414 protein-coding genes, 2 tRNA genes and 4 pseudogenes (1 of these 420 only partly in view) are annotated in these 461373 nt (G+C 66.4%); 199 read left to right on the top strand and 221 right to left on the bottom strand.

The genetic code is table 11. The features are described from left to right. The 4 genes from RCF34_RS09100 to ttcA form a co-directional block, all read right to left on the bottom strand. Positions 1-106: the 5' end (the start) of a C40 family peptidase gene (locus RCF34_RS09100; protein WP_374941172.1), read on the bottom strand. 533 nt of this gene lie to the left of the window's left edge; the window shows 106 of its 639 coding nt (coding positions 1-106); it begins with the start codon at positions 104-106; its stop codon lies beyond the left edge, outside the window. 96 nt (positions 107-202) lie between these two features. Then, positions 203-967: an NAD-dependent protein deacylase gene (locus RCF34_RS09095; RefSeq protein ID WP_308707876.1), complete on the bottom strand. Its 765-nt coding sequence runs from the start codon at positions 965-967 to the stop codon at positions 203-205. Beyond that, complete coding sequence (locus tag RCF34_RS09090) at positions 964-1635, bottom strand: DNA-3-methyladenine glycosylase I (RefSeq protein ID WP_308707875.1); 672 nt, start codon at positions 1633-1635, stop codon at positions 964-966. The genes RCF34_RS09095 and RCF34_RS09090 overlap by 4 nt, the downstream gene beginning before the upstream one ends. Next, positions 1635-2459, bottom strand: coding sequence for a tRNA 2-thiocytidine(32) synthetase TtcA (gene ttcA, locus RCF34_RS09085; protein WP_308707874.1), 825 nt, complete (start codon positions 2457-2459; stop codon positions 1635-1637). The genes RCF34_RS09090 and ttcA overlap by 1 nt, the downstream gene beginning before the upstream one ends. Before the next feature lie 97 nt (positions 2460-2556). Between ttcA and RCF34_RS09080 the strand changes: the two genes are divergently transcribed. Together RCF34_RS09080 and RCF34_RS09075 are read left to right on the top strand one after the other, a co-directional pair. Continuing rightward, positions 2557-3177, top strand: coding sequence for a DNA-J related domain-containing protein (locus RCF34_RS09080; RefSeq protein ID WP_308707873.1), 621 nt, complete (start codon positions 2557-2559; stop codon positions 3175-3177). A gap of 25 nt (positions 3178-3202) precedes the next feature. Further along, positions 3203-3697 carry a SprT family zinc-dependent metalloprotease gene (locus tag RCF34_RS09075; RefSeq protein ID WP_308707872.1) on the top strand — a complete coding sequence of 165 codons (495 nt, stop codon included), beginning with the start codon at positions 3203-3205 and terminating at the stop codon, positions 3695-3697. A 42-nt stretch (positions 3698-3739) separates the two neighbouring features. On the opposite strand, the gene RCF34_RS09070 is transcribed toward RCF34_RS09075, so the two are convergent. Next, positions 3740-4477, bottom strand: a complete 738-nt coding sequence (locus RCF34_RS09070) for a dienelactone hydrolase family protein (RefSeq protein ID WP_308707871.1) — start codon at positions 4475-4477, stop codon at positions 3740-3742. A 55-nt stretch (positions 4478-4532) separates the two neighbouring features. Next, a complete protein-coding gene (gene htpG / locus RCF34_RS09065) occupies positions 4533-6437 on the bottom strand; it encodes a molecular chaperone HtpG (protein WP_308707870.1) in 1905 nt (634 codons plus the stop codon). A gap of 200 nt (positions 6438-6637) precedes the next feature. Between htpG and RCF34_RS09060 the strand changes: the two genes are divergently transcribed. Continuing rightward, complete coding sequence (locus tag RCF34_RS09060; RefSeq protein ID WP_007159246.1) at positions 6638-6919, top strand: hypothetical protein; 282 nt, start codon at positions 6638-6640, stop codon at positions 6917-6919. A gap of 55 nt (positions 6920-6974) precedes the next feature. Here the strand turns inward: RCF34_RS09060 and brnQ are convergent, their stop codons facing one another. The 10 genes from brnQ to sdhC all read right to left on the bottom strand — a co-directional run bounded on the left by brnQ (position 6975) and on the right by sdhC (position 19820). Continuing rightward, positions 6975-8318 carry a branched-chain amino acid transport system II carrier protein gene (brnQ, locus tag RCF34_RS09055; RefSeq protein ID WP_308707869.1) on the bottom strand — a complete coding sequence of 448 codons (1344 nt, stop codon included), beginning with the start codon at positions 8316-8318 and terminating at the stop codon, positions 6975-6977. A 206-nt stretch (positions 8319-8524) separates the two neighbouring features. Then, on the bottom strand, positions 8525-9412 hold the full coding sequence (gene sucD, locus RCF34_RS09050) for a succinate--CoA ligase subunit alpha (protein WP_308707868.1): 888 nt from the start codon (positions 9410-9412) through the stop codon (positions 8525-8527). Next, the gene (gene sucC, locus RCF34_RS09045; protein WP_064306646.1) at positions 9412-10578 is read right to left on the bottom strand and encodes an ADP-forming succinate--CoA ligase subunit beta; all 1167 of its coding nucleotides are present in this window, start codon (positions 10576-10578) and stop codon (positions 9412-9414) included. The genes sucD and sucC overlap by 1 nt, the downstream gene beginning before the upstream one ends. A gap of 207 nt (positions 10579-10785) precedes the next feature. Continuing rightward, entirely contained in the window at positions 10786-12222 is a 1437-nt protein-coding gene (gene lpdA / locus RCF34_RS09040) for a dihydrolipoyl dehydrogenase (protein WP_133859672.1), read from the bottom strand. An 80-nt stretch (positions 12223-12302) separates the two neighbouring features. Then, entirely contained in the window at positions 12303-13520 is a 1218-nt protein-coding gene (gene odhB / locus RCF34_RS09035; protein ID WP_308707867.1) for a 2-oxoglutarate dehydrogenase complex dihydrolipoyllysine-residue succinyltransferase, read from the bottom strand. A 42-nt stretch (positions 13521-13562) separates the two neighbouring features. Beyond that, positions 13563-16394 (bottom strand): 2-oxoglutarate dehydrogenase E1 component, encoded by a 2832-nt coding sequence (locus tag RCF34_RS09030; RefSeq protein ID WP_308707866.1) that lies wholly within the window; start codon positions 16392-16394, stop codon positions 13563-13565. 185 nt (positions 16395-16579) lie between these two features. Further along, positions 16580-17284, bottom strand: coding sequence for a succinate dehydrogenase iron-sulfur subunit (locus RCF34_RS09025; RefSeq protein ID WP_007159253.1), 705 nt, complete (start codon positions 17282-17284; stop codon positions 16580-16582). 11 nt (positions 17285-17295) lie between these two features. After that, positions 17296-19068, bottom strand: a complete 1773-nt coding sequence (sdhA, locus tag RCF34_RS09020) for a succinate dehydrogenase flavoprotein subunit (RefSeq protein WP_133859675.1) — start codon at positions 19066-19068, stop codon at positions 17296-17298. 3 nt (positions 19069-19071) lie between these two features. After that, on the bottom strand, positions 19072-19440 hold the full coding sequence (sdhD, locus tag RCF34_RS09015) for a succinate dehydrogenase, hydrophobic membrane anchor protein (RefSeq protein WP_027596955.1): 369 nt from the start codon (positions 19438-19440) through the stop codon (positions 19072-19074). Next, positions 19434-19820: a succinate dehydrogenase, cytochrome b556 subunit gene (gene sdhC, locus RCF34_RS09010; RefSeq protein ID WP_308707865.1), complete on the bottom strand. Its 387-nt coding sequence runs from the start codon at positions 19818-19820 to the stop codon at positions 19434-19436. Before sdhC ends, sdhD begins: the two co-directional genes overlap by 7 nt. 347 nt (positions 19821-20167) lie before the next feature. On the opposite strand from sdhC, the gene gltA reads away from it, so the two are divergent. Next, positions 20168-21448, top strand: coding sequence for a citrate synthase (gene gltA, locus RCF34_RS09005; protein ID WP_308707864.1), 1281 nt, complete (start codon positions 20168-20170; stop codon positions 21446-21448). 135 nt (positions 21449-21583) lie between these two features. Here gltA and RCF34_RS09000 read toward each other — a convergent pair whose 3' ends face one another. The 6 genes from RCF34_RS09000 to ppsA form a co-directional block, all read right to left on the bottom strand. Next, positions 21584-22639: an OmpA family protein gene (locus tag RCF34_RS09000; RefSeq protein WP_308707863.1), complete on the bottom strand. Its 1056-nt coding sequence runs from the start codon at positions 22637-22639 to the stop codon at positions 21584-21586. Between the two features lie 100 nt (positions 22640-22739). After that, positions 22740-23324: an RNA polymerase sigma factor SigX gene (sigX, locus tag RCF34_RS08995; protein ID WP_007159259.1), complete on the bottom strand. Its 585-nt coding sequence runs from the start codon at positions 23322-23324 to the stop codon at positions 22740-22742. Positions 23325-23379: 55 nt separating this feature from the next. Next, positions 23380-24204, bottom strand: a complete 825-nt coding sequence (locus RCF34_RS08990; protein WP_158895487.1) for a mechanosensitive ion channel domain-containing protein — start codon at positions 24202-24204, stop codon at positions 23380-23382. Next, positions 24205-24468 carry a CrfX protein gene (locus RCF34_RS08985; RefSeq protein ID WP_308707862.1) on the bottom strand — a complete coding sequence of 88 codons (264 nt, stop codon included), beginning with the start codon at positions 24466-24468 and terminating at the stop codon, positions 24205-24207. It lies immediately after the preceding gene. Positions 24469-24516: 48 nt separating this feature from the next. After that, entirely contained in the window at positions 24517-25518 is a 1002-nt protein-coding gene (locus RCF34_RS08980) for a zinc transporter ZntB (RefSeq protein WP_273861218.1), read from the bottom strand. Between the two features lie 154 nt (positions 25519-25672). Continuing rightward, a complete protein-coding gene (gene ppsA / locus RCF34_RS08975; RefSeq protein ID WP_308707861.1) occupies positions 25673-28042 on the bottom strand; it encodes a phosphoenolpyruvate synthase in 2370 nt (789 codons plus the stop codon). 126 nt (positions 28043-28168) lie between these two features. Here ppsA and RCF34_RS08970 point away from each other — a divergent pair, with 126 nt between their 5' ends. Both RCF34_RS08970 and RCF34_RS08965 read left to right on the top strand, forming a co-directional pair. Further along, positions 28169-28987: a pyruvate, water dikinase regulatory protein gene (locus RCF34_RS08970; protein ID WP_308707860.1), complete on the top strand. Its 819-nt coding sequence runs from the start codon at positions 28169-28171 to the stop codon at positions 28985-28987. A gap of 49 nt (positions 28988-29036) precedes the next feature. Further along, a complete protein-coding gene (locus tag RCF34_RS08965) occupies positions 29037-29666 on the top strand; it encodes a LysE family transporter (protein WP_308707859.1) in 630 nt (209 codons plus the stop codon). Between the two features lies 1 nt (position 29667). On the opposite strand, the gene RCF34_RS08960 is transcribed toward RCF34_RS08965, so the two are convergent. From RCF34_RS08960 to RCF34_RS08935, 6 genes are all read right to left on the bottom strand, one after another. After that, a complete protein-coding gene (locus tag RCF34_RS08960; protein WP_308707858.1) occupies positions 29668-30732 on the bottom strand; it encodes a hypothetical protein in 1065 nt (354 codons plus the stop codon). Between the two features lie 102 nt (positions 30733-30834). Beyond that, the gene (locus RCF34_RS08955) at positions 30835-31335 is read right to left on the bottom strand and encodes a GNAT family N-acetyltransferase (RefSeq protein ID WP_308707857.1); all 501 of its coding nucleotides are present in this window, start codon (positions 31333-31335) and stop codon (positions 30835-30837) included. A gap of 92 nt (positions 31336-31427) precedes the next feature. After that, entirely contained in the window at positions 31428-33830 is a 2403-nt protein-coding gene (locus tag RCF34_RS08950) for a TonB-dependent siderophore receptor (RefSeq protein ID WP_308707856.1), read from the bottom strand. Positions 33831-34231: 401 nt separating this feature from the next. Next, positions 34232-36229, bottom strand: coding sequence for a CHASE2 domain-containing protein (locus RCF34_RS08945; protein ID WP_308707855.1), 1998 nt, complete (start codon positions 36227-36229; stop codon positions 34232-34234). A gap of 10 nt (positions 36230-36239) precedes the next feature. Then, entirely contained in the window at positions 36240-36860 is a 621-nt protein-coding gene (locus RCF34_RS08940; RefSeq protein WP_308707854.1) for an OmpA family protein, read from the bottom strand. Beyond that, positions 36857-37306: a FecR domain-containing protein gene (locus RCF34_RS08935; protein WP_308707853.1), complete on the bottom strand. Its 450-nt coding sequence runs from the start codon at positions 37304-37306 to the stop codon at positions 36857-36859. The genes RCF34_RS08940 and RCF34_RS08935 overlap by 4 nt, the downstream gene beginning before the upstream one ends. Before the next feature lie 267 nt (positions 37307-37573). On the opposite strand from RCF34_RS08935, the gene RCF34_RS08930 reads away from it, so the two are divergent. Further along, positions 37574-38140, top strand: a complete 567-nt coding sequence (locus RCF34_RS08930; RefSeq protein WP_308707852.1) for a fructose-2,6-bisphosphatase — start codon at positions 37574-37576, stop codon at positions 38138-38140. 6 nt (positions 38141-38146) lie between these two features. Here RCF34_RS08930 and RCF34_RS08925 read toward each other — a convergent pair whose 3' ends face one another. Together RCF34_RS08925 and RCF34_RS08920 are read right to left on the bottom strand one after the other, a co-directional pair. Continuing rightward, positions 38147-38527: a DUF1090 domain-containing protein gene (locus tag RCF34_RS08925; RefSeq protein WP_308707851.1), complete on the bottom strand. Its 381-nt coding sequence runs from the start codon at positions 38525-38527 to the stop codon at positions 38147-38149. A 48-nt stretch (positions 38528-38575) separates the two neighbouring features. Further along, on the bottom strand, positions 38576-39385 hold the full coding sequence (locus RCF34_RS08920) for an inositol monophosphatase (protein WP_308707850.1): 810 nt from the start codon (positions 39383-39385) through the stop codon (positions 38576-38578). 300 nt (positions 39386-39685) lie between these two features. Here RCF34_RS08920 and RCF34_RS08915 point away from each other — a divergent pair, with 300 nt between their 5' ends. From RCF34_RS08915 to xylB, 9 genes are all read left to right on the top strand, one after another. Beyond that, positions 39686-40126: a hypothetical protein gene (locus tag RCF34_RS08915; protein WP_308707849.1), complete on the top strand. Its 441-nt coding sequence runs from the start codon at positions 39686-39688 to the stop codon at positions 40124-40126. A 152-nt stretch (positions 40127-40278) separates the two neighbouring features. Further along, a complete protein-coding gene (locus tag RCF34_RS08910) occupies positions 40279-40524 on the top strand; it encodes a hypothetical protein (RefSeq protein WP_308707848.1) in 246 nt (81 codons plus the stop codon). Positions 40525-40656: 132 nt separating this feature from the next. After that, complete coding sequence (locus tag RCF34_RS08905; RefSeq protein ID WP_183630879.1) at positions 40657-40971, top strand: hypothetical protein; 315 nt, start codon at positions 40657-40659, stop codon at positions 40969-40971. Positions 40972-41187: 216 nt separating this feature from the next. Next, the gene (locus RCF34_RS08900) at positions 41188-42513 is read left to right on the top strand and encodes a sugar ABC transporter substrate-binding protein (protein ID WP_068385265.1); all 1326 of its coding nucleotides are present in this window, start codon (positions 41188-41190) and stop codon (positions 42511-42513) included. Between the two features lie 122 nt (positions 42514-42635). After that, positions 42636-43568 (top strand): sugar ABC transporter permease, encoded by a 933-nt coding sequence (locus RCF34_RS08895; RefSeq protein WP_308707847.1) that lies wholly within the window; start codon positions 42636-42638, stop codon positions 43566-43568. 10 nt (positions 43569-43578) lie between these two features. Further along, the gene (locus RCF34_RS08890) at positions 43579-44412 is read left to right on the top strand and encodes a carbohydrate ABC transporter permease (protein ID WP_133859697.1); all 834 of its coding nucleotides are present in this window, start codon (positions 43579-43581) and stop codon (positions 44410-44412) included. Positions 44413-44431: 19 nt separating this feature from the next. Beyond that, entirely contained in the window at positions 44432-45529 is a 1098-nt protein-coding gene (locus RCF34_RS08885) for an ABC transporter ATP-binding protein (RefSeq protein ID WP_257706445.1), read from the top strand. 67 nt (positions 45530-45596) lie between these two features. After that, on the top strand, positions 45597-47072 hold the full coding sequence (locus RCF34_RS08880) for a mannitol dehydrogenase family protein (protein ID WP_308707846.1): 1476 nt from the start codon (positions 45597-45599) through the stop codon (positions 47070-47072). A 170-nt stretch (positions 47073-47242) separates the two neighbouring features. Further along, a complete protein-coding gene (gene xylB / locus RCF34_RS08875; RefSeq protein ID WP_308707845.1) occupies positions 47243-48739 on the top strand; it encodes a xylulokinase in 1497 nt (498 codons plus the stop codon). Between the two features lie 145 nt (positions 48740-48884). Here the strand turns inward: xylB and ybaK are convergent, their stop codons facing one another. Both ybaK and RCF34_RS08865 read right to left on the bottom strand, forming a co-directional pair. Next, on the bottom strand, positions 48885-49355 hold the full coding sequence (ybaK, locus tag RCF34_RS08870) for a Cys-tRNA(Pro) deacylase (RefSeq protein WP_308707844.1): 471 nt from the start codon (positions 49353-49355) through the stop codon (positions 48885-48887). Next, a complete protein-coding gene (locus RCF34_RS08865) occupies positions 49352-50416 on the bottom strand; it encodes a diguanylate cyclase (RefSeq protein WP_308707843.1) in 1065 nt (354 codons plus the stop codon). Before RCF34_RS08865 ends, ybaK begins: the two co-directional genes overlap by 4 nt. A 223-nt stretch (positions 50417-50639) precedes the next feature. Between RCF34_RS08865 and RCF34_RS08860 the strand changes: the two genes are divergently transcribed. Both RCF34_RS08860 and RCF34_RS08855 read left to right on the top strand, forming a co-directional pair. After that, positions 50640-51077, top strand: coding sequence for an HPF/RaiA family ribosome-associated protein (locus tag RCF34_RS08860; RefSeq protein ID WP_308707842.1), 438 nt, complete (start codon positions 50640-50642; stop codon positions 51075-51077). A gap of 81 nt (positions 51078-51158) precedes the next feature. Next, on the top strand, positions 51159-52217 hold the full coding sequence (locus tag RCF34_RS08855; protein ID WP_308707841.1) for an oxidoreductase: 1059 nt from the start codon (positions 51159-51161) through the stop codon (positions 52215-52217). Here the strand turns inward: RCF34_RS08855 and RCF34_RS08850 are convergent. Further along, positions 52211-53245: an acyltransferase gene (locus tag RCF34_RS08850; RefSeq protein WP_308707840.1), complete on the bottom strand. Its 1035-nt coding sequence runs from the start codon at positions 53243-53245 to the stop codon at positions 52211-52213. The genes RCF34_RS08855 and RCF34_RS08850 overlap by 7 nt on opposite strands. Positions 53246-53412: 167 nt before the next feature. Continuing rightward, positions 53413-55584, bottom strand: coding sequence for a bifunctional 23S rRNA (guanine(2069)-N(7))-methyltransferase RlmK/23S rRNA (guanine(2445)-N(2))-methyltransferase RlmL (rlmKL, locus tag RCF34_RS08845; RefSeq protein ID WP_308707839.1), 2172 nt, complete (start codon positions 55582-55584; stop codon positions 53413-53415). 317 nt (positions 55585-55901) lie between these two features. On the opposite strand from rlmKL, the gene rmf reads away from it, so the two are divergent. Further along, complete coding sequence (gene rmf / locus RCF34_RS08840; RefSeq protein WP_007159291.1) at positions 55902-56117, top strand: ribosome modulation factor; 216 nt, start codon at positions 55902-55904, stop codon at positions 56115-56117. Between the two features lie 117 nt (positions 56118-56234). Here the strand turns inward: rmf and RCF34_RS08835 are convergent, their stop codons facing one another. After that, the gene (locus RCF34_RS08835; protein WP_308707838.1) at positions 56235-57254 is read right to left on the bottom strand and encodes a quinone-dependent dihydroorotate dehydrogenase; all 1020 of its coding nucleotides are present in this window, start codon (positions 57252-57254) and stop codon (positions 56235-56237) included. Between the two features lie 185 nt (positions 57255-57439). On the opposite strand from RCF34_RS08835, the gene RCF34_RS08830 reads away from it, so the two are divergent. Further along, the gene (locus RCF34_RS08830; RefSeq protein WP_308707837.1) at positions 57440-58315 is read left to right on the top strand and encodes a hypothetical protein; all 876 of its coding nucleotides are present in this window, start codon (positions 57440-57442) and stop codon (positions 58313-58315) included. A 9-nt stretch (positions 58316-58324) separates the two neighbouring features. Here the strand turns inward: RCF34_RS08830 and RCF34_RS08825 are convergent, their stop codons facing one another. From RCF34_RS08825 to RCF34_RS08810, 4 genes are all read right to left on the bottom strand, one after another. Beyond that, entirely contained in the window at positions 58325-58894 is a 570-nt protein-coding gene (locus RCF34_RS08825; RefSeq protein WP_308707836.1) for a biliverdin-producing heme oxygenase, read from the bottom strand. 27 nt (positions 58895-58921) lie between these two features. Beyond that, positions 58922-61333, bottom strand: a complete 2412-nt coding sequence (locus tag RCF34_RS08820) for a response regulator (protein ID WP_308707835.1) — start codon at positions 61331-61333, stop codon at positions 58922-58924. 99 nt (positions 61334-61432) lie between these two features. Continuing rightward, on the bottom strand, positions 61433-61894 hold the full coding sequence (locus RCF34_RS08815; RefSeq protein ID WP_308707834.1) for a response regulator: 462 nt from the start codon (positions 61892-61894) through the stop codon (positions 61433-61435). 8 nt (positions 61895-61902) lie between these two features. Next, positions 61903-64152, bottom strand: coding sequence for an ATP-binding protein (locus RCF34_RS08810; protein ID WP_308707833.1), 2250 nt, complete (start codon positions 64150-64152; stop codon positions 61903-61905). Between the two features lie 216 nt (positions 64153-64368). On the opposite strand from RCF34_RS08810, the gene RCF34_RS08805 reads away from it, so the two are divergent. Continuing rightward, positions 64369-65394, top strand: a complete 1026-nt coding sequence (locus RCF34_RS08805) for an alpha/beta hydrolase (RefSeq protein WP_308707832.1) — start codon at positions 64369-64371, stop codon at positions 65392-65394. A gap of 105 nt (positions 65395-65499) precedes the next feature. On the opposite strand, the gene RCF34_RS08800 is transcribed toward RCF34_RS08805, so the two are convergent. The 3 genes from RCF34_RS08800 to RCF34_RS08790 all read right to left on the bottom strand — a co-directional run bounded on the left by RCF34_RS08800 (position 65500) and on the right by RCF34_RS08790 (position 71162). Continuing rightward, positions 65500-70347 (bottom strand): NAD-glutamate dehydrogenase, encoded by a 4848-nt coding sequence (locus RCF34_RS08800; protein WP_308707831.1) that lies wholly within the window; start codon positions 70345-70347, stop codon positions 65500-65502. 192 nt (positions 70348-70539) lie between these two features. Then, positions 70540-70749, bottom strand: coding sequence for a SlyX family protein (locus RCF34_RS08795; protein ID WP_064306679.1), 210 nt, complete (start codon positions 70747-70749; stop codon positions 70540-70542). Next, on the bottom strand, positions 70746-71162 hold the full coding sequence (locus RCF34_RS08790; protein WP_308707830.1) for an HIT family protein: 417 nt from the start codon (positions 71160-71162) through the stop codon (positions 70746-70748). Before RCF34_RS08790 ends, RCF34_RS08795 begins: the two co-directional genes overlap by 4 nt. Before the next feature lie 368 nt (positions 71163-71530). Between RCF34_RS08790 and RCF34_RS08785 the strand changes: the two genes are divergently transcribed. Beyond that, the gene (locus tag RCF34_RS08785) at positions 71531-72835 is read left to right on the top strand and encodes an OprD family porin (protein ID WP_308707829.1); all 1305 of its coding nucleotides are present in this window, start codon (positions 71531-71533) and stop codon (positions 72833-72835) included. A gap of 151 nt (positions 72836-72986) precedes the next feature. After that, positions 72987-74693 (top strand): proline--tRNA ligase, encoded by a 1707-nt coding sequence (locus RCF34_RS08780; protein ID WP_308707828.1) that lies wholly within the window; start codon positions 72987-72989, stop codon positions 74691-74693. Between the two features lie 16 nt (positions 74694-74709). Here RCF34_RS08780 and RCF34_RS08775 read toward each other — a convergent pair whose 3' ends face one another. Together RCF34_RS08775 and RCF34_RS08770 are read right to left on the bottom strand one after the other, a co-directional pair. After that, on the bottom strand, positions 74710-74997 hold the full coding sequence (locus RCF34_RS08775; RefSeq protein ID WP_308707827.1) for an acylphosphatase: 288 nt from the start codon (positions 74995-74997) through the stop codon (positions 74710-74712). Next, positions 74994-76244 carry a YihY family inner membrane protein gene (locus RCF34_RS08770; RefSeq protein ID WP_308707826.1) on the bottom strand — a complete coding sequence of 417 codons (1251 nt, stop codon included), beginning with the start codon at positions 76242-76244 and terminating at the stop codon, positions 74994-74996. Before RCF34_RS08770 ends, RCF34_RS08775 begins: the two co-directional genes overlap by 4 nt. A gap of 91 nt (positions 76245-76335) precedes the next feature. On the opposite strand from RCF34_RS08770, the gene arsC reads away from it, so the two are divergent. Then, on the top strand, positions 76336-76689 hold the full coding sequence (arsC, locus tag RCF34_RS08765; protein ID WP_308707825.1) for an arsenate reductase (glutaredoxin): 354 nt from the start codon (positions 76336-76338) through the stop codon (positions 76687-76689). Further along, positions 76686-77288, top strand: coding sequence for an NAD(P)H:quinone oxidoreductase (gene wrbA, locus RCF34_RS08760; protein WP_308707824.1), 603 nt, complete (start codon positions 76686-76688; stop codon positions 77286-77288). Before arsC ends, wrbA begins: the two co-directional genes overlap by 4 nt. A 9-nt stretch (positions 77289-77297) precedes the next feature. On the opposite strand, the gene hda is transcribed toward wrbA, so the two are convergent. Continuing rightward, entirely contained in the window at positions 77298-78002 is a 705-nt protein-coding gene (gene hda / locus RCF34_RS08755; RefSeq protein ID WP_017638945.1) for a DnaA regulatory inactivator Hda, read from the bottom strand. Between the two features lie 97 nt (positions 78003-78099). Then, positions 78100-79179 carry a DUF2066 domain-containing protein gene (locus RCF34_RS08750; protein WP_308707823.1) on the bottom strand — a complete coding sequence of 360 codons (1080 nt, stop codon included), beginning with the start codon at positions 79177-79179 and terminating at the stop codon, positions 78100-78102. Between the two features lie 285 nt (positions 79180-79464). Between RCF34_RS08750 and purM the strand changes: the two genes are divergently transcribed. From purM to RCF34_RS08730, 4 genes are all read left to right on the top strand, one after another. Then, the gene (purM, locus tag RCF34_RS08745) at positions 79465-80526 is read left to right on the top strand and encodes a phosphoribosylformylglycinamidine cyclo-ligase (protein WP_308707822.1); all 1062 of its coding nucleotides are present in this window, start codon (positions 79465-79467) and stop codon (positions 80524-80526) included. Continuing rightward, positions 80523-81191 (top strand): phosphoribosylglycinamide formyltransferase, encoded by a 669-nt coding sequence (gene purN, locus RCF34_RS08740; protein WP_308707821.1) that lies wholly within the window; start codon positions 80523-80525, stop codon positions 81189-81191. Before purM ends, purN begins: the two co-directional genes overlap by 4 nt. 15 nt (positions 81192-81206) lie before the next feature. Further along, on the top strand, positions 81207-81920 hold the full coding sequence (locus RCF34_RS08735; protein ID WP_308707820.1) for a DUF3108 domain-containing protein: 714 nt from the start codon (positions 81207-81209) through the stop codon (positions 81918-81920). Between the two features lie 284 nt (positions 81921-82204). Continuing rightward, a complete protein-coding gene (locus tag RCF34_RS08730; RefSeq protein WP_133859723.1) occupies positions 82205-82384 on the top strand; it encodes a hypothetical protein in 180 nt (59 codons plus the stop codon). 177 nt (positions 82385-82561) lie between these two features. On the opposite strand, the gene RCF34_RS08725 is transcribed toward RCF34_RS08730, so the two are convergent. The 3 genes from RCF34_RS08725 to RCF34_RS08715 are packed head-to-tail and all read right to left on the bottom strand — an operon-like array spanning position 82562 to position 86297. Beyond that, entirely contained in the window at positions 82562-84787 is a 2226-nt protein-coding gene (locus RCF34_RS08725) for a xanthine dehydrogenase family protein molybdopterin-binding subunit (protein WP_308707819.1), read from the bottom strand. Then, entirely contained in the window at positions 84784-85770 is a 987-nt protein-coding gene (locus RCF34_RS08720) for a xanthine dehydrogenase family protein subunit M (protein ID WP_308707818.1), read from the bottom strand. The genes RCF34_RS08725 and RCF34_RS08720 overlap by 4 nt, the downstream gene beginning before the upstream one ends. Next, a complete protein-coding gene (locus tag RCF34_RS08715; protein ID WP_308707817.1) occupies positions 85767-86297 on the bottom strand; it encodes a 2Fe-2S iron-sulfur cluster-binding protein in 531 nt (176 codons plus the stop codon). Before RCF34_RS08715 ends, RCF34_RS08720 begins: the two co-directional genes overlap by 4 nt. A gap of 317 nt (positions 86298-86614) precedes the next feature. Here RCF34_RS08715 and paoA point away from each other — a divergent pair, with 317 nt between their 5' ends. Genes paoA through RCF34_RS08700 form a run of 3 tightly spaced genes read left to right on the top strand, consistent with a single transcriptional unit; the run spans position 86615 to position 90493 of the window. Next, positions 86615-87283 (top strand): aldehyde dehydrogenase iron-sulfur subunit PaoA, encoded by a 669-nt coding sequence (gene paoA, locus RCF34_RS08710; RefSeq protein ID WP_308707816.1) that lies wholly within the window; start codon positions 86615-86617, stop codon positions 87281-87283. Further along, positions 87280-88260, top strand: coding sequence for a xanthine dehydrogenase family protein subunit M (locus RCF34_RS08705; protein WP_308707815.1), 981 nt, complete (start codon positions 87280-87282; stop codon positions 88258-88260). The genes paoA and RCF34_RS08705 overlap by 4 nt, the downstream gene beginning before the upstream one ends. Positions 88261-88270: 10 nt before the next feature. Then, positions 88271-90493: a xanthine dehydrogenase family protein molybdopterin-binding subunit gene (locus RCF34_RS08700; protein WP_308707814.1), complete on the top strand. Its 2223-nt coding sequence runs from the start codon at positions 88271-88273 to the stop codon at positions 90491-90493. A gap of 14 nt (positions 90494-90507) precedes the next feature. Here the strand turns inward: RCF34_RS08700 and RCF34_RS08695 are convergent, their stop codons facing one another. Further along, positions 90508-91833, bottom strand: coding sequence for an SGNH/GDSL hydrolase family protein (locus RCF34_RS08695; protein ID WP_308707813.1), 1326 nt, complete (start codon positions 91831-91833; stop codon positions 90508-90510). Positions 91834-91938: 105 nt separating this feature from the next. Between RCF34_RS08695 and RCF34_RS08690 the strand changes: the two genes are divergently transcribed. Further along, positions 91939-92844, top strand: coding sequence for a LysR family transcriptional regulator (locus tag RCF34_RS08690; RefSeq protein WP_308707812.1), 906 nt, complete (start codon positions 91939-91941; stop codon positions 92842-92844). On the opposite strand, the gene RCF34_RS08685 is transcribed toward RCF34_RS08690, so the two are convergent. Both RCF34_RS08685 and RCF34_RS08680 read right to left on the bottom strand, forming a co-directional pair. Beyond that, positions 92841-93734, bottom strand: coding sequence for a DMT family transporter (locus RCF34_RS08685; protein ID WP_308707811.1), 894 nt, complete (start codon positions 93732-93734; stop codon positions 92841-92843). The genes RCF34_RS08690 and RCF34_RS08685 overlap by 4 nt on opposite strands. Positions 93735-93756: 22 nt before the next feature. Further along, entirely contained in the window at positions 93757-94659 is a 903-nt protein-coding gene (locus tag RCF34_RS08680; RefSeq protein ID WP_308707810.1) for a DMT family transporter, read from the bottom strand. A gap of 301 nt (positions 94660-94960) precedes the next feature. On the opposite strand from RCF34_RS08680, the gene RCF34_RS08675 reads away from it, so the two are divergent. From RCF34_RS08675 to RCF34_RS08655, 5 genes are all read left to right on the top strand, one after another. After that, a complete protein-coding gene (locus RCF34_RS08675; RefSeq protein WP_308707809.1) occupies positions 94961-95917 on the top strand; it encodes a LysR substrate-binding domain-containing protein in 957 nt (318 codons plus the stop codon). Between the two features lie 54 nt (positions 95918-95971). After that, positions 95972-96349, top strand: a complete 378-nt coding sequence (locus RCF34_RS08670) for a lysozyme inhibitor LprI family protein (protein WP_308707808.1) — start codon at positions 95972-95974, stop codon at positions 96347-96349. A gap of 70 nt (positions 96350-96419) precedes the next feature. Beyond that, the gene (locus RCF34_RS08665; protein WP_308707807.1) at positions 96420-97085 is read left to right on the top strand and encodes a DUF2726 domain-containing protein; all 666 of its coding nucleotides are present in this window, start codon (positions 96420-96422) and stop codon (positions 97083-97085) included. A 16-nt stretch (positions 97086-97101) separates the two neighbouring features. After that, positions 97102-97428 carry a hypothetical protein gene (locus RCF34_RS08660; RefSeq protein ID WP_308707805.1) on the top strand — a complete coding sequence of 109 codons (327 nt, stop codon included), beginning with the start codon at positions 97102-97104 and terminating at the stop codon, positions 97426-97428. A gap of 20 nt (positions 97429-97448) precedes the next feature. After that, a complete protein-coding gene (locus RCF34_RS08655) occupies positions 97449-97955 on the top strand; it encodes a GNAT family N-acetyltransferase (RefSeq protein WP_308707804.1) in 507 nt (168 codons plus the stop codon). 93 nt (positions 97956-98048) lie between these two features. Here the strand turns inward: RCF34_RS08655 and RCF34_RS08650 are convergent, their stop codons facing one another. Next, positions 98049-99065: a LacI family DNA-binding transcriptional regulator gene (locus RCF34_RS08650; RefSeq protein WP_308707803.1), complete on the bottom strand. Its 1017-nt coding sequence runs from the start codon at positions 99063-99065 to the stop codon at positions 98049-98051. 185 nt (positions 99066-99250) lie between these two features. Here RCF34_RS08650 and RCF34_RS08645 point away from each other — a divergent pair, with 185 nt between their 5' ends. Then, positions 99251-99784, top strand: a complete 534-nt coding sequence (locus RCF34_RS08645; protein ID WP_027597008.1) for a gluconokinase — start codon at positions 99251-99253, stop codon at positions 99782-99784. A 61-nt stretch (positions 99785-99845) separates the two neighbouring features. Then, positions 99846-101198 (top strand): GntP family permease, encoded by a 1353-nt coding sequence (locus RCF34_RS08640; protein ID WP_133859739.1) that lies wholly within the window; start codon positions 99846-99848, stop codon positions 101196-101198. Positions 101199-101202: 4 nt separating this feature from the next. Here the strand turns inward: RCF34_RS08640 and RCF34_RS08635 are convergent, their stop codons facing one another. From RCF34_RS08635 to RCF34_RS08620, 4 genes are all read right to left on the bottom strand, one after another. After that, complete coding sequence (locus RCF34_RS08635; RefSeq protein ID WP_308707802.1) at positions 101203-102756, bottom strand: alkaline phosphatase D family protein; 1554 nt, start codon at positions 102754-102756, stop codon at positions 101203-101205. Between the two features lie 61 nt (positions 102757-102817). Next, positions 102818-103120 (bottom strand): putative quinol monooxygenase, encoded by a 303-nt coding sequence (locus RCF34_RS08630; protein ID WP_308707801.1) that lies wholly within the window; start codon positions 103118-103120, stop codon positions 102818-102820. Positions 103121-103208: 88 nt separating this feature from the next. After that, on the bottom strand, positions 103209-103613 hold the full coding sequence (locus tag RCF34_RS08625; RefSeq protein ID WP_183630946.1) for an RcnB family protein: 405 nt from the start codon (positions 103611-103613) through the stop codon (positions 103209-103211). An 85-nt stretch (positions 103614-103698) separates the two neighbouring features. Next, positions 103699-103950 (bottom strand): hypothetical protein, encoded by a 252-nt coding sequence (locus tag RCF34_RS08620; RefSeq protein WP_308707800.1) that lies wholly within the window; start codon positions 103948-103950, stop codon positions 103699-103701. Between the two features lie 171 nt (positions 103951-104121). Between RCF34_RS08620 and RCF34_RS08615 the strand changes: the two genes are divergently transcribed. The 3 genes from RCF34_RS08615 (at position 104122) to trmA (ending at position 108082) form a co-directional block, all read left to right on the top strand. Continuing rightward, positions 104122-105513, top strand: coding sequence for an MFS transporter (locus tag RCF34_RS08615; protein ID WP_308707799.1), 1392 nt, complete (start codon positions 104122-104124; stop codon positions 105511-105513). 122 nt (positions 105514-105635) lie between these two features. After that, positions 105636-106931, top strand: coding sequence for an NCS2 family permease (locus RCF34_RS08610; protein ID WP_027602630.1), 1296 nt, complete (start codon positions 105636-105638; stop codon positions 106929-106931). A gap of 62 nt (positions 106932-106993) precedes the next feature. Further along, positions 106994-108082 (top strand): tRNA (uridine(54)-C5)-methyltransferase TrmA, encoded by a 1089-nt coding sequence (gene trmA / locus RCF34_RS08605; RefSeq protein WP_308707798.1) that lies wholly within the window; start codon positions 106994-106996, stop codon positions 108080-108082. Between the two features lie 230 nt (positions 108083-108312). Here trmA and RCF34_RS08600 read toward each other — a convergent pair whose 3' ends face one another. Together RCF34_RS08600 and RCF34_RS08595 are read right to left on the bottom strand one after the other, a co-directional pair. After that, the gene (locus tag RCF34_RS08600) at positions 108313-109233 is read right to left on the bottom strand and encodes a Gfo/Idh/MocA family oxidoreductase (RefSeq protein ID WP_308707797.1); all 921 of its coding nucleotides are present in this window, start codon (positions 109231-109233) and stop codon (positions 108313-108315) included. A 50-nt stretch (positions 109234-109283) separates the two neighbouring features. After that, positions 109284-110168 carry a LysR substrate-binding domain-containing protein gene (locus RCF34_RS08595; protein ID WP_308707796.1) on the bottom strand — a complete coding sequence of 295 codons (885 nt, stop codon included), beginning with the start codon at positions 110166-110168 and terminating at the stop codon, positions 109284-109286. Between the two features lie 102 nt (positions 110169-110270). Here RCF34_RS08595 and RCF34_RS08590 point away from each other — a divergent pair, with 102 nt between their 5' ends. From RCF34_RS08590 to RCF34_RS08580, 3 genes are all read left to right on the top strand, one after another. Then, entirely contained in the window at positions 110271-111419 is a 1149-nt protein-coding gene (locus RCF34_RS08590; RefSeq protein ID WP_308707795.1) for a YbfB/YjiJ family MFS transporter, read from the top strand. 152 nt (positions 111420-111571) lie between these two features. After that, positions 111572-113218 carry an acetolactate synthase large subunit gene (locus tag RCF34_RS08585; RefSeq protein ID WP_308707794.1) on the top strand — a complete coding sequence of 549 codons (1647 nt, stop codon included), beginning with the start codon at positions 111572-111574 and terminating at the stop codon, positions 113216-113218. A 520-nt stretch (positions 113219-113738) separates the two neighbouring features. Next, complete coding sequence (locus RCF34_RS08580) at positions 113739-115652, top strand: methyl-accepting chemotaxis protein (protein WP_308707793.1); 1914 nt, start codon at positions 113739-113741, stop codon at positions 115650-115652. Between the two features lie 181 nt (positions 115653-115833). Here the strand turns inward: RCF34_RS08580 and RCF34_RS08575 are convergent, their stop codons facing one another. The 4 genes from RCF34_RS08575 to aspT all read right to left on the bottom strand — a co-directional run bounded on the left by RCF34_RS08575 (position 115834) and on the right by aspT (position 120417). Next, positions 115834-116448: an ATP-dependent Clp protease proteolytic subunit gene (locus RCF34_RS08575; protein WP_308707792.1), complete on the bottom strand. Its 615-nt coding sequence runs from the start codon at positions 116446-116448 to the stop codon at positions 115834-115836. A 191-nt stretch (positions 116449-116639) separates the two neighbouring features. Next, complete coding sequence (locus tag RCF34_RS08570) at positions 116640-116996, bottom strand: YajD family HNH nuclease (RefSeq protein ID WP_017638989.1); 357 nt, start codon at positions 116994-116996, stop codon at positions 116640-116642. Positions 116997-117083: 87 nt separating this feature from the next. After that, positions 117084-118703 (bottom strand): bifunctional aspartate transaminase/aspartate 4-decarboxylase, encoded by a 1620-nt coding sequence (locus tag RCF34_RS08565; protein WP_308707791.1) that lies wholly within the window; start codon positions 118701-118703, stop codon positions 117084-117086. Positions 118704-118719: 16 nt separating this feature from the next. Beyond that, the gene (aspT, locus tag RCF34_RS08560) at positions 118720-120417 is read right to left on the bottom strand and encodes an aspartate-alanine antiporter (protein WP_308707790.1); all 1698 of its coding nucleotides are present in this window, start codon (positions 120415-120417) and stop codon (positions 118720-118722) included. Positions 120418-120740: 323 nt separating this feature from the next. Between aspT and RCF34_RS08555 the strand changes: the two genes are divergently transcribed. From RCF34_RS08555 to RCF34_RS08535, 5 genes are all read left to right on the top strand, one after another. After that, positions 120741-120956, top strand: a complete 216-nt coding sequence (locus tag RCF34_RS08555; RefSeq protein ID WP_308707789.1) for a hypothetical protein — start codon at positions 120741-120743, stop codon at positions 120954-120956. A 107-nt stretch (positions 120957-121063) separates the two neighbouring features. Further along, positions 121064-122257, top strand: a complete 1194-nt coding sequence (locus tag RCF34_RS08550; protein WP_308707788.1) for a DUF2252 family protein — start codon at positions 121064-121066, stop codon at positions 122255-122257. A 211-nt stretch (positions 122258-122468) separates the two neighbouring features. Continuing rightward, the gene (locus RCF34_RS08545) at positions 122469-123038 is read left to right on the top strand and encodes an Sbal_3080 family lipoprotein (protein WP_308707787.1); all 570 of its coding nucleotides are present in this window, start codon (positions 122469-122471) and stop codon (positions 123036-123038) included. Between the two features lie 46 nt (positions 123039-123084). Continuing rightward, positions 123085-123705 (top strand): HNH endonuclease signature motif containing protein, encoded by a 621-nt coding sequence (locus RCF34_RS08540; RefSeq protein WP_308707786.1) that lies wholly within the window; start codon positions 123085-123087, stop codon positions 123703-123705. 94 nt (positions 123706-123799) lie between these two features. Next, positions 123800-126412 (top strand): excinuclease ABC subunit UvrA, encoded by a 2613-nt coding sequence (locus RCF34_RS08535; RefSeq protein WP_308707785.1) that lies wholly within the window; start codon positions 123800-123802, stop codon positions 126410-126412. Here RCF34_RS08535 and RCF34_RS08530 read toward each other — a convergent pair. Then, positions 126409-127536 carry an MFS transporter gene (locus RCF34_RS08530; protein ID WP_308707784.1) on the bottom strand — a complete coding sequence of 376 codons (1128 nt, stop codon included), beginning with the start codon at positions 127534-127536 and terminating at the stop codon, positions 126409-126411. The two genes, RCF34_RS08535 and RCF34_RS08530, sit on opposite strands and share 4 nt — an antisense overlap. A gap of 205 nt (positions 127537-127741) precedes the next feature. Here RCF34_RS08530 and cobF point away from each other — a divergent pair, with 205 nt between their 5' ends. Beyond that, positions 127742-128503, top strand: coding sequence for a precorrin-6A synthase (deacetylating) (gene cobF / locus RCF34_RS08525; RefSeq protein WP_308707783.1), 762 nt, complete (start codon positions 127742-127744; stop codon positions 128501-128503). Here cobF and RCF34_RS08520 read toward each other — a convergent pair. Then, on the bottom strand, positions 128470-129015 hold the full coding sequence (locus RCF34_RS08520; RefSeq protein WP_308707782.1) for a GNAT family N-acetyltransferase: 546 nt from the start codon (positions 129013-129015) through the stop codon (positions 128470-128472). The two genes, cobF and RCF34_RS08520, sit on opposite strands and share 34 nt — an antisense overlap. A gap of 103 nt (positions 129016-129118) precedes the next feature. Between RCF34_RS08520 and RCF34_RS08515 the strand changes: the two genes are divergently transcribed. The 3 genes from RCF34_RS08515 to RCF34_RS08505 all read left to right on the top strand — a co-directional run bounded on the left by RCF34_RS08515 (position 129119) and on the right by RCF34_RS08505 (position 131909). Then, positions 129119-129526: a hypothetical protein gene (locus RCF34_RS08515; RefSeq protein ID WP_308707781.1), complete on the top strand. Its 408-nt coding sequence runs from the start codon at positions 129119-129121 to the stop codon at positions 129524-129526. An 89-nt stretch (positions 129527-129615) separates the two neighbouring features. Beyond that, positions 129616-130995, top strand: a complete 1380-nt coding sequence (locus tag RCF34_RS08510) for a PepSY-associated TM helix domain-containing protein (protein WP_308707780.1) — start codon at positions 129616-129618, stop codon at positions 130993-130995. Between the two features lie 305 nt (positions 130996-131300). Continuing rightward, a complete protein-coding gene (locus RCF34_RS08505; RefSeq protein WP_308707779.1) occupies positions 131301-131909 on the top strand; it encodes an NAD(P)H-dependent oxidoreductase in 609 nt (202 codons plus the stop codon). A 124-nt stretch (positions 131910-132033) separates the two neighbouring features. On the opposite strand, the gene hutC is transcribed toward RCF34_RS08505, so the two are convergent. From hutC to RCF34_RS08470, 7 genes are all read right to left on the bottom strand, one after another. Beyond that, entirely contained in the window at positions 132034-132747 is a 714-nt protein-coding gene (gene hutC, locus RCF34_RS08500) for a histidine utilization repressor (RefSeq protein ID WP_308707778.1), read from the bottom strand. A gap of 76 nt (positions 132748-132823) precedes the next feature. Further along, positions 132824-134356 carry a histidine ammonia-lyase gene (gene hutH / locus RCF34_RS08495; protein WP_308707777.1) on the bottom strand — a complete coding sequence of 511 codons (1533 nt, stop codon included), beginning with the start codon at positions 134354-134356 and terminating at the stop codon, positions 132824-132826. Positions 134357-134359: 3 nt separating this feature from the next. Further along, entirely contained in the window at positions 134360-136030 is a 1671-nt protein-coding gene (hutU, locus tag RCF34_RS08490) for a urocanate hydratase (protein WP_308707776.1), read from the bottom strand. A 33-nt stretch (positions 136031-136063) separates the two neighbouring features. After that, on the bottom strand, positions 136064-137008 hold the full coding sequence (gene hutG, locus RCF34_RS08485; RefSeq protein ID WP_308707775.1) for a formimidoylglutamase: 945 nt from the start codon (positions 137006-137008) through the stop codon (positions 136064-136066). After that, the gene (gene hutI / locus RCF34_RS08480) at positions 136998-138215 is read right to left on the bottom strand and encodes an imidazolonepropionase (RefSeq protein WP_308707774.1); all 1218 of its coding nucleotides are present in this window, start codon (positions 138213-138215) and stop codon (positions 136998-137000) included. The genes hutG and hutI overlap by 11 nt, the downstream gene beginning before the upstream one ends. Before the next feature lie 211 nt (positions 138216-138426). Next, positions 138427-139308: a transglutaminase family protein gene (locus RCF34_RS08475; protein ID WP_308707773.1), complete on the bottom strand. Its 882-nt coding sequence runs from the start codon at positions 139306-139308 to the stop codon at positions 138427-138429. Then, positions 139308-141788: a circularly permuted type 2 ATP-grasp protein gene (locus RCF34_RS08470; protein WP_308707772.1), complete on the bottom strand. Its 2481-nt coding sequence runs from the start codon at positions 141786-141788 to the stop codon at positions 139308-139310. The genes RCF34_RS08475 and RCF34_RS08470 overlap by 1 nt, the downstream gene beginning before the upstream one ends. Positions 141789-142097: 309 nt before the next feature. Between RCF34_RS08470 and RCF34_RS08465 the strand changes: the two genes are divergently transcribed. After that, positions 142098-143297 (top strand): putative zinc-binding peptidase, encoded by a 1200-nt coding sequence (locus tag RCF34_RS08465; protein WP_308707771.1) that lies wholly within the window; start codon positions 142098-142100, stop codon positions 143295-143297. Between the two features lie 12 nt (positions 143298-143309). Here the strand turns inward: RCF34_RS08465 and RCF34_RS08460 are convergent, their stop codons facing one another. After that, entirely contained in the window at positions 143310-143690 is a 381-nt protein-coding gene (locus RCF34_RS08460; protein ID WP_308707770.1) for a diacylglycerol kinase, read from the bottom strand. Positions 143691-143785: 95 nt separating this feature from the next. After that, on the bottom strand, positions 143786-144436 hold the full coding sequence (erdR, locus tag RCF34_RS08455) for a response regulator transcription factor ErdR (RefSeq protein WP_278439628.1): 651 nt from the start codon (positions 144434-144436) through the stop codon (positions 143786-143788). Positions 144437-144608: 172 nt separating this feature from the next. On the opposite strand from erdR, the gene RCF34_RS08450 reads away from it, so the two are divergent. Further along, entirely contained in the window at positions 144609-145505 is an 897-nt protein-coding gene (locus RCF34_RS08450; RefSeq protein WP_308707769.1) for a DMT family transporter, read from the top strand. Here RCF34_RS08450 and RCF34_RS08445 read toward each other — a convergent pair. After that, positions 145502-146236, bottom strand: a complete 735-nt coding sequence (locus RCF34_RS08445) for a tRNA-uridine aminocarboxypropyltransferase (RefSeq protein ID WP_308707768.1) — start codon at positions 146234-146236, stop codon at positions 145502-145504. The two genes, RCF34_RS08450 and RCF34_RS08445, sit on opposite strands and share 4 nt — an antisense overlap. Positions 146237-146377: 141 nt before the next feature. Here RCF34_RS08445 and RCF34_RS08440 point away from each other — a divergent pair, with 141 nt between their 5' ends. Together RCF34_RS08440 and RCF34_RS08435 are read left to right on the top strand one after the other, a co-directional pair. Then, positions 146378-146785, top strand: coding sequence for a quorum-sensing-regulated virulence factor family protein (locus RCF34_RS08440; protein WP_288492998.1), 408 nt, complete (start codon positions 146378-146380; stop codon positions 146783-146785). A gap of 15 nt (positions 146786-146800) precedes the next feature. Then, positions 146801-147880: a TIGR00730 family Rossman fold protein gene (locus RCF34_RS08435; RefSeq protein WP_308707767.1), complete on the top strand. Its 1080-nt coding sequence runs from the start codon at positions 146801-146803 to the stop codon at positions 147878-147880. A gap of 152 nt (positions 147881-148032) precedes the next feature. On the opposite strand, the gene recX is transcribed toward RCF34_RS08435, so the two are convergent. The 3 genes from recX to RCF34_RS08420 all read right to left on the bottom strand — a co-directional run bounded on the left by recX (position 148033) and on the right by RCF34_RS08420 (position 150181). Beyond that, the gene (recX, locus tag RCF34_RS08430) at positions 148033-148485 is read right to left on the bottom strand and encodes a recombination regulator RecX (RefSeq protein ID WP_308707766.1); all 453 of its coding nucleotides are present in this window, start codon (positions 148483-148485) and stop codon (positions 148033-148035) included. Between the two features lie 65 nt (positions 148486-148550). After that, a complete protein-coding gene (recA, locus tag RCF34_RS08425) occupies positions 148551-149594 on the bottom strand; it encodes a recombinase RecA (RefSeq protein WP_133859788.1) in 1044 nt (347 codons plus the stop codon). Between the two features lie 86 nt (positions 149595-149680). Continuing rightward, entirely contained in the window at positions 149681-150181 is a 501-nt protein-coding gene (locus tag RCF34_RS08420) for a CinA family protein (RefSeq protein WP_308707765.1), read from the bottom strand. Positions 150182-150346: 165 nt separating this feature from the next. On the opposite strand from RCF34_RS08420, the gene RCF34_RS08415 reads away from it, so the two are divergent. The 9 genes from RCF34_RS08415 to fdxA all read left to right on the top strand — a co-directional run bounded on the left by RCF34_RS08415 (position 150347) and on the right by fdxA (position 160808). Next, a complete protein-coding gene (locus RCF34_RS08415; protein WP_308707764.1) occupies positions 150347-151384 on the top strand; it encodes a LacI family DNA-binding transcriptional regulator in 1038 nt (345 codons plus the stop codon). 57 nt (positions 151385-151441) lie between these two features. Continuing rightward, positions 151442-152224: a TIM barrel protein gene (locus tag RCF34_RS08410; RefSeq protein WP_308707763.1), complete on the top strand. Its 783-nt coding sequence runs from the start codon at positions 151442-151444 to the stop codon at positions 152222-152224. Further along, positions 152217-153146: a sugar kinase gene (locus RCF34_RS08405; protein WP_308707762.1), complete on the top strand. Its 930-nt coding sequence runs from the start codon at positions 152217-152219 to the stop codon at positions 153144-153146. Before RCF34_RS08410 ends, RCF34_RS08405 begins: the two co-directional genes overlap by 8 nt. Positions 153147-153190: 44 nt before the next feature. Continuing rightward, positions 153191-154474, top strand: a complete 1284-nt coding sequence (locus tag RCF34_RS08400; protein WP_308707761.1) for an MFS transporter — start codon at positions 153191-153193, stop codon at positions 154472-154474. Between the two features lie 14 nt (positions 154475-154488). After that, positions 154489-155472: an NAD(P)-dependent oxidoreductase gene (locus RCF34_RS08395; RefSeq protein ID WP_308707760.1), complete on the top strand. Its 984-nt coding sequence runs from the start codon at positions 154489-154491 to the stop codon at positions 155470-155472. 53 nt (positions 155473-155525) lie between these two features. After that, positions 155526-155732, top strand: a complete 207-nt coding sequence (locus tag RCF34_RS08390; protein WP_308707759.1) for a hypothetical protein — start codon at positions 155526-155528, stop codon at positions 155730-155732. Between the two features lie 65 nt (positions 155733-155797). Then, positions 155798-157747: an ATP-binding protein gene (locus RCF34_RS08385; protein ID WP_308707758.1), complete on the top strand. Its 1950-nt coding sequence runs from the start codon at positions 155798-155800 to the stop codon at positions 157745-157747. 92 nt (positions 157748-157839) lie between these two features. After that, positions 157840-160416: a DNA mismatch repair protein MutS gene (mutS, locus tag RCF34_RS08380; RefSeq protein WP_308707757.1), complete on the top strand. Its 2577-nt coding sequence runs from the start codon at positions 157840-157842 to the stop codon at positions 160414-160416. Positions 160417-160484: 68 nt separating this feature from the next. Next, positions 160485-160808 (top strand): ferredoxin FdxA, encoded by a 324-nt coding sequence (gene fdxA / locus RCF34_RS08375; protein ID WP_058762009.1) that lies wholly within the window; start codon positions 160485-160487, stop codon positions 160806-160808. A 407-nt stretch (positions 160809-161215) separates the two neighbouring features. Here fdxA and rpoS read toward each other — a convergent pair whose 3' ends face one another. The 8 genes from rpoS to RCF34_RS08335 form a co-directional block, all read right to left on the bottom strand. Then, entirely contained in the window at positions 161216-162208 is a 993-nt protein-coding gene (gene rpoS, locus RCF34_RS08370) for an RNA polymerase sigma factor RpoS (protein ID WP_308707756.1), read from the bottom strand. A 110-nt stretch (positions 162209-162318) separates the two neighbouring features. Continuing rightward, on the bottom strand, positions 162319-163176 hold the full coding sequence (locus RCF34_RS08365; RefSeq protein ID WP_308707755.1) for a peptidoglycan DD-metalloendopeptidase family protein: 858 nt from the start codon (positions 163174-163176) through the stop codon (positions 162319-162321). A gap of 170 nt (positions 163177-163346) precedes the next feature. Continuing rightward, positions 163347-163985 (bottom strand): protein-L-isoaspartate(D-aspartate) O-methyltransferase, encoded by a 639-nt coding sequence (locus RCF34_RS08360; RefSeq protein WP_273808874.1) that lies wholly within the window; start codon positions 163983-163985, stop codon positions 163347-163349. A 38-nt stretch (positions 163986-164023) separates the two neighbouring features. Then, complete coding sequence (surE, locus tag RCF34_RS08355) at positions 164024-164779, bottom strand: 5'/3'-nucleotidase SurE (RefSeq protein ID WP_308707754.1); 756 nt, start codon at positions 164777-164779, stop codon at positions 164024-164026. After that, positions 164767-165825, bottom strand: coding sequence for a tRNA pseudouridine(13) synthase TruD (gene truD, locus RCF34_RS08350; RefSeq protein WP_308707753.1), 1059 nt, complete (start codon positions 165823-165825; stop codon positions 164767-164769). The genes surE and truD overlap by 13 nt, the downstream gene beginning before the upstream one ends. Next, complete coding sequence (gene ispF / locus RCF34_RS08345; RefSeq protein WP_183631031.1) at positions 165822-166295, bottom strand: 2-C-methyl-D-erythritol 2,4-cyclodiphosphate synthase; 474 nt, start codon at positions 166293-166295, stop codon at positions 165822-165824. Before ispF ends, truD begins: the two co-directional genes overlap by 4 nt. Before the next feature lie 66 nt (positions 166296-166361). Beyond that, on the bottom strand, positions 166362-167216 hold the full coding sequence (gene fghA, locus RCF34_RS08340) for an S-formylglutathione hydrolase (RefSeq protein ID WP_308707752.1): 855 nt from the start codon (positions 167214-167216) through the stop codon (positions 166362-166364). Positions 167217-167255: 39 nt separating this feature from the next. Next, a complete protein-coding gene (locus RCF34_RS08335) occupies positions 167256-168368 on the bottom strand; it encodes an S-(hydroxymethyl)glutathione dehydrogenase/class III alcohol dehydrogenase (protein WP_308707751.1) in 1113 nt (370 codons plus the stop codon). A gap of 100 nt (positions 168369-168468) precedes the next feature. Here RCF34_RS08335 and RCF34_RS08330 point away from each other — a divergent pair, with 100 nt between their 5' ends. Continuing rightward, complete coding sequence (locus tag RCF34_RS08330; RefSeq protein ID WP_308708259.1) at positions 168469-169374, top strand: LysR substrate-binding domain-containing protein; 906 nt, start codon at positions 168469-168471, stop codon at positions 169372-169374. Positions 169375-169420: 46 nt separating this feature from the next. On the opposite strand, the gene ispD is transcribed toward RCF34_RS08330, so the two are convergent. The 23 genes from ispD to rpsB all read right to left on the bottom strand — a co-directional run bounded on the left by ispD (position 169421) and on the right by rpsB (position 195078). Then, on the bottom strand, positions 169421-170122 hold the full coding sequence (gene ispD, locus RCF34_RS08325; RefSeq protein WP_308707750.1) for a 2-C-methyl-D-erythritol 4-phosphate cytidylyltransferase: 702 nt from the start codon (positions 170120-170122) through the stop codon (positions 169421-169423). After that, positions 170122-170400: a septum formation initiator family protein gene (locus tag RCF34_RS08320; RefSeq protein WP_007159473.1), complete on the bottom strand. Its 279-nt coding sequence runs from the start codon at positions 170398-170400 to the stop codon at positions 170122-170124. The genes ispD and RCF34_RS08320 overlap by 1 nt, the downstream gene beginning before the upstream one ends. Positions 170401-170566: 166 nt before the next feature. Then, positions 170567-171856: a phosphopyruvate hydratase gene (gene eno / locus RCF34_RS08315; protein ID WP_308707749.1), complete on the bottom strand. Its 1290-nt coding sequence runs from the start codon at positions 171854-171856 to the stop codon at positions 170567-170569. A gap of 79 nt (positions 171857-171935) precedes the next feature. Beyond that, on the bottom strand, positions 171936-172784 hold the full coding sequence (gene kdsA / locus RCF34_RS08310) for a 3-deoxy-8-phosphooctulonate synthase (RefSeq protein WP_183631039.1): 849 nt from the start codon (positions 172782-172784) through the stop codon (positions 171936-171938). Between the two features lie 2 nt (positions 172785-172786). Continuing rightward, positions 172787-174415, bottom strand: a complete 1629-nt coding sequence (locus RCF34_RS08305) for a CTP synthase (protein ID WP_145004706.1) — start codon at positions 174413-174415, stop codon at positions 172787-172789. Between the two features lie 142 nt (positions 174416-174557). Then, the gene (tilS, locus tag RCF34_RS08300; protein ID WP_308707748.1) at positions 174558-175874 is read right to left on the bottom strand and encodes a tRNA lysidine(34) synthetase TilS; all 1317 of its coding nucleotides are present in this window, start codon (positions 175872-175874) and stop codon (positions 174558-174560) included. Between the two features lie 10 nt (positions 175875-175884). Next, positions 175885-176835, bottom strand: coding sequence for an acetyl-CoA carboxylase carboxyltransferase subunit alpha (locus RCF34_RS08295; protein WP_308707746.1), 951 nt, complete (start codon positions 176833-176835; stop codon positions 175885-175887). A 140-nt stretch (positions 176836-176975) separates the two neighbouring features. Continuing rightward, on the bottom strand, positions 176976-180497 hold the full coding sequence (gene dnaE, locus RCF34_RS08290) for a DNA polymerase III subunit alpha (RefSeq protein WP_308707745.1): 3522 nt from the start codon (positions 180495-180497) through the stop codon (positions 176976-176978). A 76-nt stretch (positions 180498-180573) separates the two neighbouring features. Then, the gene (gene rnhB / locus RCF34_RS08285; protein WP_308707744.1) at positions 180574-181209 is read right to left on the bottom strand and encodes a ribonuclease HII; all 636 of its coding nucleotides are present in this window, start codon (positions 181207-181209) and stop codon (positions 180574-180576) included. Beyond that, positions 181209-182336, bottom strand: a complete 1128-nt coding sequence (gene lpxB, locus RCF34_RS08280) for a lipid-A-disaccharide synthase (protein ID WP_308708258.1) — start codon at positions 182334-182336, stop codon at positions 181209-181211. Before lpxB ends, rnhB begins: the two co-directional genes overlap by 1 nt. 16 nt (positions 182337-182352) lie before the next feature. Then, on the bottom strand, positions 182353-183129 hold the full coding sequence (gene lpxA / locus RCF34_RS08275) for an acyl-ACP--UDP-N-acetylglucosamine O-acyltransferase (protein ID WP_308707743.1): 777 nt from the start codon (positions 183127-183129) through the stop codon (positions 182353-182355). After that, a complete protein-coding gene (fabZ, locus tag RCF34_RS08270) occupies positions 183126-183566 on the bottom strand; it encodes a 3-hydroxyacyl-ACP dehydratase FabZ (RefSeq protein WP_007159483.1) in 441 nt (146 codons plus the stop codon). The genes lpxA and fabZ overlap by 4 nt, the downstream gene beginning before the upstream one ends. A 45-nt stretch (positions 183567-183611) precedes the next feature. Further along, positions 183612-184688 carry a UDP-3-O-(3-hydroxymyristoyl)glucosamine N-acyltransferase gene (gene lpxD, locus RCF34_RS08265; protein WP_308707742.1) on the bottom strand — a complete coding sequence of 359 codons (1077 nt, stop codon included), beginning with the start codon at positions 184686-184688 and terminating at the stop codon, positions 183612-183614. Beyond that, positions 184685-185188, bottom strand: a complete 504-nt coding sequence (locus RCF34_RS08260; RefSeq protein WP_007159485.1) for an OmpH family outer membrane protein — start codon at positions 185186-185188, stop codon at positions 184685-184687. The genes lpxD and RCF34_RS08260 overlap by 4 nt, the downstream gene beginning before the upstream one ends. A gap of 38 nt (positions 185189-185226) precedes the next feature. Continuing rightward, positions 185227-187596, bottom strand: a complete 2370-nt coding sequence (gene bamA / locus RCF34_RS08255; RefSeq protein ID WP_308707741.1) for an outer membrane protein assembly factor BamA — start codon at positions 187594-187596, stop codon at positions 185227-185229. Positions 187597-187669: 73 nt separating this feature from the next. After that, positions 187670-189022 (bottom strand): sigma E protease regulator RseP, encoded by a 1353-nt coding sequence (rseP, locus tag RCF34_RS08250; RefSeq protein ID WP_308707740.1) that lies wholly within the window; start codon positions 189020-189022, stop codon positions 187670-187672. Between the two features lie 66 nt (positions 189023-189088). After that, the gene (gene ispC, locus RCF34_RS08245; protein ID WP_308707739.1) at positions 189089-190270 is read right to left on the bottom strand and encodes a 1-deoxy-D-xylulose-5-phosphate reductoisomerase; all 1182 of its coding nucleotides are present in this window, start codon (positions 190268-190270) and stop codon (positions 189089-189091) included. Further along, entirely contained in the window at positions 190267-191082 is an 816-nt protein-coding gene (locus tag RCF34_RS08240; protein WP_183631061.1) for a phosphatidate cytidylyltransferase, read from the bottom strand. Before RCF34_RS08240 ends, ispC begins: the two co-directional genes overlap by 4 nt. Continuing rightward, the gene (gene uppS, locus RCF34_RS08235) at positions 191082-191831 is read right to left on the bottom strand and encodes a polyprenyl diphosphate synthase (RefSeq protein ID WP_308707738.1); all 750 of its coding nucleotides are present in this window, start codon (positions 191829-191831) and stop codon (positions 191082-191084) included. Before uppS ends, RCF34_RS08240 begins: the two co-directional genes overlap by 1 nt. 18 nt (positions 191832-191849) lie before the next feature. Beyond that, positions 191850-192407, bottom strand: a complete 558-nt coding sequence (gene frr, locus RCF34_RS08230; RefSeq protein WP_007159491.1) for a ribosome recycling factor — start codon at positions 192405-192407, stop codon at positions 191850-191852. Continuing rightward, positions 192404-193147, bottom strand: coding sequence for a UMP kinase (gene pyrH, locus RCF34_RS08225; RefSeq protein ID WP_017639054.1), 744 nt, complete (start codon positions 193145-193147; stop codon positions 192404-192406). Before pyrH ends, frr begins: the two co-directional genes overlap by 4 nt. 192 nt (positions 193148-193339) lie before the next feature. Further along, complete coding sequence (tsf, locus tag RCF34_RS08220; RefSeq protein ID WP_308707737.1) at positions 193340-194209, bottom strand: translation elongation factor Ts; 870 nt, start codon at positions 194207-194209, stop codon at positions 193340-193342. 131 nt (positions 194210-194340) lie between these two features. Next, positions 194341-195078, bottom strand: coding sequence for a 30S ribosomal protein S2 (gene rpsB / locus RCF34_RS08215; RefSeq protein ID WP_183631067.1), 738 nt, complete (start codon positions 195076-195078; stop codon positions 194341-194343). A gap of 285 nt (positions 195079-195363) precedes the next feature. On the opposite strand from rpsB, the gene map reads away from it, so the two are divergent. The 3 genes from map to dapC are packed head-to-tail and all read left to right on the top strand — an operon-like array spanning position 195364 to position 200074. After that, a complete protein-coding gene (gene map, locus RCF34_RS08210; protein ID WP_308707736.1) occupies positions 195364-196146 on the top strand; it encodes a type I methionyl aminopeptidase in 783 nt (260 codons plus the stop codon). A gap of 10 nt (positions 196147-196156) precedes the next feature. Further along, a complete protein-coding gene (locus tag RCF34_RS08205) occupies positions 196157-198856 on the top strand; it encodes a [protein-PII] uridylyltransferase (RefSeq protein ID WP_308707735.1) in 2700 nt (899 codons plus the stop codon). 24 nt (positions 198857-198880) lie between these two features. Then, positions 198881-200074 (top strand): succinyldiaminopimelate transaminase, encoded by a 1194-nt coding sequence (gene dapC, locus RCF34_RS08200; RefSeq protein ID WP_308707734.1) that lies wholly within the window; start codon positions 198881-198883, stop codon positions 200072-200074. On the opposite strand, the gene RCF34_RS08195 is transcribed toward dapC, so the two are convergent. Further along, entirely contained in the window at positions 200071-201705 is a 1635-nt protein-coding gene (locus RCF34_RS08195; protein WP_308707733.1) for a Na+/H+ antiporter, read from the bottom strand. The genes dapC and RCF34_RS08195 overlap by 4 nt on opposite strands. A 211-nt stretch (positions 201706-201916) precedes the next feature. Here RCF34_RS08195 and RCF34_RS08190 point away from each other — a divergent pair, with 211 nt between their 5' ends. After that, positions 201917-202231: a hypothetical protein gene (locus tag RCF34_RS08190; RefSeq protein WP_007159499.1), complete on the top strand. Its 315-nt coding sequence runs from the start codon at positions 201917-201919 to the stop codon at positions 202229-202231. A 51-nt stretch (positions 202232-202282) separates the two neighbouring features. On the opposite strand, the gene cysN is transcribed toward RCF34_RS08190, so the two are convergent. The 3 genes from cysN to RCF34_RS08175 form a co-directional block, all read right to left on the bottom strand. Then, complete coding sequence (gene cysN / locus RCF34_RS08185) at positions 202283-204181, bottom strand: sulfate adenylyltransferase subunit CysN (protein WP_308707732.1); 1899 nt, start codon at positions 204179-204181, stop codon at positions 202283-202285. A gap of 1 nt (position 204182) precedes the next feature. Beyond that, positions 204183-205100 (bottom strand): sulfate adenylyltransferase subunit CysD, encoded by a 918-nt coding sequence (gene cysD / locus RCF34_RS08180; RefSeq protein WP_308707731.1) that lies wholly within the window; start codon positions 205098-205100, stop codon positions 204183-204185. A 165-nt stretch (positions 205101-205265) separates the two neighbouring features. After that, complete coding sequence (locus RCF34_RS08175) at positions 205266-206021, bottom strand: Nif3-like dinuclear metal center hexameric protein (protein ID WP_308707730.1); 756 nt, start codon at positions 206019-206021, stop codon at positions 205266-205268. A gap of 117 nt (positions 206022-206138) precedes the next feature. Between RCF34_RS08175 and RCF34_RS08170 the strand changes: the two genes are divergently transcribed. Beyond that, positions 206139-207260: a S1C family serine protease gene (locus RCF34_RS08170; protein WP_273808727.1), complete on the top strand. Its 1122-nt coding sequence runs from the start codon at positions 206139-206141 to the stop codon at positions 207258-207260. Positions 207261-207273: 13 nt separating this feature from the next. Here RCF34_RS08170 and hisC read toward each other — a convergent pair whose 3' ends face one another. From hisC to RCF34_RS08120, 10 genes are all read right to left on the bottom strand, one after another. Beyond that, positions 207274-208329, bottom strand: coding sequence for a histidinol-phosphate transaminase (gene hisC / locus RCF34_RS08165; RefSeq protein ID WP_308707729.1), 1056 nt, complete (start codon positions 208327-208329; stop codon positions 207274-207276). Then, positions 208326-209645 (bottom strand): histidinol dehydrogenase, encoded by a 1320-nt coding sequence (hisD, locus tag RCF34_RS08160; protein WP_308707728.1) that lies wholly within the window; start codon positions 209643-209645, stop codon positions 208326-208328. Before hisD ends, hisC begins: the two co-directional genes overlap by 4 nt. Positions 209646-209792: 147 nt before the next feature. Beyond that, positions 209793-210425, bottom strand: a complete 633-nt coding sequence (gene hisG, locus RCF34_RS08155) for an ATP phosphoribosyltransferase (RefSeq protein ID WP_308707727.1) — start codon at positions 210423-210425, stop codon at positions 209793-209795. Between the two features lie 9 nt (positions 210426-210434). After that, entirely contained in the window at positions 210435-211700 is a 1266-nt protein-coding gene (murA, locus tag RCF34_RS08150) for a UDP-N-acetylglucosamine 1-carboxyvinyltransferase (RefSeq protein ID WP_187978688.1), read from the bottom strand. 22 nt (positions 211701-211722) lie between these two features. Continuing rightward, the gene (locus tag RCF34_RS08145; protein ID WP_007159508.1) at positions 211723-211962 is read right to left on the bottom strand and encodes a BolA family protein; all 240 of its coding nucleotides are present in this window, start codon (positions 211960-211962) and stop codon (positions 211723-211725) included. Between the two features lie 73 nt (positions 211963-212035). Then, positions 212036-212350: an STAS domain-containing protein gene (locus RCF34_RS08140; protein WP_308707726.1), complete on the bottom strand. Its 315-nt coding sequence runs from the start codon at positions 212348-212350 to the stop codon at positions 212036-212038. Next, a complete protein-coding gene (locus RCF34_RS08135; protein WP_308707725.1) occupies positions 212347-212997 on the bottom strand; it encodes an ABC transporter substrate-binding protein in 651 nt (216 codons plus the stop codon). Before RCF34_RS08135 ends, RCF34_RS08140 begins: the two co-directional genes overlap by 4 nt. A gap of 14 nt (positions 212998-213011) precedes the next feature. Further along, on the bottom strand, positions 213012-213488 hold the full coding sequence (gene mlaD, locus RCF34_RS08130; protein WP_308707724.1) for an outer membrane lipid asymmetry maintenance protein MlaD: 477 nt from the start codon (positions 213486-213488) through the stop codon (positions 213012-213014). Further along, complete coding sequence (gene mlaE, locus RCF34_RS08125) at positions 213488-214282, bottom strand: lipid asymmetry maintenance ABC transporter permease subunit MlaE (RefSeq protein WP_007159512.1); 795 nt, start codon at positions 214280-214282, stop codon at positions 213488-213490. The genes mlaD and mlaE overlap by 1 nt, the downstream gene beginning before the upstream one ends. Beyond that, positions 214282-215091 (bottom strand): ATP-binding cassette domain-containing protein, encoded by an 810-nt coding sequence (locus RCF34_RS08120; protein ID WP_187978685.1) that lies wholly within the window; start codon positions 215089-215091, stop codon positions 214282-214284. The genes mlaE and RCF34_RS08120 overlap by 1 nt, the downstream gene beginning before the upstream one ends. A gap of 204 nt (positions 215092-215295) precedes the next feature. Here RCF34_RS08120 and RCF34_RS08115 point away from each other — a divergent pair, with 204 nt between their 5' ends. From RCF34_RS08115 to RCF34_RS08075, 9 genes are all read left to right on the top strand, one after another. Beyond that, a complete protein-coding gene (locus RCF34_RS08115; RefSeq protein WP_308707723.1) occupies positions 215296-216270 on the top strand; it encodes a KpsF/GutQ family sugar-phosphate isomerase in 975 nt (324 codons plus the stop codon). Positions 216271-216353: 83 nt separating this feature from the next. Then, positions 216354-216926 (top strand): LPS export ABC transporter periplasmic protein LptC, encoded by a 573-nt coding sequence (gene lptC / locus RCF34_RS08110; RefSeq protein WP_007159515.1) that lies wholly within the window; start codon positions 216354-216356, stop codon positions 216924-216926. Then, positions 216913-217455: a lipopolysaccharide transport periplasmic protein LptA gene (lptA, locus tag RCF34_RS08105; protein ID WP_308707722.1), complete on the top strand. Its 543-nt coding sequence runs from the start codon at positions 216913-216915 to the stop codon at positions 217453-217455. The genes lptC and lptA overlap by 14 nt, the downstream gene beginning before the upstream one ends. Further along, complete coding sequence (gene lptB / locus RCF34_RS08100) at positions 217452-218180, top strand: LPS export ABC transporter ATP-binding protein (protein WP_017640054.1); 729 nt, start codon at positions 217452-217454, stop codon at positions 218178-218180. The genes lptA and lptB overlap by 4 nt, the downstream gene beginning before the upstream one ends. A 102-nt stretch (positions 218181-218282) precedes the next feature. After that, a complete protein-coding gene (locus RCF34_RS08095; RefSeq protein WP_308707721.1) occupies positions 218283-219782 on the top strand; it encodes an RNA polymerase factor sigma-54 in 1500 nt (499 codons plus the stop codon). Positions 219783-219873: 91 nt separating this feature from the next. Further along, positions 219874-220182 (top strand): ribosome hibernation-promoting factor, HPF/YfiA family, encoded by a 309-nt coding sequence (gene hpf, locus RCF34_RS08090; RefSeq protein WP_007159519.1) that lies wholly within the window; start codon positions 219874-219876, stop codon positions 220180-220182. Between the two features lie 18 nt (positions 220183-220200). After that, on the top strand, positions 220201-220665 hold the full coding sequence (ptsN, locus tag RCF34_RS08085; RefSeq protein WP_007159520.1) for a PTS IIA-like nitrogen regulatory protein PtsN: 465 nt from the start codon (positions 220201-220203) through the stop codon (positions 220663-220665). 1 nt (position 220666) lies between these two features. After that, on the top strand, positions 220667-221521 hold the full coding sequence (rapZ, locus tag RCF34_RS08080) for an RNase adapter RapZ (RefSeq protein WP_308707720.1): 855 nt from the start codon (positions 220667-220669) through the stop codon (positions 221519-221521). A 31-nt stretch (positions 221522-221552) separates the two neighbouring features. Then, positions 221553-221825, top strand: coding sequence for an HPr family phosphocarrier protein (locus tag RCF34_RS08075; protein ID WP_133859842.1), 273 nt, complete (start codon positions 221553-221555; stop codon positions 221823-221825). A 78-nt stretch (positions 221826-221903) separates the two neighbouring features. Here RCF34_RS08075 and RCF34_RS08070 read toward each other — a convergent pair whose 3' ends face one another. Next, the gene (locus RCF34_RS08070; RefSeq protein ID WP_308707719.1) at positions 221904-222518 is read right to left on the bottom strand and encodes a superoxide dismutase; all 615 of its coding nucleotides are present in this window, start codon (positions 222516-222518) and stop codon (positions 221904-221906) included. 223 nt (positions 222519-222741) lie between these two features. Further along, complete coding sequence (pmbA, locus tag RCF34_RS08065) at positions 222742-224091, bottom strand: metalloprotease PmbA (protein ID WP_308707718.1); 1350 nt, start codon at positions 224089-224091, stop codon at positions 222742-222744. A gap of 92 nt (positions 224092-224183) precedes the next feature. Here pmbA and yjgA point away from each other — a divergent pair, with 92 nt between their 5' ends. Further along, positions 224184-224708, top strand: a complete 525-nt coding sequence (gene yjgA / locus RCF34_RS08060; RefSeq protein WP_133859845.1) for a ribosome biogenesis factor YjgA — start codon at positions 224184-224186, stop codon at positions 224706-224708. Positions 224709-224743: 35 nt separating this feature from the next. On the opposite strand, the gene tldD is transcribed toward yjgA, so the two are convergent. The 8 genes from tldD to mreB form a co-directional block, all read right to left on the bottom strand. Further along, positions 224744-226189, bottom strand: a complete 1446-nt coding sequence (gene tldD, locus RCF34_RS08055) for a metalloprotease TldD (RefSeq protein WP_308707717.1) — start codon at positions 226187-226189, stop codon at positions 224744-224746. Positions 226190-226300: 111 nt separating this feature from the next. Next, complete coding sequence (locus RCF34_RS08050) at positions 226301-227140, bottom strand: carbon-nitrogen hydrolase family protein (RefSeq protein WP_308707716.1); 840 nt, start codon at positions 227138-227140, stop codon at positions 226301-226303. Positions 227141-227198: 58 nt separating this feature from the next. After that, entirely contained in the window at positions 227199-231035 is a 3837-nt protein-coding gene (locus RCF34_RS08045; protein ID WP_308707715.1) for a YhdP family protein, read from the bottom strand. Positions 231036-231047: 12 nt separating this feature from the next. Then, a complete protein-coding gene (gene rng / locus RCF34_RS08040; RefSeq protein ID WP_308707714.1) occupies positions 231048-232502 on the bottom strand; it encodes a ribonuclease G in 1455 nt (484 codons plus the stop codon). 55 nt (positions 232503-232557) lie between these two features. Next, positions 232558-233166 (bottom strand): nucleoside triphosphate pyrophosphatase, encoded by a 609-nt coding sequence (locus RCF34_RS08035; RefSeq protein WP_308707713.1) that lies wholly within the window; start codon positions 233164-233166, stop codon positions 232558-232560. A 63-nt stretch (positions 233167-233229) separates the two neighbouring features. Continuing rightward, positions 233230-233718, bottom strand: a complete 489-nt coding sequence (gene mreD, locus RCF34_RS08030) for a rod shape-determining protein MreD (RefSeq protein WP_308707712.1) — start codon at positions 233716-233718, stop codon at positions 233230-233232. After that, positions 233718-234893 (bottom strand): rod shape-determining protein MreC, encoded by a 1176-nt coding sequence (gene mreC, locus RCF34_RS08025; protein ID WP_374941177.1) that lies wholly within the window; start codon positions 234891-234893, stop codon positions 233718-233720. The genes mreD and mreC overlap by 1 nt, the downstream gene beginning before the upstream one ends. A gap of 126 nt (positions 234894-235019) precedes the next feature. Further along, positions 235020-236057, bottom strand: coding sequence for a rod shape-determining protein MreB (mreB, locus tag RCF34_RS08020; RefSeq protein WP_133859853.1), 1038 nt, complete (start codon positions 236055-236057; stop codon positions 235020-235022). 232 nt (positions 236058-236289) lie between these two features. Here mreB and gatC point away from each other — a divergent pair, with 232 nt between their 5' ends. From gatC to RCF34_RS08000, 4 genes are all read left to right on the top strand, one after another. Beyond that, positions 236290-236577: an Asp-tRNA(Asn)/Glu-tRNA(Gln) amidotransferase subunit GatC gene (gatC, locus tag RCF34_RS08015; RefSeq protein ID WP_133859854.1), complete on the top strand. Its 288-nt coding sequence runs from the start codon at positions 236290-236292 to the stop codon at positions 236575-236577. An 8-nt stretch (positions 236578-236585) separates the two neighbouring features. Next, positions 236586-238037, top strand: coding sequence for an Asp-tRNA(Asn)/Glu-tRNA(Gln) amidotransferase subunit GatA (gene gatA / locus RCF34_RS08010; RefSeq protein WP_308707711.1), 1452 nt, complete (start codon positions 236586-236588; stop codon positions 238035-238037). A 14-nt stretch (positions 238038-238051) separates the two neighbouring features. Beyond that, a complete protein-coding gene (gene gatB, locus RCF34_RS08005) occupies positions 238052-239500 on the top strand; it encodes an Asp-tRNA(Asn)/Glu-tRNA(Gln) amidotransferase subunit GatB (protein ID WP_308707710.1) in 1449 nt (482 codons plus the stop codon). Between the two features lie 88 nt (positions 239501-239588). After that, positions 239589-239987, top strand: a complete 399-nt coding sequence (locus RCF34_RS08000) for a septal ring lytic transglycosylase RlpA family protein (protein ID WP_308707709.1) — start codon at positions 239589-239591, stop codon at positions 239985-239987. A gap of 11 nt (positions 239988-239998) precedes the next feature. On the opposite strand, the gene RCF34_RS07995 is transcribed toward RCF34_RS08000, so the two are convergent. From RCF34_RS07995 to RCF34_RS07970, 6 genes are all read right to left on the bottom strand, one after another. Continuing rightward, positions 239999-241006: an alginate lyase family protein gene (locus tag RCF34_RS07995; protein ID WP_308707708.1), complete on the bottom strand. Its 1008-nt coding sequence runs from the start codon at positions 241004-241006 to the stop codon at positions 239999-240001. 269 nt (positions 241007-241275) lie between these two features. Continuing rightward, positions 241276-242187, bottom strand: coding sequence for a 5-dehydro-4-deoxyglucarate dehydratase (kdgD, locus tag RCF34_RS07990; protein ID WP_308707707.1), 912 nt, complete (start codon positions 242185-242187; stop codon positions 241276-241278). Positions 242188-242320: 133 nt separating this feature from the next. Continuing rightward, positions 242321-243073: a FadR/GntR family transcriptional regulator gene (locus tag RCF34_RS07985; RefSeq protein WP_308707706.1), complete on the bottom strand. Its 753-nt coding sequence runs from the start codon at positions 243071-243073 to the stop codon at positions 242321-242323. Between the two features lie 83 nt (positions 243074-243156). Continuing rightward, positions 243157-244890: an ABC transporter ATP-binding protein/permease gene (locus RCF34_RS07980; RefSeq protein ID WP_308707705.1), complete on the bottom strand. Its 1734-nt coding sequence runs from the start codon at positions 244888-244890 to the stop codon at positions 243157-243159. 122 nt (positions 244891-245012) lie between these two features. Then, positions 245013-245573: a response regulator transcription factor gene (locus RCF34_RS07975; protein WP_007159542.1), complete on the bottom strand. Its 561-nt coding sequence runs from the start codon at positions 245571-245573 to the stop codon at positions 245013-245015. Positions 245574-245589: 16 nt separating this feature from the next. Then, complete coding sequence (locus tag RCF34_RS07970; protein WP_308707704.1) at positions 245590-246849, bottom strand: ATP-binding protein; 1260 nt, start codon at positions 246847-246849, stop codon at positions 245590-245592. Between the two features lie 178 nt (positions 246850-247027). Here RCF34_RS07970 and RCF34_RS07965 point away from each other — a divergent pair, with 178 nt between their 5' ends. The 10 genes from RCF34_RS07965 to RCF34_RS07920 all read left to right on the top strand — a co-directional run bounded on the left by RCF34_RS07965 (position 247028) and on the right by RCF34_RS07920 (position 259437). Beyond that, positions 247028-247735: an SIMPL domain-containing protein gene (locus tag RCF34_RS07965; protein ID WP_308707703.1), complete on the top strand. Its 708-nt coding sequence runs from the start codon at positions 247028-247030 to the stop codon at positions 247733-247735. 246 nt (positions 247736-247981) lie between these two features. Then, a complete protein-coding gene (locus RCF34_RS07960; RefSeq protein ID WP_308707702.1) occupies positions 247982-249580 on the top strand; it encodes an ABC transporter substrate-binding protein in 1599 nt (532 codons plus the stop codon). 70 nt (positions 249581-249650) lie between these two features. Then, the gene (locus RCF34_RS07955) at positions 249651-251249 is read left to right on the top strand and encodes an ABC transporter substrate-binding protein (protein WP_308707701.1); all 1599 of its coding nucleotides are present in this window, start codon (positions 249651-249653) and stop codon (positions 251247-251249) included. Between the two features lie 42 nt (positions 251250-251291). Further along, on the top strand, positions 251292-252884 hold the full coding sequence (locus tag RCF34_RS07950) for an ABC transporter substrate-binding protein (protein WP_308707700.1): 1593 nt from the start codon (positions 251292-251294) through the stop codon (positions 252882-252884). Positions 252885-253030: 146 nt separating this feature from the next. Further along, positions 253031-254449 carry an OprD family outer membrane porin gene (locus RCF34_RS07945; RefSeq protein ID WP_308707699.1) on the top strand — a complete coding sequence of 473 codons (1419 nt, stop codon included), beginning with the start codon at positions 253031-253033 and terminating at the stop codon, positions 254447-254449. A gap of 360 nt (positions 254450-254809) precedes the next feature. Next, complete coding sequence (locus tag RCF34_RS07940) at positions 254810-255820, top strand: ABC transporter permease subunit (RefSeq protein ID WP_183631124.1); 1011 nt, start codon at positions 254810-254812, stop codon at positions 255818-255820. Between the two features lie 22 nt (positions 255821-255842). Beyond that, positions 255843-256754, top strand: a complete 912-nt coding sequence (locus RCF34_RS07935) for an ABC transporter permease subunit (protein WP_027602553.1) — start codon at positions 255843-255845, stop codon at positions 256752-256754. Then, positions 256751-257782, top strand: a complete 1032-nt coding sequence (locus RCF34_RS07930) for an ABC transporter ATP-binding protein (protein ID WP_308707698.1) — start codon at positions 256751-256753, stop codon at positions 257780-257782. Before RCF34_RS07935 ends, RCF34_RS07930 begins: the two co-directional genes overlap by 4 nt. Then, the gene (locus RCF34_RS07925) at positions 257769-258794 is read left to right on the top strand and encodes a peptide ABC transporter ATP-binding protein (protein WP_308707696.1); all 1026 of its coding nucleotides are present in this window, start codon (positions 257769-257771) and stop codon (positions 258792-258794) included. The genes RCF34_RS07930 and RCF34_RS07925 overlap by 14 nt, the downstream gene beginning before the upstream one ends. 223 nt (positions 258795-259017) lie before the next feature. After that, complete coding sequence (locus RCF34_RS07920; RefSeq protein ID WP_308707694.1) at positions 259018-259437, top strand: GNAT family acetyltransferase; 420 nt, start codon at positions 259018-259020, stop codon at positions 259435-259437. Positions 259438-259489: 52 nt separating this feature from the next. On the opposite strand, the gene RCF34_RS07915 is transcribed toward RCF34_RS07920, so the two are convergent. Then, a complete protein-coding gene (locus RCF34_RS07915) occupies positions 259490-260608 on the bottom strand; it encodes a hypothetical protein (protein WP_308707693.1) in 1119 nt (372 codons plus the stop codon). Between the two features lie 141 nt (positions 260609-260749). Between RCF34_RS07915 and RCF34_RS07910 the strand changes: the two genes are divergently transcribed. From RCF34_RS07910 to RCF34_RS07890, 5 genes are all read left to right on the top strand, one after another. Next, entirely contained in the window at positions 260750-261055 is a 306-nt protein-coding gene (locus RCF34_RS07910) for a nucleotide pyrophosphohydrolase (protein ID WP_308707692.1), read from the top strand. After that, the gene (locus tag RCF34_RS07905; protein WP_308707691.1) at positions 261052-261807 is read left to right on the top strand and encodes a methyltransferase domain-containing protein; all 756 of its coding nucleotides are present in this window, start codon (positions 261052-261054) and stop codon (positions 261805-261807) included. Before RCF34_RS07910 ends, RCF34_RS07905 begins: the two co-directional genes overlap by 4 nt. A 47-nt stretch (positions 261808-261854) precedes the next feature. Further along, positions 261855-262466: a DUF4136 domain-containing protein gene (locus RCF34_RS07900; protein WP_308707689.1), complete on the top strand. Its 612-nt coding sequence runs from the start codon at positions 261855-261857 to the stop codon at positions 262464-262466. A 62-nt stretch (positions 262467-262528) separates the two neighbouring features. Continuing rightward, on the top strand, positions 262529-263113 hold the full coding sequence (locus tag RCF34_RS07895; protein ID WP_308707688.1) for a DUF4136 domain-containing protein: 585 nt from the start codon (positions 262529-262531) through the stop codon (positions 263111-263113). A gap of 161 nt (positions 263114-263274) precedes the next feature. Further along, positions 263275-265827 (top strand): EAL domain-containing protein, encoded by a 2553-nt coding sequence (locus RCF34_RS07890; RefSeq protein ID WP_308707687.1) that lies wholly within the window; start codon positions 263275-263277, stop codon positions 265825-265827. On the opposite strand, the gene RCF34_RS07885 is transcribed toward RCF34_RS07890, so the two are convergent. From RCF34_RS07885 to nirB, 3 genes are all read right to left on the bottom strand, one after another. Next, the gene (locus tag RCF34_RS07885; protein ID WP_308707686.1) at positions 265824-266033 is read right to left on the bottom strand and encodes a hypothetical protein; all 210 of its coding nucleotides are present in this window, start codon (positions 266031-266033) and stop codon (positions 265824-265826) included. The two genes, RCF34_RS07890 and RCF34_RS07885, sit on opposite strands and share 4 nt — an antisense overlap. 263 nt (positions 266034-266296) lie before the next feature. Beyond that, a complete protein-coding gene (nirD, locus tag RCF34_RS07880; RefSeq protein WP_241807658.1) occupies positions 266297-266653 on the bottom strand; it encodes a nitrite reductase small subunit NirD in 357 nt (118 codons plus the stop codon). A 2-nt stretch (positions 266654-266655) separates the two neighbouring features. Beyond that, on the bottom strand, positions 266656-269205 hold the full coding sequence (gene nirB, locus RCF34_RS07875; RefSeq protein WP_308707685.1) for a nitrite reductase large subunit NirB: 2550 nt from the start codon (positions 269203-269205) through the stop codon (positions 266656-266658). Between the two features lie 584 nt (positions 269206-269789). Here nirB and RCF34_RS07870 point away from each other — a divergent pair. Beyond that, positions 269790-273821 carry a bifunctional nitrate reductase/sulfite reductase flavoprotein subunit alpha gene (locus RCF34_RS07870; RefSeq protein ID WP_308707684.1) on the top strand — a complete coding sequence of 1344 codons (4032 nt, stop codon included), beginning with the start codon at positions 269790-269792 and terminating at the stop codon, positions 273819-273821. A 27-nt stretch (positions 273822-273848) separates the two neighbouring features. Here RCF34_RS07870 and RCF34_RS07865 read toward each other — a convergent pair whose 3' ends face one another. Both RCF34_RS07865 and RCF34_RS07860 read right to left on the bottom strand, forming a co-directional pair. Beyond that, entirely contained in the window at positions 273849-274469 is a 621-nt protein-coding gene (locus tag RCF34_RS07865) for a LysR substrate-binding domain-containing protein (RefSeq protein ID WP_308708256.1), read from the bottom strand. Positions 274470-274481: 12 nt separating this feature from the next. After that, complete coding sequence (locus RCF34_RS07860) at positions 274482-274769, bottom strand: LysR family transcriptional regulator (RefSeq protein WP_308707683.1); 288 nt, start codon at positions 274767-274769, stop codon at positions 274482-274484. Between the two features lie 134 nt (positions 274770-274903). On the opposite strand from RCF34_RS07860, the gene RCF34_RS07855 reads away from it, so the two are divergent. The 3 genes from RCF34_RS07855 to RCF34_RS22980 all read left to right on the top strand — a co-directional run bounded on the left by RCF34_RS07855 (position 274904) and on the right by RCF34_RS22980 (position 277096). Further along, positions 274904-275809, top strand: coding sequence for a TauD/TfdA family dioxygenase (locus RCF34_RS07855; RefSeq protein WP_308707682.1), 906 nt, complete (start codon positions 274904-274906; stop codon positions 275807-275809). After that, complete coding sequence (locus RCF34_RS07850; RefSeq protein ID WP_308707681.1) at positions 275806-276399, top strand: LysE family transporter; 594 nt, start codon at positions 275806-275808, stop codon at positions 276397-276399. Before RCF34_RS07855 ends, RCF34_RS07850 begins: the two co-directional genes overlap by 4 nt. Before the next feature lie 400 nt (positions 276400-276799). Beyond that, positions 276800-277096, top strand: a complete 297-nt coding sequence (locus RCF34_RS22980) for a LysR family transcriptional regulator (protein ID WP_374941170.1) — start codon at positions 276800-276802, stop codon at positions 277094-277096. A 496-nt stretch (positions 277097-277592) separates the two neighbouring features. On the opposite strand, the gene RCF34_RS07840 is transcribed toward RCF34_RS22980, so the two are convergent. From RCF34_RS07840 to RCF34_RS07830, 3 genes are all read right to left on the bottom strand, one after another. Then, positions 277593-277688: transfer RNA gene (locus tag RCF34_RS07840), tRNA-Sec, on the bottom strand. 9 nt (positions 277689-277697) lie between these two features. Then, positions 277698-279611: a selenocysteine-specific translation elongation factor gene (gene selB, locus RCF34_RS07835; RefSeq protein WP_308707679.1), complete on the bottom strand. Its 1914-nt coding sequence runs from the start codon at positions 279609-279611 to the stop codon at positions 277698-277700. An 89-nt stretch (positions 279612-279700) separates the two neighbouring features. After that, positions 279701-280588: a LysR family transcriptional regulator gene (locus tag RCF34_RS07830; protein ID WP_308707678.1), complete on the bottom strand. Its 888-nt coding sequence runs from the start codon at positions 280586-280588 to the stop codon at positions 279701-279703. Positions 280589-280698: 110 nt separating this feature from the next. On the opposite strand from RCF34_RS07830, the gene RCF34_RS07825 reads away from it, so the two are divergent. After that, the gene (locus RCF34_RS07825; protein WP_308707677.1) at positions 280699-281685 is read left to right on the top strand and encodes an aldo/keto reductase; all 987 of its coding nucleotides are present in this window, start codon (positions 280699-280701) and stop codon (positions 281683-281685) included. Positions 281686-281732: 47 nt separating this feature from the next. Here the strand turns inward: RCF34_RS07825 and RCF34_RS07820 are convergent, their stop codons facing one another. Continuing rightward, entirely contained in the window at positions 281733-282050 is a 318-nt protein-coding gene (locus RCF34_RS07820) for a DUF2288 domain-containing protein (RefSeq protein ID WP_308707676.1), read from the bottom strand. Positions 282051-282264: 214 nt separating this feature from the next. Between RCF34_RS07820 and RCF34_RS07815 the strand changes: the two genes are divergently transcribed. The 5 genes from RCF34_RS07815 (at position 282265) to RCF34_RS07795 (ending at position 287154) form a co-directional block, all read left to right on the top strand. Then, positions 282265-283386 carry a branched-chain amino acid ABC transporter substrate-binding protein gene (locus RCF34_RS07815; protein WP_308707675.1) on the top strand — a complete coding sequence of 374 codons (1122 nt, stop codon included), beginning with the start codon at positions 282265-282267 and terminating at the stop codon, positions 283384-283386. Positions 283387-283500: 114 nt separating this feature from the next. Further along, positions 283501-284424: a high-affinity branched-chain amino acid ABC transporter permease LivH gene (gene livH / locus RCF34_RS07810; protein ID WP_007159571.1), complete on the top strand. Its 924-nt coding sequence runs from the start codon at positions 283501-283503 to the stop codon at positions 284422-284424. Further along, complete coding sequence (locus tag RCF34_RS07805) at positions 284421-285677, top strand: high-affinity branched-chain amino acid ABC transporter permease LivM (RefSeq protein ID WP_308707674.1); 1257 nt, start codon at positions 284421-284423, stop codon at positions 285675-285677. The genes livH and RCF34_RS07805 overlap by 4 nt, the downstream gene beginning before the upstream one ends. After that, on the top strand, positions 285674-286441 hold the full coding sequence (livG, locus tag RCF34_RS07800; protein ID WP_308707673.1) for a high-affinity branched-chain amino acid ABC transporter ATP-binding protein LivG: 768 nt from the start codon (positions 285674-285676) through the stop codon (positions 286439-286441). The genes RCF34_RS07805 and livG overlap by 4 nt, the downstream gene beginning before the upstream one ends. Before the next feature lie 11 nt (positions 286442-286452). After that, complete coding sequence (locus RCF34_RS07795; protein WP_308707672.1) at positions 286453-287154, top strand: ATP-binding cassette domain-containing protein; 702 nt, start codon at positions 286453-286455, stop codon at positions 287152-287154. 158 nt (positions 287155-287312) lie between these two features. Here the strand turns inward: RCF34_RS07795 and RCF34_RS07790 are convergent, their stop codons facing one another. Continuing rightward, the gene (locus RCF34_RS07790) at positions 287313-288224 is read right to left on the bottom strand and encodes a LysR family transcriptional regulator (RefSeq protein ID WP_308707671.1); all 912 of its coding nucleotides are present in this window, start codon (positions 288222-288224) and stop codon (positions 287313-287315) included. Positions 288225-288322: 98 nt separating this feature from the next. On the opposite strand from RCF34_RS07790, the gene RCF34_RS07785 reads away from it, so the two are divergent. The 3 genes from RCF34_RS07785 (at position 288323) to RCF34_RS07775 (ending at position 292401) form a co-directional block, all read left to right on the top strand. Next, complete coding sequence (locus RCF34_RS07785) at positions 288323-288922, top strand: short chain dehydrogenase (protein ID WP_308707670.1); 600 nt, start codon at positions 288323-288325, stop codon at positions 288920-288922. Positions 288923-288982: 60 nt separating this feature from the next. Then, positions 288983-289663, top strand: coding sequence for a hypothetical protein (locus RCF34_RS07780; RefSeq protein WP_308707669.1), 681 nt, complete (start codon positions 288983-288985; stop codon positions 289661-289663). Between the two features lie 260 nt (positions 289664-289923). Continuing rightward, the gene (locus tag RCF34_RS07775) at positions 289924-292401 is read left to right on the top strand and encodes an EAL domain-containing protein (RefSeq protein ID WP_308707668.1); all 2478 of its coding nucleotides are present in this window, start codon (positions 289924-289926) and stop codon (positions 292399-292401) included. An 18-nt stretch (positions 292402-292419) separates the two neighbouring features. Here the strand turns inward: RCF34_RS07775 and RCF34_RS07770 are convergent, their stop codons facing one another. Together RCF34_RS07770 and acs are read right to left on the bottom strand one after the other, a co-directional pair. Next, the gene (locus RCF34_RS07770; protein WP_308707667.1) at positions 292420-293382 is read right to left on the bottom strand and encodes a GlxA family transcriptional regulator; all 963 of its coding nucleotides are present in this window, start codon (positions 293380-293382) and stop codon (positions 292420-292422) included. Positions 293383-293665: 283 nt separating this feature from the next. Continuing rightward, the gene (acs, locus tag RCF34_RS07765; RefSeq protein ID WP_133859896.1) at positions 293666-295624 is read right to left on the bottom strand and encodes an acetate--CoA ligase; all 1959 of its coding nucleotides are present in this window, start codon (positions 295622-295624) and stop codon (positions 293666-293668) included. 161 nt (positions 295625-295785) lie between these two features. Here acs and RCF34_RS07760 point away from each other — a divergent pair, with 161 nt between their 5' ends. Next, positions 295786-296136: a 4a-hydroxytetrahydrobiopterin dehydratase gene (locus RCF34_RS07760; protein WP_308707666.1), complete on the top strand. Its 351-nt coding sequence runs from the start codon at positions 295786-295788 to the stop codon at positions 296134-296136. Positions 296137-296167: 31 nt separating this feature from the next. On the opposite strand, the gene RCF34_RS07755 is transcribed toward RCF34_RS07760, so the two are convergent. Continuing rightward, positions 296168-296581 carry a VOC family protein gene (locus RCF34_RS07755; RefSeq protein WP_308707665.1) on the bottom strand — a complete coding sequence of 138 codons (414 nt, stop codon included), beginning with the start codon at positions 296579-296581 and terminating at the stop codon, positions 296168-296170. A gap of 124 nt (positions 296582-296705) precedes the next feature. Between RCF34_RS07755 and RCF34_RS07750 the strand changes: the two genes are divergently transcribed. Together RCF34_RS07750 and RCF34_RS07745 are read left to right on the top strand one after the other, a co-directional pair. Then, entirely contained in the window at positions 296706-296930 is a 225-nt protein-coding gene (locus RCF34_RS07750; RefSeq protein WP_308707664.1) for a hypothetical protein, read from the top strand. Positions 296931-296932: 2 nt separating this feature from the next. Beyond that, entirely contained in the window at positions 296933-297385 is a 453-nt protein-coding gene (locus tag RCF34_RS07745) for a GNAT family N-acetyltransferase (RefSeq protein ID WP_308707663.1), read from the top strand. Here RCF34_RS07745 and RCF34_RS07740 read toward each other — a convergent pair. Beyond that, the gene (locus RCF34_RS07740; protein ID WP_308707662.1) at positions 297382-297597 is read right to left on the bottom strand and encodes a DUF3820 family protein; all 216 of its coding nucleotides are present in this window, start codon (positions 297595-297597) and stop codon (positions 297382-297384) included. The genes RCF34_RS07745 and RCF34_RS07740 overlap by 4 nt on opposite strands. Before the next feature lie 122 nt (positions 297598-297719). Between RCF34_RS07740 and RCF34_RS07735 the strand changes: the two genes are divergently transcribed. The 4 genes and pseudogenes from RCF34_RS07735 (at position 297720) to RCF34_RS07725 (ending at position 300664) form a co-directional block, all read left to right on the top strand. Next, positions 297720-298529: an SDR family NAD(P)-dependent oxidoreductase gene (locus RCF34_RS07735; protein WP_308707661.1), complete on the top strand. Its 810-nt coding sequence runs from the start codon at positions 297720-297722 to the stop codon at positions 298527-298529. Positions 298530-299037: 508 nt separating this feature from the next. Then, a pseudogene (locus RCF34_RS22975) lies at positions 299038-299805 on the top strand (MCP four helix bundle domain-containing protein); the annotation flags it as partial. Further along, on the top strand, positions 299800-300483 hold the full coding sequence (locus tag RCF34_RS22970; protein ID WP_374941176.1) for a methyl-accepting chemotaxis protein: 684 nt from the start codon (positions 299800-299802) through the stop codon (positions 300481-300483). The pseudogene RCF34_RS22975 and the gene RCF34_RS22970, both read left to right, overlap by 6 nt. 55 nt (positions 300484-300538) lie before the next feature. After that, positions 300539-300664: a hypothetical protein gene (locus RCF34_RS07725; RefSeq protein WP_308707659.1), complete on the top strand. Its 126-nt coding sequence runs from the start codon at positions 300539-300541 to the stop codon at positions 300662-300664. Between the two features lie 58 nt (positions 300665-300722). Here the strand turns inward: RCF34_RS07725 and RCF34_RS07720 are convergent, their stop codons facing one another. Beyond that, positions 300723-300914, bottom strand: coding sequence for a hypothetical protein (locus RCF34_RS07720; RefSeq protein WP_308707658.1), 192 nt, complete (start codon positions 300912-300914; stop codon positions 300723-300725). A 183-nt stretch (positions 300915-301097) separates the two neighbouring features. Here RCF34_RS07720 and RCF34_RS07715 point away from each other — a divergent pair, with 183 nt between their 5' ends. Then, complete coding sequence (locus RCF34_RS07715; protein ID WP_308707657.1) at positions 301098-301802, top strand: aspartate/glutamate racemase family protein; 705 nt, start codon at positions 301098-301100, stop codon at positions 301800-301802. Here RCF34_RS07715 and RCF34_RS07710 read toward each other — a convergent pair. After that, positions 301799-303103 carry a leucine-rich repeat-containing protein kinase family protein gene (locus RCF34_RS07710; RefSeq protein ID WP_308707656.1) on the bottom strand — a complete coding sequence of 435 codons (1305 nt, stop codon included), beginning with the start codon at positions 303101-303103 and terminating at the stop codon, positions 301799-301801. The genes RCF34_RS07715 and RCF34_RS07710 overlap by 4 nt on opposite strands. Before the next feature lie 74 nt (positions 303104-303177). After that, on the bottom strand, positions 303178-303870 hold the full coding sequence (locus tag RCF34_RS07705; protein WP_308707655.1) for a haloacid dehalogenase type II: 693 nt from the start codon (positions 303868-303870) through the stop codon (positions 303178-303180). A gap of 221 nt (positions 303871-304091) precedes the next feature. Here RCF34_RS07705 and RCF34_RS07700 point away from each other — a divergent pair, with 221 nt between their 5' ends. The 4 genes from RCF34_RS07700 (at position 304092) to RCF34_RS07685 (ending at position 309750) form a co-directional block, all read left to right on the top strand. Then, positions 304092-305849 (top strand): EAL domain-containing protein, encoded by a 1758-nt coding sequence (locus RCF34_RS07700; protein WP_308707653.1) that lies wholly within the window; start codon positions 304092-304094, stop codon positions 305847-305849. An 83-nt stretch (positions 305850-305932) separates the two neighbouring features. Beyond that, positions 305933-307186 carry an EAL domain-containing protein gene (locus RCF34_RS07695; RefSeq protein WP_308707652.1) on the top strand — a complete coding sequence of 418 codons (1254 nt, stop codon included), beginning with the start codon at positions 305933-305935 and terminating at the stop codon, positions 307184-307186. 120 nt (positions 307187-307306) lie between these two features. Beyond that, a complete protein-coding gene (locus RCF34_RS07690; RefSeq protein ID WP_308707651.1) occupies positions 307307-308554 on the top strand; it encodes a diguanylate cyclase domain-containing protein in 1248 nt (415 codons plus the stop codon). Positions 308555-308670: 116 nt separating this feature from the next. Beyond that, positions 308671-309750, top strand: a complete 1080-nt coding sequence (locus RCF34_RS07685) for an SMP-30/gluconolactonase/LRE family protein (RefSeq protein WP_308707650.1) — start codon at positions 308671-308673, stop codon at positions 309748-309750. 140 nt (positions 309751-309890) lie between these two features. Here RCF34_RS07685 and RCF34_RS07680 read toward each other — a convergent pair whose 3' ends face one another. Both RCF34_RS07680 and RCF34_RS07675 read right to left on the bottom strand, forming a co-directional pair. After that, complete coding sequence (locus RCF34_RS07680) at positions 309891-310244, bottom strand: hypothetical protein (RefSeq protein WP_308707649.1); 354 nt, start codon at positions 310242-310244, stop codon at positions 309891-309893. A gap of 139 nt (positions 310245-310383) precedes the next feature. Further along, entirely contained in the window at positions 310384-311520 is a 1137-nt protein-coding gene (locus tag RCF34_RS07675; RefSeq protein ID WP_374941169.1) for a DUF1615 domain-containing protein, read from the bottom strand. Positions 311521-311708: 188 nt separating this feature from the next. Between RCF34_RS07675 and RCF34_RS07670 the strand changes: the two genes are divergently transcribed. Continuing rightward, positions 311709-312920 (top strand): YeeE/YedE family protein, encoded by a 1212-nt coding sequence (locus tag RCF34_RS07670; protein WP_374941168.1) that lies wholly within the window; start codon positions 311709-311711, stop codon positions 312918-312920. Positions 312921-312929: 9 nt separating this feature from the next. Here the strand turns inward: RCF34_RS07670 and RCF34_RS07665 are convergent, their stop codons facing one another. Continuing rightward, the gene (locus tag RCF34_RS07665) at positions 312930-314201 is read right to left on the bottom strand and encodes a hypothetical protein (protein WP_308707648.1); all 1272 of its coding nucleotides are present in this window, start codon (positions 314199-314201) and stop codon (positions 312930-312932) included. A gap of 37 nt (positions 314202-314238) precedes the next feature. Further along, positions 314239-315816, bottom strand: a complete 1578-nt coding sequence (locus tag RCF34_RS07660; RefSeq protein WP_308707646.1) for a hypothetical protein — start codon at positions 315814-315816, stop codon at positions 314239-314241. 550 nt (positions 315817-316366) lie between these two features. On the opposite strand from RCF34_RS07660, the gene RCF34_RS07655 reads away from it, so the two are divergent. From RCF34_RS07655 to RCF34_RS07635, 5 genes are all read left to right on the top strand, one after another. Continuing rightward, complete coding sequence (locus RCF34_RS07655; RefSeq protein ID WP_308707645.1) at positions 316367-318511, top strand: polysaccharide biosynthesis tyrosine autokinase; 2145 nt, start codon at positions 316367-316369, stop codon at positions 318509-318511. A gap of 111 nt (positions 318512-318622) precedes the next feature. Continuing rightward, complete coding sequence (locus tag RCF34_RS07650) at positions 318623-319849, top strand: SpoIIE family protein phosphatase (RefSeq protein WP_308707644.1); 1227 nt, start codon at positions 318623-318625, stop codon at positions 319847-319849. A 5-nt stretch (positions 319850-319854) separates the two neighbouring features. Beyond that, a complete protein-coding gene (locus RCF34_RS07645; protein WP_308707643.1) occupies positions 319855-320418 on the top strand; it encodes a SiaB family protein kinase in 564 nt (187 codons plus the stop codon). A gap of 18 nt (positions 320419-320436) precedes the next feature. Then, positions 320437-320826 (top strand): DUF1987 domain-containing protein, encoded by a 390-nt coding sequence (locus RCF34_RS07640; protein ID WP_308707642.1) that lies wholly within the window; start codon positions 320437-320439, stop codon positions 320824-320826. Then, the gene (locus RCF34_RS07635; RefSeq protein WP_308707641.1) at positions 320823-321557 is read left to right on the top strand and encodes a GGDEF domain-containing protein; all 735 of its coding nucleotides are present in this window, start codon (positions 320823-320825) and stop codon (positions 321555-321557) included. Before RCF34_RS07640 ends, RCF34_RS07635 begins: the two co-directional genes overlap by 4 nt. A gap of 90 nt (positions 321558-321647) precedes the next feature. Here the strand turns inward: RCF34_RS07635 and RCF34_RS07630 are convergent, their stop codons facing one another. After that, complete coding sequence (locus RCF34_RS07630; protein WP_308707640.1) at positions 321648-323282, bottom strand: glucan biosynthesis protein D; 1635 nt, start codon at positions 323280-323282, stop codon at positions 321648-321650. Positions 323283-323512: 230 nt separating this feature from the next. Here RCF34_RS07630 and RCF34_RS07625 point away from each other — a divergent pair. Next, positions 323513-323880 (top strand): annotated as a pseudogene (locus RCF34_RS07625) (glyoxalase superfamily protein); the annotation flags it as partial. A 210-nt stretch (positions 323881-324090) separates the two neighbouring features. Here the strand turns inward: RCF34_RS07625 and RCF34_RS07620 are convergent. Further along, entirely contained in the window at positions 324091-326364 is a 2274-nt protein-coding gene (locus RCF34_RS07620) for an ATP-dependent DNA helicase (protein ID WP_308707639.1), read from the bottom strand. Next, positions 326361-328022, bottom strand: a complete 1662-nt coding sequence (locus RCF34_RS07615; RefSeq protein WP_308707638.1) for a VRR-NUC domain-containing protein — start codon at positions 328020-328022, stop codon at positions 326361-326363. The genes RCF34_RS07620 and RCF34_RS07615 overlap by 4 nt, the downstream gene beginning before the upstream one ends. A 181-nt stretch (positions 328023-328203) precedes the next feature. On the opposite strand from RCF34_RS07615, the gene RCF34_RS07610 reads away from it, so the two are divergent. The 3 genes from RCF34_RS07610 (at position 328204) to RCF34_RS07600 (ending at position 332376) form a co-directional block, all read left to right on the top strand. Continuing rightward, positions 328204-329481: a glucarate dehydratase family protein gene (locus RCF34_RS07610; protein ID WP_308707637.1), complete on the top strand. Its 1278-nt coding sequence runs from the start codon at positions 328204-328206 to the stop codon at positions 329479-329481. 146 nt (positions 329482-329627) lie between these two features. Beyond that, entirely contained in the window at positions 329628-331907 is a 2280-nt protein-coding gene (bglX, locus tag RCF34_RS07605) for a beta-glucosidase BglX (protein WP_308707636.1), read from the top strand. A gap of 175 nt (positions 331908-332082) precedes the next feature. Continuing rightward, positions 332083-332376 carry a hypothetical protein gene (locus RCF34_RS07600; protein ID WP_308707635.1) on the top strand — a complete coding sequence of 98 codons (294 nt, stop codon included), beginning with the start codon at positions 332083-332085 and terminating at the stop codon, positions 332374-332376. Between the two features lie 19 nt (positions 332377-332395). On the opposite strand, the gene dld is transcribed toward RCF34_RS07600, so the two are convergent. Further along, the gene (gene dld, locus RCF34_RS07595; protein ID WP_308707634.1) at positions 332396-334165 is read right to left on the bottom strand and encodes a D-lactate dehydrogenase; all 1770 of its coding nucleotides are present in this window, start codon (positions 334163-334165) and stop codon (positions 332396-332398) included. A 344-nt stretch (positions 334166-334509) separates the two neighbouring features. Then, positions 334510-334965, bottom strand: a complete 456-nt coding sequence (locus RCF34_RS07590) for an iron-containing alcohol dehydrogenase (protein WP_308708253.1) — start codon at positions 334963-334965, stop codon at positions 334510-334512. A gap of 270 nt (positions 334966-335235) precedes the next feature. Here RCF34_RS07590 and RCF34_RS07585 point away from each other — a divergent pair, with 270 nt between their 5' ends. The 3 genes and pseudogenes from RCF34_RS07585 to RCF34_RS22960 all read left to right on the top strand — a co-directional run bounded on the left by RCF34_RS07585 (position 335236) and on the right by RCF34_RS22960 (position 338183). Continuing rightward, on the top strand, positions 335236-335985 hold the full coding sequence (locus tag RCF34_RS07585) for a carbon-nitrogen hydrolase family protein (protein ID WP_308707633.1): 750 nt from the start codon (positions 335236-335238) through the stop codon (positions 335983-335985). A 197-nt stretch (positions 335986-336182) separates the two neighbouring features. Then, a pseudogene (locus RCF34_RS22965) lies at positions 336183-337322 on the top strand (cache domain-containing protein); the annotation flags it as partial. A gap of 153 nt (positions 337323-337475) precedes the next feature. Beyond that, positions 337476-338183, top strand: a complete 708-nt coding sequence (locus RCF34_RS22960) for a methyl-accepting chemotaxis protein (RefSeq protein ID WP_374941175.1) — start codon at positions 337476-337478, stop codon at positions 338181-338183. Positions 338184-338377: 194 nt separating this feature from the next. On the opposite strand, the gene RCF34_RS07575 is transcribed toward RCF34_RS22960, so the two are convergent. The 3 genes from RCF34_RS07575 to RCF34_RS07565 form a co-directional block, all read right to left on the bottom strand. Beyond that, on the bottom strand, positions 338378-340351 hold the full coding sequence (locus RCF34_RS07575) for a choline BCCT transporter BetT (protein WP_308707631.1): 1974 nt from the start codon (positions 340349-340351) through the stop codon (positions 338378-338380). 120 nt (positions 340352-340471) lie between these two features. Then, positions 340472-341329 carry an AraC family transcriptional regulator gene (locus RCF34_RS07570; protein WP_308707630.1) on the bottom strand — a complete coding sequence of 286 codons (858 nt, stop codon included), beginning with the start codon at positions 341327-341329 and terminating at the stop codon, positions 340472-340474. Between the two features lie 17 nt (positions 341330-341346). Continuing rightward, positions 341347-341946 (bottom strand): LysE family transporter, encoded by a 600-nt coding sequence (locus RCF34_RS07565; protein WP_308707629.1) that lies wholly within the window; start codon positions 341944-341946, stop codon positions 341347-341349. 154 nt (positions 341947-342100) lie between these two features. Between RCF34_RS07565 and RCF34_RS07560 the strand changes: the two genes are divergently transcribed. The 3 genes from RCF34_RS07560 to RCF34_RS07550 all read left to right on the top strand — a co-directional run bounded on the left by RCF34_RS07560 (position 342101) and on the right by RCF34_RS07550 (position 345979). Beyond that, positions 342101-343546, top strand: a complete 1446-nt coding sequence (locus RCF34_RS07560; protein WP_308707628.1) for a HAMP domain-containing sensor histidine kinase — start codon at positions 342101-342103, stop codon at positions 343544-343546. Continuing rightward, complete coding sequence (locus RCF34_RS07555) at positions 343531-344868, top strand: sigma-54 dependent transcriptional regulator (protein ID WP_308707627.1); 1338 nt, start codon at positions 343531-343533, stop codon at positions 344866-344868. Before RCF34_RS07560 ends, RCF34_RS07555 begins: the two co-directional genes overlap by 16 nt. A gap of 328 nt (positions 344869-345196) precedes the next feature. Beyond that, on the top strand, positions 345197-345979 hold the full coding sequence (locus RCF34_RS07550) for a hypothetical protein (protein ID WP_308707626.1): 783 nt from the start codon (positions 345197-345199) through the stop codon (positions 345977-345979). Here RCF34_RS07550 and RCF34_RS07545 read toward each other — a convergent pair whose 3' ends face one another. After that, a complete protein-coding gene (locus tag RCF34_RS07545; protein ID WP_308707625.1) occupies positions 345980-347200 on the bottom strand; it encodes a pyridoxal phosphate-dependent aminotransferase in 1221 nt (406 codons plus the stop codon). It abuts the gene before it with no gap. 160 nt (positions 347201-347360) lie between these two features. On the opposite strand from RCF34_RS07545, the gene zapE reads away from it, so the two are divergent. Continuing rightward, positions 347361-348461, top strand: a complete 1101-nt coding sequence (gene zapE, locus RCF34_RS07540; RefSeq protein WP_308707624.1) for a cell division protein ZapE — start codon at positions 347361-347363, stop codon at positions 348459-348461. Here zapE and RCF34_RS07535 read toward each other — a convergent pair. Continuing rightward, complete coding sequence (locus RCF34_RS07535) at positions 348458-349387, bottom strand: glycosyltransferase family 2 protein (RefSeq protein ID WP_308707623.1); 930 nt, start codon at positions 349385-349387, stop codon at positions 348458-348460. The two genes, zapE and RCF34_RS07535, sit on opposite strands and share 4 nt — an antisense overlap. Positions 349388-349395: 8 nt before the next feature. Continuing rightward, positions 349396-349776, bottom strand: a complete 381-nt coding sequence (locus RCF34_RS07530) for a GtrA family protein (protein ID WP_308707622.1) — start codon at positions 349774-349776, stop codon at positions 349396-349398. A gap of 201 nt (positions 349777-349977) precedes the next feature. Here RCF34_RS07530 and RCF34_RS07525 point away from each other — a divergent pair, with 201 nt between their 5' ends. Next, the gene (locus RCF34_RS07525; protein WP_308707621.1) at positions 349978-350841 is read left to right on the top strand and encodes an MBL fold metallo-hydrolase; all 864 of its coding nucleotides are present in this window, start codon (positions 349978-349980) and stop codon (positions 350839-350841) included. A 302-nt stretch (positions 350842-351143) separates the two neighbouring features. Beyond that, positions 351144-351296: pseudogene (locus tag RCF34_RS07520) on the top strand (general stress protein); the annotation flags it as partial. A gap of 66 nt (positions 351297-351362) precedes the next feature. Here RCF34_RS07520 and RCF34_RS07515 read toward each other — a convergent pair. Beyond that, the gene (locus tag RCF34_RS07515; protein ID WP_308707619.1) at positions 351363-351815 is read right to left on the bottom strand and encodes a YetF domain-containing protein; all 453 of its coding nucleotides are present in this window, start codon (positions 351813-351815) and stop codon (positions 351363-351365) included. A 9-nt stretch (positions 351816-351824) separates the two neighbouring features. After that, entirely contained in the window at positions 351825-352316 is a 492-nt protein-coding gene (locus RCF34_RS07510) for a hypothetical protein (RefSeq protein ID WP_308707618.1), read from the bottom strand. Between the two features lie 106 nt (positions 352317-352422). Between RCF34_RS07510 and RCF34_RS07505 the strand changes: the two genes are divergently transcribed. Further along, on the top strand, positions 352423-352872 hold the full coding sequence (locus RCF34_RS07505; protein ID WP_308708252.1) for a DMT family transporter: 450 nt from the start codon (positions 352423-352425) through the stop codon (positions 352870-352872). A gap of 2 nt (positions 352873-352874) precedes the next feature. Here the strand turns inward: RCF34_RS07505 and RCF34_RS07500 are convergent, their stop codons facing one another. The 7 genes from RCF34_RS07500 to RCF34_RS07470 form a co-directional block, all read right to left on the bottom strand. Next, entirely contained in the window at positions 352875-355373 is a 2499-nt protein-coding gene (locus RCF34_RS07500; protein ID WP_374941167.1) for a PepSY domain-containing protein, read from the bottom strand. Then, a complete protein-coding gene (locus tag RCF34_RS07495) occupies positions 355358-356041 on the bottom strand; it encodes a Fe2+-dependent dioxygenase (RefSeq protein ID WP_308707617.1) in 684 nt (227 codons plus the stop codon). Before RCF34_RS07495 ends, RCF34_RS07500 begins: the two co-directional genes overlap by 16 nt. A 62-nt stretch (positions 356042-356103) precedes the next feature. Further along, on the bottom strand, positions 356104-358320 hold the full coding sequence (locus RCF34_RS07490; RefSeq protein WP_308707616.1) for a TonB-dependent siderophore receptor: 2217 nt from the start codon (positions 358318-358320) through the stop codon (positions 356104-356106). Positions 358321-358501: 181 nt separating this feature from the next. Next, complete coding sequence (locus RCF34_RS07485) at positions 358502-359665, bottom strand: type III PLP-dependent enzyme (RefSeq protein ID WP_308707615.1); 1164 nt, start codon at positions 359663-359665, stop codon at positions 358502-358504. Between the two features lie 664 nt (positions 359666-360329). Next, the gene (amn, locus tag RCF34_RS07480; RefSeq protein ID WP_158896223.1) at positions 360330-361802 is read right to left on the bottom strand and encodes an AMP nucleosidase; all 1473 of its coding nucleotides are present in this window, start codon (positions 361800-361802) and stop codon (positions 360330-360332) included. A gap of 72 nt (positions 361803-361874) precedes the next feature. Beyond that, positions 361875-363620, bottom strand: coding sequence for an ABC transporter transmembrane domain-containing protein (locus tag RCF34_RS07475; protein WP_308707614.1), 1746 nt, complete (start codon positions 363618-363620; stop codon positions 361875-361877). Continuing rightward, on the bottom strand, positions 363617-365350 hold the full coding sequence (locus tag RCF34_RS07470) for an ABC transporter transmembrane domain-containing protein (RefSeq protein WP_308707613.1): 1734 nt from the start codon (positions 365348-365350) through the stop codon (positions 363617-363619). Before RCF34_RS07470 ends, RCF34_RS07475 begins: the two co-directional genes overlap by 4 nt. 179 nt (positions 365351-365529) lie before the next feature. Here RCF34_RS07470 and RCF34_RS07465 point away from each other — a divergent pair, with 179 nt between their 5' ends. The 4 genes from RCF34_RS07465 to RCF34_RS07450 all read left to right on the top strand — a co-directional run bounded on the left by RCF34_RS07465 (position 365530) and on the right by RCF34_RS07450 (position 369017). Further along, entirely contained in the window at positions 365530-366327 is a 798-nt protein-coding gene (locus RCF34_RS07465; protein WP_308707612.1) for a bifunctional hydroxymethylpyrimidine kinase/phosphomethylpyrimidine kinase, read from the top strand. Then, positions 366324-366953: a thiamine phosphate synthase gene (gene thiE, locus RCF34_RS07460; protein WP_308707611.1), complete on the top strand. Its 630-nt coding sequence runs from the start codon at positions 366324-366326 to the stop codon at positions 366951-366953. The genes RCF34_RS07465 and thiE overlap by 4 nt, the downstream gene beginning before the upstream one ends. Positions 366954-366973: 20 nt before the next feature. Beyond that, positions 366974-368260 carry a glutamate-1-semialdehyde 2,1-aminomutase gene (hemL, locus tag RCF34_RS07455; protein ID WP_308707610.1) on the top strand — a complete coding sequence of 429 codons (1287 nt, stop codon included), beginning with the start codon at positions 366974-366976 and terminating at the stop codon, positions 368258-368260. 211 nt (positions 368261-368471) lie between these two features. After that, positions 368472-369017, top strand: coding sequence for a tetratricopeptide repeat protein (locus tag RCF34_RS07450; protein WP_027597185.1), 546 nt, complete (start codon positions 368472-368474; stop codon positions 369015-369017). A 215-nt stretch (positions 369018-369232) separates the two neighbouring features. Here RCF34_RS07450 and RCF34_RS07445 read toward each other — a convergent pair whose 3' ends face one another. Both RCF34_RS07445 and RCF34_RS07440 read right to left on the bottom strand, forming a co-directional pair. Further along, a complete protein-coding gene (locus RCF34_RS07445; protein WP_308707609.1) occupies positions 369233-369568 on the bottom strand; it encodes a DUF1820 family protein in 336 nt (111 codons plus the stop codon). Between the two features lie 65 nt (positions 369569-369633). Continuing rightward, on the bottom strand, positions 369634-370557 hold the full coding sequence (locus tag RCF34_RS07440; RefSeq protein ID WP_308707608.1) for a LysR family transcriptional regulator: 924 nt from the start codon (positions 370555-370557) through the stop codon (positions 369634-369636). A 120-nt stretch (positions 370558-370677) separates the two neighbouring features. On the opposite strand from RCF34_RS07440, the gene RCF34_RS07435 reads away from it, so the two are divergent. The 6 genes from RCF34_RS07435 to lnt all read left to right on the top strand — a co-directional run bounded on the left by RCF34_RS07435 (position 370678) and on the right by lnt (position 376762). Beyond that, positions 370678-371082, top strand: a complete 405-nt coding sequence (locus tag RCF34_RS07435) for a Rid family hydrolase (RefSeq protein WP_308707607.1) — start codon at positions 370678-370680, stop codon at positions 371080-371082. 86 nt (positions 371083-371168) lie between these two features. Beyond that, positions 371169-372542, top strand: a complete 1374-nt coding sequence (gene miaB, locus RCF34_RS07430; RefSeq protein WP_308708250.1) for a tRNA (N6-isopentenyl adenosine(37)-C2)-methylthiotransferase MiaB — start codon at positions 371169-371171, stop codon at positions 372540-372542. 100 nt (positions 372543-372642) lie between these two features. After that, positions 372643-373659, top strand: a complete 1017-nt coding sequence (locus RCF34_RS07425; RefSeq protein ID WP_308707606.1) for a PhoH family protein — start codon at positions 372643-372645, stop codon at positions 373657-373659. Next, entirely contained in the window at positions 373649-374104 is a 456-nt protein-coding gene (gene ybeY / locus RCF34_RS07420; protein WP_308707605.1) for an rRNA maturation RNase YbeY, read from the top strand. Before RCF34_RS07425 ends, ybeY begins: the two co-directional genes overlap by 11 nt. A gap of 7 nt (positions 374105-374111) precedes the next feature. Then, positions 374112-374948 (top strand): transporter associated domain-containing protein, encoded by an 837-nt coding sequence (locus RCF34_RS07415; RefSeq protein ID WP_308707604.1) that lies wholly within the window; start codon positions 374112-374114, stop codon positions 374946-374948. Between the two features lie 266 nt (positions 374949-375214). Beyond that, a complete protein-coding gene (lnt, locus tag RCF34_RS07410; RefSeq protein ID WP_308707603.1) occupies positions 375215-376762 on the top strand; it encodes an apolipoprotein N-acyltransferase in 1548 nt (515 codons plus the stop codon). 7 nt (positions 376763-376769) lie between these two features. Here the strand turns inward: lnt and RCF34_RS07405 are convergent, their stop codons facing one another. Next, positions 376770-377531 (bottom strand): YdcF family protein, encoded by a 762-nt coding sequence (locus RCF34_RS07405; protein WP_308707602.1) that lies wholly within the window; start codon positions 377529-377531, stop codon positions 376770-376772. A gap of 41 nt (positions 377532-377572) precedes the next feature. Continuing rightward, positions 377573-377896, bottom strand: coding sequence for a hypothetical protein (locus tag RCF34_RS07400; protein ID WP_308707601.1), 324 nt, complete (start codon positions 377894-377896; stop codon positions 377573-377575). Between the two features lie 177 nt (positions 377897-378073). Between RCF34_RS07400 and leuS the strand changes: the two genes are divergently transcribed. From leuS to RCF34_RS07375, 5 genes are all read left to right on the top strand, one after another. Continuing rightward, positions 378074-380737 (top strand): leucine--tRNA ligase, encoded by a 2664-nt coding sequence (leuS, locus tag RCF34_RS07395; RefSeq protein ID WP_308707600.1) that lies wholly within the window; start codon positions 378074-378076, stop codon positions 380735-380737. Positions 380738-380762: 25 nt separating this feature from the next. After that, on the top strand, positions 380763-381377 hold the full coding sequence (lptE, locus tag RCF34_RS07390) for an LPS assembly lipoprotein LptE (RefSeq protein ID WP_308707599.1): 615 nt from the start codon (positions 380763-380765) through the stop codon (positions 381375-381377). A gap of 48 nt (positions 381378-381425) precedes the next feature. Further along, on the top strand, positions 381426-382463 hold the full coding sequence (gene holA / locus RCF34_RS07385) for a DNA polymerase III subunit delta (protein ID WP_308707598.1): 1038 nt from the start codon (positions 381426-381428) through the stop codon (positions 382461-382463). Positions 382464-382552: 89 nt separating this feature from the next. Further along, a complete protein-coding gene (gene arfA / locus RCF34_RS07380) occupies positions 382553-382714 on the top strand; it encodes an alternative ribosome rescue factor ArfA (RefSeq protein WP_158896189.1) in 162 nt (53 codons plus the stop codon). An 84-nt stretch (positions 382715-382798) separates the two neighbouring features. Continuing rightward, complete coding sequence (locus tag RCF34_RS07375) at positions 382799-384121, top strand: lytic murein transglycosylase (protein WP_308707597.1); 1323 nt, start codon at positions 382799-382801, stop codon at positions 384119-384121. A 42-nt stretch (positions 384122-384163) separates the two neighbouring features. Here the strand turns inward: RCF34_RS07375 and RCF34_RS07370 are convergent, their stop codons facing one another. Further along, the gene (locus RCF34_RS07370) at positions 384164-385144 is read right to left on the bottom strand and encodes a LysR family transcriptional regulator (RefSeq protein ID WP_308707596.1); all 981 of its coding nucleotides are present in this window, start codon (positions 385142-385144) and stop codon (positions 384164-384166) included. Between the two features lie 28 nt (positions 385145-385172). On the opposite strand from RCF34_RS07370, the gene RCF34_RS07365 reads away from it, so the two are divergent. Then, positions 385173-385922 carry a sulfite exporter TauE/SafE family protein gene (locus RCF34_RS07365; protein ID WP_308707595.1) on the top strand — a complete coding sequence of 250 codons (750 nt, stop codon included), beginning with the start codon at positions 385173-385175 and terminating at the stop codon, positions 385920-385922. A 159-nt stretch (positions 385923-386081) separates the two neighbouring features. After that, a complete protein-coding gene (pgm, locus tag RCF34_RS07360) occupies positions 386082-387746 on the top strand; it encodes a phosphoglucomutase (alpha-D-glucose-1,6-bisphosphate-dependent) (RefSeq protein WP_308707594.1) in 1665 nt (554 codons plus the stop codon). 118 nt (positions 387747-387864) lie between these two features. Here pgm and lipA read toward each other — a convergent pair whose 3' ends face one another. From lipA to RCF34_RS07300, 12 genes are all read right to left on the bottom strand, one after another. Next, positions 387865-388863: a lipoyl synthase gene (gene lipA / locus RCF34_RS07355; RefSeq protein WP_308707593.1), complete on the bottom strand. Its 999-nt coding sequence runs from the start codon at positions 388861-388863 to the stop codon at positions 387865-387867. 1 nt (position 388864) lies between these two features. Beyond that, entirely contained in the window at positions 388865-389521 is a 657-nt protein-coding gene (gene lipB, locus RCF34_RS07350; RefSeq protein WP_308707592.1) for a lipoyl(octanoyl) transferase LipB, read from the bottom strand. Then, on the bottom strand, positions 389521-389796 hold the full coding sequence (locus RCF34_RS07345; RefSeq protein ID WP_058762176.1) for a DUF493 domain-containing protein: 276 nt from the start codon (positions 389794-389796) through the stop codon (positions 389521-389523). The genes lipB and RCF34_RS07345 overlap by 1 nt, the downstream gene beginning before the upstream one ends. A gap of 73 nt (positions 389797-389869) precedes the next feature. Beyond that, the gene (locus RCF34_RS07340) at positions 389870-391030 is read right to left on the bottom strand and encodes a D-alanyl-D-alanine carboxypeptidase family protein (protein WP_308707591.1); all 1161 of its coding nucleotides are present in this window, start codon (positions 391028-391030) and stop codon (positions 389870-389872) included. A gap of 126 nt (positions 391031-391156) precedes the next feature. Beyond that, positions 391157-392146 (bottom strand): septal ring lytic transglycosylase RlpA family protein, encoded by a 990-nt coding sequence (locus tag RCF34_RS07335; RefSeq protein WP_160923786.1) that lies wholly within the window; start codon positions 392144-392146, stop codon positions 391157-391159. Then, positions 392146-393168, bottom strand: coding sequence for a lytic murein transglycosylase B (gene mltB, locus RCF34_RS07330; RefSeq protein ID WP_308707590.1), 1023 nt, complete (start codon positions 393166-393168; stop codon positions 392146-392148). The genes RCF34_RS07335 and mltB overlap by 1 nt, the downstream gene beginning before the upstream one ends. Before the next feature lie 21 nt (positions 393169-393189). Further along, on the bottom strand, positions 393190-394293 hold the full coding sequence (gene rodA, locus RCF34_RS07325; protein ID WP_308708249.1) for a rod shape-determining protein RodA: 1104 nt from the start codon (positions 394291-394293) through the stop codon (positions 393190-393192). 44 nt (positions 394294-394337) lie between these two features. Beyond that, complete coding sequence (gene mrdA / locus RCF34_RS07320) at positions 394338-396245, bottom strand: penicillin-binding protein 2 (RefSeq protein WP_308707589.1); 1908 nt, start codon at positions 396243-396245, stop codon at positions 394338-394340. A gap of 12 nt (positions 396246-396257) precedes the next feature. Beyond that, the gene (rlmH, locus tag RCF34_RS07315; RefSeq protein ID WP_308707588.1) at positions 396258-396725 is read right to left on the bottom strand and encodes a 23S rRNA (pseudouridine(1915)-N(3))-methyltransferase RlmH; all 468 of its coding nucleotides are present in this window, start codon (positions 396723-396725) and stop codon (positions 396258-396260) included. Positions 396726-396730: 5 nt separating this feature from the next. Next, positions 396731-397081, bottom strand: a complete 351-nt coding sequence (gene rsfS, locus RCF34_RS07310; RefSeq protein ID WP_007159669.1) for a ribosome silencing factor — start codon at positions 397079-397081, stop codon at positions 396731-396733. Positions 397082-397091: 10 nt separating this feature from the next. Further along, on the bottom strand, positions 397092-397754 hold the full coding sequence (gene nadD, locus RCF34_RS07305) for a nicotinate-nucleotide adenylyltransferase (protein WP_308707587.1): 663 nt from the start codon (positions 397752-397754) through the stop codon (positions 397092-397094). Beyond that, complete coding sequence (locus tag RCF34_RS07300) at positions 397754-399019, bottom strand: glutamate-5-semialdehyde dehydrogenase (protein WP_308707586.1); 1266 nt, start codon at positions 399017-399019, stop codon at positions 397754-397756. Before RCF34_RS07300 ends, nadD begins: the two co-directional genes overlap by 1 nt. Before the next feature lie 251 nt (positions 399020-399270). Here RCF34_RS07300 and RCF34_RS07295 point away from each other — a divergent pair, with 251 nt between their 5' ends. The 3 genes from RCF34_RS07295 to RCF34_RS07285 all read left to right on the top strand — a co-directional run bounded on the left by RCF34_RS07295 (position 399271) and on the right by RCF34_RS07285 (position 406504). Next, the gene (locus tag RCF34_RS07295) at positions 399271-402288 is read left to right on the top strand and encodes a cellulose synthase subunit BcsC-related outer membrane protein (RefSeq protein WP_308707585.1); all 3018 of its coding nucleotides are present in this window, start codon (positions 399271-399273) and stop codon (positions 402286-402288) included. 227 nt (positions 402289-402515) lie between these two features. Further along, a complete protein-coding gene (locus RCF34_RS07290) occupies positions 402516-403844 on the top strand; it encodes a bifunctional DedA family/phosphatase PAP2 family protein (protein WP_308707584.1) in 1329 nt (442 codons plus the stop codon). Between the two features lie 101 nt (positions 403845-403945). After that, positions 403946-406504 (top strand): ATP-binding protein, encoded by a 2559-nt coding sequence (locus RCF34_RS07285; protein WP_308707582.1) that lies wholly within the window; start codon positions 403946-403948, stop codon positions 406502-406504. Positions 406505-406523: 19 nt separating this feature from the next. Here RCF34_RS07285 and bfr read toward each other — a convergent pair whose 3' ends face one another. The 6 genes from bfr to RCF34_RS07255 all read right to left on the bottom strand — a co-directional run bounded on the left by bfr (position 406524) and on the right by RCF34_RS07255 (position 411713). After that, positions 406524-407021, bottom strand: a complete 498-nt coding sequence (gene bfr / locus RCF34_RS07280; RefSeq protein ID WP_308707581.1) for a bacterioferritin — start codon at positions 407019-407021, stop codon at positions 406524-406526. Between the two features lie 120 nt (positions 407022-407141). After that, entirely contained in the window at positions 407142-408032 is an 891-nt protein-coding gene (locus tag RCF34_RS07275; protein ID WP_017642530.1) for a PA4780 family RIO1-like protein kinase, read from the bottom strand. 305 nt (positions 408033-408337) lie between these two features. Continuing rightward, the gene (locus tag RCF34_RS07270) at positions 408338-409270 is read right to left on the bottom strand and encodes a biotin-dependent carboxyltransferase family protein (protein WP_308707580.1); all 933 of its coding nucleotides are present in this window, start codon (positions 409268-409270) and stop codon (positions 408338-408340) included. Next, positions 409267-409944 (bottom strand): 5-oxoprolinase subunit PxpB, encoded by a 678-nt coding sequence (gene pxpB, locus RCF34_RS07265; RefSeq protein ID WP_308707579.1) that lies wholly within the window; start codon positions 409942-409944, stop codon positions 409267-409269. The genes RCF34_RS07270 and pxpB overlap by 4 nt, the downstream gene beginning before the upstream one ends. Then, on the bottom strand, positions 409941-410687 hold the full coding sequence (locus tag RCF34_RS07260; RefSeq protein ID WP_308707578.1) for a 5-oxoprolinase subunit PxpA: 747 nt from the start codon (positions 410685-410687) through the stop codon (positions 409941-409943). Before RCF34_RS07260 ends, pxpB begins: the two co-directional genes overlap by 4 nt. A 105-nt stretch (positions 410688-410792) precedes the next feature. Next, on the bottom strand, positions 410793-411713 hold the full coding sequence (locus RCF34_RS07255; protein ID WP_308707577.1) for a LysR family transcriptional regulator: 921 nt from the start codon (positions 411711-411713) through the stop codon (positions 410793-410795). 272 nt (positions 411714-411985) lie between these two features. Between RCF34_RS07255 and RCF34_RS07250 the strand changes: the two genes are divergently transcribed. The 7 genes from RCF34_RS07250 to RCF34_RS07220 all read left to right on the top strand — a co-directional run bounded on the left by RCF34_RS07250 (position 411986) and on the right by RCF34_RS07220 (position 417915). Next, complete coding sequence (locus tag RCF34_RS07250; RefSeq protein ID WP_308707576.1) at positions 411986-412693, top strand: 5-oxoproline transporter, DUF969 family subunit; 708 nt, start codon at positions 411986-411988, stop codon at positions 412691-412693. Beyond that, positions 412690-413640 (top strand): DUF979 domain-containing protein, encoded by a 951-nt coding sequence (locus tag RCF34_RS07245; protein WP_308707575.1) that lies wholly within the window; start codon positions 412690-412692, stop codon positions 413638-413640. The genes RCF34_RS07250 and RCF34_RS07245 overlap by 4 nt, the downstream gene beginning before the upstream one ends. An 8-nt stretch (positions 413641-413648) precedes the next feature. Continuing rightward, positions 413649-414287 carry a pyroglutamyl-peptidase I gene (gene pcp, locus RCF34_RS07240; RefSeq protein WP_308707574.1) on the top strand — a complete coding sequence of 213 codons (639 nt, stop codon included), beginning with the start codon at positions 413649-413651 and terminating at the stop codon, positions 414285-414287. Positions 414288-414366: 79 nt separating this feature from the next. Further along, positions 414367-415719, top strand: coding sequence for an MATE family efflux transporter (locus tag RCF34_RS07235; RefSeq protein ID WP_308707573.1), 1353 nt, complete (start codon positions 414367-414369; stop codon positions 415717-415719). 65 nt (positions 415720-415784) lie between these two features. Then, on the top strand, positions 415785-415922 hold the full coding sequence (locus tag RCF34_RS07230; RefSeq protein ID WP_007159685.1) for a hypothetical protein: 138 nt from the start codon (positions 415785-415787) through the stop codon (positions 415920-415922). Positions 415923-416042: 120 nt separating this feature from the next. Further along, complete coding sequence (locus RCF34_RS07225) at positions 416043-416588, top strand: hypothetical protein (RefSeq protein ID WP_308707572.1); 546 nt, start codon at positions 416043-416045, stop codon at positions 416586-416588. A gap of 286 nt (positions 416589-416874) precedes the next feature. Then, positions 416875-417915 carry an acyltransferase gene (locus tag RCF34_RS07220; RefSeq protein WP_308707571.1) on the top strand — a complete coding sequence of 347 codons (1041 nt, stop codon included), beginning with the start codon at positions 416875-416877 and terminating at the stop codon, positions 417913-417915. A gap of 149 nt (positions 417916-418064) precedes the next feature. Here RCF34_RS07220 and RCF34_RS07215 read toward each other — a convergent pair whose 3' ends face one another. The 6 genes from RCF34_RS07215 to queA all read right to left on the bottom strand — a co-directional run bounded on the left by RCF34_RS07215 (position 418065) and on the right by queA (position 424165). Next, positions 418065-418592 (bottom strand): glycine zipper 2TM domain-containing protein, encoded by a 528-nt coding sequence (locus tag RCF34_RS07215; RefSeq protein ID WP_308707569.1) that lies wholly within the window; start codon positions 418590-418592, stop codon positions 418065-418067. 59 nt (positions 418593-418651) lie between these two features. After that, a complete protein-coding gene (gene secF / locus RCF34_RS07210) occupies positions 418652-419557 on the bottom strand; it encodes a protein translocase subunit SecF (protein ID WP_308707568.1) in 906 nt (301 codons plus the stop codon). Positions 419558-419567: 10 nt separating this feature from the next. Next, positions 419568-421436 carry a protein translocase subunit SecD gene (gene secD, locus RCF34_RS07205; RefSeq protein ID WP_308707567.1) on the bottom strand — a complete coding sequence of 623 codons (1869 nt, stop codon included), beginning with the start codon at positions 421434-421436 and terminating at the stop codon, positions 419568-419570. 64 nt (positions 421437-421500) lie between these two features. Beyond that, a complete protein-coding gene (yajC, locus tag RCF34_RS07200) occupies positions 421501-421845 on the bottom strand; it encodes a preprotein translocase subunit YajC (protein ID WP_007162951.1) in 345 nt (114 codons plus the stop codon). A 147-nt stretch (positions 421846-421992) separates the two neighbouring features. Further along, a complete protein-coding gene (gene tgt, locus RCF34_RS07195; RefSeq protein ID WP_308708248.1) occupies positions 421993-423111 on the bottom strand; it encodes a tRNA guanosine(34) transglycosylase Tgt in 1119 nt (372 codons plus the stop codon). A gap of 10 nt (positions 423112-423121) precedes the next feature. Next, on the bottom strand, positions 423122-424165 hold the full coding sequence (queA, locus tag RCF34_RS07190; RefSeq protein WP_308707566.1) for a tRNA preQ1(34) S-adenosylmethionine ribosyltransferase-isomerase QueA: 1044 nt from the start codon (positions 424163-424165) through the stop codon (positions 423122-423124). Positions 424166-424271: 106 nt separating this feature from the next. On the opposite strand from queA, the gene RCF34_RS07185 reads away from it, so the two are divergent. Next, positions 424272-424356: transfer RNA gene (locus tag RCF34_RS07185), tRNA-Leu, on the top strand. 107 nt (positions 424357-424463) lie between these two features. Here the strand turns inward: RCF34_RS07185 and RCF34_RS07180 are convergent. Further along, positions 424464-424805 (bottom strand): DHCW motif cupin fold protein, encoded by a 342-nt coding sequence (locus RCF34_RS07180; RefSeq protein ID WP_308708247.1) that lies wholly within the window; start codon positions 424803-424805, stop codon positions 424464-424466. A gap of 20 nt (positions 424806-424825) precedes the next feature. Between RCF34_RS07180 and RCF34_RS07175 the strand changes: the two genes are divergently transcribed. Further along, positions 424826-425293 (top strand): hypothetical protein, encoded by a 468-nt coding sequence (locus RCF34_RS07175; protein WP_308707565.1) that lies wholly within the window; start codon positions 424826-424828, stop codon positions 425291-425293. A gap of 100 nt (positions 425294-425393) precedes the next feature. After that, complete coding sequence (locus RCF34_RS07170) at positions 425394-425714, top strand: hypothetical protein (protein ID WP_308707564.1); 321 nt, start codon at positions 425394-425396, stop codon at positions 425712-425714. 22 nt (positions 425715-425736) lie between these two features. Here the strand turns inward: RCF34_RS07170 and lptG are convergent, their stop codons facing one another. Then, on the bottom strand, positions 425737-426798 hold the full coding sequence (lptG, locus tag RCF34_RS07165) for an LPS export ABC transporter permease LptG (RefSeq protein ID WP_308707563.1): 1062 nt from the start codon (positions 426796-426798) through the stop codon (positions 425737-425739). After that, positions 426795-427907: an LPS export ABC transporter permease LptF gene (gene lptF, locus RCF34_RS07160; RefSeq protein WP_133863131.1), complete on the bottom strand. Its 1113-nt coding sequence runs from the start codon at positions 427905-427907 to the stop codon at positions 426795-426797. Before lptF ends, lptG begins: the two co-directional genes overlap by 4 nt. 171 nt (positions 427908-428078) lie before the next feature. Between lptF and RCF34_RS07155 the strand changes: the two genes are divergently transcribed. From RCF34_RS07155 to RCF34_RS07135, 5 genes are all read left to right on the top strand, one after another. Further along, positions 428079-429578, top strand: coding sequence for a leucyl aminopeptidase (locus RCF34_RS07155; protein ID WP_308707562.1), 1500 nt, complete (start codon positions 428079-428081; stop codon positions 429576-429578). 71 nt (positions 429579-429649) lie between these two features. Next, positions 429650-430078: a DNA polymerase III subunit chi gene (locus tag RCF34_RS07150; protein ID WP_308707561.1), complete on the top strand. Its 429-nt coding sequence runs from the start codon at positions 429650-429652 to the stop codon at positions 430076-430078. 4 nt (positions 430079-430082) lie between these two features. After that, entirely contained in the window at positions 430083-430445 is a 363-nt protein-coding gene (locus RCF34_RS07145; protein WP_308707560.1) for a hypothetical protein, read from the top strand. Between the two features lie 87 nt (positions 430446-430532). Then, positions 430533-433364, top strand: a complete 2832-nt coding sequence (locus tag RCF34_RS07140; RefSeq protein WP_308707559.1) for a valine--tRNA ligase — start codon at positions 430533-430535, stop codon at positions 433362-433364. 53 nt (positions 433365-433417) lie between these two features. Beyond that, positions 433418-433714, top strand: coding sequence for a winged helix-turn-helix domain-containing protein (locus RCF34_RS07135; RefSeq protein WP_308707558.1), 297 nt, complete (start codon positions 433418-433420; stop codon positions 433712-433714). A gap of 3 nt (positions 433715-433717) precedes the next feature. On the opposite strand, the gene RCF34_RS07130 is transcribed toward RCF34_RS07135, so the two are convergent. Next, complete coding sequence (locus RCF34_RS07130; protein ID WP_308707557.1) at positions 433718-434032, bottom strand: NGG1p interacting factor NIF3; 315 nt, start codon at positions 434030-434032, stop codon at positions 433718-433720. A 106-nt stretch (positions 434033-434138) separates the two neighbouring features. Then, positions 434139-438038: a phosphoribosylformylglycinamidine synthase gene (gene purL, locus RCF34_RS07125; protein ID WP_308707556.1), complete on the bottom strand. Its 3900-nt coding sequence runs from the start codon at positions 438036-438038 to the stop codon at positions 434139-434141. 316 nt (positions 438039-438354) lie between these two features. On the opposite strand from purL, the gene mltF reads away from it, so the two are divergent. After that, positions 438355-439839, top strand: a complete 1485-nt coding sequence (gene mltF, locus RCF34_RS07120; RefSeq protein ID WP_374941166.1) for a membrane-bound lytic murein transglycosylase MltF — start codon at positions 438355-438357, stop codon at positions 439837-439839. 129 nt (positions 439840-439968) lie between these two features. On the opposite strand, the gene tcdA is transcribed toward mltF, so the two are convergent. Next, a complete protein-coding gene (gene tcdA, locus RCF34_RS07115) occupies positions 439969-440754 on the bottom strand; it encodes a tRNA cyclic N6-threonylcarbamoyladenosine(37) synthase TcdA (protein WP_058785050.1) in 786 nt (261 codons plus the stop codon). 84 nt (positions 440755-440838) lie between these two features. On the opposite strand from tcdA, the gene dapE reads away from it, so the two are divergent. Genes dapE through RCF34_RS07100 form a run of 3 tightly spaced genes read left to right on the top strand, consistent with a single transcriptional unit; the run spans position 440839 to position 443179 of the window. Continuing rightward, the gene (gene dapE, locus RCF34_RS07110) at positions 440839-441981 is read left to right on the top strand and encodes a succinyl-diaminopimelate desuccinylase (RefSeq protein ID WP_308707555.1); all 1143 of its coding nucleotides are present in this window, start codon (positions 440839-440841) and stop codon (positions 441979-441981) included. After that, positions 441978-442790, top strand: a complete 813-nt coding sequence (locus tag RCF34_RS07105; protein WP_308707554.1) for a putative RNA methyltransferase — start codon at positions 441978-441980, stop codon at positions 442788-442790. Before dapE ends, RCF34_RS07105 begins: the two co-directional genes overlap by 4 nt. A 5-nt stretch (positions 442791-442795) precedes the next feature. Continuing rightward, entirely contained in the window at positions 442796-443179 is a 384-nt protein-coding gene (locus tag RCF34_RS07100; RefSeq protein WP_308707553.1) for a hypothetical protein, read from the top strand. Positions 443180-443294: 115 nt separating this feature from the next. Here RCF34_RS07100 and RCF34_RS07095 read toward each other — a convergent pair whose 3' ends face one another. Beyond that, positions 443295-443507: a cold-shock protein gene (locus tag RCF34_RS07095; protein ID WP_145010562.1), complete on the bottom strand. Its 213-nt coding sequence runs from the start codon at positions 443505-443507 to the stop codon at positions 443295-443297. Between RCF34_RS07095 and RCF34_RS07090 the strand changes: the two genes are divergently transcribed. The 5 genes from RCF34_RS07090 (at position 443409) to RCF34_RS07070 (ending at position 448745) form a co-directional block, all read left to right on the top strand. Continuing rightward, entirely contained in the window at positions 443409-443714 is a 306-nt protein-coding gene (locus RCF34_RS07090) for a hypothetical protein (protein WP_308708272.1), read from the top strand. The two genes, RCF34_RS07095 and RCF34_RS07090, sit on opposite strands and share 99 nt — an antisense overlap. A gap of 162 nt (positions 443715-443876) precedes the next feature. Next, the gene (gene plsB, locus RCF34_RS07085; protein WP_308707552.1) at positions 443877-446387 is read left to right on the top strand and encodes a glycerol-3-phosphate 1-O-acyltransferase PlsB; all 2511 of its coding nucleotides are present in this window, start codon (positions 443877-443879) and stop codon (positions 446385-446387) included. A 48-nt stretch (positions 446388-446435) separates the two neighbouring features. Then, positions 446436-446918 carry a YbaY family lipoprotein gene (locus tag RCF34_RS07080; RefSeq protein ID WP_308707551.1) on the top strand — a complete coding sequence of 161 codons (483 nt, stop codon included), beginning with the start codon at positions 446436-446438 and terminating at the stop codon, positions 446916-446918. 70 nt (positions 446919-446988) lie between these two features. Then, positions 446989-447714, top strand: coding sequence for an AraC family transcriptional regulator (locus RCF34_RS07075; protein ID WP_308707550.1), 726 nt, complete (start codon positions 446989-446991; stop codon positions 447712-447714). Positions 447715-447803: 89 nt separating this feature from the next. Beyond that, positions 447804-448745 carry a DMT family transporter gene (locus RCF34_RS07070; protein ID WP_308707549.1) on the top strand — a complete coding sequence of 314 codons (942 nt, stop codon included), beginning with the start codon at positions 447804-447806 and terminating at the stop codon, positions 448743-448745. Positions 448746-448775: 30 nt separating this feature from the next. On the opposite strand, the gene ung is transcribed toward RCF34_RS07070, so the two are convergent. The 4 genes from ung to RCF34_RS07050 form a co-directional block, all read right to left on the bottom strand. Next, positions 448776-449471, bottom strand: a complete 696-nt coding sequence (ung, locus tag RCF34_RS07065) for a uracil-DNA glycosylase (protein ID WP_308708245.1) — start codon at positions 449469-449471, stop codon at positions 448776-448778. A gap of 64 nt (positions 449472-449535) precedes the next feature. Next, on the bottom strand, positions 449536-449835 hold the full coding sequence (locus RCF34_RS07060) for a hypothetical protein (protein ID WP_007163043.1): 300 nt from the start codon (positions 449833-449835) through the stop codon (positions 449536-449538). 115 nt (positions 449836-449950) lie between these two features. Next, positions 449951-450373 carry an NUDIX hydrolase gene (locus RCF34_RS07055; RefSeq protein WP_308707548.1) on the bottom strand — a complete coding sequence of 141 codons (423 nt, stop codon included), beginning with the start codon at positions 450371-450373 and terminating at the stop codon, positions 449951-449953. A gap of 51 nt (positions 450374-450424) precedes the next feature. Continuing rightward, positions 450425-451546 (bottom strand): glycerophosphodiester phosphodiesterase, encoded by a 1122-nt coding sequence (locus tag RCF34_RS07050; RefSeq protein WP_308707547.1) that lies wholly within the window; start codon positions 451544-451546, stop codon positions 450425-450427. Between the two features lie 143 nt (positions 451547-451689). Between RCF34_RS07050 and RCF34_RS07045 the strand changes: the two genes are divergently transcribed. The 7 genes from RCF34_RS07045 (at position 451690) to RCF34_RS07015 (ending at position 461208) form a co-directional block, all read left to right on the top strand. Further along, positions 451690-451905 carry a cysteine-rich CWC family protein gene (locus tag RCF34_RS07045; RefSeq protein WP_308707546.1) on the top strand — a complete coding sequence of 72 codons (216 nt, stop codon included), beginning with the start codon at positions 451690-451692 and terminating at the stop codon, positions 451903-451905. After that, complete coding sequence (locus RCF34_RS07040) at positions 451905-452609, top strand: pseudouridine synthase (protein ID WP_308707544.1); 705 nt, start codon at positions 451905-451907, stop codon at positions 452607-452609. Before RCF34_RS07045 ends, RCF34_RS07040 begins: the two co-directional genes overlap by 1 nt. A gap of 61 nt (positions 452610-452670) precedes the next feature. Next, positions 452671-453642, top strand: a complete 972-nt coding sequence (locus RCF34_RS07035) for an aldo/keto reductase (RefSeq protein ID WP_308707543.1) — start codon at positions 452671-452673, stop codon at positions 453640-453642. A 55-nt stretch (positions 453643-453697) separates the two neighbouring features. Next, complete coding sequence (gene rlmF, locus RCF34_RS07030; protein ID WP_308707542.1) at positions 453698-454624, top strand: 23S rRNA (adenine(1618)-N(6))-methyltransferase RlmF; 927 nt, start codon at positions 453698-453700, stop codon at positions 454622-454624. Between the two features lie 494 nt (positions 454625-455118). Then, entirely contained in the window at positions 455119-456765 is a 1647-nt protein-coding gene (gene mqo / locus RCF34_RS07025) for a malate dehydrogenase (quinone) (protein WP_308707541.1), read from the top strand. Between the two features lie 266 nt (positions 456766-457031). Next, positions 457032-459671, top strand: coding sequence for a glucosidase (locus RCF34_RS07020; protein WP_308707540.1), 2640 nt, complete (start codon positions 457032-457034; stop codon positions 459669-459671). Between the two features lie 121 nt (positions 459672-459792). Further along, positions 459793-461208 carry a diguanylate cyclase gene (locus RCF34_RS07015; RefSeq protein ID WP_308707539.1) on the top strand — a complete coding sequence of 472 codons (1416 nt, stop codon included), beginning with the start codon at positions 459793-459795 and terminating at the stop codon, positions 461206-461208. Positions 461209-461373: the final 165 nt, after the last annotated feature.

Genomic DNA, 461373 nt, shown 5'->3' with positions numbered 1-461373 from the left:
TCTGGAAAGTCCGGGAGGGAGTGGACGATTCCTGGGTAACGATGGCGTCGGGACTTTGCGGCGCACTCGCACAGGCGGCGAGCAGACAGACAAAAGACAGGGGCACGAGGGGTGCGAGGCGGTTCCTTGGCATGGGCACGACCGTGTCGTTTTTTAAAAGTTTCGACACCTTGCCGACCTGGATCACAGATGGCAAGTTTTTTTAGCCCTCGATGTGACTCAAAAGTCGAGGAAGGACGTCTATGGCCCTTTTTTTGATCTGAACGGTCGCCAGGCCACTCAGCGACGAGCGGTCCGGATTGATTTCGATGAAGTCACCACCCTGAGCCAGGGCATGACTGATCGGCGCCTGGATATAGCCGAAGGCGGCCGTGGTGCCGACGGCGATCACCAGGTCGAAGCCCTCCTCCACCGCCTCCTGCAGACGCTGCAGCTCGGTGACCGGCAAGGCTTCCTCGAACAGCACCACGGGTGGCCGCAGAATGCCGCCGCAAGCAGGACAACGCGGCGGCAACGGACCGGCCAGGTGACCTTGCGCCTCCTCGACGGCCTGCGCGCACCTCATGCAGGCGAGCGGCTCCAGGTGCCCATGGATCTCGATCAGTCGTTCCGGGGGGAAACCCGACTGCCGATGAAAGCCGTCGATGTTCTGCGTCAGCACCCAGCTGCCGGGGTGACTGACGCCGAAGTCGGTGATCGCCTGGTGCGCCGCATTGGGCCTGGCCGCGGCACAGGCCCGGCCGAGTTGCGCCAGGTAGCGCCAGCAGAGCTCCGGACGCTGCCGGAGCATGCTGCCCGACAGGGCCGCCTCGATGGGGATGCCTTCCTCGGTGAGGCCGTTGTACAGCCCGCCGAGCCCGCGATAGGTCGGCAGTCCCGAGTCGGCGGACAGCCCCGCCCCGGTGATGAACAGCACCCGCCCGGCCCGCTGCAGCAGGCCGTGAGCACGCACCAGGGCGTCGGTCAATGATTCACCGTCAGGGCCAGCATCACCGACAGCTGGCAGAGTGGGCGGCCGCTCTGTTCCTGCCAGAGGTTGAAGGCCTCCTGCATTTTCTGCCGATCACGCTTGGCGGTGGGTGCCTTGTCGAGGATGTTCTGCGCCTTGAGCGCCGTCACCACGTCGTCGGTCGCCAGAAAGGTGTCCTTGCCAGCCATGCGCAGGACGCGCTGCGCCGACAGGCCACCCAGCTGATTGCCGCGTTTGGTCAGCAGCTCCCAGAGGCCGACGATGTCCTGCGTCGGCCATTCGGCCAGCAACTGGCCGAAGCTGCCGTGACTGCGCTGGAAGTCCAGCACCATCTGGGCGTTGATCGGCACGCTGCGCAACTTGCCCAGGTGGCGTATCAGACGGGCGTCCTGCATCAGCCGCTCCAGACGCTCGCCGCCCATGAGCACCACCTTCTCCGGATCGAAGCCGAAGAAGACCTCCTCGAAGGCCGGCCACTTGGCGTCCACCAGGCTGTGCTTGAGTCCGGCGCGAAAGATGCGGCGGGTCAGCAGCGACAGATAGCGGTCATCGCCCACGGACGCCAGGGTGGCGGCGTCCACCGGTTGCGGCAGCCGCGCCTCCAGGGCCGCGCGAGAGCCGCAGCGGTTGAGGGCATATTCGAGCAGCCAGGCGTAATCCCGCATCAGAGATTCATCACCTGGACGAAGCGCGGCGTGGCGCTGTCATCGATCTTGAGACTGGCGAAGTCGAACAGCTCGCGATCGGCCAGCTGCGAGGGCACCACGTTCTGCAGGGCGCGGAACATGATCTCGGTGCGTCCCGGCGTCTTGCGCTCCCACTCCAGCAGCATCTCCTTGACCACCTTGCGCTGCAGGTTTTCCTGGGAGCCGCAAAGGTTGCAGGGAATGATGGGGAATTCGCGCAGGACGGCGTAGGCCTCGATGTCCTTCTCGTTGCAGTAGGCGAGCGGGCGGATCACCACATTGCGGCCGTCATCGGCGCGCAACTTGGGCGGCATGGCCTTGAGGGTGCCGCCATGGAACAAATTGAGAAAGAAGGTTTCTACCATGTCGTCACGATGATGGCCGAGCGCCATCTTCGTCGCGCGGATCTCGTCGGCGAAGGTGTAGAGGATGCCCCTCCGCAGCCGCGAGCACAGCGAACAGGTGGTCTTGCCCTCGGGAATCTTTTCCTTCACCACGGAATAGGTATCACGTTCCAGAATGTGGTATTCGACCCCCAGTTCCTTCAGGTACTGAGGTAAAACGTGCTCAGGAAAGCCCGGCTGCTTCTGGTCGAGGTTGACCGCCACGATCTCGAAGCGAATCGGTGCGACCTTCTGTAGATAGAGCAGCATGTCGAGCAGGGTGTAGCTGTCCTTGCCACCGGACAGGCAGACCATGACCTTGTCGCCGTCCTCGATCATGTTGTAGTCGGCGATGGCTTCGCCGGTAAGACGGCGCAGGCGTTTCTGCAGCTTGTTCTGGTTGACCGAAAGGGTGCCCATGGATGAATCCGCGAAAGGAAAAAACGAAAGGCCGGCATTTTACGCGCAAAGCGTCCGCCGCCCTACCCCGAACGTCAGTCCGTAGCGACCGGCAGCCATGAACGAAACCCAGGCGTTCATGACGGCGCTCCATCAGGAACTGCTCAGAGCCCAGGCCAGCCTGTCGGAATACGAGTTGCTGCAGGCCTTGCGCCGCACAGGCTCGCCACTGGTTCCGCCACGCCCGGTGACCGACAACTACGAACTCTTCCGCCTGCATTTCCGCGTCTTCAATGCCCTCTACCAGCTGCGCGACCAGTTGCGTGCCGAACAGCGCGCCGAACTGGTCATCAGCGCCCTGCGCATCGAACTGCGACCCTATCTGCGCGCCCGGCCCGGGCTGATCGTGGCCGATCCGCTGCGCGCCTATTACCTGGATCTCACCCAGCTGGAGACCACCACCCGGGAAGACGTGGCCAACCTGCTCAATCACTTCTGGGCGCTGGTCAATGGTGAGTCCGAACTGCTGGAAGCCCTGCGCCTGCTGGGCCTGGATCGTTCGGCCGACTACGGCCAGATCCGCCGCCGCTATCGCCAGCTCGCCAGTCGTCACCATCCGGATCGTGGCGGCAGCACCGGTCGGCTGCAAACCATCAATGCGGCCATGGACACGCTGAGGCGGCACTACGGTCACCAGCCGACCGCGGACGCTAGGGCACAGGCACGAGCTTCTGCATAATTGCCCGGTTCCTCAGAGGTTGCCCATGCCTGAACCACTCAAAGACCGGGTCGAAGACTGCTATCGACAGGCCGAAGCCTTCTTCAAACGCCGCTTTCCTCGTCCCGACGTCAGCCTGGCCCTGCGTGGCCAGCGCGCAGGCGTCGCCCATCTCACCGAGAACCGGTTGAGATTCAACGGGCAGCTCTATCAGGAAAATCGCGCCCACTTCCTCGAACAGACCGTGGCCCACGAAGTGGCGCATCTGGTGGCGCACCAATTGTTTGGCGGCAGCATCAGGCCCCATGGCGAGGAATGGCAGCTGATCATGCGTGGCGTCTATGGCTTGCCGCCGGATCGCTGCCATACCTACGAATTGCCGCAACGAGCACGCACCCTGTACCTGTATCGCTGCAACTGTCCGGACGGTCGCTTCGAATTCACCGCCCAGCGTCATGCCCTGGTACGCAAGGGACGGCGCTATCTGTGTCGACGTTGCCGCGGCCCCCTGGACTTCACCCAGGAAGTCATCCGCGGCTGACCCTGCCGGGCCCGACCGGGTTCCGGCAGGCAGCGAAAATCATCAGCCCTGGGCGAAGACTTCGGCGAACAGGTTGCGCATCGCCAGGAAGGCGCGCTTGGCCACTACCGGGTGATACTGCTGCTTGCCCGGATTGCTGGCCTCGGGATCGGTGAAGGAATGCACCGCGCCGCCATAGCTCAATAGTTGCCAATCCACCTGGGCGGCATCCATCTCCTGGCGGAAGCCCGTCAGTTGCTCGTCCGGCACCATCGGATCGGAGGCGCCGTGCAGCACCAGCACCGGACCGGTGATACGGGCCGCATCGGCCGGATTGGGCGTGTCCAGGTTGGCGTGGAAAGTTACCACGGCGCTCAGCGGGGCACCGTCGCGCGCCAGTTCCAGGGCCGCGCAGCCGCCAAAACAGAAGCCGATGGCAGCGATCTGGTGGACGTCCACCGCCGCCGTCTCGGCCTGGGCGACCAGCGCCGCATGGGCTGCCTGCATGCGCTGGCGCAACAGCGCGCGATCGCCGCGGATCGGCGTCATGGCCGCCAGGGCCTCGTCGGCATTCTGCGGACGCACATTGCGACCGTAGAAATCCACTACCAAGTAGGCCAGGCCGTCGGCCTCGGCCAGCGCCTTGGCCTGCTCCACGGCGCCATGGGATACCCCCATCCAGTTGGGCGCCAGGAGCACGCCCGGGCGGGTGGGATTACCGCTGGTGGCGTACACCAGCTGGCTCTCGAATGGCTGACCATCGATTTCGTAGGCAACGGGTTTTACAGTGACATCGACCATGGGGGCCTCCAAAGGGTGGATAAGAAGAAGCCCGCCGAGGCGGGCTTCTCTATCTTCAAGCGGACAATTCCACCAGCAGTTTGTTTAACCGGCGGACATAGGCGGCGGGATCCTTGAGGCTGTCGCCCGCGGCCAGCGCAGCCTGATCGAACAGGATGTGCGACAGGTCGGCGAAGCGGTCCTCGTCGGGCTCGCCATCGAGTTTCTCGATCAGCGGGTGCTGCGGATTGATCTCGAAGATCGGCTTGGAATCCGGCGCCTTCTGACCGCTGGCTTCCAGGATGCGGCGCATCTGCAAGCCGAGGTCCTGCTCGCCGATGGCCAGGATCGCCGGCGAATCGGTCAGGCGATGGGAAACACGGACTTCGCTGACCTGGGCATCCAGGGCCTGCTTGAGGCGCTCCACCAGGCCTTCCTTGGTCTTGGCGACCTCTTCCTGGGCCTGCTTGTCTTCTTCGCTGTCCAGCTTGCCGAGGTCGAGATCGCCACGGGCGACGTCGACGAAGTGCTTGCCGTCGAACTCGGTGAGATAGCTCATCAGCCACTCGTCGATGCGATCGGTCAGCAGCAGCACCTCGACACCCTTCTTGCGGAAGACTTCCAGGTGCGGGCTGTTCTTGATCTGGGCGTGGCTCTCGCCGGTCAGGTAGTAGATCTTGTCCTGGCCGTCCTTCATCCGGCCGATGTAGTCGGCCAGCGACACGTTCTGGGCATCGTCGCCGTTGTGGGTCGAGGCGAAGCGCAGTAGGCCGGCGATCTTCTCGCGGTTGGCGAAGTCTTCCGCCGGACCCTCCTTGAGCACCTGGCCGAAGTGCCCCCAGAACGACTGGTACTTCTCCGGCTCGCTCTTGGCCAGCTTCTCCAGCATGTCCAGCACGCGCTTGGTCAGCGCCGACTTCATGGAGTCGATCACCGGATCCTTCTGCAGGATCTCGCGGGACACGTTCAGCGACAGGTCGTTGGAGTCCACCACACCCTTGATGAATCTCAGGTACAGCGGCAGGAACTGGTCGGCCTGGTCCATGATGAAGACGCGCTGCACATAGAGCTTGAGGCCCTTGGGCGCTTCGCGCTGGTAGAGATCGAAGGGCGCGCGAGCCGGCACGTACAGCAGCGAAGTGTATTCGAGCTTGCCCTCGACCTTGTTGTGGCTCCAGGTCAGGGGATTCTCGAAGTCATGGCCGACGTGCTTGTAGAACTCCTGGTAGTCCTCGTCCTTGAGCTCGGTACGGGGACGGGTCCAGAGCGCGCTGGCGCGGTTGACGGTTTCCCATTCCTGCTCGGCGGGTTTTTCCTCGTCACTGCCGTGGTGTTCCTTGGGCAATTCGATGGGCAGGCCGATGTGGTCGGAGTATTTCCTGACCACGTTGCGCAGGCGCCAGCCATCGGCGAACTCGGTTTCCTCGGGCTTGAGGTGCAGCACGATGCGGGTACCGCGCTCGGGCTTGTCGATGTTGGCGACCTCGAACTCCCCTTCCCCCCTGGACGACCAGTGCACGCCTTCGGCGGCGGGCTGGCCGGCACGGCGGGTATAGACGTCGACCTGATCGGCGACGATGAAGGCCGAGTAGAAACCCACGCCGAACTGACCGATGAGGTTGGAATCCTTCTTCTGGTCACCGCTGAGGTTCTTCAGGAAATCGGCGGTACCGGACTTGGCGATGGTGCCGAGGTGGACGATCACCTCTTCGCGGCTCATGCCGATGCCGTTGTCTTCGAGGGTGACCGTGCCGGCCTCCTTGTCGAAGCTCAGGCGAATCTTCAGCGTATCCCCGCCCTCGAGCAGTTCGGGCTTGGACAAGGCCTCGAATCTGAGCTTGTCGGCCGCGTCGGAGGCGTTGGAAATCAATTCGCGCAGGAAGATTTCCTTGTTGGAATACAGCGAGTGAATCATCAGGTGAAGCAGCTGCTTCACTTCGGTCTGGAAGCCTAGGGTTTCCTTTTGAGTCTCCACACTCATGCTACGAACTCCGCTATCGATAGGTACGCACCAGATGCCTGGCGATGTCGCGGAGATGGGGGCGCCTGGTGACATTTCAACCTTGGCGCGCTCGGTTCGCGATGCAGGTAGGAATTTGCGCGATGCTTGGGCTAGACGCGGAACTTAACTTTTAACGGTGCGCTCGAACGGCTGTCGTGTAGTTCATAAGGAGAAAACACATGAAAAAGCCCTTCGCCATCGCCCTGCTCTTCACTGCCGCCTTCGGCCTCGCCGCCTGTGACAAGCCTTCCGAAAACAAGGCTCAGGATGCTGCCAAGACCGAACAGAAAGCCCAGGAAAACCTGAACAAAGCCGCTGAGCAGAGCAACAAGGCTGCCGAGCAGCGCAACGAAGCCGCCAACGAGGCTGCCAAGGAGCAATCCAAAGGCGAAGCCACCTCGGTCAGCCCGGCCACCGGTACCGCCAACGGCAATGCGCCGGCTACCCAGCCCAAGCCGTAAGCTGTCTGGATATGAAAAAAGCCCGCTGCTGCGGGCTTTTTTGTGGGCGGCGGATTCAGGAGCGCGAGGGATCCGGCTCGGCTTCACCCTCAGGCGCACGTCCGCCGCGCCTCAGACTTTCCAGCGCCAGGGCGACCAGGCCCACCACCACGGCGGGCAACAGCCAGCCCAGGCCCGAGTCGGCCAGCGGCAGCCAGTGTACGGCACCGCTCAGGTAGGGCACCGTCAGGTGCGCAGCCTGCAGGCCATCGAGGATGCCAAAGGCCAGGGCCACCAGCAGCACTGGCCCGAGGATGCGCCCGGGCGCCGCCCAACGGGCGGTGAAGAAACTCATCATCACCAGGGCGATGCAGGGCGGATAGATGGCGGTCAGGATCGGCACCGAGATCTGGATCAGCTGGGTCAGGCCCAGGTTGGACACCAGCAGCGAGAAGGCCGCCAGCAGGACCACCAGGCTGCGATAGCTGAACGGCAGGAATTCGCTGAAGAACTCCGCACAGGCGCAGGTCAGGCCCACCGCCGTGACCAGGCAGGCCAAGGTGATCAGCACCGCGAGGAAGTCGCTGCCGACGCTGCCGAAGGTGTGCTGCACATAGGCATGCAGGACCTCGGCGCCATTGCTGGCATGGGGCACCAGCACCCCGCTGCCGGCGCCGAGCTGGAACAGACTCAGGTAGACCAGCACCAGCCCTGCCCCGGCAATCAGCCCGGCGATGATGGTGTAGCGCGTCAGCAGCTGCGGCGCCGTCACACCACGAGCACGAATGGCGTTGACGATGACGATGCCGAATACCAGGGCGCCCAGGGTATCCATGGTCAGGTAGCCGTTGACGAAGCCCTGGGACAGCGCCCGCGAGGCGTAGTCCGGTGCCGCCGTGGCAGGACCGCCAGCCGGCCAGAACAGCGCTGCGCCGCCCAGCACCGCCAAGGCCAGGATGTTCAGCGGACCGAGAAAGCGCCCCACGGTGTCGAGCAGACGTCCCGGATAGAGCGAGACCACCAGCACCACCAGGAAATAGGCCAGGCTGTAGAGGAACAGCGGTATGGGTCCGTTGCCCAGCAGCGGCGCGACGCCGACCTCGAAGGACACCGTGGCGGTGCGCGGCGTGGCGAACAGCGGGCCCACCGACAGGTAGCAGACGATGGCCAGGGCGCGGGCGGCGGTCTGGCCGAGCGGTTTGCTCAGGGCGTCCATGCCGCCCCCGACCCGCGCCAGGGCGATCAGCGTCAGCACCGGAAGGCCGACGGCGGTCAGCAGAAAGCCCAGGGCGGCGCTCCAGACATGCTCGCCCGCCTGCAGACCGACGATCGGGGGAAAGATGATGTTGCCCGCGCCGACGAACAGCGCGAACGTCATGAATCCAAGGGCCAGGACATCCCGGCTTTGCAAAGCTTTCATGGAAGGCAGTACCAGCAATGAGGAAAACAAGGCAGCCCGCCCTCATGGGAGCAGGTCTTGGCGGAGCCACGGCGTGGCCATTGGAGCGAAAAGGTTGCCATCCTAACGAATTACCGGCAAAAAGGCAGCCGGCAGCTGATGAGGCGTCGTGGTCGCGCCCATGAAAAAGGCCGCCCGAGGGCGGCCTTTTCTACCGTCAGTCAGGCTCAGGCCTGCTTGACTTCCCAACCGGTCAGCTCGGCCAGGGCCTTGCCGATGTCGGCCAGGGAACGCACGGTCTTCACACCCGCGTCCTGCAGGGCGGCGAACTTCTCGTCCGCAGTACCCTTGCCGCCGGAGATGATGGCACCGGCGTGGCCCATGCGCTTGCCGGGCGGTGCGGTGACACCGGCGATGTAGGACACCACCGGCTTGGTCACGTTGGCCTTGATGTAGGCCGCGGCTTCTTCTTCAGCGCTGCCGCCGATCTCGCCGATCATCACGATGGCTTCGGTCTGCGGATCTTCCTGGAACAGCTTCAGGATGTCGATGAAGTTCGAACCCGGGATGGGGTCGCCGCCGATGCCCACGCAGGTGGACTGGCCGAAGCCGGCGTCGGTGGTCTGCTTCACGGCTTCATAGGTCAGGGTGCCGGAACGCGACACGATACCGACCTTGCCCGGCAGGTGGATGTGACCGGGCATGATGCCGATCTTGCACTCGCCAGGGGTGATGACGCCGGGGCAGTTCGGGCCGATCAGGCGTACGCCCAGTTCGTCGCACTTCACCTTGGCATCCAGCATGTCGAGGGTGGGAATACCCTCGGTGATGCAGACGATCAGCTTGATACCGCCCAGCGCCGCTTCCATGATGGAGTCTTTGCAGAAGGGAGCCGGCACGTAGATCACCGAAGCGTCGGCGCCAGTGGCTTCGACGGCTTCACGCACGGTGTTGAACACCGGCAGACCCAGGTGGGTGGAGCCCCCCTTGCCGGGGGTCACGCCGCCGACCATCTGGGTGCCGTAGGCGATGGCCTGTTCGGAGTGGAAGGTACCCTGGCTACCGGTGAAGCCCTGGCAGATGACCTTGGTGTCTTTGTTGATCAGGACGCTCATTACTTACCCTCCGCGGCCTTGACGACCTGCTGGGCAGCGTCGGTCAGGCTGGTTGCCGCGATGATGTTCAGGCCACTTTCGGCCAGGACCTTGGCACCGAGTTCGGCGTTGTTGCCTTCCAGGCGAACCACGACCGGCACCTTCACGCCAACTTCTTTCACGGCACCGATGATGCCTTCGGCGATCATGTCGCAGCGCACGATGCCGCCGAAGATGTTGACCAGAACGGCCTTCACGTTGCTGTCGGACAGGATGATCTTGAACGCTTCGGTCACGCGCTCTTTGGTCGCGCCACCGCCAACGTCCAGGAAGTTGGCCGGCTTGCCGCCGTGCAGGTTGACGATGTCCATGGTACCCATGGCCAGACCGGCACCGTTGACCATGCAGCCGATGCTGCCTTCCAGGGCCACGTAGTTCAGTTCCCACTTCTGCGCATGGGCTTCACGGGCGTCGTCCTGCGACGGGTCGTGGAAGGCGCGCAGCTTGGGCTGACGGTAGATGGCGTTGCTGTCGATGTTGATCTTGGCATCCAGGCAGTGCAGGTTGCCGTCCTTCTTGATCACCAGCGGGTTCACTTCCAGCAGAGCCAGGTCGTAGTCCTGGAACAGCTTGGCCAGACCGACGAAGATCTGGGTGAACTGCTTGATCTGGTCACCTTTCAGGCCCAGCTGGAAAGCCAGGTCGCGACCCTGGTAGGGCTGAGCGCCCACCAGCGGATCGATGGTGGCCTTCAGAATCTTTTCCGGAGTGTCGTGAGCGACTTTCTCGATGTCCACGCCACCTTCGGTGGACGCCATGAACACGATACGGCGGCTGGAACGATCGACCACGGCGCCCAGATAGAGCTCCTGATCGATGTCGGTGCAGGATTCAACCAGGATCTTGGTGACCGGCTGACCGTTGGCGTCGGTCTGGTAGGTCACCAGACGCTGGCCCAGCCACTTGGCGGCGAATTCCTTGGCTTCTTCCTTGCTCTTGACCAGCTTCACACCACCGGCCTTACCACGGCCACCGGCATGTACCTGGGCCTTGACGACCCACTCGTCGCCGCCGATACGGCCGCAAGCCTCGTAGGCCTCCTGGGGGGTGTCGACAGCGTAGCCTTTGGAAACGGGCAGGCCGTATTCAGCGAACAGCTGCTTACCCTGATACTCGTGGAGATTCATGCTTGTCTACCGTCTTCGTTGGGTATTGCGCATTCGACGCTGTGCGTTCTCCGAGCCGTCCTCCGGACGGTCGCGGGCACCGCGCCACCTGTGACCCCTGCCCTAGTGTGGTGTCTCACACCACCCTAACAAGGGTCCGAGGTGCCTTCCTGCGGTGGAGCCCTGAGGCTCCACGGCGGTCGGCAACCCCGTGGTTCCGTAAATCTCTTACCGCTTCTTGCGATTCACTGCGTGGATCGCGTGACCGTTCACCGCCAGGGCCGCCTCGTGCAGCGCCTCGGACAGCGTCGGGTGCGAGAACACCATCATGCCCAGGTCTTCGGCGCTGGAGCCGAATTCCATGGCGATGGCGCCTTGCTGCACCAGCTCCGCCGCGCTCGGGCCGACCACATGGACGCCCAGGACGCGATCGGTCTTGGCATCCGCCACGACCTTGACGAAGCCTGCGGTGTCGTTGGCCGCCAGGGCACGACCGCTGACCGCGAAGGGGAAGGTGCCGACATTGACTTCGACGCCTTCGGCCTTCAGGGCCTGCTCGGTCTTGCCGACCCACGCGATTTCCGGGTGGGTGTAGATCACCGAGGGGACCAGATCATAGTTCATCTGGGCCTTGTGACCGGCGATGCGCTCGGCAACCATCACGCCCTCTTCCGAGGCCTTGTGGGCCAGCATCAGACCGCGAACGCAGTCACCGATGGCGAACACGCCCGGGACGCTGGTGGCGCAATGGTCGTCGACGTAGATGTAGCCACGCTCGTCGCTTTCCACGCCGCTGTCGGATGCCAGCAGGTCGGTGGTGACCGGACGACGGCCCACGGCGACGATCAGGCGATCGAAGGTGATCTGCTTTTCTTCACCGGCTTCGGTGTAGTTGACGGTGACTTCTTCGCCGTTGACCTGGGAGCCGGTCACGCGAGCACCCATGCGAATGTTCAGACCCTGCTTGGAAAGGATCTTGTAGGCTTCCTTGGACACCTGCTCATCGGCGGCGACCAAGAACTTGTCCAGGGCTTCCAGCACGGTGACTTCGGCACCCAGGCGAGCCCAGACCGAACCCAGTTCCAGGCCGATGACGCCGGCACCGATCACGCCCAGACGCTTGGGCACGCTCTGGAATTCCAGGGCGCCGGTGGAATCGACGATGACCTTCTGGTCCACCGGAGCCGGCGGAATGTCGATGGGACGCGAGCCGGACGCCAGGATGACGTTCTCGGCCTCGACCACCTGGACGTTGCCGTCCAGACCGGTGACTTCGACCTTCTTGCCGGACAGCAGCTTGCCGTTGCCTTCCAGCAGGGTCACGCCGTTTGCCTTGAACAGGGTGGCCACGCCGCCGGTGAGGTTCTTCACGATCTGGTCCTTGCGGCCGATCATGGTGGGCACGTCGATGGTGACGTTCGGCGCGTCGATGCCGTGGACCTTAAAGCCCTCGTGGGCCTCGTGGTACTTGTAGGAGCTGTCCAGCAGCGCCTTGGAGGGAATGCAACCCACGTTCAGGCAGGTGCCGCCCAGGGCGACCTTGCCTTCCTTGCCCTTGTAGCGCTCGACACAGGCCGTCTTCAGACCGAGCTGCGCGGCGCGGATGGCGGCCACGTAGCCACCAGGGCCTGCACCGATCACCACTACGTCGAATTTGTCGCTCATACACTAATCCCCTTGGAGCAGCTTCAGGCAGGAAAACTTGAAGCGGTGCGTGGCCCCTGCCCCGCACCGCGAGAGCCGGATCAGATGTCCAGCAGCAGACGAGCCGGGTCTTCCAGCAGGTCCTTCATGGTGACCAGGAAGGTCACAGCTTCCTTGCCATCGATCAGGCGATGGTCGTAGGACAGCGCAAGATACATCATCGGCAGGATCACGACCTGGCCGTTCACCGCCATGGGGCGCTCCTGAATCTTGTGCATGCCCAGGATCGCGGTCTGCGGCGGGTTGACGATGGGGGTGGAAAGCAGCGAACCGAAGACACCACCGTTGGAGATGGTGAAGGTACCGCCCTGCATGTCTTCCATGGTCAGCTTGCCGGCCTTGGCCTTCTTGCCGAAGTCGGCGATGGTGCCTTCCACTTCCGCCAGGCTCATGAACTCGGCGTTGCGCAGCACCGGAACCACCAGGCCGCGGTCGCTGGACACGGCTACGCCGATGTCCTGGTAGCCGTGGTAGACGATGTCGTTGCCGTCGATGGAGGCGTTGACGCCCGGCTGACGCTTGAGCGCCTCGGTGGCGGCCTTGACGAAGAAGGACATGAAGCCCAGGCGCACGCCATTGTGCTTCTTCTCGAACATGTCCTTGTACTTGGAGCGCAGGTCCATGATCGGCTTCATGTTGACCTCGTTGAAGGTCGTCAGCATGGCCATGCTGGACTGGGCTTCCACCAGGCGCTCGGCGACCTTGGCCCGCAGGCGGGTCATGGGCACGCGCTTCTCGGTACGGTCGCCAGCGGCGGTCACTACCGGAGCGGCAGCGGCAGCAGGCTTGGCAGCCGGCGCGGCGGCGCCGGACTTCTTGGCCTCGACGGCGGCGACGGCGTCTTCCTTGGTGATGCGACCGCCCTTGCCGGTACCGACCAAGGTAGCCGGATCGATGCCGTTCTCTTCGGCGATCTTGCGTGCAGCGGGAGCCAGGATCGGATCCTCTTCACCACCGGCGGCCGGGGCGGCGGCCGGAGCGCTGGAGGCAGCCGGCTGGGCAGCCGGAGCGGCGGCGGCAGCGCCCTCTTCGACGCGAGCGATGACCTCCTCGCTCAGCACGGTATCGCCTTCGTTCTTCAGGACTTCGGCCAGAACGCCATCCACGGGTGCCACGACTTCCAGCACGACCTTGTCGGTCTCGATGTCGACCAGCAGTTCGTCACGCTTGACTGCTTCGCCGGGCTTCTTGTGCCAGGTGGCGACGGTGCCGTCAGCGACCGATTCCGGGAAGGTAGGGGCTTTGATCTCGATAGCCATTCTATGAATTTCCTTAGTGATCTCTAGTAGTCGCGTGGCGAATCAAACGGAGAAAGCATCGCTCAGCAGTTTTTCCTGCTGCTCGGCGTGCATGGAGGCATAGCCACAGGCCGGTGCGGCGGACGCATCGCGACCGGCGTATTCCAGACCCAGACCCTGCTTGTACCCGGACACGGCGCGGCGCATGTGATGCTGGCTGCAGTACCAGGCACCCTGGTTCATCGGCTCTTCCTGGCACCAGACCACGCGCTCAAGGTTCGGGTAACCGGCCAGTACCTCGGCCAGATCGTCTTCCGGGAACGGATAGAGTTGCTCCAGACGCACGATGGCGATGTCCTGGCGATTCTCGCTGCGGCGCTTTTCCAGCAGGTCGTAGTAGACCTTGCCGCTGCACAGGACCAGGCGCTTAACCTGCTGGGCATCGATCTGATCCAGCTCGTTGATCACGGTCTGGAACGAACCATGGGCCAGGTCTTCCAGGGTCGAGATGGCCAGCTTGTGACGCAGCAGCGACTTGGGCGTGAGCACCACCAGCGGCTTGCGCAGCGGACGGATCACCTGGCGACGCAGCAGATGGTAGATCTGCGCCGGGGTGGTCGGGACGCAGACCTGGATGTTCTGCTCGGCGCACAGCTGCAGGTAGCGCTCCAGACGGGCCGAGGAGTGCTCCGGACCCTGGCCTTCGTAGCCATGGGGCAGCAGCATGGTCAGACCGCAGAGACGACCCCACTTGATCTCGCCGCTGGTGATGAACTGGTCGATGACGACCTGGGCACCGTTGGCGAAGTCACCGAACTGGGCTTCCCAGACCACCAGCGCATTGGGCGTGGTGGTGGCGTAGCCGTATTCGAAGCCCAGCACCGCTTCCTCGGAGAGGAAGGAGTCGTAGATCTCGAACGACGGCTGATCTTCGGCCAGGTGCTGCAGGGGCACGTAGGGCACCGCATCCTTCTGGTTGTGCAGCACCGCGTGACGGTGGGAGAAGGTGCCACGACCGACGTCTTGACCGGTGATGCGGATCGGATGGCCTTCGTGCAGCAGGGTGGCGTAGGCCATGGTCTCGGCGAAGCCCCAGTTCAGCGGCAGGCCCCCGGCGGTCATCTTCTGCCGATCCTCGAGGATCTTGCCGACCTGACGCTGGACCACGACGCCTTCCGGAACCTGCAGCAGCTTGTTGGCCAGGTCTTGCAGGGTCTTGAGGTCGAAGCCGGTGTCGTGACGCGCGGTCCAGGCGTGGCCGAGGTAGGGTTTCCAGTCGACGAACAGATCGCGATTGGGTTCCTTGACCAGGCTGGCCACCACGTGACGACCCTCGTCGAGGGCGCCGCGATAGGCTTCGAACTGCGCCTGGACCTGCTCGGCGGTGACGACGCCGGCCTGGGTCAGCGCATCGGCGTAGAGGTCGCGGGTGGTGCGCTGCTTGGCGATCTGCTGGTACATCAGCGGCTGGGTGCCGCTCGGCTCGTCGGCCTCGTTGTGGCCGCGACGACGGTAGCACACCAGGTCGATGACGATGTCACGCTTGAACTGCATGCGGTAGTCGACCGCCAGCTGGGTGACGAACAGCACCGCCTCGGGATCGTCGCCGTTCACATGGAAGATCGGCGCCTGGATCATCTTGGCGACGTCGGTGGCGTACTCGGTCGAGCGCGCATCTTCCTGGCGGTTGGTGGTGAAACCCACCTGGTTGTTGATGACGAGGTGCAGGGTGCCGCCGGTTTTGTAGGCCCGGGTCTGCGACATCTGGAAGGTTTCCATGACCACGCCCTGGCCGGCGAAGGCGGCGTCGCCGTGGATGGCAACGGGCACGACCTTGTCGCCGGAGCGATCGCCGCGGCGATCCTGGCGGGCACGCACCGAACCTTCCACCACCGGAGAGACGATCTCCAGGTGCGAGGGGTTGAACGCCAGCGCCAGGTGGACTTCGCCGCCCTGGGTCATGACGTTGGAGGAGAAACCCTGGTGGTACTTGACGTCACCGGAGCCCAACTCGACCAGCTTCTTGCCTTCGAATTCGTCGAACAGATCGCGCGGGTTCTTGCCCAGGGTGTTGACCAGCACGTTCAGACGGCCACGGTGGGCCATGCCGATCACCAGTTCCTTGACCCCATAGGAGCCGGAACGCTGGATGATCTCGTCGATCAGCGGAATCAGGCTCTCGCCCCCTTCCAGGCCGAAACGCTTGGTGCCCGGGTACTTGGTGCCCAGGTACTTTTCCAGGCCCTCGGCGGCGGTCAGACGCTCCAGCAGGTGGGTACGGACTTCCGGGGAATATTGCGGGCGGCCACGGACGCTTTCCAGGCGCTGCAGGAACCAGCGGCGCTCTTCGGAATCGACGATGTGCATGAACTCTGCACCAACCGTGCGGCAATATGTCTCTTGCAGCGCATCCCTGATTTCGCGGAGAGTTGCTTCCTCTTTGCCGATGAACAATTCACCGGTGCGGAAGGTGGTATCCAGATCGGCGTCGGTCAACCCATAGTGGTTGAGCAGCAGATCGGCAGGTGGCTGACGCTTCCACAGACCCAGCGGGTCGAGCTGAGCAGCCTGGTGACCTTGCAGGCGGTATGCCTGGATCAGACGCAGGACTTCGACCTGCTTCTTCTCGTGTTCGGAACTGACGGTACCGGCCGAGACCGGCTGGGCTCGCCGCTGGTTCTTGCCGAGCAGCACGAAATGGTCGCGGATCGCGGAATGCGCGACGTCCGGCGAATTGCCAGTGACCGCAGGCAGCTTCTGGAAGTAGGTGCGCCACTCTTCCGGCACAGCGTTGGCATCGTGCAGAAACAGCTCATAGAGCTCTTCCACATAGGCAGCATTACTGCCGGACAGGTGAGCGCTGTCCCACAGTTGCTGCATCTGACTTTCGTGCATCTAGTTCACCCCTTCGGCAGAGATAGCATCAGCCGATGACCCGTCTCGACGCGAGACCTGGCCTCACTACGGCTGCGCCAATGCCCGGATCATGTTCCGGGTATCCCTGAATGGACATTGGTTGAATCAAGCTATCAAGGTCGCTAACGAACCCGCCCGGCACAACAGGCCGGGCGGGACGTGGATCAGGTACCGCTCTGCAGCAGCATCGCCCGCACATGGCCGATGGCCTTGGTCGGGTTCAGCCCCTTGGGACAAACCGCCACGCAGTTCATGATCGACCGGCAGCGGAACACGCTGAACGGATCGTCCATGGCGGCGAGGCGCTCCTGGGTCTTGGTGTCACGGCTGTCGGCCAGGAAGCGATAGGCCTGCAGCAGCGCAGCGGGGCCGAGGAACTTGTCGGGGTTCCACCAGAAGGACGGGCAGGACGTCGAGCAGCAGGCGCAGAGGATGCACTCGTACAGACCGTCGATCTTCTCGCGGTCTTCCGGGCTCTGCAGGCGCTCGATGGCCGGGGCCGGGGTCTCGTTCTGCAGGAACGGCTTCACCTTCTCGTACTGCTTGTAGAAGATGCTCATGTCGACGACCAAGTCACGGATGACCGGCAGGCCAGGCAGTGGGCGCACGACCAGCTTGTCGTTCTTGACCACGGCCGACAGCGGCGTGATGCATGCCAGGCCGTTCTTGCCGTTGATGTTCATGCCGTCGGAACCGCACACGCCTTCGCGGCAGGAGCGACGGTAGGAGAAGCCTTCATCCTGCTCTTTGATCAGAGCCAGGACGTCCAGCACCATGAGGTCCTTCCCACCGGTATCGACCTGGAACTCCTGCATGGACGGCAGGCCGTCCTGATCCGGGTTGTAACGATAAACGCTGACTTTCAACATGGTGGTCACCTTTAGTAAGTCCGAACCTTGGGTTCGAACATCGGTACGGTCTTGGGCGCGAAGTTGACTCCACGCTTACTGACCCGCTTTTCACCGGGGAAATAGAGGGTGTGGCACAGCCAGTTCTCGTCGTCACGCTCTTCGAAGTCTTCACGGGCGTGAGCGCCGCGGGACTCCTTGCGGTTCTCGGCGGCGATGGCGGTCGCTTCGGCCACTTCCAGCAGGTTCTGCAACTCGAGCGCTTCGATACGGGCGGTGTTGAAGCCCTGGCTCTTGTCGTTGATCTTGACCTTGGCGATACGCTCGCGCAGGTCGGCCAGCTCGGCGATGCCCTTCTGCATGTACTCGCCGGTGCGGAACACCCCGAAGTAGTTCTGCATGCAGGTCTGCAGCTGCTTGCGCAGCGTGGCGACGTCGTCACCCGTGGTCCGCTCATTGACGCCGGACAGGCGCTGCAGCGAGGCTTCCAGGTCGCTTTCCGAAGCACCGCGGTGCTCGATGCCGTCCTTGAGCGCCTTCTCCAGGTGCAGACCGGCCGCCCGACCGAAGACCACCAGGTCCAGCAGCGAGTTACCACCCAGACGGTTGGCGCCGTGCACGGACACGCAGGCCACTTCGCCCACGGCGAACAGGCCTTCGATGATCCTGTCGTTGCCGTTGGCGTCCTGAGTGATGGCCTGACCATGAATGTTGGTGGCGATGCCGCCCATCATATAGTGGCAGGTGGGGATCACGGGCACCGGCGCGACGACCGGGTCGACATGGGCGAAGGTCTTGGACAGTTCGCAGATGCCGGGCAGACGGCTGTGCAGCACGTCTTCACCCAGGTGGTCCAGCTTCAGCAGCACGTGGTCGCCATCCGGACCGCAACCGTTGCCGGCCAGCACTTCCTTGACCATGGAACGGGCGACCACGTCGCGGCCGGCCAGGTCCTTGGCGTTGGGCGCATAGCGCTCCATGAAGCGCTCGCCGTGCTTGTTGATCAGGTAGCCACCCTCACCGCGGCAACCCTCGGTGACCAGCACCCCGGCGCCGGCGATACCGGTGGGGTGGAATTGCCACATCTCGATGTCCTGCACCGGCACGCCGGCGCGCAGCGCCATGCCCACGCCGTCACCGGTGTTGATCAGGGCGTTGGTGGTGGAGGCATAGATACGGCCCGCACCGCCGGTGGCCAGCACGGTGGCCTTGGCCTTGACGTAGACGGTCTCGCCGGTCTCGATGCAGATGGCGATGACCCCGACGATGACGCCGTCCTGGTTCTTGACCAGATCCACGGCGTACCACTCGTTGAGGAACACCGTGTTGTTCTTGAGGTTGCCCTGGTAGAGGGTGTGCAGCAGGGCGTGACCGGTACGGTCGGCCGCGGCGCAGGTCCGCGCGGCCTGGCCGCCCTTGCCGTAGTCCTTGGACTGGCCGCCGAAGGGACGCTGATAGATGCGGCCCTGCTCGGTGCGGGAGAACGGCAGACCCATGTGCTCGAGTTCGAAGACCGCTTCCGGGCCTACGGAACACATGTACTCGATGGCGTCCTGGTCACCGATGTAGTCCGACCCCTTTACGGTGTCGTACATGTGCCAGCGCCAGTCATCGTTCGGGTCGGCCGAGGCGATGGCGCAGGTGATGCCGCCCTGGGCGGACACGGTGTGGGAGCGGGTCGGGAAGACCTTGGTGATCACCGCGGTCTTGTGACCGGACTGGGCCAGTTGCAGCGCTGCGCGCATACCGGCGCCGCCGCCACCTACGATGATGGCATCAAACGAAATATGACGAATCGTGGACATAGATCAAACACCCCAGAAGATCTGCACGCCCCAGACGAAGAACGCGAACATCGCGAACCCGCATACCGCCTGGAAGAGGAAACGCACGGCGGTAGCACCCTTACCGATAGCCATGGTGGTCAGGTAGTCGGTGGAGATGGTCCACATACCAACCCAGGCATGAACGCAGATGGACACCAGGGCCAGCAGGCTGAAGATGCGCATCAGGGTGTGGGAGAACAGGCCGTGCCACTGCTCGAAGGTGAGCCCTGGATGAAGGATCAGATAGCCGATGATAAAGAGGAAGTAGACCGCAAGGACGACTGCCGAGACCCGCTGAGCCATCCAGTCGTAGAGACCGGAACGCGAAAGATTGGTGACGTTGGTTACCATACCCAAACCCCTGCCAGAATGATCAGAACTGCGGAAATGACCAGCACGAGCTGCGCACCCAGCTTGCCGCCCTGCAGGGTTTCGCCGGCGCCACCATCCATGATCAGGTGCCGAATGCCGGCGACCAGGTGGTAGAGCAATGCAGACAGCAGACCCCAGATCACGAGCTTGACCAGCGGATAGGCCAGAAAAGCTTTCACTTGGCCGAAGCCTTCCGGACTGCCCAGCGACAGGTGCAGGCCATAAAGCATGACTGCGATGCCGAGGAACAGGACGACGCCGGAGATACGGTGAAGAATCGAGGTATAAGCTGTGATAGGTAGTTTGATGGTCCTGAGATCTAGGTTTACAGGTCGTTTGCTATTCACGGCTTCTTTCACACTGAGGGCCCAATTGCGGTCGGGCTAGTTATAGGAGATTCCACATCTGCTACACGCTTCCTGTTGGAAACGTCTCGACCGCTCGGCATCAGCTCGCCGACCCGGTACGGTCGGGCGAGAATTATAGACAGTTAGCCTACTCATGACAAACGTGGATGCCCGATTCCGACGTCGCCAGCTGATATTCAGAAGCCTGCGTGTTAATGTCTTTTCGCCGCACAATCCGCCCAGAAAGCGCCTCTAGGGTGATATTTTCGTAAATTGACTTTCAAATTTATCCCTCTATAGTGGGCGAGGCCCTGAGTGGAGGGTTTATTGATGATTTCAAAGCAAAATAAGGAGGCCTAATGGCTGACAAGAAAGCGCAGTTGATCATCTCGGGAGCGGATCCGGTTGACCTGCCCGTTATGTCCGGCACCCTTGGCCCGGACGTGATCGATGTTCGCAACCTCACCTCCACTGGTGTGTTCACCTTTGACCCGGGCTTCATGTCCACCGCCTCGTGCGAGTCCAAGATCACCTATATCGATGGTGACAAGGGCATCCTGCTGCACCGGGGCTACCCGATCGAGCAACTGGCGGAGAAATCCGACTATCTCGAAACCTGTTACCTGCTGCTCAAGGGTGAATTGCCGAACGCGCAAGAAAAGGCGCAGTTCGTTGACACCATCAAGAACCACACCATGGTTCACGAGCAACTGAAGAACTTCTTCAACGGCTTCCGTCGCGATGCGCACCCCATGGCCATCATGTGCGGCGTGGTCGGCGCCCTGTCGGCTTTCTACCACGACTCCCTGGACATCACCGATCCGCAGCACCGCGAGATTTCGGCGATGCGCCTGATCGCCAAGATGCCGACCCTGGCAGCCATGGTGCACAAGTACTCCATGGGTCAGCCGATGATGTATCCCCGCAACAACCTGGGATACGCGGAGAACTTCCTGCACATGATGTTCAACACCCCGTGCGAGGAAAAACCGATCAGCCCGGTGCTGGCCCGCGCCATGGATCGCATCTTCATCCTGCATGCCGACCACGAGCAGAACGCCTCCACCTCCACCGTCCGCCTGGCCGGCTCCTCGGGCGCCAACCCCTTCGCCTGTATCGCTGCCGGTATCGCCGCCCTCTGGGGCCCGGCGCACGGCGGTGCCAACGAAGCGGTACTGAAGATGCTGGACGAGATCGGCGATGTCGCCAACATCGACAAGTTCGTGGCCAAGGCCAAGGACAAGAACGATCCGTTCAAGCTGATGGGCTTCGGCCACCGCGTGTACAAGAACTTCGATCCGCGCGCCACGGTGATGAAGCAGACCTGCGACGAAGTCCTGGCCGAGCTCGGCATCAACGATCCGCAGCTGGAACTGGCCATGCGCCTCGAAGAACTGGCCCGCAAGGACCCCTACTTCGTCGAGCGCAACCTCTACCCGAACGTGGACTTCTACTCCGGCATCATCCTCAAGGCGATCGGCATCCCGACCAGCATGTTCACCGTGATCTTCGCCATGGCGCGGACCGTCGGCTGGATCTCGCACTGGCAGGAAATGCTGTCCGGCCCCTACAAGATCGGCCGGCCGCGTCAGCTGTACACCGGCGTCGCCCAACGCGACATCCCGAACGATCGCGGCTGATCGATCGGCAAGACAGAACCCCGCTCCGGCGGGGTTTTTTATGCGTGCAGCGCCTGGACCGAAGGTTCACTCCCAGAACGCCAGGCATGAAAAAGCCCGCACTAGGCGGGCTTTTTGGAGTCTGGATCAGGCAGCTTACTTGGCCTGAGCTTCGACTTCGGCTTCTACGCGACGGTTGACAGCGCGACCGGCTTCGGTGGCGTTGTCAGCAACCGGGCGGGATTCGCCGTAACCAACAGCGTTCACGCGGTTGCCTTGCACGCCGTACTGGTTGACCAGGACGTTACGCACGGCGTTGGCACGACGCTCGGACAGCTTCTGGTTGTAGGCGTCGGTGCCGACGGAGTCGGTGTGGCCTTCAACGGTGGTCGAGGTCTGCGGGTACTGCTGCATGAAATCAGCCAGGTTCTTGATGTCGGCGTAGCTGTTGGGCTTGACCACGGCCTTGTCGAAATCGAATTTCACGTCCAGCTCGACGCGAACGGTTTCGGCGGCAGCCGGGCAGCCGGTAGCGTCAACGGTGACGTTGGCCGGGGTGTTCGGGCACTTGTCGACGTTGTCGCAGACGCCATCGTTGTCGGAATCGGTGCAGACGTCAGCAACGGGGGCCGGAGCCGGAGCCGGAGCGACTTCTTTCTTGGTGGAACCACCGAAGTTCAGACCAACACCTACAGCAGCGCTCCACTCGGTGTCGCCGTAGTCGATGTTGTAGTTAGCTTGCACGCCGGTACGGGCATACAGGTTCTCGGTGAAGTAGTACTTCAGGCCGGCACCCAGGTTGGCGTAGGTGGAGTGATCACGACCACCTTCGTTGATGTCGCGGTTGCTGATGGACTGGTGAGCGAAGCCACCGGACACGTACGGACGCAGGCCGACGCCGGGCTGACCGAAGTGGTAGTAGGCATCCAGAGCGGCCAGGCTGCCCTTGATGTTCTTGTGGCCCAGATCGTGGTCGCCACGGGCGTTGTGGTACTCACCGTAGGACAACGCCAGCTCAACGTCGTCGGTCAGGAAGTAGCCAACGGAACCGCCGTACAGGTCAGCGTTGGTCATGTTGCGCTGGCTGTCGGTGAACAGACGGCTGCCGAACAGCTCGGTCTCGACGGCGCCTTGACCTTGTGCCAGGGCGCTCAGCGAGGCGCTTGCCAGCAGGGAGCCGATAACGACGCCCAAGGTGCTCTTCAGTTTCATCCTTTGTATCCCCATTTTAGTGGTACTAATTCCGGCAATCTCCGGAGGCTTCGACAACAAGTTTTCGTGAAGTTCAAAAACTTACGGCTGACACATCCGGTCAGCCCTCGACTTCAGCTGCGAACTTGTCACGCAGTTTGTCGAGTGCCCGCTTGTACCGCATCTTGGTGGCGCTGAGGCCCATGTGCATGATGTCGGCGATCTCCTGGAACTCCAGCTCTGCGACGAAGCGCAGCACCAGGATCTCCCGATCGACCTGACCCACGTGGACCAGCCAGCGATCCATCCCTCCCTTCTCTTCCAGCTTCGGCGCCCGTTCCTCGGAGGCTTCCTCCATCGGATCGAGACTTAATGCCTCCACCAGCCGCCGCTTGCGGCGTTCCTTGCGGTACTGAGTGATGCACTCGTTGTAGGTGATGCTGTACAGCCAGGTCTTGAATTTCGATTTACCCTCGAAATTCTTCAAACCGTAAAGCACCTTCAGCATGATCTCCTGGCAGACATCGTCTGCATCCCGGTCGTTCCCCAGGTAGCGGGCACAGACGTTGAACAGGGTGCGCTGATAACGGCGCATCAGTTCTTCGTAGGCTCGCGTCACGTGGAAGAGTTCACCATGCGCGCGCTGGACCAGCTCCTCATCACTGAGCGTAGTCGGGTCGTAGGCATGAGGGGCAGGCTTGTTCAAGACGGAGTTGGCTACCAAAAAGTGGCGGGCATGATAGCCATCTCCGCGTCGCCTGTCAGCGGCTGCGCACCTGAGCCTCCAGCAATAGACGGTTCGGAACCGAAACGATATCGCCTTCTTCGGTCATGATGAGGGTCTTGGCGGTCCCGATTTCCTCGATCTCGCCTTCGACGTCCGCCAGGGTCACCCACTGGCCGACTTCATAGAGTTCGCGCACATAGATGCCGGCCAGAATCTGCGACACCAGCCCCCGGCTGCCCAGCCCCAGGGCCAGGGCTGCGGCCAGGGCAAAGGCGGTGAGCACGATGGCGATGACCAGGTTCAGCAGTTCGGTCTTGATCTCCAGCTGACCGACCGCGACCGAAATCGAAATGATGATGACCAGCCCCTGGGCCAGGCGCCCCAGCCCCGCGGCGTAGTCCAGGCCGACACCTTCGGCGGCGCCGTGGACCAGGCCACTGACCAGTTGCGCCAGCAGCACGCCAACGATGAGCACCAGGGCGGCGCCAAAGATCTTGGGTACATAGAGCGCCATGACGTCCAGGGTGGAGGACACGCGCTGCAGGCCCAGGGATTCGGCGGCCGAGACCAGGAACACCAGCAGGACGAACCAGTAGACGATCCGGCCGATCAGGGTGGTGACCGGGATGCGGATGCCGATCTTGGCCAGCTGCTTGGTCACCCCGGCACCGGCAAGGATGCGATCCAGGCCGAGTTTGGCGAGCACCTTCGACAGCACGGTGTCGAGAATCTTGGCGACGGCGAAGCCGGCGAGGATCACCACGAGGGCGCCGAAGACGTTGGGAATGAAACCGGCCACCTTGCTCCACAGGGTGGTCATGGCGGACAGCAGACTCTGGGTCCAGATATCGAATTCCATCTACTTCAGGATCTCCGGGGAAGATTCGCTACGCCGGGTGCGACGTGAGCGCGGCTTCAGATGAGGGGCACCGTTGCCCAGCGCCAGCAGCAGCACCGATACCCAGTGCCGCCCGATCAGATCGAACAGCGCACCCGCGCCCACCTGGCGGTTGGCGGTCTTGAGCACCCGGTGCAATCGCGCCTGGTCATCGCCCTCCTCGTCCTGAGCATCGGCCGGGGTATTGAGGAGCGCCTTGAGGGACGCTTCGAAAGGATCGTGCATAGGCACCTCGCTGGTCGTTTCCTCTTGACGCAACGAGGTGGAGGCGGGTCACAGCCAGCGCAGTCGGCGAAACAGCCAGACCTGGAAGATCGACACCGCGGCGATCAGCAGGCAGGCGGCCACGAAGCCGAAGGGAGACGACGAACCCGGCAGGCCGCCCATGTTCATCCCCAGCAGACCAGTGATGAAGCTGATGGGCAGGAAGAAGCCGGTGATGATGGCCAGCAGATAGAGGGTGCGATTGGTCTTTTCCGTGGTCGCCCGCTGTTCGGCGTCCTGCAGCAGCGCCACCCGCTCGCGCATCACCTCGAGCTCTTCCAGGTTGCGCACCAGGCTGTTGTGCAATTCGCTCCAGTAACCCTGACTCGCCGCCTCGACGAACCAGGCGGGCTTGCCACGGGCCAGATCGCCATAGATGTCGCGCTGCGGGGCCAGATAGCGGCGCAGCCCGGTCGCGCGGCGCCTGAGCGTGAGCACCTGGGCATGGTCGGGCAGGCTGTTCTCGTCCTGGTCGACCTGCTCTTCGAGGCCATCGAGCTGATCGGACAGGCCGCGCACCAGATCATCGACCCGGCTGGTCATGTAGCTCGCGAGGTAGAGCACCAGTTCCTCGGCGCTCTGGGCGCCGATGCCCGCTTCCAGGTCTTCCTGGACCTCGGCAGCGGCCTTCATGGGCCTCATGCGCAGGGAAATCACCCGGCGTTTGTCGACGAACACCCGCAGCGACACCATGTCCTCGGGCACGGCGCCGGGATTGAGATTCACCCCGCGCAGGAACAGCAGCAGGCTGTCGTCAGGCTGATTGACCAGGCGCGGGCGGGTCGCCTCCTCCAGCAGCAGGTCGCAGGCGAATTCGCTCAGGCCGCTGGATTGCCGGAGCCAGGCCTGGGCTTCGGGAACGCTGCGATCCCAGTGCAGCCAGAGCACCTCGCCGGGGCTCGGCTCGGCCTCGGCCAGCTCCCGGCGGCTCAGGCGTCTTCCGCCACCACGGCCATCGAGGAGATAGCCATAGATCAGGCCCTGTTCCACATCGCTGTCGTACTGCTGCATCTGACGTCTCTTGCAGGGATCGCGACCGCTCCGGGTCAGGCGATCCGGCGAAGGTGGCCCTGGACAGGGCGCAGGCGCCACCTTCGTGGGGGAATGAGAGAATTAATCCTGGAAAGGCCCACCCCGCCCTTGCCAGGCGGGGTGAGCCCTGGGATCAGGCGTTGCCTTCAGCCAGGAAGAACCAGGTGTCGAGCACGGAGTCGGGGTTGAGCGAGACGCTCTCGATGCCCTGCTCCATCAGCCACTTGGCCAGGTCCGGGTGGTCCGAGGGGCCCTGACCGCAGATACCGATGTACTTGCCGGCCCGGTTGCAGGCGGCGATGGCATTGGCCAGGAGCTTCTTGACCGCCGGATTCCGCTCGTCGAACAGGTGGGCGATGATGCCGGAGTCACGATCCAGGCCAAGGGTGAGCTGGGTCAGGTCGTTGGAGCCGATGGAAAAGCCGTCGAAGTGCTCGAGGAACTCGTCCGCCAGCAGGGCGTTGGAAGGCAGCTCGCACATCATGATCACGCGCAGGTCGTTCTCGCCGCGCTTGAGGCCGTTCTCGCCGAGCAGCTCGACCACGCGCGCCGCCTCGTCCAGCGTGCGCACGAAGGGCACCATGAGCTCGACGTTGGTCAGGCCCATCTCTTCGCGGACCTTCTTCATGGCGCGGCATTCCAGCTCGAAGCAGTCGCGGAAGTTCTCGCTGATGTAGCGGGAGGCGCCGCGGAAGCCCAGCATGGGGTTCTCTTCCTCGGGTTCGTAGAGCTTGCCGCCGATGAGGTTGGCGTACTCGTTGGACTTGAAGTCCGACAGGCGCACGATGACCTTTTTCGGCCAGAAGGCGGCGGCCAGGGTGGACACCCCTTCCACCAGCTTCTCGACATAGAAGCCGACCGGATCCGAGTAGCCGGCGATGCGCTTGTCGACGCTTTCCTTCACCTCGAAGGGCAGGCTGTCGTAGTTCAGCAGCGCCTTGGGGTGCACGCCGATCATGCGATTGATGATGAATTCGAGGCGCGCCAGACCCACGCCGGCGTTGGGCAGCTGGGCGAAATCGAAGGCGCGATCGGGGTTGCCGACGTTCATCATGATCTTGAATGGCAACTCGGGCATGGCATCCACCGAGCTCTTGCGGATGTCGAAGTCCAGCTCACCTTCGTAGATCAGGCCGGTATCGCCTTCGGCGCAGGAGACGGTGACGGTCTGGCCGTCCTTGAGCAGGCTGGTGGCGTTGCCGCAGCCGACCACGGCCGGGATGCCCAGCTCGCGGGCGATGATGGCGGCGTGGCAGGTACGCCCGCCACGGTTGGTGACGATGGCGCTGGCGCGCTTCATCACCGGCTCCCAGTCGGGATCGGTCATGTCCGAGACCAGGACATCGCCGGGCTGGACGCGGTCCATCTCGCTGACGTCGCGGATGATCTTGACCTTGCCGGCGCCGATGCGCTGGCCGATGGCACGGCCTTCCACCAGCACCTGGCCCTTGTCCTTGAGCAGGTAGCGCTCCATGACGGTGGCGCTGGCCCGGCTCTTCACCGTTTCGGGGCGGGCCTGGACGATGTAGAGCTTGCCGTCGTCACCGTCCTTGGCCCATTCGATGTCCATCGGGCGACCATAGTGGCGCTCGATGATCAGCGCCTGCTTGGCCAGTTCGGTGACCTCGGCGTCGGTGATGGAGAAGCGCGCGCGATCCGCCGGTTCGACATCGACGGTGCGGACGGAGCGACCGGCCCTGGCTTCTTCGCCGTAGACCATCTTGATCGCCTTGCTGCCCAGGTTGCGTCTGAGGATGGCCGGGCGACCGGCTTCCAGGGTGGGCTTGTGGACATAGAATTCGTCCGGGTTCACCGCGCCCTGCACCACCGTCTCGCCGAGACCGTAGGCGGCGGTGACGAAGACCGCATCGCGGAAGCCGGATTCGGTATCCAGGGTGAAGAGCACGCCGGCGGCGCCGGTTTCCGAACGCACCATGCGCTGCACACCGGCGGACAGGGCGACCAGCTTGTGATCGAAGCCCTGGTGGACACGGTAGGCGATGGCGCGATCATTGAAGAGGGAGGCGAAGACTTCCTTGGCCGCGCGAATGACGTTGTCGACGCCGCGGATATTGAGGAAGGTTTCCTGCTGGCCGGCAAAGGAGGCATCCGGCAGGTCTTCGGCGGTCGCCGAGGAGCGCACGGCCACGGCGAGATTGGGGTTGCCGGCCGAGATCTCGGCGAAGGCCCGGCGAATCTCGGCGTCCAGGCGCTCGGGGAAAGGTGCGTCCAGGACCCACTGGCGGATCTGGGCGCCGGTCTTGGCCAGGGCGACGACGTCGTCGACATCCAGGGCGTCGAGGGCGGCGTGGATACGCTCGTTCAGCCCACTCTGCTCAAGGAAATCGCGATAGGCCTGAGCCGTGGTGGCGAACCCGCCCGGCACGGACACGCCCGCGTTGGCCAGGTTGGCGATCATCTCGCCGAGAGATGCGTTCTTGCCGCCCACGCGCTCGACGTCGTGCACGCCAAGCTGCTCCAGTGAAATTACATACTCGTCCAAGGTCTTCTCTCCATCTTGTGTCTTTGTGGGAAAGCAGTACGCCTCGGCGCCCGCCCCATGGACAGTGGACGGCGGTAGGTTACAGTGCAGCGATCCCTGCCCCGTACGCCACCAGGACGTCCCTCCATGCAACGAACCGCCTTTTTCATTTCCGACGGTACCGGCATCACGGCCGAAACCCTCGGTCAGAGCCTCCTGGCCCAGTTCGGGGACATCACCTTCAGAAAGGTCACCCGCCCCTACGTGGATACGCTGGACAAGGCCAGGGCGATGGTACAGCAGATCAATGCCGCCGCCGTCCAGGACGGTGCGCGACCCATCATCTTCGATACCATCGTCAACCGTGACATCCGGGCCATTCTGGACCAGTCGAACGGGTTCATGATCGACATCTTCTCCACGTTTTTATCCCCGCTCGAACGGGAACTTTCCGCCGAATCTTCGTATTCGGTAGGGAAGTCACATTCGATCATGCACAACAGTCATTACATGGAGCGCATCGAGGCCGTCAATTTCGCACTCGAAAACGACGACGGCGCCCGCACGACCCACTATGCGCAGGCCGATCTGATCCTGGTGGGGGTGTCGCGCTGCGGCAAGACGCCGACCTGCCTCTACATGGCGCTGCAATACGGCATTCGCGCGGCGAACTATCCGCTGACCGAAGAGGACATGGAGCGCCTGCAACTGCCCGCCTCGCTGAAGACCTACAAGGACAAACTGTTCGGCCTGACCATCGACGCCGAGCGCCTGGCGGCGATCCGCCACGAGCGTCGGCCCAACAGTCGCTATGCGAGTTTCGCCCAGTGCGAATTCGAATTGCGCGAGGTGGAGAGTCTGTTCCGCCGCGAGAACATCCCCTTCATCAACACCACGCATTTTTCCGTGGAGGAAATCTCGGCGAAGATTCTGGTGGAGAAAGGCGTGGAAAGACGGTTTAAATAGCCGACCACCCGTCCTCTTCGGCGCCTTCGCGGCGCACCAGGCGACCGCCATGAACCTCGTCGATGCCCTGCTGTTCTTTCCGGTCGCCCTGCTCATCGCCCTGACCCCCGGCCCCAACAACTTCTGCTCGCTCGGCAATGGCATCCGCCATGGCGCGGTGACGGCGGGACTGGCGGCCCTGGGGCGAGATGCGGCCTTCGTGATCTTCCTGGTGATCTCGGCGGTGGGCCTGGGCGCCATGCTGCTGGCTTCGGAGACGGCCTTCACCGTCATCAAGTGGATCGGCGCGCTCTACCTGCTCTACCTCGGCGTGAAGAGCTGGCGCAGCCGCGCCTTCGACGGCCTGGATCTGACCGAGAGCGGTGCAGCGCAACCGCGCGCCCTGCACCGGCTGATGCTGCAGGAATTCCTCATCGGCATCAGCAATCCCAAGGCGATCCTGCTGTTCGCCGCGGTCTTTCCGCAGTTCATCGACCCCACCCAGCCGACGACCCAGCAGTTCGTCTACCTGGGGGGCACCCATCTGTTCGCGGAAATGGTCGCGGCCTTCATCTACGGCCTATTCGGCCGGCAGATCCGCCGCTTCATCCGCGGACCCCGCGGCGTGCGCCGCCTCAACCAGGCCACCGGGGCCTTCTTCGCTGGCGCAGGCGGTCTGTTGCTGACCGCCCACCGCTGATTCAGGACGACACCAGCCCGGACTGGGCGGCGCCCAGCTTGGCCAGGGCCGCTTCGATCGCCGACCAGGGCTGTTCCCTGGGCGCTACCGGCTTGCCCAGGGCCGCCTGGCGAGCGGTCCGCACCAGACAAGCGAATTCGGCTGCCTGCGCAGCGGCCTGGACCGCGTCGGCGTCCCGGGAAAAGACCGCGGGTGACAGCCAGAGCCGCTCCTTCAGGCGTTCGCCAGCCTGGCGGACGAATTGCAGCCGCCGCTGCTGGCCGATCTGCCCGGCCTCGGTCTCTTCGACCAGGCCCAGCGACAGCGTCTTGTAGGCCGGCAGCCGGTCGAGCAGACCCTGCTGGGCCTGGACCGAACGCGGCCAGTCGACATGCAGCCCTTCCACCGGCAGGCCGGCAGCCAGGCCCAGATTGTCGATCAACTCGCCATGACGTACGCCCAGCAGCTTCTTCAGCGGCTCGCGCTGCAGCAGGTTGTAGGCCCTTTCGAAGGCGGTACGCCAGGCCAGTGGCAATTCCAGCGTCAGCAGCGGCTCGTCGAGCTGGATCCATTCCACGCCCTGGGCGGCCAACCGCGCGAAGATTTCGCCGTAGACCGGCAGCAGTGATTCCAGCAGTTCGAGGCGGTCGAAGGCGGGATCGAGCGAGCGACCGAGCCACAGATAGCTCAGGGGCCCCAGGAGCACTGGCTTGACGGCCAAGTCGAGCGCCCGGGCCTCGGCGACCTCGTCGAACAGCTGCTCCCAGCCGATGGCAAAGGACTGGTCGGCCGTGAATACGGGAACCTGATAGCTTCCGGCGAACCAGCGGCCATCTGCCGCTTCCCTCCGAGCGGTGGCGCCCACCAGACAGGAATGCGCCAGGACAGGATCGCCCCAGCCGAAGTCGCCTACCGCGAGCCACTCACAGCCTGCGGCCTGCTGGGTAAGCCACGCCTGCTGACGCTGCTGGCGCCCCTGGACGATCAGGGCGGCACGGTCGCAATCGTCGAGAGACGCCCTCGCCGCCAGGGACGCGTCAGCCTGTTGCTCGCTCCGCGCAGAACCCTGGGAATGAATCTTGACCATTGCACACCTCCACCTGAGAGGATGGAGATTGTCGTCTCGCGCGACGCATGAAACAAACTCAGGTTTCTTATGATGAACTCAAGGTTCCCTCATACACCCGGATCAGGGTTTGAAGCGCGCCATGCTGTAGACGTCCGTGAACACACCATCGCGCAAGGCATAGCGGCGCAGCAGACCCTCTTCCTCGAAACCGAGCTTGCGATAGAGCGCCAGGGCCGGCTCGTTGTCGCTGAAGACGGTCAGCTCGACCCGTTGCAGATTCATCCAGTTGTCGGCGAGGTCGAGCAGCGCCCTCAGCAGCTGGGTGCCGATGCCCTGTCCCTGGCAATCCCGGGCCACGCCCATGCCGAGGGCACCACAGTGCTGGCGGCGAATGCGCGGCTGTTGCTCGAGACTGGCGCTGCCCACTAGTCGGCCCTGCTGCAAGGCGACCAGTCCTATCCGCCCTTCGCGTTCGCCGCTCAGACGCTGGCGCCATTGTTCGGCGCTCTGATAGGGCAGCTGCAACACCTGACGGGCCACGGCCGGGTCGCCATAGAGGGCAGCGAGGCCCTCGGCATGGCGATCGGCATAGCGTTCCAAGTGGATGATCGAACTGGACATGGGCGGCACTCCTTCGCAGAAGTCCGCAGCTTCGCCCAGGTCCGGGGGATCGGACAAGGGCGACACCAGGGTCGGCTAGGCCGGTAGCTGGATCAGAGAGTCCACTTCAAGCTGACCATGACGTTGCGGGGATCGCCGTAGACGCCCGTGCCAGTGCCACTAGGAATACCCTGCCAGTACTTCTCGTCGAAGATGTTGTTGAAGTTGACGCGGCCATCCCAATGCTCGTTGAAGCGATAGCCCGCCATCAGGCCGACCACGGAATAGCTGTCCTGCTTGGCTTCGCCGTTACCCACCCGCTTGAAGGTCTCGCTCTGGGCCAGGACATCGGCGCCGATGCGCCAGTTGCTCAGGTTACCGGTGAGCTGGTAGCTGGTGGCGGCCTTGAACAGGTGCTTGGGCTGCTCCGGCGCGAAGCGGCGGTCTTCGTAGGTGACATCCTTGGTGTACTGGCTCAGCACCAGGGTATAGGCCGCCGAGGCCTGCCAGTTGGGCGCCAGTTGACCGGAGATCTCCGCATCGACGCCGCGGCTGCGGACTTCGCCGGCGGTGTCGTAGCAGGTGCGGCTCTGTTGCGTACACTCGATCGGTTGAGGAGACAGCTCATAGGCACGGCCCTCCTGAATGGTTTCGAACAGCGCCACGGAGGCATTCAGCGCCCCGTCGAAATAGGCGCCTTTCAGACCGATCTCGTAACTCTTGCCCGTCATGGGCGCAAGGACCGAGTTACCAGTGCTCTGCTGGCTTTGGGGCTTGAAGATATCGGTGTAACTGGCATAGACCGAATAGGTGTCGCTCAGGTCGTAGATGATGCCGGCATAGGGCGTGAATTCACGTGTGGCCTTGTAATCGTCATCGCTGTAGAGATTGTCGAAGTCATACCAGCTGACGCGGCCGCCGACGATGACGTGCAGGGGATCGATCGGATTGAGACGCGCAGCGGCGTAAATCGCTTCCTCGGTGGTGGTGTTCTTGCTGGCGTAAGGCGACAGGCTGTCCTTGGCCGGCTTGGGGATGCTGCTTGGCCGAAAGTTGTAGATGTCGATCGGCGTTGGCGCGGAGTAGCCGCCACGTTGATAGAACTTCTCCTGACGGCGACTTACCCCCGCCATCAGTTCGTGCTCACGACCCAGCAACTGGAAGGGACCACTGACCGACGCGTCGATGTTGAGCTGGTCGGAATCGGTACGGTAGGCACCGGAAGCAGTACCGAGATCTGCCACCGTGTTATAGGCGTAGTTGTTGCTCGGCAGGGTGGTGACGTAGTTGGAATAGGTATCGGAATTCGCCCAGATCTGTTGCGCCGCCAGTTTGGCCTTCCAGCCATTGTCGAAGGCATGGGTGATGTCCGAGAACAGGGTGTAGGTGTCCTGATCCCAGTAGGCCCAGTCGCCGCTCAGGAAGGTGGAGCGTGACAGGTGCAGGTCTTCGCCATTGGGGCCGCTGGGCAGGCTGCCCCAGTCGGAGGTCTTGTCCTCGCGCTGCTTGGAGGCGCCGAGGGTCCAGGTGGTGGCGTCGCTGAGATCCGCTTCGAGGACGCCGTAGAAGGTCTGGCGCTTGCGCTCGCGTACGTCCTGGAAGCTGTTGCCGTCCTCGTAGGCGGCCACGGCGCGACCGCGCAGGGTGCCGGCTTCGTTGAGCTTGTTGGAGGCGTCGATCTCGGTACGGTAGCGGTCCCAACTGCCGGCGCTGGTGGTGACGCTGACCTGGGGAAAAGCGGTCGGGCGCTTGCGCACCAGATTCAGGGTCGCCGAAGGGTCGCCAGCGCCGGTCATCAGGCCGGTGGCGCCACGCACCACTTCCACCCGGTCGTAGATGGACAGATCGGCCGAGGACAGGGTGTCGAGGGTGAAGGTCCCCGCCGTGGTGGGCAGGCCGTCGTACATGATGTTGTCGATACGGAAGCCACGCGAGAGGAATTCCTGGCGGTCGCCGCCGAACTTGTTCAGCGTCACGCCCGGGGCGTATCTGACCACATCGTTGAGATCGGTCATGCCCTGGTCTTCCATGCGCTGCCGGGTGATGACGCTCACCGACTGGGGCGTCTCGCGGATCGACAGGGGCAGGCCGGTGGAGGTGCTCATGGCGCCAGTGGTGTAGGAGCGGGTGCCTTCGGTGGTCGTCCGGCCCGTCAGGGAGCCATCGTCCGCACTGATGGTGGTGGCCTCCAGCGCCACGCTGCCGGCCGCCGCCTGGGCGGCCACCGGGGCGACGGTCGCGACCGAGCCGCTGACCGAAGCCGCCAGGCCACTGCCCGCCAGCAGGCGCTGCAGGGCGACATCCGGCTCCATCCGCCCCGCCAGTGCTGGCGCTCGCTTGCCTACCAGGGTGGCAGGATCGTAATTCACCTGGAAGCCACTCGCGCGCGCGAAGCTCTGCAAGGCGTCAGCCAGCGGCTGCGCCGGTTGTGACAGCGCCACGGGGGCGGCCTGGGCGAGCGTCGCCACGCCCAGGGATACGGAAAGCGCGATGAGGCGAAGGGAGAAGAGCTGCATGTCGTTGGTCGTCCTCTAGGGAAACACCGACCCGTCCGTACCCCACGTAAGGACTCGCTGGAAGCTTTCCAGGGACCGGTATCCGTTGCCGTCTTGCGCGGCGGAACGCAGGCTATGCAACCTGGATGCATCTGTAAATGCAAATTAATATCATAAGCGAAAGCAAGTCAGCTCACAGCGCTAGGGAGGGGCTCAAGGACGGGCCTCTGCAGGCGGCAGCCTTCCATCACCCTGCCCGGACTATTTTCGAGGAAATGTTTCAAGGAAACAGGGACTGCGCTGCCTACATTGCGCGGCAGTAAGCAAAGCTATGGGTTGAGAAGTAGCCTGATTTAGCGTTTCGGAAAGCGATCTGGATAGAGGACAGCTGTCGTGGAACCTGCAGACGGTGGCGGGCCGGTTCAAACCAGCCGCCTGGAGCCACCCACACCCTCATCGTGAAAGCGTTGGGCAATGGCGCGGATCTGCGGCTCGATGGCCAGGAAGGCGTCGAGCACCAGGGGATCGAAGGTGCTGCCACGCATCTCGCGCATCATCTGCAGTGAGTCTTCGTGGCTGAACGGCTCCTTGTAACAGCGCCGGCTGATCAGGGCGTCGTAGATATCGGCCACCGCCATGATCCGCCCCGCCAGCGGGATGCCGGTACCGGACAGTCCATTGGGATAGCCGCTGCCATCCCACTTCTCGTGGTGGGTGCTGGCGATCTCGGCGGCCAGGGCGAGGAAGTTGTCATCCTCCAGATGGCTGGCGGTGCTGAGGATGATCTGCCGACCGAATTCGGCATGCCGCTGCATCACCTGCATCTCCTCCGGCGTCAGCCGCCCGGGCTTGAGCAGGATGGCATCCGGCACCCCGACCTTGCCGATGTCGTGCAGAGGCGCGGACAGGAACAGCAGCTTGATGTAGTCCGGCGTGAGCAATTCCGGCGCCTGGCCGTTACGGTGCATCTCTTCGGCGATGGCGCGAACATAGTGCTGGGTGCGCTTGATATGGGCGCCGGTCTCGGGATCCCGGGTTTCGGCCACCGCCGCCATGGACTCGATGGTGACCTGGCGCGAGCGTTCCAGTTGCCGGCGCCAGCGCTCTTCGTGCTGGCGCGCCAGGATGATCCGCGTGACCAACGCCAGGGCCGCGAGCAGCGCCACCAGCACCATGGGCGCGGCCAGTGGCAGGAAGACATCATGGCGAACGAACAGCCAGGCGCCCAGCAGTTGCGGCAGGACGATCAAGGCAGCCGCCAACAGGGCGAAGCGCCGCTGGCTGCGGTTGAAGACGAATCCGGCGGACAGCAGCAGACCACCAAGCAGGCACAATGCCAGTTGCAACACGCCGGCGAATTGCGGGATCCGTACCAGGGCATCGTCCAGCAGGTCCTGGGTCAGGGCCGCCTGCAGCCTGACGCCGGAAAAGACCTGTCCCAGCGCCGTCGTGTGCAGGTCATTGAAGCCCGCGGCCGAGACGCCGACGAAGACGACCTTGCCCTTGAGGGTGGCCGGCGCCACCGCGCCGCTGAGCACCGCAACCGCCGAGACGTCAGGATAGTGCTCGGCCCCGCTGTGCAGCCGCAGCAGCGCCTGGCCTTCGCGATCGAGTGGCAGCCGGTGATCGCCGAGTCGCAGCGTCGGCCCGGCAGGGCCGCTCTCCACCACGCCCTCGTTCAGCCCCAGGGCGCGCAGGGTGGCGGCCAGCGCCAGACTCGGATGGAGGACGCCCTGGTGGCTGAGCAACAGGGGGACGCGCCGCAGGATGCCATCGCTGTCACGCTGGCTGTTGATGAAACCGCTGAAGCGCGTCTGGCTGGCGATGGGGGCCACGCTGTCCAGCGCGCCTCTGGCTTCGGGCAGCTGGAGGGCGTCGAGGGCACCCGTGAAGCCGACCCCTGGCCGTAGTCCGCCGGAGACGGGTTGCTGCAGATCGAGAAAGAAGAAACGGGCACCGACGGCCCCCGTCTGCCCCATGACGTAGCCGAGATAACCGTCGTTGTCCTGCAATTCCGGAGGCACCCCGGAAAAGCTCAGGTCCATGCCGAAATCGTCGCGAAAACTCTGCTGCAAGGCCTTGAGCGAGGTCCGGTCCGCCTCGCTGAACAGGACATCCACGGCGATCGCCGCCGGCTGGGCCGCGGCGATCCGGGAAAGCAGCTGAGCGACTCGGTAGCGGGGCCAGGGCCACTGCCCCAGGGCCGCCAGACTCGCCTCGTCGATGCTGACCACTTGGACATCCGTGGCATCCTCGGTGCTGGCCGCAAGACGGCTGAGCTGGTCGTAGGCGAGGCGGTCGAGGTATTGCAGCGGCGTCCATTGCAACAGGGCGGCGCAGCCGAAGGCCAGCGACAGGCCAAGGCTGGCCAGGAACATCCAGGGCGCACGCCGGCGCAGCAGGGTCGCAACGGAGCTCATACCCGCGATCCTAGAGAATCAGGACTTCGACACGCCGGTTGCGCGGCTCGGATTTGCCGGGACGGGTCGGTACCAGGGGCAGGGTATCGCCGAAGAACTCGACGTTGATGCGCAACTTGGGATCGAGTCGCTGCAGCAGACCGGCCACCTTGCGGGCGCGCTGCCCCGAGAGGTCGAGGTTGTAGGAAGGTGCACCCGAGCCGTCCGCATGGCCGAATACCGAAATCTCGGTGGGGATGCGCTGCCGTGCCGTTTCCAGCACCTCGGGCAGGAGCGCCTTGGACTGCGGCGTGAGCTCCATGCTGTCGGAGAGGAAGTTGAGAATGAAGGTCTTCGGCGGCGACGGCTGAGCCGCCAGCACCTGTCGATGCTGCTGCTCGAAGAGCGGTTGGGCCACCGCCTGCACAGCGGTCGGCGCCTGACCCGGTGCGCCCACCATGACCTCGCCAAAGCCCTGGTCGATGGCCTGGCGCCCCGCCGGGCTGGTCACCGAGACGGCGCCGACATGGCCGTCTTCATCGGGCATCAGGATGACCCGGGTCTGCGGTGGCGGAGGACTGGCACAACCGCTCAGCAGCAGCGCGGACAGCAGCACGCTCAGCAGTAGGCGAACCGAGGACGCGGCACTCATTGCGCCTGGACCAGGAAGCGGGTGCCGCGCACGCCGATGGTGGCGGTCGGCGTCTCGATCTTCACCGTGTCGGGTGCGACCTTGCCGATCTTGCCGGACGAGTAGATGGCAGAGCCCTGGGTCAGGTACAGCGAGAAGCCATAGCGACTGCGCTTGGGTTCGAACAGATAGTCACGCAGTTGCACATCGGCGCCGCCGCCCAGGGTCAGCAGGGTGCCATCGAGAAAGACGATGGCCGCGGTGGCGTCCGGGCCGGCCTGCAACCGATCGGCCACCTGCAGGGTGGTGCCGGCCTGGGCCTCCAGGGTGGTCGTCTGGCGCAGCACCTTGACGCTGCCCGAGACGCTCTTGATCAGCGCCACGTGCGTCTCTTCCGAGGCCGTGACCAACGGAGATCCCAGCAGCTGCAGCCCGAGCAGCGCTAATGCGAACAGTGTTCTCTTCATGCTTTCCTGGTCCCTGGATGGAAGGGCGGGCCGCCGCGAGGGTGCGACGGATTACCGGCAGGACCTCGGATGGCACCTTGAAGCGGTCTGCTGCGCAGCGGTCAGGGCTCCAGACTCGTGAACCCAGTCACCTTCTACCAGATAAACAAGCCAGGCGGCAGGCGAAGTAGTACGAATGGCACCTGGCCAGCAGGGATGCCATCACGACCCCGCGAGACGAACGGCTCCGGCAGTGGTCTAGTGAGCATCTTCCCCAGGTTACCTTTCATGCAGATCACTCTGGTCCGTCACGGCAAGCCCGATCTATCCAGCAAGGCCCGCTGCACTCCTCGGGAGATGAAGGACTGGGTCGCGCGCTATCAGAAGGCGCCGGTGCCCCCAGGCCAGGAGCCCGCGGAGACGCGGCGACTGGCCCAGGCGGCGGGCTATGTGGTGAGCAGCCCCCTGGGCCGCTGCGTGCGCTCGCTCGAATACCTGATGGGACGCTCCGGCAGCCCGGTCGATGACCTTTATGCCGAAGCCCACCTGCCCTATCTGGAACTGGACGCGCCACGACTGCCGGTCAAGGCCTGGCGCCTGCTGTTCAGATCCGCCTGGTTCCTGGGCTTCGCCGCCCACACCGAATCCATCGGCAGCTCCTCGGTGCGAGCCGGCCAGGCGGCCGATCGGCTCATCGAACTGGCCGAACGCCACGGTTCGGTGCTGCTGCTGGGGCACGGCATCATGAACGTGCTGATCGCCTGGCAGTTGCGCAAGCGTGGCTGGCGCGGCCCGCTGCATCTGCTGCTCAAGGACTACTGGAAGCCGAGCCTCTATCGCCAGGAGACGCGCTGAGGTCGCTCAGCGGCTCGCCTTGGCGCGGGCCTCTTCCAGCTCACGGCGCGCCTCGGCCAGCTTTCTCGTCCGCACCCGGATCTTGTCGGCGTCGCCCTTGGCCTGGGCGCTGCGCAGATCCCGTTCTCGCTCGGCCACCTCGCGGCTCCGGGCCTGGATGACATCCAGCCGCTGCTGGCGCAGCCCGGCGTCGGTGCAATGCGCCTGCACCGCCGCGAGTGCCTGCCGCAACCCTGCCAGCCGCCCTGCATCGCCTTGCGCCTGAGCCTGGGCGATCTGCCGTTCCAGCGTCAGGCGTTTCGCTGCACAGCCTCCGTCGGCTGCGACAGCCAGACCGGACAGCAGCAAGGTGGCGGCGGACAGCACTAACCTGGTTCGGTCTTTCATCAGCATTGCTCCGGGCGTTGAAAGGCGAGAGTGCCTGGGTCGTTTCGCTCAACCGTCCAGCGACGGCCCGACCAGCGCGGCGAGTTGATCGTAGACGCCTGGCGCTGCCACCAGCAGGGGATTGCCATTGACCAGGCCGTCGTTGCGCAGGAAGGCGTTGTGGCGTCCCCCCGCCTCCCGGATCAGGACCAGGCCCGCCAGGCAGTCCCAGCCATGGATCAGGGTCTCGTAATAGCCGATCAGCCGGCCGGCGGCGACATAGGCGGTCATCAGGGCGCCCGAACCGTTGCGGAAGAATTGCCCACCCTCGGCCAGCAGACCGGTCACGAATGGCAGGAAGTGCTCCTTGCCGCGTCTGTGGGTGGTACCCAGCCCGGTCAGACCCTGGCGGATCTCGGTGGCCGGATGGACACGCAATGGCTGGTCGTTGACGAAGGCGCCGTGCCCGCGCAGGCCATGGAAGAGTTCGTCGTGATTCGGATCCATGATGGCGCCGAGCAGGGGCTCGCCCTCGTGCATCAGGCCGATGGACACGCACCAGTTGTGCAGGCCGTTGAGAAAGGGTGCGGTGCCGTCGATGGGGTCTATGACCCAGAGGTAGGGCGCGGACAGATCGGTGGCGCCGCCCTCCTCGCCCAGCAGGCCATCCTCCGGAAAGCGTTCGCTCAGGCGTTGGCGGATGAGATCCTCCAGGGTCTGGTCGGCAATGCTCACCACGTCCTGCAGGTCGCTGCCCTTGTGGTCAACCTGCAGCGCACCGCGCCGGCGATAGAAGTCGAGGCCGAGTTGCGCCGCTTCCCGGGCGATGTCCTGGACAGCGCGGTAGCGTTCGGCGATGGCGGGGGCGATAGCGGTCATGGGCGCTCCTGGAACGGGGAAAGGCGTCAGGGTGCCAGTTCCACCGGTGGAAAAGAATAGTCGCGATCCTGCCCGTCACCGCCATTGCCGCCGACTCCGGTCAGGCCGCGGCCGTGCACTGGCGAAATTCCGCCGATGTCGGCAAAGGTCCGACTAGAAACCCCTGGTCATGGCCGTGTCATCTCGGCGGCGCAGGCTGTCGGGTATTGGCATTCAGACGGCGAAATGCAGCGACGGACCGCACCAAATCCGCCCGCCGCCGTCAGAACAGTTGAGTGCTCGTTGTACCGGGAGGACGCCATGACCGCACAAACTTCGCTATTCCACGGCAATGGTCAGCTGCAGCAGTTGCGGCGACTGATTCCCAGACAGCATTTTGAAGCTCTGGAACGCCATCTCGAGTTGCTGTCGCGGGAGTTTCCGCTCTTCGACCATCCGCCGTTGAGCATCGACTGCGCCGTCGCTGAAACCCTGGAAAACCTTGGCATTCGTGCCTTCCAGTGGCAGGGCAGCTGCGATCTGCCGCAGCGGATGGCCCTGGGGAGCGCCCTGATGGGCGAGGGATTCATGGCCCAGTCCAGCACACCCGAATACACTCTCTATCTCAATGCACGGGGTGAAAAGGTGCTGTTGCGGCAGGAGCCCGTAGCCGGCCAGACCCTGGTCAGCCTGGTGTCGGATTGCCCGCCGCTGTTCGCTTATCTGGCGGCCAAGCACCACGACGCGGTACCCGTCGCCTGAGCGACGCGATACGGTGGTGCCAGCGGTGTGATCCCCTCGCATGCAGAATGACGAACAGGATCACAATTGCGCTTTAACGTCAGACTAACCGGGAACCAAACAGCCAGTGGAATGGTAGATTCGCGCTTCGGATCTACCAGGAGACCCAAGGAATGGGAATTCGTATTCTGGCCAGCGTCATCGTGACCTTTGCCGCCTTCAATGGCGAAGCTGCTTCCCTCCCCGCGATACCCCCGCTCAAGCTGGCGGACCTCGTTCTGCAGGATCCGGCTTCAGCCACCAACAGCCGCCCCTCCAGCAGCGAGACCTCATTTCGCGACACGCGTCAGACAGTCAATGCCGCGCACTGGCTGAACGAACGTCAGACTCTGGTGCAGGAACAGCGCTGGGTCTTCTAGATCGCCGACCGATGATCTGATAGCCGTCTGTCTTTTTGTTGCTGCCCAGGGAATGAATCCGTTTTTCGCGGGTCCGTCTGGTGCTACGGGCAGCTCTTTTATCTGCCCATTTGACGTACCCGCGGAGCTGCCATGAAACGCTTATTCCCTCTGTTGCTGGCCGCCCTGTCGGCGTGCAGCTCGGCGCCTACCTCTCCCCCGGCCGATCCGTCGCAATTCGGCGGCCGTACCCAGGAACAGCTCAGGCAGAGTTTCGGCTCGCCGCAGCGGGTTGCGCAGCTCGATCGCCTGGTGGTCTACGAGTATCGCAACCTGCGCGCGCCGGGCAGCGCGACGCCGGTCTATTCCTTTCTCATTGAAAACGAGCGGGTGATCGAATCCACACCCGGAACCTTGCAGCTTTATCGCGAGGACGGCATCACCAAGGTCAAGGCGGAAAGTCTCTAGACAGAGCTGCTGGCTGCATCGAACGTCCCGCGCAGCCTTGCGGGCATGTGCAAAAAAATACTGATTTTGGTGTCTTCCAGCATTTGTTTCCCAGGCGGCAACGGGCTGTAATCGGTCCGTGGCTTCCGCTGCAAAGGCCGTCACAGGCGGGCCGCGTGGTGGGTTACAACAACAAGAAAAGCGTCTGCTGCAGTTGCACAGGACGCGGAGTGCACGATGAAAACAACACCAAAAGCGCTTTTATTGTCCGCTGTTACCCTCTCTGCAGGCCTGACCTTCTCGCTGGCCCTCCAGGCCGCCGAAACGGTCACCATCGCCACCGTCAACAACAGTGACATGATCCGCATGCAGCGGCTGTCCAAGACCTTCGAAGAACAGCATCCCGACATCAAGCTCAACTGGGTGGTGCTCGAAGAGAACGTGCTGCGTCAGCGACTGACCACCGACATCGCCACCCAGGGCGGTCAGTTCGACGTCCTGACCATCGGCATGTACGAGACCGGCCTCTGGGGCGCCCAGAACTGGCTGGAGCCCATGAAGGACCTGCCCGCCAACTACGACCTGGACGACCTCTTCCCGTCGGTTCGCGAAGGCCTGTCGGTCAAGGGCACCCTCTATGCGCTGCCCTTCTACGCCGAAAGCTCCATCACCTATTACCGCAAGGACCTGTTCCAGCAGGCTGGCCTGACCATGCCGGCCCAGCCCACCTGGACCCAGATCGCCGAGTTCGCCGGCAAGCTGCACCAGCCGGACAAGGACCAATACGGTCTCTGCCTGAGAGGCAAGGCTGGCTGGGGCGAGAACATGGCACTGGTCACCACCATGGCCAACGCCTTCGGCGCGCGCTGGTTCGACGAGAAATGGCAACCGGAATTCACCGGTCCGGAATGGACCGCGGCGGCCAACTACTACGTCACCAACATGAAGAAGTACGGTCCGCCCGGCGCCTCCAGCAACGGCTTCAACGAGAACCTGGCGCTGTTCAACAGTGGCAAGTGCGCCATCTGGGTCGATGCCAGCGTCGCCGGCTCCTTCACCATGGACAAGAGCCAGAGCAAGGTCGCCGACAGCGTCGGCTTCGCCGGCTCGCCGCGCGAAGTCACCGACAAGGGCTCGTCCTGGCTGTACGCCTGGTCGCTGGGTATCCCGACCTCCTCCAAGCACAAGGACGCCGCCAAGACCTTCGTGACCTGGGCCACCTCCAAGGACTACGCCAAGCTGGTCGCGGACAAGGACGGCATCGCCAACGTGCCGCCGGGCACCCGCAAGTCCACCTACAGCCAGGCCTACATGGACGCGGCGCCCTTCGCCAAGGTCTCGCTGGACATGCTGCAGCACGCCGACCCGGCCCATCCCTCGGCCAAGCCGGTGCCCTATGTGGGCATCCAGTACGTGACCATCCCCGAGTTCCAGGCCATCGGCACCTCGGTGGGCAAGCTGTTCGCCGCGGCCCTCACCGGGCAGATGTCGGTCGAGCAGGCGCTGCAGGCGGCGCAGCAGTCCACCGCCCGGGAAATGAAGCGCGCCGGCTATCCCAAGTAGCGCTGGAGCCCTGGGTCCGCACCCCGCGGACCCAGGCCTAGCGGCTTTTCCTGCCTGATCCGTCGCTGGCGTCGCGAGACGCCAGTGCCTCGTCACGGCCCACTGCCTTGCGGAGCATCGCCATGCAGACCTCCACCCTCAAGACGCCCGCCGTCGAAACCCCTGCCGCTCCCGCCCGTCATCGACGCCGTCGTGCCGGTCCCGGCTGGTTCCTGATCAGTCCGTCGGTGGCTCTGCTGCTGGTGTGGATGCTGGTGCCCCTGGGCATGACCATCTGGTTCTCGCTGATCCGCTATAACCTGCTCTACCCCGGCGAGCATGCCTTCGTCGGCCTGGAAAACTTCGAATACTTCGTCACCGATGCCGGCTTCTGGCCCGGCATGACCAACACCCTGCTGCTGGTGGGCAGCGTGCTGCTGATCAGCGTGGTCTTCGGCGTGCTGATCTCGGCGCTGCTGGAGGCCAGCGAGTTCCTTGGCCGCGGTATCGTCCGCGTGCTGCTGATCTCGCCCTTCTTCATCATGCCCACGGTCAGCGCCCTGATCTGGAAGAACCTGATCTTCCATCCGGTCTCCGGCATCCTCGCCGCGGTCTGGAAACTCTTCGGCGCCACCCCGGTGGACTGGCTGGCCACCCATCCGCTGCTGTCGATCATCCTGATCGTGTCCTGGCAGTGGCTGCCCTTCGCCATCCTCATCCTGATGACCGCCATGCAGTCTCTGGACCAGGAGCAGAAGGAAGCCGCCCGCCTGGACGGTGCCGGTCCGGTCGCCATCTTCTGGCACCTGACCCTGCCGCACCTGGCGCGCCCCATCGCCGTGGTGGTGATGATCGAGACGATCTTCCTGCTGTCGGTGTTCGCCGAGATCTACACCACCACCAGTGGCGGTCCGGGCTTCGCCTCCACCAACCTCGCCTACCTGATCTACAACCAGGCCCTGCTGCAGTTCGACGTTGGCCTGGCCTCAGCCGGCGGCCTGATCGCCGTGCTCATCGCCAACATCGCCGCCATCATCCTGGTACGGATGCTCGGCAAGAACCTGACCCAACAGTGAGGACCCTGACATGCTGACGCTCAAGCAATCCCGGCGCCTGCAGAGCCTGCTGCTGGGCCTGCTCGCCTGGCTGGTGGCCCTGGTGCTGTTCTTCCCGATCTTCTGGATGGTGCTGACCAGCTTCAAGACCGAGATCGACGCCTTCGCCACGCCGCCGCAGTTCTTCTTCACGCCCACGCTGGAGAACTATCTGACCATCCAGGCGCGCAGCGACTATTTCCACTTCGCGCTGAACTCGGTGGTGATCTCCTTTGGCGCCACCCTGCTCAGCCTGTTGCTGGCGCTGCCGGCGGCCTATTCCATGGCCTTCCACGAGACCAAGAACACCCAGCGCCTGCTGCTGTGGATGCTGTCCACCAAGATGCTGCCAGCGGTGGGCGTACTGGTGCCCATCTACCTGCTGGCCAAGCAGTTCGAACTGCTCGACAGCCGGCTGCTGCTGATCGCCGTCTACACCCTGATCAACCTGCCGATCGTGGTCTGGATGGTCTACACCTACTTCAAGGACATCCCCAAGGACATCCTCGAGGCGGCGCGCCTGGATGGCGCCACCACCTACCAGGAAATCGTCCGGGTACTGCTGCCGATCGCCAAGGGTGGCATCGCCTCGACCATGCTGCTGTCGCTGATCCTCTGCTGGAACGAGGCCTTCTGGTCGCTGAACCTGACCTCGTCCAACGCCGCCCCCCTGACCGCGCTGATCGCCTCCTACTCCAGTCCCCAGGGACTGTTCTGGGCCAAGCTGTCGGCCGTCTCGACGCTGGCCTGCGCGCCCATCCTGATCTTTGGCTGGATCAGCCAGAAACAACTCGTCCGCGGCCTGTCGTTCGGCGCGGTGAAATAAGAACAAGAGGACTCCTGTCATGGCCAATCTGAAAATCCGCAGCCTGCGCAAGGGCTTCGACTCGCTGGAAATCATCAAGGGCGTCGACCTCGACATCAACGACCGGGAATTCGTGGTCTTCGTCGGCCCGTCCGGGTGCGGCAAGTCCACCCTGCTGCGCCTCATCGCCGGTCTGGAAGAGGTCAGCAGCGGCACCCTGGAACTGGACGGCCGCGACATCACCGAGGTGTCGCCGGCCAAGCGCGACCTCGCCATGGTGTTCCAGACCTATGCCCTCTATCCGCACATGAGCGTGCGCAAGAATCTCTCCTTCGCCCTGGACCTGGCCAAGATCGACAAGCAGGAAGTGGAGCGCAAGGTCGCCGATGCCGCCCGCATCCTCGAGCTGACGCCGTTGCTGGAGCGCAAGCCGCGCCAGCTCTCCGGAGGCCAGCGCCAGCGGGTGGCCATCGGCCGCGCCATCGTCCGCCAGCCGAAGATCTTCCTGTTCGACGAACCCCTGTCCAACCTGGACGCCGCCCTGCGCGTGCAGATGCGCCTGGAACTGGCGCGCCTGCACCAGGAATTGCAGGCCACCATGATCTACGTGACCCACGACCAGGTGGAAGCCATGACCCTGGCGACCAAGGTGGTGGTACTCAACGGCGGCCGCGTCGAACAGGTCGGTTCGCCCCTGGAGCTCTATCACCATCCGGCCAACCTCTTCGTCGCCGGCTTCCTGGGCACGCCGAAGATGGCCTTCTTCAAGGGCAAGGTGGTGGCCACCGACGCCCAGGGCGTGGAGGTGGAGCTGGCAGCCGGTCCGCGCCTGCACCTGCCACGCCGTGGTGACGACCTCGCGATCGGCAGCCCGGTGACCCTGGGCATTCGCCCGGAACACCTGCGCCTAGCCGCCGACGGCCAGCTGCCGGTGATCAGCGACGTGGCCGAACGCCTGGGCAGCGACACCTATTGCCACATGGTCACCGAGGCCGAGGAGCCGCTGACCGTGCGCGTGCCGGGTGACTGCGCCGTCGCCTACGGCGAACGCCAGCGCCTGGCCCTGGACGTGGACTTCTGCCACCTGTTCGACGAGCAGGGCCGCGCCGTGGCGCCGCTGCTGCGCCAAGCTGCCTGACCCCTCTCCCCTTTCCTGCCCCGGCGCCCTGCGCGCGCCCGGGGCGCCGCCTTGCAGGATCGCCATCGTGAAACTCAATCGCCAGCACCTCGAACACCTTCCCGACTACATCGCCAAGCCCGGCTACGCCGCCTGCCAGCTGCGCCAGGGCATCGTCCACATCGGCGTCGGCGGCTTCCACCGCGCGCACCAGGCCATCTACACCGAGGCCCTGCTGAACCAGGGGCGCGATCTGGACTGGAGCATCTGCGGCGTCGGCCTGCGCGCCGAAGACCGCGCCATGCGTGACGCCCTGGCCAGCCAGGACTATCTCTACACCCAGGTGGTGCTGGCCGACGAGCCGGACACCGAGGTCCGCGTCGTCGGCGCCATCAGCGGCATGCTGCTGGCCGAGGACGGCACGCAGACGCTGATCGACAAGCTGGCCCATCCCAGCACCCGCATCGTCTCCCTCACCATCACCGAGGGCGGCTACTGCATGGACGACAGTACCGGCGAATTCAACTTCAAGCTGCCGCTGATCCAGCACGACCTGCAGCATCCGGGCGATCCGCGCAGCGTCTTCGGCTTCCTGCTCGCGGCCCTGGCCAAGCGCCGTGCCGAGGGCACCGGGCCCTTCACCGTGATGTCCTGCGACAACCTTCCGCACAACGGCCAGGTGACCCGCAAGGCCTTGCTGGCGTACGCCGGCCTGGTGGACGAAGAGCTGCACGGCTGGATCGCCGAGCACGTCAGCTTCCCCAATGCCATGGTCGATCGCATCACCCCCATGACCAGCACCGCCCATCGCCAGGCGCTGCTGGCCGAACACGGCGTCGAGGACGCCTGGCCAGTGGTCTGCGAGCCCTTCCTGCAGTGGGTGCTGGAAGACCGGTTCGTCGCCGGTCGTCCGGCCTGGGAAGACGTCGGCGTCCAGTTCACCGATGACGTCACCCCCTACGAGGAGATGAAGATCAAGCTGCTCAACGGCAGCCACCTGGCACTGACCTACCTCGGCTTCCTCAAGGGCTACCGCTTCGTCCACGAGACCATGGCCGATCCGCTGTTCGTGCGCTACATCCGCGCCTACATGGACGAGGACGTGACCCCGCAGCTGGCACCGGTGCCCGGCATCGATCTCGACCAGTACAAGGACACCCTGATCGAGCGCTTCTCCAATCGCGCCATCGCCGACCAGCTGGAGCGGGTCTGCTCCGACGGTTCGTCGAAGTTTCCCAAGTTCACCGTGCCGACCATCAACCGCCTGATCGAAGACGACCAGGCCATGGACCGCGCCGCCCTGGTGGTGGCCGCCTGGGCGGTCTATCTGCGTGGCGTGGACGAGACCGGGGCGACCTATCGCATCCCCGATCCGCGCGCCAACTACTGCGAGGAGCTGGTGCAGGATCAGAAGAATCTCACCGAGCGCCTGCTGGGCGCCGAGGAAATCTTCGGTAAGCACATCCCGAAATCCGCGGCCTTCGTTGCCGCCTTCGAGCGGCAGCTGTACAACTTGCGTACCCATGGGGTCAGCGCCACCTTGCAGACCCTGCTCGGCGACTAGGCTTACCTGAAAACTGCCTGCGCATCGGTGATGCGGCGTTAAAAATCAGCTCGGAATGCTCATTTACCACTCGTAAACTCCGCTTCCTCGCTGATTTTTGCCTCGCCTCACCTTCGCTCGGCGACTTTTCAAACAAGCCCTAACAACTACAAGGATAGGAGCGGCCAGGCATGAAGTTTCTCGGGATCGACTGCGGCACCCAGGGCACCAAGGCGGTAATCCTGGATGTCGAGCGCGGGGTGGTGCTGGGCGAAGGCAGTGCGCCGCACCCCTTGACCGAGGCTGCCAACGGCCGCCGCGAGCAGAATCCGGCGGACTGGATCCGGGCCCTGGTGGCGGCCACCCGCGCCGCCCTGGCGCAGGCCGGCAGCGATGGCCAGGACATCCTCGGCGTCGGCGTCTCCGGCCAGCAGCACGGTCTGGTACTGCTCGACGACAGCGGCAAGGTGCTGCGTCCGGCCAAGCTGTGGTGCGACACCGAATCCACCCCGGAAAACCAGCGCCTGCTGGAGCACCTGGGCGGCGTGGAGGGTTCCATCGAGCGCCTGGGCCTGGCCATCGCGCCGGGCTACACCGTCTCCAAGCTGCTCTGGACCAAGGAACAACACCCGGAGGTGTTCGATCAGATCGCCCAGGTGCTGCTGCCCCACGATTACCTGAACTTCTGGCTGACCGGACGCGCCGTGGCCGAATACGGCGACGCCTCGGGTACCGGCTATTTCAATGTGCGCACGCGCCAGTACGACTTGGAACTGCTGCGCCATATCGACCCCAGTGGTCGCCTGGAGCGCGCGCTGCCGGCGCTGATCGAAGCCGATCAGCCGGTCGGGCGGCTGCGGCCGGAGGTCGCCAGCCAACTGGGCATCAACGCCCAGGCGCTGGTCTCCAGCGGTGGCGGCGACAACATGATGGGCGCCCTGGGCACCGGCAACAGCCGCGTCGGCCAGATCACCCTGAGCCTGGGTACCTCGGGCACCCTCTATGGGTATTCCGACGAACCCCGCATCAGCGAGCATCCTGCCGTGGCGGGCTTCTGCTCGTCCAATGGCGGCTGGCTGCCGCTGATCTGCACCATGAACCTGACCAACGCCAGCGGCCAGATCCGCGAGCTGCTCGGCCTGGACCTGGCGGAATTCACCGGTCTGGTGGCGGCGTCGCCCATCGGCGCCGAGGGGGTGCTGATGCTGCCCTTCCTCAATGGCGAACGGGTCCCCGCGCTGCCGACCGCCACCGCCAGCCTGCATGGCCTCACCGCCACCAACCTGACCCGTGCCAACCTGTGCCGGGCGGTGGTCGAGGGGGTGAGCTTCGCCCTGAGATACGGCTTCGATCTGCTGCGCGACCTGGGCATGCCTGGTGACACCCTCAGACTCATCGGCGGCGGCGCCAAGAGCCCGGTGTGGCGCCAGCTGATCGCCGATCTGATGAACACCCCGGTGGTCTGCCCGGTCCATGGCGAAGCCGCGGCCCTGGGCGGCGCGCTGCAGGCCGCCTGGTGCTGGAGTCGCGAACGGGGCCATCCCGAGTCGCTCGACAGTCTCACCGAGCGCTGCGTGCACCTGGACCCGACCAGCCGCGCCGAACCGGATCCCGCACGGGTCGCCGAGTACGAGGCGGTCTACCAGCGCTACCGGCAGCAGCTGCGTGAGAGCTACGGGATAGCCTAGCGGGCGGATGGGGTGGAAAACGCCAGGCAGTTTTCACCCCGCCGAGACTCAGGGCGTAGGTGGGGCCGAGCACCGCGAAGCCCGACAAAACACGGCCGTACCTTTATAGCGTTGGGCTTCGCTGCGCTCAGCACCAACCTACCTCTCAGGCCTTGCCGATCGGCACGAAGGGCGCATCCAGCAGGCGGGCGAGGTCCGCCGGTGCCAGGGCCACTTCCAGCCCCCGGCGTCCGGCGCTGACATGGATGCTCGGCAACGCCGCCGCAGACGCGTCGATGAAGGTACGCAGCCGCTTCTTCTGCCCCAGCGGACTGATGCCGCCCACCAGGTAACCGGTGCTGCGCTGGGCCTGATCGGGCTTGGCCATCTCGAGCTTCTTGACGCCGGCCGCCTGGGCCAGGGCCTTGAGATCCAGGGTCCCGGCGACCGGCACGATGGCCACCAGCAACTCCTGCTTCTCGCTCGTCGCCAGCAGGGTCTTGAACACCGTCTCCGGCGCCAGGCCCAGCTTCTCGGCGGCTTCCAGGCCATAGGAAGCGGCCTTGGGATCATGGTGGTAGCTCAGCACCTCGTGGGGCACCTGGCTCTTCTTGAGCAGTTCTATCGCCGGGGTCATGCCAGCACTCCTTGGGGATCGGCCACCTCGGCCCGTCCGCGGCCCTGCGCCTTGGCCCGGTAGAGGGCGAAGTCGGCGGCCTGCAACCAGTGCGCGACGTCATCGTAGGCCCGGTCGAAACCGGCGATCCCGCAGCTCATCCCGACGCGGACGTTCTGCCGCTCGCCGGGGCCGCCCGCCTGCATCTCGTGTAGACGTTCCTGCAGCCGCCGGATCAGATCCAGGGCCCGCTCGGGCGAGGTGTCGGGCAAGAGGATACCGAATTCATCGCCACCAAAACGACGGGCGAGATCGCTGGTGCGGATGGTCCGGGCCAGCAGGCCGGAAAACTGCCGCAGCATCTCGTCACCGGCCTGATGACCGAAGCGGTCGTTGACCAGCTTGAAGTTGTCCAAGTCGATCATCACCAGGCTGGCTGCAGCGCCGCTGCGCTTGCAGCGGGCGAATTCCCGCTGCAGCAGCTGATCCCAGTGCGTTCGGTTGTGCAGGCCGGTCATGCCGTCCTGCTTGCTGATCAGCTCCAGTTCCTGCTTGCGCCGCGACAGCTGCTGCGCCAGGCGAAAGCTCACCAGACCAAGGGCCCAGGGATAGGCGATGATCATCGGCAAGCAGGCATAGATCTGTGCGGTGGAGGTCTCCAGGGCGACCGGATGGCGCAGCACCACGAGGCCGACGAGGATGCCGGCCAGTTGCGCGACCAGCCCCCGGCGCCAGAACGCCAGGCCGCCGGCGCCGAGCATGTTCAGGCCGGTCATGGCGAGCAGGGCCACGCTGGGCAGAAGATTGAAGCCCATGCTCGCCGCCCAGAAGCCGGCCGAGCCGCAGTCCAGCAGCAGATTGCCCAGCTCGGCGCGATAGGGATCGCGCGAGCGAACGGCGCGCCAGTAGGCGAGCGGCGACCAGCACAGCGCATTGGCCAGCAGCAGGACCCACAGGCCGAGGGACACCGGCTGGGTGATCTGCACCGAAACGATACAACTGAGGCTGAGCAGCAGACCTATCGCACGAGGTAGCCAGAGCCGCCGGGCGAAACCGCGGCCACGCGTGAGCACATCTGGCATTGACGATCCCCACTGCGACGGACGATGAGAGGTCGCGCATTATCAGTGGATAAGAGCAAAACGCCAGCGACCCGCGACTTGAGCGTCGTTTTTCGAAAGTTGCGACGCGCCTCAACACTGCCAGAAGGAAACATCGGGTGACACGCACACCGGACGAACAGCCTTGAACCTCGGCCTGACCGGCCTCATCCAATGGTCAGGCCCGTCAAAAAGAGGAAGCCGCATGCAAGTCCAAGTCAACAGTGATCACAACATCGAAAGCAGTACCGGTTTGCAGAATTGGGTGGCGTCCGTGGTGGAAGACCGCCTGGATCGCTTCGACGAACTCCTGACCCGCGTCGAGGTGCACCTCAACGACGAGAACGCCGGCAAATCGGGTGCTCAGGACAAGCGGTGCCAGATGGAGGCCCGTATCAAGGGGCACCAGCCGCTCTCGGTGACCCACAAGGCCGATTCCCTCGACCTGGCAGTGGAAGGCGCAGCGGACAAGCTGCTGCGAGCCATTACCCACCTGTCCGGCAAACTGGAGAAGAAGCGTCTTTCCAGCGGCGAACTCAATGACCCCCTGGCCCTGGAGGACTCCGAGGAATTCAAGGACTCCCTGCGGCAGGACGAATTCCTCGAAAGAGAACAACTGGCTCACGATCACGAGTTGAAATAGGGCAACCTCTTGTTTCCGCGTTCAACCGAGGCCGCTCCCTGAGCGGCCTCGCTCTTTTCCACCCCGGCACAAGGATGCCTCATGCCCTCACCCTTTCGCGTCGCCCTGATCGGTTATGGCTTCGTCGGTCAGACCTTCCACGGCCCTTTGCTACGCTCGATTCCCGGTCTCAACCTGGAGCTGGTGGCCTCACGGGATGCCGCGCGGGTACAGGCCGACCTGCCCGAGGTGCGCGTCACCGCGGACTATCTGGCCGCCGTGCAGGATCCGGCCATCGACCTGGTGGTGATCGCCTCGCCCAACCAGACCCATGCCCCTCTCGCCAGCGCCGCCCTGGCCGCCGGCAAGCACGTGGTGGTCGACAAGCCCTTTACCGTCACCCTCGCCGAAGCCCGGCAACTGGCCGCGGAAGCCGAACAGGCCGGCCGGTTGCTGTCGGTGTTCCAGAATCGCCGCTGGGACAGTGATTTCCTCGGGCTGCAGGCGGTACTCGCCAGTGGCGCCCTGGGTGAACTGACCAGCCTGGAATCGCGCATCGAGCGTTTTCGTCCCGAGGTGCGCACGCGCTGGCGCGAAGCGGCGCTCCCCGGCAGTGGGCTCTGGTTCGACCTCGGCCCCCATCTGCTGGATCAGGCGCTCTGCCTGTTCGGCCTGCCCGAGCGCCTGCAGGCGCAGCTGGTGCGGCAACGCGCCGGCGCCCTCACCGACGACTGGTTCCAGGTGCAGCTGGACTATGGCACCCGCCAGGTGACCCTGAGAGCCGGGATGCTGGCCGCTGGCGGCGTGCCGCGCTTTCTCGCCCAGGGCACCGCGGCCAGCTGGATCAAGCAGGGGGCGGATCGCCAGGAGGACGCGCTCAAGGCCGGTGTGCGCCCCGGTGGTCCGGACTGGGGCCAGGATCCGGATTCCGGATGGCTCATCACGGGCGATGGCGAACGCCAGGCGGTGCCGACGCCGGCGGGCGATCACCGCCGCTACTACCTCGCCCTGGTCGAAGCCCTCGCCGGGCGCGCCGCCAATCCCGTCCCTCCCGCCCAGGCCTGCGCCCTGATGGCCCTGCTGGCGGCGGCCCAGCGTTCCTCGGCGGAAGGTCGGGCCCTGCTGCCCGAATTCACCGCCGCCGAGCGCGCGTCCTACTGACCGGCCACCCACTGCGGACGCCGTCCCGCCAGGCGTTCGCCCAGCTGGCGCAGGGTGCGGGAGAGGCGCCGCTCGATCCATTCGTAGCTGGCCCAGGCCAGCAGCAGGATCACCGGCAGACAGACCGCCAGGGTCTGGTAGGGGCTGAAGCCCCACTGCTGGTGCAGCCAGTAGTCACCCAGCCAGAGCACGATGACGTGCACCAGATAGACCGAATAGGACCAGTCCCCCAGCGCCTTGCACAGGCGCGACCCAGCGAACCATGGCTCGAGGATCACGCAGGCGCCCACCAGTACCGCACTGGGCACGCCCCAGGTCAGCAGGCGCCAGGGATGGTCGGCCGGAAAGGCCACCAGGCAGCTCAGGGCCGCCAGGGCCGCCGCCAGCGCCAGCGGCCTGGGTCCGCGCAGGGCGCCACGGCGATGGAGCGCCGCCAGGCTCACCCCCAGCAGGAATTCGAAGATGATCGGATTGCGATAGAAGCTGCTGACGAAGGCCTCGCGGGCCAGCACCAGGCTGACCAGGATAACCAGCAGGCTGACCACGCCGATGCGCCAGCGCTCGGCCACGCCGAAGGACAGGGCGAACAGCAGGTAGAACAGCATCTCGAAGTTGAGCGTCCAGCCCACCGGCAGGATCGGATAGTGGCCGAAGCCCGCCGGATTCTCGCTGGGAATGAAGAACAGCGAGAGCAGCAGTTCGCGCGCGGCGACGCCATAGACGGGCATCACGTCGCTGGCCAGATAGAGGATCAGTGCTGTCACCGCGGTGTACAGCCAGTAGGCCGGGACGATGCGGGCGATGCGATGCCAGAGGAAGGTGCTGCGCCTGAGCGGTCGGCCTGCGGTGGACAGGTGGATCACGAAGCCGCTGAGCACGAAGAAGATGTCGACCCCGACCTGCCCCCGGGTGGAGAGCAGATGGCCGCCGAGGCTGTCGGCGTGGAAATCGAAGAACACCTGCATGAAGTGATGGAAGACCACCAGCCAGGCGGCCAGGGCCCTGAGAGCCTGCAGTGAAACCAGCATCGTATAACCTTTCCCTCCTCGTCCCGCCAGGCACGACCCAGCGCCGCGCCGCCATTGTGGACGGCATGGGCTGCTGGGGCGTTCGCGGGAAAAGGCTGGATTGCGCCGGTTCACAGGCTGAACGGATCGATGCCCGACCCATTCAGCGGCAGTTCAGGCGGCTGGCCTCACTGCAGGCTGAACCGCCAGGCGCGGTGGATCTTGGGATTGCGCGCGAAATCCGGATCCAGGGTGCTGGCGCTGATCTCCTCGACGCGATAGCGCTCGCCCAGGCCTGCGTCCAGTTCGAACTTGCGGAAGTTGTTGGAGAAGTACAGCACGCCGTTGCGACTCAGGTGGGCCATGGCCGAATCGATCAGGGCGACGTGATCGCGCTGGACGTCGAATACCCCTTCCAGGCGCTTGGAGTTGGAGAACGTCGGCGGATCGACGAAGATCAGATCGTATTCGCCGCGATCATTCTCCAGCCAGTGCAGCACATCGCCCTGCTCCAGGCGATGCCGCTCGGAGAAGCCGTTGAGCGCCAGGTTACGCCGGGCCCAGTCCAGGTAGGTTCGCGAGAGGTCGACGCTGGTGGTGCTGCGCGCCCCGCCTACCGCAGCCTGCACCGTGGCGGCACCGGTGTAGCAGAACAGGTTGAGGAAGCGCTTGCCCTGGGCTTCCTGACGCAGCCGCAGGCGCAGCGGACGGTGATCGAGGAACAGACCGGTATCCAAGTAATCGGTAAGGTTGACCAGCAGCTTGGCACCCGCCTCTTCCACCTGCAGGAATTCCCCCTGGGCGGCCTGGCGTTCGTACTGCTTGGTACCGCTCTGCCGCTCGCGCCGCTTGACCACCACCCGCGACGGATCGATGTCCAGCGCCTGAGGAATGGCCGCCAGGGCATCGAGCAGGCGCGCCTGGGCCTTGTCCGGATCGATGGAGCGCGGCGGCGCGTATTCCTGCACGTGCACCCGATCGCCATAGAGGTCCACGGCGACCGCATACTCGGGCATGTCGGCGTCATAGAGGCGATAGCACTGCACGCCCTGGTTGCGCGCCCACTTGCCGAGCTGCTTGAGGTTCTTCTGCAGACGGTTGGCGAACATCTGCCCGCCCTCGCTGAGCTTGGCCGGCTCTGCCGCCTGGTCGGTGGTCGAACGCTCGCCGTTGCGGCTGCCGGTGACGAACTGACGGGTCTCGACCTCGAACATCAGCAGCTTGCAGGGCAAGGCGCCGTTCCAGAAGGCGTATTGCTTGTGGCTGCGGATGCCCATGCGCTTGCCCAGCTCGGGCGCGCCGGTAAAGACCCCCGCGCGCCAACCCAGGCAGGCCTGGCGCAGCCGCTCGCCGAGATTCTGGTAGAGGTACAGCAGGCTGGCTTCATCGCCCAGGCGCTCGCCATAGGGCGGGTTGCAGATCACCAGGCCGGTCTGGCCCTTGTCCGGACGCGGCTCGAAGCTGGCGACCTCGCCCTGGTAGACCTTGATCCACTCGGACAGTCCGGCCCGCTCGATGTTGTTGCGCGCTGGCTGGATCAATCGCGGATCGGCTTCATAGCCACGGATCCAGGCCGGTGTCCTGGCCAGACCGGCGACGGCTCGCGCCTCAGCCTCCTGGTGCAGCTGCTGCCAGAGCGCGGGCACGTGGCCCAGCCAGGCGGAGAAGCCCCAGCGCTCACGGCGCAGGTTGGGGGCGATATCCGCCGCCATCAGCCCGGCCTCGACCAGGAAGGTACCCACCCCGCACATGGGGTCGGCCAGCGCACCGCCGGCCGCGGCCAGGGCCGGCCAGCCGGCACGGATCAGCACCGCGGCCGCCAGGTTTTCCTTGAGCGGCGCGGCGCCCTGCTGCAGGCGATAGCCGCGCTGATGCAGACTCTGACCGGAGAGGTCCAGCGACAGGATGGCCTGGCCACGCTCCAGGTGCAGGTGGACGCGCAGGTCCGGGGCGATCTTGTCGACCGTGGGCCGCAGGCCGGTGCGCTCGCGCAGGCGGTCGACGATGGCGTCCTTGACCTTGAGGGCACCGAAATGGGTGTTGTCGATGCCGGCGCCCTGGCCGCTGAAGCCCACCGCCAGGGTACCGTCGGGTGCCAGGTGCTCTTCCCATTCCACGCCGTGCACGCCCAGGTACAGCCCCTGGGGGTCTTCCACCGGGAAACGGGCCAGCACCAGCAGCACCCGGTTGGCCAGGCGCGACCAGAGGCACAGGCGGTAGGCGTCCGCGAGACTCGCCTCGCCGCGCACCGCTGCGGTCTGGCTGCGGGCTTCCTGCAAGCCGAGGCCCTGGGCCTCTTCCAGCAGCAGGGTCTCGAGCCCTTTGGGACAGGTGAGGATGAGCTGTTGCATCGCGGACATCGTTGAATCCATAGGTTAGCGCAAGGAACTTTCTGCCTTTGGTCGGATTGACCGGTAAGGACAGCTCCTCGCGAGAAGATTTGACTGCGTCTCAACAAGCCGCAGTGACGGCATTCCAGCGGCGGTTTATCGCCATTTCATTTCGATTTGGTTACGGCTTATAGCTAAAAGGTCGTTCCCAGCCAGAGTCCCTTTGGTTAGTAATTGACCACCCGCAACGCGAAGGTGCGGGGCGGATGTCAGGACGCCGGCTCTGGCATCCAGGCCTGCAACGGGCCATGGACAATCTGCAAGTCAACCTACGAGGGCACTACCCTATGAGAAGACTCAAGCGTGATCCAATGGAACGAGCTTTCCAGCGTGGTTATCAGCACGGCATCGTGGGCAAATCGCGGGACCTCTGCCCCTTCACCCAGGACGCCGTCCGGCAAGCCTGGCTCAATGGCTGGCGTGAGGGCCGTAGCGACCAATGGGACGGCTACGTAGGCACCGCCGGTCTTCAACGCATGAATCAACTTCAAGCCGTAGGCTAATTCGATTTCACTAGCGGAAGCCTTGGGCTTCCACAGCGTTCTGGTTCTTTCCAGTCAGATCCCCACCCGGGATCAGGGACCCGGTCCCACGGGGGCTCCCAGCGAGCCCCCTCCCCCTCAGGGGCGCGCCGCGGCGATCGCATCCACGGCTTCCCGGATCAACGCCGGTCCGCGATAGATGAAGCCGCTGTAGAGCTGCACCAGACTGGCGCCCGCCGCGATCTTTTCCGCCGCGTCTTCCCCGGACAGGATCCCACCCGCCGCGATGATCGGCAGCCGGCCACCCAGCTCGCCGGCCAGCACCCGTACCACATGAGTGCTCTTCTCCCGCACCGGAGCACCCGACAGGCCACCGGCCTCGGCGGCATAGGGCAGATTCTCCACACCTTCCCGGCCCAGGGTGGTGTTGGTGGCGATGATGGCGTCCATCCCGGCATCGCGAATCGCCTGGGCGGTCAGTACGATTTCCTCATCGGTCATGTCCGGGGCGATCTTGATGGCGATGGGCACCCGCCGGCCGTGCTGGACCGCGAGGTCTTCCTGACGCTGGCGCAGGGCTTCCAGCAGGCTCTTGAGCGCATCGCCGAATTGCAGGCTGCGCAGGCCGGGCGTGTTGGGCGAGCTGACGTTCACCGTGATGTAGCTGGCATGGGCATAGACCCGGTCCAGGCCGATCAGGTAGTCGTCCACCGCCCGTTCCACCGGGGTACTGGCATTCTTGCCGATGTTGATCCCCAGCACGCCCTGGAAGCGCGCAGCCTTGACCCGCTCGATCAGCGCATCCACGCCCGCATTGTTGAAACCCATGCGGTTGATGATGGCGTCGGCCGGCTCCAGACGGAACAGCCGCGGCTTGGGATTGCCCGGCTGCGGCCGCGGCGTCACGGTACCGATCTCGATGAAGCCGAAACCCAGGCCGGCGAAGCCGTCGATGGCGGCGCCGTTCTTGTCGAGTCCGGCGGCAAGGCCCACCGGATTGGGAAACTCCAGGCCCATGACCTGGACCGGCAGCCGACCCGGCCGCCGGCCGAGCCCGGTCAGGCCCAGACGACCCGCGGCACCGATCAGGTCCAGCGCCAGATCGTGCGAGCCTTCGGGAGACATTTTGAAAAGCAGAGGACGGAGCGCGTCGTACATGGCGGACTCACAGGCAATTCGGAAAGCGCGCATTATACAGGCTTGCCACCGGCCATACGTCGCTCGCTCCGGAGTCGAACGGTCACTCGCACAAAAGATCCTACCTTTCGGGAATCATTTGACGATAGCGCGGTCTGTCCCACGCTAGACTCGGTCGTGCCGTTCCTATCCGCCCTGGAGACCTCATGAGCAACAGTGCCAACCTCCTGGGCGGCCCCTGGTCTTCGCTGGCCTTGCACCTGCATCCCTCCCTGGCCAGCCGCCGGATCCAGCGTTGCCTGGAACGCCTGGCCGACGCCTTCGTCCCCTTGCCCGCGCCAACCGACAGCCTTTGGTGGGATGAAGGCCATCCGCTGCACCTGCTTCTCGGCCTGCCCCGCGCGGCCCTGTCCGGACCGACCCAGGAGATCAAGGGCGACGCCCATGCCCTGCTCAGTCAGCTGGTGGTCGCCGATACCCTGCAGGCCGCCGCCCTCGACCTGCGCGCCATCGAAGGCCTCTGCCAGCGTCTGGGCGATGGCGCCACCGACTCGGCGGTGCAGCTGGAAGAACTGGCTGCCCTGCCCGCGGCGCGCGAGCAGGTCCGGATCATCGGCTATCGAGATTTTCAGGCGGCGCTCTATCGCACCTTGCCGAATCTGTCCCAGGAACAGCCCTTGCGTCTGCGCCAGGCCAGTTGGCGGGGTACCCGACTGTTCCTGGAAAACGATACGGCCACCACCCTCGCCTTGGCCAGCATCATCGCCTACGCCCGCATCCGCGGTATCGCCGTGGAGGTGCCGGCGCAGGTCCAGTGCCTGCGCCTGGACCCGGCGGCCATCGACCGCCTGCAGGAGGCCTTTGCGGTCTATGCCCTGCCCAATGCGGTCTGGAACCACCCCGACTTCATCCAGGTGCTGCTGGGGTTGAAGCTCGACTATGCGCGCCTGCCACTGCCCGCCCCGGGCCAGGATCTGGAATGGTTGCTGCTGCCCAGTGAGGTGGCGAGCACCCGGGTGCTCACCGAGATTCTCGAACGCCTGGGCGCCGCCGAGGTGATCGGCTATCTGCAGGCGCTCTAGGCAACCTGCTCAGCAGGCGGCGACCGCCGGCGCGTGACGCTGCCCCGCCGCCAGGAAAACCTCGAAGGCCAGGCGCTGACCGGCCAGCATCGCCGGATGCAGGCGCGCATCGCTGCCCGCCTCGTCCAGGCGCTGCAGAAAGCCTGGCCAGGCGCCCTTGGGCGGCACATGGCCCAGATAGGCCCGGGCGTCGCGCACCGCCTCGTCCGCACTCTCGCCCGCATGGCGATCCAGCAGTCGCGATCCCAGCCGAGACCCTTCGAGGACATAGGCCACCCCCCAGCACTCGCCTTCGTCGAGCAGGCGCTCGAGGACGACGGGTTCGGGTTGCTCGGCGGCCAGGCGCTGCAGATCCTCCGCCAGCACCCCGGTGCGGCGACGCTCCGCCCAGTCCGGCAATAGGCGCTGGATGCCGGAGCGCTCCAGCAACTCTTCGAGGCCGATCAGGGCCTGGGCATGGGCCTGGAGAAAGGCGGTGTAATGGGGTCGAGTCTGCAACGCGTAGCGGCCGAAGGTGGCATCGACCTGCTGGTGCAGGGCACCGCCCTCGGCACGTAACATTTCACGGATGGTGGACACGCAAATACCTCGTAGTGACGGCGGCCTTCAGAGCGGCGAAGGCTGGGGCTTCTCGCCGCGCAGGGCGGCCTGCAGCCGTGCGGCCAGATCCGCCTCGCGAAAGGGCTTGGGGACGATGAATGACTGTTCGGGGTCGAGCTCGCCCAGTTCGGCGTAGCCGGTGATGAAGACCACCGGCAACCGCGGCAGGCGCTTGCGCACCTGGCGGGCCAGTTCCGCACCGTTCATGCCGGGCATGGCGAAATCGGCCAGCAGCAGATCGATCTGCGGATCGCGCTCCAGGGCGCTCAGGGCAGCGAAGCCGTTGCTGGCCTCCACCACCTGGTAGCCGAGATCCGCCAACAGGGCGGCGGTCACGTTGCGCACCGCATGGTCATCGTCGACCAGCAGGATGCGCCGCTCGGCGGCCTGTTCGTCACGACCCAGGGTCGGCAACCCAACCGCCTCCACGGCATCTTCCGCCTCGGTACGCGGCAGATAGACCAGCACCGTGGTCCCGCTGCCCATCTGCGTCTCGATGCGTACGCCACCGCCGGACTGCTTGGCGAAGCCGAACACCTGGGCCAGACCCAGACCGGAGCCCTTGCCCACCTCCTTGGTGGTGAAGAAGGGTTCGAAGGCCTTGGCCAGCACCTCTTCGCTCATGCCGGTGCCGGAGTCCTGCACCGCCAGCAGCACGTACTCGCCCGGCTCGGGTTCTTCCGGGCGCTGGGGCGGCTCGCTGATGGTCTGGTTGGAAGTGCTGAGCCGCAGGGTGCCGCCGACCACCATGGCATCCCGGGCATTGATCGCCAGATTGAGGATGATGAGTTCGATCTGGGTCGGGTCGACCAGGGCGTGCCAGCAATCGGCGCGCAGGTGGGTCTCGATCCAGACGCTGCCACCCATGGTGCTGCGCAGCAGTTCGAGCATGCCTTCGACGGTTTCGTTGAGCTTGACCGGCTTGGGCGCCAGCCGCTGACGGCGGGAGAAGGCCAACAGCTGGGCGGTGAGCTTGGCGCCCCGCTCGCCCGCTTCGCGGATGTTCTGCACCCGCCCCTGGGTCTTGTCGCTCGCTTCGAGGCGTGCCAGATCCCGCTCGAGGAAGCTGGCGCTGCTGAGCACCACGGTGAGCAGGTTGTTGAAGTCATGAGCCACGCCGGCGGTGAGCTGACCCACGGCCTCCAGGCGCTGCATCTGCTGCAGGGTGTCTTCCACCCGCTCGCGCTCGTCGATCTGCTCGCGCAACTGGCGATTCGCCGCGGCCAGCTCCTCCATCGCCAGGACCTCGGAGGAGATGTCCCGTCCGGAGCAATAGGTCATGCCGGCATCCGGCACCGCCGTCCAGGAAATCCAGCGATAGCTGCCGTCGCGGTGGCGGATACGATTGACGAACCGCTGGCTGGCCGCGCCGGTGGCCAGCTGCTTGAGTTCGTTGTCGGTGATGAAATGCTCGTCGGGATGCACCAGCGCCAGCAGCGAGGAATCGAGCAGCTCCACCCGCGACCATCCCAGATTTTCTTCCCAGGCCGGATTGAGCGCCACCAGGGTGCCATCGGGTTTGCACACCAGTAGCAGATCGCGGGTGAGGTCCCAGGTCCGATCGCGCTCCCGAGTACGCTCCTCGACGCGCTCGCCGAGACTGACATTGAGTCGTTCGAGCTTCTCCGCGGCATCGCGCTGCTGGGTGATGTCGAGCATCACGCCCAGGAAGCGGGTGCAAACGCCGGCATCGAAGAAGGGTTGGCCGCGGGTCTCGACCCAGCGCTGGGCGCCATTGTCGAGGCTGATACGGTATTCGCTGCGGTAGTCGTCGTCGCGCTCGTCGGCGCCCGCCTGCCGGACCGTGTCGAGAAAGCGCTCGAGGCCGTCGCTGCCGCACAGGCGGGCGAACACCTCGAGATCGACCACCGCGTCGGCCGGCAAGCCGAACATGGCCTTGCAGCGCTCGTCCCAGACCAGGGTACGGCTGCCCGGCAGATACTCCCACATACCCAGCCGGGAGGCATCCATGGCCAGGCGGGATCTGACTTCCAGGCTGTGCAGGGCTTCTTCGGCGCGACGCCGCTCGCGGCGCTCATGCACCACCAGCAGCGCCCGCTCGACCGCCTTGGCCAGCAGCTCCATGCTCTGCTTGAGCACATAGTCATTGGCGCCCAGGCGCATCATCTCCACCGCGTGCACTTCACCGAAGATGCCCGAGACGAAGATGAAAGGGGTTTCCGGCGTCAGCGCCCGCGCCACGCGCAGGGCTTCGGCACCGGAGAAGCCCGGCAGGATGATGTCGGAGAGGATGATGTCGTAGGTCTGCTGGCTCAGCGCCAGGGTCAGCCCGGTACGTTCATAGACGATCTTGGATTGCAGCTCGAAGCCATGCCTTTCCAGCTCGATCAGGATCAGCTCGGCATCGAGCTTGCTGTCCTCGACCAGGAGGATCTTGATCTGTTTCGAGAGAGGCATAAACGGACGTCGGCCTTGGATCTGTTCGCTCAGGGAAGCTGGGTCGCGCATATCTGCCGGTCGCGGATGACTGGATAAGGATGCACTGATCTTCACTCGTTAGCGGCCAGTGCGCCTGGCAACGCGGCGCGATCCTGGCGGCGGTTCATTGAGCACGGCCCAGAATACGCCGAGGTCGCTGATCGCAGCGACGAAATCGCGAAATTCGACCGGCTTGACCACGTAGGCGTTCACGCCCAGCTCGTAGGCCTTCTCCAGATCGGGCTCTTCCCGCGACGATGTCAGCATGACCACGGGGACGCTGCACAGCTCAGGGGTCCTGCGCACCAGCTCCAGCACCTCGAGGCCATCGACCTTGGGCAGCTTGAGATCCAGCAGCATCACGGCGGGATTGCCCGGCTCGCGATCGGCATAGGGCTCGTGGCGCAGTAGGTAACTGACCGCCTCGGCACCGTCGCGCAGGACCACGACATCGTTGGCCAGCTGGCTGCGCTCCAGAGCCACCAGGGTGAGCTCCAGATCGTGCGGATTGTCTTCGACCAGCACAATGGGTTTGAGCATGAACAGAACTACCTTTTGTGTACCGGCGAGGGTCGTTGTTTGGGAAGGGCGAAATAGAAGGTAGCGCCCTCGCCGATGGCACCCTCGGCCCAGACCCTGCCGTCATGACGCTCGATGATGCGTCTGACACTGGCCAGACCGATGCCGACCCCTTCGAATTCATCGGCATGGTGCAGGCGCTGGAAGACGCCGAACAGCTTGCCTACGTAATCCATGTTGAAACCGACGCCATTGTCCCGGACAAAGATGATGTCTTCGGAATCGCTCGGCAGGGTGCCGATCTCGACCACCGCCGGTTCTTCGTAGCGACTGTATTTGATGGCATTGGCCAGCAGATTGCGCAAGGCGAGATGGACGAAGGCGGCATCGGCGATGACCACAGGCAGGGGGCCGATGTGCCACTCCACCTGCCGCTCGGCGTAGTCCGGTGCCATCTCTTCGCGAATGGCTTCCACCAGGGCGGTCAGATTGACGTCGGAATAGCGGATCGCCGCCCGCCCCATCTGCGAGAAGCTCAGCAGGTTGTCGACCAGGCTGCCGGCGAAGCGCGCCGACGACCCGATGTTCTCCAGGAAGCGCCGCCCCCGGTCCGACAGCTTGCCGCCCTCGATGTCGCCCAGCAGCTCGGCATAGCCGGCGATGTGGCGCAGCGGCGCGCGCAGGTCGTGGGACACGCTGTAGGAGAAGGCCGCCAGTTCCTTGTTGCTGCGTTGCAGCTCCTCGGCCAGCTCGGCCATCTCCTCGGCCTTGCGCAGGACGATCCCGCGCACCGCATTGCGCAATTCGATGGCGCTTTCCAGCTCGAGCGGCGACCAGGGTAGCGACAGTCCCCGGACGGTCTCCTGCCAGAGCACGAAACTCTGCCGGGGCGACAGGCGTCCATCGCTGTCTTCCTGCTTGGTCGGCCGTCCGGCCCAGTTGACCACCTGGACCAGTTCGCTGCGGAACCAGATCAGATAGTGGGAATGCAATTCGGAAATGGGTACGGCGAGCACCCCGGCCGCATACTGGGCCAGCTGCGGCAGATCGGCGATGTCCTTGGCCAGGTTGTCGGTGACGTAGTGATCCTTGACGTTGACCGACAGCCACTCGACCAGGCTGTCCACCACGTCGCGCGGCGGCGCCTGGCCGATCAGTTCGGTGCCGTCGGAGGAGATGATGGCAGCGCCCTGGGCCCGCGCGAAATCCAGATAGACTTGGGGCAGTTCCAGCAGCCCCTGGCAGACGCTGTCGCGGTCGGCCATGGTCGAGAGCATCTGCACCATGGATTGACGCAGCGCCAGCCGCCGATCGGATTCCGCATGGGTCTCGGCAGCATCGATCTGCAGCGACAGCACCCGACCGAACAACTCGCAGGCGGTCCGCGTCTGGAAGGAGACCCGCTGCGGCTGGCGGTCGTGACAGAGCACCAGACCCCAGAGGCGGCCGCCGACCACGATGGAGACCGACATGGAAGCCAGGGTGCCCATGTTTCTCATGTACTGCAGGTGCACTGGCGACACACTGCGCAGCTGCGCGAAGCTGAGATCGAGTGACTGGCCGGTCAGCGGATTGGTCTGCGGCTGCAGTGGCGACGGCTGGTAGTAGGCGTTGCCGATCACCCGGATGCGGTTGGCCAGGTACAGGCGGCGAGCCTGGGCCGGGATGTCCGAGGCGGGAAATCTCAGTCCCAGATAGCTGGGTACGCCGGGGTCGCACTCCTCGGCCAGCACCTGTCCATGACCGTCCTCGTCGAAGCGATAGATCATGGTGTGGTCGAAGCCGGAGATGCGCTTGGCTTCGCGCACCGCGAGCTTGGCGATGGCATCCACGGTTTCGGCCTGATGCAGTTGCTCGATGAACACCCGCACCATGGGATAGAGGGTATTGAGGCCAAGCCGGCTGTCCACCGGCGCCTCGAATTCGACGATCAGTACCCCGCCGAAGCGATGCATGAACAGCGCGAAGGTCTGCTGCTGCGGTCCCAGGGTCACGTCACCTTGATAGATGGGATTCTGCTCTTCCTGGGTCAGGGCCCCGAGCATGGCCGGCAGATCCCGTTCCGGCAGCAATTCGCCGAGGGTGCGGCCCAGCACATCCTCCACGGCGACGCCAAGGTGCTCCCGCACGTTGGCGCTGGCCTGGACGATGCGCAGATCCGGCTCTTCCACGGCGAACAGGAACCCATGTTCCTGGATACTGCCGGGAATGTGGATCGGCTCATTGGCACAATCGGCCAGAGCGTCGGGCTGCGTCTTGGAAGGTGACTCGAGCGCCAAACCAGGAACCTCGTGTGATCGGGAAGAAGCGCAGGGAAAGCGGTGCGCCGAAACGGAAACAAAGGTCATCCAGACTATCAGACCCGGGGCGGGAGGCGAAGCGAAAGGGCGCGCAGCCCGGACACCGGCAGCAAGGGCGACAGCGCTCGAAGGGGCGCCCCGGAATCTTCTCCGCCGGCGTCTGGTCGGAGTTGGTTTAGCCCCAGGAGCCTCCCCATGTCCCTGCGCCTCGCCCTGCCCCTGGCCGCCCTGCTGCTGAGTCCGCTCAGCCAGGCGGCACCCGTCTATGGCGAACGTCTCGAAGGCTTCGCCTACGACTACCCGGTCAAAACGTTCAGTTTCGACTCCCAGCGACAGCCTTTGGAAATGGCCTATCTCGACGTCGCGCCGAGCGGAAAACCGAACGGCCGGACCCTGGTCCTGCTGCACGGCAAGAACTTCTGCGCCGGTACCTGGGCGCAAAGCATCCAGGTGCTGAGCGCTACCGGCTATCGGATCGTGGCTCCGGACCAGATCGGCTTCTGCAAGTCCAGCAAACCGGCGCACTATCAATACAGCTTCCAGCAACTGGCCGCCAACACCCGCGCCCTGCTCGACCACCTGGGCATCGCCCGGGCGACCCTGATCGGTCATTCCACCGGCGGCATGCTCGCGACCCGCTACGCCCTGCTCTATCCCGAGGCCACCGAGCACCTGGTACTGGTCAACCCCATCGGCCTGGAGGACTGGAAGGCCCTGGGCGTGCCCTATCGCAGCGTCGACCAGTGGTACGCCCGGGAACTCAAGACTTCCGCTGACGCCATCCGCGACTACGAGCGCAGCACCTACTACGCCGGCCAATGGTCGCCGGACTACGACCGCTGGGTCGACATGCTCGCGGGTCTCAACAACGGGCCGGGCAAGGAGCGGGTGGCGTGGAACTCGGCACTGATCTACGACATGATCTACAGCCAGCCGGTGGTCTACGAATTAGAACGACTGCGCATGCCCACCCTGCTGCTGATCGGCCAGCGCGATACCACCGCCATCGGCAAGGATGCGGCGCCAGCCGCGCTCAAGGCGCAACTGGGTCGCTATCCCGAACTGGGCAAGGCGGCGGCGCGGCGTATCCCCCAGGCGACCCTGGTGGAATTCGAGGATCTGGGCCATGCGCCGCAGATGCAGGCGCCGGAACGCTTTCACCAGGCACTGCTGCAAGGGCTGAACGCACTCAGAAAACCTTCGACGCAACCTCAGCGCTGATCGAATCGAAGGGTAAAAAAAGGCAACGCCCCGATGGTACGCCGCCTTTTCCGTACGCTGTCAGATGGCGGTGCCCACGAAATCCGTTCGTAGGCACCGCGCGCCTCAGACGCTGCTGCTCGCCAGATCCGCCAGTTCGCGACTGGCGACGCTGTACATCGCGTAGTCCTGTCCGGCGGCATTACGCAGATCCACCAGCAGCCCGCGCCACCGCTCCACCGCCGCCCGGTGCCGTTCCAGCCATAGCGAGAGCCGGGCTTCCGGATCACTGGGCGCCTCGCTCAGGTTGAGCATGCCGATGGTGATGGTGCGTTGCTGGAGATCCACCTCGTCGCGGAACCCCTCGCGCGCCAGGGCCTGCCAGGCATTGGCCACCGGCAGCTGGTTGAGCTGCTGCTGGTACCAGGCCAGATCCAACACATCACCTGCGGCGAACCAGGTGGCCGCCACTTCCAGCGGATCCTGGGCGGTGACCTCCGCGGCCTGGATCACCGGCAACAGGGTATAGATGTGGTTGGTACCGGCGACGACCCGCGCCAGCAGTTCGGGTACGCCCGCTTCGGTGTAGGCACGGAAGCGCTCTTCCCAGTCCTGGCGCGGCTCGCCCTGCAGCAGCTCGTCCAGCCGTACGCCCAGCGCGGCGATGCGCGGCCCGAAGAAGGCCGCCACGGCGCCAGCGTCCAGGCCGCTGCGATGGCTGCGCAGGAACCAGCGGGTCGCCCGCCGTCCCAGGCGCATCAGCTCACTCATCAGGCGCAACTGCAATTCGGCCGGCACCTGATGGTCCAGGGCCTCCACCTGACGCCACCAGTGCGGCAGGTGCAGCACATCGCGCATCACCACATAGGCACGGGCGACATCGGCCGCGCTCATGCCGGTGGATTCGCACAGGCGCTGCACGAAGGTGATGCCCATGTGGTTGATCAGGTCGTTGGCGATCTGGTTGGCGACGATCTCGCGCTTGAGGCGATGGCGTGCCATGGCTTCGGGGAACTGCTCGGTCAGGCGTTGCGGGAAGGCACCCTGCATGTCCCGGGCTAGGTAGTCGTCATCCGGCATCGAAGAGGCCAGCAACTGTTCCTTGAGGTCGATCTTGCTGTAGGAGATCAGCACCGACAGCTCGGCCCGAGTCAACCCCTGCTCCTTGGCGGCCCGCTCGGCGAGCACCTCGTCGCTGGGCAGGAACTCGAGGGTGCGATCCAGCTTGCCGCGGCCCTCGAGATCCACGATCAGCCGCTGGTATTCGGCCAGGTGGGTCCGCGCGCGATACTCCGCCAGGGACAGGGCACCGGTCTGCATGTAGTTGTTGGCGACCACCAGCTCGCCGACCTCGTCGGTCATCTCGCCCATCAGCGTATTGCGCTGCTTGACGGTCATGTCGCCGGCGGAAACCACGTCGCCCAGCAGGATCTTGATGTTGACCTCGTGGTCGGAGCAGTCCACGCCACCGGCGTTATCGATGAAGTCGGTGTTGCAGGCACCGCCGTGCAGGCCGAATTCCACCCGCGCCAGCTGGCTCATGCCCAGGTTGCCGCCCTCGCCGATCACCTTCGCGCGCAGGTCGCAACCATCCACGCGCAGGCCGTCGTTGGCCTTGTCGCCGATATCGGCATGGGTTTCGAAGCTGGCCTTGACGTAGGTGCCGATGCCGCCGTTCCAGATCAGATCCACCGGCGCCTTGAGCAGGGCGTTGATCAGCTCGTTGGGCGTCAGGTGATCGGCTGTCAGGCCGAAGCGCGCCTTCATCTCGGGGGTGATGGCGATGCGCTTGGCACTGCGCGGGAAGATACCGCCGCCCTGGGAGATCAGGCTGGCGTCGTAGTCGGTCCAGCTCGACCGCGGCAGGTTGAACAGCCGCTCGCGCTCGACATAGCTGCGCTCGGCGTCCGGGTTGGGATCGATGAAGATGTGCAGGTGGTTGAAGGCCGCCACCAGCTCCAGGCTGCGCGAACGCAAGAGGCCGTTGCCGAAGACGTCGCCGGCCATGTCGCCGATGCCCACCACGGTGACCGGATCGGTCTGCACGTCGATGCCGCGCTCACGGAAGTGACGCTGCACGCTGACCCAGGCGCCCCGCGAGGTGATGCCCATCTTCTTGTGGTCATAGCCCGCCGAACCACCGGAGGCGAAGGCATCGTCCAGCCAGAAACCGTAGTCCCGGGCGATGCCATTGGCGATGTCGGAGAAGGTCGCGGTGCCCTTGTCGGCCGCCACCACCAGGTAGGGATCGTCGCCGTCGTAGCGCACCACCGCCGCCGGCGGGACCACCTCGCCATCCTTGAGGTTGTCGGTGATGTCCAGCAGGCCGCTGATGAAGATGCGGTAGCAGGCGATCGCCTCGGCCTGGATGTCGTCACGGGAGCCACCGGTGGGCAGTCGCCGCGGCACGAAGCCGCCCTTGGCACCCACGGGGACGATCACCGAGTTCTTGACCTGCTGCGCCTTGACCAGGCCCAGCACCTCGGTGCGGTAGTCTTCCTCGCGATCCGACCAGCGCAGGCCGCCGCGGGCGACGTTGCCGAATCTCAGGTGCACCCCTTCCACGCGCGGGCTATAGACGAAGATCTCGTAGCGCGGTACCGGGCGAGGCAGCTCGGGAATGGCCTTGGGATCAAGCTTGAAGCTGAAGTAGGCCTTGGGCTTGCCGGCGGCGTCCGCCTGGAAGACGTTGGTTCTCAGGGTCGCCTTGATCAGGTCCAGATAGCGCCGCAGGATGCGGTCTTCGTTGAGCACCGCCACGTCGTCGAGGGCGCTGAGGATGGCCTGCTCCAGCCGCTGCTGCTTGTCGTCCAGGTCTTCGCTGGTCATGCGCCGTGCCAGGTAGAACTTCATGCGGAACAGCCGCACCAGTTCCCGGGCGATGTCGACGTGGGCATTGAGGGTGGCGGCGATGTAGCCGATGTCGAAGCCGATGCGGATCTGCTTGAGGTAGCGCGCATAGGCCCGCAGCACGGCGACGTCCCGCCAGGGCAACCCGGCGGTCAGCACCAGGCGGTTGAAGCTGTCGTTTTCCGCCTGGCCGTCCACCACCTGGACGAAGGCGTCCTGGAAGGTGTCGTTGAGTTGCTGCAGATCCAGCTCCAGGCCGGCCACGGTGGTGAAGGCGAAATCGTGGATCCAGTAGCGGCGGCCATTGCGATGGCGGAGTTCGTAGGGGAATTCGCCCAGTACGCGCAGACCGAGGTTTTCCAGGATCGGCAGGACGTCCGACAGCGCCAGGGGCGTGTCGGCGTGGTAGAGCTTGCAGTGCAGGATGTTGTCGCCGGTCTGGGTCAGCGGCTGGTAGAAGCCCATGGCCAGACGGCGCTCGTCGCTCAGCGCCAGCAGGTGACGCATGTCCACCACGGCCAGGTGCGGCGCGAAGCGCTCGCGATAACCGGCCGGGAAGCCCAGCGGGTAATCGGCCAGGATGGAGGTGCCCTGAGCTTCGCCGAAGCTGTCCACCATCAGGCTAGCGAAGTCGTCTTTCCAGCTGCGGCAGGCCTGCACCATCTCCTGCTCCAGGCGCGCCGGATCGACGTCCTGCGGCTGCAGGGGATCGACGCGCAGGATGAACTGCACCCGCGCCAGCACGGATTCGGAGAAGAAGGTCCAGAATTCGCAGTCGGTACCATGCAGGCGATCCATGAGGATCTGCTGCATGCGCTGGCGGACTTCGGTGGAGTAGATGTCGCGCGGCACATAGGCCAGGCAATAGAAGAACTGGCCATAGGGATCACGGCGCAGGAAGACGCGGACCTTGCTGCGTTCCTGGATCTGCACGATGGCCATGGCGGTGCTGAAGAGATCGTCCACCGGGGTCTGGAACAGATCGTCCCGCGGCAGGCCCTCGAGGACCTGAGCCAGCTCCTTGCCCAGGTGCGCGCTGCTGTCGAAGTCGGCGCGGCGGCGCACTTCATCGACCTTGCGGCGGATATAGGGGATCTCGCGCACGCTGTCGTTGTAGACGCTGGAGGTATAGAGGCCCATGAAGCGATGCTCGCGTACCACCCGGCCACTGGCGTCCACTTCGCGCAGGGAGACGAAATCCGGATAGGCCGGACGATGCACCCGGCTCGGGTCGGCCGCCTTGGCGAAGGACAGCAGCACGGGTTCGCGCAGATAGCGCAGCGGATCACCGGAGAGCGCCATCTCAGCGGTCTCGGGCCGGCCGCGCAAGCGCCGCGACAGCCCCAACAGGGAGTCAGGCACATAGCGTTGCACCGCGGTCTCGCCGTCACCCTCGACGGTGAATTCCTCGTAACCCAGGAAGGTGAACCTGTCGTTGCGCAGCCAGTCAAGGAAGGCCTTGACCTCGGCCAGCTCACCCTCCTCCACACCGGCCGGACGCCGATCCAGCCACTCCAGCAAGTCGGCGACCTTGGCCTTCATGGCCGCGAAGTCGCCCACGGTCAGCCGGACCTCGCCGAGGATCTCCTGGAGCGCCGCCTCCAGGGTGCGCAACTCGCTAGTCGCCGCGCAGCGGTCGATCTCGAGGAACATCAGGGCTTCGCGGGTGACTCCCTCGCCCTGCTGGCCCTTGGGCAGCAACTCGAGCAGGCGACCCTGGGCATCCCGGCGCACGCTGAGGACACTGTTCTGCAGGGTATGGACGCTATAGCCCTGGCGATTGAGCTCCATTCGCACCGAATCCACCAGGAACGGCGAATCGGCGTGCAGCACCTCGACCACGGTGTGGCTCGATTGCCAGCCGTGTCGCTCGTAGTCCGGATTGAAGACCTGGACCCGTGGCTCCGCCGGATCGAAGACATCCAGCAGGCGCCAGGCCGACAGTACGCAGCCGACCAGATCGGACAGCCGACGCTGGGTGAGTTCTTCCAGCGGGACGATGCCGAAGAATTGGGCGGTGAAGCGCTCCAGTTGTTCGAGGGTCTCCCCTTCGACATGGGCCGCGAGGGCATTCTTGAGTTGTTGTTGGAAATCCGCTTGGCTGGCAGCGGTGAAAAACGCCATAACCGTACTCCGTCCTGAAGGTGCTGTGGGCTTCGCTCCGCAGAGGACAGGCCTCTCCCGGAGCGAGTTCCACAAGGGACGAGGCCGGACTGCACCAAAAAAGTGCAAGGATGCAGTGCCGCTAGAGTAGCCGGCAAGACCACCTGCGCACGTACGTCAGGGCGACAACAAGATTCAGCTGCGGAACGGATCTCAATAGTGCGGCGGCGGGGCTTCGTCCGGCATGCCGCCGCCACCCGCGCTCTGCAACTCCGCCTGGCGTTCGGCCAGCATGCGGATCTGCGCCGCGCAGCGATCCAGGGTCCGCTGCTGCTCGACGATGATGTCGTTCAGGGTCTGGATGGTGTCATCCTGGAAAGCCTGGCGCATCTCCAGGTCGGCGATACGTTCTTCGAGGGTCATGCCTGTGACTCCTGTTCGAGCCGCACCCGCCAGCGCTCGGCAGCGGCATGGCCGGCTTCGGCGGCATAGGGCTCGCGTGGCGAGTGCCCCCAGACCGGGCCGGGCCAGGCCGGATCACCCTCCTGCCGCAGCAGGACATGCAGGTGCAATTGCCGGACGACGTTACCGAGGGCGCCGATGTTCAATTTGCAATCAGGGTGAGCGTTACGCAACACCCGGGCAACAAGTGTCACCTCTCGCCACAGTTGCGCCTGGTCCTGGGGTGACAGGTCGAGGACCTCGGTAACACTCTCACGGCGGGGGACCAGCACCAGCCAGTCATAGCGGTGATCGTTCAGCAGCAATAGCTGGCACAGCGTCAAGGGCGCCACTTCCAGGGTATCGCCGGCCAGTCGTGGGTCTATTTGGAACATCTCATCTCCCGCCAACACCTGTCGGCACTAAAAGTGTGCACGGCTTTGGGTAAGTGAAACCTTTGGTGTCACAAAGGTGCAACCAACCCTTCCGAAACTGCCCATTGCCTGGGAAGCGGACCAGCGATAGACAGGCGGGCTCAGGGATTGAGCATTTGTGCACGCTTTTTGCTATCACGATCCGGGTACGCCGATCGGACGGGAACTCTTAAAGAGCTTTCTTAAGAGTCACGGTTAATCCGCTCATAACACGTAAAATTTTGATGAAGCCTATCGCCCCTCCGAGAGAGGTGCTATATGTGCCGCCATTAGAACAAACAGCCACGGCTGACACGATGGCTGACTTTCAACCCAAAGGAGCATTTCTGATGCAAGCGATGAAGTGGAGCATTCTCGCCCTGGCCGTAGCCGCAGGGACCACTCAACTGGCTTTCGCCGACCAGCAGTCCGAATCCAAGGGCTTCGTCGAAGACAGCAAGCTGAACCTGTTGAACCGCAACTACTACTTCAACCGGGATCGCGATGGTGGAGCGAATGACCGGCGCGACTGGAGCCATGGCTTCCTGCTCAATTATGCATCGGGCTTCACTCAAGGTGTCGTTGGGTTTGGTGTCGACGCGAGCGGTTATTTGGGTCTGAAGCTGGACGGTGGTGCGGGTTACGCAGGAACCGGCAACTTGCCGGTCGGCAGTGATGGTAGCTCCAGAGACGAGTATTCCTTTGCCAACGCCGCCGTCAAAATGCGCATTTCCAATACAGTCCTGAAGTATGGCTATCTGCAGCCGACTTCGCCGGTCTTCGCTTTGGGTGGTAGCCGCCTGTTCCCCGCAACTGGTACCGGCTTCATGCTGACCAGCGAAGAGATCAGCGATCTGTTCCTGGAGGCTGGCTATTTCACCGATGCACGCGATGGCGTAAACACGTTCCACAACGGTGACATCGGTACGAGCTACTCGGGCGCGCTGGCCGACTCGGCCACCTATGCCGGCGGCAAGTACAAGATCAACGATCAGCTGAGCGCCTCGCTCTATTACGGCAATCTGGAAGATATCTGGAATCAGTACTACGCGAACGTGAACTATGTGGTTCCGTTTGGCGCCAGCCAAGCGCTCACCTTCGATGCGAACTACTACTACACCAAGGATACCGGTAGCGCCAAAGCCGGCGATATCAGCAACAACACCTACTCCTTGGCCGCCGCTTACTCCTTCGATGCCCACACCATTACCCTTGGCTTCCAGAAAGTGAATGGCAATACGCCCTTCGACTATGCGGCAGCTGGCTCTACCAATGGCGGCGGCGACGGTATCTTCCTGGCCAACTCCATACAGTTCTCTGACTTCAACGCCCCCGGTGAGAAGTCATGGCAACTGCGCTACGACCTGAACATGGCTACCCTAGGCGTGCCGGGTCTGAGCTTCATGACAAGATATGTTCGGGGCACCGACATCAAAGACAGCACCAACGGCGTCTACAGTGCTTACGGCGATGGCGACAAAGAATTCGAAACCAACGTCGAAGCCAAGTACGTGCTGCAGAGCGGCCCGGCCAAGGACCTGTCCTTCCGCATCCGTCAATCCTGGCACCGTGGCGATGCCAGCACCGGCAGCGGCGGCAGCGGCAACATCAACGAGTTCCGCCTGATCACCGAGTACCCGCTGAGCATCCTGTAAGGGACAGCGTCACTCGCACGATCCAGCAGCCCGGCATTCGCCGGGCTGTTCTTTTCCGGCCTCCGGTCGGCGCCGCCCGCGTCCCTGTACGCCCCGCCCCACCCCGCCGTACAATGCCGGTCCCGTCTCGATGCCGACAGACCGCCTAGCCATGCGTACCAGCCAGTTCCTGCTGTCCACCCTCAAAGAAACCCCTTCCGATGCCGTGGTGATCAGCCACCAGCTGCTGCTGCGTGCCGGCATGATCCGCAAGCTGGCCTCCGGTCTCTACACCTGGCTGCCGCTGGGCTTGCGCGTGCTGCGCAAGGTGGAAGCCGTGGTGCGTGAGGAAATGAACGCCACCGGCGCCCTGGAGGTGCTGATGCCGGCGATCCAGCCCGCCGAGCTGTGGCAGGAATCCGGTCGTTGGGAGCAGTACGGCCCTGAGTTGCTGCGTCTGAAGGACCGCCATCAGCGTGATTTCTGCGTGGGTCCGACCCACGAGGAAGTCATCACCGACCTGATGCGTAACGAGTTGAATAGCTACAAGCAGCTGCCGATCAACCTGTACCAGATCCAGACCAAGTTCCGCGACGAGATCCGTCCGCGCTTCGGCCTGATGCGTGGTCGCGAGTTCGTGATGAAGGACGCCTACTCCTTTCACCTGAACCAGGCGTCGCTGCAGCAAACCTACGACGCCATGTACCAGGCGTACTGCAATGTCTTCAGCCGCCTGGGTCTGAACTTCCGCCCGGTGCAGGCCGACAACGGCTCCATCGGTGGCAGTGGCTCCCACGAATTCCATGTGCTGGCCGGCTCCGGTGAAGACGACATCGCCTTCAGCGACAGCTCCGACTACGCCGCCAACATCGAGAAGGCCGAAGCCCTGCCGCGAGAAACCGCGCGCGGCGCCGCTACCGAGGAGCTGCGCCTGGTCGATACCCCCGACACCAAGACCATCGCCGATCTGGTGGAGAAATTCGGCCTGGCCATCGAGAAGACCGTGAAGACCCTGGTCGTGCGTGGCGCCGAGGAAGGCACCCTGGTCGCCCTGGTGGTGCGTGGCGATCACGAACTCAATGAGATCAAGGCGGCCAACCTGCCGGAAGTCGCCAACCCCCTGGTGTTCGCCACCGAGCCCGAGATCCGTGCGGCCATCGGTGCCAGCCCTGGCTCCCTGGGCCCGATGAATCTGTCGATCCCCTGCATCGTCGATCGCTCGGTCGCCCTGATGAGCGACTTCGGCATCGGCGCCAACCAGGAAGACAAGCACTACTTCGGCGTCAACTGGGAACGCGATCTGCCGCTGCCCCAGGTCGCCGACCTGCGCAACGTGGTGGCCGGCGATCCTAGCCCCGATGGCCAGGGCACCCTGGTGATCAAGCGCGGCATCGAAGTGGGCCATATCTTCCAGCTGGGCACCAAGTACAGCGAGGCCATGAAGCTGTCGGTCCTGGGCGAGGAAGGCAAGCCTACCCTCCTGACCATGGGCTGCTACGGCATCGGCGTGTCCCGCGTGGTCGCCGCTGCCATCGAGCAGAACCATGACGAGCGTGGCATCCGCTGGCCGGCTGCCCTGGCACCGTTCAACGTCGCCCTGGTGCCGATGAAATACGAGAACGCCGCGGTGAAGGAGGCGACCGATCGCCTCTATGCCGAACTGAAGGCCGCCGGCTTCGACGTGCTGCTGGACGACCGTGACAAGAAGACCAGCCCCGGCGTGAAGTTCGCCGACATGGAGCTGATCGGCATTCCCCATCGCCTGGTCGTGGGTGAGCGCGGTCTCAATGAAGGCCTGGTCGAGTACAAGGGCCGTACCGACAGCGACAGCCAGAACGTCGCCCTGGCCGAGATCGTCGGCTTCCTCAAGGCCCGCTAAGGACTACCGCTCCAGGTCAGGCGTCCGCGCGCCTGACCTGGAAGTCGGTGAACCCTGCGGATGCCACCTCCTCCAGCTCCACCCGTGTCACCTGCGCCGCCGTCGGCCCTTGCCAGAGCCACGCCTCCAGTCTAGCGAGCGCCTCGACCGAACCTTCCAGATGGCACTCCACCCGGCCATCCGCCAGATTCCGCACCCAGCCGGTTACGCCCAGTCGCTGCGCCTCCTGCCGCGTGCTCTCGCGATAGTAGACGCCCTGTACGCGGCCACTGATCAGGCCGCGACGCGCCGCTCTGTCCCTCATCGCGGGGCGCTCCTTTCTTCCAGCGCCGGCGCGACCTGGAGCCACTGGGCCACGCTACCGGCGAGCAGTTCATGACGCTGTGCCTGCAGCCGCGCGAAGGCTTCCTGCAGCTGCGGATACCAGTCACCGGGAAAACGCTCGGCAGGCGGCCAGCAATCCGGCGCAGGCGGCGCCCAGGGCGCGCGATCCAGCAGATCCAGCAGCGCATAGCCGTGCAGGTCGCGGCAGAGCACCCAGTGGCCGCCGTCGTTCTGGCAGACCAGACGCTCCTGTTGCAGGAAGGCCAGCACCGCGTGCCACTCATGCTCCGGCAGCTTCCAGCCGGCCTGGTGCAGCCGCCCCAGGTGCAGGCTGGAGCCGCGCTGCTGCCTTTCCAGAAAGGCCCGCAGCACGGCGAGCAGGATGAAGAAGGCCGGCAGCGGCGCGCGGCGCCAGTGATGGGTGGTGGACAGGCTGCAGACCACCTCCGCGCCCAGCAGCACGATCAGCCAGCAGACATAGATCCACACCAGGAACAGCGGCACCGTGGCGAAGGCGCCATAGATCAGCTGGTAACCGGGGAAATAGAAGACATAGAGGCCGAACAGGCTCTTGGCCGCCTCGAACAGTACCCCGGTCAGGGCTCCGCCGATCAGCGCATGGCGCAGCGGGACCCGGGTGTTGGGCACGGCGGCGTACATCAGGGTGAAGGCGGCGATGCTGAACAGCAGCGGCGTGACCTTGAGCAGCGCCTGGGCGCCGGACATGCCGTAGGAGCCGAACACCAGCGCCACCGAGGCCAGGTAGGTGCTCATGGCGAAACCGGCGCCCAGCAGCAAGGGCCCCAGGCTGAGCACGGCCCAGTAGAGCAGGAAGCTGGAGACCCCACGCCGTGGAATGCGCACGCGCCAGATGTCGTTGAAGGTCTTTTCCACCGTGACCAGCATGAAGAAGGACGTCACCGCCAGCAGGGCCACACCCAGCCAGGTCAGGTGCCGGGCCTGCTCGATGAAGTTGCGCAGGTACTCTTCCAGGGTCGCCCCGGTGGAGGGCACGAAATTGCGGAAGATGAAGGCCTGGATCTGGACTTCGGTGCCCTGGAAGGCCGGAATCGCCGAGAGCATGGCGAAGGTCACGGTCATCACCGGGACCACGGCGAACAGCGTGGTGTAGGTCAGGGCCGCGGCATTGTTGGGCGCCCGGTCTTCGATGAAGCGGTCGGCGAGGTAGCGAACGAAGGACAGCAGTTCACGCAAGCGGGCCGGCATTGGCGGTTCCTCGAAAGGCACGGTCAAGGGCTGGCGCGGCAGTCCTCGCCAACCCGCTACAATGGGCATCTTACCTTCTATGGATCAGCCCATGAGTGAAATCGTCCTCTATCACAACCCGCGCTGCTCGAAATCGCGCGCGGCCCTGGAGCTGCTGCAAAGCCGCGAGCTAGCCGTATCCGTGCTGTCCTACCTGGAAACGCCGCCGGATGCCGCGACCCTGCGCGCGCTGCTCGCCAAGCTGGGCCTGACCGCGCGCCAGTTGCTCCGCACTGGCGAGGACGCCTATCGCGAATTGAACCTCGCCGATCCGGCGCTGGACGATGAAGCCCTGATCGCGGCCATGGCCGTCCACCCCAAGCTGATCGAAAGACCCATCGCCGTGTGCGGCGAACGCGCCGTCGTCGGTCGTCCCCCCGAGCGCGTCCTGGAGATCCTGCAATGACCCCCGAAGCCTACGTGCTGGTGCTCTACTACAGCCGCCATGGCGCCACCGCCGAGATGGCCCGCCAGGTCGCCCGCGGGGTGGAAATGGGCGGCATTGCCGCGCGCCTGCGTACCGTGCCGGCGGTGTCCGCCGAGTGCGCCGCGGTCGCCCCGGCGGTGCCCGAGCAGGGTGCGGTCTACGCCACCCTTGACGACCTGCGCGATTGCGCGGCCCTGGCCCTGGGCAGTCCGACGCGCTACGGCAACATGGCCGCCGCCATGAAGTATTTCCTGGATGGGACCAACAGCCTCTGGCTGACCGGCGCCTTGGTGGACAAGCCCGCTGGCGTCTTCACCTCCACCGCCAGCCTGCACGGCGGCCAGGAGAGCACCCTGCTGTCCATGGCCCTGCCGCTGCTGCACCACGGCATGCTCATCACCGGCCTGCCCTACAGCGAGAGCGCCCTGCTGGAAACCAAGGGTGGTGGTACGCCCTATGGGCCGAGTCACTTCGCCGGCGCGGATGGCAAGCGGGCACTGGACGAGCAGGAAACGGCGCTGTGCCGGGCCCTGGGCAAGCGCCTGGCGACCCTGGCGGGTCGCTTGCAGAAGAAGTAGCCGGCGCGGCTACCAGCCCATGATTTCCTTGACGAAGGGAATGGTGAGTTTGCGTCGCGCCTGCAGCGAGGCCTGATCCAGGCGTTCGAGCATGTCGAACAGGGCGTCCATGCTGCGGGTATTGCGCGAGAGGATGAAGCGGCCGACCTCGTCGGTCAGGTGCAGGCCACGACGAGAGGCGCGCAGCTGCAGCGCGCGCAGCTTGTCTTCGTCGGACAGCGGGCGCAACTGGAAGACCAGCGCCAGGGTCAGCCGCGACTTGAGATCGGCCAGTTGCACCGGCAATTGCCGCGGCGAGGCGGTACTGGAGATCAGCAGTCGCTTGCCGGCATCGCGCAGGCGATTGAACAGGTGGAAGAGCGCCTCTTCCCAGCGGCGCTGCCCGGCCAAGGCATCGAGATCGTCGAGGCAGACCAGTTCGCACTGCTCGAGGTTGTCGAACAGCTCGACGCCGTAGTCGGCCAGTTCGCCCATGGGCAGGTAGATGGCGCGCTCGCCCAGTTCCTCCAGGCGGTGACAGGCGGCCTGCATCAGATGGCTGCGGCCGGCGCCAGCGCCGCCCCAGAGATAGATCAGGCTTTCCGTCCAGCCGGCATCGGCGTCGCAGAGACGCTCGACATAGCCGAGCGCCGCGGCATTGGCGCCAGGGTAGTAGTTGACGAAGGTGGCGTCGTCACGCAGACGAATGCCCAGGGGCAGCTGTAAAGGCATCATGCCGGCTCGAACGGCTCTTGGCAGTTTCGCGAGGGCGCCAAGTCTAACCAAATCCCGGGCCCCTCGCAGCAGCCGCTTCAGTCTTGGATGTCGGCACTCATGGCCAGCGGAAGTACAGGGTGGTCCGCGCTGGCTGAGCGGAGGGCGCCGGCTGGGCCGCGGGCGGGGTGGGTGCGGCCGTGGCGTCGGCGGGTGCAGCCGGGGTCGCCGGTGCCGGAGCGGCTGGTGCAGCAGCGGGCTGCAGACCGGCAAGACCGAGTTGTGCCTGCAACTGGTCGGGATTGGCGGTGAGGTCGTAGGTCAGCTGGGTCCCCTCGACCTTGACCAGCCGGCTCGACAGCGGCTCCAGCACCTTCTGCAGCTGGGCATAGCGCTCGAAGTTGGAATTGTCGGCCACCAGGGTCAGCGGCTGGGTCGTGCCCGGGCGAGAAACGAATTTCTTCGACAGGCGCGCGGCGACGTCTTGCAGCACCGCGGCAGCCAGGGCGTCCTGATCGGCGGCCTGGCTGCTGCCCTGCTCCGCAGCGCCGTTGTTCCACAGGCGCCACTGGGCCTGCCAGCCGCTGCCCTGGGGCTTGGCATGCACGGCCAGCAGGGCATTGGCGCCATAGCGCTCGGAGGCCTGGCGCAGGGCGGTCGGGTCGTTGGCGTCGATGTTGGCGGCGGTGCCGGCCAGTTGTTCGTTGAGGTCGGCCAGCGGCAGGCGGATCGGCAGACCGGCGCGCTGGGCGCCGCGCTGGACCCCGGTGCTGGCGGGCTGGCCGTCACCGACCAGGGTCGCCCCACTGTCGGCGTCGTTGAGCCACCAGATCATCACCACCGGGCGATTGGCGCCCCACACCGAGAGCCCCGCCTGACCCAGGGCTCGCTCGGTGGCGGCCGGGTCGAAGTTGACCACCAGCACCTCCGGCGGACCGGCGTCGTAGCCGTACTGGCTGATCAGGGATTCAGGCGCCGCCAGGGCGCTGGCGAGCGCGGGGGTCTGGCCGGCCTGGGGATTGCCGGTCAGGCGCCCGGCCAGTACCTGCAGGGCGCGCTTGAGGGCAGCATTGCGCTCGTCCGGCTGTTGCGAGGTCACCGGCTCGCGGACCTGGTAGAGGTTGTCCACCACCTCGGCGCGGGCGAGCGGACTCAGGACCAGCAGCGAAGCGAGCAGCGGAAGGACGAGACGGCGCATGGCGATTCCATAGAAAGGGCAAGGGGCATACCTTAAAAGCCGCCTGACCCGCGAGCAAGGGCACCGGGTCGCGGGCTACGCAGAAGGTAGCGGCAGAGACTGCCCGCTTGGCGAACGGACAGGCGATCTGGCTCAGACCACGACAGGCTGGCCGGGTGCCATCGCCGCCCGGACCGGAGGCCGCGGCGGGCCGCGTGCTTTGGCACGGCTTCTGGTAAAATCGCCCGCCTCATTGCCGGCTGGCGCCAGCCGGCTCGTTTCGCCATTAGCCAAAGGCCAGGATTCATGAGCAAACAACCCCAGCTGAGCTACAAGGACGCCGGTGTGGACATCGACGCCGGTGAGGCTCTGGTAGAACGCATCAAGGGCGTCGCCAAGCGCACCGCCCGCCCGGAAGTCATGGGCGGCCTGGGGGGCTTCGGTGCCCTGTGCGAGATCCCGGCAGGCTATCGCCAGCCAGTGTTGGTCTCCGGTACCGACGGCGTCGGCACCAAGCTGCGCCTGGCCATGAACCTGGCCAAGCACGACAGCATCGGCATCGACCTGGTGGCCATGTGCGTCAACGACCTGGTGGTCTGCGGCGCCGAGCCGCTGTTCTTCCTCGACTACTACGCCACCGGCAAGCTCAATGTCGACGTCGCCGCCCAGGTGGTGACCGGCATCGGCACCGGTTGCGAACAGGCTGGCTGCTCCCTGGTGGGTGGCGAGACCGCCGAGATGCCCGGCATGTATGAAGGCGAAGACTACGACCTGGCCGGCTTCTGCGTCGGCGTGGTGGAAAAGTCCGAGATCATCGACGGTTCCAAGGTTGCCACCGGCGACGCCCTGATCGCCCTGCCCTCCTCCGGCCCGCACTCCAATGGCTATTCGCTGATCCGCAAGATCATCGAGGTGGCCGGTGCCGACATCGAGAACATCCAGCTCGACGGCCAGCCGCTGACCGAATTGCTGATGGCGCCCACCCGCATCTATGTGAAGCCGCTGCTCAAGCTGATCAAGGACACCGGCGCGGTCAAGGCCATGGCCCACATCACCGGCGGCGGTCTGCTGGACAACATCCCGCGCGTGCTGCCCGAGGGTGCCCAGGCGGTGCTCGACGTGGCCAGCTGGCAGCGTCCGGCGGTGTTCGACTGGCTGCAGCAGCAGGGCAACGTCGACGAGACCGAGATGCACCGCGTGCTGAACTGCGGCGTGGGCATGGTCATCTGCGTGGCCCAGGACCAGGTCGAAGGCGCCCTGCAGCTGCTGCGTGCCGAGGGTGAGCAACCCTGGGTCATCGGTCGTATCGAACAGGCCGCCGAGGGCGCCGACCAGGTCGTGCTGAACAATCTGAAACAGCACGGATGAGCCCTGCCGACTGCGCCGTGGTGGTGCTCGTCTCCGGCCACGGCAGCAACCTGCAAGCCTTGATCGACGCCGCGACGCCGCCCGTGCGAATCGTGGCGGTGATCGCCAACCGTGCCGAGGCCTATGGCCTGGCGCGGGCCCGCCAGGCGGGGATCGCCACCCAGGTGATCGACCACCGCGAGCATGACGATCGCGACAGCTTCGATGCGGCCCTGGCGGCCGCCATCGATGCCCAGGGCGCCGATCTGGTGGTGCTGGCCGGCTTCATGCGCATCCTCACGCCAGCCTTCGTGCGGCGCTACCAGGGTCGCCTGCTCAATATCCATCCCTCGCTGCTGCCGCTGTACAAGGGGCTGTACACCCACCAGCGCGCCCTCGATGCCGGCGATGCCTGGCACGGTTGCAGCGTGCACTTCGTCACCGAAGAGCTGGATGGCGGCCCGGTCGTCCTGCAGTCACGGGTGCCGGTGCAGCCTGAAGATACGGCGGAGAGCCTCGCGACACGGGTACACGCCGCCGAGCACCTCCTTTATCCTGTGGCCGTGCGGTTGTTCGCCGAAGGTCGTCTGCGGCTGGGTACCCTGGGTGCCGAGCTCGACGGCGAGGCACTGCCGCCTACCGGGGCCGAGTTGCCGTCGCTGACGGCCGTGGCTTCCCCTTCCTGATCCAAGGAGAAACTGATGCGACGTCTGTTGTTACTATTGGCCACCCTCTGCAGCGCCTCGGCCTTCGCCTTCGACCTGCAGCCGTTCACGGCCAGCTACACCGCCGACTGGAAGCAGATGCCGGTCAGCGGCTCCGCCGAGCGCTCGCTGCAGAAGGAAGCCGATGGTCGCTGGGAGCTGAAGTTCGAAGCCTCCATGCTAGTCGCCGGCCTCAATGAGTCCAGCACCTTCCGCCGCGAAGGCGAAGCCTTCCTGCCGGACACCTACCAGTACAAGCGCAGCGGGCTGGGCAAGAGCCGCGAGAGCGAACTGACCTTCGACTGGGCCGGCAAGAAGGTCACCGGCAAGGACAAGGACGATCCGGTCAGCCTGCCCCTGGATCGCGGTCTGCTGGACAAGTCGACCTACCAGCTCAAGCTGCAGCAGGACGTGGCCGACGGCAAGAAGAGCATGAGCTACCAGATCGTCGACGGCGACGGCATCGACACCTATGACTTCCGCGTCATCGGCCCGGAGCGTATCCGCACCCCGCTGGGTCTGTTCGATGCCATCAAGGTCGAGCGCGTGCGCGATCCCACCAAGAGCAGCCGCAAGACCGAACTCTGGTTCGCCAAGGACTGGGACTATCTGCTGGTACGTCTCTACCAGCAGGAGAGCGACGGCAAGGAATACCAGACCAGCCTCAAGGAAGGCTCGGTCAACGGGCGCACGGTGAAGGGCGCCAACTGATCAGGCGCTGGCAAGGACGCCCTCTTCGGAGGGCGTTTTCCTTTATGCACCCAGGCAGGTGTGATAGCTGCCTCTCGTGACAGGCGAGTAAGTATTCAGCAGCACGCCTCTGACAGGGTGCATCTGCCCCTATCGCGGCTTCGGAAGGACAACCGCAGGCGCGACAGATTGTCGCAGAAGTTGTAACGACTTGTTGCCGAGATACGCCTTGGTCCTGAAGCGAAACGCTCTAGTATGGGTTTTCAAGCCCTGCCGTAGCGCGGGCTCGACCAAGGAGATTCAGCATGACCATTACCGTAACCGAACGTGACGAAGACCATATGTCCCGCGAAGCCCGTGGCCTGGGCATGCATCTGTGGGACGTGAAACAGGAAGGGGAATTGGTCGGCGTCTACCAGAGCGAAGCCGATGCCCTGGAGTATAAGGAGCAGATCGAACACGAAGGCGCGTCGCACGCCGAGTGAGTCGAAAGATCTTTTTACCGACTGCCTGAAAAAGGCCCGCCTCTTGGAGGCGGGCCTTTTTCGTTTCAGGGATTAGCGAATGTTGTGCTTCGCTGCGCTCAGCGCCAACCTACGGAGTGATCATGCCTCGTAGGTTGGCTTGAGACGGCTCCATCGTCGAAGCCCAACACCGTTGGGTCAGTGCAGCAGCTCGTCGGCGAAGACCTTGTCCAGGGTGATGGGCAGATCCCGGACCCGCTTGCCGGTGGCGTGGAAGATGGCGTTGGCGATGGCTGCCGCCACCCCGACGATACCGATCTCGCCGATGCCCTTGGCGCCCAGCGGATTGACGATCTCATCGTGCTCCTCGACGAAGATCACCTCCAGTTGCTGGATGTCGGCCTGCACCGGGAAGTGATATTCGGCGAGGCTGTGGTTCATCCAGCGACCTTCGGTGGTGTCCATCATTCCCTCTTCCTGCAGGCCCATGCCGATGCCCCAGACGATGCCGCCGGCCACCTGGTTCTCGCCGGTCTTGAGGTTGAGGATGCGGCCTGCAGCCACCGCCGTGACCACGCGACTGACCTGGACGCTGCCGAAGTCCTCATCGACCTTGACCTCGACGAACACCGCCGAGTGGGTACCGGTGGCGTAGTTGTCGCGTTCTTCCGCCGGTTCGGCGCTGGCCAGGGTTTCCATGGACGGCGAACCCGTGGCCTTGAGGATGGCGGTGAAGTCGACACGCTGGGCCGGATCGGTCTTGAGACTGATGCCGCCGTCGGCGAACACCACCTGATCCAGCTCGGCCTTGGCCAGCGGCGAGTCGTCCATTTCCTTGGCCGCATCCAGCAGTTGCTGACGCAGCTGGTCGCAGGCCAGTTTCACGGCGGTGCCCACCGAGGAAACGGTAAAGGAACCGCCCTCAAGGGGTGCCTTGGGCAGGGTGGAATCACCGAGCTTGAAGGTCACCTTGTCCAGCGGCAGGCCGAGGTTCTCGGCGGCGATCTGGGTCATCACCGTATAGGTGCCGGTGCCGATGTCGGCCGTGGCACTGGCCACCACCAGGCTGCCGTCGATGTTCATCACCGCCTTGGCGGTGGCAGGTTGTTGCATGGCTTCCCAGACCCCGGTGGCCATGCCCCAGCCCACCAGCTGGTTGCCATCGCGCATGGAGCGCGGCGCCATGCTGCGCTGTTCCCAGCCGAAACGCTCGGCCGCCTGGCGATAGCACTCCAGCAGTTCCTTGCTGGAATAGGGTTTGCCCTTGGCCGGATCCGTGTCGGTGAAATTGCGGATGCGCAATTCCAGCGGATCGATGTCAGCGGCATAGGCCAGTTCGTCCATGGCGCTTTCCAGCGCATAGACGCCCAGCACCGCGCCGGGGGCACGCATGTCCAGCGGGGTGTAGACGTCCAGCGCGGCCAGTTGATAGGCCAGCTTGACGTTGGGGCAGGCATAGAGCGACGCCGACCAGACCAGCACCATCTCGGTGAAGTCTTCGAACCGCGAGGTGATGCCCAGGGCGCTGTGGTCGATGGCCTGCAGCTTGCCGTCGCTGTCGCAGGCCAGCTTGATCTGCTGGTAGGTCTCGGGGCGATAGCCGAAGGTGAACATCTGCTGGCGGGTCAGGGTCACCCGCACCGAGCGCTTGAGCTGCAGCGCGGCCATGGTCGCCAGCACCAGCTGGTACTGGGGACGCAGGCCGGAACCGAAGGCCCCGCCGACGAAGGGCGAGATGACCTTCACGTCACCCTCGCCCAGGCCGAAGATGCTGCTGACGAACTGGGCGCTGTTCTGCACGCCCTGGGTCTTGTCGTGCACCGTCAGCTTGCCGTCCTTGTGGTAGATGACGGTGGAGGCATGCATCTCCATGGGATTGTGGAATTCCGCGGCGGAGTGGTACTCGGCTTCGATGCGGGTGGGCGCCGCGGCCCAGGCCGCCGGGGCATCGCCGCGATTCTCCGGCAATTCCATGGGTGCTTCGTGGGCCTGGTCGCGGGCCTGAGCCAGGTCGGTGGCGTGGTCTTCCTCGCCGTATTGGGCACGGATCAGCGCAGCGGCATGGCGCGCGGCCTCGAAAGTCTCGGCCACGACCAGGGCGATGGGCTGACCACTGTAGAGAATGCGATCGTTGTACAGCGGCCGGAAGGGTTTGCCATCGGCCGCGTCCATGTCGGTGTAGCTCTCGTCGTAGCTGGCCATCTTGGGCCGATTGAGATGGCTGAGCACCTCGAGCACGCCCGGCTGGGCCAGGGCTTCGCTGACGTCCAAACCGAGCAGGCGACCCTTGGTGATGGTGGCGTTGACCACGAAACCGAAGGCCAGATCCGGCACGCTGAATTCGCCCGCATAGAGCGCCTGGCCGGTGACCTTGAGCGGACCGTCGACGCGGGGAACGGCTTTTTGCAGATGGACGACGGTCATTGCAGGGTACCTCCGGCGGCTTCGGTGAGGGCACGCACGATGGCGCGCCGGGCCAGTTCGATCTTGAAGCTGTTATGGGCGAAGCCCTGGGCGCCTTGCAGCAGGCTATCGGCCAGTTGACCGAAGGCCGCCTTGTCCGCCACCTGGCCGACCAGGGCCTGCTCGGCCTCCGGCAGGCGCCAGGGCTTGTGGGCCACGCCGCCCAGGGCGACACGAACCTGCTTGATGCGCTCGCCCTTCAATTCCAGCGCTGCCGCGACGGAGACCAGGGCGAAGGCATAGGAGGCGCGGTCACGGATCTTCAGGTAGGCGCTATGCGCGGCCAGGCTCTCGGCCGGCAGGGTCACGGCGGTGATGAGTTCGTCGGCGGCAAGGTTGGTATCGCGCTCGGGGGTGTCGCCGGGCAGCCGATGGAAGTCGGCGAAGTCGATGACCCGCTCGCCGTCCGGACCGCTCACCTCGACCCGGGCTTCCAGCGCAGCCAGGGCCACGCACATGTCCGAGGGGTGGGTGGCGATGCACTGCTCGCTGTGGCCGAGGATGGCATGGATGCGATTCTGCCCTTCACGGGCGCCGCAGCCGGAGCCGGGTTCGCGCTTGTTGCAGGGGGTGCCCACGTCATAGAAGTAGTAGCAGCGGGTGCGCTGCAGCAGGTTGCCGCCGGTGGAGGCCATGTTGCGCAATTGCGGGGAGGCGCCGGCGAGGATGGCCTTGGCCAGCAGCGGATAGCGACGCTGCACCTCGGGGTGATAGGCCACCTCGGCATTCTTGACCAGGGCGCCGATGCGTAGGCCGCCCTCGGTGGTGGTCTCGACCTCGCGCAGGGGCAGGCCGTTGACGTCGATCAGTTGCTCGGGGCGCTCGACGTTTTCCTTCATCAGGTCCAGCAGGTTGGTGCCGCCGGCGATGAAATGGGTCTGGGGGCCATGCTGGCGGATGGCATCGGGCACCGCGTTGGGCTTGGCATAACCGAAGCGGTTCATTCGCGGCCCTCCCCTTGCTGGCACTCCGGACGCGCCCGCTCGATGGCGGCGCGGATGTTGCGGTAGGCACCGCAACGGCAGAGGTTGCCGCTCATCTGCTCGGCCACCTCGGCCTCGCTGTGGGCATGGCCCTCCTTGAGCATGCCGATGGCCGAACAGATCTGCCCCGGAGTGCAATAGCCGCACTGGAAGGCATCTTCGGCGACGAAGGCCGCCTGCATGGGGTGCAACTGGTCGCCCTGGGCCAGACCCTCGACGGTGGTGACCTCGGCGCCATCCTGCATGACCGCCAGGGCCAGGCAGCTGTTGATGCGGGTGCCATTGACCAGCACGGTGCAGGCGCCGCACTGGCCGTGATCGCAACCCTTCTTGGTGCCGGTCAGGTCGAGGTGGTCGCGCAGCAGGTCCAGCAAGGTGGTCCAGGGTTCGACCGCCAGTTGCAACTGCTTGCCGTTGAGGGTCAGGGCGATGGTATGGGACTCGGGTTCGGCCAGCGGCTGGAGCTGGCGCGCGGGGGTGGCGTTCATGGCGGACCTCACGGTTAAAGCCGCGGGGTGCAGATTGCCCCCGTGGTCGGAATAGGCGGTGGCAGCGAAAGGCCACCTCAGGTAAGGGACAGACGCCGACCGGAAGCGGTTCAGCACCCCTGCCCAGCGGTATTCAACGTGACGTTGAAAGTCGCTCAGCGAAGCGCTGAGAGCGCCGATCCAGAGCCGTTCTCCAGGGGCAGGACACATTCGGTATGGCGCCTGCTCGGGCCGGCAGCCCAATGGGCTGAACCCCACTGGCACCGGGGTAGTCATCAGAACTCCCGTGATGTGCCCCTAACGATGAGAATCCGACCATGGCTTCCGACTCAGATGCACGCTGGCGCCTGTCGCGACGGCAGTTCCTCGGCACCTCCGCGGTGCTGGTGGCGACCCACGCCATTCCCGGCTACACCTTCGCCCAGGCCAGCGGTGGCGCGCCCCTGACGCCCCAGGCCATCGCCGCGCGTCTGCCGCAGCTGCTGCCGCTGACCCTGCAGATCAATGGCGAGGCGCGCAGGCTCAAGGTCGACAGCCGCACCACCCTGCTCGATGCCCTGCGCGAGAACCTGCACCTCACGGGCACCAAGAAGGGCTGCGACCATGGCCAGTGCGGCGCCTGCACGGTGCTGGTGAACGGCCAGCGCATCAACAGCTGCTTGAGCCTGGCGGCCATGCACGAAGGCGACACCATCACCACCATCGAAGGCCTGGGCAACGCCGAGCGCCTGCACCCCATGCAGGCGGCCTTCCTGGCCAAGGACGGTTTCCAGTGCGGTTATTGCACCCCGGGGCAGATCTGCTCGGCGGTGGCTCTGCTGGAAGAGATCAAGGCCGGTATGCCCAGCCACGTCTCGGCGCACCTCGACGGGCCGATGCGGCTGAGCGAGGAAGAGATCCGCGAGCGCATGAGTGGCAATCTCTGCCGCTGCAGCGCCTATCCCAACATCGTCGCGGCCATCCAGATGGCGGGGGGCCAGGCATGAGAGTCTTCGATTATCAGCGCGTGCAGAGCGAAGCCGATGCCAACCGCCAGGGCGCCCGGGCCGGCAGTCGCTTCATCGCCGGCGGCACCAATCTGCTGGATCTGATGAAGCTGGAGATCGAAACGCCCAGCCAGGTGCTGGACATCAATCGGCTGGCGCTTGATCAGATCAGCGCTACCAGAGACGGCGGTCTGCGCATCGGTACCCTGGTGCGCAATTCCACCCTGGCCGCCGACGCCCGGGTTCGCGAGCGCTATCCGGTGCTCGCGCGCGCCCTGCTGGCCGGCGCTTCGGCGCAGCTGCGCAACAAGGCCACCACGGGGGGCAACCTCCTGCAGCGGACCCGCTGTTCCTACTTCTACAACACCGCCATGCCCTGCAACAAACGTAAGCCCGGTAGTGGCTGCGCGGCCCTGGGCGGCTTCAACCGGATGAACGCGGTGCTCGGCGCCAGCGACCAGTGCATCGCCGTGCACCCCTCCGACATGGCGGTGGCCATGCGGGTGCTGGACGCCACGGTGGAGACCCGGGAAGCCACTGGCCGCACCCGGCGCATTCCTATCGCCGACTTCCATCGCCTGCCCGGCGACACCCCGCAGATCGAGACGGTGCTGCAACCCGGCGAACTCATCACCGCCGTGACCCTGCCGCCGCCGCCGCCTGGCATCCAGGTCTATCGCAAGGTGCGTGACCGCGCCTCCTATGCCTTCGCTCTGGTGTCCATGGCCGCCATCGTCGAGCTGGACGGCACGCGCATCCGCAGCGGGCGCGCAGCCTTCGGCGGCCTGGCGCACAAGCCCTGGCGGGTGGCGGCGGCCGACCGGGCCTTTGCCGGCCAGAACGTGGACAGTGATCTGGTGGCCGTGGGCGATGCCCTGCTCGCCGGAGCCCGTGGCTATGGCCACAACGATTTCAAGCTCGAGCTGACCCGCCGCATCCTGCGCGCCGGGGTGGCCGACGCCCGCCAACAGGCCTGAGGACAGCAGCATGGAAATGAATGAACCCGCTGGCCGCAACCTGATCGATGAGAATCGCGGCGGCCTGATCGGCAAGCCCATCGACCGCGTCGACGGCCTGCTCAAGGTCACCGGCCAGGCGCCCTACAGCTTCGAATTCCGCAACGATCGCGTCGCCTACGGCTTCATCGTCGGCGCCACCATCGCCAAGGGCCGCATCCGGCGCCTGGACACCTCGGCCGCGGAAAGCGCGCCGGGCGTGCTCGGCGTGCTGACCTATCGCAACGCCCCGCGCCAGGCCGCGCGCGAGCCGGACAACAGCGGCCGCTTCACCCGGCCCAAGCCCTACCTGGACAGCGACCAGGTGCGCTATTTCGGCGAGCCGGTGGCCTTCGTCGTGGCCGAGACTTTCGAGGAGGCGCGGCTGGCGGCGGCCCTGGTGGAGATCGACTACGCCGCCGAACCGGGCGTCTTCGACCTCACCGCCAACCTCGGCCAGGCGGTCAAACCGCCGGATGCCGATCAGCCCACCGACACCGCCTCGGGCGATGTCGACGCCGCCTTTGCCCGGGCGCCGATCAAGCTCGACGAGCGCTACACCACGCCCTACCACATCCATGCGCAGATGGAGCCCCACGCCAGCCTCGCCCAGTGGGACGGCGACCGGGTGACGATCTATTGCTCCACCCAGTTCGTCGAACAGGCGCAGAGTTGCGTGGCCAATACCCTGCAGCTGCCCAAGGACAAGGTGCGCATCGTGGCGCGCTATATCGGTGGCGGTTTCGGTGGCAAGTTGCCGATCTATGCCGACGCCCTGATCGGCGCCATGGCGGCCCGCGCCATCGGCCGGCCGGTCAAGGTCACCCTCACCCGCCAGCAGATGTTCCAGATCACCGACCATCGCTCGGCCACGGTGCAGCGCATCCGCCTGGGCGCCGACCGTGATGGCCGTATCCAGGCGATGGCCCACGAGGGCTGGTCCCATTCCGCTCGTGGCCTGACCTACTACGAGCCCACCGGCCTGTCCTCGCGCACCCTCTATGCCGGCGACGACCGCCTGGTGGCACACCGCATGGTCGAGCTGGACCTGCCCGAGTCCGGCTCCTGCCGGGCGCCCGGCGAAGCCGTGGGCATGCTCGCCAGCGAAAGCGCCATGGACGAGTTGGCGGTCATGCTCGATCTCGATCCCATCGAGTTGCGGATCCGCAACGAGCCCAGCCAGGATCCGGAAAAGCACATCCCTTTCTCCTCCCGCAAGCTGGTGGACTGCATGCAGGACGGTGCCCGCCGCTTCGGCTGGAACAAGCGCAGTGCCAAGCCCGGCCAGGTACGCGACGGCGACTGGCTGATCGGCATGGGCATGGCCGCGGCCAGTCGCGCCAACATGCTCAGGCCGTCCCAGGCCGGGGTACGGCTGGAGGCAGACGGCACGGCCACGGTCAAGACCTCCATGACCGACATCGGCACCGGGACCTATACCATCCTGGCGCAGATCGCCGGCGAGGCCCTCGGCTTGCCGGTGGAGCGGGTCAAGGTGCTGCTGGGTGACAGCGACGACCCGGCCGGGGCCGGCTCCGGCGGCTCCTTTGGCGCCGCCAGTTCCGGTTCCTCGGTCTATGTCGCTTGCGAGAACCTGCGCCTGAGGGCGGCACAAGCGGCGGGTCTGGATCCGGCCAGTGCCCGCTTCGTCGGCGGGCGGCTGATCGCCGACAACGGCAGTCGCGACCTCGCCGAGCTGGCCCGGGAACACGATCTCCAGGCCATCGGCGAGATCAAGCCGGGGCAGACCCTCAAGGACTATTCCCAGCAGGGCTATGGCGCCTTTTTCGCCGAGGTGGGGGTGCATGCCCTCACCGGCGAGATCCGCCTGCGGCGTATGCTCGGGGTGTTCGCCGCGGGCCGCATCCTCAACGAGAAGACCGCCCACTCGCAGATGCTCGGCGGGATGATCTGGGGGGTGGGCAGCGCCCTGCACGAGGCCGGGGTGATCGATACCCGCCACGGCCACTTCGTCAACCATGACCTGGCCGACTACCACTACCCCTGCCACCTGGACATCCCCGCCATCGAAGCCCATTTCCTGCCGGAAGTGGACGACAAGGCCAATCCGCTGAAGATCAAGGGCGTCGGCGAACTGGGCATCTGTGGCGCCGGGGCCGCCCTCACCAACGCCGTCTACAACGCCTGCGGGGTGCGCATCCGTGACTATCCGCTGACGGTGGACAAGGTGCTCGGAGGGTTACGTACGGCCTAACGCCACGCCGGGACTCAGGGGTGTGGGCCCGACCGGGGTCCGCTCTCGATGTCAGGCAGCAGCGCGGCGAGGTCCACTGCTGCGGCCAGTGCACGGTTGCCCGCATCGCCCGGATGCAGGTGGTCACCAGAGTCGTAGTCAGGCGCGAGCCGCGTCGGTTGCCTGGGATCACGTAGCGCGGCGTCGGCATCCACCACCGCATCGAAGGCGCCGGCCGTGCGAATCCAGGCGTTGAGTCGCTGGCGCAGTTCTTCCTTGGCGGGCTGGTAGTAGTCGGCCAGGGGCGTGTCCGGCAAGGCGCCGGCAAAGGGCGTCAGGGTCGCGCCCATGACCTTGATCCCCTGGGCATGTGCGCGCTCGACCAGTTGCCGATAACCCGCGACGAGTTCGTCCAGGGTCGGTAAGGGAGCGGCATGGGCGAAGGCGGTTCCCGGCCAGGCAATGTCGTTGATGCCCAGCAACACGATGACACTGGCCACCCCGGGCTGTGCCAGCACATCGCGCTCCAGGCGGCCCAGTGCCTTGACGCCCATGCCATCGCTCAATAGCCGCGCCCCGGAAATACCGGCGTTGACCACGTCCACCCCCTGGGGCGCCAGGCGTTCGGCGAGGACATCCGGCCAGCGCCGGTCGAGGTCCAGGCTGGCCGTGGCGCCATCGGTGATGGAGTCGCCGATGACCACGACGCTGCGGCTGGGCACGGCCGTTTCTACCTGGAGGCCTGCCAGCAGCGGCCGCGCGGTGGTCTCGAGCGTCTCGCCGCCACCGACCAGACGAAGGTCGTGGGTCCGGTCACCCGGCACGATCCAACCGGTCTGGCGACCATCCCAATGGAAGGTGGTCATGGGTGTGGGCTGCGGCAAGTAAAGGCTGACGATGACATGAGCCAAGGCTGCGACCGGCAAGTCCACTGGATCGCTGAGCAGCTCGCCGCCCGCGGGCACGACCGAGGTCCCCCGGCCGTTGAAGGTCACGGTGCGCAGACTGCCTGCCGCGACCGCGCCCGCCGTCTCACCCGGTAGCCCCAGGGTGACCTGGCCCAGCACCACGGCGTGTCGACCATAGGCATTGGAAACAGCGACCCGCACCCGCTCGCCACCAAGGCTCAACCGCGCCACCTGGCGGACCGTCTGGTCGCTCAAGCGGGCCGGCAGCCGCGTGGGAAACAGGAAGCCGTCCGCCCAGACCGGTTGGGGACTGGCCTGCCAGCTCGCCACCCAGTGGGTGGGCCGAGCGCTTTCGGCCGCCAAGGCAGCGTCACCTGCCAGCAGGCCGGCGACCAAGGTGAACACCAGCGAACCGGAGTGACGCAGGCCCGGGAAAACAGGGGAATCGGCCATTGATGGCTCCAGACCGGGAAAGCCCTATCCTGCCGTTGGCCAGGAAATACGAATAGACTGCCCACTGGAACAGCATTGATGAACCGTATTCACAGGAGTCCGAGCATGAGCATCAATCGATTCGGCGAGCTGGAGGTCTTCGTGCGGGTCATCGAAGCGGGCGGCTTTTCCAGCGCTGCCCGGGCCTGCGGCCTGACCCCTTCGGCCGTCAGCAAGCTCGTCACCCGGCTCGAACAACGCCTGGGCACTCGTCTGCTCAATCGCTCCACGCGGCAGTTGCAGCTCACCGCCGAGGGATGTGCCTTCTACGAGCGCGGCGTGCGTCTGCTCGCCGATCTGGAGGAAGCCGAGCGCTGCGGCAGCGCCGGCAGTGCACCTCGCGGACGCCTGCGGATCAACGCCAATGTGCCTTTCGGCCACCATGTGCTCCTGCCCCTGCTGCCCGACTTCCTCGCCCGTTACCCCGAGATCACCCTGGACCTGGTGCTCACCGACGAGGTGGTCGATCTCCTGGAGCACCGTACCGACGTGGCCATCCGTGCGGGACGGCTGAAGGATTCCCGACTGGTGGCGCGCCGACTGGGAGCGACGCCCATGCTGATCGTCGGCGCCCCCGGCTACCTGGAACGGCATGGGATGCCCACCTCGCCGGACGACTTGCTCGAGCACAACCGGTTGGGTGCGAACTACGCACGGGCGCAACCTGGCTGGCCGCTGCGCCAGGGTGCCGAACTCCTGTCCCTTCCCCTCACCGGCACCGTCCAGGCCAGCGATGGCGAGGCCCTGCGCCACCTGGCACTGGCCGGCGTCGGCCTGGCGCGCCTGGCGGCCTTCCAGGTAGCCGGCGATCTCGCCGCGGGTCGCCTGCAGGCGGTGCTGCAGGACTGCAACCCCGGCGACCGCGAGGAGATCCATGCCGTCTACCTGGGCCAGGGTGGTCCCATGCCCAAGCGGATACGCGTCTTCCTCGATTTCCTCGCCGAGCGCGTGGTCCTGGCCGAACCCTCCTAGCCCAGCTTGCGGCCCGCCCGCGTCGCCAGCAGCACCCCGCCGATGGCGATCACCATGGCCATCCAGGCCAGCGGCGGCAGGGTCTCGCCCAGCAGCAGCCAGGCGCTCAGGGCGGCGCCCGGCGGGACGCAGAAGAACAGCGCACTGACCCGCGCCGCCTCGCCGGCGCGAATCATCCACACCAGCAGGCTGATGGCCAAGAGTGAATTGGCCAGCACCAGGTAGGCCAGGGCGCCGATGAAGGCCGGCGCCCAGTACACCGGGCTGTGCTCGAACAGCAGCGCCAGGGGCGCGCAACACACCAGGCCGACGCTGTACTGCACCAGGTTGTTGGTGACCGGATGCTGGGCCACGCCCAGGCGCTTTTCGTAGAGCACGGCGCTGGTCATGCCCAGCAAGGCGCCCACCGCCAGGCAGATACCGAAGAGGGATTCCACGGCGACGCTGGCGCGCGCCAGGATCACCCCGATGGCGCCGAGCAGTCCCAGGGCCAGCCCCAGCCACTGCAGCGGCGCCACCCGTTCGCCCACCAGCAGGGGTGCGCCCAGGGCCACCAGGATGGGTTGCAGCGAGGCGACCATGGCCACCACGTTGGCCGAGGCGCCCATCACCAGGGCGCCATAGCTCATGCCGAAATAGACGCCCTGGATCAGGAAACCCACCACGGCCAGATTCGTCCATTCCCGCCGCGTACGCGGCAGCGGCGGACGCAGGATCAGGAAAGCCACCAGCAGCACGCCGAAGGCCAGGGCATAACGCATCGCCAGCAGGGTGAAGGGCGGCGCATAGGCCAGGCCCACCTTGGACACGGCGAATCCAGCGGACCACAGGGCCAGGAACACCAGGGGGATGAGGCGCAGCAACCAGGGATTCAGCGAGGTGGACGACATCGGATGCTCAGGTCCAGGCGAGTCAGCGGGACGCGACTCGCGAGCGGGAAGGATAGCTGACGATCAGCAGGCCGCTGAGCACCAGGGCCGCACCGGCGAGAAATCCCGGTCCCGGGGTCTCGCCCAGCAACCAGACGCCCATCAACACACCGAACAGCGGTGTCAGCAGGGTCAGCACGCCCAGGGGCGCGGCGCGATAGCGACTGAGCAACACGAACCAGCCCAGCAGACTGATGCCGGCGACGATGAACACCTGGAAGGCCAGACTCGACCAGGCCAGGGAATCCAGCCGGGCCAGATCCAGTCGCTTGCCGAGCGGCAGGGCCAACGCCAGCAGCACCACCCCGGTCACCCCGAGTTGATAGAACAAGGTGCGCAGCGGCGGCGCCTCGGCCAGGGCACTGCGGCGGATCAGCACCGTGGTGGCACCCCAGCAGGCGCCGCCGATCAGGCCGATCAGATCGCCCTGCCAGCTCGTGCCGCCGCTCGGCTTGCCGACCAGGAAGGCGCAGACCACGCCACTGGCCGCCAGCACCATGCCCAGCCACTGGCGTCCCGACAGCCGCTCGCCGGGCACCAGCCAATGCAGGCCGCAGGCGGCGAACAGTGGCGCCGTGTAGATGAACACCACCATGTGCGCGGCGCTGGTGTATTTCAGGCCCACCGCCATGCAGAGGAACTCCAGGGCGAACAGCGAACCGGCGAGCAGGCCGGGAATCAGCGTCTGGTCACGGCCCAGGCAGCGGATGCCGCGCCAGCGCGCCAGGCCATAGAGCAGCCCGGCCGCCAGCAGCGAACGCCAGCCGATCTGCAGCAAGGGGTCCACCTGCTCGGCGATGGCCTTGATCGCCGTCTGCTGCAGGCCCCAGACCAGGCAGAGCACCAGCATGACCAGCACGGCGGGGAGATCGAGCTCCTTGCGCATGAGCGTCGTTCCAAGAAAAAAGTGAGCCTGCAGGATGACGGTGGCTGAACAGGTCGGACAAACGATGTTTAATGGGCGTCTGGCTCAGGAAAACTAAGGCTTGCCTGAAAAGTCGCCGAGCGAAGATCAGGCAAGGCGCAACGACCAACGGGAGTAACAGCCGAAGGCTGGCCCAAGGGTGAGCGCCAGCGAATCAAATCGGCGAGGAAGCGGAGTTTACGAGCGGTAAATGAGCATTCCGAGCCGGTTTTTAACGCAGCATGACCGAGCGTAGGCACTTTTCAGACAAGCCGAGGCTGCCGTGACCACCGCCCTCCCCCTCAACGCCCTGCGCGCCTTCGCCGCCGCCGCGCGACACCAGCACTTCGCCAAGGCCGCGGACGAGTTGCATGTCACGGCCGGCGCCATCAGCCGGCAGATCCGCCTGCTCGAAGACGAGCTGGGCCAGTCGCTGTTCGAGCGCCTGCCTCAGGGCGTGCGGCTCACCGCCCAGGGTCGCGCCCTGGCCGCGGAGATCGCGCCGCACCTCGATGGCCTGACCCGCGCCGTCGCCCGGGCCCGGCTCAAGAGCAGTGTCCTGACCGTCAGCGCGCCCCCTACCTTCGGCCAGGAATGGCTGTTGCCGCGGCTGGAAGACTTCCAGCGCCAGCATCCGGACATCGAGGTCTTTCTCGACGCCTCGTCCGCCATCGTGCCCCTGGGCACCGAAGGCGGTGCCCAGGCGGCGATCCGCTATGGCCGGGGCGACTGGCAGGACGGCGAGACCCGCCTGCTGCTGCGCGAATGGATCTTTCCGGTGTGCAGCCCGGCGCTGATCCCGGCGCCGCTGGCAGAGCCCGCCGCCTTGCTGGACTATCCGCTGCTGCATGCCGAATGGCCCGGCGGCTGGCGTTCGGGTCGCCCCAGCCGCCGGTCCAACGCCTGGCAGGACTGGTTCGCCAGCCAGCGGGTGCCCTCGGGCGACAGCCTGCGCGGGCCACGCTATTCATTGAGCGGCATGGCCCTGCAGCAGGCGGCGGCCGGCAAGGGCGTGGCGCTCGGCGGCTGCGTGCTGGCCCAGCGCATGCTGGCCAGCGGCGCCCTGGTCCGCCCCCTGCCGGATCAATTCAACCAGCTCTCGGCCCAGGCCTATTTTCTGGTATTGCCCAAGGGGCCGCTGGACGTCCCGGTACAGCGCTGGATCGCCTGGCTGCGGGTGCAGATCCGGCAATTCCGCGAGACCCAAGGCGAGCCGCAGGAGACCGGCGGCGCCTGGTGAGGGTCGCGCTTTTACGGCAGTCTAGGCGGCCTGCCCCTGCAATAGTCAGCCTGCATGATCACCTGTCGCCTGTCCGCCCTGCTCGCCCTGTTTCTCTCGACTGCCGCCCTGGCCGCCGAGCAGGCCCCGGCCGACTGCGATCGCCAGGGCAGCGAGGCCCAGCTGGCGGCCTGCGCCGCCCAGGATCTGGCCACGGCCGAAGCCCGGCTGGCCGACGTCTACGGTCGCCGGCTGGCGGGTCTCTCCGCTGCGCAACGACCCGCCTTCGAACGTCTGCAACAACTCTGGCAGGACGACCGCGCACCCCGCTGCGCCACCGCGACGCGGGGTTTCCAGGGCGCCATGCAGCAGCTGCAGTATCTGAGTTGTCTGAAGTCGGTGACCCTGCTGCGGCTGGACGATCTGCAACGGCAACTACCGCGGCGCGACTGACGCTTCGTCGCCACCGCTGCTGTCCGGCGCCGGAACTCACTATCATGGCGCCCCGCTGTTGGAGTTCGCGATGTACGAGCGTTACCTGCCCCTGCTGGTCCTGGCCGGACTGCTGCTTCTTGGGATTTTGTGGTGGTGGCAGCGCCGGCGCCAGGCCGCCTTTCCCTATCGCCAGGTCGAAGCCCTTTTCACCCCGGCCGAACAGGCCTTTCTCGCCGTGCTCGACGAAGCCGTGGGCGACGACTACCGGGTGTTCGGCAAGGTGCGCATCGCCGATGTGGTCCAGACCCTGCCGCTGCGCGACCGCCGCCGCTATCTGATCGCGCAGAATCGCATCAACTGCAAGCACTTCGACTTCGCCATCTGCCGGCGCGACGACCTCGCCGTGCATGCCGTGGTCGAACTCAACGACAGGTCGCACCTGCAGCGTCATCGCCAGCAGCGTGACCGCTTCGTCCGCGCGGTGTGCGAGGCCGCCCAGCTGCGTCTGGTGGAGATTCCGGCGGCAGCGCGCTATTCCGCCACCGCCGTGCGCGACGCCGTGTTCGGCGGGCGCCGTCCGCGCAATCGGGTAGCGCCCCCCAGCCAGCCTCTGGCGCTGGAATGCCCGCAGTGCCCGGAGTGCCAGGCGCCCATGGTCCGCCGTCGCGCGCGCAGCGGTCGCCACCAGGGCCGGGAGTTCTGGGCCTGCTCGAACTATCCGGATTGCCGCGCGCTGCTCGACATCGACGACTGACTAAGGGGCCCCAGCCATGCGCCATCCCACCACCCCGGACGGACGCTATTTCGTGGTCAGGGGCCGGCTCTGGCGCTGCACCGATCCCAGCCTGCCCGCCAACCGCCGCGACGCCCTGACCCATGAGCTGATGGAGGCGCGCCGCCAGGTGGGCGCGGCCAAGCGCCAGGGTGACGAGGCCGCCCTGCGCAAGGCACGCGCCGCGGTGGACGCCGCCAAGCACGCCCTGGGCGAGCGCGGACCGGTCTGGTGGACCGACGGCGCGCCCGACTACAACCGGCGGATGGCCAGTAACACCCCCTATGCCGACTGGTACCGGCAGCTGGACGCAGAGGCTTCCTGAGCCGATCCGCGCGGCGTAAGGTGAATGGCCGAATCCTCTTGCGAGCACCGCCCTTGCGTATCCGCCCCGCCTTCGTCACCGACCTCGCGGCCATCTGCCGCCTGGCCGAACAACTCGCCGAGCAGCATCACCAGCAGGCCCCGGCGACCTTCGCCGAGCCCTCCGGCGGCTGGCGCGACCAGGACTACTGGGCCGCCCAGCTGGAGCCGGAAGACGGGGTGCTGTTCGTCGCTGACGCCAGCGACGAACTGGTCGGCTTCGTCACCGCACGACTGTCCGACACCCGTTCGATTTCCTTTCTGCGGCCGCTGATCCTCTGCCGGATCGGCACCTTGGTGGTGTCCGCCAGCCACAGACGGCGGGGTGTCGGTGCCCGGCTGCTGGAAGCCGTGGAAGCCTGGGCCCGGGACAACGACGTCGACGAGTTGCGCCTGGAGGTGATGGAGTTCAACGAGGACGCCCAGGCCTTCTATGCCCGCCAGGACTTCCAGGGGCAGTCGCGGATTCTGACCAAGGCGTTGCGGTAGGTTACGACCGTGGTAGACGTGTAGGGTGGCGCTGAGCGCAGCGAAGCCCAACACCGGCAGGTCGCACTTCCACCGTGAGCCTCGATGATGGCCCTACACACTCTCCCGACTCACCAACTCGAATCCCAGGTCGACGCAGGCCGGTTGGCTGCGGCCGTCGAGCAGCCCCAGCAACAGGGTCGCGGCCTGGCGCCCTACCGCGGCGCGGGGGGTCTGGATGGACGTCAATCGGGGGACCGTGTGCGCCGAGCCGGGCAGGTCGTTGAAGCCCAGCACCGAGATCCGCTCGGGGATGGCGATGCCCAGCCGCTGCGCCTCGAACAGCGCGCCCTGGGCCAGGTCGTCGTTGCAGAAGAACAGGCCGTCGACATCCGGCCGGCGGGCCAGTAGCTCGCGAAACTGTTGGGCGCCCAGGCCCACGGACGATGGCTGCGGATCCAGCACATCCAGACTGGGGTCATAGCAGCCCGCCTCGCGCAGCACCTCGCGAAAGCCCTCGCCTCGGGCCAGTGCCCGGGGATCGAGCTGGGCGGCCACATAGCCCAGGCATCTGCGCCCTGCCGCCAGCAGATGCCGCGCCGCGGCGGCACCGGCGGCGTGCTGGGAAAAGCCGACGCTGGACACCGCACCGGCCGGATCCAGCTCCATCATGTGCACCTGCGGCACCCCGCTAGCAGCCAGCAGCTGGCGTGCGGCGTCGGTACGGTCGAAGCCGGTCAGCAGTAGACCCCGGGGCTGATAGGCCAGGTAATTGCGGATCAGTTTTTCCTCTTCCTCGGGATCGTAGTGGTAGTTGCCGATCAGCACCTCCAGGCCACGGGGGCGCAGGACCTCGTGGATGGCCTCCAGCGGCTCGATGAACAGATGGTTGGACAGCGACGGCACCAGCACCACCACCGAGTGCCCCTGCGCCGAGGCCAGGGCACGAGCAGCCGGATTGGTCACATAGCCAAGGCGCGCGGCGGCCTCCTGCACGCGGGTAACCAACTCGGGCGCCACGCTGGCGACACCGCGCAGGGCCCGCGAGGCCGTGATGGGGGAAACACCGGCCTGCAGCGCCACCTCGGTGAGGGTGGGCCGACCGGAACTACGAGAACCCGTTCGATTCATTGTTATGGTTTCAGGCTTGTCAGGGACGGAGAACGCGCCTAAGGTAGCGCTGTCTCAGCAGACACTACAAGCCTGGCGTGCCCTTCCGGGACGCGTCGGCATTCGGCCTAACAAGATCGACAAGAACTGGAAGCCGCGCCCCTTTATTTTCTTGGGGTAGCGCTGTCTCCAGACCGGAGGTGACGATGAACACTCCCATTCCCGCGCTGGTGGTCATGGGCGTCGCAGGCTGCGGCAAGAGCAGCGTCGGCGCGGCCATTGCCGAGCAGGACGGTGGCCGCCTGATCGAAGGCGACGCCTTCCACCCTGCCGCCAACATCGCCAAGATGAGCGCCGGCATCCCCCTCGACGATGGGGATCGCGCCGGCTGGCTGACCCGCCTCGGTGAAGAACTGGCCGCTGCCGTGGCCGCAGGCGAACGCCCGGTGCTCACCTGCTCCGCGCTCAAGCGCCGCTATCGCGACCAGCTGCGCCAGGCCGTGCCCGGTCTCGGCTTCGTCTTTCTCGAACTGACCCGCGAGACCGCGGCCCAGCGCGTCGCCAATCGCCCGGGGCACTTCATGCCCGCCAGCCTGATCGACAGCCAGTTCGCCGCCCTCGAAGCACCTCACGGTGAACCGGCTACGCTGGTAGTGGACGCACGCGACACCCTGCCCGCCATTGGCACCCAGGTATCGGCCTGGTGGAACACCTCGGCTCGCCTGGCTCAGCCGGCCTGACGAGACAGCGCTACCCAATCCAATCACCCGCAACGCCCACAACAACAATAGGAGAGGCGCCATGTTCGGCATGGACCACAACAGCTTCCTTCTGCTCGACGCCCTGGTCACCATCATTGGCCTGGTGCTCTTGATCACCAAGTTCAAGGTCCATCCCTTCATCGCCCTGACCATCGCCTCGGGCTTTCTCGGCCTGACCTCCGGCATGCCGGTGGAAAAGGTCATGAAATCCTTCCAGGACGGCTTCGGCGGCGTGCTCGGCTTCGTCGGCATCCTGCTCGGCCTGGGCACCATGCTCGGCAAGCTGATGGCCGATTCCGGCGGCGCCGACCAGATCGCCCAGACGCTGATCCGCGCCTTCGGCATCAAGCGGGTGCACTGGGCGATGATGTTCGCCGCCTTCCTGGTGGGCATCCCGCTGTTCTTCGAGATCGGCTTCGTGCTGCTGGCACCCCTGGTGTTCATCGTCGCCCGCCGTACCGGGCTGTCGCTGGTCAAGCTGGGCATCCCGCTGCTGGCCGGCCTGTCCGCCGTGCACGGTCTGGTGCCGCCGCACCCGGGTCCGCTGCTGGCGGTCGGGGTATTTGGCGCCGACATCGGCAAGACCATCTTCTATGGCCTGCTGGTCGGCCTGCCCACCGCCATGATCGCCGGTCCCCTCTTCGGCGCCTGGATCTCCAAGCGCATCCCCGGTTCGGCCAACCCTGAACTGGTCGCCCAGATCGCCCAGGAGACCGACAACCGCAATCTGCCGGGCTTCGGCATCACCGTCTTCACCGTGCTGCTGCCGGTGATCCTGATGCTGCTCAAGGCCTTCGCCGACATCTTCTTCGCCGCCGACAACCACTTCCGCATCTGGATGGACTTCATCGGCCACCCCATCACCGCCCTGCTCGCCGCCCTGCTGCTGAGCTTCTACAGCTTCGGCACCGCCTGCGGCTTCTCCCGCGAGAAGATCGTCAAGCTGCTCGATCAGAGCCTGGCGCCAGTGGCGGCCATCGTGCTGATCGTCGGCGCCGGCGGTGGCTTCAAGCAGATGCTGGTGGCCAGCGGCGTGGGTGAGGTGATCGGCAACCTGGCGGTGCAGACGCAGATCTCGCCGATCCTGCTGACCTGGCTGGTGGCGGCGGTGATCCGCGTGGCCACCGGTTCCGCCACCGTGGCGACCATCACCGGCGCCGGCATCGTCGCCCCCGTGGTGGCGCTGATCCCCGGCGTGAACAAGGAATTGCTGGTACTGGCCGCCGGTGCCGGCTCGGTGATCCTCTCCCACGTCAACGACGCCGGCTTCTGGCTGGTGAAGCAGTACTTCAACATGACCGTGGCCGAGACCTTCAAGACCTGGTCGATGATGGAAACCATCCTCTCGGTGGTGGCCCTGGCCTTCATCATGCTGCTGTCGCTGTTCGTCTGATCCACTACATTGGGACGGCGCCGGGCCGTCCCGCCTCCACCACGAAGCTCGCCCGGGTGCCGCGCCTGGCATCTGGATGGCTGCGGTCACTGATGGTGCGCAGGTCCACCTGCAACCGCTCCCGCGTCAGCTCCAGGGCCAGATAGCCACGCTCCCGGCTGTCGAAGAAGCGCACCTGGGGATTCTCCGGCAACAGCGCCTGGAAGCGGCGGTAGTCCGGTCCGTCCGAGGTGATGGAGGTGCCGACGAATTCGCTCGCCACCACCGGACTCCGCTCGTTCTCCGGCTCGCGGTGCAGGTCCGTCACCCAGAAGGAATGGATGTCCCCGCCCAGGGTCACCGGATTGGCCAGGCGACTATCGGCCATGGCCGCGAGCAGACGCTCGCGAGTCGCCGGATAGCCGTCCCAGCCGTCGGTCCAGCGCGCTGGATCGCCATCCGGCAGGCGCTGCCGCAGGGGTGCCAGCAAGAGATCCTGGGCGATCAGATTCCAGCGGGTGGCGTTGTGGCGAAAGCCGTCCAGCAGCCAGCCTTCCTGCGCCTGACCGAGCATGCTGCGCGCGGCGTTTTGCAGACCTGGGCAATCCGGTGCGACCAGCTGGCCACCGCGGGTCCTGGCCGCCGCGCAGGCCGGTTCGCTGCGGTATTGCCGACCGTCGAGCAGATGGATCTCCGCCAGGTCACCGAAGCGCCAACGGTCATAGAGGCGCAGCGCCGTGCCCTGGGTCCGCCAGGCGCGCAGCGGTGCGTGTTCGCGAAAGGCCTGGTAGGCAGCCTGCCGCTGCGCGGCGAAGGTGGCTAGGCCGATCCGGGGGTCCGCCGCCCAAGAGCCGGAATAGTCGTTCTGCACCTCGTGGTCGTCCCAGGTCATGAGGCTGGTGACATTGGCGTGCAGGTACTGCAGATCGGGATCGGTGCGGTACAGCGCATGGCGCCGGCGGTAACTGGCCAGGTCCCGGGCTTCCGGCAGGCCATGCCGACGCACCGCCGGCAGCAGCAGGGGCACGTTGGCCTCGTAGATATAGTCGCCGAGGAACAGCGCCAGATCCGCCTGTTCGTCGGCCATGTGCCGATAGGCACTGAAGAAGCCCTTCTCGTAATGGGAGCAGGAAGCAGCCACCAGCTTCAGGCGCTGCGGAGCGCTGGCTGACGGCGGTAGCGTGGTGGCGCGTCCGATACGACTCTGGTGGCCCAGCGCGGTGAAACGGTACCAGTAGGGCCGTCCCGGCAGCAGACCGGTCAGGGTGATGGGCAGGCAGAAAGCAGACTGTGGCTGCGCCTGGATCACTCCGCGCTGCACCACTTGGCGCAGCCCCGGATCCAGGGCCACTTCCCACTGAGCCTCGACCGGACCGTGCAGACCACCCAGACCGTCTTCGGCCAGGGGATCAGGCGCTAGGCGGGTCCAGATGACGAAGCCGTCGGTAGCGGGCTCGCCACTGGCGACGCCCAGGGTGAAGGGATCCGGCTGTGGCGTGCGAGCGCTGCAACCGGCGAACCAGTGTGCGCTCAGACCGAGGCCGAGCAGGCCCAACGCTTGACGTCGAGAGGTACTCATCCAGGCCTCCGGGAAAAGAGGCCAGGGTGGCTCAGGCAGGTGACAACAGCATGTCGGCGGTTCAGGCCAGCGGCACTTCCTCGAGGATCATGACCTGCGGCGCGCCAACGAGCAGGCCGTCGAGATCGCTCAGCAGCTGCTTGAAGTGAGGGGTTTGCTCGTGCTCGGCCAGGGCTTCGCGGCTGGCCCAGCGCTCGATGAAGACATAGCGACCTTCGTGGCTCGGATCACGGTGCGGGGTATAGAAGTGACAGGCGGCTTCGGCGCGGGATGGCGCGACGATGGCACGCAGGGCGTTTTCGACAGCCTCGGCCTGGCCGGGCTTGGCCTGCAGGATGGCGACGACACGGATTTCACTGCTCATGCAAAAAACTCCAGAAGGGGGGCTTCAGCCTGGTGCCTGAACACCCCGAATACCACCGGGATCGAGGGTCGGCCCCGGTCATGGTGGATCACTGCTTGGCTTTGACGATCTTGTCGATCACCGCATTGCTGCGCTTGATCAGCACATAGTCGGAGCCGATCTTGACCCACTGGCTGTCTTCGCCCGGCTGTTCCAGGCCATGCTTCTTGAAGTCCTTGATCACGTACTCGTCACGGATGTACTTGCGCGGCGCCCGACCGCCCTCTTCGAGTTCAAAGGTAGGATGATCAGGGTCGTGGGTGACGGCCTCATCGCTCTGATTGGCGTCCTTCTTGTTGACCTTGTTCTGGTACTGCGAGCTAGTGGGCTCCGAAGCGGCCTTGTCAGCAGCCGGCTTGACCGGAGTCATGGACTCGGGCGCAGCCTGGACTTGCAGGGCGCCTGCCAGCACGACGGTACCCAGCGCCATAGAGAGCAGCGATTGCTTGATCATGGGGGTGTTTCTCCTCTGCGTTCGAGGTTTTGACCCCAGCGCCGGAGGAAAAGCTCCACGAATACCTACGGTCGCGCCGCTGGTCTTACAACCGTTCGTCCTGGTCGGCCTTCACCAGGGTCAGCACCCGCGGCAACTGGCGCGAGCGCCCGGTGGAAAAGGCGTCCAGCGAGCAACTCAGCCGATAGGACTGCTGGCTGAGCCGCGAGGCCTCCTGGCGCAAGGTGAGGAAGTTGAGGAAATAGCGCTGGTGCTGGCGCTTGGCCTGGCTGCCACGTTCGAGCAGGCGCCGGGCTTCCGCCATGGCCACGATGTGGCTGTCGGTCACGTCCTTCATGCAACGGCTTCCTCGTGGCGATGACGATTATCGAACCTGTCCCTTCTCGACTTTAGCAGCCCGTCCGAACAGGGTGGTGAATCCTTGGACTTTTTATCGGCAAACCAGGACTGGCGCGCCTTGCGGCATCTCAGGCAGAGTAGCCCACCCCCTGGCCAGAGGTGCAGCCCCTTGGAACGCTGGAAGATTCTCGCCGGCCTGGTGAGCTTCACCTTTTTCATGGAAAACCTGGACGCCACGGTGATCGCCACGGCCCTGCCGCAGATGGCCCTGTCCTTCGGCCGCGATCCGGTGGACCTGAACCTGGGCATCAGCGCCTATCTGCTAGCCATCGCCGTGGGCATCCCGGTGAGTGGCTGGATCGCCGAGCGCTTCGGTCCCCGCCCGGTCTTTACCCTGGCCATCGGCGTCTTCACCCTGGCCTCGCTGCTCTGCGGGATGGCCCTGTCCCTCGAGCACTTCATCGCCGCGCGCATCCTCCAGGGACTCGGCGGCGCCCTGATGGTGCCCGTGGGGCGTCTGGTGGTGCTGCAGGTCACCGAGAAGCACGAGCTGGTGCGCGCCATCGCCCTCATCACCTGGCCGGGCCTGGTGGCCCCCGTGCTCGGCCCGCCCCTGGGTGGTCTTATCACCACCTATGCCGACTGGCGCTGGATCTTCTATCTCAACCTGCCGCTGGGGTTGATCGCCCTGTTGCTGGCCTGGCGCCTGGTGCCCGCCGACCTGCCGACCCAGCGCCATCCGCTGGACTGGCGCGGCTTCCTGTTGCTGGGTGGCGCCTGCGTGGCTTTCATGTGGGGCGTGGAGCGCCTCGGCCAGAACCATGGCAGCCTGGGCGCCAACCTGGCCTGGATGGGCATAGGACTGATCCTCGGCACCAAGGCGGTGCGCCACATGACCCGGATCGAACGCCCGCTGATCGATTTTGGCACACTGCGCATCCCCACCTACCGCGCCGCCATCCTCGGCGGCGGCCTGTTCCGCGTCACCATCGCCACGGCGCCCTTCCTGCTGCCCCTGCTGTTCCAGCTGGCCTTTGGCATGGACGCCTTCCAGGCCGGCCTGCTGCTCCTGGCGCTGTTCGCCGGCAACCTGGCGGCCAAGCCCTTCACCACCGCCACCATGCGCCGCTTCGGTCTACGCACCATCCTGACCGTCAACGGCCTGCTCAGCGCGTTCAGCCTGCTGGCCTGTGGCTTGCTCACCCCGGACTGGCCCTTGCCGGCGATCCTGCTCCTGCTGTTCTTCAGCGGGGTGTTCCGCTCGCTGCAGTTCACCGCCAGCAATGCCCTGGCCTTCGCCGATATCCCCAAGTCGCAGCTGAGCCACGCCTCCACCCTGTTCAGCACCAATTTCCAGCTGGCCATGGGCCTGGGCGTGGCCATTGCCGCCCTGCTGCTACGCGCCTCGATGGAGTGGCACGGCCACCTCGCCCCCCAGCTGGCGGACTTTCGGCTAGCCTTTTGCATAGTGGCCGTGCTCGGCATCCTGAGCACCCTGGATGCCTTCCGCCTGGCCCGCAACGCAGGCGATTCGGTCAGCGGCCATACCTCTGGAAGTTGACCAGGCGGACAGTGCTCGAGCCGATGTCGATTGGGGGTCAGGGCTTACCGTCTTACCCGTGTTTACCGACCTGTTATGATGCGCGCCTTTTTCCGATCAGACCGGCGCGCACGAGGCATCCCATGCTGGAAAGACTCTTCCAACTCAAGGCCCACAACACCTCTGTCCGCACCGAACTGCTGGCCGGGGTCACCACCTTCCTGGCCATGGCCTACATCCTGTTCGTCAACCCGAGCATCCTCGGCGCCACCGGCATGGACAAGGGCGCGATCTTCGTCGCCACCTGCCTGGCCGCCGCCATCGGCTCGGCGCTCATGGGGCTCATCGCCAACTACCCCATCGCCCTCGCCCCGGGCATGGGCCTCAACGCCTTCTTCACCTACACCGTGGTCCTGCACCTGGGCCATACCTGGCAGGTGGCCCTGGGCGCGGTGTTCCTCTCGGCGCTGATGTTCTTCCTGCTGTCGATCTTCCGCATCCGCGAATGGATCATCAACAGCATCCCGCTTCCGCTGCGCTCGGGTATCGCCGCCGGCATCGGCCTGTTCCTGGCGCTGATCGCCCTGCAGACCGCCGGCATCGTGGTGGGTAATCCGGCTACCCTGGTGGGCCTGGGCGACCTGTCCAAACCCGGTCCGCTGCTAGCCATCCTCGGCTTCTTCCTGATCGTCGTGCTCGAGGCGCGCAAGGTCACCGGCGCGGTGCTGATCGGCATCCTGGTGGTCACCGTGATCGCCATCGCCCTGGGCGTCAGCGCCTTCGGTGGTCTGGTCTCCATGCCGCCGTCGCTGGCACCGACCTTCCTGCAACTGGATATCCGGGGCGCCCTGGACGTCGGCCTGATCAGCGTCATCTTCGCCTTCCTGTTCGTCGACCTGTTCGACAACTCCGGCACCCTGATCGGCGTGGCCAAGCGCGCCGGCCTGATGGGCAAGGACGGCCATCTGCCGAAGATGGGCCGCGCCCTGATCGCCGACAGCTCCGCCGCCATGTTCGGCTCGCTGCTGGGCACCTCCACCACCACCAGCTACATCGAATCCGCCGCGGGCGTCTCCGCTGGTGGTCGTACCGGCCTCACCGCCGTGGTGGTCGCGGTGCTGTTCCTGCTGGCGCTGTTCTTCGCCCCCCTGGCCGGTAGCGTGCCGGCCTTCGCCACCGCCCCGGCGCTGTTCTTCATCGCCGTGCTGATGACCTCGGGCCTGGCCGAGATCGAGTGGGACGACCTGACCACCGCCGCCCCGGTGCTGGTCACCGCCCTGGCCATGCCGCTGACCTACTCCATCGCCAACGGCATCGCCTTCGGCTTCATCACCTGGACCGTCATCAAGCTGCTGTCCGGCCGCACCCGTGAGCTGAATTCGGCGCTGATCGTGCTGTCGATCCTGTTCGTCATCAAGCTGGGCTGGTTCAACGCCTGACCCCTCCCCCCTCGGGGCTCCGGCCCCGAGGTCTCCCCGCCTCACCCTGCTCCGGATCTACCATGTCCCAACCTTCCTTCGTTCCCGCCGACTACCAGGCTCAACTCGACGCCAAGGCCGACCGCCTGCGCGAACTGCTGGCGCCTTTCCAGGCCCCCGAGCCGGAGGTCTTCGCCTCGCCGCTGCAGCACTACCGGCTGCGCGCCGAATTCCGCCTGTGGCGGGAGAACGAGGAACGCCACTACGCCATGTTCGCTCCGGGCGACAAGCGCACGCCGATCCTCATCGAGGCCTTCCCCATCGCCAGCCAGCGCATCAACGACCTGATGCCACGCCTCAAGGCCGGCTGGCAGGCGGACGTGGCACTGTCGTTCAAGCTGTTCCAGGTCGAATTCCTCACCACCCTGAGTGGCGACGCGCTGATCACCCTGGCCTACCACCGCCCGCTGGACGCCGCCTGGCAAGCCGCCGCCGAGCGCCTGGCCGCCGAGCTGGGCGTCAGCCTGATCGGTCGCTCCCGCGGCCAGCGCCTGGTGATCGGCCGCGACCATGTGCTCGAAGAACTGGACGTGGCCGGGACGACCTACCGCTATCTGCAACCCGAGGGCGGCTTCACCCAGCCCAATGGCACCGTCAACCAGAAGATGCTGAGCTGGGCCCACACCGCCCTGGGCGAGCGCGAAGACGATCTTCTCGAGCTCTATTGCGGCAACGGCAACTTCACCCTGCCACTGGCCAGTCGGGTCCGTAAGGTACTGGCCACCGAGGTGAGCAAGACCTCGGTCAACGCCGCGCTGCACAACCTGGCCAGCAATGGCGTGGACAACGTCACCCTGGTGCGTCTCTCCGCCGAGGAACTGACCCAGGCGCTCAACGAGGTCCGCCCCTTCCGCCGCCTGGCCGGTATGGATCTCAAGAGCTACCAGTTCGGCACCGTCTTCGTCGACCCGCCCCGGGCCGGCATGGACCCGGACACCTGTGAGCTGACCCGCCGCTTCGAGCGCATCCTCTATATCTCCTGCAACCCGGACACCCTGGCCGAGAACATCGCCCAGCTGCAGGACACCCACCGCATCACCCGCTGCGCCCTGTTCGACCAGTTCCCCTGGACGCACCACATGGAGAGTGGGGTGTTACTGGAGCGGCGTTGAGCGTCGAGCCAGCCCACGTGGAAAAGGCGGCGCCGTTTTCCACCCTACGCCGGAGCTGAGCGCCTCCTCTTTATTGGGGTCATGGAAACCACCGAGTCGTCGGTCGGGTTGAGACAGCTCCATCGTCGAAGCCCAACAGCTCCGGGCAGCGTTGGGCTTCGCTGTGCTCAACCCAGCCTACGAGAGGTCGCGGTGGCCGAAGGCGCCTCTCCTGCGGGTAGAGGGTCGCCCTACTCGTGAAACTCCGCTACCGTCTCGCGACGGCCATAGAGGAAGGCGTCGGCGACATGGCGCAGCGGGGCCACGTCCACATCGGAGCGGTTCTGGGCGACCAGTTCGGCGAAGCGGGCATAGAGGCCGGCGTATTCCTGGTCGGGGCCCTGGTGGGTCAGCTGGCCGTCCAGGTACAGCTCGCTGCCGCCCTTGCTCAGGGTCAGGCGGCCGCCATCGGTGTCGACGTGGATGTCCCAGGTCTGGGGGCCGGTCTGCAGGAAGTCGAAGTCGGCAGCGATGGGCACCCCGGCGCTGTCGACGAAGGCCAGTCGCGCCGCCACCGGGGTCTGGCAGTTGCCTGGCACCTGCAGCGTCGCCTCCTGGAGAAAGAACGGTCGCGGCAGGAGGGCGGTGACGATGGACAGGGCATTGATGCCCGGATCGAAGACGCCCATGCCGCCCGGCTCCCAGATCCAGGCCTGACCCGGATGCCAGACGCGCACGTCTTCCTTCCATTCGATCCGCACCGCCTGGATGCGCTTGCCTTCCAGCCATGCGCGGGCCGGCTGCACGCCCTGGGCATAGCGGGAGTGCCAGGTGGCGAACAGCGAAAGCCCTGCCACCTCGGCCTGGCGGGCCAGGGCATCCACCTCGCTCAGGGTCGCCCCCGGCGGTTTCTCCAGCATCACGTGCTTGCCCGCCGCCAAGGCCTCGCGGGCCTGTTCGTAGCGTACCGCCGCGGGCGCGCAGAGCGACACGGCATCGACGGCCGGGCCGTCTTCGAGCAGGGTGCTCAGGCTGGGATAGTGGGCGACGCCGTCGAGCTGGGCGTTGCGGCTGGCCACGGCGACCAGCTCGTATTCGGGATTGGCGGCGAGCGCCGGCAGGTGCTGGTCACGGGCGATCTTGCCCAAACCGACGATGGCTATTCTTATCATGATCGTCCTCGGTAGACGGTAGGAGTCCGCCGCCTAGGATCGGGCAATCATCACACCAAAGCAACAGCTTCGCGGTCGTTCTGCCGGCTCTCGCGCAACTCCAGCCAGCTGCGCAGATTGGCCCCTTCGCGGCCCTTGCGCCACATCAGCCAGGTGGTCGCCTGGGCGAAGCGCGCCTGGATCGGGTGGCGCTGCACCCGCTCGCGTCCGGGCAGGCTGTCGAGCATGGATTCCGGCATCAGCGCCACCCCGCCGGTGATCACGCAGGCCAGCATGCTGTGGTAGGACTCGATCTCCATCACCGGTCCGCTGGGCACCCCCGCCGCCGCGTACCAGGTGTCCAGGTAGCGACGATAGGAGCAGCCGGCGCGAAAGCCGAACACCGGGCGCCCGGCCACGTCGGCGGGTGAGCGCACCGGACCGAGCTCCAGCCCGGTGATCAGCACCAGGCGTTCCTCGAACCAGGGCTGGCCTTCCAGCGCCGCGTCGGGCGCGGGCCCGTCCACCAGGGCGGCGTCCAGGCGACCGGCCAGCAGGCCCTCCACCAGTTCGCCGCTGGGGCCGCTGTGCACCTGCAGATTCACCTTGGGATAGCGCTGGTGATAGCGCGCCAGTAGCCCCGGCAGATGAATGGCCGCGGTACTGAACATGGACCCCAGGACGAAGGTACCGGCCGGCTCGCCGCCCTGCACCGCGCTACGTGCCTCGTCGGCCAGAGCGAACAGGCGATGGGCGTAGTCCAGCAGGCGGTGGCCGGCGGCGGTCAGGTGCAGCCGCTGCCGCTCGCGCAGGAACAGCTCCACCCCCAGCTTGTCTTCCAGCTGGCGTAGGCGCGTGGAGAGATTGGAGGGCACCCGGTTGAGCCGCTCGGCGGCGCGCACCAGCGAGCCCTCTTCGGCCACCGCCTGGAAGATGCGCAATTCGGCGAATTCCATACCTTTCTCTTTATCTGAACACCTGTTTCTCTATTATTCGTTTTTATTGATCAACTTCAAGGCCTAGGCTGTCAGCATCCAAATGTGACCGGAGCCTTTTCGATGACCGCCACCACCCGCCTGCTGGCCTGCCTGCTGGCCCTGGCCACCGCCATGGGCATCGGCCGCTTCGCCCTCACCCCCGCCCTGCCCCATCTCATCGCCGAAGGTCAGATCGACCTCACCGGCGCCAGTCTGCTGGCCGCGGCCAACTACCTGGGCTATCTGCTCGGGGCCCTGGACGCCCTCTTCGCCCGTCGCACCCATGCGCGTCTGGTCGGAGGCCTCTGGCTCTGCGCCGGCCTGACCCTGGCCTCGCTGCTGGCCGATGGCCTGGCCGCCCAGGCACTGCTGCGCTTCGGTACCGGCCTGGCCAGTGCCTGGGTGCTGGTAATGGTGACCGGTCTGAGTCAACCCCTGGCCGCCGAGGCCGGACGGCCACGCCTTGGCGCCCTGGTCTTTACCGGTCCCGGGGTGGGCATCCTCATCAGTGGCCTGATGGCCCTGGTCAGCAATCGCCTGGGCGGCGACTCCAACCAGCTGTGGCTGAGCTACGGCCTGCTCGCCAGCGTCGCGACCCTGGCGCTGCTGCCCCTGCTGCCGCGCCGGGGCCCCGCCCCCCCGCTGCCGACCACCGCCGCGACGCCGGCCAAGCGCTCGCCGGCCTTCAACCGCTTGATCCTGGCCTATGGCCTGGTGGGCGTCGGCTACATCCTGCCGGCCACCTTCCTGTCGCAGATGGCCGCCAGCCGCTTCCACGGCCAGTGGCAGGCCGATCTCTTCTGGCCCGGCTATGGACTGGCGGCGGCCCTGGGCGTAGTGCTGGTGAGCCTGAGACGCCCGGGCACCGAAACCCGCCGCTGGCTGATCGCCACCCTCTGGCTGCAGGCCGCAGGGGTGCTGCTCTGCCTCTTGCCGGGCAGCCTGGCGCTGTTCCTCGGTGTGCTGCTCTGTGGCGGCCCCTTCCTCGCCTGCATGCAGCTGGTGATGCAGTACGGTCGCGAGCTGGCGCCGGCCACGCCGCAACGCAACGCCGGGGTACTCACCGCCAGCTTCGCCAGTGGCCAATTGCTCGGTCCGCTGCTCGGCGCGGCCAGCAGTCATTTCGCTGGCGACCTGCAACCGGCCCTGGTGATCGCCGCGCTGGGCCTGCTGTTCGCCGGGCTGCGCCTGAGCCGCGCCAAGGCGTCGCTGCAGCGCTGCGTCGCCTGAATCGTTTCCGCTGCGGCCTTTCGTCACAGAAGTAAAACTGGGTGGCTCCTTGTTTTGAAATGTTTCGCCGTTCCTGAGTACAGTGACCGCCGCGCCTCATAGAGGAGGCGCCTCAGGCGCTCGCCACCCACCCTACAAGGAATACAACACTCATGATGAAGGCCTCCGATCTGGTCGTTCGCTGCTTGGAAAACGAGGGTGTGGAATACATCTTCGGCATTCCCGGCGAAGAGAACCTGGACCTGCTGGAATCCCTGCGGCGCTCCTCGCAGATCAAGCTGATCCTGACTCGCCACGAGCAGTCCGCCGGCTTCATGGCCGCCACCTACGGCCGCTTCACCGGCAAGACCGGGGTCTGCCTTTCCACCCTCGGCCCAGGGGCCACCAACCTGGTCACCGCCGGCGCCTACGCCTACCTGGGCGGCATGCCGATGCTGATGCTGACCGGCCAGAAGCCGATCAAGAAATCCAAGCAGGGGCGTTTCCAGATTCTCGACGTGTGCCGCATGATGGCGCCGCTCACCAAGTACACCCACCAGTTCGCCTCCGCCGACAACATCCCGTCGCGCATCCGCGAGGCCTTCCGCCTCGCCGAGGAAGAAAAGCCCGGCTCCGTGCACCTGGAATTGCCGGAAGACATCGCCGACGAGCACACCGAGAGCCTGCCGGTACCGCCGAGCCTGAGCCGCCGTCCGGTCGCCGAGGCCAAGGCCATCGCCGCCGCCGTCTCCAAGCTGGAAAACGCCCGCAGCCCGGTACTGGTGCTGGGCGCCGGCACCAACCGCAAGATGACCGCGCGGGTGCTGCGCCAGCTGATCGAGAAGACCGGCATCCCCTTCGTCACCACCCAGCTCGGCAAGGGCGTGGTCGACGAGCGCCATCCGCGCTTCCTGGGCAACGCCGCCCTCTCCGCCGGTGACTTCGTGCACCGCGCCCTGGAGTCCGCCGACCTCATCGTCAACATCGGCCACGATGTGATCGAGAAGCCGCCGTTCTTCATGACCCGCGGCGGCACCGAGGTCATCCACATCAACTTCCGCTCCGCCGAAGTCGATCCGGTGTACTTCCCCCAGGTCGAGGTGGTCGGCGACATCGCCAACGCCATCTGGGAGATCAAGGAACGCATCGAGGTCCAGCCCACCTGGGACTTCGACCGCCTGCTGCACATCCGCGAAGCCAACGAGGCCCATGTCGCCGAAGGCGCCACCGACGACCGTTTCCCGGTCTATCCGCAGCGCCTGGTGGCCGATCTGCGCAACGTGCTGCCGTCCGACGGCATCGTCGCCCTGGACAACGGCATCTACAAGATCTGGTTCGCCCGCAACTACAAGGCCTACATGCCCAACACGGTGCTGCTGGACAACGCCTTGGCCACCATGGGCGCCGGCCTGCCGTCGGCCATGGCCGCGCGCCTGGTCCATCCCAGCACCCCCATCGTCGCGGTCTGCGGCGACGGCGGCTTCATGATGAACAGCCAGGAGCTGGAAACGGCGGTGCGCCTGAAGATGAACCTGGTGGTCATCATCCTGCGCGACGACGGCTACGGCATGATCCGCTGGAAGCAGGCGCAGATGGGCTTCGAGGACTTCGGCCTGGACTACGGCAACCCGGACTTCGTCCGCTACGCCGAAAGCTACGGCGCCTACGGCCATCGCGTGGAAAGCGCCGCGGCCTTCGCCCCGCTGGTGCAGCACTGCCTGGACACCCCCGGCGTCCACGTCATCGATTGCCCGGTGGACTACTCCGAGAACGACCGCATCCTGCACCAGGACATCAAGGAACGCAGCGCGGCGGTCTGATCCAGTAGCCTAGCCCAATGAAAAACGCCCCGCCCCTAAGGTCGGGGCGTTTTTCATTGCGGCCGAAGATAGGCAACCCGTCTTCTACGACACTCATCCACCGCCAATATCGTCAAACCAATAGACAGGAAAACGCTGTAAAATCAAACAGATAAGATATGGGATCACTTGCAATCCTGCCGAATATCCAGGTAATCACGCAGCCTATCGTCCGGATTCGAATATTGCGGCGATTCGAGTTCTATTAGGCAGCCCTTAAGAATCGTGGTCGCGGATGCGTCCATCCTTGAGCCATCGCCGCCTGCTCTTCCCTCGACGCGGTGACGGATCGAGAGCCAACGCCACGACGATTCCTTGGGGCCAATCCGTGGTTACCCGCACAAGCTGCCAAGCGCCCCTTCGCACCGACCGGTCCTGCCGGCCGGCTGACAAATCGACAGAGGCTGCCGTAACCGCGAAGCTCGAGGCGCGAGGCCTTCAGGCCCGCACCTTCCAACGCTCCGCTATCCAGGTAGTCCACATGCAGCAAGTTGGCTGGAATCCACTAAGCAATATAAGCGTCAGGGCCAAGCTGGGCCTTGGCTTCGCCCTGCTCATCGGCATGATCCTGCTGGTGGCCTACACCGGCTGGTCAGCCACCGATACCCTGCGCGATCGCAGCGAGCGCATGAACGATATCGCTGGCTACAGCAGCCTGGCCCGCGACATGCGCATCGAGCGGCTGGTGTATCTCACCAAGGCCGATGACGCCCAGGCGGCCAAGTGGCTCGCTGCCCTGAACAAGATCGAAGGCCAGTTGCAGGCCATCGTCCCGCACTTCAATTCGCCCGTGAACAAGGCCTTGCTCGACGAGACAGGGACGGCGCTCAAACGCTATCGCGACTTCTACAACCAGACGATCACCGCCACCCGCGAGCGGGAAGCCATCCGCAAGGTCGCCACCAGCGCGGCCGAGGCCGCCAACGCCCACCTGCTCACGCTGGCCGAAGCGGTGAATGGCGAGACCGGTCGCCCTGCCGACCGCCAACAGCTGACGGCACTCTTCATTGGCGTGCAGCGGATGAGAGTGGATTTCCGTGGCTATGCCAACGCACCCGGCAAGGACAGCGAGCAGACGGCGCGCAACTCCGTCAACGATGCGCTCACCCAGGCCAAGGCGCTCAGCGCCACGGCACTGCCGGCCGAGACCGTGCAGAAGTTGCTCGGTGAAATCTCCGGCTACCAGCAGCGGCTCGACCAACTGGCGGCGGCACAGGCGCGGGTGGACCAGGCACAGGGCGGTATCACCACGACCATTACCACTCTGCTCGGCATCGCCGACAAGCTCACCGCCAGCCAGCAGGAATTCCGCACGGCCGACGTGGCCGGTGCCCGTCAGCTGCTGTTGATCTGGTTGGCCGTCGCCATCGCCCTGGGCCTGGCCTGTGCCTGGCTGATCACCCGCTCCATCGTCAAGCCCTTGCAAGACACCGTGGCCTTGGCCGAGCAGGTCGCCAACGGTGACTTCACTCATCAGCAGCAGGTCACCCGCAAGGATGAACTGGGCGCCCTGCAGACCAGCATGCAAGGCATGACCGGCAACCTGCGGCGCCTGATCGGCGAGGTACGCGACGGTGTGGTCCAGGTGGCCAGTGCCGCCGAGCAGCTGTCGGCGGTCACCGAACAGACCAGCGCCGGGGTGCAGTCGCAAAAGGTCGAGACCGACCAGATCGCCACCGCCATGCAGGAGATGACCGCCACCACCCACGAGGTGGCGCGCAACGCCGGGGACGCGGCCAAGTCCGCGCTGGAAGCCAGTCGCCAGGCCCTGCAGGGCGAGCAGTCGGTGAGCAAGGCGGTCGACCAGATCGAGGTGCTGGCCCGGGAAATGGAATCGACCAAGACCGCCATGGCCACCCTGCGCGATCACGCCGACAGCATCGGCGGCGTGCTCGACGTGATCAAGGCCGTTTCCGAGCAGACCAACCTGCTGGCGCTCAATGCCGCCATCGAAGCCGCCCGCGCCGGCGAGGCGGGACGCGGCTTCGCCGTGGTCGCCGACGAGGTCCGCGGCCTGGCCCAGCGCACCCGCTCCTCGACCGACGAGATCGCCCAGCTCATCACCGGTCTGCACCAGAGCACCGATCGCATGGCGACGGTGCTCGACCACAATGTGCAGCTGACCGAGAGCAGTGTCGGCCTGTCCCGCGAGGCGGGCGAGATGCTCAAACGCATCACCCGGTCGGTCAAGGACATCGAGTCGATGAACGAGCAGATCGCCTGCGCCGCCGAACAGCAGAGCTCGGCCGGCGAAGAGATCAGCCGCAATGTCACCAACGTCCGCGACATCTCCGACCAGACCGCCGCCGCCAGCGAGGAGACGGCCTCGTCGAGCATGGAGCTGGCCCGCATCGGCGTACGCCTGCAGGAGATGACGGCGCGCTTCAAGGTGTGATCCTGGCGGGCGACCAGCGGCTCCTGGCGCCCGCCGCCTTCCCTCACCCCGGTCCCCTCCCCAAGGGAGAGGGGGCGCCAGGGATGGACGCCCGGAAGGGTAGAAGATGGCGCAGCCTTTCCACGCGCAGGCATCCGTATGGTCAGGACGACCCATCGACTACCCCGGGGCACCGCTGCCGTCAACGACCTCCGCCATCGCTGACGAAATAGGCGGCACGGTCCGTCCCACGCGGTAACCGCTCCAGGGCCCGGGTGATCAGACCGATGTCCTTGGCCGCGTCGTAGCCCAATCGTCGTCTGTTGCTTTCGGAGGACAGCAAGGTGGTGAGCTCTGCCGGCGCCAACGTGAGGCAGCCCTTGTAGATCTCGCGGAACTTGAGGTTCTCGCGCTCGACGTCCTCGAACGCCTGCTTGGCCTGGTCCGGCTTCATGTAGCCGTTGACGGCGATGGCCGCCGCGGCCGGATGCAGGAGAAAGCTGGAGAGCGGCGCGGCATAACGATCTTCGGCCGCACAGTAGATCATGGTGGCGGATGAGTCCGTCGCGGCGGCGTCGATGGTATTGATGTGCAGCGGATAGCGGCGGATGAACTCGTAGGCGACATAGCCCGCCTCCATGCTGCCGCCAGGGCTGTTGAGATAGAGATTGACGTTCTTGGTGGCGGGATACTTGAGGGCGATGTCGCTCAGGGCAGCCAACAGGGAGCTGACCGAGCGATCGTTGATACCGCTGTTGAAGTACACCGACGCGGTGTCGGCGGAAGCGCCAACGCCCTCTCCGCGGATGACGGTCATCTCGGCGGAGGCCTCCGTCAGGCAGCCTGCGGTCAGCAAGGCCAAGGCCCCGGCGGACAATCGCTTCGCCACGTTCGAACGTCCCATCCCTGCTCGCTCCCAGGTCGGCAACCGGCCAAAGACCTGAAACGCTAGAGCGTGAGACTTAAGATCGGCTTAAGGCAGGGCGACCTCCCTGGATCGCCGCGCACTCAGTCCTTTTTCAGCAGTCCTGCCAGCCCGGCGAAGGGATTGTGGGTGGCCTGGGCCACCTTGGGCGTGCTCAGCGAGCTGTCGCTGAAGTACTGCTGATCGGTGTAGCGGCTGTGCTCGTTGTCGTGGCAGTACAGGCAGAGCAATTCCCAGTTGGAGCCGTCCTGGGGATTGTTGTCGTGGTTGTGGTCACGATGATGCACGGTCAGCTCACTCAGGCGCTTGCCGGCGAATTCCCGTGCGCAGCGACCGCAGACGTGGGGATACATCTTCAGCGCTTTTTCACGATAGCCGCGTTCGCGCTCGCGCTGGGTCTCGGCGAGGATTCGATCCAGCTTCGAGGTATCGGTAGCCATGCTGCACCCTCAGGGTCTAGGAGAGGCAGCCAGTATAGCCTGCGCCCGGTGTCCTGACATCGCGCCAGGACACCGGGCGCGGTAGCGTCAGGGCTGCGCCGACGGGTTGCCACCCTCCCCCTGGAACTCGGCGAAATACTGATCCGCCATGGCACGCAGCGAGCGGCCGATGTTGGCGTACTCGTATTCGTTGAGGTTGGCGAGGGACACCCGGGCGGCCGGTTGCTGGGTGCCGAAGCCCTTGCCGGGCAGGAGCACGATGCCGGTCTCCTTGGCGATGCGGAACAGCAGGTCGCCACTGCTGAACTTGGCCTTCACCCAGGTGGCGAAGGCGTCGCCATGGAGCTTGCGGGCCAGGTCTTCCAGATCCAGCAGGGTGTAGTAGTCGACAGCGTTGGGATCGCTTTCGGGAGGGACCCCCAACTCACGATAGAGAGCGGCTTCCCGACGGCGGACCAGTTTCTTCAGCTCGGTCTTGTAGCCGTCGCTTTCGTCCATGAGGGCGAATAGGGCGAACAGCACCATCTGCACCTGCTGCGGAGTGGAGAGCCCGGCGGTGTGGTTGAGCGCCACGGTGCGGCTGTCGGCGACGAGCCGATCGAGGAACTTGAGGCTGCGCACGTCCGGCAGCAGGCTTCCGTAGCGGCGGTCCAGGGAGGCCTTGGTCTCCTCGGGCAGTTCGGCCAGGGCCTGGTCGAAGATGTTGTCCTTGTGCGCACCTATCACTCCCAGGCGCCAGCCGGTGGCACCGAAGTACTTGGAGAAGGAATACACCAGCAGGGTGTTGCGTGGGCAGGTGGCGAACAGCGAGCGAAAATCGTCGGCGAAGGTGCCGTAGACGTCATCGGTGAGGATGAAGAGGTCCGGACGCGACTCGGCGACGAGGCGCGCGACGGTGGCCAGGCTGCGGTCGTCCATCTTGACCGAGGCCGGGTTGCTGGGGTTTATGCAGAAGAAGATCTTGACTGCAGGGTCGCGAAGCTTGTCGAGCTCCGCATCCGGGTACTGCCAGTTGGCATGGGGGTCGGCATGGATGTGCACCTGCTCCAGACCGAACTCCTCAAGTTCCGGGATCTCGATGTAGGGGGTGAACGCCGGCATGCCGATCGCTACCTTGTCCCCACGCTTGACGACCCCGTTCTGCTGCAGCGAATGGAAGATGTAGGTCATGGCCGCCGTGCCACCTTCCACTGCGAAGAGATCGACGGAACCCGCCGGCACGTAGCCGCCGATCATTTCCTTGACGATGTAGTGGCTGACCACCTGCTCGGACACCTTGAGCATGCGCGGCGGGACCGGATAATTGGCGCCAAGGATGCCCTCCACCATCTCGTGAAGAAAGGCCGAGGCCGAAAGCCCCAGCTGGTCACGCACGTAACTCAGGCTCTTGGCCAGAAACAGCACCCCGGGCTGGTCGCGGTGTTCGGCGGTATAGCGCTCGAACCGCGCCTCGATGCCGTCAATCTGCGGCAGGCCGCCCACGCCATGGGGCATGTAGGAATAGGAAAGTTCGGCCTCATTGGCGGCGAACAGACCGAGACGGAAGAAGGCCCTCCGCGGCAGGGTCGCCAGGAAGTTGGGATTGCCACGCCCGGCGTTGAGCATCAGGCGATTCTCGCTGCCCGAGGCGAGTTTGATCAGTTCGTCCTTGAGTTCGAACGGACTCAGCTTGGCGTACTGGGCGTAATCGTCTTGAACGTCGCTCATGACTTGCCTCCTTTGGTTAGGCGAAGGCCACGACCAGTGGCCCGAGCAGGGTGAGAAACACATTGGCCAAGGCATAGGTGACCGCGAAGGGCACCGTGGGGATGGAGTTGCCGGCCTTGTCCAGCACCTCGCCGAAGGCGGGATTGGCGCTGCGCGCGCCGGCGACTGCCCCGGCGAACAGCGCCAGGTTGCTGTAGCGCAGCACATAGCGGCCGACGAGGATGGTGATGACGATGGGCACGACACACACCACCACCCCGATCAGGAAGATGGAGAGGCCCTGGGTGGCGATGGTCTCCACCGCCTGGCGTCCGGACTGCAACCCCACTACCGCTACGAATCCGGCCAAGCCGAGGTCGCGCAACAGCGTCGAGGCCGGCAGCGGCAGGTTGCCGCGGGTCAGGTGGCGACTGCGATACCAGCCGAAGGCGAGGCCGGCGATCAGCGCGCCGCCGCCGCTGCCCAGGGTCAGGGGGATGGCCCCCAGGCGGACCACTATCAGGCCGATGAGCAGGCCAACCGTCAGGCCGAAGCCATGGAAGACAAAGTCGGTCTTGTCGCTGGGGACCACGATGGAGCCGACCTGCTGGGCGACCCGCTGAATGTCGTCCGGGGTACCGTAGAGGGTGACCAAGTCGCCCGCTTCGATGATGGTATCGCTGTCCAGCGACAGCGGCCGGCCGGCGCGTTTCACGCCGACCACATAGACGCCATGGCGCAGGGCCTGGTTGGCCGCCTGGCGGATCTCGGCCACGCTACGGCCGATGAAGGTAGGGTTGTCGAGCGTCACGTCGCGCTGCACCACCACCACGTCCATGTCGGGTGAGGACTGCAACTCGGCGCCCAAGCGGGCGGCGATGGCCACCACCCCGGCGCGTCGTCCCACCACCAGGACCACGTCACCGGCCTCCAGTACGGTGCTTGGCGACACGCCCACCAGGGCGCCGCCGCGCTTGATGCGCTCGATGGTGAGGGTGGCCTGAGGATCGCCCTGACCGCTGACCTCCAACTGCTCCACGGTCTGGCCGGCCGCCTGGTCGATGCGATAGAGCCGTCCCACCAGCGGCGGGATGGCCGGCAACTCCCCCGGGCCGTAGACCTTGGCGCCAGCCAGGAGCTCGGACTCGGCCTTGGTTGCATCGTCCCGGATGCTGCGCTTCATGAACCAGGGCAGCACATTGACGCAGAGGATGATGGCGCCGAAGGAGCCGAAGATGTAGGTCACGGCGTAGCCAACCGCGACGTTGCCTTGCAACGTCTGGATCTGCGCCAGCGGCAGGTCGAGCTTGGCGATGGCGGCGCTGGCGGTACCGATGATGGCGGACTGGGTCATGGAGCCGGCGGCGATCCCAGCGGCGATGCCCTTGTCGAGGCCGAAAAGGCGGGCGCAGGCGATGATGGTCACGAGGCCGCTGAGGGCCATCACCGCCGCCAGGACGATCTCGCGCAGGGATTGCCGCCCCAGGGAACGAAAGAACTGCGGCCCGCTTTCGAACCCCACGGCGTAGATGAACAGCGCGAAGAGCACCGATTTGATGCCGTTATCGATACTGATGCCGACCTGGCTGATGACCACCGCCACCAGTAGGGAGCCGGCGACCCCGCCCAATTGGAACTTGCCGAACTGGATGCTGCCGACCCAGTAGCCGAGGGCCAGGGAGAGGAACAGGGCCAGTTCCGGTGCCTGATTCAATATCTGCTGCAGGTGTTCCATTGAGGCTGCCTTCGTCCAGGGATCCAAGAGCGGAACGAGGTGAAGGGGTATCCAGCCTGGCCTTCGAACTGCCTGGAGAACCGCGGCTCCACCCGCTACGCCGCCTGTGCCCTACAGGAGTCTCCTGACAGCAAGGGCGGCCTGCCGACAATAGTCAAGTTATATGAAGACTTATGTCAGCAGGACCCAAAAAACCTAAGCACAGCATTCCGGAGCTGTCAAAACAGTGGACCTATCCGAAGGGTTCACCCATGAAGGAGGCATTTGGGCGAGGAATCCATTTGCCGTGGCGAGCGCCGGAGGAGTCTTAGGCCACGCCAGGAGTGATCTTCCAGAAACGAACAGCCCTGCGTGAACAGACCGCCGCCAGCCATGCCGTCGCCCGCACCCTGGAGCGCCTGGCGCAGATGGCCCAGCAGAACGGCGAGACGGTCAAGACCGCCGTATCCCTGGATGCCATGGCCAATGAACTGCAGCGGCAGGCCGGCCAGTTTCGCTGTTGGCGCTGGAGACCCGCGGTCTTCGCCACGAGACCTTGAGCGCTCCCGCCAGGGGTCCATGGCCGGGGGCGGGCTGCTGACACACGCTGCAACATTTCCCAAGCGCAACGGTCACAAAGGCGTCTCCCTCAAGGCCTGCGCCCTGCATGAAAACCCCTCGTCCGGTCGATCGTCTCCCTCGTCTCAACCAGCTGCGCAATCTGAAAATGGCCCGTTCCGCCCACGCCTACGTGCGCGGCAGCACGGTGCAGTTCTATGAGTGGCTGCACAGCCAGCCTGGCCGCAGTCTGCCCACTGGGCCGGCGGTGTGGATCTGCGGCGACTGCCACGCCGGCAACCTTGGCCCTACCGGCGATCTGCACGGCTCTACCGACGTCAATATCCGCGACCTGGATCAGACCGTGGTCGGCAATCCGGCCCACGACCTGGTACGCCTGGCGCTGTCGCTGGCCACGGCGGCGCGCGGCTCCGACCTGCCGGGGGTGACCACGGCGCGGATGCTCGAAGAGATGATGCGCGGCTACGAAGTCGCCTTCGAGGACGATCTCGAACGCGAGGTGCCGCGACCGGCCCAGGTCAAGGCCGGGATGCGCAGCGCGGTCCAGCGCACCTGGAAGCACCTGGCCAAGGAGCGCATGGAAAACACCCGCCCCAAGCTGCCGCTGGGCAAGCACTTCTGGACGCTGAGCAAGGCCGAACGTCAGGCCACCGCCGAGTTGTGCGAGACGCCCGGCATCCATGCCCTGGTGACCTCGCTCAAGGGCCGCAGCCACGACAGCCGCGTCGAACTGCTCGACAGTGCCTACTGGGTCAAGGGCTGCAGCTCCCTGGGGCTGCGCCGCTACGCCGTGCTGCTGGGCGTGGACGACGGCGATGACCAGGATTACTGCCTGATCGACGTCAAGCAGGCGGTGGCCGCCGCCGCCCCGCGCGTGGCCCATGCCACCATGCCCCGGGACAACGGCAAGCGCGTGGTGGAAGGCGCCCGCCAGCTCTCTCCGGCACTGGGCAATCGCATGCTGGCGGTGCGCCTGCTGGATCACTCCTTCTTCATCCGCGAACTGCTGCCCCAGGATCTCAAGCTGGAGCTGGACGAACTCAGTGCCCGCGAAGCCATGAGCGCCGCGGCCTACCTGGCCCGGGTGGTCGGCCGCGCCCATGCCCGGCAGATGGACCTGGCCACCCGCGTGGAGTGGATGCGCGATCTGCAGCGCAATCGCACCCGCACCCTGGATGCCCCATCCTGGCTGTGGAGCAGCGTGGTGCAGCTGGTGGGCGCCCACGAGATGGGCTACCTCGCCCACTGCCGCACCTATGCGCTGGAGCATGCGCAGGATTGATCAGGTAAGGGCTAGATTTCCAGACAGGCACTCCACTTAGCCACTTGCGGACCACAACGTAATGTCCTTGTACCGCAAATGATTTAGGAGAGTGGTAGCGAGAGCTTTGGCACTAGCTACCACTCTTCCCCTCCTTTTGCCCGTCCTGCCAATTTCTGCGGCAGACAATGCCATACCGCACTTAAACTTCTATTTTTACAAGGAGGTTTCAGTGAAAAGGACGGTCATTCTCTTGGCTGCGTTGTTGGGCGGCTGCAGCATAAAACAGCAGGTGGCTCCAGCCGAGCTGTCCGGGGCAAGTTCTTCCGAGATCTGTACTATCCCTGCGGCAGGGCTTAGATCGGGCTTCAATACGACCTATGTCGATGCCCTGCAGCAGAAAGGATTCAAGGTCAGGCCATTACCGGCTGGTTCGAATCCCGCCGAGTGCGACCTTTCCACCACCTATACCGGAACTTGGGGTTGGGATCTGGCGCTATACATGAAGTTCGCGGATATCCGTGTATTTCAGAATGGACGTCAAATTGGCCAGGCTATATACGACTCACGCTGGGGCTCGGGCCGACCAGACAAGTTCATCAACGCCGAAAACAAAATCAACCAGCTTGCAAACGAGTTGTTTCCCCGCGGGGCCGACGAGCTCGCCCGCGGGTATCAGGTACCCTCTTCAGTATCGGCGCCTAGCACCTTGTCCAAAGAGGCCCGGATCCAGGCTCTTCAAGGTCAGGGGTGGTCTTATGAAGAATACTCGAGACGTTATCGGGAAATCATGGCCCAGTGATACTTCGTACTCGGTCATTGCTCAATCAGAAAGGCACCTTGAGTAGATGTCGGACGAGATGCAGGTAGTGACCATGAAACGCTGCTTTCGCCCCCCCATTCCCGCGCTCTTCGATGTCGCACGTTATCTGGACGCTGCGGTATCCGCACACCACGCGGGCTATGCAATGGACGCTGCAAGGTTGCTCACGCTCGCTGACTGTCAGCTTTCGCGGCAATGGCTGGAGTCCATTTGGGGCCGAGCCAGTCCTTATGTGACGGTAACCAAGTTGCCGCCCTTACCTATCACGATGCCTATCAAAGCCAGGATGCCCACTAACGCCCAGATCCGCAGCCTTCATGAGCGCGACGGCTTTCATTGCCGTTTCTGTGGACTACCTGTGATTCGCGCGGAAGTTCGGAAGAAGGCGGTCGCGCTGTATCCCGAGGCCGTCAGCTGGGGCAGGACTAATGCCTCCCAGCATGCGGGTTTCCAGGTGTTATGGGCTCAGTACGATCATGTCGCGCCCCACTCCGCAGGCGGTACCAACGAGCTGGATAACCTCGTCGTGACCTGTGCTGCCTGCAACTTTGGCAAGATGTCCTATCGCTTGGAGGAAATTGGCCTGCTGGACCCGAGAGAGTTTCCGATCGTGGTCAGCCATTGGGACGGACTGGAGCGATTTTAGGCTTTCCCAGGCCATAAATTCGAGGTGAACGGAGACTCTTACTAACTCGCAAGGTCCGATTCTGCACGTTCCTGAACAAGGCTATACTCCGCCCATGCCCTCCTCCCCCCGTCCCGGTTTCGTCTCCGTCCGCGGTGCCCGCGAGCACAATCTGAAGAACGTCGACGTGGACATCCCCCGCGATGCCCTGGTGGTCTTTACCGGGGTGTCCGGCTCGGGCAAGTCGTCGCTGGCCTTCGGTACCCTCTACGCCGAGGCTCAGCGCCGCTACTTCGAATCGGTGGCGCCCTATGCGCGGCGGCTGATCGATCAGGTCGGGGTGCCCCAGGTGGAGGCCATCGAGGGTCTGCCGCCGGCGGTGGCCTTGCAGCAGCAGCGCGGCCAGCCCAACAGTCGCTCGTCCATGGGCAGCGTGACCGGGCTCTCCAGCCTGGTGCGGATGCTCTATTCCCGCGCCGGGCGCTATCCGGCCGACCAGCCGATGCTCTATGCCGAGGACTTCTCGCCCAACACGCCCCAGGGCGCCTGTCCCGCGTGCCACGGCCTGGGCCGGGTCTACGAAGTCACGGAAGCCTCCATGGTGCCGGATCCGTCGCTGACCATCCGCCAGCGCGCCATCGCCGCCTGGCCCACCGCCTGGGGCGGGCAGAATCTGCGGGACATCCTGGTCACCCTGGGCTATGACGTCGACACCCCCTGGCGCGACCTGCCCCAGAAGCAGCGCGACTGGATCCTCTTCACCGAGGAGCAGCCCACGGTGCCGGTCTATGCCGGCCTCACCCCTGAGCAGACCCGCGCCGCGCTCAAGCGCAAGGCCGAGCCCAGCTACCAGGGCACCTACACCGGCGCGCGGCGCCATGTGCTGCACACCTTCGCCAACTCCCAGAGCGCCAAGATGAAGCAGCGCGCGGCGCGGTTCATGATCGGCCAGACCTGCCCGCTGTGCCACGGCAAGCGCCTGACCCGGGCGGCGCTCTCGGTGACCTTCGCCGGCCTGGACATCGGCGAGCTGTCGCGCTTGCCGCTGGACGACCTGAGCGTGCTGCTGCGCCGGGTGGCCGCGGGCGATTTCGACGAAGCCAAGGACAAGGGCGTGCTGGACGCCAAGGCCGGTAAGCAGGATCGCGCCCGGCGCAAGGCCGCCGGTGGCAGCGATCACGCCAGTGCCCCGGACGTACGCCGTACCCCCGATCTCTCGCCGGAGAAACGCCTGGCGGCCCAGCGCATGGCCGGCGAGTTGCTGGAACGGCTGCAGACCCTGACCCGCCTGGGGCTCGGTTACCTGGCACTGGAGCGCAGCACCACCACCCTTTCCTCCGGCGAATTGCAGCGGCTGCGGCTGGCGACCCAGCTGGTGTCGCAGCTGTTCGGCGTGGTCTATGTGCTGGACGAACCCTCCGCCGGTCTGCATCCCGCCGACGGCGAATCGCTGCTGGAAGCCCTCGACGGCCTCAAGGCCCAGGGCAACTCGCTGTTCGTGGTGGAGCACGACCTGGCCACCATGAAGCGCGCCGACTGGCTGGTGGACGTCGGCCCCGCGGCCGGCGAAGGTGGTGGCCGGGTGCTCTACAGCGGCCCGCCCGCCGGTCTGGCCGAGGTCGAGGAATCGGTGACGGCGCGCTACCTGTTCGCCGCGCCGCAACGCGAGACCCGGCCGCCGCGCGAAGCCCAGGGCTGGCTGTGCCTGGCCGGGGTCACCCGCAACAACCTCGAGGGGCTGGACGCCGCCTTTCCCCTGGGCTGCCTGACTGCCGTGACCGGCGTCTCCGGCTCGGGCAAGTCCAGCCTGGTCAGCCAGGCGCTGCTGGAACTGGTCGGCGCCGAACTGGGCCAGCGCGCCGCCGAAGAAAGCGACGAGACCCCGGAACTGGACGGCGACGCCCTGCCCGCCACCACCGGCCAGGTGGTCGATGGCCTCGGCGGCATCCGCCGGCTGGTGCCGGTGGACCAGAAGCCCATCGGTCGGACCCCACGCTCGAACCTGGCCACCTACACCGGGCTGTTCGACGGGGTGCGCAAGCTGTTCGCCGCCACCCCCGAGGCCCAGGAACGCGGCTTCGATGCCGGACGCTTCTCCTTCAACGTCGCCAAGGGCCGCTGCCCGACCTGCGAAGGCGAAGGCTTCGTCAGCGTTGAGCTGCTGTTCATGCCCAGCGTCTATGCCGCCTGCCCGACCTGCCAGGGTGCGCGCTACAACCCCGAGACCCTGGAGGTCCGCTGGCAGGGCAAGACCATCGCCGAGGTGCTGGGTATGACGGTGGACGAGGCCCTGGCCTTCTTCGCCGCGGAAGCGACGGTGGCGCGCGCACTGCGGGTGCTGGTCGACATCGGCCTGGGCTATCTGCGCCTGGGCCAGCCGGCCACCGAACTGTCCGGCGGCGAGGCCCAGCGCATCAAGCTGGCCACCGAGTTGCAGCGCACCAGCCGTGGCACCACCCTCTATGTGCTGGACGAACCCACCACCGGCCTGCATCCGGCCGACGTGGAGCGCCTGATGCGCCAGTTGCACGGCCTGGTCGACGAAGGCAACACGGTGGTGCTGGTGGAGCACAACCTGCAGGTGGTGGCCGGCAGCGACTGGCTGATCGACATCGGCCCCGGCGCTGGCACGGCGGGCGGGCGCATCGTCGCCAGCGGCATACCCCGCGCGGTGGCGGAGGATCCCGCGAGCCCCACGGCGCCCTATCTGCGGCCCCTGTTCGACTAGCCTGCCAGCGGTGCCACGCTGCGGCGGCAGGCCGCCAGCACCAGCAGGGAAGCCACCGCCGCCAGGGCGCCGAACTGGAAGGTGGCGGCGGAGCCGAGGAAGTGCCAGAGCGCGCCGGCGATGCTGCTGGCCAGCAACAGGGCGATGCCACTGACCAGGTTGAACAGGCCGAAGGCGGTGCCGCGCAGCTCGGCCGGCGCGGTGCGGGCGACCATGGCGGCGAGCAGGCCCTGGGTCATGCCCATGTGCAGACCCCAGAGCACGACACCCAGCGCCAGGCCGGTCCAGCCGTTGCTGAAGGCCAGCGCCAGGTCGGCCAGGATCAGCAGCACCAGACCCCAGGCCAGCAGCGCGCGATGACCGACCCGGTCGGACAGCGCCCCCAGCGGATAGGCCGACAGCGCGAACACCAGGTGCATGCCCACCATCACCAGCGGCACCAGCGCCAGGGGTACGCCCACCTGCTCGGCCTTGAGCACCAGGAAGGCTTCGCTGAAGCGCGCCAGGGTGAAGACGCCGCCGAGCAGCGCCACCTGCCAGAAGGCCGCCGGCAACTTGCGCAGCTGTCCGCGGGTGAGCGGATTGGTGCGTGCCTGGACGATGGCCGCCTTGGGTTCGTCGAGACCGAAATACAGCAAGGCCACGGCGATGAAGGCCGGGATCACCGCCACCCAGAACACGGCGCGGAAATCGTTGGCCCAGAGCAGCATCAGCCCCACCGCCAGCAGCGGGCCGAGAAAGGCGCCCAGGGTATCCAGCGACTGGCGCAGGCCATAGGCGGCACCACGGATCTCCGGCGGCGTGACGTCGGCCACCAGGGCATCGCGCGGTGCCCCGCGGATGCCCTTGCCGATGCGATCCAGGAAGCGCGCGCCGAACACCAGGCCAGCACCGCTGGCCAGGGCGAACAGCGGCTTGCTCAGGGCGCCCAGGCCATAGCCCAGCACCGCCAGGCCCTTGCGCCGGCCCAGGTAGTCGCTGAGTACCCCGGAAAAGATCTTGGTGATGAGCGCGGTCGCCTCGGCCACCCCTTCGAGGATGCCGATATAGAGCACGCTCAGGCCCAGGCCGGTGGCCAGGAACAGCGGCAGCAGGCTGTGGATCATCTCCGAGGAGATGTCCATGAACAGGCTCACCCCACCCAGAATCCAGACCCCGCGGGGTATCCGTCGCCAGCTCGTCATCGTCACGCCCCTGCCCCCTCGATCCTGTCCATCCCTGCCTGGCGGCAGGCAAACCGGTCGAAAGTAGCATGACGATCACCCGAGTCTCTACGGAAGAGACATCCCTGGTTACACTGGGCACCGCTCTTTTCCTCGAGGCCATCCCATGAAAACCCTGCTGGTCATCGGCATCGGCGCCGGCGATCCCGACTACCTCACCCTCCAGGCCGTCGCCGCCCTCAATCGCGCCAGTACCTTCTTCCTGTTCGACAAGGGCACGGAAAAGGACAGCCTGATTCACCTGCGCGAAACCATCTGCGCCCGCCACATCCGCCAGGCGGACTATCGCTTCGTCACCGCGCCCATCCCCGAACGTCGCCGCGAAGGCGACTACCGGCAGGCGGTGGGCGATCTCAACGCCGCCAAGCAGGCGCTGATGATGGAGATGATCGAGCACGAGCTGGCGGACGACGAGTGCGGCGCCTTCCTGGTCTGGGGCGATCCGGCGCTGTACGACAGCACCCTGCGTATCCTGGCGGCGATCCGGCGCGAGGGCCGGCTGGACTTCGACTACGAGGTGATCCCCGGCATCTCCAGCGTCCAGGCGCTGGCCGCGCGCCACCGGGTGCCGCTCAATCGCATCGGCCAGGCCCTGGAAATCACCCCCGGTCGGCGCCTGGAGCGCTTCCCCGCGCACCTGGACAGCCTGGTGGTGATGCTCGATTCCCACGAGGCCTATCGGCGCCTGGACGAGCCCGGCCTGCACATCTACTGGGGTGCCTACGTGGGTACAGCGGACGAGATCCTCATCGCCGGTCCGCTGCAGGAGGTGGCCGAGGACATCCATCGGGTACGCAGTGCCGCGCGTGAAGAGCACGGCTGGATCATGGATACCTATCTGCTCTGTCGGGGGCCGGCGGACGCCTGAGGGCTGTCCAGCCGTCGATCGAGATGAAGGGTCTGCCAGGGCAAGGCCGTCTCCCGCGCGACGACCCGGAAGCCCTGGTCGAGCCAGAAGGGTTCGGCCCCGGGCAGGAAGGGATGGGTGTGCAGATAGAGGCGCTCCACGGTATCTCGGAGCGCCTGGACCAGCAGCGCCGCGAACAGCCGTCGCGCCAGACCCTGGCGACGCTGTTGAGGCACCACAAACAGTCGCACCACCTCCACCACCCGCTCGCCGGGATAGGCCAGTTGGGGAAAGCGCCGGTCGTAGGGCCGGTAGGCGATGCTGCCGAGGGGCTCCCCGGCGGCGCCCCGGGCGATCAGCAGGCAACCGCGCCCCACGCCATAGTGGTCGGCGAAGCACTGTAGATCCCGCGGTACGGCCGTCGCCTCGAGCCGGCTACCGAACAGCTCACGATAGCTCGCCAGCAGAAAGCCCAGCGTCTCGTCATCCGCCACGCTGAGCCGTTCGAGGGTGATGGGTGGCGCTTCGCTCATGTTCCTGTTCGTCTCTTCAGCAGCGGCGAGGGCGCGACATTTCGGCGCAGGGCCGCGCCGGCCAGGCTGTGCATCGCCCGCGGCGATGATACAGTCACCCGCCATGATAACCGTCCGTTCCCCGCGCGCTTCGCTCGCCTGGATGCTGCTCGCCTGCATCCTGCTGAACGGACTCGTCTGCGCCCTGGGCCATGGCCAGATGCTGGCGCGGCTCACCCTGCCGGTCCCGCCGCCGCTGGCACAGGGGCACGAACATCACCACGGTCTGCACGCCCAGACCTCCCAGAGCGACATGGCCGGCATGCATGCAGGCCTGCCGGGTGGCAGCATGACCACCCTTTCCCCTACGGGTGACTGCGTCTTCGCCGCCACCCTGTTCCTCGCCAGCCTGCTGGCCATCGTCCTGCAATGGCTGCTGCGTCCAGGCGATCCTCATCGCCGACGCTACCAGAGCGCGCTGCCGCCCCCACCCCGCGCGCGACGCTCCACGCTCCATCCCCAGGCCCCCTGACACCCCGGCAACGAAAGACGGCTGTCCTCTCTTCTCGTAATCCCGCGCGTGCCCCTTCGCTGGCCGCGCGTCGCTCCGTGGTGAACGCTATGACTTCGCATCCCTCCGCTCCGGCCGCCAAGGCGCCGGGGACGCTGCTGCAACTGCTGGCGCGGCTGCATTTCCTCATCGGCCTGTTCGTCGGCCCCTTCCTGCTGGTAGCCGCCGCCAGCGGGCTGCTCTATGCCCTCACGCCGCAACTGGAAGCACGCCTCTATGCCGAGGCCCTGCACACCCCCAGCCGTGGCGAAGCCCTGCCACTGGCCGAGCAGATCCGCGCCGCCCAGGCCGTGGCCGGTCCGGCGCTGACCCTGGGCGCGGTGCGTCCCGCCCCTGCAGCGGGTGACACCACCCGGGTGATGTTCAATGATCCGTCGCTGGGCGAATCGGCCCATCGCGCCCTCTTCGTCGATCCGGTCACCGGCGCCATCCGTGGCGACCTGACCGTCTATGGCACCAGCGGCATCCTGCCGCTACGCACAGCCATCGATCAGTTCCACCGCAGCCTGCTGCTGGGCGAACCCGGTCGTCTCTACAGCGAACTGGCCGCCTCCTGGCTGTGGGTCGCGGCCCTCGGCGGTCTCACGCTGTGGCTGGTGCGTCGTTGCCAACGCCGTCCAGCACGCGGGCTGCGCGGCCTGCACGCCAGCACCGGCGTCTGGTTGCTGAGTGGATTGCTGTTCCTGTCCGCCACCGGCCTGACCTGGTCGCGCTTCGCCGGCGACAACATCAGCGTGCTGCGCGCCCACTATGGCTGGTCCACGCCCGGCGTGAAGACCGCCCTAGGCAGCGCGCCGGCACCGGCCATGGCCCACGACGAGCACGCCGACCACCATGGCCATGGCGCCCTGCACATGGCCATGGCGCCGCCGCTGGATCCGGCCACCTTCGACCAGGTGCTGGCCAGTGCCCGCGCCGCCGGCATCGACGCCGGCAAGCTGGAGATCCGCCCGGCCCGCAGCGCCGACAAGGCCTGGACGGTCAGCGAGATCGACCGCCGCTGGCCGACCCAGGTGGACGCCGTCGCCGTCGACCCGACCAGCTTCAAGGTGGTCGACCAGGTGCGCTTCGCCCAGTACTCGTTGCCGGCCAAGCTGACCCGCTGGGGCATCGATGCCCACATGGGCGTGCTGTTCGGCCTGGCCAACCAGCTGGTGCTGGTGGCCATCGCCCTCGGCCTGCTGGTGATGACGGTCTGGGGCTACCTGCTCTGGTGGCGCCGCCGGCCCACTCGCGATCCGGCGCAACCGGGTCTGGTCGCCCTCTGGCGCCAGCTGTCGCCGCTGCCGCGCCTGCTGGTGCCTATGACAGCCCTGCTGGTCGGCCTGTGCCTGCCGGTGCTGGGTGGCAGCCTGCTGCTGTTCCTGCTGCTGGACACCCTGCTCGGCCTGCGGGGCCCTGCCCTGCGCACGGAAGCCGGTTCGGCCTGAGGTGGGGACGGGGTAATAGGGGTAGGGGTAGGGGTAGGGGTAGGGCTTCGCAGGGCGCAGCCCAACCGACGTAGCCTCCCCCTCACTCCCTCCGTGCCCATGCCGCACGCGTGGAACGCGGCATCCCGCCTGCGCCAGACCGCCCTCTCCCCTTGGGGGAGGGCTGGGGTGAGGGCCCGCGCGACATCAATCGTCACGTCAGGAACCGCACCCCAGACCATCCATCGGCATAGCCCCTTCGAGGCTGGCGCACCCCAGCGAGACGCCTATAGTTATCGCAATCCCCATCCTTCGAGGATCCGCCCATGCCCCGCCTGCTGCACGTGATAGGTTCGCCCCGCCAGCATCGCTCCGCCTCGCTGGAAGTCGCCACCGTCTTCATCCAGGCCTGGCAGGGCAAACATTCCGACGCCGAGGTCGATACCCTCGACGCCTGGCATTGCGACCTGCCAGAGTTCGACGGCCCCATCCTCGACGCCAAGTACGCCGGGATCCAGGGCGAGTCCCTCAGCACCGAGCAAGAACACGCCTGGAAAGTGGCCAAGGCGCTGGCACAGCGCTTCAAGGCCGCCGATATCCTGGTGTTCGGCGTGCCCTGCTGGAATTTCGGCATCCCCTACAAGCTCAAGCAACTGTTCGACGTGGTCAGCCAGAAGGACCTGCTGTTCACCTTCGACGACCGTGGCCTCAACGGCCTGCTCGGCGGCCGCCAGGCGCTGGTGATCGCTGCCCGCGGTGCGGCCCTGGATCGCCAGGAGCACCAGGAATCCTATCTGCGCACCTGGTGCGAAATGGTCGGCATCGACCGGATGCACACCGTGGTGGTGGAAAAGACCCTGTTCGGCCCAGAGGTCGACCAGGCTTCGCGGGACCAGGCCGGACAGGAGGCCGTGGCCCTGGTGGGCAAGCTCTGATGCCTGCTCGGTAGGGGCTATCCTCACCCCAACCCTCTCTCGGGGGCGGATCGACACGTGCGAACAATCGCGTCGGTTGGGCTGAGTACAGCGAAGCCCAACACCCCTTCTCACTCCACGCCCCTCAGCGATGCCGGGTCGTCGAGCTCAGCTTGTATCTGTCGCCCGGATGCAGCAGCCGCACATAGCTGACCAGGTGCTCGTCCGACCAGGTACGGCGGATCATCGACAGGCAGGCCGCGCCTTCGGCGATGTCCAGCCAGAGTGCGGTCTGGGCGGTGGCCAGGACCGCCTCGACGATGTGCTCCACATCGCTGATCGGACAGCTGGCCACGAGCACCTCGTTGGGCGTCTGGCGGCTGAAGTCGCTATCCAGGTAGTGCGGCACCCAGCGCGGATTGACGTAACGATCCTCCAACTGGATGGGCAGACCGTTCTCGCGATGCACCAGGATACTGTGAAACACCTGGCTGCCGATCCGCAGCCCCAGACGCAGGGCCACCTCGTCGTCGGCGGCGATGGCCTCGCTGCGCAGCACCTCGTTGGAGTACGCATGCCCCCGGGCGCGCACCTCGGTGGCGATGTTCATCACCTCGTGCAGCGAGGACTCGGCCTTGCGCTCGATGACGAAGGTGCCGAGGCCGGCCTGACGCATCAGATAGCCCTGCTGCACCAGCCGGGTGATGGCCTTGTTGGCGGTCATGCGGCTGACCGCGAAATCCCGCGCCAGTTGTTCCTCGGTAGGAATCTGGTGATGCACCGGGTAGGCACCACCCTGGATGCGTTCGAGCAGGAAGTCCTCGATCACCTTGTAGCGCGGGGGTGTCGTGCTGCTCACGCGAACTCCAGGCCGGAAAATGGGAAGCCGATGATAACGCGCGGTCCGGCGCTGCGGTTGCCGGACCACGTCTGCCTCAGAGACTGGGCAGCAGCCGCGGCGTGACCAGCGCGTTCAGACAGCCGCTGGCCAGCAGCGCGCTGGCCGCCTCGATGTCCGGGGCGAAGAAGCGGTCTTCCTGGTAGTAGGGCACCTGCTCGCGCAGCAGGCTGCGCGCCCTTTCCAGTCGTTCCGAACTCTTCAGGCCATGCCGGAAGTCCAGGCCCTGGCAGGCGCCCAGCCACTCGATGGCGAGGATGCCGCGCACGTTCTCGGCCATGGCCCACAGCCGCTTGCCGGCGTTGGGCGCCATGGACACGTGGTCTTCCTGGTTGGCCGAGGTGGGCAGGCTGTCGACGCTGGCCGGATGCGCCAGCGCCTTGTTGTCGCTGGCCAGGGCCGCGGCGGTGACCTGGGCGATCATGAAACCGGAGTTGACCCCGCCATTTTCCACCAGGAAGGGCGGCAGCTGGGACATGTGCCGGTCCATCATCAGCGAGATGCGCCGCTCCGACAGGGCGCCGATCTCGGCCAGTGCCAGGGCCAGGTTGTCGGCGGCCATGGCCACCGGCTCGGCGTGGAAGTTGCCGCCGGAGATGACGTCGCCCTCCTCCGCGAATACCAGGGGGTTGTCGGACACGGCGTTGGCCTCCACCTCCAGCACCTCGGCGGCCTGACGCAACTGGGTCAGGCAGGCGCCCATCACCTGGGGCTGGCAGCGCAGCGAATAGGGGTCCTGGACCCTGTCGCAATCGGCGTGAGAGCGGGACACCTCGCTGCTGGCGGTGAGCAGTTCGCGATAGGCCGCGGCCACGTCGATCTGGCCGCGCTGGCCCCGCGCGGCATGGATGCGTGCATCGAAGGGCGCCCGGGAACCGAGCATGGCCTCGACGCTCAGGCCGCCGCAGACCGTGGCCGCGGCGAACAGGTCTTCGCCCTCGAACAGCCCACGCAAGGCATAGGCGGTGGACACCTGGGTGCCATTGAGCAGCGCCAGGCCCTCCTTGGCCGCCAGGGTCAGGGGCGCCAGGCCCGCCACCGCCAGCGCCTCGCGGGCCGGCAGCCACTGGTCCCGGTGGCGCGCCTTGCTCTCGCCGATCAGCACCAGCGACAGGTGCGCCAGCGGCGCCAGGTCACCCGAGGCCCCCACCGAGCCCTTGAGCGGAATGTGCGGATAGACCTCGGCATTGATCAGGGCGATGAGGGCTTCGATGACCTGGCGGCGAATGGCGGAGAAACCGCGGGCCAGGCTGTTGACCTTGAGCAGCATGATCAGCCGCACCAAGTCGTCGTCCAGCGCCTCGCCCACGCCGGCGGCATGGGACAGCACCAGGGAGCGCTGCAGCTTTTCCAGGTCCGCCGGCGCGATCCGCGTCGAGGCCAGCAGGCCGAAGCCGGTGTTGATGCCATAGGCGGTCCGGCCTTCGGCCAGGATGTTTTCCACGCAGACCACGCTGGCGTCGATGGCGGCATGGGCCGCCGGATCCAGTTCGACGCGCAGCGGCTGCTGATAGGCCTGGCGCAGCTGGGCCAGGTCGAGGGTACCGGGGTTCAGGATCAGGGTGTTCATCGATCAGACTCCTTTGCCGATCATGGGCAGATTCAGGCCCTGCTCACGGGCGCAGTCGATGGCGCTGGCGTAGCCGGCGTCGGCGTGGCGCATCACCCCGGTGGCTGGGTCGTTGTGCAGCACCCGGGCGATACGGACGGCGGCGGCGTCGGTGCCGTCGCAGACGATGACCATCCCGGAATGTTGGGAAAAGCCCATCCCTACCCCGCCGCCGTGGTGCAGCGAGACCCAGGTAGCGCCGCTGGCGGTGTTGAGCAGGGCGTTCAGCAGTGGCCAGTCGGAGACGGCATCGGAGCCGTCCTGCATGGCCTCGGTCTCGCGGTTGGGGCTGGCCACCGAGCCGCTGTCCAGGTGGTCGCGCCCGATGACGATGGGCGCCTTGAGTTCGCCGCTGCGCACCATCTCGTTGAAGGCCAGGCCCAGCTTGGCGCGCAGGCCCAGGCCGACCCAGCAGATGCGGGCCGGCAAGCCCTGGAAGGCGATGCGCTCGCGGGCCATGTCCAGCCAGCGGTGCAGGTGGGCGTCGTCGGGGATCAGTTCCTTGACCTTGGCGTCGGTGCGATGGATGTCCTCGGCATCGCCCGACAGCGCGGCCCAGCGGAAGGGACCTATGCCGCGGCAGAACAGCGGACGGATATAGGCCGGCACGAAACCCGGGAAGGCGAAGGCATCGGCGACGCCGGCTTCCTGGGCCATCTGGCGGATGTTGTTGCCGTAGTCGAAGGTCGGGATGCCCTGGCGCTGGAAATCCAGCATGGCCTGGACGTGCACGGCCATCGACTGCTTGGCTGCGGCGACCACGGCAGCCGGATCGGTCTGGGCGCGATCACGATACCGCTCCCAGCTCCAACCGGCCGGCAGGTAGCCGTTGAGTGGATCGTGGGCGCTGGTCTGGTCGGTGACCATATCCGGGCGCACGCCGCGGCGGACCAGTTCGGGCAGGATCTCGGCGGCGTTGCCCAGCAGGGCGACGGAAACCGCGGCGCCGGCGGCGGTGTGCCGGGCGATGCGCGCCAGGGCGTCGTCCAGGTCGCTGGCCTGTTCGTCCACATAGCGGGTCTTGAGGCGGAAATCGATACGGCTCTGCTGGCACTCGATATTCAGCGAACAGGCGCCGGCCAGGGTCGCGGCCAAGGGCTGGGCACCGCCCATGCCACCCAGGCCGGCGGTCAGGACCCAGCGTCCGCGCAGGTCACCCTGGTAGTGCTGGCGCCCGGCCTCGACGAAGGTCTCGTAGGTCCCCTGGACGATGCCCTGGCTGCCGATGTAGATCCAGCTGCCGGCGGTCATCTGGCCGTACATGGCCAGGCCCTTGGCATCCAGTTCGTTGAAGTGCTCCCAGCTGGCCCAGTGCGGCACCAGGTTGGAGTTGGCGATCAGTACTCGCGGGGCGTCGGCGTGGGTCTTGAACACCCCGACCGGCTTGCCCGATTGCACCAGCAGGGTCTCGTCGTCGCCCAGCGCCTTGAGGCTCTCGACGATCTTGTCATAGCATTCCCAATTGCGCGCCGCCCGGCCGATGCCGCCATAGACGACCAGCGCCTCGGGGTTCTCCGCGACCGCGGGATCGAGATTGTTCATCAGCATGCGCAGCGGCGCCTCGGTCAGCCAGCTCCTGGCATTCAACTGGGTGCCGCGGGGGGCGCGAATCTCACCTTCACGAAAGCGGGTCATGGAATCTTCCTCTCTTGTTGTTCGCGGCAGGCTCTAGAGGTCCAGTGCCAGGGTATGGATCAGTCGCGCCGCGACCCGGGCCGTGCGGCCGTCCTGGTCGAGTGCGGGGTTGAGTTCGGCCACGTCGGCCAGGCGCAGCTTGCCGCTGGCCTTGAGCCGGCGGATCAGCGGTTCCAGCAGTGTGAGGCTCACACCATGGGCGGCAGGCGCGCTGACCCCGGGCGCCTCGCCCGCGGGCAGCACGTCCAGGTCGAAGGTCACGTAGAGGGCATCGCAACCGTCCGCGAAGGCGTCCAGTTCGGCGCAGATCCGTTCCAGGCTGCCTTCGCGAATCTCGTGGTCCTGGCGAATCAGCACGCCCAGTTCGGCGGCACGTCCGAGCAAGGTGCGAGTATTGGCGGCGAGGCTCAGCCCCAGACAAGCGTAGTGGAAGGGCCAGCCGTGGGTAGCGCAGTGGGCGGCGATCTGGGCGAAGGGCGTACCGGAGGTGGGCCCCCGAGTCGGATCGCGCAGGTCCAGGTGGGCGTCGAAATTGACGATGCCGATGCGCGGCTTGGGCACGGTTCTGGCCAGGTGCAGCGCCAGGCCCGACCAACTGGCCCAGGCCACCTCGTGACCGCCACCCAGCACCAAGGGCAGGTGAGCTGTCTCCAGCAACCGGCATACACCGTCAGCGAGACGTTGCTGAGCGCCTTCCAGATCGCCGTCAGTACAGCAGACATCGCCGGCGTCATAGGCCGGCCCCTGCCGCTGCCAGGCCACATTGGCCAGGGCACGCCGCAGGGCGACAGGCCCCTCGGCAGCACCCACGCGCCCCTGGTTGCGCCGTACGCCTTCGTCACAGGCGAAGCCCAGCAGCGCCACGCCGGGCGCGCTGTCCGCGGCCAGCGGCTGGATGCACTGGTGCCAGCGCACGGCGTCGGCTTCCGGATCGATACGGCCGGTCCAGAACTCCAGGGTCTGGCGATCAGCGAACATGCTGCACCTCCCCGGCAAAGACGCGCTGCCGCAAGCGACCCGGACGCACCTCGTAGGCCAGCTCCGCCGGCTGGCCGACGTCCCACAGGCAGAGATCCGCCGGGGCGCCGACCTGGATACGTCCAAGTTCCGGACGACCCAGGGCCTGGGCCGCATGGACGGTCATACCAGCCAGGGCTTCGCGTGGCGTGAGGCGAAACAGGGTGCAGCCCAGGTGGGCGATCAGGGTCGGCAGATAGAGCGGCGAGGTGCCGGGATTGGCGTCGCTGGCCAAGGCCATGGGCACCCCGTGCCGCCGCAGCAGTTCGACCGGTGGATGCTGGGTTTCGCCCAGCATCAGGAAGGCACCGGGCAGGAGCACGGCGACGGTGCCGGCAGCCGCCAGGGCGCGTACCCCGGCTTCGTCGAGATACTCCACATGGTCCGCCGACAACGCTCCCAGCCGCGCGGCCAGCGCGCTGCCGCCCAGATTGGACAGCTGCTCGGCATGGGCCTTGATCGGCAGACCGTGGTCGCGCGCCGCCAGGAAGACCCGCTCACACTGGGCCGGCGAAAAAGCGATGCCCTCACAGAAGACGTCCACCGCATCGGCCAGACCCTCGGCCACCGCGGCCGGAATCAGCTCTTGGCAGACCAGCTCGACGTAGCCGTCGGCATCGCCCTGGAATTCCGGCGGCACGGCATGGGCGCCCAGCAGCGTGGTGATCACCCGGACCGGCAGCGCCTCACCCAACCGGCGAGCGACGCGCAGCAGCTTGAGTTCGTCGGCCACCGTCAGGCCATAGCCGGACTTGATCTCCACGGTGGTGACACCCTCGTCGAGCAGCGCCCGCAAGCGCGGTCGGGCGACGGCGAATAATTCCGCCTCGCTGGCCGCCCGCGTCGCGCGCACCGTACCCAGGATGCCGCCGCCGGCACGGGCGATCTCGGCGTAGCTCGCCCCTTCCAACCGCTGCTCGAATTCCCCGGCACGCTGGCCGGCGTGGACCAGGTGGGTGTGGCAATCCACCAGCCCGGGCGTCAGCACCCCGCCCTGCCCCACGACCTCGGCACCTTCGCCCAGCTCGCCGTGAAAGTCGGCTTCCGGCCAGAGCCCGGTAATACGATCGCCCGCAACCCGAACCGCCGTGGGCGTGGGCCAGGTCTGCTGGCCGTCGAACAGGGTGACGTTACGCCAGAGCAGCGGTTGGGGAGCGATGGCGGGCATGAGGACCTCTCCTATTAATGTATATACATTTAATCGAGAGATCGATAACCGTCAAGCAAGGCCAATCGTTCCTTCCTGTCGCTCCAGCCAAGATGGCTCCGCCGGTGGGCGCTGGCGAAGCGGGGACAGAAAGGTGTTATCGACGTTTTTGTATAGACAAATACGAAGAAATCAGCTGGCGCAGCAACGCCAGGCCGAGAGCGACACGATGCTACAGCGGCGTCACCGTCACCTCGACCACCGGATCGTGGTCGCCGCCGCCGAGGATCACCCCGCGCAGTGGCGACACATCGGTGAAGTCGCGGCCCCAGGCCAGGGTGATGTGCTCGAGATCCGGCAGAACATCGTTGGTGGGATCGAAGTCGACCCAGCCCAACCGCGGGCAATGCACGCTGACCCAGGCGTGGGAGGCATCGGCGCCGATCAGCCGCGGTTTTCCAGGGGGCGGACGGGTCAGCAGATAGCCACTGACATAGCGCGCCACCAGCCCCAGGGCACGCAGGCAGGCCAGCATCAGGTGAGCGAAGTCCTGGCAGACGCCATGGCGATGCTCCAGCACCTCGCGCAGGGGCGTCGCCACCTGGGTGGCGGTGGCATCGAAGCGGAATTCGCGGTGGATCTTTTCCATCAGCGCCCGGCAGCCCAGCAGCAGGGGGCGGCCCGGTGGGAAGCAGTCTTCGGCAAAGCGGGCGAAAATGCCATCCAGGGGTACCGCCGGCGATTCGAAGCGGAAGTGATGGATGTCCAGCGGCACCCGGGCAGCGGGATAGCGCAGGCCGTCGCGCACCCCTTCCCAGGGAGGCGAATCCGCTAGCCCGAGACCGGCGCGCGAGTCCACTTCCACCTCCAGCTCGGTGCCGACATAGAGTTCGTCGTGGGGCCGCTCGAAGGACAGCCGGGTCAGCGGATTGCCGAAGGCGTCCCAGGCGTCCTGGCGCTGGGTCGGCTGCGGCAGGATCACCAGTTGCCGGGACAGGCAGCGCTGCCAGGCGCAGTCACGCGGCAACAGGTGCAGCAGCTGCTGCGACAGCGACACCGGCGCCTCGTAGCGATAGTGGGTGTCGTGCTGGATGCGGTAGCGGACCTGGTTCATCACATGGACACCGTGCGCTGGCTGACCGCATCGACATGGGCGAAGCAGCGATAGATGACCCGCTCGGACAGCTGGCTGCTGGCCTCGGCGATCTGCCGCAACAGACGCGCCAGTCCCTGCTGCACCTCGACCCGGCCGGCGTCGCCGAACAGGGTGTTCTCCAGGGTGCCGAGGTCGAAGCGGCGCAGGCGATCGTAGGCATCGTGCAGTGCCGGATCGCGGGGCAGGCCGTAATAGCGTTCCAGGTGCTCCACGGCGTTGATCAGCGCATGCAGCTGGAAGCGGATCGAATAGGGGTTGTGCTCGTGCAGCATCAGCAGGTCCAGCACCGGGATCAGCTGGGGCGCCGCCTGGTAGCGCGAGCGATAGGTGATGATGCTGTTGCCCAGTTCCAGCAGCCATTCCAGGCCCGCCGCATCCCAGGTGGCGCCCCCTTCGAGGAAGTGCGCCAGGCTGCCGGCGAGGAATTGCACCCGCTCGATGCGCCGGCCGATCATCAGGAAGCGCCAGCTCTCGTCGTGGGTCATGTCGTCGAAGGTGAAGCCGGCCACCGCCGCCAGCGCCATCACCAGGCGGTTGAGACTCTGCAGCGCCTCGCCCGGCTCGCTGCCGACCTGGCCCAGGCCATGGGCCTCACGCTCCACCTCGCGGATGGCGCGCCAGTTCTCCGGCGACAGCCGTCCGCGCACCTGGGCCGCGGCCCAGTGCAACCGTTGCAGATTGGCGCCCAGGCCGCTGGGAAAGTCACCAGGCCCCAGGGCGGCGTGCAACTGCTCCGCCAGCCGGCCGCCCGCCGGCAGCCATTCCAGGGCCGTGGCCAGGTCGATGGCCGACTGCACCGCCGGCCCGCCGTCATCGGCGTCCAGGTAGCGACTCAGGACGATCCGCAACAGGCGCGCGGCATCTTCGCAGCGCTCGCTGTAGCGACCGTACCAGAACAGGTTCTCGGCGGTGCGCGAGGGCAGGAAGGGGTCCTTGCGCACCAGGTCGCGCACCCCCAGCACCCGCGCCCCGGGCACCTCGGCGGCAGCGCGGCTGCCGCCCAGCACCCAGGTGTCCTTGCTCGACCCGCCACGCTGCATGGACACCACCGCGGCGCCTTCGTGGGCGACCCGCGTCAGGCCGCCGGGCATCACCCAGTAGCCGTCTTCGCTGGCCACCGCATAGACCCGCATGCCGATGGCCCGCGACTGCAGACTGCCGCCCTGCCAGACCGGCGCCTGGGACAGCTGGATGCGCTCCTGGGCGACATAGGCATGGGGCGTGGCCAGGATGCGCGCGCGCAGCTCGGCCAGCCCCGCGGCATCCAGCGCCTTGCCGAACACCGGCTCGAAGCCCCGCGCCGGATAGGCCGGCTTGATCACCAGCTCCGCCAGCCGCGCCAGGGCCGCCTCCCGCACCGGCGTCTCGCCGCACCACCAGGTGGCGACGGAGGGCAACGCCAGGGTCTCGCCCAGCAGCGCCTGGCAGACGCCGGGCAGAAAGCCCAGCAGGCCGGGCGATTCCAGCAGCCCGCTGCCCAGGGCATTGGCCATGATGACGTTGCCCTGGCGCACCGCTTCCAACAGGCCCGGCACCCCCAAGGCGGAATCCGTGCGCAATTCCAGCGGATCGCAGAAGTCGTCGTCCAGCCGACGGAACACCGCATGGACACGCCTCAGTCCGCTCAGGGTCTTCAGATAGAGGCAGGCATCGCGCACCGTGAGGTCCTGGCCTTCCACCAGCGGAAAGCCCAGTTGCCGCGCCTGGTAGAGGTGCTCGAAGTAGGTTTCGTTGTAGCGTCCCGGCGTCAGCAGCACCGCCAGCGGCGCCTCCTCGCCGGTGTCCAGGCCCGTGCTCAGGGTGCGTTGCAGCGCCTGGAAGTAGCCGTTGAGCGGCTGGACCTGCAGATCGCGGTGCAACTCCGGAAAGGCCCGCGCCACGATATGGCGATTCTCCAGGGCATAACCGGCGCCGGAGGGCGCCTGGGTGCGATCGGCCAGCACCCACCAGCGACCATCGGGGGCGCGCGCCAGATCCACCGCATAGACGTGCAGCCAGGTATCGCCCGGCGGGCGCAGGCCCTGGCAGGCCCAGAGAAAGTTGTTGTGACCGAACACCAGCTCCGGCGGCAGCAACCGCTCGTGCAGCAGGCGCTGTTCGCCATAGAGATCGCCCAGTACCCGGTTCAGCAATCGGGCCCGCTGCGCCACGCCGGCCGCCAGGGGTGCCCACTCCTCCGCCGAGATCAGTTGCGGCAGCAGGTCCAGCGCCCAGGGTCGGTCGCTGCCCTTGGGATCGGCGTAGACGTTGTAGGTGACACCGTTTTCCTGGATCTGCCGGGCGATCAACGCCTGGCGCTGGTCGAGCTGCGCGAGTCGCAGTCCGGCCAGGTGGCCGTAGAAGCGGCGCCAGGGCGGCCGCACGCCACCCCGCGGACTCCAGAGTTCGTGGTAGCTGCCAGTCATGTCGCTGGGATTGCGGGAAGCGTTCGGGGGCATGGTCGGAGGACGGCTGACAGGGTACGCAGGCAGGTTCGGCGGGGTCGCGTCGACGGGCGCGCCAGGACGCACGCGCCGGTCTCGACCGGTAACCTAGGGTAGTGATGTGCGCCGGGATGCGCCACCGCTAACGCCGGCCACCGCTGCCAGCGGAGCGTCGTCCAGTGCGGGAACCCATCCTAGAGCCCTCGCCGACCGTCCCAGGCGACGAACAACCCGGAACTCCAGGTCGGGCCGCTCTACTAAACCGCTAGCAAGACGCCGGCGCTCCGCCGGCGTCCGACGCGGCCGCTCTCGCCAGGTATTCCCATGCGCAATTTTCTCGGAAGCTACAGTTCGAATCGTCAGCAACGCAATGCCCTGCGCGCCTTGCCCGTCCAGCGCAAGGTCGCCAACTGCACCTGCGGCCAGGCCATCTTCTTTCCCAACAGCGAGTGCCTGGCCTGCGGCAACGCCCTGGGCTACGCCCCGGACCAGGGAACGCCGACGGCGCTGCTGCCGGGCGAAGGCGGCCTCTGGCAATTGCCCGAGGCGACCAGCGCGCTCTATCGCCGCTGCGCCAACCTGGACACCCCCGCCGCCTGCAACTGGCTGGTACCGGCCGACTCGGGAGAGACCTTCTGCGTAGCCTGTCAGCTCAACCACACCATCCCGGATCTGTCCTTCGACGGCAACGGCGAGCGCTGGCGCAAGCTGGAGCTGGCCAAGCGGCAACTGGTCGCCCAGCTACTGGGCCTGGGGCTGCAGGTGATCCCCCAGACCGTGGATGCCGAGCATGGACTCGCCTTCGATTTCCTCGCCCCCGACGCCACCGGCACCCCTACCACGGGGCACGCCAATGGCCTCATCACCCTGAACATCCTCGAAGCGGACGATGCCCACCGAGAAAAGGTCCGCGCCGACCTGCACGAACCCTATCGCACCCTGCTCGGCCATTTCCGCCACGAAGTCGGCCACTACTATTTCGATCGCCTGGTCGCCGGCACCGACTGGGAGGAGCCCTTCCGCGCCCTGTTCGGTGACGAGCGCGCCGACTATGGCCAGGCCCTGCAGCGCCACTATGAGCAGGGTGCGCCAGTAGGTTGGGAAAGCCATTACGTCAGCGCCTACGCCACCATGCACCCCTGGGAGGACTGGGCGGAGACCTGGGCGCATTACCTGCACATGATGGATACCCTGGCCACCGCCGCCAGCCTGGGCATGAACGCCGGCAGCCTGCAGCTGGACTTCCAGCCGTTCACCCGCGACGCGTTGTACGAGGCCGAGGATCGCAGCGACGACGAATTCCTCGGCTTCGCCAATGCCTGGATCGAACTGGCGGCCATGCTCAATGAACTGTCCCGCAGCATGGGCCAGCCGGACTTCTATCCCTTCGCCCTGCCCGCCCCGGTGATCGCCAAGCTGCACTTCATCCACAAGGTCATCCATTCGGCCCATCCCAGCGTGCTGGAACAGGGCCTGGCCGCGGACGACACGACGGCGGGTGCCACCCTGGGCGCCACCCTGTGATCCTCGTCCTGCTCAACCGAGCAGGACGATGCCCCAGACCGCGGCGATGATGAGCATGGCCACGAATTGCGCAGCGCTGCCCAGATCCTTGGCGTTCTTCGACAGTTCGTGCCAATCCAGGGAAATGCGATCCACCACCGCCTCGATGGCGGCGTTGAACAGTTCGACCACCAACGACAGCAGGCAGACCGCCACCAGCAGCGCCCGCTCGCCGCGACTCACGTCCAGCCAGAAAGCCAGGGGCACCAGCACCACGTTGAGCGTCACCAGCGAACGAAAGGCCGCTTCCTGGCGAAAGGCCGTGCGCAGCCCGGCCAGGGAATAGCCAGTGGCGTTGATGACCCGGCGCAGACCGGTCTTGCCTTTGTAGGGAGAGATCACCGAAAGCTCCATCCAGCAGGGGCGAACCGCCGACGCACGTGGACGGCAGGTAGGGAAAGGGGAAAGCGGGCAGTCACGCCCACGCCGGGCGCCGCTGCCTGCGGAAATCAGCCGGAGGTGCTCTCCAGCTGCTGCAGCAGCAGGGCCGCCTGAGTGCGGGTGCGGACGCCGAGTTTACGAAAGATGGCCGTGGCATGGGCCTTGACCGTGGCTTCGGAGACATTCAGCTCGAAGGCGATCTGCTTGTTGAGCAGCCCCTCGCAGAGCATGGTCAGCACGCGGAACTGCTGCGGGGTGAGGCTGGCGAGTCCGGCGCTGGCGGCCTTGGCTTCCTCGCTCAGGACGGCGGCGCCTTCGACCTGGGGCGGCCACCAGGTATCACCGTCCAGTACCTGGCTGACCGCCTGCTGCAGGGTGCTCAGATCGCTGGACTTGGGAATGAAGCCACTGGCGCCGAATTCCCGGGCGCGTTGCACCACGGCCGGTTCTTCCTGCGCCGAGATCATCACCACCGGCACCTGGGGATACTGGCCGCGCAGGAGGACCAATCCGGAAAAGCCATAGGCACCGGGCATGTTGAGATCGAGCAGGACCAGATCCCAGTCGGTGCGTTCGGCCAGGCAAGCCTGGAGCTCGGCGATGTCGGCCACCTCGGTGAGCCGTGCCTGGGCGCCCAGGCCCAGGGTCAGGGCCTGCTGCAGCGCGCTGCGAAACAGCGGATGATCGTCGGCGATCAGTATCTGGTAGGCAGCCGCCATGGTGTAGCTTTCCTTGTTGTCGTGAGCGCCCACGTTGACCAGGGAGCTGGCGCACGGGCTGCACGCAAGCATGCCGAACGGCGCGGACGGGAGCAAGGCCGGGCGGACCGCGGACGGTAGGCAAGGCCCTGCGGTTTGCGGCACAGTTGCCGTTTTGCCCAAGAGACGCCCCATGCCCAGCGCCACCCTGCGTGCCGATCTGCTCATGCTGCTCACCGCCCTCATCTGGGGCAGCGCCTTCATCGCCCAGACCGGCGGCATGGAGCACATCGGCCCCTTTCTCTACACCGGCCTGAGATTCGCCCTGGGCGCCCTCACCCTGGTCCCGCTGCTGCTGTTCCTGCGCCGCCGTGGCCGCCAGCAGCGCCTGACCCGCGACACCTTAAAGGGCGGCCTGCTGATGGGCCTGGTGCTGACCCTGGGCATCAACCTGCAGCAAGTCGGCCTGCTGTTCACCAGCGTGACCAATTCCGGCTTCATCACCGGCCTCTATGTCATCGTGGTGCCGCTGCTGGGGCTGCTGCTCGGCCAGCGCAGCCATCTGGGCACCTGGATCGGCGCCAGCCTGGCGGTGGTCGGCATGGGGCTGCTGAGCATCGGCGACAACTTCCAGGTCGCCTCGGGCGATCTGCTGCAGCTGGCCGGTGCCCTGGCCTGGGGTGTCCATGTCCTGCTGGTGGGGCACTATTCCAGTCGCCACGACGCCACGGTGCTGTCGATCCTGCAATTCGGGGTTTGCGCCGTGCTCAGCCTGGCGCTGGCACTGGCCTTCGAGCCCATCCACTCGGCCCGAATCGTCCTGGCCCTGCCCGAGTTGCTCTATGGCGGGGTGATCGCCGCCGGCATCGGCTATACCCTGCAGGTGTTCGCCCAGCGCGGCGCCATCGCCTCCCATGCGGCGGTGATCTTTTCCCTGGAGGCGGTGTTCGCCGCCTTCTTCGGTGCCTGGCTGCTGGGCGAGGCCCTCAGCGGGCGTGGCTACCTGGGCTGCATCCTGATGTTCGCCGGCATGCTCGCTGCCCAGCTCTGGCCGCGCCAGGCACCGGTGGAGATCAAGCCGGTCAACTAACCCCGCAGGGCCTTCAATTGCCGGCTGGCCGGGCTGTCCGCCGCCAGCGGCAGGTGATGCTTGGCATCCAGGTAGCGCTCACTGAAGACATCCAGATAGGCCTCCAGCAGCCGACCGGCCGGTGCCTCGCCGCCCAGTTCCAGGCACAGGGCGGCGACCTCGGCGGTGCACAGGTGCTCGCCCCGGGTCGAGCGCCGCAGACGATAACGCGACAGGGCATTGGGCTGGAAACTCAACACCGGCAGGCGGTCCAGATAGGGACTCTTGCGAAACATCTTGCGTGCCTCGGTCCAGGTGGCATCCAGCAGCACGAACAGCGGTCGCCGCCCGGGTGCCAGCGGCAAGCTCTCGACCACCCGCTCGGGCGCGGCGTACTCGCCGGGAAACACCAGCAGCGGCTGCCACTCGGGCTGCGCGAGCAATTCCGGCAGCGCCGGATCCACCGCTGTGCGACTCCAGCCGAAGGCATGGGTATCGGCCACCACATCGGCGATCAGCCAACCGGTGTTGCTCGGCTTGAGTGGCTCGACGTCGTGCATCAGCAGGCACATGCCGGCGTGGGTCTGGCGCAGGGGACGCAGGTCGCAGAGACAATGGCTGGGTGCCAGGCGGCAATTCGGGCAGCGCGCCATGCGCGAGCCACGGGCGATGAAGGGCTTGATGCTGCGCGCCAGGCGTTCCTGGCGCAGACAGGCCACGGCATGCAGAGGAGTGTCGCTGATCGGGGTCATGCCGGGCTCGCGGGCAAAAGCGCAGTTTACCAGAGCGATCGGGATGCCCGCGGCGGCCAGGCAGGTTACCCTGCGCAGACGCCTTGCGAACCCCCGCCCACGACCACGGTCGAAACGGGCTCCTCTACGCTGGAGAACACGATGCCTCGTTTTGCTTTGCTCGCCCTGACCCTCGCCCTGCCCCTCACCGTCCAGGCGGCCGAGTCGCTCAAGGACCACGAGCTCAACCAGATGCTGCGCAAGGTGGCTACCGAAAGCAGCCAGGGCACGCCCCGCGCCATCAACGAGGACATCCTCGACCGCGGCTACACCGTGCAGGGCAAGCAGCTGATCAACAACCTCAGCGTCCGCCCGGCCCATGCCGCCCGCATGCGCGAGAATCCGGCCACGGTGCGGGTGCAGCTCGCCGAGAGCGTCTGCCAGAACAACGGCTATCGCCAGTTGCTGGCTCGCGGCGCCACCCTGGTCTATGACTTCACCGAATACCAGACCAACAAGCCGGTCATGGTCGAGCGCTTCCAGGCGGCCGACTGCGGCCTGGGCAAGTAAGCGGAGACCGCGGCCATGACCGAGGACAGCGACGACAGCTACCTGGCCCGTCACGTGGAGCCCAGCGCCGCCGACCTCGGTCAGCGCATCGACGAATTGCTGGAGCACGCCCTGCCGGGCGGCAGCCCCAACCTGGGCCTCTACCGCGAGATGCTGGTGACGGTGGTGCGCATGGCGCAGACCAATCCGGCGCGCTGGGACGCCAAGATCATGCTGCAGACCCTCAAGGAGCTGGAGCAGGCCTTTCGCACCCTGGAGCGCTTCCGTCGGCGGCGCAAGGTCACGGTGTTCGGGTCGGCGCGGACCCGCATCGATCATGGCCTCTATACCCTGGCCCGCGAGCTGGGCAGCGCCCTGGCCCGCCGCGACATGATGGTCATCACCGGCGGGGGTGCCGGCATCATGGGCGCCGCCCACGAGGGCGCCGGGCCCGAAGCCAGCCTAGGCTTCAACATCACCCTCCCCTTCGAGCAGCGGGCCAATCCAACCATCGAGGGCACGGATCACCTGCTGTCCTTCCACTTCTTCTACGTACGCAAGCTGTTCTTTCTCAAGGAGGCGGATGCCCTGGTGCTCTGCCCCGGCGGCTTCGGCACCCTGGACGAGACCTTCGAGGTGCTCACGCTGATCCAGACCGGCAAGAGCCCACTGGTGCCGCTGGTATTGTTGGATATGCCCGACGGCCACTTCTGGGACGACGCCCTGGCCTACCTTGAGCGCAATCTGCTGGCGGAAGGCTACATCCTCCCCGCCGACCTCAAGCTGGTCCGTCTGGTACGCTCACCGGAAGCCGCCGCCGCCGAGATCGAGCACTTCTACAGCAACTACCACTCCACTCGCCGGCGTGACGGCCTGTTGCATATCCGCCTCAAGCACGCCCTGACACCGGCCTGTCTTGAACGCCTGGCAACGGATTTCGACGACCTCTGCCGGATCCCGGGCTTCACCCAGCTGGCCCCGGGCGAAGGCCAACCCGACGAAGCGGAATTCGCCCACCTGACACGTCTCGCCTTCGACTTCCACGGCCGTCACTACGGTCGTCTGCGCGAACTGGTGGACGAACTCAATCGACCGGAGCACTGGGCATCCACGTAGTTCGCCGCTGAGCACCGCGAAACCCGACGCTCCTCAACACTGGCCCCCCTGTTGGGCTTCGACGCTGGAGACGTCTCGACCCAACCTACCCCAGTTGCCCTCGTAGGTTGGCGCCGAGCACAGCAAAGCCCAACGCCGCAAGCCACAACCCACTACCGCCGGCTCAGCACCCGGTTGATCCCGTCCATGGCATAGCCCCGGTAGGCCAGGAAACGCCCTTGCTTGGCGCGCTCCTTGGCGTCGGCCGGCGGCGTGCCGAACTTTCTGCGCCATACCTCTTCCAGCTGCGCCTGCCAGTCCACATCCGCTTCGCGCAGGGCCATCTCCACCTGCTCCCGTTTCAGGCCACGCTGGCCTAGTTCCTCGCGGATGCGCATGGGCCCGTAACCGGAGCGGGCACGGCTGGTGATGTAGCTCTCCAGATAACGGCTTTCATCGAGCAGGCCATCCTCGGCCAGGCGATCCAGCACCGGACCGAGCAGGCTTTCCTCGGCCCCGCGCCGGCGCAGCTTGCGCGACAGCTCCTCACGGCCATGTTCGCGACGCGCCAGCAGATCCATGGCGGCGAAACGGATGGCGGCGGTGGTATCCAACGGATTGCCCAAGGGTGATCCTCCTCATACGAAAACCCCCGCACGGGGCGGGGGTCGTCTGGAGCACTGGCAGGCGATCAGAGATCGACGTCAGCGCCTTCTTCAGCAGCCACTTCGGCTTTCTGATTGGTCGGCTGGCTCAGCAGCTTCTCGCGGATCGCCTTGTCCACGGCGCCCTTGATCTCGGGATTGTCTTCCAGGAACTTGGCAGCGTTGCCCTTGCCCTGCCCGATCTTGCTGCCCTGGTAGCTGTACCAGGCACCCGACTTCTCGATCAGACCCAGCTGCACGCCCAGATCGATGATCTCGCCGTTCAGGTAGATACCCTTGCCATAGAGGATCTGGAACTCGGCCTGGCGGAACGGCGGCGCCACCTTGTTCTTGACCACCTTGACGCGGGTCTCGCTACCGATCACCTCGTCGCCTTCCTTCACCGCGCCGATGCGACGGATATCCAGACGGACCGAAGAGTAGAACTTCAGGGCGTTACCGCCGGTGGTGGTCTCGGGGTTGCCGAACATCACCCCGATCTTCATGCGGATCTGGTTGATGAAGATGACCAGGCAGTTGGCATTCTTGATGTTGCCGGTGATCTTGCGCAGCGCCTGGGACATCAGGCGCGCCTGCAGGCCCACGTGCATGTCACCCATCTCGCCTTCGATCTCGGCCTTGGGCACCAGGGCGGCCACGGAGTCGACGATGATGACGTCGACCGCGTTGGAGCGCACCAGCATGTCGGTGATTTCCAGGGCCTGTTCACCGGTATCCGGCTGGGACACCAGCAGGTCGTCGACATTGACGCCCAGCTTGCCGGCGTAGTCCGGATCCAGGGCATGTTCGGCGTCGACGAAGGCGCAGGTGGCGCCCTGCTTCTGAGCCTGGGCGATGACCGACAGGGTCAGGGTGGTCTTGCCCGAAGACTCGGGACCGTAGATTTCGACGATCCGGCCCTTGGGCAGACCACCGATGCCGAGGGCGATGTCCAGGCCCAGGGAACCGGTGGAAATCGCCGGAATGGCCTGGCGCTCGTGATCGCCCATGCGCATCACGGTGCCCTTGCCGAATTGCTTTTCGATCTGTCCCAAGGCCGCGGCCAGGGCACGCTTTTTGTTGTCGTCCATTAGATTCCTCTCGGAGAAAGAAGGGCCAGACGGCCGTGGATACCTGTATAAGTGAACAGTATTAAACCATAGTCGCCCTCCGGTTGCTACACCCGAGGGCCTTTTTCCTCGGCCAGAAACGTCAATAAAACCTGTAGCGCGCGGACCTGGGTCTGCTTGCGAACGGCGGCGCGATCGCCGGCAAAGACCTGCCGTTCGGTGTACAACGTTTCGCCGTCGCGCCAGGCCAGCCAGACGGTGCCGACCGGCTTGCCCGGCACTGCGCCACCCGGCCCGGCGATACCGCTCACCGCGACCGCGAAGCGGGCACCGGCGCGCTGTTGCGCACCCAGCGCCATGGCCATCACCACCTCCTCGCTGACCGCCCCGACCTGTTCGAACAGGGCCGCGGGTACGTCCAACTGAAGCGTCTTCTGGCGGTTGGAATAGGTGACGAAGCCGGCCTCGAACCAGGCCGAACTGCCGGCAACGCGGGTGATCGCCTCGGCGATGCCGCCACCGGTGCAGGATTCGGCAGTGGTGACCTGGGCGCCGGCCGCCTGCAGGGCTTCACCCAGTTGCCGGGCGAGACTGTCGAGGGAGTCCATCGAGACCTTCCTTTGCAAAGGAGAACATAAAAGGTGACCGCGGCACGCGACCGCCTGCGGCGACCACTGGTCGGCCTGCACCTTAGACCGGCTTGCCGGGCCGCGTGAGAAAAGATTTACTGAAACCGGTTTCAGGCACCTACAAAATCCTAACAACGGTACGCCATGAACGATGTCTTTTTCCCCGGTCCGCGCGCCACCCGTGCGACCATCGCCGAGGTGGCCGCCACCGCCGGCGTGTCCAAGGCCAGCGTGTCTCGCTACATCAGCGGCGATCGCCGCCTGCTGTCCGATTCCCTCGCCGCGCGCATCGAGCAGGCCGTGGTCGCCCTCGATTTCCAGCCCAACCAGATGGCCCGTGGCCTCAAGCGCGGTCGCAGCCGCCTGATCGGCATGCTGGTGGCCGATCTGCTCAATCCCTATTCCACCGCGGTGATGCATGGCGTGGAAACCGCCTGCCGCCAGCAGGGCTATTCGCTGCTGATCTGCAACACCGACCAGGACGCCCGCCAGGAGCGCCAGCAACTGACCGCGCTGCAGTCCTACAGCATCGAAGGCCTGATCGTGAACACCTTCGGCCAGCACGCCGCCGACCTGCGACACCTGGGCAGCCGCCTGCCGCTGGTGCTGCTGGATCGCGAACTGCCGGGCGTCGAGGCCGATCTGGTCGGACTCGACAACCACCAGGCCATCGCCGACGGCGTGGCCCACCTGCAGCGCCAGGGGTATCACGACCTGCTGCTGGTCAGCGAACCCCTGGACGGCACCAGCTCCCGCCGCCAGCGGCTGACGGCCTTCGACGCGGCCCTGGCCGAACACCCCGGTTGTCGTGGCGGGCATTGCGTCCAGGCCGACGATGCCCTGGCACTGCAGACGGCGCTGGCCGCCTTCCTCGCCAGCCCCGGTCCCGGTCCCAAGGCGCTGCTCACCGCCAACGGCGTGGCGACCCTGGCGACGACCCTGGCGCTGCAGGCCCTGGGCGAGCCCCTGTTCGAGCGCCTCGGCCTGCTGGCCCTCGACGACCTCGACTGGTTTCCCCTGGTGGGTGGCGGCATCAGCGCCCTCGCCCAGCCGACCCATGCCCTGGGCATAGCCGCCTTCGAGCGGTTGCAGCGCCGTATCGACGGGGATCGCAGCGCACCGGTGCAGCGGACCTTCGGCGCGGAACTGCGCGTCCGTCAGTCGACTCGCGCCCGAACCTAGAGGCACCTTTCGCCCTTTTGCCCGTCTTTTGTTGAAACCGGTTTCAGGAGAACAACAATGCCACCGGAGATCGCCATCACCACCTCGGCCTTTGGCGCCGACGGGGTCCGTGCCCAGGGTCAGGCCGCCTGGCTCGACCTGATCGCCGCCGCGGGCGCCACCCATGTGGAAATCCGCGCCGAACTCTTCACCGATGCGCCCGATTTCGCCGCCCTGGGCGCCGCCATCCAGGCGGCTGGTCTGGGCTGTGTCTATTCGGTCCCCCTCGAACTCTGGCCCGAAGCCGGCGCGGCCCTCTCGCCGCGCCTGCCCTCGGCCCTCGCCGAGGCCCGCCTGCTGGGCGCCGATACGCTCAAGGTGTCGCTCGGGCACTACCGCGCGGCGACCGATCTGGTGCCGCTCGCCAACCTGCTGACCGGCGACGGCCCGCAGCTGCTGGTGGAAAACGACCAGACCGCCCAGGGTGGCCGGGTCGAGCCACTGCGCGCCTTCATCCAGGCGGTCCGGGCAATCCAGCTGCCGGTAGGTCTGACCTTCGACATCGGCAACTGGCGCTGGCAGGACGAAGATCCCTTGCAGGCCGCCCGCCTGCTCGGCCCCGACGTCAGCTACCTGCATTGCAAGGCCGTACGCCGACGGGCCGGTGGCCTGCACGCCGTGCCGCCGGAAGCCGCCGACCTGCTGGCCTGGCAGGGCCTGCTGGCGCACTTCCCCAGCGGCCTGCGGCGCGCCATCGAATTTCCGCTGATCGGGGCGGATCTGCTGGCCGAGACCCGTCGCCAGGTGGCAGCCCTGCGCACCCTGGATGACCAGGCCCAGGAGGAACGCCGGCATGGCTGACATCGATATCCTCGCCTTTGGCGAAACCATGACCATGTTCGTCGCCGAGACGCCGGGCGAGCTGGCCACGGTCGGCCAGTTCGGCAAGCGCATCGCCGGCGCCGACAACAACGTCGCCATCGGCCTGAGTCGCCTGGGTTTCAAGGTCGCCTGGCTGTCGCGCGTCGGTGATGACTCCTTCGGCCGCTTCGTGCGCGCCAGTCTCGAAGCCGAGGGGCTGGACTGCAGTCGCCTCAAGGTCGATCCCCGGCACCCCACCGGCTTCCAGCTCAAGTCCCGCGCCGCCGACGGCAGCGATCCGGTGGTCGAGTACTTCCGCCGTGGCTCGGCGGCCAGCCACCTCACCATCGAGGAAGACTTCGACCCCCGCCTGCTGCAGGCGCGTCACCTGCATGCCACCGGTATTCCGCCCGCGCTGTCGCCCAGTGCCCGCGCCTTCAGCCGCCACCTGCTGCAAGCCATGCGCGACGCCGGCCGCAGCATCTCCTTCGACCCCAACCTGCGGCCCTCCCTCTGGGACAGCGAAGAGCAGATGCGCCGCGAGCTCAATGACTTCGCTGCCCTGGCCGACTGGGTGCTGCCTGGCCTGGCCGAGGGCCGGCTGCTGACCGGCTACGACACCCCGGCGGACATCGCCGCCTTCTACCTCGACCGCGGCGCCAAGGCCGTGGCCATCAAGCTCGGCCCTGAAGGCGGCTACTGGCGCACGCCCGAGGCCGAGGGCGAGGTCCCCGGCGTACCGGTGGCCGAGGTGGTCGACACCGTCGGCGCCGGCGATGGCTTCGCCACCGGCTTCGTCAGCGCCCTGCTCGACGGCCTCGACGTCGCCGCCGCCGTCGCCCGCGGCAACTGGATCGGCGCCCGCGCCGTGCAGGTGGTCGGCGACATGGAAGGACTGCCCTACCGCCACGAACTCCCCTGATCGACTCCAACCACCCTGACAAGAACAATCAAGCAGGTGACCCCATGAACGCTTCCCCTCTCGCTCCACGCCGCTGGTGGTATCTGATGCCGGTGGTCTTCATCACCTACAGCCTGGCCTATCTCGATCGGGCCAACTACGGCTTCGCCGCCGCCTCGGGCATGGCCGACGACCTGGGCATCACCCCGGCGATGTCCTCGCTGCTCGGCGCGCTGTTCTTTCTCGGCTACTTCTTCTTCCAGGTGCCGGGCGCCATCTATGCCGAGAAGCGCAGCGTCAAGCGGCTGATCTTCTGGAGCCTGATCGCCTGGGGCGGCCTGGCTACCCTGACCGGCATGGTGCCCAACGTCACCCTGCTGATCGCCATCCGCTTCCTGCTCGGGGTGGTCGAGGCGGCGGTGATGCCGGCGATGCTGGTCTATCTCTGCCACTGGTTCACCAAGCGCGAGCGTTCCCGGGCCAACACCTTTCTGATCCTCGGCAATCCGGTGACCATCCTCTGGATGTCGGTGGTCTCGGGTTATCTGATCCACGCCCTGGACTGGCGCTGGATGTTCATCATCGAAGGCCTGCCGGCGGTGATCTGGGCCTTCATCTGGTGGCGCCTGGCCGCCGAGCGGCCCCAGGATGCCAAGTGGCTCGCCGCTGACGAAAAAGCCCGCCTGGAAGAGGCCCTGAAGGCCGAGCAGCAGGGCTTGAAGCCGGTCAAGAACTACGCCGAGGCCTTCCGCTCGCCCAAGGTCATCCTGCTATCGCTGCAGTATTTCTGCTGGAGCATCGGCGTCTATGGCTTCGTCATCTGGCTGCCATCGATCCTGCGCCAGGGTGCCCAACTGGACATCGTCCAGGCCGGCTGGCTGTCTTCGCTGCCCTACCTGGCTGCCGTACTGGCCATGCTCGGCGTATCCTGGGCCTCGGACCGCATGCAGAATCGCAAGCTGTTCGTCTGGCCGCCATTGCTGATCGCCGCCCTGGCCTTCCTCGGCTCCTTCGCCCTCGGCACCCAGCACTTCTGGTGGTCCTATGCCCTGCTGGTGGTCGCCGGTGCCTGCATGTACGCCCCCTACGGTCCCTTCTTCGCCATCGTTCCGGAGATCCTGCCCGGCAACGTCGCCGGCGGCGCCATGGCACTGATCAACAGCATGGGCGCCCTGGGTTCCTTCGCCGGTTCCTACCTGGTGGGTTATCTCAATGGCGTGACCGGCGGTCCCGGGGCGTCCTTCGGCTTCATGGGCGGCGCCCTGCTGGTGGCCGTGGTCCTGACCCTGCTGCTGCGCCAGGAACCGGTCACCCGCGCCGCGGCGCTCAAGCCCGCCACCAGTCACTAGAGGAAGCGCTGTCCATGAAAAAGAAGGTGATCCACTACAAGGCCCTGTCGCCGGCGCTGACCGCGCGACTGAACGAGGCCTTCGACTTGGAATACGTCGACGTCAAGGCACCGGACGGTGAGGCCCGCCTGCGCGAACGCCTGCCCAAGGCCCAGGGTCTGCTCGGCTCCAGTTTCAAGCTGACGCCCGAGTTGCTGGACCTGGCCCCCCGGCTGGAGGCCATCGCCAGTGTCTCGGTCGGCTTCGACAGCTATGACCTGCCCTATCTGCAGCAACGCGGCATCCTGCTCTGCAACACCCCGGATGTCCTCACCGAAAGCGTCGCCGATGCTGCCTTCGCCCTGCTGCTCGCCACCGCGCGACGCATCGTCGAACTGGCGGACTGGGTGCGCGCCGGCCGGTGGCAGTCCAGTCTGGGCGAAGCGCATTTCGGTTGCGACGTCCATGGCAAGACCCTGGGCCTGGTGGGCATGGGCCGCATCGGCCAGGCCATCGCCCGCCGCGCCCACCTGGGTTTCGGCATGCAGGTCAACTACACCGCCCACGCCGCCAAGCCCGAGGTGGACGAGCGCTTCGGCGCGCGCTTCCTGCCGCTGCCCGAGCTGCTGCCGGAGTGCGACTTCCTCTGCGTCACCGTGCCCCTGAGCGACGAGACCCATCACCTGCTGGGTGCCGCCGAACTGGCCCTGTTGCCGGCACAGGCCATCCTGATCAATGTCTCGCGCGGCCCGGTCATCGACGAAGCCGCCTTGATCACCGCCCTGCAGGAAGGCCGACTGCGTGGCGCCGGGCTGGACGTCTTCGATCGGGAACCCGTGGCGCCGGACTCGCCCCTGCTGCAGATGCCCAACGTGGTGCCTACGCCGCACCTGGGCTCGGCGACCCGGGAGACGCGCGAGGCCATGGCCCGCTGCGCGGTGGACAACCTGCTGGCCGCCCTGGACGGTCGGCGTCCGTCGCATCTCGTCAATCCGGAGGTCTGGCAGCACCGCGAGTGAGTCTTGGCCGTCATTTGTGGTCAGACAAGTATCATCCCCACGGAGAACGCCCCATGACCGCCTTCGACGATCCCCAAGCCTTCGTCAACCGCGTGCGCGAGCAGGCCGCCGATGCCGAGCGCAGCGGCGACATCCCGCGCCTGCTGCAACTGGTCAATGAGCTGGCCACCGCCTTCGAGCGCCAGGCCCGCAGCACGGCGGCGGACAACGCCGGCGTGGTACGCGCCGTCGAGGAATTCGCGCGGCACGAGGGCACCTGATCCGGCCTGCCGGTCGTGCCCCCTTTCGGTACCGTGAAGGACCAGCGTCCCGAGGTCTAGCGTCAGTGCCCATTGCCACCCACACCCTGCTCGGCCGGCTGCTCAAGCTGGCCCCTCGGGACGCTCCCGCTCCCTTGCGCTATCTGGGCGCTACCCTGCTGATCGCCGTCGCGGCCGGGATCCGGCTGAGCCTCGGCATCGACAGCCTGCCCTATCTGCTGTTCATTCCCTTCATCATGGCCGGGGCCTTCTGGTTCGGCCCGGGCCCCGGCATCTTCGCCACCCTGTTGTCGGTGCTGCTGGCCGAGACCCTCTTCGTCAAGGCCCCGGCCTATTTCGCGCTGTTCTCCGAACGCTGGGTATCCCATGCGCTGTTCGTGCTGGTCAACGTGATCATGGCGGTGGTCTGCGCGGCCCAGCGCCGCAGCCTGGAGTCCCTCTATCGCTTCGCCGGCAATCTCGGCGAAGAGGTGACCCTGCGTACCCGTCAGCGCGACCTGATCTGGCAGGCCAGCCCCGATCTGCTCTGCACGGCAAGCCTGGACGGCCAGTTGCTGGACCTCAATCCGGCCTGGACCAGTACCCTGGGCTGGAGCGTCGAGCAGCTGCACCACGAGTCCTTCATGGCCTTCGTCCACGTCGAGGATCGTGCCCGCACCGAGGCGGCGCTGGAGCGGCTCAAGCTCGGTGAACCGGTGTTCGGCTTCGAGAATCGCTATCGGCATCGCACGGGCGGCTATCGCTGGCTGTCATGGAACGCGGTGCTGCAGGACGGCCTCATCTACGCCGCGGTGCGTGAAGTCACGGCCATCCGCGAGCAACAGGAAGCCCTGCGCCAGACCGAGGAACAGCTGCGCCAGAGCCAGAAGATGGAAGCCGTGGGGCAATTGACGGGGGGCATCGCCCATGACTTCAACAATCTGCTGACCGGCGTGATCGGCAGCCTCGACATGCTCAGTCTGAGACTCGAACAGGGCCGCTTCACCGATCTCGAACGCTATGCCACCGGCGCCAAGGGTGCCGCCGAGCGCGCCGCGGCCCTGACCCATCGCCTGCTCGCCTTTTCCCGCCGCCAGGCGCTGGACCCCTCGGCCACCCAGACCAACGCCCTGGTGCTGGGGATGGAAGAACTCATCCGCCACTCGGTCGGCCCCCAGGTCGAGATCCACATCGAACTGGCGGAGGCCTTGAATCTCACCCTGTGCGATCCCCACCAGCTGGAGAACGCCCTGCTCAACCTGTGCATCAACGCCCGGGATGCCATGCCCGAGGGCGGGATGCTGCGCATCGTCACCGCCAATCGCCGGCTCAACGAGGCCCAGGCTGCCGCCCTGGAATTGCCGCCTGGCGACTATGTGACCCTGGCGGTGCTCGATACCGGTTCCGGGATGCCGCCCGCGGTACTGGCACGGGCCTTCGACCCCTTCTTCACCACCAAGCCGGTGGGCATGGGCACCGGCCTTGGCCTATCGATGATCTATGGCTTCGCCAAGCAGTCCGGCGGTGTCGCCCATATCGCCTCGGCACCCGGCCGAGGCACCACCGTGACCCTCTACCTGCCACGCCTGGTGGAGTCCTCCGCGCCGTCGATGAAGACGCCGCAGGCTCCATCGTTGCGTTATCCCGATGGCATGACGGTCCTGGTGGTGGACGACGAACCCCTGGTGCGCATGCTGGTGGACGAAGCCCTGCGCGAGCACCGCATCCATACCCTGGAGGCGACCGATGCCACCGCTGCGCTGCAGGTGCTGGAATCGGATACGCCCCTGGACCTGCTGATCGCCGATGTCGGCCTGCCGGGCGGGCTGAGTGGCTGCCAGCTCGCCGCCCTGGCCCGGGAGCGCCGCCCGGGTCTGATGACCCTGCTGATCACCGGCTATGCCGAGGCAAACCTGCCTGGCGAATCCCTGCCCGTCCCGGATGTCGAGGTACTGGCCAAGCCCTTCACCCTGGAAAGGCTGATGGCCCGCATCGATCTGCTGCTGGCTACCCGCGAACAAGGGCCGCAGGCTTGATACCGCTGCCCTGAGCCGAGCGGGGCCGACAAACGCCGCCAGTTGGTGGACAATACGCGGCTATCCACAGGCAACCGGATCGAAACACCCGCATGAGCGATCTCTCCGCGCACACGCCCATGATGCAGCAGTACCTCAAGATCAAGCATCAGCACCCCGAACAGCTGCTGTTCTATCGCATGGGCGATTTCTACGAGCTGTTCTATGACGACGCCCGGCGTGCCGCCAAGTTGCTCGACATCACCCTGACCGCCCGCGGCGCCTCGGCCGGCAAGTCCATTCCCATGGCCGGCATCCCCTTCCACGCCGCCGAAGGCTACCTGGCCAAGCTGGTCAAGCTCGGCGAATCCGTGGTGATCTGCGAGCAGATCGGCGACCCCGCCACCAGCAAGGGCCCAGTGGAACGCCAGGTGGTGCGCATCATCACCCCCGGCACCGTCAGTGACGAGGCGCTGCTGGACGAGCGCCGCGACAACCTGCTGACCGCCGTGCTGGGCGACGAGCGCCTGTTCGGCCTGGCGGTGCTGGACATCGCCAGCGGCCGCTTCACCGTGCAGGAACTGGCCGGCTGGGAGACCCTGCTGGCCGAGCTGGATCGTCTCAATCCCGCCGAGCTGCTGATCCCCGACGACTGGCCCGCCGGCCTGCCCGCCGAGAAGCGCCGCGGCGTGCGTCGCCGCGCGCCCTGGGACTTCGACTGCGATTCGGCGCTCAAGAGTCTCTGCCAGCAATTCGGCACCGGTGACCTCAAGGGCTTCGGCTGCGACAAGCTAGGCCTGGCCCTCGGCGCCGCCGGGTGCCTGCTGGCCTATGCCAAGGAAACCCAGCGCACCGCCCTGCCGCACCTGCGCAGCCTCAGGCACGAGCGCCTGGACGACACCGTCATCCTCGACGGCGCCAGTCGCCGCAACCTGGAACTGGACGTCAACCTGGCCGGTGGTCGCGACAACACCCTCCAATCGGTAGTGGACCGCTGCCAGACCGCCATGGGCAGCCGCCTGCTGACCCGCTGGCTGAATCGCCCGCTACGCAATCGCGCCATCATCGAGGCCCGCCAGGACGCCATCACCTGCCTGCTGGAGGGCTATCGCTTCGAGACGCTGCAGCCGCAGCTCAAGGATATCGGCGACCTGGAGCGCATCCTCGCCCGTATCGGCCTGCGCAATGCCCGCCCGCGCGACCTCGCCCGCCTGCGCGACGCCCTGGCCGCACTGCCGGCGCTGCAGGAAGGGCTGACGCAGATGATCGCCCCGCACCTGCTCGAGCTGGCCCGGAGCATCCAGACCTATCCGGAGCTGGCCGCTACCCTGGCCCGCGCCATCATCGACAATCCCCCCGCGGTGATCCGCGACGGCGGCGTCATCAAGCGCGGCTACGACGCCGAGCTGGACGAGTTGCAGACCCTCAGCGAAAACGCCGGCCAGTTCCTCATGGACCTGGAGGCCCGGGAAAAGGCCCGCACCGGCCTGCAAGGGCTCAAGGTCGGCTACAACCGCGTGCACGGCTACTTCATCGAGATTCCCAGCCGGCAGGCCGAATCGGCGCCAGCCGACTACATCCGCCGCCAGACCCTCAAGGGCGCCGAGCGCTTCATCACCCCGGAACTCAAGGCCTTCGAAGACAAGGCGCTGTCGGCCCAGAGTCGCGCCCTGGCGCGGGAAAAGGCCCTTTACGAAGCGCTGCTGGAAGACTTGATCGCTCACCTGGCGCCGCTGCAGGACAGCGCCGCCGCCCTGGCCGAGCTGGACGTCCTGGCCAACTTCGCCGAGCGTGCCCTCAACCTGGATCTGAACAAGCCGCGCTTCGTCGCGGAGCCCTGCCTGAAGATCGGTCAGGGGCGCCACCCGGTGGTGGAGCAGGTGCTGGAAACGCCCTTCGTCGCCAACGACGTCACCCTCGACAACGACACCCGCATGCTGGTGATCACCGGTCCGAACATGGGCGGCAAGTCCACCTACATGCGCCAGACCGCGCTGATCGTGCTGCTGGCCCATGTCGGCAGCTTCGTCCCGGCGGCGAGTTGCGAACTGTCATTGGTGGATCGCATCTTCACCCGCATCGGCTCCAGCGACGACCTGGCCGGCGGCCGCTCCACCTTCATGGTGGAAATGAGCGAGACCGCCAACATCCTGCACAACGCCAGCGAACACAGCCTGGTGCTGATGGACGAGGTCGGTCGCGGCACCAGCACCTTCGACGGCCTGTCCCTGGCCTGGGCCGCCGCCGAGCAACTGGCACGCCTGCGCGCCTGGACGCTGTTCGCCACCCACTACTTCGAGCTGACCGTGCTGCCGGAAGGCCAGCCGAGCGTGGCCAACGTCCACCTCAACGCCACCGAGCACAACGACCGCATCGTCTTCCTGCACCATGTGCTGCCCGGCCCGGCCAGCCAGAGCTACGGCCTGGCCGTGGCCCAACTGGCCGGGGTACCGGAGGACGTCATCCGGCGCGCGCGCGAACACCTCGCCCGCCTGGAAGCGGCCAGTTTCAACGGGGAGGTGGGTGCACCACTGCCAGTGAGCGCGCCGGCCAAGGGCCGTCCGTTGCAGGCCGATCTGTTCGCCAGCGCCGCCCATCCTCTCATCGAGGAACTGGAACGCCTGCAGCCTGACGACATCACACCCAGACGGGCCCTGGAGCTTATCTACGAATGGAAAAAGCGTATCTGAGTTAACGGATACGAGGGTTCCGGCAATGCTGCTAGAATCCGCCGCCTTAGCCTGAGGAGAACGAGCAGATGACCTTCGTCGTCACTGACAACTGCATCAAATGCAAATATACCGACTGCGTGGAAGTCTGCCCGGTGGACTGCTTCTACGAAGGCCCCAACTTCCTGGTGATTCACCCGGACGAGTGCATCGACTGCGCCCTGTGCGAACCCGAATGCCCGGCCCAGGCGATCTTCTCGGAAGACGAGGTACCGGCCGGCCAGGAAGCCTTCATCGAACTCAATAGTGAGCTGGCCAACATCTGGCCGAACATCACCGAGAAGAAGGACGCCCTGCCCGACGCGGCTGAATGGGATGGCAAGACCGGCAAGCTCGCCCAGCTCGAACGCTAGGCCTTGCCTGGAAAATCCAGGCCATAAAAAAAGGGGGCGGATCGCTCCGCCCCTTCGTCCCTGTCCCTGTAATCCTGTCACCTTCCTGGTGAACCTCGTCCTGAGGTGATCCCGATCCGCATCCTGCCGATCCGTGTCGTCCCAGACACAACGCCGATAGTACGCTTCTCCCGGAGGCTGGCAATCTGCCACAGCCCATCACGGCGAGCGCACTCGGCAGCCCCTTCGAAACAAAAAACCTTTACGCAGCAAGCACTTGGCTATTGCTCGTGCTATTCAAGCGGTGCATTCCGGTAGCCTCAAGCGATACAGGCTTACGCTGACTGTAAGCCCTGGCTTACAACAACACGCAGAAAAAAGCCCGGATAAATCCGGGCTCCGTTTGGCTGACATTCAGCTAGGCACGTTCAGAACAGCGAGTCACTGGACAGGCCATTGCGCTCGAAGATCTCGCGCAACCGCTTGAGCGCCTCGACCTGGATCTGCCGGACCCGCTCGCGGGTGAGCCCTATCTCCTGGCCGACCTCTTCCAGGGTGCAGGCTTCATGGCCACGCAGGCCGAAGCGACGCACCACCACCTCGCGCTGCTTTTCCGGCAGCTCCAGCAGCCACTGGTCGATGCTCTGGTTGAGATCCGAATCCTGCAGCAGTTCGCAGGGATCGGTCGGTCTGTCGTCGGTCAGGGTGTCGAGCAGGGTCTTGTCGGAATCGGGGCCGAGGACCATGTCCACCGAGCTGATCCGCTCGTTGAGGCCCATCACCCGCTTGACGTCCGCCACCGGCTTTTCCAGCAGGGCCGCGATTTCCTCGGGTGAAGGCTCGTGATCGAGCTTCTGGGTGAGTTCGCGTGCGGCGCGCAGGTGCAGGTTGAGTTCCTTGACCACATGGATCGGCAGGCGAATGGTGCGGGTCTGATTCATGATCGCCCGTTCGATGGTCTGCCGGATCCACCAGGTGGCATAGGTGGAGAATCTGAAACCTCGCTCGGGATCGAATTTTTCCACGGCGCGGATCAAGCCGAGATTGCCCTCCTCGATCAGATCGAGCAGCGACAGCCCGCGGTTGATGTAGCGACGGGCGATCTTCACCACCAGGCGCAGGTTGCTTTCGATCATGCGCTTGCGACCGGCGGGATCGCCGCGCTGGGCGAGACGGGCGAAATGCACTTCCTCCGCCGGTGACAGCAACGGCGAGAAGCCGATTTCGTTGAGATAGAGCTGAGTGGCGTCGAGCGCTCGGCCGTAATCGGCCAGTTTCGCCCCCGGCAAGACCTGGTTACCGCGCCCGGAGAGCGCCTTGGTCATGGCTGAATCGGCGGATTCCTCACCGAAGGGATTGGAATCTAGAAGCAGGACATCATCGCCGAGGTCGTACTCGGTTTCTTGTTTGTTCTGGATCATCTTGAGTAACCCTTGCTCGTCTGCGCTTCGAGCCAGGGCGTATCGATACGTTGCCGATGCGCCATGACTCGCCCCCAAAAAGCTGCGGGATCGAGTCGGCGCCTAGCGAATCAGCGATTGGGCAGAAACTGCAAGGGATCCACCGGCTTGCCCTGACGGCGAATCTCGAAATGGAGCTTGACCCGATCAGTCCCGGTCGAACCCATCTCGGCAATCGTCTGCCCTATCTTGACACGCTCACCTTCCCGAACCAGCAACCTACGATTGTGACCGTAGGCACTGACGTAGGTTTCGCTGTGTTTGACGATAACCAGTTCACCATAACCGCGTAGACCGTTTCCCGCATAGACCACGGTGCCGTCGGCGGCCGCCATCACGGGCTGGCCTTCCTGGCCGGCGATGTCTATTCCCTTGTTTAGGCTGCTGCTGGCCGAGAAACGGCTGATCAACGTACCTTTCGTCGGCCAGGCCCAACCGGACGCGGATTGGGGGACATCACGGGTCGGCGTCTGAGCGGGCGTAACCGGCGTCGGCGGGGGCGCGGCGGGCAGATTGGGGGTCATCACCGGGGTGGCGGCGGTGGAACCGGAGGTGACGGGCGGCGGGATGGGCACCGGCGTCGCCACCGGAGTACCGGGTGCCGGAGCGGAAGCCACCGTGGTGCTCGATCCCGCCGCCGGACGCCGGATGATCCGGCTGGACCCACTGGCACTGGCGCTGGAGCCGTTGCCGAAGCGGATCACCTGACCGACATGGATGACATAGGGCGCACCGAGGCCGTTCTGGGCCGCCAGGGCACGCCATTCCCAGCCGTTGCGGGACGCGATGGAGAACAGGGTGTCACCGCGCTTGACGCGATACTGCCCGGAAGTGACCTGGGGCACGCTGTTGCGGCCATCGCCGCGGTCGACCACCGGCGCTCGCGAACCGTTGCTCGAACAGCCCGCCAGCAGCAGGGCCACGAGCACCCCCGCCAGCCAGCCTGAACGCCCTCGTCCTGGAAATCCTTGCGCTCGGGCCTTCACCCGTTCCTCCCGCAGAGTCTGATCATCTACCGTCCGGCCATCCCGCCGGCCTCAAGCGGCCGCAGCCGCCAGGCAGCCTTGGAGCGCGGTACCGGGGTAACGTTCCCTGTCGCTCACTGGGCCAGGGGTCCATTGAGCAGGGGCACGAAACGGACGGCATTGAGTTCGTGGCGGACGAAGCCTTCGTCTTCGCGCACGATCAGCAGGAGCTTCTGCTCCTCGTCGACGCCTACCGGGATCACCAGACGACCGCCGGGTGCCAGCTGGTCGAGCAGCGCCTGGGGCACTTCCCGCGCCGCGGCGGTGACGATGATGCCGTTGTAGGGCGCCAGCGCCGGCCAGCCTTCCCAGCCATCGCCCCAGCGAAACACCACGTTGCGCAGATTGAGTTCGAGCAGGCGCTCCTTGGCCCGGTCCTGCAGCGACTGGATGCGCTCCACGGAAAACACCCGCTCCACGGTCTGCGCCAGGATGGCGGTCTGGTAGCCGGAGCCGGTACCGATTTCCATGACCTTGTCCAGGGGACCGCCGGCGAGCAGCAGCTCGGTCATCCGCGCCACCATGAACGGCTGGGAGATGGTCTGGTTGTGGCCGATGGGCAGCGCCGTGTCCTCGTAGGCCCGGTGGGCCAGGGCCTCGTCGACGAACAGGTGACGCGGCGTACGGCGGATCACCTCGAGCACCTGGGCGTTGGACAGCCCCTCTTCGTAGAGGCGCTGGATGAGGCGCTCCCGGGTGCGCTGGGAGGTCATGCCGATGCCGTGTCTTTGCATATGCTCTTGCCCCTGAGTCATGCCAGCAGCTCCGTCAGGGCCTGCAGGCCAGCGAAGCCCTCGCGGAAGGTGCGATCGAACTGCAGCGGCGTCACCGAGACATAGCCTTCCAGCACGGCATGGAAGTCGGTGCCCGGTCCGCCATCCACCGCATCGCCGGAAACCGAGATCCAGTAGCCCGCCTTGCCACGCGGATTGACCTCGCGCACCGGCGGCTTGGCCTGGGCGCGGTGACCCAGGCGGGTCAGCTGCAGACCCTTGATCTGCTCGAGCGGCAGATCCGGGATGTTGACGTTGAGGACGGTGCGCGGTGGCAGGGCGAAGCGCTCGTGCAGGGCCACGATGCGGGCAGCGATCTCGGCCGCCACCGCCATGTGGTCGGCACTGCGCGACACCAGCGAGAAGGCCAGCGCCGGGCGGTTGAGGAAACGCCCTTCCATGGCCGCGGCCACGGTGCCGGAATAGAGCACGTCATCGCCCAGGTTGGCACCCAGGTTGATGCCGGCGACCACCATGTCCGGCGTCTCTTCCAGCAGCCCGTTGAGGCCGAGGTGAACGCAATCGGTAGGCGTGCCGTTGACGCCCAGGAAGCCATTGGGCAGGCGCTGCGGATGCAGGGGGCGGTCCAGCGTCAGGGCACTGCTCACGCCGCTCATGTCATAGAGCGGCGCGACTACCTGGCACTCGTAGTCCGCACGGGCGGAGAGCGCGGCATGCAGCGCGGCGATACCGGGGGCCAGCACCCCATCGTCGTTGGCGATCAGAAGTCGCATGGATGTTCCGTCTGCCCTGCCTCGCCAAGCGTTACCAGCTCGCGAACCACTGCGGTGGCGAAACAGCCGGCCGGCAGGACGAATTCGAGTTGCAGAATGTCAGGAGCGGGATAATGCCACGTCAGGCCGCCGATGGGGAGGCGCAGGATGCGCCGTTCATGCGAGAGGCCGGCACCGGCCAGCCAGGTGGGCAGCTCTGCGGCGGCCTTGGCCACCTCCTGCTCCAGGGCGGCGGCCGGACCCTGCACCGGGGATTCACCGGCGCCCCACAGTGGGCCGGTGGGGTGCAGATCGAGCGCCGCCAGGCGCGGATCCGCCAGATCGGCGGCGGTCGCCGGAAAGTGGCTGCGGCTGTCGGTGAAGGCCAGCAGATCGCCCTCCTGCGCCTGGTTCCAGGAGCCATCGGCGACACGCCCGGCCAGTACCTGATTGAACAGCCAGCTGCGCGCGGCGGACAGGGTCCGCGAACGCCGATTGCGCTGTTCGGGCAGGCGTTGCTCACGGGCACACGCCTGGGCGTCGGCCAGATTGCCGCCCTGGTAGCCGAAGCGCTGCGGGCCGAAATAGTTGGGTACGCCACCGGTGGCGATGGCCTGCAGGCGCGCTTCCAGCAATGCAGGATCGACCTTGAGCCCGGTCAGGCGCAGGCGGAAGCCATTGGCGGCATGGGCGCCACGCTGCAACTTGCGGCGATGCCGTCCTTGCTGGAGGATCACCAGCGTCTCGTCGCAGGCGGCGGCCAGGTCCGGATCGGCCTTGCCGGGCAGGTGCAGGCTGAACCACTGGCGGGTGAGGGCCTGGCGATCCTTGAGGCCGGCGAAGCTGATCGCCCGCTGCGGCACACCGGCGGCGCGCGCCAGGCGGCGTACGGCTTCCTCGGTGTTGAGGCCGCGCTTCTCGACCCATAGCCAGAGGTGCTCGCCATCACCGCTCAGCGGGATGTCCAGCACCTCGTCCACCTGGAAGTCCTCGGCGCTGGCCTTGAGGATCGCCTGGCCGCAGGGCTCGCCATGGGCGCGCGGCCCGAGCAGCTGGTCTTCGGTCATAGCGGCAGCAGCAGGGCCACGGCGTGCACGGCGATGCCCTCTTCGCGCCCGACGAAACCCAGGCGCTCGGTGGTGGTGGCCTTGACGTTGACCTGGCCCAGTTCGACCTGCAGGTCTTCCGCGATGGCCTGGCGCATGGCCTCGATGTGCGGCGCCATCTTGGGCGCCTGGGCGGCGATGGTGCCATCGACGTTGCCGACCTTCCAGCCCTGTTCACGGACCAGCCCGACCACAAGACGCAGGAGCACCCGGCTGTCGGCGCCCTTGAAGCGCGGATCGGTATCGGGGAAATGCTTGCCGATGTCGCCCAGGGCGGCGGCGCCCAGCAGGGCGTCGGCCAGGGCGTGCAGCAGGACGTCGCCATCGGAGTGGGCGACCAGGCCATGGTGGTGGGGAATACGAATGCCACCGAGGGTGATGAAATCGCCCTCGCCGAAGGCGTGAACGTCGAAACCGTGACCTATGCGCATGGAGAGAGACGCCCTGGAAAATGACAGGGCGTCGATTCTACCGGCTGGGGGCCGCTCCCGTCGCCCTCAGGGGGTCGACAGGACCGCCGCGTGATGCCGCAGGTGGTCGTCGATGAAGCTGGCGACGAAGAAATAGCTGTGGTCATACCCCGGTTGCAGACGCAGTTCCAGCGGATGACCCGCGGCTTCCGCCGCCCGCTGCAGCGCCTGGGGCTTGAGCTGTTCGGCGAGGAAGCTGTCCTGTTCGCCCTGGTCGACCAGCAGCGGCAGGCGCTCCTCGGCCTTGGCCAGCAGCGCGCAGGCATCCCACTCCGCCCACCTGCTGCGGTCGTCACCCAGGTAGTTGGAAAAGGCCTTGTGCCCCCAGGGGCAATCCAGCGGATTGACGATGGGCGAGAAGGCCGACACCGAGCGATAGCGCCCCGGATGCCGCAGGGCGCAGATCAGGGCCCCGTGGCCGCCCATGGAATGGCCGCTGACGCCGCGGCGATCCGAGACCGGGAAGTTGGCCTCGATCAGCGCCGGTAGCTCCTCCACCACATAGTCGTGCATGCGGTAGTGCTTGGCCCAGGGCTGCTGGGTGGCATTGATGTAGAAGCCGGCGCCCAGGCCGAAGTCCCAGGCCTTCCCGGGATCGTCCGGCACGCCTTCGCCACGCGGACTGGTGTCCGGCGCCACCAGCACCAGGCCCAGCTCGGCGGCCAGGCGCTGGGCACCGGCCTTCTGCATGAAATTCTCGTCGGTGCAGGTCAGGCCCGACAGCCAGTAGAGCACCGGCAGGTCGCTGCGGGCTTCCGCCTGGGGCGGCAGGTAGACGGCGAAGGTCATGTCGCAGTCGAGGCTACGGGCACGGTGGCGATAGCGTTTGTGCCAGCCACCGAAACTCTTGTTGCTGGAGAGCAGTTCGAGACTCATGGTCATCTCCCGAACAGGGGGCGCCCCTGGGCGCCCGCCTGGTGATCAGTAATGGACGACGGTGCGGATGCTCTTGCCTTCGTGCATCAGCTCGAAGGCCTCGTTGATCTGCTCCAGGCCCATGGTGTGGGTGATGAAGGTATCCAGGGGGATCTCGCCGCTCTGCGCCTTGCGCACGTAGCCCGGCAGCTCGCTGCGGCCCTTGACGCCACCGAAGGCGCTGCCGCGCCAGACGCGACCGGTCACCAGCTGGAACGGCCGGGTGGCGATCTCCTGGCCGGCTCCGGCCACGCCGATGATCACCGACTCGCCCCAGCCCTTGTGGCAGCATTCCAGGGCCGCGCGCATCAGGTTGACGTTGCCGACGCACTCGAAGCTGTAGTCGACGCCGCCGTCGGTCAGCTCGACGATGACCTCCTGGATCGGCTTCTGGTGATCCTTGGGGTTGACGAAGTCGGTGGCGCCCAGCTCGCGGGCGATGTCGAACTTGGACGGATTGATGTCGATGGCGATGATGCGGCTGGCCTTGGCCATCTTGGCGCCGATGATGGCGGCCAGGCCGATGCCGCCCAGGCCGAAGACGGCGACGGTGGCACCCTCTTCCACCTTGGCGGTGTTGAGTACCGCACCGATGCCGGTGGTCACCCCGCAACCCAGCAGGCAGACCTTTTCCAGCGGCGCCTCTGCGGGAATCTTGGCCACCGAGACCTCCGGCAGCACCGTGTACTCGGAGAAGGTGGAGCAGCCCATGTAGTGGTAGATCGGCTCGCCGTTGTAGGAGAAGCGCGTGGTGCCGTCGGGCATCAGGCCCTTGCCCTGGGTGGCGCGCACCGAACTGCAGAGGTTGGTCTTGCCGGATTTGCAGAATTTGCACTGGCCGCATTCGGCGGTGTACAGCGGGATGACGTGATCGCCCACGGCGACCGAGGTCACGCCCTCGCCCACCGCCTCGACGATGCCACCGCCCTCGTGACCGAGGATGCAGGGAAAGACGCCTTCGGAATCCTGGCCCGAGAGGGTGTAGGCATCGGTGTGGCAGACGCCGGTGGCGACGATGCGGATCAACACCTCGCCGGCCTTGGGCGGCTCGACGTCCACTTCGACGATCTTCAGGGGCTCGTTGGGCGCGAAGGCTACGGCGGCGCGGGACTTGATCATGGTCGACTCCAGAGGGACGAAAAACGAGGTGACCAGTTTAGACGCCAGAAATCCTGGAACAATCGGGCATACTGGAATTCATTTTTGCCACAGGGAAACAATCATGGGTTGGGAGGGGATCGACGAATTCGTCGCCGTGGCGAGTACCCTGCACTTCGGTCAGGCCGCCGATCGCCTGGGCACCTCCACTTCTCACGTCAGCCGTCAGGTGGCACGGCTGGAGGAGCGTCTGCAGGCGCGCCTGCTCTATCGCAGCACCCGCAGCGTCGCCCTCACCGAAGCCGGTCACACCTTCCTGCAGCACTGCCGCCGTCTGCAGGAGGCGCGCGACGAAGCCCTGCGCGAGGTCAGCGATCTCTCCAGCCAGCCAAAGGGACTGATCCGCATGACCTGCGCCGTGACCTATGGCGAGCGCTTCGTCGTACCCCTGGTCAACGATTTCCTCGCCCGCCATCCCGAGGTGAGTCTGGAACTGGACCTGACCAACCGCACCGTCGACCTGCTCCACGAGGGCTACGACCTGGCCATCCGCCTGGGTCGCCTGGCCGACTCGCGCCTGGTGGCGACGCGCCTGGCGCCGCGCGAGCTCTATCTGTGCGCAGCGCCGAGCTATCTGGAGCGCTTCGGCGCGCCCCATACCCTGTCCGAGCTGAGTCGCCATCGTTGCCTGGTGGGTACCAGCGACATCTGGAGCTTTCGCGAAAACGAGCGCGAGGTGCTGCACCGGGTCCAGGGCTCCTGGCGCTGCAACAGCGGCCAGGCGGTGCTCGACGCCGCCCTGCGCGGCTTCGGCCTGTGCCAGTTGCCGGACTACTACGTCCTGCCGTATCTGGCCCGCGGCGAGCTGCGCGCCCTGCTGGACAATCGTCAGCCGCCCAACAGCGCGGTCTGGGCCCTCTATCCGCAGCGGCGCTTTCTCTCACCGAAGATTCGCCTGCTGGTGGAACACCTCAAGCAGGGCCTGGGCACCCCGCTCCCAGGCGCTCGCCCCCCCTCCGGACGCTGAGCCCGACTTTCACCTTTCTGATCGAGGGCCGCGACGGGCCTGAGTCCTAGGCCTCGGCGAAGACCCGTTGCAGCCGCTGCAGGTCTTCGGGGGTGGTGACCTTGATGTTGTCCGCCCGGCCTTCGACCAGGCGTGGCGCATGCCCCGCCCACTCCATGGCCGAGGCCTCGTCGGTGATGGCGGCGCCGGCTGCCAGACCGGCGCTCAGGGCATCTCGCAGGGTGCCGAGGCGGAACATCTGCGGCGTATAGGCCAGCCAGACCTGGCTGCGATCCACGGTTTCGCTCACCCGGCCATCGTGGCCGACGCGCTTGAGGGTATCCCGCGCCGGCACGCCCAGGAGACCACCCACCGGGTCCTGGGCCAGTTCGGACAGCAACCGATCCAGATCCTCGCGGCAGAGATTGGGCCGTGCGGCATCGTGCACCAGTACCCAGTCGCCCTCGGTGGCGCCCTGCTCGCTCAGCAGCAGCAGGCCGGCCAGCACGGAGTCGGCGCGCTCACGACCGCCCGGGGCGCGCAGGATACGGGCGTCGCGGGCACAGGCCAGCGTCGGCCACCAGGGATCTTCCACTGCCAGGCTCACCGCCAGCCCACGCAGGCGCGGATGGTCGAGAAAACAGTCGAGGGTGCGCTCCAGCAGGCTGCGGCCGCACAGGTCGAGGTATTGCTTGGGTCGGTCGGCACGCATCCGCGCACCCACGCCCGCGGCGGGGATGACCGCCCAGAAGGAAGGCAGAAGGGACATTATTTGGATTGCAGGAAGAGGGTTTCGCCTTGTTTGACCATGCCGAGTTCGTGGCGGGCACGCTCCTCGACGGTCTCCATGCCTTTCTTGAGCTCGACGACCTCGGCTTCGAGGATCTCGTTGCGCTCCAGCAGGCGCTTGTTCTCACCATTCTGGTCGGCGATCTGCTGCTTGAGTTCGCGCACCTGGGCGAAGCTGCCATCACCGACCCACAGGCGATACTGGAGACCGCCGAGCAGCAGGAGCAGGAAGGGGAACAGCCAGTAGGGACTTCGCATGGGCGGTAACGGATTCGCGGACGGCGGATGCCGCAAAGGCGGCGGCAGAGACGAAAACAGGATAGAAGCCCAGCTCTACGTTTGTAAACTGGGCATCTATCCTGTGGTCCGTCGGACGTGATGGGAGTCGACGACCCGAGTCATCGGCTCCCCGGTCGCACAGCCCTTAGCTGCGGAACTCGGCACGACCGCGGTAAGGCGCCTTGGCACCCAGCTGCTCTTCGATGCGCAGCAGCTGGTTGTACTTGGAGACGCGATCGGAACGGCACAGCGAACCGGTCTTGATCTGGCCGGCGGCGGTGCCCACGGCCAGGTCGGCGATGGTGGAGTCTTCGGTCTCGCCGCTGCGGTGGGAGATCACCGCGGTGTAGCCGGCGGCCTTGGCCATCTGGATGGCTTCCAGGGTCTCGGTCAGGGAGCCGATCTGGTTGAACTTGATCAGGATCGAGTTACCGATGCCCTTCTCGATGCCCTCCTTGAGGATCTTGGTGTTGGTGACGAACAGGTCGTCGCCCACCAGCTGCACCTTGCTGCCGATCTTGTCGGTCAGGGCCTTCCAGCCGGCCCAGTCGGACTCGTCCATGCCGTCTTCGATGGAGATGATCGGGAATTGCTCGGTCAGCCCGGCCAGGTAGTCGGCGAAACCGTTGGCGTCGAAGGCCTTGCCCTCGCCGGACAGGTCGTACTGGCCGTCCTTGTAGAATTCGCTGGAGGCGCAGTCCAGGGCCAGGGTCACGTCGGTGCCCAACTCGTAGCCGGCATTCTTCACCGCTTCGGCGATGGCGGCCAGGGCGTCGGCGTTGGAGGCCAGGTTCGGTGCGAAGCCGCCTTCGTCACCCACGGAGGTGCTCAGGCCACGGGCCTTGAGCACGGCTTTCAGGTGATGGAAGATCTCGGCACCTACGCGCAGGGCGTCGGCAAAGCTCTTGGCGCCGACCGGCTGGACCATGAATTCCTGGATGTCGACGTTGTTGTCGGCATGCTCGCCGCCATTGATGATGTTCATCATCGGCACCGGCATGGAGTACTGACCGGGGGTGCCGTTCAGGTTGGCGATGTGGGCGTAGAGCGGCAGGTCCTGGTCTTCGGCAGCGGCCTTGGCGGCCGCCAGGGACACGGCCAGGATGGCGTTGGCGCCCAGCTTGGCCTTGTTCTCGGTACCGTCCAGCTCGATCATGGCGCGGTCCAGGGCCTTCTGGTCGCTCGGATCCTTGCCCAGCAGCAGGTCACGGATCGGGCCGTTGATGTTGCCCACGGCCTTCAGTACGCCCTTGCCCAGGTAACGGCTCTTGTCGCCGTCGCGCAGCTCCAGTGCCTCGCGCGAACCGGTGGACGCGCCGGACGGCGCGGTGGCGCGACCGACGATACCATTGTCCAGGATAACGTCCGCTTCAACGGTGGGGTTGCCGCGGGAATCCAGGACTTCACGTCCCTTGATGTCGACGATGTTAGCCATTTTTGTATCGATCTCCATGTTACCGGTCATTGACGGATCAGCCTTCGGCTGCGCCTGGGCCTTTTGGTTCAGCCGCCGCTTAGGCAGTTTCGATCGGCGTGAACGACTTCACCAGCTCGTCCAGCGCCTTGAGCTGGGCCAGGAAGGGCTCCAGCTTCTCCAGGCGCAGGGCACAGGGGCCGTCGCACTTGGCATGTTCGGGATCCGGATGGGCTTCGAGGAACAGACCGGCCAGGCCCTGGCTCATGCCGGCCTTGGCCAGGTCGGTGACCTGGGCGCGGCGGCCGCCAGCGGAATCGGCGCGACCGCCCGGCATCTGCAGGGCATGGGTCACGTCGAAGAACACCGGGTAGCCGAAGCTCTTCATGATGCCGAAGCCGAGCATGTCGACCACCAGGTTGTTGTAGCCGAAGGAGGAGCCCCGCTCGCAGAGGATCAGCTGGTCGTTACCGGCTTCTTCGCACTTGGCGAGGATGTGCTTCATCTCCTGGGGCGCGAGGAACTGCGCCTTCTTGATGTTGATCACGGCGTCGGTCTTGGCCATGGCCACCACCAGATCCGTCTGCCGCGAGAGGAAGGCCGGCAGCTGGATGATGTCGCACACCGCCGCCACCGGAGCCGCCTGGTAGGGCTCGTGGACGTCGGTGATCACCGGCATGCCGAAGGTGGCCTTGAGCTCTTCGAAGATGCGCAGGCCGGCTTCCATGCCCGGGCCGCGATAGCTGGTCACCGAGGAACGGTTGGCCTTGTCGAAGCTGGCCTTGAAGACGTAGGGGATGCCCAGCTTCTCGGTCACCTTGACGTATTGCTCGCACACCTGCATGGCCAGGTCGCGGGATTCCAGCACGTTCATGCCGCCGAACAGCACGAAGGGCTTGTCGTTGGCGATCTCGATGTTGCCGACGCGGACGATCTTCTGCACGGTCATGCTCAATCCTTCTTGGCGTAACGCAGGGCGGCGTTGACGAAGCCACTGAACAGCGGATGGCCGTCACGCGGGGTGGAGGTGAACTCCGGGTGGAACTGGCAGGCGACGAACCAGGGATGGTCCGGGGCTTCCACCACTTCGACCAGGGCGCCGTCGCCCGAGCGGCCGGAGATCTTCAGGCCGGCGGCCTGGATCTGCGGCAGCAGGTTGTTGTTGACCTCGTAGCGGTGACGATGGCGCTCGACGATGACGTCCTGGCCGTAGCAGTCGTGCACCAGGGTGCCGTCGCTGAGCTGGCACTCCTGGGCACCCAGGCGCATGGTGCCGCCCAGGTCGGAGCCTTCGGTGCGGATCTCGGTGGCGCCGGTGGAGTCCTGCCACTCGGTGATCAGGCCGACCACCGGGTGCCCGCTGGCCTTGTCGAATTCGGTGGAGTTGGCGTCCTTCCAGCCCAGCACGTTACGGGCGAATTCGATGACCGCCACCTGCATGCCCAGGCAGATGCCCAGGTAGGGAATCTTGTTCTCGCGGGCGTACTGCACGGTGGCGATCTTGCCTTCCACGCCGCGCAGGCCGAAGCCGCCGGGAACCAGGATGGCGTCCACACCCTTGAGCAGATGGGTGCCCTGTTGCTCGATGTGCTCGGAGTCGATATAGCGCAGGTTGACCTTGGTGCGGCTCTGGATGCCGGCGTGGGTCATGGCCTCGATCAGCGACTTGTAGGCGTCGAGCAGTTCCATGTACTTGCCGACCATGGCGATGGTGACTTCGCGCTCGGGGTTGAGCTTGGCGTCCACCACGCGATCCCACTCGGACAGATCGGCCGGCTTGCATTCCAGGCCGAAGCGCTCGACGACGAACTCGTCCAGGCCCTGGGCGTGCAGCACGGAGGGAATGCGGTAGATGGTGTCGACGTCTTCCAGGGAGATGACCGCGCGCTCTTCGACGTTGGTGAAGAGCGCGATCTTGCGTCGGGAAGAGCTGTCGACGGTATGGTCGGAACGGCAGATCAGCACATCGGGCTGCAGGCCGATGGAGCGCAGTTCCTTGACCGAATGCTGGGTCGGCTTGGTCTTGGTCTCGCCGGCGGTGGCGATGTAGGGCACCAGGGTCAGGTGCATCAGCATGGCGCGGCGCGCCCCGATCTCCACCCGCAACTGACGGATGGCTTCGAGGAAGGGTTGCGACTCGATGTCGCCGACGGTACCGCCGATCTCCACCAGGGCCACGTCGGCATCGCCGGCGCCCTTGATGATGCGCCGCTTGATCTCGTCGGTGATGTGCGGGATCACCTGTACGGTGGCGCCCAGGTAGTCGCCACGACGTTCCTTGCGCAGGACGTCCATGTAGATACGACCAGTGGTGAAGTTGTTGTTCTGGGTCACGGTGGTGCGGATGAATCGCTCGTAGTGGCCCAGGTCCAGGTCGGTCTCGGCGCCGTCATGGGTGACGAACACCTCGCCGTGCTGGAAGGGGCTCATGGTGCCGGGATCCACGTTGATGTAGGGATCCAGCTTGAGCATGGTGACCTTCAGCCCTCTCGCTTCCAGAATGGCGCCCAGGGAGGCCGAGGCGATGCCTTTCCCCAAAGAAGAAACAACACCGCCCGTGACGAAAATAAAGCGCGTCATGAAAATTCCTAGAATCTGCGTTGAGGCGGAGAGCCGCCGATGAAAGCGAGAGCGGTCGGCCTGGCGCCGGACCAATGCACACCGTCCACTCGGGGCGAGCGGAAAATGCGGTATAAGACGGGAGCGTAGTCTAGCCTAAAGGTCATCCCAGCTCAAACCCACCCATGCCGTCTGCGGGCTGCCACTCAAGCCGCCCTCCCCCTGGCAGAGCACTCAGGCCGGGCAGATTGGCCACGGCCAGCAGTTCGTCGCCTCGCCAGAGCAGCGGCAAACGGCCGCGCAGGAAAGGCGGGACCTCCCGCTCATTGAACAGGCGTTTGAGATCGCGACTGCCGCGACCGGGTACGACCAGCCGCTCGCCCCCCTGGCGATAGCCGATCCGCCAGCCGGCTTCGGCGCCCTGCCCGATAAAGATCAGGTGGCCATTGCCCCGCAGTTCCAGGGTGCTGACCTGAGCGGCGACCGCCTGGGGAGACGGCCTGACCTGCCAGGCGTCCGGCACCCACCAGATCCGTCCCGCCCCTCGGCGCACACTGCCGCCTTCGAGGCGCCAGACGGGATCACTGGCCGCGCCCGCCTCGCGCACCGCCTGCCAGCCGGCCCAATGGGCGCTGTCGGGTTGGCGCGTCAGCGCACCCAGCCAGGTGCGCAGGGCATTGCGCTGGCGGGCCTCGCTCAAGCTCTGCAAGGGCGCCAGGGCCAGACTGGGCAAGGGAATCCAGGAGAAAGGCTGTTCGACGAGTCGGGCCCACTGCAGATCCAGGCTGGCCAGTTCGCCGAGCAGTTCGTCGGCTTCGGCCAGGTGGCGGGCGCTGCGCGCCATGACCAGATCGACTCCCGGCCAGCGCTGGCGCAGCCGTGGCAGCACCTCATGCCTCAGGTAATTGCGATCCAGCCCGGTATCGGCATTGCTGGGGTCTTCGATCCAGTCCAGCCCTTCGGCCTCGGCATAGGCCAGCAGTGCGGCGCGGGGCTCGCCCAGCAGCGGGCGCCAGAGGCGACCTGCAGCCAGCGACCGGGTCTCCGGCATACCGGCCAGGCCCTTGACGCCCGCGCCTCGTACCAGCCGCTGCAACAGGGTCTCCAGCTGATCGTCACGGTGCTGGCCCAGCACCAGGCAGCCATCCTTCGGCAGCACCCGCGCGAAGGCGGCATAGCGCGCTTCGCGGGCAGCCCGCTCGAGACTGGCAGCGCTATCGGTGCAGACGTGCAGGATATCGAGAGGAATGGCCAACTCCTGGCAGACCCGGGTGCAATGCGCGACCCAGGCATCCGCCGCGGCCTGCAGCCCGTGGTGCACGTGCACCGCCTGCAGGTCGGCCAGCAGCCCGTGCGCGCGTAGTCGCGCGAAGAGGTGCAGCAGGACGGTCGAGTCGAGTCCGCCGGAAAAACCCACCCGCCAATGACGGGTGGGCGGCTGCCGCTCGAGGCGGGCGTGCAGCCGGTCCAGCAGACTCATGGCAGCGGTATCAGGAAATGCCGTAGCTCATCAGGCGCGTGTAACGACGGTCCAGCAGCGCCGGCATGTCGTAGCCCTTGAGTTCATCCAGCTGCTCCAGCAGTGCGCTGCGCAGGCTGTTGGCCATGGCCTGGGGATCGCGGTGGGCACCGCCCAGGGGCTCGTCGATCACCTGGTCGACGATATTCAGGCTCTTCAGCCGCTCGGCGGTGATGCCCATGGCCTCGGCGGCATCGGGCGCCTTCTCGGCGGTCTTCCACAGGATGGAGGCGCAACCTTCCGGCGAGATCACCGAGTAGGTGGAATGCTGCAGCATGTTGAGCTGGTCGCAGACACCGATGGCCAGGGCGCCACCGGAACCACCCTCGCCGATCACGGTGGCGATGATGGGGGTCTTCAGGCGCGCCATGACCCGCAGGTTCCAGGCGATGGCCTCGCTCTGGCCGCGCTCTTCGGCGTCGATGCCCGGGTAGGCGCCGGGGGTGTCGATGAAGGTCAGGATCGGCATCTTGAAGCGCTCGGCCATTTCCATCAGGCGGCAGGCCTTGCGATAGCCTTCCGGACGCGGCATGCCGAAGTTGCGGCGGACCTTCTCGCGTACTTCACGACCCTTCTGGTGACCGATGATCATCACCGGACGGCCTTCCAGGCGGGCGATGCCCCCGACGATGGCCGGATCGTCGGCGAAGTGGCGGTCACCGTGCAGCTCTTCGAAATCGCTGAACAGGTAGCTGATGTAGTCGAGGGTGTAGGGACGCAGCGGATGCCGGGCCAGACGAGCCACCTGCCAGCTGGACAGGTCGCTGAAGATGCTCTTGGTGAGCGCCTGGCTCTTCTCCTGCAACCGGGCGATCTCGTCACTGATGTTCAGCGCATTGTCGTTACCGACCAGTCGAAGTTCTTCGATCTTGGCCTGGAGATCGGCGATGGGCTGTTCGAAATCGAGATAGTTCGGGTTCATGGGCATCCGTTAGTGCAATCTAGAGCCAGGGGCCGGGGCGCCTACCTTAAGGGATCGGACGGGACAGGTCGAGACTCCTGCCACGTCACCGGCACCCGCCGCTGGCGAGGGTTGGGACGGAGCGCACGAGGCGCTCGGACTTAACGATAGTTCAGAAAGACGTTCTCCCTGCCGAACTGGTCACGCAGGGTTTGAATCAGGCCATCGGCCGGGTCGATCCGATAGTTCTCGCCGAACTGCAGCAGCGCCCGCGCGGTGGGCCCCTGGTAGTCGATGGTGACCGGGCAGGCGCCCCGATGGCGACCGCACAACTCGCCCAGCCAGCGTAGCCGATCACCGGCCAGTGCCTCGCTGCGTACGGCGATCCTGAGGCTTTCCGCCAGGGCGGTACGGGCTTCCTCCAGCCCCAGCACCCGCTTGGCGCGCAGGCGCAGACCACCGGAGAAGTCGTCCTGGCTGACCTCGCCCTCGACGATCACCAGGGCATCGGTCTGCAACAGCGCCTGGGCGGCATTGAAGGCTTCGGCGAACAGCGAGGCCTCGATGCGCCCGGAGCGATCGTCCAGGGTGACGAAGCCCATCTTGTCGCCGCGCTTGTTCTTCATCACCCGCAGGTTGACGATCAGCCCGGCCACGGTCTGGGTCTCGCGCGACGGCTTGAGGTCGACGATGCGCTGGCGCGCCAGGCGGCGCACCTCGCCTTCGTATTCCTCGATGGGGTGGCCGGTCAGGTACAGCCCCAGGGTCTCCTTCTCACCGCGCAGGCGCTCCTTGAGATTGAGCTCGCGGGCGCGACGGTGGTTGGCATAGACGTCGGCCTCGGGTTCGGCGAAGACGCCACCGAACAGATCCACGTGACCACTGTTGTGGCTGCGAGCGGTCTGTTCCGCGGAGGCGATGGCCTCTTCCATGGCTGCCAGCAGTACGGCGCGATTCTGGTCGATGGTCGCCTGATAGGCCTTGATCTCGTCGTGGTAATGCGGTCCCAGGCGATCCAGGGCCCCGGAGCGGATCAGGGCTTCCAGGGTGCGCTTGTTGATGCGCTTGAGATCCACCCGCGCGCAGAAGTCGAACAGATCCTTGAAGGGCCCCTCGGCACGCGCCTCGACGATGGCCTCCACCGGCCCCTCGCCCACGCCCTTGATGGCGCCCAGGCCGTAGACGATGCGCCCACCTTCGTTCACGGTGAACTTGAACTCGGAGATGTTCACGTCCGGCGTGTCGATGCGCAGCTTCATGTGGCGGCATTCCTCGATGAGGATCACCACCTTGTCGGTGTTGTGCATGTCCGCCGACAGCACCGCGGCCATGAAGGGCGCCGGATAGTGGGTCTTCAGCCAGGCGGTCTGGTAGGAGACCAGGCCATAGGCCGCCGAGTGCGACTTGTTGAAGCCGTAACCGGCGAATTTCTCCACCAGGTCGAAGATGTTGCCGGCCAACTCCGCATCGATGCCGTTGTTGGCGCAGCCCTCGATGAAGCCGCCGCGCTGCTTGGCCATCTCCTCGGGCTTCTTCTTGCCCATGGCGCGGCGCAGCATGTCCGCCTGGCCCAGGGTGTAGCCGCCCATGACCTGGGCGATCTGCATCACCTGTTCCTGGTAGAGGATGATGCCGTAGGTGGGCGCCAGTACCGGCTGCAGGCCCTCGTACTGGTAGTCCGGATGCGGATAGGCCAGCTCGGCGCGGCCGTGCTTGCGGTTGATGAAGTCGTCCACCATGCCCGATTGCAGCGGGCCGGGTCGGAACAGCGCCACCAGGGCGATGAGGTCTTCCAGGCAGTCCGGCTTGAGCTTCTTGATCAGCTCCTTCATGCCGCGGGATTCCAGCTGGAAGACGGCGGTGGTCTCGGCCTTCTGCAGCAGGGCGTAGGTCGGCTTGTCGTCCAGCGGGATGAAGTCGATGTTGAGCGGCTCGCGCCCCTCCTCCACTTCCGTGCGGTTGATGGTCTCCAGCGCCCACTTGATGATGGTCAGGGTACGCAGGCCGAGGAAGTCGAACTTGACCAGGCCGGCCTGCTCGACGTCGTCCTTGTCGAACTGGGTCACCAGGCCGTTGCCGTCTTCGTCGCAGGCGATGGGCGAGAAGTCGGTCAGCTTGGTCGGCGCGATCACCACGCCCCCGGCATGCTTGCCGGTGCCGCGGGTGATGCCTTCCAGCTTCAGCGCCATGTCCCAGATTTCCTTGGCGTCCTCGTCGGTCGCCAGGAAGTCGCGCAGCACCTCTTCCTGCTCGAAGGCCTTCTGCAGGGTCATGCCCACTTCGAAGGGAATCATCTTCGACAGGCGGTCGGCCAGGCCATAGGACTTGCCCTGCACCCGCGCCACGTCGCGCACCACCGCCTTGGCCGCCATGGTGCCGAAGGTGATGATCTGGCTCACCGCCTCGCGGCCGTACAGGTCGGCCACGTAGTCGATCACCCGATCACGTCCGTCCATGCAGAAGTCGACGTCGAAGTCGGGCATGGAGATCCGTTCGGGGTTGAGGAAGCGCTCGAACAGCAGGTCGTAGGCCAGCGGATCGAGGTCGGTGATCTTGAGTACATAGGCCACCAGGGAGCCGGCACCCGAGCCCCGGCCGGGACCGACCGGCACGCCATTGTTCTTCGCCCACTTGATGAAGTCCATCACGATGAGGAAGTAACCGGGGAAGCCCATCTGGATGATGATGTCGAGCTCGAAGTTGAGTCGGTCGACGTACTCCTGGCGCTTCTCTTCGTAGTTCGGCGTGGTCTCGCGTGGCCAGAGCACGGCCAGGCGCTCTTCCAGGCCCTCGAAGGACACATGGCGCAGGTAGTCGTTGATGGTCATCCCGTTGGGAATCGGGAAGTTGGGCAGGAAGTACTTGCCCAGCTGGATCTCGATGTTGCAGCGCTTGGCGATCTCGACGGTGTTTTCCAGCGCCTCCGGCAGGTCGCTGAACAGCTCGGCCATCTCGGCGGCCGACTTCAGGTACTGCTGGTCGCTGTACTTGCGCTCGCGCCGGGGATCGTCCAGCGGGCGGCCCTCGCCGATGCAGACGCGGGTTTCGTGGGCCTCGAAGTCCTCGGCCTTGAGAAAGCGCACGTCGTTGGTCGCCACCAGGGCGCCCCCGCAGCGATCGGCCAGGGCCACGGCGGCATGCAGGTGCTCTTCGTCACCGACTCTTTCGGTGCGCTGCACCTCCAGATAGAAGCGATCCTCGAAGACCTGCTGCCATTCCTCGAACAGCTGATCGGCCAGGGCCAGGTCGCCTTCGAGCAGCGCCAGGCCGATCTCGCCTTCCTTGGAACCGGACAGGGCAATCAGGCCTTCGCTGGCTACCTTGACCCAGTCGCGCTGGATGACGATCTGGCCATCCTGCTGGCCTTCCTGGAATCCCCGCGACAGCAGTTCGGTGAGGTTGCGATAGCCCTTGGCGTTCATGACCAGCAGGGTCATGCGGCTCAGCGGCGCATCACCATCGCGACCGGCCAGCCAGATGTCGGCGCCGGCGATGGGCTTGATCCCGGCGCCCATGGCCGCCTTGTAGAACTTGACCAGGGAACAGAGGTTGCCCTGGTCGGTCACCGCCACGGCCGGCATTCCGGCCGCTTCGGCGGCCTTGACCAGCCCCTTCACCCGCACGATCCCGTCGACCAGGGAGTATTCCGTGTGCAGACGCAGGTGGACGAAGGATGCGGACATGGCAGAGACCCCTTGATGCATGAGGCGCGGGATTGTACTGGATTGTCGACCCGCGGTCAGACCGCCGCGACGGCCGTCAGTAGGTCGCGATGATCTGGGTGGAGGCCTGGGTCTCGAGGGCGTGCCAGGCGTCACGCACCGGCGCGAAGGAACGCCGATGGATGGGCGTAGGCCCCAGGCGCCTGAGTGCGTCCAGGTGCTCGGCGGTGGGATAGCCCTTGTGCCCGGCCAGGCCATAGCCCGGATAGAAGGCATCCAGCACCTGCATCTCCCGATCGCGGGTCACCTTGGCCAGGATGGAGGCCGCGGCGATCGCCGGGACCTGGCTGTCGCCCTTCACCACCGGTGAGCTGGGCACCGCCAGTTTGGGACAGCGATTGCCGTCGATCAGGGCCAGCCGCGGCTGCACCTGGAGACCCTCGACCGCACGCTGCATGGCCAGCATGGTGGCGTGCAGGATGTTCAGCCGGTCGATCTCGGCGACCTCGGCGCGGGCCACGCACCAGGCCAGGGCCTTTTCCCGGATCTCGTCGAACAGGGCTTCGCGGCGCGTCAGCGACAGCTTCTTCGAATCGTTCAGCCCGAGGATGGGCTTGCCCGGATCGAGGATCACCGCGGCCGTGACCACGGCGCCGCACAGCGGACCGCGACCGACTTCATCGACCCCGGCGACCAGCGCCTCGACCAGGTTGAAATCCAGGCCCAGTTGCATCAGTTGCGCGACCGCAGAAGATCCAGCACGGCAGCGGCCGCCTGGACCGAGGCATCGCGCCTCAGGCTGTGATGGATGGCCGCGAAGCTGTCGGTCTGTTGCTCGGGCCGCTCCAGCAGCGGCAAGAGTTCCGCTACCAGCCGCTCCGGCGTCGCCTCGTGCTGGATCAGCTCGGGCACCAGCTTGCGCCCGGCTAGCAGGTTGGGCAGCGAGATGTAGGGACTCTTGACCAACTGCTTGAGGATCAGATAGGTCAGGGGCGCCACCCGATAGGCCACCACCATGGGTCGCTTGAACAGCAGCGTCTCCAGGGTGGCGGTACCCGAGGCGATCAGCACGCCATCGCAGGCGGCCAGCACCTCATGGGAACGGCCATCGGTCAGCAGCAGCGGCAAGGGCGGCCGTCCTTCCAGCAGCTGCTCCACCTGCGCCCGCCGCGCGGCATTGGCACAGGGCAAAACGAAACGCACGTCAGGACGCACGGCCAGCAACTGGGCGGCGGCGTCGAGAAACAGCGCCCCCAGGCGCCCTACTTCGCCACCGCGACTGCCGGGCAGCAGGGCGACGACCTGGCCGTCCTGCGGCAGACCCAGGGCCTGCCGGGCCGCCAGGCGGTCGCTGTCCAGGGGAATGGTATCGGCCAGCGGATGGCCGACGAAGCGCACCGGCACCTGCTGTTCTTCGTAGAAGCGCGCCTCGAAGGGGAACAGGGTCAGCATCAGGTCGGAGCCATCGCGGATCTTGAGTACCCGCTTCTGCCGCCAGGCCCAGACCGAGGGGCTGACGTAATGCACGGCGGGAATGCCCGCGCGATGCAGCTGGGCTTCGATCTCGAGGACGAAGTCCGGGGCGTCGATACCGATGAAGACATCGGGACGGGCGTCGAGCAGCTGAGCGATTAGCGCCTTGCGCCGCCCCAGGAGTTCGCGCAGGCGGCCGAGCACCTCGACCAGCCCCATGACCGCCAGGCGTTCCATGGGAAATTCGGACACCAGCCCTTCGGCTTCCATCCGCGGACCGCCCACGCCCATGAAGGAGATATCGGGGTGCTGCTCACGCAGCGCCTGCATCAGACCGGCGCCGAGCAGATCGCCCGACGCCTCCCCTGCCACCAACGCCACGCGCAGCGGGCGCTGGGCGAACTCAGCGGGTGATGCCACGCGTCGCACTCAGGATGGAGTCGCGGAACACCGCCACTTCGGGAAACTGCTGAGCCACGGGCTCCAGCTCGCGCAGGGCGTCATCGACGGTCAGACCCTGACGGTAGACCACCTTGTAGGCGCGGCGCAGTTCCTTGATGGCTTCGGCCGAGAAACCCCGACGGCGCATGCCTTCGAAGTTCATGCTGCGGGCTTCGGCCGGATTGCCGAACACCGTCACATAGGCCGGTACGTCCTTGCCGATGGCCGTACCCATGCCGGAAAAGCTGTGGGCGCCGATGCGACAGAACTGATGCACCAGGGTATAGCCGGACAGGATCGCCCAGTCATCGACGTGCACGTGCCCGGCAAGGGCCGTGTTGTTGACCAGGATGCAGTGATTGCCGATCACGCTGTCATGGCCGATGTGCACATAGGCCATCAGCAGGTTGTGATCGCCAAGGGTCGTCTCTTCCCGATCCTGCACGGTACCGCGATGGATGGTGACCCCTTCGCGGATGGTGTTGTGATCGCCGATCCGCAGCCGGGTCGGCTCGCCCTGATACTTGAGGTCAGGCGTATCCTCGCCGATGGACGAGAACTGGAAGATACGATTGTGACGCCCGATCACGGTCGGCCCCTTGAGGATGACGTGAGGGCCGACGACGGACCCCTCGCCAATCTCGACATCGGGCCCGATGATCGACCAGGGGCCGACCTGGACATCGGCGGCGAGCCGTGCCTTGGGGTCGACGATAGCCCTGGGGTCAATCAACGTCATAGCTTGCGTTCCGCACAGATGATTTCAGCCGAGCAGACCGGCTTGTCGTCCACACTGGCGTGGCACTCGAATTTCCAGATGCCGCGCTTGGTGCTGATGAAGCGAGCGTCGAGCATCAGCTGATCGCCCGGCGTCACCGGCTGGCGAAACCGCAGCTTATCCGATCCGACGAAGTAGTACAGGGTGCCATCGGCCGGCGAGGAATTCATCATCTTGAAACCGAGCACGCCGGCGGCCTGGGCCATGGCCTCGACGATCAGCACGCCCGGCATGATCGGGTGCTGGGGAAAGTGGCCGGTAAAGAAGGGCTCGTTGATGCTGACGTTCTTGTACGCACGAATGCGCTTGGCTTCGATATCCAGCTCCAGCACGCGATCCACCAACAGAAAGGGATAGCGATGCGGGAGATATTCACGGATCTCGTTGATGTCCATCATGGTCGGGGAAGGCCTGTTAAGAAAGGGGGAACATCCGATGCAGAATCAAGCATCAGAAGCAGCGTCATCCCGCGAGGTCACGGTAGCAACGATTTTTTCCAGATGTTGCAGACGGCGGGCCATGTCGTCGAGGTGACGAATCCGCGCGGCGCTCTTCTTCCATTCACCAGCCGGCTGCATGGCCGTGCCGGAGGAATAGGCGCCGGGCTCGGTAATCGAGCGAGTCACCATGGTCATACCGGTGACGAACACGTGGTCGCACACTTCGATATGACCGACCATGCCCACGCCGCCGGCGATGGTGCAGTGTTTGCCGATCTTGGTACTGCCAGAGATGCCGACGCAGGCGGCCATGGCGGTGTGCTCACCGACCTGGACGTTGTGCGCGATCATGATCTGGTTGTCGAGCTTGACGCCATCGCTGATGACCGTGTTCGCCAGGGCGCCCCGGTCGATGGTGGTATTGGCACCGATCTCGACGTCGTCACCGATCAGCACGCCACCCAGCTGGGCGATCTTCTGCCACTGGCCACGCTCATTGGCGAAGCCGAAGCCTTCGGCGCCGATCACGGCGCCGGATTGCACGACGGCGCGCGCGCCGATGGTCACGTCGTGATAGAGCGTGACTCGCGGTGCCAGCCAGCTGTCGGCGCCAATGACGCTGCGCGCACCCACCACGCAGTGAGCGCCGAGACTGACGCCCGCGCCTATGCATGCCTGCGCCTCGATCACCACATAGGGACCGATGGCCGCGGTCGGATCGACCTGGGCATCCGCCGCGATCAGCGCCGTGGGATGGATGCCCGCCGCGCTGCGCGGCTTGCGATCGAACAGGTGGGAAAGGCGCGCGTAGGCCAGATAGGGATTAGCCAGGATCAGGGCATCGCCGGCATAGCCGTCGGCATCCTTTTCCGTCAGCAGCACGGCCCCGGCCTGGGTATCGGCCAGATAGCGGCGGTACTGCGGATTGGCGAGAAAACTCAACTGGTCAGGACCGGCCTCGGGCAAGGTAGCCAGACCGGTCACCAGGCGCTCGGACGAACCGCGTACTTCCACGGTCAACTGGCGGCTTTCCAGCCACTGCGCCAGTTCGCCCAGCGTAAAGGTGCTATGGCTCATCAACGACCCGCGTTCATGCGCTCGATGACCTGGCGCGTGATGTCGTACTGCGGCTTCACGTCCACCACGGCGCCACGCTCGAGCACCAGATCGTAATCGCCCTTCTTCAGCACCTCTTCCACGGCCTTGTCCAGGCGCGGCTTGAGCAGCTTGAGCATGTCGCGATCCGAGGCCGCCTTGGCATCGTTGAGTTCCTTGGACTGGAACTGGAAGTCCCGGGCCTTCTGGCGGAAGTCGTTCTCCAGGCGGGTGCGCTCGGCCTGGGCCATCTTGTCACCGCCCTTGTTGAGCTTGTCCTGGATGTCCTTGGCGGAGCTTTCCAGGCCCTTGAGCTTGTTCAGCTGGGGACCGAACTTCTTCTCGGAGTCCACGGCGTACTTCTTGGCGGCATCGGACTCCAGCAGGGCCATCTGGTAGTTCAGCACGGCGATCTTGGTGTCGGCGAAAACCGGAGCGGCAACGAGAACGGCAGCGAACAGAGCGTAACGGGTGTACTTGTGCACAGTTGACTCCTGCTTAAAACGCAAAGGTGTTGCCTGGGTCAGAACGTCTGACCCAGCGAGAACTGGAAGACCTGCGGATCGGAGTTGGTCGGCTTCTTGACCGGTACGCCCAGGCTGAAGCTCAGCGGACCCAGGGCGGTAACCCAGGTCACACCGACGCCGACGGAGCTGGCCATGTTGGAGAAGCTGACGTCGCCACAATTCTGCGTACTGCTCAGATAGCACTTGGTACTGAACACGTTACCCACATCCCAGAACAGCACGGTTCTCAGGGATTTTTGATCCTTCACGAAGGGCAAGGGGAACAGGTATTCCACACCACCAGTGATCAGGACGTTGCCACCGAAGGCCTCATCATTCTCCCGATCGCGGTAGCCCTGGCCTTGATCAGCGTAAGTCGCCGGGTTCCTTGGTGGCGTGGTCCGCGGACCCAGACTACTGTCCTCGAAACCCCGCACAGAGTTGAAGCCGCCCGCGTAGTAGTTCTCGTAGAACGGCAGGCCGTCGGTACTACCATAGCCGTCGCCATAGCCCAGCTCGGTATGGAAGCGCAGCGCAGTATTGTCGGTCAGCGGGGTGAACAGCTGGCCGCGGTAGTCGAGCTTGTAGAAGCTCAGGTCGCTACCTGGAATGGTGATCTGACCGGTCAGGCTCTGGGAGGCACCACGGGTCGGCAGGACGCCACGGTTCAGCGTTGAGCTCGACCAGCCGATGCTGGCCTTGAAGTTGGTGAAATTGTCCCCTTCACGCTGGACGAAGTCGTAGATCTCGTCGGCGCTGTAGGTACCTGGGTTGATCTCATCCTTCTGCACGCTCAGACCATAGGTCAGGCGCGAGGTCTCGCTGATCGGATAGCCCAGGGTGACACCGGTACCCAGGCTGTTGATCGAATAGTAGGAGACGTCACTGTCGTACAGTTTGCTGTAGTCGGTGCTGCGATAAAAGATGTTGTAGCCCAGGCTCACGCCATCCGGCGTGAAGTAGGGATCGGTAAAGCTGAAGTTGTAGCGACTCTGGTACTGGGAACGGGTCAGACCGATGCTGACCTGGTTGCCGGTACCGAGGAAGTTGTTCTGGCTGATGGAACCACCGAGGATCAGACCGGCGCTCTGGGCGAAGCCGATGCTGGCGGTGATGGAGCCCGACGGCTGCTCTTCGACGTTGTAGTTGACGTCGACCATGTCGTCGGTGCCAGGCACCTGAGGCGTCTCGACCTTGACTTCCTTGAAGTAGCCCAGGCGCTCGAGGCGGGTCTTGGATTGGTCGATGAGATAGGTGGACGCCCAACCGCCTTCCATCTGGCGCATCTCGCGACGCAGCACCTCGTCCTCGGTCTTGGTGTTGCCGCGGAAGTTGATGCGATTGACGTAGGCACGCTTGCCCGGATCGACCACATAGGTCAGGGACACGCTGTGGTCGTCGTCATGGGGCTCGGGCAAGCCGTTGACATTGGCGAAGGTATAGCCTTCGTTGCCCAGTCGGCGGGTGATCAGGTCCGAGGTGCTGGTCATGACCTTGCGCGAGAAGACCTGGCCCGGCTGAACCAGCATCAGTTTGCGCAGCTCTTCCTCCGGGACCTTGAGGTCGCCGGACAGCTTCACTTCACGAACGGTGTACTTCTGCCCTTCGTTGACGTTGACCGTGATGTAGACGTGCTTCTTGTCGGGCGTGATGGACACCTGGGTCGAGGTGATGTCCATGTTGATGTAGCCACGATCCAGGTAATAGGAGCGCAGGCGCTCGAGGTCACCTGACAACTTTTCCCGGGAGTACTTGTCATCGTTACGGAAGAACGACAACCAGTTGCTTGGCTTGAGCTCGAACAGCGAGGTCAGGTCGTCCTCGGCGAAGACCGTGTTGCCCACCACGTTGACGTGGGAGATGGTCGCCACCTCGCCCTCGTTGATGGTGATCTTCAGCTGCACCCGGTTACGGGGCTGAGGCACCACTTCGGCATCGATGCTGGCGGAATAGCGACCCTGGGCGACGTACTGGCGCAGCAATTCGTTGCGCACGCCTTCCAGCGTCGCACGCTGGAAGATCTCGCCTTCGGCGAGACCGGCCTGCTTGAGACCCTTCATCAGGTCGTCGCTGGAGATCGCCTTGTTGCCTTCCAGGGTGATGCTGGAAATGGAGGGACGCTCGACCAGGTTCACGACGAGGACGTTACCGTCACGGCCCAGCTGGATATCCTGGAAGAATCCGGTACGGAAGAGCGAGCGCGAGGCTTCGGCCAACTTGTTGTCGTCGACGGACTCGCCGACGTTGAGCGGCAGGGCGCCGAAGACGCTGCCGGACGATACACGTTGCAGTCCGTTGACGCGGATATCGGAGATGGTGAAGGACTCGGCGTGTACCTCGCCGATCATCAGCGCGGCTATTACCGCAGGTAGCAGCAGGCGTTTCATGAGTCCCTTTTATTCCAACTGGCAAATAAAGAATCTGCCGCACTGGGCGGCAGATTCGGCAATCAGCAGAGTGTCAGAGGCGACCGAGGTCATTGACCAGGGCCAGCAGCATCACACCCACGACGAGGCTAATACCGATCTGCATGCCCCATGTCTGTACACGCTCGGACAAGGGCCGCCCGCGAATCCACTCGACGAAGTAGAAGACCAGATGACCACCGTCGAGCACAGGGATAGGCAACAGATTCAGAACCCCCAGGCTTATGCTCAGGTACGCCAGAAAATTGAGGAAATCCCCCAGGCCTGACTGAGCTGAAGCGCCCGCCACTTTAGCAATGGTTATCGGCCCGCTCAAGTTTTTTACCGACAGCTCTCCCAAGAGCATCTTCTTCAGGGAGACCAGCGTCAGCACGCTCATCTGCCAGGTCCGGCTGACACCTTCCCCTATGGCAGCCACAGGTCCGTAGCTGATTTCGCGAACCATTTCCGCTGGCCACTTGACCGGCGCCACACCCGCACCGAGGTAACCGGTCTCGGTGGAATCGACGCGCCGTGCGCCCAGTCGCAGGGTCAGGTCCCGTTGCTGACCCTCGCGCTCATAGGTCAGCCTGACCTGCTGACCGGGGTGTGCCCGCACCCAGTCCACGGCCTGCTGCCAGTCGGCGATGGCCGTATCGTTCAGGGCGATCAGACGGTCTCCCGTCTGCAGGCCGGCCGCTTTCGCCGGACCAGCCGGATCCAGCTCGGCGAAGACCGCCGGAATCCGCGGCCGCCAGGGCTTCAGGCCCAGGGCCTGGATCGGATCCGGATCTTCCGCACCGCGCAGCCAGGCATCGAGCTGGATGACAGTGTTCTGCGCGGCGGTGGTGCCAGGCACCCGGTAACTCAGGCGCAGCGGACCGCTTTCACCCAGGCGATCGACCAGACGCAGATTGACCGCCGACCAGCTGTCTACCGCCGCATCATCGACCGCGGTCAACTCTGCGCCGGCGGGAATGCCTGCGGTGGCAGCCGGGGTATCGGGCGTGATCGCCCCCACGACCGGGCGTGGCTGCTGGGAGCCGAGCATGGCCAGCAGCCAGAAGAACAGGATGGCGAGCAGGAAATTGGCGATCGGTCCGGCAGCGACGATGGCGATACGTTGGCGGACCGTCTTGCGATTGAAGGCCGCATGCTGCTCTTCGGGCGCCACCGGCGCCTCGCGCTCGTCCAGCATCTTCACATAGCCGCCCAGCGGGATCGCGGCCACCACGAATTCGGTGCCCCGGCGGTCGTGCCAGCGCAACAGCGGCTTGCCGAATCCTACGGAAAAGCGCAGGACCTTGACGCCGCAACGGCGCGCCGTCCAGAAATGGCCATACTCGTGGATGGTCACCAGGACGCCCAGGGCGATCAGGGTTCCCACAATCGTATAAAGGATGGACATTGGCTGCCTCCGCTACCTCAGTGTGCAGATTCTGCGGACTTGCAGGCCAGGTGTCGAGGCGCGGGATCAGCGTCTCGACAGCCACTCACGAGCCAGTTGCCGAGCGGTGCTGTCGGCCGCGAAGACCGCAGCGAGATCAGCGGCCGCACCGGGCTCGACACCCTTGAGTACCGCCTCGATCAGCAGGGGGATTTCGGTGAAGCCCAGCCGGCCTTCGAGAAAGGCCTCGACGGCGACCTCGTTGGCCGCGTTGAGCGTCGCCGGCATGCAACCACCCGCCTGAGCCGCCTCTCGCGCCAGGCGCAGACAGGGAAAGCGCTCCTCGTCGGGCCGCTCGAAGTCGAGTCGGCCGATCTCGAACAGATCCAGCGCCGAAACACCGGAGTCGATCCGCTCGGGCCAGGCCAGGGCATGGGCGATCGGGGTGCGCATGTCGGGATTGCCCAGCTGGGCCAGCACCGAGCCATCCACGTAGTCCACCAGCGAATGGATCACGCTCTGGGGATGGATGACCACCTCGACCTGCTCGGGTTTCGCCTCGAATAGCCAGCAGGCCTCGATCAGCTCCAGCCCCTTGTTCATCAGGGTGGCGGAATCCACCGAGATCTTGCGCCCCATGGACCACTTGGGATGGGCACAGGCCTGGTCCGGCGTCACGCCGGCCAGTTGCTCGGCCGGTGTCTCGCGGAACGGACCACCCGAGGCGGTGAGCAGGATGCGCCTTACGCCCTTGCGTGCCAGTCCGGGCGTCGCCGGATCGGCCAGGCACTGGAAGATGGCATTGTGCTCGCTGTCGATGGGCAGCAGGGTCGCGCCACTGGCCTGCACCGCCTCGATGAAGAGCGCGCCGCTCATGACCAGGGCTTCCTTGTTGGCCAGCAGCACGCGCTTGCCGGCCTTGACCGCGGCCAGCGTCGGCTTCAGGCCCGCCGCGCCGACGATCGCCGCCATGACGGCATCGACCTTTGGGTGAGCCGCGATGGCCTCCAGGCCACCCTCCCCCACCAGGATCTCGGGGCGCAGCTCGACGTCCTGCAGCAGACTGGCCAGCTGATCGGCGGAGGCCTGGTCCGGCACGGCCGCATAGACCGGTTGGAAACGCCGGCATAGGTCAGCCAGCTCCTTCAGCCGACGATGCCCGCTGAGGGCGAAGATACGATAGCGATCAGGGTGCCGGGCCACGACGTCCAGGGTGCTGGCGCCGATGGAGCCAGTCGCACCCAGCACGCACAGCTGCTGGATGCTCACTGAACACCCCAGCCAGCCCACCAGAGCAGCAGGGCGAACAGCGGAACGGCGGCCGTGAGGCTGTCGATGCGATCCAGCACGCCCCCGTGCCCCGGCAGCAGCTGACTGCTGTCCTTGAGTCCGGCCTGGCGCTTGAACATGCTCTCGGTGAGATCGCCGACCACGGAGATCAGCACCACGCAGGCGGCACCGATGAGCGCCTGCAAGAGGTCGCCCAGGCCCCAGCCACGGACCAGGCCGAGCACCAGGGTCGCCACCAGCGCGGCGGCCAGGCCGCCGTAGAGGCCTTCCCAGCTCTTGCCCGGGCTCACGGCCGGCGCCAGCTTGCGCTTGCCGAAGGCTCGTCCGGAAAAGTAGGCGAAGATGTCGGCCAGCCACACCAGCATCATAACTTCGAGAATCAGCAGATTGCCACCGGGCGCCGCCTTGAGCAGCATCAGCCCCTGCCAGGCCGGAACCAGCACCACCAGACCGATCAGCAGGCGCCGCCAGGAAGCCTGCCAGGCCCGGGCGCTGTCGGGATAGGTAAGTACCAGCACGGTCGCATAGAGCCACCAGGCCAGACTGATGAACAGCAGACCATGGGCACCACCGGGCAACCACCAGCAGAGCAACAGCGCCAGCGCGACCACGGCGGCATAGGCGCAACGCAGCGGCTGGGTTTCCAAACCCGCCAAGCGCGCCCACTCCCAGGCACCCAGGACCACGACCGCACCGATGAACAGGGCGAAGGTCGCCCCTTCCAGCCAGAAAAATCCGGCCAGGGCGATGGGCAGGAGCACCATCGCCGTGATAACTCGCTGCTTCAGCATTAGGCGCGTAGCTCCGCTTCCACCTGTTCGCAGGTCCGACCGAACCGCCGCTGCCGGGTGGCGAAGTCGGCCAGCGCGGCATGCATGGCCTCATGCTTGAAGTCCGGCCAGAACAGGTCGGAGAAATACAGCTCGGCATAGGCGATCTGCCAGAGCAGGAAGTTGCTCACCCGCCGCTCGCCGCCGGTGCGGATGCACAGATCGGGCAGTGGCAGGTCGGCCGTCGCCAGACGGCCTTGCAACAGCTCGGGGGTAATCTCACCCGGCTGCAGGGTGCCCTGCTGGACCTCCAGCGCCAGCTGCTGGGCGGCCTGGGTGATGTCCCATTGCCCCCCGTAGTTCGCGGCGATCTGCAGCACGAACCGGGTGTGATGGGCAGTAAGTGCCTCGACTTCCGCCATGGCCGCCTGCAGTTCTGGATGGAACAGCGAGCGATCACCGATGATACGTAGCCGGATGCCGTTCTGATGCAGCTTCTTGGCCTCCCGCCGCAGGGCGGAAAGGAAGAGCTCCATCAGGGCGCCGACCTCGTCGGCCGGACGCCGCCAGTTCTCGCTGGAGAAGGCGAACAGCGTCAGCACCTCGACGCCCGCATCGCCGCACACCTCGATGACCGCGCGCACGGCGTCCACTCCGGCCTTGTGACCGGCGACGCCCGGCAGCAGCCGACGGCGCGCCCAGCGATTGTTCCCATCCATGATGATCGCCACGTGACGCGGCACCACCTTGCCTGGCTTGCTCATGCCCATGTTACGTCCCAACCGTTGTCAAACAGCCATCAAGTCGGCTTCCTTGGCCTCCAGAGCCTTGTCCACCTCGGCGACGAATTTATCAGTCAGCTTCTGGACTTCATCCTGAGCGCGACGATCCTCGTCTTCACTGATTTCCTTTTCCTTGAGCAGATCCTTGAGCTGGGCCAGGGCATCGCGGCGGATGTTGCGCACGGAAACGCGCGCCTGCTCGGCCTCGGCACGCGCCTGCTTGGTGAAGCCCTTGCGGGTCTCTTCGGTCAGCGCCGGCATCGGCACGCGAATGGTGGTGCCGGCAGTGGCCGGATTGAGGCCCAGGTCGGAGGTCATGATGGCCTTCTCGACCGCCTGGATCATGCTCTTGTCGAACACGCTCAGGGCCAGGGTCCGCGAATCCTCGACGGTGACGTTGGCCACCTGACGCAGCGGGGTGTCGCTGCCGTAGTAGGACACCATGACACTATCCAGGATGCTCGGATGAGCGCGTCCGGTACGGATCTTGGCAAAGGCGTGGCCCAGGGCTTCCAGGGTCTTGGTCATGCGCGTCTGCGCATCCTTCTTGATCTCGTTGATCATGCTGCTCCCTCCTCGATCAGGGTGCCCTCACCTCCGCCCACTACGATATTGAGCAGGGCGCCGGGCTTGTTCATGTTGAAAACCCGCAAGGGCATGTTGTGATCACGGCAGAGACAGATGGCCGTGAGATCCATGACACCCAGCTTGCGGTCGAGCACCTCGTCGTAGGTCAGGCGCTCGAATTTTTCGGCGTTGGGATCCTTGAAGGGATCTGCCGTGTATACACCATCCACCTTGGTGGCCTTGAGCACCAGATCGGCTTCGACCTCGATGGCCCGCAGGCAGGCGGCGGAATCGGTGGTAAAGAACGGATTGCCGGTACCGGCGGAGAAGATGACGACTTCGCCGTCCTTCAACTGACGCAGGGCCTTGCGGCGATCATACTGGTCGGTCACGCCGACCATGGAGATGGCGGACATCACCGTGGCGGGAATATTGGAACGCTCGAGAGCATCGCGCATGGCCAGGGCGTTCATCACGGTAGCCAGCATGCCCATGTGGTCGCCGGTCACCCGGTCCATACCCACGGCGGACAGCGCCGCACCGCGGAACAGGTTGCCACCGCCGATCACCAGACCGACCTGGACACCGATGCCCACCAGTTGGCCGATCTCCAGCGACATGCGATCCAGCACCTTCGGATCTATCCCGAAGTCTTCACTTCCCATCAGGGCTTCGCCACTGAGCTTCAGCAGAATACGCTTGTAACGGGGTTGGCGACCACTCATCTGCTGTGCCATTCACTCTCTCCTGTGGCGATGAACATGTGCGGGGGATTTTGATCCAGCGATAGGAAAGCGCAACCGCAGTTGCGTTCACTCCAATCGGCAAAAAACTCCTTGGAAGACCAGAAATCAGACCTGCCTTCCAATTTGACAAAGAGGCCGCGCGCTCGAAGCGGGCGGCCTCCTGATCAACGGCGGATGCCGGTCTTACTGCTTGCTGGCAGCCAGCTGGGCAGCGACTTCGGCAGCGAAGTCGACTTCAGCCTTCTCGATGCCTTCGCCTACTTCGTAACGCACGAAGGAAACGATTTCGGCGCCGGCTTTCTTGGCCAGCTCGCCGACCTTGACTTCCGGATCCTTGATGAAGGGCTGCTCAACCAGGCTGGCTTCGGCCAGGAACTTGTTGATACGACCCTTGACCATGTTCTCCACGATGTTTTCCGGCTTGCCGGCGATCTTGTCGGCATTCAGCGCCAGGAAAATTTCCTTTTCCTTGGCGACGGCTTCTTCGGAAACCTGGGAGGGATTCAGGAACTGGGGATTGCTCGCCGCGACGTGCATGGCGATTTCCCTGGCCAGTTCGGCGGTGCCACCCTGCAGGGTAACGACCACACCGATGCGGTGACCGTGGAGGTAGGCACCAACGACATCGCCTTCGACACGGGTCAGGCGACGGATGTTGACGTTCTCGCCGCACTTGGCGACCAGAGCTTCACGGGCGCTTTCCTGAGCGGCGATCAGCGGAGCGGCATCGCTCATCTTCTCGGCGAAGGCCTTGTCCAGGCTGGCGGCGACGAAGCCCTTGAAGTCGTCCTGCAGAGCCAGGAAATCGGTCTGGGAGTTGACTTCGATGATGACGGCAGCTTTGTTGTCGTCAGCGACCTTGACCGCGATGGAACCTTCGGCAGCCACGTTACCGGCTTTCTTGGCAGCCTTGATGGCGCCAGCGGCACGCATGTCGTCGATGGCTTTCTCGATGTCGCCACCGGCAGCGGTCAGGGCCTTCTTGCAATCCATCATGCCTTGGCCGGTGCGCTCGCGCAGTTCTTTGACCAGGGCTGCAGTGATTTCTGCCATGTTTGAAATCCTCTTGAATCGGTTTCGAGGTCACTCCGCACGCAGGCGGAGCCAATGAAACGCCAGTAGGCAAAAAGGGGGCTAGGCCCCCTTCTCGCACGTCGAACCGCTCGACCCTAGGGTCGAAATGCTCAGCCCTCGACGGCTTCGGCAGCGGGTTCTTCGACGAATTGCTCGTTGGCACCGCCGTTGCTGCCGCCACGGATCACGGCATCGGCAACGCTGCTCAGGTACAGAGTAACGGCGCGGAAGGCGTCGTCGTTGCCGGGGATGATGTAGTCAACACCTTCCGGGCTGCTGTTGGTATCGACTACGCCGATGACCGGGATGCCCAGCTTGTTGGCTTCGGTGATGGCGATGCGCTCGTGGTCGACGTCGATCACGAACAGGGCATCCGGCAGACCGCCCATGTCCTTGATACCACCCAGGCTGCGCTCGAGCTTCTCGAGGTCACGAGTGCGCATCAGGGCTTCTTTCTTGGTCAGCTTGTCGAAAGTACCGTCCTGGGACTGGACTTCCAGATCACGCAGACGCTTGATCGAGGCACGGATGGTCTTGTAGTTGGTCAGCATGCCGCCCAACCAGCGATGATCGACGAAGGGCTGACCGCAACGCGCGGCTTCTTCGCGTACGATCTTGCCGGCAGCGCGCTTGGTGCCGACGAACAGGATCTTGTTCTTGCCGGACGCCAGGCGCTCAACGAAGGTCAGGGCCTCGTTGAACATCGGCAGGGTCTTTTCGAGGTTGATGATGTGGATCTTGTTACGCGCGCCGAAGATGTACTTGCCCATCTTCGGGTTCCAGTAACGGGTTTGGTGGCCGAAATGCACGCCGGCTTTCAGCATGTCACGCATGGAGACTTGAGACATTCAGATGTTCCTCGTAGTCGGGTTGGGCCTCCACGCATCCCAATGACCAACTTCCTATCGGGAAGCACCCAGGTCATCGTGTCGATGCGTGTGTGGGGTTAGGAGCGCTGAAGGGCATAGCCCCGAAAAAGCGCGCGACTTTATATCACGCCTTGCCGGATACCACCAGCGGCGATTGCCGCACACCGGAGGTCCGGGGTACCGCCGGCAGCCACAGTGCGGGGCCGGCTCTGATAGAATAGCGGATCGAAAGCTAACGCCTGGCGTGATACCTAGAGATTTCCGATGACCGTCATCCTCAAGACCCCTGAAGACATCGCCAAGATGCGCATCGCCGGCCAACTGGCCGCCGAAGTGCTCGAAATGCTGGACGAACACGTGCGTCCCGGCATCACCACCGAAGAACTGGATCGGCTGGCCCACGACTACATCGTCAACGTGCAGCAGGCCATCCCTGCCCCGCTGAACTACAAGGGCTATCCCAAATCCATCTGCACCTCGCTGAACCACGTGGTCTGCCATGGCATCCCCAATGACAAGCCGCTCAAGAGCGGCGACATCATGAACGTGGACATCACCGTCATCAAAGATGGTTACCACGGCGACACCAGCAAGATGTACCTGGTGGGCGACGTGCCCGAGTGGGCCGACCGGCTCTGCCAGGTCACCCAGGAATGCCTCTACAAGGGCATCGACCTGGTGCGCCCCGGCGCGCGGCTGGGCGATATCGGCGAGGTCATCCAGAAGCACGCCGAGAAGAACGGCTTCTCGGTGGTTCGCGAATACTGCGGCCACGGGATCGGCAAGGGCTTCCACGAGGAGCCGCAGGTGGTGCACTACGGCCGTGCCGGCACGGGCCTCGAGCTGCAGGCCGGGATGATCTTCACCATCGAGCCGATGATCAACCAGGGCCGCTACGAGACCCGCCTGCTGGGCGATGGCTGGACCGCCATCACCAAGGACCGCAAGTTGTCCGCGCAGTGGGAACACACGGTGCTGGTCACCGACGAGGGTTACGAGATCCTGACCCTGCGCAAGGACGAAACCTTTCCCCGCGTTTCTGCGTGAGTGAGCGCCCATGCCCCAGGTCGATTCGGAGTTGTTCGACGCCGGCCAGTTCCAGGCTGAGCTTTCGCTGAAAGCCAGCCCTCTCGCGGCCTTCAAGAAATTCATCCGGGCCGCGAACGCCACCCTCGATGCACGCTTCCTTGCAGGCCGCAGCGTGCGCCGGCTGGTCGAGGATCGCGCCTGGTTCATCGATCAGATGCTGATCGCCGCCTGGAATCGCTTCAGCTGGCCGGAGGACGGCATCGCCCTGCTCGCGGTGGGCGGCTATGGTCGCGGCGAGTTGCATCCGCACTCGGACATCGACCTGCTGATCCTGCTGGCCGAAGAGGAACAGGAACGCTTCCGCGAATCCATCGAGGGTTTCCTGACCCTGCTGTGGGATGTGGGCCTGGCCGTGGGGCAGAGCGTCAGATCACTGCGCGAATGCACCACCGAGGCCCTGGCCGACCTGACGGTCATCACCAACCTGATGGAAAGCCGCACCCTCGCCGGCCCCGAGCACCTGCGCCAGGCGATGCTGGCGGCCACGAGTGTCGAGCACCTCTGGCCAGGACGCGCCTTCTACCTGGCCAAGCGTGCCGAGCAGAGTGCGCGGCATGCCAAGTACAACGACACCGAATACAACCTCGAACCCAACGTGAAGGGCTCGCCCGGCGGTCTGCGCGATATCCAGACGCTGCTGTGGATCGCCCGGCGGCAGTTCGGCACCCTCAACCTGCAGGCCCTGGTAGGCCAGGGTTTCCTGACCGAAAGCGAATGCAGCCTGCTGATTTCGGCGCAGGAATACCTGTGGAAGGTCCGCTATGCCCTGCACATGCTGGCCGGGCGCGCCGAGGATCGGCTGCTGTTCGACCATCAGCGGCGCATCGCCAGCCTGCTCGGCTACGAGGACAACGACGCCAAGCTGGCGGTAGAACGCTTCATGCAGAAGTACTACCGGGTGGTGATGGACGTCTCCCAGCTCAGCGATGTGGTGATGCAGCATTTCGAGGAAGTGAATCTGCGCGACGAGCAGGTGCCGGTCGCGGTGACTCCGCTCAACAACAGATTCCAGATCCGCAACGGTTATCTGGAGGTGGTACATCCCCAGGTCTTCCTGCGCACCCCCTTCGCGCTGATGGAGCTGTTCGTCCTGCTGGCGCAGAACCCTGCGATCAGGGGACCGAGCGCCGGCACCATCCGCCTGCTGCGCGACAGCCGTCACCTCATCGACGACGTCTTTCGCCAGGACATCCGCAACACCAGCCTCTTCATCGAACTGCTCAAGAGCGAATCCGGCATCCATCGCAACCTGCGGCGGATGAATCGCTACGGCCTGCTGGGGCTCTACCTACCCGAATTCGGCCAGATCGTCGGCCAGATGCAGCATGACCTCTTCCACATCTATACGGTGGACGCCCACACCCTCAATCTCATCAAGCACCTGCGCAAGATGAGCTACGACGTCCTGGCGGAGAAGTATCCGCTGGCGACGCGGGTGATCCACAAGCTGCCCAAGCCGGAGCTGATCTACATCGCCGGCCTCTACCACGACATCGCCAAGGGCCGGGGTGGCGATCACTCGGAATTGGGTGCGGAAGACGTCGAAGCCTTCGGTCGCCGTCACCAGTTGCCGGAGTGGGACACCCGCCTGGTCAGCTGGCTGGTACGCAATCACCTGGTGATGTCCACCACTGCCCAGCGCAAGGATCTTTCCGACCCCCAGGTGATCCACGATTTCGCCCTGACGGTCGGTGATCACACCCACCTGGACTATCTGTACGTCCTCACCGTGGCCGACATCACCGCGACCAATCCGTCGCTGTGGAATTCCTGGCGCGCGACCCTGCTGCGCCAGCTCTATACCGAGACCAAGCGCGCCCTGCGTCGCGGCCTGGAGAATCCGGTCAATCGCGAAGAGCAGATCCGCAGCACCCAGCAATCGGCGTTGGACACCCTGATGCGTCGCGGCATCGATGCCGATGACGCCGAGCAGCTCTGGTCGCAGTTGGGCGACACCTATTTCCTGCGCCATACCGCGCTGGACGTCGCCTGGCACACCGAAGCCATCCTCGGCCATGGGGATACCGCCGAGCCGCTGGTGCTGATCCGCGAGACCACCCAGCGCGATTCCGAAGGCGGCACCCAGATCTTCATCTATGCCGCGGACCAGCACGACTTCTTCGCGGTGACCGTGGCGGTGATGGACCAGCTCAACCTGAACATTCAGGACGCGCGCATCATCACCTCCAGCAGCCAGTTCACCCTGGACACCTACATCGTGCTGGATACCGATGGCGGCTCGATCGGCAACAATCCCGCGCGCATCGCCCAGATCCGTGCCGGCCTGATCGAGGCGCTCAAGCATCCCGAGGAATACCCGAGCATCATCAACCGGCGAGTGACCCGCCAGCTCAAGCATTTCGCCTTCTCGCCCCAGGTGAACATCTACACCGACACCACGCGCTCGGCGAGCCTGATCGAACTGACGGCACCGGATCGACCCGGACTGCTGGCACGGGTGGGGCGGATCTTCCTCGACTTCGACCTGTCGGTGCTCAACGCCAAGATCGCCACCCTCGGCGAGCGCGTGGAAGACGTCTTCTACGTCACCGACGCCGATGGTCGTCCACTGGCGGATCCCGGCCTCTGCAGCGCCCTGCAGCAGGCCCTGATCAAACAGCTGCGCGAACCGGACAGCCAGGCGCCACTCAGCCGCATCAGCATCTAGTCTCGAACGAAGGACCACCTGACGATGAATCCCACCCTCGACCTGCTGCAGCCCTATCCGTTCGAGAAGCTGCGCGCGCTCCTCGCTGGCGTGACCCCGCCGGCGGCGCTCAAGCCGATTCCGCTGTCGATCGGCGAGCCCAAGCACCCGTCGCCGGCCTTCGTCGCCGAGGCCCTGACCGCCAACTTGGATCAGTTGGCGGTCTACCCGACCACCCTCGGCATCGCCGAGTTGCGCGAGGCCATCGCCAGCTGGGCCGGTCAGCGCTTCGGCGTACCCGCCGGCTGGCTGGATCCGGCACGTCACGTGCTGCCGGTGACCGGCACCCGGGAGGCGTTGTTCTCCTTTACCCAGGCGGTGGTGGATCGCAGCCAGGCGGGCCTGGTGCTGAGTCCGAACCCCTTCTATCAGATCTACGAAGGCGCGGCCCTGCTCGCCGGCGCCGAGCCCCACTACCTGCCGTGCCTGGCGGACCGGGGCTTCAATCCCGATTTCGACAGCGTGCCGGACGAGGTCTGGCAGCGCTGCCAGCTGCTGTTCCTGTGCTCGCCCGGCAATCCCACCGGTGCCCTGCTGCCGGTGGCAACGCTGAAAAAGCTCATCGCCCTGGCCGACCGGTACGACTTCGTGATCGCCGCCGACGAGTGCTACAGCGAACTCTACTTCGACGAAGCCAGCCCGCCGCCCGGCCTGCTCACCGCCTGTGCCGAACTGGGCCGCAGCGACTTCGCCCGCTGCGTGGTCTTCCACAGCCTGTCCAAGCGCTCCAACCTGCCGGGTATGAGATCGGGTTTCGTCGCGGGCGATGCCACCATTCTCAAGCGTTTCCTGCTCTATCGCACCTACCACGGCTGCGCCATGCCGGTGCAGGTGCAGAAGGCCAGTGCCGTGGCCTGGCGCGATGAGGCCCATGTCCGCGAGAACCGCGAGCTCTATCGGCAGAAGTTCGCCGCCGTGCTGGATATCCTGCAGGGTAGCCTGGAGGTCTCGCTGCCGGACGGCGGCTTCTATCTCTGGGCCAAGACACCGGGCGATGACGAAGCCTTCGCCCGCGATCTGTTCGCCCGCGAACACGTGACCGTGGTGCCGGGCTCCTACCTGTCGCGAGAAGTCGCGGGCGTCAATCCGGGCGCCGGTCGGATCCGCATGGCGCTGGTCGCGCCCCTGGCCGAGTGCGTGGAAGCGGCGGAGCGCATCCGCCGCTTCTGCCAGGGCTAGCGGTTGCCCTGGTCGCGCATCAGCGCGGTCTCCTGAATGTCCAGCTCACGCAGGAATTCGGTGACCACCAGGTCATCGATCACGCCGGCGATTCGGAGTCGGTAGAGTTCACGGCGCTGGGCGCGGATGGCGAGCAGGCGCAGCTCGCCATCCAGGGTATCCCTCAGGCGCGCCAGGGAACGGGCATCCTCGCTGTCATCGGCGGAACTCAGCTCGTCACGGAACTCGGCGATGATGCCGGCCTTGATCTCCGCCTGCAGCGCCGCCCGTACTGGCTCGTCGGCGTCGCTGGATTCGACGTCTTCCAGCGCCGTGATGGCGGCCCGGGCGGCGTTGATCCGCACCTCGCAGCGCTCCCGCTCCAGCAGGTCATTGGACTGCTCCGGCAGTCGCGCCAGGAGCAGCGGTATGCCGATGCTCGCCACCACCAGTGACAGCAGGATCACCCCGGCAGCGATGAACACCAGGATGTCACGCAGGGGAAAGGGCGTGCCATCCGACAGCAGCAGCGGCAGCGACAGCACACCGGCCAGGGTCACGGCGCCGCGCACCCCGCTGAGCGAAGCGATGGCGGCGATCAGGCGTGGATCGCCGGCAATGGTGATGGGTCCACTGCCAGGCTGGGTCAGGTGCCAATAGCCGAGGATGACCCCGAAGCGAATGGCCATGATCACGCCGTAGGCACCCAGCACATAGAGCGTCAGCCAGCCGGCGGCGGGCCAGAGCGCCTGGGAGGCCGGCAACGCGGCCGCCAGGATGTCGGGCAGTTGCAGCCCCAGGATCAGGAACACCAAGCCGTTGAAGGCGAACTCCACCAGCCCCCAGACGCTGTGATTGAGCAGGCGGGTAGCGGTCTGTCGGGGCAGCATGTCGACCCGGCTCTGCATCATCCCGGCGGCCACGGCGGACAGGATGCCGGAAACGCCCAGCCGCTCCGCCAGCACATAGGCGGCGAAGGGCAGCAACAACATGAAGACGACATGGGGCGCGGCGTCGCTCCAGCCGCGCTTCACCACCATCCAGGCGCGCGCCCGGCCGACCAGCCAGCTCAGCACGCCGCCCACCAGCACGCCGCCCACCGCGACGATGACGAATTCCAGACTGGCCTGGCTCAGCGAAAAGACGCCGGTCAGGGCTGCCGCCACGGCGAACTTGAAGGTCACCAGACCCGAGGCATCGTTGAGCAGGGCCTCGCCCTGGATCACGTGCAGCAGGGCGCTGGGCAGTCGGCCGCGGACGATGCTGGAGACCGCCACGGCATCGGTGGGCGACAGCACCGCCGCCAGGGCGAAGGCCACCGCCCAGGGCAGGTGCAGCATCCAGTGCAGGAACCAGCCGGCGCCCAGCACCGTGAGGAACACCAGGCCGAAGGCCATGACGAAGATCGGTCGGCGCAGCCGCCAGAACTCGCGCTTGGGCATGCGCCAGCCATCGGAGAACAGCAGCGCCGGGATGAACAGCAGCAGGAAGAGTTCGGGGTCCAGGGCGACATGCAGCCCCAGGGTGGGCCAGGCGAGCAAGGCGCCGACCACCACCTGGATCAGCGGCAGCGGGATGGGAATGAGATGGGCGCTGAGGCGGGTGGCACCCACCATCAGCAGGAGGATCAGAGCGGTATAGAGAATCTGCACGGTGGTCTCGTGGTCAGGGCACCGGTCGCGGTACCAGATACAGGAGATGCATCCCGCGGGAGTGGGGACACGTCGACCTCGAGTTGTTGGGACTGATGTCCCCGGATTTGGTTTTACCCAAACTTTACCCGCGTCGATCTAGGCGACTCGCCGCCCTTGCGGTCTGATAGACATACCCGGTTTCATTTCCCCGGGTTGCAGGAGAATGATCATGCTACGTCGCATCACTCAAGTCGTGGTGCTTGCCGGTTGCCTCGCCATCGCCGGTCAGGCGTCCGCCCACGGTCGTGGCCCCGGTCCGGCCTTTCTCGGCGCCGTAGTGGGCGCCGTGGTTGGCGGAGCCATCGTCTCCCATTCCTACGCCCGCGAGCCGGTCTATGTCGAAGGGCCACCGCCGCCGCCCCCGCCGCGCGTGGTCTACTACGAACCGGCGCCGGTCTACGAATATCGCGTGGTGGAGCCGCGCCCCGTGTACTACGGCCCGCCGCCCGGCGCCTACTACTACGGCCCGCCCCCGCGCTGGTGAAGGCCCATGAAAAAACCCGCCGAGAGGCGGGTTTTTTCATGGCTGAACGCCCTAGATCACCTGACGCCGACGCAGGACGTCGAGGATCTGCTGGACGCCCTCCTCCACCGACAGCTGCTCGGTGTCGATCACTAGATCGGCGTCTTCCGGGGCATCGTAGGCGAAGGAAAGGCCCGGGATGTTGTCACCACCGGCCGCATAGAGTCCCTGGGGGTCGCGCTCGGCACAGGCCTTCGGCGATGCCTTGACATGCACGGTCAGCAGACGCTCGGCGCCGATCAGCGCCCGGGCCTGGGCCCGACCCTCGGCATCCGGCGCAACGAAGGCGGCCAGGGCGATCAGGCCGGCCTCGTTGAACTGGCGGGCCACCTGGGCGGCGCGCAACCAGTTCTCGCGACGACCGGCGCGATCCTGCGGCAGACCCTTGTTCAGGTCGTGGCGCAGATTCTGGCCGTCCAGCACGAAGACCGCGCGACCGGCGTCGAACAGCCGGCGCTCCAGGGCATAGGCCAGGGTGGTCTTGCCGGCACCGGAGAGACCGGTGAAGAGCACCGTCGTGGGCTGCTGACCGAAACGGGCCGACCGCTCGCTGGTGGCGACGTGCAACTGATGCGCGCCCTGGCCGTGACCGGTAGCGCCCACTGGTTCGGCGATGATCATGCCGGCGCCCACGGTGCCGTTGGTCAGGCGGTCGATGACGATGAAGGCACCGGTGGTGCGATTGACGCCATAGCCGTCCAGGGCGATGGCGGCATCGAGGGCCACCTTGACCCGGCCGATCTCGTTGAGCTTGAGTTCGCTGGCAGCGCCGTGCTCCAGGGTGTTGACGTCCACCGTGTGCACGATGCTAGGCAGCGAACCCGGCACATAGCTGGTGGCGCGCTTGATGTCGTACTTCTTGCCCGGGCGCATGGGCTCGTCGGCCATCCACACCAGCATGGCCTCGAAGCTATCGGTCACCTGCGGACGATTGTCGGCATGCACCAGGACATCGCCGCGGGAGATGTCGATCTCGTCTTCCATGGTCAGGGTCACCGCCTGGCCAGGACCCGCCTGCTCCAGCTCGCCTTCGTAGGTGACGATGGACTTGACCCGGCTGCCCTTGCCCGACGGCAGGACCACCACGGCATCGCCCTTGGTGACCACGCCCGAGGCCAGCGTCCCGGCGAACCCACGGAAGTTGAGGTTGGGACGATTGACGTACTGCACGGGAAAGCGCAGGTCGTCCAGGTTGCGATCCGCGGCGATCTCGACGGTCTCGAGGATCTCCATCAGCGGCTTGCCGCCGTACCAGGGCGTCTGCTCGCTGCGGTTGACCACGTTGTCGCCCTTGAGCGCCGACATGGGCACGAAATGGATGTCCTTGGCGTTCAGATCGATGCGCTGGGCGAACGCCAGGTAGTCGTCCTTGATGCGCTCGAACACCGCCTCGTCGAAGCCCAGCAGGTCCATCTTGTTGATGGCGACCACGATGTGCTTGATGCCCAACAGCGAGGCGATGTAGCTATGCCGACGGGTCTGGGTCTGGATACCGTAGCGGGCGTCGACCAGGATGATCGCCAGGTCGCAGGTAGAGGCCCCGGTGGCCATGTTGCGGGTGTACTGCTCATGGCCGGGGGTATCGGCGATGATGAATTTGCGCTTGGCGGTGGAGAAGTAGCGATAGGCCACATCGATGGTGATGCCCTGCTCGCGCTCGGCCTGCAGGCCGTCCACCAGCAGCGCCAAGTCGACTTCTTCGCCAGTGGTCCCGACCTTCTTGGAATCGCGGGTGATGGCCTCCAGGTGATCCTCGTAGATCATCTTGGAATCGTGCAGCAGGCGCCCGATCAGGGTGCTCTTGCCGTCGTCGACGTTGCCGCAGGTGAGAAAGCGCAGCAGCTCCTTGCGTTCGTGCTGCGCGAGGTAGGCCAGGATGTCCTGGCCGATCAGATCGGATTGGTGCGACATCTCAGAAATACCCCTGACGTTTCTTTTCTTCCATGGATCCGGCGCCATCGTGGTCGATGACCCGGCCCTGGCGTTCGGAGGTGCGGGTGAGCAGCATCTCCTGGATGATGTCCGTCAGCGTGGTCGCCTGGGACTCCACCGCGCCGGTCAGGGGGTAGCAGCCAAGGGTACGGAAGCGCACCTGGCGCTTGTGGATGCGTGCCTTCTCCTCGAGCGAGAGGTGTTCGAGGATACGGTCGTCGTCGATCATGAGCAGGGTGCCGTTCTTCTCGATCACCTCGCGCTCGGCGGCGAAGTAGAGCGGCACGATCGGGATGCCTTCGAGATAGATGTACTGCCAGATATCCAGCTCGGTCCAGTTGGACAGCGGAAAGACGCGGATCGATTCGCCCTTGTTGGTCTTGCCGTTGTAGATGTTCCACAGCTCGGGGCGCTGGTTCTTCGGGTCCCAGCGGTGCTTGCTGTCGCGGAAGGAGTAGACGCGCTCCTTGGCCCGGGACTTCTCCTCGTCCCGGCGGGCGCCGCCGAAGGCCGCGTCGAAGCCGTACTTGTCCAGCGCCTGCTTGAGGCCCTGGGTCTTCATGATGTCGGTGTGCTTGGCGCTGCCATGGGTGAAGGGATTGATGCCCTGGGCGACCCCTTCCGGATTCTTGTGCACCAGGAGATCGAGGCCCATGTCGGCGACCATGCGATCGCGGAATTCGTACATGGCCTGGAACTTCCAGCCGGTGTCCACGTGGAGTACCGGGAACGGCAGCTTGCCGGGAAAGAAGGCCTTGCGGGCCAGGTGCAGCATCACGGCCGAGTCCTTGCCGATGGAATACAGCATGACCGGATTGTCGAACTCGGCGGCCACTTCACGGATGATGTGGATGCTTTCCGCCTCAAGCTGTTTGAGGTGCGTCTGTTTGTCGAGCATGGCTACTCACGATTGCAGAAAGGTGGCCTAGGAGATGTCCGTGGCGGCATCCAGTCGACTGGACGCACCGGACAGAGCGGGCCGTGGACGAAACTCAACCTTATCATAGGCAATGGTTATGGCCCGCCAGGCCATCTAGATCCAGAAGTTATATGCTTATGACGCTCAGGCGGGATTGTCACAGTCAATGAAGAGGTGCCGGATACCCAGCTGCCCGGCTAGATAGTCGCCCAGCGCCTGTACGCCATAGCGCTCGGTGGCATGGTGGCCGGCGGCGAAGAAACTCACGCCGTTCTCGCGGGCACTGTGCACCGTCTGCTCGGATACCTCACCGGTCAGATAGGCATCCACCCCGGCGGCGATGGCCTGGTCGATATAGCCCTGGGCGCCACCGGTGCACCAGGCCAGGCGCCGGATCGATCGCCCGCCGTCGACCACCAGTGGCTCGCGTTGCAGTACCTCCGCCACCTGCCGAGCGAAGTCCGCGGCGGACCGTGGCTGTGGCAACTCGCCTTGCCAGATCAGCCCCTTGGCATCGCCCGGCAGTGGCCGGATATCCTGCAGGCCCAGGCGGCGCCCCAGCTGGACGTTGTTGCCCACCTCGGGATGGACGTCCAGCGGCAGGTGATAGGCCAGCAGGCTGATGTCGTGGCTCAGCAGCGTCTTGATCCGCCGGTGCTTCATGCCGATGAGGCGGGCGTCCTCGTTTTTCCAGAAATAGCCATGGTGCACCAGGATGGCATCGGCCCCGGCCGCCACGGCGGCGTCCAGCAGCCGCTGGGAGGCGGTGACGCCACTGACCAGCAGGCGCACCTGCTCGCGGCCCTGGACCTGCAGGCCATTGGGGCAATAATCCTGGATACGGGTCGACTCCAGGTAGCGGTCGGCGGTCTCCACCAGTTGATCAAGGGACAGGGTCACGGACGGCTTACCTCCTCGCTGGCGGCGCCACAGCGTGTCTTCGGGTGGCGCCGCTCCTTATAATGCCCGCCAGCTTATCCGGCGCACCCCGGGTGGACAAATTCAAGGATGTGATCGATGTACAAGGCTTTGCGTTATCTCGGCTGGCCCGTGCTGTGCGGTCTGCTCGTTGCGGCCCTGATCATGCAGCGCTATCCGCAATGGCTCGGCCTGCCCGCCCAGCCGCCGCTGTTCGAGGCGGCCCAGGCGCCCGCGAATTCCCGCCAGCAGGGACCGGTCTCCTATGCCGACGCGGCGAGTCGCGCCGCGCCGGCGGTCGTGTCGCTGCGCTCGACCAAGGCGGCCAAGCCGGGCAAGGCCGGCGACACGGCCAGTGACCGCAAGGGCGCCACCAAACCGGTGGAGGAGCTCAGCCTGGGCTCGGCCGTGCTGATGAGCCATGACGGTTATCTGCTGACCAACAACCACGTGACCCTCGACGCCGAATCCATCGTGGTGGCGCTCGCCGACGGTCGCCAGACCCTGGCCAAGCTGATCGGCAACGATCCGGCCACGGACCTTGCCGTGCTCAAGATCGACCTGCCCAACCTGCCGGCCATCTCGGTGGGCGATTCGACCGCCATCCGCATCGGTGACGTGGTGCTGGCCATCGGCAATCCCTTCGGCGTCGGCCAGACCGTGACCATGGGGATCATCAGCGCCACCGGCCGCAACCAGCTGGGTCTCAATACCTACGAGGATTTCATCCAGACCGATGCGGCGATCAACCTGGGCAATTCGGGCGGGGCGCTGGTGGATGCCAACGGCAATCTGATCGGCATCAACACCGCCATCCTCTCCGGCGGCTCCCAGGGCATCGGCTTCGCCATCCCGATCAAGCTGGCCATGGAGGTCATGCGCTCGATCATCCAGCATGGCCAGGTCATCCGCGGCTGGCTGGGGGTGGCGGTGGAGGTGATCACGCCAGAGCTGGTCAAGACCTACGGCCTGAAGGTCGACCAGGGCATCGTGGTGACGGATATCGATCCGGAAGGACCGGCGCACAAGGGCGGCCTGCGCGCGGGCGACGTCTTGGTCAAGCTGGCGGGCCAACCGATCAGGGACGGCCGGCTGGCGATGAACCAGATCGCCCGCAAGCAGCCTGGCGACAGCATCCCCATCGAGGTGCTGCGCCAGGACAAGACCGTGCAGGTCAAGGTTACCGTCGGGCTGCGCCCCCTGATGGAGAAGGCGCGCTAGCCGCGGACGTCCCTCAGAGGGTATCGAGGGCCGTGATCAACGCCTGATTCTGCGCGGGAGTACCGATGGTGATGCGCAGGAAGTCGGCGATGCGTTCGGGGCGGCTGAAGTGGCGCACGATGACACCATGCTCACGCAAGCCCGCGGCCAGCACCGCCCCGCCCTTCTGCACATGACGGGCGAAGATGAAGTTGGCGGCCGAGGGCAGGACCTCGAAGCCGCGCGCCAGCAACTGGCCGACCAGCGCTTCGCGGCTTTCGACCACTTGCCGGCAGGTCTCGTCGAAATAGGCACTATCCTCAAAGGCGGCGACCGCGCCGGCCAGGGCCAGGCGATCCAGCGGATAGGAGTTGAAGCTGTTCTTGATCCGCTCCAGGGCTTCCATCAGCGGCGCCTGGCCCATGGCCAGGCCCACCCGCAGACCCGCCAGGGAGCGGGACTTGGACAGCGTCTGGGTCACCACCAGATTGGGATGGCGCTCGATCAGGGCGACCGCCGACTCCGCCCCGAAGTCGACATAGGCCTCGTCCACCACCACCACCGAAGTCGGATTGCCGGCGACGATGCGCTCGATGGCGTCCAGCGCCAGGGCGCTGCCGGTCGGCGCATTGGGGTTGGGGAAGATGATCCCGCCATTGGGGCGCAGGTAGTCCTCGGGGACGATCTGGAAATCCTCGTCCAGCGCCGGGGTCTCGAAGGCGATGTCGTAGAGGCCGCAATAGACCGGATAGAAGCTGTAGCTGATGTCCGGGAACAGGACGGGTCGGCCATGGCCGAACAGCCCCAGGAAGATGTGCGCCAGCACCTCGTCCGAGCCGTTGCCGACGAAGACCTGGTCGCTCTGGATGCCGTAGTAGCGAGCGACGGCATCCTTCAGCGCCTGACCGTTGGGGTCGGGATAGAGGCGCAGGTCGTCGGTGGCCGCGGCGCGGATGGCGTCCAGCGCCCGCGGCGACGGACCGTAGGGATTCTCGTTGGTGTTGAGCTTGACCAGGTTGGTCAGCCTGGGCTGCTCACCCGGCACATAGGGCACCAGATTCTTGACGAAGGGACTCCAGAGTTCACTCATGCCTGCTCCTCCTGAATACGGTATTCGGCACTGCGGGCGTGGGCGGTCAGGGACTCGCCACGCGCCAGGACCGAGGCGACCCGGCCCAGCGCCGAAGCGCCAGCGGCCGAGCAGTGGATGATCGAGGAACGCTTCTGGAAGTCGTACACGCCCAGGGGCGAGGAGAAGCGCGCGGTGCCCGAGGTCGGCAGCACATGGTTGGGACCGGCGCAGTAGTCGCCCAGGGCCTCGGCCGTGTAGCGACCCATGAAGATGGCGCCGGCATGGCGAATCTTGGGCAGCCACTGCTCGGGCTCGGCGACGGACAGCTCCAGGTGTTCGGGGGCGATGCGGTTGGCCACCTCGATGGCCTGGGCCATGTCGGCGACCTGGATCAGCGCACCGCGGCCTTCCAGGGAGGCGCGGATGATGTCGGCGCGTTCCATCTCCGGTAGCAACCGGGCGATGCTGGCCGCCACGGCGTCGAGGAAGCCGGCGTCCGGACTGACCAGGATGGCCTGGGCGTCCTCGTCGTGCTCGGCCTGGGAAAACAGGTCCATGGCGATCCAGTCGGGATCGGTCTGACCATCGCAGACCACCAGGATCTCGGATGGGCCGGCGATCATGTCGATGCCGACCTTGCCGAACACGTGACGCTTGGCGGTGGCGACATAGATGTTGCCGGGACCGACGATCTTGTCCACCGGCGGTACGCTTTCGGTGCCATAGGCCAGCGCGGCCACGGCTTGGGCGCCGCCTATGGTGAAGACGCGATCGACACCGGCCAGGGCCGCGGCGGCCAGCACCAGTTCGTTGACCTCGCCGCGGGGCGTCGGCACCACCATGACCACCTCGCGCACGCCGGCGACCTTGGCAGGAATGGCGTTCATCAGCACCGAGGACGGATAGGAGGCCTTGCCCCCTGGCACATAGAGACCGGCACGATCCAGCGGGGTGACCTGCTGGCCGAGCACCGTGCCATCGGCCTCCTGGTACTGCCAGGAATCCTGGCGCTGCTTTTCGTGATAACGGCGCACGCGCTCGGCAGCGGCTTCCAGCGCGGTGCGCTGTTCCGGCGTGATCCGGGTCAGGGCTTCCTCCAGGCGCGCACGCGGCAGGATGAGGTCGCTCATGCACGTCGTTTCGACACCGTCGAAGCGCCGGGTGTATTCGAGCAAGGCCTGATCGCCCTGATGACGGACGTCGGCGATGATCGCCAGGACCCGCTGGTTGATGTCGGCGTCGGACACCCCTTCCCAGCTCAGCAGATGATCCAGATGCTCGGCGAAATCCGGAGCGGCGGCGGCGAGTCGGCGGATGGCGAGCGGAGCGGTCATGGCGGATCCTCTTCAGGAGAGCGAAAGGGGCGCCCGAGAGTAACAGCCGGCTCCGTGTGGGCGCCCGACAATTTGGCTATGGCACGGATAGGCGAAGCTGGAGGGATGGAATCAGCCTGGGCCAGCATTCGGCATGCCGGCCAGGACTCAGGCGCCGCGCGCCTCGACGGCGTGGCGCAGGGTCTCGATGAGCGCCTGGATACGACCGTGCTGCATCTTCATCGAGGCCTTGTTGACGATCAAGCGCGAGCTGATGTGGGCGATCAGCTCCTGGGGTTCGAGACCGTTGGCCTTGAGGGTATTGCCGGTGTCGACCACGTCGATGATCTTGTCGGCCAGCCCCACCAGCGGTGCCAGCTCCATGGACCCGTACAGCTTGATGATGTCGACCTGGCGGCCCTGCTCGGCATAGTAGCGCTTGGCGACGTTGACGAACTTGGTCGCCACCCGCAGCCGGCCACGCGGCGCCGGAGCGCCCACGGCGCCCGCGGTCATCAGCTTGCAGCGGGCGATGCGCAGGTCCAGCGGCTCATAGAGGCCATCGCCGCCGTATTCCATCAGCACGTCCTTGCCGGCCACGCCCAGGTCCGCGGCGCCATGCTCCACATAGGTGGGCACGTCGGTGGCGCGGACGATGAGCAGGCGCACATCCTCCTGGGTGGTCGGGATGATGAGCTTGCGGCTCTTGTCCGGATTCTCGGTCGGCGCGATCCCCGCCGCCGCCAGCAGCGGCAGGGTGTCGTCGAGGATACGGCCCTTGGACAGGGCGATGGTCAGCATCGGAGGTCCTTACTTGGGCGTACGACGGATCTTGGCGCCGAGCAGCTGGAATTTCTCCTCGATGCATTCGTAGCCGCGGTCGATGTGGTAGATGCGATCGATCAGGGTATCGCCTTCGGCCACCAGGGCGGCGATGACCAGGCTCGCCGAGGCGCGCAGGTCGGTCGCCATGACTGGGGCGGCCTTGAGGCGCTGGACGCCGGTGACGATGGCGGCATTGCCTTCGATGGCGATGTTGGCGCCCATGCGCACCATCTCGTGAACGTGCATGAAGCGGTTCTCGAAGATGGTCTCGACCACGGTACCGGTGCCTTCGGCGACGGCGTTCATGGAGATGAACTGGGCCTGCATGTCGGTGGGGAACGCCGGGTAGGGCGCCGTGCGGATGTTGACCGCGCGGGGGCGATTGCCCTTCATGTCCAGCTCGATCCAGTTGCTGCCGGTGGAGATGTGGGCACCGGCTTCTTCCAGCTTGGCCAGCACGGCCTCGAGGATGGTCGGATCGGTGTCCTTGAGTTTGACGCGGCCGCGGGTGGCAGCGGCCGCGACCAGGTAGCTACCGGTCTCGATGCGGTCCGGCAGCACCGAATAGGTGGCGCCGCCCAGGCGCTCGACGCCTTCCACGGTGATGGTGTCGGTACCGGCGCCCTGGATGTTGGCACCCATGGCGATCAGGCAGTTGGCCAGATCGACGACCTCGGGCTCGCGGGCGGCGTTCTGGATCACGCTGCGACCCTTGGCCAGGGTGGCGGCCATCAGCACGTTCTCGGTACCGGTCACGCTGACGGTATCGAAATAGTAGTGGGCACCGCGCAGGCCGCCAGCGGGCGCCTTGGCCTTGATGTAGCCGCCTTCCACGGTGATCTTGGCACCCATCGCCTCCAGGCCGCGCAGGTGCAGATCGACCGGACGCGAGCCGATGGCGCAGCCACCGGGCAGCGCGACTTCCGCTTCGCCGAAGCGCGCGACCATCGGGCCTAGCACCAGGATCGAGGCGCGCATGGTCTTGACCAGCTCATAGGGCGCGACCAGGGTCTTGATGCTGGACGCATCCACCTCGACGTTGAGCTTTTCGCCGATCACCGGCTGGACGCCCATGCGACCGAACAGCTCGATCATGGTGGTGATGTCGTGCAGGTGCGGCAGGTTGGCGATGGTCACCGGAGTGTCGGCAAGCAGGGTCGCGGCCAGGATCGGCAGGGCGGAGTTCTTGGCCCCGGAAATGCGAATTTCACCGTTCAGGCAGTTGCCGCCGGTAATGATCAGTTTGTCCATAGCGAGTTCTCGGCGCTGCGAATCAGGCGCGTTCGGCCCAGGCAGCACGGGTGAAGAATTTCATGGTGACAGCATGGATGCTGCCATCGGCGATCTGCGGCTGGAGATGGGAGTAGACCTGCTGCTGACGCTTGACCGGGCTGAGTGCCTGGAGCTCGTCGCTGATCAGGTAGAGCTGGAAGTTGCAGCCCTCGCCTTCCACTTCGACCTGGGTATCGGCCAGTTTTGCCTCCAGGAGGCTTTTGACTTCTTGGGCCTGCATGGCGGCACCTCGGCAATCTAGTACAGCCGGCGATCATACAAAAAAACCGGCTGTACGGCGACTGCGATGACCGTTACCCGTGAGTGTCGTCCGCCAGGGGCAGCAGTTCGAGGGCATCCGAGACGTCGGCGATCTGCCGCAACTCGGAGGGCAGGCCGGCGATGGTCAGCGGACGGCCCGCGGCCTGGGCATCGCGGAGCCAGGCCAGCAACAGCGCCAGGCCGGCGCTGTTGGAGCGTTCGACACCGGCACAATCGAGTACCAGAGGCCCGCTCCCCTGACCGATCAGCGCCCTGCCCTGCTCGCGCAGGGTGGGCACATTGGCGTGCTCGAGCACGCCCGACAGGTGCAGTCGAGCGCCTTGGCCAGTGATGGCGGCGCGACTCACGAACCGACCTTGGCCTTCTGGGCCTCGGGAGAATCCTTGGCCTTGGCCACGGTGCCCGCCCAGTTGTTGATGGTCTTGTCCAGGTCGTTGCCGTTTTCCTGCATCGCCTGTGCGAACTGGTCGCGGAACAGCTTGCCGAGGTTCAGGCCATTGATGATGACGTTGCGCACCTTCCAGTCATTGCCCTGCTTGACCATGCTGTACTGCACCGGGTACACGGCACCGTTGTTGCCCTTGACCTCCATGCCCACGCTGGTGCGATCGGGACCGTCGGACGGACCTTCGGGCAGTACCCGGATACCCTGGTTGTTGTACTCCAGCAGCGCATTGCCATAGAACTGCATCAGGCTGCGCTTGAAGTTCTCCTGGAAGCGCGTCATCTGCTCGGGCGAGGCGCTGCGGCTGTAGCGCACGGTCATGATGCTGCGCGAGATGCCTTCGGCATCCACCACCGGGCCGAGGATGTTGTTGAGCGACTCGTAGAAGGCTTCCGGGCTGCTGCGATACTTGTCGCGATTGGCCTCGAGATCGCTGAGCAGGGTGGTGGTGGTCTGCTGGATCACGTCGTGGGCCGAGGGTGCCGCCTGGGACACCAGTGGCAGCAGGGCCAGGATCGCGATCACTCCGTGACGAAGTAGCTTGAGCATGGAGAAGCCTCTCATCATTTATTGGCGGAAGAGTCTTTATTGACCGAATTGAGCAGGAATTTGCCGATCAGGTCTTCGAGAACCAGGGAGGATTGTGTATCTCGAATGGTCGAGCCTTCCTTGAGCACCTGTTCGTCACCGCCCACGCTGATGCCGATGTATTTCTCGCCGAGCAGGCCGGCGGTCAGGATCGAGGCGATGGAGTCGGTCGGCAGGTTGTCCACCTGCTTGTCGATCTGCATGGTGACCCGGCCGCGGTAGCTGTTGCGGTCGAGATCGATGGCGGTGACCTTGCCGATGGTCACCCCCGACAGGGTCACCCGCGATCTCACGGTGAGACCGGCGATGTTGTCGAAGTAGGCATAGACCTTGTAGGTATCGTGATGGTCGCTCATCGTCAGACCGCTTACCCGCAGCGCCAGCAACAGCAGTGCGAGCACGCCGGCCAGCAGGAAGAGTCCGACACCGATTTCCTGGGTGCGGGTTTGCATCAGAGATCTCCAAACATCAGGGCGGTAAGAATGAAGTCGAGGCCGAGCACGGCAAGCGACGCATAGACGACGGTACGGGTAGTGGCACGGCCGATGCCTTCGGAGGTCGGCTCGCAGTCATACCCCTGGAAGACGGCGACCCAGGTCACCACGAAGGCGAACACCAGGCTCTTGATCACGCCGTTGAGCACGTCGCTGAGCATCACGCTGTTCTGCATGGTGGCCCAGAAGGAGCCGTCGTAGACGCCGAGCCAGTCGATGGCGACCATGGCCGCGCCCCAGATGCCCACCACGTTGAACATGGCGGCCAGCAGCGGCATGGAAATGAAGCCGGCCCAGAAACGCGGCGCGACGATGTACTTGAGCGGATCCACGCCGATCATTTCCAGGCTGGACAGCTGCTCGGTGGATTTCATGTTGCCGATCTCGGCGGTCAGGGCGGAACCCGCCCGACCGGCGAACAGCAAGGCCGTCACCACCGGGCCGAGTTCGCGCAGCAGCGTCAGGGCGACCATCTGCCCTACCGCCTGCTCGGAGCCGTACTTGACCAGGATGTTGTAGCCCTGCAGGGCGATCACCATGCCGATGAAGAAGCCCGACACCACGATGATCGGCAGCGACATCACCCCCACGGAATAGAGTTGCTTGCCCAGCAGCTGCAGGCCACTACCTACGCCACCGCGACCGAACACCGCCAGCAGCAGGACGATGACCGAGCGACCGATGGCCGCCACGACGTCCAGCCCGGCACGGCCCAGTCGACGAATCCGCTCCACGGCGGAGACCTTACGCATCAGTGTTTCCCCAGCAAGGCATCGCGCAGATCCGGCGCGGCATAGTGGAAGGGTACCGGGCCATCGGGGATGCCCTGCATGAACTGGCGAACCCGCGGATCCGGCGATTCGCGCAATTCCTTAGGCGTGCCCTGCCCCAGCACCTTGGTATCGCCCACCACATAGAGGTAGTCGGCGATGCTGGCGGTCTCGGCCAGGTCGTGGGAGACCACGATGCTGGTCAACCCCAGCGCCTGGTTGAGCAGGCGGATGAGGCGTACCAGCACGCCCATGGCGATGGGGTCCTGGCCGACGAAGGGCTCGTCGTACATGAGGATCTGCGGATCCAGGGCGATGGCCCGCGCCAGGGCGACCCGGCGCTTCATGCCGCCGGACAGCTCGTCCGGCATCAGCTCGACGGCACCGCGCAAGCCCACCGCCTGCAGCTTGAGCAGGACGATGTCGCGGATCATCTCTTCGGGCAGCTTGGTGTGCACGCGCAGCGGAAAGGCCACGTTCTCGAAGACATCGAGATCGGTGAACAGCGCGCCGCTCTGGAACAGCACGCCCATCTGCCGGCGCATGTCGAACAGCTCGCCGCGGGACAGCTGCGGCAGGTTGGCGCCATTGACCCAGATCTCGCCGCTGCTCGGTCGCAACTGGGCGGCGATGAGGCGCAACAGGGTGGTCTTGCCACTGCCGGACGGTCCCATGATCCCGGTGACCTTGCCCCGCGGGATGCGGATATCGACCCGGTCGTAGATGAGACGCGTGCCGCGCTTGAAGGAAACGCCCTTTAGCTCCACGGCGTACGGGCTATCGACGGTCATCGAGACTCCTAAGGTTCAACTCTGTGCAGGGAGACGCCGCTCCGCCGCTTCAGGGCACGCGGCTCTCGCGTTCGGCGGCCCCGGCAAAAGGGCGGCACTATAGCATTCGTTGCCGATGAGACTCCTGAACTGCGAGCGACGTTGCTGAGTGCCGCGGCTTTGCGCATATAATTTCCGATTGTCCCGTCACCTGCCTTCTGACCCATGCCCGACTCAATAGATTTCATCGCTTCCGCCAAGCGCACCATAGATGTAGAGCGCGCGGCAGTGGCCGCCCTGGGCGAACGCATCGACGAAAGCTTTGCCGCCGCCTGTCGCCGACTGCTCGCTTGCCGTGGGCGCATCGTGGTCCTGGGCATGGGCAAATCCGGGCATGTCGGCAACAAGATCGCCGCGACCCTGGCCAGCACCGGCAGTCCGGCCTTCTTCGTGCACCCGGCGGAAGCCAGCCATGGCGACATGGGCATGATCACCCGCGATGACGTCATCATCGCCATCTCCCAGTCGGGCACCTCCAGCGAGATCCTCACCCTGCTGCCGCTGATCAAGCGCCTCGGCGTCCCGCTGATCAGCTTTGCCGGCAATCCTGCCTCGCCCCTGGCCAAGGCCGCGGACGTCAACCTGGACACCAGCGTCGCCACCGAGGCCTGCCCGCTCAATCTGGCGCCCACCTCCTCCACCACCGTCGCCCTGGTGCTGGGCGATGCCCTGGCCATCGCGCTACTCGAGGCGCGCGGCTTCACCGCCGAGGATTTCGCCTTTTCCCACCCAGGTGGCGCCCTGGGCCGGCGCCTGCTGCTCAAGGTGGAAAACGTCATGCATGCCGGCGCCGACCTGCCGCAGGTCGGCGAAGACACCCTGGTATCCGATGCCCTGCTGGAAATGTCGCGCAAGGGCCTGGGCATGACCAGCGTGCTGGCGGCCGATGGCCGTCTCGCCGGCATCTTCACCGACGGCGACCTGCGCCGCGCCCTGGATCGCGGCATCGACGTGCGCACTACGGCGATCGCAACCGTGATGACCCGCGGTGGTCGAACCGCCAGGGCGCAGATGCTCGCCGCCGAGGCGCTGAAGATCATGGAAGAGCACAAGATCAACGCGCTGGTGGTGATCGATGACGAGCGCCGGCCGATCGGCGCCCTCAACATGGGCGACCTGCTACGCGCCGGGGTGCTGTAGGCCGGGTTATACTGCCCGACCAATACGCCGCAATCTCGTGTTCAACCCGCCGCCCACTGGTGCGGCCCACCACAGGTACCCTCATGTTTCGCAGCTTGCGCCGCCCCGTGCTGTTGGTCCTGATCGCCGCCGCGCTCATCGCGATCGGCTACTGGAACATCCTGCCGCAGCGCTTCGTCGATGCTCCGGCGTCGTCGACCCCGCAAGACAGCGCCATCGACGGCTATGCCCTCAATACCCGGACGATCCAGTATCGCCTGGACGGCAAGATCCAGTACGAACTCAAGGCCGAGCGCAGCGAACACGTCAAGGCGACCGACGTCACCCTGGTGACCCGGCCCGACATGCTGGCCTTTCGCGGTACCGACTATCCCTGGCACATTCGCAGTGCCCGTGCCGAGGTCGCCCCCGGTGGCAGTCAGGCGGAGCTGATCGATGACGTGCGCGTCGAGCGTACCGACGAAAAAGGCCGCCCGGTGGTGTTGACCACCACCCGCATGACCGTCTTTCCTGACAAACAATATGCGCAAACCGAGCAAGCCGTTAGAATCGAGGCCGCCAATGGGGTGACCACGGCCAATGGCATGAAAGCGTATCTAGAAGACGGCAGAATGCTCCTGCTGTCCAACGTAAGAGGCCAGCATGAGGTTCGTTAAAACCCTCCCCTTCCTGTTCACCCTCGGCGCCACTTTTGGCAGCGCCGCGGCTTGGGCCCTGCCGACCGATCGCACCCAGCCGATCCGCGTGCAGGCCGACAGCGCCGAGCTCGACGACAAGCAGGGCGTGGCCGTGTACCGCGGAGACGTGGTCATTACCCAGGGCAGCATGAAGATCACCGGCAACACCGTGACCTTGACCCAGGACAACCAGGGCAACATCAAGGTCGCCACCGCAGTGGGCAAACCGGCCTACTACGAGCAGAAGCCCTCGGCCGACAAGGACATCGTCAAGGCCTATGGTCTGACGATCCAGTATTTCGCCCAGGAAAATCGCATCATCCTGATCGATCAGGCCAAGGTGGTCCAACAGGGCAACACCTTCGAAGGCGAGAAGATCGTCTACGACACCCAGCGCCAGATCGTCAACGCCGGGCGCGCCAACGGCAGCAAGGTCACCACGCCACGGCCGCGGATCGACATGGTCATCCAACCCAAGGATCAGCAGCAGCCGGGGCAGGGACAATGACGGTCACGCTCAAAGCCCAGCATCTGGCCAAGAGCTACAAGGGTCGTCAGGTCGTTCGCGACGTCAGCGTCAGCATCGACAGTGGTCAGATCGTCGGCCTGCTCGGCCCGAACGGCGCTGGCAAGACCACCTGTTTCTACATGATCGTCGGCCTGGTCAAGGCCGATCAGGGTCGCGTGCTGATCGACGATCAGGATGTCACCGCCCTGCCCATGCATGGCCGGGCCCGCGCCGGGATCGGCTACCTGCCGCAGGAAGCCTCGATCTTTCGCAAGCTGACCGTGGCCGACAACATCCTCGGTATCCTGGAGACCCGCAAGGATCTGGACAAGGCCGGTCGCCTGCGCGAGCTCGAAAGCCTCCTGCAGGAATTCCACATCACCCATATCCGCGACAACCGCGGCATGAGCCTGTCGGGTGGTGAAAGACGCCGCGTCGAGATCGCTCGCGCTCTGGCCACCGCACCCAAGTTCATCCTGCTGGACGAACCCTTCGCCGGCGTGGACCCCATCTCGGTGGGCGACATCAAGCAGATCATTCGCCACCTCAAGGCCAAGGGTATCGGTGTGCTCATCACCGACCACAATGTCCGGGAAACCCTGACCATCTGCGAAACGGCCTATATCGTCAACGACGGCCAGCTCATCGCCGAGGGTACCGCCGAGGAAGTCCTCGCCAACGACCTGGTCAAGGAAGTCTATCTGGGCCACGAATTCCGCCTCTAGGCAAACCCGGGGAAACAAGGCATATAATTTGCTAACGCTCGCAGGGTTCGCGAGGTTCGGTGGCGCTGTTCGCGTCGGTAGACAAGGTGTATTTCCGCAGCCATGAAACCATCGCTAGTCCTCAAGATGGGCCAGCAGCTGACGATGACGCCGCAGCTGCAACAAGCCATACGTCTGCTTCAGCTCTCGACGCTCGACTTGCAGCAGGAAATCCAGGAAGCCCTGGAATCCAATCCGATGCTGGAACGCCAGGAAGAAGGTGAAGACTTCGACCAGAGCGAAGCCTCGAGCGAAGGCGATGAGAGCTCGGGCGCGGGCAACATGGAAACCACCTTCAAGGAAACCTCGGTCGCCGTCAACGAGATGGCCGACGACTCCGAATGGAGCGAGCGTATCCCCAGCGACAGCGAGCTGCCGGTCGATACCGCCTGGGAAGACATCTACCAGACCAGCGCCAGCAGCCTGCCCAGCAATGACGACGACGAGTGGGATTTCACCACCCGCACCTCGGCGGGCGAGAGCCTGCAGACTCACCTGCTCTGGCAGCTCAACCTGGCGCCCATGTCGGATCTCGATCGCCTGATCGCCGTGGCGATCATTGACGGCATCGATACCGACGGCTATCTGCAGGAAAGCCTCGAAGACATCCATGCTTCGCTGGATCCCGAGCTGGAAGTCGATCTCGATGAAGTCGAGGTGGTCCTCAGACGCGTCCAGCAATTCGAGCCGGCCGGTGTCGCCGCTCGCAACCTGCGCGAATGCCTGCTGATCCAGCTGGCCCAGCTACCGGCCAATCTCCCCCTCCTCGGCGAGGCCAGGCGCTTGGTCAGCGACTACCTCGATCTGCTCGGCAGCCGCGACTATGCGCAGCTGATGCGGCGCATGAAGATCAAGGAAGACGAGCTCAAGCCCGTCATCGAACTGATCCAGACCCTGCATCCGCGTCCCGGCTCGCAGATCGAATCCGGCGAAGCCGAATACGTGGTACCGGACGTCATCGTCCGCAAGCACAACGAGCGCTGGCTGGTGGAGCTCAATCAGGAAGCCGTGCCGCGCCTGCGGGTCAATCCCCAATACGCCGGCTTCGTCAAGCGTGCCGACAGCAGCGCCGACAACACCTACATGCGCAACCAGCTGCAGGAAGCGCGCTGGTTCATCAAGAGCCTGCAGAGCCGCAACGAGACCCTGATGAAGGTGGCGACCCAGATCGTCGAGCACCAGCGCGGTTTTCTCGAATACGGCGAAGAGGCGATGAAGCCGCTGGTCCTGCATGACATCGCCGAGGCGGTGGGCATGCACGAGTCGACCATCTCCCGGGTGACCACCCAGAAGTTCATGCATACCCCGCGTGGCATCTACGAACTCAAGTATTTCTTCTCCAGCCACGTCAGCACCGCCGAGGGGGGCGAATGCTCCTCCACCGCGATCCGCGCGATCATCAAGAAATTGGTGGCGGCGGAAAACGCGAAAAAGCCGTTGAGTGACAGCAAGATCGCTGGTTTACTGGAATCGCAAGGTATACAAGTCGCTCGTCGCACGGTGGCTAAGTATCGGGAATCCCTGGGTATCGCTCCGTCCAGCGAACGCAAGCGTCTCATCTGACGCGTCCTGATGTGTGACCGTGCTTCGTTCGATCCTTGTCATGTCGGCGAGCAGCTTCGCCGATCGCAGCCCGGCAATAAGGAGAAGCGGTATGCAAGTCAACATCAGTGGCCATCAGCTTGAAGTGACAGAAGCCCTGCGTGACTACATCGGCGAGAAACTCGCCCGCCTCGAACGGCACTTCGACCGTATTACCAACGTCCAGGTCATCCTAGAAGTGGACAAGCTCAAGCAGAAAGCCGAAGCCACCCTGCACGTCGCCGGCGCCGCGGTGGTCGCCAATGCCGAGCACGACGACATGTATGCCGCCATCGATCTCCTGGCCGACAAGCTCGACCGCCAACTGATTAAACACAAGGAAAAATCGATCGAACGCCAGCAGGGCGTCGGCGTCCGCTGAGGTTTCGATCGCCGCTTTATGATCAGACTCGAAAACATCCTGACCCCCGGCCGCACCCAGACGGGTGCGCCGGGTGGCAGTAAAGCCGCTGTACTGGAACGCATCGCCGAGCTGGCCGCGCAGGAACTGCCCGGCCACGACGCGGCGCACATCCATGAATGCCTGATGGCGCGCGAGCGCCTGGGTTCGACCGGTTTCGGCAATGGCATCGCCATTCCCCACTGCCGCCTGGCAGGCCTGCAACAACCGCTGTGCGTGCTGTTCCACCTGCAGCAACCGGTGGACTTCGACTCCCTGGACGGCGCTCCGGTAGACCTGGTGTTCGTTCTGCTGGTACCGGAAGCCGCCACCGAGCAGCACCTCACCTTGCTACGCCAGATCGCCGGCATCCTGGATCGCGCCGACATCCGCGAGCGGCTGCGCAAGGCCAAGGACAGCCAGGCGCTCTATCAGATCGTCGTCGAGGCCCAGAGCGGACACTGACATGCACCTCATCATCGTGAGCGGACGTTCCGGGTCGGGCAAGAGTACGGCGCTCAACGTGCTTGAGGACAATGGCTTCTATTGCATCGACAACCTGCCGGCCAGTCTGTTGCCCGATCTCGCCCAGCATGCCCTGACCGACATGGAGCGACCCCAGCCCAAGGTCGCCCTGTCCATCGATGCACGCAACCTGCCCAGTCAGTTGCAACGCTTTCCCGAATTGCTCGAACAGGTGCGCAGCCGCAACATCCGCTGCGATGTCCTCTACCTGGACGCCGATGACCAGACACTGCTCAAGCGCTTTTCCGAGACGCGTCGCCGGCATCCGCTGTCCAACCAGGAAAGATCCCTGGCCGAGGCCATTCACGACGAGCAGGTGCTGCTGTCGCCCATCGCTGATCTCTCCGACCTGAAGATCGACACCACCCACCTGAATCTCTATCAGCTACGCGACATCCTCAAGTTGCGCCTGCTGAACGCACCCGAGCCCGGCACCGCCTATCTGGTGGAGTCCTTCGGCTTCAAGCGGGGCCTGCCGGTGGACGCGGACATGGTGTTCGATGTGCGCTTCCTGCCCAATCCCTACTGGAAACCGGACCTGCGCGACTTTTCCGGACTGGATGCCCCGGTACGCGAATATCTCGAGCAACAGCCCGAGGTAGAGACCCTGTACAATGACATCCGCGATTACCTGGTGAAGTGGCTGCCGCGTTTTGCCGCCAACAACAGGTCCTATGTGACCGTGGCCATTGGCTGTACCGGGGGTCATCACCGTTCGGTCTATCTGGCCGATCGCCTGGGTCGCGAACTCAAAGACCTACTCAAGAACGTCCAGATTCGTCATCGCGATCTCTGACGCCCGTTTCGTTTCGACAAGGACAGACTCAATGCCTGCCCAACAGATCACCATCATCAACAAGCTGGGCCTGCACGCCCGTGCGGCTGCCAAGTTCGTCGGCGTGGCCGGCCGCTATCCTGCCAGCATTCGCGTCGGCCGCAGCGGCGAGCCGCCAGTGGATGGCAAGAGCATCATGGCGGTCATGATGCTGGCCGCTGGCAAGGGCACGGTGCTGCAACTGGAAACCGAGGGTGAACAGAGCGACGAGGCCATGCGCGCCCTGGTCGAGCTGATCAACAATTACTTCGACGAAGGTGAGTGACCGGTATCCGTCACCAGGCCCGTCGCTCACCCCATGAAAAAAGCCGCCCTAGGGCGGCTTTTTCTATTGCACGTCGACTCAGGCGTTCAACGCCGCTTCGTAGCGACGGGACACTTCCGGCCAGTTGATGACGTTGAAGAAGGCACCGATGTACTCGGGACGACGGTTCTGGTAGCGCAGGTAGTAGGCATGCTCCCAGACGTCCAGGCCGAGGACCGGGGTGTTGCCGGTCATCAGCGGGCTGTCTTGGTTACCGGTGCTCTCGACCACCAGCTTCTTCTCGGGGGTGACACTCAGCCAGGCCCAGCCGCTGCCGAAGCGAGTCAGGGCAGCCTTGGTGAAGGCTTCCTTGAAGGCGTCGAAGCCGCCCAGCTGGGACTCGATGGCTTCGGCCAGGGCGCCTTCGGGCTTGCCGCCGGCGTTGGGGGCCATCACGGTCCAGAACAGGCTGTGGTTGGCATGGCCGCCACCGTTGTTCTGTACGGCGCCGCGCTTGTCCTGGGGCAGCTTGTCCAGCTGGCGAACCACGTCTTCGGCGGACAGGTTGGCGAACTCGGTGCCTTCCAGCGCCGCGTTCAGGTTGTTGATGTAGGTCTGGTGGTGCTTGGTATGGTGGATTTCCATGGTCTGGGCATCGACGTGCGGTTCCAGCGCGTCGTAGGCGTAGGGCAGCTGAGGCAGAGTATGCGGCATGCGGATTGTCTCCATGGTGGCTTTGGTATGGACCCACCGCCCTTGGGCGATGGGGTGTACGGCTGGTGCGCCACGGCGCACCGTCTGAAGCCTTGGCCGTCCGATCAGCGGATTCGACCGCACGGCTATGTCCTAGTGCATTGCTAGGATACTAACGAGTAACGGGGTGGGCTGTCTCCCGTTCGACAGGATTTTCCTCATCGCGACGGCTCCCACCGCTTTTCTAGCTGCCCGCCAGGGTCATGCCATCGATCAATACCGAACCGGTGCGCAGACTGCCGCGACGCTCCACGTCGCTGCCCACCGCCAGGATCTGGCGGAACATGTCGCCGAGCCGCCCGGCAATGGTGACCTCCTGGACCGGAAACTGGATCTCGCCATTCTCGATCCAGAAGCCGCCGGCGCCCCGGGAATAGTCACCGGTGACCAGATTGGTGCCCTGCCCCATCATTTCCGTGACCAGGAACCCCGTGCCCATCTGCCGGATCAGCTCGGCCTGGTCGGCCGTGCCATGGCTGACATGGAGGTTGTGCACGCCGCCGGCGTTGGCGGTGCTCTGCAGCCCCAGCTTGCGTGCGGAATAGCTGCCAAGCACATAGGACACCAGTTGGCCGTTCTCGACGAAGGGCTTGGCGTAAGTGGCCAGGCCTTCGCCGTCGAAGGCGGCACTGCCCAGGGCACGCGGCAGGTGCGGCCGCTCGTCCAGAGTCAGCCAGTCGGGAAACACCTGCTGGCCCAGGGCGCCTTCGAGGAAGGACGACTTGCGATAGAGGTTGCCGCCGGAAATGGCGGCGAGAAAGGTACCGAACAGGCCGGCCGCCATTTCCGGGGAGAAGAGCACCGGGACCTTGGCGGTGGGTACCGGCCGCGCGCCCAGACGACTCACGGCGCGCTCGGCGGCGCGGCGCCCGATCTCCTCGGCGCTCATCAACTCGCTGCCGATGCGGTTGACGTCGTAGTAGTAGTCGCGCTGCATGGCGTCGCCGCTGCCGGCGATCATCACGCAGCTCAGGCTGTGGCGGGTGCTGGCATAGCCGCCGACGAAGCCGTGGCTGTTGCCGTACACCCGGCAGCCCTGATGGGTATTGAGGGTGGTGCCGTCGGCATTGCCGATGCGGCTGTCGGCGGCATAGGCCGCCGCTTCGCAGGCCAGGGCCTGCTCGATGGCCTGCTCGGGGGTGATCTCCCAGGGATGATAGAGGTCGAGATCGGGCAGCTCGCCGCGCGCCATCAGCTCGGCGTCGGCCAGGCCCGCGCAGGGATCCTCGGAGGTGTGCTTGGCAATGGCCAGGGCCGCGGCGACGGTTTCGCGGATCGCCTCGGGACCGGTGGCGGAGGTGCTGGCCGAGCCCTTGCGCTGACCGGCATAGAGGGTGATGCCGAAACCCTGGTCGCGATTGAATTCAACCGTTTCCACCTCCCCCTTGCGGACCGAGGTGGACAGGCCCTGGTCGACCGAGACGGCCACTTCACCGGCACTGGCGCCCTGGCGCCGGGCCTCGGCCAGGATGGCCTCGACCTGTTCGCGCAATTCAGGGAGCGCAGCGGGACCCACGGCGGCGTTGCGATTCATGACGTTCTCCTTACGGACGGCGCCGGCCAGGCCGGACAACCGTGCGGCAACTCGTTATGATGGCGCCCATTCTTAGCTGGACCCCATAGTTCATGGTTGATTCTTACGACGACGACGCGCCGCTGGGCGAAAAGAGCAAGACGCAGGTCAAGCGCGAGCTGCATGCGCTGCAGGATCTGGGCGAACGCCTGGCCGGGCTGCCTGCCGAGCAGCTGGACCGCCTGCCGCTGACCGATCCGCTGCGCAAGGCCCTGGCCGAGGCGCCCAAGCACAAGACGCATATCGCGCGCAAAAGGCATGTCCAGTACCTGGGCAAGCTGATGCGCGATCAGGACCTGGAAGCCATCCTGGCGCTGGCCGACCAGATGGACACCTCGACGCGGCAGTACAACGAGCGCTTCCACGCCCTGGAGCGCTGGCGCGACCGTCTGATCGCCGAGGGCGACCAGGCGCTGGAAGCCTTCGTGGCGCTGTATCCGGAGACCGATCGCCAGCACCTGCGCGGTCTGGTGCGGCATGCCCAGCACGAGGCGGCGCACAACAAGCCACCCGCGGCGGCGCGCAAGGTCTTCAAGTACATCCGCACCCTCGACGAGAGCCAGCGCGGTCTGCGCTAGGTCTCTGTCCGCGATGGCCACGTCCGGCGCCCGCATCAGGCGCCGGTGCCGCCCACGGTGATGGCATCGATCTTCAGGGTCGGCTGACCCACGCCCACCGGCAGTGACTGGCCGTCCTTGCCGCAGGTCCCTACCCCCGCATCCAGCGCCAGGTCGTTGCCGACCATGGACACCCGGTTCATGACCTCGGGGCCGTTGCCGATCAGGGTGGCGCCCTTCACCGGGCGACCGAGCTTGCCGTTCTCGATCAGATAGGCCTCGTTGGTGGTGAAGACGAACTTGCCGCTGGTGATGTCCACCTGACCGCCGCCCAGGCTGGCGCAATAGATCCCCTTCTCCACCGAGGCGATGATCTCGGCCGGATCGCTCTGGCCGGCCAGCATGTAGGTATTGGTCATGCGCGGCATGGGCAGGTGCGCATAGGATTCGCGCCGACCATTGCCGGTGGGCGCCACGCCCATCAGCCGGGCGTTGAGCTTGTCCTGCATGTAGCCCTTGAGGATGCCGTTCTCGATCAGCACGTTGTAGCCGCTGGGGGTGCCCTCGTCGTCGATGGACAGGGAGCCGCGGCGATCCGGCAGGGTACCGTCGTCGACGATGGTGCACAGCGAGGACGCCACCTGGCGACCGACCTGGCCGCTGTAGTTGGAGCTGCCCTTGCGGTTGAAGTCGCCTTCCAGGCCATGGCCGACCGCCTCGTGCAGCAGCACGCCGGACCAGCCGGCGCCCAGCACCACCGGCAGGGTGCCCGCCGGGGCCGCGGTGGCTTCGAGATTGACCAGCGCCTGGCGTACCGCTTCGCGGGCATAGCCCAGAGCACGGTCGTCACGCTGGAAATAGCGGTAGTCGCAGCGACCGCCGCCGCCGCCGTTGCCGCGCTCGCGGCGGCCGTTCTGCTCGACGATGACACTGACGCCCAGGCGCACCAGCGGGCGTACGTCGGCTGCCAGGGTACCGTCGACGGCGGCCACCAGGGTGCGCTCCCAGACCCCGGCCAGGCTGATGGTGACCTGCTGGATACGCGGATCCAGGGCGCGGGTCGCCTCGTCCAGCTGCTTCAGGAAGGCGACCTTGGTGGCGCGATCCAGTACCTCGAGGGGATTGTCCTGCCCATAGAGCCGCTGCACCGGCTCCACGGCGCGAAACGCCTGGACCTGGCCCTCGGCGCCGCTGCGGGAAATGGAACGCGCCGCCTGGGCGGCCAGATCCAGGGCCTCGCCGGTGATGGCGTTGCTGTAGGCGAAACCGGTCTTCTCGCCGGACAGCGCCCTCACCCCGACACCCTGGTCGAGGTGGAAGCCGCCTTCCTTGACGATGCCGTCCTCCAGCAGCCAGGACTCGGAGACGATGCTCTGGAAGTACAGGTCGGCGGCGTCGATGCCGGGACCGGCCAGACGCTGCAGCACGGGTTGCAGATCGTCCACCGCCAGTCCGCCGGGGCCCAGCAGGGCCGAGCCGACGCTATTCAGGTAATCACTCATGGAAACTCCAGACGACGCCACCGCGGGCGTCGGAACGATGAAAGGGTCGCGAGCTGGCCTCTAGCCTACTCGTGGAAGTCTCGGGACCCTGATGCAAAAGACCAATGGCCGTCATTGCCGTTCGGCCAGGCGCGCCGGCAGGAAGCGGCGGTGCTGGGTCATGGGCATCCGCTGCCGCAACGCCCCCTGGCGCTCGGCATCGCGCTCGATGAGCAGCACCGCCTCGCCGCTGGCCTGGACGGCGAGCACCTCGCCCCAGGGATCCACCGCCATGGCGTGACCCCAGGTGCTACGGCCATTGGCATGGGCCCCGCCCTGGGCGGCGCCCAGCAGATAGCTCTGGGTCTCCACCGCGCGGGCGCGCAGCAGCAACTCCCAGTGGGCCTGGCCGGTGGGCACGGTAAAGGCCGAGGGGGCGCTGATCAGCTCCGCTCCGGCGGCGCGCAGGGCGCCATAGAGTTCGGGAAAGCGCAGGTCGTAGCAGACGCTCAGGCCCAGGCGACCGACCGGAGTGTCCACCACCGTGAGGGTCTCGCCGGCGGCATAGTGGTCGGATTCGCGGTAGCTGCCCTGGCTGTCGCTGACGTCGGCATCGAAGAGGTGCAGCTTGTCGTAGCGAGCGACGCGGCGGCCCTGGTCGTCATATAGCAGCGAACAGGCGCAGGGCTTGCCCTCGGTGGCGCCGTCGGGCAGCAGCGGCAGGGTACCGGCGAGCAGCCAGAGACCCAGTTCGCGCGCCCGGCTGGACAGCCAGGGCAGGATCTCGCCCTGCCCGAGCGCCTCCGCCCGCGCCAGCTCGGCGGGCGCCGGATGGCCGATGGCGACGAAGTTTTCCGGCAGCACCGCCAGGCGCGCGCCCGCTCCGGCAGCGCGTTCGAGCAGCCGCCCGGCGGCGCGCAGATTGGCCGCCACCGCGGGGCCGCTGACCATCTGCAAGATGGCTATGGACATGCAGGCACTCCAGAAGGGAGCGTCCATCCTAAGCAGCGGGGCGGCCGCAGGGCAATGCTCAATCGCGCTTGCCCGTGGTCATGGTCGGATTCTGCCAGGGGCCTTCGATGTGATAGTTGATGCTGGCCATGCGGGTGATGCGGTCGCCGATCAGCCGATCGACGATGAACAGCGCGCCACCGATGGCCGGTGCCCCGGCGATCAGCGCGGCCAGCGGCAGGGAGTTACTGACCGGCAGCCCGACCTTGAGATTGGCGTCGACGCGGTTGCTGGCCATGTCCAGCAGGCCCTGCAGACTCATCTCGGCACCCGGCCCGCTGAGGCTGATGGGCTTGCGGGTGCGGAAGGCACCCTGCTGGGCGTCGAGCACGCCAGTGATGCTGTCGTAGCTCAGGCCCTTGCCGAACAGATCGGAGAAATCCAGCCGCAGGCGGCGGCGGATGGATTCGAAATTGAGCAGGCCGAAGACGCGCAGGGCCGAGGCCGTACCTTCCACCTGGCGCAACTGGCCGTCGTTGAAGCGGGCATCGAGGCTGCCATTGAGGCGGGCCAGGGCGACATAGGCTGGCGAGCCGGGCCAGTCGACCCGGGCATCCAGGCGAAAATCGCGACTGGTGACGCTGGAGGCGAAATTCCAGCCCAGCAGGATATCGGCGATATTGCCGCCGGCAAGGCGACCCTGGTAGTAGCTGTGGGTCGCTCCGGGCGCGCCTTCCCAGCGCAGGGCGCCCTGCACCTTGAGGCCTCGCAAATCGAGATCCAGGGCGTTGAAATTGGCGCCTGAGGGCGAAGGCCTAAGCTGCAGGCGCTGCGCCCCCACCAGACGGCCACCCAGCTCCAGGCGATCGATGACCAGATTCAGCGCCGGTAGGCTGCGCGGATCGACGTCGGCCAGGGGATCGGGGCGGGGCGCCTCGCTTTCCACCGAGGGATCCGCCGGCGTCTGGGGGATGCGCAGGTGCTGCAGGTTGATGTCGATCGGCTGGCCGGTCTGGCGCGGGATGCGCACCTGGCCGGCGATGGTCTGACTGGCCAGGCCGAGTTGCCAGGCAGTGCCCTGGGGTTCATAGGTGAGGCGCAGGTTGTCGATCTGCTGACCGAACGCCAGGAAGCGCCCGAAGCTGAGATCGCCCCGCCCGAGGCTGGAGATGTCCGGGGTATTGCCACCGCCCTGCCCTGCGCTACCACTGCCACCGGCACTGGCCTTGCCATAGCGCTGATAGACATCCTGCCAGGCCGCCAGATCGAACTCCGCCAGTTGGCCCCGCAGGTCGTAGCCTGCGGCCGCGGGCAGATTGGCGGTGCCGCCGCCCAGCACGATCTCGCCGCGGCCCTTGGCGATGGCCTTGGCGTCGAACATCAGCACGGCATCGGCGAGGCCCTTGTAGGTCGCCTCCACCCGCCGCTCGCCATCGTTGAGCGCCAGGCTGAAGAAGCCGTCACGCGCTTCGTCGGCGTTCTTGCCGAAAGGCGCCGGCAGATCGATGGTCACCCCGCGCAGATCCGAAGTGACCGCCAGTTCGCTGTGCTCGGCCAGGGTCAGGCCGAGGCGATAGCCGAGCAGGCCGCGCGCCGGGAGGGGTCGTCCTGCGCTGCCCAGCCAACGCGCCAGCTGGTCGACGTCGACCCGGCCATCCACCACCAGCCGGGTGCGCGGATCGTCGGGTTTACCCTCGGCCAGGGCCTGACCGCGGATGGGCTGGTCGAAGACCCGCGCCTGGATGTCGGGGGCGCTGAGGCCGCTGCGGGTGTCGTAGCGGAAGCTGCCGCGCAGGTCGGTGAGGGTCAGCGAGGGATCGGCCAGTTCCAGGCGCGCCTTGTCCGGTGTCAGTTCGACCACCACCACCGGCGGCTGCCCCTTGGCCAGGGGGATGTCCAGATTCAGGCTGCTGTTGGCGAGCGCGCCCTCGCCCTTCCAGCCGGCGAACACCTTGGCGGTCGGCAGCGGCGTTTCCTGGAGGATCTTCAGGCCATCGCGCACGCTGCTGTCGAGCCGCGCGCTGAGCCGCAGGTGCGGCGCGCTGCCATCGTGCAGCAGCGGGATGTGCGCCTCGACCTCCCTGACCCGGGTGTCGAGGATGCGCCCTTCGGGAACCTGCACCTTGACCCCGTCGCTTTCGATGAAGACATCGCCGCGCGCCTCGCGCAGGACGGGCCAGCCGGGCTGATAGGCCAGTTGGGCGTCGTGCACCCGGAAGAACAGACTCATGGTGCGCGAGTGCGCTGGCGAGCCGTGGCGCAGCGAGCCCTGGTACTGGTAGATGCCCTCGTCGATGCGGCCGCCGACGATGGCGGTGGTCAGCCACTGGGCCAGCTCCGGGCTGAAATCCGTGGGCGGCAGTTTGGTCGGCAGGTACTTGCGGGTGTAGCTGGCGTCGCCATCCTTGAGGCCGACGCGCAGGTCCATGTAGCTGTCCACCTCGGGATGCAGGCCGAGCTGGATATGCATGTCGCCACTGGCGGCCCCTTCCGGCCCGGTGACCTGCATCAGGGCACTGCCCAGGGTGAAGCGCTGGTCGTCGAGACTCCAGGTCAGCCGCGCCCTGGCGGTGCGATAGCGCCAGGGTTCGGGGAAGAGATCGCTCAGGTGCAGCATGAAGTCGGTGGTATCCAGGCACAATTCGCCGCCGCCCAGGCTGCCACTCAGGCTGCCGGTGACGCCCTCGGCCGCCGGGGCGCCACGATAGGCGGCGAAGCCCACCCGCTCCAGGTTGGCCACATAGGAGAGCCGCTCGCGCAGTGGCTTCTGAGGATAGAAATCGGCGTTGAGATTGCGCAGCTGGCCATGGGGCGCCAGGGCCTGGAGCGCCTGGGCGACGGGTGCCGGCAGCGGCACCAGATCCCGCGCCAGCCGGGCGGCCTGCCTGAGGTCAAGCCGGTCGCCACGCACCTGCAGGTGCTGGGCGGTGCTGTCGTAGCCCAGGCCATAGCGGGCCTCCAGCGGCTTGCCGTCGAGCTGGGCCTTGAGCGCCAGTGCTCCGCTGTACTGGCCGGCGTCGCCAGCCTGCTGGTCGGCGTCCAGGGCCAGGGCCTGCAGGCGTACAGGGGGATGATCGGCATAGGCAAGCGTCAGCTCATCCGCCTTCAGGCGCAGATGGGAACGCTGCAACCGCCCTTCGGCCCAGGCGAACCAGAGCTCGCCTTCCGCCTGGGCGCGATGCAACTGCCATTGTCGAATAAGGGTGCCCGGCACCCAGCGGGACCAGTCGCTGGCGGGCAGGCTGACGTAGCCTTCCAGCCCACTGGCGCGCCAGTCCTCGGGCCGTGGCGTGGCCTTGAAGTGCGCCGCGACCGTGCCGCCATCGGGCAGCCGGAAACGGGTCGCCAGTTCCAGGGCACCACTGAGCTGCCGAGACAGACTGGCCTCGGCATACCTCAGGGTCACCGGCGAACCCTGCTGGGGAATCAGGCTGAGCTGGCTGTCCAGCAGACTGGCATGGCCCAGACGCGCCAGGCCATCGAGCAGCGGACCTGGATCGAAGGGCTTGGCATCCGGTGCCCGGGGCGGCAGGCCGCGTAGTTGCCAGTGCCCTTGGACGTCTTCCTGCAGGACCAGATGGACGCCATCGACCTGCACGGACTTGAGTCGCAGCTGACGATGCCAGAGGCTGCCGAAGACATCCGGTACCACCTGGAGATGATCCAGCTGCACCATGCCCTCGCCCCGGCCCAGGGACAGGTCGCGCAGGATCAGCACCGGATTCCAGCGGGCCCAGCGCCCTTCGAGCCGGCCCAGGCGCACCGGTTCGCCGAGCGCCGCCGCGGCGCGCGACTCGACCTCGTTGCGATATTCGCCGACCCAGGGCATGAGCAACCGCCCCAGGCCGAGGTAGAGCGTCACCAGGACGAGCACCAGCAGCGTCAGACCCAGCGCGCCGCGTTTGAGCAGGGACATCAAGACGCGGACCTAGAGCAGCACGACATCGTACTGCTCCTGGGAATACATGGTCTCGACCTGGAACTTGACGGTACGGCCGATGAAGGCCTCGAGATCGGCGACGTTGCCCGATTCCTCGTCCAGCAGCCGATCCACCACCTTCTGGTTGGCCAGCACCAGATAGGAATTGGCCTGGTAGGCCCGCGCCTCGCGCAGGATCTCGCGGAAGATCTCGTAGCAGATGGTCTCCGCGGTGCGCAGGATGCCGCGCCCCTGGCAGTTGGCGCAGGGCTCGCAGAGCACCTGGGACAGGCTCTCGCGGGTGCGCTTGCGGGTCATCTGCAGCAGGCCCAGCTCGGTGATGCCGATGATGTTGGTCTTGGCATGGTCGCGTTCGAGCTGCTTTTCCAGGGTGCGGATCACCTGGCGCTGGTGCTCTTCGTCTTCCATGTCGATGAAGTCGATGATGATGATGCCGCCGAGATTGCGCAGCCGCAGCTGGCGGGCGATGGCGGTGGCCGCCTCCAGATTGGTCTTGAAGATGGTCTCTTCCAGATTGCGATGGCCGACGAAGGCGCCGGTGTTGACGTCGATGGTAGTCATCGCCTCGGTGGGGTCGATCACCAGATAGCCACCGGACTTGAGCAGCACCTTGCGCTCCAGGGCCTTCTGGATCTCGTCTTCCACGCCATAGAGATCGAAGATCGGCCGTTCGCCCGGATAGTGCTCCAGCCGCGCCGCCACCTCGGGCATCAGCTCTTCGACGAACTGGCCGATGCGCTGAAAATTCTCGCGGCTGTCGACACGGATCTTTTCCGTGCGCGGCCCGACCAGATCGCGCAGGGCACGCAGGGCCAGGGTCAGGTCTTCGTAGATGGGCACCGGCGTCGGCCCCTGGAGGTTGCCGGAGATCTGCTGCCAGAGCCGCCGCAGGTAGCGGATGTCGGCGAGGATGTCTTCTTCGCGCGCCGCCTCCGCGGCGGTGCGCAGGATGAAGCCGCCCTCGTGCTCGATGCCTTCGCTCTCCACGCAGCGCGCCATGATCGCCTTGAGTCGCTCGCGCTCGGCTTCGTCCTCGATCTTCAGCGAGATGCCGACGTGGGAGGTGCGCGGCATGTAGACCAGGTAGCGCGAGGGGATCGACAGGTGGGTGGTGAGCCGGGCGCCCTTGGTGCCGATGGGATCCTTGGTGACCTGCACCACCAGCGTCTGGCCCTCGCGCACCAGCGCGTTGATGCTTTCCACCGCCGCACCTTCCCGCTGGGAGATCTCGGCGGCATGGATGAAGGCGGCGCGGGTCAGGCCGATGTCGATGAAGGCCGCCTGCATGCCCGGCAGCACCCGCACCACCCGCCCGCGATAGATGTTGCCGACGATGCCGCGTCTCAGGGTGCGCTCGACGTGCACCTCCTGCAGCACACCGTTTTCCACGACGGCGACACGGGACTCCATGGGAGTGATGTTGATGAGGATCTCTTCGCTCATGGAGGACTCTTGGACGACGTGGAAGGGCAGAAAGGGGACCGCGGCGCCAGGCGCCTCAGGATGGGGTGGTCGGCCGTCCGACAGACCGCCAACAAGGGATGGCGAAAGCGCTCAGCAGTTCCGCGGTCTCGCACAACGGCAGCCCTACCACGGCGCTGTAACTGCCGTGCAGGCTGCGCACGAAGACCGCACCAGCGCCCTGAATGGCATAGCTGCCGGCCTTGTCGGCCGGCTCGCCGGTGTCCCAGTAGCGTTCGGCTTCGCCGGGCGCCAGGGGGCGGAATTCCACCTCGGCGGACACCACGCGACTCAGGCAGCGCTCGTCATCGGCGACGGCGACGCCGGTCACCACCCGGTGCCGGCGCCCGCTGAGGGCGGCGAGCATGGCCAGGGCGTCGGCGCGATCCCGGGGTTTGCCGAGCAACCGGTCATCGAGCACCACGCAGGTATCGGCGCCCAGCACGCAGCCGGCGGAGGCACCGGTCAGCACCTGCCGGCCCATGGCCGCCTTGGCCCGCGCCAGGCGTTCGACATAGGCGTCTGCGGCTTCCCCCGGATGCGGGGTTTCGTCCACCGTTGCAGCGACCTTCTGGAAGCCCACGCCGATCTGTTCGAGCAGTTCGGCACGGCGGGGCGAAGCGGAGGCGAGGTAGAGCTGGGACATCGACAACAACCAGACGGCAGGGGGATGACGGGAGCATGCCAGCCTGCCGCAGGTGAAACCAGCTTAGTTGACGCCGAATCTGAGGCGCAGCCCGCGGAGCAGCAGATAGATCCACGGCCAGAGTAGCGCGCTGACCAGCGAGGGGGTGAGAAACACCAGGGTCGGTGGCCGGCTGCCGGCCAGGGCGTTGAGCCACAGCGCCAGCAGCTGGGCGATGCCATAGACCACCAGCAACACGAAGCTCTGCTGCCAGATGGGAAAGGCCCGCAGCCGCTGCGCCAGGGACCGCACGAGAAAGACCACCAGGCTCAGCACCAGGGCGGTCTGGCCGAGTAGGCTGCCGTAGAGCACGTCCTCGGCGATGCCCATCGTCCAGGCGGTGAACAGGCCGACGCGGTGCGGCAGGGTCAGGGTCCAGAAGGTCAGCAACATCGCCAGCCACAGCGGCCGGCCGATCTCCATGAATTCGGGCATGGGCACGACGGACAGCAGCAACCCGACCAACAGGGTGAGCCAGATCACCCACCCGTTGTGGCCGATGCGCAGCGCCATCAACGATCACCCTCGTCGGGCAGTTCCGGCGCCGGTTGCTGGACCCGGCGCTGCGGTTGGGTAGCGTTAGCTGCTGGATGGCCGGGCGTGGCGGTCACGCCCGGCGCCGGCGGCTTGGCCGGCGTCGCCGGATGAGCCGCGTTGCCACTCGCGTTCGCGGGCGGCTTGGTCGGCGTGGCGGGATGGGCCGAGGTGCTGCCCTGGCCCGCTGGTGGCTTGGCCGGGGCCGCGGTGCGGCTGCCGGTGTTGGCAGCGGGCGCCGGCGTGGCGTTGGCGGCCGCCGGCTGCGCAACCGAGGCGCCGGCCGCCGGTGGATTCGCCGGGGCCGCCGGGCGCTGGGCCGCATGGCGATCGGCGGCCTCCTGGGCTTCGGCGGCGTCGTTGGCGCGCTGCTCGGGCGTGCGGGTATCGCTGAACACCAGCAGCATGTAGCGACTGCGATTGAGCTTGGCGGTGGGGATGGCGCGCACCACGGCGAAGGGTTGCCCCGAGTCGTGGATCACCTTGGACACGGTGGCCACCGGATAGCCTGCGGGGAAGCGCTGGCCCAGGCCGGAGCTCACCAGCAGGTCGCCTTCCTTGATGTCGGCGGTGTCGGCCACATAGCGCAATTCCAGCCGCTCGGGATTGCCGGTGCCGACGGCGATGGCACGCAGGCCGTTGCGATTGACCTGCACCGGAATGCTGTGGGTCACGTCGGTGAGCAGCAGCACCCGCGCCGAATAGGGCATCACCTCCACCACTTGGCCCATCAGGCCGCTGGCGTCGAGCACCGGCTGGCCGACGAAGACGCCATCCTTCGCGCCCTTGTCGATGATGATGCGATGGGTATAGGGATTGGGGTCGACGCCGATCAGTTCGCCGACCAGCACCTTGTCGTCCACCAGGGCGGCGGAATTGAGCAGCTCGCGCAGGCGCACGTTCTGTTCGGTGAGGGCGGCGAGCTTCTGCAGGCGGCGCTGCAACAGCAGTTGCTCGGCCTTGAGCCGCTCGTTTTCCGCCATCAGTTCGGTTCGGCTGGAAAACTGGTCGCTGACGCCTTCCCAGGCGCGCAGGGGCAAGCCCGCCACCTCATAGAGGGGCGAGAGGACCAGCGCCAGTTCGCTGCGTACCGGTTTCAGGTAGTCGAAGCGCGCGTCGGTGACCATGACACCCACCGAAAGGGCGGCCAGGATCAGCAGACGAATGCCCAGCGCCGGGCTTTTGCTGAAAATCGGCTTGATGGTGAGTTCCTCGCAGAACGCGCCCGGCGCTCCGGCCGCCAGGGGCGGCCGGAGCGGGGCCTGTAGCCTGGAACTGCCTTATTCGGTGGACAGCAGGTCCATGGCGTGGCGATCCATCATGTCCAGCGCCTTGCCGCCGCCACGGGCCACGCAGGTCAGCGGGTCTTCGGCGACGATCACCGGCAGCCCGGTCTCCAGCGACAGCAGCTTGTCCAGGTCACGCAGCAGGGCGCCACCACCGGTCAGCACCAGGCCGCGCTCGGCGATGTCGGAGGCCAGCTCCGGCGGCGACTGCTCCAGGCAGCTCTTGACCGCCTGGACGATGGTCGCCAGGGATTCCTGCATGGCTTCGAGCACCTCGGTGGAATTGAGGGTGAAGCTGCGCGGTACGCCTTCGGCCAGGTTGCGGCCACGGACGTCGATCTCGCGGACCTCGCCGCCCGGGTAGGCGGTGCCGATTTCCTGCTTGATGCGCTCGGCGGTGGATTCGCCGATCAGGCTGCCGTAGTTGCGGCGCACGTAGGTGACGATGGCTTCGTCGAAGCGATCGCCGCCGACGCGGACGGATTCGGCATAGACCACGCCGTTCAGCGAGATCAGGGCGATCTCGGTGGTGCCGCCGCCGATGTCGACGACCATGGAACCATGGGCTTCCTCGACCGGCAGACCGGCGCCGATGGCCGCGGCCATCGGCTCCTCGATCAGGAACACCTCGCGGGCACCCGCGCCCAGCGCGGATTCGCGGATGGCGCGGCGCTCGACCTGGGTCGACTTGCAGGGCACGCAGATCAGCACCCGCGGACTGGGCTGCAGGAAGCTGTTCTCGTGCACCTTGTTGATGAAATATTGCAACATCTTCTCGCAGACGCTGAAGTCGGCGATGACGCCGTCCTTCATCGGGCGGATGGCGGCGATGTTGCCCGGCGTCCGACCGAGCATGCGCTTGGCGTCGGTACCGACGGCGACGACGCTCTTCTGGTTGCCATGGGTACGGATGGCGACGACCGACGGCTCGTTGAGCACGATGCCACGCTCGCGGACATAAATCAGGGTGTTGGCGGTTCCCAGGTCGATCGACAGATCGCTGGAGAACATGCCACGCAATTTCTTGAACATGAGGTGACCCTAGGCGGTGACAAGCAGGCACGCGACAGGACAAACGTGCGGGTAAAAAAGTGCGGCAGACTCTAACAATCGCAGGGATTTAGGGCAAGGCGCCGATATGCTAGATTGAGAGCTTTTCCGGGCCGTTAAGCCCCTGTTCAACGCGGCGCCCGACCCGCCCAGCCCGTCTCCAGCATACGCGGCAGCCAACCGGGTCACGCCGCCTTCCTGCTTGGAGAAGCCGATGGCGCTCGAACGCACCGACGTCGAAAAGATCGCTCACCTGGCCCGTCTGGGTCTCGATGAAGCGGATCTCGCCGCTACCACCGCCACCCTCAACGACATCCTCGGTCTCGTCGACCAGATGCAGGCCGTGGATACCACGGGTATCGCCCCCCTCGCTCATCCGCTGGAAGCCACCCAGCGCCTGCGACCCGACCAGGCCACCGAAGGCGACCGGCGCGAGGCCTACCAGGCCATCGCCCCGGCCGTGGAAGCCGGCCTGTACCTGGTTCCCAAGGTGATCGAGTGAGACACGACATGCATCAGCTGACCCTGACCGAAATCGCTGCCGCCCTGGCCGCCAAGGATTTTTCCGCCGAGGAACTGACCCGCGGCCTGCTGCAGCGGATCGAGCAGCTCGACCCGCGACTCAACAGCTTCATCACCGTGACCGCCGACCAGGCGCTGACCCAGGCGCGGGCCGCCGACGCCCGGCGCGCCGCCGGCGAGAGCGGCGCCCTGCTCGGTGCGCCCCTCGCCCACAAGGACCTGTTCTGCACCCAGGGGGTGCTGACCAGCTGCGGCTCGAAGATCCTCACCGGCTTCGAGGCGCCCTATGACGCCACCGTGGTGGAGAAGCTGGCCGCGGCTGGCGCCGTCTCCCTCGGCAAGCTGAACATGGACGAATTCGCCATGGGCTCGGCCAACGAGTCCAGCCACTATGGCCCGGTGAAGAATCCCTGGGACCTCACCCGCGTACCCGGCGGCTCTTCCGGTGGCTCCGCCGCGGCCGTGGCCGCGCGCCTGCTGCCGGCCGCCACCGGCACCGACACCGGCGGCTCGATTCGCCAGCCGGCGGCCCTGACCAACCTCACCGGCATCAAGCCCACCTACGGCCGCGTCTCGCGCTGGGGCATGATCGCCTACGCTTCCAGCCTCGACCAGGGTGGCCCGCTGGCGCGTACCGCCGAGGATTGCGCCCTGCTGCTGCAGGCCATGGCCGGTTTCGACCCCAGGGACTCCACCAGCGTCGACCAGCCGGTGGACGACTACCAGGCCGCCCTGCAGCGGCCGCTGAGCGGCCTGCGCATCGGCCTGCCGCGGGAATACTTCGGTGCCGGCCTGGATGCCCGCATCGGCGAGAAGGTGCTGGCCGTGGTCGAGGCGCTCAAGAAGCTCGGCGCCACCGTCAAGGACATCTCCCTGCCCACCCTGCAGCACGCGATTCCGGCCTACTACGTCATCGCCCCAGCTGAAGCCAGCTCCAACCTGTCACGCTTCGACGGCGTGCGCTTCGGCTATCGCTGCGAGAATCCGGTCAATCTGGAAGATCTCTACAAGAGATCCCGTGGCGAAGGCTTCGGCGCCGAGGTGAAGCGCCGCATCATGGTCGGTACCTATGCCCTGTCGGCCGGTTATTACGACGCCTACTACCTCAAGGCCCAGCGCATCCGCCGGCTGATCAAGAACGACTTCGTCGCGGCCTTCGCCGAGGTCGACGTCATCCTCGGCCCGACCACGCCGAACCTGGCCTGGAAACTCGGCGAGAAGAGCAACGACCCGGTCTCCGCCTACCTCGAAGACCTCTACACCATCGCCGCCAACCTCGCCGGCATTCCGGGCCTGTCGATGCCGGCCGGCTTCGTCGACGGCCTGCCGGTGGGCGTGCAACTGCTCGGCAACTATTTCCAGGAAGGCCGTCTGCTCAACGTCGCCCACCAGTACCAGCAGGTCAGCGACTGGCATCGCCAGGCGCCGAGCGGCTTCTGAGGAAGGATAGAGACATGCAATGGGAAACCGTGATCGGGCTTGAGATCCACGCTCAGCTCAGCACCCAATCGAAGATCTTCTCCGGCAGCGCCGTAAGCTTCGGCGCCGAGCCCAATGCCCACGCCAGCCTGGTCGACCTCGGCATGCCCGGCACCCTGCCGGTGCTCAACGCCGAGGCCGTGCGCATGGCCTGCAAGTTCGGCCTGGCCATCGATGCCGAGATCGCCGAGCGCAACGTCTTCGCGCGCAAGAACTACTTCTACCCGGACTTGCCCAAGGGCTACCAGACCAGCCAGATGGATCATCCCATCGTCGGCAAGGGGCACCTGGACATCACCCTGGAAGACGGCACCGTCAAGCGCATCGGCATCACCCGCGCGCACCTAGAAGAAGACGCCGGCAAGAGCCTGCACGAAGACTTCCACGGCATGAGCGGCATCGACCTGAACCGCGCCGGCACGCCGTTGCTGGAGATCGTCTCCGAGCCGGACATCCGCAGCGCGAAGGAAGCCGTGGCCTACGTCAAGGCCATCCATGCCCTGGTGCGCTACCTGGGCATCTGCGACGGCAACATGGCCGAGGGTTCGCTGCGTTGCGACTGCAACGTCTCGGTGCGCCCCAAGGGCCAGGAGGCCTTCGGTACCCGCGCCGAGATCAAGAACGTCAACTCCTTCCGCTTCATCGAGAAGGCCATCAACCACGAGGTTCAGCGCCAGATCGAACTCCTCGAGGACGGTGGCAAGGTCGTGCAGGAAACCCGCCTGTACGATCCCAACAAGGACGAGACCCGCTCCATGCGGAGCAAGGAAGAAGCCAACGACTACCGCTACTTCCCTTGTCCCGACCTCTTGCCGGTGGTGATCGAGCCGGCCTTCCTGGCCGAGGTGCGCAGCCAGCTGCCGGAGCTGCCGACCGGGAAGCGCGATCGCTTCCAGAGCGAGTATGGCCTGTCGGTCTATGACGCCAGCGTGCTGTCGGCCAGCCGCGAACTGGCCGACTACTTCGAGGAAGTCCAGCAGGTGAGCGGCGATGCCAAGCTGGCCGCCAACTGGGTGATGGGCGAACTGTCGAGCCTGCTCAACAAGCAGGACCTGGACATCGCCCAGGCGCCGGTGAGCGCGGCCCAGCTGGGCGGCCTGATCCTGCGCATCAAGGACGCCACCATCTCCGGCAAGATCGCCAAGATGGTGTTCGAGGCGCTGGCCGCCGGCGAAGGCGCGAGCGCCGATGCTATCATCGAAGCCAAGGGCCTCAAGCAGGTCACCGACAGCGGTGCCATCGAGGCCATGCTGGACGAGGTCCTGGCCGCCAACGCCGCCCAGGTCGAGCAATACCGCGCCAGCGACGAAGCCAAGCGCGGCAAGATGTTCGGCTTCTTCGTCGGCCAGGCGATGAAGGCCTCCAAGGGCAAGGCCAACCCTGGCCAGGTCAACCAGCTGCTCAAGCAGAAACTGGAAGGCTGACGGCGGTCGCACGGGGTTACGGACCGGGGCTGACAGCGCCGGTCCGAGCCCTTAAGCTGCTGCGGTCGTTTTGCCAGGAGGCATCGAGATGCATCGGATCCACCGTGCCGGACTGCTGTCGCTGGTCCTGCTGTTCGCCGGTTGCGCCAGTCAGGAAAGCTTCCCGCCCACGCTGTCCTCCAGCGCTGCCCATGACTATCAGGACAACGGCGTGGCGTCCTTCTACTCCAAGTGGCACGCCGGTCGCCGCACCGCCAGCGGCGAAAAATACGACCCTGGCGCCCTGACCGCCGCCCACCGCACCCTGCCCTTCGGCACCCGCGTCCAGGTTACCAACCTGGCCAACGGCCGCAGCGTGGTGGTCCGCATCAACGATCGCGGCCCGACGGTCCGCCGCCGGGTGATCGACCTGTCGCGCAGTGCGGCCGATCGGCTCGACATGGTGGCCGACGGCACCTCCCGGGTCAGCATTCGCAGCCTGGACTGAGATCGCCGGGACTAGCCCTGACAGGCCGGGGCATAGGCCCACAGCATCCGGGACGGTGTCGCAGCGAGCTGTCGGGCGACGGACGCATAGCGCGGGTCGAGCAGACTGGCCGGCCAATACAGGTTTCTGGCGCCCTGGGGATCCCAGGGACCCGCATAGCCGGGCAGTCCGGCCTCGGCGCGCTGGAGATCGAAGCGCACCCTGGTCTTGCGGAATTCCTCATGGCTGTGCTGGCCTAGGGCATAGGGCAGCAGCCAGTCGAGCGCCCTGGCCAGGGTCTGGCCTTCAGCGCCCGGCAAGTGCAACCAGTCCTCGCCGCGCCCCTGGGCCACCGCCGCCGCCAGCACCAGGGGCTCGAGGTCGTAGACGACATAGTGCAGGGCATCGCGCTCGCCGAAGTCCAGCACCTCGCCATCGGGCTTGAGGTTGACCGACAGCTGCGCCACGAAGGTCGCCCGCGCCCGGGCGAACAGCGCCGGATCATCCAGCGCACCGGCGGCCAGGGTCGCCAGCTTGATCCTGTGACTCTGCCAGTTGTCGCTCCAGATCCCGTGGGTATCCCCGCGATGCGCCTCCATCTGCTGCAGATAACCCTCGGCCAGGGTCTCGATGAAGGCACGGGAGCGCCGGGCCGTGGCCAGCGGCAGGTCCGCCGCGGTCAGCCGATAGGCGACGATGAGACTGCCCAGGCTGGTTTCGTCGATGGGCTGGAAGCTGGGCCGATACCGCGGCAGCCAGGCATCGAGATAGCTGGCCAGGCGCGCCAGCACCGCGGCATCGCGGCTATCCCGCCAGGCCAGCGCCAGATCGAGCATGTAGCCGAAGTCCCGTACCGCCGCGGCGGACTGGTCGTGGATGCCGGTATGCGGCAGGGTCCCTGCGGTGTGGATGACCGGCAGCGCCGGGGGCCAGCCTGCTGGAGGATGATCGACCGCCTGCGCCAGCGCCGCGGCCGAGGGCGGTCTTGCCGCCAGGCAGGTCGTGTGTCCCGGCGCTGCGGCCAGGGCAAGGTACAGCAAGGCGGCGCTCAGGGCGGGGACCTCCAGCGAAAGGTTGCTCAGGACAGGACTGGAGCGCCACCCTGCCCGGCTGCGTGCTCAGGCTTGCCGGAGCTTTCCAGCCTCGCATCCGTTCCTTGGCGATAGCTTAAGCCGGTCGCCTCCCGCCGCGTGCTGCCGAAGGTCTGCCAACCCCGGCGAGCGGGCAAAAAAAAGCCCACGACCAAGCGACTGGCCGCGGGTTGTGCAACGGAAGGAGAGATGCCGGAGCACCTCCCGGGTAGCAGACCTTACTGCGGACCGAGCTTGTCCATCAGCGCGGCCAGCTGCTCGTACTCGTCCCGCTTGAGATCGGTCAGCGGGGTGCGCACGGGACCGGCGTCGTAGCCGGCGATCTTGGCACCCGCCTTGACGATGCTGACGGCATAGCCGGCGCAACGGTTGCGGATCTCCAGGTACGGCAGGAAGAAGTCGTCGATCAGCTTGCCGACCGTCTCGTGATCGTCACGGGCGATGGCTTCATAGAACTGCACGGCGGTCTTGGGAACGAAGTTGAACACGGCCGAGGAATAGACCGGCACGCCCAGCGCCTTGTAGGCGGCGGCATAGACTTCGGCGGTGGGCAGGCCGCCCAGGTAGCTGAAGCGATCGCCCAGGCGACGGCGGATGGCGACCATCAGTTCGATGTCGCCCAGGCCGTCCTTGTAGCCGATGAGATTCGGGCAGCGCTCGGCCAGTTGCTCCAGGTGATGGGGCTGCAGGCGGCAGACGTTGCGGTTGTAGACCACCACGCCGATCTTGACCGACTTGCAGACGGCTTCGACATGGGCGGCCACGCCGTCCTGGCTGGCTTCGGTCAGGTAGTGCGGCAGCAGCAGCAGGCCCTTGGCGCCCAGACGCTCGGCTTCCTGGGCATAGGCGATGGCCTGGCGGGTGGAGCCACCGACACCGGCGAGGATCGGCACGCTGCCCTGGCAGGTGTCCACCGCGGTCTTGATGATGCCGCTGTATTCGCTGGCTTCCAGCGAGAAGAATTCACCGGTGCCGCCGGCGGCGAACAGCGCGGTCGCGCCGTAGGGGGCCAGCCACTCCAGGCGCTTGGCATAGGTGTCGGGGCGGAAGTCGCCGTTGGCATCGAAGTCGGTCAGCGGGAAGGACAGCAGACCGGAAGAGAGGACGTGTTTGAGTTCTTGTGGAGTCATCTTGAGTGCCTCGGCATAGGTTGGACTGAGGTGCGGCAGGTCCGCCACCTGTTGTAAGTCATCGTACAACCTCTCTTATGGAAGGGGCAAGCCCCAACCAGAAAAATGCTCCTCGACGCGCTCAAGCCCTGTTTCAGACCTCTTCCGCCTGACGCTCCATTTCTTCATGGGCACGTCTCAGCCGTTCGCGACTGTTGCTCAGGTGCAGACGCATGGCGGCGCGGGCCGCCTCCAGGTTGCCGTCTTCGATGGCCTGGACGATGGCTTCGTGCTCGGCATCCAGACGGCGCTGGTAGAGCTGCTGGTCATCGTGGGCGAGATAGGCGGAATTGAGGCGGGTACGGGGAATCAGCACCGTGCCCAGATAGCTCATGATGTCACTGAAATAGCGATTGCCGGTCGAGCTGGCGATCAGCAGGTGCAGCTCCAGGTCGGCGCTCACCGCGCGATCGGGCTGCTCGACGCCGGTCCGCATGGCTTCCAGCAGCGCCCACATCGCCTGCAGTTGCTCGGCCGAGCGGCGCTGGGCGGCCAGGCCGGCGGCCTCGACTTCCAGGCTGATGCGCAACTCGAGCATCGCCAGCACGTCCTTGAGGGTGGTGATGGTGGCCGGATCGATCGGCAGCGGCGACTCGGGGCGCCGCTCCAGCACGAAGGTGCCGATACCGTGGCGAGTCTCCACATAGCCGCCGGCCTGCAGCCGGGAAATGGCCTCGCGTACCACGGTGCGGCTCACGCCCTGAGCCTGCATAATGGCCGACTCGGTGGGAAGCTTGTCGCCGGGCTGGAACTGGCCGTCGCCGATCTGCTGGATCAGCACACCGACGACCTCTTCTGCCAGGCTACGGGGTCTTTTTCGGGGGCGGGATACGGTGGGTGCTGACATGGATTCTCGTACCGATTGAAGGGACTCTGGAATCATAGCACCCCCCTCTTCCCAAACGCCCGATTTAGACCGCCCAGTCCATATCAGAATGCTTCGCCGACCGCTCTAGGACGCAACTCTTTACCCTCCAGCAACAGGTGGCGACGATGGTAGGCGCGCAGACTCGGACGATGGCCGACGCTGACCAGGGTCAGACCGGGGTTTTCCGCCAGCAGGCGCTCATAGAGGGCCCGCTCGTCCGCCTCGCTCAACGCCGAACTGGCTTCGTCGAGAAACAGCCAGTCGGGGGCATAGAGCAGCGCCCGGGCCAGGGCGACGCGCTGCTGCTCGCCCGGTGACAGGGTACGTTCCCAATGACGGCTTTCGTCGAGGTGCTCCACCAGGTGGTCCAGGCGGCAGTGCCGCAGGACTTCGCCCAGGCGCTCGTCGGTGTAGGCCCCCACCGGCTGCGGATAGGCCAGGGCTTCGCGCAGGGTGCCGATGGGCAGATAGGGTTGCTGCGGCAGGAACAGCTGGCGCCCCGGCGGTACGGCGATACCGCCCTGCCCCTGCCGCCAGAGTCCGGCCAGGGCCCGCAACAGGGTGCTCTTGCCGCTGCCCGAGGCACCCTCGATCAGCAGGTGCTCGCCACGGACGATGCGCAGATCGGTGGGATGCAGCAGCAACCGGCCAGCGGCGCCCAGGGACAACCCTTCCAGGATCAGGTCGCTGTCACTGGCATGGGGCACCAGGATATCGGCCTCCTGGCTGAATTCGGCCATGGCCTCGCGAAAGGTCAGCAGACGATCGGAGACGGCGCGCCAGCCGGCCAGGCTGACGTAGGCGTCGACGAACCAGCTGAGACTCTCCTGGACATTGCCGAAGGCCGAGTTGATCTGCATCAGGTCGCCCAGCTGGATCTTGCCGGAGAAGTAGCGCGGCGCCGCCAGCACGAAGCCGGCGATGATGGCGATCTGGCTGTAGCCGGCGGTGAAGAAGGTCAGCCGCTTGGTGTAGTTCATCACCAGGTGGTAGTTGCCCCAGACGTAGCCGAAGCGATCCAGCAGGCGCCGGTGCTCGTTGGCTTCGCCGCGGAACAGCGCCACGCTCTCGGCCTTCTCGCGCACGCGGATCAGGCCGAAACGCAGGTCGGCTTCGTAGCGCTGCTGCTGGTTGTAGAGGCCGATCAGCCGGCGGCCGATCAGATGGGTCAGCCAGGTGCCGATGGTGGCGTAGATCAGCGCCGCCCAGAACATGTAGGCGGGGATGGTGATGCCGAACAGGGTGATGTCGCCGGAGATGCCGAACAGAATGATACTGAAGGACACCAGGCTGACCACGGTACGGATGAAACCCAGCCCCAGGCTCAGGGTGGTTTCGGCGAAGTCACGGATGTCTTCGGTGAGGCGCTGGTCGGGGTTGTCGGCGCCGCCTTCGCGCTCCAGCTGGTAGTAGTTGCGATCGGACAGCCACAGGCCGAAGTGCTTTTCGGTCAGCCACCGGCGCCAGTTGATGGTCAGCGCCTGGGTCAGATAGAGCCGGTACACGGCCAGCAGGATGGCAGTGGCGGCCAGCCCGCAGAAATACAGCATCAGCCGGATGAAGGCGGCCAGATCGCGATTCTGCAGGGCGTCGTAGAAGTAGCGGTACCAGGTGTTCAGGGCCACCGACAGGCCGACTCCGGCCAGGGACAGGGCGATGACCACTGACAGCAGGAGCCAGGCCTTGCCTTTCTCTTCGCTGCGCCAATAGGGAGTGATCAGGGCCCAGACGCGGGCCAGGAAATGCCCACGGGAAGCCCCGTAGACGGAGGGCACGGGTACGGCGGATTCGGACATGCTCGGACTCTCAAGGACTGCTCAACGAGACGCCTGCACAGCCTATGCCGGAGAGCCTGAACGAATTCTGACTGAAACAATGTAACAGTTTCGCCCACGCAGATCGTGGGCGATGGCATGCCTCAGCGACGTACCGGACGCTTCTGCAGCTTGCGCTGCAGGGTACGGCGGTGCATGCCCAGGGCGCGCGCGGTCGCCGAGATGTTGCCTTCGTGCTCGGACAGCACCCGCTGGATGTGTTCCCACTGCAGGCGATCCACCGACATGGGATTGTCCGGCACCAGGGTGTCGAGATCGGCGTGCTGGGCGAGCAGGCCGGCCAGGACGTCGTCGGCATCGGCTGGCTTGCACAGGTAGTTGGTGGCGCCACGCTTGATGGCTTCCACCGCGGTGGCGATGCTGGAATAGCCGGTGAGGATCACCACGCGCATCTCCGGATGCAGCTCCAGCAGCTGGGGCAGCAGCACCAGACCCGAGTCGCCTTCCATCTTCAGGTCGAGCACGGCGTAGTCCGGCAAGTCTTCCTTGGCCAGTTGCAGGCCTTCCTCGGCACTGTCGGCGATGGACACGCGCAGGCCGCGGCGATCCATGGCGCGGGCCATCACCCGGGTAAAGGTGGGATCGTCGTCGACCAGCAGGATATGGGGCTGGTCGTCGAAACCGCTGTTGAGGTCGTCAGTCATAGAATTCTCCAGGCATTCACGCCAGGGCGTAGTGCCGCGGCAGGCGCAATTCGGTCAGGGTGCCGCCTTCTTCGTGATTGTAGAGCTTCACCGTGCCGCCGGCGCGGGTGACGCTGGCCTGGCTGAGAAACAGGCCCAGGCCGAAGCCCTTGCCCTTGGTAGTGAAGAAGGGCTTGCCGAGCTGCTCGGCGATGGCCAGGGGCACCCCGGCGCCGTGATCGCGGATCGACAGGCACAGCTCGCGGGCATCCCAGTGCAGACGGATGGCCAGGTTTTCCGGGCAGGCATCGGCGGCATTGTTGAGTAGATTCAGCAGTGCCTGGGTAAGTTCGACCGGCGGCGTCAGGCGCGGCGGCGTGCCCAGGCTGACCACCTCGAAGCTGTAGGTAGCTTCCGGTCGCATCAGGTGCCAGCGATCCATGGTCGCTTCCAGCCATTCCACGGCGGTCTGCTCCTGCACCGTCTGGCGGCGGTCGGCTTCGGCGGCGCGTACCAGTTGCTGCAGGGTCTGCTTGCACTGCCCGACCTGGGCCTGCAACAGCGCCAGGTCCTCACTCAGGGTCGGCTGACTACCGTACTCCTGCTGCAGTTCCTTGAGCAGCACGCTCATGGTGGACAGGGGCGTACTCAACTCGTGGGCGGCGCCGGCGGCCTGGGTGGCCACGGCCAGCAGTTGCTGATCGCGCATGGCCTGTTCGCGGCGCTGGGCCTGCAGGCTTTCCTGCTCGCGCAGGGCGGTGGCCATGCGCGCGACGAACAGGGTGATGACGGCGGCGGACAGGGCGAAGCTCAGCCACATGCCGTAGCTGAGCACCGCGCCATCGTTGGCCACCAGCAGATGCAGCGGCTCGTAGGACAGCAGCATCAGCGAGAAGACCGCCAGGGTCAGGGCCGCCAGTACCAGGGTATAGAGCCAGGGCAGCGTAGCCGCGGCGATGGTCAGGGGCACCAGGTAATAGGAGGCGAAGGGGTTGGTCGGACCCCCGGCGAAATACAGCAGGGCACTGTGGATGGCCAGGTCGCAACCCAGGTGCGCCGCGTATTCCTGCTCGGTGACCGGCCAGGGGCGGGTCAGCCGCAGGGCGGCGAACAGGCAGAGCACCGCCGAGACGCCCAGGGTGATGGCCAGGGCCGTCCAGGGCAGCTGGACGATGCCCGACAGGCGGGCGATGCCCACCGAGCCGGCCTGGGCGGCCAGCACCAGCACGCGGATGATGACCAGGCGCCCGAGATTCTGGCGATTGGCGGACAACCATTGAACGGGCAAGGAGAACATGCGAGGTTCCAGGCGCAAGAAACGATCGAGACGGCAGCCCCTGGCGGGCCTGCCGGTCAGAGCAGACTCGGCATTATAGCGAGAGCCGTCCGCCCTCAGCCGCCGACGCGGCAAAGCGACGCACCATCCGCCGGGTCCGCGGTCACACCGCTTCCGTACCGCCAATCAGGAGAACACCATGACCTTTTCCCTACGTCCGCTCGTACTGGGCGCCGCCCTGTTCAGCGCCCTGCTCGCCACCGGCGTCCAGGCCGACGAAGCGCGCTACAACCAGATCAGCCTGAGGGCCGAGGTCAGCCGCGAGGTACCGCGCGACCGCATGCAGGTCATGCTCTATACCGAAAGCCAGGGCCAGGATCCGGCGGCCCTGGCCAGCGACACCACCAAGACCCTCAACGCGGCCCTGGAACAGGCGCGCAAGGTTGCGGGCGTGGACGTCTCCCTGGGTAATCGCAACACCTACCCGGTCTACGAAGACCAGGGCCGCGCCATCAATGCCTGGCGCGAGCGCGGTGAACTGCGTCTGGAAAGCGCCGACTTCGCCGCGCTGTCCAAGCTGACCGGCGAGCTGCTGGGCAACCTTAAGATGGGCAACCTGCAATTCACCATCGCCGACGGCACCCGCAAGCAGCAGGAGGATGCCCTGTTCAAGGACGCCGTGGCCGCCTTCAAGGCGCGCGCCCAGCTGGCCACCGAGGCCCTGGGTGGCTCGGGCTATCGCATCGTCAACCTGGACCTGGGCACCAGCGGCGTACCCCAGCCGCTGCCGATGCTGCGCATGTCGGCGATGAAGGCCGCCAGTGACGCGGTGACTCCGGACGTTGCCCCCGGCAGCACCACCGTCGAAGTGACCGCGGGCGGCACCATCGAAGTACAGATGCCCTGATCCAGTGCAAAAAAGTAACAACGCTGTTTCGGTGCGCACTTTTAGTGCGCACCGTCTTCCTGCCACGACACCCCGTCTTACATCTTTGCGACATCTGCTTCCTGTTTGGGTCGCTCAGGGTCAATAGCTCGCCTGAGCTATGGACATGGGCATAAGCTGTGCATGTGGGCTCATCTGTCCACAAGACACCGGCATTCTGTTTCGCAACGCCACATCGTGTTGCGCCGTCCCCGACATGAGGTCTCCATGCACAAGAACGTACTCGCTGCCCTCTTCGCTTCCGGTCTGCTGGCCGGCGCACCCCTGGCCCAGGCGACCAACCTGGTGTTCTGCTCCGAAGGCAGCCCGGCCGGTTTCGATCCGGCGCAATACACCACCGGCACGGACTTCGATGCTTCGGCGGAAACCGTCTTCAACAAGCTGACCCAGTTCGAGCGCGGCGGTACCCAGGTCAAGCCGGGTCTGGCGGAGAGCTGGGACATCAGCGAAGACGGCAAGGTGTACACCTTCCACCTGCGCAAGGGCGTGAAATTCCACACCACGGACTACTTCAAGCCAACCCGCGACTTCGATGCCGATGACGTCCTGTTCACCTTCCAGCGCATGCTGGACAAGGACAATCCGTTCCGCAAGGCCTACCCCACCGAATTCCCCTACTTCACCGACATGGGCCTCGACCAGAACATCGCCAAGGTGGAAAAGGTCGACGACTACACGGTGCGCATGACCCTCAACGAAGTGGATGCGGCCTTCCTGCAGAATCTGGCGATGCCCTTCCCGTCGATCCAGTCGGCCGAATACGCCGACAAGCTGCTCAAGGCCGGCAAGGCTGCCGAGATCAACCAGAAGCCGATCGGCACCGGTCCCTTCGTCTTCAGCCGCTACCAGAAGGATGCGGTGATCCGCTACAAGGCCAACCCGGACTACTGGGACAAGGTCGATGGTCCCAAGGTGGACAATCTGATCTTCTCCATCAACACCGATCCTTCGGTGCGGATGCAGAAACTCAAGGCCGGTGAATGCCAGATCACCGTCTATCCGCGTCCGGCGGACCTGGACGGGCTGAAGAAGGACCCGAATCTCAAGCTGCCCTCGCAGCCGGGCTTCAACCTGGGCTACATCTCCTACAACACCCAGCACGGCGATCTGGGCAACCTCAAGGTGCGTCAGGCACTGGACATGGCCGTCAACAAGCAGGCCATCATCAACGCCGTCTACCAGGGCGCCGGCCAGGTGGCGGTCAATGCCATGCCGCCGACCCAATGGTCCTACGACAAATCCATCAAGGACGCGCCCTACGACCCGGAGAAGGCCAAGGCCCTGCTCAAGGAGGCCGGTTTCAAGGAAGGCACCGAGTTCACCCTCTGGGCCATGCCGGTGCAACGTCCCTATAACCCCAACGCTCGTCTGATGGCGGAAATCCTGCAACAGGACTGGGCCAAGATCGGCGTCAAGACCAAGATCGTCAGCTACGAATGGGGCGAGTACAACAAGCGCGCCAAGGCCGGCGAGCACGACATCATGCTGATCGGCTGGAGCGGCGACAACGGTGACCCGGACAACTGGCTGGCGACCCTCTTCGGCTGCAACGCCATCGGCGGCAACAACTATTCCCGCTGGTGCTACAAGCCCTTCGACGATCTGGTGGTCAAGGCCAAGCGCGTGACCGACCAGGGCGAGCGCACCAAGCTCTACGAACAGGCCCAGCAGGTGCTCAAGCAGCAGGTGCCCATGACGCCCATCGCGCATTCCACGGTCTACATGCCGATGCGCAAGGAAGTCCAGGACTACAAGATCAGCCCCTTCGGGTTGAACGAGTTCTACGGCGTCAGCGTCAGCAAGTGAAGCCGCTTGGCCAGGGTCGGGAGCCAGACTCCCGGCCTTGGCCGTTCATTTGACTGATGGAGTAAGACCCATGCGCCTTCCCTACGCCTACTCGTTGCTGGCGGCGAGCCTGCTCGCCTGCGCTCCGCTCGCCCAGGCGGCGAGCAATCTCGTCTACTGCTCGGAAGCCAGCCCCGCCGGTTTCGATCCCGCGCAATACACCTCGGGCACCGAATTCGATGCCTCGGCGGAAACGGTCTTCAACCGCCTGGTGCAGTTCCAGCGCGGCGGCACCACCCTGGAGCCGGGCCTGGCGACCCAGTGGGACGTGAGCGCGGATGGCAGGACCTACACCTTCCACCTGCGCCAGGGCGTGAAATTCCACAGCACCGACTACTTCAAGCCAACTCGCGACTTCAACGCCGACGACGTGGTCTTCACCTTCCAGCGCATGCTCAACGAGGAGCAGCCCTTCCGTAAGGCCTATCCTACGGAATTCCCCTACTTCACCGACATGGGGCTGGACCAGAACATCGCCAAGGTGGCCAAGGTCGACGACCGCACCGTGGTCTTCACCCTGAACAAGGTCGATGCCGCCTTCGCCGCCGACCTGGCCATGAGCTTCGCCTCCATTCAATCGGCCGAGTACGCCGCGCAGTTGCTCAAGGAAGGCAAGCCCGAGCTGCTCAACCAGCAGCCCATCGGCACCGGGCCCTTCGTCTTCAGCCGCTACCAGAAGGATGCGGTGATCCGCTTCAAGGGCAATCCGGACTACTGGAAGCCCGAGGACGTCAAGCTCGACAACCTGATCTTCGCCATCACCCCCGACGCCGCCACCCGTCTGCAGAAGCTCAAGGCCAACGAATGCCAGGTCAGCGGCTATGCGCGCCCGGCGGACCTGGTGGAGATGAAGCAGGATGCCAACCTCAAGGTGCTGCAGCAGCCGGGCTTCAACGTCGGCTTCCTCGCCTACAACGTCCAGCATCCGCCGCTGGACAAGCCCGAGGTACGCCGCGCCCTGGACATGGCCATCAACAAGCAGGCCATCGTCGACACCGTGTTCCAGGGGGCCGGCCAGGTCGCACAGAACGTGATCCCGCCGAATCAGTGGTCCTACGACACCACCATCAAGGGCGCGCCCTATGACCCGACCAAGGCCCGCGTGCTGCTCAAGCAGGCGGGGATAGAGGACGGTACCGAGATCGCCCTCTGGGCCATGACCGTACAGCGCGCCTCCAATCCCAACGCCCGCCAGTCGGCGCAGATGATCCAGCAGGACTGGGCCAAGGTCGGCATCAAGGCCAGGATCGTCAGCTACGAATGGGGCGAGTACATCAAGCGCGCCAAGGCCGGCGAACACGATGTGCTGACCTATGGCTGGACCGGCGACAACGGCGATCCGGACAACTGGCTGGGCGTGCTCTACGGCTGCAGCGCCATCGGCGGCAGCAACTATGCGCGCTGGTGCGACAAGGACTACGACGCCCTCATCCAGAAGGCCAAGACCAGCAACGATCGGGCCGAGCGCATCTGTCTCTACGAGCAGGCGCAGGCGCTCATTCGCCAGCAGGTGCCGGTGAGCCCCATGGCCCACTCGGTGGTGTCCCAGCCCATGCGCAAAGAAGTGCAGGGCTTCAAGATCAATCCCTTCGGCGTCACCGGTTTCTATGGCGTAAGCCTCGACCGCTGATTCTGTCCGACCCGCCTCGCGGGCCTTCACGAGGAGCCTTCCGTGTCCAAACCGCTATTCTCGCTGTCTCTCGCCGCCCTCCTCTGCCTGACGGCCAATGCCGCCCTGGCCCGGCCCCTGGTGGTCTGCACCGAGGCCAATCCGGAAGGCTTCGATCCGGGTCGCTACACCTCCGGCTATACCTTCAACGCCTCGGCCACGCCGCTGTACAACCGATTGGTGGAATTCAAGCAGGGCACCGCCGAGCTGGAGCCGGGCCTGGCCGAAAGCTGGGAGGTCTCCCCCGATGGCCTGCAGTACACCTTCGCCCTGCGCCAGGGGGTGAAATTCCACACCACCGACTACTTCAAGCCGACGCGTGACTTCAACGCCGACGACGTGGTGTTCAGCTTCGAGCGCATGCTCGACAAGGACAATCCCTGGTACAACCTCTCCCCCAGTGGCTATCCCTATGCGGCGGCCATGGAGATGGGCACGCTGATCAAGTCCATCGACAAGGTGGACGACAGCCACGTGCGCTTCACCCTCAACCAGCCCGAGGCGCCCTTCCTCGCCGACCTGGCGATGGCCTTCGGCTCGATCCTGTCCAAGGAATACGCCGACAGCCTGCTGGCCAGCAAGAAGACCGACGACATCAACCAGAAGCCCATCGGCACCGGTCCCTTCGTCTTCCAGCGTTATGCCAAGGATTCCAATACCCGTTACAAGGTCAATCCGGACTACTTCAGCCAGAAGCCGCAGATGGACGGCCTGGTACTGGCGGTGACCCTGGATCCCAATGTGCGCATCCAGCGGGTACGCAACAACGAGTGCCAGATCGGCCTGACGGTCAAACCGCAGGACGTGCCGATGCTCAAGCAGGACAAGAGCGTCAAGCTGGCCCAGGTGGAAAGCCAGACCACCTCCTACCTGGCGATGAATACCAGGCACAAGGCGCTGAGCGACGTGCGGGTGCGCCAAGCCATCGCCATGGCCTTCGATCAGCAGAACTACCTGAAGACGGTGTTCGGCGAAGGCGGCGCCAAGGCGGCGATCAATCCCTATCCCTCTTCGCTGCTGGGCTATGCCAAGGACATCAAGCCCTGGCCCCATGACGTGGAAAAGGCCAAGGCGCTGCTCAAGGAAGCCGGGTATGCCGATGGCTTCACCCTCAAGTACTACATCAGCACCGGTACCGGGCCTGGCGGCAGCCCGGCGTTGGTGGCCCAGCTGATCCAGGGCGACCTGGCCAAGATCGGCATCAAGGCCGAGATCACCCAGTTCGAGTGGGGCGAGTTCGTCAAGCGCACCAAGGCCGGCGAGCACGACCTGATGATGATGAGCTGGACCGGCGACAACGGGGATCCGGACAACTTCCTCACCAACAACCTGAGCTGCGCAGCGGTGCAGGGCGGCGAGAATCGCGCCTTCTGGTGCGACAAGGCCTTCAACGATGCCATCGAGCAGGCCAAGCGCATCAACGACCCGGCCAAGCGGACCGCGCTCTACGAGCAGGCCCAGCAGATCTTCCACCAGCAGATGCCCTGGATTCCGCTGGCGCACCCGCTGTTCACCGATGTCCTGCAACCCAAGGTGCAGGGCTATGTGCAGAGTCCGCTGGGGGTCTACGACTTCTCCACGGTAACCCTCGACTGATCGGCGCCTGATGCCGTAAGCGACCGGGCCCGGGCGGCCCGTCCCCTCGACCTCACCCGCCTCGCGCCGTGTTTCGGCGCGACGGGTTCGGCCGTGCCGGAAAACGCCCAGATAACAGAAAAAATGACCGCTTTGGAGCACACCCGATGACCAACGTCCACCGGGGAGGCCTCGCCCTCTCCCTGCTCACCCTGGCACTGACCGCCCACGCCCAGTCCCCGGCGCCGGAAGATCCCAGCTACGCCAACGAGGTCCAGACCCTGCCCAACGTGCAGAAGCCGGTGAAGGGCCAGGAAGGCGCCAAGGGCTTTTTCGCTGACGACAGCCTGACCCTGGCCACGCGCAACTTCTTCGCCCGGGAGACCAGCTCCGATCCGATCTTCAGCTACAGCAAGAACGGCACCCGGGTACGCACCCACTCGCGCAATACCTGGGTCCAGGCGACGGCGCTCAAGTACAGCTCCGGCTACACCCAGGGTCCGGTGGGCTTCGGCATCGACGTCGCCGGCTATCAAGCCACCAACCTGGAGCGGGGCAAGGGCCAGATCGGTGGCGGCGGCAACCGCACCCTGGCCAACGCCGAGGGCGAGGGCCATGCCGAGTGGTCCAAGCTGGGCATCGCCGATGCGCGCTTCCGCGTCTCCAACACCGAACTCAAGATCGGCCGTTTCATGCTCGACACCCCGGTGATCAGCTACAACGACAACCGACCCTTCCCCTCCGGTTTCGACGGCTTCGCCCTGACCAGCGATGAATGGGACAACCTATCGCTGCAGGGTGGCAGCTTTACCCGCGTCAGCCCGCGGACCGGCGCCGGCGACGAGAAGTGGACCACCGAGTACGGCACCCGCGAGGTCACCGCCGACCGCCTGAGCTTTCTCGGTGGCAACTACAAGCTGCCCCAGGGCTGGGAGGTCAGCGTCTATGGCGCCAACTTCGAGGACGTCTGGAACCAGTACTTCCTGAGCATCACCCAGGCCGGCGGCACTCTCGACACCTTCGCCTGGAAGGCGGTAGCCAACGCCTATCGCACCGTCGACGCCGGCAGCGCCAAGGCCGGCGACATCGACAATACCGCCTGGAGCCTGGCGTTCACCGGCAGCCACCAGGCCCATAGCCTGACCCTGGCCTACCAGCAGATCGACGGCAACGAATACTTCGACTACGCCCACGAGACCGCGGCCATCTACCTGGCCAACTCCCTGGTCTCGGACTACAACGGCCCCAACGAGAAGTCGCTGCAGCTGCGCTACGAGACCGACTGGAGCTACTTCGGCGTGCCCGGCCTGAGTACCGGCGTCTGGTACGCCAAGGGCTGGGACATCGACGGCACCCACTACGACGCCGGCGCCGGCAAGTACGCCAACTATGCCGAGGTCCTGCAGCAGGATGGTGAGAAGCACCGCGAGATCGGCCTGGTCACCACCTACAAGGTGCAGCAGGGCACCCTCAAGGACAGCCGCTTCCGTCTGCTGCTGACCGATCACCGCGCCAGCCAGAACCAGGTGGACGGCAACGTCAAGGAGCTGCGCTTGGTCTCCACCCTGCCGTTCAACCTGCTGTGATGGCAGGACCCGGCGGCTTCCACGCAGTGTCCGGCATCTGGCGGGGATCGCGTCGCGAACACCGGCGAAGCCCTGGCCGTGTCGAGGATATCGACGCCCGTGGCAACGTGGTAGTCTGCCGGGTTAGGAGCCCTGGCCCAGAGCGCTCTTCGAACCTATTCGTAGGACCGAATGAGCCTGCCTCGCGCAGGCCTCGTTCGTCGCGGACCAGGACGGTCCTTTCAGGGATGAATCCAGACCCACAAGGTCTGAGAGTCAGAGCAAAAGCTCATGAGCTTTTGCGCGGGCTTTCACTTAAAAACGCGGCCGGGCACGTACTCGCGCCGTCTTGATCAGCCTCAAGAGGAGATACCCCCTCCGATGCTCGCCTTCATCGCCCGTCGCTTCGGGCTGCTGATACCGACGTTCTTCGGCGTGACCCTGCTGACCTTCGCCCTGATCCGCCTCATCCCCGGCGATCCGGTGGAGGTCATGATGGGCGAACGCCGCGTCGATCCGCAGATGCACGCCGAAGCCATGCACCGCCTGGGCCTCGACAAGCCCCTGTACCAGCAGTATTTCGACTACATCGGCAACCTCGCCCAGGGCAACCTCGGCGAATCCCTGCGCAGTCGCGTCGGGGTCTGGGACGAATTCCTGACCCTGTTCCCGGCCACCCTGGAACTCTCGGTGGCGGCCATGCTGTTCGCCACGGTGTTCGGCGTGCTGGCCGGCATCATCGCCGCCCTCAGGCGCGGCACCACGGTGGACCACGGGGTGATGGGCGTGGCCCTGACCGGCTACTCCATGCCGATCTTCTGGTGGGGCCTGCTGCTGATCATGCTGTTCTCGGTGCAGCTCGGCTGGACCCCGGTTTCCGGCCGCCTGGACCTGCTCTACGACATCCCGCCGCGCACCGGCTTCATGCTCATCGACACCCTGCTCTCCGACGAGCCCGGCGCCTTCGTCGATGCCCTCAAGCACCTGATCCTGCCGGCCATCGTGGTGGGCACCATTCCCCTGGCGGTGATCGCCCGCATGACCCGCTCGGCCATGCTCGAGGTGTTGCGCGAGGACTATGTGCGCACCGCCCGCGCCAAGGGCCTGTCGCCCAAGCGGGTGGTCTTCGTCCATGCCCTGCGCAACGCTCTGATCCCGGTACTGACCGTGCTCGGCCTGCAGGTCGGCAGCCTGCTCTCCGGCGCGGTGCTCACCGAGACCATCTTTTCCTGGCCCGGCATCGGCAAGTGGCTGATCGAGGCCATCGGCGCCCGGGACTACCCGGTGGTGCAGAACGGCATCCTGCTGATCGCCACCCTGGTCATCCTGGTCAATTTCGTCGTGGACATCCTCTACGGCCTGGTCAATCCGCGCATCCGCCACCAGCGTTGATGCGCCCATACGGACAGAGCCTATGACAACGGTAAACACTCCGGCCGCTCAAGACCCGAGCGCCCTCTACCCCTCTCCCTTCAAGGAATTCTGGCACGCCTTCGCCCGCAACAAGGGCGCCCTCGGCGGGCTGATCTTCATGGTCATCGTGGTGTTCTGCGCGCTCTTCGCGCCCTGGGTCGCACCCCATGCACCCAGCGAGCAGTTCCGCGACTTCATGCTCACCCCGCCGCTATGGCTGGACGGTGGCAACAGCCAGTTCCCCCTGGGCACCGACGAGCTGGGGCGTGACCTGCTCAGCCGTCTGATCCACGGCGCCCGCCTGTCGCTGCTGATCGGCCTGGCCTCGGTGGTCTTCTCGCTGATCCCCGGCATCCTGCTCGGCCTGGTCGCCGGCTTCTCGCCCAATCGCGCCGGTCCGGTGATCATGCGCCTGATGGACATCATGCTGGCGCTGCCGTCGCTGCTGCTGGCCGTCGCCATCGTCGCCATCCTCGGCCCAGGCCTGATCAATACCGTGGTGGCCATCGCCATCGTCTCGCTGCCGTCCTATGTCCGCCTGACCCGCGCCGCGGTGATGGGCGAACTGCATCGCGACTACGTTACCGCCTCGCGGCTGGCCGGCGCCGGTACCCTGCGGCTGATGTTCGTCAGTGTGCTGCCCAACTGCATGGCGCCACTGATCGTCCAGGCCACCCTGAGCTTTTCCTCGGCGATCCTCGATGCCGCCGCCCTGGGCTTCCTCGGCCTCGGCGTGCAGCCGCCCACTCCCGAATGGGGCACCATGCTGGCCTCGGCCCGCGACTACATCGAGCGCGCCTGGTGGGTGGTGACCCTGCCGGGTCTCGCCATCCTCTTCACCGTGCTGGCCATCAACCTGATGGGCGACGGCCTGCGCGATGCCCTCGATCCGCGTCTGAAGGTGCAGTCATGAGCCTCCTCGAAATCCAGAACCTCTCGGTGCGCTTCGGCGGCACCGACGCCCCGCCGGTGGTGGAAGCCCTCGATCTCACGGTGGATCAGGGCGAGATCGTCGCCATCGTCGGCGAATCCGGCTCCGGCAAGTCGGTGACCATGATGGCCGTGATGGGCCTGATCGATCATCCCGGCCGCATCACCGCCGACCGCCTGGCCTTCGACGGCCAGGACCTGCTCAGCCTCAAGGGCCGTCGCCGGCGCCACCTGATCGGCAAGGAGCTGTCGATGGTCTTCCAGGACCCGATGACGGCGCTCAATCCCAGCTACACCGTGGGCTTCCAGCTCGAAGAGGTGATCCGCCAGCACCTGGGCCTCAAGGGTCGCGCCGCTCGCCAGCGCGCCCTGGAGTTGCTGGAAAAGGTCGAGATCCCGGCCGCGGCCAGTCGCCTGGGCGCCTATCCGCACCAGCTGTCCGGGGGCATGAGCCAGCGCGTCGCCATCGCCATGGCCATCGCCGCCGAGCCGCGCCTGCTGATCGCCGACGAACCCACCACCGCCCTGGACGTGACCATCCAGGCGCAGATCATGGAGCTCCTGGTCAATCTGCAGCGCGACGAGGGCATGGGCCTGATCCTCATCACCCATGACCTCGCCGTGGTGGCCGAGACCGCCCAGCGCGTGGTGGTGATGTATGCCGGCCAGGCGGTGGAGAAAGGCGTGGTGCCGACCCTGTTCGACGCCCCTGCGCATCCCTACACCGAAGCCCTGCTGGCGGCCATTCCCGAGCACAGCCAGACGGACCGCCTGCACACCCTGCCCGGCATCGTCCCCGGTCGCTATGACCGGCCGGCCGGCTGCCTACTCAGTCCGCGCTGCCCCTATGTGCAGCCGCGCTGCCAGGAACGCCCGGCGCTGGAGCCCTACGACCGCGGTGCGGTGCGCTGCTTCTTCCCGCGCAACGTCGCTCCGGGCGAGACGCCCGAGGTGCTGCCCGAACATCAACGTCCCAGCCAGTTGCCGGAGGATCGCCATGGCGCCGTCTGAAGCCACCGTCCTCGCCCGCTCCACCACCCCGGAGCAGGCGCCCGAGCATCTCGTGCTCGAAGCCAAGGGCCTGACCCAGCACTATCAAATCTCCCGCGGCCTGTTCAAGGACAATGCCACGGTCAAGGCGCTCAACGGCGTTTCCTTCGACCTCCAGGCCGGGCGTACCCTGGCCGTGGTGGGTGAGTCGGGCTGTGGCAAGTCCACCCTGGCCCGCGCCCTGACCCTGATCGAGCAGCCCACCGCCGGCAGCCTGGTCATCGGCGGCCAGGACGTGGCCAAGGCCGACGCCGCCCGGCGCAAGGAACTGCGCCGCGAAGTGCAGATGGTGTTCCAGAACCCCTACGCCTCGCTCAATCCGCGGCGCAAGATCGGCGACCAGCTGGCCGAGCCGCTGCAGATCAACACCAGCCTGTCGCGCACCGAAAGGCGCGAGAAGGTGCAGGCGATGATGCAGCAGGTGGGCTTGCGGCCCGAGCACTACCAACGCTACCCGCACATGTTCTCCGGCGGCCAGCGCCAGCGCATCGCCGTGGCCCGCGCCATGATGCTGCAGCCCAAGGTGCTGGTGGCGGACGAGCCGACCTCGGCGCTGGACGTGTCCATCCAGGCGCAGGTGCTCAACCTGTTCATGGATCTGCAGCAGCAGTACCGGACCGCCTATGTGTTCATCTCCCACAACCTCTCGGTGGTGCGCCACATCGCCGACGAGGTGATGGTGATGTACCTCGGCTGCATCGTCGAAAAGACCAGTCGCGACCTGCTATTCGAGCGGCCCCTGCATCCCTATACCCAGATGCTGCTGTCGGCCACCCCGAGCCTGCACCCGGACCCGAGCAAGCCGCGCATCCGCATCCAGGGCGAACTGCCCAACCCGCTGGATCCGCCACCCGGTTGCGTCTTCCACCGTCGCTGTCCCTATGCGACGGAGAAGTGCAAGACCGAGGTCCCGGCGCTGCGCAACGTGGAAGCCCGGCAGGTGGCCTGCCACTATGCGGAGAACTTTCTCTAGGCCATCGGGCCGTTGGGCTTCGCTGGCGCTCAACCAACCTACGAAAGTCCTGTAGGTTGGGTTGAGACGGCTCCATCGTCGAAGCCCAACACCTTTGGCCTGGCGCTGTAATGTTGGGCTTCGCCGGCGCTCAACCCAACCTACGAAAGTCCTGTAGGTTGGGTTGGGACGGCTCCATCGTCGAAGCCCAACAGGCCTTTTCCCCGCTACAGGCTGCCTCCCCATGCACATCCGCCCTTTCCAGCCCGCCGACACCGAGGCCGTGGTCAGCCTCTGGCAGGCCTGCGGTCTGACCCGCCCCTGGAACGACCCCTACCGCGACATCCAGCGCAAGCGCGCCGAGCAACCCGAGTTGTTCCTGGTGGGCGAAGCGGACGGGACCCTCATGGCCAGTGCCATGATCGGCACCGATGGCCATCGCGGCTGGCTCTACTACCTGGCGGTCGCCCCTGCGCACCAGCGCCGCGGCCATGCCCGGCGACTGGTGCAGACCGCCGAACGGCTGCTGATCGAACGCGGCTGTCCCAAGCTGCAGCTGATGGTGCGCCAGGACAATGCGGCGATCCTCGGCTTCTATGCGGCCTTGGGCTATGTCGAGGCCGCGGTCGTCATCCTGGGCAAACGGCTGATCGCCGACGATTAGCTAGCCTCCGCCTTGGACCGTTGGGCTTCGCTGCGCTCAGCGCCAACCTGCGTCAGCGGGGCAGCAGGTCCACCAACGGCCCCGGATGCCTGCGGACCTCGGCGTAGGGCACCAGGGTGTCGCCAGGTTCATCGCAGTTGCGGGCGGCGCGGAAAAAGGTCGGACCGAGGTAGAGGCCCTTGGGCGTCAGGTACCAGGGCGCAAATTGCCAGACGTCGGCGCTGCGATAGTCGCAGCCGTCGCCATCGGCCGGCGCCCGCATCAGCTGCGGATACAGGCGGGTGAACAGCCGTATCAGCCAGGGCGCCAGGGTCTGTTCCCGATAGTCCGCCAGGGCCTGGGAATAGCGCTCCTCCGGCTGCGGACGGATCGGCTGGCCATGGCCCAGCCAGAGGACGTCTTCCAGCACCAGCTCCTGGCCGGTCTGCAGATCCAGGGTCAGGGGCGCGCTGCCGAAATCCGGATGGGCTGCGCCGCTGCAGCTGTACTGGCTGAACAGATTGACGCTGAGCACCCGCTCGGTGAGCAGGTGCGGGGTCACCTGCAGGCTGTGCTCGCCGTCAGGGCCGATGCAGCTCAAATGGGCATCCACCTCCGCCCAGAGTCGTTCGCGCAGCACGGCATTGGCCGCCTCGCTGGCACCCTCGACGGTGAACAGCCGCAGGCCCGAGACCGGCTCGTGCCACCAGCGCAGCTCACGACCCATGAAACTCTGGCGCCCGCCCTGTTCCAGCTTGAGGCCCTGCAGGCGGCGATATTCGTAAGGATCGTCATGGCGCAGTTTCTGCCAATAGCGATCCGCCGCGGCGGACTGCCCCAGTTGCAGCGGTCCCAGGGCGAGGGGCAGGGTCTTGCCGGCGCCACTCCAGCTGCCGGTCCAGCGGCCGTCCGTGCCGCGCGTCAGCGACCAGCTGGCCTTGGGGCCGTCCTGCCAGGGCGCGCCCTCCTCCAGCTCGAGCCGGTCGCCCGGCTGCGCCGGACCGCTCAGGCGCAGGTCGCGGCGATAGCGATCGTAGAAATAGCGGCCATAGGCCTCGTCGTTGGCGGTGGGATCGATCTCCACCACCACCCGGGCCTGGCCCAGGGTGCCTTCTAGCAGCAGCTTTTCGGCATGGGCGGCGCCGGTGGTCAGCAGCAGGGCCAACCCCAATCCGGACAGGCAAGATTTCATCAGGGCTCCCGCAGCCAGCGTGTCGGTGTTGCGCCCAGGGTAGAGCAGCAACGCCAGGCTGTCTTGTGGACCGGCGGACGAGACACTGCCGCCCGCGCGTTCAGCCATGGGAGAATGGCGTTTTTCCAACCCTGGACGCCCATGGAACTCCCCGCCCTGCTCACCCGCCTGCACGCGATCCGCGATGCCAACGCCTGGCGGCGCTATCACAACCCCAAGAATCTGGCGATGGCCGCCAGCGTCGAGATGGCCGAGCTGGTGGAGATCTTCCAGTGGAAGAGCGATGCCGAGGCACGCGACTTGAGCGCTACCGAGCGCGAGCACGCCGGCCAGGAAATCGCCGACGTGCTGCTCTATCTGCTGCAACTGGGCAGCGAACTGGAGCTGGACGTGGAGCAGGCGGTGCTGGCCAAGCTGGCCGACAACGAGAGGCGCTTCCTGCCGTGAGCGATACCTTCTTCGACGACCGCGCCACCCGTTTCGCGGCCAACATCTATGGCGGCACCAAGGGCGCCATCCGCCTGGCCGTACTGCAGGCGGATCTGACCGAAGTGCTACCGCAACGCCCGCTGCGGGTGCTGGACATCGGCGCCGGCCTGGGCCACATGAGTCTCTGGCTGGCGCAACAGGGCCATGCCGTGACCCTGGCCGAGCCCTCGGCACCCATGCTGGCGGGGGCCCAGCAGTCCTTCGCCGCCGCCGGACTCGACGCCGACTGGCTGGCGCTGCCCTGGCAGGAGTTGCCCGCCTTCGCCGAACCCTTCGACCTGGTGCTCTGCCACGCGGTGCTGGAATGGCTGGAAACGCCCACGGCGATCCTGCCGACGCTGCACCGCTGCCTGGCGCCGGACGGCTGGCTGTCCCTGGCCTTCTACAACCGCGACGCCCTGATCTATCGCAACCTGCTCAAGGGGCATTTTCGCAAGCTCAGGCATGGCGATTACGCCGGCGCGGGCCAACGCGGCCTCACGCCGCAACAGCCCCTCGATCCGCGCGAGGTCGCGGCCTGGCTGGCGCCGGACTGGCGGATCCAGGCGCGCAGCGGCGTGCGGGTCTTCCATGACTACATGCCGCCGGAATTCCAGACCCGCGCCAACGGCGAGGAGCTGGTGGCCATGGAGCTGGCCCACCGGCGGCACCCGGCTTTCGCGGGCCTGGGGCGCTATCTGCATTGGCTCTGCCAAGCTAAGGCAGGATGACCCCGGGCGCGGTATGCTCTGGCCAGCATTCCTTCGAGGAACCGGTCATGCGTCGCCCCCTGCTCTGCCTGTCGCTCGCGCTGCTCGCCCTGGCCGGTTGCCAGACGCCCAATCCCTATGTCGCCAGCAGCCTCCCCGAAGCCTCGGCGCCGGTGCTGCCGCAGCAGGATCCGGCGGCCTATCCGCCGGCACCGCGTGACTGGAGTCGCTATCGCACCTGGAGCTGGGCACCCGGCGCCGCGGTGATCAGCGGCGGCCTGGATGGCCAGACCGTGCAGCAGGCAGTGGCCGATGGCCTCGACCAGCGCGGCTTGCGGCCGGCCATCGGCGGTGCCCGCGCCGATCTGCAGGTGCGTGCCCGCCTCACCCAGCAACAGCGTAGCGAGCAATACACCGACTACTACGACACCGGCTATGGCCACGGAGGCTACGGGCCCTATGGCTACGGCCCCGGCTATGGCGCCAGCGTCGGCCAGGCGCGGACCCGCACCCGGACCTTCCTGGTCGACGTGCTGGAGGTGGAATTGCTCGATGCCGCCACCGGCCAGATGCTCTGGCATTCGGCTGCCGAACAGGCCACCGGCGGCAACAGCGGCGAACGTGCGCGTACCCTGCGCGAGACCACCCGCCGGCTGCTGGCCAACTATCCGCCGAACTGAAGGGATAAGTGGCCCTTGAGCCAGTCCAAGCAGACTACTACCCTCACCTCCGAGGATCGCCCATGAAACGTTGCCTCCTGCTGCTTGCGGTCCTTTTGCTGGCAGCCTGCGCCGAACGTGGCCCGCGCAATCTGGACTATGACGCCAGCCGCGACTTCGCCACCTATCGCAGCTGGGGCTGGGCGGACCCGGCCATCGAGTACCGCCCCAACGATCCACGGGTGCGCAGCGATCTCACCGAGCAGCGCCTGCGTGACTCGGTCAGCGCCGGTCTCGACCAGCGCGGGCTGCGCCCCGCGGCGGCAGGCACGCGCCCGGATCTGAAGATCAAGCTCTATGTGATCCTCGATCAGCGCCAACAGAGCTACAGTTATGCCGATCCCTACTGGGGTCCGGGCTGGGGTGGCCCCTGGGGCTCCGCCTGGGGTCCCGGCCCCTGGGGGCCGAGCTATGTGCGCACCCAGACCGTCACCTACCCGGTGATGACGGTCCAGCTCGACATGCTCGATGGCCGTGACGGCAAGCTGGTCTGGCGCGCCAGCGAAGAGCGCCTGCTGGACGACCAGAACGCCACGCCGGCCCAACGCAGCGCCGCCTTCAGCCGCCTGATCAACGAGCTGCTCATCAGCTACCCACCGCGGCCTTGAGCGCCCGACCGTCCGGGCAGCTCAGCGCTGCCCCTGGTCAGACCGCGAGCAGACGGCTGGGGGGCGGTGGCGGATAATGGCCGCTGGCCAGGTACCCCTCGCGCCGTCCTTGGCCACCTCGCGGGAACCCTGACTGTCGTCCAGCGCCGTCCAGGTTCAACATGCCGTCCACGCCCATCGCCACTCGCCGCAGCCACACTCTGTTGCTGCGCCTCTTCCCGGTCATCTGCGCCCTGCCGATCCTGCTCGGCCTCGGCTGCTACCTGCTGATCAGGACCGCCACCAGCCAGGACGCCGACGTCCAGCAAAGAGCCCGGACCTATATCGACCGCACCCTGGTGCAGGTCGATAACGAGATCGGCCACAACATCATCAACTACGCCAAGTGGGGCGAGGCCTACAAGCACCTGCACCTGGCGGTCGACCTCTTCTGGGCCAACGACGAGCGCAACGTCGGCGACATCCCCTACGAGCTCTATGGCTACAACGGGGTCTTCGTGCTGGATCCGCAGGATCGTACCGTCTATGCGGTGATCGATGGCCGGCCGACGGAGCGCGCGGCCGCGCAGTGGCTCGAAGGCGATCTGGCCGGCCTGCTGGCGGCCACCCGCCAGCGCCCCGGCGAGACCGAGAGCCTGGTACGGGTGCTGGGCGTGGGTGGCGTCCCGGCACTGGTCGCCGCGGCCACCATTACGCCGGGCGCGAGCTACAGCGTGGCCCCGGGTCCCGGCGCGCCCTCGGTGATGCTGTTCGTCAACGTGCTCGATCCGGACACCCTGGCCCATCTCAGCGACACCTATGGCCTGCCGCGACTCAAGGCATCGCGGGTGCCCCTGGTCGACCACGAATATCTGCGGTTGCTGGATTCGCCGCTGCTGCTCAACTGGCAGCCGCCGCAACCCGGCGCCCAGCTCCTGCGCCGCACCCTGCCGGTCTTGCTGGCCGGGGTGCTGCTGCTCGGGCTGGTGCTGGCCCTGCTGATCCGCCATGCGCTGAACTCGGCACGGCAGCTCGACCAGCAGTTCGATGCCCTGGTCGCCAGCCAGGCCGAGCTGAGCCGCAGCGAAAGGCGCTTTCGCGAGCTCGCCGAGGCGGCCTCCGACTGGCTGTGGGAAAGCGATACCGCAGGCCGCATCGTCTACCTGTCCGAACGCTTCGCCCGCATCACCGGGCACACGCCCGGCAGCTGGCTCGGCCGGCCGCTGGCGGAGCTGTTCAGCAGCGAGACGACCCCACTGGCCGCCTGGCTCCAGGACAACGCTCGACACCTCGACGAGCGCCAGGTGCTGCGCTGTCATTATCGCGATCGCCTGGGTCAGGCCCGGGTCTGCGAGATCACCGCCCGGCCCCTGCCCAAGAGCGCGGGCTTTCGCGGTACCGCCAGTGACATCACCGCCGCGGTCAATGCCCAGGCGGAAATCGAACATCTGTCGCAACACGACAGCCTGACCGGCCTGGCCAATCGCCTGCAATTGCAGCACTACCTGGCGCGCAAGCTGACGCAAGCCAGGACCCCACTGACATTGCTCAGCCTGGATCTGGATCGCTTCAAGCCGGTCAACGACAGCCTCGGCCACGCCGCCGGCGATCGGGTGCTGCAGGAAATCGCCCGGCGTCTGCAGGCCAGTCTGAGGCCCGGTGGCCTGGTGGCGCGCCTGGGCGGTGACGAATTCATCGTGGTGCTGCTCGGTCACCTGGATGTGGCGACGGTCGACCAGATCTGCACGCGCCTGGTGAACGCCATCGGCCGACCCATCCTGCTGGAGGAGCAGTCGGTCAGCGTCGGCACCAGCATCGGCATCGCCCAGGCGCCGGAGCAGGCCAGCCAGGTCGAGGACCTGTTGCGCCTGGCGGATATCGCGCTGTACCAGGCCAAGGCCGCGGGCCGCAACGGCTGGTGCTTCCATGCCCCGGCGATGGACGCCCAGCTCAGCCAGCGGCGCGTCCTGGAACAGGAGCTGCGCCAGGCGCTGGCGCTCGACCAGCTGCGCCCGGGTTACCTGCCCCGCCAGAGCGCCGTCGAGGGCACGCTGAGCGCCATCGAGGTCCGCCTGCACTGGGCCCATCCGCAGCGCGGCCTGCTGCCGCCGGAGACTTTCCTGCCCCTGGCCGAAGAAACCGGACTCAGCGTTCCCCTGGAATTCTGGTTGCTGGACAACGCCTGTCACGGGGCCGCGACCTGGCCCGTGCCGCTGCGGCTGGTGATCAGCCTGTCCGCGCGCCCGTGCGCTGATGGCGAGGCCCTGGTCGCGACGGTCGCCCGCGCCTTGCAGACGAGCGGCCTGGCAGCGGAACGCCTGGAGCTGCAGCTGCCCGAGGCCTCGCTGCAGGCAGCAGGCGCGCCGTCAATGATCCAGCTGCAGGCGCTCAAGGCCTTGGGCGTGCGCCTGAGCCTGGCCGACTTCGGCACCGACTCAGGCGCCCTGGAGGCGCTACGCCAACCCTTGCTGGATGGCATCAACCTGGATAGCCGTCTGGTCGCGCGCCTGGAAAATGAGCAGGCCGATGCCGCCATCGCCCAGGCACTGATCGGCCTGGGACGAACCCTGGGCCTCAGGGTGACGGCAACGGGCGTGGAGACGCCTGGCCAGTTGGCCTGGCTGCGGACGCAGCACTGCGACGAGGTCCAGGGGGCACTGTTCGGTCCCTCCCTGACCGGCCGCGAACTGGCGGCGCTGCTGGCAACCCGACCTGCGGGCGGGTCGATGACCTAGAGGCGCTCCAACCACCCCAGATCGCCCCCTCGGGCTGGAGCCGGATAGCAGCCATAGGGCGCATACCCATGGGTACAGACCGGATCGGCACGCAGGGTGAGTTCGCCCACCGGTTGCGCGCGCCAGCCCTCCAGCAGGGCGATAGCGGCCAGGGCCGCGAGCAGGGCGATGAACAGCGCGGAGCGAATTGTTCTTGTCAGGCGCATGGTGACCTCCCGCGGGACGATTGCCAGGATCGGCAGACAGCGTCTCCGCTCCTTGAGTATCGACCCCTGGCGCTCATTTTGCCGCCCCGGGCGGGTCCCGATCGCGCAATGCTGCACTGCGGCAGATGCAACAGTGGGGACGGCGGCGCTCGACGGAGAGCCCGGACAAGGCTGCGCCGTTGTCCAGGTTACGCGAGAAGCCCCGCCCTCCCCCTATCCCTAAGGGAGAAGGCTGGGGAGAGGGAAAGCCGGACGCAAGGGCCTCAGGCGATCTCCACCCGCTCCCCGTTCAGCCGCACCGCCCAGGTGGGCAGCGCCTGCTCGGGATACTCCAGGCAGCCGCCGTCCGCCAGGCGGAAGTGCTGCTTGTACAGTGGCGAGGCGATCACCAGGTCCTGGCCCAACTGGCCGACGATGCCGCGGCCGATGACGTTGGCGCCGGACTTGGGATCGCGGTTGCCCACGGCGAAGACCTTCTGCTCGGTCTCCGGCAGATAGAACAGCGCCACCTGCTCACCCTCGTGCAGGGCCACCACGCCGGACTGGGGCACAAGATCGGCCAGGCTGCACAGGGGTTGCCAGCGGGGTTCGAGGGCACGCGCGGTAGTGGTCTGGGTCATGGTCAGGCCTCCTCGGTCAGGTTGATCAGGTGCAGTTCGCCATGGCGCACCGGCCGACGCTGGCCACGCTCCTTGACGAAGTGGATGTCCGGGTCGCTGCCGCGCTGGTTGACGAAGGTACGGAAGCGCTTGAGCTTGTCGGGATCGTTCAGGGCGTTGGCCCATTCGCATTCGTAGCGATCCACCACCAGCTGCATCTGGGCTTCCAGCTCGGCGCCCAGGCCCAGGCTGTCGTCGATGATCACCTGCTTGAGGTAATCCAGCCCGCCTTCCAGCGACTCGCGCCACACCGAGGTACGCTGCAGGCGGTCGGCGGTGCGGATGTAGAACATCAGCAGACGGTCGATGTAGCGGATCAGGGTTTCGTCGTCCAGGTCGGTGGCGAACAGCTCGGCGTGACGCGGGCGCATGCCGCCATTGCCGCAGACATAGAGATTCCAGCCGTTCTCGGTGGCGATCACACCAATGTCCTTGCTCTGCGCCTCGGCGCATTCGCGGGTGCAGCCGCTGACCGCGAACTTGAGCTTGTGGGGCGCGCGCAGGCCCTTGTAGCGGTGCTCGATGTCCAGCGCCATCTTGACGCTGTCCTGCACGCCGTAGCGGCACCAGGTACTGCCCACGCAGCTCTTCACCGTGCGGGTCGACTTGCCATAGGCGTGGCCGGTCTCGAAACCGGCGGCGATCAGCTCGCCCCAGATGTCCGGCAGTTCATGCAGCTGGGCCCCGAAGAGATCGATGCGCTGGCCGCCGGTGATCTTGGTATAGAGGTCGTATTTCTTCGCCACCTGGCCGATGGCGATCAGGCCTTCCGGGCTGATCTCGCCGCCCGGGATGCGCGGCACCACCGAATAGGTACCGTTCTTCTGCATGTTGGCCATGAAGGTGTCGTTGGTGTCCTGCAGTGGCACCAGGTGCGGATCGGTGATGGGTGCGTTCCAGCAGGAGGCCAGGACGTTGGCCACCGCCGGCTTGCAGATGTCGCAACCATGGTGACCGCGGCCGTGGCGCGCCAAGAGCTCGTCGAAACTCTGGATGCCTTCCACCCGTACCAGGTGATAGAGCTCCTGGCGGGTATGGGCGAAGTGTTCGCAGAGGCTCTTGTCGACCTCGACGCCCCGGGCGATCAGCTCGTGCTCGAAGACCTGCTTGACCAGCGCGGCGCAGCCGCCGCAACCGGTGGCGGCCTTGGTGCAGCTCTTGATGCCGGCCAGATCGGTGCAGCCGGCGTCGATGGCGGCGCAGACGGCGCCCTTGGTGACGTTGTGGCAGGAGCAGAGGGTGGCGGTGGCCGGCAGGGCATCGGCGCCCAGGGTCGGGGCACCCTCGCCCACCGGCATGATCAGGCTGGCCGGATCCTGGGGCAGCGGGATGCCGTTCTGGGCGTATTGCAGCAGGGTGTCGTAGTAGCTGTTGTCACCCACCAGCACGGCGCCGAGCACCTGCTTGCCGTCGGCGGAGACCACCAGGCGGCGGTAGCTGGCGCTGGCTTCGTCGATGTAGCGATAGCTACGCGCGCCGGGGGTGGCGCCGTGGGCATCGCCGATGGAGCCCACGTCCACGCCCAGCAGCTTGAGCTTGGTGGACATGTCGGCGCCGGTGAAGGGCGTGGCCTGGCCGTGGCAGAGGGTGGCGGCCACCAGGCGGGCCATCTGGTAGCCCGGGGCGACCAGGCCGAAGATGCTGCCGTTCCAGGCGGCGCACTCGCCGATGGCGTGGATGAAGGGATCGCTGGTCAGGCAGCCGTCGTCCACCGCAACCCCGCCGCGGGCGCCGAGTTCCAGGCCGCAGCTGCGGGCCAGGGCGTCCTGGGGGCGGATGCCGGCGGAAAACAGGATCAGGTCGGTCTCGAGGAAATCCTCGCCGGCGAAATTCATGCGGTAGCGATACTCGCTGCCGGCGGTGATGTTCTGGGTGGCCTTGGACAGGTGCACGCCCACGCCCAGGTCCTCGATACGCTGCTTGAGGGCGGCGCCACCGAGGTCGTCCAGCTGCACCGGCATCAGCCGCGGGGCGAATTCCACCACATGGGCCTCCAGGCCCAGGGATTTCAGCGCATTGGCCGCTTCCAGGCCGAGCAGGCCACCGCCCACCACCACGCCGCGGCGTGCCTTGGCGGCGGCCAGGCGGATGGTGTCCAGGTCGTCCAGGGTGCGATAGACCAGGCGCGAATCGCCTTCGGCGCCCTCGATGGGCGGTACGAAGGGATAGGAGCCGGTAGCCAGCACCAGGCGGTCGTAGCCAAAGGCGCCTGCAGGAGTCAGCACCTCGCGCTGTTCGCGGTCGATGGCGGTCACCGCGCAGCCCAGGTGCAGCACCAGGCCGGGCACGGCATAGAGGCCGACTTCGCTCATGGCCAGGGACTCGGCATCGCGGCCGGCGAAGTACTCGGAAAGGTGCACCCGGTCATAGGCGCGCTGGCGCTCTTCGCCGAAGACATGGATCTCGTAGTGGTCCAGGGCGCCGGCGGCCAGCAGCTGCTCGACGAGATGATGGCCGACCATGCCGTTGCCGACGACGATCAGGCGTTCTTTGCGGGTCACGATGCTGTTCATGGAGGCTATCCCCCGGCCGAGGCCAATCAGGTTGATTCGCGGCAAATAAAAAAGGCGCCTGAAACCTTGCGGTCTCAGGCGCCTTTGCCTGTTCTAGTTAGGGAGGAGCCCTTGGCTCTGCTCCGTGCCCGTCGCCTGCTGTGGCTGTCGATCGCCGTTGATCGACCGGGCGACCCGAATGGGCGGGTCTGCCAGGTCTTCTGCATCGGCTGTGCCAGTTCTGCCTCTTCGCCCGAAGATCCGCCGCTGGCGCGGGCTGTAGCCCGCCGAGCGCGTTGCCGGCATGTGTCCGAGCGCCCGCCGAGCAGAACCACAACGGTGCAAGACCCGGCCAGTCTGCCCCGTCACGGCGCATCTCGACCGCCATCGCAACGACCTCGGCCAGCGCCCCCGGCACCCCGCCAAGCCAGCAGTCATGCGCTCCCTGGGGGCGCCGGGCCAAGCTGGCGCGGGCCTTGCTAAATCCCTGGCCTGGAGCGGTCAACGCCGATCGCTTCCTTTCACGACAAAGGCGCCGTGTTCGCCTCCCTCCGGGGAGCGCGACCGGCGCCTTTTCGCTTTCTGGTTTTCGAAGGATCCTTGCCATGGCCACTACCCACATCAAGAGCGTCTGCCCCTACTGCGGCGTCGGCTGCGGGATCGTCATGCAGGTGGAAGACGGCCGGATCACCAAGGTCAGCGGCGATCGCGACCATCCCGCCAATCGCGGCCGGCTCTGCACCAAGGGCAGCACCAGCCACCAGGCGCTGGTGGACAGCGGGCGCATGGAGCAGGCCTATGTCCGCCACGACCGCTCCCACGAACCGGTGCAGACCGGGCTGGACCAGGCCATCGCCGCCACCGCCGAACGCCTGCGCGCCATCCTCGACCGCGACGGACCCGACGCCATCGCCTTCTATGTGTCCGGGCAGATGTCGCTGGAAGCCCAGTACCTGGCGAGCAAGCTGGCACGGGGTTTCATCGGCACCAATCAGCTCGAATCCAATTCCCGCCTGTGCATGGCCAGTGCCGGCACCGGTTACAAGCTGTCCCTCGGCGCCGACGGCCCGCCCGGTTCCTATGATGACCTCGACCGCGCCGACCTCTTCCTGGTCAGCGGCGCCAACATGGCCGACTGTCATCCCATCCTCTTTCTGCGGCTGCTGGATCGGGTCAAGCGCGGCGCCAAGCTGATCGTGATAGATCCGCGGCGCACCGCCACCGCCGAAAAGGCCGATCTCTTCCTGCAACTGCGTCCGGGCACCGATCTGCTGCTGCTCAACGGCCTGCTGCATCTGCTGCACGCCGAGGGCTATCTCGACGAGGCCTTCATCGCCGCCCATACCGAGGGTTGGGCGGCCATGCCCGCCTTTCTCGCCGAGTACACCCCGGCACGCGTGGCCGCCGGGACGGGGCTGGCCGAGGCGGACATCCGCACCGCAGCGCGCTGGATCGGCGAGGCCGGCGAATGGACCAGCCTCTGGACCATGGGCTTGAACCAGAGCACCCACGGCACCTGGAGCACCAACGCCCTGTGCAACCTGCACTTGGCCACCGGCAAGATTTGCCGCCCCGGGAGCGGCCCCTTCTCCCTGACCGGCCAGCCCAATGCCATGGGCGGCCGCGAGATGGGCTACATGGGCCCCGGCCTGCCCGGCCAGCGCAGCCTGCTCTCGCCTGCCGACCGCGCCTTCGTCGAGCGCGCCTGGCGGATTCCGCAAGGTACCCTGCACACCCGCCTGGGCCGGGGCACCGTCGCCCTGTTCGAGGACCTGGCCGCCGGCACCGTGAAGGCCTGCTGGATCATCTGCACCAACCCGGTGGCCAGCGTGGCCAATCGCGAGACGGTCATCCGCGGGCTGCAGGCCGCCGAACTGGTGATCACGCAGGATGCCTTTCTCGACACCGAGACCAACAGCTACGCCGACATCCTCTTGCCCGGCGCGCTCTGGGCCGAGGCCGACGGGGTGCTGATCAATTCCGAGCGCAACCTGACCCTGGCGCCCCAGGCCGTCCTCCCGCCCGGCGAGGCCCGCGCCGACTGGCGGATCATCGCCGACGTGGCCTGCGCCCTGGGCTATGGCGAACACTTCACCTACGCCTCGGCCGCCGAGGTGTTCGACGAGATCCGGCAGTTCCACAACCCCCAGACCGGCTACGACCTCCGCGGCGCCAGTCATGCCCGGCTGCGCGAGACGCCGCTGCAATGGCCCTGCCCCAGCGCAGAGAGCGATCCGCGCCAGCCGATCCGCTATCGCAACGACGGCCGCAGCCAAACCCAGCGCCTGGATGAGACCGGCGAACCGGCCGCGCTGAACTTCGCCACCCCTAGCGGCAAGGCGCAATTCTTCGCCCGTCCGCACCTGGACCCGGCGGAACTGCCCGATGCCGACTACCCCTTCGTGCTCAACACCGGGCGTCTGCAGCACCAGTGGCATACGCTGACCAAGACCGGCAAGATCGCCGCACTGAATCGCCTCAATCCGGCGCCCTTCGTCGAGGTACATCCCCAGGACGCCGAGGCGCTGGGGCTCAGCGCGGGCGACCGCCTGGAAATCACCTCGCGTCGCGGCCGCGCGGTGCTGCCGGTGACCGTCAGCGACCGGGTCCGGCCCGGCAACTGCTTCGCGCCCTTTCACTGGGCCGACGTCCAGGGCAGCGACCTGGCCATCAACGCCGTCACCAGCGACGCCGTCGATCCGCTCTCGCTGCAACCGGAACTCAAGGTCTGCGCGGTGCGCCTGACCCGGGTCGCCACCATCCCCCACCGCCAGCTGCCGGCCGACGAGCCCGTCACCGAGAGCATCCGCCAGCCCGCCCTGGCGCGGCTGGCCGATCTCACCGGAGTCGCCACCGCGCTACGGCCCCAGCTCAGCGCGGCCGAACGCACCTACCTGGCCGGCTTCATGGACGGCCTGCGCGATGGTGGCGCCCAGGGCGTGCCCTGCCTGCCGGCCCAGGCGCCGCTGGCCACCGACACCCGGCTCTGGCTCGACGGCCTGCTCGCCGGGCTGTTCAGCCGCCTGCCGGAAAGCCAGGCCGCCGGCCTGGTCATTGCCCCCACCGCCGCGGCCGATCTGGTGGTGCTCTGGGCCTCCCAGACCGGCAACGCCGAAGCCCTGGCCGAGCGCTGCGTCGCCCGCCTGTGCCAGACCGGTCTCACCGTGGAACTGCACGACATGGCCGCCTATGCCGTGGAACGCCTGACCGGTGCCCGCCGTGTCCTGCTGGTGAGCAGTACCTTCGGCGATGGCGAAGCCCCGGACAATGGCCAGGCCTTCTGGCAGGGCCTCAGCCGCCTCGACGCCTCCCTGGCCGAGCTCGACTACGCCGTGCTGGCCCTGGGCGATTCCACCTACGAGCAATTCTGCGGCCATGGCCAGCGCCTCGACGCCCGCCTGGCCGAACTCGGCGCCCGGCGCCTCTGCCCGCGCCTGGACTGCGACGCCGATGGCCTCGACGGCGCCGACGCCTGGCTGACCGCCCTGCAAGGGCAGTTGGCACCCCAGGCCGAGCACGTGCCCGTCGCCAATCCGACCGCAACCAGCCGCCCGACGGCGGTACCCGCACGACTGGTCATCAACCGGAGACTCAACAGTGCCAGGTCCAACAAGGAGGTCCGGCTATTCGGTTTCGAGTCCGATCAGCCCCTGGCCTACCAGGCCGGCGACGCCTTGAGCGTGAAGGCACGCAACTGCCCGGAGCTGGTCGAGGAAGTCCTCGCCCTCGCCGGACTGGACGGCGCACAACCGGTCACGGTGGCCACGGTCGGGGAGCTGTCGCTGCGCCAGGCGCTGAGCGAACACTACGAGATCGCCCGCCCCAGCCCCGAGACCCTGGCGCTGATCGCCGAGCGCAGCGGCGATGCCGATTGCCGTGCCCTGCTGGGCGACCGTGACGAACTCAAGACCTGGCTCTGGGGCCGGCAACTGGCCGACGTCCTGGCCAGCTTTCCCGCCCGGTACGACGCCGGCGAATTGCTCGGCAGCCTCAAGCGCCTGCAGCCACGCCTCTACTCCATCGCCTCCAGCCCCCTGGCCCATGCCGGCCAGGTGCACCTCACCGTCTCGGCGGTGCGCTATGGCCGGCGCAAGGGCGTGGCCTCCAGCTTTCTCGCCGACCGGATGGGCGAGGCGACCACCGAGGTGCATATCCAGGCTTCACGTCACTTTCGCCTGCCGGAGCAAGGCGACGTCCCCCTGATCATGATCGGCCCCGGCACCGGCATCGCGCCCTTCCGCGGCTTTCTCCATGAGCGCCGCGCGCGGGGCGACCACGGCCGCAACTGGCTGTTCTTCGGCGAGCAGCACGCCGTCCATGACTTCTACTACCGCGACGAACTGGAAGCCTTCCAGCGCGATGGCCTGCTGAGCGAGCTGAGCCTGGCCTTCTCCCGCGACCAGGCCGAGAAGATCTATGTGCAGGATCGGCTACGCGAACGCGGCGCCGAAATCTGGCGCTGGCTGCAGGACGGCGCCCGTGTCTATGTCTGCGGCGATGCCAGCCGCATGGCCAAGGACGTCGACCAGGCCCTGCGCCAGGTGGTCGCCACCCATGGCCACCTCAGCGACGAGGCCGCCACGGAATATGTCCGCGGCATGAGTGAGCAGAAGCGGTACCTGAAGGACGTGTACTGAGCGCAGTGTGCATGCTCCACTCGCCGCTCAATCGATGAACGTCAGCCCCTCCAGGGCCGGTAGGACGGGCGCGACCGCACGCAGATGGTCGCGCAATCCGGCGAGGGCGTCGTGGGCATCGCTGCGCTTGGGCCAGACCAGGTAGTAGCTCAGCCCCGAACGCACCACCGCACGATTGGCGAACACCAGTTGCCCGGTGGCGACCAGATCGTGGACCAGCGACAGGTCACCGATCGCCACCCCATAGCCCTGGACCGCCGCGGAAATCCCTGCATCCAGGGTTTCGAATCGTTTGCCGGGATGCCAATTCACCTCGGATAGCCGGCCGATCCTGTCCAGCCAGAGACGCCAGTCGCGGCAGTCCTGGGACGCATGCAACAGGCTGTCGCCGCAGAAGATCGGATCTTCGCCCTCGCGGGCGCCTCGATAGCGCGGTGCGCAAACCGGTACCAGCCACTCATCGAACAGCCGCACGTATTCACAATCGACTGGAAATTCGCCATTGGCTAGAAGCACCGCGCAGTCATAGGGCTCCGAACGGAAATCGACGAAGTCAACGTCCATCCAGACGCTGGTCAATTGGACTCGGTTCTCTCCGCTTGTCACTCGATACTGCTCGACGGCCGCCATCAACCAGCGCATCGTCAGAGTAGACGGCGCCTAGAGCCTTAGGCCACCGCGCCCGCTACGCACCAGATCGCAGACGCCCTGCATTTCGGCGAACGCCGAACTCAGGTCCTTAGCCAGCGTCAATCCGGTTGGCGTCAATTTCAGACTGGGTCCCTTACGCTCGAATAGCAGGCAGCCCAGATCATGCTCCAATGTCTTGACGTGACGACTGACAGCGCTCTGGGTGATGTTCAGCTCCCTAGCCGCTCGGGTCAAAGACAGTTGCCGAGCCGCGCTTTCGAAGGCACGCAACGCATAGAGCGGTGGAAGGCGGGCCATTCCCGGTCCTCGATAATGAGTCTGGATCATTCTTCCACCCAGTTTTATCCGTTTTCAACACAGCGTCCAACGCTGGATGATGGCCGTCCTTGACGCCTTGGGCGTCACGACTGCCAAGCGTTCGAGACCAAATCATGTACTTAGGATCCACCCCTTTCGATACCCTGCTGGATAGCGCAATTCGTCAGGGTGCCCTGACGACGACCGACATCGCCGACATTCTGCATTTCCGTATTTTCGGCAACCCTCAGGGCTTTCTGCTGCTAAAGAACCAAGACATCGGCGACGTACCGGCTACGCCCGCGGACCGCAAGACGCTGATCAAGCCGGATTACCGCAGCGAATTGCTGCTGTTGCAGGCCACGGCGCTATTGGGCGATTCCATCGGCTATCCCCAGGAGTCCGACGGCAGTCTGATCAACAACTTCTTTCCCCAGGCCGGCAAGGCTCGGCAACTGTCCTCCGCCAGCTTCGATACCGAACTCGACCTGCATACGAAAAACGCCCTCCACGAGGTGCCACCGGACTTCCTGGCCCTGCTGTGCCTGAGGGCTGCCCCTCGCGATGACGCCATCACCTACATCGCCTCGGTGGACAAGATGCTCGAGGTGATCGATGCCGAAACCACCGACCTGCTGTTCCAGGAATCCTTCAACTTCCTCTCCGACTATTGCCTGAGCGAGAAGAGCTGCCGAATCGACCTGGGGCGGCACCGGCCGATGCTCTACGGTCAGCGCGACCGGCCCTACCTGAGACTCGATCCACACTTCATGCTCGCCCGCTCCGCCCGGATGCAGCGCCTGATCGAGGAAATCAAGGAGATCGCCTGGAGCGTCGCCCAGCCGGTACGCCTCGCCGCCGGCGACCTGCTGATCATCGACAATCGCCGTGCGGCCCATGCCCGTAGCGCCTTCCAGGCCCAGTTCGATGGTCGCGACCGCTGGATTCAGCGCACCTTCGCCATCTCACACCAACGCCAGCTGATCGGCGAGACCGGCGAGCCGTCGCGGATCATCGGCCTGAGGCCCCATGCGCAATGAGTGCATATCTTAGCTTCGCCATCACCGTCTTCCTGCTGATTTCCTCGCCGGGCCCCATCGTCGCCCTGGTCGTCGCCGACGGTCGCCACGGCTTTCCCTGGTGGACCATCCTCGGCGGCCTGCTGTCCGCCCAGGTCCTGTTGCTGCTGGCGCTGGGTCTGATCCACCTGGCCATCGGCATTAGCCCCACCCTGCTGCTGGCCGGCCAGATCCTCGGCGGTCTCTATCTGCTCTGGCTGGGGATTCGGCTGTTCAAGGCCCCGACCGACGAGCCGCTGAACGCCCGGCGCGGCAGCTTCGGCCGCGCGCTGCTGGTGGGTCTCTCCAATCCCAAGGACATCCTCTTCCTGGTGGCCTTCCTGCCGGCGTTCATCTCCCTGCAGGCGCCGCTCGCCCAGCAGGTCCCGCTGCTGCTGGCGATCTGGGCCGCCATCGACCTGCTGGTGCTGGTCGCCTATGGCCACCTGGCGGGACGGATGCACAGGCTCACCAGCCTGGGCCGGCTCATCCAGCGGCTGCCCAGCTTCGCCCTCTGCCTGATCGGTTTGGCCTCCGTCGGCCTGGGGCTGCGTACCCTTACCTTTGGCTGAAGCCGCGTACAAAGGCGCCTGGCGACCACTGCGCACCCGGCTCCAGACCACCTCATCGCTCAGTGCGGTCTCGATGAATTCCACCGGCAGGCCACCGTGGTCGATCATGGCGACCCGGAAGCCTTCGGGTCCGAGGACGATCCCCTGGCCAACCAACGCCGCCGCCAGGTCGCTGACCTGGTAGGCGACCTGGGCTGGGTCTTGATCAGCGGATGCGGGGGGCAAGTCAGGCGTGAACCTGTGCCACTGGATGGGCACCGGGCCGTCCAGGTCATCGACGGCATACCTCCCGACCCTGGCCGCGTAGCGCTCGCCCGGCGCGTTCACGCGCTACGGAGTACTTGGCCGACGGCCGTGACGCTGCCAAGCCGGACGTGACCTGCACCGCCGATCCTGATCCATGCTACCTAGACACCTGAACTGGGACGACCCGCGCACCTTTCTCGCACTGGCTCGCGCCGGTAGTCTCGCGCAAGCGGCCAAGCGCTTGAAGATCGAGCAATCCACCGTCAGCCGCTGCCTGGCGCACCTGGAACAGCAGCGTCAGGACCAGGACGGCGCCGAAGGTCAGGGTGCGATAGTCGGCGATCACCACCGCCTCGGCGGCCGAGGTCGAGGGCGCCACCGCCCGGAGTGCCAACAGCGCCACCCCGGCGCCAGGGGGATGACGACTCATGGCGCCACCTCTTGCAGATAACACGGGCGTACCCCCTCAACCGGCCATCGAAGAGGCGGTTACCCCGTATATAGGCCAAGGCCAGCAGTCCCCCCGACGGGATACGGCGAGCGCGCAAACACCAGGTCGACATCGGTTCATCCAACAGGGGCTGTTGGAACGGCGGCTTGAGCAGCGAGGCGCCCAGGGGCAAGGTGAAGGAGTACAGCGCCTAGTTCACCGTGAGCGTCTTGACCAAGCGCGCCTTGGCGAGCGTGATTGCGCCGAACTCCGTATCACGGCTGATGAGCTCCCAGGGGATAGCGGACGGGATGGACATGATCCGTACTCCAGACGCCGAAGGACGGCAGAGGGTAAGGATCGCGAGCGACCAGACAGCCACAGCGTTTGCGAACGCCCCAAAAGAGGACAACGTCCCCAGCATAAGGCCAATGGCCAGCCGGCCTGAGCGGCAATCGCGAAACGCGCCTTGCAGATTTACAAGACCTAGGGCGGACTTGGAAGCTTACGGAAGAAGTGGCGGAAGGCAGTGGGAGTCGAACCCACCCGGGAACGGCTGCCGTCCCCAACCGGGTTTGAAGCCCGGCCACGCCACCGGGCGTGATTGCCTTCCTCTGTAGCGCTAGCCCTCGGCGGCGCGCGCCCAGGCACTGTCCGGGCGGACCCGGCGCTCGTCGCCGAAGCGACGGGTGAAACCGATGCGATCCAGGCATTCGAGGATCTGGATGCTGCGCTTGCGACCGATGCCGAGGGCATCGCGAAAGGCCGCGGCGCGAATGATCCCTGCTTCGCGCTCCAGGCGCAATGCCTCGCCGGCCGCGGCTTCCAGACTCACCTGGGGATAGAAGAGATCCCTGACCACCTGGGTCAGTTCCCCCAGCCGGGCCAGCTTGCGCAGCAGCAGCCGCACCTCGGCCTCGGGCTGATCCAGGCTCCTGGCCAGATCGCGGGTCCAGGGCGGATCGAAGCGCTGGGCCTCCAGCAGCGGCCAGAGGCGGGTCTTGAGCCCCTCCTCCGCCTCGGTAAGGCGAACCCGGTGATCGGGCAGGTGCAGCCAGGGACCGCTGCTCTGCAATCGCCCCTCGGCCAGGGCCGTCTCCAGCAGGGCCAGATAGACAGCCCGCTCCAGTTCCGGTGCGGCGATGCGGCGGAGGCGATCCCGATCGGGACCCAGCTCGTCGGGTTGTTCCTGGTGAAAGGTCGCCAGCGCCGCGCCCAGGCGCTCCAGCGCGGTCTGCCACAGCGCCGCCGCGAACAGCCGCGGGCCGACCCGCGTCTCCACCCTCAGGGTGTCGGCGGGCAATTGCCAGTCGCCTTCGGGGCGGTTGAACTGGCGAGCCAGCAGTCGCGGATCGAGACCGCCGTCGGCCTGAGCCAGAAGTTCCGGCAGCGCCTCTTCCAGACCGCCCCGACGCAGTGCCTGGAGTTGGGCCAGGCGCTGGGGCGTGCGGCGATGGCGCGCCGGGGCGAAGGGATCGAGCAAGCGGGCCCCGCCCAGGGTGCGCTGGGCGGACTGGTCGCGCAGCACCAGGCGATCGCCATGCACCCCGTGCAGCGGCGCATTGAGTACCAGCTGTGCCAGGGCCATGGCGCCGGGGGCCAGGCTGTCGCCTTCCAGCAGGGCGACGCGACCGGTGAGATCCTGGGCGCCCAGGTGCACATGCACCGGCGTCCAGTGCGCCAGGTTGCGCGCCTCGCCGGGCAGCAGTCGGAGCTCCACGTCGATGCGGGTGGTGGGCGCATGCAGCGCCTCGGCCACCAGCCAGTCACCGCGGGCGAGGCTGTCGGTGCTCAGCCGCTCACCGGCGAGATTTAGAGACACCCGCTGACCAGCCTGGGCGGTTTCCGCCGCGCGGTTCTGGGCGTGCAGCCCCCGCACCCGCAGGCGCTGCCCGCGTGGGGTGAGCAGCAGTTCGTCGCCGACGGCCACCTGGCCGGCAAAGGCGGTACCGGTGACCACCACCCCGGCCCCGGCCACGCTGAACACCCGGTCCACCGCCAGGCGAAAGCCGCCGCGGGCGTTGCGCTGGCGCACCTGATCCAGGGCCGCGAGCAAGGCGGCGCGTAAGGCGGGGATGCCCACGCCGCTGGGGCTGGCCACCGGATACAGCGGCGCCCCGGCGAAGGGCCCGGCGGCCAGCAGCGCACTGACGTCCTGACGCACCCGGGCCAGTCGCTCGGCATCCACCCGATCGGCCTTGGTCAGGGCCACCAGCAGCCGGGGAATGCCAAGCAATTCGAGGATCGCCAGGTGCTCGCGGGTCTGCGGCATGACGCCGTCGTCGGCCGCCACCACCAGCAGGGCCAGATCCAGGCCGCTGGCGCCGGCCAGCATGTTGTGCACGAAGCGCTCGTGGCCGGGCACGTCGATGAAGCCGGTGAGGCCGCCGTCGCCCAGATCGGCATAGACATAGCCCAGGTCGATGGTGATGCCGCGCGCCTGCTCCTCGCGGCGGCGGTCACCGGCGACCCCGGTGAGGGCCTGGATCAGCGCCGTCTTGCCATGGTCGATGTGACCGGCGGTGCCGATGATCATGGGGACGGTACCAGACGGGTGAACAGGGACGACATGGCGGCTCCAGGCGGCGGACTGGCGCTCAGGGTAGCGGCGCTCCGCACGATCGCCTAGCCGTGACGCTCGCGCAAGAAGGCCACGAAGGCGCGCAGGGGTGCGGGCAGCTGGCGGCGATCCGCGTAGTAGAGCCGCGGACCGGGAAAGGGCGTGGACCATTCGCCCAGCACTTCCACCAGGCGGCCGTCGGCCAGGGGCCCGGCCAGATAGTCGGCGAAGGAACAGATCAGGCCGACGCCGTCGAGGGCGGCCTGCAGTTCCAGGTCGAGCGCCGAGGCCAGCAGGCGACTGCCCGGCGCGACGTTGATGACCTCGCTGCCCCGCTCGAAGCTCCACTGCGCCACCAGGCCGCTGGCGAAGCGATGCCCGATGCAGGAATACCGGACCAGGTCGGCGGGGTGCGCCGGTACGCCATGCTGCGCCAGATAGGCAGGGGTTCCGGCCACGGCGAATCTCTGGGTGGCCGGGCCCAGCCGGACACTGATCATGTCGGCCTCCAGGTGCTCGTCGTAGCGCACCCCGGCATCGAAACCCGCGGCGAGCACGTCGATCAGCCGGTCCTCGGCCACCACCTCCAGGCGGATGCCCGGATGCCGGGCCAGGAAGGGGCCGATCAGCGGTGGCAGCAGCACCCGGGCGACGATGGTGGGCACATTGAGTCTCAGGCTCCCCACCGGACTCTCGCCCTCGGCATTGATGGCGTCCAGTGCGCCGCGCACCTCGCGCAGCGCCGGGGTCAGGCGCTCCAGCAGGCGCTGGCCAGCCGCTGTGGGCGTCACGCTGCGCGTGGTGCGGTGCAGCAGCCGCACATCCAGCTCCCGCTCCAGTCGCCGCACCGCATCGCTCAGCGAAGACGCGGCCACACCACGCACATAGGCCGCGCCGCGAAAGCTGCGGGCCTCGGCCACGGCGGCGAAGGCCGCCAGGTCATCCAGATTCAAGGCGTCTCCATTGTACGGCTGAGCGAACAGGTCATTGTGTCACGACCGGATTATCGCACAGCACCCTGGCGACTAGAGTGAAGCCTCATCCACCTGACGAGGAATTCCTCATGCAACAGCGTCGCTTGGGCCAGCAGGGCCCTCTGGTATCGAGCTTGGGTCTGGGCTGCATGGGCATGTCCGATCTCTATGGCGCCGCCGACCGTGCCGAGGCCATCGCCACCGTCCAGGCCGCCCTCGAACGCGGCGTCACCCTGTTCGACACCGGTGACTTCTATGGCATGGGCCACAACGAACTGCTCCTGGGCGAAGCCCTGCGCGGTCGGCGCGACCAGGCGCTGATCAGCGTCAAGTTCGGCGCCCTGCGCGGTCCGGGTGGCGAGTGGCTGGGCTACGACACCCGGCCGGCGGCGATCAAGAATTTCGTCGCCTACAGCCTCAAGCGCCTGGGTGTGGACCATATCGACCTCTATCGCCCGGCGCGGCTGGATCGCCAGGTGCCCATCGAGGACACCATGGGCGCCCTCGCCGAGCTGGTGCAGGCCGGCTACATCCGCCACATCGGCCTTTCGGAGGTGGGCCCGCAGACCCTGCGGCGGGCGGCCGCGGTGCATCCGGTCTGCGACCTGCAGATCGAGTATTCGCTGGTCTCGCGCGGCATCGAGGCCGAGATCCTGCCGACCTGCCGCGACCTGGGCATCGGCATCACCGCCTATGGCGTGCTCTCCCGTGGCCTGCTCAGCGGTCACTGGCGCCAACCCTCGGGCAGCGGCGACTTCCGCGCTCATAGTCCGCGCTTCCAGCCGGGCAACGTGGAGAAAAACCTCGCGCTGGTGGAAGGCCTGAAGCGGTTCGCCGAACACCGGGGCACTACCCCGGCCCGGCTGGCGGTGGCCTGGGTCGCCGCTCAGGGCGACGACATCGTGCCGCTGGTGGGTGCCCGCCGCCGCGATCAGCTCGACGAATCCCTCGGTGCGCTGGAGGTGACGCTGAGCGCTGCGGATCGCACCGAACTGGAACGGCTGCTGCCGCCAGGCGCGGTAGCCGGCGATCGCTACGGCGAACACCAGCTCCGCGATCTCGACAGCGAACGCTGAGTCACGCCTGCCAGCAGCGGCCCGCCTTGCGTGGGTCCTTGCCGTTGCTAGTCCGCCAGACGCTCGGCCGGACGCTCCTGCATCAGCACCCAGGGCGCCACCACCACCGCCCACAGCGCCACCTCGGGCGCCTCCAACCGGCGTCGCGCGCGGTCTTCGTCGACCTTGGCCAGCTGGCCCTGCTGCAGCCACAGCCCCACCCGGGCGGCATCGTCCTGGGTCACGGCGATGGCCGCCTCGATCAGGTCCAGCTCGGGTGCCACTTCCAGCAGCACGCCCCGCGCAAAATGCGGTTGCAATTCTTCCCAGCCGATGGCGGCGGTCTGCCCGAGCAGGGTGGCGTAGCGCGTTGCGTGATCGGTCATGGTGCGGGCCTCGCGAAAAGGGCGGATTCTACCGCTGCCCTCCCCGCTTGCCGAGCGCCCGGACGCACGGGCCACAGATCCGACAAGTTGTCGTCGCCAGCTTTCCAAGACGAACAGACGGTGATTAAACTGCGCGGCGCATCATAAAGAACAAAATCGGCACATTTTCGCTTCCAACTGCCTCATTAATAAAAGCATTCCGAGTGGAGCACTCATGAAAAAGGCAACTCTGCGTTTCTCCCGCTTGGTCGCGGCCCTGGCCCTGGCCGGCATGGCCAGCCACACCCTGGCAGCCGACACCCTGAAGATCGGTCTGGCCGGCCCCAAGACCGGTCCGGTCGCCCAGTACGGTGACATGGAGTTCATTGGTGCCCAGATGGCCATCGAGCAGATCAACAAGGCCGGCGGCGTCAAGGGCAAGCAGGTCGAAGGCGTGATCTACGACGACGCCTGCGATCCCAAGCAGGCCGTGGCGGTTGCCAACAAGATCGTCAACGATGGCGTCAAGTTCGTCGTCGGCCACCTCTGCTCCAGCTCCACCCAGCCGGCCTCCGACATCTATGAGGACGAAGGCATCCTGATGGTGACCCCGGCGGCCACCAGCCCCGACATCACCAACCGTGGCTACAAGCTGATCTTCCGCACCATCGGCCTGGACAACATGCAGGGCCCGACCGCCGGCAAGTTCATCGTCGAGCACGTCAAGCCGAAGATCGTCGCGGTCATCCACGACAAGCAGCAGTACGGCGAAGGCATCGCCACCGCGGTCAAGCAGACCCTGGACAAGGCCGGCGTCAAGGTCGCCGTGTTCGAGGGCATCAACTCCGGCGACAAGGACTTCTCCTCGCTGATCGCCAAGCTCAAGCAGGCCAACGTCGACTTCGTCTACTACGGCGGCTACCACCCCGAGCTGGGCCTGATCCTGCGTCAGGCGGCCGAGAAGGGCCTGACCGCCAAGTTCATGGGTCCGGAAGGCGTGGGCAACAGCTCCATCTCCGCCATCGCCGGCAAGGCCTCCGAAGGCCTGCTGGTCACCCTGCCGCGCTCCTTCGACCAGGATCCCAAGAACCAGGCCCTGGTGCAGGCGTTCAAGGACAAGAAGCAGGATGCGAGCGGTCCCTTCGTGTTCCCCTCCTACGCCGCCGTGCAGGTCATCGCCGAAGGCATCGCCAAGGCCGGCGACGAGAAGCCCGAGGACGTGGCCAAGGCGCTGCGCAGCAACACCTTCAACACCCCCACCGGTGAGCTGGCGTTCGACGAGAAAGGCGACCTGAAGAACTTCGAGTTCGTGGTCTACGAATGGCACGCCGACGGCACCAAGACCGAAGCCAAGTAAGCCCTGCCTGTAACACCGGAGCCCACCGCCAACGGCGGTGGGCTTCGTTTATCCGCCTCCATCCGAGGCCTGGGACCCGCACCAGAAGTGCACCAAGGTCCCCTGGAGACACCCATGCCCGAGTTCTACCACTACCTGCAACAGCTGGTGAACGGCCTCACGGTCGGCAGCACCTATGCCCTGATCGCCATCGGCTACACCATGGTCTACGGCATCATCGGCATGATCAACTTCGCCCATGGCGAGGTGTACATGATCGGCTCCTACGTAGCGTTCATCGCCATCGCCGGCCTGGCCATGCTGGGTATCCACAGCCTGCCCATCGTCATGCTCGCCGCCTTCGGCGCCAGCATCATCATCGCCAGTGCCTACGGCTACAGCATCGAACGCATCGCCTATCGCCCCTTGCGCGGCGGTAACCGGCTGATCCCGCTGATCTCGGCGATCGGCATGTCGATCTTCCTGCAGAACTGGGTGCTGCTGGCCCAGGACTCCAAGGACAAGTCGATCCCCAACCTGCTGCCGGGCAACTTCATCATCGGCACCGACGCCATGAACGGCGTGGTGATCTCCTATGTGCAGGTACTGATCTTCATCGTCACCCTGCTCACCATGTTCGGCCTGACCTGGTTCATCTCTCGCTCCCGCCTGGGCCGCGCCTGCCGCGCCTGCGCCGAGGACATCAAGATGGCCAACCTGCTGGGCATCAACACCAATGGCATCATCGCCCTGACCTTCGTCATCGGCGCCACCCTGGCCGCCGTGGCCGCCGTGCTGCTGGGCATCCAGTACGGCGTGATCAACCCGAGCCTGGGTTTCCTGGCCGGCATCAAGGCCTTCACCGCCGCCGTGCTCGGCGGTATCGGCAGCATCCCCGGCGCCATGCTCGGCGGCCTGGTGCTGGGCGTGGCCGAGGCCTTCGGCGCCGACGTCTTCGGTGACCAGTACAAGGACGTGGTGGCCTTCAGCCTACTGGTGCTGGTGCTGCTGTTCCGCCCCACCGGCATCCTCGGTCGCCCGGAGGTGGAAAAGGTATGAGTGCCCGTCTGCGAACCGCCTTCTTCAGCGCCCTCCTGGTGCTGGCCGTCGCCTATCCCATCCTCGGTCTCAAACTGGAGACGGTCGGCGTCAACCTCGAAGTGCACGGCGCCACGCCGCGCACCCTCTGGATCGTCGCCCTGGCCGCGGTGCTGATGTTCGTCTGGCAACTGGTGCGTGACCCCCTCACCGCCGGCTGGCGCCGCAGCGGCGGCCTGCACCTGCCGGCCACCGGCCTGGGCACCAAGCTGACCGAACCCAAGACCCAGCGCTGGGTGATCCTCGCCCTGGTGCTGGTTGCCCTGGTATGGCCCTTCTACGGCTCGCGCGGCGCGGTGGACATCGCCACCCTGATCCTGATCTACGTGATGCTCGGCCTCGGCCTGAACATCGTGGTGGGCCTGGCCGGTCTGCTCGACCTGGGCTACGTCGGCTTCTATGCCGTCGGCGCCTACACCTACGCCATGCTCTCCCACTACTACGGCCTGGGCTTCTGGGTCTGCCTGCCGCTGGCCGGCCTGATGGCGGCGCTGTTCGGCTTCCTGCTCGGTTTCCCGGTGCTGCGCCTGCGCGGCGACTACCTGGCCATCGTCACCCTGGGTTTCGGCGAGATCATCCGCATCCTGCTGCGCAACCTCACCCAGTGGACCGGCGGCCCCAACGGCATCAGCGGCATCGAAAAACCGACCCTGTTCGGCCTGACCTTCGAGCGCCGGGCCCCCGAGGGCATGACACCCTTCCACGAGTATTTCGGCATCCCCTACAACTCCGAATACAAGGTGATCTTCCTCTACCTGATCGCCCTGCTGCTGGTGCTGCTGACCCTGTTCGTGATCAACCGCCTCCTGCGCATGCCCATCGGCCGCGCCTGGGAAGCCCTGCGCGAAGACGAGATCGCCTGCCGCGCCCTGGGCCTGAATCCCACGCTGATCAAGCTCTCGGCCTTTACCCTGGGCGCCTGCTTCGCCGGTTTCGCCGGCAGCTTCTTCGCCGCTCGCCAGGGCCTGGTGTCGCCGGAATCCTTCACCTTCATCGAATCGGCCATCATCCTGGCCATCGTGGTGCTGGGCGGCATGGGGTCCCAGCTCGGCGTGATCCTCGCGGCCATCGTGATGATCCTGCTGCCGGAGCTGATGCGCGAATTCAGCGAATACCGCATGTTGATGTTCGGCCTGCTGATGGTCGTGATGATGATCTGGCGTCCGCAAGGCCTGCTCCCGATGCAACGCCCGCACCTGGAGTTGCGCAAATGAGCCAAGCCCTTCTCGATGTCTCCGGCCTGTCCATGAGGTTCGGTGGCCTGCTGGCCGTCAACGGCGTCAACATCCGCGTGGAGCAGGGCCAGGTGGTCTCGCTGATCGGTCCCAACGGCGCCGGCAAGACCACGGTGTTCAACTGCCTGACCGGCTTCTACCGTCCCAGCGGCGGCGAGATCCTCCTGCACGGCGAGGCCATCCAGGGCCTGCCCGGGCACAAGATCGCCCGCAAGGGCGTGGTGCGCACCTTCCAGAACGTCCGCCTGTTCAAGGAAATGACCGCGGTGGAGAACCTGCTGGTCGCCCAGCACCGCCACCTCAACACCGGCTTCCTGGCCGGGCTGTTCAAGACCCCGGCCTTCCGCAAGAGCGAAGCCGAGGCCATGGACTACGCGCGCTTCTGGCTGGAGCAGGTCAATCTCACCGAGTTCGCCAACCGTAACGCCGGCAACCTCGCCTACGGCCAGCAGCGCCGCCTGGAAATCGCCCGCTGCATGATGACCCGCCCGCAGATCCTCATGCTCGACGAGCCGGCCGCCGGCCTCAACCCGCGCGAGACCGAAGACCTCAAGGCGCTCATCGCCCTGCTGCGCGCCGAGCACGGCGTAACCGTGCTCTTGATCGAGCACGACATGCACCTGGTGATGAGCATTTCCGACCACATCGTGGTGATCAACCAGGGTACCCCCCTGGCCGACGGGACGCCGGAGCAGATCCGCAACAACCCCGACGTGATCAAGGCCTACCTGGGCGAATCCTGATGGAGACCTCCATGCTGCAGTTCGACAACGTCTCCACCTTCTACGGCAAGATCCAGGCGCTGCATGGCGTCAGCGTGCAGGTCAATCGGGGCGAGATCGTCACCCTGATCGGCGCCAACGGGGCCGGCAAGTCCACCCTGCTGATGACCCTCTGCGGTACCCCGCGCGCCCATGGCGGCAGCATCCGCTACGAAGGCGAGGAACTGGTCGGCCAGGAAACCGCGCAGATCATGCGCAAGGGCATCGCCGTGGTGCCGGAAGGCCGACGGGTGTTCGCCCGCCTGACCGTGGAAGAGAACCTGGCCATGGGCGGCTTCTTCACCGACAAGCCCGCCTACGACCGCCAGCTGGAGAAGGTCCTCGGTCTCTTCCCGCGGCTCAGGGAGCGCTATGCGCAGCGCGCCGGCACCATGTCCGGCGGCGAGCAGCAGATGCTCGCCATCGGCCGGGCGATGATGAGCGAGCCGCGCCTGCTGCTGCTCGACGAGCCGTCGCTGGGACTGGCGCCCATCATCATCCAGCAGATCTTCGAGATCATCGAACAGCTGCGCCAGGATGGGGTGACGGTGTTCCTGGTCGAGCAGAACGCCAACCAGGCGCTCAAGCTGGCCGACCGTGGCTACGTGCTGGAGAACGGCCGTATCGTCATGCAGGACAGCGGCGCCGAGCTGCTGGCCAACCCGGACGTGCGCAAGGCCTATCTGGGCGGTTGAGCTGTTTGTCTGATCGCCATGGCCGCGATAGCGCGTAGGTTGGGTTGAGACGGCTCCACCGTCGAAGCCCAACAATGCCTGCTCGAATTCCGGCGCTGTTGGGCTTCGCTGCGCTCTGCCCAACCTACGCGGGTATTCAAGCGGCCGTGACAGCCCCGCTACCCCAACGCCTCCAAGCGCTGCCGACTGCGCTCGAACCAGTCGCTCAGGGCTTCCGCCACCACCCGTGTCCGCTTGGGCAGGCTGCCTTGGTAGGGATGCACCAGAAACAGCGGTTGGCTGGGCGTGCGCCACTCCCTGAGCAGCCAGACCAGGGCGCCGCTGGCCAACTCCTCGTGCACCATGAAGGACGGCAACCGGGCGATGCCCTGTCCGGCCAGGGTCGCCTGCTTGAGCAGGCTGTAGTGATTGCAGGCGAGGCTGGGGGTTACCCGCACTCGGCCGAGTCGGTGCTCACGGTGATAGAGCCAGACCTCTCCCTCGGCATAGTGGCTGTTGACCAGACACCGATGGCCGAGCAGATCCTCGGGCGCCTGCGGGAACTCTTGCCCGGCCAGATAGGCGGGTGCCGCGCAGGTCACCTCCTGCATGGCGAACAGCGGGCGGGCGACCAGGCGTTCGTCCGGCTCCAGCCGGGCACGGATCGCCAGGTCGAAGCCCTCGGCCACCAGGTCGCGATAACCGTTGTCCAGCACCAGGTCCAGCTGGATGGCGGGATGGGCGGCCCGACAGGCCAGCAGCACCTCGAAAAAGGTGTAGCCGAGGGACACCGGCACCGTCAGGCGGACCTGCCCAGCCGCCTCCTCGCGCAGCCGGGCCACGCTCTGCAGCGCCCGTTCGCGTTGCCGTACCAGGGCCTGGGCTTCGGGCAAGAGCGCCCGGCCAGCCGTGGTGGGATCGAGCCGGCGGGTGGTGCGGTGCAACAGGATGGTTTCCAGGCGTGACTCCAACGCCCGGATGCGCTTCGACAGCTGCCCCTTGCTGCAGCCCAGGCGCTCGGCCGCGCGGGTGAAGCTGCCGCTTTCACAGAGGATGGCGAAGGCGGCCAGATCGGCGAAGTCGTCTTGCATCGTTTCCCCCTGGAAACACTGGATTGCCAATCAGGCCATTTATCGGGGTAATGCCTCATTCTAGGCTGAAGACTCCCTTACCTTCACGGAGTCATCCCATGAAAATCATCCTCGTCGGTGCCAGCGGTACCCTGGGCAGCGCCATCGCCGAACGCCTGGGCAACCGCCACGAGCTGATCCGCGTCGGCCGCCGATCCGGCGATCTGCAGGTCGACATCACCCAACCGGAGTCCATCCGTGCCCTGTTCGCCCAGGTGGGTCGTTTCGATGCCCTGGTCAGCGCTGTGGGTTCGGTGACCTTCGCCCCCTTCACCGAGATGACGCCCGAGGCGTACCAGAAAGGCCTGCAGGACAAGCTCATGGGCCAGGTAAACCTGGTGCTGCTCGGCCAGGCGCAGGCAGCCGAAGGTGCCTCCTTCACCCTGACCACCGGTATCCTCAGCGAGCACCCCATCGCGCAAGGCAGCTCGGCGGCCATGGTCAACGCAGCGGTGGAAGGCTTCGTCCGCGGTGCGGCCATCGAATTGCCCCGGGGCCAGCGCCTCAACGCGGTCAGCCCGACCGTGCTGCAGGAATCCCTGGGCCATTACGGCGATTTCTTCCGCGGCTTCAAGGCGGTACCCGGTGCCGAAGCGGCCCTGGCCTACGAGCGCAGTGTGGAAGGGCGGGAAACCGGCAAGACTTATCGCGTCTGGTAAGTCCTTGAGCTCCCGACGTTGTCTGAGTAACGTGTGCCCACCTCAGTCGGGAGTCCCGCGATGCCAGCGCCGCGTTCCATCTTTCCCCTTGCCCTGCTCGGCCTCCTCGGCGGTTGCAGTCTGTTCCAGAGCGACGACACCCCGCGTGCGCCGGGCGGCGAGCGCCTGCAGGGCGATCTGCGCTGGAGCGGCGAGCAACTGCTGTTCCGCCCCTGCCAGGAACAGCGCTTCTTCGACGTCACCGACGCCAACAACACCGCCATCCTGCGCGACGCCCACGAACTGGCCGCCGACAGTGGCGCCGCGTCGCTGTTCGCCGATCTGCGCGGCACGCTCAAGTCCGGCGGTCGCGATGGCGCCCAGGGCGTGTTCGCCGTGACCGACGTCTACCGCGTGCAGTACAGCGGTCCAGGTTGCAGCGATCCCAACTTCAAGCGCACCGCCATGAAGGCCGGCGGCCATGGGCCGGACTGGAGCGTCCAGGTCAGCAATCAGGGCATGCTGGTCAGCACCGCCGGCCAGCAGCGCCGCGCCCTGCCCTTCGTCCAGGAGGAGTTGCCGGGCGGCATGCGCGCCCTCTCCACCGAAGCCAATGGCGAGAAGGTCGAGTTGTGGATCAATCCGCGCCGCTGCGTCGACGGTCGCACCGGCACCGTGCAGTCGCTGCAGGCCGAACTGCGCATCAACGGCCAGACCTGGCAGGGCTGCGCCTTCTACGGCGGTGCCGGCAACCCCACCTAACTCGGGTGTCCGCGCGTTGCTTAGCGCGATCTTCTTGGCATATCCCGCTTTACGTTTAGCGTCGCGCGCCCCCAGGGGCTAGTCTAGCGACAGCAAGGATTCATCCGCTTTGCCTGGCCACCTCAGGGTCGCGTCAGGCGAAGCCACAGGAACGCTCATCCAGCCAGGGTCCAGGCATGCTTACCTCTCCAGCGCCCCGTAGCGCGTCACCGCGCCGACGGGGCCACACTGTCCTCCTGCGGCTGTTCCCAGCGCTTTGCGTGCTGCTCCTGGGCCTCATCGGGCTGGGTTGCTATCTGTTGGTCGACAATGCCGTGCGCCAGGACGCCGCCGTCGCCCAGCACACCGAACGCGCCGTCGGCCGTACCTTCACGCGCCTCGACGAAGAGGTGGCCCGCAACCTGATCGACTACAGCAAATGGGACGAGGCCTATCGCCGCCTCCATCAGGAACTGGACCACGACTGGGCCTACGACCAGGGCAACCTCGGCGAATCGCTGTACCGCGTCTATGGCTACGAAGGGGTACTGGTATTCGACGGCCAGGACCGACCCCGCTATCGCCTGCTCGATGGCCAGCTGGCCGATCCCGATACGCCCTGGCTGCAGGGCGACATCGCCGGCCTGCTGGCAGCGGCACGCAGCGCCGACGCCCGCACCGGCAGCGTGTCCGGCGTGCTGACCGTGGCCGGGATGCCGGCGCTGGTGGCCGCCGCCGCCATCACCCCGGGCGACCAGGCTGGCGTCCGTCCCCAGGAGGCGCCGGCCTCGGTACTGGTCTTTGTCAACGAGCTCAGTCCTGCGCGGCTGGCGGCCCTGAGCGAAGCCAACAACCTGCCGCCGCTGAGCATTACCGCCAACGGCACAGGCACCCGTGCCAGTTGGCAACTGCCGGGTTCCAGCTATCAGCTGACCTGGCGCCCACCGCGTCCGGGGCTGTGGCTGATGCAACAGACCTTGCCGCTGTTTGGTGGCGGGGTGCTGATCCTGCTGCTGGGGCTGATCTGGCTGTTCCGCCAGGCGCTGATCTCGATGCGCCAGCTGGATGCCCAGTACGATGACCTGCTGGCCAGCCGCAGCGAACTGGCCATCGGCGAGCGGCGTTTCCGCGACATCGCCGAGGCCACCTCGGACTGGCTGTGGGAGGTCGACGCCACCCTGCGCCTGGTCTATGTCTCGGATCGCTTCGCCGAGGTCACCGGGGAAGCCACCGACCGCTGGCTGGGGCGGCCGCTCAACGAACTGCTGACGCCTCATGCCGACACCCTGGCGCACTGGCTCGCCGGCCAGGCCCACGACCGCAAGCCGCGCCCGCCGCTGGTCTGTCACTACCTGGACGGCAATGGGCGCGAACGCACCTGTCGGGTCGCCGCCCGGGCCATTCCCGAGGGTGGCTATCGCGGCACCGTCACCGATCTCACCGACGAGATCGAGGCCCTGGCCCAGGTCCAGCATCTGTCCTGGCACGACCCCCTGACCGGCCTGCCCAACCGCCATCGCCTGCACCAGTTTCTCGCCACCCATCTGGAAGGCCCGGAGCCGCGGCCCCTGGCGCTGATCAGTCTCGACCTGGATAGATTCAAGACGGTCAACGACGCCCTTGGTCATGCGGCCGGCGATCAGGTCTTGCAGGAAGCGGCGCAGCGCCTGCGGCAGAACGTGACCGCCACCGACCTGGTGGCCCGCCTGGGCGGCGACGAATTCTGCGTGGTGCTCAGCGGCGATCACGACCCGGGCGTCATCGCCGACCTCTGCCGACGCCTGGTGGAGCAGTTGCGCCAACCCTTCCGCCTCGGCGCGCAGCGGGTCTTCATCGGCAGTAGCCTGGGCGTAGCCCTGGCGCCGCGAGATACCGGCATTCCGGCGGAGTTGTTGCGCCTGGCCGATATCGCCCTCTACCAGGCCAAGGCCGCTGGCCGTGGCACCTGGCGCTTCCACGAGCCGGCCATGAACGAACAGGTGCTGCTGCGCCGGCAGTTGGAGCAGGACCTGCGCCAGGCCCTGCGCGATGACCGGCTCAGCCTCTATTACCAGCCGCGACGCTCCCTGGCCGATGGCAGCCTGCGTGGCTTCGAGGCGCTGGTGCGCTGGGAGCACCCGACCCAGGGCCTGCTGGAGCCGCTGGACTTCCTGACCCTGGCCGAGGACGCCGGGCTCGGGCAGCGCCTGGGGCGCTGGGTGCTGGAGACCGCCTGCCACGATGCCCAGGGCTGGCCGGAACGGCTTTCGGTGTCGGTCAATCTGTCGCCGCAGCAATTCCACGCCAATGAAGACCCGGTGCAGACCGTGGCCGAGGCGCTCTACCAGAGCGGCCTGGCGGCCTCGCGGCTGGAGCTGGAACTCACCGAACGAACCCTGCTGGATCCGGCTGCCGACGTGGCCAACACCCTGGGCGCGCTCAAGGGCCTGGGCGTACGCCTGTGCCTGGACGATTTCGGCTCCGGCCTCTGTTCCCTGGCCTATCTGCGCCGCTATCCGCTGGACGGCATCCGCCTCGATCGCAGCCTCATCGCCCGGCACCAGGCGCCGGAAGACAGCGCCCTGGTACGGGCCATGATCGATCTCGGCCGTTCACTGGGGCTGAGGGTGACCCTCAAGGGGGTGGAAGACGCCGAGCACCTGCGCCAGCTGCAGCACCTGCCGGCGGACGAGATCCAGGGCTTCCATTGCGGCGCGCCCCTGCCGGCCGACCAGCTGGGCGCCTGGCTGGACGAGCTGGCGACCGAGTCGCTGAGCTGAGTCGGCGAGGCTGGACGCCTAGCGCTCGGCCACCATGCTGCCCTCGCCCGCCGCGCCACGCCGCTGGTTGCGGTCGTCGCGGGGGGTGACGCCGAAGAAGTTGCGATAGGCGCTGGAGAAATGCGGTCCCGACGAGAAGCCGCAGGACAGGCCGATCTGGATGATGGACTTGCTGGTCTGGGTGAGCATCTTGCGCGCCCGATTCAGCCGCAATTCCAGGTAGTACTGGCTGGGCACCCGGGCCAGGTATTGCTTGAAGATCCGCTCCAGCTGCCGGCGGGAAACGCAGACGTGCTGGGCGATCTCGTCAGTGGTGAGGGGCTCTTCGATGTTGGCTTCCATCAGCATCACCGCCTGGGTCAGCTTGGGATGACTCGACCCCAGGCGATTCTTCAGCGGAATGCGCTGCCGCTCGCTGCCTTCGCGCAGGCGCTCGACGATCAGTTCCTCGGCGATGGTGCCGGCCTGTTCGGCGTCGCGGTCACGGCCGATCATGGCCAGCAGCAGATCGAGGATGGCCAGGCCGCCACAGGCGGTCAGGCGATCACGGTCCCACTCGTAGAGGTGATGGGTGGCGATGACCTTGGGGAATTGTTCGCTGAATTCCTCCAGCCAGCGCCAGTGCACGGCGGCGCGATGACCGTCGAGCAGACCGAGCTGGGCGAGGATGTGCACCCCGGCGGAAAAGCCTCCCAGCACCACCCCGGCCCGGGCGGTCTGGCGCAGGGCCGCGACCAGCGGCGGCGGCAGCGGCGGCGAGGGTTCGTCGGCCAGCACGAAGAGCCGATCCAGGCGTTCCAGCTGCCCTTCCCAGTGGCCACCCGGCAGTCGCGGTTGCAACTCGCTGCCGGCCTGCAGAAAGCGCACCTCGTAGGGCGTATCGCTCGAATGGCGAGAGGCGAGTTCCAGCGCTTCCTCGACCAGGCCCACGGTCAGCGGACGAACGTCGGGCCACAGCAGAAAGGCGATGCGGATGGTCATCTAACGTCTGGCTTCCTGTCGAGAGCGGCGGGTGCGGACCGATCCGGGACCGCGCGCCATGAAACCCTTGTGGGGTGGCACGCATGGTACGCCGGAGTGGTGCCCCTGTCCCGGCCTTTGCCCCGGTAGCGGACCGGAGTGCCATGCGGTCCGCCGGCTGGCGCGATTCTAGCGCCAGCTGACTGGGAAGGGCTTCTGCCCTGGCGACAAGTCTTTACAGGGATGCCAAAAACGAACCGCCCGCGACCGGAGACGGACGCGGGCGGTCGCTGGTGGACGATGATCAGGCGACGGCCTGGCTCATCTGCTGGTGAGTACCGACCAGATGCTGCACCACCCCCGGATCGGCCAGGGTGGAGATGTCGCCGAGGGAGTCGTACTCACCCACGGCGATCTTGCGCAGGATGCGTCTCATGATCTTGCCGGAGCGGGTCTTGGGCAGCCCCGGCGCCCACTGGATGACGTCGGGCGTGGCGATGGGGCCGATCTCCTTGCGCACCCACTGCTTGAGTTCCTGGCGCAGGGCCTCGTTGCCCTCCTCGCCCTGGTTGAGGGTGACGTAGACATAGATGCCCTGCCCCTTGAGGTCATGGGGCATGCCCACCACCGCCGCTTCGGCGACCTTGGGATGGGCCACCAGGGCGCTCTCGATCTCGGCGGTGCCCATGCGATGGCCGGACACGTTGAGCACGTCGTCGACACGACCGGTGATCCAGTAGTAGCCATCCTCATCGCGACGAGCGCCGTCCCCGGTGAAGTACATGCCCTTGAAGGTCTTGAAGTAGGTGTCGACGAAGCGGTCGTGGTCGCCATAGATGGAGCGCGACTGGCCCGGCCAGGAGTCGAGGATCACCAGGTTGCCTTCCACGGCGCCGTCGAGCAGGTTGCCTTCGTTGTCCACCAGCGCTGGCTGGATGCCGAAGAACGGACGGGTCGCCGAACCGGGCTTCTGGCCGATGGCACCCGGCAGCGGGCTGATGAGGATGCCGCCGGTCTCGGTCTGCCACCAGGTGTCGACGATGGGGCAGCGCTCCTGGCCCACGGTCTTGTAGTACCAGTGCCAGGCCTCGGGGTTGATGGGCTCGCCCACCGAACCGAGCAGGCGCAGGCTGCTGCCGTCGACGCCGCGCATGGCCGCGTCGCCCTGGGCCATCATGGCGCGGATGGCGGTGGGTGCGGTGTAGAGGACGTTGACCTGGTGCTTGTCCACCACCTGGCCCATGCGGGTGACGTCCGGGTAGTTGGGCACGCCTTCGAACAGCAGGGTGGTAGCGCCATTGGCCAGCGGGCCGTAGACGATGTAGCTGTGGCCGGTGATCCAGCCGACGTCGGCGGTGCACCAGTAGACCTCGCCGGGGCGATAGTCGAAGACCCGCTCGTGGGTCAGGGCGGCGTAGGTCAGGTAGCCGCCGGTGGTGTGCAGGATGCCCTTGGGCTTGCCGGTGGAACCGGAGGTATAGAGGATGAACAGCGGCGCCTCGGCGGACATCTCCTTGGGCTCGCAGTGTTCCGGGGCCACCGAGGTGATGTCCTCGTACCAGACGTCGCGGTGGCGGTGCCAGGCGATGTCGGCGCCGGTGCGCTTGCAGACGATCACCTTGCGCACCGAATAGGTGGCCGGATTGGTCAGGGCCTCGTCGACGTTGGCCTTGAGCGGGATCTTGCGCCCGCCGCGCACGCCTTCGTCGGCGGTGATCACCAGCTTGGACTGGCAGTCGCTGATGCGGCCGGCCAGGGATTCGGGGGAGAAGCCGCCGAACACCACCGAGTGCACCGCGCCGATGCGGGCGCAGGCCAGCATGGCCACCACGGCCTCGGGGATCATCGGCATGTAGATGGTCACCACGTCGCCGCGGTGGATGTCCTGGCCGCGCAGGGCGTTGGCCAGTTGGCAGACCTCGCGATGCAGTTCGCGGTAGGTGATGTGGCGGCTGTCGGCCGGATCGTCGCCTTCCCAGATGATGGCGGTCTGGTCGCCACGGGTTTCCAGGTGGCGATCCAGGCAGTTGTAGGAGGCGTTCAGGGTGCCATCGGCGAACCACTGGATGTCGACGCGATGATCGTCGAAGGAGGTCTGCTTGACCCGGCTGAAGGGCTTGATCCAGTCCAGGCGCTGGGCCTGCTCGCGCCAGAAGCCATCGGGATTGAGGATGGACTGCTGGTACAGCCGGCGATAGGTGACTTCATCGGTCAGGGTCCGGGAAGCGACTTCCGCGCGGACCGGGTAAAAGGCGGCACTCATGGGACGATCTCCTCGGCGGGAAACTGTTGTTCTTGTTGCCTTCCGTTGTACGGCGCGCACCGGTTCGGGACCATTCGACCATGGTCGGACGGCGGGCCAGGCCCTGACCGACGGGTCTGTTACCCTTGCCCTTTCGCGATGTTTTCCTCGAGGAGCGCCCCATGGCCGATCTTGCCCACTCCCATTGCGTCCCCTGCCGCTCCAGCGAGCCGGCCTTGAGCGAGGCCGCCAGCACCGAGCTGCTCAAGGCCGTCCCCGGCTGGACACTGGTGGCGCGCGCGGGGGTTCCGCGGCTGGAACGCCGCTATGCCTTCGGCAACTTTCTCGAGGCGCTGGACTTCACCAACCGCGTCGGCCGCGAGGCCCAGGACGAGGACCATCACCCGGCCCTGCTCACCGAGTGGGGCGCGGTGACGGTGAGCTGGTGGACGCACAACATCGGCGGCCTGCACCGCAACGACTTCATCATGGCCGCCCGTACCGACGCGCTCGCCCTGGCGGCCAACGTCTGACCCTCGGACCGCCTGATCGCCGGACCGTGCGCTAGTCGCAGGCGGCGGCCAGTCCCTCGGCGTGGACGAAGCACAGCTTGTTGCCTTCCGGATCCCGGCAATAGGCGGCATAGAAGTCCGGTCCGTAGCCCGGTCGTATCCCAGGCGCACCTTCGTCGCTGCCGCCCAGTTGCAGGGCGCGGTGCCAGGCCGCCTCCACGGCCGCCGGCGTAGGCGCGGCAAAGCTCACCTGGACGCCATTGCCCCAGGAGGCCGGCAGGCCGTTGAACGGCAATTGCACATAGAATTGCGGCCATGCCCGCCCCGGACGCTGCCAGCCGCAACCGGGCGGGCCGCCGTCGTCGTCCCGCGGCATCCGCACCAGGCCGAGTTCGTGCAAAACGCTGTCATAGAATCCAATCAGGCGCTCCAGATCGCGCGCGCCTACCTGTACATGGCTGAACATGGGCTCTCTCCCGCTTGCAGGGGCCATCAGGCCACGGTAGACCAGTCCGCCGCGGCTGCCTATCGGCTCGACAAGCCGGGTTCGGACGGTTAGCGTGGCGGCCTTTGCCTTTGACGACATGCCCATGAATCTGCGCAACCTCCCCCGCCTGACCAAGATCGGCCTGGTCTTCTTCATCCTTGGCCTGCTGGGCGTGGCCTTCGCCCTCTATGGCCTCTACCAGGGCCCGCGTCCCACCGAACCCGGTGCCATGCGCAGCCTGCTGTTCGCGGCCGGATTGCAGCTGACCGGCTATGTGCTGCTCAACCGCAATCGCTTCCGCATGCTGTCCGGACGACGCAAGGACTGACCATGGCCATCCAGTGGAGCTGCCGCGCCGCAGCGGCGCTGACCACCGCCGAACTCTATGCCGCCCTGGTACTGCGCGCCCGGGTGTTCGTGGTGGAGCAGCAATGCATCTATCCCGACGCCGATGGCCTGGATCTGGCGGCGGATGTCTGGCACCTGTTCGGCTGGCGTGACGACCAGTTGCACGCCTACCTGCGCCTGCTCGGGGCGGTACGCGAGGAAGTGGTGATCGGACGGGTGATCGTCGCTCCCGAGGGACGCGGCAGCGGCCTGGGGCATCTGTTGCTGGCCGAAGCCCTGCGCGTCTGCGCCGAGCGCTGGCCTGGGCGCCCGCTGTTCCTCTCCGCCCAGGCCCACCTGCAGGCCTACTATGGCCGCTATGGCTTCACGCCCTGCTCAGCGGTGTACGACGAGGACGGAATTCCTCATATCGACATGCGTCGCCTGGCGGACTAGTGGCGGCGGCGCAGCGGATCGAGCAACGGCTTGAGGCCGTTATGGTCGATTTCCTGCATCAGCGCCAGCAGCCGGCCCAGTTCACCGGGTGGAAAGCCGCTGCGGGCGAACCAGTTGAGGTAGTGCCCCGGCAGGTCGGCCAGCAGGCGGCCAGCGTACTTGCCGTAGGGCATGGTCCAGGTCACCAGGGCTTCCAGATCCGCGGGTTGCATCGCTTGTCTCCTCCAGACGGCGTGGCGATTATGCCATGCCGTCACCGGTTAACCGTCGGCTGCGGGGAGCGTCGGACCGCCGCGACGATCCCAGCTAAAACAGGTCTGCAGAGGATTTGAGCATGAGCAACGTTACCCGGCCACTGGCCGCCGTCACCGGTGCCTCCAGCGGCATCGGCTTCGAACTGGCCAAGCAGCTGGCCCGTCATGGCCACGATCTGCTGCTGGTTTCCCGCGGCGACGGGCTGGATGCCGCCGAGCGCGAATTGCGTGCCCTGGGAGTCAAGGTGTGGAGCCATGCGGCGGACCTGCGCACCGCCGTGGGCGTGGAGGAGACCTATAGATTCCTGCGCCGCCAGGGCCGTCCGCTGGACGTCGTGGTGCTCAATGCCGGGGTCGGCCTGGGCGGCGCCTTCGTCGGCCAGACGCGCCTGGAAGACGAGATGGCGCTGATCCAGCTCAATGTGATGTCCACCGTCCACCTGGCCAAGCTGGTGTTGCCGGAGATGGTCGCCGCCGGCCGCGGTCGGGTGCTCTTCACCTCTTCCATCTCGGCCACGGCGCCGATTCCCTTCGAGGCCGTCTATGGCGCCTCCAAGGCCTTCATCAATTCCTTCGCCTTCGCCCTGCGCAACGAACTCAAGGACAGCGGCGTGACCTTCACGGTGCTCATGCCTGGCCAGACCGACACCAACTTCTTCCACCGCGCCGGCGAGGACGACACCAGTGTGGGTGCCGGGCCGAAGAACGATCCGGTACAGGTGGCCGCCCAGGGCTACGCCGCCCTGATGCAGGGCCTCGACCATGTCTATGGCGGCGGCCCCGAGGTGCAGCACGAGGGCGAGGTGCTCAATCGTGTGGAAAGCGAAGCCCAGAAGGCCGAGCGTCATCGCGCCTGGTCGGAGCCGGGGTCGGCGCAGCGCGACGACTGAGTCGCAGTCACCGGCGTGGCCTCGGCCTGCTGCACGCGGTCCGAGGCCTGTCCAGACTCCACGCTTGAAAATCCCCACCTTGCAGCCAAACTTGCTTTGCCATCGAACGAACACGTCCTTGGCAATAAAACCGGCCCAACACCCTCGACAGCGAATATCACGCTTGACGTCGTTATTGTACAACCTGCATCAGGCCATTAATAACGGACTATTTAAATTGTTTCAGACCAACAGGTCTGAAACAATTTAAATAGTTTGCTTAGCCGCCGCGAACTCGCATGCCAGGCTGCATCCAGCGATGCACGAGCCTACAACGCACCGCGCGTCCCTCCTGGATTCATGGCAAAAAAACAGCGCCATAAGATTGGCCAAATTTCAGGGTAATAAGAATCAGAATATCTCAAATACCGATGGAGCCGTTATTTGGCTGCTTCATCGGCCACCTGATTTCAAACCCCGAATTCCTTGAAACATTGCTCACAATTACGTTCATAACGAGAGCCGCTTCATGTCATTAAGAACTTTGAAAATTGGTAGTAGAGCCCTGTTGTGCTTTACCAGTTTTGCAATCTTGCTGCTGGGTCTCGGACTCTTCAGCCTGAACCAGATCGGCAAACTGCGGGCCAGCCAGCAAGTCCTGGAGCAGAGCAGTCTGGGCGGCACCCGGATTGCCGCCGAACTTGAATCCACGGTGCTGCGTGTCCGCCTGGAGACCCTGAGGTTCATCACGGCGGCCGACAGCGGCGTGATCCAGACCAGTCAGGCACAGCTCAAGCAGGAGTTGGAACGCTTCGGCAAGTTGCTGGAGAGCTACCAGACCGTGGTCGGTAGCGACCGGGAAGGCCGCCTCTACCAGGAGTTGAAGCAGCTCGTCGGTCCCTGGCGTACCGTGCTGGACGAAGTCCAGAGACGTTTGGCCACCGACGGCATGGATGCTGCGCGCAGCTACCTCAACCAGACCTTCCGCCCGCTCAACGAACCCTTGCTGGCAAAGGTTCAGGATCTCATCCAGGTCAACCATGACCAGGCGATCGAGCTTGGCCAGGAGGCGACCGCGCTCTACGAGCAAAGCCTTACCTATGTGATCGCCACCCTGGTTCTGGCCCTGATGATGACCCTGCTGATCGCCTGGCGCTTCACCCAGAGCCTGGTGCTGCCGGTGCGCCGGAGCATGGCCGTGGCTGAAAGCATCGCCAATGGCGACCTTCTGCAGCCCTGGCAGGACCAGGGCCGGGACGAGCTTCACCAGCTGAGCCTGAGCTTCGAGCGGATGCGTGGCAATCTGGTGCAGACCCTGCAGCAGATCAGCGACTCGGCCATCCAGCTGGCCTCCGCTGCCACCGAGATGCACGCGGTGACCGAAGACGCCAATCGCGGTCTGAATCAGCAGAACCAGGAAATCGAGCAAGCCGCTACCGCGGTCAACCAGATGACGGCCGCAGTGGAAGAAGTCGCCCGCAACGCCGAGAGTACCTCAAGCGAAGCGCGCAGCTCCGATACTGCCTCGCGCCAGGGCCGCGCCAGCGTCGAGCAGACCGTCCAGGCTATCGAGGCGCTCAACGGCAACGTCACCGACAGCAGTGGCCGCATCCAGCAACTGGCCCAGGATGTCGGCAACATCACCACGGTGCTGGAGGTGATCCGCGGCGTGGCCGAGCAGACCAACCTGCTGGCGCTCAACGCGGCCATCGAGGCCGCACGCGCCGGTGATGCCGGCCGTGGCTTCGCCGTCGTGGCCGACGAGGTGCGCGCCCTGGCACAGCGCACCCAGCAGTCGACCCAGGAGATCGAGTCGGTCATCACCCAGGTACAGCGTGGCAGCAGCGTGGCAGTCAACACCATGACCGCGACCGCCGGCCTGGCCCAGCGCACCCTGACCCTGGCGCGAGATTCGCAGCAATCGCTGACAGTCATCACCGAGGCGGTGACCGGATCTCCGAGCGCACCACCCTGATCGCCACGCGGCCGAGGAACAGGCCCATGTAGCGAGAGAGGTGGATCGGGCGCTGATGACCATTCGCGACCTGTCGGTACAGAGCGCCGCGGGTGCCAGCCAGACGGCGACGGCCAGCAGCGAACTGTCGCAACTAGCGGTACAGATGAATCAGCTGGTGGGACGCTTCAAGGTCGCCTGAGCCAGGTCGCTGCCAGCCTGTCGGTCACCCAACCTCCCGGCTGGCAGCGCTGCTGCGACTAGTTGACCGGCGTGGCTCCGGGCGTACCGCACTTGGCGAACTTGCCCTTGGCATCCTTGCATTGCGCGGCCTTGGTCTTGATCGTGTCGCATTTGACGAACTTGCCGTGCGCATCTCGGCAGGGCGCCGCCTGGACGCTGGGGGTGGCGAAGAGGGTCAGGGCTACCGCGGTGAGCAACGCTTTGAGCATGACGATCACCTCCAGGGCCGGGAATGGCCTCTGGCAAGCATAGCGGAGGTCGGCGCAGCCGCCACCGGTCTGGACAAACCCGCGGCCAGGACCACTGTATGCCTCGATCCGGTCGCGACTGCTTCTCTCCAGACCCGCGCCTGCCAGGCAAGATAAGCCCTCGCACTCAATGGGAGACAAGCCATGCGCACCCTTGGCCTGCTGGGCGGCATGAGCTGGGAAAGTTCGGCTCACTACTATCGCATCCTCAACGAAGAGGTCCGGCGCCGCCTGGGCGGCAGCCATTCGGCCGCATGCCTCTTGCTGTCAGTCGATTTCGCCGAGATCGCCGTCCTGCAGCACGCCGGTGACTGGACGGCGCTGGGTCAGCGTCTGCAAGGCCATGCGCGGCAACTGGCCGCCGGGGGTGCCGAGGCGCTGGTGCTCTGTACCAACACCATGCACTGCCTGGCGACGGAGATCGAGACGGCCACGGCGCTGCCGCTGCTGCACATCGCCGATCCCACGGGTGCGGCAATCCGCGCCCAGGGACTGCGGACCATCGGCCTCCTGGGTACCGCCTTCACCATGGAGCAGGCCTTTTACCGCGAACGGCTGACGGAACGCTTCGGGCTGAAGGTCGTGGTGCCCGAACCGGCCGCGCGCCAGACCGTGCATCGCATCATATACGAGGAACTGGTACGCGGTGAGGTGCGAGCGGAATCACGGGCGGCCTACCGCACGATCATCGCCGAACTGGTCGCCCGGGGCGCCGAGGGCATCGTGCTCGGCTGCACCGAGATCATGCTGCTGGTGGATCAGCACGACAGCGCGGTGCCGCTGTTCGACACCACGCGGTTGCACGCCCTGGCCGCCGTGGACTGGGCGCTGGACAAGGCGCGGGACTAGGCCTGCAGCCGGCGCGTGACCTCGGCCAGCAACGGGCGCGCATCGAGATCGGGCTGCTGGCACTCCGCAACCAGGCCCGCCAGCGTCGGATCGACCGGTTCGCTGCACCGCGTCAGCCACTCCTCCAGCAGGATGCCGAAGGCACGACTCTCGAAGCGCTGCAGGCGCGCGGCCTGCGCCGCGTCCTCGGGGAGCAGCGAGGCACCACCGAAATCCCCCAGCAGGCAGCGCGCGCCGCCATCCCAGAGGATGTTGTGGGCATAGAAGTCGCCGTGGACCAGGCCGTGCCCATGGAGATGCGCCAGGGCGCTGGCCATGCCGCCGGCCATGGTGCGCACGGCGCTGGCGGTGAAGCAGGTGTCCTCGGGATAGACGTCGCGACTGCAGGTGCTGAAGCTGGGCGGGCCGGCCAGGTTGCCGAAAGCCGGCTCCACCAGTTCCAGCACCAGGCCGCTGCGCTGCTCGGGGTGATCGGCCAGGTCGCCGAGGGCGCCGATCAACCAGGGGTGGATACCGGCACTGAGGCTGGCGGCGCTTTCGCTTTCCGGGGTGCCATCGCTGGTCATGCTGCCCTTGAACAGCTTGACGGCGACCTCACGCGGGCCGGTGGGCGATTGCCAACGCGCCTGGTGGATGATACCGGAAGCGCCCTCCCCCAGCCGCTCGCCGAGCTGCAGATCGGCCCAGGCGATGCGCTGCTGGCTGGCCGCCTGCGCCCGTACCGCGCGCTCGCGGGCGGCGCCGAGGGGATTGTCGCCATAGGCCAGCCAGGTCAGCCGTGGCAGTTCGAGAATGGCCGGGGGCAGCGCCGCGAAGCGATTCGCCGACAGCCGCAGGAGCTCCAGCTGATGCAGGCCGGCCATGGCCGCTGGCAGGCTCTGCAACCGGTTGCCGGCCAGCATCAGCTTTTGCAGCGCCGGCCGTTCACCCAGGGCGGCGGGCAGCTCGGCGATGCGGTTGTCGGTGAGGATCAGCCAGCGCAGGCGCGGTGGCAGGGCCGCGGCACTCACCCGCTCCAGCTGGCAGGCCTTGAAGCCGATCATCTCCAGCCTGGGCAGCGTACCCAGCACCTCGGGCAACTCGGTGAAGGGATTGCCCGAGCAGAAGAGAATGCGCAAACGGTGCAGCCGGCCCAGGTCGGCCGGTAGGCGCATCAGCCGATTGCCCGACAGGTCGAGGATTTCCAGGCTGTCGGCCAGGGCATAGATCTCTTCGGGAAATTCGCTCAGGTCGGCGCGCAGGGTCAGGCGCGTGGCCCCGGCCAGTTCGCCGGCACGCAGCCGGGCTAGGGTATCCGTCATGGGAAGGCGACTCTCACTGTCTTGAAAAACCGGCACCCGGCCGGTGATGGCGCGGACGTTAGCACGCCAGGCCGCTAGCTGCGGCCCTCGTACGCCAGAATGCGCGCCACTGCCTCTTGCAGATCGCCTGCCGTCACCACGGGTGGCGCCAGGGGATTGGCCACCTGCTCGGCCTGCCGCTGCACCAGGGCGCCCTTGAAGCCGGCGGCCTGAGCGCCGGCGATGTCCCAGGCATGGACGGCGACCAGCCACAGGCGCTCGGCCGGCTCGCCGAGGCTGGCGGCGGCCTGGTGATAGGTGGCCGTGGCGGGCTTGCTGGCGCCAGCGTCCTCGGCGGAGAGGATGTCGGCGAAGGCGTCACTCAGGCCGGCATATTCCAGCTGTGCCTGGGTAGCGTCGCGGGCGTTGTTGGAAAAGGCGATGCAGCGCACGCCCTGCGCCCGGGCGAAGTCGAGGCCGGTGCTGACATCGGCATGGGCGGGCAGCTCCTTCAGCGCCTTGGCCACGCGTTGCTTGTCGGCCGTGGTCGGCATACGCCCGAGCCGAGCGCCGATCATGTCCAGCGCCGCCTGGCCCTGGGCCTCGAAGGGCGCATGGCGGCTACAGAGTTCGGCGGTCATGGCGTTCTGCAGGGTCTGGGCGAACCACAGCGTGCGGCTCCGCGGATCACCGAACAGCTCGGTGAACAGGCCGTCCAGTGCGGACAGGTCGAGCACGGTCTCGTTGATGTCGAACAGGCAGGTCAGGGTCATGGCAAGCACTCGCATGAGGATGTTCCTTCGACCAGGGCTCGCGATCGAGGTGCAGCCGCGCTAAGGTTTGCAGGACTGGCAGACGCGAGAAAACAGTTAAAGTCTTATGATTTCCAGCCGATACCCCCGGTCAACCCGCCTCCTGTCGACCACTCGCTCGGCTCGACTGGCACTCCGGTCTTCGAAGATGCGCCTGGAACTCCTGCCAGGCCTGTCCGTCCTCTTGAGCTAGTCCGATGGCCGACCCACTGCAGTACGAAGATGACCGCCTCAACGCCCTGCATGCACTGGAGCTGCTCGACTCGGCGCCGGCGGAGGAATTCGATCGCCTCTGCGAACTGGTCGCCAGCAGCTTCAATGTGCCGACCGCGCTGATCAGTCTGGTTGACCGCGACCGCCAGTGGTTCAAGGCCCGCGTCGGCTTCGACCTCGCGCAGATGCCGGTAGAGGATGCCTTCTGTGCCCACACCATCCAGGCCGAGGATGGCCGGATGGAGATCAACGATGCCCGCTGCGATACCCGCTTCAGCCACAACCCCCTGGTGGTCAAGGCGCCGCTCGTGCGCTTCTATGCCGGCTCGGCCCTGGTCACCGAGGCCGGCTATGCCATCGGCAGCCTCTGCATCCTCGACAACCAACCGCGCCAGCTGACGGCGACGGAACGCAAGCGCCTGGACGATTTCGCCGCCCAGGTGATGCGACTCATCGTCCTGCGTCAGCACCTGCGCCGGCGCGATCCGGTCAGCGGCCTGCCCAATCGGCAGCAGTTCCAAGCCGATGTGGCCCAGTTGACCGAACTCCATCCCGGCGAGGCGCGCCTGCTGGTGCTGGTGGATCCGCTGGAAACCCACTGGAAGGAGCAGCTGGTCCTGGCCCAGGGCATGTGGCCCTTCGAGACCTTTCTGCGCAGCCTGGCCCTGCGCCTGTGCGACGCCCTGAGCGAGCGGGCCAAGGTCTATCACGTGGACACCAAGAGATTCGCCTTTCTGTTGCCCGCGAACTACGACTACCCGCCGCTGCTGGAAGCCCTGATCGCCCAGTTGCGGACCCCGGTCCAGGCCGACCGGATTCCCATCGATCCGCCGGTAAAGGCCGGCGTGGTGCCCTTCGAGCTCAACCCGGGCGAGGTGCGCGACCTGCTGCGCAAGGCCATGGTAGCCGTCAACCAGGCCGCCCTGAGCACCCGCCACTGGGGACTCTACGAGCGCCCCCAGGACGAAGCCTTCCAGCGGATCTTCCAGCTGGTCCGGCAGCTTCCCGAGGCCCTCGAACGCGGCGACTTCAGCCTGGCCTTCCAGCCGCGCCTGGCACTGCCCGGGCGCCGGCTATGCAGCGCCGAAGCCCTGTTGCGCTGGACGCATCCGCAACTCGGCCCCATCGCCCCCGGCGATTTCATTCCGGCCATCGAGAAGACCGCACTGATCCACAGCGTCACCCGCTGGGTGATCCGCACCGCCGTCACCCAGCTGGCGCGCTGGGACCGTCGCTACCAGGGGCGGCTGTCGCTCAACCTGTCGCCGCGGGATTTCGACGAGGGCGATCTGGTGGACCTGCTACGCGAGACCTGCCAGCGCCAGGGCGTCGATCCGCGGCGGCTGGAAGTGGAGATCACCGAAGGCGAATGGCTGAAACGCAATCCGGAGGCCATCGCCCAGCTGCATGCCCTGCGTGAGCTGGGCCTGGAGATCGCCATCGACGACTTTGGCAGCGGCTACAGCAACTTCGCCTACCTGTACGAATTGCCGGTCACCAGCGTCAAGCTCGACCGCTCGCTGATCCATGACCTGCCCCAGGATCCACGCAAGCAGGAGGTGGTCAGGGCGCTGCTGATGCTGATCGGCAAGCTCGGCTATCGCAGCGTCGCCGAAGGGATAGAGACGCCGGACGTGCTGGCCTTCCTGCAGGAAGCCGGCTGCGACGAGGTCCAGGGCTATCTGCTGGCCCGGCCCATGGCTCTGCCCGCCTTCGAGGCCTGGTACGCCGAACAGGGTTAAGCCGAACGGATGAAGTCATTTGACTGACAAATTCATTCCAGGCTCTACACTGGTTCAGGTCGTAGTTTCCCGGGAGTGAGGATATGAGGGAATCAGCTACCGAGTTGTTGGACGTGGTTGGCCTGGATACCGGCACGCTGAGCAGCCAGGGCTGCATCGACAAGGTGCTGCACGCGCTGCGTACCCATCTGGACATGGACGTGGCCTTCCTGGCCGAATTCCGCCAGCAGGACCGGGTCTTTCGCAATGTCGATGCCGTGCTCGATGCGCCGATCAAGGCGGGTGATGTCCTGCCGCTCAGCCAGGGCTATTGTCAGCAGGTGGTCACCGGCCATCTGCCCGAACTCATCCCCGATACCCGCGCCATCGGCCCTGCGCGACTGATCCCGGAGACCCGCAGCGTGCCCATCGGCGCGCACCTGAGCGTGCCCGTGCGACTCAGCGATGGCGAGCTCTATGGCACCTTCTGCTGCTTCAAGTACCAGCCCGATCCGACCCTGAGTCCCCGTGACCTGGAGCTGGTGCGGACCTTCGCCGAACTGGTGGCCGATCGCCTCAGCCTGGACGTCTCCAGCCGCCGCGGCCAGGTGGAGATGCGCCAGCGCATCCAGGGCGCGGTGGCCGCCCACCAGCCCAGCATCGTCTACCAGCCGATCTATCATCTGAACGATCTGCGCATCGCCGGCTGGGAATCGCTGTCGCGCTTCCACTGCCTGCCGCAGCGCAGTCCAGATCTGTGGTTTTCCGAGGCCAGCGCCATCGGCCTCGGCGATGAACTCGAAGAGTGCGCCATGCGCTTTGCCCTGCAGGGGCTGCAGAGCCTGCCGGATGACAGCTACCTGACCATGAACTGTTCGCCGCAGACCATCCTCGGCGGTCGGTTGCCGGCACTGCTGGCTGGCACCGCGCCGGGACGCCTGGTGCTGGAGATCACCGAACATGCCGAGGTCGAGGATTACGACGCCCTGCACGCCCAGTTGCAACCGCTGCGCGCCCAGGGCGTGCGCCTGGCCATCGACGATGCCGGCGCCGGCTATTCGAGCCTGAGGCATATCCTCCGGCTGCGTCCGGACATGATCAAGCTGGACATGAGCCTGGTGCGCGACATCGATCGCGACGCCGAGCGCCGGGCGCTGGCTTCGGCGATCATCGCCTTCGCCCGCGAGACCCACAAGGAGGTGATCGCCGAGGGGGTGGAGACCCTCGCCGAACTGGAAGCGCTCAAGGCGCTGCAGGTGGACAAGGTGCAGGGCAACCTGCTGAGCCGTCCGCTGCCGCGCGACGACGCCCTGCGCCTGCCCCGCCAGCGCCGGCTGGAAGGCCTGCAGGACAGCTAAACGGAAAGGATCGGCGACCATTCAAGTCGCCGATCCCTTGGCCGATACGCCTAGGCGAATGATCGCTTCATCTGACGTCAGACCCGCCCTCGGCCGTTCTTTGTCCTGCAGGAGTTACCGGTGCGCTCCATCCTGGTCATCGAAGACAGCCCCATGGTCCTCAAGATTCTGGCGCACCTCTTTCGTCAGCAGCGCGACTTCGAGCCGGTGTTCTGCGCCACCCTGGCCGAAGCCGAGCTGATGCTGGAAACCTCGGCCGACCTGTTCTTCGCCGCCCTCGTGGATCTCAACCTGCCCGATGCGCCCAATGGCGAAAGCGTCGACCTGGTGCTGCGCTATCGCCTGCCCTGCATCGTCCTCAGCGGTTCCTACGACGAGCGCCGGCGCGACGACCTGCTGACCAAGGGCGTGGTCGACTATGTGCTCAAGGAAAGCCAGTACTCCTACGAATTCGCCTTCCGGCTGCTGCGCCGGCTGGACAGTAATACCGCGGTCAAGATCCTCATCGCCGAGGACTCCGACGCCACCCGCAACTACATCCGCCACGTGCTGACGCCCCATCGCTACCAGTTGCTGGACGCCTGCGACGGCAACGAGGCGCTGCGCCTGCTGCAGGAGCAGCCGGACATCGACCTGCTGGTGGTGGACCACAGCATGCCCGGCCTCAGCGGCTTCGAACTGGTGCAGTTGCTGCGGCAGAAGCTGCGCCGCCACGACCTCAGCATCATCGGCCTGTCGGCCGACGAGAAGGGCTCGCTCAGCGCCAAGTTCATCAAGCAGGGCGCCGACGACTTCCTGCGCAAGCCCTTCTGCCCCGAGGAACTCAACTGCCGGGTGGTCTCGACCCTGGAGCGGCGGGATCTGATGCGCGCCCTCACCCATGCCGCCCAGTACGATTCCCTCACCGGGCTGCGCAATCGGCGTGCCTTCCAGGATCAGGCCCAAGAGCTGTTTCGCCAGGCAGAACGCGAGGGCCACACCTTGAGCGTGGCCATGCTCGACCTGGATCACTTCAAGCGCATCAACGACGAACACGGCCATGCCAGCGGTGACAGCGCCCTGGTGGTCTTTGCCCAGGCGCTGGCCCGCACCCTGCCCCAGGACCTGACCGGCCGCCTGGGCGGCGAGGAATTCGCCCTGGTCAGCCGGATGCCCCCGGAGCAGTTGCTGCAGGCGCTGGACCTGCTGCGGCGCTACTGCCACGCCCAGACCTATGCACCGGGCGCCCCGCCACTGTCGTTCAGCGCCGGAGTCTTCAGCGGCGTCGCCAACGACCTCGAAGGCTTCCTGCACGAAGCCGATCGCCGCCTCTATCAGGCCAAGCGCCAGGGCCGTGCCCGCACCTGCCTGGTACTGGACGCCGAGTAGAACGGATCCTGGGTTGGCGCACTCCGCCACAAGACATATGATGTCGTACGATATGCCTGTCTCGCCGAGCTGACGCGTATCGCCTCGTCTAACAATAACAATCAAGGACCTGTCCCATGCACGACTCCTCCCCGGGTCTCGCCCGGCCATTGTCACGTCGCCGGCTGCTCCAGGGCGGCCTGGTCTGCGGCGCCGCCCTCACGCTGCCGGGTCTCGCCCGCGCCGCCGAACCCCTGAGCCAACGCTATCCCGATCCGCTGATCGAGATCCTCGACGACCGCTTCCTGGAATTGCGGCTGTTCAACGCCAGCATCGAGCGCCTGGCCACCGGCCTGCGCTGGGCCGAAGGGCCAGTCTGGATCGGCGATGGCAACTACCTGCTGATGAGCGACATCCCCAACAACCGCATCGTGCGCTGGGATGAGGTCAGTGGCCGACTGGACACCTATCGCGCCCAGTCGAATTTCGCCAACGGCCTGACCCGCGACCGGCAGGGCCGGTTGATCGCCTGTGAAGGCTCCACCACCCACGGCCTCGGTCGGCGGGTCACCCGCACCGAGCACGACGGGCGCCTCACGGTGCTGGCCGATAACTTCGAAGGCAAGCCGTTCAATTCGCCCAACGACGTGGTGGTCAAGCGTGACGGTTCCATCTGGTTCAGCGATCCGCCGTTCCAGGCCAACAGCGACTACGAGGGCCACCGGGTCAAGACCGAGCAGCCCGATGCGGTCTATCGCATCGACGGCGAGAGCCTGGCGGTGACCCGGGTGATCGGCGACCTCAACGGCCCCAACGGCCTGGCCTTCTCGCCGGACGAGAAACTGCTCTATGTGGTCGAGGGCCGCGCCAAGCCCAATCGCCTGGTGTGGGCCTATACCGTCAAGGACGACGGCAGCCTAGGCGACCGCCGCAAGCACATCGAGGCGCTGGAATATGGCGCCCTGGACGGCATCAAGTGCGATGTGGCGGGCAATCTCTGGTGCGGCTGGGGCAGCAGTGGCGCGCCGGCGGCCAAGCCCGAAGCCCTCGATGGCGTTCGCGTCTTCGATCCCAGTGGTAAGGCGCTCGGTCACATCCACCTGCCGGAACGCTGCCCCAACCTGTGCTTTGGCGGGCCGGAAGGCAACCGGCTGTTCATGGCCGGTTCCCACTCCCTGTACAGCCTCTACGTCAACATCCGCGGTGCTGGCCTTTAGGTTCTGCAGGGAAAGTCGCCGAGCGAAGGTCAGGCTAGGCGAAAGACGCTGAGGATGCGGAGTTTACGAGGGTAAAGGAGCATTCCGAATGCGTTTTTCAACGACGCCTCACCGATGCGCAGGCGCCTTTCGCACAGAACCTAGCGGGACTCGGGCGGCGACTGCTCGACCAGGACGGTCAGGGAGTCGAGCACGCTTTCCAAGGCGTAGGCCGCTTCGAAGCGTGCCAGATTCTGGGTGAGATCGGCCAGGCTGGTGGTGATCCCCAGCCAGTTGCCCAGGCCGATCTGGCGCGCCGCTTCCGGCAGCGAGCAGCCGCCGTCGCGGCGCTCCAGCCAGGCCAGCACCAGTTCGGGCGGGGTATCGGCCTCGAGGCCCAGGGTGCGCAGCAGCCGCAGGGCCTTGGCCTGTTGGCGGGGCGGCAGCCGATGGCGGGCCGTGGGGGTGGGCTGGTCGACGACGAGCGTCAACCGGGAGCCGGGGATATCGGTCATCTGGACCTCTAGGGACTACACCAGAACCGCACGGCGCGAGGCCGCTTCATCGCCCCATGGTAGGCGAATAGTCTGGCCAATTGCCATAGTTCACCCCGACCCTCATCGCCTGGAAAACGCCGTTCGGCCCCTGCCCCGCTCAGCGCGAGGCTCGGCCCCGGCAGCGCTGCCAACGCTCCTCCACCCGCTGGGCGAACCAGGCGGTGGTCAGGGTGCGGGTGATCTTGGGGCTTTCCAGGGTGATGCCCGGCAGGATGGCGCGCGGCAGGCTGCGACCGGCCTTGCGCTCGGCCAGGGCATAGACCTTGGCATAGAGATCGGTCTTGGCGAAGTCCTCGGATTCGCCCGCTTCCAGGTCATGGCGGATGGCGATGTCGCTCATGCCCAGGGCCGGCGCCAGGCGATTCACCGCCCGCTCGGTCTCGCCCTGGGTCCGCGAACCGGGCACCACCAGATCGCCATCCAGCGCCAGCTTCATCCCCGTAGCCCGGCTTACCGCGCTCTGGAAGGCGGCATTGCGACTGGCGTACCAGCCGGCGTTGAAATCGGCGAAGCGATACAGCGGCGTGGCATAGTCCGCCGGATAGCCCAGCAGGTGCGCCGTGCCGAAATAGAGACCGCCCCGTCGGCTGAACACCTCGTGGCGGATGGAACCGTCGCGGTCATAGGGATAGCCGCGGGCATGGGCCTCGGCGAAGTCGATGCTGACCTGCATGGGTCCGCCGGTGCGTACCGGATTGAAGCGCCCGAACAGCTGGCCGCCCAGGGGCACCATGGCGATGAAGTCCTCGAAGATCAGACTCAGCTCGCGCTCGGTACGGGCGGCGTCCAGGCGCTGGGCGTAGGTCTTGCCGGTGGGCGAGTCGAGGTTGAGCGCGGTGCGCACCAGCAGCTGGGGCACATAGGCCCGCGCCGCGCGCCGATTGATCTCCTCGCGGGCGATGCGTCCCAGCCCCGGCACCGGCGGATCGACCTGGTAGGTGGATTCCTGTTCCGCCACCGCCAGCACGGCGCAGAGGTTGTCCGTCGAGGGCTCGAGACCCTGGGCGCTGAAGGCGGTCTGGATATCGCTGGCCCAGCCCTGCCGATCCGCGACGTTGGCCGGCAGCAGCCGCAGGAGCTCGGCGCGCACCTCGGCCGGCGAACGGGTCGGTCCCTGGGAACTGGGCGTCAGGCTGCATCCGGCCAGCACCAGTGCAGCGGCCAGGGCGGCCCAGCCGCGCAATCGCGACAGGCTGGGCAAGGCGGGAACGGACAGCACGGCAGCAGCGGACACGGCGACTCCAGGGGATTCCTTTGGCCGCTTTGACCACGTCCCCGGCCAAACGGCTGCCCTGAACACTCAATAACTTCTGGCTATATCGATGTAACCTTTTCATTCAACCAGAGCTGCCCGGTGGCTGGGATTCCCGGGCAAGTCCTACTAAAATGGTCGGACTTTAGTTCGAAGCTACCGGAACCATGATGCAGCAGACCTCTACGCTCTCCTCTCCTCGCCTGCCCTGGGCAGCGCTCTGGGCCACCGGCCTGCTCGCCGTGGGCATGGTCTTTCTCGGCCAGGCCGTGGGCGGTCGTCAGGCGCTCCTGCTACTGCTCGGCGGCGCCCTGGGCCTGACCCTCTATCACGCCGCCTTCGGCTTCACCTCGGCCTGGCGGGTGTTCATCCTCGACCGCCGCGGCGCCGGCCTGCGCGCTCAGATGGTGATGCTGGCCCTGGCGGTGCTGCTGTTCTTTCCCGCCCTCGGCGCCGGCAGCCTGTTCGGCGAGGCGGTGCGCGGCAATGTCTCGCCGCTGTCCACCTCGGTGGTGGTCGGCGCCTTCCTGTTCGGCATCGGCATGCAACTGGGCGGTGGCTGCGCCTCCGGCACCCTGTTCACCGCCGGTGGCGGCAACGCGCGGATGCTGGTGACCCTGCTGTTCTTCGTCATCGGCTCGCTGATCGCCACCCAGCACCTGGGTTGGTGGTTCGCCCTGCCCAGCCTGCCGCCCACCTCCCTGGTGACCCGCCTGGGCGTGCTGCCCGGCATCCTGGTCAGCCTGGCGCTGTTCGCCCTGATCGCCTGGACCACGGTGGTGCTGGAGCGCCGTCGCCACGGCGGGCTGGAAGTCACGGTCCCTGGCGAACACCAGGGCGCGGCACGCCTGCTGCGCGGCCACTGGCCGCTGGTCTGGGGCGCCATCGCCCTGGCCGTGCTCAACTTCGTCACCCTGGCCCTGGCTGGTCGCCCCTGGGGCGTCACCTCGGCCTTCGCCCTCTGGGGCGCCAAGGGTGCCGGTCTGTTCGGACTGGACGTCTCCGGCTGGGCCTTCTGGCAGCAACCGGCCAACGCCCGGGCGCTGGCCGAGCCCTTCTGGTTCGACGTCACCAGCGTGATGAATCTCGGCATCGTGCTGGGCGCCCTGGCCGCCGCGGGCCTCGCGGGGCGCTTCGCCCCCAGCCTGCGCATCCCCGTGCGGTCGCTGGTGGCGGCGGTGCTCGGCGGCCTGCTGCTGGGCTATGGCGCGCGGCTCGCCTATGGCTGCAACATCGGCGCCTACTTCAGCGGCATCGCCTCGGGCAGCCTGCACGGCTGGCTGTGGCTGGTGGCGGCCTTCTTCGGCAACAGCCTGGGCGTGCGCCTGCGCCCCTTCTTCTTTCCCGGCGAACGCCGCGTCGAGCGCCTGACCGGCTGCTAGAGCAGACAGTCAGATCGGCAAGACCTGGCGACCGGGCGGCAATGCCCCCGGTCGTTCCTGCAGGCTCACCACCCCGTACTGGGGCGCGCCGTGGTAGGTCTTCAGCGCCTGCATGACGAAGAGCAGGGCCGCGGTGCCCTGGTATTCGAACAGCCCCTGCAGCGGCCAGATGGTCATGAAGGCGAGAAACACCGCCAGGGTGAATTCAAGGTCCCGGCTCAGCTTGCGCGCCACCAGGTAGTGGACCGCCAGGCCGATGGGAATCACCAGGACGGACAGGAAGCCGAAGCGGAACACGGTGCCGAAGATGCCGACATCGGAGAGGAAGAAGTAGTCGCCGAAGATCGGCTTGAAGCCATCGTTCCACATCAGGCTGAGGCTGCCGCTGGGCAGGCCGTTGTACAGCTGCAGGTGGTTGATGATCTGGGAAATGGTGTTTTCCCGGACGTTGTCGGTGGGGCCCTCCTGCACCGAGCGCGCATAGAAATCCAGGTTGAAGCCGAGGGTTTCCAGGAGGTGCGGATAGAGAATCAGCGGCGCGATGATGATGGCGCCGAACAGCGCCGGGCCGACCAGGCGTGCGCGCAGGGCGAGGATGGTGAACACCAGGCAGACCACGATCAGCTGGCGGGTCTGCAACACCACCACGATGGTCGCCAGAAAGAACAGCGCCAGCAGGCCGTTGCGCAGCTTGGGCCGCAACTGGCCGTCGAGGAAGGAACGCCCGCGACCGGCGAAGTAGATGCAGATGAAGTAGCCGAAGAAAATGGCGCCCGCCCCCGTGGAGGCGCGTCCGGGGCGGCTGAGGTCCTTCACCTCGTCGCGCAGGTCCGGCAGCATCTTGAAGTAGGACAGCCAGCACAGCAGCGCCGAGAGCAGCCCGACCAGGATGATCAGATTCTCGAACTGCACGGCGTTCAGGCGCTTGGCCAGGTACAGGACCAGAAAGGCGCTGAAGCAGTAGAGCACCCGCCGCTCCTCGATGAGGCCATAGACCAGCGGCTGCCCCCAGAACAGCTGGGCGAACACCGCCGGCAGGCCGACGAACACCGCCGTGGAAAACAGGCAGAAGCCCATCAGCAGCCGATAGTCGCGCTGCGGCCGATCCCAGGTGCTCAGGGTGAAGAGCGCGAAGAAGCCCAGGCAGATCGCCAGGTACAGCTCGCCCACGTAGCGGATGCCCACCGGATTGGTCGGGCTCTGTTCGAAGACGCCGAACTGCAGGACCATCAGGCCACCCAGGGCCAGAAAACTCAGTCGATTGATCAGCGTACCCGGCATACCCGGTTTCCTCGCAGCGTGTTCATGGATAAGGCGTTCATTGCAGGCGCCAGTCACCCTCGACCTTGGCGTAGGTCAGTTGACGGCCATCCGCCAGACTCAGGCGGGCGCGGGTGTATTCGGGCAGGTCGACGCGGAAATCCCGGCCTTCCAGATAGAGCCCGCCACAGGCGCCCGGCTCGCCGTGGTAGTCCAGCGGCTGGCGCTGCAATTCGTGGATGCTGCGGTGGAACAGCAGGGTGGCGTAGCCACGCACCGTCATGTCGGTGGAGATGAGGGTGCAATCCAGCGCGACCTGGCCTTTCACCAGGCTCGCCAGCGCCTGGTTCTGCCGGTCGATGGCGCCCCAGCCGGCATAGCCGGCGAGGTCCTGGCGATAGGTCTGGCCGTTCTGCAGGGCCGCGGCCACCAGCACCACGGCGAGCAGGGCACGCCCCGGGGTCTTCAGGGCCAGGAAGGCCAGGCCGAGCAGCAGCGCGGCGGGAAAGATGAACTTGAGGCGATCGAAGGAAAACTGGGTGGCGTGCTGCAGCAGCAGCAGATTCTCCAGCAGCGGCACGCTGGCGGCGACCAGCAGCAGCGCGGTGCTGCGCGGCCAGTTCAGACGCTTCCGCTTCCAGAGCAGCGCCCCCAGGGCGATGGCCACCGCGGCCAGGAACAGGCCGAAGGACAGCCCGTAGCCGGCGAAGAAGTCGGCCAGGTGGGCATTGTTCGGGCTGCGGGCGAGAAAGCGCCGGGCAAAGGCCTTGAGTGTCGGCAGCAGGCCCGCCGCCAGGCTGTAGTGCAGCAGCACCAGCAGGCCGGCCAGTGCGGTGGCGAAAGCCAGGCGCCAAGCCATCCGCCGGCCTTCCGGCAGGTGCCGGCGCTGCAGCCAGAACAGCACGACCAGTCCGCCGCCGAAGACGTAGCCGGTCCATTCGGTCAGGGCGCCGAAGCAGACCAGGCCGGCCAGCAGCCAGCCCAGGCGCTGGCGCTGGCTCGCCGGCGCCCGCAGGTAGTGGAAGAAGGTCAGCAGACTGGCCAGCAGCAGCACCTGGTAGAAACTCTGCACCCAGTAGAGCAGGCCCTGGGAGAGCAGCGCCTCGCGACTGAAGATCGCGATCAGGCAGCCCAGCACCGCGCTCGTGGCGGCCAGGGCGCGGGTGGTGCCATGGCTGCGCAGTACCAGGTACAGCAGGCGAAACAGCAACAGCGCCGTCAGGGCGCCGAGGGCGGCGTTGAACAGCGCGAGGCTGTGCAGCGAAGGCGAGAGGCCCGCGGCCTTGAGACCGAAATAGGGCGCGAGGAAGCCGTAGCTGCTGAAGCTGGTGTAGACGTAGTCGCCGCTGTGGGTGGGAATGGTCGCGCCCCAGGACACCCGCTTGTCGTGACTGCCACCCAGGGTCACCGTGGGCAACCACCAGTGCCGGGCCACGCCGGACTCGTCCAGGGCATTGATACTGAGCAGGACGTGATAACTGGCTTCGAGATTCTGCGCCCCGGTGCCGTCGCGGAAATCCGGCAGGCGCCAGAGCAGCGCGACCAGCAGTAACAGGCCAACCGCCAGACCGCCCAGCCAGAACGGCCATCGTCCAACCCGGACCCCGGAATGGGTAACGCCAGATGCCACACTCATTGTCCTGTCTCCTGACAGCCATGCAGTCGAGAACGCCGTCCAGGGCAGTGAAGAACCAGGGCGCTACCCTCCGCAGGCCTGGTACAACCGGTACAGGACCGCGCGCGGGCGTAAGGCCACGCAGGCGGGTAACCGGGCTTCAACCGCTGACTACATTCAGGAAGCCGTCAGGAACACGGCGTCGCCAAGGAGGCGACGACGCTTAACGCAAAGACTGGCTCGACGACCCCACGGAGGGGACGAGGAAACAGGGCCTGCCCCGGCGAGTCGTCGGCAGGTATGACAGGTCGCAAAGAAGACTGCCCTAGCACCTTGACGCTGCCAAGCCGGCATCCGTCGCGTTCTGCACGGGGTGTCACATTTTTGGCTTTTGCTTTCGCTTAGAGTCGACGCAGCACACCAGCCGCAAGGCGCAGATCCTTGATCCAGCGCCCAGCGGCACCAATGGATGCAAAGATTCCGCCCCCGGTTCGCCGATCACCGTCCACCCCAGACAGGTATCGGCCGCGACGGCTGTCCTCCTCCGTACCTGCCCAAGGCCCGCTCCTGCATGGACAAGTCGCATCAGTCTCTACCCGCTGCCATCCAGGCGGCGGACATCGGGTTCGCCCGCTACTGCGCCGCCCTCTGGCGCCATCGCCGCGGCCTGCTGGCCTGCGTGGTCCTCTGCACCTTGCTGGGCGTGGCCTATACCCAGCTGGCCGCGCCGCGCTATCAGGCGGTGGCGACGGTGCAGATCGAATACCAGCGCGGCATCGTGCGCCTGGACGAATCCGACAATGGCCGGCCACTGCCGCCACCGGAAGCCATCACCGAGATGCAGCTGCTCACCTCGCGGCGGGTGGTCGGTGAGGTCGTGGACGCCGAGGGCCTGGACCTGAGCGTCACCCCGCGGCGCCTGCCGCTGCTGGGCGACTGGCTGGCCCGGCGCCACGAGAAAGCCGGTGAGGCCGTGGCCCCGCCGCTGTTCGGCCTCCGGCAGTTCGGCTGGGGCGGCGAGCAGCTGACCATCGCCAGCCTGAGCGTGCCCGATGCCCTCTATGGCCAGCCACTCACCCTCACCGCCGAGGCCCCGGATCGCTTCCTGCTGAGCGATGCCCAGGGCAAGCGGCTGCTGGAGGGCCGTCTGGGCGAGCCGGCCAGCGCCGGCGAGCTGCGCCTGGACATCGGCCAGCTGCACGCCTATCCGGGCACCGAATTCATCCTGGTCAAGCAGCGCCGCGGCGTGACCATCCAGGCGCTACAGGAACGACTCATGGTCAGCGAGCGCGGCAAGCGCTCGGGCATCCTCTCGATCAAGCTGCAGGACACCGATCCGCTCAGGGCGCAACGCATCCTGCGCGGCATCACCGAGACCTATGTGCGCCAGGACGTGACCCGCAACGCCGATGAATCCACCCAGCAGCTGGCCTTCCTGCGCCAGGAGTTGCCGCGGGTGAACCAGCGCCTGGCCGAAGGTCGCCAGGCGCTGGACAGCTATCAGCGGCGGCAGGGTTCCATCGCCATCGGCCAGGAGGGGCGCAGCCTGCTGCGCCAGGCAGTGGATCTCGACGGCCAGCTGTCGGCCCTGGAAATGGAACGGCTGGCTCTGGCCCTGCGCTTCACCCCTACCCATCCGCTGTACCAGACCTTGCTGGCGCGCCGCCAGGTGCTCAGCGGCGAGCGCCAGGCCCTGCAGCAGCGCCTGGCCAAGTTGCCCCAGACCCAGCAGGAGGTGCTGCGCCTGCAGCGCGAAGTGGAGGCGGCGGACAAGGTCTATGCGCTGATCAGCAAGCGCATCCAGGAATTGTCGGTGGTGCGCGCCGGCACGGTGAGCGATGTGCGCATCATCGACAGCGCCTACACCCAGATCGCCCCGGTCTATCCCAAGAAGCCCCTGCTGATCCTCAGCGCCCTGCTCTTCGGCTGCCTGGCCGGCGGCGCCTGGGTCTATCTGCGCGCCAGTCTCGAGCGCGGTATCGAAGACGCCGAGGGCCTGGAAGACCTCGGCCTGCCGGTGCTGGCGCAACTGCCGCTGGCGTCGAGTCGCCAGGTCGGCGGGCCCCTGCAGACCTCGCTCGACAGCGGCTACCAGGAAGCCTTGCGCATCCTGCGTACCAGCCTGGCCTTCGCCCGCACCGAGGCGCGCAACGACCTGCTGCTGATCACCAGCGCCAGCCCCGCGGCCGGCAAGTCGTCGGTGGCCGTACAACTGGCACGGGTGCTGGCCGAAGGCGGAATGCGGGTGCTGCTGGTGGATGCCGACCTGCGGCGCGGGCGCCTGCACCGACGCCTGCAGCTGGCCCGTCGCCCGGGTCTGGCCGAGGTGCTGGCGGGGCTGGCGACGCCCGAGCAGGCGATACAGTCTTCGGCGATACCCGGCCTGGACTGCCTGGTCGGGGGCATCCGTCCGCCGAATCCGGCCGAATTGCTGATGAGCGCGCGCTGTACCGAGCTGCTGCGCGGCCTGCAGCAGGACTACGAGCTGGTCATCCTCGACACCCCGCCGGTGCTGGCGGTGACCGATGCCGTGCTACTGGCCGCCCAGGCCGGGACCTGCCTGCTGGTGTCGCGCCACGGCTGCAACACCGCCAAGGAAATCGAAGCCACCCAGCGCCAGTTCGCCCACAGCGGCCTGGTACTCCAGGGTGCGGTGCTCAACGCCGTGCCACCCCCGCCGTTCACCCGCGCCGCCCTCGGTGTCCTGACCGGCTGACGCCAACCTGACCAGGCCCAGCACGATGCTGGCGCCTGGCCAGCTTCTGTCATCAAAGTTCAACACGGAGCGCCTAGGCTGCATCGACCTCCCGAGAACGGATTCGTATCGATGTCGTCCGCTCCCCTGCCCTCTTCGCGTTCCGCCTCCCGCCCCAGTCAACGCTGCGCCCTCGACCTCTGCAGCCAGTGGCCCGCCGTCGAGGCCGAGCACACCAACGCCATGGTCATGGACCTGTTCAACGAACGCCGCGAGATCACCAGCCTCGCGGTGATCGAGCACGACCGCCCGATCGGCCTGATCAACCGCGACATCTTTCTCTCGCAGATGAGCAAGCCGTATCACCGCGAAGTCTATGATCGCAAGAGCTGCATCGCCTTCATGGACAAGGAGCCGCTGGTGGTGGACGCCGGCCTGTCCATCGAGGAGCTGACCCGGCGCACCGTCGAGGTGGGCGAAAAGGCCCTGGCCGACGGCTTCATCGTCACCCGCGAAGGGCGCTTCGCCGGGCTCGGCCTGGGCGTGCAGCTGATGCGCATGGTCTCGGACCTGCAGGCCGAGAAGAATCGCCAGATCATGCACAGCATCGAATACGCCAGCGTCATCCAGCGCGCCATGCTGCGCAGCTCGCGCGAGGCCTTGGCGGTGATGGAGCAGGATGCCACCCTGGTCTGGCAACCGCGTGACGTGGTCGGCGGCGACTTCTATCACTTCGCCCAGCATGAAGACGGCTGGTTCGGCGCCATCGCCGACTGCACCGGCCACGGCGTGCCCGGCGCCTTCATGACCCTGATCGCCTCGGCGTCCCTGACCCAGGCCCTGCAACAGCTGGGGCCGCGCGATCCCTCGGCCCTGCTGGCGACGATCAACGCCAGCGTCAAGGCGATGCTGGGGCAGTCCGGGGGCATCTCCGAATCCAACGACGGCCTGGACCTGGCCTGCTTCTGGGTCGACCGACGCGGCCACAGCCTGACCTACGCCGGTGCCCGGATGCCGCTCCACCTGCTGGCGCCCGACGCCATGGACGCCCTGACCCTGGCGCCGCTGCGCCTGGGCATCGGCTACGCCGACAGCCCGCTCGACCAGTGCTGGCCGGCCACCACCCTGCCTCTGCAGCCGGGCAGCCTGCTGTTCGCCACCACCGATGGCCTGATCGACCAGATCGGCGGCCCGCGGCGCACCTCCTTCGGCAAGCGCCGTGCCCTGGCCCGGTTGACCGAGTCGCGCGCGGCGCCCACCGCGGCCTTCTGTGCGCAACTCAGCGAGGACCTCGCTCGCTGGCAAGGCGACGAGCTTCGCCGTGACGATCTCACCTTCCTCGGCATCCGCGTGGCCTGACCGACATGACCGCCTCCTTTCCCGCGAACGGCGCCTTTCTCGAAATCGCCCAGCAGCAGCACGTGATTTTCTATCACCGCGGCTATTTCTCCCATGGGATCGTCGCCGCCATGGCCGAGGTGGTGAAGCTGCAGCTGGAATTCGAAGGGATCAGCAGCGCCACCCGGCGCAAGCTGTTTTCCTCCTTCATCGAACTGTCACAGAACGTCCTGCACTATTCCGCCGATGCCCTCCCCCCGGACGCCCTGGCGGACGCCAAGCTGGGGCAGGGTTCGGTCTGTATCACCCGCCAGGACGGCAACTACCAGATGCTCTGTGCCAACCCTATCGCCAGCGACAAGGTGGACGCCCTGCGCGAGCGGCTCGAGCCGTTGTGCAGCATGTCGCTGGAACAGATCAAGCAAGCCTATCGCGAATCCCTGCGCGCCGAGACTCCGGCCAATAGCAAGGGCGCCGGCCTCGGCTTCCTGACCATGGCGCGCGATGCCAGTGCGCCCCTGGAATTCGCCTTCCATCCCTCCATGCAGACGCCGGGCACGACCCTGTTCTGCCTGAAAGCCATCATCTGACAGGGACCTCCACCTCGTATGGACACCATGTTCATCGCTCCCACGCCCACCTCTCCCGAGGTGGATTTCCGTTTCGCCGAGGACGAACTCTGGCTCAAGGGCGAATCCTTTCCGGAAAACGCCGCGGCCTTCTATCTCCCGGTGATCGAGTCGCTGCGGGCCTATCTCGACCAGCGCCAGGCCGCCCGCATCCGGGTGCACGTGGCCCTGGCCTATTTCAACAGTTCCAGCACCAAGATGCTGTTCACCCTGTTCGACGCCCTGGACCAGGCGGCCCAGGCCGGCAACCAGGTGGAGCTGCACTGGTACTACGATGCCGAGGACGAGACCATCCAGGAATTCGGCGAAGAACTGCGGCTGGACTTCCAGGCGCTGAGCTTCGTCGAGCATCCCGAGCTGCCGGCATGACCGCCAGCGTCAGGCGCTGCAGCCCGGCCGAGGCGGGCCCCGATCTGTTCGAGCAGGAAGCCGGGGTGCTGCAGGCGGCGCGTGCGCTCTATGTGGCCGACGACGCCGATGCCGAGCGCTACCGGGCCGCCCTGGGCGACCTGACGCTGCATTTCGAACGCCTGATGCGCGAGACGCGCCGGCTGATCGCCCGCAGCGACCGCGCCGAACGCGAGATGAATGCCCTCAACCAGCAGTTGCAGACCCTCACCCAACAGCTGGAATACCGCGCCACCCACGACGCCCTCACCGGGGTGCTCAACCGCGGCGCGGTGATCGACCAGGCCGGCCAGGCGCTGCGGCAACGGGGCGGCGCCATGATCGTGCTGGACATCGACCACTTCAAACGCATCAACGACGACTTCGGCCACCCCGCCGGCGATCGGGTGATCCAGGCCATCGCCCGCTGCCTGCAGGAACTCGTCCAGGCGCCGGCCATCGTCGGTCGGGTGGGTGGCGAGGAATTCACCGTGCTGCTGCCGACCCTGGCGCGGGACGAGGCCCTGGCCATGACCGAGTGCCTGCGCCTGCGCATCGCCCGGGAGGCGACCGGACCGGCGCCGGTGACGGCCAGCTTCGGCCTCAGCCTCAATCCGCCGGGCACCGACTTCGAACTCGCCTATGGCCTGGCCGACGCGGCGCTCTACCGGGCCAAGCGCGCGGGGCGTAACCAGGTGGTGCTGGCCGACTGACCACCGCGACCAGTCAGCCTCGCGCCCTTTATCCGGATACAAAAAAGCCGCTGCGCCGGGGAGGCACAGCGGCTTTTTCCTATCCGCCGCTTAGGACTGCTTCCAGTCCGGATAACGGCGCTGGTCGGGTGCCGGCGGGAAGTACTGGTACAGCCAGGTCTCGCTCAGGGCGCGGTCCTGGGTACGGATGAAGGCACGCATCTGCACCGGGTCGGTCTTGTCGCTGGTGGGGTACCAGTCGAAGATCACCCGGTAGCCGCCGATCTCGTCGATCTTGAGCACGTGGAAATCCTGCACCTTGCCGTCGGTGACGGTCACCACCGGCTCGATGCCGGTACCCTCGGGCAGGAACGACAGGCCGCCGCCGTTGAAATCGATGGCGAAGCGCCGCGCCCAGACCTTGGGCCAGTGCTCACCGGGCGCCCAGCCTTCGGGGAAGCCGCCGATCCCGGAACGGGTGGCATAGACCCGCGCCAACGGCGTGCTCACCGGCGGCAGCGCACTCCAGTGCAGCTTGTAGCCATAGTGCAGCGACTTGCCGGCGGTGATGGTCTCGGCCGGCGCCCAGAAGGCCACGATGTTGTCCAGGGTCTCGCCGGTGGTGGGGATCTCCAGCAGCTGGATGGCGCCCTCGCCCCAGGCGGAGGTGGGCTCCACCCATAGGCTCGGCCGGCGGTCGTAGCGGACCATGACGTCCTGGTAGCTCTCGAATTCGTGGTCGGTCTGCACCAGGCCGAAGCCCTTGGGACTGTCGTCCTTGAAGGCGTTGAACTGCAGCTTGGGCGGATTGTTCAGCGGACGGCAGATCCACTCGCCGTTGCCCTTCCACATGGCCAGGCGGTCGGAGTCGTGGATCTGCGGGTGATAGGTGTTGCAGGTCTGGCGCTCGTGGGTGCCACAGCCGAACATGCTGGTCATGGGCGCGATGCCCAGTTGCTTGATGTCGCGGCGGGCGTTGACGTTGGCGTCCACGTCCATCACCACCCGGTCGTTCAGGCAGTCGATGTCGAAGCGATAGGCGCCGGTGGCGCTGGGCGAATCCAGCAGCGCATAGACCACGAAGCGGGTGCTGTTCTTGTTCGGGGTGACGAACCAGAACTTGGTGAAGTCGGGGAATTCCTCGGGCCGATCGGCATAGGTGTCGATGGCCAGGCCGCGGGCCGAGAGGCCGTACTGGCGGGTCTTGTCCACGGCGCGGAAATAGCTGGCGCCAAGGAAGGAGACGATGTCGTACTGGGCCAGGTGCGGCGCCTTGAACAGCTTGAAGCCGGCGAAACCCAGGTCGCCCTTGAGCTGGCTCTTGTCGACGCCGCTGTCGTTGTAGTTGAACAGCTCGGGGCGGAAGTGGACTTCCTTGGCCTCGTTGGTCTTGGGGTCCACCGAATACATCCGCACCGGCGTCTTGAAGCCCATGCCGACGTGGAAGAACTGCACGTCCAGCTGGCCCTTGAGGTCGTGCCAGAGCGAATGCTGGGCATCGTAGCCGATGGCATTGAACTGCTGCGGCGTCATGTTCGCCAGGGTGTCGGGCAGTTTCTGGGCGGTGGGCTGGTAGGCCTGGCCGGCCAGCTCCTTGGCGTGCTGCTTGAGCCAGTCGAAATCGAAGGCCTGGCCGTCGCCATTGGCCGGATTGGCGAAGGCCTGGAGGGCGAACAGCCCGGTGGAGGGAATGCCGGTGTAGGCCGCCAGGGCCAGGGACGCTTTGAGCAGGTGTCTACGCTGCATGGATCAACCTTGGTCACTAAGGATGAAAGATTCGGCCCAGCCGAACCGCCAGAAAGGAAAAAGAATGCACGATACCCGGATAGGTTCGCCATCGCACCGGTGAACTGCAGCCTAGCGCACGCTCTGGCCTGCCAGAGGGGTTACCAAAGCTTTCCGGATCACAATTCAGGTTGCCGGGCATCCTGGAAAGCGCATCACCGATATCCCTTGGCACTTCCGTGGAGACCCTCATGGTCGATGCCGCCATCGCCTTCGGGCAACCCAGCCCCATCCTGCGCATCTTCGATGACGAGAAGGCGCGCGAATTCTACTGCGACTTCCTGGTTTCCGCCTGGTCTGGGAGCACCGCTTCGAGCCGGGGCTGCCGCTGTACGCCGGAGTCGAGCGCGCCGGCCTGCGCCTGCACCTCTCCGGCCACCATGGCGATGCCTGCCCCGGCGCGACCCTGTTCGTCCGCCTCACCGGTCTCCGCGCCTTCCAGGCCGAGTTGCTGGCCAAGGACCATGGCTTCGCCCGCCCGGGCATCGAGGCATTGCCCTGGGGCCTGGTGATGGAGATCGCCGATCCCTTCGGCAACAGATTGAGGTTTTGCGAGGACGAGGCGGCGGGTTGGCACGGTGTGGACTCGCTTCGTTGGGCTTCGACGGTGGAGCTGTCTCAACCCAACCTACGGGACACCCTACACCTGACTACGCTCGGGACCGCTCTACCCCCTCTCCCTCGAAGAGAGAGGGGGTGAGGGAAAGGCACCGCCCAAGGTCACCGTCTCCTTCGTAGGTGTGGTTGAGCGCAGCGCAGCCCAACGGCCTCAGGCTGGCAGGGGCTCTGGCAGAGGCACCGCGCCCTCCTCCACCCGCCACCAGGTCGGCAGCAGTGCCCTGACCTCGGGCTGGGTGAATCGGTCGTCGATGAGGTAGAGGCAGCCGCGATCCTGCACGGTGCGGATCACCCGGCCGGCGGCCTGGATGACCTTTTGCAGGCCCGGATAGAGGTAGGCGTAGCGATAGCCGTCGCCGAAGCGCCGCTGCAGGCGCTGGCGCAGCTGTTCGTTGACCGGATTGAGCTGGGGCAGGCCCAGGGTGGCGACGAAGGCGCCGATCAGCCGATCGCCGGGCAGGTCGATGCCCTCGCCGAAGCTGCCGCCGAGCACCGCGAAACCGATGCCGCGGCCGTCGGCCTGGAAGCGCTCGAGAAAGGCCTGGCGGGCAGCTTCGTCCATGCCGCGGGACTGGCGCCACTGGGGCACGTCGGGCGCCCGCTCGGCGAGGGCCTCGGCGACCTGGTCGAGGTAGTCGAAGCTGCTGAAGAAGGCCAGGTAGTTGCCCGGTCGCTGGCGATAGCGACTGGCGATCAGGGCGGCGATGGGCGCGCGGGAGGCGGCGCGGTCGGCATAGCGGGTGGAGAGCCGCACCAGGCGCACTTCCAGCTGCTCGGCGGCGAAGGGCGAGGCGACGTCGACCCAGGCACTGCCGGCCGGGACCCCGAGCAGGTCGCGGTGGAAATGCTGGGGGATCAGGGTGGCCGAGAACAGGGTGCAGCTGTGGGCCGCCGCCAGCCGCGGACCAACGAAGGGCGCCGGCACCAGGTTGCGCAGGTTGAGTTGCGACTGCGCCTTGCCACGGCCCTTGAGCAGGGTGACGTCGAACAGCGAATGATCGCCGAAGGTCTCGCCCAGGCGCATGAACTGCAGCAGGTCGAAGAACAGCGTCTGCAGCTCCGGCGCCGGTGGCTGGCCGGATTCGCCGAAGTGCTCGGTGAGCAGACCCACCACCCATTGCAGGGCGGTCAGGAACGCGGCGGGCAATTCCGCTTGCACCTGATAGTCGACCTGCTGCTCCTTGTGCAGGCGATTCCATTCGCGATTGAGCGCCTGCAGGCCCTTGGCGATGGTCGGGGGTGCCACCGCCTTGCCGGCCGCCAGGCGGCGCTGATCGAGGCTGGCGCTGTACATGCCGCGGGCGCGGTCGAGCAGGTTGTGGGCTTCGTCCACCAGCACTCCGACCCGCCATTCCTGGGTCTGGGCCAGGGCATGGAGCATGGCGCTGCCGTCGAAGTAGTAGTTGTAGTCGCCCACCACCACGTCGCTCCAGCGCGCCAGTTCCTGGGCCAGGTAATAGGGACAGACGTCATGCACCAAGGCCGTCTCCCGTACCCGCGCCCGGGTCAGCTGTGTGGGTTCGGCCAGGGCGGCGGCGCGGGCAGCCGGCAGTCGGTCATAGAAGCCACGGGCCAGCGGACAGGACTCGCCATGACAGGCCAGCTCCGGGTGCTCGCAGGCCTTGTCCCGCGCCACCAGCTCCAGCACCCGCACCGGCGCGGCCAGGGACTCCAGGCCATGCAGGGCCAGGGCGCGGCCAGGGGTCTTGGCGGCGAGAAAGAACAGCCGGTCCAGGCTTTGCCGCGGCATGGCCTTGAGCAGTGGGAACAGGGTGCCCACCGTCTTGCCGATGCCGGTGGGCGCCTGGGCCAGCAGGCAACAGCCGACGCTGGCGGCCTTGTAGACGGCTTCCGCCAGGGGCCGCTGGCCGTGACGAAAGTCGGGATGCGGAAAGGCCAGGGTCGCCAGCGCCGTGTCCCGCGTGGCGCGATGGGCCAGCTCCTGGCGCGCCCAGGCGAGAAAGCGCGAACACTGGAGTTCGAAATGCGCGGCCAGGTCCGCGGCCGTCCACCGCTCGGTGAAGACGGTCTCGGCACCCGTGCCGATGTCGAAATAGACCAGTGCCAGGGTCAGCTCCGACAGCTCGCGGGTCTGGCAGAGCAGATGGCCATAGACCTTGGCCTGGGCCCAGTGCAGGTGGCGGTGATTGCCCGGCTGGCGTTCCAGGCTGCCCCTGTGGGTCTTGATCTCTTCCAGACGCTGGGCCACGGCGTCGAAGCCATCGGCGCGACCGCGCACCTGCAGGTCCTCGAAGTCGCCCTGCAGGCTGACCTCGCGCTCATAGCCGGGGCCGCGCCGGGCGGCCACCCGCTGGTGACCCTCGATGCCTTCTAGGGCGGTGGGCGACGGGGTGAACCTGAGATCCAGATCGCCGGTCTTGGCGGTGAATTCGCAGAGGGCGCGAACGGCGATGCGATAGCTCATGCGGAGGTCGCGGCCACCCGCCACTGCACGTGGCAGACGCTGACCGGGAGGCCATGGGCGGCGAAGAAGTCCAGCCAGCGGCGCTGGTTGTCCTGCAGGCGGTCGCCCGGGCCCTTGACCTCGATCATCCGGTAGCGGCCTTCCGCCGGCCAGAACTGGATCAGGTCGGGCAAGCCGGTGCGGTTGTTTTCCGGATCCTCCAGCAACCGTTCGAAGCACAGCCGCAGGTGCCGCGCCGGCAGGCAGGCCAGGGCCTGGTCGAGCAATTCGCTGCTCAAGATGCCCCAGGCGACGAAAGGCGAGGCCAGGCCGCGCTTGCCGGCGAAGCGCTCGCGGATCACCGCCGGATAGGAGCCGTCGTCCAGTCGCGCCAGGCAGGCGGCGAAGGCCTCGGCCCGCCGCTCGCGAAAGCCCGGCAGGCGCAGGTCGGCTGGTTCGCGCTGGTAGGGGTGGAAGAAGGCACCGGGGATGGCCAGGAAGATGGCATCCCAGCACAGCAGCCCGAACAGGCTGGTGAGCAGGGTGTTTTCCACGTAGTGCACCGGCGCCTCGTCGCGACCCAGGTGCTCGCGTACCAGCCACTCGACTCGGCGCAGCCCGTCGTTGACCAGCTCGAAATCGAGCCGCTCCACCGGGCTGGCCGTACGGCGTTTGTTGGGCGGCCCACCCTGCTTGCGCACCAGCCGCGGCAGGATGCGCGCCACCTGCTGGCGCTCGGCGTCATGGGCCGGCGCGGCGGCGATGGCTTCCGCCAGCGCCTGGGCGGCGGCCCAGTCCTCCAGGCGTTCGAGCATGCGCAAGGCCCGGATACGCGACTCGGGATGCGCCGAGGCGGCATAGAGCGCCTGCGCCTGGGCCAGTTCGCCGAGACGCTCGTGGTGCTGCGCCAGTTCGTGGAGCAGCTTGCCCCGACGCAATTCCAGCCAGGTGTTGGCGAAGCGCTCGGCGGGCAACAGCGGTAGCAGCTCCGCGGCCGGCAGACCATCGCGCAGCGCCTGGCGACAGCGCTGGATGTGCAGATAGGCGTCCACCTCCTGGCGCTGACCGAAGGCGCGGGATTCGGCGCTGAAGGCCACCGTCTCGTACTGGAAGATGCCCAGGTCGGCCAGCACGAAGTCGGTCCAGTCCTGGTGCAGGTTGCCAAAGAACAGCAGGCGCAGGCGGTCGCAGAGCTCCATCAGCGTCAGCCGCCAGACACCCTCTTCGAGCAACTCAGGCACGGTTCCGGCCCAGCCGCTGAAGGCCAGGGGCTTGGCTTGCTCGGCCTCCAGCCGCGCCAGCCAGTCTTCCTTGCGTCCAGCCTTGGGCAGACGGCTGCCGAAACAGCCGAGCAGTTCTTCCTTGCGCAGCAGGGCGAAGAGTTCGATCAGGTGCAGTTCGGGATCGGAAAGCAGCCAGCCAAGGTCCACCAGCGGCAAGGCGGCGGCACGCGGGCAGCCGATCTCGCTGTAGACCAGCTTGCTGGCGCGGAACACCTCGCCCTTGCGCATCACCAGGCGCACCAGCAATGCCCGCGAGGGCAGCGGCAGGTCGGCGAAGGCGGCGATGAAACCCTGCTCGCGGTCGTCGAGCAGGTCGGGATAGCGCAGGGCGACCCAGTCCAGTACCCGCTGGAAGTTGTGCAGATAGTAGAGGGGATCTTCGAGCGGAGCTTTCATGCGAAACGGGCGAACAGGGTGGCGGCTGGCTATTTATCCAGCCCCGACCGGAGCGGGCAACCCCGATGCGATATGCGGTCATGCCGGCGGGTCATGGCACTTCTTTCGGTTGAAGATCCGGACCGCTAGTCATACGATGACTGACAAAGACCGCCACAATGACAAGTCCAGGAGTCTGAGCGTGAAGATCAAACGGATCACAGTCACCCCCATCGCCTTTCGCGATGCCCCGCTGCTCAACGCCAGCGGCATCCACGAACCCTATGCGCTGAGATCCATCATCGAGGTGGAAGGCGACAATGGCCACATCGGCCTTGGCGAGAGCTATGGCGACGCCCCGGTGCTGGCGGTACTCAAGGCCATGGAAAGCAGCCTGGTCGGCCTGTCCGCCTGGGACCTCAATGGCCTGCGCGCGCGGGTGGTGACGACCGTCGCCAGCCTCGCCGGTGGCGTGGTGGCCGGCGCCGAGCTGGCGCCCGGCTCCCATCCGAGCAAGCAGGTGGCCAATGCCTATTCCGCCTTCGAGGTGGCCTTCCTCGATCTGCAGGCGCGCTCACTGGGCATTCCCCTGGTCGAACTGCTCGGCGGTGCGGTGCGCCGCGAGGTGCCCTTCAGCGCCTACCTGTTCCTCAAGTACGCCGAGCACATCGACGCGCCCTACCGGCCCGATCGCTGGGGCGAGGCCATCAGCCCGGAGCAGGTGGTGGCCCAGGCGGCGCGGATGATCGAGGAGAACGGCTTCCAGAGCATCAAGCTCAAGGCCGGCACCCTGCTCGGTCCGGATCACGAGGCGGCCTGCATCAAGGCGCTGCGCCAGGCCTTTCCCGCGGCGCCGCTGCGCATCGACCCCAACGGCAACTGGTCGCTGGAAACGTCCCTGCGCATCGCCGAGGTACTGGCGGGCGACCTGCAGTACTACGAGGACCCGACCCCGGGCCTCGACGGCATGGCCGAACTGCACCGACGCACCGGCATTCCCCTGGCCACCAACATGGTGGTCACCGACTTCGACGAGTTCCGTCGCAGCGTGGCCCAGAACAGCGTGCAGATCGTGCTCGCCGACCACCACTACTGGGGCGGTCTCCGGGACACCCAGATCCTCGCGCGGATGTGCGACACCTTTGGCCTGGGTGTCTCCATGCACTCCAACTCGCACCTGGGCATCAGCCTCATGGCCATGACCCACGTGGCGGCCGCGGTGCCCAACCTGGCCTATGCCTGCGACACCCACTACCCCTGGCAGGAAGAGGACGAGGAAGTCATCCAGGGCGGCAAGCTGCCGATCCGCAATGGCTGCGTGGCGATCACCGATACGCCCGGCCTGGGCGTGGAGCTGGACCAGGACCAGCTCGCCAAGCTGCACGAGCAGTTCCTCGCCATCGACATCCGCAGCCGCGACGACGTGCGCCAGATGCGCAAGTACCAGCCGGACTGGGAAACCCGCAAGCCGCGTTTCTAGGTCTTCGTCCCCTCCTCCACGCCGCTGACGACCGGCTCTCCCGCCGGCCGTCAACGGCTCCGCATCCCGGCTTCCCGGCTGTACAATCCCCTCGGCACAAGGGTGCCCAAGAACAACGAGAAAGTACGCACAGGGAATTGGGGAAGATGTTGAACGCACCACGCCTCACCGCACTCACGCTCGGCCTGGGACTGGCGGTCAGCGCCACCCTCGCCCCGGCGCAGGACCAGGATCCGGCTCGCGCCTACGTCGACACCCTGCTGGCGAAGATGACCCTGGAGGAGAAGATCGGCCAGCTCAACCTGGTGAGCGTGGGACCGGACTACCCCAAGGAAGCCATCATGGCGGACATCCGCGCCGGCAAGGTGGGCGCCATGTTCAACACCGTGACCCGTCCCGACATCCGCCAGATGCAGGACGAGGTCGGGCACAGCCGGCTGAAGATCCCGCTGTTCTACGCCTATGACGTCATCCACGGCATGCGCACCATCTTCCCCATCAACCTGGGCCTGGCCAGCACCTGGAATCTCGACGCCATCGCCACCAGCGCGCGCATCTCCGCCATCGAGGCGGCAGCCGACGGCCTCGACCTGACCTTTTCCCCCACCGTCGACGTCACCCGCGAACCACGCTGGGGCCGTGCCTCGGAAACCTTCGGCGAAGACACCTGGCTGACCTCGCGCATCGGCGCCACCCTGGTGCACGCCTACCAGGGCGACGACCTGCGTGCCCCCGACAGCCTCATGGCCAGCATCAAGCACTTCGGCGGCTACGGCGCCGTGGAAGCCGGCCGCGACTACAGCAACGTCGACATGAGTCCGCAGCGGCTCATGCAGGACTACCTGCCGCCCTATCGCGCCGCCGCCGAGGCCGGTGCCGGCGCGGTGATGGTGGCGCTGAACAGCATCAACGGCGTCCCGGCCACGGCCAATCGCTGGCTGTTGCAGGACCTCTTGCGCAAGGACTGGAACTACAGGGGCCTCTTGATCAGCGACCACGGCGCCATCAACGAACTGGTGCTGCACGGGGTGGCCAAGGACACCCGCGACGCCGCCGAGCAGGCGCTCAAGGCCGGCGTCGAGCTGAACATGCACGACGACGTCTATGGCAAGCAGCTGCCCGCGCTGCTGGCCGCCGGCAAGGTGACCCAGGCCGAGGTCGACCAGGCGGTGCGCGACATGCTGCTGACCAAGTACCGCCTGGGCCTGTTCGACGATCCCTACCGTCGCCTCAAGGGCCAGGACCCGGCGGACACCAACGCCGAATCGCGGCTGCACCGCGCCGAGGCGCGCCAGGTGGCCCGCGAGAGCCTGGTGCTGCTGAAGAACGAGAAGGCCGTGCTGCCGCTGCGCAAGGGCGCCACCCTGGCGGTGATCGGCCCATTGGCCGACAGTCCGCGCGACGTCATGGGCAACTGGTCCGCCGCCGGCGTGGCCGCCCAGGCCGTCTCCATCCGCCGCGGCCTGGAAAACGCCGTGGCCGGTCAGGGCAAGGTGCTCTATGCCAAGGGCGCCAACCTGCTGGACGACCGCGATGTGCTGGCCTACCTCAACGCCTACGAACCGGCGGTCGCGGTGGATCCGCGCAGTGCCAGCGAACTGATCGCCGAGGCCGTGGCCACCGCGCGCCAGGCCGAGGTGGTGGTGGCCGTGGTCGGCGAATCCCAGGGCATGGCCCACGAGGCTTCCAGCCGCGCCCGCATCAGCGTGCCCGACACCCAGCGCGAACTGATCAAGGCGCTCAAGGCCACCGGCAAGCCGCTGGTGCTGGTGCTGATGAACGGCCGCCCGCTGGCGCTGGAATGGGAACAGGAGCAGGCCAGTGCGCTGCTGGAAGCCTGGTTCCCGGGCACCGAAGGCGGCAACGCCGTGGCCGATGTGCTGTTCGGCGACCACAACCCCTCCGGCAAGCTGACCATGACCTTTCCTCGTGAAGTGGGCCAGGTGCCGCTGTACTACAACCACCTGAGCAGCGGCCGCCCCTTCGATGCGGCCAAGCCGAACAAGTACACCTCGCGCTACTTCGACATCGTCAACGGCCCGCTCTACCCCTTCGGCTACGGCCTGAGCTACACCACCTTCGACGTCTCGGCACCGCAGCTGTCCAGCGCCACCCTGAAGAAGGGCGATACCCTGACCGCCAAGGTCACGGTCAAGAACACCGGCAACCGCGCCGGTGCCACCGTGGTGCAGCTCTATCTGCACGACGTCACCGCCTCCCTGGCGCGCCCGGTCAAGGAGCTCAAGGGCTTCCAGAAGGTAATGCTGCAACCGGGCGAAAGCCGCGAGCTGGACTTCCCCATCACCGAGGCGGACCTGCGCTTCTACAATAACGCCCTCAAGCTGGTCTCGGAGCCGGGCGAGTTCAAGGTGATGGTCGGCCTGGATTCGGAGCGGGTGCGCGAGGGGAGTTTCACGCTGCTGTAAGGGGTGGGGAGTGGCGCCTTGAGTCTGGCCTGTTGGGCTTGGCTTATGCCCAGCCTACCTGGCTCTGGAGATGCGTCGGCTAGTCGTCGAGCGCCTCGCCACTGCGGTCGCGTGCCCGGGAGACCACGTAGATGGATACCAGGGCACAGCCCATCGTGAAGAGCATCGCCGGCACATGGCTGCCGCCGAAATAGACGAGCAGCGCGCAGCGGCCCTCCCACTGCATCTGGTCGAGACCACCTCGGCGCTGACCACCCTTTCGCGGCTCAGCCGCGATCCACGGCTGGTGGCCCGGGTGTCGGTCGAGGTGGCGGACTACGTCTGCCAGCATGGCCTGGTCATTCGCCTGCCACTGCAGCTCCGGTCCCATAGCGAACCCCCTGAGCTGGCCTCGCGGCGCAGCGCCCAGCAGAACCCGACGTTCGCGCTGCTGGTGGAATCGCTCTACGCGCTCCAGCAGGACGACTGAGCACGCTCAGGAGCAGCGGTCAGGGCGTGTGGCTCTTCTCCGCAGGCTCCGCTCTGGCAACGGCAGCCGCTGCGGCGATGGCGTCGCCGGAGTGCTCGGCGCAACAGTCGGCCTGCCAACGATAGCGCCGCGTCAGCTGCCCGATGCCCGGATTGAAGGCGTTGGTCGGATCGAGCTGGCGATAGTGCCGCTCCAGTTCGGGCGCCGCGGCGTAGAGGTGGCCGACATTGTGCTCGGCGGGATAGCGGGCACCCCGGGCGTCCAGCAAGGACAGCAGCCGCTCCTTGAGCGCGGCGCAGTCCCGGCCCTTCTTAACCAGGTATTCCTGGTGCAGCACATGGCAGAAGAAGTGCCCGCAATACATGGTCACCTCGATCTGCTCCGCCAGCTCCGGCGGCAGGGTCTCGAACCAGTCCTGGGTGTTGCGCGGCAGGGCGATGTCCAGGGCGAGGATGTCTTCCACGCTGTCCCGGTGCACCGCCCGGTAGCGATTCATGGCATTGCCGACCGCGAAGCGATTGAGGAAGGCGGCGTTGCCCTCCTCCGCGTCGCACTCGATGAAATCCGCGTCGGCGCTGGGCAGCCAGGACTGCAGATAGGCGCGGGCCTCATCGATGCCGTCTTCGCCCATCTTCAGCAATAGATGATGCTCGAAGCGTGCAGCGAAGGCGTTGAGGCGTGCCGGCAGATGCTCCGGCAAGGGCGCGGCGAGGCGTTGCAGCAGGCGATCGCCGAGCTGGGCACCCAGCCCCAGGCGTTCGCTGAGGGCATCGAAGCGGGTCTTCCAGGCAAAGGCCTGGGGCACCCGTTGCGCGCCACAGCGCTGGATGAACAGGAACAGGTCCTTGCCATAGGTACGACTGAGCTCATAGGCCGTGCGGTGCATGTATTCGCCGGCAATGGGCAACTGGGCGAAGTTGACCAGGATGTGCCGGCGGATGGCTTCCAGATCGGCGGCCCGGTTGGAGCCGATGTAGAACACCCGGGTGTTGCGATCGGCGGCAAAGGTATCCAGGCGCAGGGCGAACACGGCGATCTTGCCCGCCGAGCCCGAGGCCTCGTACAGCCGCCGCGGATCGGCGTTGTAGCGAGCCGGGGTGGCGGAGGTCACGTCACGGACATGGCGGGCGTATTCGCGATCGGAGGCCATGGCGCCGACCGGGTCCTGCACGGCGCTGTCGTCGAAGCGGCCCTCGTCGAGCCGGGTGAGGATGTCCTCGGGGGTATCGCCCAGTTCCAGGCCCAGGTGGTTGACCAGTTGCAGGTGCCCGGCTGCGTCGATGCGGGCGAACAGCGACAGCTGGGTGAAGGCCGGTCCGCGGCGGATCAGCGAGCCGCCGGAGTTGTTGCAGACGCCACCGGTGACGGAGGCGCCGATGCAGGTCGAGCCGATCACCGAATGCGGCTCGCGCCCCAGGGGTTTCAGCGTCGTCTCCAGCTGGCTCAGGGTCACACCCGGCTGGGATAGCACCTGCTCGCCCTGGCGCAGCAGGGCCAGGCGGGTCAGGCGCAGGGTGTTGATCAGCACCACCGGCCGGTCGTAGCCCTCGGCCACCGGCGTGGAGCCACCGGTCAGGCCGGTGTTGGCCGCCTGACAGATGATGATGGTCCCGGCGCCGTGGCAGCGCTGCAGCACGCGCCACATCTCCAGCAGGCTGCCGGGCCGGACCACGGCGAGCACCGCCCCGCCGCCATAGCGGATCCCCAGGCGGAAGCGCCGGGTCGCGGCGTCGCCCTGCAGGACATGGCGCCGCCCGACGATGGTTTGCAACTCGCTGACCAGATCCATGATGTCCTCTTCACTGGCAAGGAAGGCGGAAGCGAAGGGTGGTCGCTTCCGCTTGAAAGGCGCGGCTATCGCGGCGTGCTTATCCTGGCGTGGTTATTCGGCCAGCAGCCCGGTAGTCGACTGCGCAGGTCACCCACAGCATCGGCGCTGCGCACACCAGCAGGCAACCCCCGAGCAGCATCAGTCCCCTTGCGCCGAACCGAACAGGGCGGTCAGTAGCCCCACCGGCGCAGCCGCCCAGGTTGCCGAAGGAGTTGATGAGGGCGATGCCGGCCGCGGCGGCGGCGCCCTGCAGGAAGGCCCGGGCAGACCCCAGAACAACGCGATGACGCTCAGGCTGAGCGTCAGCAGCGGATCGCAGATGGCCACCCGCGGGATGACATGGGCGAGAGGATGCCGACCTTGCGGCCATCATCGAGAATGATGATGGCACCGCGTCCCACCTCGCTGCCGATGCCGGCCGTGGTCGGAATGGCCACGATGGGCACCGTCGCCGCGGTGATGCGCGTCAGGCCACCCTCGATGACGGCGAACTGTTTCAGCGGTCCCGGATGGCACACGGACACGGCGCTGGCCTTGGCCAGGTCGATGGGCGCCCGCCCGCCGACGGCGATGATGCCGTCGCATTCCGCGTCCCGGAAACAGGCGACGCCCTCGTGGGTGGCTGCCTCGGTGGGATTGGCCGGGGTGGCGTCGAACACCGGATAGGCGGCCTGGGGATTCAGCTCCACCAGCTGATCGATGAGACCGGCCGCCACCACGCCACGACCGGTGACGATCAGCGGCCGCTGGAAGCCCAGCCGTGCGTTGACGTGGCCCAGGTCGGCCGCACGGCCGGCGCCGAAGCGGATCTCCGTTACATAGTGATTATCGCCGTGACCCGTCCTGTTATTCTTGAACTTGATAGACGGCCCGACTATAGCGAGGCGCTACCGCTCCAAATGCTGAGAGGTAGCGGTATAACCCAGAGGCAACCCGGATGCGGCCAGGGCAACGGAGACGTCCTTCTGGCAGCGCAACGCTATCCTTTGTCAGCCCTTTCCGGGCGCCTCAACGCCCCTGGAGTCCTGATGCCCACCCCTACCCTCGCTGCCGCCCAATCCGTTTCGATCGCCGGCGACCTCGCCGCCAATCTGCGCACCCATCTGGACTTCATCGCCGCGGCTGCCGATGCCGGGGTAGAGCTCCTGCTGTTTCCCGAGTTGTCCCTGACCGGTTATGAACCGACCCTGGCGGCAGCGCTGACGCTGGAGGGTGCCGATGCACACCTGCTGCCCCTGCGCGAGGCCTGCCGCGTGGCCGGGCTCACGGCCGTGGTCGGGGCGCCGGTCCAGGGTCCGGCGGGGCTGCAGATCGGGGCACTGATCCTGGGCGCCGATGGCAGCTGTCGCGTCCACACCAAGGAATACCTGCATCCGGGCGAGGCGCCGCCCTTCGTGCCCGGCAATGGCGGGGACTTGCTGGAGGTGCGGGACCTAAAGGCCGCCCTGGCCATCTGCGCCGACAGCAACCACCCGGCCCATGCCGATGCCGCTCGCGCCTGGGGCGCCGACCTCTACCTGGCCTCCGCGGTGATCGGTCCGACCGGCTATCCCGCCGACAGCGCCCGGTTGGCCGGCCATGCCCGGCGCCTGGGCATGCCGGTGCTCATGGCCAATCACGGCGCGCCCACCGGCGGCTATGCCTGTGTGGGTCGCAGCGCCTTCTGGACGGCCGATGGCCAATGCCCGGTGGCGGCGCCGGGGGATGGTGCCTGCCTGGTGATCGTCCGGCGGGTGGCGGGCGACTGGCAGGGTGAAGTCCGCGCCTTGCCGACCTGATCCGCGCTGGGAAACGCGCTGACTGCAAAGCGGCCAACAGGTCACGTCGCGACTCCGCTAGCGAATTGATATCCCATCCCTTCCTGCGACTAAAGGTCACCCATCAGGCGCCGATAAGGCTCTGACATCCCTGTTCAGAACACCGCCAAGGATGCCTTTCGCAGCGTGAACGGCGCTGTAACCGCAGGAGCGACACCATGGCCTTGAACACCATCCGGACCCGCTACACCCTGATCTTCCTCGGCTTCATCGGCGCGACCCTCGCGGCCACCGTCATCGGCATCCGCCTGTGGGTGACCCCGGATCTGGTCGCCGCCGGTGAATCCGCCGTGCTCACCCGCGTCAACGAGGTGGGCACCCGCATCTATCGCGAACTCAACCAGATCCAGGCGCAGCAGCGCTCCATCACCCAGACCGTACCGCTGCTGGACAGCGCCGCCATCGACCGGGTACTGCCCGGCCTGGTGGATCAGTATGGCGATGCCAAGGTGTTCGGCGGCGGCATCTGGCCGCTGCCCAACCAACGTGAACAGGGTCGCGACAAGTTCAGCACCTTCTATCACCGCGATGCCAGCGGCAAGCTGATCGTCAACACCCACTGGAACTCCCCCGAGTCGCTCAACTACTGGGAGCAACCCTGGTTCCAGGCTGGCCTCAAGGGCCCCGCCGGCCAGTGCGTCTGGGCCGCCGCCTACAAGGACGCCGCCAGCGCCGAGCCGCGCACCAACTGCGCCATGGCCATCCAGCGCGACGGCAAGGCCTTTGGCGTATCGACCATCGACCTCACCCTGGGCTTCTTCAATCCCCTGGTGGACAGCCTACGCAAGGAACTCGACGACACCGACATGATGATCGTCGAGGCCGACGGCAAGATCCTCAGCAACCTCAGCGAACTCGGCGATTCGCAGATCCTGAACAACGTCTCGACCTATGCCGCCCGCTCGCCCTTCGTCACCGCCATCCAGCAGAACCTCGGCAAGCTCAAGGGCGAGGCCGTGGTGCGCGACACCTATGTCGACGAGCACGGCACGCCCCACACCTTCTTCCTGCGCCCGCTGGCCGGCACGCCCTGGCTGCTGGCCACGGCGCTGCCCACCTCGCTCATCGCCGCGACCAACACCGGCATCCTCAAGACCCTGGCGGCGATCCAGCTGCCGCTGGTCCTGCTGCTGGTGGCCGTCATGGTGCTGGCGCTCGGCAAGCTGATGGGCCGCCTGGGCCTGCTGCAACGCAACATCGAATCCCTGTCCGCCGGCGATGCCGACCTGACCCGGCGCATCCCGGTGCACGGCAAGGACGAAGTGGATGCGGTGGCCGGCGCGGTCAACGGCTTCATCGGCTATCTGCAGCGGCTGATCGGCGAGGTGGGCGACGCCACCGACCGCATCGACACCGGCCTCAGGCAACTGCATGGCCAGGCCCAGCAGAACGGTGCCATCCTGGCCCGCCATGCCAGCGAAACCGACCAGGCGGTGACCGCCATCACCGAGATGAGCGCCACCTCCGACTCCGTGGCCCGCAGTGCCAGCGATACCGCCACCCTCACCCAGGCCGCCAACGGCCAGGCCGAGCGTTCCCGCGCGGTGGTCCAGCAGGCCTCGGCCAGCGTCCTGGCCCTGGTGGATCAGGTGGAGGACGCCACCCTCAAGGTGCAGGCCATGCAGAGCGACGCCCAGCGCATCAACGACGTGCTCGGGGTGATCGGCGAGATCGCCGGTCAGACCAACCTGCTGGCGCTCAACGCGGCCATCGAGGCGGCCCGGGCCGGCGAGCAGGGGCGTGGCTTCGCGGTGGTGGCCGACGAGGTCCGCGCCCTGGCCGGACGCACCCAGCAGAGCACCGCCGAGATCAACGAGATGCTCAGCCGGCTGCAGCAGGGCGTGAGTTCCGCGGTCGCGGCCATGGAAGTGACCAAGACCAGTTGCCAGAGCACCGCCGAGAAGACCCGTGAGGTCACCGACGGCCTGGACGAGATGAGCGGTTCGGTGGTGCGCATCAGCGACCTGTCGACCCAGATCGCCGCAGCCGCGGAGGAACAGAGCGCGGTGGCCGGCGAGATCAACCAGAACATGGTTGCCGTGCGCCATATCGTCGACGACCTGGTCACCAGCGGTCAGCGCACCGCCGAGAGTACCGCGGCGGTGCAATCGTCCAACGAGCAGCTGATCGCGGTGGTGCGGCGCTTCCGGGTGAAGTGACATTACCTGCGCGACATGAAATAGCCGGGCACTGCGCCCGGCTATTTCGTTTCAGAACCTGCTCACGATCTCGCGAGCTAGAGACAAACAAGGCGAAAATGCCTGAAGCAGCGGAGTTTACGAGTGGTAAATGAGCATTCCGAAGGCATTTTCAACGCAGTTTGGCCGACGCGCAGCAGATCGTGGCCAGGTTCTCAGCCCACCAGATGCAGAAAGTGCATATGACGTTCGTACTGGTCGAGGATGTCGCCGATGACGTCTTCGCGCGACCAGCCCATGACGTCATGGTCCTGGCCGCCTTCGCGTAGATAGACCTGGGCGCGGAAGTACTTGCGCTCCTCGCCCGGCTCGCTGCCCATGACGAAACTGGGCATGGCATAGGCGTGGGGTCTGACCTGGTAGACGAACTCAGGTTGCTCGGCCGGACCGACATACAGCCGCACCCCGCCGTCCTCGCGGTCTTCCACGCCGCAGACATAGCCCTGCTTGCGCCATTCCTCGGCCACCGCCAGGCAGGCCGGCTTGGCCACCTCGCCGATGAAGCGCACCACATGGCTGCGCCGCGGGAACATCGCCAGGCCGCGCAGGCGGCGCTGCCAGCCGCCCGGCGTACGGGTGGTGGGCGGCGTCAGGCTCAGCGACTGATGGCGCAGGCCGCGCTTGGTCGCGTCCAGCTTCAGGGCCTTGAGCAGGCCATGCATGCTGAACAGCAGGGCGAGGGTGAACGGCAGGGCACTGGCGATGGTGGCGGTCTGCAGCGCCTTGAGGCCGTCCGCGAGGAGCAGCGCGATGGCCACCAGGCCCATGCTGGCGCCCCAGAAGACGCGCTGCCAGACCGGCGTCTGGTCCTGGCCGCCGGAGGCCAGCATGTCCACCACCATGGCGCCGGAATCGGCCGAGGTGACGAAGAACACCACTACCATGACGATGGCGATCAGCGAGATCACGCTGGCGAAGGGGAAGTGCTCCAGGAAGGCGAACAGCGCCAGGGAGCTGTCCTGGGACACCGCGGCGGCCAGGTCGGTGATGCCCTCGGTGAGGATCATGTGGATCGCCGTGTTGCCGAACACCGTCATCCACAGCAGGGTGAAGCCGGCCGGCACCAGCAGCACGCCGGAGACGAATTCGCGGATGGTCCGGCCGCGCGAGATGCGCGCGATGAACAGCCCGACGAAGGGCGACCAGGCCAGCCACCAGCCCCAGTAGAACAGCGTCCAGCCGCCGATCCAGTCGGTGGGTCGATAGGCGTTGAGATTGAGGGTGCGGCTGACGATCTCGCTGAGATAGCCGCCGGTGTTCTCGACGAAGGTCTGCAGGATCAGCACGGTGGGGCCGAGGATGATCACGGTGAGCATCAGCAGTACCGCCAGGCCCAGGTTGAGCTCCGACAGCCGCCGCACGCCCTTGTCCAGCCCCGAGACCACCGAGAGGGTGGCCAGCGCCGTGGTGATGACGATCAGGCCGATCTGCACCGGGGTGGACACCGGCACGCCGAACAGCACGTTGAGCCCGCTATTGATCTGCGACACGCCGAAACCCAGGGAGGTGGCGACGCCCAGCACCGTGCCGATGATGGCGAAGATGTCCACGGCATGCCCGATGGGGCCATGGATGCGTTCGCCGATCAGCGGATAGAGCGCCGATCTCAGGGTCAGCGGCAGGCCGTGGCGGTAGCTGAAGTAGGCCAGGATCAGGGCCACGATGGCGTAGATCGACCAGGCGTGCAGGCCCCAGTGGAAGAAGGTGATGCGCATGGCCTGGCGTGCGGCATCCACCGTCTGGCCATCGGCATAGGGCGGGTTGAGAAAGTGCATCACCGGCTCGGCGACGCCAAAGAACATCAGGCCGATGCCCATGCCGGCGGAAAACAGCATGGCGAACCAGGTGGTGTTGGCGTAGTCCGGTTCGCTGTGGTCCGGGCCGAGCTTGATATCGCCGTAGCGACTCATGCCGAGAAACACCACGGTGCCGAGGATGATGGCCACGGCGAGGATGTAGAACCAGCTGAGGTTGGTGATGATCCAGCCCTGGATGGCGGCGAACAGCCACTGGGCGTTGGCCTGGAACAGGCTGGCATAGAGCACCAGCACCAGCAGCAGCAACGTGGAGGTCCAGAAGACCGGGGGACTGAAGGTGGGACGAGCGGCGGATTCTCCCTGGCCGGTCATAGAAGGGCTCCTGTTCATGAAGTGCGCACAGGTTGACTGCCCTCGGCCGTGATCGTTTCGCTGGCGGCGCTCATTGAACGGCGCATGCCGCAGGGCGAAACCCGCCTGATCGTGGCGGCGCTAAGGGCCGGGTGCACTATCCGTGGCAGACACGACAGGCGGTCTGGCCAACCCAAGAAACCAGCGCGCCGGCGCCATCCCGAAGGCCTGGCGGAAATGTTTCGTCATATGACTCTGGTCGTAGAAGCCGGCCGCCACGGCCGCCTCGGCCAGCCCTAGACCCAGGCGCACCTGCAGGCGTACCCGGTCGAGGCGGCGCAGGGTCAGGTAGCGATGGGGACTGGTACCGAAGTAGGCGCGGAAGTCCCGGGTCAGACTCCAGCGATCACGGCCAGCGCAGCGGGCGAGGTCGCCGAGGGTGACGGCCTGGTCGAGGTTGTCCTCCAGGTATTCGCGAGCGCGCAGCGCCGCGGCGAAATCGACCCGACCGCGACTGGGCCAGGCCTGGCAGACCTCGGCAAGGGTGGCGACCAGGCCATAGAGGGCATCGTCGCGCCCCAGGGCATCGGGGTGCTCGTCGAGGCTGGCGAACACCGCATCGGTGGCCCGCGCCAGGCGCGGGTCCTGGGAAACGCCCTCACGGTGGAAGGGCAAGGGTCGGCCACCGAGGATGTCCTGCACCAGGGCCGGCGGCACATAGAGCATCCGATAGCGAAAGCCGCAGGCGGCCCCGGCGCGACCGTCGTGGACCTCATCCGGGTGGAAGACCATGGTCTCGCCCGGCAGGCTGCTGGCCCTGGCGCCGCGATAGGAAAAGCTCTGCACGCCGGCCAGGGTACGGCCGATGGCGTAGGTGGCATGGCGATGGGGATCGAAGGCATGACCGCTGAAGAAGGCCTCGATGGACTCCAGCCGGTCATCCAGCGGGGCGTGGCGTACCCAATCCGTGGCGCCGGGCAATTCGATCTGGGTGCTCATGGCGACTCCTCCGGCGCTCAGCCTAGCAGACCGCGCCAGGCGTCGTGGAACAGCAGCAGGGCGCAGCCGACCAGACTCAAGCCCAGCACCCGATTCACCCCGCGCAAGCCACGTCCTTGCACCAGGTAGCGCCCGAGCAGCGCCCCGAGCAGGGCGTAGCTGGCCGGGGCACCGCCCGCCGACAGGGCCAGGGGCAGCGACCAGAGGGCGATCTTGCCCCCGGTTACCTGGGCCGCCGGAAACATCACCGTGGCGATGGGCAGCACCGCCAGCCAGCCCTTGGGATTGAGCCCCTGGATCAGCAGGCCGCGGGCGAAGGTCAGCCGCGTTGCGGCTTCCTCCGCATCCGCCGTCGGCGGCGCGGCCCGGGCGATGCGATAGCCAAGGTACAGGCAATAGCCACCGCCCAGGAGCGCCAGCCACGGCAGCAGCGCCCCCGAGACCAGGACCGCCCCGGCATAGCCCAGGGCCAGAAACAGGATCAGCATGGCGCAGCCTACCCCGGCATAGAAACCCAGCGCCCGGCGGGCCTGGCCGCGCAGACCGGCGTTCAGCCCCAGGGCGTTGACCGGGCCGGGGCTGTACATGACGCTCAGGGCATAGAGGACGATTTCCAAGGGGCACCTGCCAGGCTTCGAGAAGGAGACCCAGGCTAGCCAGCGCGCCCGGTCCTGGCTTGTACGTCTGTGGCTGAGGAGTCCATGCCCTCTGGCACTCGAACTCCGCCGGGGTGTGGCACTCTATCCAGGCCAAGGCCTGGAAGAGAAACCCATGTTCGGATCGCTGCGCAGTCGTCTGATGGCCCTGCTGCTGATGCTCGGCGGCATGGCCGTCGGGGTCGGCTGGCTGATGATCCTGCTGCTGCGCCAGTCGGAAAGCGCCCAGCTCGGCCAGGCCACGGTGGAAGCCGAGCAGGCCTGCCAGGCCATTGCCAGCAGCTATCTTTTCTACAGCAATGGCTGGTCCGGCCCTACCGCTGGCCTTGCCGATCCGGCCCTGCAGCGCGGTCTCGCCGGCGTAGCCAGTTTCGCCCTGCTGCGTTATCGCGGCATGGCCGGGGGCCTCTGGCAGGAGCAGGCGGGGCTCCTGGCCGATGCCAGTCCCTTCCCCCTGACCGCCGCCGAACGCCAGCATTTGGCCGATCTCTCCGCCGCGACCCTGGTCGAGGCGCGCAGCCTGAGCGACCGCTTCAGCGCGGACGGCGCCACGGTGCTGGTCGCCGCCTGCCCGCTGTCCGGACCCATTGCCGATCTGGCCGCCTGGACCCTGACCCGCCTGACCTTCGCCGAGGGCAGCGGCCAGCGCCAGCTGAAACTGGGCCTCGGTCTTTTGCTGCTGGCCATGCTCGCCGCTACCCTGCTGCTCGGCCGGCTCACCTGGCAGTGGTCGCGGCATGTCGCGCGGGTCGAGCGCGATCTGAGGGCCAGTGCCAGCCACGACCTGCCCACCCTCGCCCTCACCGGCGAACGCGAGCTGGATCGGGTGCTGGCGGCGCTCAACCAGGCCGGGCAGCGCCTGGCCCAGGCCCGGGATGAGGCCCAGCGGCTGACCACCCAGGTCCACGCCAGTGAACGACTGGCCGCCCTCGGTCGGGTAGCCGCCGGGGTCGCCCACGAGATCCGCAATCCCCTGGCCGCCATGCGCCTCAAGGCCGAGAACGCCCTGGCCGGCGATAGCGCCCGTCAGCAGAAGGCGCTGGACGCCATCCTGCTGCAGGTCACCCGGCTGGACAGCCTGCTGCGCCGCCTGCTCGACCTCACCCAGCCGCTGCACCTGCAACCCACTGCCATCGTGCTGCCGGCCTTTTGCCGCGAGGTGCTGGCCGGTCACGAAGACCAGGCCGCCCAGCGCGGCATCCGCCTGACCGCCAGGGTGGCGGTCGAGCAGGGCCATTTCGATCGCGACGCCCTGGCCCGCGCCCTGGACAACCTGCTGCTCAACGCCCTCCAGGCCGCCCCGGCCGCCAGCGAGATCCGCCTCGACGCCAGCCGGCGTGGCGACTGGCTGGTGCTGGCGGTGGAAGACGCAGGCCAGGGGCCGCCTGCGGAGTTGCGCGCCCAGCTCTTCGAACCCTTCGTCACCGGCCGCCCCGAGGGCACCGGCCTGGGCCTGGCCCTGGTCCGCGAGACCGCCCGCGCCCACGGCGGCGAGGCGCGCCTGGCCGAACAACCCGCTCCCACTCGCTTCGAGATCCTGCTGCCATGCCGACCCTGCTGATCATCGACGACGACGCCGGCCTGCGCGACGCCCTGGCGGAAACCGCCGCGGACCAGGGCTACCGGGTGCTGCAGGCCGAAGGGGGCGAAGCGGGCCTGCAGCGCCTGGCGCAGGAAACGGTGGACGCCGTGCTGCTCGACCTGCGCATGCCCGGGCTGGATGGCCTGGAGGTGCTGGCGCGCATCCGCGCCCTGCCCGAGCCACCAGCGGTCACGGTGCTGACCGCCTTCGCCAGCGCCGGCAACACCATCGAGGCCATGCGCCTGGGCGCCTTCGACCACCTCACCAAGCCCATCGGCCGCGAGGAATTGATCCGGGTGCTGGCCGGGATGACCGCCCAGCGCGGCCCGGCCAGCGCGCCACCGGTCGCGCTCGAGGGCCATACCCTGGTGGGTGGCAGCGACGCCCTGCGCCAGGTGCAGAAGACCATCGGCCGCCTGGTGGACAGCGAGGCCACGGTGCTGGTCACCGGCGAGACCGGCACCGGCAAGGAGCTGGTGGCCCGCGCCATCCACGAGCACGGCAAGAGACGCGGAGCGCCCTTCGTCGCGGTCAACTGCGCGGCCATCCCGCCGGATCTGCTGGAAAGCGAACTCTTCGGCCATGTGCGCGGCGCCTTCAGCGGGGCCACCGCCAATCGCCTCGGCGCCTTTCGCGAAGCCCAGGGCGGCACCCTCTTCCTCGACGAGATCGGCGACATGCCGCTGCCGATGCAGGCCAAGATCCTGCGCGCCCTGCAGGAACGCGAGGTGACCCCGGTGGGCGGCGCACCGGTACGGCTGGACGTACGCCTGGTAGCCGCCACCCACCGCGACCTGGCCCAGCGCGTCGCCAGCGGCGACTTCCGCGAGGACCTCTTCTATCGCCTGCACGTGGTGCCCATCCACCTGCCGGCCCTGCGCGAGCGGCGGGCCGACATCCTGCCGCTGGCCGAGCACTTCCTCGCCGCCAGCGGCCGGGTGCTGGCGGACGATGCCGCCGCCCTGTTGCTGCGCCATCCCTGGCCCGGCAACGTGCGGGAACTGCGCAACGCCATCCAGCGCGCCGCCACCCTGGCCCAGGGCGAGCGCATCGTCGCCGCCGACCTGGCCTTCCTGCAGGGCGAGGCACCGGATGAGTTAGCCATCGACGCCAGCTGGCCGGAGGAGACCCTGGCCGAAGCCACCGCGCGCCTGGAACGCCTGCTGATCGAGCGCGCCCTGCAGCGCAGCGGCGGCAATCGCGCCGAAGCGGCCCGTCGCCTGGGCATCCATCGCCAGCTGCTCTATACCAAGCTGAGTCGGCTGGGTCTGGGTGTCGGCGCAGACGACAGCCCCGTTTAGAGCCTATTCAAAGTCTCGCGAGCTAGAGACAAACAAGGCGAAAATGGCCGAGGAAGCGGACCGGGCTCGCGAACGAGTTTACGAGTGGTAAACGAGCATTCCGACCGGGCTGGCGACCCAGGGCATTTTCAACGTCGTTTGGCCGACGCGCAGCAGACTTTGAACAGGCTCTCAGGCTGTCCGCTTTGCCGACAGGCCTGTCCGCCAGCCGGACGCAATGCCTGGCCCGGATGGCCGCTATAAATCGCAAACTATTGATTTATATATAAAATAGAAGTTGGCACAGGCCCTGCTATAGCCTGATCGTCAACCACCGCAGGAGTCATCCATGCCTACCAAGACCCAAACCCTCGTGATCGGGACCTTCGCCCTGCTGTCCGTCAGCGGCCTCGTCCTGGCACAGACCGCACCCGCCGGCAGCACCGCCACCCCCACCGCTGCCAGCGCCCAGATTCCCACCCAGCAGGGCCAGCTCAAGCAGTTCCTGCTCAATCCCCGCGGCGATATCGACGGCCTGATCCTGGCCGACGGCACCGAGGTCAATACCCCGCCGCACCTGTCCGAGCAACTGGCCGCCACCTTCAAGCCGGGTGACAGCATCAACGTCGCTGGCCTGCGCGCCGCCAGCCTGCCGCTGGTCCAGGCGGTGTCCCTGACCAACGTCCAGACCGGCAAGACGGTCACCGACGAAGGCCCGGATCGCGTGGGCGGTCGCCGTCCGCCGGCACCCCCGGCACCTGGCGCCGAACGCGATGGCGACAGTCTCCAGGGCCAGATCGTCCAGCTGCTGCACGGTCCCCGTGGCGACGTGAACGGCGCCCTGCTGCAGGACGGCACCGCCCTGCGCCTGCCGCCCCATGAAGCCCTGCGCCTGCAGGCCCTGCTCAAGCCGGGTCAGAACGTGGCCGTGCGCGGCGAGCTGGTGGCCAATGCCCAGGGGCGTGCCTTCCGGGTCAGCGCCCTGGGCGCCGACGCCAACTCGCTGCAGACCCTGGACACCCCGCCGGCACCCCGCGGTCCCGGCCGTCTGCCGCCGCCCCCGCCGCCCGGCGTCCAGCCGGTCGCCCCGGGTGCCCAACCGCCGGCGCCCCCCGCTCCGCCGGCCGGCTGATCAGGCCAGCAGCCGCCGGGTCGCTTCGGCGATCCGGCGGCAGGCTTCCTCCAGCACCTCGTGCGAGGTGGCGTAGGAAACCCGGAAGTAAGGCGCCAGGCCAAAGGCCGAGCCTGGCACCACCGCCACCCCGCCCTCGTCCATGAGGTAGCGGGCAAAGGCCGTATCACTGTCGATCATCTCCCCGCCCGGCGTCCGCCGACCCAATACCCCCGCGCAACTGGCGTAGACATAGAAGGCCCCCTCGGGCCGCCGCGCCGATAGGCCCGGCACCGCGTTCAGCGCGTCCACCACCAGATCCCGCCGCTCGCGGAACAGCTCGCAGCGCTCGCGTACGATGTCCTGCGGCCCATCCAGGGCGGCGATGGTCGCGGCCTGGCTGACCGAGCAGGGGCAGGAGGTCACCTGGCTCTGCACACTGGCCATGGCCTGGATCAGCGCCTTCGGTCCACCGGCGTAGCCCAGGCGCCAACCGGTCATGGCATAGGCCTTGGAGACGCCGTTGATGGTCAGGGTCCGCTCGCGCAGCCGCGGCTCGAGCGCCGCCGGGGTGACGAAGCGAAAACCGTCGTAGAGGATGTGCTCGTACATGTCGTCGACCATCAGCCAGACCTGCGGATGGCGCAGCAGCACCTCCAGCAGCGGGCGATAGTGCTCCTCGCCATAGGCCGCCCCCGAGGGGTTGGACGGCGAGTTGAGCATCACCCAGCGGGTGCGCGGGGTGATGGCCGCCTCCAGGGCCGCGGCGGTCAAACGGAAGCCATCCTCCTCACGGCACGGCAGCACCACCGGCGTGCCGCCGAGGATCGTGACGATGTCGGCATAGGTCACCCAGAAAGGCGCGGGGATGATCACCTCGTCACCCGCGTCCAGGGTCGCCATCATGGCGTTGAAGATCACCTGCTTGGCACCGGCCGAGGCGGTCACCTCGTCCTGGGCGAACACCAGGTCGTTCTCCCGCGCGAACTTGCGGCGGATGGCCTCCTTGAGCGCCGGGCTGCCGTCGAGCACCGTGTACTTGGTCTGGCCGGCGCGAATGGCCTGGATCGCCGCTTCCTTGATGTGCTCTGGGGTATCGAAGTCCGGCTCGCCCGCACCCAGCACCAGCAGATCGGCGCCCTGGCGGCGCAGGGCGTTGGCGCGCTCGGTGATCTGGAGGATCTCGGAGACGCCCACGGAGGCGAGGCAGTGGGCGAGGTGCAGGGTCGAATCGGTGGCCATGACGGGGCTCCAGGCAGGACGAAGAGAGGTGCCGGAACCGTCCGGCAAGGATCGTCTCGCACTATCGAACCGCAGCCACCGGCCTTCAAACGCTATAAAGGACTCACGTCATTCCGTCGGGGCATGGTCTGGCGCCAGGTCGAGCGCTAGAGTGGCGACCATGCCCAATGCCCTCTCTCCCCTCGCCGCCTACCACCGCGCCCTGACCCAGGGCGACCGCCTGCCCGATGCCGCCCAGAAGGCCGCTGTCCTGCGGCTGGAGGCCTGCCACGGGGCGCTGCTGGCAGGCCGGCCGGCGCGCGGTCTCTATCTCTGGGGCCCGGTCGGGCGTGGCAAGACCTGGCTGCTGGATCTGTTCCACGCCAGCCTGCCGGTGCCCGCCCGCCGCCAGCACTTCCATCACTTCATGCGCTGGGTGCACCAGCGTCAGTTCCAGCTCGCCGGCACCCGCGATCCCCTGCAGGTGCTGGCCCGGGAACTCGCTGCCGAGGTGCGGGTGCTGTGCTTCGACGAACTCTTCGTCAGCGACATCGGCGACGCCATCCTGGTGGGCGGCCTGCTGCGCGCCCTGCTGGACCACGGACTGGTGCTGGTGGTCACCGCCAACCAGCCGCCCGAGCAGCTCTATGCTGGCGGCTTCAATCGCGAGCGCCTGCTGCCCGCCATCGCCGCGCTGCAGGCGCAACTGGATGTGCTGGAAGTGGACGGCGGCCAGGACCACCGCCTGCACGAAGGCCAAGCCGAACCGCGCTTCTGGGTGGACGACTCCACCGCCCTCGCCACGACCTTCGCCCGCCTCACCGCGGGGGAAGCCGTGACGACCGCGCCCCTGATCCTCGGCGAGCGTCCCCTGCCCGTGGTGCAGCGAGCCTCCAGCGCGATCTGGCTGGATTTCGCCGTGCTCTGCCAGGGCGCCTGGGCCACCACCGACTACATCGATCTCTGCACCCGCTTCCCCGCCCTGCTGCTGGGCAACGTCCCCTGCCTGTCCGGCGATCCGCGCGCGGGCCGGATCGCCCGCGGCACCGAAGACGGCGCGACGCGCGTCCTGGCCGGCGATCGCGAACTGCCCCGCCTGGCGCCCCAGGATGACGCCGTGCGCCGCTTCATCGCCCTGGTCGACGAAGCCTACGACCGCCGCCGCCCGCTCTACCTGGACGCCGCCGTGCCCCTGGATCAGCTGTACACCCGCGGCTTTCTGGAATTTCCCTTCCGCCGCACCCTGAGTCGGCTCAGGGAGATGCAGCAGGCGCGGTATTAGCCGTCGCGCTTCGCCCCGCGCTTGAGCACATAGCGCGGTCGCCGCTTGGTTTCTATGTAGATGCGGCCGATGTATTCGCCCAGCACACCGATGCCGATCAGTTGGACGCCACCAAAGAACAGGATGGCGGTCATCAACGAGGGATAACCGGGTACCCGGTTGCCGAAAGCCAGTTTCTCGAAGATCAGATAGCTGGCGTAGGCCAGGGACACCAGGGCGACGAAACCACCCAGGTAGGTCCAGAGTCGCAGCGGCACGGTGCTGAAGGAGGTGAAGCCCTCCAGCGCCAGATTCCACAGCTTCCAGCCGTTGAACTTGCTCGAGCCGGCACTGCGTGGCGCGCGCTCGTACTCCACCACCCGGGTGTCGAAACCCACCCAGGAGAGGATGCCCTTCATGAACAGGTTGCGTTCGGGCAATTCGCGGATGGCGTCCACCACCTCGCGACTCATCAGTCGGAAATCGCCGACGTTCTCTTCGATGGGCGTCTGGGCGATACGGTTGTGCAGGCGATAGAAGCCCTCGGCGGTCAGCCGCTTGAGCGGGCTGTCGCTGCTGCGATTGACGCGCTTGGCCAGCACCACGTCGGCGCCCTGCTGCCACTGTTCGAGCAATCGCGGGATGACGTCCAAAGGGTCCTGCAGATCCACGTCCAGCGGCACCACCACGTCGCCCGTGGCGTGCTCGATGCCGGCGAACAGCGCCGCCTCCTTGCCGAAATTGCGCGACAGTTGCAGCACCACCACTCGGGGGTCTTCTCGTTGCAGGTGCTCCAGCACTCGGGCACTGCCGTCGCGGCTGCCATCGTCGACGAACAACAGCTCCAGATCGTGCCGCGACAGCTCGGGATGGAGGCAGACCGCCTGGTAAAAAAGCGCGATGGCCAGCTCTTCGTTGAAGACCGGCACCACCAGGGAAAGCTTCACGGCATCGCTCATCGGAACACCCACAGGGACGACAGCAGATAGCTGAACACCGGCACCAGGGCGGTGGCGGCAAGGAGCGCATAGAGCGCCGGCACACCGCAGGCGAGCAAGCCGGTCAGCAGCAGGTTGTTGAGGCCGAAGCCGGCCAGCGCCACCAGCAGGAAGCGCCACGGCGAGCCGGCACGGGCGAAGGTCAGATAGCGATGACCCAGATAGGAAACGCCGAAAGCCACCAGGAAGGCACCCAGGTTGGCGAGATAGGCTGGCCAACTCCTTCCCCCCAACAGCAGGGCAGCGACGGCCATGTGTACGCCAGTGGCCGCAGCACCGACCAGGGCGAATCGCAGGGGCCTCGCCGCCGACTTGGCCAGGGATCCGGATGTAGACACGCTCGACCTCGACGCAGCGGCGATTGACCGGCGCACGTTACCCCGGAGGTGTCGAAACATCCTGTTGCATCCGTTGCAATTCCGTCACTGGGCGACGAACGGTCTGCCGTAGTCCATGCGGACTGCGGCGACGAGGCACGCCGCGGAGCGGCGGAGCCCCGTGTTAAGGTGGGGCATCTCACATCTTGACGAGGCCCGGTCATGACTCCGCGCATCGAACCCTTCTTCGACGCCACCACGTCCACCTTCACCTATGTGATCTACGAGGCGCCCGGCAGCCGCTGCGCCATCGTCGACTCGGTGCTGGACTACGATCCACATTCGGGCCGCACCGCCACCCTGTCGGCGGATCGCGTCGCCTGCTTCGTGCGCGATCAGGGGCTGACCGTAGAATGGCTGCTGGAGACCCATGCCCACGCCGACCACCTCTCCGCCGCGCCCTATCTGCGCCGGCAACTGGGCGGTCGCATCGCCATCGGCGAAGGCATCCGCCGCGTCCAGGGCGCCTTCAAGGACGTCTTCAACCTGGAACCGGAATTCCGCCTCGATGGCTCCCAGTTCGATCACCTGTTCCAGCCCGACGAGGTCTTCCACATCGGCGCCCTGACCGCCCGCGCCCTGCACGTGCCCGGCCACACCCCGGCCGACATGGCCTATCAGGTGGAGGAAGACCATGTCTTCGTCGGCGACACCCTGTTCATGCCCGATGTCGGCTCGGCGCGTTGCGACTTCCCCGGTGGCAGCGCCCGCGACCTCTATCGTTCGATCCGCCGGTTGCTGACCCTGCCCGTGGCCACGCGCCTCTATCTGTGCCACGACTATCCGCCCGCCGGCCGCGAAGCGCGCCACGAGACCAGCGTGGGTGAAGAACGCGCCCTCAACGTCCATGTGCGCGATGGCGTGGACGAAGACGCCTTCGTCGCCCTGCGCACCCGCCGCGACGCCACCCTGTCCATGCCGACGCTGATCCTGCCGGCGATCCAGGTGAATATCCGCGCCGGCACCCTGCCGCCGGCCGAAGCCAATGGCCGCCGTTACCTGAAGATTCCCATCGACGGTTTCTAGGGCCGGCGCCATCCGTCGTACAAGCGAATGGCCACAGGAACTGGACGCGGCGACACCGCTGCGTCCAGGCTTTTTCCGACACGGCAAACCCCGCGCGCTTTCCAACGCAGCGGCCAGGTTGGACAGGCGTTCGGTCAAAGCTACATACAGTCCTGACGGTGGCGCCTGGCCAGCGACCACCCATCCCCTCGCCGGGAAACCTCGCCGCGCGCGCTCCTCGATACCAGGGCAGGCAATGCGTTCTGCACTACATTCCCACAAGAGGTAGAGCGACCATGACCACCAAACAATCGAATTCCAATCCTGGCAACTTCGCCAATGACCGTGAAAAGGCGTCCGAAGCCGGCAGCCAGGGCGGCCAGAACAGTGGCGGCAATTTCGCCAATGACCGCGAGAAAGCATCCGAAGCCGGCCGCAAGGGCGGTCAGAACAGCGGCGGTGGCGGCCAGCAGTGACACAGCTTCATCCAGGCCACAATGAAGGGCAGGATCATCCTGCCCTTCCTGCCTTTCGCGTACCCGTCACTTCTCTCCGGGCTCGGGTATAACCGAGATCTGGCCGTTCTTCTCCAGCACCGCGAAGCGGATCTGCTCCAGGCGTTCCAGCCCCTGGCTCTGCCGCGCCGCCTCGAGGATGTCTTCCTCGGTCAGGCGGGCCTTGCGCAGCCGCTCCGTCAGCGGCTTGCCGTACTCCACCACGATCAGCGGCACCCCGTCGAGAAAGCGCCCGACCTTGGGCGAGCGCTCCTTGAACAGCGAAAGCAGGATATCGATCAGCACCAGGGTAGCGATCACCACGAAGGCATTGATCACCGAAAAGTCATCGCCCAGCAGCGCCTGCTGGGTGGCCTCGCCGATCACCAGCAGCAGAACGAAATCGAAGGTGGTGATCTCCGATAGCGCCCGCCGCCCGGTGAGACGAAAGAGCACCAGCAGAAAGACATAGATGGCGGCGGCGCGCAGGACGGATTCCATGGCAGCTCCCTAGGGATAGACGAAGGCGGAGAGTTCCAGCGGTGGCTGGCCGGTTTGGAGAATCCGCCAGTCGACGGTGCCCAGGCGGTCCGGGCGCAAGGCGAGATGCAGGCGACTCGGTCCTGTACCTGGCACCAGATCGAGCCAGAGCACCCCGTCGCTGCTGGTCATGCGCAGGGGCTGCGGATAGAGGGCTTCCACCGTCCAGTCGGCCACCAGGCGTTCATCCAGGCCGACGCGGTTGAGACCGGGCGCCAGTTCCAGGGTCAGGGTCGCCGGCGCACCACGGCGCTGGAAGCGCTCGTAGTCGACCCTGAGCCGGCCATCCTCGCTGACCCGGGTCGCCGTGGCCCAGGGTCCGCCGCTGGCGAACGTTCCGGCCAGGGCCAGGGCGACGAACAGTCCCAGCAGTACCCAGCCCAGTCGCTCGCAGCGCCAGATCCAGCGTTGCAGGCCGGGTTCCTCGCGGATCGGCAGGCTTTTCTCCAAAGGGGGCGCCATGGCGGTTGCTCCGGAATGCGATAGCCCTTGGAGCCTGACCGAAGGTCGCCGGTTCGACCGCTTCGCCCTCCCCTGGGGCATACTGCGCGCCCTTTTCGCTGGAGTCCTGTCGATGCCCGTCTGGTGGCTGCTCGTCCTGCCCTTCATCGCCGGTGCCTGCCTGCCACTGCAGGCCGGCATCAATGGCCAACTGGCCCGGCACCTCGGCAGCGTCTTCGCCGCGGCGTCCATTTCCTTCCTGGTCGGTCTTATCGCCCTGCTGGGCCTGACCCTCTGGCAGCGTGGCGTCCCCACCCTGGGTGCCCTGCGCGAATTGCACTGGTGGCACTGGTGCGGCGGCCTGCTGGGCATGTTCTTTATCGCCATGGCCGCCTTCGCCGGCCCGCGCATCGGCGCTACCCTGTTCATGGCGCTGGTGATCGCCGGGCAGCTGGCCATGTCGCTGAGCCTGGATCACTTCGGCTGGGCCGGCTTTCGCCAGGACCCGGTCACCCTCGGCAAGCTGGGCGGTGTGGTGCTGATCGGTGCCGGCGTCTGGTGCATCGCCCGGGCCTAGGCCTAGTAGAGGTCGCGACGGTAGCGATCCTCGTCGATCAGGCGCTGGACCTCGGCCTCGCCGAGCAGCGCCTCTAGGGTGGCATGCACGCCCCGCCCCAGACCTTGTAGGCTGCCGCAGACCATGATCACGGCATCCGCCGCCAGCCAGTCCAGCAGCAGCTCCCGTTGCGCCCGCAGGCGGTCCTGCACGTAGCCGTCCCCGTCCCGCGAGAACACCCGGTCCAGCCGGGCCAGATCGCCCCGCCCCTGCCAGCGATCCAGTTCCGCCCCGTAGAAATCGTCGTGCGCCGCCGTACGCTCGCCGAACAGCAGCCAGTTGCGCCGGTACCCGGCGGCGATACGCGCAGCCAGCAGCGGGCGCACCCCGGCCAGTCCGGTACCCGCGGCGATCAGGATTAGCGGACGTTCGTCCAGCGGCGGCCGGAAGCCGGGATGGGCGCGTAGCCGCGCCTGCAGCTGATCTCCCGGCCGTAGCCCTGTGGTCAGCCAGCCGGAGGCGATGCCCAGGCGACCGTCCGCCTTGCGCGCCTGACGCACCAGCAGCCGCAGCGCACCTTCGCCGGGCAGCGAAGCGATGGAGTACTGGCGCAGGGCGAGTGGCACCAGGGCCTCCAGCAGTGTCTGGGCGTCCAGGCCGAGCAGCGCGGTCTGGTCTTCCGGCAGCAGGCGGGTTTCCAGGGCCGTCGCCAAGGTGAGCGTCACACCCGCAATCTCGACCCTGCTGTCAGCGGCCAGACCCAGGGACTGCAGCCAGGCCGCCACGCACTCGGCACGCTGGCGTGGCGCGATCTCCAACAGGTCACCCGGTGCCCAGTCGCTCCCGGGCGGCGCCCGCAGCTGCAGCTCGAAGGCAGGCCCACCGGGGCTGCCGGTATTGAGCGGCTGCACCGATACCAGCGGCCAGGCCTGCAGGGGCCGCTCGACCGGTGGCTCGAGGACGGCGCCCAGGGCCTGGAGCTGACCCTGCCAGACCGCGAGCGCTCGAGCGTCGCCATTGTCCACTTCCACCGGGGCGAACAGTGGCCGGGCGCCCTGCCCGGCGAGCCAGGCATCCAGCCGCCGGGCGAAGGCACAGTAGGCCGGATAGCGCCGGTCGCCCAGGGCCAGCACCCCGAAGTTCAGGTTCGGCAGCGCCGCCTGGGTCAGCATGCGTCGCTCGAAACCGCGCGCGGCATCCGGCGCCTCGCCGTCGCCGTGGGTGGCGACGACGAACAGTGCCTGGGTGGCCCGCCGTAGGCGCTCGACCGAGAGCCGCCCGAGCGCGACCACCTCGGTGCTCAGTCCCGCTGCCTGCAACTGGCCGGCGGCCTGCCAGGCTAGCGCCTCGCCCTGGCCGCTCTGGCTGGCATAGCCGATCAGCCAGTCGGCGGGGCCCGCCGCGGCTGGCGGCAGGCCCCGCCGGGCCTCGCACGCCTGCCGGCGCTTGCGGCGGCGATCCAGATAGAGCCAGAGGCCGGTCACCATGAACAGCGGCATGGCCAGGCTGGCGAGCAGCAGGGCCACCCGCCCTGCCAGGCCGAAGTATTCGCCCGAATGCAGGGCATAGACGCTGAGCAGCAGACGAGCGCCCAGGGGTTGCTCGCGATAGCGGCGATGATCGAGCACCCGCCCCGCGGCGTCGAAGACGATGCGATTGAGGGCACGGACATGCTCGGCATCGTCGGGCAGGTACCAGAGGGTCGGCTGGCTGACCTTGCGCGCCGGATTGGGCAACAGCAGGCCATAGCCCTCGACCTGTCCGCCCGTCTCCTGCCTAAAGCTCTGCCAGAGTGCATCCAGGTCCACGTCCTGGCGCGCCACCACGCCCGTGATCCGGGGCTCCGGCGCCACTCCCAGCAATCGCTCGCTGGCCTGGCGGTACCAGTCATAGGACCAGTAGAGACCGGTCAGGGCCGCCAGCAGATAGAGCAGCAGGCACCAGGTGCCAGCCACGGCGTGCAGGTCCCAGTGGAAACTGCGTCCCTGGCGCGCCCAGTCGAGGGTCAGCCAGGTGCGCCAGTGCCGGACCTGGCGCGGCCAGCGCAGATAGAGGCCGGACAGGCAGAGCACCAGCAGGATCAGGGTGGCGGCACCGGTCAGGGCCTTGCCGACCGGCCCCAGGGCCAGGGAGCGGTGCAGGTCCAGGACCAGGCGAAAGAACCCCTGGCCGCGCGGCGCGGTCAGCACCTCGCCCGTGTAGCGATCGAACAGCAGTACCTCGCCACGGCCCTGGCCGCTCGCCGGCGCCAGACCGAGCAGGCCGTAGCCCTCCCTCGCCATGCTGGAGACGAAACTCAGTTCCTGACCCGGAGCGAGCAGACGCTGCCGTACCTCCGGCAGCGTCAGGGGCCGCTGATCCGGCGTCGCGGCGGTCGGCGGCGGATTGAGCAGCTCCAGCAACTCCAGCTGAAAGCTGTAGAGCGCACCCGTCACCCCCAGCACCACCAGGACCAGGCCCGCCGCCAGCCCGAGCAGGCTGTGCAGCTGGAACAGACGCCCGCGGATCAGGGCTGGGCCCACAGCCGCAGGAGGTTGTGATAGACGCCGGTCAGCTGCAGGCAGGCCTCGTGGCCCTGCCCCAGCTCGGCCGCCGCCCGCTGGATACCCTGGTCGAGTTCGAACAGCTGGCCGCGCTGACCGGCATCACGCACCAGGCTCTGGATCCAGAAGAAGGAACACAGCCGCGCGCCACGGGTGACCGGCAGCACCCGGTGCAGGCTGCTGGCCGGATAGAGGATCAGATCGCCCGCGGCCAGCTTGACGCTGTGGGCGCCATAGGTGTCTTCCACCACCAGCTCGCCACCGTCGTATTCGTCCGGTTCGCAAAAGAACAGCGTGGCCGACAGATCGGTGCGCAGGTAGCCGCTGCCATCCGGTAGCGGCCGCAGGGCATTGTCCACGTGCAGGCCAAAGGACTGGCCGCCCTGGTAGCGATTGAACAGCGGCGGAAACACCCGCGCCGGCAATGCCGCGGCGACGAACAGCGGATGCCGCGCCAGCGCCTGCTGGATCAGCTCGCCCACCGCGCGCGCCGCCGGGTCATCCGCCGGCAGCTGCAGATTGTCCTTGGCCATGGCCGACTGGAAACCGGCGGTGTGCTTGCCATCGGCCCAGGCGGCCGCCTCCAACCGCTGGCGGCACTCCCTTACCTGCTCGGGCGTCAGCACGCCCGGAACACTGATCATCATGGTGATTCCCCTCTAACGCCGAAAGCCCTGCGCGGGCAGGGCTTCGGTCGCTGCAGGCGACCTCAGAAGCTGTAGGTCGCGGTCAGGATGGCGGAACGGGCATCGCCGTACTCGATGGCCGACGACCTCGAGCTCACGCCCAGTTGCGAGCGCACCCGCTCCACATAGTCCTTGTCGAAGACGTTGTTGACGTTGAGTTGCAGGTCGACGTTGCGATTGACGCGATAGCCGACCATGGCGTTGTGCAGCCAGTAGTCGTCGAGCTTGGCGCCGTCGTTGCTGGAAGTGACGTTGCGCTCGCTGACATAGCGGGCGCCATAGCCCACCCGCCAGCCGGCCGGCAGCTCATAGGTGGTCCAGAGATTGAGCGAACGCGGCGGGGTGTTGGCCAGGGCCTGGCCTTCGCGATTGCGCCCGTCCAGGGTATCGGCGGCCTCGAGCGTCTCGCTGTCGAGGAAGGTGAAGTTGGCGTAGACGTTCCACTGCGGGGTGAGACGCCCGGTGGCGCCCAGCTCGATGCCCTGCACGCGCTGCTTGCCGGCCAGGGCGGTGCTGCCGTCGGCCAGGGTTTCCCGCGCATTGCTCTTCTCGACGCGGAACAGTGCGCCGTCCAGCTCTAGGCGCTTGTCGAGGAATTCCCACTTGGTGCCCAGCTCCCAGGTCTTGTTCTTTTCCGGACCCAGATCCTGGTTGGCCGCGCTCAGGCCGGCGCCGGTGGAGGTCAGGCTTTCCGCCGAGGGGTTGAAGGAGGTGCCATAGGCCACGTAGACCCGCCCGTTCGGGGCCGGCTTGAACACCAGGCCGGCGCGCCCGCTCAGCTTGGCGTCATCGGAACTCAGGTTGGTCTTGGCACCGCGCACACCGTTGGCGACCGGCGTGGTGTCGCTGTCGCCGTCGAACCAGTCGTAGCGCAGACCTAGGTTCAGATCCCAGTACTGATTCAGGGCGATGGTGTCGAAGGCATAGAGCGCCTTGTCGGTCAGCACGTTGTTGGCCATGGCCGAGGTCTGCTTGTCGGTCGCGCCGTCGTAGCGTTCCGGCGGTGCGGCCAGGGAGTAGCCGGCAGCCGGGAAGGTCAGGCCATAGCTATAGGTATCGCGATCGTAGTCCTCGCGGGAGAACTCCGCGCCGAGTACGAAGGAATGGCCCAGGCCGAAGGTATCGACGTTGCCGGTCAGGTTGGTCTGGTTGATCCACATCTCCGAGGTCACGTCGCGGCCATAGCCCTGGGGACCGGCCGGGCGATAGCGACCCGCCGCCACGCCGCCCAGGTTGACGTGGGAAGCCGAGATCACCACGTCGCGCTCGATGCGGCTGTAGCGGGTCAGGTTCTGCAGGCTCAGGTTGTCGTTGAAACGATGCTCCAGTTCCACGGTGAAGACATTGTTGTCGATATCTTCCTTGTCGATGTTCTTGAAGCCGAAATAGGCATCGCGATCCACCCCGCCCAGGCGCTTGCCGTTGAGCGCCGGCACGCCGTAGTCGGGCTGGTTGTTGTCGGTCTGGTGGAAGTAGCTCAGGGTCAGGCGGGTGTCTTCCGACAGACCCAGGGCCAGCGACGGCGCGATGCCCCAGCGCTCGCGGTCGATCTGGTCACGGCCGGGCACGTCGTTCTCGTGGGCCATCAGGTTCAGGCGGAAGGCGCTGCCCTCACCCACGCCCTGCAGCGGCTGGTTGGTGTCCAGGGTCAGGCGGCGATAGCTGTCGGTGCCCAGGCCTGCGCCGAGGCGGGTGAACTGGCGCTCCTGGGGCTTCTTGCTGATCAGGTTGATGGAGCCACCGGTGGTGCCGGCGCCGCCGAACACCGAGTTGGGGCCCTTGATGACCTCGACCGATTCCAGGTTGAAGGTGTCGGTGCGGTTGGTCTGGGTGCTGTCGCGCAGGCCATCGATCTGGATGTTCGAGTTGGCGCTGAAACCGCGGATGTTGATGCTGTCGCCGGAGCCACCACCGCCCTCACCGGCGTTGAAGGTGATGCCGGACACATTGGACAGCACCGATCTCAGGCTCAGGGCCTGCTGGTCCTGGATGACCTGCGCCGGCACCACGGTGACGGTCTGCGGGGTGTCGAGCAAGGGCGCGGTGTACTTGCGCGAGGCGGACTGCTCGGCCTTGAAGCCATCCTGCTGCGCCTGACCTTCGATGGTCAGACTTTCCAGTCGGGTCACCGACTCCTTGGCGTCCTGGGCCTGAGCCCCGAGGGACAGCGAAGCGACGGCGACACTGAAGGTAGAAACCAGCAAACGGCGCTGGGACAGCGAGGACATTTCCTTGGACATGATGGCGGGCCGCCTCCTTATGTGAATGCGGCGCGATTCTATTTGCAAACGATTATCAAATCCATAGCGAATGTAAATTATTCTTAACAATCTGGAAAACCGCCTGACACAGCGCTTTTCGACAGGCATGAAAAAGCCCGCGTCCCTGGCGGGGCGCGGGCTCGATCGACGCGGAAGGACCTTAGAGGTAGAAGGCCTTCAGCGGCGGGAAGCCGTTGAATTCCACCGCGCTGTAGCTGGTGGTGTAGGCACCGGTGGACAGCCAGTACAGGCGGTCACCGCTGGCCAGGTTCAGCGGCAGGCCGTACTTGTAGTGCTCGTACATGATATCGGCGCTGTCGCAGGTCGGACCGGCGATCACCACCTCTTCCATCTCGCCCTTCTTCTCGGTCCAGATCGGGAACTTGATGGACTCGTCCATGGTTTCGATCAGGCCGGAGAACTTGCCGACGTCGGTATAGACCCAGCGCTCCACGGCGGTGCGCGACTTGCGCGCCACCAGCACCACTTCACTGACCAGGATACCGGCGTTGGAGATCAGCGAACGGCCCGGTTCCAGGATGATTTCCGGCAATTCGTCGCCGAAGTCTTCCTTGAGGAAGCGAATGATCTCCTCGGCATAGGTCTCCAGGCTGTTGGTGCGATGGATGTAGTTGGCTGGGAAGCCACCACCCATGTTGATCATCTTCAGGGTGATGCCGTCTTCTTCCTTGAGACGCTCGAAGATCACCTTGACCTTGGCGATGGCGGCGTCCCAGACGTCGATGTCGCGCTGCTGGCTGCCGACATGGAAGGAAATACCATAGGGCTCCAGACCCAGCTGACGGGCCAGGATCAGCAGGTCCAGGGCCATGTCGGGCTGGCAGCCGAACTTGCGCGACAGCGGCCAGTCGGCCGAGTTGGAGCCCTCGGTGAGGATCCGCACGTAGATGCGCGAGCCCGGAGCGGCCTTGGCGATGTTGCGCAGGTCGGCCTCGGAGTCGGTGGCGAACATGCGCACGCCCTTCTCGTAGAAGTAGCGGATGTCCTTGGATTTCTTGATGGTGTTGCCGTAGCTGATGCGCTCCGGGCCGACACCGGTGGACAGCACCTTGTCCAGCTCGTAGATGGAAGCGATGTCGAAGTTGGAGCCCTTGTCACGCAGCAGCTCGGTGATCTCGATGGCCGGGTTGGCCTTGACCGCGTAGTAGATCTTGGCGAACGGGAAGTTGCCAACGAGATCGTCATAGGCCCGCGCGATGGTGGCGGTGTCGATGACGACGAAGGGGGTTTCCTGCTGGTCGGCGAAGGCCTTCATCTTCTGGAAGGTTTCGCGAGAATAGTAATCTTCGACCTTGATGGACATGCGTCGGGCTCCCGATGGGCAGAACAAATTGAAGGAAGGGGTGTTCTGAACGCCTAATCCGTTTCCCCACTTTGGTTCGCCTACTTCCCAAGGCACATCGCCGAAAGCAAAAAGGTCAACGCGTACTGGCGTTGACCTCGCTGTCTCGTCGTCGGTACTTGAGCCGGATGGATCGTTTCCAGCATGGACGTTCGGGCGCGAACTTTAGGGCCAGACGTCCCAGAGATCAATGTTAAATCCGTGATCTTTACCGAACGGTGACGTGTGCGAACTCACCCCCACTCCTGCAACCGACCGGACCGGACGGCGAGATGTTCCGGAGGGGCGATGACAGGGGGTTTCCGACGGGGAATCAAGGTGCCGGATAACGCCATCGTCGGGCCTTGACGATGGCGCTGTACTATCGCGGCCATGGGCCGCTCCTACAGGTCCGATACCGTAGGAGCGACCGCATCGGCGGACCGCCATGGCCGCGATCAGTCCCTTATCACCGTAGCGTGGAAAACGGCGCAGCCTTTTCCACGGAGGCATTCGCTGCAAGGGCACCCCAGCCCTCTCCCAGCGGGAGAGGGAGCCATCCGAGCGACTGTGAAACCAATCGATCTAGGCTCATCGCCGTCCGTAGGTTGGGTTGAGCGCAGCGAAGCCCAATACGTCCAACGCCTTACCGGAACGGCGGCTCGTCGAAGCTGCGCAGCTTGCGCGAGTGCAGGGAGTCGAGCTGGGTGCGCAGCTGGTCCAGGGCGGCGATGCCGATGGCCAGGTGCTGACTCACCGCGCGGGCATAGAAGGCGTTGGCCGAGCCCGGCAACTTGATCTCGCTGTGCAGGGGCTTGTCGGACACGCACAGCAAGGTGCCATAGGGCACCCGCAGGCGATAGCCCTGGGCGGCGATGGTGCCGCTTTCCATGTCCACCGCCACGGCACGCGCCAGGTTGATCAGCGGGCGTTCCTGGGCCCAGCGCAGCTCCCAGTTGCGGTCGTCGTAGGTCAGCACGGTGCCGGTGCGCAGGCGGCGCTTGAGCGCCTCGCCGCGTTCGCCGGTGACGCTGGCGGCGGCTTCCTGCAGCGCCACCTGCACCTCGGCCAGGGCCGGGATGGGAATGTGCGGCGGCACCACGCGGTCGAGGATGCCGTCGCGTCTCATGTAGGCGTGGGCCAGCACATAGTCGCCGATGGTCTGCGACTGCCGCAGGCCGCCGCAGTGGCCGATCATCAACCAGCAGTGCGGGCGCAGCACCGCCAGGTGGTCGGTGATGTTCTTGGCGTTGGACGGGCCGACGCCGATGTTGACCAGGGTGACGCCATGGCCGTCGCCGGCGATCAGGTGGTAGGCCGGCATCTGGAAGCGGTGCCAGGCGATGGCGGCGATGACCGCCTGGGCCTCGGTGGGATCCATGTCGCGCTCGATGATGACGTTGCCCGGCAACACCAGGCGCTCGAAGCGCGGATCGCTGCGCAGCTGTTCCAGGCCGTGCTGGATGAACTGGTCGACGTAGCGATGGTAGTTGGTCAGCAGGATCCAGGGCTGCACGTGGCGCCAGTCGCTGCCGGTGTAGTGGACGATACGGCGCAGCGAGAAGTCGGTGCGGGCGGCATCGAACAGCGCCAGCGGCAGCGGATCGATGCGCTCCCAGTCATAGTGCCCGTCGGCGATGTCGTCGTGGGCGGCGGAGAGATCGGTACTGGGAAAGACCCGCGCCAGCTCGGCGGCGGTCACGCCGCTGCCGGCCAGTTCGTCGCCCTGCTCCACCACGTAGGGATAGGGGATGTCCTGGCGACTGCGACCGATCTCGACCTGGAGGTCGTAGTCGCGCATCAGCGGCTCGAGCTGCTCCAGCAGATAGCCGCGAAAGGCCGCCGGATGGGTCACGGTGGCCACGTAGGTGCCGGGCAACTGGATCTTGGCGTAGGCGCGGGTGGTGGCCGGCGGCACGCCGGGGGCGCGATAGCGGATGCGAATCTCGGGGTAGCGGAACAGCTCGCGCTCGGCCGCGCTGGGCTCGACGCGATCCTTGAGATAGCGCTTGAGGGCGGCACCCAGGGCCTGGGTAGCCTCGTCGTGCAGAGCCGCAAGACGGTCGACCGCCTCGCTGGCGGTGGCAACGGCGGTGAAATCCTCGGATACGGAGGTCATGCAGGTTTCCTTGTTGGGGCGCTGGCTATAGCTGACACCCTAACACCCCTGGGTGACAACGGCTGTGACGGCTCATAGGGGTTTGTCACCCTGGGCATGCTGCTCCCACAGGCGCCGGTAGTGCCCGTCGGGCCGCTGCAGCAAGGCCTCGTGACTGCCCTCCTCCACCTTGCGGCCATCGCGCAGCACCAGGATGCGGTCGGCATGGCGGATGGTGGACAGGCGGTGCGCCACCACGATCAGGGTGACCTGGCCGCGCAACTCGTCCAGCGCCCCCTGCAGCCGCGCCTCGGTGGCGCTGTCGATGCTGGCGGTGGCCTCGTCGAGCAGCAGCACCTTGGGTTCGCGCAGCAGCGCCCGGGCCAGCGCCAAGAGCTGCCGCTCGCCGGTGGACAGGGTGAAGCCGCGCTCGCCCAGCAGGGTATCCAGGCCTTCCGGCAGGCGCGCCACCAGGTCGTCCATATGGGCGGCGGCCAGGGCCTCGCGCAGGCGTGCATCCGGCACCTGGCTGCCCAGCAGGAGGTTGTCCCTCAGGCTGCTGGAACGGATGAAGGGCTCCTGGGGCACGCTGGCCAGGGCGGCGCCCAGCACCTCCGGGGTCAGGCTGCCCAGTTCGCGACCGTCCAGGCAGAGGTGGCCGCCGGTGACCGGTTGCAGCCCGGCGAGCAGGTCGAGCAGCGTCGACTTGCCGCTGCCGGTGGGGCCGACGATACCGAGAAAGGTGCCCGGGGCGATGTCCAGGTCGATGCCGTGCAGGGTGTCGTGGCCCGCGCCGGCGTGGCGGAAGCGCACCGCGTCGAGGTGGAAGTGCGCGGTCGCGATGGCGCGGTCATCCTCGCCACTCAGCGCCGGCTTCTCTTCCAGCAGGTGCAGCAACCGGGTACCGGCCACCGTGGCCTGCTGGAACAGGTTGAATCTCTGGGTGATGTCCATCAGCGGCTCGGTCACCCGCCCCAGGTAGGTGACGAAGGCATAGAGCACGCCGATCTCGGCGCCGCCCTGCAGATGGCCCATACCATAGACCAGCAGCAGCACCGCCAGCACCGCCACGCTGACCAGATCCAGCGCCGAACGCAGCAAGAGACCGGAGACGCGGATGGTGCGCATGCGGGCGCCGTACTGCGCCTGGTTGAGGCGCTGGAAATCCTGGCGGAAGCGCTCGGTCTGGTTGAAGGCCTGCAACAGGCCCATGCCGCCGATGGCCTCGCCCAGCCGCGCGCTCTGCTCGGCGCGCAGCATCCGCACCTCCATGGCCGCCGCCCCGCTGTATCGCTGGTAGGCCCAGACGATCAATAACGCCGCCGGAATCAGCAGCACAGCGATGGCCATCAGCCGTACGTCGAGCAGGGCCATGGCCACCAAAATGCCGATCAGCAGCACGATGTTGCCGACCATGTTGCCGAGAAAGGCCACATAGAGTTCACGCAGGGCATCGGTGTCGTTGGTGACCCGCGCCACCAGTTCGCCGGTGGCGGTGCGGTCATGGAAACTCTGCGGCAGGCTCAGCACGTGGCGGAACAGCCGGCGCCGCTGCAGGAGCACCACGTCCATGGCGATCTCGGCGAATCTCAGCGATTGCAGGTAGCGACCGTAGGCGGCCAGGCCCTGGGAGACCACATAGGCCGCCACCAGGCCCACCAGCGGCCAGAGGCGCAGGTCGTGGGGCACCAGGTAGTTGTCCAGATAGTGCTTGGTCAGCCAGGGCCCCAGCACATCGAACAGGGTCGCCACGACCAGGATCGCCAGGGTGCCGGCCAGCTTGCGCGGATTGGCCAGTACCGGCTTGAGCAGCAGGGAAAGCACGCGCGTCCTGGTCATTGGCCGGCCTCCTCCGCCTGCTGCAGATTCCAGAGTCGGGCATAGAGGCCGCCCGCGGCGAGCAGCTCGCCGTGACGACCTCGCTCCACCAGGCTGCCCTGGTCGAGCACGATGATCTCGTCGGCCTGCTGCACGGCGGAGAGACGGTGGCTGACGATCAGGGTGGTACGCCCCTGCAGCCCGGCCAGCGTCTTCAGCAAGCGGGCTTCGGTGGCGGTATCCACCGCCGACAGGGTGTCGTCCAGCAGCAGGATGGGCGCGGGCGAGAGCAGCGCCCGCGCCAGGGCCACCCGTTGGCGCTGGCCGCCGGAGAGGGTCAGCCCGCGCTCGCCCACCGGGGTATCCAACCCTTGTGGCAGCGCCGCCAGATCGGTCCCGAAGGCGGCGGCGTCGAGGGCTTCGTGGATCTCCCCGGCCGTGGCATCCGGGCGACTGAGGGCGACGTTCTCGCCCAGGGTACGGGCGAACAGGAAGGGATCCTGGGGTACATAGGCGAATTGGGCGCGCAGGTCGCCCAGCCGATACTCCTCCAGCGGCACCCCGCCCAGGCGGATGCAGCCCTGTTCCAGCGGAAACTGGCGCAGCAACAGGCGCAGCAAGGTGCTCTTGCCGCTGCCGGTGGCGCCGACGATGCCCAGGGTATCGCCGGCGGGCAGGTCGATGACCACGTCCTGCAAGGCCGGCTGACGCGCCTGGGGATAGGTGAAGGCCGGGATGTAGACCGACAGATCGGCCTGGTCCGGCGGCGTCTGGGTGCCCTCGTCACGGATGCGCTCGGTGACGGCGAACACCTCTTCCAGCCGGCGTGCCCCCGCCTCACCGCGCTGCAGCAGGTTGAAGCACCAGCCGATGGCGAACATCGGCCAGATCAGTTGCACCAGATAAAGGCTGAAACTGGTCAACTGGCCCAGTGTGATGTGACCGTCGAGATAGCGCCAGCTGCCCATGACCAGGGTCAGCAGGGTGGCGAGACTCAGGGCGACGAAGATGATCGGCTCGTAGCGCGCCTCGGTGCGCTGCACCTGGTAGTCGGCCTTGGCCACGCTGCGGGCGCGGGCGTCGAAGTCGTCCAGCTCGGCTTCGATCAGGGCATGCTGGCGCAACATGCGCAAGCCGCTCAAGGCTTCCTGGGTGCGGTCGTTGAGGGCGGAAAAGCCGGCGAGCGCCAGGCCGAAGCGCTGCTGCACCCGCCGCGCCACGCGATAGAAACCCCAGGCCATGAAGGGAAAGGGCAACAGCGCCAGGGCGGCCAGGGGCGCGTCGATGCCGATGAACATGGCCAGCAGCACCAGCAGCAGGGTCAGCATGCCGTCGAAACTGGCCAAGACGCCCTCACCGGCCGCGGTCTCCACGGCGTCGATGTCCTGGGTGGCGCGAGCCAGCAGATCTCCGGTGCGGCTGGACTGGAAGAAGCCAGGGTCCAGGCGCGCCAGCTTGGCGAAGAAGGCATCGCGCAGCTCCACGCCGACCTGGTAGGAGGTGCCGAACAGGCGCACCCGCCACTGATAGCGGAGCACATAGAGGCCACAGCCCACCGCCACGATCAGGGCGACGCGCCAGAGCAGGCCGGTCTGATCCAGCTCGCCGGCGCGCAGGGCGTCGATGGCCTTGCCGATCCACCAGGGCAGGGTCAGGTTGAGCAGACCGACGCCCAGCAGGCAGAGGATGGCAGTCCCGTAGGCACGCCGTTGGCGCAGGAAGAAATCACGCAACAACCGCCACAACGCCATAGAACCGCCTATCCCGAGCAAAGGTGCAGTATATCGGCTACCCAAGCCGCAGCGGAGTTCCTTCGTCCCGATCCGGGTCCCATGTCAACGGGTGGCGCGGGGCGCGAGGTCGTTGTAGGGTGCCACTCCCTGCGGCGCCCGGCCGCTGCGCCCCTTTTCCCCTTGCTAGGCTGACGTCCATGACCCTCGAACCCCAACGTCCCGTCGTCCTCTGCCTGTCCGGCCACGATCCGAGTGGCGGCGCCGGACTGCAGGCCGACATCGAAGCCCTGATCGCCCAGGGCTGCCACGCCGCCCCGGCGGTCACCGCGCTGACCGTGCAGGACACCGTCGACGTGCTGGACTTCCGGGTGCTGGATCGCGAGTGGGTATTGGCCCAGGCCCGGGCGATCATCGCCGACCTGCCGGTGGCGGCGGTCAAGCTGGGCATGCTCGGTTCGGTGGAGATGGTCGAGACGGTGCTGGAGATCATGGAGGCCCTGCCCGGCGTGCCCCTGGTCTGCGATCCGGTGCTGCGCGCCGGTGGCGGCGGCGCCCTGGGCAAGGACGAGGTCGGCTACGCCATCCGCGAGCGGCTGCTGCCGCGCGCCACCATCGCCACTCCCAACCTGCCCGAGGCGCGCATCCTCGCCGAGTTGCCCGAAGGCACCCCGGAGCAGTGCGCCGAGCGCCTGCTGCCCTTCTGCGCCCACCTCCTTATCACCGGCGGCCATGGCGAGGAACACGAGGTGCACAACCGCCTCTATGACCGCGCCGGTGGCTGCGAGACCCACGTCTGCCAGCGCCTGCCCGGCAGCTACCACGGCTCCGGCTGCACCCTGGCCAGCACCCTGGCCGGGCGCCTGGCCCTGGGCGAAGCCCTGCCCAGCGCGGTGCGCAGCGCCCTGGATTACACCTGGCGTACCCTGAGGGACGCCGAGCGCCCCGGGCGCGGTCAGTACGTGCCACGCCGCCTGCCGCTGGATTTCTGCTCATGAGCCCGCTACGCGGCCTCTATGCCATCACCGACAGCGCCCTGCTCGCCGAGGGTCGCTTGCTGCCCTATGTCGAGGCCGCCCTGCAGGGCGGTGCCCGGCTGGTGCAGTACCGCGACAAGTCGCATGACGCCAGCCGTCGCCAGGACGAAGCCGCCGCCCTCGCCGAACTGTGCCGGCAGCATGGCGCCCAGCTGATCATCAATGACGACCTCGCCCTGGCCCGCCAGCTGGGTGTTGGCCTGCATCTGGGCCAGGAAGACGGCTCCCTGGCCCAGGCCCGCGCCGAATTGGGCCCGGACGCCGTACTCGGCGGCACCTGCCACGCCAGTCTGGAATTGGCCGAGGCCGCAGCCCAGGCCGGTGTCAGCTACCTGGCCTTCGGCCGTTTCTTCGCGTCCAGCACCAAGCCGGATGCCCCGCCGGCGCCCCTGGAATTGCTCGACCGGGCCCGCCGCCGCTTCAACCGGCCGGTCTGCGCCATCGGCGGTGTCACCCTGGACAACGCCCCGTACCTGCTCGACCACGGCGTCGATCTGCTCGCCGTCGTCCACAGTCTGTTTTCCGCCGCCAGCGCGGGCGAGGTGGAGCGCCGTGCGCGCGCCTTCGCCCAGCTGTTCGCGGCCTGATCCCGCTCAAGGAGACCCCTATGTCCCGCTCCGCGCAACTCTTCGACCAGGCCCAGCGCCACATCCCCGGTGGCGTCAACTCGCCGGTCCGCGCCTTCAAGAGCGTCGGCGGCACGCCGCTGTTCTTCAAGCACGCCCAGGGCGCCTATATCGTCGACGAGGATGACAAGCGCTACGTCGACTATGTCGGCTCCTGGGGGCCGATGATCCTCGGCCACAGTCATCCGGACGTGCTCGATGCGGTGCGCCGCCAGCTGGAGCACGGTCTCTCCTATGGCGCGCCGACCGCCCTGGAAACCACCATGGCCGACCTCATCTGCGAGATCGTGCCGTCCATGGAAATGGTGCGCATGGTGAGCTCCGGTACCGAGGCGACCATGAGCGCCATCCGCCTGGCGCGTGGCTACACCGGGCGCGACACCATCATCAAGTTCGAGGGCTGCTACCACGGCCACTCCGACAGCCTGCTGGTCAAGGCCGGCTCCGGCGCCCTGACCCTGGGCGTGCCCAGCTCCCCGGGCGTCCCGGCGGCCTTCGCCCAGCACACCCTGACCCTGGCCTACAACGACCTGGCCGAGGTGGAGGAGACCCTGTCCGAGGTCGGCGACCAGATCGCCTGCATCATCGTCGAGCCGGTGGCCGGCAACATGAACTGCGTACCGCCCACGCCAGGCTTCCTGGAAGGGCTGCGCAGCCTCTGCGACCGCTACGGCGTGGTGCTGATCTTCGATGAGGTCATGACCGGCTTCCGCGTCGCCCTGGGTGGTGCCCAGGCGCACTACGGCATCCGCCCGGACCTCACCACCTTCGGCAAGATCGTCGGCGGCGGCATGCCGGTGGGCTGCTTTGGCGGCAAGCGCGAGATCATGGAAAAGATCGCCCCGCTCGGCCCGGTCTACCAGGCCGGCACCCTCTCGGGCAATCCGCTGGCCATGGCCGCCGGCCTCACCACCCTGCAGCTGATCCGCCGCCCCGGTTTCCACGCCGAGCTGACCGACTACACCACGCGCATGCTGCAGGGCCTGCAGGATCGCGCCGATGCCGCTGGTGTGCCCTTCGTCACCACCCAGGCGGGCGGGATGTTCGGCCTCTACTTCAGCGGCGCCGAAGACATCGTCACCTTCAGCGATGTCATGGCCAGCGACAGCGAGAGATTCAAGCGCTTCTTCCACCTCATGCTGGACGGTGGCGTCTACCTGGCACCCAGCGCCTTCGAGGCCGGCTTCACCTCCATCGCCCATGGCGACGAGGAACTGCGCATCACCCTGGACGCCGCCGAGCGCGCCTTCGCCACCTTCAAGGACTAGGACTCGTCTGACAGGTGTCGTTCGTCTCGCTGGTGGAACCTCTCTGCCCTGCCGGCCTCACACCTAGTTGAGTGGCCGGCGTCACAGGTAAAAAAGTTCCGCCGTTGCGCGTAAAGGTTTTGAAAGCGTGCGTCGGCTTGACCCATAATGAGATGTCGGCGCGTTTCGCCGGCCGGGTTCTCCGAACCTGCCTCGCTCGTGGAGGCGCTTCATGCACCGCGCTGGCCGTACCCTGTGCGCAGCCCTGATCCTCATGCCCCTGGTCGCCCTGGCCGGCGGCAATTCGCTGCTTGTCCCCAGCACCAGCCGTTGCAACCTGAATCTGGCCAACGAAGCCCTGGCGCAGGCGATCGCCCGCTGCCAGCAGATCGCCCACGACGGCGACTCCCAGGCGCAGTACGAACTCGGTGACTTCTACTACGAAGGCAAGCAGACGCCCAAGGACCTCAACCAGGCGCGCCAGTGGTTCGAGCAGGCTTCGCTCAAGGGCAATGCCGATGCGCAGAATCGCCTCGGCAACATGTTCTTTCGCGGCGAGGGCGTACCGCCCAACAACATCCAGGCCTACATCGTGCTGAAGATGGCCGCCATCAATGGCAACGACGAAGCCATGGACACCGCCGACCTGGTCAGTGCCCAGATGCGCCGGGACGAGCTGGAGATGGCCACCCAGGTGCTGGGGCAGATCTTCCGCGACTATCTGCAGGACATGCAGACCGCGGGCAACCTCAACCCCTTCCAGCCGCCGCAGAACTGATCCAGCGTACGGGCAGAACCTGTTCAACGTCTTGCGAGCTAGAGACAAACAAGGCCTAGGCGGCCCCACGAAAACGGCTTAGGAAGCGGACCGGCGTCGCGCTCGCGTTCACAAGGAGTGAATGAGCATTGCGACGGGGCCGCCCAGCTAGGGCTGGCGACCCAGGCCATTTTCAACGCCGTTTGGCCGACGCGCAGCAGACTTTGGGCAGGTTCTCAGGGCTTGTCGGGCAGCGGCATGGGAAACGGCATGACATTGGTGCCGCCCTTGGCTTCGCTGATCTTGGGCTGGCCCAGGCGCTCCACCTCGTCGATGCGGATGATCGAATGCATGGGCACGAAGCTGCGCACCACGCCTTCGAATTGCGCCTTGAGCTTTTCCTCGCTCGGGTCCACCACCACCTGGGTGCGCTCGCCGAACACCAGTTCCTCGATCTCCAGGAAACCCCAGAGATCGCTCTGGAAAATCTGCTTGGCGTAGATCTCGAAGACCTGACCCTGGTTGACGAAGATGACCTTGTAGATGGCCGGCTTGCTGGGGGATGAGCTCATGGTGGACGCGGGGTTCGCCGAGGAAAAAGGGGGCGGCGAGCATAGCACGCCGTCCCTGGCTGCCGTCAGCGTTCGCCGGGGGTTTCCAGCCAGGCGCGCTCGGCGACCACCGCGCTCACCCAGTCGATGAAGACCCGCAACTTGGCGCTGACATGACGATTGGGCGCGAAGGCCAGATACAGCGGCATGGGTGCCACCTGCCAGTCCGCGAACAGCCTGACCAGTTCGCCACGGGCGACCGCCTCCGCCGCCAGATAGTGCGGCAGGCAGACCACCCCGAGCCCGGCCTGCCCCGCGGCCAGGCAGGCATTGCCATCGTCCACTTCCAGACTGTGCCGGCTCTGCAACTCCAGGCGCTCGACGCCGCGCTGCAGGGCATAGGGAAAGCCCTTTCCCGCGCCCCAGAGAAACCGCACCACCCGGTGCGGCGCCTCGGCCAACTCGACGGGATGAAGCGGCGTGCTCTGGGCGGCGAGGTAGGCCGGCGCGGCATAGCAACCCAGCCGCAGCGCCCCCAATGGCCGAGCCACCAGATACTGCTCGCGGATGCGACCGCCGCGGATCACGCAATCGACGTTGTCGCCGATCAGATCCACCTGGCGATCGCTGACGCCTAACTCGAGCTGGATGTCCGGATAGCGCTGGAAGAAGTCCGGCAGGGCCGGGATCAGGATCAGCCGTGCCAGCGGACTGGGCACGTCCACCCGCAGGCGGCCACGGGGCGTGCGGGTGGCTACCGAAAGCCCCGTCTCGGCATCGTCCACCGCAGCCAGCACGCCCAGGCAGCGTTCGTAGTAGGCGGCGCCGTCGGCGGTGACCTGCACCTGCCGGGTGGTGCGATTGAGCAGGCGCACCTGCAGGCGCGCTTCGAGCTGCTGCACCTGCTGGGTGACACGGGTGCGGCTGCTGCCGAGGGTCTCGGCCGCGCGGGTGAAGCTGCCGGCTTCCACCACCCGCACGAAGGTCTGCATCGCGGCGAACAGATCCATGCCGATTCCTGAAACAGGGGATTGTTTGGATTGTACAAACAATGCTGACCGCCGGGCCGGGTTTATCCCTGGACAGGCGGCGCCTAAGGTGACCCCAGCGATCCCCACCGGAGCCCCGCCATGACCCGCGACGTCGTCTTTCCCGCCCAGCGCCATGCCCTCTACGAACAGCACCGCTATTCACCGGCCATCCGTTCCAACGGCTTTCTCTTCGTCTCCGGGCAGGTCGGCAGCCGCGCCGACGGCTCACCCGAGCCGGAGCTGGAAGATCAGGTCCGCCTCGCCTTCGCCAACCTCGACGCCGTGCTCGCCGCGGCCGGCGCCGCCTTTGCCGACGTGGTGGACGTCACCTTGTTCATGATCGATGCCGAGGCCAGCTTCGAACGGATCTGGCCAGTGCTGCTGGAGCACTGGGGCACGGCGCCCTACCCCACGGTGACCGCGGTCGGCGCCACCTGGTTGGCCGGCTTTCGCTTCGAGATCAAGGTCATCGCCCGGCTGCCGGAGGGCGCTGCCCAGGCCTAGACCGACCGCCTTCCGGGCGGCTCTTCCCCGTCCGGAGGGCCATCACTATAATGCGCGGTCCACTCGCCACCGACTCCCTGCCGCGCATGTCCAAGAAGCTCTATATCGAAACCCATGGCTGCCAGATGAACGAATACGATTCGTCGCGCATGGTCGACCTGCTCGGCGAACGGGAGCCGCTGGAAGTCACCCAGAATCCGGCCGAGGCCGATGTCATCCTGCTCAACACCTGCTCGATCCGCGAGAAGGCGCAGGAAAAGGTGTTTTCCCAGCTCGGTCGCTGGCGCGAACTCAAGCTGGCGAATCCCGACCTGGTGATCGGCGTCGGCGGCTGCGTGGCCAGCCAGGAAGGCGCTGCCATCCGTGACCGCGCGCCCTATGTCGACGTGGTCTTCGGGCCCCAGACCCTGCATCGCCTGCCGGAGATGATCGACACCGCGCGCACCACCCGGGCACCCCAGGTGGACATCTCCTTCCCCGAGATCGAGAAGTTCGACCGCCTGCCCGAGCCGCGCATCGACGGCCCCAGCGCCTTCGTCTCCATCATGGAAGGCTGCAGCAAGTACTGCACCTTCTGCGTGGTGCCCTATACCCGCGGCGAAGAGGTCAGCCGGCCGCTGGACGACGTCCTCGCCGAGATCATCCACCTCGCCGAACACGGCGTGCGCGAGGTGACCCTGCTGGGTCAGAACGTCAACGGCTATCGCGGCGCCACCGGCGACGGCCGCATCGCCGACTTCGCCGAGCTGCTCTATGTGGTGGCGGCGGTGGACGGCATCGACCGCATCCGCTACACCACCTCGCACCCGCTGGAATTCTCCGACGCCCTGATCCAGGCCCACGCCGAGATCCCGGAACTGGTGAAATTCGTCCACCTGCCGGTGCAGGCCGGCTCGGATCGCATCCTGGCGGCCATGAAGCGCAACCACACGGCGCTGGAATACAAGTCGCGCATCCGCAGGCTCAAGGCGGCGGTGCCCGACATCTGCATCAGCTCGGACTTCATCGTCGGCTTCCCCGGCGAGACCGAGAAGGACTTCGAACAGACCATGAAGCTGATCGAGGACGTCGGTTTCGACTTCTCCTTCTCCTTCATCTACAGCGCCCGTCCCGGCACCCCGGCGGCGGACCTGGTCGACGACACCCCCGACGAACTCAAGAAGCAGCGCCTGCAGATCCTGCAGACACGCATCCACCAGCAGGGCTTCGAGATCAGCCGGCGCATGGCCGGCAGCGTCCAGACCATTCTGGTGAGCGACTTCTCCAAGCGCGATCCCGGCATGCTGCAGGGCCGCACCGAGAACAACCGCATCGTCAACTTCCGTTGCAGCGACGCCAGCCTGATCGGCCAGTTCGTCCAGGTGCACATCGACGAGGCCCTGCCGCACTCCCTGCGCGGTACCCTGCTGGCCCCCGTCGCCAGCGGTGCGCGCCCGCCCGTCGCCGTCGCGCTGGCCTGATGGATGGTCGCACGCGCCCTTTGCCAAGGGCGCGACGCAGGTTACTCTCAAGCTACGTCAAGTTTTCGTAAAGCCAATCCAAAGGGTTTCCCAGCACACCTTGAATACCCCCCAGACGCTCCAGCATTTCACCCTCGAACCCTTCGATGCCGACCGTTTCGCCAACCTGTGCGGCCAGCTCGATGAAAATCTGCGCCAGATCGAACGCCGTCTCGGCATCGAGATCCGCAATCGCGGCAACCAGTTCGAACTGGTCGGCGATCCCGAGCGCACCCGCGCGGCCCAGAACCTCCTGCAGCGCCTCTATCGCGAGACCGCCAGCGGCACCGCGGTGGCCCCGGAACTGGTCCACCTCTACCTGCAGGAATCCGGTCTGGAAGCCCTGCAGGAAGAGCGCCGCGGCGGCGGCGACACCAGCGTGGCCCTGCGCACCAAGAAGGGCATGATCCGCCCGCGTGGCGCCAACCAGCAGCGCTACGTCAAGTCGATCCTCGATCACGACATCAATTTCGGCATAGGCCCGGCCGGTACCGGCAAGACCTACCTGGCCGTGGCCTGCGCCGTGGACGCCCTGGAGCGCGAGCAGATCCGCCGCATCCTGCTGGTGCGCCCGGCGGTGGAAGCCGGCGAGAAGCTCGGCTTCCTGCCCGGCGACCTGGCGCAGAAGATCGATCCCTACCTGCGCCCGCTGTACGACGCCCTCTACGAGATGCTCGGCTTCGAGCAGGTGGCCAAGCTCATCGAGCGCCAGGTCATCGAGGTCGCGCCGCTGGCCTACATGCGCGGCCGCACCCTCAACAATAGCTTCATCATTCTCGACGAAAGTCAGAACACCACCCTCGAGCAGATGAAGATGTTCCTGACCCGGATCGGTTTCGGCTCCACCGCGGTGATCACCGGCGACGTCACCCAGGTCGACCTGCCGCGCGGCACCAAGTCGGGTCTCAAGCACGTCATCGAGGTCCTGCGCGACGTGCCGGGCATTGGCTTCACCCACTTCGAGTCCAAGGACGTGGTGCGCCACCCGCTGGTGCAGCGCATCGTCGAGGCCTACGACCGCTTCGAGGCGCTGCAGGACAAGCCGCGCGCTCAGGGAGAGGATCGCCATGGCGATTGAACTGGACGTCCAGGTCGCCAGCGAGGCGGCCGACCTCCCCGAGGAGCCGGACTTACGCCGCTGGTGTGAACGCGCCCTGCGCGCCCGCCAGGGCGACTCGGAACTCACCATCCGCCTGGTGGACGAAGACGAAGGCCGGGAGCTCAACCGCACCTGGCGGCACAAGGACTACGCCACCAACGTGCTGTCCTTTCCGGCCGACGTGCCGGACGAATTCCTCGATATCCCCCTGCTCGGCGATCTGGTGATCTGCGCCCCCGTGGTGACCCGCGAGGCCGCCGAGCAAGGCAAGCCCGCCGCAGCGCACTGGGCGCACCTGGTCATCCACGGCTGCCTGCACCTGCTCGGCTACGATCATCTGGAAGATGACGAAGCCGAGGAGATGGAAGACCTGGAACGCCAATTGCTCGCTGAACTGGGCTACCCCGATCCCTACGGTGAATGACAGACACATGAACGAAGATCGATCAGGCACTGGGCATCGTTCCTGGCTGGAACGCATCGTCCAGGCCTTTGCCCATGAACCCAAGAGTCGCCAGGAACTGCTGGAACTGCTGCGCGAGGCGCACGAGAACAAGGTGCTCGACAGCGAGGTACTGTCCATCGTCGAGGGCGCCATCTCGGTGGCCGACTTGCAGGTGCGCGACATCATGGTGCCGCGCTCGCAGATCATCAGCATCCGCGCCCACCAGACCCCGGCGGAATTCCTGCCGGCGGTGATCGAGGCGGCGCACTCCCGCTATCCAGTGATCGGCGACGGCCCCGACGACGTGCTCGGCCTGCTGCTGGCCAAGGACCTGCTGCCGCTGCTGCTGGACCCTGCGCGGGTCTTCGACTTCAAGACGGCCTTGCGCCCGGCCACCTTCGTGCCCGAGTCCAAGCGCCTCAACGTACTGCTGCGTGAATTTCGCTCGACCCATAGCCACATGGCCATCGTGGTGGACGAATACGGCGGCGTCGCCGGCCTGGTGACCATCGAGGACGTGCTGGAACAGATCGTCGGCGAGATCGAGGACGAGCACGACGTGGAGGAAGAGAGCTTCATCAAGTCGTTGCCCAACGGCGATTTCGTGGTCAAGGCGCTCACCCCCATCGAGACGCTCAACGAGACCCTGGAGACCCGTTTCGCCGATGCCGAGGCCGACACGGCCGGTGGCCTGGTGATGAATCGCCTGGGCCACCTGCCCAAGCGCAACGAGGAAACGGTGATCGACGACTTCCGCTTCCGCGTGCTCAACGCCGACGGCCGGCGCATCCACCTGCTGCGCGTGACCCCGATCAACCGCTAGCACGGCCCAGGCCATACCCATCGCGCGCCCTCCTACGGATCGCCGTAGGTTGGGTTGAGCGCAGCGAAGCCCAACAGGCCTTGCCTCGACTTCACGACTGTTGGACTTCGACGATAGAGCCGTCTCAGCCCAACCTACGGATCGCCATGGCCGCCATGGCTTCTCTCTCCCGTCTGCGACTTGGCTCGCTCTCCCTCAAGCGCCTTTGGCACTGAATCGCGCTGACGAGTAAGCTTGCGCAGCCTCGATCGGACCAAGGATTTTCGATGCGCTGGATCTCTCAACCTGGCTGGAAGGGCAACCTTCTGGCGCTCTTCGCCGGTGCCCTCACCCCCCTGGCGCTGGCCCCCTTCAACATCTGGCCGCTGGCAGTGCTGTCCGCCGGCCTCTTCTACCTGGGCCTCAAGGGTCTCGGTGCCTGGCGCGCCCTGCTGCGCGGCTGGTGCTACGGCTTCGGCGCCTTTCTCGCCGGCACCAGCTGGATCTACGTCAGCATCCACACCTACGGCGCCGCGCCGGTACCCCTGGCGCTCTTTCTCACCGTGGGCTTCTGCGCCGGCATCGCCCTGTTCTTCGCCCTGCCCGCCGGACTCTGGGCGCTGTGCCTCAGACGCAACCAGGCGCCCCTGGGCGACGCCCTGACCTTTGCCGGCCTCTGGTTCGCCCTGGAGCTGTTCCGCAGCTGGGCACTGACCGGCTTTCCCTGGCTGCTGCTCGGCTACAGCCAGCTCAGCGCCCCCCTGCAGGGCCTGGCTCCGCTGGGCGGCGTCTGGCTGATCTCCGCCGTGCTGGCCTTTACCGCGGCCCTGCTGGTCAACGCCCCGCGCCTGATCGTGCGGCCCCTCGCCCTGGTCGCGGGCCTGGTGCTGGTGACCCTGCCCTGGGTGGCCGGCGACGTCTTCAAGGGCCAGGTCTGGACGCAGCCGGCCGGCGCGCCGCTCAAGGTCGCCGGGGTCCAGGGCAACATCGCCCAGGAACTCAAGTGGAATCCCGACCACGCCCGCGCCACCCTGGCGCTCTATCGCGACCGCACCGCCGAGCAGACCGATGCCGATCTGGTGGTCTGGCCGGAAAACGCCATTCCCGTGCTGCGCGAATACGTCAGTGACTTCCTCGCCGCCGAAGGCGCCCAGGTGGCGGCCCATGGCGGCGCCCTGGTGACCGGCCTGCCCGCGCGGGAACGCGACGCCGAGGGCGAGTCGCGATACTTCAACAGCATCACCGCGGTCGGCAACGGCTCGGGCACCTACTACAAACAGAAGCTGGTGCCCTTCGGCGAATACGTACCGCTGCAGGAATACCTGCGCGGGCTGATTGGCTTCTTCGACCTGCCCATGTCCGACTTCGTCCGCGGTCCCGAGCAGCAGGAGCCGCTGCAGGTGAAGGGCTATCGCGTGGCGCCTTACATCTGCTACGAGGTGGTCTATCCGGAGTTCGTCGCCAGCATGGCGGCCCAGAGTCAGCTGCTGCTCACCATCAGCAACGACACCTGGTTCGGCAAGTCCATCGGTCCGCAACAGCACCTGCAGATGGCGCAGATGCGCGCCCTGGAAAGCGGACGCTGGCTGGTGCGGGTCACCAACGACGGCATCACGGCCCTGGTCGACCCCTTCGGTCGCATCAGCCGGCAGATCCCGGCCTTCGAGGTCGGCGTGCTGCAGGGCAGCGTGGTACCCATGGATGGCCTGACGCCCTATCTGCACTACCGCCTCTGGCCGCTGGCGATCTTTTCCGCCCTGGTGCTGCTGTGGGGCCTGCTGCTGCGTCGGCAGGATCGTCCGGAAGAGGCGCCGCTGGTGGTCACCCAGAGCTAGGCGAGCACTAGCGATAGGCGAGCGGATAGAGCAGCAGCCCGGCGGCCTCGTTGAGCAACTGGGCGGTCTGCTCGACCGCCTTGGCTTCCGGCAGCCAGCCACCGAAGGGCCGGGCATTGGGAATACCGATGAAGCCCATGGGGGCGGCCACCACCTGCAAGCCCTGCCGTTCGAAACACCAGCGCGAACGGGCCATGTGATAGGCCTGGGTCACCAGCACTACCCGCGTCACCCCGGCCTCGCGCAGCAGCGGCGCACTCAGGGTGGCATTCTCCCAGGTGGTGCGACTGGCACCTTCCTGCCAACGCACCGGCACCCCCAGGTCGCGTTCCATCACCTCGGTCATCAGCGCCGCCTCGCTCAGCGGGCGGTCATGGGGCGAGCCGCCGGTGATCAGCACCGGCAGTCCACTGGCCTTGGCCAGCCGCGCCGCATAGCGCAGCCGTTCCACCGCCAGGTGACTGGCGGCATCGCCCGCCCAGCCCGGATCGTCCACCTCACGACCGGCGCCCAGCACCACGATGGCATCGGCCTGCCGGGCAAGGGTCGTCCAGCGCGCCTCGGGCAGGGCGGCATCATGTTCCAGCAGCCGACCGCCGGTCTCCACCACGACCGGCAAGGTACTGGCCCAGAGACCCAGCAGACCGCCCACGAAGCAGACCAGCCCCAGGCGCGGATAGCGCCGGCGCAACCACCAGCCCAGCAGCAGGAGCAGCAGCAGGCCGCCCGGTGGCAGCAGCAGTTGCTTGAAGAAATAGCGCAGACCCATGGTCCCTCCGGTCGGGGGCGACCTCCGGGTCGCGGCGGCACCTAGTGTAGGGGAGCGCCGACCGGGGCAGAAGGACTCTCGGCCAACAGTTGCCGACCCTGGCACTGTGCGCAGAAGGACCCCGCCGCCTGGACCCGGCCGCAGCCCAGGCAACAGGCCAGGGCGGCGTCGGTCGCCCGATGGCGCTCCAGCCAGCGTTTGACCAGGGCGTATTCGGCCGGGCTCAGGCCCTGCACCTCGACCTCCCCGTTGGCCCTGTCATAGAGGCGCTCCTGGGTAGCCGCCTCATCCAGCGCCAGCGCCAGGCGCCGTTGCAGGCGCACGTCGACGGGCAGCTTTTCGGACTCGCGTCGAAACTTTCCCATGATGGCGATCATCCTCCCGGATAAGTGAACGGACGTTTGATCAGCCTAGTACGGCCCTTCCAACCCTGCCTCCCGTGGAGTGCGAAACAAGCGACAGCCCGGGACATTTCCCCGCGCTCGGGGGGTCATGTATGCTTGGCGGCTCGATCAAACGCCTCTGCAGCCCTCGACACGCCCATGCACGAACACTATCAGCCCCGCGAAATAGAAGCCGCCGCCCAGTCCTTCTGGGACCAGAATCTGTCCTTCAAGGCCACCATGCGCCCGGGCCAGGAGAAGTTCTACTGCCTGTCGATGTTCCCCTACCCCAGCGGCAAGCTGCACATGGGGCACGTGCGCAACTACACCATCGGCGACGTCATCGCCCGCTACCAGCGGATGCTGGGCAAGAACGTCCTGCAGCCCATGGGCTGGGACGCCTTCGGCATGCCCGCCGAAAACGCCGCCATGAAGAACGGCGTGGCCCCGGCCAAGTGGACCTACGAGAACATCGCCTACATGAAGTCCCAGCTGCAGAGCCTGGGCCTGGCGATCGACTGGTCCCGCGAGGTCACCACCTGCAAGCCCGACTACTATCGCTGGGAGCAGTGGCTGTTCACCCAGCTGTTCGAGAAGGGCATCATCTACCGCAAGAACGGCACGGTGAACTGGGACCCGGTGGACCAGACCGTACTGGCCAACGAGCAGGTCATCGACGGCCGCGGCTGGCGCAGCGGTGCGCTGATCGAGAAGCGCGAGATCCCCATGTACTACTTCCGCATCACCGACTATGCGGAAGAGTTGCTGACCTCCCTCGACGGCCTGCCCGGCTGGCCCGAGCAGGTCAAGACCATGCAGCGCAACTGGATCGGCAAGTCCCGCGGCATGGAGGTGCAATTCCCCTATGACCAGGAGAGCATCGGCGCCGAAGGCACCCTGAAGGTCTTCACCACCCGCCCCGACACCCTGCTCGGCGCCACCTATGTCGCCGTGGCCGCCGAACACCCGCTGGCCACCCAGGCCGCCCAGGGCAACGCCGAGCTGCAGGCCTTCATCGACGAGTGCAAGCGCGGCGGCGTCGCCGAAGCCGACATCGCCACCCAGGAGAAGAAGGGCCTTGACACCGGGCTGTTCGTCCGCCATCCGCTGACCGACGCCCGCCTGCCGGTATGGGTCGCCAACTATGTGCTGATGCACTACGGCGACGGCGCGGTCATGGCCGTGCCCGGTCACGACGAGCGTGACTTCGAATTCGCCAACAAGTACCAGTTGCCCATCGTCCAGGTGGTGGATACCGCGGACGCCACCCGCGTGCTGGCCAATCCGGACGACTACAGCCCCGCGGAATACGAGCGCTACCAGTTCGACCCGGTGCAGTGGAAGGACTGGTACGGCAGCAAGGAAGGCTTCCTGATCAATTCCGGTGCCTACGACAACCTCGCCTACGACGCCGCCTTCGACGCCATCGGCGCCGATCTGCAGGCCAAGGGCCTGGGCCAGCCGCGCACCCAGTTCCGCCTGCGCGACTGGGGCATCAGCCGCCAGCGCTACTGGGGCTGCCCGATCCCCATCATCCATGGCGACGACGGCGTCGACATCCCGGTGCCGGCCGACCTGCTGCCGGTGGTGCTGCCCGAGGACGTGGTGCCGGACGGCGCCGGCTCACCCCTGGCGCGCATGCCGGAATTCTACGAGACCGTCGATCCGCGCAACGGCCAGCCGGCCCGCCGCGAAACCGACACCATGGACACCTTCGTCGAAAGCTCCTGGTACTTCGCCCGCTATGCCTCGCCGAATTTCACCGGCGGCATGCTGGACAAGGAAGAAGCCAACTACTGGCTGCCCGTCGACCAGTACATCGGCGGCATCGAGCACGCCATCCTGCACCTGCTCTACTCGCGCTTCTTCCACAAGCTGATGCGCGACCAGGGCCTGATCGATTCCGACGAGCCCTTCGAGAACCTGCTGACCCAGGGCATGGTGGTGGCCGAGACCTACTACCGCACGAATCCCAACGGCAGCAAGGACTGGTTCAATCCGGCCGATGTCGAGGTGGAACGCGATGCCAAGGCCAAGGTGATCGGGGCGCGCCTGAAGAGCGATGGCCAGCCGGTGGAAATCGGTGGCGTCGAGAAGATGTCCAAGTCGAAGAACAACGGCGTCGATCCCCAGGCGATGATCGACCAGTACGGCGCCGACACCTGCCGACTGTTCATGATGTTCGCCTCGCCGCCGGACATGAGCCTGGAATGGTCCGATTCCGGCGTCGAGGGTGCCAGCCGCTTCCTGCGTCGCGTCTGGCGTCTGGCCCAGGCCCACGTCACCCAGGGCCTGCCGAGCGCCGGTGCCCTCGGCGAGCTGTCGCCGGCCCAGAAGGAGGTGCGTCGCGCCATCCACCTGGCCATCCGCCAGGCCAGCCAGGATATCGGTCAGCATCACAAGTTCAACACCGCCATCGCCGCGGTCATGACCCTGATGAACGTGCTGGAAAAGGCCGCCCAGGACAGCGACGCTGATCGCCGTCTGCTGCAGGAGGGCCTGGAGGCCGTCACCCTGCTGCTGGCGCCCATCACCCCGCACATCGCCCACGGTCTCTGGCAGCAACTGGGCCACCGCGATGCGGTCATCGATGCCCGCTGGCCACAGGTGGACGAAAGCGCCCTGGTGCAGGACAGCCTGCAGATCGTCATCCAGGTGAACGGCAAGCTGCGCGGCCAGATCGAAGTACCGGCCGACGCCAGCCGCGAGGCCATCGAGGCCGCCGCCCGCGCCAACGAGAACGTGGCACGCTTCACCGAGGGCCTGACCATCCGCAAGGTCGTCGTGGTCCCGGGTAAACTGGTCAACATCGTCGCCAACTAAGACACGCGAACGGAGCAGACAACAGATGAAGAAACGGATTCTCCCCGGCCTTGCGGTAGTCGGCCTGGCGACCCTGCTGACCGCCTGTGGCTTCCAGCTGCGCGGCACCGGCGAAACCCGCCTGAGCCTAAACGAGCTGAACCTGACGGCGCGCGACGCCTACGGCCAGACCGTCAAGGACGTGCGCGACATGCTCGAGGACGCCCATGTGCGGGTCAGCTCGGGCGCGCCCTACACCCTGGATCTGGGCGGCGAAGCCCAGAGCGAGCGCACCGCCAGCTACACCAGCGGCGCCCGCAGTGCCGAGGTCGAGCTGACCACCCGTCAGCCCTACACCATCGTCGGCAAGAACCAGGCGGTACTGGTCAGCGACTACCTGGAAACCCAGCGCTACTACGTGACCGACCAGAACAACATCGTCGGTTCCGAACAGCAGAGGGACCAGCTGCGCCGCGAGATGCGCCGCGAACTGGTACAGCAGCTGGCAGCCCGCCTGCAGGCCCTGACACCGGAGCGCCTGGAGAAGCTGCAGCGCGACGCCGATGCTCGCGCCGCCGCCAAGGCCGACGCCGACCGCCGCGCCCGCGAGTCCGTCCCGCCGCAGCAGTCGCCGATCGACATCCCCACCCCCGCGCGCTAAGCGCCGCATCCGGAGCCGCAAGGCTCCGGTTTGCCATTCCGGTTCAGCATGAAACTCAACGCCAACCAGCTCGGTAAGCAGCTCCAGGGCTCGCTGGCCGCCGTCTATGCGGTCAGTGGCGATGAGCCGCTGCTCTGCCAGGAAGCCAGCGATGCCATTCGCGGCACGGCCCGCGCCCAGGGCTTCGACGAGCGTGAGGTCTTCGACGTCGATGCCGGTTTCGACTGGGGTCGTCTCTACGAGGCCGGTGCCAGCCTCTCACTGTTCGCCCAGAAACGCATCCTCGAATTGCGCCTGCCCACCGGCAAGCCGGGCGACAAGGGCTCCGCCGCCCTGCTCGACTACCTGGCCCGCCCCGCCGAAGACACCCTGCTGCTGATCAGCCTGCCGCGCCTGGATGCCGCCGCCCAGAAGACCAAATGGGCCAAGGCCCTGCTGGAGCACCCGCAGGCGCAATTCGTGCAGATCTGGCCGGTGGAACTGGCGCAGCTGCCGCAGTGGATCAGCCAGCGTCTGTCGCGCCTGGGGCTGGCCGCTACCCCCGAAGCGGTCGAACTGATCGCCGAGCGGGTGGAAGGCAACCTGCTGGCCGCGGCCCAGGAAATCGAAAAGCTCCGCCTGCTCATCGAAGGCTCCCAGGTGGATGCCGAGACCGTACGCGCCTCGGTGGCCGACAGCGCCCGCTACGACGTCTTCGGCCTGCTGGATGCCGCCCTGGCCGGCGATGCGGAACATGCCCTGCGCATCCTCGAAGGCCTGCGCGGCGAAGGCGTGGAAGCCGCCGTGGTGCTCTGGGCCCTGGCCCGGGAACTTCGCCTGCTCGCCAACCTGGCCCATCTGCAGGAAAGCGGCACGTCGCTGGAACGCGCCTTCACCCAGGTCAAGCCGCCGGTGTGGGACAAGCGGCGCCCGCTGGTCAGCCGCGCCCTGCAGCGCCAGGATGCACGCCGGCTGGAAGCCCTGCTGCGCGAGGCCCAGGTCGCCGACGAACAGATCAAGGGCCAGGCGCCCGGCGAAGTCTGGCTGACCCTGGCCAGCCTAGCGCTGACGCTCGCCGGCAAGCGGCTGGCCCTGCCCAGGTCCTAGCGCTGGCCGGCGCTTGTAATGCCCAGCCCTTGCAATAGACTGGCGTGCCCCCATCAAGGGGGAATCCCCAACCCCCGGAGCACGCACGCATGGCCAAGAAGTACAGCCGCGGCCCCAACAAGGCCAAGGTCCTCGTCAGCGATCCCCGTTATCGCCCGCGCCAGGAAAAACCCGCCAAGGGCAAAGGCAGCTACCGCCGCGAAGCCTTCTCGTTGCAAGACGAGAAGGCTTCGGTCTTTCTGGCTGCCTGAAAGCCGCGTGCAGACGCCTGACAGACGTCGGGACCCGGGCCGTGCTAAGGTGAGCCTTCCTGCCTAGACGTCCGGTGGAGACAGATGCAATTCGGGAAAACCTGCGGATTCAAGACCGGCGGCCTCCTCGCCGGAACCCTGGTCACCCTGCTGACCGCCGCCCTGGCCGCCTGCGCCCAGACTCCGACGACGCCCGCCGCGGCGCCCTCTTCGCCCTCCTCGTCCAAACCCGCACCCGCGGCGAACGCCCCCTCCTCGGCGGCCGAGGCCATGCCGCAGCCGGACGAAAGCTTCGAGCAATGGCGCAGCCGTTTCCGCGCACTGGCCCTGGGCCGGGGCATCTCCGCCGCCACCTTCGACCAGGCCTTCGCTGACGTGCAACCCGATCCGGCGGTGATCGCCGCCGATCGCAGCCAGCCGGAATTCACCAAGCCGGTCTGGGAATACCTGGAATCCGCCGTCTCGCCCCTGCGGGTGCGCAATGGCAAGAGTCTGCTGATCCAGCAGGCCGGGCTACTGGCGTCCCTGGAAGCCCGCTATGGCATCGAGCCCGCGCGCTTGGTGGCCTTCTGGGGCATGGAGAGCAACTACGGCAACAACATGGGTAACAAGGGCGTCATCCGCTCCCTGGCCACCCTCGCCTACGAAGGTCGCCGCCCGGACTTCGCCCAGGACCAGCTCATCGCCGCCCTTGGCATCCTGCAGCACGGTGACGTCACCGCCGACCGCATGATCGGCTCCTGGGCCGGCGCCATGGGCCAGACCCAGTTCATCCCCACCACCTACGACCAGTACGCGGTGGACTTCGACGGCGACGGTCGCCGCGACATCTGGGGCTCCACCGCCGATGCCCTGGCCTCCACCGCCAACTACCTCAAGGCCTCCGGCTGGCAGGACGGCAAGCCCTGGGGCTACGAGGTCCGGGTACCGGCCAACTTCGACTACAGCCTGGCCGACATGGGCGTGCGCAAGAGCCTGGCCGAGTGGAACGCCCTGGGCATCCAGGGCCTCGGCCTGCCGCGACCGGCCGCCCAGCCGAGCGACAGCGCTTCGCTGCTGCTGCCCGCCGGCCATCGCGGCCCGGCCTTCCTGGTGTTCAACAATTTCCGCACCATCCTCAAGTACAACAACTCCAGCTCCTATGCCCTGGGCGTGGCGCTGCTCTCGGAGCGCTATCGCGACGCCGGCCAGATCGCCGGCAGCTGGCCCACCGACGATCTGCCGCTGAGCCGCAGCGAGCGCGTGGAACTGCAGCAGCGCCTGGCCGCCCTGGGGCTCGACCCGGGCAGTGCCGATGGCATCATCGGCGCCAACACCCGCAAGGCCATCCGCGCCTACCAGCAGTCCCAGGGCTGGCCCGCCGACGGCTATCCCAACCATCAGTTGCTGGACAAACTGCGCAGCTGACGCCTGATCGCGACCCATCTCTCAACCGAGATCGGGTCGCGATCAGCCTGCTTCGACACCCTCCCTTCCGGCCCTTACCAGCACCTCCAGCAAGGCTACCGCCGCTGGCGACAGCGCGTTGAAGTCCCGGCAGACCAGTTCGCGACGCGCCCAGGCATCGCGCAGCGGGTGGCTGGCCAGCGCCAAGCCCTGTCCCGCACGGACCAAGCTCGCGACTGGCAGGATGGCCACACCCAGGCCACGGGCGACCAGGGCACAGGCCTGGATCGGACTCGGTACCCGAATACGGATTGCCAGCTCCCGGCCCCACTGCGCCGCCTGGGCTTCCACATGCAGCTGCAAGGCATTGCCACGGGACAGCCCGACGAAGGGCTGCTCGAGCAGTCCGGCGAAGTCGACCGCCTCGCCGTCCCTGCACGTCAGGCGACCCGGCGCAGCGACCAGCACCAGAGGATCATCGCGGAAGGGCCGGACCTGCAGATCCTCCAAACCCGGCGCCGCCACGAAAATTCCCAGGTCGGCACGCCCCTCACGCAGCGCCAGCACGATACGCGGGCTGGGCGATTCCTCGACGTCCACGTCCACCCTAGGCTGCGCCTGGAGGAAATCGGCCAGGGGTTCATCCAGATGCTCCATCACCGCGGCACCGTTGCCCAACAGCCGCACCCGTGTACGGCTGTCCGCCACCGCGCCAGCGAGGTCCTGGTCCATTTCCTCCAGCCGCGACAGGATCGCCCGGGCATGGCGCTCCAGGGTCAGGCCAGCCGGCGTGGGGCGTACGCCACGCGCGTGGCGGATCAGCAGCGGCGTTCCTAGGCTGTCTTCCAGGGCCTTGATGCGGGCACTGGCGGAAGGCAGTGCCAGGTGGACCCGTTCGGCGCCCAGGGTGATGCTGCGCGCCGCCACGACGTGGCGGAACAGACGCAGGTCGAGCAGGTCGTAGCGCATCGGCGGCGAGCCTCTGTGTTGACCGTAGGCAGCCTTCGCCAATCCCGGCTTCTCACCTGCGGTCCTGGAATCCATGGTAACGCCTCCACCCGAGGAGGCGACCATGACCTTGCTGCTCTGTATCCTGATCTTCGTGCTCGCGGGGCTGACCAAGGGCGTGCTCGGCCTGGGCCTGCCCACCGTCGCCATGAGTCTGCTGGCGCTGCTGATGACGCCGGCCGAAGCCGCCGCCCTGCTGCTGATTCCCTCGCTGCTCACCAACGTCTGGCAATTCTGCGCCGGTCCCTCGCCCTGGCAAACGCTCAAACGCCTGTTGCCGCTGCAACTGGCACTGGTGCCGGGCACCCTGCTCAGCATCCCGCTGCTGACCGGGGGCGATGGCGCCGGACTCGCTGCCGCGCTGGGCGCGGTGCTGGTCGCCTACGGCCTGGTCGGCTGGACGGGCTGGCGCCTGCCCGCGCCAGGTCGTCATGCAGCCAAGGCCGCTCCGCTGGTGGGTTTCGTCACGGGTCTGATCACCGGCATGACCGGCGTCTTCGTACTGCCGGCGGTGCCCTATCTGCAGAGTCTGGCGCTGGACAAGGAACAGCTGATCGAGGCCCTGGGGCTGACCTTCACCGTCGCCACCCTGGCCCTGCTGGTGGGCCTCTGGCGGCAGGAAGCGCTGGCGGTCGAGCACCTGGGTGCTTCCAGTCTGCTGCTGCTACCCGCCCTCCTGGGCATGGGGCTGGGCCAGCGCCTGCGCCAGCGTCTCGATGAGCGCCTGTTCCGCCGCCTGTTCTTTGGTGGATTGCTGCTGTTGGGGGCCTACGCCGTCCTGCATTATCTGCTGCGCTTGGGCTATCTTGGCTGAGCCCGTCACAGCGTTCTCAGGTCCAGCCGGTGTAGGCTGCACCTTCGACGGGCAGCACGGTCTATGGGCGTAACTGAACGGTCGCCGTGCCACGGTGATCCTTCAGACCCGGCCTTGTGCCTGACCGCTGCCTCTTTCCGACGTATACAGGACGCTTTCATGACGCTCGCTCCCAATGCAGGACGCCTTCCCGACGAGAACACCCTGACCCACCTGCCGCGCCTGGTGGCGCGCTACTACAGCGATCGCCCCGACCCCAGCGATCCGGGTCAGCAAGTAGCCTTTGGCACCTCCGGGCACCGCGGTTCCTCGCTCAAGGGCAGCTTCAACGAGTGGCACATCCTCGCCATCACCCAGGCCATCTGCGAATACCGCCAGGCCCAGGGCGTCGACGGCCCGCTGTTCATGGGCATGGACACCCATGCGCTGTCCGAACCGGCCTTCATCTCCGCCCTGGAAGTGCTCGCCGCCAACGGCGTGGAAGTCCGTATCGACGCCGGCTGCGCCGAGACCCATGGCGAGCCGGGCTATACCCCCACCCCGGCGCTGTCCAACGCCATCCTCGAATACAACGCCGGCCGCAGCTCGGGTCTGGCCGACGGCATCGTCATTACCCCGTCGCACAATCCGCCCGCCGATGGTGGCTTCAAGTACAACCCCACCAATGGCGGCCCGGCCGATACCAACGTCACCAAAAGTATTCAGGACCGCGCCAATGCCCTGCTGGTGGCCGGTCTCGACGGCGTCAAGCGGATGGATTACCGCCAGGCGCTCAAGGCCGCCACCACCCATAAATTCGATTTCCTCGACAGCTATGTCGGCGGCCTGGGCCAGGTCATCGACCTGGACGCCATCCGCGGCTCCGGCCTGACCTTTGGCGTCGATCCCCTGGGCGGTGCCGGGGTGCACTACTGGCCGCGCATCGCCGAGCGCTATGGCCTGCCGCTGGAAGTGCTGTCGACCCGCGTCGACCCCACCTTCCGCTTCATGCGCCTGGACTGGGACGGCAAGATCCGCATGGACTGCAGCTCGCCCCACGCCATGGCCGGCCTGATCGAGAACAAGGACAGATTCGACGTCTCCTTCGCCTGCGACACCGACCATGACCGCCATGGCATCGTCGCCCGCTCGGTGGGCCTGCTCAATCCCAACCACTACCTGGCGGTGGCCATCGAATACCTCTTCACCCATCGTCCGCAGTGGAGCCCGCAGGCCGGCATCGGCAAGACCCTGGTGTCCTCGTCGATGATCGACCGCGTCGCCCAGGGCATTGGCCGCCCGGTGGTGGAGGTGCCGGTAGGCTTCAAGTGGTTCGTCGACGGCCTGCTGGATGGCAGCCTGGGCTTTGGTGGCGAGGAATCCGCCGGCGCGTCCTTCCTGCGCAAGGCCGGCGGCGCCTGGTCCACCGACAAGGACGGCCTCATCCTCGGCCTGCTGGCCGCGGAAATCACCGCCGTGACCGGCAAGGACCCAGGCGAGCGCTACCAGGGCCTGACCGAACGCTTCGGCGCCCCGGTCTACCAGCGCATCGACGCCGCCGCCGACCGCGAGCAGAAGGCTCGTCTGAGCAAGCTCTCCGCCGCCCAGGTCACCGCCAAGGAGCTGGCCGGCCAGCCGATCACCGCCATCCTCACCGAGGCCCCCGGCAACGGCGCCGCCATCGGTGGCCTCAAGGTGGTCACCGAGAACGGCTGGTTCGCCGCCCGGCCCTCGGGCACCGAGGACGTCTACAAGATCTACGCCGAGAGCTTCGAGGGCGAAGCCCACCTGGGGCGCATCCAGGAGGAAGCGAAGGCACTGGTGGACGGCGTGCTCCGCGGCTAGTAGCGCGCGCCCTCACCCCACCCCTCTCCCGCCCTCGGCGGAGGGGTGGGGTGAGGTGTTCATATCCGCAATAGAAAAGGGCAGCCCCGGGCTGCCCTTTTTCATGACGACGCCAGGATCAGTTGATCTTGGTGCCGTGGGCCTGCTGGTCGGCGTGGTAGGACGAACGCACCAGCGGACCCGAGGCGACGTTCTTGAAGCCCATCTTGGCGCCTTCCTCGGCGTACCAGGCGAAGGTATCCGGGTGGACGAAGCGCTGCACCGGCAGGTGGTTGCGCGAGGGCTGCAGGTACTGGCCGAGGGTCAGCATGTCGATCTCGTGCTCGCGCATGCGCTGCATGACCTCGATGACTTCCTCGTCGGTCTCGCCCAGGCCCAGCATCAGGCCGGACTTGGTCGGCACCTGGGGCACGCGCTTCTTGAAGTTCTGCAGCAGGTCCAGCGACCACTCGAAGTCCGAACCCGGGCGCGCGGCCTTGTACAGGCGCGGGACGGTCTCCAGGTTGTGGTTGAAGACATCCGGTGGCTCCTGCTCGGTGATGGCCAGGGCGACGTCCATGCGACCGCGATAGTCCGGCACCAGGGTCTCCAGCTGGATGCCGGGGGTCAGCTTGCGGATCTCGCGCAGGCAGTCGACGAAGTGCTGGGCACCGCCGTCGCGCAGGTCGTCGCGGTCCACCGAGGTGATGACCACGTACTTCAGGCCCAGGTCGGCGATGGCCACCGCCAGGTTCTTCGGCTCGTCCACGTCCAGCGGCTTCGGCCGGCCGTGGCCGACGTCGCAGAAGGGGCAGCGGCGGGTGCAGATGTCACCCATGATCATGAAGGTGGCGGTGCCGCCGGAGAAGCACTCGCCCAGGTTGGGGCAGGAGGCCTCCTCGCAGACACTGTGCAGCTTGTGCTTGCGCAGCAACTGCTTGATGCGCTCGACCTCGGGAGTGACCGGGATGCGCACGCGGATCCAGTCCGGCTTGCGCGGCAGCTCCTGGGTGGGAATGATCTTTACCGGGATGCGCGCGACCTTTTCGGCGCCGCGCAGCTTGACGCCGGCTTCCACCTTGCTGGGTCGGGCGGGCGGGGTAAGGGTCTGGACGCTGTCTTGTACTGTAGTGGTCATGTCAATCCGATTCCAGGGTGATCGGTTCGGGGTAGCCCAGGCGCAGACTCAGGTGACGGACCAGAGACTCGCGGACCTCGTCGAAAGCTAGTGGCCCGGTCACCAGATCGCGGAGCTGGGTCATGGCCAGGCCGGCATAACCGCAGGGGTTGATCCGGCGGAAGGGTGCCAGATCCATGTCAACGTTGAGCGCCAGGCCGTGGAAGGACCGGCCATTGCGGATGCGCAGCCCGAGGGAGGCGATCTTGGCACCGTCCACGTAGACACCCGGCGCATCGGCCCGGGCCGCGGCCTGCACGCCCCAGTCGGCGAGCAGCGCGATCAGGCTGTCTTCCATGGCGCTGACCAATTCTCTCACGCCCAGGCCCTTGCGGCGAACATCCAGCAGCACATAGGCGATGAGCTGACCGGGGCCATGGTACGTGACCTGGCCGCCGCGATCGACCTGCACCACCGGAATGTCGCCCACGGCGAGCAGGTGCTCGGGCTTGCCGGCCTGCCCCTGGGTGAAGACCGCGGGGTGCTGCAGCAGCCAGAGTTCGTCGGGAGTGGCCGGGCCACGCGCGTCGGTGAAGCGGCGCATGGCTTCCAGGGTCGCCTCGTAGGGCCGCAGGCCCCAGCGGCGCACGCCCAGGCTGGCCGGGGCGGGAGTGGTCATCAGATCACCATGTGCACGCGGCCGGTGGCGCGCAGGTCCTGGTGGATGGCCTGCAGCTGGTCCACGCCGGTGGCGGTGATGAGCACCTGCACGGAGAGGAAACGGCCATTGCGACTGTCGCGGGTCACCAGGGTGCCGCGGTCCAGATCCGGCGCGTGGCGCTGGACGGTGTCGAGCACCAGTTCGGCGAAGTCGGCACCGGCATCGCCGATCACCTTGATGGGATAGCGCGGGCAGGGAAATTCGATCTTGGGGGGTTGAACGTCTTCGGTCATGCGGACTTCCAGGCCGACCCTTGTCGGCAGGGGGTGAAAGGCCCGCAGATGCGGGCCTTTGCAGGGTGACGGATCAGTTGAACAACCCGTAGAAGAACAGGCGAATGCTATCCCACAGGCGACGGAAGAGGCCACCCTCCTCGACCGCCTGCAGGGCGACCAGGTCGGCGGTGTGCACCACCTTGTCATCCAGCTTCACCTCGACCTTGCCGATCACCTGGCCCTGGGCGATGGGCGCGATCAGCTGCGGATTGAGCACCATCTCGGCGTGCAGCTTCTTGGCCTGGCCGCGCGGCAGGGTCATGGTCAGGTCGTTGGCCAGACCGGCCTGGACTTCGCGGGTGTCACCCTTCCATACCGGCGCCTTGGCCAGCTCGGTGCCCTTCTTGTAGAAGGACTGGGTCTCGAAGAAGCGGAAGCCGTAGGTCAGCAGCTTCTGGGTCTCGGCGGCGCGGGCCTGTTCGCTGTTGGTGCCGAACACCACGGCGACCAGCCGCATGCCGTCGCGCACGGCCGAGGCCACCAGGCAGTAGCCGGCTTCGTCGGTGTGGCCGGTTTTCAGGCCGTCGACGGTCTTGTCGCGCCACAGCAGCAGGTTGCGGTTGGGCTGCTTGATGTTGTTCCAGAAGAACTCCTTCTGGGAGTAGATGGCGTAGTGCTGGGCATCGGCGTTGATGATGGCGCGCGCCAGGATGGCCATGTCATGGGCCGAGGAATAGTGGTTCGGATCCGGCAGGCCGGTGGCGTCCATGAAGTGGGTGTTCTGCATGCCCAGCTTCTGCGCGGTGGTGTTCATCATGTCGGCGAAGGCGTCTTCGCTGCCGGCGATATGCTCGGCCAGGGCGACGCTGGCGTCGTTGCCGGACTGGATGATGATGCCGTGCAGCAGGTCGCCGACCGACACCTGGGTGCCGACCTTGATGAACATCCGCGAACCGCCGGTACGCCAGGCGTGCTCGCTGACGGTGACCATGTCCGATTCCTTGATGCGACCCCGGTTGATTTCCAGGGTGGCGATGTAGGCGGTCATCAGCTTGGTCAGGCTGGCCGGCGGCAGGCGCTGGTCGGAGTTGGATTCGGTGAGCACGGCGCCGCTGTTGGCATCCATGAGAATCCAGGCCTTGGCGGCCAGCTGGGGCGCCGCCGGAACCATTGTCTCGGCCGCCCAGACGGCCGGGACACAGGCGATCGTTACTAGGAGGAGCAGGCGTCGAGCGAGTTTTGCGATTGTCATCCGAATCTCTGAAAGGTTGGGGTATGGCAGGAGCAGCGGACCCAGACCGCTCGGTCCACGTCGATCCACGCGAGGTGGATCACGACGGCCGGGGCCGGCGACTGGGCGTCATGAAGCATCCCTGCTTCAATCCGGTTGCACGAGAGACGCCTGACCCAGGCGGGCCACACGTACGCTGTTCTGGAGCTGGGAGACCTCAGCCGGCTGGACCGGTCCGAGGCGGACCCGATGCAAGGTCTGCTGGTTGCGCACCGTCGAACTGATGAACACCGGGGCACCGGTCAGGTCGCTGAGCTTGTCCTTGAGCAATTCCGCAGCGTCCGGATTGGCGAAGGCCGCCACCTGCAGATAGAGCCCAGCGGCTGGGGCAGAAACGTTTTTTTTTGCGTCGACGGCCGCGGGCGTCACCGGCTCGGCATGCTGGTTGACCGGCGGCGTATAGGTCTCGATGGCGCCGAAGGTCTGGGTCTCGGTGGTCTTCTGGGCCACCGGCGCCTGGCGTGGCTGGGCCAGCACCATGGGCACCGCCTGGCCGCGCTGGGCCCAGTACTGCTGCGGATCGATGCCTTCGACACTGACCCGGGCAGTGCCGATCTCGGCATAGCCGAGTTTCTTGGCGGCGGCGAAGGACAGGTCGATGACCCGGTCGGAATAGAAGGGACCGCGGTCGTTGACGCGCAGGATCACGCTGCGGCCGTTGTCCAGGTTGGTGACCCGCACGTAGCTGGGCAGCGGCAGGGTCTTGTGGGCCGCGGTCATGCCGTAGAGGTCATAGGTCTCGCCGTTGGCGGTGGCCTGGCCGTGGAACTTGGTGCCGTACCAGGACGCGGTGCCGGTCACGCGGTAGTTGCGCGAATCGGTCAGCGGGAAATAGGTCTTGCCCAGCACGGTGTAGGGATTGTTCTTCAGCGGCCCGTTGTAGGGCATGGGCACGGCGTCGGGGATCCGGCTGACGTCCACGTCCCACCAGGGCGCGCCGTCGCGGTGCGGACGCAGGTAGCCGCCCGGCCCGGCCACGCCCTTGCTGGTCGGCTTGGGCGCCTGGCTGGAGCAGCTCACCAGCAGCAGGCCGAGGCCCAGGCAGCCGGCCAGGCGCGCCAGGGCAGTCAGGCGCATCACGGCTTGGCACCCTCGGCAGCATGGCGCTCGGCGATGGCGTTCGCCAGATCGGTCACCGCCATGGCGTACATGACGCTGCGGTTGTATCGGGTAATGGCGTAGAAATTGGGCAGGCCCATCCAGTACTCCGGTCCCTTGTCTCCGTCGAGGCGGAACGAGGTTACACGCAAATCGTCACGCAGGGCAGGGGCTTGGGCGTTCCAGCCCAGGGCGCGCAACTCGGCGACGCTCTTGACCGGCTCGATGCCGGCCACCACGCCCTCCTCCACCCGCTCGCCGCTGACCTGGGCGCGGATGGCGGTCGGCCCGCGACCGGACCAGCCGTGGCGCTTGAAGTAGTTGGCCACGCTGCCGATGGCATCGGTGGGATCGGACCAGATGTTGATGTGGCCGTCGCCGTCGAAATCCACCGCATAGGCACGGAAGCTGCCCGGCATGAATTGCGGCAGGCCCATGGCGCCGGCATAGGAGCCGGTGAGACTGAGCGGATCGACCTGCTGTTCGCGGGCCAGCAGCAGGAATTCGCGCAACTGGCTGCGGAAGAAGGGCGCGCGTGGCGGATAGTCGAAGGCCAGGGTCGAGAGCGCATCCAGCACCCGGTAGTTGCCGGTGTTGCGACCGTAGAAGGTTTCCACGCCGATGATGGCGACGATGAACTGGGCCGGCACGTCGTATTCGCGCTCGGCGCGGGCCAGGGCTTCTTCGTGGGCCTTCCAGAAGTCGACGCCCTGGGCGATGCGCCGATCGGTGATGAAGATGGGCCGGTATTCGCTCCAGGGCTTTACCCGCTCGGCCGGTCGCGAGATGGCGTCGAGGATGGCCTGCTTGCGCTCGACCTCGCCGAACAGCGCCTGCAGCTGTTCCGGGGCGAAGCCATAGCTCTGGCTCATCTCGGCGATGAAGTCGCGTGTCAGCGGTGCCGCGTCGTAGTCACCCGCGACGACGCCGGTCGTCACGCCCATCGCACCCGCGAGCCCGAGGCTCAGCAGGCAGCGATGCATCCATCCCATTGTCGGCATCTAACCCTTCTTTGTTGCGTGTTAAACCTGGGCGATCCACTTGCGGTGCGTGTGGATCGACATCAAGACTCCGAACCCGGTGAACAAGGTGACCACCGAGGTGCCGCCATAGCTGATGAATGGCAGCGGTACGCCCACTACGGGCAGGAGGCCGCTGACCATGCCGATGTTGACGAAGACATAGACGAAAAACGTCATGGTCACGCCGCCGGCGAGCAATTTGCCGAACAACGTCTGGGCCTGCACCGTGATGGTCAGCCCGCGACCGATGAGCAGCAGATAGAGCACCAGCAGCAGGCAGACGCCGACCATGCCGAACTCTTCGCCGAGGACGGCAATGATAAAGTCCGTGTGACTTTCCGGCAAAAAATCCAGATGAGACTGGGTACCCAGCAGCCAGCCCTTGCCGAACACCCCACCCGAGCCGATGGCGGCCTTGGACTGGATGATGTTCCAGCCGGCGCCCAGCGGATCCATCTCCGGATCGAGGAAGGTCAGGATCCGGCGCTTCTGGTAGTCGTGCAGGACAAAGAACCACATGGCCACCGCCATGGGTACCGCGGCGCTCACCGCGCCGATCAGCCAGCGCCACTGCAGGCCGCCGACGAACAGCACGAAGCCGCCCGAGGCCAGTACCAGCATGGCGGTGCCGAGGTCGGGCTGGTCGAGGATGAGCACGAAGGGCACCACCACCAGCGACAGGCTGATCAGGCTGTGCTTGAAGTTCGGCGGCAGGCTGCGCTTGGACAGGTACCAGGCCATCATCATGGGCATCAGCAGCTTCATGAATTCCGACGGCTGGAAGCGGATGACCCCGGGAATGTTGATCCAGCGGGTGGCGCCCATGGCGTTGTGGCCCATGACGTCCACCACCACCAGCAGGGCCACGCCGATCACATAGCCCAGGGGTACCCAGCGCGCCATGAAGCGCGGTTCGAGCTGGGCGACGACGGCCATGGCCACCAGGCCGAGGCCAAAGGAGGTGGCCTGCTTGAACAGCAGGTCGAGATTGCGCCCACCGGCGGAATAGAGGACGAACAGTCCGGTCGCCCCCAGCATCACCAGCAGGATCAGCAGCGGGCCATCGATGTGCAGGCGCTGCAGCAGGGTGGCGCGCCGCTTCATCACGTCCCCTTCGGGGATGGTGCGATCGAAGTTGGGAGCAAGACTCATGGCTGCACCTTGGTCGCGGCGGCGGTCGCCCCGGCGGTAGTCGGCTTGGCGTACTCGGCCTTGAGACGGCCCTGGTCATCGAGCAGCCAGGCGTCCAGCACCTGACGCGCGACCGGTCCGGCCACGGCGCCACCCGACTCCCCGTTCTCGACCATCACCGCCACGGCGATCTGCGGATTGTCCACCGGGGCGAAGGCGACGAACAGGGCGTGGTCGCGGTGGCGCTCCTTGAGCGCCGCCGAGTTGTACTTCTCGTTCTGGCGGATGGCGACCACCTGGGCGGTACCGCTCTTGCCGGCGATGCGGTACTGGGCGCCGACGTTGAGCTTGTGGGCGGTGCCGCGCGGATTCTGCACCACCATCTCCATGCCGTGGATGGCGCGATCCCAGTAGCTCGGATCCTTGAGTTCGATGTCGGGCATGGGATTGGGGTCCGCCGGCGGCTGACCGTCGAGGGTCCGGGCCAGGTGCGGACGGATCCATTGGCCATGGCTGGCGATCAGCGAGGTGACCTGAGCCAGTTGCAGCGGAGTCACCTGCATGTAGCCCTGGCCGATCCCGAGGATCAGCGTCTCGCCGGGGAACCAGGCCTGGCGGCGGGTGGCACGCTTCCATTGCCGCGACGGCATCAGCCCCGGCGCTTCCTCGAACATGTCCAGGGCGACCTTCTGGCCGAGGCCGAACTTGCCCATGTACTCGGAGAGCCGATCGATGCCGATCTTGTGGGCGAGGTCGTAGAAGTAGGTGTCGTTGGACCTCATCAGGGCCGTATCCATGTCCACGTAGCCGTCGCCACCATGGTTCCAGTTACGGTACTTGTGATCGTAGTTGGGCAGCTCGTAGTAGCCCGGATCGAAGACCTTCGCCTGGGGCGTGGTGGCGCCGCTGTCGAGACCGGCGATGGCCACCGCCGGCTTGATGGTCGAGCCGGGCGGATAGAGGCCACGCAGCACCCGGTTGTAGAGCGGGCGATCGATGGAGTCGCGCAGCTCGGAATATTCCTTGAAGCTGATCCCGGTGACGAAGGGATTGGGGTCGTAGCTCGGCTGGCTGACCATGGCCAGCACCTCGCCGGTCTTGGGCTGGATGGCGACGATCGCGCCACGGCGCCCGCCCAGGGCGGCTTCGGCGGCGGCCTGCAGGCGCGAATCGATGGTCAGGACGATGTCCTTGCCCGGCTTGGGGTCGGTGCGATTAAGCACCCGCAGCACCCGACCGCGGGCGTTGGTCTCCACCTCCTCGTAGCCCACCTCGCCGTGCAGCTCGGGCTCGTAGAAGCGCTCCACGCCGGTCTTGCCGATGTGGTGGGTGCCGCTGTAGTTGACCGGATCCAGGCGCTTGAGCTCCTGTTCGTTGATCCGGCCGACATAGCCCACCGAGTGGGCAAAGTGCTCGCCCATGGGATAGTGGCGCACCAGTTGTGCCGTCACCTCGACCCCGGGCAGGCGGAACTGGTTGACGGCGATCTTGGCGATCTGCTCCTCGGTCAGCTCGAACAGCACCGGCACCGGTTCGAAGGGACGCCGGCCCTGCTTCATGCGCTTCTCGAAGAGTTCGCGGTCTTCCTCGGTCAAACCCAGCACCTGCACCAGGGTATCGAGGGTCTGCCGCCAGTTGTCGGCCCGCTCGCGGGTGATGGTCAGGCTGAAGCTGGGGCGGTTGTCGGCGACGATGATGCCGTTGCGGTCGTAGATCAGGCCGCGGGTGGGCGGGATCGGCTGGACATGGACCCGGTTGTTTTCCGACAGGGTCGAGTGGTAGTCGTGCTGGATGACCTGCAGGTAGTACATGCGCGCCACCAGTACGCAGGCGAGCACGAGAAAGAGCACTGCCCCGACCGTCACGCGGGCGCGGACGAGCTGGGCGTCTTTCTCGTGGTCCTTGAGGCGTATGGGTTGCGACATCGCAGGTACGGACTACTTGTGATACGGATGGCCGGCCAGTACGGTCCAGGCGCGGTAGAGCTGCTCACCGACGAGGATGCGCACCAGCGGATGCGGCAGGGTCAGCGGCGAGAGCGACCAGCGCTGTTCACTGCGCGCCTGCACCTCGGGAGCGAGCCCCTCGGGACCGCCGACCATGAGGTCGACGGTGCGGGCTTCCAGGCGCCACTGCTGGAGTGTTTCAGCCAGTTGCTCGGTGCTCCAGGGCTTGCCGGTGACCTCCAGGGTCACCACGCGCTCGCCCGGTTGGACCTTGGCCAGCATGGCCTCACCCTCCTGGCGGATCAGCCGGGCGACGTCGGCGTTCTTGCCACGGGTCTGCAGCGGGATCTCGACGAGCTCCAGCGGCAGTTCCGGCGGCAGACGCTTGACGTACTCGTGCCAGCCCTCTTCGACCCAGCGCGGCATGCGCGAGCCGACGGCGATGAGACGCAGGCGCACCGGCGTTATTCGCCGTGGGCGGCGCGGCTCTGCTCGGCACCGCGCCAGAGGCGCTCGAGGTCATAGAACTCGCGGGTGGTCGGCAGCATCACGTGGACGACCACGTCGCCCAGGTCCAGCAGCGCCCATTCGCCGCCTTCCAGGCCTTCGCTGCCCAGCGGGCGCACGCCCTGCTGCTTGACCTTTTCCAGCACGTTGTCGGCCAGCGACTTGACGTGGCGGCTGGAGGTGCCGCTGGCGATGACCATGATGTCGGTCACGCTGGTCTTTTCACGTACGTCCAGGGAAATGATGTCCTGGGCCTTCATGTCTTCCAGGGCGGCGATGGCCACCTGGACGAGTTGTTCGCTTTGCATGGTGTAGCTCTTACCTCGGTTCGGAGGACGCCGGATAGAGGCCGTGCGTCCGGATGTAGTCAAGCACGGCATCGGGCACCAGGAAGCGGATGGACTTCCCGGTGGCCAAGAGGCCGCGGATCTGGGTGGCGGACACCGCGAGCGGGTTCTGCCAGACAAAGGTGATCTGCCCGCCCGGCCCCTTCAGGGCCTGGGGATCGGGCTGACTGCGCGCTGCCAGGAAATCGCGCAATTCCTGGCAGGGCTCGCTGTCGGCGTCGGGTCGTTGCAGGACCAGGATGTGGCACAGCTCCAGCAATTCGCGCCAGCGGTGCCAGCCCGGCAGGCCGCAGAAGGCGTCCCAACCCAGCATGAGCAACAGCTGCACCTCATCGCCGAGTTCGACGCGCAGGCTTTCCAGGGTCTCTATGGTATAGGAGTGGCGCGTCCGGCGCAGTTCCCGGTCATCGACCACCAGGGTCGCGACGTCGGCCACCGCCAGGCGCACCATCGCCAGCCGATCCTCGGCGGAGACGCTGGGCGCCTCGCGATGGGGCGGCCGGGCGCTGGGGATCAGCCGCAGTTCGTCCAGCGCCAGTGCCTCGGCCACCTCCAGCGCCGCGCGCAGGTGGCCGATGTGCACGGGATCGAAGGTACCGCCGAACAAGCCGATGCGGGTGGGCAGGCTGCTCATCAGCTACGGACGTGACCGTCGCCGAAGACCACGTATTTCTCGCTGGTCAGTCCTTCCAGGCCCACCGGCCCGCGGGCGTGCAGCTTGTCGGTGGAGATGCCGATCTCGGCGCCCAGGCCGTATTCGAAGCCGTCGGCGAAGCGTGTGGAGGCATTGACCATCACCGACGCCGAATCGACCTCGGTCAGGAAACGCCGGGCGTCGCTGAAATTCTCGGTGACGATGGCATCGGTATGCTGCGAGCCATAGGCATTGATGTGCTCGATGGCCGCCTCGAGGCCGTCCACCACCCGGATGGACAGGATCGGTGCGTTGTATTCGGTGCGCCAGTCTGCTTCGCTGGCCAGCAGGACGTCGGTGCCGAGCAGCGCTCGGGTCCGCTCGCAGCCGCGCAGCTCCACCTGCTTGTCGCGATAGATGGCGGCCAGGGGCGGCAACACCCGCTCGGCGATGGCCGCATGGACCAGCAGCGTCTCCATGGTGTTGCAGGGCGCATAGCGCTGGGTCTTGGCGTTGTCGGCGATGCGAATGGCCTTGTCGATATCGGCGGCGCGGTCGATATAGACGTGGCAGATACCGTCCAGGTGCTTGATCACCGGTACCCGGGCATCGCGGCTGATGCGTTCGATCAGGCTCTTGCCCCCACGCGGCACGATGACGTCGACGTATTCGGGCATGGTGATCAGGGCGCCTACCGCAGCGCGATCGGTGGTTTCCACCACCTGGACCAGCTCGGCCGGCAGCTCGGCTTCGGCCAGACCGGCCTGGATGCAGGCGGCGATGGCCTGGTTGGAATGAATGGCCTCGGAGCCACCGCGCAGGATGGTGGCATTGCCGGACTTGAGGCAGAGACTGGCGGCATCGATGGTCACATTGGGGCGCGACTCGTAGATGATGCCGATGACGCCCAGCGGCACGCGCATCTTGCCCAGCTGGATGCCGGAGGGCACATACCTCATGTCGCGGATCTCGCCGATGGGATCGGGCAGGGTCGCCACCTGGCGCAGACCTTCGATCATGTCGTCGATGCGCTGGGGCGTCAGCGCCAGGCGATCCAGCATGGCCGGTTCCAGACCGTTGGCGCGCGCGGCGGCCAGGTCCTGCTCATTGGCAGCAGTCAGCTCGGCACGGCGAGCGTCCAGCGCGGCGGCTGCCGCGAGCAAGGCGCGGTTCTTCTGGGCGGTGCTCGCCCGGGCGGCGACCCGCGACGCAGCACGGGCAGCCTGGCCAAGACGGGTCATGTAGGCGGAGACGGACTCGGTCATGGTCGGCGGCCTGCGAAAGACGGTGGGAAAGCCGCAGAGTATAGCGTCGCCGGGCCCTGCGCGGCCAGCGCCGAGGGGCCTGGCCGTGGCATTCGCCTGCTCGATTTGGTTGACTCGCCACGGCCTGTCGGGAATCATCCGCGGCTGTATTTGCCGTTCAGCTTGCGTTCAGCTATTCCCTAATAGCCGAAATCGTTCCAGCTCTGCGCCAGGTGCTGCAGCGACGCCTACCAGCCTTCACGGAAAGAACCATGCCCAAGCACCTCACCTTGTCCCTTGGTCTGCTCGCCCTGCTGATCCATGCCGACGCGACCTGGGCCGCCGCTGCCGATGCCGCGCCGACCGCGGCCGTCGTCCAGGCGCTGGAAGCCCAGCTGAAGAAGACGCCCCAGGATCCGGATGCCCTGGGCAAGCTGGGCAGTGCCCGCCTGGCGCAGCAGCGCTGGACCGATGCCGAGCAGTTGCTGACCCAGGCGGTGCAGAAAGGCGGCAAGACCTGGCAGCCGGCGCTGGACGAGGCGCGCTACCACCACCTGCTGGAACGTGCCCACGCGGCCGAGAACAAGCGCGAGCTGGACCAGGCGCGGAATCTCAGCGTGGAAGCCATCCGCCTGAAGCCCGAGGCGGTCGAGGCGCAGCTGTTCCTCGCCGGCATCCAGAGCCAGAAGCGCCAATGGGAGCTGGCCGAGGCCACCTACCGCCAGGTGCTGATGCGCGAGCCGGCCAACGTCGATGCCTACTATGGGCGCATCGCCGCGCTCAACGAGCTGGGCCGCACCGAAGAAGCCCTGCAACTCACCAAGAATCTGCAGCCGAGCGCCAAGAACCAGGTCAAGGGCCTGGATCGCCTGCGCGCCGGCCAGGCCATGCAGGAAGCCGAAGCCGCCGAAGCGCGGGGCGACCTGCAGGGTGCCTCGCGCCTGCTGGAACAGGCGCGCCAGGAGTCTCCTGAGGATCCCTGGCTGCGCCTGGCCCAGGCCCGCCTGGAAGTCCGCCAGGGCCGGCCGCGCGCCGCCCGCGACCTGGTGGACAGCCTGGTCAAGGATGGCGCCCAGCGCCCCGAGGTGCTCTATGCCAGCGCCCTGCTGTCCAACGAACTGGGTGAATACCCGCGTGCCATGCAGACCCTGATGCGCATTCCCCAGGCGCAGCGTTCGCCGGACATGAACGCCCTGGCCGCCCGCATCACCTTCAACGAACAACTGGCCGAGACCGTGGCCCTGGCCAAGCAGGGTCGTCGCGAGGAAGCGCGCAGCCTGATGCAGCGCCTGGAAGCCCGCGCCGGCCGCAACCCGGATCTGATCGGCGACCTGGCCGAAGCCTTCGCCACCGCCGGCGATCCCGAGCACGGCCTGGCCCTGCTCAAGCCGATGATCAGCGGCGATACCCGTCCGGCGCCCGCCATGCAGCTGCACTACGCCAGCATCCAGCTGCAGCTGAACCAGGACCAGACCGTGGGCAACGTCCTGCGCGACCTGCAGGGCGTGGTGCTCGACAGCGGCGAGAAGCAGCAGTACGACGACCTCCTCGCCCGCTACCGCATCCGTCAGGCCGATCGCCTCACCGACCAGGGCAAGCTGGCCGCCGCCTACGACACCCTGGCACCGGCGCTCAAGGCCCGTCCCGACGACAAGGCCGCCCAGGCCGCCCTGGCGCGCATGTACCTGGCCAGCGGCGACACCCAGAAGGCCCGCCAGCTCTATCGCGACGTGCTCAGCGACCAGCCGAAGGACGCCGAACTCTATCTGGGCGCCGCCGAAATCGCCGCCAAGTCCCAGGACAGCGTCACCGCCCGCCAGTACCTGGACCAGGCGGTCAAGCTCGGCCAGAGCGATCCCCAGGTGCTGCGCCGCGCCGCCCTGCTCTACCGCGACATCGGCATGGCCGGCACCGCGACCGGCCTGCTGGAACAGGTGGTGCAGGTGGAGCGCAAGGATCGCGAATCCGCGGCCCGCGCCGCCGGCGCCAGCGACAATCCCTTCGCCACCCTGCCCGGCCAGAGCCGCAGCGATGACGCCCTGGCGGCCGTTCCTGCCGCCGTGGGCGGCAGTGCAGGCAATGCCGACTACGCCTGGAGCGATCCGCTGCAGGCGCAGAAGGCGGCCAACAACCCTTTCAGCGACCTGTCCGTGGTGCCCGCCCGCAGCCTGTCGAGCAGCCTGGCCACCGAGCAGATCCTCGGCCAGCTGCAGCGCGAGCGCAGCATCCGCATCACCCAGGGCCTGAGCGTACGCAGCTACGACCCCAGTGGCACCTCGCGCCAGACCACCGTCAGCGCGCCGCTGGAGATCTCCTTCCCCGCCGGCGACCAGCGCCTGGCCGTGCGCGTCACCCCGACGCGGATCAACGACAGCAGCAGCGACGGTAGCCAGAAGGAAAACGGCGTGGCGGCATCCATCGCCGTGGAAAACGCCGGGCGCGGGCTCAAGGGCGACATCGGCGTCTCGCCGGTGGGCCTGAGATACAGCACCGTGGTCGGCGGCGCGACCCTGGAACGGCCGCTGAGCAGCCTCAGCGAGAACCTGCTCTATGCCCTGAGCGTGTCGCGGCGTTCGGTGACCGATTCCCTGGCTTCCTACGGCGGCATCCGCGATCCACGCACCGGCCAGGAGTGGGGCGGCGTCACCGCCAACGGCGGCCTGGCGCGACTGAGATACGACGACGGTCGCTACGGCTCCTACATCTACGGCGCGGCCCATCGCCTGACCGGCCACGACGTCAAGGACAACGACCGCTTCGAGATCGGCACCGGCGTCTACTACTACCTGCGCAATGGCCCGGACAGCCTGTTCACCGTGGGCCTCTCGGCCACCTCGATCGGCTACGACAACAACCAGAACCACCTGACCTACGGTCATGGCGGCTACTTCAGCCCGCAGCGCTACTTCGCCATCGGCGTGCCCCTGGTGTGGGCGCAGCGGGGCGATCTCTGGGCCTATCAGGTGCAGGGCATGCTGGGCGTGCAGACCATTCGCCAGGACGCCGCGGATCGCTATCCGGACGACGCTGCCCTGCAGGCAGCCGCAGAAGCCGCCGGCGAAGGCCAGTACGGCAGCAAGAGCAAGACCGGAGTGGCCTACAGCCTTTCGGCCAATGGCGAGTACCGCCTCAGTGGGCAGTTCGCCCTCGGCGGTCGCCTGGGTATGGACAATGCCCAGGACGAGCGCGACGTCAACGGCAACCTCTACCTGCGCTACTTCTTCGAAGAGCAGGAAGGCCGACCGCAACTCTCGCGGCCACAGCCCTACCGTTCGCGCAACGAGGAATAAGGAAAAAGGCCCGCACCCGCGGGCCTTTTTCTTGGTCTGCAGACGTCGGCCAGCCACCCTCCCGCCTTCCGACAAACCCCGCCACAGTTATTGGCCTGGGAAATTTCCGAGCGCGATTTACAATCCCCCGGCCCCGAGGCGTTGCGTCTCGATCCGCGTCCTTGAGGCAACCAAGGCTTTCCCCATGGGTCTGAGGACGCAACCCCCAGCCTCCAGGAAGCCTTTCGATGACGGAACTGCTAGACGGCCTGACCCAGTGGATCAACCAGCACCACCAGTGGCTGGGCGTGGCCATCTTCATCATCTCCTTTCTCGAGTGCCTGGCCATGGCCGGGCTGGTGGTACCCGGCACGGTGATCCTGTTCGCCGTGGCCATCGCCGCCGGCAATGGCGCGCTCAATCTCTTCGATACCCTGCTGCTGGGCTTTCTCGGCGGCATCCTCGGCGACGCAATGTCCTATTTCATCGGTCGGCGCTTCCATGAAGGCATCCGCCGCCTGCCCGGACTGCGCACCCATCCGGAATGGATCGGCTCGGCCGAAGGCTTCATCCACAGATACGGCGTGGCCAGTCTGCTGGTGGGTCGCTTCATCGGCCCACTGCGCCCGCTGCTGCCGCTGATCGCCGGCATGCTCGACATGCCCCTGGTCAAATTCGTCAGCGTCAGCCTGGTGGCCGCCGCCGGCTGGTCCATCGCCTATCTCGGCCCGGGCTGGGTGACCGGCGCCGCCTTCCGCCTGCCGCTGCCGGAAGGCTTCTGGCAACAAGCCGGCATCGTCTTCGGTGGCGCGGCGGTGCTGCTGACGGTGGTGGCCCACGGCGCCTGGCGCGAGCGCGCCGGCACCACACTGATCAGCGGCGCCCTCTGCCTGGCCGGGCTGCTGGCCCTGCTGTTCGGCTGGCACCACCTGCGCGCCTTCGACGAAGGCCTGATGGCGCTGGTCCAGGAGCATCGCGAAGGCTGGCTCAACCTGGTCGCCGTGGTCATCACCCGCATGGGTGATTTCCGTACCCAGCTGATCCTTGCCGCCGTGCTGATCCTGGTGCTCGCCGCCTACCGCCAGTGGCGCCCACTGCTGTTCACCCTGGGCACCACCCTGGGGACCGCCCTGGCCAACGGCCAGTTGAAGAATCTGCTGGCCCGCGCGCGCCCCGACGTGCTCGCCGAGCCGCTGACCACCTACAGCCTGCCCAGCGGCCACAGCTCGGCCTCCTTCGCCTTCTTCCTGACCCTGGGCATCCTCGTCGGCCGCCGCTACGGTCCGCGCGGGCGCCTCGCCTGGCTGGTGATCGCCGCCCTGCCGGCGGTGCTCATCGCCCTCAGCCGTGTCTACCTGGGCGTGCACTGGCCCACCGATATCCTCGCCGGTGCCCTGCTCGCCGGCGGTTTCTGCGGTCTGAGCCTAGCGCTGTTGCAGAAGACCGGCGGTAATCGCCTGGAGCCGATACCGACGCGGACCTGGTGGGTGCTCCTGCCGCTGGTGGTGCTGGTGCTGGCCTTCGCCGCCGGCTGGGCCCTGCCAGAGGCCATCGCGCGCTATGCACCCCGGCTGTAAGGCCGCCGCGAACCAAAAAATCCAGTCAGGGTCCTGCAGTTCCGCCTCCCTTGTGGTCTGAACGCCTGGAATGGCAGAAGTCGCCGGGGGAGGCACGAAAGATGGCAGCGCAGCTTGCCGACTGGAACGAACTGGACTTTCTCGCCGGCGGCGGCGAGATGGGCGCCCGGTTGCGCACTCACGACTGGTCGGACTCGCCCCTGGGCCCGCCGTCGCAGTGGCCGCAATCGCTGCGCTCGGCACTGAGCATCTGCCTGAACTCCAGCTTTCCCACCGCCATCTACTGGGGCCCCGACCTCCTGCTGCTCTACAACGACGCCTGGGCCCCGATTCCCGCGGAACGGCACCCCTGGGCCCTCGGACGTCCCGCCCAGGAGGTCTGGCAAGACATCTGGCCGGTGGTCGGACCGCAATTCGGGCAGGTCCTGAGCACCGGCCAGGGCTTCTCGGTGTTCGACCAGTTGCTGCCGATGATGCGTCAGGGCGTGGTCAGCGAGACCTATTGGAACTACAGCTTCACCCCGATCCGCGGTGAAGGCGGCGAAATCGCCGGGATCTTCAACCAGGGCCACGAGACCACCCAGCGCATCCTCGACGAGCGCCGTCGCGCCGCCGATGCCGCGCGTCAGCGGCGGATGTTCGAGCAGGCGCCCGGCTTCGTCGCCATCGTGCGGGGGCCGGACCACGTCTTCGACTTCGTCAATGTCGCCTACAGCCGCCTGTTCGATGGCCGGCCCCGCGAAGGCCTAACGGTGCGCGAAGTCTTTCCCGAATTGCAGAATCAGGGCTATTTCGAGTGGCTGGAGCAGGTCTATCGCAGTGGTCGCCGCTTCGTCGCCGAGCACCAGCCCCTGCGCCTGGAGACCGCGGGCGAACCGGTCCGTACCCTGTACCTGGATTTCATCTACGAACCCCTGACCGACGAAGCCGGCCAGGTGATCGGCATCTTCTGCCAGGGGCAGGACGTCACCGAAGCCCATCTGGCCCGGGCCGCCCTGGAAGCCAGCGAACGGCGCTTTCGTACCGCGCTGGAAATCGAGACGGTGGGCGCCCTCTGTTTCGATGCCGAGGGTCGGCTGATCGACGCCAATGACGCCTTCCTGCGCATGAGCGGCCATGACCGCGCGGATCTGGCTGCCGGACGTATCGCCTGGCCCGCACCGCTGCTGCCACGCGCCGACGCTCAGGTGCCGCCCGAGGAGCGCTGCTATCGGCGCCGCGACGGCTCGACCGGCTGGGCCCTGGTGGCCGCCAAGCGCCTGCCCGATGGCAGCGCCTTCGAATTCCTGGTCGACATCAGCGACCGCAAGCAGGCCGAAGCCGAGTTGCGCGAGGAAACCCGCACCCTGGAGGCCCTCAAGCGCATCGATACGGAACTGGCCAGCGAGCTGGAGCTGGCGCATCTGGTGCAGACCGTGACCGATGCGGGGGTGGAGCTGACCGGTGCCCGCTTCGGTGCCTATTTCAGTCATCAGGTCGACGACGGTGGCGGTTGCCTGCGGCTCTTCACCCTCTCCGGCGCCGAGCGCGCCGATTTCGCGCGCCTCGGCGAACCCGGCGCCACGGCCATGTTCGCCCCGACCCTGCAGAACGCGGGCGTGGTGCGTGCCGACGATGTGGCTACCGATCCGCGCTATGGCCAGTCCGTACCGCACCGGGGCCTGCCACCCGGACACCTGCCGGTGCGCAGCTATCTCGCCGTCTCCGTGGTGGCCCGCGATGGGCGAGTGCTGGGTGGCCTCTTCTTCGGCCATCCCGAACCGGGGCGCTTCAACGTCCGTCACGAACGCTTGATGGCAGCCCTGGCCGCTCGCGCGGCCATCGCCATCGAGCAGGCCCAGTTGTTCCAGGCGGTGCGTACCGCCAACGAGACCCTCGAACAGCGCGTCATCGAACGCACCGCCGAGCTGACCCAAGCGCAGCAGGCGCTGCACCAGGCGCAGAAGATGGAAGCCATCGGCCAGCTGACCGGCGGCATCGCCCATGACTTCAACAACCTGCTGGCCGGCATCATCGGCAGCCTGGAGCTGATCGAGCGTCGCCTGCAGCAGAGCCGTACCGACCAGCTCGACCGGCTGCTCGGTGGCGCCCAGGCCTACGCCGCACGCGCCGCCTCCCTGACCCAGCGCCTGCTGGCCTTTTCGCGGCGGCAGACGCTAGAACCCAGGCCGACCAACATCAACGAGCTGATGCTGGCCATGGAAGAGCTGATCCGCCGCAGCGTCGGCCCGGCGATCGAGGTCCAGGCCGAGCCGGCGGAGCCGCTCTGGCCGACGGTGATCGATGCGGTGCAACTGGAAAGCGCCCTGCTCAACCTGGCGATCAATGCCCGGGACGCCATGCCCCAGGGGGGGCAGCTGCGGTTGTCCACGGCCAATCTACCCGAGGACGCGCCCGAGCGACCGGACGACCTGCCTGCCGGAGACTATGTGCGGGTCAAGGTGAGGGACACCGGTACCGGCATCGCGCCGGAGATCCTGGAGCGGATCTTCGATCCCTTCTTCACCACCAAGCCGCCGGGTCAGGGCACCGGATTGGGCCTGTCCATGGTGCACGGCTTCGTGCACCAGTCGGGAGGCGAGATCCAGGTCGACACCAGGCCTGGCGTGGGTACCTGCATCTCGCTCTATCTACCACGGGCGCCGGAGGGCGACGCCTGACAGCGCCGCTCAACCGACCTCAGAGGCCGGCGCCATGGGGCGTGGTGCCGCCCTTCATCTGCGATTGCAGGTAGTTCTGCAGGCCGATCTTGTCGATCAGGCCCAGCTGCTGCTCCAGCCAGTAGGCGTGGTCTTCCTCGGTGTCTTCCAGCTGCACCACCAGGATCTCGCGGGTCACGAAGTCCTTGTGCAGGTTGCACAGGGCCACGCCCTGGGCCAGGGCTTCCCGCACCTCGTACTCCAGCGCCAGGTCGGCGCGCAGCATCTCCGGCACGGTCTGGCCGACGGTGATGGCGTTGGGGCGCATGTCCGGTGTGCCTTCGAGGAAGAGGATGCGGCGCAGCAGCGCATCGGCGTGCTGGGTTTCCTCTTCCATCTCGTGGCCGATCCGCTCGTACAGGCGCATCAGGCCCCAGTCCTCGTACATCCGCGAGTGGATGAAGTACTGGTCGCGCGCCGCCAGCTCGCCGCGCAGCAGCTGGTTGAGGTAGTTGATGACGTCCGGATGGCCTTGCATGAAAAGAGTCCTGTGCTGTTCAGTGCCCAGTTTAGCGCGCTGGCGCCCACAGGACGCCGTTCATCGCCCGACCACTGGGGCCGTTCGTCTCATCGCAGCGCTAATCGTTCTGCTTCACGATCAGCTTAGCCAGGGCGGTGGTGGCTCTTCGCGCACGCTCGGCTCGTCCTGCTCGCGGCGAGCCGCCTGCCGTCGCTCTTCGTCACGCCGCGCCGCCTCGATCTCGCGCATCACCGCATGGACGTCGGCCTGGTCTTCACGCTCGGCGAATTCGCCGGTCAGGCGTGTATTGGCGAACAGCTCGCCCTTCTCGAACAGCGCCCACATCTCCGGCGCATAGCGAGTCGTGCGCAACTCAGGGGCGAAGCGACCGAAGTACAGCGCCATGTTCTCCACATCCCGCGCCAGCAGGCGGAAGGCGTGGTTGTTGCCAGCGGCGTCCACGGCCTGGGGCAGATCGATGATCACCGGGCCGTCCTCGGCCAGCAGCACGTTGAATTCGGAAAGGTCGCCGTGGACCAGCCCGGCGCAGAGCATGCGCACGATCTGGCCGATCATCAGCTCGTGGTAGCGCAGTGCTTCCTCGGCGGTGAGGGTCACGTCGTTGAGCCGAGGCGCCGCCTCGCCATTGCCGTCGGTGACCAGGTCCATCAGCAGCACGCCATCGAGGAAGTCATGGGGCTTGGGTACCCGTACCCCCGCGTCGGCCAGGCGATAGAGCGCCGTCACCTCGGCGTTCTGCCAGTTGTCCTCGCGCTCGCGGCGACCGAACTTGGAGCCCTTGGCCATGGCGCGGTTTTCCCGACTGCCACGGACCTTGCGCCCCTCCTGGTACTCGGCGGCCTGGCGGAAGCTACGCTTGTCGGCCTCCTTGTAGACCTTGGCGCAGCGTACCTGGCTGCCGCAGCGCACCACGTAGACCGCCGCTTCCTTGCCACTCATCAGGGGCCGTATCACCTCATCGACCAAGCCGTCCTCGATCAGCGGCTCGATGCGTTTGGGAGTTTTCATCGCCAGTTCCAGCTCCTTCTTGTCGGTCGTCTCAGGGGACGTGTGAGGCAAGTTTCAAGCCAGACGCCGAGAAAGGGAAGTCGGCGTTGCCCGGAGCGTCTGTCCACAATCTCGCGAGCTAGCGCCAAACAAGACGAAAACGCCCGAGGAGGCGGAATTTACGAGCGGTGAATGCATTTCGACCGGGCGGGCGACCCCAGGCGTTTTCAACGCCGTCTGGCCAACCCGCAGCCGATTATGAACAGGCTCTGAAGGTGCGACTCACCGTAGCGGACAAGATTCCTCGGCCGTGACCGGCTGCGCCTTCAACCAGAGAAGAAAGCGAGGAAACGCCGCCATTCGGCCTGGGCGACGGCCAGTTCCACCGGGGCGAAACGCACCTCGTGGTGGGGCGGGCACTGGGCCAGGCGCGCCAGGTCCAGGGGATGGATGAAGCCTAGCAGCGGATAACCGCCCATGGTCTGGCGATCGGCCATGAGCACGATGGGCTGGCCATCGGGCGGCACCTGGATGGCACCGGTCACCACCCCCAGCGACCACTGGCGGCGTGGCGGCGCCAGGGGTACGTCCCCGGCCAGGCGGATGCCCATGCGATCGGATTGCGGGCTGATCCGCCAGGACTGCGCGCAGAGCGCCTGCTGCGCCGCCGGTCCGAAGGCCTCGGCGTCGCCGCCAAGGATCACCCTCAGGGTCGGCACCTCGCGATAGTCCGGCACGAAGCGCGCCGCCGGCCCGCACCGGTGGGCATGCAGCTCGGCCACAGGCGCACAGCCCAGCCGCTGCCCGGCTGCCAAGGGCGCGCCCCTGCCCTCCAGCCCGCCCAGGCCTTCGCGTCTATTGCTGGCCACGCTACCCAGGGTCGCCGGCGCCTGGAAACCGCCACCGGCGGCGGCCAGATAGGCGCGCTGCCCGGCCTGGGCGAACCCTAGGCGCAGTCGCATGCCGGCTTTTACCGGAAAGCACGACCAGGGTGGCAAGGGTTCACCGTCCAGCTGGGCGTCCAGCGGCGCGCCGGTCAGCGCCAGCCAGGTGTCGGTCGCGACCTCGAATTCGGCACCGCCCAGGGCGATCTCCAGCAGCGGCGCCGTCATCGGATTATCCACCAGGCGATTGGCCCAGCGCGCGGCATGACCGTCCATGGACCCCGAAGGGGCCACGCCCAGGTGCTGCCAGCCCTGGCGGCCAAGATCCTGCAGCAGGGTCAGTGGACCGGGCTTGATGACCTTGAGACCGCTCATGGCTGACCTCCCTGGGCACGAAAGGCGGCTTCGTCGACGGGCACGAAGCGCACCCGGTCTCCTGGCGCCAGCAGGCACGGCGGCTCGGCCCGGGCATCGAAGACCGTCCACAGGCAGCGGCCGATGAGATTCCAGCCGCCCGGCGAGGCCTGCGGATAGACCGCGGTCTGGCGCTCGGCGATGGCCAGGCTGCCGGCGGGCACGCTGGTGCGCGGCGTGCTGCGCCGCGGCAGCGCCAGGCGCTCGTGCAGTTCGCCAAGAAAGGCGAAGCCCGGCATGAAGCCGATGGCGCCCACCTGATAGTCACGACCGCAGTGCAGGGCGATGACCTCGCTCTCGCTCAGGCCACAGCGCTCGGCCACCTCGGCCAGATCGGGTCCGGCATAGAGGGTCGGCACCTGGTGCAGACGCCCGCCCTCGCCCGCCTGCGCGGCGCCCGGCCAGTCGGCCAGCAAGGGGTCGAGTCCGGCCTGCAGCTCGGCCAAGGTCAGTCGCAGGGGATCGTAGTGCACCAGCAGGCTGGTCCAGCCTGCCACCAGATCGGTCACCGCCGCGCCGAAGCGCTGACGAATCCGTTCGCCCAGGCGAGCGATGCGCGGGGGCAGCTCGGCATCGGGCTGTTCGGCCAGTTCGAGCAGCAGCGCCGCGACGCCGAAGGGTTTGCAGACGATCATAGGGCGTCCAGTGCCGCGCGCAGCCGGCGCAGCACCGCCAGGGATTCGGCATTGTCGCCATGCACGCAGAGGCTGTCGGCCTGTAGTCGCATGGGTTGGCCATCGAAGCCGGGAAAGTCTTCGCGCCGGGCGATGGCGACGGCCTGGGCGAGGATGCGTTCGGGATCGTGATGGACGGCGCCGACCTGGCCACGCGGGGCCAGGGAACCGTCGGCCAGATAGGCACGATCGGCGAAGGCTTCCAGCAGCAACGGCACCCCGGCGGCTTCGGCCAGCCGGCGCTCGCGGTCGTTGTCGGCCTTGGCCAGCACCATCAGCGGCAATCCCTGGCGATAGCGGGCGCAGGCGGAGAGCGCGGCGCTCAGCAGGGCATCGTCCTTGACCAAAGCGTTATAGAGGGCGCCATGGGGCTTCACGTACTCGACGCGCACGCCCGCGGCGCGGCAGAAGGCGTCCAGGGCGCCGATCTGGTAGAGGATCATGGCTTCCACCTCGGCCGGGGTGCAGGCCATGGGCCGCCGGCCGAAACCCACCAGATCGGGATAGGCCGGATGGGCGCCGATCTGCACGTCATTGGCCACCGCCAGGGTCACGGCGCGTTGCATGGTCAGGGGATCGGCGGCATGGAAGCCGCAGGCCAGGTTGGCCTGGTCGACCAGGGGAATGGCATGGGCATCGTCGCCCATGGACCAGGCACCGTAGCTTTCACCGGAATCGCAATTGAGCAGCAGGCGAGCGGGCATGACAGGATCCTCTGAGGAAGAGCTTCGAGTGTCGGAAAGCCAGGGCGCTGCTGTCCAACAAAAGATTCCAGGCGCTGGCGATAAGAAGGCGTTGAAACACCAGGGCTAGACCAGCACCGGCAAGGCGCGCTCAGGGCCCAGGCGCGCGCACCAATCGGCCACTACGGTCTGGCTCAGGGCCACCACCGCTTCGCTCAGCGCCAAGCCGGCGCCGCCATGCCAGCTGGCCTGGACATCGAAGGGCGGCGGTCCGGCCAGCGGCAAAGGCATGAGACTGCCGCGGGCCAATTCCTCGATCACCAGTGCCGGCGGCAGGGCGCCGATGCCGAAGCCCTCGCCCATCAGCTTGATGATGGCCGCCACCGAATTGATGCAGCAGACCCGCGGTTCGGCGATGCCCTCACGCTGCAAGAGGCCGAGGATGTCCTGGTGCGGGCGCGAATGGCGGGAAAAGGTGATCAGCCGCTCACCGGCCAGCTCCGCGAGACTCGCATAGGGTCGCGCCAGATGGCTGTCGCTGGCCACCAGCCAGCGTACCGGATAGCTGGCCAGGTGCAGATTGCGGATGCCCTCGGCGCGCAGCAGATCGGTCTGGAAGATCAGGTCGAGCTGACCCCGCGCCAGTTGCTCGGCCAGATTCAGCGCCGTGTCCGCGGTCAGCTCCAGCTCGATGGCCGGATAGGTCTGGGTGACCGCGGCGATCAGCTGGTCCAGCCAGCTGTGGATCACCGTATCCATCACCCCGATGCGCAGGCGGCCCTCCAGGGCCTGGCCATGGCCCAAGGCCTCGTGCAGCTCGCGCTGGGTGGCCAGCATTCGCTCGGCGTAGCCCAGTACCCGATGACCCTCGGCGGTCAGGCTCACGCCGCGGGAATCGCGCAGGAACAGTTGCACGCCCAGTTCGCTCTCCAGCACGGCGATGCGACTGGAGATGGCCGCCTGGGTGGTGGACAGCTTTTCCGCCGTCAGGCGGAAACTGCCCAGGCGGGCGACCCAGACGAAGGTATCGAGAAAGCGCAGATTCATGGAGACCTCGACAAGGCTATCCCGCCACTTTACCCCCACCGGCGGTCTTGTCTGCCCCGCTTTTCCCTATCGGCGGCGAACAGTTTTATTTGCTGGACGCCACCTCCACCGGCGGCGAAAGATGCCAGCCGGCGCCACGTCATAGGACGCCCGACAACAATAACGAGCCGTGCCACGGGCACTGCCTGGATCAGCCGAAGCCGCACGCGGCTTCCTACCGTCCGCCGCACCGTCTGCCCGGAGCGCGGTGGACCCGCTGGAGACATCCACCTATGCAAACCACCGTCAACCTCTGGCCGCTGCTGGGCGTGCTGGTCATCGTGGTCGGCTTCGTGCTGAGATTCAATCCGCTGCTGGTCGTCGCCCTGGCCGCCGTGGCCACCGGACTCGCCGCCCAGTTCAGCCCCGAGGCGCTGCTCGCCGCCATCGGCACCGGCTTCATCAAGGCGCGCGCCCTGCCGCTGATCATCCTGCTGCCGCTGGCGGTGATCGGCCTGCTCGAACGCCACGGCCTGCGCCTGCATGCGCAGAACTGGATCGCCCGCTTTCGCAACGCCACCGTCGGCCGCCTGCTGATCTTCTACCTGTTCGTCCGCGAGACCACCGCGGCCCTGGGTCTGACCAGCCTCGGTGGTCATCCGCAGATGGTCCGGCCGCTGCTGGCGCCCATGGCCGAAGGCACCGCCGAGAAACGCCATGGCCGCCTGCCCGAGGCCCTGCGCCAGCGGCTGCTGGCCTTTTGCGCCGCCACCGACAACGTCGGGCTGTTCTTTGGCGAGGACATCTTCGTCGCCTTTGGCGCCATCGCCCTGATGCATACCTTCCTGCTCGGCGCCGGACTCGATGTCGAACCCCTGCACATCGCCCTCTGGGGCATTCCCACCGCGCTCTGCGCCTTCTTCATCCATGCCCTGCGCCTGCACCGCTTCGATCGCCAGCTCTATCGCGAGCTGAGCGCGAGCAAGGAGGGCCAGCCATGATCCTGTCGATCCAGTACCTGTTCTGGCTGGCTGGCGCTATCCTGGCGCTGACCGCGGTCATGACCCTGGCCGATCGTCACCATCCCAAGCGCTGGACCAGCGGCCTGTTCTGGGGCCTGTTCAGCCTGGTCTTCCTGATCGGCGATCGCCTGCCGCCGGCCTGGGTGGGCGCCGGGGTGCTGCTGATGGCCGTGCTGGCCGGCTGCGGCGCGGTGGGCAGCGGTCACCACGCCAGTCGCCCCGAGCGCGAGACCCGCGCCAGCGCCGGCCGCCTGGGCAATCGCCTGTTCATTCCGGCCCTGGCCATTCCCGTGGTGACGGTGATCGGCAGCGTGCTGCTCAAGGACGTGCAGATCGCCGGCCTGCCCCTGCTCGATCCCAAGAACGTCACCTTCGTCTCCCTCGGCCTGGGCGCCCTGGTGGCCCTGGCGCTGGCCTGCTGGCTGACCCGTGACACCCCGATCCAGGCGATGCGCGAGTCGCGCCGCCTGACCGATGCCCTCGGCTGGTCGCTGGTACTGCCCCAGGCCCTGGCCATGCTGGGTCTGGTCTTCACCGACGCCGGCGTCGGCAAGGCGGTGGCGCACCTGGCCACCGCCTACGTGGCCCTCGACCTGCGCCTGGTGGCGGTGGTGGTCTATGTGGTGGGCATGGCCGCCTTCACCGTCATCATGGGCAACGGCTTCGCCGCCTTCCCGGTGATGACCGGCGGCATCGGCGTGCCGGTGCTGGTGGGCGTCTACCACGCCGATCCGGCGGTGATGGCCGCCATCGGCATGTTCTCCGGCTACTGCGGCACCCTGATGACGCCCATGGCGGCCAATTTCAACATCGTGCCGGCGGCCCTGCTGGAACTGGACGACAAGAACGCCGTGATCAAGGCCCAGGTCCCCACCGCCCTGGCGGTGCTGGCCTGCAACGTGGTGCTGCTCTATCTGCTGATGTGAGGTGTTCCATGACCCTGTTGCTCACCGGCTTCGCGCCCTTCGGCGGCGAGGCCCTCAACCCCTCCTGGGAGGCCGCGCGCCGGCTGGACGGAGAGCGCCTCGGCGACCTGCCGGTGGTCGCGGCGCAGCTGCCGACCGAATTCGGCGCCGCGCTCAGGACGCTGGATGAACTGCTCGACCGCCATCGCCCGACCCTGGTGGTGGCGGTCGGCCAGGCCGGCGGGCGTGCCGAACTGTCGCTGGAACGCATCGCCATCAACGTCGACGATGCCCGCATCCCCGATAACGCCGGTCGCCAGCCCATCGACGAACCGGTGGTGGCCGGCGGCCCCGCGGCCTATTTCAGCACCCTGCCGATCAAGGCCATGACCCGAGTCCTGCGCGACGCCGGCATCCCCGCGGCGGTGTCCCAGACCGCCGGTACCTTCGTCTGCAACCACGTCTTCTACGGCCTGCTGCATCGCCTGCAGGGCACCGGGGTACGCGGCGGCTTTATCCATATCCCCTACCTGCCGGCCCAGGCCGCACACCAGCCCGGGGTGCCGTCCATGGCCCTGGAGACCCTGGTCGCCGGCCTGCGCCTGGCGCTCGCCTGCGCGGCGACCACCCAGGCGGACCTGCGCGAGGGCGGCGGCCAACTGGACTGACGCCCGCAGGCGATGCGGCGGAGGACCACCCGGTCCGCCTGGCCTACAATGCGCCCTCCGCTGCCGCTGCGATTAGCCCATGTCCACCCTGCTTGCCGACTGGCGTCATCCCCTGCTGCATCGCCGCGTCTGGGCCCTGGCCGCGCCGATGATCCTGTCCAATCTCAGCGTGCCGCTGGTGACCCTGGTCGACAGCGCCATCGCCGGCCATCTGCCGGAAGCCCGCCAGCTCGCCGCGGTGGCCATGGGCGGCGCCTGCTACACTGCCCTGCTCGGCATCCTCGGCTTCCTGCGCATGGGCACCACTGGCTTCGCCGCCCAGGCCAGCGGGCGCCGTGACGGGGCGGCCCTGCGCCAGATCCTCTTGCAGGCCGCCCTGCTGGGACTGGGCCTGTCGGTACTCCTGCTGCTGGCCGCCAGCCTGGCGCTGGAACCGCTGCTCGCCTGGCTCGGCCTGGATCCCGCCTTCGCCGACCTGGCCGCGCGCTTCCTGCACCTGCGCCTGCTCGGCCTGCCCGCGGCGCTGCTCAGCTACGCGGTGATCGGCTGGCTGCTCGGCACCCAGGATGCACGCACACCGCTGGTGCTGCTGCTCACCACCAATGCCCTGAACCTGCTGCTGGTGACCGGCTTCGTGCTCGGCCTCGGCGCCGGGGTGCAGGGCATCGCCCTGGCTTCGGTCCTGGCGGAATGGAGCGGCATGCTGCTCGGCCTCTGGCTGGTGCTGCGTCGCCTGCGGCGGTGGCCCGGCCGGATCGACCGTCTGGCGCTGCGCCAGCTCGCCAGCTGGCGGCCGCTGCTGGCGGTGAATCGCGATATCTTCATCCGCTCCCTGGCGCTGCAGGCGGTGTTCCTGCTGTTCGCCGCCCAGGGCGCCCAGTTGGGCGAGACCACGGTGGCGGTCAACGCCCTGCTGCTCAATGGCCTGCTGGTCACCGCCTTCGCCCTCGACGGCCTCGCCCATGCCGTGGAGGCCCTGGCCGGCCACGCCCTGGGCGCGCGCGAGGGCGCCACCCTGCGCCGGGTGCTGGTGATCGCCGGCGGCTGGTCGCTGCTGGCCAGCCTCGGCTTCGCCCTGGCCTTCGCCCTGGGCGGCGATCTCTTCGTCGCCCTGCAGAGCGACATCGCCGCAGTACGCCAGGCCGCTCACACCTATCTACCCTATCTCGCCGTGCTGCCGCTGATCGCCATGGTCAGCTACCTGCTGGACGGCCTCTTCATCGGCGCCACCCGCGCCCGGGAGATGCGCAACTCGATGCTGCTGGCCCTGCTGCTGGCGCTGCCGCTCGGCGGCTTGCTGCGTGGCCTCGGCAATCACGGCCTGTGGCTGGCCTTTCTCGCCTTCATGGCGCTGCGCGGCCTGATCTCCGCGCTGCTCGCCTGGCGCCTGGCCCGGCGCGAAGGCTGGCTCACGGACAACGGCAGCGGCTGATCCTGCGGAACCGCAGGGTCGGCACCTCCCTCAAAGTCGGACATCCCCCTGCCGAGAGCGCTGCCATGAGCGAAGACACCCGCGATCAGGAACCCCTGGACACCCCCGCTGACGGCGACGACGTCCCCGAGCACCAGAAGCCGGAAAACCTGGAAAAGCTCAAGGATTACGGCAAGGACCAGATCCCGCCCGGCATCGCCTGACGCCAACCCTGAACCCCTCGACAAAAGCCGTCGACAGCGGTGGCAAAGCCCCGGCGGAGCTTCTAGCATCCGTCGGGTTGAGTGGGCCTGCAGGCCTTCGTGAAGGGAATCCGGATCACCATGACCGTCAGGTCCTACCTGTCGCCTCTCCTTGCGCCTCTGTTGGCGCTGCTGGTGCTCGTCCCCGCACCGGCCCGGGCCGTGGACGGCTACGCCGGGATCGCCTTCGGCACCGACCAGAAAGCCTTTCTGGCGAAAAAGCTCTGCACCTTCCAGCCGCGCAAGCTCGACGTGGTCGGCGTCGAATATTTCGAATGCGCTGACCTGACCTTCGCCGGTGAAAAGGTCGAGGCCGGCGCCTTCTTCATCGATGGCCGCTTCCTGCGTCTATCCATCGTCACGCCCTTGGCCCAGTCCTTCCTGATCGCCGAAGGCCTCACCCAGAAGTACGGCAAACCCTCCTCCCAGTCGTCGGCCGCCGCCTTCGAGCGCCTGACCCAGGACGACGACGCCCAAGCCTATCTGGCCTTCGATCACGACACCGTCGTCTACAAATTCAGCGCCCAGGCGGCACGCAGGAAACAGGTCCTGCTGATCTACACCTCGCCACGCTACGAACCCCTGCTCAAGGAGAAGCAGCTGCAGTTCGTCAAAGACTCACTTTAAACATCCGGTTACAGCTCGTCGGACAATCGCCCCTCGAGCGGCCAAAGTGTCGCCCCGTTCACGCATGGCCGGAAACAAGCCATGAACAATGGCAGATAGCCATGGTCAGAACGCGGGCAAGGAGCCCCTTCCTGTAACCGGCTACTTACGGACGTCGTTCCTTCGGGAGTCCTACCATGACCGAACCTGTCGCGATGCGCGCCTTGGCGCCGCAGCGTCCATGCTTTCGTTTGCCCCCAGCGCTTGGCTTTAGCGGCACAGGTTCTCTTTTGAAAAGGATCATTCAATGAACACTCGCAATCTCTGGGTCGACTATGCCAAGGCCATTGGCATCGTGCTGGTCGTCTATGGCCATGTCGTCCGCGGCCTGCTCAACGCCGGCATTCTCCAGGACGCCGACTTCCACGGCCTGGTGGACAGCGTCATCTACAGCTTCCACATGCCGCTGTTCTTCTTCCTGTCCGGCCTGTTCTTCTACAACTCCTTCGTCAAGCGCGGCACCGGCGGCCTGCTGGTGAACAAGATCGATACCATCGTCTATCCCTTCCTGGTCTGGTCGCTGCTGCAGGGCTCGGTGGAGGCGCTGATGTCGCGCTACACCAATGGCGGCGTCAGCTTCAGCGAAGTCCTGACGGTCTGGGAGCCACGCCAGCAATTCTGGTTCCTCTATGCCCTGTTCCTGGTGTTCTGCTTGGCCATGCTCGCCTATCGCTGGGCCAAGCCGCTGGCCTTCTTCGCCGTGTTCGCCTTTGGCGCCCTGGTCTATCTGTTCCAGAACGCCGGCCCGGAAGACTTCTTCTTTACCTTTACCGCGCAGAACTTCGTGTTCTTCGCCTTCGGCGTCTGGTTCAACAACTTCAAGCAGGCCATCGAGGAACAGGCCAGCCGGGTGATGCTGGGCTCGGGCCTGCTGTTCGTGGTGCTGGAGTACTGGTTCCACGGCCTGCTGGGCCTGGTCTACACCGATCGCGGCCTGGCCACCCTGGTTCTGGCGCTGAACGGCATCGTCTTCGTCAGCGCCACCTGCATGGTGCTGGCGCAGCGGCCGCTGCAGTGGGTGCTGACCCTGGGGGCGCTGTCCATGCCCATCTATGTGATGCACGTGCTGAGCGGCAGCGGTGCCCGCATCGTGCTGAGCAAGGGCCTGCACATCAACGACGGCCTGCTGCACATCGTCGCGGGCTGTGCCTTCGGCATCCTGGTGCCAGTGGCCATCGCCAAGCTGCTGGAAGCCCGCGGCATCAACGGTCTGTTCGAGGCGCCGGCGTGGATCTCCGCCCGGCGGTGGCTTCGGCCCAAGGCTGAAACCCCCCGTCCCGCCGTCTGAGTGATGGGTCCGGCCAGGGTGCCCCGCGCCCCGGTCAGATCAAAAGAGCCTCTCGGCACCACAGCAGGCCCATAAAAAAGCCCGCTACCAGTCACCTGGTAGCGGGCTTTTTGTCGGCTGGGCCTTGAGGCCTCAACCCTTGACGTGGATCACTGGCTGGCCAGCACCTGGCCGTTCTTCACTTCCAGTTGCTTGCCCGGCTCGTGGTCCATGCGAACCTGGCCGATCTTGCCATCCAGCAGGTACTTGACGTCATAGCCGACCACCTGGTCTTTGCTGTCGGTGACCGTGCTGCAGCGGGTCTGAGTGGTGGTGTAGGTGTCGCGGCTCTGCATGTATTCCTGACCCTTGTTGCCGGCGTAACCACCGCCCACGGCACCGGCGATGGTCGCCAGGGTCTTGCCGCTGCCGTTGCCGACCTGGTTGCCCAGCAGACCGCCGACGACCGCGCCTACGGCGGTCCCGGCGATCTGGTGTTGGTCCTGAACAGGTCGACGATGAGTTACCGCGACCTCCTTGCAGACTTCGCGCGGGGTCTTGACCGTTTCCTTGACCGGCTGGACGGCGACGACCTCGGCGTACTGAGGCCCGCGGTCGACGAAACTGTACGCCACGGCGCCACCTGCGGTGGCGACGACGACTCCCAGAACCGTACCTACGAGCATCGACTTGTTCACTACAACCTCCTGACTACTCTGTCATAGCGGGCACATGGCCCTTTGCCATGCCTGGGACATCAGGGACGCTCGTCGAGTTCCTTGGCTTGCGGGGGAATCAGATCCTCGCTCTTCAGGTCCAGCCAGATCAGCACCACGTTGGCGATATAGATCGACGAGTAGGTCCCGGCCAGCACGCCGATGAACAGCGCCAGCGAGAAGCCGAACAGGTTGTCGCCGCCAAAGAACAGCAGCGCCGCCACGGCCAGCAGGGTCGAGATCGAGGTCGCCAGGGTGCGCAGCAGGGTCTGGGTGGTCGAGACGTTGATGTTCTCGATCAGACTGGCCTTGCGCAACACCCGGAAGTTCTCCCGCACCCGGTCGAACACCACGATGGTGTCGTTGAGCGAGTAGCCGATGATCGCCAGGACCGCCGCCAGCACCGTCAGATCGAAGGTGATCTGGAAGAACGACAGCAGGCCCAGGGTCACCACCACGTCGTGCACCAGCGAAAGGATGGCGCCCACGGCGAACTTCCACTGGAAGCGGAAGGCCACGTAGACCAGGACGCTGCCCAGGGCCAGCAGCATGCCCAGGCCACCCTGGTCACGCAGTTCCTCGCCCACCTGCGGACCGACGAACTCGGTACGGGTCAGGGAGAAGCGCTCGGTGCTCGCCTGCTGCAGCGCGCCGGTCACCTGCTGGCCCAGCTGAGGGTTGTCACCCGGCATCCGTACCAGCACGTCGGTGGTGGCGCCGAAACTCTGCACCACCGCCTCTCCGAAGCCGGCGCCCTGCAGTTGCTGACGGATCTTGCCGAGATCGGCCGGCTGCTCGTAGCGCAGCTCGATCAGGGTACCGCCGGTGAAATCCAGGCCGAAGTTCAGCCCCTTGTAGAACCAGCTGAACAGCGCCAGAACGGTCAGGAGCGCGGTAACGGCGAACGCGATATTGCGTACGCCCATGAAGTTGATGGTCTTTTTCATCGGCGCGTCCTCAAATCCACAGCTTCTTGACGTTCCGGCCGCCATAAATCAGGTTGACCATGGCACGGGTCACGAAGATGGCGGTGAACAGGGAGGTGAAGATACCCAGCGACATGGTCACGGCGAAGCCCTTGACCGGCCCGGTGCCCATGGCGAACAGGATGGCGCCCACCAGCAGGGTCGTCAGGTTGGAGTCCAGGATCGCCGTGAAGGCACGACTGAAGCCTTCGTGGATGGCGCGCTGGATCGGCATGCCGTTGGCGATCTCTTCGCGGATCCGCGAGAAGATCAGCACGTTGGCGTCCACCGCCTGGCCCATGGTCAGGACGATACCGGCGATACCCGGCAAGGTCAGGGTGGCATGCAGGATCGACATCAAGGCCATCAGCAGCACCATGTTGAAGCCCAGGGCGATGGTCGCCAGCAGACCGAAGAAGCGGTAGATGGCGATCAGGAACAGCGAGACGAAGACCATGCCCCACAGCGAGGCATCGATGCCCTTCTCGATGTTGTCGGCGCCCAGGCTCGGGCCAAGGGTGCGTTCTTCGGCGAAGTACATAGGCGCGGCCAGACCACCGGCACGCAGCAGCAACGCCAGTTCCGAGGCCTCGCCCGAACCGTTCAGGCCGGTGATGCGGAAGCTGTTGCCCAGGGCCGACTGAATGGTCGCCAGGCTGATGATGCGCCGCTCTTCCTCGAAGCCGGGCACCGCCACTTCCTTCTGCACCCCGTCCACGGTCTGGGTGGTGTAGCGGGTGACCGGACGCTGCTCGATGAACACCACGGCCATGCTGCGGCCGACGTTGCTGCGGGTAGCGCGGTTGATCAGGTCGCCGCCGTGGCCATCCAGGCGGATGTTGACCTGGGGCCGGCCGTTCTCGTCGAAGCTGGCCGAGGCGTCGGTGACCTGGTCACCGGTGATGATGACGTTACGTTCCAGCGGTACCGCCGGACGACCGGGCTCGCGGAATTCGAAGCTCTCGGTGGAGGCGCGCGGGGTGTCCGCGGTGGCGGCCAGGCGGAATTCCAGGTTGGCGGTCTTGCCGAGGATGCGCTTGGCTTCGGCGGTATCCTGCACGCCCGGCAGCTCGACCACGATGCGGTCGGCGCCCTGGCGCTGCACCAGCGGCTCGGCCACGCCCAGTTCGTTGACCCGGTTGCGCACCGTGGTCAGGTTCTGGGTGACGGCATAGTTGCGGATCTCGCGCAGCTTGGCCTCGGTCAGCTGCAGACGCAGCACCTGCAGGTCGCCACGGGTATCGGTGGTCAGCTCGAAATCGGTGTAGTTCTTGCGGATCAGGCTCTGCGCCTGCTGCAGGTCGGCGGCGTCGGTGAAGCCGAGCTGCAGGGCACCGTTCTGGTCGGGCATGCTGCGATAGCGCACCTTCTCGCGACGCAGCAGGGTCTTGACCTCGTTGTCATAGACCTTCAGGCGCGCATCGACGGCCTTGTCCATGTCAACCGCCAGCAGGAAGTGCACACCGCCGGACAGGTCCAGGCCGAGCTTCATGGGGCTGGCGCCCAGCTTGCGCAGCCACTGCGGCGTGGTGGGCGCCAGGTTCAGCGCCACCACGAAGTCGTCGCCGAGGGTGCGGCGGACCACTTCCTGGGCCGGCAGCTGATCGTCGGCGCGCGCCAGGCGGATCAGCACCCGGCTGCCGCTCTCGTTGACGTCGCTGGATTTCACGGCGAGTTGCGCCTGCGCCAGAGCCGCGTTCACCCGCTGCACATCGGCAGGGGTCACCGCGCGTTCGGTGCTGGAAGCGCTGATCTGCAGGGCCGGATCGTCGGGGTACAGATTAGGAACCGAATAGATGGCGCCCACGACCAGTACGGCCAGGATCAGCAGGTACTTCCAGAGGGGATATTTGTTGAGCATGACACCGCCCGAGATAAAGGCGGGGCGCCTTGCGCGCCCCGGTGTTAGCTAGAGTGAGGAAGGCTCAGAGGGCCTTCAGGGTGCCCTTCGGCAGGGTCGCGGCGATGGCGCCCTTCTGGAACTTGAGTTCGACGTTGTCGGACACTTCCAGTACCACGAACTCGTCGGTGACCTTGTTGATACGGCCGGCGATACCACCGGTGGTCACCACTTCGTCACCCTTCTGCAAGCCGCCGATCAGGTTCTTGTGATCCTTGGTGCGCTTGGCCTGGGGACGCCAGATCAGGAAATAGAAGATCACCACGAAGCCGATCAGGAAGATGAACTGAATGTATTCACCCCCCGGTGCGGCGTTGGCGGCCGGCGCGGCAGCTTCCTGGGCCTGGGCCGTGGAAATCAGAAAACTCATTGCACTACTCCTTGCAGAGTTGGATGACGGAAAAAGAAGAGATGCCGGGGGTCGCTCGCCGCCGGTTCGACCGCCTCGGGACCCCGCTCACGCACCCGGCGAAGGACGCGCGAGCGCCGTTTCGCCTGAACGATCGGACAGGGGCTTTCAGCGGTCGAGCGGCGGCGTAGGCAGGCCGCGCCGAGCATAGAAGGCGTCCACAAAGTCGGCCAATTTACCCTCTTGGATAGCCTGGCGCAAACCGGCCATCACGCGCTGGTAATACCGCAGGTTGTGGATCGTATTCAGCATACTCCCCAGCATTTCCCCGCATTTATCCAGATGGTGCAGATAGGCCCGGGAGAAATGTTTGCAGGTGTAACAGTCGCAGGTGGGATCCAGCGCCGTCTCGTCGTGACGGTGTACGGCGTTGCGCAGCTTGAGCACGCCGGTGTCAATGAACAGATGGCCGTTGCGGGCGTTGCGGGTGGGCATCACGCAGTCGAACATGTCGACGCCACGGCGCACGCCTTCCACCAGGTCTTCCGGCTTGCCCACGCCCATCAGGTAGCGCGGCTTGTCCGCCGGCAGGTGCGGTGGCAGGAAGTCCAGCACCCGGATCATCTCTTCCTTGGGTTCGCCCACCGACAGGCCGCCGATGGCGTAGCCGTCGAAGCCGATGCCTTCCAGCCCCTCCAGGGACCTCAGGCGCAGCTCTTCGTGCATGCCGCCCTGGACGATGCCGAACAGCGCCGAAGGGTTGTCGCCATGGGCCTCGCGGGAGCGCTTGGCCCAGCGCAGCGACAGCTCCATGGAGCGACGCGCGGTGTCGAAGTCCGCCGGATAAGGCGTGCACTCGTCGAAGATCATTACGATGTCCGAGCCCAGGGCACGTTGCACCGCCATGGACTCCTCGGGGCCCATGAAGACCTTGGCGCCGTCCACCGGCGAGGCGAAGTAGACGCCCTCTTCCTTGATCTTGCGCAGCGCGCCCAGGCTGAACACCTGGAAGCCGCCGGAATCGGTGAGGATCGGCCCCTGCCATTGCATGAAGTCGTGTAGGTCGCCGTGGCGCTGGATCACCTCGGTCCCCGGGCGCAGCCAGAGGTGGAAGGTGTTGCCGAGGATGATCTGGGCACCGATGTCGGCGACGCTGTCGGGCAGCATGCCCTTGACCGTGCCGTAGGTACCGACCGGCATGAAGGCCGGGGTCTCGACCACGCCGCGGGGAAAGGTCAGGCGACCGCGACGGGCCTTGCCCTCGGTGGCCAGCAGTTCGAAATTCATGAAACTCATATCAGCTCTCCGGGCCCTGGGCCCCGGGATTGCGGGTGATGAACATGGCGTCGCCATAACTGAAGAAGCGATAGCCCTCGGCCACGGCCGTCGCATAGGCGGCCATGGTCTCGCGGTAACCGGCGAAGGCCGACACCAGCATCAGCAGGGTCGACTCGGGCAGGTGGAAGTTGGTCACCAGCGCATCGACCACGTGGAAGGGCCGACCGGGATAGAGAAAGATGTCCGTCTCCCCGGCGAAGGCCTTGAGCTCACCGTCACGGGCGGCGCTTTCCAGCGAACGCACGCTGGTGGTGCCGACGGCGATCACCCGACCACCCCGGGCGCGGCAGGTGGCCACGGCGTTCACCACGGCCTGGTCGACCTGCAGCCACTCGCGGTGCATGTGGTGATCCTCGATGCGCTCGACCCGCACCGGCTGGAAGGTGCCGGCACCGACGTGCAGGGTGACGAAGGCGGTCGCCACGCCCTTGGCGCGGATGGCGTCCAGCAGCGGCTCGTCGAAGTGCAGCCCGGCGGTGGGCGCGGCCACGGCGCCGGCATTGCGCGCATAGACGGTCTGGTAGCGCTCGCGATCCTCGGCTTCGTCGGGCCGGTCGATATAGGGCGGCAGCGGCATGTGACCGACCCGCTCCAGCAGCGGCAGCACCGGCTCCGCGAATTTCAATTCGAACAGCGCCTCGTGGCGCGCCACCATCTCGGCCTCGGCACCGCCGTCGATGAGGATGCGGCTGCCCGGCTTGGGCGACTTGCTGGACCGCACATGGGCCAGCACCCGCTCTTCGTCCAGCACCCGCTCCACCAGGATCTCCAGCTTGCCGCCACTGGCCTTCTGGCCGAACAGCCGCGCCGGAATCACCCGGGTGTCGTTGAACACCATCAGGTCGCCCGGCTGCAGATAGCCCAGCAGATCGGCGAAGTGGCGATGGCTCAGCTCACCGCTGGGGCCGTCGAGCACCAGCAATCGACTGCCGCGGCGCTCGGCCAGCGGATGACGGGCGATGAGGGATTCGGGGAGGTCGAAATGGAAGTCGGCGACGTGCATGGCAGGTAGATCTCGAAAGGCCGCACAGCTTACCGGAAGCGGCCTTTTTCACCAACGCACTTTGGATTGACCGGGCCTGCGTGCATCCCTATACTCCGCCGCCATTGCCCCGGTGGCGGAACCGGTAGACGCGGCGGATTCAAAATCCGTTTCCGAAAGGAGTGGGAGTTCGAGTCTCCCCCGGGGCACCAAGCTGTACTTTCCAGTCATTCCCTGTGTTGCCTGGAAGCCGAAGAAACCGCCCCTTGAGGCGGTTTTTTTGTGCCTGGTGCGCCTGGTCGCGGCCTCGATACGAGCCTCAATCCACGATGAATAATCTGGCGCCAGTCGCGGTAGAGGATCTGTGAGCCTCTGCATTGTCGGCCACCTGATAGCTCATGCCGGCGGTCAAGGTGAAGACGCGACCATCGACCAGCTCGGTATCCAGTCGACCATCCAGGCAAAGTAGGATGTGTCCCTTGCCACACCAGTGATCGGCAAGGTAACCCTCACTGTACTCGACCATGCGGACTCGTATTGCCCCAAACTGGCAGGTCCGCCAAAGAGCCGAGCCGGTCATTCCCGCATGGACTACAGGTTCGATTTTCGACCAATCAGTGATTCCGAATGGGAACGCTACCGGTAGGCTGGCATTCTCGATTTGCTTATCGAAGGCTAGGTATGAGGCGAACCGCACCGCTGCTGATCGTCCTGCTGCTCGGACTGCAAGGCTGCGCCGTGCAGCAACCGGCCCAGCCGGCCGGTGCAGGTATCGACCTGAGTCGCTCGCCCAGCTGGACCCTGCAGGCCCGGTTACACAGCGCCCTCTATGGCTGCGAGTTGCTGGTACTGCATGGCAACAACGCCCGCCTGGCGGGCGAGCAGGGGCGCCTGGCGGACTTTCGCCGGCGCCTGAGCCGCTGCCAGATCCAGGCCGCTGACGAAGAGACGCATGCCGCGGGCCAATTACCCGCCGGCCAGGATCGACTGCTGCGCAATGCGCAGAAAGCCTATCTGGCCGCCTGGCAGAGCTATCTGGCCGGGCTCACCATCGATCGCCCGGCCGACTTGCAGCAGAAGCAGTCTTATCTTGAGGCGCGGTCAGCGCTGCTCGACGTGGCGACGGAAGCGCCCGGACATCCGCGCTGAGCCTCCGAGACGACCGGATAGCCAGCTGACCACCGGCAGCTGAAACGCAGGGGCAAAGCATGCAATAGTAAGACATCGATACGGACGCGAGATCTTGCGCATGGAAACGCTCTCCCCCCTCTCCCAGGTCGCGGTCAAGGACCTGGAAACAGCCCAGCCCCCCGCCCGCTTCTCCCCGGCCTTCATCGAGCGGCTGCTCTCGCGTTGCGAGACGCGCATGGACGAGATGGAAACCTGCCCCGACATGAGTACGGATCTGCGCCTGATCCACATGCAGAACGTCGATCTGCTGGTGCGTACCGTGGTGGGCGAATGCCGCCACCGGGATCAGATCCGCCGTGTGCAGCGGATCCTGAACTTCTGCGAAGCGCACGCCGGCTGGTTGCAGCCGCAGCCGGCAGCGAGCAAGGGCGCCGCCTAGCGAGCGGCGCCGACGGGCGGCCCTAGCCGGCCCGTCGCAGCAACAGTATCCCGGCCACGGCGCAGAGCAGCGCCGGTGCCAGCACGGCCAGCAGCGGCGAGAAGCCGAACACCAGGCTGGATGGCCCCAGCAGATCCTGGAAGATCCGCAGGGCGAAGCCGATGATCACGCCGGTGAAGATCCGCTGACCCAGGGTCACCGAGCGCAGCGGGCCGAAGATGAAGGAGATCGCCATCAGCACCAGGGCGGCGGTCACCAGCGGCTGGAAGATCTTCGACCAGAATGCCAGCCAGTAGCTCTTGTTGCTCAGCCCCTGATCGGCCAGGTAGTGGATGTACCACCACAGCCCGGAAATCGACAGCGCATCCGGCTCCATGATCACGGTGTCGAGCACCTGCGGCGTCAGCTCGACGTTCCAGATCACCCTGGGCTCCTGACGGATGCTGGTCTGGCGATTGCCGAAGTCGGTGATGCTGACGTTTTCCAGCTCCCAGTGATCGCCGCGATAGGTGCCGCGCTGGGCGAAGCTGGATTGCAGCAGGTGGCGATTGTCGTCGAATTCGTAGCGCGTCACGCCCAGCAGCAGGCCATTGGGCTGCACCGCGTTGACGTGGGTGTACTCGTGACCCTGACGATGCCAGAGGCCATGCCGCGAGCTCTGCGCCTTGCCGGCGCTCTGCGCCAGGGCGCGGCCGCTCTGCGCCAGGTTTTCCGACCAGGGCGCCACGTACTCGCCGACCAGGATGCCGGCGATGAGCAGCACGAACATCGGCTTCATCACCGCCCATACGATGCGCCCCAGGGAAACGCCGGCGGCGCGCATCACGATCAACTCGCTGCTGCTGGCCAGGGTGCCCAGGCCGATCAGGCAGCCGATGAGCGCGGCCATGGGCAGCATCTCGTAGGCGCGCCGCGGCGAGGTCAACAGGACGAACTTGAGCGCCTCGGCGACGCCGTAGTTGTCGTCGAAGTCGCCGAGCTGGTCGATGAAGGCGAACAGCAGGGCCAGACCGACGATCACGCCCAGCACCGCGAGGATGCTGACGAAGACGGTGCGCCCTATGTACCAGTCGAGCTTGTTCATGCCGCTACCTCCGGCTTGTGACCGCGCAGACGCGCCTTGAGCGGCTCCCAGAAGGCCAGCAGCAGGCCGAGCACCAGGAACAGCAGGTGCACGCCCCACAGGCCGATGGCCGGCGGCAGGCGGCCCTTGTCCAGGGCGCCGCGGGCGGCGATCAGCAGCGACAGATAGGCCATGTACAGCAGGATCGCCGGCAGCAGCTTGAGGAAGCGGCCCTGGCGCGGATTAACCTTGGCCAGGGGCACGGCGATGAGGGTCACGATGAACACCAGGATCGGCAGCGACAGCCGCCATTGCAGTTCGCCGCGATACTGCAGCTCGTTGCTGCGCATGAGTTCGCCAGTGGTGACGGCGTCACGCTCGCTGATGTCCTCGCTGACCGCGGGCTTGGGCAAGAGCACGCCATAGGTGTCGTACTGCACCGCGCGGTAGTCGGCCTGGCCCGGCACGCCGTCGTAGCGGAAGCCGTTCTGCAGGATCAGATAGCGACTGCCGTCCGGGTGGATTTCCTGCCGCCCGGTATCGGCCACCAGCACGCCCACGCCACGGTCCTTGCCGCCGGCGGTGGAGGTGTTGCGCTCGGAAATGAAGACCCCGCCCAGCTGGCTGCGATCCGCCGACAGGCGCTCGGTGTAGGTGACCCGCGAGTTGTCCCGCAGCGACTGGAAGCGGCCCGGCTCGAGGGTGTCGAACTCGGTCATGGCATCCTGCTGGTTGAGGATGGTGGTGACCTTCTGCACACCCAGGGGCGCCAGCGACAGGCTCAGCCAGGCGACCACCAGGGCCACCAGCGCGGCCGGGGCCATGCTGTAGGCCAGCAGGCGGCGCGGACTCAGGCCGGTGGCGGTGAGCACGGTCATCTCGCTGTCCAGGTACAGCCGGCCATAGGCCAGCAGGAAGCCGAGAAAGAGCCCCAGCGGCAGGATCAGCTGCAGGAAACCGGGGATGCGGTAGGCCATGATGAGCAGGAGCACACCCGGATCCAGCAGGCCCTGGGCCGCCTGGGCCAGGTACTTGATGAAGCGGCCGCTCATGATGATCACCAGCAGCACGGCACTGACCGCACCGAGGGTGGTGAGAACTTCTCGAGACAGATAGCGGAAGACGATCAAACAGGATTCTCCAGGGTTGTCAGGCTCTGGCGCGAACGCTCACACTAGCTCGGCTGCATGGCTTGCGTTGCAAGGCCCACCCGTTGAAGGCCGATCGCCGGGAAAGGCCCTGGCGAAAGCCCCGCATTATATCCTGCGAACTCATGTGTTTGTCTTGGGGAGCTTCTCCTAATGGAATTCGTCGTCAAAAACGCTCGTCCGGAAACCCTGAAAACCGCCACGCTGGTCGTGGCCGTCGGTGAAGGCGGCGCGCTCGACGCAGCGGCCAGCGCCGTGGATGCCGCCACCTCCGGCGCCCTGAGCGCGGCGGTCAAGCGCGGCGACATCGCCGGCAAGGCCGGCCAGACCCTGCTGCTGACCAATCTGCCCGGCCTCAAGGCCGAGCGCGTGCTGCTGGTGGGCAGCGGCGCCAGCGAAGGGCTGTCCGACCGCCAGTACCGCAAGCTGGCCAGCGGCGCCCTGGGCGTGCTCAAGAGCCTGGGCGGCAGCGACGCCGCCATCGCTCTCGGCGATGTGCCGGTCAAGAATCGCGACGGCTATGCCCGCCTGCGCCTGCTGGCCGAGACCCTGGCCGATGGCGACTACGTCTTCGATCGTTTCAAGAGCAAGAAGGCCGAGCCGCGGCCGCTGAAGAAGCTGACCCTGGTCACCACCAAGGCCTCCCAGCCGGAGGCCGAGCGTGCCCTGGCCCATGCCCTGGCGATCACCCACGGCACCGCCTACGCCAAGGACTTCGGCAACCTGCCGCCGAACGTCTGTAACCCGGTCTACGTGGCCGACCAGGCCAAGGCGCTGGGCAAGCAGTTCAAGGACGCCGGTCTCTCCGTCGAGGTCCTCGACGAGAAGAAGATGCGCGAATTGGGCATGGGCTCCTTCCTCGCCGTGGCCCAGGGCAGCGCCCAGCCGCCGCGCCTGGTGGTGCTGCAGTACAAGGGCGGGTCCAAGAATGCCCAGCCCTACACCCTGGTCGGCAAGGGCATCACCTTCGACACCGGCGGCATCAGCATCAAGCCGAGCGCCGGCATGGACGAGATGAAGTACGACATGTGCGGCGCCGCCAGCGTCCTGGGCACCTTCCGCGCCCTCATGGAGCTCAAGCCGGCGATCAACGTGGTGGGCCTGCTGGCCCTGGCCGAGAACATGCCCAGCGGCACCGCCACCCGCCCGGGCGACATCGTCACCAGCATGAGCGGCCAGACCATCGAGATCCTCAACACCGACGCCGAAGGCCGCCTGGTGCTGTGCGATACCCTCACCTACGCCGAGCGCTTCCAGCCCAAGGCGGTGATCGACATCGCCACCCTCACCGGCGCCTGCATCACCGCCCTGGGTTCGCTGGTCTCGGGCCTGATGGGCAACGACGATGCCCTGATCGACCAGGTCAAGCAGGCCGGCGATCGCGCCGACGACCGCGTCTGGCAACTGCCGCTGCACGACGAGTACCAGGAGCAGCTGGACAGCCCCTTCGCCGACATGGCCAACATCGGCGGCCCCAAGGCCGGCACCATCACCGCCGGCTGCTTCCTGGCGCGCTACGCCAAGGCCTATCCCTGGGTGCACCTGGACGTGGCCGGCACCGCCTGGATCAGCGGCGGCAAGGACAAGGCCGCCACCGGTCGTCCCGTCCCGCTGCTGGTGCAGTATCTACTCGACCGCACCGCCGAGGCCTAAGCCTCTGCCCAAGGCCGCGACGCCCTCACGTCGCGGCCTTGCCGTTCCCCTCCCCTTCCTCGTGATCCTCCATGACCCGTGTCGACTTCTATGTCCTGCCTTCCACCGACCCCGCGGCGCGGCTGGCCTTTGCCTGCCGGCTGGTGGACAAGGCCTGGAAGCAGGGCATCCCGGTCTATGTGCACTGCGCCGACGCCGAGCAGCGCCAGCGCCTGGACGAGCAGCTGTGGGCGTTCCGCCCCGACAGCTTCGTTCCCCACGATCTGGCGGAGAACGCCAGCGACAGCCCAGTGGTGCTGGGCCTGATCACGCCCGCCGAGCAGAAAGGCGAGCTGCTGGTCAACCTCAGCCTGGCCCCGCCGCCCTGCCATGCGGGTTTCGCCCGCATCGCCGAGGTGGTCGTCGAAGCCCCCGACGTGCGCCAGGCGATGCGCGAAGGTTTTCGCTTCTACCGCAAGCTTGGCTATGCTCTACAGGACCATCAGCTGTCACGTGTCTGATTTCATGACCAGCACCAAGCCTCCCGCGCACGTCCTGCAAGACCTCGAAGCCATCCGCCAAGTGCTCGACAAGAGCCGCAATGCGGTCCATCCGAGCAGCGTCGATGGCATCCCCATCCTCTCCGACGTCATCGCGCCCAGTGCCGAGCGCCTCAAGGCCATCCCGCCGCTGCTCGACCAGATCGTGCCGGACGCCATCGAAGAGGTGACGCCCAGCGCGCCGCACGAAGACCTGGCCCAGGTGCGCCTGCGCCAGGAGGCACCGGCCATCCTCCAGGAGCTGCTCGACGAGCAGTTGCCGCGCCTGGAAGCCGAATTGCAGCGCCGTCTCCAGCAGCGCCTGGAAGAACTGCTGCAGCGTCCCTGAGGGCGGGGCGCCAAGGCGCCCTGCCGTCGGCGGGCCGGAGTCGCTATACTCGGAGGCTTTCCTCTTCCAGCGACAAAAGCCCCCTCCATGGACAAGACCTACCAGCCGCACGCCATCGAAACCTCCTGGTACCAGACCTGGGAACGCCAGGGCCATTTCGCGCCCCAGGGGTCGGGCGAGCCCTACACCATCATGATCCCGCCGCCGAACGTGACCGGCAGCCTGCACATGGGCCATGGCTTCAACAACGCCATCATGGACGCCCTGATCCGCTTCCGCCGCATGCAGGGTCGCAACACCCTCTGGCAGCCGGGCACGGACCACGCCGGCATCGCCACCCAGATGCTGGTGGAACGCCGCATCGGCGCCGAGGGCCTGTCGCGCCATGACCTGGGCCGGGAGAAATTCCTGGAGAAGGTCTGGGAATGGAAGAACGAATCCGGTGGCAACATCAGCCGGCAGATCCGCCGCCTGGGCTCCTCGGTGGACTGGTCGCGCGAGCGCTTCACCATGGACGAGGGCCTCTCCGAGGCGGTCAAGGAAGCCTTCGTGCGCCTGCACGAGGACGGCCTGATCTATCGCGGCAAGCGCCTGGTCAACTGGGACACCAAGCTGCACACCGCCATTTCCGATCTGGAAGTGGAAAGCCATGACGAAAAGGGCCACCTCTGGCACCTGCGCTACCCCCTGGCCGATGGCGCCCGCACCGCCGAGGGCATGGACCATCTGGTGGTCGCCACCACCCGTCCCGAGACCCTGCTGGGCGACGCCGCCGTGGCCGTGCACCCGGAAGACCCGCGCTACAAGGACCTGATCGGTCAGTACGTCGAGCTGCCCCTGGTGGGCCGTCGCATTCCCATCGTCGGCGACGACTACTGCGACCCCGAATTCGGCACCGGCTGCGTCAAGATCACCCCGGCCCACGACTTCAACGACTATGAAGTCGGCAAGCGGCACAACCTGCCGCTGATCAACATCTTCGACGCCGACGCGGCCGTCCTCCCCGGCGCCCAGGTGTTCAACCTGGACGGCAGCGTCAACGGCCTGTTCGACGCCACCCTCCCCGCCACCTACGCCGGCCTGGACCGCTTCGAGGCGCGCAAGCGCGTCGTCGCCGACCTGGAGGCCGCCGGCCGCCTGGAAAAGATCGACGACCACGCCCTCAAGGTGCCCAAGGGCGACCGCTCCGGCACCGTGATCGAGCCCTGGCTGACCGACCAGTGGTACGTCTCCACCAAGCCCCTGGCCGAGAAGGCCATCGCCGTGGTCGAAAGCGGCGAGGTGCAATTCGTGCCCAAGCAGTACGAGAACATGTACTTCAGCTGGATGCGCGACATCCAGGACTGGTGCATCAGCCGCCAGCTCTGGTGGGGCCACCGCATTCCTGCCTGGTACGACCAGGCCGGCAACGTCTACGTCGGTCGCGACGAGGCCGAGGTGCGCGCCAAGCACGACCTGGGTGACATCGCCCTGCGCCAGGACGACGACGTGCTGGACACCTGGTTCAGCTCCGGCCTATGGACCTTCTCCACCCTGGGCTGGCCCGAGCAGACCGAGGCGCTGAAGACCTTCCACCCCACCGACGTGCTGGTCACCGGCTTCGACATCATCTTCTTCTGGGTCGCCCGGATGATCATGCTGTCCACCCACCTGACCGGGCAGATCCCGTTCAAGACCGTCTACGTCCACGGCCTGGTGCGCGATGGCCAGGGCCAGAAGATGTCCAAGTCCAAGGGCAACGTGCTCGATCCGCTGGACATCGTCGACGGCATCGACCTGGACACCCTGCTGCAGAAGCGCACCAGCGGCCTGATGCAGCCCAAGCTGGCCGAGAAGATCGCCAAGCAGACCCGCGCCGAATTCCCGGACGGCATCGCCAGCTACGGCACCGACGCCCTGAGATTCACCTTCTGCTCCCTGGCCACCACCGGCCGCGACATCAAGTTCGACATGGGTCGCGTCGAGGGCTATCGCAACTTCTGCAACAAGCTGTGGAACGCGGCGAACTTCGTGATGGAGAACGTCGAAGGCCAGGACACCGGCGTCAACGATGAGCCCGTGGAGCTCTCCTCGGTGGATCGCTGGATCATCTCCCAGCTGCAGCGCACCGAGGCCGAGGTGACCCGTCAGCTCGACGCCTTCCGCTTCGACCTGGCCACCCAGGCGCTCTATGAATTCGTCTGGGACGAGTACTGCGCCTGGTACCTGGAGCTGGTCAAGCCGGTGCTGTGGGACGAGAACGCCTCCATCGAGCGCCAGCGCGGTACCCGCCGCACCCTGGCGCGGGTGCTGGAAGTGGTGCTGCGTCTGGCGCATCCCTTCATGCCCTTCATCACCGAGGAAATCTGGCAGCGCCTCAAGGCGCCGGCCGGTGCCCAGGGCGAGACCCTGATGCTGCAGCCCTGGCCGGTGGCCAACGAGGCGCGCATCGATGCCGCCGCCGAAGGCGACATCGAGTGGGTCAAGGCGCTGATGCTGGGCGTCCGGCAGATCCGCGGCGAGATGAAGATTTCCATGGCCAAGCGCATCGACATCATCGTCGCCAACGCCAGTGCCGAGGACCAGCGTCGCCTGGCCGACTTCGAGCCGCTGCTGAACAAGCTGGCCAAGCTGGAATCGGTCCGCGTCCTGGCCGCCGGTGAGGAAGCGCCGATGTCCGCCACCACCCTGGTGGGCGAGATGGAAGTGCTGGTGCCCATGGCCGGGCTGATCGACAAGGACGCCGAACTGGCGCGCCTGGACAAGGAGATTGGCCGCCTGGAAGGCGAGGTCAAGCGCGTCGGCGGCAAGCTCGGCAACGAAGGCTTCGTCGCCAAGGCGCCGGCCGAGGTCCTGGAGAAGGAGCGCGCCAAACTGGCCGAGGCCGAGCAGGCCCTGGCCAAGCTGGTGGACCAGCGGCAGCGCATCGCCACCCTCTGATGCCCCTGAAGCCCACCCTCGCGGTGGGCTTTTTCTTGACCCGGAAGATTCTCATGGACGTGAGCAAGACCAAGACCAGTTTCTATCGCCGGCTCTATGTGGCCTGGCTGGTGGCCAGTGGCACCGCCACCAGTGTGCCGGCGCTGATGACCACCACCGGCATGCCGCGGCGCACGGCCCAGGACACCCTGCTGGCGCTGGCCGATCTGGATATCGACTGCCAGTTCGTGCAGGGCGAAGGCGCCCGCAACAACGCGGGCGGCTACGAGATCCGCGACTGGGGCGCGGTGGATCCGCGCTGGGTGGAGCGTGAGCTTGCGCGGATCAAGAGCGTTCTCGGCTATCCCTGAGGGCTAGAAATCCAGCACCTGCACCACGTCGTAGGCCGGCGTTTCATAGGGATGCGCTCCCTTGAGCGCCGCCACGGCCTGGCGGGCGACCTGTTCGTCGGCCAGCACCAGCTCCACCCGCCATTCCGCTACCCGTTCGAGACTGCCCTGCTCACCCAGGTGCGGCTGGCTGCCCGCCAACGGACGGAACTGACCGAGGCCCTGGACCTGCCAGCAGCAGCTGTCGTACAGCCCGATACGGCCTCCCCCGGCGACGAAGACCGCTTGCTTGACCGCTTCCAGGTGCGCGTCGGGAACGTAGAAACACAGCTTGAACATCGAGGACTCCGGAGACGCTGGACGATCCCTTCAGCTTAACCGCTTCCTAGAAAGACGAAACCCGCGCCAAGGCGCGGGTTTCGTAAGGGACGCGAGCCCGAGGAACTCAGTCCACCCAGACCCGGGCATTACGGAACAGGCGCATCCAGCCGCCGTCCTCGCCCTGCCAGTCGGCCGGGATCCAGGAATTCTGGACCGCGCGGAAGCAGCGCTCGGGGTGCGGCATCATCAGCAGCACGCGGCCGTCCTGGCTGGACAGACCGGTGATGCCCAGCGGCGAGCCGTTGGGGTTGGCCGGATAGGTCTCGGTGACCTTGCTGTGGCCGTCGACGTAGCGCAGCGCCACGGTACCGGAGACGTCGGCGGCGACCAGCGCCTGCTGGTTCGGGTACTCGGCGAAGCCTTCACCGTGGGCGATGGCGATGGGCAGCCGCGACCCGGCCATGCCGGCGAGGAACAGCGAGGGCGAATCCTGCACCTGGACCATGGCCACCCGCGCCTCGAACTGCTCGGAACGGTTGCGCACGAAGCGCGGCCAGAATTCGCTGCCAGGCACCAGCTCGCGCAGGTTGGCGACCATCTGGCAGCCATTGCACACGCCCAGGGTGAAGGTGTCGGTGCGCTCGAAGAACTGCTGGAAGCCGTCACGGGCACGGGCATTGAACAGGATGGACTTGGCCCAGCCACCGCCGGCGCCGAGGACGTCGCCATAGGAGAAGCCGCCACAGGCGACCACGCCCTTGAAGTCCGCCAGGTCGATGCGACCGGAGAGGATGTCGCTCATGTGCACGTCGATGGCCGCGAAGCCGGCGCGATCGAAGGCCGCGCCCATCTCCACCTGGCCGTTGACGCCCTGCTCGCGCAGGATGGCGACCTGCGGCCGCACGCCCTTCTTGATGTAGGGGGCGCAGATGTCTTCGTTGGGGTCGTAGGCCAGCTTGGCCGACAGGCCCGGGTGATCCTCTTCCAGCAGGGCATCGAATTCCTGCTGGGCGCACTCGGCGTTGTCGCGCAGGCGCTGGATCTGGAAGCTGGTCTCGCTCCAGACGCGCTGCAGCATGCGCCGCTCGGCCCGGTAGAGGTGCTCGTCGTGGTAGTGGATGTTGATCTCGTAGCCGTTGACCGGGTTGCCGATCACCGCCACGCAGTCTTCCAGGCCGGCCGCGCTGAACTGGGCCAGCACCTCGTGGGTGAAGTCCTGGGGCACCTGGATGACGGCGCCCAGCTCTTCGGCGAACAGCGCACGGGTCAGCTCGTCACGGTCGGCGGCCAGGGCGTCCAGGCGCAGGGCCAGGCCGCAGTGACCGGCGAAGGCCATTTCCACCAGGGTGGTGATGAGGCCGCCGTCGGAACGGTCGTGGTAGGCCAGCAGCAGGCCGTCCTGGTTGAGGCCCTGGATCACGGCGAAGAAGGCCTTGAGGTCTTCGGCTTCGTCGACGTCGGGAGCCTGCTGGCCGAGCTTGCCATGGGTCTGGGCGAGGATGGAACCGCCCAGGCGATTCTGGCCACGACCCAGGTCGATGAGGATCAGGTCGGTCTGGCCCTTGTCCAGGCGCAGCTGGGGGGTCAGGGTACGGCGGATGTCCTGCACCGGGGCGAAGCCGGTGATCACCAGCGACAGCGGCGCGGTGACGCTCCTGTCTTCGCCGCCGTCCTGCCAGCGGGTCTTCATGGACATGGAGTCCTTGCCGACCGGGATGGTGATGCCCAGCTGCGGGCACAGCTCCATGCCCACCGCCTTGACGGTTTCATAGAGGCGCGCGTCTTCGCCCGGATGGCCGGCGGCGGCCATCCAGTTGGCGGACAGCTTGATGTCGCCGAGCTTCCCGATGCACGCGGCGGCCAGGTTGGTGATGGTCTCGCCGATGGCCATGCGGCCGGAAGCGGGCGCATCGAGCAGCGCCAGCGGGGTGCGCTCGCCCATGGCCATGGCTTCGCCGGTGTGGACGTCGAAGCTGGTGGCGGTCACGGCGCAGTCGGCCACCGGCACCTGCCAGGGGCCGACCATCTGGTCGCGGGCGACCAGGCCGGTGATGGTGCGATCGCCGATGGTGATCAGGAAGCTCTTGCTGGCCACGGCCGGGTGGCGCAGGACACGCTCCACCGACTCGGTCAGGTCCAGGCCGGCGCCGTCGAAGGCGTCGCCCAGCTCGGCTTCCCGGGTCGCGCTGCGGTGCATGCGCGGCGGCTTGCCGAGCAGGACGTCCAGCGGCATGTCCACGGCGTTGTTGCCGAAGTGGCTGTCGGCCACGGTCAGCTGGCGCTCCTCGGTGGCCTCGCCGACCACCGCGAAGGGGCAGCGCTCGCGTTCGCAGATGGCCTTGAAGGTCTCGAAGTTCTCGGCGTCCACGGAGAGCACGTAGCGCTCCTGGGACTCGTTGCACCAGATCTCCAGCGGACTCATGCCCGGCTCGTCGTTGGGCACGTTGCGCAATTCGAAACGACCGCCGCGACCGGCATCGTTGACCAGCTCGGGGAAGGCGTTGGACAGGCCGCCCGCACCCACGTCGTGGATGAAGGTGATGGGGTTGTTTTCACCCAGCTGCCAGCAGCGGTCGATGACCTCCTGGCAGCGGCGCTCCATTTCCGGGTTCTCGCGCTGCACCGAGGCGAAATCCAGGTCGGCGGAGCTGGCGCCGGTGGACATGGACGAGGCCGCGCCGCCGCCCAGGCCGATCAGCATGGCCGGACCACCCAGCACGATGAGCTTGCCGCCCACCGAGATGTCGCCCTTCTGCACGTGGTCGGCGCGGATGTTGCCCAGGCCGCCGGCGAGCATGATCGGCTTGTGATAGCCACGCACCTCGGGACCACGGGGGGTCTCGACCTGCTGCTCGAAGGTGCGGAAATAGCCGGCCAGGGCCGGGCGACCGAATTCGTTGTTGAAGGCGGCGCCGCCCAGCGGGCCTTCGATCATGATGTCCAGCGGGGTGACGATGCGCTCGGGCTTGCCGTAGGGCTGCTCCCAGGGCTGCTCGAAACCGGGGATGTTCAGGTTGGAGACGGTGAAGCCGGTCAGGCCCGCCTTGGGCTTGGAGCCGCGACCGGTGGCGCCTTCGTCGCGGATCTCGCCACCGGAGCCAGTCGAGGCGCCGGGGAAGGGCGCGATGGCGGTCGGGTGGTTGTGGGTCTCCACCTTCATCAGGATGTGCACGGGTTGGCTGTGCGCCCCGTACTCGCGGGACTCGGCGTCGGGGTAGAAGCGTCCGGCGGTGAAGCCTTCCATGACCGCGGCGTTGTCCTTGTAGGCGGACAGCACGCCGGTGCGGTTCATCTCGTAGGTGTTCTTGATCATGCCGAACAGCGACTTCTCCTGGCTCTCGCCGTCGATGTCCCAGCTGGCATTGAAGATCTTGTGCCGGCAGTGCTCGGAGTTGGCCTGGGCGAACATCATGAGTTCGATGTCATGGGGGTTGCGCCCCAGGGCGGTGAAGCTCTTGACCAGGTAGTCGATCTCGTCCTCGGCCAGGGCCAGGCCCAGCTGGAGATTGGCCTGCTCCAGGGCCGCGTGACCACCGCCGAGCACGTCCACGGCGGTGAGCGGCTTGGGCGAGGCATGGCTGAAGATGTCGGCGGCGGCGTCCAGGGTCGGCAGCACGCGCTGGGTCATGCGGTCATGCAGGGCCGCGGCCAACTGCTCGTGGGCAGCGGCGTCCAGTTCGCCGGCGACGTAGTAGGCCACGCCGCGCTCCAGACGCTCGATCTGCGCCAGGCCACAGTTGTGGGCGATGTCGGTGGCCTTGCTCGACCAGGGCGAGATGGTGCCCAGGCGGGGCACGATGAGGAACAGCGCGCCGCTGGGTTCCTGCTGGGGGACGCTGGGGCCGTATTGCAGCAGTCGGCCGAGGATGCCCTCTTCCTCCGCGCTCAGGGTGCCGGCGACTTCGGCGAAATGAACGAACTCGGCATAGAGCCCGGAGACACCGGGAACCAGGCGAGTCAGCTGGTCGAGAAGTTTGCCGTGACGGAAGGAAGAAAGAGCGGGAGCGCCGCGCAGGATCAGCATCGGGGACAGCCTCGGGGCCAAGTCACTTTGGGGCCGTGCATTCTAGCCTAAAGGCGCGCCGGGGACACCTTCCGGCGACGAGGGTTCATCCATGCTTACCACCAATGCTGTATGTATAAAATGGGCGCTTTGCCACTTCTCGCGTATACTGCCCGCCGATACGGCCTGCCGCGCCCCATGGACGCGGCTCCCCATTGGGCTCAGGATAGAGCCTTTGGCCGGACCGGTGGCGCGGAGCGTCCCGACTATAACGAGTGCCCGGAGGGGCCGACCGATGAGGCGCGTCAGCAAGGCGCCAGTGCCGTTTTGATGCCGTATGGCCGAGCTAGCCCATTTGAATAGAGCCTTCAAGCGATTCGCCTGGCTTACCCTGCCCTTCCTCGCCTTGCTCATGAGCTGCGGGGAGGCCGACGTGCCTGCGCCGCCCAAGCCGACCGCGCTGGAGCAGGTGCAGCAGGCGGGTGTCCTGCGCGTGGTGACGCGCAACAGTCCGGCGACCTATTTCCAGGACCGTAACGGCGAGACCGGCTTCGAATACGAACTGGTCAAGGGCTTCGCCGAATCGCTCAAGGTGCGCCTGGAAATCAGCACCGCCGATAACCTCGACGACCTCTTCAATCGCCTGACCGCGCCCGACGGCCCGGTGATCGCCGCGGCCGGCCTCACGCCTTCGGTCAATCGCCAGAATCTGAAGTTCTCCCGCAGCTATCTGGACGTGGTGCCCCAGGTCATCTACCGCAACGGCACCGTCCGCCCCAGCACGCCCAAGGATCTGGTCGGCAAGCGCATCCTGGTGCTCAAGGGCAGCAGCCAGGCGCAGCAGCTCAGGGCGTTGCAGGCCCAGGTGCCGGAGCTCACCTTCGACGAATCCGATCAGGTGGAGGTCAGTGACCTGCTGCGCATGGTCGACGAAGGCCAGATCGACCTGACCCTGGTGGATTCCAACGAACTGGCCATGAACCAGGTCTATTTCCCCAACGTGCGGGTAGCCTTCGACCTCGGCGACAACCAGGGCCAGGCCTGGGCGCTGCAACCCGGCGAGGACAACAGCCTGCTCGATGCGGTCAACGCCTACCTCGACAAGGTCCGCCGCGACGGCACCCTGCAGCAGCTCAAGGAGCGCTACTACGGTCACGTCGACGTGCTCGGCTACGTGGGCGCCTACACCTTCGCCCAGCACCTGCAGGAACGCCTGCCCAAGTACGAGAAGCACTTCCGCAAGGTGGCGCAGAAGCATCAGCTGGACTGGCGCCTGCTCGCCGCCATGGGCTACCAGGAGTCGCTGTGGACCCCGGACGCCACTTCCAAGACCGGGGTGCGTGGCCTGATGATGCTGACCAACAACACGGCCCAGGCCATGGGCGTCGCCAACCGCCTGGATCCGGAGCAGAGCATCACCGGCGGCGCCAAGTACTTCGACCAGATCCGCGACGAGCTGCCCGACAGCATCAACGAACCGGATCGCACCTGGTTCGCCCTGGCCACCTACAACATCGGCATCGCCCACATCCTCGATGCGCGCCGGCTGGCCGAATCCCAGGGCCTGGACCCGGATCGCTGGCTGGACGTGAAGAAGATGCTGCCGCGCCTGGCGCAGAAGCAGTGGTACAGCAAGACCCGCTACGGCTATGCGCGCGGCGGCGAAACCGTGGAATTCGTGCAGAACGTGCGTCGTTATTACGACATCCTCACCTGGACCACCCAGCCACAGATGGAAGGCCAGCAACTGGCCAAGACCGGCCTGCACGTCCCCGCCATCGCCGACGACCGCCCCGCCCGGGAAACGCCGCAGGATATGTGAGCCACGGCACCCCGCCTTCGCCTTTGGCCTTAGGGTGGGCTGAGACGGCTCTATCGTCGAAGCCCAACATGCGGGCTCGACCTGGGCAGCGTTGGGCTTCGCTGCGCTCAACCCAACCTACGAAAAGCGCTACCCCTTGGGCTTCTGGATCAGCTTGTCCACGGCGCGGGCGGCGGCGACCATGCCGAAGGTGGCGGTGACCATCATCACCGCGCCGAAGCCGCCGGCGCAGTCCAGGCGGACGCCTTCGCCGACGAAACTCTTCTGCTGGCAGACGCTGCCGTCGGGCTTGGGATAGCGCAGCTGCTCGGTGGAAAAGACGCAGGGCACGCTGTAGTGGCGGCTGGGATTGCGCGAGAAGCCGTAGTCGCGACGCAGCAGGGAGCGCACCCGCGAGGCGAGTGGGTCGTTGTAGGTGCGATTGAGGTCCACCACCTGGATCTGGGTGGGGTCGATCTGGCCACCGGCGCCGCCGGTGGTGACGATGGCGATCTTGCGCCTCTTGCACCAGGCGATCAGCGCCGCCTTGGAGGCCACGCTGTCGATGCAGTCCAGCACCAGATCGAGCTCTTCGGTGATGTAGTCGGCCATGGTCTCGCGGGTGACGAAGTCCGCCACCGCCTTGACCGCGCAGGCCGGATTGATGGCCTGGATGCGCTCGGCCATCACCGTGACCTTGGGCCGCCCCACCTGGCCTTCCAGGGCATGCACCTGGCGATTGGTGTTGCTGACGCAGACGTCGTCCAGATCGAACAGGCTGATGCGGCCGACGCCGCTGCGGGCCAGGGCCTCGGCGGCCCAGGAACCCACCCCGCCAATGCCGACCACGGCGACGTGACTGGCGGCCAGGCGCTCGACGGCCTCCTGCCCATAGAGCCGGGCGATCCCGCCGAAGCGTTGTTCATCGAACGTCATGAAGGCTTTCCACAAAAGCCACAGTATAGGTTTTCCTTTACCATACCGCTCCCCCTGAACCCTAGCCGCCTCCCGGGACCCGCCATGACCACCGCCCTCACTCCCACCCTGGAACTCGCCTGCGACCTCATCGGCCGGGCCTCGGTCACACCGCTGGACGAAGGCTGTCAGGCCCTGATGATGCAGCGCCTGGAGCGCCTGGGCTTCGCCCTCGAACCCCTGCGCATCGAAGAGGTGGACAACTTCTGGGCACGCCGTGGCGGCGAGGGTCCGGTGCTGTGCTTCGCCGGTCACACCGACGTGGTCCCCACCGGCCCGCTAGAGGCCTGGCAGCAGGCGCCCTTCAATGCCCACGTAGATACCGACGGCATGCTGCGCGGCCGTGGCGCCGCCGACATGAAGGGCAGCCTGGCCAGCATGATCATCGCCGTGGAGCGCTTCGTCGCCGACCATCCCGACCACCGTGGCGCCATCGCCTTCCTCATCACCAGCGACGAGGAAGGCCCTGCCCTGCACGGCACCCGCGCCGTGGTCGAGCGCCTGCGCGAGCGCGGCGAGCGCCTGGACTGGTGCATCGTCGGCGAACCCTCCAGCACCCGCCTGCTGGGCGACGTGGTCAAGAACGGGCGCCGCGGCTCGCTCAACGGCCGCCTGACCGTGCGTGGCAAGCAGGGCCACGTGGCCTATCCGCACCTGGCACGCAACCCCATCCACCTGGCGGCCCAGGCCCTGGCGGATCTCGCCGCCGAACAATGGGACGCCGGCAACGCCTTCTTCCCGCCCACCAGCTTCCAGATCTCCAACGTCAATTCCGGCACCGGTGCCGGCAACGTGGTGCCGGGCGAGCTGCAGGCGCTGTTCAACTTCCGCTTCTCCACCGAATCCACCGTGGAGGGCCTGCAGGCCCGGGTCGAGGCCGTTCTCGATCGTCACGGCCTGGACTGGCACATCGACTGGTCGCTGTCCGGCCTGCCCTTCCTCACCCAGCCGGGCGACCTGCTCGACGCCGTCTCGGCCAGCGTGGAAGCCGTCACCGGCTATCGTCCCGAAGCCTCCACCAGCGGCGGCACCTCGGACGGCCGCTTCATCGCCACCCTGGGCGCCCAGGTGGTGGAACTGGGTCCGGTCAACGCCACCATCCACCAGGTGGACGAGCACGTGCTGGCCAGTGACCTGGATCTCCTGACCGAGGTCTATTACGGCACCCTGGTGCGGTTGCTGGCATGAAGCTGATCTGTCCGCTCTGCCAGGCCCCGCTGGCCGAACTCGAGGGTGGCGTCGGTTGCGCCGCCGGCCATCGCTTCGACCGTGCCCGCCAGGGCTATCTGAACCTCCTGCCGGTGCAGCACAAGAAGAGTCTGGACCCGGGCGACAACGCCGCCATGGTCGAGGCCCGCCGGCGCTTTCTCGATGCCGGTCACTATGCGCCCCTGGCCGAGCGCCTGGCGCACCTGGCCGCCGAACGCGCGCCCCAGCGCTGGATCGACGTGGGCTGTGGCGAAGGCTTCTATACCGCGCGCCTGGCCCAGGCCCTGCCCGCGGCCGATGGCTATGCCCTGGACATCTCCCGCGAGGCGGTGCGCCGCGCCTGCCGCCGTAACCCGGCCCTGACCTGGCTGGTGGCGAGCATGGCGCGCCTGCCGCTGCCGGACGCCAGTTGCCAGCTGCTGGCCAGCGTCTTCAGTCCCATCGACTGGGCCGAAGCCCAACGCGTGCTGGCACCCGGCGGTGGCATCCTGCGCCTGGGTCCGGCCAGCGCCCACCTGCTGGAGCTGCGGCAGCGGCTCTATGACGAGGTGCGCGACTACGCCGAAGACAAGCACCTGCAGGATCTACCACCGGGCCTGGAACTGGCCCACAGCGAGGGGCTCGAATTCCTGCTGCCGCTGGCCGAGCGCCAGACCCGCGAAGACCTGCTGGCCATGACCCCCCACGGTTGGCGGGTCAATGCCGAACGCCGCGAGCGGGTCCTCGCCGAGCCCTTCGAGGTGCGGGTGGCAGTACGTTACGATTGGATCGTCAAATCCGGAGCCTAAGCCCCATGCGCCAGCCCGATATCGAAATCTATCTCAAGGACGTCGACCAGGACGCCGTCTCGGCCTGGCTCGAACAGGTGTTCGCCATGCCCTGCGCCTGGCAGGCGCGCGGGCAGACCTTCAAGTGCACCCTGCGCTATGGCGGCGAGTCCATTCCGGTCACCTGGCTGCCGAAGGCGGTGGGCAAGTGGCACAGCCTGCTGCTGGAAAGCGATGTGTCGCCCTGGGTGGATGACCTGGCCTGCGCCCGCGATGCCTACGCCGCCCTGCAGGTACAGGTGCGCTGCGCCCCGAGTGGCTGGAGCGAGGAAGAAGAGGAAGATGCCGCCGATCGCTGGCTGAAGGTGACGGACGCGGGCGTCGAGGAAATCGTCTGGCGTACCGAGTGAACGGAAGGGGGGGGCGGCGGGGGGGGGGGCGGGGCGGGCGGGGGGTTGCTCTCCGGGCGGCGGCGCCCGCCGGCCCCCCGGGGGGGGGGGCCGGGCCCCCCCCCCCCCCACGGATCTAGACCCGAGCGACGTCCTCGGCCTGCAGGCCCTTCTGGCCCTCGATCACCGAAAACTCCACCTGCTGGCCTTCGACCAGGGAACGGTGGCCTTCACCGCGAATGGCGCGGTAGTGAACGAACACGTCGGCACCGCCCTCGCGTTGAATGAATCCATATCCCTTGGCGTCATTGAACCACTTGACGGTTCCGGTTTCGCGTTGCTCACCCATCGCATCTCTCCGAAGCTTTCTGGATTTCCTATCCCCGATCGCCACGACCTGGTCGATCGGGTTGCCTTGTCTTATCGGTACAGATCGAGCATCGAGCCGGTCGCCAGTTGGCGTCCCGGTCCGACCGGCGGCAAGAAGCTGCCGACGTCTTATAAAGCATGGCTTTCCTGGCAAAAGCAACGTTCTTTACGCAAAGTGCCAGCATGACTGGAAGCCGCGTCAGCGCCGGGTTTTCGACGATTTAAGCGGCATTTTTTCGACAGTGGGGACAAGGCGCCGACTGCCAGGTCGAAGGGAGAACAACACGGGCGGTTTTACGCCCGCCAGGCCATCCGGCACACTGCCGCCTCGTCAATCCGGTAGCCCTCAATGACCCGTTCGCCGCTGCGCCTCCTGGCCTTCTCGCTGCTCAAGCGCCTGCTCTATCTCTGGGTTCGCTCCGAAACGACCCAGGCGGCCAGCCTGCTCAGCCGCATCGATCCCGCCAAGCCGGTGCTCTATGTCCTGCCCGAGGCCTCGCTGAGCGATCTGGCGGTGCTCGACCAGGAATGCCGCAAGGCCGGGCTGCCGCGACCGCTACGCCCCTTAGTGCTGGGTAGCAAGACCGAGCCTCTGGCCTACTTCAACGCCACCGGCAAGGCGAACTGGCGTGGGCGCCCCGCGCGGCGCTCGGTACCTCCTACCCTGCGCCGGGTGGTCGCCGCGGTGACCGAGCAGCAGCTGGAAGACGTCCAGCTGGTACCGGTCAGCGTCTTCTGGGGCCAGTCGCCGGATCGTGAGACCAGTCCCTGGAAACTGCTCTGGGCGGACAACTGGGTGGTGACCGGACGGCTGCGCAAGCTGGCGCGCATCCTGGTGCTGGGCCGACTGACCCGGGTGCAATTCTCCAAGCCGCTGTCCCTGGGCGAACTGGCCAGCCAGCGTCCCGATCCGCAACGCCTGGAGCGTCTGGTGATGCGACGGCTGCGCATCCACTTCCGCAACGTGCGCCAGGCGGTGATCGGCCCGGATCTTTCGCACCGCCGCACCCTGCTGCGCGGGCTGTTGCGGTCACCCCAGGTGCGGGCGACCATCGCCCACGAGATCGCCCAGCGCAAGGCTACGCCCGGGCGCATCGAAGACGAGGCGGCGCACTATGCGCGGGAGATCGCCTCGGACTTCTCCTATCCGGTGGTGCGCTGCCTGGACGTCGGCCTGCGCTGGTTCTGGAACAGCATCTACGACGGCGTCACGGTCAGCCACATCGAGCGAATCCAGGAGATGGCGCCCGGCCACACCGTGGTCTACGTACCCTGCCACCGCAGTCACATCGACTACCTGCTGCTCTCCTACCTGCTGTTCCAGAACGGCCTGACCCCGCCGCACATCGCCGCCGGCATCAACCTGGACATGCCGGTGGTGGGCAACATCCTCAGACGTGGCGGGGCCTTCTTCATGAGGCGCAGCTTCAAGGGCAACGCCCTCTATGCGGCGGTGTTCAACGAATACCTGCACAGCCTGTTCAGCCGCGGTTTCTCCACCGAATACTTCGTCGAGGGCGGACGCTCGCGCACCGGACGCACCCTGCAGCCACGCACCGGCATGCTGGCCATGACCCTGCGCAGTTTCCTGCGCGACTCCCGGCGGCCCATCGTCTTCGTGCCGGTGTACATCGGCTACGAAAAGGTCTTCGAAGGCCGTACCTACCTGGGCGAGTTGCGCGGCGCGGCCAAGAAGAAGGAATCCATCTTCGACCTGGTCAAGGTCGTTGGCGCCCTGCGCCAGCGCTTCGGTCGGGTCTGGGTCAACTTCGGCGAGCCCATCCCGCTGCAAGGCTTCCTCGATGCCCGCCGCCCGGGCTGGCGCGACGAACCCTTGGGCGAAGACCTGAAGCCCGCCTGGTTCAATTCGGTCACCCACGAACTGGGCGAGCGGGTGGTACGCCGCATCAATGCCGCCGCGGCGGTCACGCCGGTCAACCTGGTGGCCCTGGCGCTGCTGTCGACCAACCGCCAGGCCCTCGACGAAGGCGCCCTGGTACGCGCCATCGACCTCTATCTGGATCTGCTGAAGCGGGTGCCCTACTCCACCAGCGCCACCCTGCCCGAGGGCGACGGCCAGGCGATCATCGAAGAGGTGCGCGCCCTGGGTTTCCTCTCCGAGCAGCAGGACGCCCTGGGGCGCATCCTCTACCTGGACGAGCAGAATGCGGTGCTGATGACCTACTACCGCAACAACGTCCTGCACCTCTTCGCCATCCCGGCGCTGATCGCCAGTTTCTTCCAGAACACCGGGCGCATGACCCGCGAGCTGATCCATAGATTCGCCCTGGCGCTCTATCCCTATCTGCAGGCCGAGCTGTTCATCCACTGGGAACGCGAGGAGCTGCCCCTGGTGCTGGACGGCTGGCTGGAGGCCATGGTGGAGCGGGGCCTGCTGCGCATCGAGGACGAGGTCTTCGTGCGTGCGGCGCCCAGCTCGCGGCAATTCGTCCGCCTCACCCTGCTGGCGCGGGCCATCCTGCAGACCCTGCAGCGCTACTACATGACCACCGCGCTGATCCTCAACCATGGCCAGAACAGCCTGACCGCGCCGCAACTGGAAGAACTCTGCACGGTGATGGCCCAGCGACTGTCGGTGCTGCATGGCCTCAATGCGCCGGAATTCTTCGACAAGTCGCTGTTCCGCCACTTCATCCAGACGCTGCTGGCCGAGGGTGTGCTGCGCAAGGCCGACGACGGCACCCTGGGCCATCACGAATTGCTGGGCGAACTGGCCGAAGGCGCCGGCAAACGGGTGCTACCGGCGGAGATCCGCCTATCGATCCGCCAGGTGGCGCTGGACCGACCCGATGCGCCCGACCTGCCGGATCCCGAATCCCCTCCGGTCGCCGGCAACTAAGCCGACGTCCATGGGTCACAGCAGTCGATTTCAGTCCAGGATCTACCCATGAAAAGAATCGCCACCCTGCTCGCCACCTCGCTGCTGCTCAGCGCCTGTAGCGGGCTGCGCCCCGGTCCCGCGACGCCACCGCCGCCCGCCGGCCAGCCACTGCCGCCCACCGAGCAGCCGCAGACCACCACCCCTGGCGTGCCGGCCCAGCCGAGCATGACCAGCCTCAGCGGCCAGGCCACCTTTACCGCCAACGAGCCGGTACCGCCCACCGCCAAGCTCACCGTCAGCCTCTACAGTGCCAGTGCCGGCGACACCCCTGCCGGGCGCCTGGCCCAGCGCACCCTGTTCGTCAAGCAGCCCGGCCAGGTGCCCTTCCGCCTCGACTACGCCCCGGCCAAGGTCAAGAGCGGTGAGCGCTACCTGCTCAGCGGCCGCATCCTGCTGGGCGGTCGCCCGCTGTACCTGACCCAGGAGCCGGTGACCGTGGACCTGAGCAGTGGCGGCGAAGTGGAGTTGCCATTGCAGCCGGTGCGCTGAGGTCCGAAAGGCCCGGGGTGGCGTGCTAGGATCAAGGCTCTCGACTCCCGCTTCTCCAACGAGGTGCGCCTTGACTCCCCGCCTCGCCATCAAGCGCTATCAGGGCGAACACCAGCCCCATGCCCATGCTTTCGCGCAGCTGGTGCTGCCCATCCAGGGCGGTATGGAGCTGGAGCTCGCCGGGCGTAGCGGGACGCGGTTGCATACTGGTCTCGCGGCCCTGGTGGCACCCGACTGCGGTCATGCCCAGCAATCGGAACCAGGCAGCCGCTTTCTGGTGATCGACTGCGCGGCCGACTGGTTGCCTGCCCCGATCCTGGATCGAGCGCTTCAGCAGCCGGGTCTGGCGATTCCGCCCGCGACCCGCCAGCTGATCGCCTTCGCCGAGCTGACCTCGCCTGACACCCTCGACCAACACGCGCCCGCACTCACCCGTCTGCTGCTCGCGTCGCTCACCGCCGCTACCGCCGGCTCAGCCTTCGACCGCCTGCTGGCCCAGGTGGAGGCCCAGCCTGCGGGTGACTGGAACAATGCGGCCATGGCCCGCCTGGCGGGCCTGGGGCTGACCCGGCTGCACCTGCTGTTCCACCAGCGCTTCGCCCAGACGCCCCAGGCCTGGCTCACCGACCTGCGGCTGCGCCAGGCACAACGCTGGCTCGGCGACAGCCACCTGTCCATCGCCGACATCGCCCTGCGCGTCGGCTTTTCCGATCAGGCCGCCCTGACCCGCGCCATGACCCGCCGCCAGGGCATCAGCCCGGCCGCCTGGCGGCGCGGCCAGCGACCGCCCGGGTAACGCAGTCCAGGTAAAAAGCCCCGCAGTCTCGCGCAAGACCGGTCCACGCCGCCGTCGCCACACTGGGGCGAATCGGTGGAGACGGCGCGATGCAGGAACGAGAACTATCGGCAGTGGGCATCGGCTACGGGCTGGCGGCAGGCCTGTGCTGGGGCGTGATCTTCCTGGCGCCGGCGCTGGTCCCTGACCTGAGCGGCGGCCAGTTCGCCGTGCTGCGCTTTCTCTGCTACGGACTGGTGTCACTCGGGCTGCTGCTGCCCTGCTGGCGCCGACTTCGCACGCAGTTGACCTGGGCCGACGGCACGCGCCTGTTCTGGCTCGGCCTGATCGGCAACCTGGGCTACTACACCCTGGTCGGCGTGGGCGTGAAGCAGGCCGGTATCGCGGCGACCACCCTGATCGTCGGCCTGATCCCGCTGCTGGTGGCCTTGGCCGGCCAGCACGACGCGGGCGCCGTGGGTTTCGGGCGCCTCTGGCCATCGCTCTGCAGCGCGCTGCTCGGCGTGGCCCTGATCAGCTACGAGACGCTGACCACCACCGCAGTCGGCGAGCGGCCCGTCCTGGGCCTGCTGTGCGCCTGTGGCGCCCTGCTGGCCTGGAGCTGGTTCGCGGTGGTCAACACGCGCTTTCTGACCAGGACGCCGATCGGCGCCCACGATTGGGGTCTGCTGCTGGGCGGGATGACCGGCGCCCAGGCCCTGCTGGCCGCGCCCTGGTTGCTGGCAGAGGAAATGGCGTCGCGACCAGCGGTGGACTGGCTGCAGCCGCTGCTGGTGGCCGCCGGCGTGGCGCTGCTCGCCTCGGTCATCGGCGGCGCCTGCTGGAACCAGGCCAGCCGCCGGCTACCCCTGACCCTGAGTGGCCAGGCCATCGTCATCGAGACCCTGGCCTCGCTGACCTATGGCTTTCTCTGGAACGGGCGCTGGCCGACTCGCCTGGAATCCCTGGCGATCCTCCTGCTCATGCTCGGGACGATCTGGTGCCTGCAGTGCCACCGGCGGCCGGCCCGGAGAGTGGCGGGAACGACCTGACCGCGAGGGTCCTGACCATCTACGCCCACCCTACGCCAGCGGTGGCAGCGCCCAGTCGATGGGCGTGAGCCCGGCGTTGCGCAGGAATTCGTTGGTGCGCCCGAAGTGGCCGTTACCGATGAAGCCGCGGTGGGCCGACAGCGGCGAGGGATGCGCCGACCTGAGGATCAGGTGTTTCTGGGGATCGATGAGCGTCTGCTTGCTCTGGGCATGGCTGCCCCAGAGCAGGAACACCAGGTTCTCCCGCTCGGCGCTGACCACCTCGATGATGCGATCGGTGAATCTTTGCCAGCCGGCCTTGGCGTGGGAGCCGGCGTTGGCCTGCTCCACCGTCAGCGAGGTGTTGAGCAGCAGCACGCCCTGCTCCGCCCAGTGCTGCAGATAGCCGTGGTTGGGAATGGGCAGGTTCAGATCGCGCTTGAGTTCCTTGAAGATGTTCTGCAGCGACGGCGGCGCCGGTACTCCAGGCTGCACCGAAAAGCTCAGCCCATGAGCCTGACCCGGACCGTGATAGGGATCCTGGCCGAGGATGACCACCCTGACCTGATCCAGTGGGGTGGTATTGAGGGCATTGAAGATCAGCGGACCGGGCGGATAGATGACCTTGCCCGCCGCCTTCTCGCGCCTGAGGAATTCACTCAGCTGACGCATGTAGGGCTGCTCGAATTCGTCGCGCAGCGCGGCTTTCCATTGGGGGTCGAGCTTGATGCGATCGTCGTCCACGATTCGAGGCTTCCTGGTCAAGACAAGGGCAGCACCCTAGAAAAGCCGGCTGCCCCTGTCAAACCCGCTACCAGCGCGGACCGTAGCGCGGGCCCCAGCCGGGCGGACCATAACCCGGACGCGGCCCCCAGCCCGGCGGTCCCCAACCAGGACCCGGACCCCAGTGGGGCGGTGGTGGCGGTGCCGGTCGATAGTAGTAGCCGTAGCCATAGGGCCGCACGATGACCGCGGGCGGTGGATAGGCCGGCGTGCCGTAGAAGACCGCCGCGGGGGGTGCCGGACGGCTGTAGTAGCGCGGGGACGTGTCGTAGACGGTGCAGCCGGTAAAGGTCAGGGCACAGAGCGACGCCAGGAGGAAATGGCGCATGGGGGAGATCTCCAGAACGGCCCGGATGGGCCTGGAGAAAGCTTAAGCCCTGGCCAGGTGCCGCGCCCGGTTATCGCGCGTTCATTCAGCCGGGATTAAGAGACGCCGGTCCGTTCTACCCCGGCTCGCCCAGGTAGTCCCGCAGCCGCGCCTGCAAATGGGGCACGCCCTGGGGATGGGCGAGAAAGTCGCTGATGCTCATCAATTGCCAGTCCTGACCTTCGTCGCCGAAGCGGATGGTGGCGATCTCGGCAGGATGCAACTGCCCGGCGAACAGCCAGCTGGGCAGATAGCCTGGCTGCCGCGGCGGATAGCAACGTCCCCAGGTCAGCCGCGCCTCGTCCAGCACCAGGCCGAATTCCTCTTCCAGCTCACGCAGGGCGCAGCGCTCGGGCGTCTCGCCGTCTTCGCGGCCACCGCCGGGCAGGTCCCAAAGGGCCGGCCAGGGGATGTCGGGCTTGTCGTCGCGCTGATAGACCAGGATCTGCTCGGCGCAGAGCAGCGCCAGCTTGGCGCCGTTGAAGGCATGGTGGGACATGAGGAGGCCTCCGGTGGCGACGGGGAGACCGCCAGGCCTCCCCGTCTGGACTCAATAACCCAGCTGCTTGAGCAGGGCCGCGGGTGCCTGTTTGGCCGGACGCTCGTAGAACTTCAGCAATTCGGCGGCGCGATTGCTGAAGAAGCCATCCACACCACGCGGGGCGAGACGCGCGTAGTCCTCGGCCGAGTCCACCGTGTAGGCATGCACCAGCAGACCCCGCTCGTGGGCGACGTCGTTCATCCAGGGCTTCACCAGGTCCGCATAGCTCTGGTCGCCGCCCTCTTCCAGGGCTGCCGAGGGGCCGATGCCGATGGCGCCATGGGCCTTGGCCCATTCGATCCAGGCGGTGAAATCGCCCTCGGAGCGCACCTGCTGCCTGGCGTAGTAGGCCGCCTTGCTGGTCTCGCCCGACTCGGCGTAGCTCGGCCCGGGCTTGGCCGGGATGTAGTCGTCACCCAGCCACAGCAGGAGGATCTTCGGCGTGTTGGGCATTTCCTTCTGCAAGAGCTCGAGGCTGCCTTTCTCGAAGGTCTGCAGGATCACCCGCCCGGGCATGGCGGCGACGCCGGTGGCACCCGGCTTTGGCTTACCGAGCCAGCCGCGCTGGGTCAGCTTGGCCTTGAGGTCACGCTCGATGCCGGGAAACAGCTTGGGCTGCTTGGTCTCGATGTAGAGACCCGGCTTGTTGCGACCGCCTTCGGCGATGTCGATGACCTCGTCGAGGGTGAGGATCCTGAGTCCGGCGAATTTCGGCCGGGCGCGGTCGGGGTGGGTCTGATTGAACCAGCTGCCAGCATCCAGCGACTTGAGTTCGACCAGGGTGAACTGGCTGACCGGGGCCTTGGCACGGTCAGGGAAGCGCTTGGCGACGTCGGTGGTACGTTCCAGGGTGTCGTCATGCAGGGCGATGAGCTGGCCGTCCTTGGTGCGCTGCAGGTCGAGTTCCAGGTAGTCGGCGCCCAGCTCCCGCGCCACCAGATAGGCCGGCGCGGTGGATTCGGGGGCGTCGAAGGAGGCGCCGCGGTGGGCGATCACCGCCGGCCAGGGAATGCCGGCCTGTCGGGCCAGGGTCTGGCCAATATCGGCTTCGGTGGCCAGGGCCAGCTGGCTGACCAGCAGGGTTCCAGGAATGAGGGTACGGATCAGGGTGCGCAGAGCAGTTATTGTCATGGGTTCCTCGGGTGGTCCGACGATCGGAGCTAGGATGCAGCTTGCACCCCGGATGCGACAGTACGCAGACCCCCAGCGTAGCGGACGTTATCCAGGTCGCAATTTCCGGTACTCTGCCGCCCGCTTCACCCAACGAGATCACCATGGCCGCATCGCCCACCCTCTTCGATCCGACGCGCTGCCCGCTGTGCGGCAAGGCCAACAGCTGCGTCCTGGCCGCCGGCGGCCAGCTCCATGACTGCTGGTGCCTGCAGACGCCGATCGATCCGGCGGCCTTGGCGCGCCTGCCCGAGGACGAGCGCAACCAGCGCTGCCTTTGCCCGGACTGTGCGGCGGGTATTGCGAGCGAATCCCGCTGATGCGCCTGGACCGCTGGCTGGGCAATAGACCCGAACTGGGCCGCCAACTGGGGCGGCGTCTGCTCGCCGAGGGTCGGGTAAGGGTCAATGGCACCACCACGCTGCAGGCCGAGCAGGAGGTGTTCGCCTTCGATCGCATCGAGGCCGACGGGCGCCTGCTGCAGGACGGTCCCGGCGGTCGCTACCTGATGCTGCACAAGCCACGCGGCTGTGTGAGCGCCACCGTCGATGCCCGCCATGCCACGGTGCTGGACTGCCTCGCGCCGGATCAGCGCGCCGACCTGCACCTGGCCGGGCGGCTGGACTTCAACACCACCGGCCTGCTGCTGCTCACCAACGATGGCCAGTGGTCGCGCGGCCTCAGTCATCCGCGGCACAAGCAGACCAAGCGCTACCGGGTCACCACCGCCGAGGTCATCCCGCCGCCGCTGGTGGCCGCCTTCGCCGAAGGTCTCTATTTCGCCTACGAAGACCTCACCACCCAGCCCGCCCAGCTGGAGCTGCTGGATGACCACAACGCCCATCTGACCCTGGTCGAGGGCCGCTATCACCAGGTGAAGCGCATGTTCGGCCGCTTCGGCATCGAGGTCATCGCCCTGCACCGCGATCGCATCGGCGGTCTGACGCTGGATCCGGCGCTGGCAGAGGGCGCCTATCGCTCGCTCACCGCTGCCGAAGTGGCCCTGCTACGTCCGGCGGATTAGGGGAACGGGATCTCGGGCACGTCGGTCGGGATGCAGACACGCACCACCCTGGAGACCTCCCATGCGTATCGACATCCCCTCCCTCGGTTTTGGCGGCGCCCCGCTGGGCAACATGTTCCGCGAGGTAGGCGACGCCGCTGCCCGGGCGACCCTCGAAGCCGCCTGGGACGCCGGCATCCGCCTCTATGACACCTCGCCGCACTATGGTGCAGGCCTGTCCGAGCGCCGCTTCGCCGAGGTGCTCGCCGACAAGCCGCGCGACGATTTCGTCCTCTGCAGCAAGGTCGGCCGCCTGCTGGAACCCGCCGATCAGCCAGAAAACGCCCCGCCGTTCGTCAACGAATTGCCCTTCAAGCGAGTGCTCGACTATTCCGCCGAGGGCGCCCGCCGCTCCATCGAGGCCAGCCTGGAACGCCTCAAGACCGACCGCCTCGATCTGGTCTGGATCCACGACCTGTCCGAGGACCAGCACGGCCCAGCCTGGCGTGACTACTTTGCCCAGGCCATGCAGGGTGCGGCCAAGGCCCTCACCCAGATGCGCGAGGAAGGCCTGATCCTGGGCTGGGGCCTGGGCGTCAACCTGGTGGAACCCTGCCGCCTGGCGCTGGAGCAGAGCGATCCCGACGCCTTCCTGCTGGCCGGTCGCTATTCCCTGCTGGACCACCGCGAAGCCCTGGACACGCTCTTCCCCGAGTGCGAACGCCGCGGCGTGGGGATCGTCGTGGGCGGACCCTTCAACTCCGGCCTGCTTGCCGGCGGCAAGCACTACAATTATGCCGAAGCCGAGCCGGCGCTGCGCCGCAAGGTCGAATTGATCGAAGGCGTCTGCCAGGATCACGGAGTGGATATCCGCGCCGCGGCCCTGCAGTTCTGCCTGGCCCATCCCACCGTCGCCGCCACCATTCCTGGCAGCAGCACACCGGAACGGGCCCGGCAGAACGCCGAACTGCTGCGGGCGCCCATCCCCGCCGCCTTCTGGCGTAACCTGCGCGAGATCGGCGTGCTGCCAGAGGACGCTCCGACGCCGGCGTGAGTGAAAGGGGCGGCTGTGCTAGGCTCGCCGCCCCTTTTCCACCCTGCCTGCCTTCATGACCTCGCCCCGCCGCCCCCTGCCTGGCCGCCCCGCGCCCCTGCATCCACGCAATCGCCACCAGGGCAGCTACGACTTTCCCGCCCTGATGCGCACGAGCCCGGCGCTCAGGCCCTTCGTGGCGCCGACGCCGCGGGGCAATCTGTCCATCGATTTCACCGATCCCCAGGCAGTCCGGGCGCTCAATCGGGCCTTGCTGGCGTTGCATCACGGCGTGCGCGACTGGGACATCCCCGCCGATTTCCTCTGCCCACCGATTCCTGGCCGGGCGGACTACCTGCACCACCTGGCCGACCTGCTGGCCGAGGGCAATGGCGGCCGGATTCCCCGTGGCGAGACGACGCTCTTGCTGGACGTAGGTACGGGCGCCAACGGCGTCTATCCACTGATCGGCTTCAAGGAGTATGGCTGGCACTTCGTTGGCAGCGACATCGCCCCCACGGCGCTGGATGCCTTCGGACGCACCCTGGCGGCCAATCCGGATTGCGCCGCCGCCATCGAATTGCGCCTTCAGCCCGATCCCCAGGCCATCTTCGCCGGCATCCTGCAACCTGGCGAGCGCTACGCCGCCACCCTGTGCAATCCGCCCTTCCACGCCAGCCCCGACGATGCCGTGCGCGGCAGCAAGCGCAAGTGGAAGAACCTGGGCAAGACCACCGGCAAGGCAGTGCCTGTGCTCAATTTCGGCGGCCAGGCGGCCGAACTCTGGTGCCCCGGTGGCGAGGCAGTCTTCATCGAACGGATGATCCGCGAGAGCCGCGCCTTCGCCAGGCAGGTCGGCTGGTTCACCTGCCTGGTGTCCAAGGCCAGCAATCTGCCGCCGTTGCAGGCGGCACTGCGCCGCGAACAGGCCGGCGAGAGCCGCGTGGTGGCCATGGCCCAGGGCCAGAAGCAGAGTCGCTTTCTCGCCTGGCGCTTCGCCTGATCGATCGTCCTGGTACCTGCGCGCCGCTGCGAACGACGACCCTCCGGCGGCTTTCTGGCCGCTTTCGTCGGTGTCGCCGGCTGGCCGCGGAGAAGCGCCCAGTACCGCTCCACCCCACTCGAAGTGGTAGCTGGCGGGGCTTTGACCGCGATCACAGGAAATTAGACTAAAGGCTAATAGGCAAAGCCAATGAATTGCGGACTAGGCAGCCCTATCCCTTCCCATTAAAATGTCCGGCAACAAAAACGCCACGCGCACGTAGCCGCGCCCAGGACCTCTGTCTTCGGTCAGCCGCTGCCAAGGCCGCGCCTTGCGTTTTTGCTCCGACTCCTCCGGTGACTCATGAGAGAGGGGCGGTGGAGGGACAAGAACCTGCCCTTGCGTGTTTCCGGCTGCATTCTGCCTCGCCCACTGCACATCCACCCATGTGCCATGGTGCCGCACCGCACCGAAACTCGATAAGCAGACCCAGCTTCTATCGAACGAGAGACCACATGCTGAAGAAAATGACTGGCGCGCTGCTCGGCGTCGCCATCGCCTCCGCCCTGGGCACCGCACAGGCCGAAGACACCAAGAAGGTCGACGTCCTGCTGATCGGCGGCGGCATCATGAGCTCCACCCTGGGCATCTGGCTGAACGAGCTGGAGCCGAACTGGACCATGGAAATGGTCGAGCGCCTGGACAAGGTCGCCGACGAGAGCTCCAACGGCTGGAACAATGCCGGCACCGGTCACTCCGCCCTGGCCGAGCTGAACTACACCCCGGAAGACAAGGACGGCAAGGTCACCATCGCCAAGGCCATCGAGATCAACGAAGCCTTCCAGATCTCCCGTCAATTCTGGTCCTGGCAGGTCAAGAACGGCGTCCTCAAGGATCCGAAGAGCTTCATCAACAGCACCCCGCACATGAGCTTCGTCTGGGGTGACGAGAACATCGCCTTCCTGAAGAAGCGCTACGAGGCGCTCAAGGCCAGCCCGCTGTTCTCCGGCATGCAGTACTCCGAGGACCCCGCGCAGATCAAGCAGTGGGTTCCGCTGATGATGGAAGGCCGCGATCCCAAGCAGAAGATCGCCGCCACCTGGAGTCCGCTGGGCACCGACGTCAACTTCGGCGAGATCACCCGCCAGTTCGCCGCCAACCTGCAGTCCAAGCCGAACTTCAAGCTGAACCTGTCCAGCGAAGTCGAGAACATCACCCGCAATGCCGATGGCAGCTGGCGCGTGGAGTACAAGAACCTCAAGGATGGCAAGAAGACCGAGACCGACGCCAAGTTCGTCTTCATCGGCGCCGGTGGCGGTGCCTTGCACCTGCTGCAGAAGTCGGGCATCCCCGAAGCCAACGACTACGCCGGCTTCCCGGTGGGTGGTTCCTTCCTGGTCACCGACAACCCCGAGATCGCCCAGCAGCACCTGGCCAAGGCCTATGGCAAGGCCTCGGTGGGCGCGCCGCCGATGTCGGTGCCGCACCTGGACACCCGCATGCTCGACGGCAAGCGCGTGATCCTGTTCGGGCCCTTCGCCACCTTCTCCACCAAGTTCCTCAAGCAGGGTTCCTACCTGGACCTGCTGACCAGCACCAACACCCACAACGCCTGGCCGATGGTCCGCGTGGGCGTGGCCGAGTACCCGCTGGTGGAATACCTCGCCGGCCAGCTGATGCTGTCGGATGACGACCGCATGGCCGCCCTGCGCGAGTACTTCCCCAACGCCAAGAAGGAAGACTGGCGCCTGTGGCAGGCCGGTCAGCGCGTGCAGATCATCAAGCGCGACGCCGACAAGGGTGGCGTGCTGAAGCTGGGCACCGAGATCGTCGCGGCCAAGGACGGCAGCATCGCCGGCCTGCTGGGCGCTTCCCCGGGTGCCTCGACCGCCGCGCCCATCATGCTGAGCGTGCTGGAGAAGGTGTTCAAGGACAAGGTCGCGACTCCGGAGTGGCAAGCCAAGCTGCACCAGATCGTGCCCAGCTACGGCACCAAGCTGAACAGCGACCCCGAGCGCGTGCAACAGGAGTGGAACTACACCGCCGAAGTCCTGCAACTGGCCACCCCGCCGGTCGCCACCGGCGCCCAGAATGCCGCTGCCAAGACCACTGCCGGTGCTGCTCCGCACGCCGACAAGGCCGCCAACGACATGGCGCTGTAAATCGCCCTCAGGCCCGCTGTGCAAGCAGTGGGCCCACCGCGGTGAAAGGCCCCACCCCGATTCGGCGTGGGGCTTTTTTTCGCTCCCGTATTGGGCGCGATAGAGCCCTTGCACCCGGCCAGGACCTGTGACGAGAACCGCAACGACGTGAATTTTTTCCTGCCAGACAGGCACTAAAACTGCAGCGATACGCCAAGGCAGGTCATCGCACGCCACAATGGTGATCTATCCTCGAGCCTTAACCGTTACCTGAATCTGGAGACACGATGACGGCACATCCCGCCCCGGGCATCCTGCATACCCGAGAAGGCCAGCGCCTGGCTGATACCGACGCCGCCGCCTGGCGGCAGTGGGGGCCCTACCTGAGCGAACGCCAGTGGGCCACGGTCCGTGAAGACTACAGCGCCGATGGCGACGCCTGGCGCTATTTTCCCCATGACCATGCGCGCAGCCGCGCCTATCGCTGGGGCGAGGACGGCCTCGCCGGTTTCAGCGACAAGGCCCAGCAATGGTGCCTGGGCATCGCCCTGTGGAACGAGCGCGACCCCTTCCTCAAGGAACGGCTGTTCGGCCTGACCAACGCCGAGGGCAACCATGGCGAAGACGTCAAGGAGCTGTACTTCTACCTGGACGGGGTGCCGAGCCACGCCTACCAGAAGATGCTCTACAAGTACCCCCACGCCGCCTTTCCCTATGCCCAGCTCACCGAGGAAAACGCCCGGCGTGGCCTGGAAGATCGTGAGTTCGAGATCCTCGACACCGGCGTCTTCGCCGAGGACCGCTATTTCGACGTCACCGTCGAATACGCCAAGCACACCCCCGACGACATCCTCATGCGGGTCACCGTGGAAAATCGCGGGACCGAGCGCGCCAGCCTGCGGGTGCTGCCGCAGATCTGGTCACGCAACACCTGGGCGTGGACCGGTACGCCGCCGCGCTCCATGCTCAGCCTGGAAGGCGACCAGGTTCGTGCCAGCTATTTCGACCGGCCCGACCTGGTGGTCAGCGCTTGGGGCCCGCGCGAGGCCGAGTGGCTGTTCTGCAACAACGAAACCAACCTGCCTCGCCTCACCGGCGAGCCCGCCGAAGGCCCCTTCAAGGACGGCATCAATGACTACGTGGTGCGCGGCGCCCGCGAGGCGATCCGCCGCGACTTCGGCAGCAAGGCAGCGGCCCATTTCGCCGTGGAGCTGGAGGGTGGCGCCAAGACCGTGGTCTACCTGCGCCTGGCGCCCACCAATGCGCTGTCGGTGGATGCCGATGCGATCTTTGCCGAGCGCATCGCCGAAGCCGATGCCTTCTATGCCGCCCTGCAGGAAAAGATCGCCGATCCCGATGCACGCCTGGTGCAGCGCCAGGCCCTGGCCGGCCTGCTCTGGTCCAAGCAGCTCTATTATTTCGAGGTCAATCGCTGGCTCGATGGCGATCCGGCCCAGCCGACACCACCGGCGCAGCGCCAGCGCATCCGCAACGGCCACTGGCGCCACCTGCTCAACTTCGACATCGTCTCCATGCCGGACAAGTGGGAGTATCCCTGGTACGCCTCCTGGGACCTGGCCTTCCAGGCGGTGGCCTATGCCCTGATCGATCCCGGCTTCGCCAAGCAGCAGCTGCTGCTGCTGGTGAAGGACAGATTCATGCACCCCAATGGCCAGCTGCCGGCCTACGAGTGGAATTTCGAGGACGCCAATCCGCCGGTGCATGCCTGGGCCACCTGGCACGTCTACCTGCAGGAAAAGTCCCTGACCGGAGTGGGCGACCGGGTCTTTCTCGAACGCGTCTTCCACAAGCTGCTGCTGAATTTCTCTTGGTGGATCAACCGCAAGGACACCGAGGGTCGCAACATCTTCCAGGGCGGTTTCCTCGGCCTGGACAACATCGCCCTCTTCGATCGCTCGGCACCGCTGCCGGAGGGCTATCACCTGGACCAGGCCGACGGCACCGCCTGGATGGCCGCCTACGCCCTGGACCTGATGCGCATCGCCCTGGAGCTGGCCAAGGAAAATCCGGTGTACGTCGATCTGGGAGTGAAGTTCTTCGAGCATTTCCTGCACATCGCCGGTGCCATCAACCACAGCGACGATCGCGAAGACGGCCTCTGGGACGAACAGGACGAATTCTTCTATGACGTCCTGCACAAGGCGGATGGCAGCGCCGAGCCGCTGCGCCTGAGGTCCATCGTCGGCCTCATCCCGCTGTTCGCGGTACAGGTGCTGGAGCAGCGCGAGCACGAAGGCCTCCCCGGCCTCGGCGGACGGCTGCGGGGCTTCCTGCGCCAGCGTCCGGACCTCGCCCGACTGGTCTCGCGCTGGACCGAGCCCGGCCAGGGCAACAGATTCCTGCTCTCGCTGCTACGCGGCCATCGCACCAAGCTGCTGCTCAAGCGCATGCTGGATGACAACGAATTCCTTTCCGAATACGGCATCCGCTCGCTGTCCAAGGCCCACGAACAGCAACCCTTCGAGATGCGCCAGGCCGACGGCAACCTGCTCAGCGCCCGCTACCAACCGGCGGAATCGGATTCGCGCCTGTACGGCGGCAATTCCAACTGGCGCGGGCCACTGTGGATGCCGATCAACTACATGCTCATCGAGTCGCTGCACGAATTCCACCGCTACTACGCCGACAGCTTCTCGGTGGAATACCCCAGCGGTTCGGGCTACCTGGCCAATCTGGAAGAGGTCGCCGACGGCCTCAGCGAGCGCCTGACCCGGCTGTTCCTCAAGGACGCCGACGGCAAGCGTCCGAGCATGGTCGACTATCCGCAATTGCAGAACGATCCGCGCAGTCGCGACCTAGTGCTGTTCCACGAGTATTTCCATGGCGAAAACGGCCGCGGACTCGGGGCTTCCCACCAGACCGGCTGGAGCGCCCTGGTGGCGCTGCTGCTGCAACCCCGGCGCTAGCCCGAGCACGCCGTGGTGCCGATCCCGGCCGGCACCACGGTGGACTGCGACACGGCCGCAGTTTTCCTCTGCCACCCCGGATACTATGCTCTAGCTAGACATCCCGCCTTCGCGAGCCCGCATGACTGCCCCCGATGACGCCCAGCGTCTCCACGCCCTGAGCGAGTTGCAGATTCTCGATAGCGGCGTCGAAGCTGCCTACGAGGACATCGTCGTCCTGGCCTGCCAGCTGACCCGGGCGCCGGTGGCCTTCATCACCCTCGCCGATCAACATCGCCTCTGGTTCAAGGCCTGCCAGGGCCTGACGGTAGCCGAGGTGCCGGTCGACGCCTCCCTTTGCCACCTGGCGATCCGCACCCCGCGTGAGCCCTTTCTGGTGGAAGACCTGCAAGGCGACCCACGCGTCGCCCATCTCAGGTCTGCCCCTGGTCTGGAAGAGATGCGCGCCTACCTGGGCATCCCCTTGCTCGACCGGCACGGGGTCGCCCTTGGCACCCTCTGCGTGATGGACGACCGGGTCCGGCGTTTCGAGACGGCCCAGGTCGACAACCTGCAACGGCTGGCCCGACAGGTCATCATCCTGCTGCAACAGCACGAGACCCTGCGCCAGCTGGACGAGCTGAACATCAACTTTTCCGCCTTCATGAACAACGGGCCCTTCATCGCCTACATCAAGGACCGCGACTGGCACTACCGCTATGTCAACGAGCCCTTTCTGCAGCAGCTGGAGCTGACCCGCGACAAGGTCCTCGGCCAGGACGACTTCACCATCTGGCCAGAGGCGGCGCCACGTTTCCGCCAGGTCGACGAGCAGGTGATGAGCGAACTCAAGCCGAGCCGACTCGTCGAGCGCATGACGGCCCCCGATGGCCGACGCCTCTTCTGGCAGTCCTACAAGTTTCCCCTGGTCACCCGGCAGGGCATCGCCCTGGCGGGGCTGTCGGTGGATGTCACCGAGCATATCGAGCAACAGCACATGCTGGAGGCCTCGCAGCGCCAGCTGCTGGACATGATGCAGGCCGCCGAGCAGCGCAGCGTCACCGATGCCCTGACCGGTCTGCTCAATAGACGCGCCTTCGACCTGCGCCTGGCCGAGCACCTGCTGCGCGCCGAGGAGCAGCGCACGCCGCTGTCCATGCTGTTGATCGATGTGGATCATTTCAAGGCCTACAACGACGCCTATGGGCATCAGGCCGGCGACACCGCCCTGCAGGCCGTCGGCCAGTTGCTGCTGCAGAGCTGTCGCGACAACGACGCCTGCTTTCGCTATGGTGGCGAGGAATTCGCCATCCTGCTGCCAGGTGCCGATCTCACTGCGGCTCATCTGGTGGCGGAGCGCTGTCGCGTCGCCGTGGCCAATCATGCCTGGTCGCGACGCCCCATCACCCTGAGCGTCGGCCTGGTCACCCACGGGGCCGGGATGGATGCCTACACCCTCACCGAAGGCGCCGACCGGGCGCTCTATGCGGCAAAGGGTGCCGGCCGCAACCGCATCGCCGCGGAACCCGGACCCGAAGCCCCTACCAGTCCCAACTGACGCCCAAAACAAAAAACCCGCCGAAGCGGGTTCTTTGTTGCGACCATCCCAACGTCCTGTCAGGCGCCATCCTGGCCTGGTCTTCATCCGTGACCTCAGGGCTGCGCATCCTGCGCGGCTGATGGGTGTAGATTACGCAGCTCCCGCGAGTGGCAACATGGCCAG

This window comes from Pseudomonas sp. 102515, assembly GCF_031085165.1.
Classification (GTDB): Bacteria; Pseudomonadota; Gammaproteobacteria; order Pseudomonadales; family Pseudomonadaceae; genus Chryseomonas.
Note: the sequence above shows the minus strand (reverse complement) of the source record. Positions and strands in the feature narration are given on the sequence as shown.

Coding starts and splice junctions, on each gene's coding strand:
- RCF34_RS09090 (WP_308707875.1), bottom strand. CDS start 1,635: ATGCGGGATTACGCCTGGCTGCTCGAATATGCCCTCAACCGCTGCGGC.
- ttcA (WP_308707874.1), bottom strand. CDS start 2,459: ATGGGCACCCTTTCGGTCAACCAGAACAAGCTGCAGAAACGCCTGCGC.
- RCF34_RS09080 (WP_308707873.1), top strand. CDS start 2,557: ATGAACGAAACCCAGGCGTTCATGACGGCGCTCCATCAGGAACTGCTC.
- RCF34_RS09075 (WP_308707872.1), top strand. CDS start 3,203: ATGCCTGAACCACTCAAAGACCGGGTCGAAGACTGCTATCGACAGGCC.
- RCF34_RS09070 (WP_308707871.1), bottom strand. CDS start 4,477: ATGGTCGATGTCACTGTAAAACCCGTTGCCTACGAAATCGATGGTCAG.
- htpG (WP_308707870.1), bottom strand. CDS start 6,437: ATGAGTGTGGAGACTCAAAAGGAAACCCTAGGCTTCCAGACCGAAGTG.
- RCF34_RS09060 (WP_007159246.1), top strand. CDS start 6,638: ATGAAAAAGCCCTTCGCCATCGCCCTGCTCTTCACTGCCGCCTTCGGC.
- brnQ (WP_308707869.1), bottom strand. CDS start 8,318: ATGAAAGCTTTGCAAAGCCGGGATGTCCTGGCCCTTGGATTCATGACG.
- sucD (WP_308707868.1), bottom strand. CDS start 9,412: ATGAGCGTCCTGATCAACAAAGACACCAAGGTCATCTGCCAGGGCTTC.
- sucC (WP_064306646.1), bottom strand. CDS start 10,578: ATGAATCTCCACGAGTATCAGGGTAAGCAGCTGTTCGCTGAATACGGC.
- lpdA (WP_133859672.1), bottom strand. CDS start 12,222: ATGAGCGACAAATTCGACGTAGTGGTGATCGGTGCAGGCCCTGGTGGC.
- odhB (WP_308707867.1), bottom strand. CDS start 13,520: ATGGCTATCGAGATCAAAGCCCCTACCTTCCCGGAATCGGTCGCTGAC.
- RCF34_RS09030 (WP_308707866.1), bottom strand. CDS start 16,394: ATGCACGAAAGTCAGATGCAGCAACTGTGGGACAGCGCTCACCTGTCC.
- RCF34_RS09025 (WP_007159253.1), bottom strand. CDS start 17,284: ATGTTGAAAGTCAGCGTTTATCGTTACAACCCGGATCAGGACGGCCTG.
- sdhA (WP_133859675.1), bottom strand. CDS start 19,068: ATGTCCACGATTCGTCATATTTCGTTTGATGCCATCATCGTAGGTGGC.
- sdhD (WP_027596955.1), bottom strand. CDS start 19,440: ATGGTAACCAACGTCACCAATCTTTCGCGTTCCGGTCTCTACGACTGG.
- gltA (WP_308707864.1), top strand. CDS start 20,168: ATGGCTGACAAGAAAGCGCAGTTGATCATCTCGGGAGCGGATCCGGTT.
- RCF34_RS09000 (WP_308707863.1), bottom strand. CDS start 22,639: ATGAAACTGAAGAGCACCTTGGGCGTCGTTATCGGCTCCCTGCTGGCA.
- RCF34_RS08990 (WP_158895487.1), bottom strand. CDS start 24,204: ATGGAATTCGATATCTGGACCCAGAGTCTGCTGTCCGCCATGACCACC.
- RCF34_RS08985 (WP_308707862.1), bottom strand. CDS start 24,468: ATGCACGATCCTTTCGAAGCGTCCCTCAAGGCGCTCCTCAATACCCCG.
- RCF34_RS08980 (WP_273861218.1), bottom strand. CDS start 25,518: ATGCAGCAGTACGACAGCGATGTGGAACAGGGCCTGATCTATGGCTAT.
- RCF34_RS08970 (WP_308707860.1), top strand. CDS start 28,169: ATGCAACGAACCGCCTTTTTCATTTCCGACGGTACCGGCATCACGGCC.
- RCF34_RS08965 (WP_308707859.1), top strand. CDS start 29,037: ATGAACCTCGTCGATGCCCTGCTGTTCTTTCCGGTCGCCCTGCTCATC.
- RCF34_RS08960 (WP_308707858.1), bottom strand. CDS start 30,732: ATGGTCAAGATTCATTCCCAGGGTTCTGCGCGGAGCGAGCAACAGGCT.
- RCF34_RS08955 (WP_308707857.1), bottom strand. CDS start 31,335: ATGTCCAGTTCGATCATCCACTTGGAACGCTATGCCGATCGCCATGCC.
- RCF34_RS08950 (WP_308707856.1), bottom strand. CDS start 33,830: ATGCAGCTCTTCTCCCTTCGCCTCATCGCGCTTTCCGTATCCCTGGGC.
- RCF34_RS08945 (WP_308707855.1), bottom strand. CDS start 36,229: ATGAGCTCCGTTGCGACCCTGCTGCGCCGGCGTGCGCCCTGGATGTTC.
- RCF34_RS08940 (WP_308707854.1), bottom strand. CDS start 36,860: ATGAGTGCCGCGTCCTCGGTTCGCCTACTGCTGAGCGTGCTGCTGTCC.
- RCF34_RS08935 (WP_308707853.1), bottom strand. CDS start 37,306: ATGAAGAGAACACTGTTCGCATTAGCGCTGCTCGGGCTGCAGCTGCTG.
- RCF34_RS08930 (WP_308707852.1), top strand. CDS start 37,574: ATGCAGATCACTCTGGTCCGTCACGGCAAGCCCGATCTATCCAGCAAG.
- RCF34_RS08925 (WP_308707851.1), bottom strand. CDS start 38,527: ATGAAAGACCGAACCAGGTTAGTGCTGTCCGCCGCCACCTTGCTGCTG.
- RCF34_RS08920 (WP_308707850.1), bottom strand. CDS start 39,385: ATGACCGCTATCGCCCCCGCCATCGCCGAACGCTACCGCGCTGTCCAG.
- RCF34_RS08915 (WP_308707849.1), top strand. CDS start 39,686: ATGACCGCACAAACTTCGCTATTCCACGGCAATGGTCAGCTGCAGCAG.
- RCF34_RS08910 (WP_308707848.1), top strand. CDS start 40,279: ATGGGAATTCGTATTCTGGCCAGCGTCATCGTGACCTTTGCCGCCTTC.
- RCF34_RS08905 (WP_183630879.1), top strand. CDS start 40,657: ATGAAACGCTTATTCCCTCTGTTGCTGGCCGCCCTGTCGGCGTGCAGC.
- RCF34_RS08900 (WP_068385265.1), top strand. CDS start 41,188: ATGAAAACAACACCAAAAGCGCTTTTATTGTCCGCTGTTACCCTCTCT.
- RCF34_RS08895 (WP_308707847.1), top strand. CDS start 42,636: ATGCAGACCTCCACCCTCAAGACGCCCGCCGTCGAAACCCCTGCCGCT.
- RCF34_RS08890 (WP_133859697.1), top strand. CDS start 43,579: ATGCTGACGCTCAAGCAATCCCGGCGCCTGCAGAGCCTGCTGCTGGGC.
- RCF34_RS08885 (WP_257706445.1), top strand. CDS start 44,432: ATGGCCAATCTGAAAATCCGCAGCCTGCGCAAGGGCTTCGACTCGCTG.
- xylB (WP_308707845.1), top strand. CDS start 47,243: ATGAAGTTTCTCGGGATCGACTGCGGCACCCAGGGCACCAAGGCGGTA.
- ybaK (WP_308707844.1), bottom strand. CDS start 49,355: ATGACCCCGGCGATAGAACTGCTCAAGAAGAGCCAGGTGCCCCACGAG.
- RCF34_RS08865 (WP_308707843.1), bottom strand. CDS start 50,416: ATGCCAGATGTGCTCACGCGTGGCCGCGGTTTCGCCCGGCGGCTCTGG.
- RCF34_RS08860 (WP_308707842.1), top strand. CDS start 50,640: ATGCAAGTCCAAGTCAACAGTGATCACAACATCGAAAGCAGTACCGGT.
- RCF34_RS08855 (WP_308707841.1), top strand. CDS start 51,159: ATGCCCTCACCCTTTCGCGTCGCCCTGATCGGTTATGGCTTCGTCGGT.
- RCF34_RS08850 (WP_308707840.1), bottom strand. CDS start 53,245: ATGCTGGTTTCACTGCAGGCTCTCAGGGCCCTGGCCGCCTGGCTGGTG.
- rlmKL (WP_308707839.1), bottom strand. CDS start 55,584: ATGTCCGCGATGCAACAGCTCATCCTCACCTGTCCCAAAGGGCTCGAG.
- rmf (WP_007159291.1), top strand. CDS start 55,902: ATGAGAAGACTCAAGCGTGATCCAATGGAACGAGCTTTCCAGCGTGGT.
- RCF34_RS08835 (WP_308707838.1), bottom strand. CDS start 57,254: ATGTACGACGCGCTCCGTCCTCTGCTTTTCAAAATGTCTCCCGAAGGC.
- RCF34_RS08830 (WP_308707837.1), top strand. CDS start 57,440: ATGAGCAACAGTGCCAACCTCCTGGGCGGCCCCTGGTCTTCGCTGGCC.
- RCF34_RS08820 (WP_308707835.1), bottom strand. CDS start 61,333: ATGCCTCTCTCGAAACAGATCAAGATCCTCCTGGTCGAGGACAGCAAG.
- RCF34_RS08815 (WP_308707834.1), bottom strand. CDS start 61,894: ATGCTCAAACCCATTGTGCTGGTCGAAGACAATCCGCACGATCTGGAG.
- RCF34_RS08805 (WP_308707832.1), top strand. CDS start 64,369: ATGTCCCTGCGCCTCGCCCTGCCCCTGGCCGCCCTGCTGCTGAGTCCG.
- RCF34_RS08800 (WP_308707831.1), bottom strand. CDS start 70,347: ATGGCGTTTTTCACCGCTGCCAGCCAAGCGGATTTCCAACAACAACTC.
- RCF34_RS08795 (WP_064306679.1), bottom strand. CDS start 70,749: ATGACCCTCGAAGAACGTATCGCCGACCTGGAGATGCGCCAGGCTTTC.
- RCF34_RS08790 (WP_308707830.1), bottom strand. CDS start 71,162: ATGTTCCAAATAGACCCACGACTGGCCGGCGATACCCTGGAAGTGGCG.
- RCF34_RS08785 (WP_308707829.1), top strand. CDS start 71,531: ATGCAAGCGATGAAGTGGAGCATTCTCGCCCTGGCCGTAGCCGCAGGG.
- RCF34_RS08780 (WP_308707828.1), top strand. CDS start 72,987: ATGCGTACCAGCCAGTTCCTGCTGTCCACCCTCAAAGAAACCCCTTCC.
- RCF34_RS08775 (WP_308707827.1), bottom strand. CDS start 74,997: ATGAGGGACAGAGCGGCGCGTCGCGGCCTGATCAGTGGCCGCGTACAG.
- RCF34_RS08770 (WP_308707826.1), bottom strand. CDS start 76,244: ATGCCGGCCCGCTTGCGTGAACTGCTGTCCTTCGTTCGCTACCTCGCC.
- arsC (WP_308707825.1), top strand. CDS start 76,336: ATGAGTGAAATCGTCCTCTATCACAACCCGCGCTGCTCGAAATCGCGC.
- wrbA (WP_308707824.1), top strand. CDS start 76,686: ATGACCCCCGAAGCCTACGTGCTGGTGCTCTACTACAGCCGCCATGGC.
- hda (WP_017638945.1), bottom strand. CDS start 78,002: ATGATGCCTTTACAGCTGCCCCTGGGCATTCGTCTGCGTGACGACGCC.
- RCF34_RS08750 (WP_308707823.1), bottom strand. CDS start 79,179: ATGCGCCGTCTCGTCCTTCCGCTGCTCGCTTCGCTGCTGGTCCTGAGT.
- purM (WP_308707822.1), top strand. CDS start 79,465: ATGAGCAAACAACCCCAGCTGAGCTACAAGGACGCCGGTGTGGACATC.
- purN (WP_308707821.1), top strand. CDS start 80,523: ATGAGCCCTGCCGACTGCGCCGTGGTGGTGCTCGTCTCCGGCCACGGC.
- RCF34_RS08735 (WP_308707820.1), top strand. CDS start 81,207: ATGCGACGTCTGTTGTTACTATTGGCCACCCTCTGCAGCGCCTCGGCC.
- RCF34_RS08730 (WP_133859723.1), top strand. CDS start 82,205: ATGACCATTACCGTAACCGAACGTGACGAAGACCATATGTCCCGCGAA.
- RCF34_RS08725 (WP_308707819.1), bottom strand. CDS start 84,787: ATGACCGTCGTCCATCTGCAAAAAGCCGTTCCCCGCGTCGACGGTCCG.
- RCF34_RS08720 (WP_308707818.1), bottom strand. CDS start 85,770: ATGAACCGCTTCGGTTATGCCAAGCCCAACGCGGTGCCCGATGCCATC.
- RCF34_RS08715 (WP_308707817.1), bottom strand. CDS start 86,297: ATGAACGCCACCCCCGCGCGCCAGCTCCAGCCGCTGGCCGAACCCGAG.
- paoA (WP_308707816.1), top strand. CDS start 86,615: ATGGCTTCCGACTCAGATGCACGCTGGCGCCTGTCGCGACGGCAGTTC.
- RCF34_RS08705 (WP_308707815.1), top strand. CDS start 87,280: ATGAGAGTCTTCGATTATCAGCGCGTGCAGAGCGAAGCCGATGCCAAC.
- RCF34_RS08700 (WP_308707814.1), top strand. CDS start 88,271: ATGGAAATGAATGAACCCGCTGGCCGCAACCTGATCGATGAGAATCGC.
- RCF34_RS08695 (WP_308707813.1), bottom strand. CDS start 91,833: ATGGCCGATTCCCCTGTTTTCCCGGGCCTGCGTCACTCCGGTTCGCTG.
- RCF34_RS08690 (WP_308707812.1), top strand. CDS start 91,939: ATGAGCATCAATCGATTCGGCGAGCTGGAGGTCTTCGTGCGGGTCATC.
- RCF34_RS08685 (WP_308707811.1), bottom strand. CDS start 93,734: ATGTCGTCCACCTCGCTGAATCCCTGGTTGCTGCGCCTCATCCCCCTG.
- RCF34_RS08680 (WP_308707810.1), bottom strand. CDS start 94,659: ATGCGCAAGGAGCTCGATCTCCCCGCCGTGCTGGTCATGCTGGTGCTC.
- RCF34_RS08670 (WP_308707808.1), top strand. CDS start 95,972: ATGATCACCTGTCGCCTGTCCGCCCTGCTCGCCCTGTTTCTCTCGACT.
- RCF34_RS08665 (WP_308707807.1), top strand. CDS start 96,420: ATGTACGAGCGTTACCTGCCCCTGCTGGTCCTGGCCGGACTGCTGCTT.
- RCF34_RS08660 (WP_308707805.1), top strand. CDS start 97,102: ATGCGCCATCCCACCACCCCGGACGGACGCTATTTCGTGGTCAGGGGC.
- RCF34_RS08650 (WP_308707803.1), bottom strand. CDS start 99,065: ATGAATCGAACGGGTTCTCGTAGTTCCGGTCGGCCCACCCTCACCGAG.
- RCF34_RS08645 (WP_027597008.1), top strand. CDS start 99,251: ATGAACACTCCCATTCCCGCGCTGGTGGTCATGGGCGTCGCAGGCTGC.
- RCF34_RS08640 (WP_133859739.1), top strand. CDS start 99,846: ATGTTCGGCATGGACCACAACAGCTTCCTTCTGCTCGACGCCCTGGTC.
- RCF34_RS08635 (WP_308707802.1), bottom strand. CDS start 102,756: ATGAGTACCTCTCGACGTCAAGCGTTGGGCCTGCTCGGCCTCGGTCTG.
- RCF34_RS08630 (WP_308707801.1), bottom strand. CDS start 103,120: ATGAGCAGTGAAATCCGTGTCGTCGCCATCCTGCAGGCCAAGCCCGGC.
- RCF34_RS08625 (WP_183630946.1), bottom strand. CDS start 103,613: ATGATCAAGCAATCGCTGCTCTCTATGGCGCTGGGTACCGTCGTGCTG.
- RCF34_RS08620 (WP_308707800.1), bottom strand. CDS start 103,950: ATGAAGGACGTGACCGACAGCCACATCGTGGCCATGGCGGAAGCCCGG.
- RCF34_RS08610 (WP_027602630.1), top strand. CDS start 105,636: ATGCTGGAAAGACTCTTCCAACTCAAGGCCCACAACACCTCTGTCCGC.
- trmA (WP_308707798.1), top strand. CDS start 106,994: ATGTCCCAACCTTCCTTCGTTCCCGCCGACTACCAGGCTCAACTCGAC.
- RCF34_RS08600 (WP_308707797.1), bottom strand. CDS start 109,233: ATGATAAGAATAGCCATCGTCGGTTTGGGCAAGATCGCCCGTGACCAG.
- RCF34_RS08595 (WP_308707796.1), bottom strand. CDS start 110,168: ATGGAATTCGCCGAATTGCGCATCTTCCAGGCGGTGGCCGAAGAGGGC.
- RCF34_RS08590 (WP_308707795.1), top strand. CDS start 110,271: ATGACCGCCACCACCCGCCTGCTGGCCTGCCTGCTGGCCCTGGCCACC.
- RCF34_RS08585 (WP_308707794.1), top strand. CDS start 111,572: ATGATGAAGGCCTCCGATCTGGTCGTTCGCTGCTTGGAAAACGAGGGT.
- RCF34_RS08580 (WP_308707793.1), top strand. CDS start 113,739: ATGCAGCAAGTTGGCTGGAATCCACTAAGCAATATAAGCGTCAGGGCC.
- RCF34_RS08575 (WP_308707792.1), bottom strand. CDS start 116,448: ATGACCGTCATCCGCGGAGAGGGCGTTGGCGCTTCCGCCGACACCGCG.
- RCF34_RS08570 (WP_017638989.1), bottom strand. CDS start 116,996: ATGGCTACCGATACCTCGAAGCTGGATCGAATCCTCGCCGAGACCCAG.
- RCF34_RS08565 (WP_308707791.1), bottom strand. CDS start 118,703: ATGAGCGACGTTCAAGACGATTACGCCCAGTACGCCAAGCTGAGTCCG.
- aspT (WP_308707790.1), bottom strand. CDS start 120,417: ATGGAACACCTGCAGCAGATATTGAATCAGGCACCGGAACTGGCCCTG.
- RCF34_RS08550 (WP_308707788.1), top strand. CDS start 121,064: ATGAAAACCCCTCGTCCGGTCGATCGTCTCCCTCGTCTCAACCAGCTG.
- RCF34_RS08540 (WP_308707786.1), top strand. CDS start 123,085: ATGTCGGACGAGATGCAGGTAGTGACCATGAAACGCTGCTTTCGCCCC.
- RCF34_RS08535 (WP_308707785.1), top strand. CDS start 123,800: ATGCCCTCCTCCCCCCGTCCCGGTTTCGTCTCCGTCCGCGGTGCCCGC.
- RCF34_RS08530 (WP_308707784.1), bottom strand. CDS start 127,536: ATGGACATCTCCTCGGAGATGATCCACAGCCTGCTGCCGCTGTTCCTG.
- cobF (WP_308707783.1), top strand. CDS start 127,742: ATGAAAACCCTGCTGGTCATCGGCATCGGCGCCGGCGATCCCGACTAC.
- RCF34_RS08520 (WP_308707782.1), bottom strand. CDS start 129,015: ATGAGCGAAGCGCCACCCATCACCCTCGAACGGCTCAGCGTGGCGGAT.
- RCF34_RS08515 (WP_308707781.1), top strand. CDS start 129,119: ATGATAACCGTCCGTTCCCCGCGCGCTTCGCTCGCCTGGATGCTGCTC.
- RCF34_RS08510 (WP_308707780.1), top strand. CDS start 129,616: ATGACTTCGCATCCCTCCGCTCCGGCCGCCAAGGCGCCGGGGACGCTG.
- RCF34_RS08505 (WP_308707779.1), top strand. CDS start 131,301: ATGCCCCGCCTGCTGCACGTGATAGGTTCGCCCCGCCAGCATCGCTCC.
- hutH (WP_308707777.1), bottom strand. CDS start 134,356: ATGAACACCCTGATCCTGAACCCCGGTACCCTCGACCTGGCCCAGCTG.
- hutU (WP_308707776.1), bottom strand. CDS start 136,030: ATGACCCGCTTTCGTGAAGGTGAGATTCGCGCCCCCCGCGGCACCCAG.
- hutG (WP_308707775.1), bottom strand. CDS start 137,008: ATGTTCGCTGATCGCCAGACCCTGGAGTTCTGGACCGGCCGTATCGAT.
- hutI (WP_308707774.1), bottom strand. CDS start 138,215: ATGCCCGCCATCGCTCCCCAACCGCTGCTCTGGCGTAACGTCACCCTG.
- RCF34_RS08475 (WP_308707773.1), bottom strand. CDS start 139,308: ATGAACCAGGTCCGCTACCGCATCCAGCACGACACCCACTATCGCTAC.
- RCF34_RS08470 (WP_308707772.1), bottom strand. CDS start 141,788: ATGCCCCCGAACGCTTCCCGCAATCCCAGCGACATGACTGGCAGCTAC.
- RCF34_RS08465 (WP_308707771.1), top strand. CDS start 142,098: ATGCGCAATTTTCTCGGAAGCTACAGTTCGAATCGTCAGCAACGCAAT.
- RCF34_RS08460 (WP_308707770.1), bottom strand. CDS start 143,690: ATGGAGCTTTCGGTGATCTCTCCCTACAAAGGCAAGACCGGTCTGCGC.
- erdR (WP_278439628.1), bottom strand. CDS start 144,436: ATGGCGGCTGCCTACCAGATACTGATCGCCGACGATCATCCGCTGTTT.
- RCF34_RS08450 (WP_308707769.1), top strand. CDS start 144,609: ATGCCCAGCGCCACCCTGCGTGCCGATCTGCTCATGCTGCTCACCGCC.
- RCF34_RS08445 (WP_308707768.1), bottom strand. CDS start 146,236: ATGACCCCGATCAGCGACACTCCTCTGCATGCCGTGGCCTGTCTGCGC.
- RCF34_RS08440 (WP_288492998.1), top strand. CDS start 146,378: ATGCCTCGTTTTGCTTTGCTCGCCCTGACCCTCGCCCTGCCCCTCACC.
- RCF34_RS08435 (WP_308707767.1), top strand. CDS start 146,801: ATGACCGAGGACAGCGACGACAGCTACCTGGCCCGTCACGTGGAGCCC.
- recA (WP_133859788.1), bottom strand. CDS start 149,594: ATGGACGACAACAAAAAGCGTGCCCTGGCCGCGGCCTTGGGACAGATC.
- RCF34_RS08420 (WP_308707765.1), bottom strand. CDS start 150,181: ATGGACTCCCTCGACAGTCTCGCCCGGCAACTGGGTGAAGCCCTGCAG.
- RCF34_RS08415 (WP_308707764.1), top strand. CDS start 150,347: ATGAACGATGTCTTTTTCCCCGGTCCGCGCGCCACCCGTGCGACCATC.
- RCF34_RS08410 (WP_308707763.1), top strand. CDS start 151,442: ATGCCACCGGAGATCGCCATCACCACCTCGGCCTTTGGCGCCGACGGG.
- RCF34_RS08405 (WP_308707762.1), top strand. CDS start 152,217: ATGGCTGACATCGATATCCTCGCCTTTGGCGAAACCATGACCATGTTC.
- RCF34_RS08400 (WP_308707761.1), top strand. CDS start 153,191: ATGAACGCTTCCCCTCTCGCTCCACGCCGCTGGTGGTATCTGATGCCG.
- RCF34_RS08395 (WP_308707760.1), top strand. CDS start 154,489: ATGAAAAAGAAGGTGATCCACTACAAGGCCCTGTCGCCGGCGCTGACC.
- RCF34_RS08390 (WP_308707759.1), top strand. CDS start 155,526: ATGACCGCCTTCGACGATCCCCAAGCCTTCGTCAACCGCGTGCGCGAG.
- mutS (WP_308707757.1), top strand. CDS start 157,840: ATGAGCGATCTCTCCGCGCACACGCCCATGATGCAGCAGTACCTCAAG.
- fdxA (WP_058762009.1), top strand. CDS start 160,485: ATGACCTTCGTCGTCACTGACAACTGCATCAAATGCAAATATACCGAC.
- rpoS (WP_308707756.1), bottom strand. CDS start 162,208: ATGATCCAGAACAAACAAGAAACCGAGTACGACCTCGGCGATGATGTC.
- RCF34_RS08360 (WP_273808874.1), bottom strand. CDS start 163,985: ATGACCTCCCAGCGCACCCGGGAGCGCCTCATCCAGCGCCTCTACGAA.
- surE (WP_308707754.1), bottom strand. CDS start 164,779: ATGCGACTTCTGATCGCCAACGACGATGGGGTGCTGGCCCCCGGTATC.
- truD (WP_308707753.1), bottom strand. CDS start 165,825: ATGACCGAAGACCAGCTGCTCGGGCCGCGCGCCCATGGCGAGCCCTGC.
- ispF (WP_183631031.1), bottom strand. CDS start 166,295: ATGCGCATAGGTCACGGTTTCGACGTTCACGCCTTCGGCGAGGGCGAT.
- fghA (WP_308707752.1), bottom strand. CDS start 167,216: ATGACCATGAGTCTCGAACTGCTCTCCAGCAACAAGAGTTTCGGTGGC.
- RCF34_RS08335 (WP_308707751.1), bottom strand. CDS start 168,368: ATGATCAAGTCCCGCGCCGCCGTAGCCTTCGCGCCCAACGAGCCCCTG.
- ispD (WP_308707750.1), bottom strand. CDS start 170,122: ATGTCCCTTCTGCCTTCCTTCTGGGCGGTCATCCCCGCCGCGGGCGTG.
- RCF34_RS08320 (WP_007159473.1), bottom strand. CDS start 170,400: ATGCGAAGTCCCTACTGGCTGTTCCCCTTCCTGCTCCTGCTGCTCGGC.
- eno (WP_308707749.1), bottom strand. CDS start 171,856: ATGGCTAACATCGTCGACATCAAGGGACGTGAAGTCCTGGATTCCCGC.
- kdsA (WP_183631039.1), bottom strand. CDS start 172,784: ATGACCGTGCAGAAGATCGTCCGCGTCGGCAACATCGAGATCGCCAAC.
- RCF34_RS08305 (WP_145004706.1), bottom strand. CDS start 174,415: ATGACGCGCTTTATTTTCGTCACGGGCGGTGTTGTTTCTTCTTTGGGG.
- tilS (WP_308707748.1), bottom strand. CDS start 175,874: ATGAGTCTGCTGGACCGGCTGCACGCCCGCCTCGAGCGGCAGCCGCCC.
- RCF34_RS08295 (WP_308707746.1), bottom strand. CDS start 176,835: ATGAACCCGAACTATCTCGATTTCGAACAGCCCATCGCCGATCTCCAG.
- dnaE (WP_308707745.1), bottom strand. CDS start 180,497: ATGTCCGCATCCTTCGTCCACCTGCGTCTGCACACGGAATACTCCCTG.
- rnhB (WP_308707744.1), bottom strand. CDS start 181,209: ATGCAACTGGGCCTGGATTTCAACCTGGTCGAGGCGCTGGTCGCCGGG.
- lpxA (WP_308707743.1), bottom strand. CDS start 183,129: ATGACGTTGATTGACCCCAGGGCTATCGTCGACCCCAAGGCACGGCTC.
- fabZ (WP_007159483.1), bottom strand. CDS start 183,566: ATGATGGACATCAACGAGATCCGTGAATATCTCCCGCATCGCTATCCC.
- bamA (WP_308707741.1), bottom strand. CDS start 187,596: ATGAAACGCCTGCTGCTACCTGCGGTAATAGCCGCGCTGATGATCGGC.
- rseP (WP_308707740.1), bottom strand. CDS start 189,022: ATGTCCATCCTTTATACGATTGTGGGAACCCTGATCGCCCTGGGCGTC.
- RCF34_RS08240 (WP_183631061.1), bottom strand. CDS start 191,082: ATGCTGAAGCAGCGAGTTATCACGGCGATGGTGCTCCTGCCCATCGCC.
- uppS (WP_308707738.1), bottom strand. CDS start 191,831: ATGGGCATGAGCAAGCCAGGCAAGGTGGTGCCGCGTCACGTGGCGATC.
- frr (WP_007159491.1), bottom strand. CDS start 192,407: ATGATCAACGAGATCAAGAAGGATGCGCAGACGCGCATGACCAAGACC.
- pyrH (WP_017639054.1), bottom strand. CDS start 193,147: ATGGCACAGCAGATGAGTGGTCGCCAACCCCGTTACAAGCGTATTCTG.
- tsf (WP_308707737.1), bottom strand. CDS start 194,209: ATGGCAGAAATCACTGCAGCCCTGGTCAAAGAACTGCGCGAGCGCACC.
- rpsB (WP_183631067.1), bottom strand. CDS start 195,078: ATGTCTCAAGTCTCCATGCGTGACATGCTGAAAGCCGGCGTGCATTTC.
- map (WP_308707736.1), top strand. CDS start 195,364: ATGACCGTCATCCTCAAGACCCCTGAAGACATCGCCAAGATGCGCATC.
- RCF34_RS08205 (WP_308707735.1), top strand. CDS start 196,157: ATGCCCCAGGTCGATTCGGAGTTGTTCGACGCCGGCCAGTTCCAGGCT.
- dapC (WP_308707734.1), top strand. CDS start 198,881: ATGAATCCCACCCTCGACCTGCTGCAGCCCTATCCGTTCGAGAAGCTG.
- RCF34_RS08190 (WP_007159499.1), top strand. CDS start 201,917: ATGCTACGTCGCATCACTCAAGTCGTGGTGCTTGCCGGTTGCCTCGCC.
- cysN (WP_308707732.1), bottom strand. CDS start 204,181: ATGTCGCACCAATCCGATCTGATCGGCCAGGACATCCTGGCCTACCTC.
- cysD (WP_308707731.1), bottom strand. CDS start 205,100: ATGCTCGACAAACAGACGCACCTCAAACAGCTTGAGGCGGAAAGCATC.
- RCF34_RS08170 (WP_273808727.1), top strand. CDS start 206,139: ATGTACAAGGCTTTGCGTTATCTCGGCTGGCCCGTGCTGTGCGGTCTG.
- hisC (WP_308707729.1), bottom strand. CDS start 208,329: ATGAGTGAACTCTGGAGTCCCTTCGTCAAGAATCTGGTGCCCTATGTG.
- hisD (WP_308707728.1), bottom strand. CDS start 209,645: ATGACCGCTCCGCTCGCCATCCGCCGACTCGCCGCCGCCGCTCCGGAT.
- hisG (WP_308707727.1), bottom strand. CDS start 210,425: ATGCTGACCATCGCCCTGTCCAAGGGCCGTATCCTCGACGACACCCTG.
- murA (WP_187978688.1), bottom strand. CDS start 211,700: ATGGACAAACTGATCATTACCGGCGGCAACTGCCTGAACGGTGAAATT.
- RCF34_RS08145 (WP_007159508.1), bottom strand. CDS start 211,962: ATGCAGGCCCAAGAAGTCAAAAGCCTCCTGGAGGCAAAACTGGCCGAT.
- RCF34_RS08135 (WP_308707725.1), bottom strand. CDS start 212,997: ATGCTCAAGCTACTTCGTCACGGAGTGATCGCGATCCTGGCCCTGCTG.
- mlaD (WP_308707724.1), bottom strand. CDS start 213,488: ATGCAAACCCGCACCCAGGAAATCGGTGTCGGACTCTTCCTGCTGGCC.
- mlaE (WP_007159512.1), bottom strand. CDS start 214,282: ATGCGTAAGGTCTCCGCCGTGGAGCGGATTCGTCGACTGGGCCGTGCC.
- RCF34_RS08120 (WP_187978685.1), bottom strand. CDS start 215,091: ATGACCGTCGATAGCCCGTACGCCGTGGAGCTAAAGGGCGTTTCCTTC.
- RCF34_RS08115 (WP_308707723.1), top strand. CDS start 215,296: ATGCCCGACTCAATAGATTTCATCGCTTCCGCCAAGCGCACCATAGAT.
- lptC (WP_007159515.1), top strand. CDS start 216,354: ATGTTTCGCAGCTTGCGCCGCCCCGTGCTGTTGGTCCTGATCGCCGCC.
- lptA (WP_308707722.1), top strand. CDS start 216,913: ATGAGGTTCGTTAAAACCCTCCCCTTCCTGTTCACCCTCGGCGCCACT.
- lptB (WP_017640054.1), top strand. CDS start 217,452: ATGACGGTCACGCTCAAAGCCCAGCATCTGGCCAAGAGCTACAAGGGT.
- RCF34_RS08095 (WP_308707721.1), top strand. CDS start 218,283: ATGAAACCATCGCTAGTCCTCAAGATGGGCCAGCAGCTGACGATGACG.
- hpf (WP_007159519.1), top strand. CDS start 219,874: ATGCAAGTCAACATCAGTGGCCATCAGCTTGAAGTGACAGAAGCCCTG.
- ptsN (WP_007159520.1), top strand. CDS start 220,201: ATGATCAGACTCGAAAACATCCTGACCCCCGGCCGCACCCAGACGGGT.
- rapZ (WP_308707720.1), top strand. CDS start 220,667: ATGCACCTCATCATCGTGAGCGGACGTTCCGGGTCGGGCAAGAGTACG.
- RCF34_RS08075 (WP_133859842.1), top strand. CDS start 221,553: ATGCCTGCCCAACAGATCACCATCATCAACAAGCTGGGCCTGCACGCC.
- RCF34_RS08070 (WP_308707719.1), bottom strand. CDS start 222,518: ATGCCGCATACTCTGCCTCAGCTGCCCTACGCCTACGACGCGCTGGAA.
- pmbA (WP_308707718.1), bottom strand. CDS start 224,091: ATGAATCGCAACGCCGCCGTGGGTCCCGCTGCGCTCCCTGAATTGCGC.
- yjgA (WP_133859845.1), top strand. CDS start 224,184: ATGGTTGATTCTTACGACGACGACGCGCCGCTGGGCGAAAAGAGCAAG.
- tldD (WP_308707717.1), bottom strand. CDS start 226,189: ATGAGTGATTACCTGAATAGCGTCGGCTCGGCCCTGCTGGGCCCCGGC.
- RCF34_RS08050 (WP_308707716.1), bottom strand. CDS start 227,140: ATGTCCATAGCCATCTTGCAGATGGTCAGCGGCCCCGCGGTGGCGGCC.
- RCF34_RS08045 (WP_308707715.1), bottom strand. CDS start 231,035: ATGTCCCTGCTCAAACGCGGCGCGCTGGGTCTGACGCTGCTGGTGCTC.
- rng (WP_308707714.1), bottom strand. CDS start 232,502: ATGAGCGAAGAGATCCTCATCAACATCACTCCCATGGAGTCCCGTGTC.
- RCF34_RS08035 (WP_308707713.1), bottom strand. CDS start 233,166: ATGTCCCAGCTCTACCTCGCCTCCGCTTCGCCCCGCCGTGCCGAACTG.
- mreD (WP_308707712.1), bottom strand. CDS start 233,718: ATGGCGCTGCGCATCGGCCACAACGGGTGGGTGATCTGGCTCACCCTG.
- mreB (WP_133859853.1), bottom strand. CDS start 236,057: ATGTTCAAGAAATTGCGTGGCATGTTCTCCAGCGATCTGTCGATCGAC.
- gatC (WP_133859854.1), top strand. CDS start 236,290: ATGGCGCTCGAACGCACCGACGTCGAAAAGATCGCTCACCTGGCCCGT.
- gatA (WP_308707711.1), top strand. CDS start 236,586: ATGCATCAGCTGACCCTGACCGAAATCGCTGCCGCCCTGGCCGCCAAG.
- gatB (WP_308707710.1), top strand. CDS start 238,052: ATGCAATGGGAAACCGTGATCGGGCTTGAGATCCACGCTCAGCTCAGC.
- RCF34_RS08000 (WP_308707709.1), top strand. CDS start 239,589: ATGCATCGGATCCACCGTGCCGGACTGCTGTCGCTGGTCCTGCTGTTC.
- kdgD (WP_308707707.1), bottom strand. CDS start 242,187: ATGACTCCACAAGAACTCAAACACGTCCTCTCTTCCGGTCTGCTGTCC.
- RCF34_RS07985 (WP_308707706.1), bottom strand. CDS start 243,073: ATGTCAGCACCCACCGTATCCCGCCCCCGAAAAAGACCCCGTAGCCTG.
- RCF34_RS07980 (WP_308707705.1), bottom strand. CDS start 244,890: ATGTCCGAATCCGCCGTACCCGTGCCCTCCGTCTACGGGGCTTCCCGT.
- RCF34_RS07975 (WP_007159542.1), bottom strand. CDS start 245,573: ATGACTGACGACCTCAACAGCGGTTTCGACGACCAGCCCCATATCCTG.
- RCF34_RS07970 (WP_308707704.1), bottom strand. CDS start 246,849: ATGTTCTCCTTGCCCGTTCAATGGTTGTCCGCCAATCGCCAGAATCTC.
- RCF34_RS07965 (WP_308707703.1), top strand. CDS start 247,028: ATGACCTTTTCCCTACGTCCGCTCGTACTGGGCGCCGCCCTGTTCAGC.
- RCF34_RS07960 (WP_308707702.1), top strand. CDS start 247,982: ATGCACAAGAACGTACTCGCTGCCCTCTTCGCTTCCGGTCTGCTGGCC.
- RCF34_RS07955 (WP_308707701.1), top strand. CDS start 249,651: ATGCGCCTTCCCTACGCCTACTCGTTGCTGGCGGCGAGCCTGCTCGCC.
- RCF34_RS07945 (WP_308707699.1), top strand. CDS start 253,031: ATGACCAACGTCCACCGGGGAGGCCTCGCCCTCTCCCTGCTCACCCTG.
- RCF34_RS07940 (WP_183631124.1), top strand. CDS start 254,810: ATGCTCGCCTTCATCGCCCGTCGCTTCGGGCTGCTGATACCGACGTTC.
- RCF34_RS07935 (WP_027602553.1), top strand. CDS start 255,843: ATGACAACGGTAAACACTCCGGCCGCTCAAGACCCGAGCGCCCTCTAC.
- RCF34_RS07930 (WP_308707698.1), top strand. CDS start 256,751: ATGAGCCTCCTCGAAATCCAGAACCTCTCGGTGCGCTTCGGCGGCACC.
- RCF34_RS07925 (WP_308707696.1), top strand. CDS start 257,769: ATGGCGCCGTCTGAAGCCACCGTCCTCGCCCGCTCCACCACCCCGGAG.
- RCF34_RS07920 (WP_308707694.1), top strand. CDS start 259,018: ATGCACATCCGCCCTTTCCAGCCCGCCGACACCGAGGCCGTGGTCAGC.
- RCF34_RS07915 (WP_308707693.1), bottom strand. CDS start 260,608: ATGAAATCTTGCCTGTCCGGATTGGGGTTGGCCCTGCTGCTGACCACC.
- RCF34_RS07910 (WP_308707692.1), top strand. CDS start 260,750: ATGGAACTCCCCGCCCTGCTCACCCGCCTGCACGCGATCCGCGATGCC.
- RCF34_RS07900 (WP_308707689.1), top strand. CDS start 261,855: ATGCGTCGCCCCCTGCTCTGCCTGTCGCTCGCGCTGCTCGCCCTGGCC.
- RCF34_RS07895 (WP_308707688.1), top strand. CDS start 262,529: ATGAAACGTTGCCTCCTGCTGCTTGCGGTCCTTTTGCTGGCAGCCTGC.
- RCF34_RS07890 (WP_308707687.1), top strand. CDS start 263,275: ATGCCGTCCACGCCCATCGCCACTCGCCGCAGCCACACTCTGTTGCTG.
- RCF34_RS07885 (WP_308707686.1), bottom strand. CDS start 266,033: ATGCGCCTGACAAGAACAATTCGCTCCGCGCTGTTCATCGCCCTGCTC.
- nirD (WP_241807658.1), bottom strand. CDS start 266,653: ATGACCCAGACCACTACCGCGCGTGCCCTCGAACCCCGCTGGCAACCC.
- nirB (WP_308707685.1), bottom strand. CDS start 269,205: ATGAACAGCATCGTGACCCGCAAAGAACGCCTGATCGTCGTCGGCAAC.
- RCF34_RS07870 (WP_308707684.1), top strand. CDS start 269,790: ATGGCCACTACCCACATCAAGAGCGTCTGCCCCTACTGCGGCGTCGGC.
- RCF34_RS07860 (WP_308707683.1), bottom strand. CDS start 274,769: ATGGCCCGCCTTCCACCGCTCTATGCGTTGCGTGCCTTCGAAAGCGCG.
- RCF34_RS07855 (WP_308707682.1), top strand. CDS start 274,904: ATGTACTTAGGATCCACCCCTTTCGATACCCTGCTGGATAGCGCAATT.
- RCF34_RS07850 (WP_308707681.1), top strand. CDS start 275,806: ATGAGTGCATATCTTAGCTTCGCCATCACCGTCTTCCTGCTGATTTCC.
- RCF34_RS22980 (WP_374941170.1), top strand. CDS start 276,800: ATGCTACCTAGACACCTGAACTGGGACGACCCGCGCACCTTTCTCGCA.
- selB (WP_308707679.1), bottom strand. CDS start 279,611: ATGATCATCGGCACCGCCGGTCACATCGACCATGGCAAGACGGCGCTG.
- RCF34_RS07825 (WP_308707677.1), top strand. CDS start 280,699: ATGCAACAGCGTCGCTTGGGCCAGCAGGGCCCTCTGGTATCGAGCTTG.
- RCF34_RS07820 (WP_308707676.1), bottom strand. CDS start 282,050: ATGACCGATCACGCAACGCGCTACGCCACCCTGCTCGGGCAGACCGCC.
- RCF34_RS07815 (WP_308707675.1), top strand. CDS start 282,265: ATGAAAAAGGCAACTCTGCGTTTCTCCCGCTTGGTCGCGGCCCTGGCC.
- livH (WP_007159571.1), top strand. CDS start 283,501: ATGCCCGAGTTCTACCACTACCTGCAACAGCTGGTGAACGGCCTCACG.
- RCF34_RS07805 (WP_308707674.1), top strand. CDS start 284,421: ATGAGTGCCCGTCTGCGAACCGCCTTCTTCAGCGCCCTCCTGGTGCTG.
- livG (WP_308707673.1), top strand. CDS start 285,674: ATGAGCCAAGCCCTTCTCGATGTCTCCGGCCTGTCCATGAGGTTCGGT.
- RCF34_RS07795 (WP_308707672.1), top strand. CDS start 286,453: ATGCTGCAGTTCGACAACGTCTCCACCTTCTACGGCAAGATCCAGGCG.
- RCF34_RS07790 (WP_308707671.1), bottom strand. CDS start 288,224: ATGCAAGACGACTTCGCCGATCTGGCCGCCTTCGCCATCCTCTGTGAA.
- RCF34_RS07785 (WP_308707670.1), top strand. CDS start 288,323: ATGAAAATCATCCTCGTCGGTGCCAGCGGTACCCTGGGCAGCGCCATC.
- RCF34_RS07780 (WP_308707669.1), top strand. CDS start 288,983: ATGCCAGCGCCGCGTTCCATCTTTCCCCTTGCCCTGCTCGGCCTCCTC.
- RCF34_RS07770 (WP_308707667.1), bottom strand. CDS start 293,382: ATGACCATCCGCATCGCCTTTCTGCTGTGGCCCGACGTTCGTCCGCTG.
- acs (WP_133859896.1), bottom strand. CDS start 295,624: ATGAGTGCCGCCTTTTACCCGGTCCGCGCGGAAGTCGCTTCCCGGACC.
- RCF34_RS07760 (WP_308707666.1), top strand. CDS start 295,786: ATGGCCGATCTTGCCCACTCCCATTGCGTCCCCTGCCGCTCCAGCGAG.
- RCF34_RS07755 (WP_308707665.1), bottom strand. CDS start 296,581: ATGTTCAGCCATGTACAGGTAGGCGCGCGCGATCTGGAGCGCCTGATT.
- RCF34_RS07750 (WP_308707664.1), top strand. CDS start 296,706: ATGAATCTGCGCAACCTCCCCCGCCTGACCAAGATCGGCCTGGTCTTC.
- RCF34_RS07745 (WP_308707663.1), top strand. CDS start 296,933: ATGGCCATCCAGTGGAGCTGCCGCGCCGCAGCGGCGCTGACCACCGCC.
- RCF34_RS07740 (WP_308707662.1), bottom strand. CDS start 297,597: ATGCAACCCGCGGATCTGGAAGCCCTGGTGACCTGGACCATGCCCTAC.
- RCF34_RS07735 (WP_308707661.1), top strand. CDS start 297,720: ATGAGCAACGTTACCCGGCCACTGGCCGCCGTCACCGGTGCCTCCAGC.
- RCF34_RS22970 (WP_374941176.1), top strand. CDS start 299,800: ATGCGTGGCAATCTGGTGCAGACCCTGCAGCAGATCAGCGACTCGGCC.
- RCF34_RS07725 (WP_308707659.1), top strand. CDS start 300,539: ATGACCATTCGCGACCTGTCGGTACAGAGCGCCGCGGGTGCCAGCCAG.
- RCF34_RS07720 (WP_308707658.1), bottom strand. CDS start 300,914: ATGCTCAAAGCGTTGCTCACCGCGGTAGCCCTGACCCTCTTCGCCACC.
- RCF34_RS07715 (WP_308707657.1), top strand. CDS start 301,098: ATGCGCACCCTTGGCCTGCTGGGCGGCATGAGCTGGGAAAGTTCGGCT.
- RCF34_RS07710 (WP_308707656.1), bottom strand. CDS start 303,103: ATGACGGATACCCTAGCCCGGCTGCGTGCCGGCGAACTGGCCGGGGCC.
- RCF34_RS07705 (WP_308707655.1), bottom strand. CDS start 303,870: ATGCGAGTGCTTGCCATGACCCTGACCTGCCTGTTCGACATCAACGAG.
- RCF34_RS07700 (WP_308707653.1), top strand. CDS start 304,092: ATGGCCGACCCACTGCAGTACGAAGATGACCGCCTCAACGCCCTGCAT.
- RCF34_RS07695 (WP_308707652.1), top strand. CDS start 305,933: ATGAGGGAATCAGCTACCGAGTTGTTGGACGTGGTTGGCCTGGATACC.
- RCF34_RS07685 (WP_308707650.1), top strand. CDS start 308,671: ATGCACGACTCCTCCCCGGGTCTCGCCCGGCCATTGTCACGTCGCCGG.
- RCF34_RS07680 (WP_308707649.1), bottom strand. CDS start 310,244: ATGACCGATATCCCCGGCTCCCGGTTGACGCTCGTCGTCGACCAGCCC.
- RCF34_RS07670 (WP_374941168.1), top strand. CDS start 311,709: ATGCAGCAGACCTCTACGCTCTCCTCTCCTCGCCTGCCCTGGGCAGCG.
- RCF34_RS07665 (WP_308707648.1), bottom strand. CDS start 314,201: ATGCCGGGTACGCTGATCAATCGACTGAGTTTTCTGGCCCTGGGTGGC.
- RCF34_RS07660 (WP_308707646.1), bottom strand. CDS start 315,816: ATGAGTGTGGCATCTGGCGTTACCCATTCCGGGGTCCGGGTTGGACGA.
- RCF34_RS07655 (WP_308707645.1), top strand. CDS start 316,367: ATGGACAAGTCGCATCAGTCTCTACCCGCTGCCATCCAGGCGGCGGAC.
- RCF34_RS07650 (WP_308707644.1), top strand. CDS start 318,623: ATGTCGTCCGCTCCCCTGCCCTCTTCGCGTTCCGCCTCCCGCCCCAGT.
- RCF34_RS07645 (WP_308707643.1), top strand. CDS start 319,855: ATGACCGCCTCCTTTCCCGCGAACGGCGCCTTTCTCGAAATCGCCCAG.
- RCF34_RS07640 (WP_308707642.1), top strand. CDS start 320,437: ATGGACACCATGTTCATCGCTCCCACGCCCACCTCTCCCGAGGTGGAT.
- RCF34_RS07635 (WP_308707641.1), top strand. CDS start 320,823: ATGACCGCCAGCGTCAGGCGCTGCAGCCCGGCCGAGGCGGGCCCCGAT.
- RCF34_RS07630 (WP_308707640.1), bottom strand. CDS start 323,282: ATGCAGCGTAGACACCTGCTCAAAGCGTCCCTGGCCCTGGCGGCCTAC.
- RCF34_RS07620 (WP_308707639.1), bottom strand. CDS start 326,364: ATGAGCTATCGCATCGCCGTTCGCGCCCTCTGCGAATTCACCGCCAAG.
- RCF34_RS07615 (WP_308707638.1), bottom strand. CDS start 328,022: ATGAAAGCTCCGCTCGAAGATCCCCTCTACTATCTGCACAACTTCCAG.
- bglX (WP_308707636.1), top strand. CDS start 329,628: ATGTTGAACGCACCACGCCTCACCGCACTCACGCTCGGCCTGGGACTG.
- RCF34_RS07600 (WP_308707635.1), top strand. CDS start 332,083: ATGGCTGCCGCCGAAATAGACGAGCAGCGCGCAGCGGCCCTCCCACTG.
- dld (WP_308707634.1), bottom strand. CDS start 334,165: ATGGATCTGGTCAGCGAGTTGCAAACCATCGTCGGGCGGCGCCATGTC.
- RCF34_RS07585 (WP_308707633.1), top strand. CDS start 335,236: ATGCCCACCCCTACCCTCGCTGCCGCCCAATCCGTTTCGATCGCCGGC.
- RCF34_RS22960 (WP_374941175.1), top strand. CDS start 337,476: ATGAGCGCCACCTCCGACTCCGTGGCCCGCAGTGCCAGCGATACCGCC.
- RCF34_RS07575 (WP_308707631.1), bottom strand. CDS start 340,351: ATGACCGGCCAGGGAGAATCCGCCGCTCGTCCCACCTTCAGTCCCCCG.
- RCF34_RS07570 (WP_308707630.1), bottom strand. CDS start 341,329: ATGAGCACCCAGATCGAATTGCCCGGCGCCACGGATTGGGTACGCCAC.
- RCF34_RS07560 (WP_308707628.1), top strand. CDS start 342,101: ATGTTCGGATCGCTGCGCAGTCGTCTGATGGCCCTGCTGCTGATGCTC.
- RCF34_RS07555 (WP_308707627.1), top strand. CDS start 343,531: ATGCCGACCCTGCTGATCATCGACGACGACGCCGGCCTGCGCGACGCC.
- RCF34_RS07550 (WP_308707626.1), top strand. CDS start 345,197: ATGCCTACCAAGACCCAAACCCTCGTGATCGGGACCTTCGCCCTGCTG.
- RCF34_RS07545 (WP_308707625.1), bottom strand. CDS start 347,200: ATGGCCACCGATTCGACCCTGCACCTCGCCCACTGCCTCGCCTCCGTG.
- zapE (WP_308707624.1), top strand. CDS start 347,361: ATGCCCAATGCCCTCTCTCCCCTCGCCGCCTACCACCGCGCCCTGACC.
- RCF34_RS07525 (WP_308707621.1), top strand. CDS start 349,978: ATGACTCCGCGCATCGAACCCTTCTTCGACGCCACCACGTCCACCTTC.
- RCF34_RS07515 (WP_308707619.1), bottom strand. CDS start 351,815: ATGGAATCCGTCCTGCGCGCCGCCGCCATCTATGTCTTTCTGCTGGTG.
- RCF34_RS07510 (WP_308707618.1), bottom strand. CDS start 352,316: ATGGCGCCCCCTTTGGAGAAAAGCCTGCCGATCCGCGAGGAACCCGGC.
- RCF34_RS07495 (WP_308707617.1), bottom strand. CDS start 356,041: ATGATGATCAGTGTTCCGGGCGTGCTGACGCCCGAGCAGGTAAGGGAG.
- RCF34_RS07490 (WP_308707616.1), bottom strand. CDS start 358,320: ATGTCCAAGGAAATGTCCTCGCTGTCCCAGCGCCGTTTGCTGGTTTCT.
- RCF34_RS07485 (WP_308707615.1), bottom strand. CDS start 359,665: ATGTCCATCAAGGTCGAAGATTACTATTCTCGCGAAACCTTCCAGAAG.
- amn (WP_158896223.1), bottom strand. CDS start 361,802: ATGACCTCCGTATCCGAGGATTTCACCGCCGTTGCCACCGCCAGCGAG.
- RCF34_RS07475 (WP_308707614.1), bottom strand. CDS start 363,620: ATGACCAGGACGCGCGTGCTTTCCCTGCTGCTCAAGCCGGTACTGGCC.
- RCF34_RS07470 (WP_308707613.1), bottom strand. CDS start 365,350: ATGGCGTTGTGGCGGTTGTTGCGTGATTTCTTCCTGCGCCAACGGCGT.
- RCF34_RS07465 (WP_308707612.1), top strand. CDS start 365,530: ATGACCCTCGAACCCCAACGTCCCGTCGTCCTCTGCCTGTCCGGCCAC.
- thiE (WP_308707611.1), top strand. CDS start 366,324: ATGAGCCCGCTACGCGGCCTCTATGCCATCACCGACAGCGCCCTGCTC.
- hemL (WP_308707610.1), top strand. CDS start 366,974: ATGTCCCGCTCCGCGCAACTCTTCGACCAGGCCCAGCGCCACATCCCC.
- RCF34_RS07450 (WP_027597185.1), top strand. CDS start 368,472: ATGCACCGCGCTGGCCGTACCCTGTGCGCAGCCCTGATCCTCATGCCC.
- RCF34_RS07445 (WP_308707609.1), bottom strand. CDS start 369,568: ATGAGCTCATCCCCCAGCAAGCCGGCCATCTACAAGGTCATCTTCGTC.
- RCF34_RS07440 (WP_308707608.1), bottom strand. CDS start 370,557: ATGGATCTGTTCGCCGCGATGCAGACCTTCGTGCGGGTGGTGGAAGCC.
- RCF34_RS07435 (WP_308707607.1), top strand. CDS start 370,678: ATGACCCGCGACGTCGTCTTTCCCGCCCAGCGCCATGCCCTCTACGAA.
- miaB (WP_308708250.1), top strand. CDS start 371,169: ATGTCCAAGAAGCTCTATATCGAAACCCATGGCTGCCAGATGAACGAA.
- ybeY (WP_308707605.1), top strand. CDS start 373,649: ATGGCGATTGAACTGGACGTCCAGGTCGCCAGCGAGGCGGCCGACCTC.
- RCF34_RS07415 (WP_308707604.1), top strand. CDS start 374,112: ATGAACGAAGATCGATCAGGCACTGGGCATCGTTCCTGGCTGGAACGC.
- lnt (WP_308707603.1), top strand. CDS start 375,215: ATGCGCTGGATCTCTCAACCTGGCTGGAAGGGCAACCTTCTGGCGCTC.
- RCF34_RS07405 (WP_308707602.1), bottom strand. CDS start 377,531: ATGGGTCTGCGCTATTTCTTCAAGCAACTGCTGCTGCCACCGGGCGGC.
- RCF34_RS07400 (WP_308707601.1), bottom strand. CDS start 377,896: ATGGGAAAGTTTCGACGCGAGTCCGAAAAGCTGCCCGTCGACGTGCGC.
- leuS (WP_308707600.1), top strand. CDS start 378,074: ATGCACGAACACTATCAGCCCCGCGAAATAGAAGCCGCCGCCCAGTCC.
- lptE (WP_308707599.1), top strand. CDS start 380,763: ATGAAGAAACGGATTCTCCCCGGCCTTGCGGTAGTCGGCCTGGCGACC.
- holA (WP_308707598.1), top strand. CDS start 381,426: ATGAAACTCAACGCCAACCAGCTCGGTAAGCAGCTCCAGGGCTCGCTG.
- arfA (WP_158896189.1), top strand. CDS start 382,553: ATGGCCAAGAAGTACAGCCGCGGCCCCAACAAGGCCAAGGTCCTCGTC.
- RCF34_RS07375 (WP_308707597.1), top strand. CDS start 382,799: ATGCAATTCGGGAAAACCTGCGGATTCAAGACCGGCGGCCTCCTCGCC.
- RCF34_RS07370 (WP_308707596.1), bottom strand. CDS start 385,144: ATGGATTCCAGGACCGCAGGTGAGAAGCCGGGATTGGCGAAGGCTGCC.
- RCF34_RS07365 (WP_308707595.1), top strand. CDS start 385,173: ATGACCTTGCTGCTCTGTATCCTGATCTTCGTGCTCGCGGGGCTGACC.
- pgm (WP_308707594.1), top strand. CDS start 386,082: ATGACGCTCGCTCCCAATGCAGGACGCCTTCCCGACGAGAACACCCTG.
- lipA (WP_308707593.1), bottom strand. CDS start 388,863: ATGACCACTACAGTACAAGACAGCGTCCAGACCCTTACCCCGCCCGCC.
- lipB (WP_308707592.1), bottom strand. CDS start 389,521: ATGACCACTCCCGCCCCGGCCAGCCTGGGCGTGCGCCGCTGGGGCCTG.
- RCF34_RS07345 (WP_058762176.1), bottom strand. CDS start 389,796: ATGACCGAAGACGTTCAACCCCCCAAGATCGAATTTCCCTGCCCGCGC.
- RCF34_RS07340 (WP_308707591.1), bottom strand. CDS start 391,030: ATGACAATCGCAAAACTCGCTCGACGCCTGCTCCTCCTAGTAACGATC.
- RCF34_RS07335 (WP_160923786.1), bottom strand. CDS start 392,146: ATGCGCCTGACTGCCCTGGCGCGCCTGGCCGGCTGCCTGGGCCTCGGC.
- mltB (WP_308707590.1), bottom strand. CDS start 393,168: ATGCCGACAATGGGATGGATGCATCGCTGCCTGCTGAGCCTCGGGCTC.
- rodA (WP_308708249.1), bottom strand. CDS start 394,293: ATGAAGCGGCGCGCCACCCTGCTGCAGCGCCTGCACATCGATGGCCCG.
- mrdA (WP_308707589.1), bottom strand. CDS start 396,245: ATGTCGCAACCCATACGCCTCAAGGACCACGAGAAAGACGCCCAGCTC.
- rsfS (WP_007159669.1), bottom strand. CDS start 397,081: ATGCAAAGCGAACAACTCGTCCAGGTGGCCATCGCCGCCCTGGAAGAC.
- nadD (WP_308707587.1), bottom strand. CDS start 397,754: ATGAGCAGCCTGCCCACCCGCATCGGCTTGTTCGGCGGTACCTTCGAT.
- RCF34_RS07300 (WP_308707586.1), bottom strand. CDS start 399,019: ATGACCGAGTCCGTCTCCGCCTACATGACCCGTCTTGGCCAGGCTGCC.
- RCF34_RS07295 (WP_308707585.1), top strand. CDS start 399,271: ATGCCCAAGCACCTCACCTTGTCCCTTGGTCTGCTCGCCCTGCTGATC.
- RCF34_RS07290 (WP_308707584.1), top strand. CDS start 402,516: ATGACGGAACTGCTAGACGGCCTGACCCAGTGGATCAACCAGCACCAC.
- RCF34_RS07285 (WP_308707582.1), top strand. CDS start 403,946: ATGGCAGCGCAGCTTGCCGACTGGAACGAACTGGACTTTCTCGCCGGC.
- bfr (WP_308707581.1), bottom strand. CDS start 407,021: ATGCAAGGCCATCCGGACGTCATCAACTACCTCAACCAGCTGCTGCGC.
- RCF34_RS07275 (WP_017642530.1), bottom strand. CDS start 408,032: ATGAAAACTCCCAAACGCATCGAGCCGCTGATCGAGGACGGCTTGGTC.
- RCF34_RS07270 (WP_308707580.1), bottom strand. CDS start 409,270: ATGAGCGGTCTCAAGGTCATCAAGCCCGGTCCACTGACCCTGCTGCAG.
- pxpB (WP_308707579.1), bottom strand. CDS start 409,944: ATGATCGTCTGCAAACCCTTCGGCGTCGCGGCGCTGCTGCTCGAACTG.
- RCF34_RS07260 (WP_308707578.1), bottom strand. CDS start 410,687: ATGCCCGCTCGCCTGCTGCTCAATTGCGATTCCGGTGAAAGCTACGGT.
- RCF34_RS07255 (WP_308707577.1), bottom strand. CDS start 411,713: ATGAATCTGCGCTTTCTCGATACCTTCGTCTGGGTCGCCCGCCTGGGC.
- RCF34_RS07250 (WP_308707576.1), top strand. CDS start 411,986: ATGCAAACCACCGTCAACCTCTGGCCGCTGCTGGGCGTGCTGGTCATC.
- RCF34_RS07245 (WP_308707575.1), top strand. CDS start 412,690: ATGATCCTGTCGATCCAGTACCTGTTCTGGCTGGCTGGCGCTATCCTG.
- pcp (WP_308707574.1), top strand. CDS start 413,649: ATGACCCTGTTGCTCACCGGCTTCGCGCCCTTCGGCGGCGAGGCCCTC.
- RCF34_RS07235 (WP_308707573.1), top strand. CDS start 414,367: ATGTCCACCCTGCTTGCCGACTGGCGTCATCCCCTGCTGCATCGCCGC.
- RCF34_RS07230 (WP_007159685.1), top strand. CDS start 415,785: ATGAGCGAAGACACCCGCGATCAGGAACCCCTGGACACCCCCGCTGAC.
- RCF34_RS07225 (WP_308707572.1), top strand. CDS start 416,043: ATGACCGTCAGGTCCTACCTGTCGCCTCTCCTTGCGCCTCTGTTGGCG.
- RCF34_RS07220 (WP_308707571.1), top strand. CDS start 416,875: ATGAACACTCGCAATCTCTGGGTCGACTATGCCAAGGCCATTGGCATC.
- secF (WP_308707568.1), bottom strand. CDS start 419,557: ATGAAAAAGACCATCAACTTCATGGGCGTACGCAATATCGCGTTCGCC.
- secD (WP_308707567.1), bottom strand. CDS start 421,436: ATGCTCAACAAATATCCCCTCTGGAAGTACCTGCTGATCCTGGCCGTA.
- yajC (WP_007162951.1), bottom strand. CDS start 421,845: ATGAGTTTTCTGATTTCCACGGCCCAGGCCCAGGAAGCTGCCGCGCCG.
- tgt (WP_308708248.1), bottom strand. CDS start 423,111: ATGAATTTCGAACTGCTGGCCACCGAGGGCAAGGCCCGTCGCGGTCGC.
- queA (WP_308707566.1), bottom strand. CDS start 424,165: ATGCACGTCGCCGACTTCCATTTCGACCTCCCCGAATCCCTCATCGCC.
- RCF34_RS07175 (WP_308707565.1), top strand. CDS start 424,826: ATGAGGCGAACCGCACCGCTGCTGATCGTCCTGCTGCTCGGACTGCAA.
- RCF34_RS07170 (WP_308707564.1), top strand. CDS start 425,394: ATGGAAACGCTCTCCCCCCTCTCCCAGGTCGCGGTCAAGGACCTGGAA.
- lptG (WP_308707563.1), bottom strand. CDS start 426,798: ATGAACAAGCTCGACTGGTACATAGGGCGCACCGTCTTCGTCAGCATC.
- RCF34_RS07155 (WP_308707562.1), top strand. CDS start 428,079: ATGGAATTCGTCGTCAAAAACGCTCGTCCGGAAACCCTGAAAACCGCC.
- RCF34_RS07150 (WP_308707561.1), top strand. CDS start 429,650: ATGACCCGTGTCGACTTCTATGTCCTGCCTTCCACCGACCCCGCGGCG.
- RCF34_RS07145 (WP_308707560.1), top strand. CDS start 430,083: ATGACCAGCACCAAGCCTCCCGCGCACGTCCTGCAAGACCTCGAAGCC.
- RCF34_RS07140 (WP_308707559.1), top strand. CDS start 430,533: ATGGACAAGACCTACCAGCCGCACGCCATCGAAACCTCCTGGTACCAG.
- RCF34_RS07135 (WP_308707558.1), top strand. CDS start 433,418: ATGGACGTGAGCAAGACCAAGACCAGTTTCTATCGCCGGCTCTATGTG.
- RCF34_RS07130 (WP_308707557.1), bottom strand. CDS start 434,032: ATGTTCAAGCTGTGTTTCTACGTTCCCGACGCGCACCTGGAAGCGGTC.
- purL (WP_308707556.1), bottom strand. CDS start 438,038: ATGCTGATCCTGCGCGGCGCTCCCGCTCTTTCTTCCTTCCGTCACGGC.
- mltF (WP_374941166.1), top strand. CDS start 438,355: ATGGCCGAGCTAGCCCATTTGAATAGAGCCTTCAAGCGATTCGCCTGG.
- tcdA (WP_058785050.1), bottom strand. CDS start 440,754: ATGACGTTCGATGAACAACGCTTCGGCGGGATCGCCCGGCTCTATGGG.
- dapE (WP_308707555.1), top strand. CDS start 440,839: ATGACCACCGCCCTCACTCCCACCCTGGAACTCGCCTGCGACCTCATC.
- RCF34_RS07105 (WP_308707554.1), top strand. CDS start 441,978: ATGAAGCTGATCTGTCCGCTCTGCCAGGCCCCGCTGGCCGAACTCGAG.
- RCF34_RS07100 (WP_308707553.1), top strand. CDS start 442,796: ATGCGCCAGCCCGATATCGAAATCTATCTCAAGGACGTCGACCAGGAC.
- RCF34_RS07095 (WP_145010562.1), bottom strand. CDS start 443,507: ATGGGTGAGCAACGCGAAACCGGAACCGTCAAGTGGTTCAATGACGCC.
- plsB (WP_308707552.1), top strand. CDS start 443,877: ATGACCCGTTCGCCGCTGCGCCTCCTGGCCTTCTCGCTGCTCAAGCGC.
- RCF34_RS07080 (WP_308707551.1), top strand. CDS start 446,436: ATGAAAAGAATCGCCACCCTGCTCGCCACCTCGCTGCTGCTCAGCGCC.
- RCF34_RS07070 (WP_308707549.1), top strand. CDS start 447,804: ATGCAGGAACGAGAACTATCGGCAGTGGGCATCGGCTACGGGCTGGCG.
- RCF34_RS07060 (WP_007163043.1), bottom strand. CDS start 449,835: ATGCGCCATTTCCTCCTGGCGTCGCTCTGTGCCCTGACCTTTACCGGC.
- RCF34_RS07055 (WP_308707548.1), bottom strand. CDS start 450,373: ATGTCCCACCATGCCTTCAACGGCGCCAAGCTGGCGCTGCTCTGCGCC.
- RCF34_RS07050 (WP_308707547.1), bottom strand. CDS start 451,546: ATGACAATAACTGCTCTGCGCACCCTGATCCGTACCCTCATTCCTGGA.
- RCF34_RS07045 (WP_308707546.1), top strand. CDS start 451,690: ATGGCCGCATCGCCCACCCTCTTCGATCCGACGCGCTGCCCGCTGTGC.
- RCF34_RS07040 (WP_308707544.1), top strand. CDS start 451,905: ATGCGCCTGGACCGCTGGCTGGGCAATAGACCCGAACTGGGCCGCCAA.
- RCF34_RS07035 (WP_308707543.1), top strand. CDS start 452,671: ATGCGTATCGACATCCCCTCCCTCGGTTTTGGCGGCGCCCCGCTGGGC.
- rlmF (WP_308707542.1), top strand. CDS start 453,698: ATGACCTCGCCCCGCCGCCCCCTGCCTGGCCGCCCCGCGCCCCTGCAT.
- mqo (WP_308707541.1), top strand. CDS start 455,119: ATGCTGAAGAAAATGACTGGCGCGCTGCTCGGCGTCGCCATCGCCTCC.
- RCF34_RS07020 (WP_308707540.1), top strand. CDS start 457,032: ATGACGGCACATCCCGCCCCGGGCATCCTGCATACCCGAGAAGGCCAG.
- RCF34_RS07015 (WP_308707539.1), top strand. CDS start 459,793: ATGACTGCCCCCGATGACGCCCAGCGTCTCCACGCCCTGAGCGAGTTG.